General features: G+C 36.9%; 426 protein-coding genes, 1 tRNA gene, 2 other RNA genes, 7 pseudogenes, 1 CRISPR repeat array, 2 riboswitches and 2 other annotated features (2 of these 441 cut by a window edge). Of the genes and pseudogenes, 355 read left to right on the top strand and 81 right to left on the bottom strand.

The genetic code is table 11. The features are described 5' to 3' along the window. The 5 genes from IGL23_RS08985 to IGL23_RS08965 form a co-directional block, all read left to right on the top strand. Nucleotides 1-811, top strand: partial view of an oligosaccharide flippase family protein gene (locus IGL23_RS08985; RefSeq protein WP_010709682.1) — the 3' portion only. The gene continues 602 nt to the left of window position 1, outside the view; 811 of the gene's 1,413 nt are visible here — the last part of the coding sequence; its start codon lies beyond the left edge, outside the window; it ends in the stop codon at nucleotides 809-811. A gap of 93 nt (nucleotides 812-904) precedes the next feature. Beyond that, complete coding sequence (locus IGL23_RS08980) at nucleotides 905-2,227, top strand: O-antigen polymerase (RefSeq protein WP_164981171.1); 1,323 nt, start codon at nucleotides 905-907, stop codon at nucleotides 2,225-2,227. Between the two features lie 111 nt (nucleotides 2,228-2,338). Further along, nucleotides 2,339-2,791, top strand: a complete 453-nt coding sequence (locus tag IGL23_RS08975; protein WP_010709680.1) for a hypothetical protein — start codon at nucleotides 2,339-2,341, stop codon at nucleotides 2,789-2,791. Between the two features lie 543 nt (nucleotides 2,792-3,334). Next, nucleotides 3,335-4,666 carry an IS1182 family transposase gene (locus IGL23_RS08970; protein ID WP_010709679.1) on the top strand — a complete coding sequence of 444 codons (1,332 nt, stop codon included), beginning with the start codon at nucleotides 3,335-3,337 and terminating at the stop codon, nucleotides 4,664-4,666. A 236-nt stretch (nucleotides 4,667-4,902) separates the two neighbouring features. Continuing rightward, nucleotides 4,903-5,736, top strand: coding sequence for a hypothetical protein (locus IGL23_RS08965; RefSeq protein ID WP_010709678.1), 834 nt, complete (start codon nucleotides 4,903-4,905; stop codon nucleotides 5,734-5,736). Between the two features lie 40 nt (nucleotides 5,737-5,776). On the opposite strand, the gene IGL23_RS08960 is transcribed toward IGL23_RS08965, so the two are convergent. Further along, on the bottom strand, nucleotides 5,777-6,838 hold the full coding sequence (locus IGL23_RS08960) for a LacI family DNA-binding transcriptional regulator (protein ID WP_002356832.1): 1,062 nt from the start codon (nucleotides 6,836-6,838) through the stop codon (nucleotides 5,777-5,779). Between the two features lie 175 nt (nucleotides 6,839-7,013). On the opposite strand from IGL23_RS08960, the gene IGL23_RS08955 reads away from it, so the two are divergent. The 10 genes from IGL23_RS08955 (at nucleotide 7,014) to trpS (ending at nucleotide 20,317) form a co-directional block, all read left to right on the top strand. Further along, nucleotides 7,014-7,400 carry a hypothetical protein gene (locus IGL23_RS08955; protein ID WP_002356835.1) on the top strand — a complete coding sequence of 129 codons (387 nt, stop codon included), beginning with the start codon at nucleotides 7,014-7,016 and terminating at the stop codon, nucleotides 7,398-7,400. Continuing rightward, nucleotides 7,381-9,180: a DUF2264 domain-containing protein gene (locus tag IGL23_RS08950; protein WP_010709677.1), complete on the top strand. Its 1,800-nt coding sequence runs from the start codon at nucleotides 7,381-7,383 to the stop codon at nucleotides 9,178-9,180. Before IGL23_RS08955 ends, IGL23_RS08950 begins: the two co-directional genes overlap by 20 nt. Before the next feature lie 15 nt (nucleotides 9,181-9,195). Then, a complete protein-coding gene (locus tag IGL23_RS08945; protein WP_002356837.1) occupies nucleotides 9,196-10,338 on the top strand; it encodes a glycoside hydrolase family 88 protein in 1,143 nt (380 codons plus the stop codon). A 49-nt stretch (nucleotides 10,339-10,387) separates the two neighbouring features. After that, nucleotides 10,388-11,665: an ABC transporter substrate-binding protein gene (locus IGL23_RS08940; RefSeq protein WP_002356838.1), complete on the top strand. Its 1,278-nt coding sequence runs from the start codon at nucleotides 10,388-10,390 to the stop codon at nucleotides 11,663-11,665. 150 nt (nucleotides 11,666-11,815) lie between these two features. After that, nucleotides 11,816-12,718 carry a carbohydrate ABC transporter permease gene (locus IGL23_RS08935; RefSeq protein ID WP_430619641.1) on the top strand — a complete coding sequence of 301 codons (903 nt, stop codon included), beginning with the start codon at nucleotides 11,816-11,818 and terminating at the stop codon, nucleotides 12,716-12,718. Further along, nucleotides 12,691-13,608: a carbohydrate ABC transporter permease gene (locus tag IGL23_RS08930; RefSeq protein ID WP_002383582.1), complete on the top strand. Its 918-nt coding sequence runs from the start codon at nucleotides 12,691-12,693 to the stop codon at nucleotides 13,606-13,608. Before IGL23_RS08935 ends, IGL23_RS08930 begins: the two co-directional genes overlap by 28 nt. Before the next feature lie 12 nt (nucleotides 13,609-13,620). Beyond that, entirely contained in the window at nucleotides 13,621-14,292 is a 672-nt protein-coding gene (locus IGL23_RS08925) for a hypothetical protein (protein ID WP_002389950.1), read from the top strand. 100 nt (nucleotides 14,293-14,392) lie between these two features. After that, the gene (locus IGL23_RS08920) at nucleotides 14,393-15,361 is read left to right on the top strand and encodes a hypothetical protein (RefSeq protein WP_010825388.1); all 969 of its coding nucleotides are present in this window, start codon (nucleotides 14,393-14,395) and stop codon (nucleotides 15,359-15,361) included. 10 nt (nucleotides 15,362-15,371) lie between these two features. Next, the gene (locus tag IGL23_RS08915; protein ID WP_033594905.1) at nucleotides 15,372-19,151 is read left to right on the top strand and encodes an Ig-like domain-containing protein; all 3,780 of its coding nucleotides are present in this window, start codon (nucleotides 15,372-15,374) and stop codon (nucleotides 19,149-19,151) included. Nucleotides 19,152-19,312: 161 nt separating this feature from the next. Beyond that, complete coding sequence (gene trpS / locus IGL23_RS08910; RefSeq protein ID WP_002356846.1) at nucleotides 19,313-20,317, top strand: tryptophan--tRNA ligase; 1,005 nt, start codon at nucleotides 19,313-19,315, stop codon at nucleotides 20,315-20,317. A gap of 53 nt (nucleotides 20,318-20,370) precedes the next feature. Here the strand turns inward: trpS and IGL23_RS08905 are convergent, their stop codons facing one another. Continuing rightward, nucleotides 20,371-22,149, bottom strand: coding sequence for an ABC transporter ATP-binding protein (locus IGL23_RS08905; protein ID WP_002374418.1), 1,779 nt, complete (start codon nucleotides 22,147-22,149; stop codon nucleotides 20,371-20,373). A 52-nt stretch (nucleotides 22,150-22,201) separates the two neighbouring features. Then, nucleotides 22,202-23,929 carry an ABC transporter ATP-binding protein gene (locus IGL23_RS08900; protein WP_033594907.1) on the bottom strand — a complete coding sequence of 576 codons (1,728 nt, stop codon included), beginning with the start codon at nucleotides 23,927-23,929 and terminating at the stop codon, nucleotides 22,202-22,204. Nucleotides 23,930-23,995: 66 nt separating this feature from the next. On the opposite strand from IGL23_RS08900, the gene IGL23_RS08895 reads away from it, so the two are divergent. Then, a complete protein-coding gene (locus IGL23_RS08895; RefSeq protein ID WP_050443324.1) occupies nucleotides 23,996-24,811 on the top strand; it encodes a MerR family transcriptional regulator in 816 nt (271 codons plus the stop codon). Nucleotides 24,812-24,874: 63 nt separating this feature from the next. Here the strand turns inward: IGL23_RS08895 and IGL23_RS08890 are convergent, their stop codons facing one another. Next, complete coding sequence (locus IGL23_RS08890) at nucleotides 24,875-25,033, bottom strand: hypothetical protein (protein WP_002369010.1); 159 nt, start codon at nucleotides 25,031-25,033, stop codon at nucleotides 24,875-24,877. A 285-nt stretch (nucleotides 25,034-25,318) separates the two neighbouring features. Here IGL23_RS08890 and IGL23_RS08885 point away from each other — a divergent pair, with 285 nt between their 5' ends. From IGL23_RS08885 to IGL23_RS08860, 6 genes are all read left to right on the top strand, one after another. Further along, complete coding sequence (locus IGL23_RS08885) at nucleotides 25,319-26,275, top strand: ABC transporter permease (RefSeq protein ID WP_002356852.1); 957 nt, start codon at nucleotides 25,319-25,321, stop codon at nucleotides 26,273-26,275. An 11-nt stretch (nucleotides 26,276-26,286) separates the two neighbouring features. Continuing rightward, nucleotides 26,287-27,210 carry a carbohydrate ABC transporter permease gene (locus IGL23_RS08880; protein WP_002359877.1) on the top strand — a complete coding sequence of 308 codons (924 nt, stop codon included), beginning with the start codon at nucleotides 26,287-26,289 and terminating at the stop codon, nucleotides 27,208-27,210. A 23-nt stretch (nucleotides 27,211-27,233) separates the two neighbouring features. Continuing rightward, a complete protein-coding gene (locus IGL23_RS08875; RefSeq protein WP_010775977.1) occupies nucleotides 27,234-28,700 on the top strand; it encodes an ABC transporter substrate-binding protein in 1,467 nt (488 codons plus the stop codon). Between the two features lie 70 nt (nucleotides 28,701-28,770). Continuing rightward, nucleotides 28,771-29,406 (top strand): YesL family protein, encoded by a 636-nt coding sequence (locus IGL23_RS08870; protein WP_033594909.1) that lies wholly within the window; start codon nucleotides 28,771-28,773, stop codon nucleotides 29,404-29,406. Continuing rightward, nucleotides 29,360-31,090, top strand: a complete 1,731-nt coding sequence (locus tag IGL23_RS08865; RefSeq protein ID WP_002395515.1) for a sensor histidine kinase — start codon at nucleotides 29,360-29,362, stop codon at nucleotides 31,088-31,090. Before IGL23_RS08870 ends, IGL23_RS08865 begins: the two co-directional genes overlap by 47 nt. An 11-nt stretch (nucleotides 31,091-31,101) precedes the next feature. Then, complete coding sequence (locus IGL23_RS08860; protein ID WP_033594911.1) at nucleotides 31,102-32,580, top strand: response regulator transcription factor; 1,479 nt, start codon at nucleotides 31,102-31,104, stop codon at nucleotides 32,578-32,580. A gap of 43 nt (nucleotides 32,581-32,623) precedes the next feature. Here the strand turns inward: IGL23_RS08860 and IGL23_RS08855 are convergent, their stop codons facing one another. Next, nucleotides 32,624-34,765: a GH92 family glycosyl hydrolase gene (locus tag IGL23_RS08855; protein ID WP_033594913.1), complete on the bottom strand. Its 2,142-nt coding sequence runs from the start codon at nucleotides 34,763-34,765 to the stop codon at nucleotides 32,624-32,626. A 172-nt stretch (nucleotides 34,766-34,937) separates the two neighbouring features. On the opposite strand from IGL23_RS08855, the gene IGL23_RS08850 reads away from it, so the two are divergent. After that, entirely contained in the window at nucleotides 34,938-36,050 is a 1,113-nt protein-coding gene (locus tag IGL23_RS08850) for an FUSC family protein (protein WP_010825381.1), read from the top strand. A gap of 43 nt (nucleotides 36,051-36,093) precedes the next feature. Here the strand turns inward: IGL23_RS08850 and IGL23_RS08845 are convergent, their stop codons facing one another. Next, nucleotides 36,094-36,576: an SRPBCC family protein gene (locus tag IGL23_RS08845; RefSeq protein ID WP_033594916.1), complete on the bottom strand. Its 483-nt coding sequence runs from the start codon at nucleotides 36,574-36,576 to the stop codon at nucleotides 36,094-36,096. Nucleotides 36,577-36,597: 21 nt separating this feature from the next. After that, nucleotides 36,598-36,978: an SMU1112c/YaeR family gloxylase I-like metalloprotein gene (gene gloA2 / locus IGL23_RS08840; RefSeq protein ID WP_002356864.1), complete on the bottom strand. Its 381-nt coding sequence runs from the start codon at nucleotides 36,976-36,978 to the stop codon at nucleotides 36,598-36,600. Between the two features lie 211 nt (nucleotides 36,979-37,189). Here gloA2 and treP point away from each other — a divergent pair, with 211 nt between their 5' ends. Then, a complete protein-coding gene (treP, locus tag IGL23_RS08835; RefSeq protein WP_033594918.1) occupies nucleotides 37,190-38,656 on the top strand; it encodes a PTS system trehalose-specific EIIBC component in 1,467 nt (488 codons plus the stop codon). Between the two features lie 127 nt (nucleotides 38,657-38,783). Continuing rightward, nucleotides 38,784-39,788, top strand: coding sequence for a nucleoid-associated protein (locus IGL23_RS08830; protein ID WP_002356866.1), 1,005 nt, complete (start codon nucleotides 38,784-38,786; stop codon nucleotides 39,786-39,788). A 39-nt stretch (nucleotides 39,789-39,827) separates the two neighbouring features. Here IGL23_RS08830 and IGL23_RS08825 read toward each other — a convergent pair whose 3' ends face one another. Continuing rightward, nucleotides 39,828-40,181, bottom strand: a complete 354-nt coding sequence (locus IGL23_RS08825; protein WP_002384289.1) for a YxeA family protein — start codon at nucleotides 40,179-40,181, stop codon at nucleotides 39,828-39,830. Nucleotides 40,182-40,379: 198 nt separating this feature from the next. Between IGL23_RS08825 and IGL23_RS08820 the strand changes: the two genes are divergently transcribed. Next, nucleotides 40,380-41,084: a zinc metallopeptidase gene (locus IGL23_RS08820; protein WP_002384290.1), complete on the top strand. Its 705-nt coding sequence runs from the start codon at nucleotides 40,380-40,382 to the stop codon at nucleotides 41,082-41,084. Nucleotides 41,085-41,167: 83 nt separating this feature from the next. Next, nucleotides 41,168-41,506: a hypothetical protein gene (locus IGL23_RS08815; protein ID WP_002356871.1), complete on the top strand. Its 339-nt coding sequence runs from the start codon at nucleotides 41,168-41,170 to the stop codon at nucleotides 41,504-41,506. Nucleotides 41,507-41,532: 26 nt separating this feature from the next. Here the strand turns inward: IGL23_RS08815 and IGL23_RS08810 are convergent, their stop codons facing one another. Further along, nucleotides 41,533-42,378, bottom strand: coding sequence for a PhzF family phenazine biosynthesis protein (locus IGL23_RS08810; RefSeq protein WP_033594919.1), 846 nt, complete (start codon nucleotides 42,376-42,378; stop codon nucleotides 41,533-41,535). 56 nt (nucleotides 42,379-42,434) lie between these two features. After that, on the bottom strand, nucleotides 42,435-43,286 hold the full coding sequence (locus IGL23_RS08805; RefSeq protein ID WP_002398570.1) for a PucR family transcriptional regulator: 852 nt from the start codon (nucleotides 43,284-43,286) through the stop codon (nucleotides 42,435-42,437). Between the two features lie 77 nt (nucleotides 43,287-43,363). Here IGL23_RS08805 and tadA point away from each other — a divergent pair, with 77 nt between their 5' ends. Both tadA and ffs read left to right on the top strand, forming a co-directional pair. Continuing rightward, nucleotides 43,364-43,885, top strand: coding sequence for a tRNA adenosine(34) deaminase TadA (gene tadA / locus IGL23_RS08800; RefSeq protein ID WP_033594921.1), 522 nt, complete (start codon nucleotides 43,364-43,366; stop codon nucleotides 43,883-43,885). 39 nt (nucleotides 43,886-43,924) lie between these two features. Beyond that, nucleotides 43,925-44,011: signal recognition particle sRNA small type (gene ffs / locus IGL23_RS08795), an RNA gene on the top strand. A gap of 88 nt (nucleotides 44,012-44,099) precedes the next feature. On the opposite strand, the gene IGL23_RS08790 is transcribed toward ffs, so the two are convergent. Beyond that, entirely contained in the window at nucleotides 44,100-45,338 is a 1,239-nt protein-coding gene (locus IGL23_RS08790; protein WP_002362125.1) for an aminopeptidase, read from the bottom strand. 250 nt (nucleotides 45,339-45,588) lie between these two features. Here IGL23_RS08790 and IGL23_RS08785 point away from each other — a divergent pair, with 250 nt between their 5' ends. Both IGL23_RS08785 and IGL23_RS08780 read left to right on the top strand, forming a co-directional pair. Then, on the top strand, nucleotides 45,589-46,161 hold the full coding sequence (locus IGL23_RS08785) for a TetR/AcrR family transcriptional regulator (protein WP_002356883.1): 573 nt from the start codon (nucleotides 45,589-45,591) through the stop codon (nucleotides 46,159-46,161). Between the two features lie 157 nt (nucleotides 46,162-46,318). Beyond that, the gene (locus tag IGL23_RS08780; protein WP_002384294.1) at nucleotides 46,319-46,792 is read left to right on the top strand and encodes a TspO/MBR family protein; all 474 of its coding nucleotides are present in this window, start codon (nucleotides 46,319-46,321) and stop codon (nucleotides 46,790-46,792) included. A 73-nt stretch (nucleotides 46,793-46,865) separates the two neighbouring features. On the opposite strand, the gene IGL23_RS08775 is transcribed toward IGL23_RS08780, so the two are convergent. After that, the gene (locus IGL23_RS08775) at nucleotides 46,866-47,309 is read right to left on the bottom strand and encodes a flavodoxin (protein ID WP_002356885.1); all 444 of its coding nucleotides are present in this window, start codon (nucleotides 47,307-47,309) and stop codon (nucleotides 46,866-46,868) included. Nucleotides 47,310-47,483: 174 nt separating this feature from the next. On the opposite strand from IGL23_RS08775, the gene map reads away from it, so the two are divergent. The 12 genes from map to IGL23_RS08715 all read left to right on the top strand — a co-directional run bounded on the left by map (nucleotide 47,484) and on the right by IGL23_RS08715 (nucleotide 57,568). Further along, complete coding sequence (gene map / locus IGL23_RS08770) at nucleotides 47,484-48,248, top strand: type I methionyl aminopeptidase (RefSeq protein ID WP_002356886.1); 765 nt, start codon at nucleotides 47,484-47,486, stop codon at nucleotides 48,246-48,248. Nucleotides 48,249-48,263: 15 nt separating this feature from the next. After that, the gene (locus tag IGL23_RS08765; protein WP_002383768.1) at nucleotides 48,264-49,172 is read left to right on the top strand and encodes a YihY/virulence factor BrkB family protein; all 909 of its coding nucleotides are present in this window, start codon (nucleotides 48,264-48,266) and stop codon (nucleotides 49,170-49,172) included. Nucleotides 49,173-49,282: 110 nt separating this feature from the next. Beyond that, nucleotides 49,283-50,419, top strand: a complete 1,137-nt coding sequence (locus IGL23_RS08760; protein WP_002366956.1) for an MraY family glycosyltransferase — start codon at nucleotides 49,283-49,285, stop codon at nucleotides 50,417-50,419. Between the two features lie 121 nt (nucleotides 50,420-50,540). Next, nucleotides 50,541-51,329: a glycosyltransferase family 2 protein gene (locus IGL23_RS08755; protein ID WP_002359892.1), complete on the top strand. Its 789-nt coding sequence runs from the start codon at nucleotides 50,541-50,543 to the stop codon at nucleotides 51,327-51,329. Further along, nucleotides 51,329-52,156 carry a glycosyltransferase gene (locus IGL23_RS08750; protein ID WP_033594923.1) on the top strand — a complete coding sequence of 276 codons (828 nt, stop codon included), beginning with the start codon at nucleotides 51,329-51,331 and terminating at the stop codon, nucleotides 52,154-52,156. Before IGL23_RS08755 ends, IGL23_RS08750 begins: the two co-directional genes overlap by 1 nt. Nucleotides 52,157-52,159: 3 nt before the next feature. Next, entirely contained in the window at nucleotides 52,160-52,873 is a 714-nt protein-coding gene (locus IGL23_RS08745) for a glycosyltransferase family 2 protein (protein WP_033594925.1), read from the top strand. Between the two features lie 121 nt (nucleotides 52,874-52,994). Beyond that, nucleotides 52,995-53,861, top strand: coding sequence for a glucose-1-phosphate thymidylyltransferase RfbA (rfbA, locus tag IGL23_RS08740; protein WP_002364387.1), 867 nt, complete (start codon nucleotides 52,995-52,997; stop codon nucleotides 53,859-53,861). Between the two features lie 12 nt (nucleotides 53,862-53,873). Continuing rightward, nucleotides 53,874-54,446 carry a dTDP-4-dehydrorhamnose 3,5-epimerase gene (gene rfbC / locus IGL23_RS08735; RefSeq protein ID WP_002356893.1) on the top strand — a complete coding sequence of 191 codons (573 nt, stop codon included), beginning with the start codon at nucleotides 53,874-53,876 and terminating at the stop codon, nucleotides 54,444-54,446. Between the two features lie 24 nt (nucleotides 54,447-54,470). Next, on the top strand, nucleotides 54,471-55,499 hold the full coding sequence (gene rfbB, locus IGL23_RS08730; RefSeq protein WP_002359895.1) for a dTDP-glucose 4,6-dehydratase: 1,029 nt from the start codon (nucleotides 54,471-54,473) through the stop codon (nucleotides 55,497-55,499). Between the two features lie 92 nt (nucleotides 55,500-55,591). Then, the gene (gene rfbD, locus IGL23_RS08725) at nucleotides 55,592-56,434 is read left to right on the top strand and encodes a dTDP-4-dehydrorhamnose reductase (RefSeq protein ID WP_002356895.1); all 843 of its coding nucleotides are present in this window, start codon (nucleotides 55,592-55,594) and stop codon (nucleotides 56,432-56,434) included. A gap of 58 nt (nucleotides 56,435-56,492) precedes the next feature. Then, complete coding sequence (locus IGL23_RS08720) at nucleotides 56,493-57,218, top strand: glycosyltransferase family 2 protein (RefSeq protein WP_002359897.1); 726 nt, start codon at nucleotides 56,493-56,495, stop codon at nucleotides 57,216-57,218. Then, entirely contained in the window at nucleotides 57,218-57,568 is a 351-nt protein-coding gene (locus IGL23_RS08715) for a DUF2304 domain-containing protein (RefSeq protein ID WP_010777816.1), read from the top strand. Before IGL23_RS08720 ends, IGL23_RS08715 begins: the two co-directional genes overlap by 1 nt. Nucleotides 57,569-57,641: 73 nt before the next feature. Here the strand turns inward: IGL23_RS08715 and IGL23_RS08710 are convergent, their stop codons facing one another. Continuing rightward, entirely contained in the window at nucleotides 57,642-57,983 is a 342-nt protein-coding gene (locus IGL23_RS08710) for an EamA family transporter (protein ID WP_002356899.1), read from the bottom strand. 247 nt (nucleotides 57,984-58,230) lie between these two features. On the opposite strand from IGL23_RS08710, the gene IGL23_RS08705 reads away from it, so the two are divergent. The 34 genes from IGL23_RS08705 (at nucleotide 58,231) to IGL23_RS08540 (ending at nucleotide 106,142) form a co-directional block, all read left to right on the top strand. Then, nucleotides 58,231-59,025 carry an ABC transporter permease gene (locus tag IGL23_RS08705; protein WP_002356900.1) on the top strand — a complete coding sequence of 265 codons (795 nt, stop codon included), beginning with the start codon at nucleotides 58,231-58,233 and terminating at the stop codon, nucleotides 59,023-59,025. Nucleotides 59,026-59,037: 12 nt separating this feature from the next. Beyond that, nucleotides 59,038-60,255 (top strand): ABC transporter ATP-binding protein, encoded by a 1,218-nt coding sequence (locus IGL23_RS08700; RefSeq protein ID WP_002356901.1) that lies wholly within the window; start codon nucleotides 59,038-59,040, stop codon nucleotides 60,253-60,255. Then, nucleotides 60,245-63,388, top strand: coding sequence for a glycosyltransferase (locus IGL23_RS08695; protein ID WP_010822992.1), 3,144 nt, complete (start codon nucleotides 60,245-60,247; stop codon nucleotides 63,386-63,388). Before IGL23_RS08700 ends, IGL23_RS08695 begins: the two co-directional genes overlap by 11 nt. Nucleotides 63,389-63,399: 11 nt before the next feature. After that, nucleotides 63,400-65,541 (top strand): glycosyltransferase family 2 protein, encoded by a 2,142-nt coding sequence (locus tag IGL23_RS08690; protein ID WP_033594930.1) that lies wholly within the window; start codon nucleotides 63,400-63,402, stop codon nucleotides 65,539-65,541. Next, complete coding sequence (locus tag IGL23_RS08685; protein ID WP_430619640.1) at nucleotides 65,542-67,545, top strand: DUF7657 domain-containing protein; 2,004 nt, start codon at nucleotides 65,542-65,544, stop codon at nucleotides 67,543-67,545. Between the two features lie 28 nt (nucleotides 67,546-67,573). Further along, a complete protein-coding gene (locus IGL23_RS08680) occupies nucleotides 67,574-68,875 on the top strand; it encodes an EpaQ family protein (RefSeq protein ID WP_002410859.1) in 1,302 nt (433 codons plus the stop codon). A gap of 105 nt (nucleotides 68,876-68,980) precedes the next feature. Beyond that, a complete protein-coding gene (locus IGL23_RS08675) occupies nucleotides 68,981-70,378 on the top strand; it encodes a sugar transferase (RefSeq protein WP_002356909.1) in 1,398 nt (465 codons plus the stop codon). 119 nt (nucleotides 70,379-70,497) lie between these two features. Continuing rightward, on the top strand, nucleotides 70,498-71,331 hold the full coding sequence (locus IGL23_RS08670; protein WP_010707337.1) for a glycosyltransferase: 834 nt from the start codon (nucleotides 70,498-70,500) through the stop codon (nucleotides 71,329-71,331). Between the two features lie 15 nt (nucleotides 71,332-71,346). Then, a complete protein-coding gene (locus tag IGL23_RS08665) occupies nucleotides 71,347-72,189 on the top strand; it encodes a LicD family protein (protein ID WP_033594934.1) in 843 nt (280 codons plus the stop codon). 319 nt (nucleotides 72,190-72,508) lie between these two features. Continuing rightward, nucleotides 72,509-75,652, top strand: coding sequence for a GW domain-containing glycosaminoglycan-binding protein (locus IGL23_RS08660; RefSeq protein ID WP_430598557.1), 3,144 nt, complete (start codon nucleotides 72,509-72,511; stop codon nucleotides 75,650-75,652). Nucleotides 75,653-76,220: 568 nt separating this feature from the next. Beyond that, on the top strand, nucleotides 76,221-76,925 hold the full coding sequence (locus tag IGL23_RS08655; protein ID WP_002378508.1) for an IspD/TarI family cytidylyltransferase: 705 nt from the start codon (nucleotides 76,221-76,223) through the stop codon (nucleotides 76,923-76,925). A gap of 12 nt (nucleotides 76,926-76,937) precedes the next feature. Beyond that, complete coding sequence (locus IGL23_RS08650; protein ID WP_033594283.1) at nucleotides 76,938-77,996, top strand: NAD-dependent epimerase/dehydratase family protein; 1,059 nt, start codon at nucleotides 76,938-76,940, stop codon at nucleotides 77,994-77,996. A 1-nt stretch (nucleotide 77,997) separates the two neighbouring features. Further along, nucleotides 77,998-78,972 carry a glycosyltransferase family 2 protein gene (locus IGL23_RS08645; RefSeq protein ID WP_002369106.1) on the top strand — a complete coding sequence of 325 codons (975 nt, stop codon included), beginning with the start codon at nucleotides 77,998-78,000 and terminating at the stop codon, nucleotides 78,970-78,972. Nucleotides 78,973-79,012: 40 nt separating this feature from the next. Then, nucleotides 79,013-80,443 carry an O-antigen ligase family protein gene (locus IGL23_RS08640; protein ID WP_002379606.1) on the top strand — a complete coding sequence of 477 codons (1,431 nt, stop codon included), beginning with the start codon at nucleotides 79,013-79,015 and terminating at the stop codon, nucleotides 80,441-80,443. 54 nt (nucleotides 80,444-80,497) lie between these two features. After that, nucleotides 80,498-81,322 (top strand): LicD family protein, encoded by an 825-nt coding sequence (locus tag IGL23_RS08635; protein ID WP_002379605.1) that lies wholly within the window; start codon nucleotides 80,498-80,500, stop codon nucleotides 81,320-81,322. Nucleotides 81,323-81,361: 39 nt separating this feature from the next. Then, nucleotides 81,362-82,333, top strand: coding sequence for a glycosyltransferase family 2 protein (locus tag IGL23_RS08630; RefSeq protein ID WP_002380515.1), 972 nt, complete (start codon nucleotides 81,362-81,364; stop codon nucleotides 82,331-82,333). Between the two features lie 10 nt (nucleotides 82,334-82,343). Continuing rightward, nucleotides 82,344-83,765: a lipopolysaccharide biosynthesis protein gene (locus tag IGL23_RS08625; RefSeq protein ID WP_002366935.1), complete on the top strand. Its 1,422-nt coding sequence runs from the start codon at nucleotides 82,344-82,346 to the stop codon at nucleotides 83,763-83,765. 90 nt (nucleotides 83,766-83,855) lie between these two features. After that, on the top strand, nucleotides 83,856-84,815 hold the full coding sequence (locus tag IGL23_RS08620) for a GDP-mannose 4,6-dehydratase (RefSeq protein WP_033594284.1): 960 nt from the start codon (nucleotides 83,856-83,858) through the stop codon (nucleotides 84,813-84,815). A 158-nt stretch (nucleotides 84,816-84,973) separates the two neighbouring features. Then, nucleotides 84,974-85,720 (top strand): glycerophosphodiester phosphodiesterase, encoded by a 747-nt coding sequence (locus IGL23_RS08615; RefSeq protein ID WP_002362094.1) that lies wholly within the window; start codon nucleotides 84,974-84,976, stop codon nucleotides 85,718-85,720. Then, nucleotides 85,721-86,650 (top strand): tRNA (adenosine(37)-N6)-dimethylallyltransferase MiaA, encoded by a 930-nt coding sequence (gene miaA, locus IGL23_RS08610; RefSeq protein ID WP_002384318.1) that lies wholly within the window; start codon nucleotides 85,721-85,723, stop codon nucleotides 86,648-86,650. It begins immediately after the preceding gene. Between the two features lie 3 nt (nucleotides 86,651-86,653). Then, nucleotides 86,654-87,895 (top strand): GTPase HflX, encoded by a 1,242-nt coding sequence (gene hflX / locus IGL23_RS08605; RefSeq protein ID WP_002384319.1) that lies wholly within the window; start codon nucleotides 86,654-86,656, stop codon nucleotides 87,893-87,895. Between the two features lie 202 nt (nucleotides 87,896-88,097). Continuing rightward, nucleotides 88,098-88,481 (top strand): MerR family transcriptional regulator, encoded by a 384-nt coding sequence (locus IGL23_RS08600; RefSeq protein WP_002388239.1) that lies wholly within the window; start codon nucleotides 88,098-88,100, stop codon nucleotides 88,479-88,481. Nucleotides 88,482-88,523: 42 nt separating this feature from the next. Beyond that, a complete protein-coding gene (glnA, locus tag IGL23_RS08595) occupies nucleotides 88,524-89,864 on the top strand; it encodes a type I glutamate--ammonia ligase (RefSeq protein ID WP_002356929.1) in 1,341 nt (446 codons plus the stop codon). A 258-nt stretch (nucleotides 89,865-90,122) separates the two neighbouring features. Then, entirely contained in the window at nucleotides 90,123-93,854 is a 3,732-nt protein-coding gene (gene nifJ / locus IGL23_RS08590; protein ID WP_033594285.1) for a pyruvate:ferredoxin (flavodoxin) oxidoreductase, read from the top strand. A gap of 196 nt (nucleotides 93,855-94,050) precedes the next feature. After that, a complete protein-coding gene (gene cdaA / locus IGL23_RS08585) occupies nucleotides 94,051-94,935 on the top strand; it encodes a diadenylate cyclase CdaA (protein WP_010708823.1) in 885 nt (294 codons plus the stop codon). Continuing rightward, a complete protein-coding gene (locus IGL23_RS08580; RefSeq protein WP_002356934.1) occupies nucleotides 94,932-96,095 on the top strand; it encodes a CdaR family protein in 1,164 nt (387 codons plus the stop codon). Before cdaA ends, IGL23_RS08580 begins: the two co-directional genes overlap by 4 nt. After that, on the top strand, nucleotides 96,088-97,443 hold the full coding sequence (gene glmM, locus IGL23_RS08575; RefSeq protein ID WP_033594286.1) for a phosphoglucosamine mutase: 1,356 nt from the start codon (nucleotides 96,088-96,090) through the stop codon (nucleotides 97,441-97,443). The genes IGL23_RS08580 and glmM overlap by 8 nt, the downstream gene beginning before the upstream one ends. A 229-nt stretch (nucleotides 97,444-97,672) precedes the next feature. Further along, nucleotides 97,673-98,224 carry an ECF-type riboflavin transporter substrate-binding protein gene (locus tag IGL23_RS08570; protein WP_002356937.1) on the top strand — a complete coding sequence of 184 codons (552 nt, stop codon included), beginning with the start codon at nucleotides 97,673-97,675 and terminating at the stop codon, nucleotides 98,222-98,224. 100 nt (nucleotides 98,225-98,324) lie between these two features. Next, a complete protein-coding gene (locus tag IGL23_RS08565) occupies nucleotides 98,325-100,031 on the top strand; it encodes an ABC transporter ATP-binding protein (RefSeq protein ID WP_033594287.1) in 1,707 nt (568 codons plus the stop codon). Then, on the top strand, nucleotides 100,028-100,861 hold the full coding sequence (locus tag IGL23_RS08560) for an energy-coupling factor transporter transmembrane component T family protein (protein WP_002356939.1): 834 nt from the start codon (nucleotides 100,028-100,030) through the stop codon (nucleotides 100,859-100,861). The genes IGL23_RS08565 and IGL23_RS08560 overlap by 4 nt, the downstream gene beginning before the upstream one ends. A gap of 443 nt (nucleotides 100,862-101,304) precedes the next feature. After that, nucleotides 101,305-103,113, top strand: coding sequence for a glutamine--fructose-6-phosphate transaminase (isomerizing) (glmS, locus tag IGL23_RS08555; RefSeq protein ID WP_033594288.1), 1,809 nt, complete (start codon nucleotides 101,305-101,307; stop codon nucleotides 103,111-103,113). Between the two features lie 268 nt (nucleotides 103,114-103,381). Continuing rightward, a complete protein-coding gene (locus tag IGL23_RS08550) occupies nucleotides 103,382-104,662 on the top strand; it encodes an aminoacyltransferase (RefSeq protein ID WP_430619639.1) in 1,281 nt (426 codons plus the stop codon). A gap of 48 nt (nucleotides 104,663-104,710) precedes the next feature. Next, nucleotides 104,711-105,001 carry a hypothetical protein gene (locus IGL23_RS08545; protein WP_002359936.1) on the top strand — a complete coding sequence of 97 codons (291 nt, stop codon included), beginning with the start codon at nucleotides 104,711-104,713 and terminating at the stop codon, nucleotides 104,999-105,001. A 175-nt stretch (nucleotides 105,002-105,176) separates the two neighbouring features. Next, nucleotides 105,177-106,142, top strand: a complete 966-nt coding sequence (locus IGL23_RS08540) for a hypothetical protein (protein WP_033594290.1) — start codon at nucleotides 105,177-105,179, stop codon at nucleotides 106,140-106,142. 87 nt (nucleotides 106,143-106,229) lie between these two features. Here IGL23_RS08540 and IGL23_RS08535 read toward each other — a convergent pair whose 3' ends face one another. The 3 genes from IGL23_RS08535 to IGL23_RS08525 all read right to left on the bottom strand — a co-directional run bounded on the left by IGL23_RS08535 (nucleotide 106,230) and on the right by IGL23_RS08525 (nucleotide 108,342). Further along, nucleotides 106,230-106,409 (bottom strand): hypothetical protein, encoded by a 180-nt coding sequence (locus IGL23_RS08535; protein WP_002383739.1) that lies wholly within the window; start codon nucleotides 106,407-106,409, stop codon nucleotides 106,230-106,232. Nucleotides 106,410-106,622: 213 nt separating this feature from the next. Beyond that, the gene (locus IGL23_RS08530) at nucleotides 106,623-108,113 is read right to left on the bottom strand and encodes a glucosyltransferase domain-containing protein (protein WP_002390283.1); all 1,491 of its coding nucleotides are present in this window, start codon (nucleotides 108,111-108,113) and stop codon (nucleotides 106,623-106,625) included. Between the two features lie 156 nt (nucleotides 108,114-108,269). Beyond that, nucleotides 108,270-108,342 (bottom strand) — tRNA-Thr (locus IGL23_RS08525). Nucleotides 108,343-108,550: 208 nt separating this feature from the next. Then, nucleotides 108,551-108,796, top strand: a binding site (T-box leader). 320 nt (nucleotides 108,797-109,116) lie between these two features. After that, nucleotides 109,117-109,368: a binding site (T-box leader), on the top strand. Nucleotides 109,369-109,453: 85 nt separating this feature from the next. Here IGL23_RS08525 and IGL23_RS08520 point away from each other — a divergent pair. The 5 genes from IGL23_RS08520 to IGL23_RS08500 all read left to right on the top strand — a co-directional run bounded on the left by IGL23_RS08520 (nucleotide 109,454) and on the right by IGL23_RS08500 (nucleotide 115,192). Then, the gene (locus IGL23_RS08520; RefSeq protein ID WP_002356948.1) at nucleotides 109,454-110,524 is read left to right on the top strand and encodes a methionine ABC transporter ATP-binding protein; all 1,071 of its coding nucleotides are present in this window, start codon (nucleotides 109,454-109,456) and stop codon (nucleotides 110,522-110,524) included. A gap of 18 nt (nucleotides 110,525-110,542) precedes the next feature. Further along, nucleotides 110,543-111,223 carry a methionine ABC transporter permease gene (locus IGL23_RS08515; RefSeq protein WP_002359998.1) on the top strand — a complete coding sequence of 227 codons (681 nt, stop codon included), beginning with the start codon at nucleotides 110,543-110,545 and terminating at the stop codon, nucleotides 111,221-111,223. A gap of 19 nt (nucleotides 111,224-111,242) precedes the next feature. Continuing rightward, nucleotides 111,243-112,076, top strand: a complete 834-nt coding sequence (locus IGL23_RS08510; protein WP_002366917.1) for a MetQ/NlpA family ABC transporter substrate-binding protein — start codon at nucleotides 111,243-111,245, stop codon at nucleotides 112,074-112,076. Between the two features lie 14 nt (nucleotides 112,077-112,090). After that, the gene (locus IGL23_RS08505; protein ID WP_033594292.1) at nucleotides 112,091-113,284 is read left to right on the top strand and encodes an amidohydrolase; all 1,194 of its coding nucleotides are present in this window, start codon (nucleotides 112,091-112,093) and stop codon (nucleotides 113,282-113,284) included. Between the two features lie 369 nt (nucleotides 113,285-113,653). Next, a complete protein-coding gene (locus IGL23_RS08500) occupies nucleotides 113,654-115,192 on the top strand; it encodes an ABC-F family ATP-binding cassette domain-containing protein (RefSeq protein ID WP_033594293.1) in 1,539 nt (512 codons plus the stop codon). A 54-nt stretch (nucleotides 115,193-115,246) separates the two neighbouring features. Here the strand turns inward: IGL23_RS08500 and IGL23_RS08495 are convergent, their stop codons facing one another. Genes IGL23_RS08495 through IGL23_RS08485 form a run of 3 tightly spaced genes read right to left on the bottom strand, consistent with a single transcriptional unit; the run spans nucleotide 115,247 to nucleotide 117,775 of the window. Continuing rightward, entirely contained in the window at nucleotides 115,247-116,173 is a 927-nt protein-coding gene (locus IGL23_RS08495) for a metal ABC transporter substrate-binding protein (protein WP_002356954.1), read from the bottom strand. Then, nucleotides 116,160-117,029, bottom strand: a complete 870-nt coding sequence (locus IGL23_RS08490; RefSeq protein ID WP_033594294.1) for a metal ABC transporter permease — start codon at nucleotides 117,027-117,029, stop codon at nucleotides 116,160-116,162. The genes IGL23_RS08495 and IGL23_RS08490 overlap by 14 nt, the downstream gene beginning before the upstream one ends. Continuing rightward, nucleotides 117,026-117,775 carry a metal ABC transporter ATP-binding protein gene (locus tag IGL23_RS08485; RefSeq protein WP_002360005.1) on the bottom strand — a complete coding sequence of 250 codons (750 nt, stop codon included), beginning with the start codon at nucleotides 117,773-117,775 and terminating at the stop codon, nucleotides 117,026-117,028. Before IGL23_RS08485 ends, IGL23_RS08490 begins: the two co-directional genes overlap by 4 nt. Nucleotides 117,776-117,987: 212 nt before the next feature. Here IGL23_RS08485 and IGL23_RS08480 point away from each other — a divergent pair, with 212 nt between their 5' ends. From IGL23_RS08480 to mnmA, 4 genes are all read left to right on the top strand, one after another. After that, nucleotides 117,988-118,962 (top strand): ribose-phosphate diphosphokinase, encoded by a 975-nt coding sequence (locus tag IGL23_RS08480; protein WP_002362076.1) that lies wholly within the window; start codon nucleotides 117,988-117,990, stop codon nucleotides 118,960-118,962. A 156-nt stretch (nucleotides 118,963-119,118) separates the two neighbouring features. Next, complete coding sequence (locus IGL23_RS08475; RefSeq protein WP_033594295.1) at nucleotides 119,119-120,264, top strand: cysteine desulfurase family protein; 1,146 nt, start codon at nucleotides 119,119-119,121, stop codon at nucleotides 120,262-120,264. Nucleotides 120,265-120,331: 67 nt separating this feature from the next. Continuing rightward, complete coding sequence (locus IGL23_RS08470) at nucleotides 120,332-120,676, top strand: DUF1831 domain-containing protein (RefSeq protein ID WP_002356959.1); 345 nt, start codon at nucleotides 120,332-120,334, stop codon at nucleotides 120,674-120,676. Between the two features lie 225 nt (nucleotides 120,677-120,901). Then, nucleotides 120,902-122,026 carry a tRNA 2-thiouridine(34) synthase MnmA gene (mnmA, locus tag IGL23_RS08465; RefSeq protein WP_002362075.1) on the top strand — a complete coding sequence of 375 codons (1,125 nt, stop codon included), beginning with the start codon at nucleotides 120,902-120,904 and terminating at the stop codon, nucleotides 122,024-122,026. Nucleotides 122,027-122,205: 179 nt separating this feature from the next. On the opposite strand, the gene IGL23_RS08460 is transcribed toward mnmA, so the two are convergent. Together IGL23_RS08460 and IGL23_RS08455 are read right to left on the bottom strand one after the other, a co-directional pair. Next, complete coding sequence (locus IGL23_RS08460; RefSeq protein ID WP_033594296.1) at nucleotides 122,206-123,444, bottom strand: multidrug efflux MFS transporter; 1,239 nt, start codon at nucleotides 123,442-123,444, stop codon at nucleotides 122,206-122,208. Between the two features lie 16 nt (nucleotides 123,445-123,460). Further along, nucleotides 123,461-123,976 (bottom strand): YbhB/YbcL family Raf kinase inhibitor-like protein, encoded by a 516-nt coding sequence (locus IGL23_RS08455; protein WP_430619638.1) that lies wholly within the window; start codon nucleotides 123,974-123,976, stop codon nucleotides 123,461-123,463. 132 nt (nucleotides 123,977-124,108) lie between these two features. Between IGL23_RS08455 and IGL23_RS08450 the strand changes: the two genes are divergently transcribed. The 8 genes from IGL23_RS08450 (at nucleotide 124,109) to cydC (ending at nucleotide 135,161) form a co-directional block, all read left to right on the top strand. After that, nucleotides 124,109-124,678 carry a TetR/AcrR family transcriptional regulator gene (locus IGL23_RS08450; RefSeq protein WP_033594298.1) on the top strand — a complete coding sequence of 190 codons (570 nt, stop codon included), beginning with the start codon at nucleotides 124,109-124,111 and terminating at the stop codon, nucleotides 124,676-124,678. A gap of 97 nt (nucleotides 124,679-124,775) precedes the next feature. Next, nucleotides 124,776-125,141: a DUF1033 family protein gene (locus IGL23_RS08445; protein ID WP_002356966.1), complete on the top strand. Its 366-nt coding sequence runs from the start codon at nucleotides 124,776-124,778 to the stop codon at nucleotides 125,139-125,141. A 130-nt stretch (nucleotides 125,142-125,271) separates the two neighbouring features. Next, nucleotides 125,272-127,353 carry a DNA topoisomerase III gene (locus IGL23_RS08440; RefSeq protein WP_002378482.1) on the top strand — a complete coding sequence of 694 codons (2,082 nt, stop codon included), beginning with the start codon at nucleotides 125,272-125,274 and terminating at the stop codon, nucleotides 127,351-127,353. Nucleotides 127,354-127,437: 84 nt separating this feature from the next. Further along, entirely contained in the window at nucleotides 127,438-128,301 is an 864-nt protein-coding gene (locus IGL23_RS08435) for an AraC family transcriptional regulator (protein WP_033594299.1), read from the top strand. 158 nt (nucleotides 128,302-128,459) lie between these two features. Then, nucleotides 128,460-128,759: direct repeats of the CRISPR family, unit length 36 nt; unit sequence GTTTTAGAGTCATGTTGTTTAGAATGGTACCAAAAC. A gap of 472 nt (nucleotides 128,760-129,231) precedes the next feature. Beyond that, nucleotides 129,232-130,650 (top strand): cytochrome ubiquinol oxidase subunit I, encoded by a 1,419-nt coding sequence (locus tag IGL23_RS08430; protein ID WP_033594301.1) that lies wholly within the window; start codon nucleotides 129,232-129,234, stop codon nucleotides 130,648-130,650. Beyond that, nucleotides 130,647-131,660, top strand: a complete 1,014-nt coding sequence (gene cydB, locus IGL23_RS08425; protein WP_033594302.1) for a cytochrome d ubiquinol oxidase subunit II — start codon at nucleotides 130,647-130,649, stop codon at nucleotides 131,658-131,660. Before IGL23_RS08430 ends, cydB begins: the two co-directional genes overlap by 4 nt. A 4-nt stretch (nucleotides 131,661-131,664) precedes the next feature. After that, nucleotides 131,665-133,398 carry a thiol reductant ABC exporter subunit CydD gene (cydD, locus tag IGL23_RS08420; RefSeq protein WP_002364369.1) on the top strand — a complete coding sequence of 578 codons (1,734 nt, stop codon included), beginning with the start codon at nucleotides 131,665-131,667 and terminating at the stop codon, nucleotides 133,396-133,398. Further along, entirely contained in the window at nucleotides 133,395-135,161 is a 1,767-nt protein-coding gene (gene cydC / locus IGL23_RS08415; RefSeq protein ID WP_080279825.1) for a thiol reductant ABC exporter subunit CydC, read from the top strand. The genes cydD and cydC overlap by 4 nt, the downstream gene beginning before the upstream one ends. A gap of 79 nt (nucleotides 135,162-135,240) precedes the next feature. Here cydC and IGL23_RS08410 read toward each other — a convergent pair whose 3' ends face one another. Then, the gene (locus IGL23_RS08410) at nucleotides 135,241-136,221 is read right to left on the bottom strand and encodes a polyprenyl synthetase family protein (RefSeq protein WP_033594303.1); all 981 of its coding nucleotides are present in this window, start codon (nucleotides 136,219-136,221) and stop codon (nucleotides 135,241-135,243) included. Nucleotides 136,222-136,342: 121 nt separating this feature from the next. Here IGL23_RS08410 and IGL23_RS08405 point away from each other — a divergent pair, with 121 nt between their 5' ends. From IGL23_RS08405 to IGL23_RS08325, 17 genes and pseudogenes are all read left to right on the top strand, one after another. Then, entirely contained in the window at nucleotides 136,343-137,248 is a 906-nt protein-coding gene (locus IGL23_RS08405) for a prenyltransferase (protein ID WP_033594304.1), read from the top strand. Nucleotides 137,249-137,276: 28 nt separating this feature from the next. Further along, nucleotides 137,277-138,488 (top strand): NAD(P)/FAD-dependent oxidoreductase, encoded by a 1,212-nt coding sequence (locus IGL23_RS08400; RefSeq protein ID WP_033594306.1) that lies wholly within the window; start codon nucleotides 137,277-137,279, stop codon nucleotides 138,486-138,488. A 313-nt stretch (nucleotides 138,489-138,801) separates the two neighbouring features. Continuing rightward, nucleotides 138,802-141,225, top strand: a complete 2,424-nt coding sequence (locus tag IGL23_RS08395; protein WP_033594525.1) for a DNA translocase FtsK — start codon at nucleotides 138,802-138,804, stop codon at nucleotides 141,223-141,225. 130 nt (nucleotides 141,226-141,355) lie between these two features. After that, a complete protein-coding gene (locus IGL23_RS08390) occupies nucleotides 141,356-142,057 on the top strand; it encodes a GntR family transcriptional regulator (RefSeq protein ID WP_002356983.1) in 702 nt (233 codons plus the stop codon). Nucleotides 142,058-142,174: 117 nt separating this feature from the next. Next, nucleotides 142,175-142,924: an ABC transporter ATP-binding protein gene (locus tag IGL23_RS08385; protein ID WP_002384339.1), complete on the top strand. Its 750-nt coding sequence runs from the start codon at nucleotides 142,175-142,177 to the stop codon at nucleotides 142,922-142,924. Continuing rightward, nucleotides 142,914-144,743, top strand: coding sequence for an ABC transporter permease (locus tag IGL23_RS08380; RefSeq protein WP_033594524.1), 1,830 nt, complete (start codon nucleotides 142,914-142,916; stop codon nucleotides 144,741-144,743). Before IGL23_RS08385 ends, IGL23_RS08380 begins: the two co-directional genes overlap by 11 nt. A 125-nt stretch (nucleotides 144,744-144,868) precedes the next feature. Next, nucleotides 144,869-145,942 carry a 23S rRNA (adenine(2503)-C(2))-methyltransferase RlmN gene (gene rlmN, locus IGL23_RS08375; protein WP_033594523.1) on the top strand — a complete coding sequence of 358 codons (1,074 nt, stop codon included), beginning with the start codon at nucleotides 144,869-144,871 and terminating at the stop codon, nucleotides 145,940-145,942. Between the two features lie 290 nt (nucleotides 145,943-146,232). Continuing rightward, nucleotides 146,233-147,561 carry an APC family permease gene (locus tag IGL23_RS08370; protein WP_002396609.1) on the top strand — a complete coding sequence of 443 codons (1,329 nt, stop codon included), beginning with the start codon at nucleotides 146,233-146,235 and terminating at the stop codon, nucleotides 147,559-147,561. Between the two features lie 242 nt (nucleotides 147,562-147,803). After that, entirely contained in the window at nucleotides 147,804-148,772 is a 969-nt protein-coding gene (comGA, locus tag IGL23_RS08365) for a competence type IV pilus ATPase ComGA (protein ID WP_033594522.1), read from the top strand. Beyond that, nucleotides 148,729-149,774, top strand: a pseudogene (comGB, locus tag IGL23_RS08360) (competence type IV pilus assembly protein ComGB). The gene comGA and the pseudogene comGB overlap by 44 nt, the downstream one beginning before the upstream one ends. Then, the gene (comGC, locus tag IGL23_RS08355; RefSeq protein WP_002366896.1) at nucleotides 149,774-150,049 is read left to right on the top strand and encodes a competence type IV pilus major pilin ComGC; all 276 of its coding nucleotides are present in this window, start codon (nucleotides 149,774-149,776) and stop codon (nucleotides 150,047-150,049) included. Before comGB ends, comGC begins: the two are co-directional and overlap by 1 nt. Next, nucleotides 150,046-150,492, top strand: coding sequence for a competence type IV pilus minor pilin ComGD (gene comGD / locus IGL23_RS08350; protein WP_002366895.1), 447 nt, complete (start codon nucleotides 150,046-150,048; stop codon nucleotides 150,490-150,492). The genes comGC and comGD overlap by 4 nt, the downstream gene beginning before the upstream one ends. After that, nucleotides 150,458-150,784: a type II secretion system protein gene (locus tag IGL23_RS08345; protein WP_033594521.1), complete on the top strand. Its 327-nt coding sequence runs from the start codon at nucleotides 150,458-150,460 to the stop codon at nucleotides 150,782-150,784. The genes comGD and IGL23_RS08345 overlap by 35 nt, the downstream gene beginning before the upstream one ends. After that, entirely contained in the window at nucleotides 150,774-151,208 is a 435-nt protein-coding gene (comGF, locus tag IGL23_RS08340; protein WP_002366893.1) for a competence type IV pilus minor pilin ComGF, read from the top strand. The genes IGL23_RS08345 and comGF overlap by 11 nt, the downstream gene beginning before the upstream one ends. Beyond that, entirely contained in the window at nucleotides 151,208-151,561 is a 354-nt protein-coding gene (gene comGG / locus IGL23_RS08335) for a competence type IV pilus minor pilin ComGG (RefSeq protein ID WP_033594520.1), read from the top strand. Before comGF ends, comGG begins: the two co-directional genes overlap by 1 nt. A gap of 128 nt (nucleotides 151,562-151,689) precedes the next feature. After that, nucleotides 151,690-152,697: a class I SAM-dependent methyltransferase gene (locus tag IGL23_RS08330; RefSeq protein WP_033594519.1), complete on the top strand. Its 1,008-nt coding sequence runs from the start codon at nucleotides 151,690-151,692 to the stop codon at nucleotides 152,695-152,697. A gap of 24 nt (nucleotides 152,698-152,721) precedes the next feature. Further along, on the top strand, nucleotides 152,722-153,909 hold the full coding sequence (locus IGL23_RS08325; RefSeq protein WP_033594518.1) for an acetate/propionate family kinase: 1,188 nt from the start codon (nucleotides 152,722-152,724) through the stop codon (nucleotides 153,907-153,909). A gap of 111 nt (nucleotides 153,910-154,020) precedes the next feature. On the opposite strand, the gene IGL23_RS08320 is transcribed toward IGL23_RS08325, so the two are convergent. The 4 genes from IGL23_RS08320 to IGL23_RS08305 form a co-directional block, all read right to left on the bottom strand. Next, on the bottom strand, nucleotides 154,021-154,494 hold the full coding sequence (locus tag IGL23_RS08320; RefSeq protein ID WP_002357065.1) for a universal stress protein: 474 nt from the start codon (nucleotides 154,492-154,494) through the stop codon (nucleotides 154,021-154,023). Nucleotides 154,495-154,672: 178 nt separating this feature from the next. After that, nucleotides 154,673-155,005, bottom strand: a complete 333-nt coding sequence (locus tag IGL23_RS08315; RefSeq protein WP_002357068.1) for a hypothetical protein — start codon at nucleotides 155,003-155,005, stop codon at nucleotides 154,673-154,675. Between the two features lie 7 nt (nucleotides 155,006-155,012). Then, nucleotides 155,013-155,206, bottom strand: a non-coding RNA gene (ssrS, locus tag IGL23_RS08310) — 6S RNA. A gap of 72 nt (nucleotides 155,207-155,278) precedes the next feature. Further along, nucleotides 155,279-156,556: a replication-associated recombination protein A gene (locus tag IGL23_RS08305; protein WP_002360030.1), complete on the bottom strand. Its 1,278-nt coding sequence runs from the start codon at nucleotides 156,554-156,556 to the stop codon at nucleotides 155,279-155,281. Between the two features lie 128 nt (nucleotides 156,557-156,684). Here IGL23_RS08305 and IGL23_RS08300 point away from each other — a divergent pair, with 128 nt between their 5' ends. The 22 genes from IGL23_RS08300 (at nucleotide 156,685) to IGL23_RS08195 (ending at nucleotide 178,551) form a co-directional block, all read left to right on the top strand. Beyond that, complete coding sequence (locus IGL23_RS08300; RefSeq protein ID WP_002364174.1) at nucleotides 156,685-157,362, top strand: DNA-3-methyladenine glycosylase; 678 nt, start codon at nucleotides 156,685-156,687, stop codon at nucleotides 157,360-157,362. Further along, entirely contained in the window at nucleotides 157,319-157,804 is a 486-nt protein-coding gene (locus IGL23_RS08295; protein ID WP_002388170.1) for a DUF3013 family protein, read from the top strand. The genes IGL23_RS08300 and IGL23_RS08295 overlap by 44 nt, the downstream gene beginning before the upstream one ends. A gap of 15 nt (nucleotides 157,805-157,819) precedes the next feature. Continuing rightward, nucleotides 157,820-158,767 carry a 50S ribosomal protein L11 methyltransferase gene (gene prmA, locus IGL23_RS08290; protein WP_016622347.1) on the top strand — a complete coding sequence of 316 codons (948 nt, stop codon included), beginning with the start codon at nucleotides 157,820-157,822 and terminating at the stop codon, nucleotides 158,765-158,767. A gap of 1 nt (nucleotide 158,768) precedes the next feature. Further along, a complete protein-coding gene (locus IGL23_RS08285; protein ID WP_033594517.1) occupies nucleotides 158,769-159,521 on the top strand; it encodes a 16S rRNA (uracil(1498)-N(3))-methyltransferase in 753 nt (250 codons plus the stop codon). Between the two features lie 215 nt (nucleotides 159,522-159,736). Next, complete coding sequence (locus tag IGL23_RS08280; protein ID WP_033594516.1) at nucleotides 159,737-161,950, top strand: RelA/SpoT family protein; 2,214 nt, start codon at nucleotides 159,737-159,739, stop codon at nucleotides 161,948-161,950. 23 nt (nucleotides 161,951-161,973) lie between these two features. Then, nucleotides 161,974-162,420: a D-aminoacyl-tRNA deacylase gene (gene dtd, locus IGL23_RS08275; protein ID WP_002357080.1), complete on the top strand. Its 447-nt coding sequence runs from the start codon at nucleotides 161,974-161,976 to the stop codon at nucleotides 162,418-162,420. Between the two features lie 139 nt (nucleotides 162,421-162,559). Further along, the gene (locus tag IGL23_RS08270) at nucleotides 162,560-162,781 is read left to right on the top strand and encodes a hypothetical protein (protein ID WP_033594515.1); all 222 of its coding nucleotides are present in this window, start codon (nucleotides 162,560-162,562) and stop codon (nucleotides 162,779-162,781) included. Continuing rightward, nucleotides 162,778-164,079: a histidine--tRNA ligase gene (hisS, locus tag IGL23_RS08265; protein WP_002362049.1), complete on the top strand. Its 1,302-nt coding sequence runs from the start codon at nucleotides 162,778-162,780 to the stop codon at nucleotides 164,077-164,079. Before IGL23_RS08270 ends, hisS begins: the two co-directional genes overlap by 4 nt. Before the next feature lie 17 nt (nucleotides 164,080-164,096). Further along, nucleotides 164,097-165,866, top strand: a complete 1,770-nt coding sequence (gene aspS / locus IGL23_RS08260; protein ID WP_002377079.1) for an aspartate--tRNA ligase — start codon at nucleotides 164,097-164,099, stop codon at nucleotides 165,864-165,866. A 153-nt stretch (nucleotides 165,867-166,019) separates the two neighbouring features. Continuing rightward, nucleotides 166,020-166,856, top strand: coding sequence for a bifunctional hydroxymethylpyrimidine kinase/phosphomethylpyrimidine kinase (locus tag IGL23_RS08255; protein WP_002385835.1), 837 nt, complete (start codon nucleotides 166,020-166,022; stop codon nucleotides 166,854-166,856). After that, nucleotides 166,840-167,346 (top strand): ECF transporter S component, encoded by a 507-nt coding sequence (locus IGL23_RS08250; protein WP_002357086.1) that lies wholly within the window; start codon nucleotides 166,840-166,842, stop codon nucleotides 167,344-167,346. Before IGL23_RS08255 ends, IGL23_RS08250 begins: the two co-directional genes overlap by 17 nt. Then, complete coding sequence (locus IGL23_RS08245; RefSeq protein WP_033594514.1) at nucleotides 167,343-167,912, top strand: TIGR01440 family protein; 570 nt, start codon at nucleotides 167,343-167,345, stop codon at nucleotides 167,910-167,912. Before IGL23_RS08250 ends, IGL23_RS08245 begins: the two co-directional genes overlap by 4 nt. 142 nt (nucleotides 167,913-168,054) lie before the next feature. Next, entirely contained in the window at nucleotides 168,055-168,933 is an 879-nt protein-coding gene (locus tag IGL23_RS08240) for a YitT family protein (RefSeq protein ID WP_002357090.1), read from the top strand. A 418-nt stretch (nucleotides 168,934-169,351) separates the two neighbouring features. Further along, nucleotides 169,352-170,389 (top strand): sugar-binding transcriptional regulator, encoded by a 1,038-nt coding sequence (locus IGL23_RS08235; protein ID WP_002357092.1) that lies wholly within the window; start codon nucleotides 169,352-169,354, stop codon nucleotides 170,387-170,389. 39 nt (nucleotides 170,390-170,428) lie between these two features. Further along, nucleotides 170,429-171,430: a type I glyceraldehyde-3-phosphate dehydrogenase gene (gene gap, locus IGL23_RS08230; protein ID WP_002357093.1), complete on the top strand. Its 1,002-nt coding sequence runs from the start codon at nucleotides 170,429-170,431 to the stop codon at nucleotides 171,428-171,430. Between the two features lie 126 nt (nucleotides 171,431-171,556). Beyond that, nucleotides 171,557-172,750: a phosphoglycerate kinase gene (locus IGL23_RS08225; RefSeq protein ID WP_002357094.1), complete on the top strand. Its 1,194-nt coding sequence runs from the start codon at nucleotides 171,557-171,559 to the stop codon at nucleotides 172,748-172,750. Nucleotides 172,751-172,798: 48 nt separating this feature from the next. After that, nucleotides 172,799-173,554, top strand: coding sequence for a triose-phosphate isomerase (gene tpiA / locus IGL23_RS08220; protein WP_002360035.1), 756 nt, complete (start codon nucleotides 172,799-172,801; stop codon nucleotides 173,552-173,554). A 131-nt stretch (nucleotides 173,555-173,685) separates the two neighbouring features. After that, a complete protein-coding gene (gene eno / locus IGL23_RS08215) occupies nucleotides 173,686-174,984 on the top strand; it encodes a phosphopyruvate hydratase (RefSeq protein ID WP_002357098.1) in 1,299 nt (432 codons plus the stop codon). Between the two features lie 353 nt (nucleotides 174,985-175,337). Further along, nucleotides 175,338-176,162, top strand: a complete 825-nt coding sequence (locus IGL23_RS08210; protein ID WP_002360036.1) for a toll/interleukin-1 receptor domain-containing protein — start codon at nucleotides 175,338-175,340, stop codon at nucleotides 176,160-176,162. A gap of 16 nt (nucleotides 176,163-176,178) precedes the next feature. Further along, nucleotides 176,179-177,546 (top strand): deoxyguanosinetriphosphate triphosphohydrolase, encoded by a 1,368-nt coding sequence (locus IGL23_RS08205; protein WP_033595508.1) that lies wholly within the window; start codon nucleotides 176,179-176,181, stop codon nucleotides 177,544-177,546. Between the two features lie 211 nt (nucleotides 177,547-177,757). Next, nucleotides 177,758-177,973: a hypothetical protein gene (locus IGL23_RS08200; RefSeq protein WP_002357102.1), complete on the top strand. Its 216-nt coding sequence runs from the start codon at nucleotides 177,758-177,760 to the stop codon at nucleotides 177,971-177,973. A gap of 227 nt (nucleotides 177,974-178,200) precedes the next feature. Beyond that, on the top strand, nucleotides 178,201-178,551 hold the full coding sequence (locus tag IGL23_RS08195; RefSeq protein WP_033595506.1) for a DUF2200 domain-containing protein: 351 nt from the start codon (nucleotides 178,201-178,203) through the stop codon (nucleotides 178,549-178,551). A gap of 61 nt (nucleotides 178,552-178,612) precedes the next feature. On the opposite strand, the gene IGL23_RS08190 is transcribed toward IGL23_RS08195, so the two are convergent. Further along, nucleotides 178,613-179,026: an iron chaperone gene (locus tag IGL23_RS08190; RefSeq protein WP_104869630.1), complete on the bottom strand. Its 414-nt coding sequence runs from the start codon at nucleotides 179,024-179,026 to the stop codon at nucleotides 178,613-178,615. A gap of 150 nt (nucleotides 179,027-179,176) precedes the next feature. Continuing rightward, nucleotides 179,177-179,326 (bottom strand): hypothetical protein, encoded by a 150-nt coding sequence (locus IGL23_RS08185; RefSeq protein ID WP_002357118.1) that lies wholly within the window; start codon nucleotides 179,324-179,326, stop codon nucleotides 179,177-179,179. 208 nt (nucleotides 179,327-179,534) lie between these two features. Here IGL23_RS08185 and IGL23_RS08180 point away from each other — a divergent pair, with 208 nt between their 5' ends. Continuing rightward, entirely contained in the window at nucleotides 179,535-181,370 is a 1,836-nt protein-coding gene (locus IGL23_RS08180) for an LTA synthase family protein (RefSeq protein WP_033595497.1), read from the top strand. A gap of 180 nt (nucleotides 181,371-181,550) precedes the next feature. Here the strand turns inward: IGL23_RS08180 and IGL23_RS08175 are convergent, their stop codons facing one another. From IGL23_RS08175 to IGL23_RS08165, 3 genes are all read right to left on the bottom strand, one after another. Further along, the gene (locus IGL23_RS08175) at nucleotides 181,551-182,732 is read right to left on the bottom strand and encodes a multidrug effflux MFS transporter (protein WP_002365813.1); all 1,182 of its coding nucleotides are present in this window, start codon (nucleotides 182,730-182,732) and stop codon (nucleotides 181,551-181,553) included. A 109-nt stretch (nucleotides 182,733-182,841) separates the two neighbouring features. Further along, nucleotides 182,842-183,237: a DUF3224 domain-containing protein gene (locus tag IGL23_RS08170; RefSeq protein ID WP_002362038.1), complete on the bottom strand. Its 396-nt coding sequence runs from the start codon at nucleotides 183,235-183,237 to the stop codon at nucleotides 182,842-182,844. Nucleotides 183,238-183,308: 71 nt separating this feature from the next. Next, nucleotides 183,309-183,974: a cyclic nucleotide-binding domain-containing protein gene (locus IGL23_RS08165; RefSeq protein ID WP_033595445.1), complete on the bottom strand. Its 666-nt coding sequence runs from the start codon at nucleotides 183,972-183,974 to the stop codon at nucleotides 183,309-183,311. 88 nt (nucleotides 183,975-184,062) lie between these two features. Here IGL23_RS08165 and IGL23_RS08160 point away from each other — a divergent pair, with 88 nt between their 5' ends. From IGL23_RS08160 to IGL23_RS08145, 4 genes are all read left to right on the top strand, one after another. Then, on the top strand, nucleotides 184,063-184,713 hold the full coding sequence (locus IGL23_RS08160; RefSeq protein WP_033595443.1) for a YczE/YyaS/YitT family protein: 651 nt from the start codon (nucleotides 184,063-184,065) through the stop codon (nucleotides 184,711-184,713). Nucleotides 184,714-185,030: 317 nt separating this feature from the next. Next, entirely contained in the window at nucleotides 185,031-187,736 is a 2,706-nt protein-coding gene (locus IGL23_RS08155) for a cation-translocating P-type ATPase (protein ID WP_002377094.1), read from the top strand. Between the two features lie 69 nt (nucleotides 187,737-187,805). Beyond that, nucleotides 187,806-188,342: a GNAT family N-acetyltransferase gene (locus IGL23_RS08150; protein ID WP_033595441.1), complete on the top strand. Its 537-nt coding sequence runs from the start codon at nucleotides 187,806-187,808 to the stop codon at nucleotides 188,340-188,342. Between the two features lie 69 nt (nucleotides 188,343-188,411). Then, nucleotides 188,412-188,852, top strand: coding sequence for a hypothetical protein (locus IGL23_RS08145; RefSeq protein WP_002385841.1), 441 nt, complete (start codon nucleotides 188,412-188,414; stop codon nucleotides 188,850-188,852). A gap of 241 nt (nucleotides 188,853-189,093) precedes the next feature. On the opposite strand, the gene IGL23_RS08140 is transcribed toward IGL23_RS08145, so the two are convergent. Both IGL23_RS08140 and IGL23_RS08135 read right to left on the bottom strand, forming a co-directional pair. After that, complete coding sequence (locus IGL23_RS08140; RefSeq protein WP_002357133.1) at nucleotides 189,094-189,255, bottom strand: hypothetical protein; 162 nt, start codon at nucleotides 189,253-189,255, stop codon at nucleotides 189,094-189,096. Between the two features lie 33 nt (nucleotides 189,256-189,288). Further along, nucleotides 189,289-189,645, bottom strand: coding sequence for a hypothetical protein (locus tag IGL23_RS08135; RefSeq protein ID WP_033595439.1), 357 nt, complete (start codon nucleotides 189,643-189,645; stop codon nucleotides 189,289-189,291). Nucleotides 189,646-189,824: 179 nt separating this feature from the next. Between IGL23_RS08135 and IGL23_RS08130 the strand changes: the two genes are divergently transcribed. From IGL23_RS08130 to IGL23_RS08100, 7 genes are all read left to right on the top strand, one after another. Next, the gene (locus tag IGL23_RS08130) at nucleotides 189,825-191,159 is read left to right on the top strand and encodes an FAD-dependent oxidoreductase (RefSeq protein ID WP_033595437.1); all 1,335 of its coding nucleotides are present in this window, start codon (nucleotides 189,825-189,827) and stop codon (nucleotides 191,157-191,159) included. Continuing rightward, nucleotides 191,149-192,615 (top strand): helix-turn-helix domain-containing protein, encoded by a 1,467-nt coding sequence (locus tag IGL23_RS08125; RefSeq protein WP_033595435.1) that lies wholly within the window; start codon nucleotides 191,149-191,151, stop codon nucleotides 192,613-192,615. The genes IGL23_RS08130 and IGL23_RS08125 overlap by 11 nt, the downstream gene beginning before the upstream one ends. A gap of 277 nt (nucleotides 192,616-192,892) precedes the next feature. Then, nucleotides 192,893-194,398: a glycerol kinase GlpK gene (gene glpK, locus IGL23_RS08120; protein WP_002357138.1), complete on the top strand. Its 1,506-nt coding sequence runs from the start codon at nucleotides 192,893-192,895 to the stop codon at nucleotides 194,396-194,398. Between the two features lie 20 nt (nucleotides 194,399-194,418). After that, nucleotides 194,419-196,248: a type 1 glycerol-3-phosphate oxidase gene (gene glpO / locus IGL23_RS08115; protein ID WP_002379559.1), complete on the top strand. Its 1,830-nt coding sequence runs from the start codon at nucleotides 194,419-194,421 to the stop codon at nucleotides 196,246-196,248. A 7-nt stretch (nucleotides 196,249-196,255) separates the two neighbouring features. After that, nucleotides 196,256-196,975 (top strand): MIP/aquaporin family protein, encoded by a 720-nt coding sequence (locus tag IGL23_RS08110; RefSeq protein ID WP_002357140.1) that lies wholly within the window; start codon nucleotides 196,256-196,258, stop codon nucleotides 196,973-196,975. Between the two features lie 284 nt (nucleotides 196,976-197,259). Further along, nucleotides 197,260-197,787, top strand: a complete 528-nt coding sequence (locus tag IGL23_RS08105) for a 5-bromo-4-chloroindolyl phosphate hydrolysis family protein (protein WP_002398629.1) — start codon at nucleotides 197,260-197,262, stop codon at nucleotides 197,785-197,787. Beyond that, nucleotides 197,780-198,625 carry a hypothetical protein gene (locus tag IGL23_RS08100; RefSeq protein WP_002381766.1) on the top strand — a complete coding sequence of 282 codons (846 nt, stop codon included), beginning with the start codon at nucleotides 197,780-197,782 and terminating at the stop codon, nucleotides 198,623-198,625. The genes IGL23_RS08105 and IGL23_RS08100 overlap by 8 nt, the downstream gene beginning before the upstream one ends. 302 nt (nucleotides 198,626-198,927) lie before the next feature. Here IGL23_RS08100 and IGL23_RS08095 read toward each other — a convergent pair whose 3' ends face one another. Next, nucleotides 198,928-200,436, bottom strand: a complete 1,509-nt coding sequence (locus IGL23_RS08095; protein ID WP_002364143.1) for a helix-turn-helix domain-containing protein — start codon at nucleotides 200,434-200,436, stop codon at nucleotides 198,928-198,930. Between the two features lie 118 nt (nucleotides 200,437-200,554). Then, nucleotides 200,555-202,468 (bottom strand): PfkB family carbohydrate kinase, encoded by a 1,914-nt coding sequence (locus IGL23_RS08090; RefSeq protein WP_033595433.1) that lies wholly within the window; start codon nucleotides 202,466-202,468, stop codon nucleotides 200,555-200,557. Between the two features lie 146 nt (nucleotides 202,469-202,614). Here IGL23_RS08090 and rihC point away from each other — a divergent pair, with 146 nt between their 5' ends. Genes rihC through IGL23_RS08075 form a run of 3 tightly spaced genes read left to right on the top strand, consistent with a single transcriptional unit; the run spans nucleotide 202,615 to nucleotide 205,458 of the window. Next, the gene (gene rihC, locus IGL23_RS08085; protein ID WP_025190406.1) at nucleotides 202,615-203,568 is read left to right on the top strand and encodes a ribonucleoside hydrolase RihC; all 954 of its coding nucleotides are present in this window, start codon (nucleotides 202,615-202,617) and stop codon (nucleotides 203,566-203,568) included. Nucleotides 203,569-203,584: 16 nt separating this feature from the next. After that, nucleotides 203,585-204,958 carry a C4-dicarboxylate transporter DcuC gene (gene dcuC / locus IGL23_RS08080; protein ID WP_002374557.1) on the top strand — a complete coding sequence of 458 codons (1,374 nt, stop codon included), beginning with the start codon at nucleotides 203,585-203,587 and terminating at the stop codon, nucleotides 204,956-204,958. 11 nt (nucleotides 204,959-204,969) lie between these two features. Beyond that, nucleotides 204,970-205,458, top strand: a complete 489-nt coding sequence (locus IGL23_RS08075; RefSeq protein ID WP_033595431.1) for a GNAT family N-acetyltransferase — start codon at nucleotides 204,970-204,972, stop codon at nucleotides 205,456-205,458. Between the two features lie 78 nt (nucleotides 205,459-205,536). Here IGL23_RS08075 and IGL23_RS08070 read toward each other — a convergent pair whose 3' ends face one another. Beyond that, the gene (locus IGL23_RS08070; RefSeq protein WP_033595429.1) at nucleotides 205,537-206,565 is read right to left on the bottom strand and encodes a lactonase family protein; all 1,029 of its coding nucleotides are present in this window, start codon (nucleotides 206,563-206,565) and stop codon (nucleotides 205,537-205,539) included. A gap of 191 nt (nucleotides 206,566-206,756) precedes the next feature. Between IGL23_RS08070 and clpX the strand changes: the two genes are divergently transcribed. Together clpX and yihA are read left to right on the top strand one after the other, a co-directional pair. Further along, nucleotides 206,757-208,010 carry an ATP-dependent Clp protease ATP-binding subunit ClpX gene (clpX, locus tag IGL23_RS08065; protein WP_002357154.1) on the top strand — a complete coding sequence of 418 codons (1,254 nt, stop codon included), beginning with the start codon at nucleotides 206,757-206,759 and terminating at the stop codon, nucleotides 208,008-208,010. A gap of 97 nt (nucleotides 208,011-208,107) precedes the next feature. Continuing rightward, complete coding sequence (yihA, locus tag IGL23_RS08060; protein ID WP_002357155.1) at nucleotides 208,108-208,689, top strand: ribosome biogenesis GTP-binding protein YihA/YsxC; 582 nt, start codon at nucleotides 208,108-208,110, stop codon at nucleotides 208,687-208,689. Nucleotides 208,690-208,705: 16 nt separating this feature from the next. Here the strand turns inward: yihA and IGL23_RS08055 are convergent, their stop codons facing one another. Next, nucleotides 208,706-208,858, bottom strand: a complete 153-nt coding sequence (locus IGL23_RS08055) for an SPJ_0845 family protein (RefSeq protein ID WP_002357156.1) — start codon at nucleotides 208,856-208,858, stop codon at nucleotides 208,706-208,708. Between the two features lie 177 nt (nucleotides 208,859-209,035). On the opposite strand from IGL23_RS08055, the gene yidD reads away from it, so the two are divergent. Together yidD and IGL23_RS08045 are read left to right on the top strand one after the other, a co-directional pair. After that, nucleotides 209,036-209,338, top strand: a complete 303-nt coding sequence (gene yidD / locus IGL23_RS08050) for a membrane protein insertion efficiency factor YidD (protein WP_002357157.1) — start codon at nucleotides 209,036-209,038, stop codon at nucleotides 209,336-209,338. Between the two features lie 2 nt (nucleotides 209,339-209,340). After that, nucleotides 209,341-210,222, top strand: a complete 882-nt coding sequence (locus tag IGL23_RS08045) for an ROK family protein (protein ID WP_002360061.1) — start codon at nucleotides 209,341-209,343, stop codon at nucleotides 210,220-210,222. A gap of 40 nt (nucleotides 210,223-210,262) precedes the next feature. Here IGL23_RS08045 and IGL23_RS08040 read toward each other — a convergent pair whose 3' ends face one another. Further along, nucleotides 210,263-210,874 (bottom strand): FUSC family protein, encoded by a 612-nt coding sequence (locus IGL23_RS08040; protein ID WP_002365791.1) that lies wholly within the window; start codon nucleotides 210,872-210,874, stop codon nucleotides 210,263-210,265. A 102-nt stretch (nucleotides 210,875-210,976) separates the two neighbouring features. Here IGL23_RS08040 and IGL23_RS08035 point away from each other — a divergent pair, with 102 nt between their 5' ends. The 5 genes from IGL23_RS08035 to IGL23_RS08015 all read left to right on the top strand — a co-directional run bounded on the left by IGL23_RS08035 (nucleotide 210,977) and on the right by IGL23_RS08015 (nucleotide 215,859). Further along, nucleotides 210,977-211,936, top strand: coding sequence for an aromatic acid exporter family protein (locus tag IGL23_RS08035; protein WP_002360063.1), 960 nt, complete (start codon nucleotides 210,977-210,979; stop codon nucleotides 211,934-211,936). Nucleotides 211,937-212,050: 114 nt separating this feature from the next. After that, complete coding sequence (locus IGL23_RS08030) at nucleotides 212,051-213,004, top strand: hypothetical protein (protein WP_050443337.1); 954 nt, start codon at nucleotides 212,051-212,053, stop codon at nucleotides 213,002-213,004. Between the two features lie 154 nt (nucleotides 213,005-213,158). Further along, complete coding sequence (murC, locus tag IGL23_RS08025; RefSeq protein ID WP_002357163.1) at nucleotides 213,159-214,496, top strand: UDP-N-acetylmuramate--L-alanine ligase; 1,338 nt, start codon at nucleotides 213,159-213,161, stop codon at nucleotides 214,494-214,496. A gap of 198 nt (nucleotides 214,497-214,694) precedes the next feature. Next, nucleotides 214,695-215,180 (top strand): MaoC/PaaZ C-terminal domain-containing protein, encoded by a 486-nt coding sequence (locus IGL23_RS08020; RefSeq protein WP_002357164.1) that lies wholly within the window; start codon nucleotides 214,695-214,697, stop codon nucleotides 215,178-215,180. Next, nucleotides 215,173-215,859 (top strand): Bax inhibitor-1/YccA family protein, encoded by a 687-nt coding sequence (locus IGL23_RS08015; RefSeq protein ID WP_033595425.1) that lies wholly within the window; start codon nucleotides 215,173-215,175, stop codon nucleotides 215,857-215,859. The genes IGL23_RS08020 and IGL23_RS08015 overlap by 8 nt, the downstream gene beginning before the upstream one ends. A gap of 189 nt (nucleotides 215,860-216,048) precedes the next feature. On the opposite strand, the gene IGL23_RS08010 is transcribed toward IGL23_RS08015, so the two are convergent. The 3 genes from IGL23_RS08010 to IGL23_RS08000 all read right to left on the bottom strand — a co-directional run bounded on the left by IGL23_RS08010 (nucleotide 216,049) and on the right by IGL23_RS08000 (nucleotide 219,156). Next, nucleotides 216,049-217,851, bottom strand: a complete 1,803-nt coding sequence (locus tag IGL23_RS08010) for a glycerophosphoryl diester phosphodiesterase membrane domain-containing protein (protein ID WP_002364138.1) — start codon at nucleotides 217,849-217,851, stop codon at nucleotides 216,049-216,051. A gap of 100 nt (nucleotides 217,852-217,951) precedes the next feature. Beyond that, a complete protein-coding gene (locus tag IGL23_RS08005) occupies nucleotides 217,952-218,560 on the bottom strand; it encodes a TVP38/TMEM64 family protein (RefSeq protein ID WP_002383106.1) in 609 nt (202 codons plus the stop codon). A 221-nt stretch (nucleotides 218,561-218,781) separates the two neighbouring features. After that, nucleotides 218,782-219,156: a VOC family protein gene (locus tag IGL23_RS08000; RefSeq protein ID WP_033594322.1), complete on the bottom strand. Its 375-nt coding sequence runs from the start codon at nucleotides 219,154-219,156 to the stop codon at nucleotides 218,782-218,784. A 196-nt stretch (nucleotides 219,157-219,352) separates the two neighbouring features. On the opposite strand from IGL23_RS08000, the gene IGL23_RS07995 reads away from it, so the two are divergent. From IGL23_RS07995 to IGL23_RS07935, 13 genes are all read left to right on the top strand, one after another. Next, nucleotides 219,353-220,714 carry an Nramp family divalent metal transporter gene (locus IGL23_RS07995; protein ID WP_002360069.1) on the top strand — a complete coding sequence of 454 codons (1,362 nt, stop codon included), beginning with the start codon at nucleotides 219,353-219,355 and terminating at the stop codon, nucleotides 220,712-220,714. 107 nt (nucleotides 220,715-220,821) lie between these two features. Continuing rightward, entirely contained in the window at nucleotides 220,822-221,346 is a 525-nt protein-coding gene (gene rimM, locus IGL23_RS07990; RefSeq protein WP_002360070.1) for a ribosome maturation factor RimM, read from the top strand. Beyond that, nucleotides 221,336-222,076, top strand: coding sequence for a tRNA (guanosine(37)-N1)-methyltransferase TrmD (gene trmD, locus IGL23_RS07985; protein ID WP_002381776.1), 741 nt, complete (start codon nucleotides 221,336-221,338; stop codon nucleotides 222,074-222,076). Before rimM ends, trmD begins: the two co-directional genes overlap by 11 nt. A gap of 143 nt (nucleotides 222,077-222,219) precedes the next feature. Further along, nucleotides 222,220-222,567: a 50S ribosomal protein L19 gene (gene rplS / locus IGL23_RS07980; protein ID WP_002357176.1), complete on the top strand. Its 348-nt coding sequence runs from the start codon at nucleotides 222,220-222,222 to the stop codon at nucleotides 222,565-222,567. A gap of 837 nt (nucleotides 222,568-223,404) precedes the next feature. Further along, nucleotides 223,405-223,572 (top strand): hypothetical protein, encoded by a 168-nt coding sequence (locus IGL23_RS07975; protein ID WP_016622362.1) that lies wholly within the window; start codon nucleotides 223,405-223,407, stop codon nucleotides 223,570-223,572. Between the two features lie 106 nt (nucleotides 223,573-223,678). Then, nucleotides 223,679-224,371: a hypothetical protein gene (locus IGL23_RS07970; RefSeq protein ID WP_002391270.1), complete on the top strand. Its 693-nt coding sequence runs from the start codon at nucleotides 223,679-223,681 to the stop codon at nucleotides 224,369-224,371. A gap of 651 nt (nucleotides 224,372-225,022) precedes the next feature. Then, nucleotides 225,023-225,661 (top strand): C47 family peptidase, encoded by a 639-nt coding sequence (locus tag IGL23_RS07965; RefSeq protein WP_002371966.1) that lies wholly within the window; start codon nucleotides 225,023-225,025, stop codon nucleotides 225,659-225,661. A gap of 17 nt (nucleotides 225,662-225,678) precedes the next feature. Further along, on the top strand, nucleotides 225,679-227,175 hold the full coding sequence (locus IGL23_RS07960) for a C47 family peptidase (RefSeq protein ID WP_033594321.1): 1,497 nt from the start codon (nucleotides 225,679-225,681) through the stop codon (nucleotides 227,173-227,175). Nucleotides 227,176-227,507: 332 nt separating this feature from the next. After that, nucleotides 227,508-227,645 (top strand): hypothetical protein, encoded by a 138-nt coding sequence (locus IGL23_RS07955; protein WP_225596125.1) that lies wholly within the window; start codon nucleotides 227,508-227,510, stop codon nucleotides 227,643-227,645. A 356-nt stretch (nucleotides 227,646-228,001) separates the two neighbouring features. After that, nucleotides 228,002-228,199, top strand: a complete 198-nt coding sequence (locus IGL23_RS07950) for a hypothetical protein (protein ID WP_002371962.1) — start codon at nucleotides 228,002-228,004, stop codon at nucleotides 228,197-228,199. A 250-nt stretch (nucleotides 228,200-228,449) separates the two neighbouring features. Then, nucleotides 228,450-229,481, top strand: a complete 1,032-nt coding sequence (locus tag IGL23_RS07945) for a M23 family metallopeptidase (protein WP_002391269.1) — start codon at nucleotides 228,450-228,452, stop codon at nucleotides 229,479-229,481. Between the two features lie 171 nt (nucleotides 229,482-229,652). After that, nucleotides 229,653-230,183 carry a C39 family peptidase gene (locus tag IGL23_RS07940; RefSeq protein ID WP_002371960.1) on the top strand — a complete coding sequence of 177 codons (531 nt, stop codon included), beginning with the start codon at nucleotides 229,653-229,655 and terminating at the stop codon, nucleotides 230,181-230,183. A 523-nt stretch (nucleotides 230,184-230,706) separates the two neighbouring features. Further along, nucleotides 230,707-230,913: a hypothetical protein gene (locus IGL23_RS07935; RefSeq protein ID WP_002371958.1), complete on the top strand. Its 207-nt coding sequence runs from the start codon at nucleotides 230,707-230,709 to the stop codon at nucleotides 230,911-230,913. A gap of 419 nt (nucleotides 230,914-231,332) precedes the next feature. Here the strand turns inward: IGL23_RS07935 and IGL23_RS07930 are convergent, their stop codons facing one another. After that, a complete protein-coding gene (locus tag IGL23_RS07930) occupies nucleotides 231,333-232,274 on the bottom strand; it encodes a hypothetical protein (protein WP_010709519.1) in 942 nt (313 codons plus the stop codon). 482 nt (nucleotides 232,275-232,756) lie between these two features. On the opposite strand from IGL23_RS07930, the gene rpmF reads away from it, so the two are divergent. From rpmF to IGL23_RS07915, 3 genes are read left to right on the top strand one after another with little or no spacing between them, the layout of a single operon-like run. Next, on the top strand, nucleotides 232,757-232,930 hold the full coding sequence (rpmF, locus tag IGL23_RS07925) for a 50S ribosomal protein L32 (RefSeq protein WP_002371955.1): 174 nt from the start codon (nucleotides 232,757-232,759) through the stop codon (nucleotides 232,928-232,930). A gap of 21 nt (nucleotides 232,931-232,951) precedes the next feature. Continuing rightward, nucleotides 232,952-233,329: a hypothetical protein gene (locus tag IGL23_RS07920; protein WP_002394546.1), complete on the top strand. Its 378-nt coding sequence runs from the start codon at nucleotides 232,952-232,954 to the stop codon at nucleotides 233,327-233,329. A 57-nt stretch (nucleotides 233,330-233,386) separates the two neighbouring features. Then, nucleotides 233,387-233,788 (top strand): NusG domain II-containing protein, encoded by a 402-nt coding sequence (locus tag IGL23_RS07915; RefSeq protein WP_033594319.1) that lies wholly within the window; start codon nucleotides 233,387-233,389, stop codon nucleotides 233,786-233,788. Nucleotides 233,789-234,193: 405 nt separating this feature from the next. Here the strand turns inward: IGL23_RS07915 and IGL23_RS07910 are convergent, their stop codons facing one another. Further along, entirely contained in the window at nucleotides 234,194-235,099 is a 906-nt protein-coding gene (locus IGL23_RS07910; protein ID WP_002379548.1) for a polysaccharide deacetylase family protein, read from the bottom strand. 223 nt (nucleotides 235,100-235,322) lie between these two features. Between IGL23_RS07910 and yqeK the strand changes: the two genes are divergently transcribed. The 3 genes from yqeK (at nucleotide 235,323) to IGL23_RS07895 (ending at nucleotide 238,072) form a co-directional block, all read left to right on the top strand. After that, complete coding sequence (gene yqeK / locus IGL23_RS07905) at nucleotides 235,323-235,901, top strand: bis(5'-nucleosyl)-tetraphosphatase (symmetrical) YqeK (RefSeq protein ID WP_002385850.1); 579 nt, start codon at nucleotides 235,323-235,325, stop codon at nucleotides 235,899-235,901. Between the two features lie 90 nt (nucleotides 235,902-235,991). Then, the gene (locus tag IGL23_RS07900) at nucleotides 235,992-236,984 is read left to right on the top strand and encodes a DUF4767 domain-containing protein (protein WP_033594318.1); all 993 of its coding nucleotides are present in this window, start codon (nucleotides 235,992-235,994) and stop codon (nucleotides 236,982-236,984) included. A gap of 335 nt (nucleotides 236,985-237,319) precedes the next feature. Next, the gene (locus tag IGL23_RS07895; RefSeq protein ID WP_002369238.1) at nucleotides 237,320-238,072 is read left to right on the top strand and encodes a DeoR/GlpR family DNA-binding transcription regulator; all 753 of its coding nucleotides are present in this window, start codon (nucleotides 237,320-237,322) and stop codon (nucleotides 238,070-238,072) included. Between the two features lie 40 nt (nucleotides 238,073-238,112). Here the strand turns inward: IGL23_RS07895 and IGL23_RS07890 are convergent, their stop codons facing one another. The 3 genes from IGL23_RS07890 to IGL23_RS07880 form a co-directional block, all read right to left on the bottom strand. After that, on the bottom strand, nucleotides 238,113-239,516 hold the full coding sequence (locus IGL23_RS07890) for a PTS galactitol transporter subunit IIC (RefSeq protein ID WP_002357183.1): 1,404 nt from the start codon (nucleotides 239,514-239,516) through the stop codon (nucleotides 238,113-238,115). Nucleotides 239,517-239,610: 94 nt separating this feature from the next. Then, nucleotides 239,611-239,913: a PTS fructose transporter subunit IIB gene (locus tag IGL23_RS07885; RefSeq protein WP_002357185.1), complete on the bottom strand. Its 303-nt coding sequence runs from the start codon at nucleotides 239,911-239,913 to the stop codon at nucleotides 239,611-239,613. Nucleotide 239,914: 1 nt separating this feature from the next. Beyond that, nucleotides 239,915-240,409, bottom strand: a complete 495-nt coding sequence (locus IGL23_RS07880) for a PTS sugar transporter subunit IIA (protein WP_002357187.1) — start codon at nucleotides 240,407-240,409, stop codon at nucleotides 239,915-239,917. A 222-nt stretch (nucleotides 240,410-240,631) separates the two neighbouring features. Between IGL23_RS07880 and lacA the strand changes: the two genes are divergently transcribed. Both lacA and lacB read left to right on the top strand, forming a co-directional pair. Continuing rightward, a complete protein-coding gene (gene lacA / locus IGL23_RS07875) occupies nucleotides 240,632-241,060 on the top strand; it encodes a galactose-6-phosphate isomerase subunit LacA (RefSeq protein WP_002357188.1) in 429 nt (142 codons plus the stop codon). Nucleotides 241,061-241,085: 25 nt separating this feature from the next. Beyond that, a complete protein-coding gene (lacB, locus tag IGL23_RS07870; protein WP_002374591.1) occupies nucleotides 241,086-241,601 on the top strand; it encodes a galactose-6-phosphate isomerase subunit LacB in 516 nt (171 codons plus the stop codon). Nucleotides 241,602-241,846: 245 nt separating this feature from the next. On the opposite strand, the gene IGL23_RS07865 is transcribed toward lacB, so the two are convergent. After that, nucleotides 241,847-242,134, bottom strand: coding sequence for a hypothetical protein (locus IGL23_RS07865; protein WP_002362004.1), 288 nt, complete (start codon nucleotides 242,132-242,134; stop codon nucleotides 241,847-241,849). A 579-nt stretch (nucleotides 242,135-242,713) separates the two neighbouring features. Here IGL23_RS07865 and IGL23_RS07860 point away from each other — a divergent pair. The 4 genes from IGL23_RS07860 to IGL23_RS07845 are packed head-to-tail and all read left to right on the top strand — an operon-like array spanning nucleotide 242,714 to nucleotide 245,401. After that, nucleotides 242,714-243,160 carry a PTS sugar transporter subunit IIA gene (locus IGL23_RS07860; RefSeq protein WP_002379545.1) on the top strand — a complete coding sequence of 149 codons (447 nt, stop codon included), beginning with the start codon at nucleotides 242,714-242,716 and terminating at the stop codon, nucleotides 243,158-243,160. Nucleotides 243,161-243,174: 14 nt separating this feature from the next. Further along, nucleotides 243,175-243,672, top strand: coding sequence for a PTS system mannose/fructose/N-acetylgalactosamine-transporter subunit IIB (locus IGL23_RS07855; protein ID WP_002357192.1), 498 nt, complete (start codon nucleotides 243,175-243,177; stop codon nucleotides 243,670-243,672). Nucleotides 243,673-243,705: 33 nt separating this feature from the next. Further along, nucleotides 243,706-244,557 carry a PTS mannose/fructose/sorbose/N-acetylgalactosamine transporter subunit IIC gene (locus IGL23_RS07850; protein ID WP_002357194.1) on the top strand — a complete coding sequence of 284 codons (852 nt, stop codon included), beginning with the start codon at nucleotides 243,706-243,708 and terminating at the stop codon, nucleotides 244,555-244,557. After that, the gene (locus IGL23_RS07845; protein WP_002394543.1) at nucleotides 244,532-245,401 is read left to right on the top strand and encodes a PTS system mannose/fructose/sorbose family transporter subunit IID; all 870 of its coding nucleotides are present in this window, start codon (nucleotides 244,532-244,534) and stop codon (nucleotides 245,399-245,401) included. The genes IGL23_RS07850 and IGL23_RS07845 overlap by 26 nt, the downstream gene beginning before the upstream one ends. 203 nt (nucleotides 245,402-245,604) lie before the next feature. On the opposite strand, the gene larD is transcribed toward IGL23_RS07845, so the two are convergent. The 4 genes from larD to larA are packed head-to-tail and all read right to left on the bottom strand — an operon-like array spanning nucleotide 245,605 to nucleotide 249,656. Further along, the gene (gene larD / locus IGL23_RS07840) at nucleotides 245,605-246,315 is read right to left on the bottom strand and encodes a D/L-lactic acid transporter LarD (protein WP_002357197.1); all 711 of its coding nucleotides are present in this window, start codon (nucleotides 246,313-246,315) and stop codon (nucleotides 245,605-245,607) included. Nucleotides 246,316-246,329: 14 nt separating this feature from the next. Next, nucleotides 246,330-247,604 (bottom strand): nickel pincer cofactor biosynthesis protein LarC, encoded by a 1,275-nt coding sequence (gene larC / locus IGL23_RS07835; RefSeq protein WP_002379544.1) that lies wholly within the window; start codon nucleotides 247,602-247,604, stop codon nucleotides 246,330-246,332. After that, nucleotides 247,601-248,344 (bottom strand): nickel pincer cofactor biosynthesis protein LarB, encoded by a 744-nt coding sequence (gene larB, locus IGL23_RS07830; RefSeq protein ID WP_002379543.1) that lies wholly within the window; start codon nucleotides 248,342-248,344, stop codon nucleotides 247,601-247,603. Before larB ends, larC begins: the two co-directional genes overlap by 4 nt. Nucleotides 248,345-248,381: 37 nt before the next feature. After that, entirely contained in the window at nucleotides 248,382-249,656 is a 1,275-nt protein-coding gene (larA, locus tag IGL23_RS07825) for a nickel-dependent lactate racemase (protein WP_002361999.1), read from the bottom strand. 159 nt (nucleotides 249,657-249,815) lie between these two features. Here larA and IGL23_RS07820 point away from each other — a divergent pair. The 5 genes and pseudogenes from IGL23_RS07820 (at nucleotide 249,816) to larE (ending at nucleotide 253,918) form a co-directional block, all read left to right on the top strand. Then, a pseudogene (locus tag IGL23_RS07820) lies at nucleotides 249,816-250,471 on the top strand (Crp/Fnr family transcriptional regulator). Nucleotides 250,472-250,489: 18 nt separating this feature from the next. Then, a complete protein-coding gene (gene cbiM, locus IGL23_RS07815; RefSeq protein WP_002361997.1) occupies nucleotides 250,490-251,476 on the top strand; it encodes a cobalt transporter CbiM in 987 nt (328 codons plus the stop codon). Continuing rightward, nucleotides 251,476-252,261: an energy-coupling factor transporter transmembrane component T family protein gene (locus IGL23_RS07810; protein ID WP_033594316.1), complete on the top strand. Its 786-nt coding sequence runs from the start codon at nucleotides 251,476-251,478 to the stop codon at nucleotides 252,259-252,261. Before cbiM ends, IGL23_RS07810 begins: the two co-directional genes overlap by 1 nt. 1 nt (nucleotide 252,262) lies before the next feature. Further along, a complete protein-coding gene (locus IGL23_RS07805; protein WP_033593205.1) occupies nucleotides 252,263-252,976 on the top strand; it encodes an ABC transporter ATP-binding protein in 714 nt (237 codons plus the stop codon). 105 nt (nucleotides 252,977-253,081) lie between these two features. Beyond that, nucleotides 253,082-253,918: pseudogene (gene larE, locus IGL23_RS07800) on the top strand (ATP-dependent sacrificial sulfur transferase LarE). A 184-nt stretch (nucleotides 253,919-254,102) separates the two neighbouring features. Here larE and IGL23_RS07795 read toward each other — a convergent pair. Continuing rightward, the gene (locus IGL23_RS07795) at nucleotides 254,103-256,025 is read right to left on the bottom strand and encodes an FUSC family protein (RefSeq protein WP_033594315.1); all 1,923 of its coding nucleotides are present in this window, start codon (nucleotides 256,023-256,025) and stop codon (nucleotides 254,103-254,105) included. Between the two features lie 107 nt (nucleotides 256,026-256,132). After that, complete coding sequence (locus tag IGL23_RS07790; protein ID WP_033594314.1) at nucleotides 256,133-257,590, bottom strand: helix-turn-helix domain-containing protein; 1,458 nt, start codon at nucleotides 257,588-257,590, stop codon at nucleotides 256,133-256,135. 227 nt (nucleotides 257,591-257,817) lie between these two features. On the opposite strand from IGL23_RS07790, the gene IGL23_RS07785 reads away from it, so the two are divergent. The 13 genes and pseudogenes from IGL23_RS07785 (at nucleotide 257,818) to sprE (ending at nucleotide 278,264) form a co-directional block, all read left to right on the top strand. Further along, on the top strand, nucleotides 257,818-260,490 hold the full coding sequence (locus IGL23_RS07785; protein WP_033594313.1) for a bacterial Ig-like domain-containing protein: 2,673 nt from the start codon (nucleotides 257,818-257,820) through the stop codon (nucleotides 260,488-260,490). Beyond that, complete coding sequence (locus IGL23_RS07780; RefSeq protein ID WP_002361990.1) at nucleotides 260,466-260,825, top strand: hypothetical protein; 360 nt, start codon at nucleotides 260,466-260,468, stop codon at nucleotides 260,823-260,825. Before IGL23_RS07785 ends, IGL23_RS07780 begins: the two co-directional genes overlap by 25 nt. Continuing rightward, nucleotides 260,818-261,369, top strand: a complete 552-nt coding sequence (locus IGL23_RS07775) for a hypothetical protein (protein ID WP_033594312.1) — start codon at nucleotides 260,818-260,820, stop codon at nucleotides 261,367-261,369. The genes IGL23_RS07780 and IGL23_RS07775 overlap by 8 nt, the downstream gene beginning before the upstream one ends. A gap of 98 nt (nucleotides 261,370-261,467) precedes the next feature. Then, nucleotides 261,468-262,448: a DUF916 and DUF3324 domain-containing protein gene (locus tag IGL23_RS07770; protein ID WP_033594324.1), complete on the top strand. Its 981-nt coding sequence runs from the start codon at nucleotides 261,468-261,470 to the stop codon at nucleotides 262,446-262,448. Nucleotides 262,449-262,656: 208 nt separating this feature from the next. After that, complete coding sequence (gene adhP / locus IGL23_RS07765) at nucleotides 262,657-263,673, top strand: alcohol dehydrogenase AdhP (RefSeq protein WP_010817394.1); 1,017 nt, start codon at nucleotides 262,657-262,659, stop codon at nucleotides 263,671-263,673. Nucleotides 263,674-263,720: 47 nt separating this feature from the next. Next, the gene (locus IGL23_RS07760) at nucleotides 263,721-264,116 is read left to right on the top strand and encodes a hypothetical protein (protein ID WP_002361986.1); all 396 of its coding nucleotides are present in this window, start codon (nucleotides 263,721-263,723) and stop codon (nucleotides 264,114-264,116) included. A 502-nt stretch (nucleotides 264,117-264,618) separates the two neighbouring features. Then, nucleotides 264,619-270,246: a TIM-barrel domain-containing protein gene (locus IGL23_RS07755; protein ID WP_430619637.1), complete on the top strand. Its 5,628-nt coding sequence runs from the start codon at nucleotides 264,619-264,621 to the stop codon at nucleotides 270,244-270,246. Between the two features lie 81 nt (nucleotides 270,247-270,327). Then, a complete protein-coding gene (locus IGL23_RS07750; protein ID WP_033594310.1) occupies nucleotides 270,328-272,286 on the top strand; it encodes an amidase domain-containing protein in 1,959 nt (652 codons plus the stop codon). A gap of 418 nt (nucleotides 272,287-272,704) precedes the next feature. Then, on the top strand, nucleotides 272,705-273,436 hold the full coding sequence (fsrA, locus tag IGL23_RS07745) for a response regulator FsrA (RefSeq protein WP_011109506.1): 732 nt from the start codon (nucleotides 272,705-272,707) through the stop codon (nucleotides 273,434-273,436). An 88-nt stretch (nucleotides 273,437-273,524) separates the two neighbouring features. Beyond that, nucleotides 273,525-274,253, top strand: coding sequence for an accessory gene regulator AgrB (locus tag IGL23_RS07740; protein WP_002377181.1), 729 nt, complete (start codon nucleotides 273,525-273,527; stop codon nucleotides 274,251-274,253). Then, nucleotides 274,250-275,594: pseudogene (fsrC, locus tag IGL23_RS07735) on the top strand (sensor histidine kinase FsrC). Before IGL23_RS07740 ends, fsrC begins: the two are co-directional and overlap by 4 nt. A gap of 234 nt (nucleotides 275,595-275,828) precedes the next feature. Then, complete coding sequence (gene gelE / locus IGL23_RS07730) at nucleotides 275,829-277,361, top strand: M4 family metallopeptidase coccolysin (RefSeq protein WP_002379531.1); 1,533 nt, start codon at nucleotides 275,829-275,831, stop codon at nucleotides 277,359-277,361. 48 nt (nucleotides 277,362-277,409) lie between these two features. After that, the gene (sprE, locus tag IGL23_RS07725; RefSeq protein WP_024041544.1) at nucleotides 277,410-278,264 is read left to right on the top strand and encodes a serine proteinase SprE; all 855 of its coding nucleotides are present in this window, start codon (nucleotides 277,410-277,412) and stop codon (nucleotides 278,262-278,264) included. 147 nt (nucleotides 278,265-278,411) lie between these two features. Here the strand turns inward: sprE and IGL23_RS07720 are convergent, their stop codons facing one another. Further along, the gene (locus IGL23_RS07720; protein ID WP_002369253.1) at nucleotides 278,412-279,242 is read right to left on the bottom strand and encodes an MBL fold metallo-hydrolase; all 831 of its coding nucleotides are present in this window, start codon (nucleotides 279,240-279,242) and stop codon (nucleotides 278,412-278,414) included. A gap of 391 nt (nucleotides 279,243-279,633) precedes the next feature. Between IGL23_RS07720 and IGL23_RS07715 the strand changes: the two genes are divergently transcribed. The 17 genes from IGL23_RS07715 (at nucleotide 279,634) to IGL23_RS07635 (ending at nucleotide 301,616) form a co-directional block, all read left to right on the top strand. Then, nucleotides 279,634-280,488, top strand: coding sequence for a LysR family transcriptional regulator (locus tag IGL23_RS07715; protein WP_002408854.1), 855 nt, complete (start codon nucleotides 279,634-279,636; stop codon nucleotides 280,486-280,488). Nucleotides 280,489-280,869: 381 nt separating this feature from the next. After that, nucleotides 280,870-282,258 (top strand): MFS transporter, encoded by a 1,389-nt coding sequence (locus tag IGL23_RS07710; RefSeq protein ID WP_430619636.1) that lies wholly within the window; start codon nucleotides 280,870-280,872, stop codon nucleotides 282,256-282,258. Between the two features lie 41 nt (nucleotides 282,259-282,299). Further along, nucleotides 282,300-284,360, top strand: coding sequence for an LTA synthase family protein (locus IGL23_RS07705; RefSeq protein ID WP_002381784.1), 2,061 nt, complete (start codon nucleotides 282,300-282,302; stop codon nucleotides 284,358-284,360). A gap of 500 nt (nucleotides 284,361-284,860) precedes the next feature. Then, nucleotides 284,861-285,706 (top strand): glycosyltransferase family 8 protein, encoded by an 846-nt coding sequence (locus IGL23_RS07700; protein ID WP_430619635.1) that lies wholly within the window; start codon nucleotides 284,861-284,863, stop codon nucleotides 285,704-285,706. Continuing rightward, on the top strand, nucleotides 285,696-286,598 hold the full coding sequence (locus IGL23_RS07695) for a glycosyltransferase family 8 protein (RefSeq protein ID WP_010710277.1): 903 nt from the start codon (nucleotides 285,696-285,698) through the stop codon (nucleotides 286,596-286,598). The genes IGL23_RS07700 and IGL23_RS07695 overlap by 11 nt, the downstream gene beginning before the upstream one ends. Nucleotides 286,599-286,982: 384 nt before the next feature. Further along, a complete protein-coding gene (locus IGL23_RS07690; RefSeq protein ID WP_002360115.1) occupies nucleotides 286,983-287,714 on the top strand; it encodes a GntR family transcriptional regulator in 732 nt (243 codons plus the stop codon). A gap of 11 nt (nucleotides 287,715-287,725) precedes the next feature. Further along, nucleotides 287,726-288,898: an SIS domain-containing protein gene (agaS, locus tag IGL23_RS07685; protein ID WP_010824729.1), complete on the top strand. Its 1,173-nt coding sequence runs from the start codon at nucleotides 287,726-287,728 to the stop codon at nucleotides 288,896-288,898. 22 nt (nucleotides 288,899-288,920) lie between these two features. Further along, on the top strand, nucleotides 288,921-289,916 hold the full coding sequence (gene lacD, locus IGL23_RS07680) for a tagatose-bisphosphate aldolase (protein WP_002357245.1): 996 nt from the start codon (nucleotides 288,921-288,923) through the stop codon (nucleotides 289,914-289,916). 15 nt (nucleotides 289,917-289,931) lie between these two features. After that, complete coding sequence (lacC, locus tag IGL23_RS07675; RefSeq protein WP_010820042.1) at nucleotides 289,932-290,873, top strand: tagatose-6-phosphate kinase; 942 nt, start codon at nucleotides 289,932-289,934, stop codon at nucleotides 290,871-290,873. A 32-nt stretch (nucleotides 290,874-290,905) separates the two neighbouring features. Further along, on the top strand, nucleotides 290,906-292,720 hold the full coding sequence (locus tag IGL23_RS07670; protein ID WP_025189964.1) for a glycoside hydrolase family 35 protein: 1,815 nt from the start codon (nucleotides 290,906-290,908) through the stop codon (nucleotides 292,718-292,720). Continuing rightward, nucleotides 292,717-293,196 carry a PTS system mannose/fructose/N-acetylgalactosamine-transporter subunit IIB gene (locus tag IGL23_RS07665; RefSeq protein ID WP_002361968.1) on the top strand — a complete coding sequence of 160 codons (480 nt, stop codon included), beginning with the start codon at nucleotides 292,717-292,719 and terminating at the stop codon, nucleotides 293,194-293,196. Before IGL23_RS07670 ends, IGL23_RS07665 begins: the two co-directional genes overlap by 4 nt. Nucleotides 293,197-293,209: 13 nt before the next feature. Beyond that, nucleotides 293,210-294,109, top strand: coding sequence for a PTS mannose/fructose/sorbose/N-acetylgalactosamine transporter subunit IIC (locus tag IGL23_RS07660; protein WP_002357253.1), 900 nt, complete (start codon nucleotides 293,210-293,212; stop codon nucleotides 294,107-294,109). Next, on the top strand, nucleotides 294,096-294,905 hold the full coding sequence (locus tag IGL23_RS07655) for a PTS system mannose/fructose/sorbose family transporter subunit IID (protein WP_002357254.1): 810 nt from the start codon (nucleotides 294,096-294,098) through the stop codon (nucleotides 294,903-294,905). The genes IGL23_RS07660 and IGL23_RS07655 overlap by 14 nt, the downstream gene beginning before the upstream one ends. 19 nt (nucleotides 294,906-294,924) lie before the next feature. Then, on the top strand, nucleotides 294,925-295,332 hold the full coding sequence (locus tag IGL23_RS07650) for a PTS sugar transporter subunit IIA (protein ID WP_002361967.1): 408 nt from the start codon (nucleotides 294,925-294,927) through the stop codon (nucleotides 295,330-295,332). 149 nt (nucleotides 295,333-295,481) lie between these two features. Next, nucleotides 295,482-299,456, top strand: a complete 3,975-nt coding sequence (locus IGL23_RS07645; protein ID WP_033594815.1) for an endo-alpha-N-acetylgalactosaminidase family protein — start codon at nucleotides 295,482-295,484, stop codon at nucleotides 299,454-299,456. 240 nt (nucleotides 299,457-299,696) lie between these two features. Continuing rightward, nucleotides 299,697-300,851 (top strand): AI-2E family transporter, encoded by a 1,155-nt coding sequence (locus IGL23_RS07640; RefSeq protein ID WP_010820039.1) that lies wholly within the window; start codon nucleotides 299,697-299,699, stop codon nucleotides 300,849-300,851. Nucleotides 300,852-300,971: 120 nt separating this feature from the next. Beyond that, a complete protein-coding gene (locus tag IGL23_RS07635; protein ID WP_010820038.1) occupies nucleotides 300,972-301,616 on the top strand; it encodes a DUF998 domain-containing protein in 645 nt (214 codons plus the stop codon). A 46-nt stretch (nucleotides 301,617-301,662) separates the two neighbouring features. On the opposite strand, the gene IGL23_RS07630 is transcribed toward IGL23_RS07635, so the two are convergent. After that, nucleotides 301,663-302,274, bottom strand: a complete 612-nt coding sequence (locus IGL23_RS07630; RefSeq protein WP_002382413.1) for a lipoprotein — start codon at nucleotides 302,272-302,274, stop codon at nucleotides 301,663-301,665. A gap of 179 nt (nucleotides 302,275-302,453) precedes the next feature. Here IGL23_RS07630 and IGL23_RS07625 point away from each other — a divergent pair, with 179 nt between their 5' ends. The 4 genes from IGL23_RS07625 to IGL23_RS07610 all read left to right on the top strand — a co-directional run bounded on the left by IGL23_RS07625 (nucleotide 302,454) and on the right by IGL23_RS07610 (nucleotide 306,271). Further along, complete coding sequence (locus IGL23_RS07625) at nucleotides 302,454-302,906, top strand: DUF2188 domain-containing protein (protein ID WP_002420103.1); 453 nt, start codon at nucleotides 302,454-302,456, stop codon at nucleotides 302,904-302,906. 189 nt (nucleotides 302,907-303,095) lie between these two features. After that, nucleotides 303,096-304,115 carry a branched-chain amino acid aminotransferase gene (locus IGL23_RS07620; protein WP_010707490.1) on the top strand — a complete coding sequence of 340 codons (1,020 nt, stop codon included), beginning with the start codon at nucleotides 303,096-303,098 and terminating at the stop codon, nucleotides 304,113-304,115. Between the two features lie 133 nt (nucleotides 304,116-304,248). Beyond that, entirely contained in the window at nucleotides 304,249-304,569 is a 321-nt protein-coding gene (locus IGL23_RS07615; RefSeq protein WP_010820037.1) for a cupin domain-containing protein, read from the top strand. A 61-nt stretch (nucleotides 304,570-304,630) separates the two neighbouring features. Then, nucleotides 304,631-306,271: a peptide ABC transporter substrate-binding protein gene (locus IGL23_RS07610; protein WP_010820036.1), complete on the top strand. Its 1,641-nt coding sequence runs from the start codon at nucleotides 304,631-304,633 to the stop codon at nucleotides 306,269-306,271. A gap of 97 nt (nucleotides 306,272-306,368) precedes the next feature. On the opposite strand, the gene IGL23_RS07605 is transcribed toward IGL23_RS07610, so the two are convergent. Next, nucleotides 306,369-307,244 carry an NAD(P)H-hydrate dehydratase gene (locus tag IGL23_RS07605; protein WP_002408878.1) on the bottom strand — a complete coding sequence of 292 codons (876 nt, stop codon included), beginning with the start codon at nucleotides 307,242-307,244 and terminating at the stop codon, nucleotides 306,369-306,371. A gap of 149 nt (nucleotides 307,245-307,393) precedes the next feature. Between IGL23_RS07605 and IGL23_RS07600 the strand changes: the two genes are divergently transcribed. The 14 genes from IGL23_RS07600 to IGL23_RS07535 all read left to right on the top strand — a co-directional run bounded on the left by IGL23_RS07600 (nucleotide 307,394) and on the right by IGL23_RS07535 (nucleotide 321,093). Then, a complete protein-coding gene (locus IGL23_RS07600) occupies nucleotides 307,394-308,260 on the top strand; it encodes an SPFH domain-containing protein (RefSeq protein ID WP_002357267.1) in 867 nt (288 codons plus the stop codon). Nucleotides 308,261-308,432: 172 nt separating this feature from the next. Then, nucleotides 308,433-308,921 (top strand): 5-(carboxyamino)imidazole ribonucleotide mutase, encoded by a 489-nt coding sequence (gene purE / locus IGL23_RS07595; RefSeq protein ID WP_002394946.1) that lies wholly within the window; start codon nucleotides 308,433-308,435, stop codon nucleotides 308,919-308,921. Continuing rightward, nucleotides 308,914-310,038 (top strand): 5-(carboxyamino)imidazole ribonucleotide synthase, encoded by a 1,125-nt coding sequence (purK, locus tag IGL23_RS07590; protein WP_033594813.1) that lies wholly within the window; start codon nucleotides 308,914-308,916, stop codon nucleotides 310,036-310,038. The genes purE and purK overlap by 8 nt, the downstream gene beginning before the upstream one ends. 151 nt (nucleotides 310,039-310,189) lie before the next feature. Then, entirely contained in the window at nucleotides 310,190-310,903 is a 714-nt protein-coding gene (gene purC, locus IGL23_RS07585) for a phosphoribosylaminoimidazolesuccinocarboxamide synthase (protein WP_002357270.1), read from the top strand. Nucleotides 310,904-310,916: 13 nt separating this feature from the next. Further along, complete coding sequence (purS, locus tag IGL23_RS07580) at nucleotides 310,917-311,168, top strand: phosphoribosylformylglycinamidine synthase subunit PurS (RefSeq protein WP_010820034.1); 252 nt, start codon at nucleotides 310,917-310,919, stop codon at nucleotides 311,166-311,168. Then, nucleotides 311,169-311,843: a phosphoribosylformylglycinamidine synthase subunit PurQ gene (purQ, locus tag IGL23_RS07575; protein WP_002361952.1), complete on the top strand. Its 675-nt coding sequence runs from the start codon at nucleotides 311,169-311,171 to the stop codon at nucleotides 311,841-311,843. It begins immediately after the preceding gene. Further along, complete coding sequence (purL, locus tag IGL23_RS07570) at nucleotides 311,840-314,059, top strand: phosphoribosylformylglycinamidine synthase subunit PurL (protein WP_033594811.1); 2,220 nt, start codon at nucleotides 311,840-311,842, stop codon at nucleotides 314,057-314,059. The genes purQ and purL overlap by 4 nt, the downstream gene beginning before the upstream one ends. Further along, nucleotides 314,035-315,474, top strand: coding sequence for an amidophosphoribosyltransferase (gene purF / locus IGL23_RS07565; RefSeq protein ID WP_002382407.1), 1,440 nt, complete (start codon nucleotides 314,035-314,037; stop codon nucleotides 315,472-315,474). The genes purL and purF overlap by 25 nt, the downstream gene beginning before the upstream one ends. Before the next feature lies 1 nt (nucleotide 315,475). Next, nucleotides 315,476-316,507 (top strand): phosphoribosylformylglycinamidine cyclo-ligase, encoded by a 1,032-nt coding sequence (purM, locus tag IGL23_RS07560; protein ID WP_033594809.1) that lies wholly within the window; start codon nucleotides 315,476-315,478, stop codon nucleotides 316,505-316,507. Further along, nucleotides 316,504-317,076: a phosphoribosylglycinamide formyltransferase gene (gene purN, locus IGL23_RS07555; protein WP_002360141.1), complete on the top strand. Its 573-nt coding sequence runs from the start codon at nucleotides 316,504-316,506 to the stop codon at nucleotides 317,074-317,076. The genes purM and purN overlap by 4 nt, the downstream gene beginning before the upstream one ends. Next, nucleotides 317,028-318,614: a bifunctional phosphoribosylaminoimidazolecarboxamide formyltransferase/IMP cyclohydrolase gene (gene purH, locus IGL23_RS07550; protein ID WP_373419614.1), complete on the top strand. Its 1,587-nt coding sequence runs from the start codon at nucleotides 317,028-317,030 to the stop codon at nucleotides 318,612-318,614. The genes purN and purH overlap by 49 nt, the downstream gene beginning before the upstream one ends. An 18-nt stretch (nucleotides 318,615-318,632) precedes the next feature. Next, on the top strand, nucleotides 318,633-319,880 hold the full coding sequence (purD, locus tag IGL23_RS07545) for a phosphoribosylamine--glycine ligase (RefSeq protein ID WP_033594805.1): 1,248 nt from the start codon (nucleotides 318,633-318,635) through the stop codon (nucleotides 319,878-319,880). A gap of 128 nt (nucleotides 319,881-320,008) precedes the next feature. Further along, entirely contained in the window at nucleotides 320,009-320,338 is a 330-nt protein-coding gene (locus IGL23_RS07540; RefSeq protein WP_033594803.1) for a DUF1648 domain-containing protein, read from the top strand. A 20-nt stretch (nucleotides 320,339-320,358) separates the two neighbouring features. After that, nucleotides 320,359-321,093, top strand: a complete 735-nt coding sequence (locus tag IGL23_RS07535; RefSeq protein WP_078071503.1) for a TIM44-like domain-containing protein — start codon at nucleotides 320,359-320,361, stop codon at nucleotides 321,091-321,093. Between the two features lie 39 nt (nucleotides 321,094-321,132). Here the strand turns inward: IGL23_RS07535 and IGL23_RS07530 are convergent, their stop codons facing one another. The 4 genes from IGL23_RS07530 to IGL23_RS07515 all read right to left on the bottom strand — a co-directional run bounded on the left by IGL23_RS07530 (nucleotide 321,133) and on the right by IGL23_RS07515 (nucleotide 323,533). Next, nucleotides 321,133-321,654, bottom strand: a complete 522-nt coding sequence (locus IGL23_RS07530) for a QueT transporter family protein (protein ID WP_002385866.1) — start codon at nucleotides 321,652-321,654, stop codon at nucleotides 321,133-321,135. Nucleotides 321,655-321,799: 145 nt separating this feature from the next. Beyond that, complete coding sequence (locus IGL23_RS07525) at nucleotides 321,800-322,585, bottom strand: 3-oxoacyl-ACP reductase (RefSeq protein ID WP_033594801.1); 786 nt, start codon at nucleotides 322,583-322,585, stop codon at nucleotides 321,800-321,802. 62 nt (nucleotides 322,586-322,647) lie between these two features. Next, nucleotides 322,648-322,881 carry a DUF2829 domain-containing protein gene (locus IGL23_RS07520; protein WP_002357284.1) on the bottom strand — a complete coding sequence of 78 codons (234 nt, stop codon included), beginning with the start codon at nucleotides 322,879-322,881 and terminating at the stop codon, nucleotides 322,648-322,650. Next, nucleotides 322,871-323,533 (bottom strand): YigZ family protein, encoded by a 663-nt coding sequence (locus IGL23_RS07515; RefSeq protein WP_010708717.1) that lies wholly within the window; start codon nucleotides 323,531-323,533, stop codon nucleotides 322,871-322,873. Before IGL23_RS07515 ends, IGL23_RS07520 begins: the two co-directional genes overlap by 11 nt. Before the next feature lie 142 nt (nucleotides 323,534-323,675). On the opposite strand from IGL23_RS07515, the gene IGL23_RS07510 reads away from it, so the two are divergent. Next, entirely contained in the window at nucleotides 323,676-323,963 is a 288-nt protein-coding gene (locus IGL23_RS07510) for a DUF7662 domain-containing protein (RefSeq protein WP_002357286.1), read from the top strand. Nucleotides 323,964-324,083: 120 nt separating this feature from the next. After that, on the top strand, nucleotides 324,084-324,419 hold the full coding sequence (locus IGL23_RS07505) for a PTS sugar transporter subunit IIB (RefSeq protein WP_002364074.1): 336 nt from the start codon (nucleotides 324,084-324,086) through the stop codon (nucleotides 324,417-324,419). A gap of 326 nt (nucleotides 324,420-324,745) precedes the next feature. Here the strand turns inward: IGL23_RS07505 and IGL23_RS07500 are convergent, their stop codons facing one another. Beyond that, nucleotides 324,746-325,462 carry an AAA family ATPase gene (locus tag IGL23_RS07500; protein ID WP_010710290.1) on the bottom strand — a complete coding sequence of 239 codons (717 nt, stop codon included), beginning with the start codon at nucleotides 325,460-325,462 and terminating at the stop codon, nucleotides 324,746-324,748. A gap of 272 nt (nucleotides 325,463-325,734) precedes the next feature. On the opposite strand from IGL23_RS07500, the gene IGL23_RS07495 reads away from it, so the two are divergent. From IGL23_RS07495 to IGL23_RS07420, 16 genes are all read left to right on the top strand, one after another. After that, nucleotides 325,735-327,051, top strand: coding sequence for a DEAD/DEAH box helicase (locus IGL23_RS07495; RefSeq protein WP_033594799.1), 1,317 nt, complete (start codon nucleotides 325,735-325,737; stop codon nucleotides 327,049-327,051). Beyond that, nucleotides 327,041-327,727, top strand: a complete 687-nt coding sequence (locus IGL23_RS07490) for a ComF family protein (RefSeq protein WP_010777679.1) — start codon at nucleotides 327,041-327,043, stop codon at nucleotides 327,725-327,727. The genes IGL23_RS07495 and IGL23_RS07490 overlap by 11 nt, the downstream gene beginning before the upstream one ends. Nucleotides 327,728-327,865: 138 nt before the next feature. Further along, the gene (gene hpf / locus IGL23_RS07485) at nucleotides 327,866-328,417 is read left to right on the top strand and encodes a ribosome hibernation-promoting factor, HPF/YfiA family (protein ID WP_002357293.1); all 552 of its coding nucleotides are present in this window, start codon (nucleotides 327,866-327,868) and stop codon (nucleotides 328,415-328,417) included. A gap of 255 nt (nucleotides 328,418-328,672) precedes the next feature. Next, a complete protein-coding gene (gene secA, locus IGL23_RS07480) occupies nucleotides 328,673-331,210 on the top strand; it encodes a preprotein translocase subunit SecA (protein ID WP_002381826.1) in 2,538 nt (845 codons plus the stop codon). Between the two features lie 76 nt (nucleotides 331,211-331,286). Next, nucleotides 331,287-332,388, top strand: a protein-coding gene (prfB, locus tag IGL23_RS07475; protein WP_111997025.1) for a peptide chain release factor 2 whose coding sequence is annotated in 2 segments (ribosomal slippage) — nucleotides 331,287-331,358 and nucleotides 331,360-332,388 — 1,101 coding nt in all. Because the reading frame shifts where the segments join, the coding sequence is not laid out codon by codon here. Between the two features lie 105 nt (nucleotides 332,389-332,493). Next, nucleotides 332,494-333,180: a cell division ATP-binding protein FtsE gene (gene ftsE / locus IGL23_RS07470; RefSeq protein ID WP_002361935.1), complete on the top strand. Its 687-nt coding sequence runs from the start codon at nucleotides 332,494-332,496 to the stop codon at nucleotides 333,178-333,180. Next, complete coding sequence (ftsX, locus tag IGL23_RS07465) at nucleotides 333,173-334,057, top strand: permease-like cell division protein FtsX (RefSeq protein WP_002360154.1); 885 nt, start codon at nucleotides 333,173-333,175, stop codon at nucleotides 334,055-334,057. Before ftsE ends, ftsX begins: the two co-directional genes overlap by 8 nt. Before the next feature lie 175 nt (nucleotides 334,058-334,232). Next, complete coding sequence (locus IGL23_RS07460) at nucleotides 334,233-335,087, top strand: phosphate ABC transporter substrate-binding protein PstS (protein WP_002357298.1); 855 nt, start codon at nucleotides 334,233-334,235, stop codon at nucleotides 335,085-335,087. A 122-nt stretch (nucleotides 335,088-335,209) separates the two neighbouring features. Further along, on the top strand, nucleotides 335,210-336,130 hold the full coding sequence (gene pstC / locus IGL23_RS07455; RefSeq protein WP_002357299.1) for a phosphate ABC transporter permease subunit PstC: 921 nt from the start codon (nucleotides 335,210-335,212) through the stop codon (nucleotides 336,128-336,130). Continuing rightward, nucleotides 336,130-337,014 carry a phosphate ABC transporter permease PstA gene (pstA, locus tag IGL23_RS07450; protein WP_002357300.1) on the top strand — a complete coding sequence of 295 codons (885 nt, stop codon included), beginning with the start codon at nucleotides 336,130-336,132 and terminating at the stop codon, nucleotides 337,012-337,014. The genes pstC and pstA overlap by 1 nt, the downstream gene beginning before the upstream one ends. A gap of 16 nt (nucleotides 337,015-337,030) precedes the next feature. Then, nucleotides 337,031-337,840 (top strand): phosphate ABC transporter ATP-binding protein PstB, encoded by an 810-nt coding sequence (gene pstB / locus IGL23_RS07445; protein WP_002357302.1) that lies wholly within the window; start codon nucleotides 337,031-337,033, stop codon nucleotides 337,838-337,840. A 10-nt stretch (nucleotides 337,841-337,850) separates the two neighbouring features. Beyond that, nucleotides 337,851-338,609 (top strand): phosphate ABC transporter ATP-binding protein PstB, encoded by a 759-nt coding sequence (gene pstB, locus IGL23_RS07440; RefSeq protein WP_002357303.1) that lies wholly within the window; start codon nucleotides 337,851-337,853, stop codon nucleotides 338,607-338,609. 14 nt (nucleotides 338,610-338,623) lie between these two features. Continuing rightward, nucleotides 338,624-339,301 (top strand): phosphate signaling complex protein PhoU, encoded by a 678-nt coding sequence (gene phoU / locus IGL23_RS07435; protein ID WP_002357304.1) that lies wholly within the window; start codon nucleotides 338,624-338,626, stop codon nucleotides 339,299-339,301. A gap of 207 nt (nucleotides 339,302-339,508) precedes the next feature. After that, nucleotides 339,509-341,110, top strand: a complete 1,602-nt coding sequence (gene liaX, locus IGL23_RS07430) for a daptomycin-sensing surface protein LiaX (RefSeq protein WP_002360155.1) — start codon at nucleotides 339,509-339,511, stop codon at nucleotides 341,108-341,110. 74 nt (nucleotides 341,111-341,184) lie between these two features. After that, a complete protein-coding gene (locus tag IGL23_RS07425) occupies nucleotides 341,185-341,508 on the top strand; it encodes a PspC domain-containing protein (RefSeq protein ID WP_002357306.1) in 324 nt (107 codons plus the stop codon). Further along, a complete protein-coding gene (locus IGL23_RS07420) occupies nucleotides 341,508-341,864 on the top strand; it encodes a phage holin family protein (RefSeq protein WP_002357307.1) in 357 nt (118 codons plus the stop codon). Before IGL23_RS07425 ends, IGL23_RS07420 begins: the two co-directional genes overlap by 1 nt. Before the next feature lie 35 nt (nucleotides 341,865-341,899). Here IGL23_RS07420 and IGL23_RS07415 read toward each other — a convergent pair whose 3' ends face one another. Further along, nucleotides 341,900-342,862 carry a GIY-YIG nuclease family protein gene (locus tag IGL23_RS07415; RefSeq protein WP_002365747.1) on the bottom strand — a complete coding sequence of 321 codons (963 nt, stop codon included), beginning with the start codon at nucleotides 342,860-342,862 and terminating at the stop codon, nucleotides 341,900-341,902. Nucleotides 342,863-343,071: 209 nt separating this feature from the next. On the opposite strand from IGL23_RS07415, the gene hprK reads away from it, so the two are divergent. The 6 genes from hprK to IGL23_RS07385 all read left to right on the top strand — a co-directional run bounded on the left by hprK (nucleotide 343,072) and on the right by IGL23_RS07385 (nucleotide 348,069). Further along, a complete protein-coding gene (hprK, locus tag IGL23_RS07410; protein WP_002357309.1) occupies nucleotides 343,072-344,007 on the top strand; it encodes an HPr(Ser) kinase/phosphatase in 936 nt (311 codons plus the stop codon). 17 nt (nucleotides 344,008-344,024) lie between these two features. Then, nucleotides 344,025-344,858, top strand: coding sequence for a prolipoprotein diacylglyceryl transferase (lgt, locus tag IGL23_RS07405; protein ID WP_002381830.1), 834 nt, complete (start codon nucleotides 344,025-344,027; stop codon nucleotides 344,856-344,858). Nucleotides 344,859-344,926: 68 nt separating this feature from the next. Further along, nucleotides 344,927-345,949: an NAD(P)H-dependent glycerol-3-phosphate dehydrogenase gene (locus IGL23_RS07400; protein ID WP_002357312.1), complete on the top strand. Its 1,023-nt coding sequence runs from the start codon at nucleotides 344,927-344,929 to the stop codon at nucleotides 345,947-345,949. Between the two features lie 11 nt (nucleotides 345,950-345,960). Then, a complete protein-coding gene (galU, locus tag IGL23_RS07395; protein ID WP_002357314.1) occupies nucleotides 345,961-346,857 on the top strand; it encodes a UTP--glucose-1-phosphate uridylyltransferase GalU in 897 nt (298 codons plus the stop codon). 177 nt (nucleotides 346,858-347,034) lie between these two features. After that, on the top strand, nucleotides 347,035-347,466 hold the full coding sequence (locus tag IGL23_RS07390) for a DUF948 domain-containing protein (RefSeq protein WP_002357316.1): 432 nt from the start codon (nucleotides 347,035-347,037) through the stop codon (nucleotides 347,464-347,466). Between the two features lie 15 nt (nucleotides 347,467-347,481). Next, nucleotides 347,482-348,069 carry a YtxH domain-containing protein gene (locus tag IGL23_RS07385; protein ID WP_002381831.1) on the top strand — a complete coding sequence of 196 codons (588 nt, stop codon included), beginning with the start codon at nucleotides 347,482-347,484 and terminating at the stop codon, nucleotides 348,067-348,069. A gap of 120 nt (nucleotides 348,070-348,189) precedes the next feature. Here the strand turns inward: IGL23_RS07385 and IGL23_RS07380 are convergent, their stop codons facing one another. Continuing rightward, nucleotides 348,190-349,293 (bottom strand): aminopeptidase P family protein, encoded by a 1,104-nt coding sequence (locus tag IGL23_RS07380; RefSeq protein WP_002366790.1) that lies wholly within the window; start codon nucleotides 349,291-349,293, stop codon nucleotides 348,190-348,192. A 214-nt stretch (nucleotides 349,294-349,507) separates the two neighbouring features. Here IGL23_RS07380 and ccpA point away from each other — a divergent pair, with 214 nt between their 5' ends. Next, on the top strand, nucleotides 349,508-350,509 hold the full coding sequence (gene ccpA, locus IGL23_RS07375) for a catabolite control protein A (protein WP_002357319.1): 1,002 nt from the start codon (nucleotides 349,508-349,510) through the stop codon (nucleotides 350,507-350,509). A 104-nt stretch (nucleotides 350,510-350,613) separates the two neighbouring features. Here ccpA and IGL23_RS07370 read toward each other — a convergent pair whose 3' ends face one another. Beyond that, nucleotides 350,614-353,019 (bottom strand): transglycosylase domain-containing protein, encoded by a 2,406-nt coding sequence (locus tag IGL23_RS07370; RefSeq protein ID WP_033594797.1) that lies wholly within the window; start codon nucleotides 353,017-353,019, stop codon nucleotides 350,614-350,616. A gap of 184 nt (nucleotides 353,020-353,203) precedes the next feature. Here IGL23_RS07370 and tyrS point away from each other — a divergent pair, with 184 nt between their 5' ends. Further along, nucleotides 353,204-354,466, top strand: coding sequence for a tyrosine--tRNA ligase (gene tyrS / locus IGL23_RS07365; protein WP_430619634.1), 1,263 nt, complete (start codon nucleotides 353,204-353,206; stop codon nucleotides 354,464-354,466). A 255-nt stretch (nucleotides 354,467-354,721) separates the two neighbouring features. Here tyrS and IGL23_RS07360 read toward each other — a convergent pair whose 3' ends face one another. Beyond that, complete coding sequence (locus tag IGL23_RS07360; RefSeq protein ID WP_002393362.1) at nucleotides 354,722-355,012, bottom strand: hypothetical protein; 291 nt, start codon at nucleotides 355,010-355,012, stop codon at nucleotides 354,722-354,724. Between the two features lie 436 nt (nucleotides 355,013-355,448). On the opposite strand from IGL23_RS07360, the gene IGL23_RS07355 reads away from it, so the two are divergent. The 8 genes from IGL23_RS07355 (at nucleotide 355,449) to ybaK (ending at nucleotide 363,057) form a co-directional block, all read left to right on the top strand. Next, nucleotides 355,449-356,111, top strand: a complete 663-nt coding sequence (locus IGL23_RS07355) for a YdeI/OmpD-associated family protein (protein ID WP_033594795.1) — start codon at nucleotides 355,449-355,451, stop codon at nucleotides 356,109-356,111. Beyond that, nucleotides 356,111-356,578, top strand: coding sequence for a DUF1801 domain-containing protein (locus IGL23_RS07350; protein WP_002369299.1), 468 nt, complete (start codon nucleotides 356,111-356,113; stop codon nucleotides 356,576-356,578). The genes IGL23_RS07355 and IGL23_RS07350 overlap by 1 nt, the downstream gene beginning before the upstream one ends. Nucleotides 356,579-356,588: 10 nt before the next feature. Next, complete coding sequence (locus IGL23_RS07345; protein WP_430619633.1) at nucleotides 356,589-357,482, top strand: deoxyribonuclease IV; 894 nt, start codon at nucleotides 356,589-356,591, stop codon at nucleotides 357,480-357,482. A 193-nt stretch (nucleotides 357,483-357,675) separates the two neighbouring features. Next, nucleotides 357,676-357,894 (top strand): YneF family protein, encoded by a 219-nt coding sequence (locus IGL23_RS07340; protein WP_002357397.1) that lies wholly within the window; start codon nucleotides 357,676-357,678, stop codon nucleotides 357,892-357,894. A gap of 198 nt (nucleotides 357,895-358,092) precedes the next feature. Continuing rightward, nucleotides 358,093-359,844 (top strand): ABC transporter ATP-binding protein, encoded by a 1,752-nt coding sequence (locus IGL23_RS07335; protein WP_033594793.1) that lies wholly within the window; start codon nucleotides 358,093-358,095, stop codon nucleotides 359,842-359,844. Continuing rightward, nucleotides 359,844-361,628 (top strand): ABC transporter ATP-binding protein, encoded by a 1,785-nt coding sequence (locus IGL23_RS07330; RefSeq protein ID WP_033594791.1) that lies wholly within the window; start codon nucleotides 359,844-359,846, stop codon nucleotides 361,626-361,628. Before IGL23_RS07335 ends, IGL23_RS07330 begins: the two co-directional genes overlap by 1 nt. Nucleotides 361,629-361,783: 155 nt before the next feature. Further along, nucleotides 361,784-362,545, top strand: a complete 762-nt coding sequence (gene aroD / locus IGL23_RS07325; protein ID WP_002365737.1) for a type I 3-dehydroquinate dehydratase — start codon at nucleotides 361,784-361,786, stop codon at nucleotides 362,543-362,545. Further along, nucleotides 362,542-363,057: a Cys-tRNA(Pro) deacylase gene (gene ybaK, locus IGL23_RS07320; RefSeq protein WP_025186625.1), complete on the top strand. Its 516-nt coding sequence runs from the start codon at nucleotides 362,542-362,544 to the stop codon at nucleotides 363,055-363,057. The genes aroD and ybaK overlap by 4 nt, the downstream gene beginning before the upstream one ends. A gap of 129 nt (nucleotides 363,058-363,186) precedes the next feature. Here the strand turns inward: ybaK and IGL23_RS07315 are convergent, their stop codons facing one another. Next, nucleotides 363,187-363,594: a ribonuclease HI family protein gene (locus IGL23_RS07315; RefSeq protein WP_002357402.1), complete on the bottom strand. Its 408-nt coding sequence runs from the start codon at nucleotides 363,592-363,594 to the stop codon at nucleotides 363,187-363,189. Between the two features lie 100 nt (nucleotides 363,595-363,694). On the opposite strand from IGL23_RS07315, the gene IGL23_RS07310 reads away from it, so the two are divergent. After that, nucleotides 363,695-364,156, top strand: coding sequence for an EbsA family protein (locus tag IGL23_RS07310; RefSeq protein ID WP_002366775.1), 462 nt, complete (start codon nucleotides 363,695-363,697; stop codon nucleotides 364,154-364,156). A gap of 104 nt (nucleotides 364,157-364,260) precedes the next feature. On the opposite strand, the gene IGL23_RS07305 is transcribed toward IGL23_RS07310, so the two are convergent. Next, complete coding sequence (locus IGL23_RS07305) at nucleotides 364,261-364,467, bottom strand: cold-shock protein (RefSeq protein WP_002357404.1); 207 nt, start codon at nucleotides 364,465-364,467, stop codon at nucleotides 364,261-364,263. A gap of 178 nt (nucleotides 364,468-364,645) precedes the next feature. Between IGL23_RS07305 and IGL23_RS07300 the strand changes: the two genes are divergently transcribed. From IGL23_RS07300 to IGL23_RS07225, 16 genes are all read left to right on the top strand, one after another. Next, nucleotides 364,646-366,316, top strand: a complete 1,671-nt coding sequence (locus tag IGL23_RS07300) for a formate--tetrahydrofolate ligase (protein WP_002371060.1) — start codon at nucleotides 364,646-364,648, stop codon at nucleotides 366,314-366,316. Between the two features lie 104 nt (nucleotides 366,317-366,420). Continuing rightward, complete coding sequence (locus tag IGL23_RS07295; RefSeq protein ID WP_002360173.1) at nucleotides 366,421-367,125, top strand: CBS domain-containing protein; 705 nt, start codon at nucleotides 366,421-366,423, stop codon at nucleotides 367,123-367,125. 5 nt (nucleotides 367,126-367,130) lie between these two features. Beyond that, a complete protein-coding gene (lspA, locus tag IGL23_RS07290; protein ID WP_002360174.1) occupies nucleotides 367,131-367,607 on the top strand; it encodes a signal peptidase II in 477 nt (158 codons plus the stop codon). Further along, complete coding sequence (locus tag IGL23_RS07285; RefSeq protein ID WP_002371061.1) at nucleotides 367,594-368,499, top strand: RluA family pseudouridine synthase; 906 nt, start codon at nucleotides 367,594-367,596, stop codon at nucleotides 368,497-368,499. Before lspA ends, IGL23_RS07285 begins: the two co-directional genes overlap by 14 nt. Before the next feature lie 334 nt (nucleotides 368,500-368,833). Next, nucleotides 368,834-369,376 carry a bifunctional pyr operon transcriptional regulator/uracil phosphoribosyltransferase PyrR gene (gene pyrR, locus IGL23_RS07280; protein ID WP_373419613.1) on the top strand — a complete coding sequence of 181 codons (543 nt, stop codon included), beginning with the start codon at nucleotides 368,834-368,836 and terminating at the stop codon, nucleotides 369,374-369,376. Nucleotides 369,377-369,392: 16 nt separating this feature from the next. Beyond that, complete coding sequence (locus IGL23_RS07275; RefSeq protein WP_002357410.1) at nucleotides 369,393-370,673, top strand: solute carrier family 23 protein; 1,281 nt, start codon at nucleotides 369,393-369,395, stop codon at nucleotides 370,671-370,673. Between the two features lie 13 nt (nucleotides 370,674-370,686). Then, entirely contained in the window at nucleotides 370,687-371,613 is a 927-nt protein-coding gene (locus tag IGL23_RS07270; RefSeq protein WP_002357411.1) for an aspartate carbamoyltransferase catalytic subunit, read from the top strand. 8 nt (nucleotides 371,614-371,621) lie between these two features. After that, a complete protein-coding gene (locus IGL23_RS07265; RefSeq protein ID WP_002364044.1) occupies nucleotides 371,622-372,905 on the top strand; it encodes a dihydroorotase in 1,284 nt (427 codons plus the stop codon). Nucleotides 372,906-372,907: 2 nt separating this feature from the next. Further along, on the top strand, nucleotides 372,908-373,987 hold the full coding sequence (locus IGL23_RS07260) for a carbamoyl phosphate synthase small subunit (protein ID WP_002360175.1): 1,080 nt from the start codon (nucleotides 372,908-372,910) through the stop codon (nucleotides 373,985-373,987). Then, complete coding sequence (gene carB, locus IGL23_RS07255; RefSeq protein ID WP_033594788.1) at nucleotides 373,987-377,169, top strand: carbamoyl-phosphate synthase large subunit; 3,183 nt, start codon at nucleotides 373,987-373,989, stop codon at nucleotides 377,167-377,169. The genes IGL23_RS07260 and carB overlap by 1 nt, the downstream gene beginning before the upstream one ends. A 107-nt stretch (nucleotides 377,170-377,276) precedes the next feature. Next, nucleotides 377,277-378,068: a dihydroorotate dehydrogenase electron transfer subunit gene (locus IGL23_RS07250; protein WP_002365731.1), complete on the top strand. Its 792-nt coding sequence runs from the start codon at nucleotides 377,277-377,279 to the stop codon at nucleotides 378,066-378,068. Next, a complete protein-coding gene (locus IGL23_RS07245) occupies nucleotides 378,065-379,003 on the top strand; it encodes a dihydroorotate dehydrogenase (protein ID WP_033594787.1) in 939 nt (312 codons plus the stop codon). The genes IGL23_RS07250 and IGL23_RS07245 overlap by 4 nt, the downstream gene beginning before the upstream one ends. After that, on the top strand, nucleotides 378,993-379,706 hold the full coding sequence (gene pyrF / locus IGL23_RS07240; RefSeq protein WP_033594786.1) for an orotidine-5'-phosphate decarboxylase: 714 nt from the start codon (nucleotides 378,993-378,995) through the stop codon (nucleotides 379,704-379,706). Before IGL23_RS07245 ends, pyrF begins: the two co-directional genes overlap by 11 nt. Before the next feature lies 1 nt (nucleotide 379,707). Beyond that, nucleotides 379,708-380,340 (top strand): orotate phosphoribosyltransferase, encoded by a 633-nt coding sequence (gene pyrE, locus IGL23_RS07235; protein ID WP_033594785.1) that lies wholly within the window; start codon nucleotides 379,708-379,710, stop codon nucleotides 380,338-380,340. 182 nt (nucleotides 380,341-380,522) lie between these two features. Continuing rightward, on the top strand, nucleotides 380,523-381,236 hold the full coding sequence (locus tag IGL23_RS07230) for a carbonic anhydrase (protein WP_002382382.1): 714 nt from the start codon (nucleotides 380,523-380,525) through the stop codon (nucleotides 381,234-381,236). A gap of 18 nt (nucleotides 381,237-381,254) precedes the next feature. Beyond that, nucleotides 381,255-382,184 carry a LysR family transcriptional regulator gene (locus IGL23_RS07225; RefSeq protein WP_002361904.1) on the top strand — a complete coding sequence of 310 codons (930 nt, stop codon included), beginning with the start codon at nucleotides 381,255-381,257 and terminating at the stop codon, nucleotides 382,182-382,184. Nucleotides 382,185-382,232: 48 nt separating this feature from the next. On the opposite strand, the gene IGL23_RS07220 is transcribed toward IGL23_RS07225, so the two are convergent. After that, the gene (locus IGL23_RS07220) at nucleotides 382,233-383,279 is read right to left on the bottom strand and encodes a GntR family transcriptional regulator (RefSeq protein WP_033594784.1); all 1,047 of its coding nucleotides are present in this window, start codon (nucleotides 383,277-383,279) and stop codon (nucleotides 382,233-382,235) included. Nucleotides 383,280-383,435: 156 nt separating this feature from the next. Between IGL23_RS07220 and IGL23_RS07215 the strand changes: the two genes are divergently transcribed. From IGL23_RS07215 to IGL23_RS07200, 4 genes are all read left to right on the top strand, one after another. Next, complete coding sequence (locus IGL23_RS07215; protein ID WP_033594783.1) at nucleotides 383,436-384,725, top strand: glycoside hydrolase family 125 protein; 1,290 nt, start codon at nucleotides 383,436-383,438, stop codon at nucleotides 384,723-384,725. Between the two features lie 11 nt (nucleotides 384,726-384,736). Continuing rightward, entirely contained in the window at nucleotides 384,737-387,427 is a 2,691-nt protein-coding gene (locus tag IGL23_RS07210) for an alpha-mannosidase (RefSeq protein WP_002384461.1), read from the top strand. Nucleotides 387,428-387,588: 161 nt separating this feature from the next. Next, on the top strand, nucleotides 387,589-388,767 hold the full coding sequence (locus tag IGL23_RS07205; RefSeq protein WP_002365726.1) for a pyridoxal phosphate-dependent aminotransferase: 1,179 nt from the start codon (nucleotides 387,589-387,591) through the stop codon (nucleotides 388,765-388,767). A 110-nt stretch (nucleotides 388,768-388,877) separates the two neighbouring features. After that, nucleotides 388,878-389,768: a phosphate ABC transporter substrate-binding protein PstS family protein gene (locus tag IGL23_RS07200; RefSeq protein WP_002357425.1), complete on the top strand. Its 891-nt coding sequence runs from the start codon at nucleotides 388,878-388,880 to the stop codon at nucleotides 389,766-389,768. A gap of 41 nt (nucleotides 389,769-389,809) precedes the next feature. Here the strand turns inward: IGL23_RS07200 and pnpS are convergent, their stop codons facing one another. Further along, a complete protein-coding gene (pnpS, locus tag IGL23_RS07195) occupies nucleotides 389,810-391,585 on the bottom strand; it encodes a two-component system histidine kinase PnpS (RefSeq protein WP_033594782.1) in 1,776 nt (591 codons plus the stop codon). Continuing rightward, nucleotides 391,582-392,292, bottom strand: a complete 711-nt coding sequence (locus IGL23_RS07190; RefSeq protein ID WP_002357427.1) for a response regulator transcription factor — start codon at nucleotides 392,290-392,292, stop codon at nucleotides 391,582-391,584. Before IGL23_RS07190 ends, pnpS begins: the two co-directional genes overlap by 4 nt. Before the next feature lie 162 nt (nucleotides 392,293-392,454). Here IGL23_RS07190 and IGL23_RS07185 point away from each other — a divergent pair, with 162 nt between their 5' ends. The 3 genes from IGL23_RS07185 (at nucleotide 392,455) to ffh (ending at nucleotide 394,778) form a co-directional block, all read left to right on the top strand. Continuing rightward, entirely contained in the window at nucleotides 392,455-392,919 is a 465-nt protein-coding gene (locus tag IGL23_RS07185) for a DUF523 domain-containing protein (RefSeq protein WP_002364031.1), read from the top strand. A gap of 97 nt (nucleotides 392,920-393,016) precedes the next feature. Continuing rightward, nucleotides 393,017-393,355, top strand: coding sequence for a putative DNA-binding protein (locus tag IGL23_RS07180; RefSeq protein WP_002357429.1), 339 nt, complete (start codon nucleotides 393,017-393,019; stop codon nucleotides 393,353-393,355). Between the two features lie 4 nt (nucleotides 393,356-393,359). After that, nucleotides 393,360-394,778: a signal recognition particle protein gene (gene ffh, locus IGL23_RS07175; protein ID WP_002361897.1), complete on the top strand. Its 1,419-nt coding sequence runs from the start codon at nucleotides 393,360-393,362 to the stop codon at nucleotides 394,776-394,778. A 74-nt stretch (nucleotides 394,779-394,852) separates the two neighbouring features. Here ffh and IGL23_RS07170 read toward each other — a convergent pair whose 3' ends face one another. Together IGL23_RS07170 and IGL23_RS07165 are read right to left on the bottom strand one after the other, a co-directional pair. After that, nucleotides 394,853-395,608 (bottom strand): MerR family transcriptional regulator, encoded by a 756-nt coding sequence (locus tag IGL23_RS07170; protein ID WP_002357431.1) that lies wholly within the window; start codon nucleotides 395,606-395,608, stop codon nucleotides 394,853-394,855. A gap of 117 nt (nucleotides 395,609-395,725) precedes the next feature. After that, nucleotides 395,726-396,280 carry an NADPH-dependent FMN reductase gene (locus IGL23_RS07165; protein WP_002357432.1) on the bottom strand — a complete coding sequence of 185 codons (555 nt, stop codon included), beginning with the start codon at nucleotides 396,278-396,280 and terminating at the stop codon, nucleotides 395,726-395,728. 141 nt (nucleotides 396,281-396,421) lie between these two features. On the opposite strand from IGL23_RS07165, the pseudogene IGL23_RS07160 reads away from it, so the two are divergent. From IGL23_RS07160 to IGL23_RS07120, 9 genes and pseudogenes are all read left to right on the top strand, one after another. Then, nucleotides 396,422-397,224 (top strand): annotated as a pseudogene (locus tag IGL23_RS07160) (GNAT family N-acetyltransferase). Between the two features lie 146 nt (nucleotides 397,225-397,370). After that, nucleotides 397,371-397,646 (top strand): 30S ribosomal protein S16, encoded by a 276-nt coding sequence (gene rpsP, locus IGL23_RS07155; protein ID WP_002357434.1) that lies wholly within the window; start codon nucleotides 397,371-397,373, stop codon nucleotides 397,644-397,646. Between the two features lie 11 nt (nucleotides 397,647-397,657). Continuing rightward, complete coding sequence (locus tag IGL23_RS07150) at nucleotides 397,658-397,903, top strand: KH domain-containing protein (protein ID WP_002357435.1); 246 nt, start codon at nucleotides 397,658-397,660, stop codon at nucleotides 397,901-397,903. Nucleotides 397,904-398,023: 120 nt separating this feature from the next. Beyond that, the gene (locus IGL23_RS07145) at nucleotides 398,024-398,590 is read left to right on the top strand and encodes a hypothetical protein (RefSeq protein WP_002357436.1); all 567 of its coding nucleotides are present in this window, start codon (nucleotides 398,024-398,026) and stop codon (nucleotides 398,588-398,590) included. 214 nt (nucleotides 398,591-398,804) lie between these two features. Then, nucleotides 398,805-399,746 (top strand): ribonuclease Z, encoded by a 942-nt coding sequence (rnz, locus tag IGL23_RS07140; RefSeq protein WP_002360200.1) that lies wholly within the window; start codon nucleotides 398,805-398,807, stop codon nucleotides 399,744-399,746. Beyond that, a complete protein-coding gene (locus tag IGL23_RS07135; protein WP_002364028.1) occupies nucleotides 399,747-400,535 on the top strand; it encodes an SDR family NAD(P)-dependent oxidoreductase in 789 nt (262 codons plus the stop codon). Between the two features lie 16 nt (nucleotides 400,536-400,551). Next, nucleotides 400,552-401,019 carry a LapA family protein gene (locus IGL23_RS07130; RefSeq protein WP_002357439.1) on the top strand — a complete coding sequence of 156 codons (468 nt, stop codon included), beginning with the start codon at nucleotides 400,552-400,554 and terminating at the stop codon, nucleotides 401,017-401,019. A 154-nt stretch (nucleotides 401,020-401,173) separates the two neighbouring features. After that, entirely contained in the window at nucleotides 401,174-403,486 is a 2,313-nt protein-coding gene (gene recJ, locus IGL23_RS07125; RefSeq protein ID WP_002397343.1) for a single-stranded-DNA-specific exonuclease RecJ, read from the top strand. A 2-nt stretch (nucleotides 403,487-403,488) separates the two neighbouring features. Then, complete coding sequence (locus IGL23_RS07120; RefSeq protein WP_002357441.1) at nucleotides 403,489-404,001, top strand: adenine phosphoribosyltransferase; 513 nt, start codon at nucleotides 403,489-403,491, stop codon at nucleotides 403,999-404,001. A gap of 105 nt (nucleotides 404,002-404,106) precedes the next feature. On the opposite strand, the gene IGL23_RS07115 is transcribed toward IGL23_RS07120, so the two are convergent. After that, nucleotides 404,107-404,304 carry a hypothetical protein gene (locus tag IGL23_RS07115; protein ID WP_002360203.1) on the bottom strand — a complete coding sequence of 66 codons (198 nt, stop codon included), beginning with the start codon at nucleotides 404,302-404,304 and terminating at the stop codon, nucleotides 404,107-404,109. A gap of 193 nt (nucleotides 404,305-404,497) precedes the next feature. Beyond that, complete coding sequence (gene trhA, locus IGL23_RS07110) at nucleotides 404,498-405,151, bottom strand: PAQR family membrane homeostasis protein TrhA (protein ID WP_002357443.1); 654 nt, start codon at nucleotides 405,149-405,151, stop codon at nucleotides 404,498-404,500. Nucleotides 405,152-405,282: 131 nt separating this feature from the next. Between trhA and IGL23_RS07105 the strand changes: the two genes are divergently transcribed. From IGL23_RS07105 to IGL23_RS07040, 14 genes are all read left to right on the top strand, one after another. After that, nucleotides 405,283-406,125 (top strand): DegV family protein, encoded by an 843-nt coding sequence (locus tag IGL23_RS07105; protein WP_002357444.1) that lies wholly within the window; start codon nucleotides 405,283-405,285, stop codon nucleotides 406,123-406,125. A gap of 103 nt (nucleotides 406,126-406,228) precedes the next feature. Then, nucleotides 406,229-407,128, top strand: a complete 900-nt coding sequence (locus IGL23_RS07100) for an SGNH/GDSL hydrolase family protein (RefSeq protein ID WP_002365717.1) — start codon at nucleotides 406,229-406,231, stop codon at nucleotides 407,126-407,128. Continuing rightward, the gene (locus IGL23_RS07095) at nucleotides 407,121-407,774 is read left to right on the top strand and encodes a YpmS family protein (RefSeq protein ID WP_002381864.1); all 654 of its coding nucleotides are present in this window, start codon (nucleotides 407,121-407,123) and stop codon (nucleotides 407,772-407,774) included. Before IGL23_RS07100 ends, IGL23_RS07095 begins: the two co-directional genes overlap by 8 nt. 16 nt (nucleotides 407,775-407,790) lie before the next feature. Beyond that, nucleotides 407,791-408,306: a peptide-methionine (S)-S-oxide reductase MsrA gene (gene msrA, locus IGL23_RS07090; RefSeq protein WP_002365716.1), complete on the top strand. Its 516-nt coding sequence runs from the start codon at nucleotides 407,791-407,793 to the stop codon at nucleotides 408,304-408,306. Nucleotides 408,307-408,311: 5 nt separating this feature from the next. After that, nucleotides 408,312-408,530, top strand: coding sequence for a YozE family protein (locus tag IGL23_RS07085; protein WP_002357449.1), 219 nt, complete (start codon nucleotides 408,312-408,314; stop codon nucleotides 408,528-408,530). Between the two features lie 87 nt (nucleotides 408,531-408,617). Continuing rightward, nucleotides 408,618-410,060 carry a S41 family peptidase gene (locus tag IGL23_RS07080; protein WP_016630427.1) on the top strand — a complete coding sequence of 481 codons (1,443 nt, stop codon included), beginning with the start codon at nucleotides 408,618-408,620 and terminating at the stop codon, nucleotides 410,058-410,060. 18 nt (nucleotides 410,061-410,078) lie between these two features. Continuing rightward, on the top strand, nucleotides 410,079-410,633 hold the full coding sequence (lepB, locus tag IGL23_RS07075) for a signal peptidase I (protein WP_002382369.1): 555 nt from the start codon (nucleotides 410,079-410,081) through the stop codon (nucleotides 410,631-410,633). A 114-nt stretch (nucleotides 410,634-410,747) separates the two neighbouring features. Next, nucleotides 410,748-411,197 carry a hypothetical protein gene (locus tag IGL23_RS07070; RefSeq protein ID WP_430619632.1) on the top strand — a complete coding sequence of 150 codons (450 nt, stop codon included), beginning with the start codon at nucleotides 410,748-410,750 and terminating at the stop codon, nucleotides 411,195-411,197. A gap of 148 nt (nucleotides 411,198-411,345) precedes the next feature. Then, complete coding sequence (locus IGL23_RS07065; protein ID WP_002357453.1) at nucleotides 411,346-411,714, top strand: GntR family transcriptional regulator; 369 nt, start codon at nucleotides 411,346-411,348, stop codon at nucleotides 411,712-411,714. Next, nucleotides 411,711-412,565, top strand: a complete 855-nt coding sequence (locus IGL23_RS07060; RefSeq protein ID WP_002377309.1) for an ATP-binding cassette domain-containing protein — start codon at nucleotides 411,711-411,713, stop codon at nucleotides 412,563-412,565. The genes IGL23_RS07065 and IGL23_RS07060 overlap by 4 nt, the downstream gene beginning before the upstream one ends. Before the next feature lies 1 nt (nucleotide 412,566). Further along, entirely contained in the window at nucleotides 412,567-413,298 is a 732-nt protein-coding gene (locus IGL23_RS07055) for a hypothetical protein (RefSeq protein ID WP_002357455.1), read from the top strand. Nucleotides 413,299-413,490: 192 nt separating this feature from the next. Next, nucleotides 413,491-414,171 carry an ABC transporter ATP-binding protein gene (locus IGL23_RS07050; RefSeq protein ID WP_033594778.1) on the top strand — a complete coding sequence of 227 codons (681 nt, stop codon included), beginning with the start codon at nucleotides 413,491-413,493 and terminating at the stop codon, nucleotides 414,169-414,171. Further along, nucleotides 414,172-415,455: an ABC transporter permease gene (locus tag IGL23_RS07045; RefSeq protein ID WP_033594776.1), complete on the top strand. Its 1,284-nt coding sequence runs from the start codon at nucleotides 414,172-414,174 to the stop codon at nucleotides 415,453-415,455. A gap of 90 nt (nucleotides 415,456-415,545) precedes the next feature. After that, on the top strand, nucleotides 415,546-416,514 hold the full coding sequence (locus IGL23_RS07040) for an NADP-dependent oxidoreductase (RefSeq protein ID WP_181036285.1): 969 nt from the start codon (nucleotides 415,546-415,548) through the stop codon (nucleotides 416,512-416,514). A gap of 79 nt (nucleotides 416,515-416,593) precedes the next feature. On the opposite strand, the gene IGL23_RS07035 is transcribed toward IGL23_RS07040, so the two are convergent. The 4 genes from IGL23_RS07035 to IGL23_RS07020 all read right to left on the bottom strand — a co-directional run bounded on the left by IGL23_RS07035 (nucleotide 416,594) and on the right by IGL23_RS07020 (nucleotide 419,533). Next, nucleotides 416,594-417,196 carry an alpha/beta hydrolase gene (locus IGL23_RS07035; protein WP_033594770.1) on the bottom strand — a complete coding sequence of 201 codons (603 nt, stop codon included), beginning with the start codon at nucleotides 417,194-417,196 and terminating at the stop codon, nucleotides 416,594-416,596. Between the two features lie 12 nt (nucleotides 417,197-417,208). Continuing rightward, nucleotides 417,209-418,171 (bottom strand): ring-cleaving dioxygenase, encoded by a 963-nt coding sequence (locus IGL23_RS07030; protein WP_033594769.1) that lies wholly within the window; start codon nucleotides 418,169-418,171, stop codon nucleotides 417,209-417,211. A gap of 10 nt (nucleotides 418,172-418,181) precedes the next feature. After that, on the bottom strand, nucleotides 418,182-418,610 hold the full coding sequence (locus tag IGL23_RS07025) for a MarR family winged helix-turn-helix transcriptional regulator (RefSeq protein WP_033594768.1): 429 nt from the start codon (nucleotides 418,608-418,610) through the stop codon (nucleotides 418,182-418,184). A 128-nt stretch (nucleotides 418,611-418,738) separates the two neighbouring features. Continuing rightward, complete coding sequence (locus tag IGL23_RS07020; RefSeq protein WP_033594766.1) at nucleotides 418,739-419,533, bottom strand: SDR family NAD(P)-dependent oxidoreductase; 795 nt, start codon at nucleotides 419,531-419,533, stop codon at nucleotides 418,739-418,741. Nucleotides 419,534-419,784: 251 nt separating this feature from the next. On the opposite strand from IGL23_RS07020, the gene IGL23_RS07015 reads away from it, so the two are divergent. Then, a complete protein-coding gene (locus IGL23_RS07015; RefSeq protein WP_002360218.1) occupies nucleotides 419,785-420,483 on the top strand; it encodes a DUF7006 family protein in 699 nt (232 codons plus the stop codon). Nucleotides 420,484-420,587: 104 nt separating this feature from the next. Continuing rightward, nucleotides 420,588-421,310 (top strand): TraX family protein, encoded by a 723-nt coding sequence (locus IGL23_RS07010; RefSeq protein ID WP_002357468.1) that lies wholly within the window; start codon nucleotides 420,588-420,590, stop codon nucleotides 421,308-421,310. A 59-nt stretch (nucleotides 421,311-421,369) separates the two neighbouring features. On the opposite strand, the gene IGL23_RS07005 is transcribed toward IGL23_RS07010, so the two are convergent. Beyond that, nucleotides 421,370-422,404: a YdcF family protein gene (locus IGL23_RS07005; RefSeq protein ID WP_010820013.1), complete on the bottom strand. Its 1,035-nt coding sequence runs from the start codon at nucleotides 422,402-422,404 to the stop codon at nucleotides 421,370-421,372. A 282-nt stretch (nucleotides 422,405-422,686) separates the two neighbouring features. Here IGL23_RS07005 and ptb point away from each other — a divergent pair, with 282 nt between their 5' ends. The 8 genes and pseudogenes from ptb to IGL23_RS06965 all read left to right on the top strand — a co-directional run bounded on the left by ptb (nucleotide 422,687) and on the right by IGL23_RS06965 (nucleotide 430,553). Further along, a complete protein-coding gene (gene ptb, locus IGL23_RS07000; protein WP_033594763.1) occupies nucleotides 422,687-423,508 on the top strand; it encodes a branched-chain phosphotransacylase in 822 nt (273 codons plus the stop codon). Between the two features lie 18 nt (nucleotides 423,509-423,526). Beyond that, the gene (buk, locus tag IGL23_RS06995; RefSeq protein WP_033594761.1) at nucleotides 423,527-424,609 is read left to right on the top strand and encodes a butyrate kinase; all 1,083 of its coding nucleotides are present in this window, start codon (nucleotides 423,527-423,529) and stop codon (nucleotides 424,607-424,609) included. 5 nt (nucleotides 424,610-424,614) lie between these two features. Then, nucleotides 424,615-426,024, top strand: coding sequence for a dihydrolipoyl dehydrogenase (lpdA, locus tag IGL23_RS06990; RefSeq protein WP_033594759.1), 1,410 nt, complete (start codon nucleotides 424,615-424,617; stop codon nucleotides 426,022-426,024). Between the two features lie 10 nt (nucleotides 426,025-426,034). Then, nucleotides 426,035-427,027, top strand: a complete 993-nt coding sequence (locus IGL23_RS06985; protein ID WP_080279873.1) for a thiamine pyrophosphate-dependent dehydrogenase E1 component subunit alpha — start codon at nucleotides 426,035-426,037, stop codon at nucleotides 427,025-427,027. Between the two features lie 21 nt (nucleotides 427,028-427,048). Continuing rightward, nucleotides 427,049-428,035, top strand: a complete 987-nt coding sequence (locus IGL23_RS06980; protein WP_002357475.1) for an alpha-ketoacid dehydrogenase subunit beta — start codon at nucleotides 427,049-427,051, stop codon at nucleotides 428,033-428,035. A 23-nt stretch (nucleotides 428,036-428,058) separates the two neighbouring features. After that, nucleotides 428,059-428,229: pseudogene (locus tag IGL23_RS06975) on the top strand (biotin/lipoyl-containing protein); the annotation flags it as partial. Nucleotides 428,230-428,424: 195 nt separating this feature from the next. After that, nucleotides 428,425-429,357: pseudogene (locus IGL23_RS06970) on the top strand (dihydrolipoamide acetyltransferase family protein); the annotation flags it as partial. Between the two features lie 143 nt (nucleotides 429,358-429,500). Beyond that, nucleotides 429,501-430,553, top strand: a complete 1,053-nt coding sequence (locus tag IGL23_RS06965) for a PTS sugar transporter subunit IIC (RefSeq protein WP_080279872.1) — start codon at nucleotides 429,501-429,503, stop codon at nucleotides 430,551-430,553. 8 nt (nucleotides 430,554-430,561) lie between these two features. On the opposite strand, the gene IGL23_RS06960 is transcribed toward IGL23_RS06965, so the two are convergent. Beyond that, on the bottom strand, nucleotides 430,562-431,452 hold the full coding sequence (locus IGL23_RS06960; RefSeq protein WP_002357478.1) for a LysR family transcriptional regulator: 891 nt from the start codon (nucleotides 431,450-431,452) through the stop codon (nucleotides 430,562-430,564). 176 nt (nucleotides 431,453-431,628) lie between these two features. Here IGL23_RS06960 and IGL23_RS06955 point away from each other — a divergent pair, with 176 nt between their 5' ends. The 12 genes from IGL23_RS06955 (at nucleotide 431,629) to IGL23_RS06900 (ending at nucleotide 444,630) form a co-directional block, all read left to right on the top strand. After that, nucleotides 431,629-432,570, top strand: a complete 942-nt coding sequence (locus IGL23_RS06955; RefSeq protein ID WP_033594756.1) for a 2-dehydropantoate 2-reductase — start codon at nucleotides 431,629-431,631, stop codon at nucleotides 432,568-432,570. 275 nt (nucleotides 432,571-432,845) lie between these two features. Continuing rightward, on the top strand, nucleotides 432,846-433,697 hold the full coding sequence (ylqF, locus tag IGL23_RS06950; protein ID WP_002357480.1) for a ribosome biogenesis GTPase YlqF: 852 nt from the start codon (nucleotides 432,846-432,848) through the stop codon (nucleotides 433,695-433,697). A 1-nt stretch (nucleotide 433,698) separates the two neighbouring features. Beyond that, complete coding sequence (locus tag IGL23_RS06945) at nucleotides 433,699-434,466, top strand: ribonuclease HII (protein ID WP_002369352.1); 768 nt, start codon at nucleotides 433,699-433,701, stop codon at nucleotides 434,464-434,466. Between the two features lie 60 nt (nucleotides 434,467-434,526). Then, nucleotides 434,527-435,390, top strand: a complete 864-nt coding sequence (gene dprA, locus IGL23_RS06940) for a DNA-processing protein DprA (RefSeq protein ID WP_002382350.1) — start codon at nucleotides 434,527-434,529, stop codon at nucleotides 435,388-435,390. Between the two features lie 90 nt (nucleotides 435,391-435,480). Then, complete coding sequence (locus IGL23_RS06935; protein ID WP_033594754.1) at nucleotides 435,481-436,134, top strand: CPBP family intramembrane glutamic endopeptidase; 654 nt, start codon at nucleotides 435,481-435,483, stop codon at nucleotides 436,132-436,134. Between the two features lie 184 nt (nucleotides 436,135-436,318). Then, nucleotides 436,319-438,397: a type I DNA topoisomerase gene (gene topA, locus IGL23_RS06930; protein WP_002357484.1), complete on the top strand. Its 2,079-nt coding sequence runs from the start codon at nucleotides 436,319-436,321 to the stop codon at nucleotides 438,395-438,397. A gap of 107 nt (nucleotides 438,398-438,504) precedes the next feature. After that, nucleotides 438,505-439,812, top strand: coding sequence for an FADH(2)-oxidizing methylenetetrahydrofolate--tRNA-(uracil(54)-C(5))-methyltransferase TrmFO (gene trmFO, locus IGL23_RS06925; RefSeq protein ID WP_002357486.1), 1,308 nt, complete (start codon nucleotides 438,505-438,507; stop codon nucleotides 439,810-439,812). 211 nt (nucleotides 439,813-440,023) lie between these two features. Continuing rightward, nucleotides 440,024-440,923: a tyrosine recombinase XerC gene (gene xerC, locus IGL23_RS06920; protein WP_033594752.1), complete on the top strand. Its 900-nt coding sequence runs from the start codon at nucleotides 440,024-440,026 to the stop codon at nucleotides 440,921-440,923. A 28-nt stretch (nucleotides 440,924-440,951) separates the two neighbouring features. Then, the gene (hslV, locus tag IGL23_RS06915) at nucleotides 440,952-441,500 is read left to right on the top strand and encodes an HslVU peptidase proteolytic subunit (protein WP_002357489.1); all 549 of its coding nucleotides are present in this window, start codon (nucleotides 440,952-440,954) and stop codon (nucleotides 441,498-441,500) included. A 14-nt stretch (nucleotides 441,501-441,514) separates the two neighbouring features. Beyond that, complete coding sequence (hslU, locus tag IGL23_RS06910) at nucleotides 441,515-442,918, top strand: ATP-dependent protease ATPase subunit HslU (RefSeq protein WP_002360239.1); 1,404 nt, start codon at nucleotides 441,515-441,517, stop codon at nucleotides 442,916-442,918. Nucleotides 442,919-442,938: 20 nt separating this feature from the next. Then, nucleotides 442,939-443,721, top strand: a complete 783-nt coding sequence (gene codY, locus IGL23_RS06905) for a GTP-sensing pleiotropic transcriptional regulator CodY (protein WP_002357492.1) — start codon at nucleotides 442,939-442,941, stop codon at nucleotides 443,719-443,721. A gap of 33 nt (nucleotides 443,722-443,754) precedes the next feature. Beyond that, nucleotides 443,755-444,630, top strand: a complete 876-nt coding sequence (locus tag IGL23_RS06900; RefSeq protein ID WP_033594750.1) for an aldose 1-epimerase family protein — start codon at nucleotides 443,755-443,757, stop codon at nucleotides 444,628-444,630. Between the two features lie 41 nt (nucleotides 444,631-444,671). Here IGL23_RS06900 and plsY read toward each other — a convergent pair whose 3' ends face one another. Then, a complete protein-coding gene (gene plsY, locus IGL23_RS06895) occupies nucleotides 444,672-445,301 on the bottom strand; it encodes a glycerol-3-phosphate 1-O-acyltransferase PlsY (protein WP_002360243.1) in 630 nt (209 codons plus the stop codon). A 205-nt stretch (nucleotides 445,302-445,506) separates the two neighbouring features. Beyond that, nucleotides 445,507-445,666: riboswitch (cobalamin riboswitch) on the top strand. 118 nt (nucleotides 445,667-445,784) lie between these two features. Here plsY and IGL23_RS06890 point away from each other — a divergent pair. The 17 genes from IGL23_RS06890 to IGL23_RS06810 all read left to right on the top strand — a co-directional run. Further along, the gene (locus IGL23_RS06890) at nucleotides 445,785-446,813 is read left to right on the top strand and encodes an ABC transporter substrate-binding protein (protein ID WP_002384486.1); all 1,029 of its coding nucleotides are present in this window, start codon (nucleotides 445,785-445,787) and stop codon (nucleotides 446,811-446,813) included. Next, on the top strand, nucleotides 446,806-447,813 hold the full coding sequence (locus IGL23_RS06885) for a FecCD family ABC transporter permease (RefSeq protein ID WP_002361862.1): 1,008 nt from the start codon (nucleotides 446,806-446,808) through the stop codon (nucleotides 447,811-447,813). Before IGL23_RS06890 ends, IGL23_RS06885 begins: the two co-directional genes overlap by 8 nt. Continuing rightward, nucleotides 447,810-448,577, top strand: a complete 768-nt coding sequence (locus IGL23_RS06880) for an ABC transporter ATP-binding protein (protein ID WP_033594748.1) — start codon at nucleotides 447,810-447,812, stop codon at nucleotides 448,575-448,577. The genes IGL23_RS06885 and IGL23_RS06880 overlap by 4 nt, the downstream gene beginning before the upstream one ends. Before the next feature lie 141 nt (nucleotides 448,578-448,718). Then, on the top strand, nucleotides 448,719-449,162 hold the full coding sequence (locus IGL23_RS06875; protein ID WP_002363995.1) for a EutP/PduV family microcompartment system protein: 444 nt from the start codon (nucleotides 448,719-448,721) through the stop codon (nucleotides 449,160-449,162). Further along, nucleotides 449,159-449,740 carry a cob(I)yrinic acid a,c-diamide adenosyltransferase gene (locus tag IGL23_RS06870; RefSeq protein WP_002379470.1) on the top strand — a complete coding sequence of 194 codons (582 nt, stop codon included), beginning with the start codon at nucleotides 449,159-449,161 and terminating at the stop codon, nucleotides 449,738-449,740. The genes IGL23_RS06875 and IGL23_RS06870 overlap by 4 nt, the downstream gene beginning before the upstream one ends. Nucleotides 449,741-449,784: 44 nt before the next feature. After that, nucleotides 449,785-449,934: riboswitch (adenosylcobalamin (AdoCbl) riboswitch) on the top strand. Nucleotides 449,935-450,226: 292 nt separating this feature from the next. After that, entirely contained in the window at nucleotides 450,227-451,357 is a 1,131-nt protein-coding gene (locus tag IGL23_RS06865; RefSeq protein ID WP_033594744.1) for a 1-propanol dehydrogenase PduQ, read from the top strand. Between the two features lie 159 nt (nucleotides 451,358-451,516). After that, entirely contained in the window at nucleotides 451,517-451,864 is a 348-nt protein-coding gene (gene eutS / locus IGL23_RS06860; protein WP_002345864.1) for an ethanolamine utilization microcompartment protein EutS, read from the top strand. Between the two features lie 27 nt (nucleotides 451,865-451,891). Then, a complete protein-coding gene (locus IGL23_RS06855) occupies nucleotides 451,892-452,464 on the top strand; it encodes an ANTAR domain-containing response regulator (protein ID WP_033594742.1) in 573 nt (190 codons plus the stop codon). Beyond that, complete coding sequence (locus tag IGL23_RS06850) at nucleotides 452,465-453,898, top strand: sensor histidine kinase (RefSeq protein WP_002357504.1); 1,434 nt, start codon at nucleotides 452,465-452,467, stop codon at nucleotides 453,896-453,898. 66 nt (nucleotides 453,899-453,964) lie between these two features. Continuing rightward, nucleotides 453,965-455,413, top strand: a complete 1,449-nt coding sequence (gene eutA, locus IGL23_RS06845) for an ethanolamine ammonia-lyase reactivating factor EutA (protein WP_050443322.1) — start codon at nucleotides 453,965-453,967, stop codon at nucleotides 455,411-455,413. Between the two features lie 17 nt (nucleotides 455,414-455,430). Then, nucleotides 455,431-456,795: an ethanolamine ammonia-lyase subunit EutB gene (locus IGL23_RS06840; protein WP_033594738.1), complete on the top strand. Its 1,365-nt coding sequence runs from the start codon at nucleotides 455,431-455,433 to the stop codon at nucleotides 456,793-456,795. A gap of 17 nt (nucleotides 456,796-456,812) precedes the next feature. After that, entirely contained in the window at nucleotides 456,813-457,724 is a 912-nt protein-coding gene (eutC, locus tag IGL23_RS06835) for an ethanolamine ammonia-lyase subunit EutC (protein ID WP_002363986.1), read from the top strand. 13 nt (nucleotides 457,725-457,737) lie between these two features. Further along, nucleotides 457,738-458,391 (top strand): ethanolamine utilization microcompartment protein EutL, encoded by a 654-nt coding sequence (gene eutL / locus IGL23_RS06830; RefSeq protein ID WP_002357509.1) that lies wholly within the window; start codon nucleotides 457,738-457,740, stop codon nucleotides 458,389-458,391. A gap of 13 nt (nucleotides 458,392-458,404) precedes the next feature. Further along, entirely contained in the window at nucleotides 458,405-458,923 is a 519-nt protein-coding gene (locus tag IGL23_RS06825; RefSeq protein WP_002357510.1) for a BMC domain-containing protein, read from the top strand. Further along, the gene (locus IGL23_RS06820; protein ID WP_002357511.1) at nucleotides 458,914-460,392 is read left to right on the top strand and encodes an acetaldehyde dehydrogenase (acetylating); all 1,479 of its coding nucleotides are present in this window, start codon (nucleotides 458,914-458,916) and stop codon (nucleotides 460,390-460,392) included. Before IGL23_RS06825 ends, IGL23_RS06820 begins: the two co-directional genes overlap by 10 nt. Before the next feature lie 123 nt (nucleotides 460,393-460,515). Continuing rightward, entirely contained in the window at nucleotides 460,516-460,806 is a 291-nt protein-coding gene (locus tag IGL23_RS06815) for a BMC domain-containing protein (protein WP_002357513.1), read from the top strand. A 67-nt stretch (nucleotides 460,807-460,873) separates the two neighbouring features. Beyond that, a protein-coding gene (locus IGL23_RS06810; protein ID WP_002415554.1) for a hypothetical protein crosses the window boundary here: on the top strand, nucleotides 460,874-461,373 show its 5' portion. 70 nt of this gene lie beyond the right edge of the window; 500 of the gene's 570 nt are visible here — the first part of the coding sequence; the start codon lies at nucleotides 460,874-460,876; its stop codon lies beyond the right edge, outside the window.

The raw sequence follows: 461,373 nt of genomic DNA, 5'->3' as shown, positions 1-461,373 counted from the left end.
CTTGAATCATTTGAAAGGTTCGTTTGAATATTTTATTCCTCAAATCGCAATCATGCTGTATACTAATTTAAACAAAACACTCTTAGGATTTACTTTGGGAAGTGTGGCTGTGGGTTATTTTATTAATTCACTGCAGTTAAATACAGTATTTATTACCGTCATCACAACCTTAGATTTAGTTCTTTTGCCACACATGACAGGAATTTTTGCTAAACGGAATACTGATAAGATTGTAAGAACGATGGAGAAAACAATTCATTTGCAGTTGTTCTTTTCTATTCCTATTATGTTTGGTATGCTGACTATTTATGACAAACTCGTACCTTGGTTTTTTGGAGAAAAGTTTCTGTATATAAATAATGTTATTCCTTTTTTTACAATACTTATAGTAATTATCCCATTAGGTATTTCTATATCTAGGCAATATTTGATGCCGATTGGACAAATAAAAGAATATAATAAATCAGTGATGATTGGTGCAGGTATTAATATTGTATTTAATCTGATTTTGCTGCCAACTATTGGGTTTTTCGGTGTAGTATTTTCAAATATTTTAGCCGAATGTTTTGTTACTTTTGTAAGAACAAAATCTTTCTTAGAGAGTACAGATTTTAAATTTGAATATCATAAAATTGGAATCTTTTTACTAGGAGGAATGTTGATGTGTACAGTCACACGTTATTTAACAAGTAATTTATCAAGTAGTATTTTTACTAATATTATACAGTTTGCTATTGCATTGCCTATCTATTTAACAATTACTACTCTATTTAAGGTAAATCCATTACTTGATTTATTAAATAAAAAATAGTTTTTACAAGTATGTTTATAAATTAGAACTTTGTTAAGGAGGTTATTATATTTTATGCTATTTTTTATAACAGTTTTACTGTTGTTAATATTAATGATTCCGTTAGTAAAATGGACAAAAGCAGGTAAAGATTTATTTAATCCAGTAACGATTTCATTTTTTTTTCTAATTATCACGTCTGTGCCTTATCTGTTTTCTATTGCAAATGATGTCTACATCATCCAACCACAAGTATTACGAGAAATTGGCATAGAAAATATTCCTAAAGAAATAATATATTTTGTCGTAATTTTATTGATAGGTGCGTTTTCTTTATATTTTGGTATGAAAGTACCTATGATTAAAAAATTTTCAAACTTACCTGGCCTTCCTAAATCAGAAAACAGAAAAAGATATATTGTGGGAACTTTGCTGTCTTTTTTTGTTGGTATGTTAGGCTATCTAATTTTTTTGAGAGGCGTAGGCGGATTTAGTGTTTTAACATCAAACCTTAATATTAGAACTCAAATGACAGCTGGCAATGGATATCTTTTGTCGCTGACAACAACTTCATTAACGATTTCTGTTGTTTGTTATATATATACGTTCAAATATAAGAAATCATTTATTAAATATTTCTTTTTATTGTTATTAATTTTATTTGTAGCTTTTCTCTTAACATCTTTAGGAGGAAGAAAACAAACGCTTCAATTAGTTACGTTTAGTTTGATCTCTTGGCATTATGGAGTTAAAAGGGTAAAAAAAATACCTAAAAAGATATGGCTGTTAGTTCCTCTTTTAGTAATTTATATTGTTGGAATACCTATTTTAAGAAGTCCTGATGGAATAGAAACACTTCTAAATAATCCTAAATATTTAGCGAGCGAAGTGAAGGATAACATTGGAAAATCTACAAAAGAGATAAGTTACATTGACACCTACTTGTTTATAACTAATCATTTTGATGTTAGTAACATATGGCTAGGCAGCAGTTTTAAAGATTTGTTATCTGCTCCCATCCCTAGTTCTATTATGCCCGAGAAGCCGCCTGTAGATGAAGGGGTCTATATAAGGACACTTGCAGAAGGGAATAGGAATATCAAACCATCAATGCCATTTAAAGAATTGTTTCCATCATCGTGGCCTCCAGAAACAATTGGTACTATGTACATGAACTTTTGGATTCCAGGTGTAATAATAGGGATGTTTCTTTTAGGGAAAATATATAAACTTGCTTATCTCTATATGAAAAAATGCGATTTTAACGCACATTCGGTAATGATTTATTGTTATATTTTATTAAATTTTCATTTAAGTAATTTAAGGATAACTCAAACTATTACGAGTATCCTTGTTATCTCAGCTTTCTTTTTTATGATTTTAGGATTTAGTATAAAAAAGAACGAAAAAGAAAAGAGGTATATAGTCAATATATAAATTAAACCCTTATGGCTAGTTAATTTTAAAATCAAAAGGGCAGATTATACTTATAGTGCAAAGGTTGATAAAAACCTCTGCACTATATTTTTTTAGTTTGAGGAGAGATGTATGAAAGTCTTTAAGTGGTTCGTAGAAACAATCGTATACAAAGAGGATACTTCGTTAGAAATGTTTGGTTTTGAAGTAGAAACATTGAATGATTCGAAACAAACAGTATTTGAAATTGTAAAGTATCGAACAAACGAGTTGTTAAAACAAAAAGGACAAAAAGCGAAGCGAACAACGATTTGTTGGATAGAGCTAAAAAGTGTTCAACATATGAGTAAATATCAGCGATTTGTTCGATTATACGAAACTAAAAGACCTCGTAAAGCAATTATGAATATCTTGAAAATTCCTTTTTGGAAACTACGACAATTCGAGGAATATTATAACGAAAATACGAAGCCATTGACGAAAAAAGGATATTTAGAATTAAAAACTTTTTTGAGTGATGAAGAAATTCGTAGACACCATAAAATACCTGAATGTGAGTTTCAGCAGTTTTTAAAAGGAATGTAAAAAAAATAATCTTGTGTACTATATAACTGGATATAATAGGCGCATTTCATGCGTACAGGGTTGAGCAATACTACTGATTTCAATAACCAAACTTTTAGGTAGTATACCCTTTATCAAAGCTCATAACCCACTTGCGATGGCGGGATAACCAAGCTGTTTACAAGATGCAGTGTAACCGTGGGGGTAAGAGGCGGGCTGATAATTGTTTATTTATAAAGAAATGTAGATTATTTGCATGATGGTTCTGTAATAATGGTTCGATTCCATTAAATGTAGTTGGCTATTATGTGTTTGAGATTTAGTCTTTTGGCTATCTACAACCCATTTAATCCTTTCTTATGATTTTGCATGGAAAAGTAAAACTTTTTTTGCTCTTAAACTTTTAAGCTGAAAGGAAGAATTTTTGAACACATGATAGTAAAAAAAATGTCTATAATTAATAGACAGCCAGACTGTAGACAAAGTCCCCAAAAAGGGGATGACGTCTACAGTTTTTTCTTTTATACTTAATGTATGAAAACGTTTTAAAGGAGCGTGGAAAAAATGATGTCAAAACATCCAATGAATGGAAGAGATCAATACATGATGATTTCCTTGGAAGATCTTGTGCCAAAAGATCACTTGATTCGAAAAGTAGATAAAGCAATCGATTTTACCTTCATTTATCCAATTGTTGAATCAACTTATTCGACCTTAGGTCGACCAAGTATTGATCCTGTGGTTTTAGTAAAAATCGTCTTCATTCAATATCTCTTTGGTATCCGTTCCATGCGTCAAACGATAAAAGAAATAGACACTAATGTCGCTTATCGTTGGTTTTTAGGCTACGATTTCAATGAAACCATTCCGCATTTCTCTACCTTTGGAAAAAACTATGTTCGCCGCTTTCGAGATACCACACTCTTTGAAGATATCTTTGCCTACATACTGGAACAAGCTGTCAAGGCTCGGATGATTACGGAAGATGTTCTCTATATGGATTCTACTCATATCAAAGCCAATGCAAATAAGCATCATTTTACTAGAGAAATGACGCATATTGAAGCAAAAGCCTATCAATCAGAATTAGAGAAAGAAATTAACGAGGAACGCATCAAGGCAGGAAAGCGACCTTTTATTTTCCCAACAGAAAGTGAGATGAAAGAACGAAAAGTAAGTAAAGTAGACCCGGAGAGTGGATATTATGTAAAAGGAGAACGAGAAAAACAATTTGCTTATTCTGCTCATACTGGTTGTGATGAACACGGATTCATTTTAGACGTCATTGTGACGCCTGGTAACCGTCATGATAGTCAAATTGCTCCTGATTTAGTTGCCTCTATCTGTACTAAATTTCCAGCGATACATGCTGTGGCTGCTGATGCTGGGTATAAAACTGCCACTTTTATAGAATTTCTCCGACGGAGAAATCTTCATCCTGTTCTTCCATATACACGACCTAGAGGTGATCGAACGTTACTAGCCAAAAATCAATTTGTCTATGACGAATACTACGATTGTTACCTGTGCCCTGAAAATCAACCCTTACGTTTTTCTACACTTACTCGAGAGGGATACCGTGAATATAAGTCAAAATCTTACATTTGTCAGAATTGTCCGCAATTGAAACAGTGCACAAGAAGTCAAAATCATCAAAAAGTAGTGACTCGTCATATCTGGCAAGCTGGGGTAGAGAATGCAGAACATCTTCGTCATACTTCCTTCAATCGAGAAACATACCGCAAACGTAAAGAAACCATTGAAAGAGTATTTGCTGATGCAAAAGAGAAGCACGGGATGCGCTGGACAAAATACCGAACTTTGGAAAAAGTCGCAGTGCATACGAGAATAATTTTTGCTGTAATGAATTTAAAGAAATTAGCCCTGTGGGGCTAGAAAAAGGCGAATGCCTTTATTTTTTTACTTTGATTTTGATACTAAGTTAAAAAAATACGCTCAACACTCTATTTTCTGAATGTTGAACGTATTTGTCTACAGTCTGAGACTTTTAAGAAAAGCCTTTTTATTTTTTTGATCTAAATATTTATTCTTTAATCAACTATTATTTTAGTAAAAAATAGATTAATTTACTAAAATAATATATAATAAAGGTAAAATTAGGAGGGAAGCATATGACGTGTATTTCATTATCGATTTTAAATCAAGAACAAGAAATTAGAAAAGCTAAGATAGATGATTCAGATTCTTTGAAAGAGTTAACTATTACAGGAAAAGATTTTGTTTGTTTAGCTGCTCGGGATTGTCAATTACAAGACGGCGATGTGATTCAAGTTTGTTTAGATACGCCCAATACTTATTTAATGGTGAAGTTAGATGCTACGCTTGATAGCAGTTTAATTTATGTTCCAGAACAAAAATGGACGTTTCCAATCAAAAAAAATGAAAACGCTATCGAAGCGCGAGCAGCGTATCGTTTTGAAACCAAGAAACCTTATATAAGTGTGCGTATTGCCACTAAAGAAGAAATTAAGAGTTATCGTAATTGGGCGTTAAATCCGCATGATTTACAACATTTTACTGGTGCGTATCCTCATGCATCTGCCAACGTGGAAACGCGAAATGATGCCACTTTTTTTGCTTGCAATGCGATTGATGGTACCTTCGCTAATCTTTATCATGGGCCGTATCCTTATCAATCATGGGGGATTAATCAGCAGTTAGATGCCGCATTAAAAATTGAATTTGGGCGTGAAGTCTTGTTGGATAAAGTGATCTTAACATTACGAGCGGACTTTCCCCATGATAATTATTGGCAACAAGTGACTTTAAAATTTTCCGACGGTACACATGAAGTTTTTAAAACTGTTAAGACTGAGCAACGCCAGAGCTTTACCTTTGCGAAACGGGCAGTGGAGTGGGTGATACTAACAGAGTTAATTCAAGCAGATGAACCATCACCATTTCCAGCATTAACACAAATTGAATTATTTGGTCAAAACAAATAAAAAATAAGGACGGTTCCTTTATAGGAGCGGTCCTTATTTTTTATTTCTGGCGTGGGCTAGTTGTCGATTGGCGGACAACCAATTCTGTGTTTAACAGGACTCTACGAGGAATGCTAGGCATTTGAATTCGTTTGTGCAATAAATTAATGCCTGTCTCGCCCATTTCTTCAGTAAAGGCATGGACAGAGGATAGCGGCGGTGAGACATATTGAGAAATAGAGATATCATTGATCCCCATGACACTAATTTCTTCAGGAACCTTTATACCGTGTGCGGCTAACGTATGTATCACACCGATTGCAAAGGCGTCATTATAAGCAAGAATCGCAGTAGGTAAATCATTTCCCCATTTTTCTAACGCTTCTTCTGTCAATTGTTCCCCCGTTTTGACATCCAACATGCCATTTTCTTTTAAGATAAAATAATCTTCGTTAAACAAGTGATAATGCTGCATAATGTCAAGATAAGCGTTGGTTGTCGGTGTTTTATAGCGACGGAAACCATACATATTTTCGCTTTCTTCGGCACCAATAAAGGCAATTTTTTCGTGGCCCAATTCTAAAAGATGAGTTAAGGCAATCTCGGTTGCTTGATAAAAATCAGTATTTACAGAATCAAATTCTTCCAATGGGAAATTACTGCCAATTACACAAAGATTGGGATGCAGTTGCTGCAACTCTTGTAACGTCTTTTGAGTGAATTTGCCAATTGCCAAAATGCCATCAATCCCTTGAAGGTTATGTTGTTCCAATTGAGAAACTTTTAGAATATTGTAACCTAACTCTTCGGCCCGTTTTTCAGCGCCTAAACGAATCGACATATAGTAAATATCCGTTAGTTCTTCGTCATCTGAACGCCACTGAACGACGGCAATCGAAGGCTCTTGCGGAGCTGTTTGTACGGAAAGGTTAGGTGTCAGTTGCTCCTGCTGTTTGTTTTTATTTTTAGTTTTATATTTCGTATAATTCAGGGTTTCTGCTGCTTCAAAAATTTTTCGCTTGGTTTCCTCTGTAACGGATAAGTTTGGATCATAGTTCAGAACTCGCGATACAGTTGAAATTGAAACATTCGCGACTTTTGCGATATCTGTGATAGTTGCCATTCTAAATGCCTCCTTCTCAAGTACTATTATAGCATATAGTATATTTCTTTTTAGTAAAAAAAAGCAAGAAAAAGCTTTTTTTACTTTTTTTTAGCAAAAACTATTGATTTTTTGACTAAAAAAATATACTATAAAGTCAAAGAAAGCGCTTTAATTCGATGGAGAAGGTGGTTTAGTGAAAAGATTTTCACTTTTTTTACTAATTTTACTTGCTTTAACAGGTTGTAAATCCGGTGAAAAAGAATTTGATGAAGAATCTCTTCAAAATCTAAAGGAAACGGCACAGTCTTATTCAGAAACAGAATTACAAAATGGTGACGTTCGTTTAAATGAATATATTTCTTTGAAAGGGGAGATTGTTGAGAGCGACAGTCGTTCCAGTTTAATAAAAAAAGGTGATCGTTTTATTTTGAAAAGTGGTTCTAGTAAATATCAAGTTTTTAATGAGCAAAAGAAAAAATTGAAGATTGGTGACGAAGTGACAGTTTACGGAGAATATTACGGCTTTTTGAAAGGGACATTAATTGAAAGTGAGGAGAATCATGATTCAGCCACGAATTAGACAGAATCCTTTTGAAACATACGAAGAAGTTGCAGAAGGATTTGAAGATTTATTAGCGCCACTGGAATTGTTTTTTGATCGAGAATATCAAGGTCATCTGGATTTAGGGACACACGGGACAGTTTATTCTAAAGGAACACGTGACGCGGAGGCATTTTTACGACCATTATGGGGACTAGGTCCTTATGTAACGCAAAATGAAAGTGAGTATTTGAATGACTTTCTAACGGGAATTATCGAAGGAACCGATCCTGAGAGTTCATCTTATTGGGGAAAAACAAAAGATTATGATCAATTGATTGTTGAGATGGGAGCATTAAGTACATTTCTTTTGTTAAACAAAGAAAAAACGTGGGACCAATTAACAAAAGAACAGCAAAACAATTTACACAGTTGGCTGATACAAGCCAATGAAAACATTATTCCGCCAAATAATTGGCATTTCTTTAGAGTGTTGCTGAATTTAGCGATGAAACATTGTGAAATGCCGTATTCAAAAGAACAGATCGCTGTTGATTTGGCTGTTATTGATCGTTTTTATGTCGGTAATGGTTGGTATTATGACGGAGTCGAGACACAAGTTGATTATTATGTTTCTTTCGCTATTCATTATTATAGTTTATTGTATTGTCGTTTTGCCCCGGAAGATACCGCAAGAGTGGCTATTATGAAGGAACGAGCAACTTTGTTCGCGCAAGAGTTTAAATATTGGTTTACTCAGCCAGGAGAAGCGATTCCCTTCGGACGTAGCTTAACGTATCGTTTTGCTCAAGTGTCATTTTTTAGTGCCTTAGTTTTTGCAGATGTTGAAGCATTGCCGTGGGGTGAGATCAAAGGTCTAATCAGCCGACATCTTCATCAATGGATGAACAAAGATATTTTTACAACAGATGGATTATTGTCGGTAGGTTATGATTATCAAAATATGGTCTTTGCCGAAGGCTATAATGGTCCTGGTTCACCTTATTGGGCCTTTAAAACATTCATTTTGTTAGCGGTACCAAAAGATCATCCTTATTGGCAAGCAGAAACACAGCCTATTAGTTTTCCAGAAAAACACTTACCTTCACCAGAAAGTCGGAACTATTATCAAGTAAATGATGCAGGAACACATGGTTTAATGTTTCCAGCGGGACAATTTATTAATTATCAAGCTCATGCGCATGATAAATATAGTAAATTTGTTTATTCTTCCCATTTTGGTTTCAGTACTATAAAGAGTGATTATTGGTATTACGAAGGTGCTTATGATAGTTGCTTGGCTTTAGCTGAAGACGACCATTATTTCCGCACGAAAGGATTAGATGATCAGTACGAAATTCTTGATGATCGTATCATTCATCAATGGCATCCTTGGTCCGATGTAGCAATCAAAACGACAATTGTACCATTAGAAGGCCAACATTTACGGATCCACGAAATTGAGACACAACGTGCATTAGTGGCTTATGAAGGTGGCTTCTCAATCCCGCTCTTCGATGAAAAGGTCACTTGCGTTTCTGATCAAATGGCTGAGGTAAAAAATAAAAAAGGTGTGTCAAAAGTAGAAAATATCAACGGCTTTTCTGAAGCTGCGATTATTCGAACAGAACCGAATACAAATTTACTTTATCCGTTAACGGAGTTGCCATATTTGAAAGCAAACTTGTCGAAAGGGAAACATCTTTTAATTTCATTGGTGACAGGCGTACTACCGAATGAACAAATTGAGCCAGTTAAAGTTAGGTTAAAAGAAAATCAGCTTTTAGTTGAAGAAAAAGTTGTAATTTTGGGGAATTAGGGGGAGAAATACACAATGACAGAAAATGGACAGATTGAGTGGTTGCCGAAGCAAATCAGTTTTGCTTTAAACAAAGTTCGAGGAAATTTAGAGACATTTAAAGAATTAGTTCCACCCGCGGCAAGTTTAAATCAAATTTATTATCCTGAAGAAAATATTGACTGGACGGCCAGCTTTTGGCCAGGAATGTTATTTTTAGCAAAGGAATTAACAAATTCAACAGAGTTCGATGAAGTGATTACCACACAGATGGCTTCTTTTCAACATCGCTTGGATGAACAAATTGAGCTGGAAACACATGATATAGGCTTTTTGTATATTTTAACAGCCATTGCCGATTATCAAGTCAATGGTCATGAGGCCTCAAAAGAAATGGCCTTGCAAGCTGCGGATTTATTAATGAAACGTTATTCACCAAAAGCCAAGATTATTCAAGCTTGGGGGAATTTAGACGATCCAGAGCAACGAGGCAGAATGATTATTGATTGTTTAATGAACTTACCATTATTATACTTTGCAGCAAAAATGACTGGCAAGCAAGAGTATTATGAAGCTGCCTACAATCATGCGAAACAAACACAAAAATATATTGTGCGAGAAAATCACACCACGTTCCATACGTATTATTTTGATACGGAAACAGGCGAAGCCTTGTACGGAAAGACACAGCAAGGATATTCAGATGATTCTTGTTGGGCTCGCGGCCAAGCCTGGGGAATTTACGGCTTTACGTTAAGTTATTTATATACAGGAGATAGTAGTTTTCTGGAAACAGCCAAAAATGTTGCTGATTACTTTATTCAAGAATTACCAGAGGACAAAATCTGTTACTGGGATTTAATTTTCAATGAAGGGAGTGAAGAAGAACGTGATAGCTCATCTGCTGCAATTGCTGCATGTGGCTTACTGGAATTATCTCGTCAGCTTCCATTAAATGATGAAAAACATGGCTATTATGAAAAGGTTGCGCTAGAACTATTACAAGCATTAGCGGAAAAGTATACAACGGTTTTACGACCAGAGTCGAACGGCCTATTGCTTCATGGTGTCTATGATAAAAAAACAAATACAGGAGTCGATGAATGCATGATTTGGGGCGACTACTTTTATTTGGAAGCGTTAACTCGTTTGGCGAAAAGCTGGTATTCTTTTTGGTAATTCATGGAGGAAAACTCCTAAAAAATAATAAATAGCGGAGGTAGTACAAATGAAATTTTGGAAAAAAGGCTTAACAGCGGCAGCGTTGTTAGCGGTGGCGGCAGTAACTTTAACAGCATGTGGTGGTTCAAGTGAAAAGAAAGCAACTGAAAAGAGTGAAGATGGCAAAACAAAATTAACAGTAACTACTTGGAATTATGACACGACCCCAGAATTTGAGAAATTATTCAGAGCTTTTGAAGCGGAAAATCCTGATATCACTATTGAACCGGTGGACATTGCTTCAGATGATTATGACACAAAAGTAACAACGATGCTTTCATCAGGAGATACGACGGATATTTTAACCATGAAAAACTTACTTTCATATTCTAATTACGCGCTACGCAATCAATTGGTGGATTTAACCGATCACGTTAAAGATTTAGATATCGCACCTGCCAAAGCAAGTTACGAGATGTATGAAATCGATGGTAAAACCTATGCTCAGCCTTACCGTACAGATTTCTGGGTATTGTATTACAATAAAAAAATGTTTGATGAAGCCGGAATTGCCTATCCCGATAACTTAACTTGGGACGAATATGAAGCGTTAGCGAAAAAATTATCTAAACCAGAAGAACAAGTATATGGTGCCTATCAACATACTTGGCGCTCAACCGTTCAAGCGATTGCTGCTGCTCAAAATAATGCCAATTTGATTGAACCGAAATACAATTATATGGAAACTTATTATGATCGCGCATTGAGAATGCAAAAAGATCAATCACAAATGGATTTTGGAACAGCAAAATCAACAAAAGTAACGTATCAATCACAATTTGAAAATTCAAAAGCGGCGATGATGTACATGGGTAGCTGGTACATGGGGACTTTATTAACCAACATTGATGATGGCAAAACAAATGTCGAATGGGGGATTGCCGAAATACCACAACAAGAAAAAGGTAAAGCAACTACCTTTGGCTCACCGACAAGTTTTGCAATTAATAAAAACAGTAAAAAACAAAAAGCTGCTCAAAAATTCTTAGACTTTGCTTCAGGTAAAGAAGGTGCAAAACTTTTAGCAGAAGTAGGAGTGGTTCCTTCTTATAAAACAGATGAAATTGATAAAATCTACTTTGCAAGAAAAGGAATGCCTTCAGATGAAGTCTCACAAAAAGCCTTTAACCCAGATACAATTAATTTAGAATTCCCATCTGATAAAAACGGTGCCGCAATTGATAAAGTATTACAAGAAGAACATGATTTAATTATGGTCGGCGACGAAAAACCAAAAGATGGTATTGCTAACATGGAAAAACGTGTCAAAGCAGAGATAGACTAATTATTATTTCCAGCAAAAACACAAAAGATTGATGAAAAAAATAAGCTGAAATGAGTAACCTACAATGAATTTCAGCTTATTTTTTTAAATAAAGAATGTAGCTTGAGTTTGGAAGGAGGGCCTGTTAAGTTCACTTAACAGAATACAATTATGGAAATTACTTCAAAAACAAAAACAGCAAATAAATTGAGACGAAAAAATACGTGGACTGCGTTATCTTTTATCGCACCAAACTTTATTGGCTTTTTCCTCTTCACTTTAATCCCGGTTATCTGTTCACTGATTTTAGCTTTTATGAGTTGGGATTCTTTTTCAACTCCTGAATTTGTCGGAATGAAAAATTTCACCAAAATGATTCATGATGATACGTTTTGGATTTCGTTAAAACAAACGTTTATCTATACGATTGGTGTTGTTCCGTTAACATTGATTTGCTCATTAGGACTAGCGATTTTGTTGAATCGTAAAATTAGAGGGATGAAATTTTTTAGAACGGCTTTTTTCTTTCCTTATGTAACGTCATTAGTTGCGATTGCGGTCGTTTTGAATATGCTATTTCATCCAACGATGGGACCAATTAATCAATTTTTGAAATTATTTATTGAAAATCCTCCTGGCTGGACATCTAGTTCTACTTGGGCTTTACCAGCAATTATCATCGTTAGTGTGTGGCGCTTTATGGGGTATTATATGATTTTGTATTTAGCTGGTTTACAAAGTGTGCCAAGAGAATTATATGAAGCAGCGTCAATGGATGGGGCGGGTAAATGGAATCAATTTTTAAATGTTACCTTACCTTCACTACGACCAACGACCTTTTTCGTGACTATCATGCTTGTAATTAACTGTTTCAAAGTGTTTGACTTAGTTCAAGTTATGACTGGTGGTGGACCAGGACGTGCAACGAATGTGTTAGTTTACGAAATTTACAATGAAGCCTTTGTCAAATTTAATTTTGGTTATGCATCAGCCATTGCGATGGTCTTATTCATCATCGTTCTAGCGATTACTGTGGCTCAATTTAAATGGAATCAACATCAAGAGAAAGTTTAGGAGGAGAAAAGATGGAAGCAACTTTTTCAAAAAAAGAAAATACTCGAAAAGCAAAAACGAAAAAAGCAGAAAAAGTCACACCTGGTGGGATCCTTGTAATCATTCTCTTAACTTTACTTGCGTTAATTACTTTGGTGCCTTTCATTTGGATGGTTTCAGCATCATTTAAAACAAACAATGAAGTTTTCACCATTCCAATTCAATGGATTCCTAAAAGTTGGCATCCAGAAAACTATTCCGTTATTTGGGAACGCATTCCATTGTTAACTTTCTTTAAAAATACGTTATTTTTAAGTATTGTGATTACGATTATTCAACTATTTACTTCAAGTTTTGCAGCATATGGCTTTTCAAAAATGAATTTTAGAGGAAGAGATACACTTTTTATTACGTACATCGCAACAATTGCTATTCCTTGGCAATCGTATATGATTCCACAATTTATTATGATGCGTCAATTAGGTTTGACTGACACGTTATGGTCACTTGTTTTATTACAAGCATTTAATGCATTTGGGGTTTTTTTACTGAAACAATATTACAGCAGTATTCCAGATTCACTATGTGAAAGCGCGCGGATTGATGGGTTAAGTGAGTGGGGAATTTATTGGAAAATTATTTTACCATTAACCAAACCAGCTTTAGCCAGTCTCACGATTATTACTTTTGTGAATACATGGAATGACTATATGGGACCTTTCATTTATTTATCTTCTACTGAGAATAAAACGATTCAGTTAGGTTTGAAAATGTTCGTCGGTTTATTTGATGCTGAATATGCCTTAATCATGGCCGCATCAGTGGTTTCTATTTTACCAGTAGGGATTGTCTTTTTAGCAATGCAAAAATACTTTGTTGAAGGTATTGCTACATCTGGAATGAAGAATTAGGAGGAAGTTTGAATGTTTACTAAGCAAACCTTTGATAATAATATCTATATGAAAATTTTTCGCTGGCTTTACATTTTATTTATCGGTAATCTAGGGCTTCTTTTAGTGAACATTCCTTTTTTCATAGCGGTGATTAGCTTAGACATTGATCCACGAAACCTCCCACTTTTTGTAGTAACGTTGCTGCCGATGGGGGCAGGGATGATTGCACTTTTAGGCTTAATCGATACTTTTAAAGAAGAAAAAGAGCTGGATCCGTTTAAAACTTTTTTCCAAAAGTTTCGTCAGTTTGGGTTAAGAGGCTTTCTTATCAGCTTGCTTGGATTAGGAAGTAGCATCATCAGTGTGACAGATATATTCTTTTTTGCCAAAACAACGATTGGTAAATGGTTTATTCCATTGATGGTCCTTCTGCTAATTTTTGGGTTAGCTATTATGCTGAATGCTTGGTATTTTCAAGTACGAAACCCGCAAGCTTCTTTTAAAGATGTGTTTCGGATTTCAATTTACTATGGACTGCGGAAATGGTATGTCAGCTGTCTAAATGTTTTTTTACTATTCTCAATGTTTGCAATGATGTTTTTGAAGCCACAGTTTGGGTTTGTTGTAACCCCTGTCCTGTTCCTAGGGATTATTTATTTAAATACTGGGAAATTGCATGAAAAGCAAAAAAAGAATAAATAATTTTTACATAATAAGTAATCTCGATTTTCAGGAAAATGAATGAAGGTGGGATTGCTTATTTTGTTCTTGCCTTGTTTATTAAAGTGGAGGGAGCGAACGAATGAAGAAAAAAATAATTATTTTAAGTAGCTTTTTGATAGGTGCTATTTTTGTGCTCGTTATTTTTACTACCAGCCAGCAAAGTATGATTAATAACGAAGCAATCCAAGTCGAAGAATTGATTGTTTATGGCGATAAAAATATGAATCGTGTAGCGAAGCAATTCTCTGATCAGAATAATTTAACTTCGTTTGGGAAAAATTTCTGGCGCAAAACGTATAACGGAAAATCACCCACTCAGGAACTACTGAAGGTTGCAACGAAGGATTTAGTACAACATAAAATGATTAAACAGCTGGCGACGGAGTTAGATATAGCCCACTCACAAACATTTGGGCAAGAAAAAAAAGAATGGCAAGACCAAAAGAGCAGTTTAACGCTCTGGCAATTTCTAGATGCAAAAGATCAACAATTACAGGACCAAATAAAAGAGAAATTAATGGAGAAAGAAAAGCCAACGCAAAAAGAATTGCGGCAGGCCTTTGAGCAATTGGAGGATAAATATAAAAAGACCGATTACTTTATTGAAGCAATTGAAATTCCAACTTTTTCAGGTAAGCAAGCAGAATTAGAAAAAATAGCCGAAGCAATCTCTCCGAATCTATCTTATGAGGAGACGTTATTGGAGTGGCAAAATAAATTACCTAATCTTGTTATTGAATCGTATCAATTGAAGAGTGCAGAAATCCAAAAAGAGGATATTTATTCGTTGTCTGTTGGGGAGATTCTTAGTGAAAAAGCTGTTGGTACCGTGGTGAAAGGATACCACGAAAACCAATACTTTTATATTTTTAATAAGGAAGGAGGGCAACTTTTACAGTTTGAAGAAGCACCACAATTTGGCAAAAATGCCTATATCAACACATGCTACAAAGAGAAATTAGCTACGTATCAACAAGCAACCAAAGTAGACTTGTTGGAGAAAGACAGAGAAAAGTTTTTTCAAAATTATCAAAATAAAAACAGTTAAGGAGCAGAAAATGAGAAAAAAAGCGTATTTTAAAAGTGTAACCATTTTCCTTTCTATTTTGCTTGTTTTTTCCCAGCTTCAATTATTTAGTCTTCCTGCTTATGGGGAAACAGTGAGTGATCAACCGTTACTTTTTCGTTCAGTAGGTGTCGCTCAAAATGGAACGACCTACTATGTGGATGGGGAAGGAGGAAATAATGCCAATGATGGGCAGTCTCCAGCCAGTGCTTGGCGTGATTTTGAAAAAGTGAATCAGACGGAGTTTCAGCCAGGCGACCATCTTCTGTTGAATGCGCAAAGTACCTGGAATAACCAATTGTTGCATCCAAAAGGGAATGGGACAGCGGCACAAAAGATTGTCATTGATTTTTATGATACGAATGACAAAGGAGAAACCATTTTTGAAACAACACGGCGTCCGATTATTAACGGTGGTGGCACCTACAGCACAGGGACTTTCAAACGTGCAATCTCAGGGGCCGTGCAGTTAGTGAACCAAGAATATTGGGATATTTCAAACTTAGAAGTGACAAATACACCAGAGCTAGATAATCTCGAAGGCTATAAGAAACCAGGAGATGCTCAAAGAGCGGGGATATTAGTCCTAGGATATGAACAAAATCGAACGTTCAATAGTGTCACGATAAGGAATAACTATGTTCATGATGTTCAAACAGAATATTATTTGAATCTAAGTGGGAATACTGCAACTAAACGGTTAAAAGCGGTAGGTGGAATTATTGTTTTAGGAAGTTGGTTTGATGAGAATGGCAATGTAGTAACGGCAGCTAATGATCATCGAACAACGACTGGATTTAATGATATTTTGATTGAAAATAATGTGATTCAACGAGTGGGACTTGAAGGAATTAGAACAAAAGCTGATTCAGATACCTCAAGAGGCAACACTTTCTACAAAACGTTTTCTAATATTACGATTCGTAATAACTATTTAGAAGATATTGCTGGCGACGGGATTGTCTTGTCAGAAGCCAAAAGTGGCGGTGTCGTCGAAGGAAATGTTGCTGTCCGAATGTGCAATGCCGATTATGGTACACAAAATTATGCGGGCGTTTGGGCAATGTCTGTAGATGACGGACTGTTCCAATATAACGAAGTATACGGAATCAAATATGGATTTAACGATGCTGAAGCTTATGATGTGGACATGCAGTCAAACAATGTTATTTATCAATATAACTATTCACATCATAATACTGGCGGCTTTTTATTGCTTATGTCTGATCAAAAAAATTCGGTTATTCGGTACAATATCTCAGCTAATGACGGCGGTGGTAACCGAGGAACAGGTAAAGACAATCCAGGCGGAGCTGGTGGCTACAATTATAAAGAACAAAGCATTTTCCATTATTGGGTAAAAAATGATGGAGCGGCAATGCCAACTATCCACAATAATACGATTTATGTTGGCGACGGCATTTCAACATCATTATTTGGTGAAGGAAATAGTTCTGACAACAGTGGTACAGTAGCCAATTTTTACAATAATATTTTATACAAAGAAGGTACCGGACAATTAAAATTCTTATCTAATTATCCAACAAATGGGACACAACCAATTGAACGTAAAATGGTCGATAATCCAGAAAAATATTTCAAAAATAATGTTATTTGGCCAAAAGAAATTGCTACAGAAAAAAGTGGTGCAACTGTTGAAAAATTAGTATCAAGTGGAAACATTTTTGAAAAACCACAATTAGAAATCACAGATAACCCTGAAAAAGTGAAAGAGTTGGCAGAGCAAGAATTTACGACATTGAAACCAACAAAAGATAATGTGGTTGAATTTACTTCTAAAGAACGCTTACGTCAGCGAGCACAAATGTTCCAATTAAAAGAAACCTCTCCAGCGATTGGTAAAGGCTTGTCGGAAGTGAACAGTGCGGCCGAAGACTTCTTTGGAAATAGCTTGAAAAATAAAGTTTTAGATATTGGTGCGCAACAAGCATCCACAATTGAAAAAAGTATTCGTTATCAAAATCAAGTGTTAGAAATTAGTTCGGCAACAGGTGTGTATCCTAATTTGCCAGAGCAAGTTGAATTAACGTACGAAGAAGTCGTTAATGAAGAAGTGGTTGCGACAGGCAAAAAAGAATTTAAGTTACAATGGGAAGCAATCCCTCAAGAAAAAATTAATACAGCAGGCACAGTTGAAGTTGCAGCAACAGTTATCGGTTTACCGATAGATGCTGTCAAAGTAACAGCCAAGGTCTCTTTTGAGGGTGAACTTGGTGAAGGAAAAGACACCGTTAAACTAAAAACAGCTCAAACTGCCTATGTTCAAAAGAGTGATGGTAACCGAGCATACTCTGCTATAGCAGGCGGTACCGCTGCCATTAGTTCAGGAGACGCCTATAAATATCCTTATGGAGTAAACTATACAGGCAATTACGCATTAAAATTAAAAAATGCTAGTTCTGCGGGGTATAATCGCCGGATTTACGTTGAAATTGATACACAAGAATTGAAGAACTATCAATCACTAAAAAGTGCCAATTTAGAACTAAACGTGATGCGTTATGATGCGTGGAATGGTGCTGGAAATACAAATGATGAACGTTTGAAAAATACGCAGTTCCAAGTAGATGTTTATGGAACAGATACTAATTGGATGAGTAACACCATTACTTGGAACAATGGTCCAAATAATTTAAATGTACCAAATGAAGAATTTATTGCTCGACAATCTTTTACAAATAGCTCAATTATGAATAATCAAAATACAATCTCTATTGATATTAGTAACTATCTACGGAAGCTAATTCAAAGTGGTGAGAAAATTCCAGCCAAGTTAAGTTTCTTATTAGCGATTACAGACAGTCGTTTGCCTGGTTATGATTCTGATAATGCTGGGTTTGATGCTTTTTCAAAAGAAGGCGCACAAAAGGCCTATCAAGACTTTTTAGCAGGCAAATTGACCTTGCCAACTGGTCAACAGCTAACAGAGTATAGTTTAGCTCCTAAAATTGTTTTATCGAATGTTTTCGAAGTCAAACATGAGTCGATTGAGGTTGCGACAGAAGCGGGTCAAGCCCCTAATCTACCAGAAAAAACAACTATTTTTTATTCGGATGGTTCACAACGAGAAGTGACTGTCAATTGGTCAGAAGTTCCAGCATCTTCTTATCAAAAAGAAGGAACATTCACTGTTGTAGGACGAGCAGCAGGTGTTTCACTGCCAATTATTGCCAATGTAAAAGTCACCGCTAAACATATTGTTGGATTCAAGGAATTGCCTACGCTGGATCGCCTAACAGGCACCTCGCGAGGCGAACTGAATTTGCCAACTGAAGTAATTGCAAAATTAGATGATGGTAGCGAAACGAAATTGAAGGTTATTTCTTGGGATGACGATGTTAGTAATTATTCGCCAAGTAGCCCGCCAGGTACTTACCAGTTCCCTGCTGCAGTAGAAGAAAAAATAGGAATTGCGAATCCTGATGAACGAAAAATTTTCCAAGTCGTGCAAACTCATGCGATTCCTGAAAGAATTCAATTTGCTGCAGAAACAGCCACTATAAAATCAGGCGAAAATTATCAAATTCAATCTAAAGTGATTGGTCAAGCGCCGCACACAGAAACGGATGCTTGGAGCTCGCAAGTCACGTATGAGTTGGTTACACCAGATGCTGGCAATACAGTAAGTGTAGATGAAAACGGTCTGATTAGGACAGAAGCAACGACTGCTGCAGGAAATTATCAAATCAAAGTAACAAGCAAAGTTTTACCGATAGTGACTGCACAATTTTCAATTAAAGTCACAAAATAAATAAACTGTTTGAAGAGACTGGAACAAGAATTGCTGTACCTTGCAATCTTTCTAGTCTCTTCGATTATCTAGAATCAATAAATATTCTATTGCCTACTATTCATTCTTTTTAAAACAAGGTAAAATAATAAATGAAAGTAAACGATAAAGGTGTGTAGACAATGAATACTATCTTAACAGGTGATCGTCCAACTGGTAAATTGCACCTAGGACATTACGTAGGTTCCTTAAAAAAACGAGTAGAAATGCAAGCAGACCCTACAAATCAATTATTTGTCATGATTGCAGATTTACAAGCATTGACAGATAATGCAAAAAATCCCGAAAAAGTTTCAGCCAATGTTTTAGAAGTTGCTTTGGACTATTTAGCAGTTGGTTTAGACCCTACGAAAACAACAATTTTTATCCAATCGCAAATTCCACAGTTAGCTGAATTAACAATGTACTATCTAAATTTAGTGACCACGTCACGTGTTCGTCGGAATCCAACGGTCAAAGCAGAAATTGAGCAAAAAAAATTTGGGGAGGGTGTTCCGACAGGATTCTTTATTTATCCCGTTTCACAAGCTGCTGATATTACTGCCTTTCAAGCGAATTTAGTCCCAGTTGGGGAAGATCAAAAACCAATGTTGGAACAAGCGCAAGAAATTGTGCATAGTTTTAATCAGACGTACGGTGAAGTTTTAGTTAGACCGGAAGCTGTGTTACCACCAAAAGGCATGGGACGCTTGCCAGGAATTGATGGCAACGGAAAAATGAGTAAGTCTTTAGGCAATGGTATTTATCTTTCAGATCCAGCTGAAGTGGTACAGAAAAAAGTAATGAGTATGTATACCGATCCAAATCATATTCGTATAGAGGACCCAGGACAAGTTGAAGGAAATATGGTCTTTACTTACTTGGATGTCTTTGGGAAAGAGAAAGAATATATTGAAGAATTAAAAGAGCACTATCGTCATGGCGGTTTAGGAGATGTGAAAATTAAACGTTACTTAATTGATGTCCTAGAAGAAGAACTCGCACCGATTCGTCGACGTCGTGAAGAGCTGGCTAAAAATCCAGAAGCGATTATGGAAATGTTGCATAAAGGAAGTCTTGCTGCTGAAAAAGTGGCAGCACAAACCTTAACAGAAGTCAAAAAAGCGATGGGAATTCAATATTTCTAAGCAATAAAAGAACTGGAACGAGTCAAAAGAAGAATGACTTGTTCCAGTTCTTTTTAAGTGGTTTGAAATTGACTATTATATAAGCTGGCGTAAAGAGTCGGAGCTTGTAATAGTTCCTGATGCGTTCCTTTTTCAATAATATCGCCATTTTTCATCACTAAAATTAAATCAGCATTTTCAATCGTGGATAATCGATGAGCGATAACGAAGCTTGTTCGATTTTCTGTGACAGTTTCCATCGCTTTTTGAATATGGGCTTCTGTTCGTGTGTCCACACTCGAAGTTGCTTCATCGAGAATAACAACGGGCGGATTTGCTAAAATGATTCGGGCGATGGTTAATAACTGTTGTTGCCCTTGTGATAATGCACCATTTTCGCTAGAAATAATTGTGTCATATCCTTGAGGAAGGGTCCGAATAAAATGATCACATTGAGCAATTTTAGCTGCTTCAATTATTTCTTCACGAGAAGCATCTTTTTTTCCATAGGCAATATTATCTGCTACGGTTCCTTCAAATAGCCAAGTGTTTTGTAAAACCATGCCAAATAAATTTCTTAGATTTTGTCGAGAAAGTTTCGTAATATCAATTCCATCAAAAGTAATGGCACCTTGATTTATTTCATAGAAACGCATTAATAAGTTGACTAATGTTGTTTTACCAGCGCCGGTGGGTCCTACAATGGCCACTGTTTTTTTCGGTTGAACAGAAAAATCAACATTCTTCATTAAAATTTTTTCTGGTGTGTAGCCAAATTGAACATTTTTAAATTCAATGGCTCCTTTAGGAGAAGAAATAGTTTCTAAATGAGTTGCTTCTGGCTGTTCATCAGCTTCATCTAAGATAACAAAAATCCGATCAATGGAAGCCATCGCTGCTTGAATTGAGTTAATGACATAAGAAGCGGTAGAAATCGGCTCAGAAATTTGGTTGATATATTGCAAATACGCTTGCAAGAAACCAATCGTAATACCACCAGATAAAACGAGCATTGCGCCTAAGATAGCACTGATAATAAAAGCCAACTGATTAATAAAACGAATAGCTGGATAAATCGCAAAATTTAGAAACTGTGCTTTTTTAAAGGCACGATAATGTTGTTGATTAACAGCATCAATTGTTTTTTCAGCATTTTGTTGTTGATTAAAGGTTTTTGTGACCAAATTTCCTGCTAAATATTCTTCCATCTTATTATTTAATTGACCTAATTCAGCTTGACTTTGATCAGCAAACACCTTGTTTTTATTCGCAATTTTTGTCGTCATGAAAGTACTGCCGCCAATTAGGAGCAACACTAAAATGGTTAATTTTGCATCAATATAGAACAACATGATTCCTGCAAAAAGGATAGTCACGACGGAAGTGAAAAATTGGTTGATGCCTGTTAAAAGAACTTGTGACAACTGGTTTAAGCCAGTTGTTGAACGACTAATGATATCGCCCACTTGGTGATTGTCAAAGAAGGCCATTGGTAAAGTTTTAAACTTTTTTGTCACTTCTTTTCTAATTCTTAAAGTAACCCGTTCGCTTAAAGAAGCCATTGCTCGTTCTTGAATAAAAGAAGTGATACTACTAATGATTGAAAAGAGAATTAAAAGTAAGACGGGACCTAAGAGCGCTTCTTCAACTAAAGGAAGTGTCATGCCTTTGAGACCGACACGCTTGATCGCTTCTAAGAGGTTATCAATCCCGATTGCCATAATATAGGTCATGGCAACAATTAATAAGTTTCCAATTAAACTGCAGATCATTAGACCATAAAAGATTGGATGCTCAGGTTTAATCATTTTCCAGAAACGTTTAAAGCTTTGAAGATTCATTGTTTTTTTCATTGTATGGCTTGAAAAGAAAACTTTCTTTCAAGCGGTCACATCCTTTCTTTAGTTACTTGGGTAAGATACCTTGCGATTTAGCAAAGTCTTGGTAATAGCTATTAGTGGTAAGTAAATCAGCGTGGGTGCCTTGACCAACAATCCTTCCTTCATCTAGGACGATAATATTGTCAGCGTTCATGATTGTACTTAACCGTTGAGCAACAATGAGTAAAGTTTTGTCCGCCATTTGTGCATGTAAAGCGGCACGTAGAGCGGCGTCAGTTTTGTAATCTAATGCGGAAAAGCTATCATCGAAAATATAAACGTCTGCCGGTTTGATTAAGGCTCGTGCAATACACATTCTTTGTTTTTGACCACCAGAATAGTTGGACCCGCCTTGTGCTACGAAACTTTCAATCCCTTGTGGTAAGGAATCGATAAATTCAGAAGATTGTGAAATTTCTAGTGCCGTTCTTATTTCTTCTGTAGTTGCTTTGGCATTTCCCATTAATAAGTTTGATAAGATTGTCCCACTGAAAAGAAAGGCTTTTTGTGGCACATAACTGATGACTTGGCGAATCGTTTGCTGAGATAATGAGCGGATATCTGTGCCAGAATAGCTAATCGTGCCGGCTGTGACCTCATTTATTCGTAAAAGTAACTTAACTAAAGTACTTTTACCAGCGCCAGTTGCCCCAACAATCGCCGTTGTTTTTCCTTTAGGAATGACAAAACTAACATTTTCTAAAACAGGATCAGCTGTTTCTGTGTATTGAAACGTGACGTGATCGAAGCAAATCAAGGCTTTCTCAGGATGATAAGCAATGGTTGCTTCAGTATGAGGATCGCTAATTTCAATTTCTTCTGACAAAACTTCTTGCAAGCGATTCAAGGAAGCAACGGACCGTGGAATGACAACTAATACCATAGCCGCGATCATTAAGTAGGCCAAAGTTAGAAGCGTATATTCAATCACAGCTGTAACGGTGCCAATTTGTAGGGTGCCTACTGCAACTAAATTACCGCCAAACCACAAAATAGAGGCGTACACAACGCCCATTAATAAAAAGGCAACGGGAGTAATCCAAGCAAAGATTCGATTCACTTTACTCATGCGTTCAGCATAATTTTTAAATGTTTGATTGGTTCGCTGCTCTTCAAAGTCTTGATTATTGAACGCACGAATCATATTAATTCCAGTAAAGAACTCTCGTAAAGTCGTAGTAATTCGATCCATTTTTGGTTGAATTTTTAAAGATAAAGGGGTACCTTTTTTCATTAAAAAATAAACAACGACTAAGTAAAATACGATGGAAGCCAATGTTACCCAAGCGAGTGAAACTGAATAAGAAAATGTCATCACTAAGGCAAATAAACTAATAATAGGCGCTGGAAAGATTAATTGGCAAAATAGCACAATCATTGTTTGAACATTATCTACATCGTTGGTCATTCTAGTTAGCAAAGAATTTGAACCAAATTTATCAACATTTTTCATCGAGAATTGTTGAAATTTTTTAAAGAACAATCCTCTAACTTGAAAACCAAATTTAGCAGCTACTAAAGCAGACAAATAGCTAGAAATAATTGCGGCAATTGTTCCAATGAATGCCACAAGAAACATTTGTATGCCAATCGTTTTAATTACTTGTTGGTCACCGCTAACGATGCCCACATCAATCAACTTGCCAACTAATTTAGGGACGCCAAGGGTTCCTGCGATTTGCAAACAGATGGTTAAAGTTGTCGCAAGAACAATCCATTTATTTTCTTTAATAAACTCTTTCATTAATTTCATGAAATTTCCTCCTTAAACAATACCGTTTTAGCTGTTACAAAGAGTCATTGTACACGTTCAAGTAACTTGAATGTCAACGGTAGAAATGCTAAACTTTTTGATGGAGGGAACAGTATGGAAAAAAATTACACAATAAAAGATGTTTCTGAGTTGTTAAATATCCCTAAGTCCACGATTCGTTATTGGGACGAGCAAGGGTTGATTAGTACAACACGCAATGAAGAAAACGGATATCGAACCTTTGATTTAGAAGATTTGTTCAAAATATATGATATTGATTTTTATCGAAAAATGGGGATTCCTATCAAAGATATGTTGAATTTATATAAAAAGACGCCTACCGATCTCTATGCCACCATGGAAGCAACAGAAGAACAACTGGGGCAAGAAATAAAAAGGCTTCAACATAAATACAAAGAAATCAAGAAAAGAAAATTACATTTACATGCGTTAATTGATTTAGAAACATTGGTTTTTTCAGATGAACCAATTCCTTTTGATAAAATTGTTGTTGTTGATATTGAGAATCCAGAAGAGATGAAAGTTTACATGGAACACATTTCAACTTTAGGTATTTACGGGGATTTAAGTGAATCCAATGAACTGACGTATGGGATTTGTTTGGCAAATCATGTGAATAAAAAAAGTTTAGACAAAGTGATTTGGCTCAAAGAATCAAGTAGCCAATACAAAGGCTTTATTTTAAAAGTCAATACACAAGATACCCGTTTGAATAATATCGAAGAAGTAAAAAAGCGTTTAGCAAAACAAGGATTTGAAACAGGCATCGTTGTCGGGGAGCATATCTTGACACAACTAGAAGAGGAAAATCAATATATTGAATATTATTATGGTTGGATTGAAATTTTAGGGGAAAAGTGAAGTAATTGAAACAAAGAAGGAACTAGCAATAGCAAATGTAGCTAAGCTAGTTCCTTTTTTTATTTATAACAAGAAATCCAACATATTGTGTGTGCATAAAGGCAAATAGAAAAATAGTAGTGAAATAGCTAATAATAATAAAGAACCAGCTTGCATTAAAACTGCAAAAAAATATACCACAATTAAACGAATTGCTCTGGTGTTTTTACGGATAAAATTCAAAAATAGTCCTCCTCAAAAATAATTAGAGGATAACCTTTGTGAAACTATCAAGTTCTCAGGTTTTATAAAACAAATACACACTAGCAAAATCGCTTTATGAGTGAGGCTTATCCAATTATTTTTAAGGTTCTTAAACAGTTGTAAAAAAAATATCAGATAAACGTTTTCACAAAGAACAGTCAATTCGGTAAATTTTTACCTTAAAATGACACAAAATCTATAATTTGTTTCTCAAATCCTATAATTTGTTCCTTAAAAAGATATTATGAAAACGCTATTATATTTATGAAAGGAGCGAAACGAATGAAGAAGAAAAACGGGTTTTTTCAAAATGTATGGCGTTATAAGGCCTTAATCCTTATGGCGTTACCAGGATTTATCTGGTTTATATTTTTCTTCTATATACCAGTCTTAGCCAATGTGGTCGCATTTAAAGATTTTCATATTTCACCAGATGGTTTCTTAGCTAGTCTAAGAGAAAGTCCTTGGGTTGGTTTTGAAAATTTTAAATTTTTATTTGCGTCAAAAGATGCTTGGTTAATTACTAGAAACACCATTTTGTACAATGTCGTCTTTTTAGCCTTTAACTTATTCTTCGCGATTGCTTTTGCTATTATTATGAGTGAATTAAGAAATCGTCGCTTGGTTAAAGTTTATCACACGATGTCATTGCTACCATATTTCTTATCTTGGATGGTTATTAACTATTTTGTTTATGCCTTTTTAAGTCCAGATAAAGGGATTTTGAATCAATGGATTACTGGTAATGGCGGCACAATGATTAACTGGTATGCAGATCCACGTTGGTGGCCAGTAATTTTTGTCTTCCTAAATGTTTGGAAGAGTCTAGGCTACAACAGTATTATCTACTATGCTTCTGTGATGGGGATTGATCCGACATACTATGAAGCAGCGATGGTGGATGGTGCCAACAAATGGCAACAAATAAAAAATGTTACGATTCCACAAATTTTACCAATGATGTCTGTTTTATTAATTTTAAACATCGGCGGTATCTTCAGAGCAGACTTTGGTTTGTTCTACATCGTACCAAGAAACTCAGGTGCGCTTTACAACGTGACAAGTGTGTTAGATACCTATATTTACAATGGCTTAACGGCTACTGGTGATGTAGGCATGACGGCAGCTGCAGCGTTATATCAATCTGTCGTTGGGGCATGTTTGTTATTAATTGCGAATTTAGTTGTTCGTCGAATTGAACCAGATTCAGCACTATTTTAGGAGGAAGGATTATGAAAAAGAAAAAAGTCACTAGCGTTAACGTTCGATCCTTCAACCCGACAGCGAATTTGATTTTCAATATTGTCATTGCTATTTTTGCTATTTCCTGTGTGGTTCCGTTTTTCTTTGTTATTATGATTTCATTGACAAGTGAAGGATCATTAGCAGCAAACGGCTACCGGTTTTGGCCAAAAGAATTTTCATTGGAGGCCTATCGTTACATTTTCCAAGGGGCAATGAGTCAACGCATTATTCATGCCTTAGGGGTAACGGTCTTCATTACGGTGACAGGGACGATTGTCAATGCAACAATGACGTCATTATATGCCTATGTCATTTCTCGTTCCAACTTTCCATTTAAAAAATTCTTTACATTGTTTGCGTTAATTACAATGTTATTTTCACCAGGGATGGTTGCGAACTATTTAGTAATGACAAACTTATTGCAATTGAAAGATACAATTTGGGCGTTAATTTTGCCTTTAGCTTTAGGACCATTTAATATTTTAGTGATGCGAACGTTTTTCAAGAAAACCGTGCCTGACAGTATTATTGAATCGGCACGTATTGATGGCGCAAGTGAAATGCGCATTTTTGTCAGCATTGTGTTACCACTAGCCGTTCCAGGGATTGCCACAATTAGTTTATTTGCGGCTTTGGGTTATTGGAACGATTGGTTCAATGCGCTACTTTACATTCAAAAAGATACCTTGGTACCATTACAGTATTTATTGATGAAAATTCAAAACAACTTAGAGTTCTTATCAAGAAGTACGGATATGGGTGCAGCAGCACAAGAAGGCTTAGGCGTTCTACCAAGTGAATCGGCTCGAATGGCGATTGTTGTCTTATCTACGTTACCAATTGCGTTAACTTACCCATTCTTCCAAAAATATTTCGTGGGTGGTTTAACAATCGGTGGCGTGAAAGAATAAAATTGTACAGGAGGAAATAAGGAATGAAAAAATGGCAAAAAGGATTAGCCGTAGCTGGCGCAGCAGCTTTAGCTGTAGGACTAAGCGCGTGCGGTAAATCTTCAAAAGATGCAGCGTCAAAAGGTGATGATAGTACACCAACGTTATTAATGTATCGTGTTGGGGACAAACCAGATAATTATGACCAATTAATCGATAATGCGAATAAAATTATCGAGAAAAAAATTGGGGCAAAATTAAAAATGGAATTTGTTGGTTGGGGCGATTGGGACCAAAAAATGTCAACAATCGTTGCTTCTGGTGAAAGCTATGATATTTCATTAGCACAAAATTATGCAACGAATGCACAAAAAGGCGCCTATGCTGATTTAACTGATTTAGCACCTAAATATGCCAAAGAAGCCTATGATCAATTGCCAGATAACTATATTAAAGGAAATACGATCAATGGAAAACTGTATGCGTTCCCAATTTTAGGTAACTCTTACGGTCAACAAGTTTTAACTTTTAATAAAGAATATGTCGATAAATACAATTTAGATATTAGTAAAGTCGATGGTAGTTATGAAAGTGCAACGGAAGTTCTAAAAGAATTCCATAAAAAAGAACCAAATATTGCTGCTTTTGCTATCGGCCAAACATTCTTTGCAACAGGTAATTATGACTTCCCTATTGGTAACCAATATCCATTTGCAGTAAAAACAACTGATACTGGCTCACCAAAAATTATTAACCAATATGCCGACAAAGACATGATTAATAACTTAAAAGTCTTACATCAATGGTATAAAGATGGCTTGATTCCAACAGATGCTGCTACAAGTACAACACCATATGACTTAAATACCAATACTTGGTTCATGCGTCAAGAAACACAAGGTCCTATGGATTATGGTGATACAATCTTAACACAAGCTGCTGGCAAACCACTTGTTTCTCGTCCACTAACAGAACCATTAAAAACAACAGCACAAGCGCAAATGGCTAACTATGTTGTTGCAAATACGTCTAAAAACAAAGAAAAAGCTGTTGAATTGCTAGGCTTATTAAACAGCAATCCAGAATTGCTAAACGGACTTGTTTATGGTGAAGAAGGCAAACAATATGAAAAAGTTGGCGATGATCGTGTGAAATTGTTGAAAGATTACACACCAACAACTCATTTGAGTGCTTGGAACACAGGAAACAACTTAATCATTTGGCCAGAAGAATCTGTCACTGAAGAAATGGTTAAAGAACGTGATAAGAGCATCGAAGAAGCAAAAGATTCACCAATTCTTGGTTTTACTTTTGTAAATGATAAAGTGAAAACTGAAATCACTAACGTTGCTACAGTTATGAACCGTTACGCAGCAAGCTTAAATACAGGAACTGTTGATCCAGAAGAAACACTTCCAAAATTAATGGATGACCTAAAAACAGCTGGCTGGGATAAAGTTCAAAAAGAAATGCAAACACAATTAGACGAATATATCCAATCTCAAAAATAATCACAGGAGGCTGAGGCATTAGCTGAGCGCTTTTGGCTCAGCCTTTTACATAATAGAAAGGAAGAGGAAGATGGAAAGTACAGGGATTCAACGGTTGTTTTACCTTTCCTGGACAGTAATCAAACTAAATTTACTGTTTGTTTTATTTAGTTTAGCTGGAGGGATTATTTTTGGTGTTGGTCCAGCACTCCAAATGATGACTGATTTCATTTTGGAAGAGGGCATGAATTATCAAGCAATCACCGTTAAACGAGCATTTGAATCATGGAAAGCACATTTTAAAAGAAGTAACTGTTATTTTTTAATTTTTCTCTTCACTTTAGGATTTGTTTTTTATAATATTTATTTAGCCGTTCAATTTACCGGAATAATGTGGTTAATTATTACATTTATTTTATTTTTTGTTTCCCTAATACTCGTTATTTTTTACATTTATATGCTACTATATGAAGGAAGCTATTTTATCTCAACTATTGATTTAATGAAGCTTTCATTTATCAGTATCTTTTTAAACCTCGGTGTATTTTTTAAAGTCTTATTCGGTGTAATTAGTATCGTTGCTTTAACTTGGAAAATGAAAGGACTGCTACTATTTGCTTCGTTTGCCTTAATTATGATGTGGTGTGCCTATGTCACGCGCAAAAATCGCCAGTTTATTGATGGAAAGTTGGAACAAAATGAAGCGAATCTTCAAAAAACTGTTTAAAAAAAAATATTTATTAAATCGATTAGTACAAAAATACAGTCTACTGTTAACAAGTATTATTTTGTTAACGGTGGCTGCTTTGTGCGTTTATGTTACTTATACAATTAACTTATCAATTGATTCACAAAAAAATAACGCCGTTTCCCAAATTGACAGCTATGTAACGAATAAAAATAATGCGGCAACGAATATGATTAATGAATTAGCTGGCTCTGCAAGTAAAATTGAAAACATGCGAAAATATATGGAACTTTCTCCTCCTGAGTATTTTGACTATACTTACAGCCAATGGTCGGAAGATCGGGTCAGTACCCACTTTGGAAATAATTTAAGTACATTATTTAGCACCTTTCCTGACTTAGAAGAAGTGATTATTCGCTTAGATGAATTTGATCAGGTTTTGTTCGCCAATCGCACAGCTACAAATGGGAAAAAAATGGATATGTCATCAATTAAAAAACATGGCTTTCAACTAATGCGAATTATCTCCGATCCTTATACAGGACAACCGCTGGGAGAGTTGTACACTGTGTTTTCAAGTCAAGAGTTGCTAGGCAACCAAGCAGACTTATTGAAAAAATCAGGTATTAATGCGTTTATCTATGATAGTGCTGGGAATCAAATTTTTTCTGAAAAAGCACAATTTACCAAAGAAGAAGAGCGGCAACTAGATAAAAGAATGCACACCGATAGTGACATTCAACAGGTTTTTCATAATCGCTACGATATTACGGAAATAGAAAGCAGTGGCCGGAGTACCATTCTCTTATTAACAAGCCGCCGAGTCTTATTTCAACAATTGTTTATGAATTATGCAGCCATTTTAGGGATTGGGTTACTTTTGATTGTTATTTTATTAGTGGGCTTAAACCGCCTATTTAAACGCTATTCTCAACAAGTCCAATTAATTTTAGAAGCGACACGAGCCATTGGCGATGGCAATTTAAAAGAACGAATTGACACGAATCAAGTTCAGGAAGAGTTGAATGATATTGCTTCCGCGATTAATTTTATGGTAGACAGTTTAGATCAATACATTCACGATATTTATACTTTAGAAATTAAGCAACGTGATGCCCACATGAGAGCGTTACAGTCGCAAATTAATCCTCATTTTCTTTATAATACGTTGGAATATATTCGCATGTATGCTTTGAGTCGGCAACAAGAAGAACTAGCTGATGTTGTCTATGCTTTTTCAACGCTACTTAGGAATAATATTAACCAAGAAAAAACCACGACCTTGGCAGAGGAAATCTCATTTTGCGAAAAGTATGTGTATTTGTATCAAATGCGTTATCCCGATCAATTTGCCTATAAGTTCGAAATAGAAGAAACAATTGCTGATGTTGAAATTCCTAAGTTCATTATTCAGCCGCTTGTCGAAAATTATTTTGTGCATGGTATTGACTATCAACGACAAGACAATGCTATTAAGGTCCACGCTTACCGAGAAGGCGAAAAAATTATTGTGGCTGTTGTGGATAATGGAAAAGGAATTACCGCCAATCGGTTAGAGGAAATTCGCGCACGTTTAAATCAAACAGAAATAGACACGGAACAATCCATTGGGTTAAGAAATGTTCATGAACGTTTACAACGCTTTTTTGGGGAGAGTTATGGTTTAACCATTGAAGGGAAAGAAGGAGAAGGGACGACAATTCGTCTTTCGTTTGTAGCATAAGGGGTGAAAAGATGTATCGAGTGATGTTTGTTGATGATGAATATATGATTTTAGAAGGCTTAAAATGGATTATTCCTTGGCAAGAGTTAGGCTTTGAAATTGTTAAAACAGCGCGTAGTGCGCAAGAAGCATTGGCTTTTTTAGAAACAGAATCCATTGATGTTTTATTAACAGATATTACGATGCCGGAAATGAGTGGGATCGAATTAATTGAGCAAGCAAAGAAAAAAGGACATCAATTTATTAGTTTAATTTTATCAGGTTATCAAGAGTTTGATTACGTCAAAAAAGGCATGGCTTTGCAGGTCCAAGATTATCTTTTGAAACCAGTCAATAAACAAGAACTATTAGCCAATATCCAGAGAATTAAAACAGAATTGGACCAACAAAAAAAATCCCATGCCCACGTGCGTCTATATCTAGAAAATGGCTTGATGCGTTGGCTTAATGATGAAATCAGCGAAGGGGAATACGAAGAGTTAATGCAGCAATTTACGACTATAAAACCAGGTGATTTTACCGTTTTATTGGTTGAAGCTGAGATGCCATTTTTAGAAACAATCAAGGAACTATTTATGAAAAAAGGCCAACTGTTATTCATTGAAAGTTGGATGAGTACGTACCACCAATTGTTACTTATCTATAAAGGGGCCAGACAAGAAGCGTTCTTATTTATTCGTGAAATTGAAGCTATTCTAGCTGGTCAAGGTCAGATTTTTGTAGGGGAATCTGTCAATGAATGGGAAACGGTTTATGAAAGTTATGAGAAAGTAAAACAGTTGCAAGCAATTGAAACGTTCTATCAAGAATTTCTGCCAAATAATCAAAAAGAACAAATGAATCGTTCGGCAGAAGATTTTACTTTTCTAGCGTTTAACCAAGCCTTGATGATTGGGGATATGCAGACCATTCAACGGGAATTAGATGCCATTTTCAATCAGTTAAGTCAACAACACGCTACGCCAGAATATGTACGCTATGTAGTCTTTTTACTTTTTTCAGATATTTCCCGTCAGTATCCAACTGTGTTAGAAGAAAACTATGAAAAAATCGTGGAAGAAATTCGAGCTAGCAACAATCTTAATACACTGTATGCGTTAATGCAGCAAGTCTTGGCAGAAGTGAAAAATAAACCTAAAATAAAAAAATATTCAGAAAGTGTTAGCCAAGCTGTAGAAAGAATTGAACAAGGCTATTTAGAAGAATTAAACTTAAAAACGGTGGCGGATGAGCTTCATTTGAACCCTAGTTATTTAGGCCAAATTTTCAAAAAAGAAACCAAGCGGAGTTTTTCTCAATATTTGAATCAAGTGCGTACCAAACATGCCCAGAAATTATTATTGTACACGGATGATACAATCAACGAAATTTCAGAAAAAGTAGGATTTAACAATACCAACTATTTTTCAAAAATGTTTAAAAAATTAAATGGAATTACCCCAAAAGAATTTCGAGAGCAATACCAATCAAATTACGCAGGTGTCGAATAATAAAAAGAAAGATGTTCAATTTTTATGAACATCTTTCTTTTTATTATTTTTCCGTACTTAATGAAAATGGTCGTTCTGCTGTGTTTTGTGGATTCGGGACGATCCCTAATTGATAATCTAAAGTCCCGCCGTTTAATAGTTCTTGATGAGTAAAGTAAGGCGCAGTATGTTTTTCTTGGTTTAACTGAATTTCATGAATAAATTGTTGTTGGACTTTGTTTGGTGATGTCTGAATGGTTAATTGTTTACCATTTGACAGTTTTACTTCCGCCGTCTGGACTAAAGGCATCCCGATTACATATTCACCAGTTCCTGGTGTGACGGGATAAAAGCCTAAGCTATTAAAAATATACCAAGCAGACATGCTACCATTGTCTTCATCACCTGGATAGCCAGTTGGTGAAGCATCAAATGTTTGCATTAGTTGTTTTAAAAGTGGTTGAGCCATCTCTGGTTTGCCGATGTAGCTGAATAGAAACGGATAATGGAAACTTGGTTGATTTGAGATGGCTAATTGACCAAAATCAATTGCCGCCATTTCACTCATTTCATGAATTTCAAAACCATAGCCTTCAACGTTAAAGTTAGGCGCTTGATTGCATAGCTGAATTAATTTTTTTTCGAAAGCTAACTCGCTACCATATAGCTTAATCAAACCTGCAAAATCTTGATAAACCGCAAAACTTGATTGCCAAGCACTTCCTTCGGCGTAATCTTTGCCCCAACGAATATCTAAAAAGTCAGGACGGAAATTGCCTTCAGTGTTCTTGGCTTGCATAAAGCCAGTTTCAGGATTAAAAAGTTGTTGATAATTCAAGGCTTGTTGACGATAAAATGTTGCGGTCTCTGAATCATTCAGTGTTTTTGCAACTTGCGAAATACAGAAATCGCTGTACGCATAGTCTAAGGTATGATTGACAGATTCATGATAGGTTGAAGGAACATAGCCATATTTTAGATAATCCAGAATTCCTTGACGTCCATAATTTTCTCGTTCGCTTTGTTGTGTGGCGCCTTTTTTCATCGCTTCTAGGAACTGAGGCATCAAGTCAGGACGAATCTTTTTCACGGCGGCATCAGCAATGACAGCGTCAATCAAGGTGCCAGGCATTAAACCACGCTCATCTGGAGATAACCATTTTGGCAAGAAACCTGTTTCGTTGTAACTATTTAAAAAGCCTTCTAGCATCTCTTCGTATTTTTCTTGAGCAATTAGTGAGAACAATGGGTAGACCGTTTTATAAGTATCCCAAAAGCCATTATTGGTATATAGTACACCAGGACGAACCGTTTGCGAGAACGTATCATAATGAATCGGCTGCTGATTTTCGTCCAATTCATAAAAGGTTTGCGGAAATAGGAATGTTCGATACAGTGTATGATAAAACGTTTTAGTATGTTCAGGGTTTTCATGCGTTACTTTAAGGCGATCGAAATAATTATGCCAATCTGCGATTCCTTGTTGCAGCATCTCAGTAGAACGCAAAGAGATTTCTCGCGCTAAATTTAACTGCGCTTGTTTTTCAGAAATAAATGAACTACTAAAATGAACAACTTGTTGAGCAGTATTTCCAAAAGAAAGAAGGATTTTGCCATCTTCACCTGAAGAAGGGGCAAACCATTTGGTTAAAGGCTGTTCAAAATGAAGCACAAAATAAAAACTAAAATCTGGATCTTCACAACCAGAATAGTTGATGACTTTTACAGCCACTTGATGGTCATCTAATTGTTTTACTTGATAACGTCCAGGCAGAGTTAGTAGTAAGTGATTATCTTTTTGTTGATAATCAATGGTTAAGATACCACCATACATGCTTGGGATTAATTGAGAAGTTATTTGATAGCGTAATTGAGTTAAGTTAATTTCGACAGGAGAAAAAAGGCTTTCTTCTGGACGATAAGAACTTTGGGCATGGAATAAAGAAAGTTCCGACAATGAACCACTGACAGGGGTCATTAATAAATGGCTAAAATCACCCATCCAAGGACTTGGTTGATGCGTTACTCGATAGCCTTGAAATGTTCGATCTTCTGGATGAAACCACCAGCTGCCCTTTTGGTCAGTTGTTTGCGGGGCGTAAAAATTCATCCCAAATGGCACGCCAGTATAGGGTAGACAATTTCCGTTTGAAAAACTATGTTGGTTGGCAGTTCCGTGTCGCGTATCAATCGCTTGAATATTCATGAAAGTAGCTCCTTTGTTTTAAATGATATATCATATAGGCTGATTATAGCACAAAAAACAAGAAATGAAAGCGTATTTATTTGCTTTTTTATTTATTTTTAACGAATTGGTATATTCAATTTGAGGAGGGAATTGACAAGCATGTTACAATGGATAAGGAATCGATATTGGAGTGATCGTTATTTATTTTTTTAGTACAAAAAGTCAGCAATTTTTTGCGTATGTTTGGGCTATTTTCCCAGTCATCGCCTTTTTTTTGGTTAGTTTTTATACATTGGATTTTTTATTTTCCCCAAGCTATTTAATTATGGTGCCTGTATTTACTATTATGTTTAAAATTAACTATAAAAAAGATTATTCGTTTGTAGCGCTGCTCAAAATGAGTATCAGGCAATTTGTGATCAGTTTTTTAGCATTTATAGCTAGTAGTTCCTTTAGCTGGTCTATTATTTTAAATAGTAGTGTGACATTTTTAATTGTTTATTTATTTTATTCATCTGCGACACCGATGCGGTATCATAGTTATTTGATGATGTTTACGTTTTGTCAGTTAATTCAGGTTAAAGGAAATACATTTTTGATGCAATCTCAAGTTGTGGCCTTTTTAATTGGTCTTTTTTTATTGGCTTTAACACTAAACGCTTGGTGGCAAACAGGATTAAGTCAGCTAACCAGCTTAAAGAGTAGAGGGCATGTTCGCTTTTTTAAAAGCATTCAATTAAATATGAAGCAACAAAAATTGGCGGTTATTAATTTCTGGCACGACTTACAACAGACTTTTTTTGGGATTACAAGTTTCAAGCAATTTTTAGAAAGTCCTGACGAAAGGGTGCAACGATTTCGTTTAGCTATTCGTATGAGTTTCACCATTACGCTGAGTTTTATTTTAATGTGGAGTGTAGGAGGCATTAAAATAATTTGGATTCCGATGAATGTTTTTCTACTCTTGCATCCAGTGAAGGCAGAAATGAACACGCGTATTAAGACACGTTTTTGGGGGACTCTTTTAGGATGTTTCCTCAGTCTGTTTGTTGTCAATTGGCTTCAATTGCCACTGACACACCTCGTTGTTTCTAGTTTGATTGGCATTTTTGTTTATGCCCTAAAACCAGGAACCGTGTTACAAGTGACAATGGCAACGATTTTTGGGTTATGTTTGGCAACAATTAGTTTACGAGGGATGTACGCCGCAGAGTTGCGGGTCTCTTTTGTATTATTGGCAATTTTTGTTGTTTGCTTAATTGATTTAGGTTTATTTGTTTATCAGCGTATCTTACGTTTTTAAAAAGTGTGGCACAGAGGGTTATTTACCCGTTGTGCCACACTTTTTAATTTTCTAAATTCGTTAATTTTTCTAAGTAATGATTTTCTATTTGCGGAAAATCTATTTTTTCTGGTGCTGCATCAGGGGTTTCAACTACTTGCTTCAAGCGGTTGAGAACAATTGACCAACCAGCGATATCTTTATGGCGAGGTGTTGTAAAATTTTCTGGGAGAGATTCTGAAAAGACTAACAGGGTTTGATGAGGCGCTTGTTCTTTTAAGTCAAAATAGATGATACCAGTATCCCAAGTCACGCCCAGATATTTTTCCTCTGCATAGTCAGTGAAAGGCATTGTTTCTTCAAAATCGGGCAGAATAAACCGCCAAAACCCGTTAACACCTAATTCACCAATTTCTAATTCTGGAAACCATTGTTTTAGCTTGTCTGTCTCAGTCAGGTAGCACCAAATCGTTTGAGGGCTGGCTGAAATTGCCCGTTCTGTACCAAAATAAATCGTCTGGTTTTCTAAGCGAAAGGTATCTTTCATTTTGTTTCTCTCCTTTATTTATTATTCATGAAGTTCTAAAGGTAGTCCATCTGGATCAAAAAAGAAGGTCATTTTTTCACCCGTAAAATCATCTACTCGTAGCGGTTCTGTTTCAATTCCTTGCTCATTTAAAAAAGCAATCACTTCTTCAATATGTTCAACTTTAAAAGCTAAATGACGTAATCCTAAAGCTTCAGGATAAGAGGGGCGAGCGGGAAATTGATCAGAAATAAAAATTTCCAATTCTTGGCTGCCTAATTTTAAATCTAATTTAATATCGTTTTTTTCGGGACGATGATTTTCGCGAAGAACTTCAAAGCCCAACTTTTCGACATAAAAATTTTTAGTTGCTTGATAATTTGAGGCATTGATTGCCACATGATGAATTTCTTTAAAAAACATTTTTCATACTCCTTTTCGTTTTTTCCTTCTGTAGTATAGCAATAAAGAAGCAGCTAAAAAAGCGTTCTGTTTGACTCTTTAAGAAAAGACAAGGGATTTGTAAAAAAATAAAATTATTTTTTTGAAAGAAAGCGCTTGCCAAAAAAAGAATAATCAAGTATGATGTATATACAACTTAATTGTATATACAAGTTTGAGAGGAGAATGTAAAATGGGTAAGTTTCAAAGCGATGCACAACAGTTGTTGAAAGCAGTAGGAGGCAAAGAAAATATTTCAGCTGTTTCTCATTGTGCAACTCGAATGCGTTTTGTATTAAAAGATCCAAAAAAAGCGGATGTACCTGTGATTGAAGATATTCCTTCTGTAAAAGGAACCTTTACAAATGCTGGACAGTTTCAAGTAATTATTGGGAATGAAGTCCCACAATTTTATAATGATTTTTCTGCAATTTCCGGTTTAGAAGGGGTTTCAAAAGAAGAAGGGAAAGCAGCTGCCAAAAGTAATTTGAGTCCTGTTCAACGAGTTGTTTCTGTTTTAGCTGAGATTTTTACACCATTAATTCCTGCACTTGTTATCGGGGGATTGATTTTAGGATTCCGCAATATTTTGGAAGGGGTTCCATTTGGCTTTCTTGATGGTCAAACAATCGTGGAAGTTTCTCAATTTTGGAATGGAGTCAATTCATTCTTATGGTTAATCGGCGAAGCAATTTTCCACTTCTTGCCAGTTGGGATTACGTGGAGTATTACGAAGAAAATGGGAACCACACAAATTTTGGGGATTGTCCTAGGGATTACATTAGTCTCACCACAACTTCTGAATGCTTATTCAGTTGCGACGACTAAAGCAGCAGAAATTCCTTTCTGGGATTTTGGGTTTGCACAAGTTAACATGATTGGTTATCAAGCGCAAGTTATCCCAGCCATGTTAGCCGGCTTCTTGCTTGCCTATCTTGAAATTTTCTTTAGAAAAGTGATTCCTCAAGCAATTTCAATGATTTTTGTCCCATTGTTTGCTTTAGTACCAACAGTATTGGCTGCACATGTCATTTTAGGACCAATTGGTTGGACGATTGGTAGTTGGGTTTCTGATATTGTAAATGCAGGATTAACGTCAACATTTAATTGGTTATTTGGCGCCGTCTTTGGCTTTATGTACGCACCATTAGTCATCACTGGGTTGCATCATATGAGCAATGCTATTGATTTACAGTTGATTGCTGACTTTCAGTCAACCAACTTATGGCCAATGATTGCTCTATCAAATATTGCACAAGGTTCAGCGGTTTTAGCAGTTATCTTTATGCATCGTGGAAACAAAAAAGAAGAACAAGTTTCGATTCCAGCAATGATTTCTTGTTACCTAGGTGTGACTGAACCAGCGATGTTTGGGATCAACTTAAAATATGTTTATCCATTTGTTGCGGGCATGATTGGTTCGGCAATGGCAGGAATGTTTGCCACTTTAATGGGCGTTCGTGCGACAAGTATCGGCGTCGGTGGCTTGCCAGGAATTTTATCTATTGTGCCACAATATTACTTGCCGTTTTTAGTCGCAATGGTGATTGCCATTATCGTACCAATGGGCTTAACTTATATTTTCAGAAAGAAAGGCATCTTTAATAAAGTCGATCCAGTTGATGAATCGACAGGGATGTTATACAGCGAAGAAGGGTAATCGCTTTTTTAAGTAAAGAAGAATTCGTAGAAAAATGTCTACGAATTCTTCTTCTTTTTATAGAAACTATTGGCTTTTTTCTCTCATTCAGTTAGACTAAAAAGGTTGAGAAAAGGAGAGCGTAAAAATGGATATTTATTTAAAAAAAGCAATTTTACACATTATTGATCGAGAAACTGGGACGCCGGTTTTCTCTGAAAAGGAACTAGATTTAACCACTGAGTATATTCGAACGTATTTAACTGCAAAAATTTCAAAACTTTCGACTGCACAAACAAAGACTGGAACATTGGCGGAAAATAGTTCCTTTGTAGACACGTTACGTGGGATTCCTAGTGATTTTGTGAAGAAAAGCCAAGAAGTTACCCAACATTGGTATGATGTTTATTCAGGAAGCGAAGATGCGCCTAGTGCTGATATTTTGTTCATTTTATATGAATTAGATACGGTGTTACATGTCGCAATGATTAAATTAAACTATAAAGAAAGTTACACGCATTACGTCGACTATGAAGAAGAATCCGTTTATAACAAACTGATTATCAACCGAGCAATTTTGTCTTCAAAATCACAAAAACCAGATGAAGGGATTACGGTTGACTTAGATACATTAGCGTTTGAATTACTAGAGAAAAGATATGAATTTTCAGGAGAAAAAATCTGGTATTTCTCTGAAAAAGTGATTGAGACACAAGCGGCACCTTCCATGGAAGAAAATATCAAAGAAATTAAAAAGGCAGTCAAACGCATTGGAAAGAAATTTAACGAAGATGAGTTTGAACTAATGGCTTCGGTAAAAGAAGCGGTATATGATAGCATTGAGGAAACGGGAACGATTGACAATGAGCAAATTGCTGAGCAAGTGTTTAAAGAAAATGTATCAGCTAAATTAGCTTACCAAGAAGAAGTGAATGAGTCGAAGTTTGTCGACAAAACACCGCCAGTCAGAGAATCTCGCGAAATTTCTGAAAAGAAATTTGGCAAACAAAAGTTAAAAATGGATAACGGTATTGAATTAATTGTTCCGTTAGATGTTTACCGCAATGGGGATTTAATTGAATTTGTTAATAATCCAGATGGCACAGTGTCCATCATGCTAAAAAATATCGAAAAAATTAGTAATCAATTATAAAGAAAAAAGCCGTTGGCAATCGACCAACGGCTTTTTTCTTTATTTTAATTTTTCCAAAGCTTTTTCTGGGACTTCTTTTTCTGTCACTTCATTCCAGCTGATCACACCTTTACGGGGATTGACTTTCAATTTTAGATAGGCTTTCATACGCAAAGGTTGATCACGATATTCGTTTAATTCAACGGTCTTTTCTTCACCGTTTTTATTAAACGCAGGTTGTTGATAGTAATACAAAGTCGTCGGTTCACCAGAAGCTGATTTTTCATCTTTCTTTTCACCAGATGTTGTGATTTGTGTATAGTAGGCTTCTCCGCCGTAATAGTAATTATAAACGCCCCAGCTACCGCCAGCTAAAATGACTATGGGAATTAATATTTTTAGTAATGTTTTCATTTTCCTCACCTCAAGGAATAGTATGCCTTTTTTTTGGGAAATTTGCCATATTTTTTTCCGTTAATTGAGTGACACTTTTGTTAGTTTTGGCACTTTCTTGAAAAATTCATCATTTTTTTAAACAAAAGACAACGTTTGTCGCTCCCTTTTTTTCACTATCATGCTACAATAAAGAAAAAAAGATGGAGGTAGAGGACAATGATGCCCTTTTATTTTGGAATCGATCCAACCTATATATTGGTAATTATCGGAATTGCGATTTCTGGTGCGGCCTCCGCATATGTTAACAGTACCTTTCGTAAATATGATCAAGTACGAAGCAGTAAACATGTTACAGGCACGCAGGCAGCACAATATATTTTACAAAAAGAACAAATTAATGATGTTGGAGTTCAGCAAATTGCTGGTGATTTAACTGACAATTATAATTCTGGAAACAAAATGTTGAGCTTATCCGAAGCCACTGCTCAATCGACATCGGTCGCGGCTATTGGCGTGGCGGCTCATGAATGCGGACATGCGGTACAAGATCATACGAACTATGTGCCTTTACGTCTTCGTGCAGCTATTGTTCCAGTTGCCAACATTGGCTCAACCATCTCCTTTCCACTAATTTTGATTGGTGTATTATTTAGTTGGAATCAAACATTAATCAACATTGGAATTTTGGCTTTTTCATTAGCCTTGATTTTTCAATTGGTGACCTTACCGGTGGAGTTTAATGCGTCTAGACGTGCATTAAGTATTCTTTCTGAAGGTGGGTTATTAACAGAAGAAGAAGTCCCAATGGCCAGAAAAGTTCTTTTTGCAGCTGCACTTACCTACGTAGCAGCGGCGCTTTCGACCTTTTTACAACTTTTACGTTTGGTTATTTTATTTGGTGGCAATAACCGACGGGACTAAGTGCCAGCAAAGGTCTTTCTATTACGCATAAAAGTAATAATATGTTATGATTAAAGTAGAAAATAACAGAGGAGCTGAAGGAAATGAAAGCATCAACAAAAATTGGTATCGGTTTAAGCATTGCTGCAGTTGCAAGTGTCTCTGTTGCAGTCATCGCTTCTGAAAAAATTATTAAGAAGGTATCTCATGTTTCCAATCGTTATAAAGTTAAAAAGTTTGTAGACGATAAATTTGATGGAAACCAAAAATTATTATCGATTGTCGATGATTTATCCGATGATGAATTAGATTCTGTTTTAAATGTTGTGGATCGTGTGAAAGATGGCGGTTCAAAATTAGCTGAATATGGCGAAAAAGTTAAAGACAATACAGATTCTTTAAAAGAACGCTTTTTCACATTTATTGAAGATGCAATGAAGTAAGAAAGATGGCCTAGGCCATCTTTTTTTTATAAAAATAATTCTTTTGTTTCAACATAATAGCCTCTGCCACCAACTAGAACTTGATCAATTGTCTTTTGAGGTGTAGTGTTCAAACGCACTAAGACTTCTGAAGGAGCGTTTAAGGTATAACCTTGGGCGAAAGTGTAATTGGTTTTTTGTAAAATTTGGTGATGGTGCAGATAACAAGCTAACGCACCATTTGATGTACCAGTAGCGGCTTCTTCATCGATGTCATAAAGGGGTGCAAAATTCCTACAAATGATATTTTCTTCAGACAAAGCAAAAAGATGCATCCCAATAACTCCATACTTTTGACTAAGTAACTTAATTTTTTCAAAGTTTGGTTGTAAATCCTGTAATAATTGCGCATTTTTAATGGGAACCAAAATATCTTTTAGACCCGTTGACACAATCTGGATAGGAAAAGAAGTTGCCACTGCGTTTAAATCAAAGCAGCCGCTCAATTCTTCTAAAGTGAGCGTATCATAAAAAGTTGGGACAGTTTGTTCCATAAATAGTTGTTCATCGTTCGCCGTGATTGCGAGCAAACCGCTGTTCGTTTCGATTGTATATGCTGTTTGCAATAATTTATTTAAGTGCTTCATAATGGTGAAAGCGCCAATTGTCGCGTGGCCACATAAGTCGACTTCTTCTTTTGGTGTAAAATATTCAAGGCGGAAATCAGCAATCTTTGAGTCTGAAATAAAAGCAGTTTCTGCAAATCCTAGTTCTTTGGCGATGGCCATTTTTTTGGTTCTCGTTAAGGGCTGTGTCATAAAAACAACGCCTGCTTTGTTGCCACCTTCGTGGTTTTTACTAAATGCACTAGCGACATATGCGGTAATTTTCATTGGAACGCCTACTTTCTAATTGGGAATAAAAAACATACGAGTAAAAAATGGACGTGCTACTTTCTTAATAACAAATAACAAAAGATTAAATCATCCATTTTTTTTAAAGATAAGCCAGTTTGTTCAAAAAACTTTTCCAACCGATAGTGTAAAGTATTTCGATGCATAAATAAATCTTTTGCAGTGGAGCTGATATTGCCTTGATTTTTCCACAAAGCGCTGATGATTGGCTGAATATCGGTGTCTTTATTTAATAAACGACGATAATACTCAACAAGTACATTTTGGCTCATGGCTTCCTTGGTAAAATAGTGGAGGGCGACATCGGTTAAACTAAAAACAGTCGTCCGGCTAGAGGAATTAAGTTCTTCTGAAAAAATACGTTGTTCTTCATGGAAACAACGCCGGAGAATGTCTTCAGAGGAATAAAAATTGCCAACAAATACAGCACTAGTGCAATCAAAGTCTGTATCTAATGTTAAAAAGATCCCTTGAATTTCTTCTTGTTGAAAGGTATTTTTTGACTGTTCTTCAACTAAAATATACATATTATTACTTGGACTGAAACAATCAACTGTATCTGGAAACATCTTTGTTAAATTAAATTGCCATTCAGCTTGTAATTCTTTTGGGACATTCGTTTGAATTTGCAACATACGAAAGGTCCCTTCGGCAGGTAATTTTGCCTGTTGAAATAAGTAACTGAACCAAGGATGGTTACCAGTAATTGTTGGGTTTTCAGAAATTGGAAAAAGCGCTTCCAACAAATGCTGTTCTTTAATGCTTAAGAAAGCTTTATTCACAATGAAAAATTGGTCGTCAACAGGAATTGAATAGGTGGCTTCGGAACCAATTGTTTTTGATAAATAGCCTTTGGGATAAAGCTGAGATAAATTTTCAATAATCATAGACACACCTCACTGATTTATTGTACCATGAAGCAAGACAGAAGTTTAGTGGGAAAAAGCCGAAAGGTGGAAATTAATTGGGAAAAAAAGAAACAACGTTAACACAAGAAGAAAAAGAATTTTTTATGCGAGAAGCCATTGCAGAAGCGAAAAAAGCAGAAGGTTTGGCTGAGGTGCCTATTGGAGCTGTGATAGTTCGTCAAGGGGAAATTATTGGCCGCGGGCATAATCTGAGAGAAGCACGGCAAGAAGCAACGGCGCATGCAGAAATGTATGCAATCCAAGAAGCGTGTCGCGGGATAGAAAATTGGCGTCTAGAAGAAACCAAATTATTTGTAACTTTAGAGCCTTGTCCAATGTGTAGTGGGGCGATGCTTTTAGCACGAATTCCAGAAGTTTATTATGGCGCAACCGATCCTAAAGCAGGCACTGCTGGGACTTTGATGAATTTATTAGAAGATGAACGCTTCAATCATGTGGCCTATGTCGAAGCAGGCGTTTTAGAAGAAGAGTGTCGCTTATTGCTAGTTCAGTTCTTTAAAAAGTTACGGGCAAAGAAAAAAGAAGAGAAACTTTTAAAAAATCAAAAGAAAGACTAGTCAAAAGAATAAAAATACGTTATACTAGGTTTTGCCGAAAGGCTAGGACAATGGCGGGCTAGTGAATTGTGTCAGATCCGGAAGGAAGCAGCACTAAGCAAGTGCCGCCATGTGTCTGATTGAATAAGTAACGTATCAAGGCTGAGAAGCCTTTTTTTATTTGAAATAAAAAGAAGCAAGCCGTTATTTTTTACGGCTTGCTTCTTTTTTAAATTTATGCCCAATCGCCATTTCTAAAAACTGGAACAATCGTCCCGTCTTCCTTAATGCCGTCAATATTCATTTTGTCAGATCCTACCATAAAGTCCACATGTGTTTGGCTACGATTTAAACCAGCTTCAGCTAATTCTTCTTCGCTCATCTCCGTGCCGCCTTGTAAGTTGAAGGCATAGGCCGAACCAAAGGCTAAATGATTAGAGGCGTTTTCATCGAACAATGTATTATAAAAAATCAAACCGGATTGTGAAATTGGTGAAGGGTCTGGTACTAAAGCAACTTCTCCTAAGTGTTTGGCACCTTCATCAATAGCTAAGAGATTTTTCAATGCTTCTTCGCCTTGTTCAGCTGAGAAGTCAACAACTTTTCCATCTTTAAATGTAAATTTCATTCCCGAAATGATTGTGCCAGCATAACTTAGTGGTTTTGTACTAGAAACATAACCATCAACGCGGCGACTATCTGGGGCGGTGAAAACTTCTTCTGTTGGCATATTAGCCATGAATTCTTCCCCACGCGCGTTATAACTACCAGCGCCTTCCCATAAATGGTTTTTAGGCAAACCAATCGTTAAATCTGTTCCAGGAGCTGTGTAGTGTAAAGCAGTAAATTGTTGTTCGTTTAATTCAGCCGCTTTTTCTTGTAATTTTTTATCATGGATATCCCAAGCAATGACTGGGTTTTCTTCATAAATTCGTGTTGTTTTGAAAATTTCATTCCAAAGTGCATCAACTTGTTCTTCACTTGTTGCTAATTCTGGAAAGACTTTAGCTGCCCAACCTTCACTAGCAGCAGCTACAACAGTCCAACTTACTTTGTTGGCTTGCGTTGCTTTTCGTAGGTTGACCAATGCTTTCCCATTAGCCGCTTGGAAAGCTGCTACACGTTGTGCATCCACGCCAGCTAATGCATCAGGATTAGAAGAAACCACGCTAATTCGGCTTGCGCCTTTGGCAATCCAATCATCGGTTTGATCAATTTTATATTGAGGAACATTTTCAATACGATCAGTTGCAGCATGAGCTAAAAATTCACGTTGAATGGTTTCGTCACTCCATTGAACAATTACTTCGGCCGCACCTAAGCGATAAGCTTCTTCCGTAATTAAGCGGGCAAGGGGCGCTTGATCAACACTGATTTGTAAAACAACCGTATGATTGTCCTGAACATTGACACCCGTTTCAGCAATTAAACGTGCATATTTCTTTAGATTTTCATTAAAATTCTCTAAGGTCATTCGTGATTCCTCCTTCATTTTGATGGGTAATGACTGCTCATATCATAACACGGAAGAGCAGGGAACTCAACGAAATAAAGCCTTTATCAACTGTTATTTTAAGTTGGGGTAAAAGTTGTCGTGCTCCCGCTCAGTGAACTTTTGTACAAAGAGTTGTTCTAATTTTGCATAATAGAAAAATCGTGTTACAATAACCATAAGCATTTATTTGGAAGCGTTGTATATGAATGAATAAAGGGGATAGGGAATTATGGCAAGAAAAAAAACCATTACGAAAGAGCAGATTTTAACAGCTGCCTATGAAGTAGTCGCCACTGAAGGATTTTCGAAGTTCACTGCACGTAATATTGCTAATAAAATGAAATGTTCCACCCAACCGATTTATTTGGAATTTAAAAACATGGATGATTTACGCGATGCTTTATTCCAAAAAATTCATAAATACTTAGCGAAAGAAGTCTTTCCAGTAAAACATACTGGGAATACAATTGTTGATTTGGCTTTAAACTATATTCATTTTGCGACAAGTGAAAGTAAGCTATACCGTGCGCTTTATTTAGAAGAATATGGTGGCGGCAAAAAAATGCAAGAATTCTCTTATCACTATTTTACTGAAGCGGTAAAAGCCGATCCTGAGTATGCTAATTTAAACGATGTTCAAATTGACTCTTTACACATGGGAACATGGGTGGTCGCTACTGGTGTGGCTGCATTGATGACTTCTGGAATTATCCATCCTTCAGAAGAACAAATCATTCATTTAATGAAAGATAGTATTGAAGCAATTCTTGAACGAGATGAACCAATTGATATTGACCTATAAAAATTAAAAAAAGTGTAACCTCATGCTGATAACTTCTGTGAGGTTACAGCAAAAGACTGTTTCTTAAAAGAACGGTCTTTTTTTGTTAAGTGTATTAATGGTAGATTATTCGCAACCATGCTACAGTAAAGAAGAGAAATAGAAAGGGGCAAAAAACATGAACCGAGTGAAAGATAAGCGTTTATGGATAAGTATTGTAGGAATTACCGGACTAGGGCTCTTGTCGGGCTTATTTTCAGTAAATGCGAGAGAATATTATCAAGCGTTGAGATTACCAAGTTTTGCTCCGCCAGGCTGGTTATTTGGACCAGTGTGGTTGGTGTTGTATATTTTTATGGGCATTACTTTTTATTTCATCTTAGTTCATCCAAATAAACAACAGAAAAAACGGATGATTACGCTATTTATTTTACAATTTATTGCAAACTTTTTCTGGACATTTTTCTTTTTTTCTTTACAAAATAATTTATTATCTGTGATTGATATCTCATTGTTATGGCTATTATTAATAGTTCAACAGTGGGACTACTTGCGTTATAAATTAATAACGCGTGGCTGGTTGATGATTCCTTATATTCTTTGGGTTACTTTTGCGGCAGCTTTAAATTACAGTATTTTATTTTTAAATTAGGAATATCAAAACACCAGAGAAAAATGGGAACTAGCCATTTTTCTCTGGTGTTTTTTTATTTATTTCAACGTAGTTATTCTGCAGCAGTTGCTAATTTTTTCGCAAATTCTTCTAAACGTTGGATGTCGTCTTCTTCAGCGGCTAGATCAACTTTAACGCTGTCGGCGCCTTTTTTTGCCCCAATTTGAGTAAAGACTGCTTCGAAGTCGTCCACCGATTTACAAAAATCATCATAAAACGTGTCTCCTGAACCACAAACGCCGAAGATTTTTCCTGATAAATCAATCTCTTGTAAGTCTTCATAAAAGTCGACAATTTCATCAGGTAAATCGCCATCACCATACGTATATGTAGCTACTACACAGATATCGGCCTCTTCAAAATCAGCGGCATCGACTTGCGTACACTCATCAATTTCGACCTCTAATTCTAAATCTTCAAATGCTTCTGCAACAATGTCGGCAATTTCTTCTGTATTCCCAGTCATGCTTGCATACACAATTTTAGCTAACGTCATAAACTTTCTTCCCCCTCATACAATTCTGTCACTTATTATAGCAGATGCGCATTTCTTATAAAAGACTAGCGAGTGCTTTTATTAAGGGACTTTTTGAAAATTGGTGTTTGAACAATCTTTTTTGCAAAAAATGTGATAAAATAATTTGAATGAAACAAGTTTAGGAGAGATAGTATGATTACATTAAAATCACCACGAGAAATTGAAATGATGGATGAATCAGGGGAATTATTAGCGGATGTTCACCGTCATTTACGGACGTTTATTAAACCTGGCATTACAAGCTGGGATATTGAAGTATTTGTGAGAGACTTTATTGAAAGTCATGGTGGCGTGGCGGCTCAAATTGGCTATGAAGGTTACAAATATGCTACTTGTTGTAGTATCAACGACGAAATTTGCCACGGATTTCCTCGTAAAAAAGTATTAAAAGATGGCGACCTAATCAAAGTAGATATGTGTGTCGACTTAAAGGGCGCAATCTCTGATTCATGCTGGTCTTATGTCGTGGGTGAATCAACACCTGAAATTGACCGCTTGATGGAAGTAACCAAAAAAGCGCTATATCTTGGGATTGAACAAGCACAAGTAGGAAATAGAATTGGCGACATTGGTCATGCAATTCAAACGTATGTAGAAGGAGAAGGCTACGGGGTAGTTCGCGACTTTGTAGGTCACGGCATTGGCCCAACTATCCATGAAAGTCCAATGATTCCTCACTATGGTGAAGCAGGTAAAGGACTACGTTTAAAAGAGGGAATGGTTATTACCATTGAGCCAATGGTTAACACAGGAACTTGGCGCATGAAAATGGACCCAAATGGTTGGACTGCTTATACTGAAGATGGCGGTCTAAGTTGTCAATATGAACATTCATTAGCGATTACGAAAGAAGGTCCAAGAATCTTAACGTCACAAGGCGAAGAATTGACTTATTAATAAGGAGAGTGTGTGATGAAGTTTCTCGACAACATCAAAAAAAATCAATCTTTGATGCGTTTTATTGAGACAACGCAAAGTCACATGGTCACAGCCGAAATAGGCAACAGCTCAGTGGTTGTTGCCTATTATTTATTACTCTCGCTGTTTCCATTACTGATTGCGGTAGGTAATGTCTTACCTTATTTAAGAATCGACCCTAATTCTGTGTTACCTTATATTGCAGAGGCGATTCCGAAAGATGTTTATAAGAACTTAGAACCAGCGATTCGTTCACTATTGACTCAACGTTCAGGCGGGTTGCTTTCTGTTTCCGCTTTAGCAGCATTTTGGAGTGCCAGTCAAAGTATTAATGCACTACAAAACGCGATGAATAAAGCTTTTGGTGTCGAACAAAGGAAAAATTTTATTCTCGTAAGAGTGGTCTCATTTTTAGTTATTTTGTTATTTATGGTAGCGATTGTTGGTGTAGTAGTAATTTTAGGTCTGGGTCAGTACATTATTGAATTACTGCAACCAATTTTCCATTACTCAACGTCTGTGATCGATACTTTCCAAGCGTTAAAATGGCCGTTAACGACCGTTGTTTTATTAGTGATTATGTGTTTGATTTATGCGGTCGTTCCTAATCGGAAATTATCGTTACGTTCTATTTTGCCAGGGGCTATTTTTTCGACAGTCGGTTGGATGCTATTATCACAAATTTTTGGTTTGTACGTAAAATATTTTAGTTCTAGAATCGCAAGTTATCAAATCATCGGGAGTTTTATCATCTTAATGTTATGGCTGAATTTTGCTGCCACGATTATTATTTTAGGAGCAATTGTCAACGCTGTTGTCGATGAATACTTATCTGGAGATAAAGAAAAGAAACAACCAAGTTTTGAACAACGCTTGTTTAGATGGTTTAAAAAGAAAAAATAAATGGATTTCTTTAAAAAAGTCTAAACCGTTGCCAGAACACATGTTTCAGCTTGTAAATGCTTCAGTTTACGGTATAATATACCCTGAACGAGAAGAAAGTGGGTTCGACTATGTCACTATTTATTTATGAAGTTTTGATACGTTTATTTATGACATTTATCTTATCTTTGCTATTAACACCACTTGTTAAGCTTCTAGCGTTTCGGATTGGCGCCTATGATGCACCAGGAGAGCGACGAATCAATACCAAAAATATGCCTACAGCAGGAGGACTTGCAATCTACATTGCTTTTGCTAGTTCATGTTTATTGATTTTTCGTTCGATTATCCCACAAGATTATATTTGGCCGATTATTTTGGCTGGTGGAATGGTTGTTTTGACAGGCCTCATTGATGATATTAAAGAGATTACTCCAATGAAAAAAACAATCGGTATTTTGTTAGCAGCATTAGTTATTTATTTTGTTGCTGGAATTCGGATAGATTTTGTGACGTTGCCAGTTGTTGGAATGATTGATTTACGCTGGTTTAGTTTACCACTAACTTTATTGTGGATTTTAGCGATTACGAATGCAGTAAATTTAATTGATGGTTTGGATGGTTTAGCATCAGGCGTATCCATTATTGGATTAACCACGATTGGTATTACAGGGTATTTTTTCCTACATGCTAAAACGGTCTATATTCCAATTGTTATTTTTATTTTAGTTGCGAGCATTGCGGGATTTTTCCCATACAATTTTTATCCGGCTAAAATATTTCTAGGAGATACCGGGGCGTTATTCCTCGGGTTTATGATTGCAGTAATGTCGTTACAGGGCTTGAAAAATGCTACGTTTATTACGGTAATTACGCCAATGGTGATTTTAGGTGTGCCAATTACGGATACGGTTTATGCAATTATTCGACGGCTATTGAACAAGAAGCCCATTTCCTCAGCAGATAAAATGCATTTGCATCACCGCTTGTTATCTTTAGGTTTTACCCATAAAGGGGCGGTCATGACTATTTATGCATTAGCGTTAGTTTTTTCCTTTGTCTCTTTATTGTTCAGCTATTCAAGTACAGTAGCATCAATTTTATTAATTGTCTTTTGTTTAATTGGCTTAGAACTATTTATTGAACTAATCGGTCTAGTTGGCGAAGGGCATCAACCGTTGATGTATTTGTTACGGATTTTAGGGAATCGTGAATATCGTCAGGAGCAAATGAAAAAGCGACTTGGCAAGCATTCTAAGAGAAAGTAAAGAAATCTTTAGGTTGCTTTGCGAGAGCGTAAACCTATGATATAATTCCATTAAACTTAAAAAAGTATATGTGTGAAACATATGCTTTTTTTTTAAGACGATGTTTCAGTAGTAAGGAGAAATGAGCATGCAAGAAATGGTAACAATCTCGATTGTCACTTATAATAGTCGTTACATTTTTAATGTACTAGACCAATTAAAAGCCGAACTAGGTACTGATAGTATCTATGATATTCATATCTATGACAATCATTCTGAAACAGCGTATCTTGAAAAATTAACAACATATGAACCATTTATTACTATCCATCGCGCTGAAGAAAATCAAGGGTTTGGTCATGGTCATAATCAAGTGTTATTCAATGCTTCGACAAAGTATGCAATTATTTTTAATCCCGATGTTTTGGTTACTAAAGACGTGCTTGATCGTCTATTAGACCGTATCAAAATAGATAAGAACATTGCAGTCGTTAGCCCTAAAGTGCTAAATGAAGATGGCACGACGCAATATTTAGTTCGTCAAAAATTAGATGTTTTCGATTATATGTTACGTTTTATTCCCTTTCAATTTGTAAAGAAAATTTTTGATAAACGTTTGAGTATTTATGAATGTCGCGATTTGTCGGATACAGAAACAACGGATATTAAAATGGGCTCAGGCTGTTTTATGCTGATTGATCGTGAAAAATTCGTTGAAATTGGTGGGTTCGATGAACGTTTCTTCATGTACTTTGAAGACAACGATTTATGTTTACGCTTTGGCAAAGCAGGCTATCGGATTCTCTATACGCCTTTTGAAACGGTTGTTCACATGTATGAAAAGGGCGCCCATAAAAGTCGAAAATTGTTTAAAATCTTTATGCAATCAATGGGAAAATTTTTTAACAAATGGGGCTGGAGGTTCTTTTAATGAGTCAAAGATTAGCGGTAGTCATCGTCTTATATCAAATGAAAATGGCTGATACGCCGAATTATTTGTTATTAAAAGAAGTGGTAAATCACCCCGAATTGCACTTATTTATTTATGACAACAGCCCACTTCCTCAAGAAGATGCATTATTTTTACAACAAAATGTTACTTATCGACATAATCCTGATAATCCAGGCCTAGCGACCGCTTATAATGAAGCGATTGCTTTTAGTCAAGCGAATCAATGTGAATTATTGTTGCTCCTTGACCAAGACACAGAAGTGCCAGCTTCTTATTTTGATACGTTGATCATCATGCCGTTAGATCCGACTGTGGCAGTCTATGTTCCAATTGTAGAAGCAAATGGACAACAAATTTCGCCAGTATATAGTGATCAATATGTTGGACTTAAAGGAGCAAAGCCAACAGCAGGGATAGCCAACCAACCGTTGATGGCTATCAATTCTGGTACAGTCATTACGGCAGAAACACTGCGCTGGTTGGAAGGATTTTCGGAAGAATTTCCTTTGGACTATTTAGATCATTGGTTCTTTTATCAATTGAATCAAGCCAATAAAAAGATTGAAGTCTTACCAGTCCACCTAAAACAAGAATTGTCTGTTTTAGATTATCGTACAATGAGTTCTCAACGTTATCGCTCTATTATTGAAGCAGAAACGTTATTTTATCGTCGATATGATCAAGAAAAGTTTTCCCATCATCGACGCCATTTATTTTTACGCAGTAGTAAGCAATTTTTAACTGTCAAAAATCGCCAAATTTGGCGGCAAACATTGGCAGAATTTCTCAAGTTAATGAAAGGATAATCTATGATCTCAGTTTGTATTGCGACATATAATGGAGAAAAATATCTCGCGGAACAATTAGATAGTATTCTTTTACAAGTCAGTGAAGAAGATGAACTAATTATTTCAGATGATGGTTCTACTGATCATACGTTGGAAATTTTGAGGACGTATGCAGCGAATTATCCCCAAATTCAATTGTTACAAGGTCCAGGGCAAGGAGTGATTGCTAATTTTGCATTTGCGCTTACGCATACGAAAGGCGAAGTGATATTTTTAGCAGATCAAGATGATGTTTGGTTGCCAAATAAAGTAACGACGGTGACAGAATATTTTGAAGCGCACCCTGACATCCAAGTGGTTATTAGTGACTTGAAAATTGTTGATGCGGATTTAGAAGTTACCAATTCCTCTTATTTTAAGTTTCGAAAAGTCAAACCAGGATTTTGGCGAAATGCGATAAAAAGTGGCTATATTGGGGCAGGTATGGCCTTTCGTCAAGAGATGAAAAACGTCATTTTACCCATTCCGCCAGAAGTTCCTATGCATGATATGTGGATTGGCTTATTAGCTGCACGGAAAAAGCAAACGGGTCTCATTAAAGAACCATTAGTGCTTTACCGAAGACATGGAGCGAATGTCAGCCCTATTATTACCAAAACAAGTTTCCAACAAAAATTAAATTGGCGTGTGAATTTATTAAAAGCTTTACATCAGCGTTTAAAGGAACAGCGCTAAACTTTTACAGATTTGTAAAATTTACGTAAAAAACATGACAAACCCTATGCTTAATGCGATAATAGGGAAGGATATTTGGTTTTATAAAAACTAAAAATAGAAGTATTTAAGGAGATTGTTCATGAAAGGAATTATTTTAGCAGGCGGAAGCGGGACACGCTTATATCCGCTAACAAAAGCAACATCAAAACAATTAATGCCAATTTACGACAAACCAATGATTTATTACCCAATGTCAACGTTAATGTTGGCGGGAATTAATGAAATTTTGATTATCTCTACACCAGAAGATACACCACGTTTTGAAAGCTTATTCGGCGATGGCCATGATTTAGGCATTCATATCGAATACGCGGTACAAGAAAGCCCAGATGGTTTGGCGCAAGCATTTATTATTGGTGAAGAATTTATTGGTGATGACAGTGTCTGCTTAGTTTTAGGGGACAATATTTATTATGGTGGCGGCTTATCAAAAATGTTGCAACGAGCGGCTTCTAAAGAGTCAGGGGCAACAGTCTTTGGTTACCATGTAAATGATCCAGAGCGTTTCGGCGTGGTAGAATTTGATGAAGAGATGCGGGCGCTTTCTATTGAAGAAAAACCAGCACAACCGAAGTCAAATTACGCAGTGACAGGTTTGTATTTTTACGACAATGAAGTGGTTGAAATTGCGAAAGGGATCAAACCGTCAGAACGTGGGGAATTAGAAATAACAGACGTTAATAAAGTCTACCTTGAAAAAAATAAACTTTCTGTTGAGGTAATGGGCCGTGGCTTTGCTTGGTTAGATACAGGCACACACGAATCCTTATTAGAAGCGTCAACATTTATTGAAACAATTGAAAAACGTCAAAATTTAAAAGTCGCTTGTTTGGAAGAAATTGCTTATCGAATGGGCTATATTACAAAAGAACAATTGGTAGAATTGGCACAACCATTGAAGAAAAATGGCTACGGCCAATACTTGCTACGTTTAGCAGCAGAATAGGAGCGAAGAAACGTGAAAGTTATTGATACAAAATTACAAGATGTCAAAATTATCGAAATGGATGTTTTCGGTGATCATCGTGGCTTTTTTACAGAAAGTTATTCCAAAGCTAAATTTGCAGAACATGGATTAGACTTTGATTTTGTCCAAGATAATCATTCATTATCAACAGAAGCAGGTGTCTTGCGTGGATTGCATTTTCAAAAAGGCGAAGCTGCGCAAACAAAACTAATTCGCGTTGTAACAGGTGCGGTATTAGATGTGATTGTTGATATTCGTAAAGGGAGTCCAACCTATGGTCAATGGGAAGGCTACATTTTATCAGAACATAATCACCGTCAGCTTTTAGTACCAAAAGGTTTTGCCCATGGTTTTGTCACTTTGACACCGAACGTGAACTTTATGTACAAGTGTGACAATTACTACAATGCGGCAGCAGACGGCGGTATTGCTTTTAACGATCCAGCGTTAGCTATTGATTGGCCAATTGCGCCAGAAAAAGCGATTACGTCAGAAAAGGATCAAAAACATCCAACCTTAAAAGAATTTGAAGCGGAAAATCCGTTTATCTATGGCGAAATTTAAGAAAAAAGTAGGAGAGTTTCAATTATGAAAAAAATCATCGTAACAGGTGGAGCTGGTTTTATCGGCTCAAATTTTGTTCATTATGTTGTAAAGAATCATCCAGAAGTTCATGTAACTGTATTAGATAAATTAACGTATGCAGGAAATGAAAAAAATCTTGAAGGTCTACCAAGTGATCGTGTGGAATTAGTCGTAGGAGATATCGCTGATGCTGAATTAGTTAATCGTTTAGTCGCTGAAACAGATGCGGTCGTTCACTATGCTGCTGAATCGCATAACGACAACTCATTAAACGACCCATTCCCATTTGTACAAACCAATCTGATTGGGACGTACACATTGATTGAAGCTTGCCGTAAAAACAATGTTCGTTACCACCATGTATCGACTGATGAAGTTTATGGCGATTTACCTTTAAGAGAAGATTTACCAGGACATGGAGAAGGTGAAGGGGAAAAATTCACTGCCGAAACGCCTTACAATCCTTCAAGTCCTTATTCTTCAACAAAAGCAGGCTCTGACTTGTTAGTCAAAGCATGGGTTCGTTCTTTTAACTTACAAGCAACAATTTCAAACTGTTCAAATAACTATGGTCCATATCAACATATTGAAAAATTTATTCCTCGTCAAATTACCAATGTCTTAAGTGGCATTACACCAAAACTTTATGGTGCTGGTAAAAATGTTCGTGACTGGATTCATACAAACGACCATTCTTCGGCTGTTTGGGCAATTTTAACAAAAGGGCAAATTGGCGAAACATATTTAATCGGAGCCGATGGTGAAGAAGACAATAAAACAGTGATGGAATTAATTTTAGAATTAATGGGACAACCTGTTGATGCCTATGAGCATGTCAACGATCGTGCAGGACATGACTTACGTTATGCGATTGATTCAACCAGATTACGCGAAGAATTAGGTTGGGAACCAGAATTCACGAATTTCCGTGAAGGCTTGGCAGAAACAATCAAGTGGTATACAGAAAATGAAGACTGGTGGCGTGCAGATAAAGAAGCTGTTGAAGCAAAATATGCACAAAATGGTCAGTAATTTTTTCTGACATGTGAGATAACAGTCGAAAGGCGATGGCAAAGTACAAAAGCTACTTTGCCCTGCCTTTTTTTCAAGAAGGAGCGAAAAAAATGATTTTAATTACTGGTGGAAATGGCCAATTGGGCACAGAATTACGTCACCTATTAGACGAACAAGGAATTGAGTATGTTTCAACGGATTCCACAGAATTAGATATTACTGATGCGGATAGTACGTTGGCAAAAGTGAAAGAAATTCAACCAAGCGTCATTTATCATTGTGCTGCTTATACAGCTGTTGATAAAGCAGAAGACGAAGGCAAGGAATTAGATGAAAAAGTGAATGTAGATGGCACACGTCATGTTGCAGAAGCTGCTAAAGCAGTGGGGGCGACACTTGTTTACGTAAGTACAGATTATATTTTTGATGGAACTAAAAAAGAAGGCGTCTATGCGATTGATGATCAACCGAATCCTTTAAATGAGTATGGTCGGACGAAGTTATTAGGTGAACAAGCGGTCCAAGAAATCCTGGACGACTATTATATTATTCGAACATCATGGGTATTTGGTCAATACGGTCATAACTTTGTCTTTACCATGCAAAAATTAGCGGAAACAAGAGACCAACTAACGGTAGTGGACGATCAGTTTGGCCGCCCAACTTGGACAAGAACGTTAGCCGAATTTATGGCATTTGTTATTGCAGAAAAAGCGCCATTTGGTGTTTATCATTTGTCTAATGAAAACAGCTGTAGCTGGTATCAGTTTGCTAAAGAAATTTTAAAAGATACTGAAGTGGAAGTACTGCCAGTGGATTCAACTCAATTTCCACAAAAGGCGCAAAGACCACAATATTCTGTCATGGATTTAAGTAAAACAGAAGCGTTAGGCTTTAAAATTCCTACTTGGCAAGAAGCCTTAGCACAAATGTTAGAAAATGTTCAACAATAAATTGTTTTGTGTAAGTGAGGGGTTTTGTTAGAGAAAAAGTGGAAAGGTGTTTCTCTTTATGAAGGTACTTTTAATCATTCCTGCTTACAATGAGGAAGAAAACATTTTGCGGACGATTGCTTCCATTGAAACATTTAAACAGGAAGTTACGCATTTTCAACATGAATTGGATTATGTGGTAATTAATGATGGCTCGACAGATGGAACCAAACAAATTTTAGAAGTCAACCAAATTAATGCCATTCATTTAGTGTTGAATTTAGGTATTGGCGGGGCGGTACAGACCGGCTATAAATATGCCTTAGAAAATGAGTATGATGTGGCGGTTCAGTTTGATGGTGATGGTCAACATGATATCAATAGTTTACCTATTTTACTGGAACCATTAGCAGAGGGTAAATGTGATTTTTCGATTGGCTCTCGTTTCATTCCTGGAAACGAAGCGGCTTTTCAAAGTACGAAAATGCGCCGTTTTGGTATTCGTTTGTTATCCTTTTGTATTCGAATGGCTTCTGGTAAAACAATTTATGATGTGACTTCTGGTTATCGAGCGGGAAATCGGAAAGTGATTGCTTTTTTTGCAAAGCGTTATCCGACAAATTATCCCGAGCCAGAATCGATTGTTCACTTAATTAAAAAACGCTTTGTGATTGTTGAAAGACCTGTCAATATGATGGAACGGCTTGGTGGTGTTTCTTCGATTCGTGCATTGGCTTCTGTGAAGTATATGCTGGAAGTCGGCTCAGCAATTCTGATTGCTGCCTTTATGAAGGAGGGAGATTGATGCTACCAACCGTGTTATGGTTAGCTTTATTTTTATTTGCAATTGGCTTTTTCTTATACATTATTCGAGGGATTAATAAAAATATTTTTCTCCTAAAAAATGCTTTGATTTGGTTATTAATCTCAATTGTCTTAATTATTTTTGCTATTTTCCCGCATGTGGCAGAATGGTTAGCAATGGCCTTTGGGTTTGAAACAACATCAAACTTCTTATTATCAGTTGCGGTGATTGTCCTGTTAATCATGGAAATTAAAAATTCTGTGTTGATTTCAAAACACGAAAATCGCATTAAAACATTATTGCAAGAATTATCTATCATGAAATCTGAAGAAAATAAAAAAGATCGCTAATGTGTAGTGACCCTTAAAAGTTGGACCTGAAAGTCTAATATTTAAGGGTCAGCTCAATGAATAGCGATCTTTTTTATTTAAGATTCATAATCACAATGCCGACAATAATAACCACAGCACCGATAAGGGCATTCGTTGTGATTGTCTCTTTTAGAATAAGATTTGAAGCAATTAAAATAGCGATGTTTGTACAGGCAACGCCTAAAGGAACAATGTAAGAAACATCGGAACGACTAATAATTAACATCCATAAAATAAAACTAATTAAATAACAAAATAAACCCAATAAAGATATAAGTGAGATATTCATTGAAAAGATTGTTTGTTGGAGTTGGATGTTCAAACTGCTAGAACCTAGTTTAAATAAGACCAGACCAGCAGAAGACAGAAATACGTAAATAATAAAAAGAACCATAATTTCCCTTCTCTCAAAAATAGTTTCCGTGCAAAAAAATGCAAGACCTCCATTATTGTAGCATAATCTCCTAAAAATTGGACAAGATTTTTTAATATAGCGAAATCAGTTAAATTTTTCTTTATAAAAAGGGGTCTACTATTGAAAAGCTAGGCGTTTATCGATAAAATAGAAATGTTGTTTAAAATGGCATTTTTGTATCCAAAAATTTTAGATAAAAATAGTTTATTACGGAAGGAATAAGTATATGTTTAAAGAAACATTTTCAATTTTTAAGAATATTTTTCAGAACAAAAAATTGTTACTACAATTTTCATTTAATGATTTTAAGGCCAAGTATGCTGGTTCAGCACTAGGGATTGTCTGGGCGTTTTTAACGCCATTAGTAACTGTTTTGACGTATTGGTTTGTCTTTTCTGTAGGCCTTCGTTCTAGAGCTGGCGACAATATGCCGTTCATTGTCTATTTAGTAACAGGGATGGTGCCTTGGTTCTTCTTTTCAGATTCGTTATTATCAGCCACGAATGTGTTTCGTGAATATAGTTATTTAGTTAAAAAAGTCGTGTTTAATGTACAAATTTTACCAACGTCTAAAATTTTATCGAACCTGTACACCCACTTGTTTTTCATTCTAATTGGTTTTGTAATTACTACAGCTAACGGTTATTATCCAAGTTTGTACAGTTTGCAATTAATTTACTACTTAGCTTGTTTATTAGTCTTTTTAACAGCAATTACGTGGATTACTGCTTCAACACAACCATTTTTACCTGATATTATGCAATTTATCAATATCATTATGCAAACAGTTATGTGGACATTGCCAATTTTATGGCAGCCAACTGGAATGATTGCGACAATCTTAAAAATCAATCCATTATATTATATTGTTCAAGGATACCGCGAATCTTATTTAGGCGGTGCATGGTTCTGGGAACATTGGCAATATAGCTTATATTTCTGGGGAGTTACTATTGTTTTACTATTAATTGGCTCAACCGTGTTTAGACGCTTAAAACCACATTTTTCAGATGTACTATAAGGAGAGAACGACATGTCAGAATATGCAATCGATATCCAACATATTACCAAAACATACAACATGTATAAAAAGCCGTCCGATCGGTTTAAAGAAGCGCTTAGTCCAACCAAAAAATCCTACCACGATTTGTTTTATGCGTTAGACGATGTCACGATGCAAATTAAAAAAGGCGAGATGATTGGCTTTGTCGGCGAAAATGGTTCTGGAAAATCAACCATGTTAAAAATTATTACAGGAGTATTAACGCCAACCTCCGGGTCTATGGTGATTAATGGGAAAATTTCAGCGTTGCTTGAATTAGGTTCAGGTTTTAACCCTGAATATTCAGGATATGAAAATATTTTCTTAAATGGAATGGTCTTGGGTTTTTCCCGAGAAGAGATGGAAGAGCGTGTCCAAGATGTCATTGATTTTGCTGACATCGGCGATCATTTGTATCAACCAGTTAAGACATACTCTAGTGGTATGTTTGTCCGCTTGGCTTTTGCGGTAGCCATTAACGTGGATCCCGATATTTTAATTGTCGATGAAGCGTTGGCTGTCGGGGATTTAGAGTTTCAATTAAAATGTATGGAAAAATTTACGGAAATTAAAAATTCTGGTAAAACAATTTTATTTGTTTCTCACGATGTAAACTCCATCCGTCGTTTTTGTGACAGAACTTTTTGGTTGCAACACGGGAAAGTCGTTGAATATGGAGATACGATGGACGTGACGACCAACTACGAAAACTTTTTGAAAAAGAAATCAATTAAAACGGTTGACCGCGAAGCGACCATGAAAGACGAAACCCCAACACCAGATATTATTGAAGTGGATCATGCGGAACTTTTAAATGCGGATTATGAACCATTAGAAATGGTAACGCAAGATGAAAAAGTGATTGTAAAAATTGAATATACTGTCAAAAATGACCAAATTAAGAAGCCTGTTTGTGGGGTCGCTATTCGAACAGTGGACAATCATTATGTCTGTGGCTTAAATACGTTGTTAGATGGCGTGCAAATTCCTTGGAAAAAAGGACGGAATGTTTTTTATTTAGAATATGAAAAAATGTCATTATTAACAGGTGAATATTATTTTGATATTGCTTTCTTTGAGGAACATGCAACAGTCCCATTAGTCTACAAAACAAAATACGTGACGATGTTTATTACCGGACGTTATGCCGGAGAAGGAATTGTCATCTTAGATCATAAATGGAAGGATACGACAAAAGATGAAGTATGATTTTGAAATGGAAACAGACGAGAGTACCAGTGTTGGGAAAATCGTAGCACAAATCAAAGAAAATAGTGATGTCTTGGAATTTGGTCCAGGTAATGGGCGAATGACTAGCTATTTGATGGAAGAAAAAAAGTGCCGGGTCTCAATTGTTGAATTAGACAAAGAACTTTATGATCATGTCAGTCAATTTTCAACAGATGCCTTTTATGGCAATATTGATGAAAATGATTGGGTCGAATACTTTGCTGGTAAGACGTTTGATTATATCGTTTTTGCGGATGTGTTGGAACATTTAATGAATCCTCAAAGCGCCTTAGCAAAAGTTAAACCATTTTTAAAACCAGGCGGTCAAATCTTAATCACTTTCCCTAATTTGGCGCATAATTCGGTCTTAATTGATTTATTTAATAATCGTTTAACGTGGAATGAAACTGGGCTGTTGGATGCTACGCATAAATCATTCTATTTACAAGAAGGATTTGAAAAAGTTTTTGCAGAAGTTGGTTTATACATTGCCAAAGAAGATTTTACATTTAATCAAGTTGGCTACAACGAAATTCCTACGACATATGAAGCGTTACCTGTAGAAGTGCAAGCAGCTTTTAAAGCGCGTCCCTTTGGTGAAGTGTATCAGTACTTTTTTGCCTTGACTGCTGAACCGGTAGAACAGCCAGAGCGAGTGACACCAGTAAATTCATACAATGAAAAAAACGTTCATATTTTAATTAATTGCGGCGAAGAAAAAGAGACTGAGTTGGATCAACCAGTTGATTTACAAAAACCTGAAACAAAACAGTTCCAACTGAAGATACCAGAAGACGTCCAACTGATAAAATTATTCCCAAGTTTAACGGGGGCAATTGTCAAATTATCCATGACGATAGACGGGGAGACAGTCCCAGTCGCAGCAACAAATGCTTTTCTGGTACAAGAGAATGTCTATTATTTCTTAGATACGCAAGTACCTGTAATCGAAGTAACCGATGCACAAATGGCAGGCAAAGACCTGACAGTAGCCATTGATTATTTCTTTGAAGGCAACTATTCAGAACGTGAGAATACCTTTATTCATGCACTGTTAGATGAAAGAAATCAATTTTTAGAAGAAATGAATAAACAGACGGAGACTGCCCCTATGCCTACTGGAAAATATAAACGAATCACGTTAACTAAATTTGATAAAATGATTAATTTAACCATCGATGATATTGCTCGCGATGTAGAAAATAACGTTTCTGTTATCAGAGGGTGGGCGTATGACAAACAAACAAATTATCCGCTAAGATTCAGCATTGCAGAAGCTAGTGAATCAGTCACTTATACCGTGGAAACAGAATATCGTCGTGATGTTATTGATATGTTTGAATTAGAAGGTGATCAAGATTATGGTTTTGTCATTACGATTAAAGATCCAGAAGATTTACCAGCCTACACGTTAAACATTGACACCAAATCAGGTCAGAAGGTTCAATACGTGGTGGAGCGTCCAAACATGGTTCAACCAGGTACGAAATTTGATCGAGCATGGCGTTCGATTCAGACACGTGGTTTGATGGGCTCAGTGAAGTGGTACTTTAAACGACAAGAAAAAGCAGAAGCCCCTGTTGACGTGGAGGCAGTTTTAGCGGAAATTAAAACGTTCCAATTTCAGCCTAAAATTTCTGTCGCTGTGCCTGTTTATAATGTCGAAGAAAAATGGCTTGCAGCGTGCGTTTCTTCTTTACAAAATCAGTACTATGAAAATTGGGAGTTATGTTTAGCAGATGATGCATCGCCAAGCGAACATATTAAGCCCATGCTAGAAAAATATAAAGAACTAGATCAACGAATCAAAGTTATTTATCGCGAAGAAAATGGACATATTTCAGAAGCAACTAACTCAGCTTTGTCGATTGCTACTGGCGATTTTGTTGGTTTCATGGATAACGATGATGAATTAGCGCCACAAGCATTATATGAAGTGGTCAAAGCTTTAAATACAGACCCAACGATTGATTTTCTTTATACTGATGAAGATAAAATTACAGAAAATGGTCGTCGCTTCAACGCGTTTTACAAATCGGACTGGAATCCAGAACTGATTTTAAACCATAATTACATTACACACTTTGTTGTTGTGAAACGTGATTTATTAGAAAAAGTAGGCGGATTGAACTCAGCATATAACGGCGCTCAAGACTATGATTTCGTATTGCGAGCAACGGAACAAGCAACGAAAATCAAGCACATTCCTGGTATGATGTATCATTGGCGTGCCATTGAATCATCGACTGCTCTAAACCCTGAAAGCAAAGGTTACGCCTATGTAGCTGGTCAAAAAGCGGTCCAAGCGGCAACGGAACGCCGTGGCTTAAAAGCACAAGTAGAGATTGCCGAATTTTATGGTTCCTATAAAATTAACTATCTTTATGATCATGTGCCGATGGTATCATTGATTATTACGAATGATACAGAGAATATGAGTAGTTACTTACGTCAATTATTAGAAAAAACTGCCTATACAAATTATGAAATTCTATTGCCTGCACGCTTCGAGAATCAAATAAATATCCAAAATGACCGTCTTCGTTATGTTTCAACAGAAACTCGTCATGGCATGATTCAAGCTGCTAAGGGAGAATATGTGGCTTTATTAAATGCTGGATTGGTACCAACGAAAAATGATTGGTTAAAAGAGTTAATGAACATTGGTCAACAAGAGACCTCTGGTTTAGTGACTGGCCGCGTAGTTGACGCACGCTATCGCGTGGAAACAGTGGGAGTATCAGTTGATACAGACAAAGGTCGATTACTTTATCCTGAAAAAGGCACCCCTGGTAAAAGCTTAGGTTACTATTACAGAATTGCTTTACCAAGAAATATTCAAGCAGCAACTGAAGACTGCTTACTATTCAACAAACAACTTTACCTAAATTTAGAAGGAATTAACGAAAGCTTAGGAAAAGAATGGATGGGTGTCGATTTATCGTTACAATTTGCTAGCGCTGGTAAACGAAATGTATATGTGTCCTATGCAATTTTGAAAGCAGACGAAAAAATGCAAAACCATGATAAAAAAGGATCTTATAAAGAACTTGCGGAAAAATGGACCGCGGAAGCTTTAGTTGATCCCTACCGAAATCCGAAACATCTATAAGGAGAATGCACATGAATGAAGACATTAAGGTGATCTTTGATAGTATCTATCGCGACAAAACAACAAATAATTTAACCATTACAGGTTGGGCGTTGGATACAATCACTAAAGAAAGCCCAACTTTCACAATTAATAATGAAAACCAAGTGTCCGCTTATAACATTCAGCGCGTTTTACGTGAAGATGTTAATCAAATTTATCAAACAGAGCCTGCGATTGAAGCTGGCTTTGTTGTTACACTTGAAGGAATTAAACAAAAAAAAGTACTCCCTTTTCATTTTCAATCATCAGCACATGTTGTAACGGTGGATTTTCCCTTGAATAAAAAATATCCAGTGATTCCAGGGACAGAAGATAAAGTGACTCGTCTCTGGATAAAAGCCAAAAAAGGATTTAAGTATATGGCTAAAAATGGTATTTCTCATACCATTCAACGAGCGAAAATTGAGAAACTAAGAAATCAAGCTTCGTATCCTAACTGGTTAGCTAGAAATGAAGTACTAGACATAGAAGCGATGACGCAAGAAATCGCAACATTTCATTATCAACCTAAAATTTCCATTGCGATGCCAGTGTATAATGTTGAAGAAAAATGGCTTCAGTTGTGCATTGATTCTATTTTGAATCAAGTCTATACTAATTGGGAATTATGTATGGCCGATGACGCCTCAACAGATCCCAATGTCAAAAAGATTTTAACAGAGTACCAACAATTGGATGAGCGAATTCGGGTCGTCTTTCGTGAACAAAATGGTCATATTTCCGAAGCGACCAACTCTGCTTTAGCGATTGCTACAGGAGAATTTGTCGCCTTACTAGACAACGATGATGAATTAGCAATCAATGCTTTTTATGAAGTGGTTAAAGTGCTGAATGAAAACCCAGAACTGGACTTAATTTATAGTGATGAAGATAAGATTGACATGGATGGAAATCGTTCTGATCCAGCCTTTAAACCAGATTGGTCACCTGATTTACTTTTAGGAACGAATTACATTTCGCATTTAGGCGTGTATCGTCGGAGTATTCTAGAAGAAATTGGCGGCTTTCGAAAAGGTTACGAAGGTTCTCAAGACTACGATTTAGTCTTAAGATTTACTGAAAAAACGACAAAAGAACGCATCAAACATATTCCAAAAGTTCTTTACTATTGGCGGATGCTGCCAACCTCAACAGCAGTGGATCAAGGCTCCAAAGGTTATGCTTTTGAAGCGGGGCTAAGAGCCGTGCAAGATGCGCTCGTTCGTCGAGGAATTAATGGTCATGCAACGCATGGGGCGGCGAATGGCTTATACGATGTTTATTATGACATTGAATCTGAAAAGTTAGTCTCAATTATTATTCCAACTAAAAATGGCTATAAAGACGTACAACGTTGTGTTTCATCGATTATTGAAAAAACAACCTACCAAAATTACGAGATTATTATGGCTGACAATGGAAGTACAGATCCAAAAATGCACGAATTATATGCAGAATTTGAACAACAATTACCTGGTCGCTTTTTCGTTGAATCAATCGATATTCCATTCAATTTCTCAACTATTAACAATCGTGCAGCGAAAAAAGCGCACGGAGAGTATTTATTATTTTTAAATAATGATACCGAAGTGATTACAGAGAATTGGTTAACCTTGATGGTTTCATTTGCTCAGCAAGAACGGATTGGCTGTGTAGGTGCGAAATTATTGTATCCAAATAATACGGTCCAACACGCAGGCGTTATTTTAGGATTAGGTGGTGTCGCTGGACATGGTCATTATGGTTATCCCCATGGTGACTTAGGCTATTTTGGTCGGTTAGCTATTAATGTTAATTATTCAGCAGTAACTGCCGCATGCTTACTTATGAAAAAAGCAGATTTTGATGCAGTTGGTGGTTTTGAAGAAGCGTTTACCGTAGCTTTCAATGATGTTGATTTATGCTTGAAAGTCCAAGCTTTAGGACGTGACAATGTCTGGCTTCATGAAGCAGAGCTTTATCATTTTGAATCTCAAACTCGTGGATATGATGATAAAGGCAAAAAGAAAAAACGTTTTGAACAAGAAAAAGTGATGATGGAAGAAAAATGGGGACCTTTAATTGAAAATGATCCATTTTATAATCCTAATCTGACAAGGGATATTCCCAACTTTTCATTACGAATTGACTAGATGCAATTGCGGATGACGAAATGGAGCGAAAAGATGGAACAACAACTAACTACAAGAAAAGAAAAACAACCATTACGCAACCAAGCTGAGCAGAGTGCTCGCTTGGTTGATCATTTGTTACGCTGGCGCTATCTGCTAGCGGCAGTCATTTTTATTTTACTGGTCGCCTTTAAAGTCCATGGTAGTTCATTAAACATGTGGGATGCGTATGTTTCTGAATATGCGGATGGTCAAAAAAGTTCATTAATTGCTGGTGAACCAAGAGGTGTTCGCTCGGATGAATGGCTCGTTCAAACCCCATTTAGCCTCTCACAAACACAAACAGGTTTGAAAACACATAATGATGTGATTACGTTAAATGGGCAAGACATGGTGGTAGGCTATAATTCACCAGCGTGGAATTTGGCCACGTTAGCGAAACCTTTTACGTGGGGCTATGTACTATTAGGCAAAGAATATGGCTTATCATGGTATTGGAATCTTAAATTAATTGGCTTAATTTTATTTTCTTTTGAAATTGGCTTGATCGTCACACGGCGGAATAAATATTTAGCTTTGTTAGCAAGTGTTTGGATTCCGTTTTCTTCGGCCCTTCAATGGTGGTTTGTCTCGCCAGTTGGAGATTTAGTATTTTTTGGCTTAGGTTTTTTAGTGGGAATTTATAATTATTTCTATTATCATAGTAGTGTTCGACGTCGTGTCATTTGTGCGATAACGGCTGTTATTATGGCCTCAGGATTTGTTTTAGTTATTTATCCTGCGTTACAAGTACCACTTGGTTATTTGATTTTATTATTTTTAATTTTATTCTTTTTAGAATTTCGTAAAATAATTAAGTTGGATAAGTGGGATGGGGTCCTGATAGGTGGGGCACTCTTGATGACGGCGATTATTGTTGGCGGATCGCTATATGGCTCATTGGATTCCTTAAAAGCAGTAATGGATACCGCTTATCCAGGAAAACGGGTAAGTTTAGGTGGCGATATGCCTAAACGCGATATTTTGTTATTTTTAACAAATTGGAAAATACCGTTTCAAGATGTTCCATATTCCAATAATTCGGAAATCAGTAGTTTTTATCAATTATTTTTTGTTATTTTGCCGCTCTCACCATTTATTTTTTATAAAAAAATCAAAGAAAACATTTACGGTTTTGTCTTATTCGTGTATTGTTTATTTAACTTAGTTTGGATGAGCGTTCAATTTCCAACAATTTTTGCTAAGTTGACATTGTGGTCTTATGTGCCAGAACAACGGGCGATGTTATCCTTTGGGTTTGCCGCTGTGTTATTGAGTTTATGGTTCATCGATTATTTATGGAATCGCCAAGCAAAAATTCCAATGATGGCCTGGTTAGGGGCGCTAGGATTAAATGTTGTTCTGTATTTCTTTGTTTTATATACGGGCAATTTACGGTTATACGTTACACGAATGGACATCATTGGTGTCTTGGTTGTCGCTACCGTTTTAATTGTTGCTTTATTTAAACGTTGGCGCACGTTATTTGTCCTTGTCTTATTAGGAATCATTATGGTTTCTGGTGCCTTTGTTAATCCAATTTCTCGAGGCGTTTCTGCTGTCTATGGTAAAAAATTAGCGGTAGAAGTGGAAGAAATTAACAAAAAAGACCCCAACCAATTGTGGGTGGGCGAACGCTTGATGTATGGCTATTTGCCAATGTTAGGTGTGCATACATTTAACGGTGTTGCTTTTACACCTGACTTAGAGGCTTGGAAACCATTAGATCCAAAAGGAAAAGACACATTTATTTATAATCGCTATGCGCACATCAATGTTGAAGTAGGAAATCAGACGCCTGTTTTAGAGTTGATGCAAAAAGATGCGATTATTGCTCGTTTATCTCCAGAAAAATTAAAAGAATATGGGATTAAATATGCGGTCGTTTATAAACCATTAGAACCGTTAGAAACATCAACGATTCATTTTGAAAAATTATATGGACCTGATCAGAACGGGGCATATATTTATCGAATAAACGACTAGTGATTCATTCATGGAATGAGGTTTGAATATGGGAAAAGTATTGAATAGAATCGGTCGACTTATTTTATTAGTTACAATGATTGGCTCGTATACGATGTGGGTCGTAGGAATTGATGCGCCAGTCACAAAATATATGTATGCCAATAGTTCAATTTTATTATTAATAGCAGTAATACTTGTACTGCTATTAAATTGTACGAAATTAAAATTTATTGACTGGCTGACCGTAGCGTTGGCGCTAGCCACCTGGCTCTTGTTTCACTTTACGGAATCAATCCGTCATAGCACAATGCAAACAGATACAATGATTCCTTTAATTATTTTGTTGGTCCTTTGTTTTAAAGTTTGTGTCTTTGACCGTATGGATCAAACGCTTTTATTAATTGTCTCTTTAGTTGCTTTGAGCGCGACTTTGTATCGGATGTCCGTGGAGTTGCCACAGTTGATTCCAGCAGACGAAATTTTTAAAGAATCAAATAAACTAGAAAGTATTTGGATTAATACCAATACGATTGGTGCAACGTTGATGTTTTCAACAATGATGGCCAGTAGTTTGATCAAAGCATATAGAAATAAGGTTTTTAACCTGCTGCTTTTACCTGTATACATTGGTGGTGTTTTAGGTACATGGGTCAGTCAATCAAAAACCTCTTTTGCCATTTTAGTTGGTTTTATTCTGGTGGATAATCTTTTACCAAAACGTTTCTTGCAACGTTCGAAAGTTTGGCTGTTTGGTTTTGTCGGAGTAGCTGCATTGGGACCATTGTTATTTTACTTATGTGCGGAATCGGATACTGTTGATTTATTTACAGGAAGAGAACGAATTTGGCATGAGTTTTTTGCTAAATGGTTATCTGATCCTCAACATATTAAAGTCGGTATGGAGCCTTTTGTGGCCTCATGGAAACCGCTGGGGACACATAATGCTTTTCTATTTACGTTAAGTAATTTTGGTGTCATTGGCTATCTGATTTTATTTGGTTTTTTAGTCAGTATGATTTTATTGATTGGTTTCCGCAAAAAAACATTGGATCGTTTGCAAGTTAGTTTACTTTTAGGCTTCCTTTTAATCTGGATTCATTCATTTATGGAAGATATTTTATTAGCGCCTCATTGGATGCCGATTGTTTATAGTTTCCTTGGGCTAGCCTTCTACTTCCGGCCAGAGAAAAAACGAGGAAGACATGAAAGACCAACGACGCCTAAAAGAAGAAAACGAGTGAAACAAACAAGTCCTGTTAGCAATGAAGAGCGCCCGATAGCACCTGTTGACGAAGAGGGCTGGGACCAACCTGAAGAATTAAGTCGTGTCCAAAGACATCGCAGATAATTTTCATCCTATAGAACTTTCTTGTCCGCTGACATTATGGTAATATAGGGGTTGCATGTTATTACAAATAATGTAATTACTGGAAGTGAAGAGAGGAAGTTTTTAATGACATCAAAAAGTGAATGGAGTAATGCAAGACGAATTGTAATTATTTTAGCAGACGTTTTGCTCTATAATTTATCAATCATCTTAGGGTTTATGGTGAAATTTGGCCGAGAAATTCCTTCATTTAACTTTGTGGCTTATGAAAAATCTGCAATTTACATTTCAATCTTTTTTATCTTTTTGAATTTGTTGTTAGGTGCGTATATTTTTTATAATCGCAAAATTAGTGACATCATTTTTGTCACGGTGATTGGTCAAATTTTAATGACTTTAACGATTATGATTGTGACATTTGCCGGACGTTGGTTTACGTTCCCGCGTTCTGTTTTAGGATATTCCTTTATAATCGGAATTATTGTTCTAAGTCTTTGGCGAATTCTTGTTTATTATCTTTACTTAAAGGTCAGCAATGAGCGAAAAGTTGTTTTACTAGGTAAAGAAAATCAAGTTATGCGGTCAATTCAAAACTTTATGTCTGATAAAAATAACAAGCATAAAGTAACGAGCGTTGTTGTCAGCAATTACTATGAAAACTTAAAAAAAATTATCGATGAAATCGATATTGTTTATATTTCAAGTAATGTTGATGAGAACGAAAAAGTAAAATTGTATCAATTAATTGTCAAACATAAGAAAAAAATCTTTTTAGATACAAGTTTTGAAAATCTAATTATGTTAAAACCAAACATGATGAACTTTGAAGATGAAAGTATTATCGAAGTCTCAAATTTTGAAATTCAACCAGAAGAGAATTTTATTAAACGTTTATTCGATATTTTAGTCTCTGTTTGCCTATTTGTGATTACCTCACCCTTAATGCTTATTGCAGCGATTTTAGTCAAAGCAACCTCACCGGGACCAGTGATTTACAAACAAACTCGGATTACATTAGATCAACGTGAGTTCTCGATTTTAAAATTTAGAACGATGTCGGCAACAGCGGAAGCAAAATCAGGTCCAGTCTTATCTACAAGTAACGACAGTCGCGTCACTACAGTTGGTAAATACTTGCGCGCTTTACGTATTGATGAGTTGCCACAACTAATCAATGTTATTCGCGGGGATATGTCCATTGTCGGACCACGTCCTGAACGACCATTCTTTGTTGATCAATTTAATCAGGAAAACCCGAATTACTATTTACGTCACAATGTACGTGCGGGGATTACTGGCTATGCCCAAGTTTATGGGAAGTATGCTTCTGACTACAATAGTAAATTGAACTTTGATTTACTGTACATCAAGAATTATTCATTACTGTTGGATATGAAAATTCTGCTTCAAACCATCAAAATTCTCTTTGATAAAGTATCATCAAGAGGATTGGATGAGTCTGAAGAACGTGAAGAATTGACGATGGATTATTGTAAAGAGAATGCTATTAGAATTTACCGTTAAGAGGAGCAGTGGCTCCTCTTTTTTTGAAAAAAAGAGAGACTTCTAACAAAGGTTGAAAAATCAGATATTCTATGTAAAAATATACAAGCGTGGATGAAAAAAGAAATAGGGGTGAAGAAATGGAAAAGGTACCAGTAAGTGTCTTACTTTCCATTTATATAAAAGAGCGTCCTGAATATGTTATTGCATGTTTAGACAGTATTTTTAATCAAACTGTAAAAGTCGATGAAATAGTATTAGTAGAAGATGGTCCTGTAACTGAAGAAATGACAGTCATTGTAGATAAATATAAAGAAACGTATCCAGAAGTGCTTCATGTTTTACCTCTAGAAAAAAATGTTGGTTTAGGTAAAGCGTTGGCAGAAGGGGTTAAAGCTTGTCGTAATGAACTGATTGCACGAATGGATGCAGATGATATTATGAAGACGGATCGGATTGAAAAGCAGTGGCAATTATTTCAAAAAAATCCTAACTTGGTCATTACCGGTTCTAACATTATCGAATTTGAAGGGAACATAGAAAATATTTTGGGGTATCGTAACCTTCCAAGTTCTAATGAGGCTATTCGTGAATTTTCCAAAAGAAGAAACCCGTTTAATCATATGACTGTCATGTATAAGAAGTCAGACATTTTAGAGGTCGGTAACTATCTGCCAATGTCAGGATTTGAAGATTATTATTTATGGGTACGATTATTGAAAAAAGGAAAGGAAGCGCAGAACCTTTCTGAACATTTAGTCTATGCTCGAACAGGCAGTGATATGTACGCACGGCGTGGTGGTTGGCAGTATTTTAAGTCAGGACTAAAAGGACGCAAAGCAATCTATCAAGCAGGACTTGGTAGTTTTAAAGATTTTTTTGTGAGTTCCAGTGCACATGTTGTCGTAAGTTTGATGCCGAATACTTTACGAGGTAAATTTTATGAGAAGTTTTTAAGGAAAGAAAATGATTAAGATTGAGGTAAAATTATGCAAGAGATGTCTCAGACAGATTTAAAAGAAATACAGGCTGTAACATTAACTATGTCCAAATATTTTGTGCAATTTTGTCAAGAAAATAATTTATTATGTTATTTCTGTGGCGGTGGTTGTATTGGTGCTGTACGCAGTCAAGGATTTATTCCGTGGGATGATGATTTGGACTTTTTTATGCCACGACCAGACTATGAAAAATTAAAAAAGCTATGGCCACAGAAAGCAGACATAAATAGATATCCATTATTAGTTGCTTCTAAAACATATAATGATCATAATTCATTTATAACTATTAGGGATACTGCCACTACTTTTATTAAACCCTATCAAGAGGATTTAGATATCCCTCATGGTTTACCAATTGATATTTTTCCGTTAGATGGTGCGCCAGAAGGGAAATTGCGAAGAAAAATCCAAAAGTTTTGGGCACTGATTTATGCGTTATTTTGTTCGCAAGTTGTTCCAGAAAAACATGGTGGTCTGATGGCTACAGGAAGCAAGGTTTTATTAGGGATTTTTTCTTCAAGCAAAATTCGCTATCATATTTGGCGCTTCGCTGAAAAAAGAATGACCAAGTATTCCTTTGGTTCAACTCCTTATGTCACTGAATTGTGTGTCGGACCACGCTACATGGGCAATATTTATCATTTAGAAGATTTTAAATCTGCTATTTTTGTTCCATTTGAAGATACAAAAATGCCAATACCAGTGGGCTACAAGCGCTACTTAACAGAGGTTTTTGGGGATTATATGCAATTGCCACCGGAGGAAGATCGTCAACCTCATCATGAAGCGCTAATTGTTGATACTAAAAAATCGTATATAGAATATCTTTAAAAAATTCAATTATTTATACTAATGCTGAACGTTATCTATAAATAGCGTTCAGCATTTTGTTGTAAAAAAATAAATAACACAATCAATGTAATAAAAAGATAAAGTTTAGAAACAAAATAGTAAAAAAAAGTTAGCAAGATTTTCTTGACGTAAGCTAAAATTTATTAGAAAATTATTTGAAACTAGTGCTCATTCTAATCAGTTTTGAGAAATTTCAATTTGAAAAGTAAAAAATTGTTGGTTTCAAGTAAAATTTACATACTATAATTAAATGAGGATTAATTGTAAAGAATACGTAAAAAGAAGGGTTAAATAAATAATGAAGAGAATAAATAAAATATCTGTTATTACAATGCTAATGCTGACAACATTGGTTCCTAGTTCATCAATAGTGTATGCAATCGATGCATCAAGTAGTGAAAGTGCAGAAGAAGTAATTTCTGCGGATACAGCAGAAACACTAAACTCTACGTCATCTAGTGAGGAAACTTCGACAGAAAGTTCTTCTAGCACCTTATCATCAGTTCCTTCGGAAACAAAAAATAGTTTGGACACGAGAGGTGCTACAGACACTAGGCAATCAACAGATACTGAAGAAACTTCGGAAACGACTAGTTCTTCAGAAGCTAATAAGAAAGATGAAGACGAAATCGTAATAACAGAGGATATGAACAAACCTATGGGATCAGGAATGAAAGGAACGAGAAGAAAAAGAGCCGCATATGCCTACGGTGATCCTATTAGCATAACAGAGGCAAATCGTCCGCCTAAAAACTTTATCGATGTATCTTCTTGGAATGGTAGTTTAAGTGTAGCAAATTATCAAACTATGAAAAGTTATGGGATAGGCGGAGTGGTCGTTAAAATGACCGAAGCGACAACTTATCAAAATCCAGAAAGATTTGCACAAGTTCAAAATGCAAATGCAGTGGGAATAAAAGTATCCGCCTATCACTATAGTCACTTTACAACAAAAGATCAGGCAATAAAAGAAGCAAACTACTTTGCCGATACAGCAATTAATACTGGATTACCAAAAGATACTTTAATGATTAATGATGCAGAAGAAGGTAGCATGAATAATGGACAATTGACAGCTAATTCAATTGCTTTTGCTAATCAATTAAAAGCAAGAGGCTTTACGAATGTATTACATTATTCAATGGCAGCCTGGTTTACAGAAGGAGTTTTATCGCCTACACAACTAGGGACTGAAAATATTTGGATTGCTCAGTATCCTTTTGAACCGACTGCAGATCAGTTATGGCACAAAAATGAAGGTTATGCGGCATGGCAATGGTCTTCTTTATTAACGATTCCAGGTGTTGATATCGGAGTAGGTGTGTTTGATATTAATGCTGATTACACTGGACGATTTACATCTAGTGGTGGAAAACAGTATGATGTAATTTTAGATGAAAAACAATATGATTACACGGCAAGGGTAAAACCAGCAGCTGAATCAGGAAAACATGGCGTGTTTAATGGGATTATGAATACAGCTCCTGGAATCGTTAATATCGGTATGGGAGATAAATATGCGAACCAAAGCGTTCATATCATAGGGTATGCCAAAACAAGCCGGACAGAGTTACTCCATTTTACAGTAGGTGGAAAAGATGCAGGCTGGATGGACAAACGAGCATTCACAGCTACACTAGATAAAGCCACGTATAGTAAAATGAGTCGAGGAGCCAAAATAGGCGATGTAGCAGTTTCATCGAAGCATGGATTATATACAAAACCAAATAATACAGCAGAAGATGGAGAAAAAATAGGTTTAGGCTCTCTATATGCGAATCAAAACGTGCAGATTATTCAATCCGCTAAACTATCAACAGGTGTTACGGTTTATCAATTTCAAATAAATGGACAAACAATCGGCTGGTTGGACAGCCGTGCCTTCAGCAATGTGTATGATGAGCTGCTAGATGAAAAACGCTATGATTACATGGCAAAAGTAAAACCAGCAGCTGAATCAGGAAAACACGGCGTGTTTAATGGGATTATGAATACAGCTCCTGGAATCGTTAATATCGGTATGGGAGATAAATATGCGAACCAAAGCGTTCATATCATAGGGTATGCCAAAACAAGCCGGACAGAGTTACTCCATTTTACAGTAGGTGGAAAAGATGCAGGCTGGATGGACAAACGAGCATTCACAGCTACACTAGATAAAGCCACGTATAGTAAAATGAGTCGAGGAGCCAAAATAGGCGATGCAGCAGTTTCATCGAAGCATGGATTATATACAAAACCAAATAATACAGCAGAAGATGGAGAAAAAATAGGTTTAGGCTCTCTATATGCGAATCAAAACGTGCAGATCATTCAATCTGCTAAACTATCAACAGGTGTTACGGTTTATCAATTTCAAATAAATGGACAAACAATCGGCTGGTTGGACAGCCGTGCCTTCAGCAATGTGTATGATGAGCTGCTAGATGAAAAACGCTATGATTACATGGCAAAAGTAAAACCAGCAGCTGAATCAGGAAAACACGGCGTGTTTAATGGGATTATGAATACAGCTCCTGGAATCGTTAATATCGGTATGGGAGATAAATATGCGAACCAAAGCGTTCATATCATAGGGTATGCCAAAACAAGCCGGACAGAGTTACTCCATTTTACAGTAGGTGGAAAAGATGCAGGCTGGATGGACAAACGAGCATTCACAGCTACACTAGATAAAGCCACGTATAGTAAAATGAGTCGAGGAGCCAAAATAGGCGATGTAGCAGTTTCATCGAAGCATGGATTATATACAAAACCAAATAATACAGCAGAAGATGGAGAAAAAATAGGTTTAGGCTCTCTATATGCGAATCAAAACGTGCAGATTATTCAATCCGCTAAACTATCAACAGGTGTTACGGTTTATCAATTTCAAATAAATGGACAAACAATCGGCTGGTTGGACAGCCGTGCCTTCAGCAATGTGTATGATGAGCTGCTAGATGAAAAACGCTATGATTACATGGCAAAAGTAAAACCAGCAGCTGAATCAGGAAAACACGGCGTGTTTAATGGGATTATGAATACAGCTCCTGGAATCGTTAATATCGGTATGGGAGATAAATATGCGAACCAAAGCGTTCATATCATAGGGTATGCCAAAACAAGCCGGACAGAGTTACTCCATTTTACAGTAGGTGGAAAAGATGCAGGCTGGATGGACAAACGAGCATTCACAGCTACACTAGATAAAGCCACGTATAGTAAAATGAGTCGAGGAGCCAAAATAGGCGATGTAGCAGTTTCATCGAAGCATGGATTATATACAAAACCAAATAATACAGCAGAAGATGGAGAAAAAATAGGTTTAGGCTCTCTATATGCGAATCAAAACGTGCAGATTATTCAATCCGCTAAACTATCAACAGGTGTTACGGCTTATCAATTTCAAATAAATGGTCGAACAATTGGTTGGTTGGATAGCCGCGCCTTTAAAATGTAGAATAAGTTTATAAAGGTAACGACCAAACAATCTATCGAGGTTCTTTGTCAAATAGTATTGCTAAATAAAAATAGTGAACATCGTGAAAGTCAGAGGAGACAATCCTCTGGCTTCTTTATTTTTTATTAAGTGCTTCTTATTATGAAATTATTTTTTCTCAAACATATGGTCACGGTCTATTTAACGTATTTAAATAATAAATAGTATTTTCTGAAATACTTGTATCCGCGATAAATGGCATTGACATGCATGATATTTAAATCGATTTTTACTCACTTCTAAATACGGCTTGAGTTCTACTATTTGAATTCTACAGAATTTTGAGATGTTTTTTGTGAATCAAAAAGTATAGAGTTTTTATCGTTTGTCCGTAATTTTTTTATTAAAATAACGAACAAAAATATTTACAGTTCGATTAAGGTCTACGATAAATTATTGAAACTTACTGATAGTTATGAGAAAATGTAAAAGATTGAATGCAGTTTTGGCTGTGTTGATGAATATATAAGTTAAACAAAATTGAAATAAAACTAGTGGTTGACTAGTTAGAGAAAGGATTTTGTATCAAATGATTACAGCTTTAATTATTGCCGGTGGGGTCGGTAAACGAATGGGGCAGGAGATTCCTAAACAATTTATTATGGTAGAGGAAAAACCGATAATTATCTACACATTGGAATCTTTTCAAAAGCATCCACTCATTGATCGAATCTTAGTTGTGTGTAAAAAAGGTTGGGAACAAACACTAGATGCCTATGCAAAAGAGTACCATATTGACAAATTACAATGGATTATTCCAGGAGGAAATTCTGGTCAAGAATCAATTAATAATGGGGTTAATTTCTTAAAAGAACATTCAAACCCAGAAGATACTATTGTTATCCATGACGGAATTCGTCCATTAGTTGATGAATTAGTTTTATCTGATGTAATTGTTAAGTGTCAAGAATACGGCAATGCAGTGACTTCGTTGCCATATAATGAACAAATTTTTGTAAAAGAAACTGAGGAAACAACTCGACAATATATTAATCGTGAAACATTACGTCGCGTGTCAACACCACAAGCCTATAAATTTGAAAAATTAACTTGGGCTTACGAAAAAGCATTCCGTGAGAATATTGGTATTTCTGAATCGTCATACACGAATACTATGATGGTGGATTTAGGCGAAACATTGTATTTTGCTTTAGGCTCAGATAAAAACATTAAGTTAACTACACAAGATGACTTACAGTTATTTAAAGGCTTCTTGAAAATGAAAGAAGAGTAGTGGAGGGATACCATGTTATTTACAGACGATAATTATTTATCAGACGTTGAACGAGTTTTAGAGAAGACACCAGATTGGACGAAAGTAACTAATAAATCTGTTTTTATAACTGGTGCTTCAGGCATGATTGGGACCTTTTTAATTGATGTGCTTATGTACCAAAATAAAACGAGAAATGCGAATATTTCGATCTGGGCGATGGGACGAACATTGTCGCGTTTAGAAGAGCGATTTACTAGTTATCTAGAAGATCCGTTATTCCATATAGTTATCGGAGATGTCATAGAAGAAATTCAGGTAGCAGAAGCTTGTGACTATGTGTTGCATTGTGCTAGTAATACACATCCTAAATCATATGCCAGTGATCCAATTGGAACGATTATGACCAATATTGCTGGTACGCAGCATATTTTAGATTATGCGGTCAAAGCGAATAGTGAAAAAGTGTTATTTTTATCAACTGTTGAAATCTATGGAGAAAATCGTGGAGATCTTGATAAATTTACGGAAGACTATTGCGGCTATATTGACTGTAACACGCTACGGGCTGGTTATCCAGAAGGGAAACGAGCAAGTGAATCATTATGTCAAGCCTATATTCAGAAATATGGTATTGATGTTGTTATTCCAAGAATTAGTCGTACTTTCGGGCCTACGATGTTACTTTCGGATAGTAAAGCTTCTTCTCAATTTATTCTGAATGCAGTCCATAAAGAAAACATTGTGTTAAAAAGTGCAGGGACCCAACTATATTCTTATGCATATGTTGCAGACATTGTATCTGCTCTTCTGTTTTTATTAGTTAAAGGGCAAAAAGGGGAAGCTTACAATGTTTCAAACGAACATTGCGATATTACGTTACGTACTTTTGCGGAAACATTAGCCAATGTGGCTGGAACAAAAGTGATTCATGGTGAAGCCACCGCCCAAGAAAAACAAGGGTTTTCTAAAGCAACAAAAGCACTACTAGACAATCAAAAAATCTACGCATTAGGTTGGCGGCCACTGTACGACAGTATGGAAGAACCATTAAAACATACAATTAAAATTTTAGAAGGTAGCGGAAATTGATATGCCCAAAATTAGTATTATTGTTCCTGTATACAATGTAGAAAAATATTTAGAAAAATGTGTACGCTCTATTTTAGCTCAAACGTTTACTGACTTTGAATTAATTCTGGTGGACGATGGCTCTCCAGACAGTTCTGGAGCAATGTGTGATCAGTTTGCTGAACAAGATCAACGGGTAAAAGTTATCCATAAAGAAAATGGTGGGCTAAGCGATGCTCGTAATGCTGGAATTGAAATAGCAACAGGTGAGTATTTAGGTTTCGTAGATAGTGATGATTACATTGCAGATGATATGTATGAACTATTATATACAAATATCGTAAAAGAAGATGCCGATTTATCAATCTGTGGTATTTATGATGTCTATGAGGGGAAAGAGCCAATTGTAAAAAGTTTAATACAGGGAACTTTTTCCAGAGAAGAAGCATTATTGTTAATTTTACAAGGAAATATTATCTCCGTACATGCTGTAAATAAGTTATATAAACGAAAACTCTTTGCGGATCTAAGATATCCTAAAGGAAAGTATCATGAAGATTCATTTATTATAGTAGATTTGTTGTCTGAATGTCAGAAAGTTTCTATTGATTCAACACAAAAATATTACTATTATCATCGAATGGGCAGCATTAATACAGAAACATTTTCAGATAAACAATTTGAGTTTATAGAAGCTTGGGAGAAGAATGAACTTAAATTGAAAGGTAAGGGAGCAGTTATAGAAGAAGCTGCCCATCAAAGAGTTTGTTTTGCGAATTTTTTAGTATTAGATAAAATTTTGATTAGTAATGCTTCGAAGGAAAAAGAAACGAAACAAATTGTTCGCTATCTTCGGAAAAACTTTATTTTTATTATGAAAAATAAAGTTTTTACAAAAAGTCGTAAACTATCAATGATTTTACTTATGTTTGGTCTTCCTTTTTATAAAATACCAATTAAATTGAAAAGAAAATATATAGAAAAAACAATAGATTAACAAGTTGTAATCTAAAAGTTGTTTTAAATAATTGGAGGATATGATGATTATTAATTTATCACAGCAGATGCAAAAAATAGAAAAAAGGATAGCTATACCATATATTGTTTTTTTTGAGTTAGTTCTAATTTGTCGAATGGTTAGCATTTATTCGACTTTACCTACAAAAATAGATTCATTATTTACCTTGATAATTATGCTATTGTCAGGTGTTTACTTCATATGTCACTTCTTGCCAATTTTTATAGAAAAAAAACAAAGAAGAATAGAATATTGGCTAATTGCTTTTATAGGAATTTTATTTTTAACAACATTTATTAATCATACGTATGCTTTTTCAGAGAATATTAAGTTGATCATTTGGCAATGTATCTTTTTCTTTTCCGTTTACGAAGTAGGGCGTTCGAATGATAAATCTGTTTTTAAAGCTTTTGAGTATGTACTTTTAATTGTTTGGACCGCATTAGTCATCGTTGGGTTATACTTATTTTTTGCGCGAATCAGCTTTTCAAAACCAGTAGAGTCTTTGTATTACGGAATGAGAATCGGTTTTTTTGAAAATCGATTATATGGTGTTTTTGTGGAGCCTAACTATGCATGTACCATCTCATTAGTTTGTATTTTGGTTGGCGTGCGGAATTTTATTAATACCAATAGCAAATGGTTAAAAGTGGTTTGTGCAATGGTGATTTTTCTACAATTTAGTTATGTAGCATTGTCTGGATCAAGATCAGGAGTTATTCAGTTGATTTCAATGGTAATTTTCGGGATGTTCTTTACAATTTGGTTCTTTCAAAAAAATACATCCAAAGCAGTTATAAAAAAAGTTGTGCAAGCAGTATTAGTTTCTTTTTTCTGTGGTGCTATTGTTTTCGGGGGTTTACAGTTAATAGAAAAAGGGTATATTGCTACTGCAAATTCAGTGAATATTGAAGTACCAAAAGTTTTAGATAATAAAGAAAATGAAATTCTAGGAAATAAGAAAATTACTACTAAGAGACCAGATGTTGAGGGGAAAGACGATATTTCAAATAGTCGATTTGCTCTTTGGCAAAGTGCGATAGATTTAATGAAATTAAATCCTATATTTGGCACTTCTCCAAAAGGTTTTGCAGATATAGCTAAAGATAAATTGCCTCAATCTCATATTGCTAAGACAGCTCAAACACCGCATAGTTTTTTCTTCTATTTATTAGCAGCTACAGGGATTTCAGGTACAATTGTATTTCTAATTTTCTTGCTATCTAAAATGTTTAACTCTGCTAAATTGCTGTTTAGCGTTCGAATTAAAAATTATATGGATTTTGTGTTAGATAACCAAATTGTGTTAGTCATTTTAATTTCTGGATTACTGATAACTGAAGTCATTTTAACAAGACGTTTTGCAACAGTTATCTTTTGGTTATACTTAGGTAAAATTCAGTATCGCACTGACATGGAAAATGATTTGATTAGAGGAAATGAGCAATAATGCTCATTTTTTCTACTATACAATTGATTATTATATAAGTAGGAGAGTAATATCATGCAAAAACTTACGTTAAAAGAGGTTCAGGCGAAGGCTGTTGAAATATTAGTGTATATCGATAATATTTGTCGATCTAACAACTTGCATTATACATTGTTTTATGGAACATTGATTGGTGTAGAACGTCATAAAGGTTTTATTCCTTGGGATGATGATATTGATATAGTTATGCCAAGGCCAGATTATGAATTGTTAATTAAAATCCTTAAAAACGATTCTAACTATCAATTACTTTCTTTTGAAACACGGAAACATTTTCGTTATCCTTTTGCAAAGTTAGTTGATCCTAATACTGTAGCTCATTCCAAACAATATTTTGGTGGAGAAGATAAGGACTTAGGAGTTTTTGTAGATATTTTTCCAATTGATGGTATCCCTGATACTCAAAAGGAGAGAAATGAACTAAGAAAGATAACGGAACAGTATCGGTTAAACTTAATGGATACTTTAGGTTTAAGCTATGCACGAAGTTTTCATCTTAGTAAGGCATTAATAAAATTAATAACTCGTTATCCTAATCATTTTAAAGTGAAAAAAGTAGGAAACAATCAATATTGGCGTGATTTATATCAAACAGAGGCAAAAAAAACCCCATTTGGAGCAACAAAACATTGTGGTTATCTAGAATGGATTCATATAGATTGGGGTGTATTTCCTAATGAATGGTTTTTGGAATATGAGGATGTAGAGTTTGAAGGACATAAATTTATGGCCATTAAAAACCGAAAACAATTTTTAACTTTACGTTATGGAGATTATATGGAAATGCCTCCAGTAGAAGAAAGAATCACTCATCATCCCTATGATTTTTACCAAAAATAAAGATTATTTATAGGTTTTTTAGAAAGAAGGCGTACTTAAATGAAGCAGCAATATACAGCAACTGTTGTTATGGCTACCTATAATGGAGAAAAAAATATCTTAGAACAGTTGGATTCCTTAAAAAATCAGTCGAAAAAAATTGATGAAGTATTAATTTGGGATGACTGCTCTACAGATTCTACAGTTAAAATAATTGAGAACTTTATTTCTGAAAATAAATTAGGTGAAACGTGGCATTTGAAAATCAACACGGAAAATTTAGGTTGGCGCAAAAATTTCTTTAATCTATTGAATGCTGCTACTAAAGAAATTGTTTTTACGTGTGATCAAGACGATATTTGGGATGCATCTAAAATTGAAGTGATGTGTGAAGCTTTTGCAAACACTGATGTTAAAGTTTTAGTAAGTGATTATACTGAATTAGTAGAACCTGGGGGATTAGCAGAGGAATTAAAAAAAATTGATTCAGTTAAATTGCCTAATCAAAAAGCAGAACAGATTATATTTAATGAGAACAATTTATTTTTACGTCGCCCGGGATGTGTATATGCAATTAGAAAGAGCTTCATTGCCAATGTTAATCTATACGCATCTGAAATGGAAAATCCTGTACATGATATGGCGATGTGGGGAAGTTCTTTATTAAGTGATGGGCTCTATATTGTTAGGGAAGAATTAATTAGATGGCGTAAACATGGACAAAGTTCCTTTAAAAAAGAAATTGATTTAGCTAAGAGACAAAATCACTTTGAGGAAAGATTGAATACTTTACGTCGTAGATTACAGCGTACAGAGGCTGCAAAGAATTATTTAAATAATCAACCACATGTTGAAGAATTTGAATATAAAGACAAAGTTCTTTCAAATTTGATTAAAGAGTTGAATATGCGAGTTTCTTTATTAGAAAGAAAAAAAATAATCCCGATTCTATGTGCCTTTTTTAAGTATCATCACAAGTTTTATTTTAGCACAGATATCTACCATATCATGAAATATAAAATTAGAAAGTGAGCATAATGCTATGAATTCAAAAGCAAAAATGGTGGCTAAAAACCTTTATTATACTGTGGCTGCAAATTTTGCAACGTTGGGTATTTCGGTTCTCTTAAATTTATTTGTCCCTAAGTTGTTAGGCGTTACAGAATACAGTTATTGGCAACTTTATGTTTTTTATTCTTCATATGTTGGATTTCTCCACTTAGGCTGGATTGATGGTATCTATTTAAAAATTGGTGGAGAAGAATACGAAAATTTAGATAAAAGAAATCTCGGTTCTCAATTCTGGTATTTAGCGATTTTTGAATGTTGTATTTCTGCTTTTGTCATTCTTTGGGCTTACTTTTTCATGCCGAAAGAATATCAAGGGATTATTTTGATATTGACGGCCATTGTTTCAGTAATTACAATTGCAAAAACGTTTATTCTGTATGTTTTTCAGTCAACAAATCGTATTAAGGAATATGCTCAATTATCCAGAAATGATCGCTATTTATATGTCCTGTTCATTGCAATTTACTTTGCATTAGGAGGACGAGATTTTTATTGGCTAATCATTATGGATATACTTTCTAAACTGATTATTACGGTTTGGGGAATGTTTAGAGTTAAAGACATGTTGCGTGTGAACATGATGAGTTTGAAGGAAGTTACTCCTGAAATAGTTGATAATATTAACATAGGTAGTAAACTAATGCTCAGTAGTATAGCAAGTATGCTAATAATGGGAACCATTCGCTTTTTTGTTCAACAGCGTTGGACTATCGAAACCTTTGGTAAATTGTCCTTTACTTTAAGTTTATCAAATATGTTTTTAACTTTTATTAATGCTGTTGGAATTGTAATGTTTCCGTTGTTAAGACGGACAAATAAAGAGCGATTGCCGTCTTTATTTGTCACATTAAGAGGTGTTTTTGTTCCGTTGACGTATGCAATTCTGCTGTTATATGTACCCGTCAAATTTGTTTTAGGTATGTGGTTACCCGAATATAGCGAGAGTTTGAAATTTATGGGAATTCTATTTCCTATAGTTATTTATGAAGGTCGGATGTCTTTACTAATTAATACGTATTTAAAAACGTTGAGAAAAGAAAAAACAATTTTATTTGTTAACGTATTGACACTTGCCTTGTCGTTAATCCTATCGCTGTTTGTGATTTTCGTTGTTGGGAACTTGAATTTAACTGTTGGGTTGATATTAGTAAGTTTAGCATTTCGTTGTAATTTAGCGGAAATTTTTCTATGCAAAGATATGAACGTTAAAATAGGTAATAGCACTGTATTGGAAACGTTGGTTACATTATTGTTTATCTTTAGTAATCTTTGGTTTGGCGGTAGTATTTATAGTTTCATTTCTTATGGAATTGTGTATATTATCTATTTCTTATTCATTCATAAGAGTTTTGTGAATAACGCAAAGAATTTAAAATATTTAGTAAAAGGTTGAGAAAGTTATTTTCTCTCCTTTTTTATTGAAAAACAAACTGTAGTCTTTGACATCTAAAAATGGTAAAATTAATGTATTATTTTAATTGGAGTGGGAAACTTGAGTAACTTTTTAATCACAGGCGGCGCCGGCTTTATCGGCTCAACCTTAGCAAATTATTATAGTAAAGACAATCAAGTTGTGGTCATTGATGATTTATCAATGGGCCAAACTGAAAATTTAAACACATCTGAAAATATCACGTTCATTGAAGGTAGCGTGATTGATCAACAATTAATGGAAAAAGTACTGCAAGAGTATCAGTTCGATTACATTTTTCACTTAGCCGCGATTGCTAGTGTAGCAGATTCAGTAGCACGTCCAGTGGAAACACACCAAGTGAATTTTGAGAGTGTGTTACAATTACTGGAATTAATTCGGAAATACCAGAAAGATTTAAAACGTTTGGTGTTTGCTTCTTCTGCAGCGGTTTATGGTGATGAGCCAACTTTACCAAAACAGGAAGAATCAGTAATTCGTCCATTAACGCCTTATGCAGTGGATAAATTTGCTTCTGAAAAATATGTGTTAAACTATTGTCATTTATATGATGTTCCAACAAGCGCTGTTCGCTTCTTTAACGTTTATGGGCCAAACCAAAATCCTAATTCGCCTTATTCTGGCGTTATTTCGATTGTGATGGACTCTTACAAACGCTTATTAGCCAATCAAGAAGTGACATTCAATATCTTTGGCGATGGAAAACAATCCCGTGATTTTGTCTTTGTTGAGGACGTGGTTCAAGCGTTGAATCTTGTCGCTCATTCTGACCAATCACTTGGGGAAGTGTATAATGTCGGGACTGGGAAAGCAACCGATTTAAATGAGTTAATTTCTTCTTTAAATGATATTATGAAAGTCACTTTACCAGTTGAATACAAAGAAGCGCGAGCTGGGGACATCAAAGATTCCTTAGCGGATATATCTAAATTACGTGCCATTGGTTATGAACCGAAATATAGTATTCAATCCGGTTTGGATAAATATGTTAAGTATGAACTAAAAGATTAAGAGAATAAAAAGACGGATTTGAGACTAAATTGTTTATAAGACTTAGAGAGTGGGACATCATCAGTCGCTTTGATTGATGTCTTGCTCTTTCTTTTCTTTTTCCCATATTTGAACCCACCTCACTCCAATGGTACAATAAACAAGATTGGAGTGAGAGCATGACAGATATTATTGCACATCGAGGAAGTAAAGGCACCCATCCTGAAAATACGTGTATTGCTTTCAGAGAGGCTGTTCGTGTTGGTGCTGAAGGAATTGAATTAGACGTTCACCTATCTAAAGATGGTTATTTAATCGTTATGCACGATGAAACGGTTGATCGTACGACAGATGGTCATGGTGAAATCCAACAGTTAACATTAAACGAATTAAAACAACTAGATGCTGGAAGCTGGTTTCAGAAAAATCCTTCTGTTCAATGTGTTCCAACATTGGAAGATGTTTTAAATTGTCTTGTAGAAGAACAATTCAATGGTTTTTTGAATATTGAACTTAAAACGGACATTATCCATTATGAAGGAATTGAGAAAAAAGTCGTCCAACAAATGAAGCAAAAAAACTGGCCGTTTCGTTATTTATATTCTAGTTTTTATTTTCCGAGTTTAGTTAAATTAAAAAAAGCTGACCCTAAGACAGAAATTGCCTTTATTTATGAATCTGCAGAGGATTTAAGTCAAGCGGGACCGGCATTCGCGCTTGTCGATAGTTTACATCCAAAAATGTCTTGGGTGTTGGCTCATGAAAAAGAACTTATCGCAATTGGCAAACCGCTGCGGCCGTGGACTGTTAATCGGATGGAAGAAATGGAAAATTGTTTTCAGCTAAAATTGGCGGGTGTTCATACAGATTTTCCTGAGGAAGCAAAATTTGCTCGTCAAAATTGGCAAGAAGAAGGAGAAACATAATTGGAGAAAGTATTAGTTATTGTAGGACCCACCGCGGTGGGGAAAACAGCATTAAGTATTGCTTTAGCAAAAAAATTTAATGGTGAAATTATTAGCGGTGACTCCATGCAAGTTTATCGCTCGTTAGACATTGGCACCGCTAAAGTCACAGAAACAGAAAAAGAAGGAATTCCTCACTATTTAATTGATTGCCGTGAAGTCAGCGAAACATATTCTGCCGCTGATTTTCAGAAAGAGGGTCGTCAAAAAATCAAAGAAATTACTGAAAAAGGGAAACTACCAATTATCGTTGGAGGAACAGGTTTGTATATTCAATCACTCCTTTATGATTTTCAACTAGGAAGTCGTGAGATAGATGACTCGCCTGAAATTAGAGAAACGTACAATTTATTTGCGGAAGAAAAAGGGAATCAAGCCTTATGGCAGTTATTACAACAAAAAGATCCTCTAGCGGCTAACAGCATTCATTTTAATAATCGCAAAAAAGTGATTCGTGCGTTAGAGGTCTTTGACAAAACCGGTTATAGTATTTTGACCCCAAAGGAAAAACCAGCTCGTCTCTATGATTATTATTTGTTAGGTTTGGAAACAGATCGCGCTTTATTATATGAACGTATTAATCAGCGGGTGGATCAAATGATGACAGAAGGGCTGTTGGAAGAAGCAAAACAGATGTTTCAGCAACCACATGCACAAGCAGCTCAAGGTATTGGCTATAAAGAATTTTTCCCGTATTTTTCCGGTGAACAATCATTAGAGATGGCGGTTGAAACAGTCAAACAGCAATCGCGGCGATATGCCAAACGTCAATTGACTTGGTTTAGAAATCGAATGGCTGCGCATTGGTGGGATTTGGTTCAGCAGCCAACAGATTTGCCCAAGTTGGAAAATGAAGTAGCGGAATGGCTACAACAGAAGGAGAGTGAGTAGGCGATGACCACTCATGAAAAAGTGATTCTAGTAGGAGTTGAGACGGAAAAAAATTATCAGACATTTTCTGCATCAATGGAAGAACTGGCGAATTTAACGGAAACCGCTAATGGAGAAGTGGTGTTTGTTTTAACGCAAAAACGACCACAAGTCGATCGACAAACCGTAATCGGTAAGGGGAAATTGGAAGAATTAATTCAATTAATAGATGCCTATGAAGCGGATCTTGTGATTTTTAATCATGAGCTCACACCGCGCCAAAATCAACTGTTATCTGAAGCGTTAGCTGTGCGAGTAATTGATCGTGTACAATTAATTTTGGATATCTTTGCTTTGCGTGCGCGCTCCAAAGAAGGAAAGTTACAAGTTGAATTAGCACAATTGGATTATTTATTGCCTCGCTTGGCTGGGCAAGGAAAACAGTTGTCACGACTTGGAGGAGGTATTGGGACACGCGGGCCTGGTGAAACGAAATTAGAGTCGGACCGCCGCCACATTCGGAATAAAATCTTAGGCATCCGTCGTGAGTTAAAAGAAGTCACTGCTCATCGTGAACGAAGCCGCCAGAAAAGACAAAATTCAGAACTATTTCAAATTGGCTTGATTGGTTATACCAATGCTGGCAAATCAACTATTCTCAACATGTTGACAACAGCAGGAACTTATTCAGAGGATCAATTGTTTGCAACGTTAGATCCTTTAACTAAAAAATGGCAATTGCCTCAAGGCATGGAAGTTACGCTGACCGATACGGTCGGCTTCATTCAAGATTTACCAACACAACTGATTGAAGCCTTTCAGTCGACATTGGAAGAAAGTCGGACGATGGATTTACTGCTCCATGTGGTGGATGCAAGTGCGCCAGATCGTTTACAACATGAACGCACAGTTCAAACATTGATTAAAGAATTAGCATTGGAAAATATTCCATGCTTGACGGTTTATAATAAAAGAGATCAAGTGGACAGCAAAGAATTTGTCCCAACCTTATTTCCCAATGTATTGATCTCAACTAAAATTTCTGAAGATAAAGAACGACTGGTTCAAGCTATCCGTGCCCAAATGATGGAATTACTCGAGCCTTATCAATTAGAAATTAGCCCAACTGACGGACAAATATTAAGTGAACTTCGCCGGATGACACTAATGATTTCAGAAGAATATGCTGAAAATGAAAATCGGTATATCGTGAAAGGCTTTGCGAAAAAAGAGTCTAAATGGTTGGCTGAATCCGAAAAAGAATAAAAAATGGTAAGTTGATTAGAAATGATTTGTAAAAACAAATCATTTCTATTTTTTTGGTTAGCAGGAGAAAATCAGCCATGAAAAGATGGAAAAGTCCATATTTATCAGGTTTTTTGTTTTATGTTAGAAAATCTAACATAAGTTCTTGACAATTTGTCATTCTATTGTTATTCTAAGAAATAACTAAGAGAGGAGGATGGAGATGAGAGAAAAAGAGTTACGCCGTTCCATGTCAGTTTTTCCAATTGGTACAGTTATGAAACTAACGGATTTGACCGCTCGACAAATTCGCTACTATGAAGAACAGGGATTGATTCATCCAGAACGTAGTGAGGGCAACCGACGCATGTATTCTTTAAATGATATTGATGTTTTGTTAGAAATTAAAGATTATTTATCTGATGGATTGAACATGGCAGGGATTAAGCGTGTGTATGAAATGAAATTAGAGGAACAAAAAAACACCGCCGAGGCAACTCGTCCGTTAACCGATGCAGATGTTCGTCAGATTTTATACGACGAAATCCTTTCGCAAGGAGGACTTACTCAGCAAAATCCGTTCCAATCGAATGTACCAAGGCTTTAACGTTTCAGCAGCCAATAAAAATGAAGGATGGGGATCAGACCGATGACAAGAAAAGCCAAAACGGCAGAAGAGATTAAACATATTGCAGAAGAAGAAAACGTACGTTTTTTACGACTAATGTTTACCGACATTATGGGAACAATTAAAAATGTTGAAGTTCCTGTGAGTCAGCTAGATAAAGTATTAGATAATAAAATGATGTTTGATGGGTCATCCATCGAAGGATTCGTTCGTATCGAAGAAAGTGACATGTATTTATACCCTGATCTATCTACATGGATGATTTTTCCGTGGGAAAGCGACCATGGAAAAGTTGCGCGCTTAATTTGTGATATTTACAATCCTGATGGTACCCCTTTTGCCGGAGATCCCCGCGGTAATTTAAAACGCGCCTTAGCAGATATGAAAGAATTAGGCTTTACTTCTTTTAACTTAGGACCAGAACCAGAATTTTTCCTATTTAAATTAGATGAGAATGGTGAAATTACCACTGACTTGAATGATAAAGGTGGCTATTTTGATTTTGCGCCAACCGATTTAGGTGAAAATTGTCGCCGTGATATTGTTTTAGAGTTAGAAAGTTTAGGCTTTGAAGTGGAAGCTTCGCATCATGAAGTAGCACCTGGTCAACATGAAATTGACTTTAAATATGCTGATGTAGTTGATGCTTGTGACAATATTCAAACATTCAAATTAGTTGTGAAAACTATTGCGCGCAAACATGGCTTGCATGCAACATTTATGCCAAAACCTTTGTTTGGAATTAATGGTTCTGGCATGCACTGCAATATGTCATTATTTAATGAAGAAGGTAATGTTTTTTATGACGAGTCAGGAGAGATGGGCTTAAGTCAAACTGCGTATCATTTCTTAGGTGGTTTATTAAAACATGCCCGTGCCTATACTGCGGTATGTAACCCAACAGTGAACTCTTATAAACGCTTGGTACCAGGTTATGAAGCACCTGTTTATGTAGCTTGGAGCGGCAGAAATCGTTCACCACTCATTCGAGTTCCTGAATCTCGTGGTTTATCGACTCGTTTAGAGTTACGTTCTGTCGATCCTTCAGCGAATCCGTATTTAACAATGGCAGTCTTATTACAAGCAGGTTTGGATGGTATTCGTAATGAACTTACGCCACCGCCAGCAGTTGATCGTAACATTTATGTGATGAATGAGGAAGAACGTCAACATGCACAAATTGAAGATTTGCCATCAACCTTACACAATGCCATCAAAGAATTACGTAAAGATCAAGTAATGATTGATGCATTAGGTCGTCACATTTTTGCCAATTTTGTAGAAGCAAAACGAATGGAATGGGCAGCCTTCCGTCAAACCGTTTCTGAATGGGAAAGAGAACAATATTTGGAGTTGTACTAAAAGTCGTTACTTTTAATAATCTTAATGTTTAGAAAGAGGAAGATAAGCCGAAACGCTTATCTTCCTCTTTCGTTCTTTAGTTTGTGAATGAATAGATAATTTCTGTTTCACAAAATAAAGTAATTTTAATTCAGTGAAATAGTTTGTTTATAGGGGATAAAGTGGTTTTTCTCTCAATTTCTCTTTTATTTTTAAGCAAAAAAATTGACAAAATCTTTCATAATTTGTGAAATTCCGCTATAATAAACAAGAATATGCGTGCAACTATTCTATTTTTTAGATATAAAGGATGAGAAAAACATGCGGAAAATGAAAACAATGGATGGGAATGCAGCAGCAGCTTATATTTCCTACGCCTTTACAGAATTAGCAGCCATTTATCCAATAACACCAAGTTCAACAATGGCTGAGCTTGTTGATCAGTGGTCGGCCGAAGGTAAGAAAAATGTCTTTGGTCAACCTGTGAAAGTAGTCGAAATGCAATCGGAAGCTGGTGCTGCCGGCGTGGTCCATGGCTCTTTAAAAACAGGCGCGCTTACCACGACCTATACGGCTTCACAAGGGTTACTTTTAATGATTCCTAATATGTACAAAATAGCTGGAGAACTATTACCATCTGTTTTTCATGTGGCGAGCCGAGCTTTAACCACGAATGCTTTAAATATTTTTGGTGATCAAGGAGACGTAATGGCCGCACGCCAAACAGGCTTTGCTATGTTGTCAGAAAGCAGTGTGCAAGAAGTGATGGATTTGGCACCAGTGGCTCACTTGGCTTCGATTGAAGCGAGTGTTCCATTTATGAACTTTTTTGATGGCTTTAGAACAAGTCATGAAATTCAAAAAGTGGCAGTTCTTGACTATGAAGAATTAGCACCCTTAGTAAACCAAGAGAAATTAGCCGAATTTCGTCGTCGGAGCATGAACCCGAATCACCCTTCCGTTAGTGGAATGAACCAAAATCCAGATATTCACTTTCAACAACGAGAAACAATTAATCCTTATTATGAAAAATTACCTGGTATTGTTCAAAAATATATGACAGAAATTAACCGGTTACGGGGAACCAATTATGATTTGGTGACGTATTATGGCGCAGAAGATGCAGAAGAAGTGATTGTCACAATGGGTTCAGTTGCACAAACAATTGAACAGACTGTTGATTATTTACAACAACAAGGAAGAAAAGTTGGCTTCCTTAATGTCCATCTTTATCGACCATTTCCAGTTGAAACATTTCTCGAAAAAATACCACAATCAGTTAAAGCAATTGCTGTCTTGGATCGGACGAAAGAGCCCGGTGCTGGTGGTGAACCGTTATTATTGGATATCCAAAGTGCGATGTATGAAACGGATATTCGCCCAACGATTATTGGTGGGCGCTATGGTTTAGGTTCTAAAGATGTGCTGCCAAATCAGATTGTTGCGGTTTTTGATGAATTAATGAAAGAACGTTCTGCCATGAAGAAGCGTTTTACAATTGGGATTGATGATGATTTAACTTATACTTCATTAGAAGTTGGCAAACCACTTGATTTGACGAATCCGAAAACCTATCAAGCTAAATTTTGGGGCTTTGGTTCTGATGGGACAGTAGGGGCGAACAAGTCAGCAATTAAGATTATCGGTGATCATACAGACAAGTATGCACAAGGCTTTTTCTATTATGATTCAAAAAAATCAGGCGGGTTGACCGTTTCTCATTTACGTTTTGGCGAGACGCCTATTCGTTCAACGTACCTCATTGAACATTCTGATTTTGTGGCTTGTCATACAGCCGCTTATTTGCATACCTATGATTTAGTACAAGGGTTAAAAAAAGGCGGGACTTTCCTCTTAAATACCATTTGGAATGATGAACAACTAGCGCGTTTTTTACCAAATCAATTAAAACGGTATCTAGCTGAAAATGAGATTCAGTTTTATACAATCAATGCAGTGAAATTAGCTAGTGAAGTCGGACTAGGCGGGCGAATTAATACCGCGATGGAAACAGCTTTCTTCAAATTAGCGGAAATTATGCCTTTTGAGCAAGTGTTGCCAATTTTAAAAGAAGAAGCACTGAAAAGTTATGGTCATAAGTCCATGAAAGTTGTCGAAAAAAATATTCAAGCAATCGATAAGACCGTTGAATTGTTGCATCAGGTACCTGTTCCAGCAGAGTGGAGAACGCTTGAAGTTCAACCGCGAAAACGTTCAGAAAATGTTAGTGATTTTGTTCATGAAATTGTTGAACCGATTAATCGTCAAGAAGGCAATGCGTTATCTGTTGCGACACTAGCGAAAAATGGGATGACAGATGGGCGGATGCCTTTGGGAACTGCGGCAGTTGAAAAACGTGGGGTTGCATTAGAAGTACCTGAGTGGATTAGCGATCGATGTACTATGTGTAATGAGTGTGCCTTTGTATGTCCCCATGCGGCGATACGACCATTCTTAGCCGATGAAGAAGAAATGACTGAAGCTCCAGAAGGATTCATTGTGCGTGATCTACGTGGTGCCGACGGCTTGAAGTATCGTATCCAAGTCTCAGTCAAAGATTGTACTGGCTGTGGACTTTGTGTTGAAGCCTGTCCAGCTAAAGGCAAAGCTTTAGTAATGAAACCTTATGAAGAAGAAAAAGAGCAGGCTATGAACTGGGCGTTTGCTATGACGTTACGTCAAAAGGAAAACCCAGCAAAACCGAATACTGTTTTAGGTTCGCAATTTAATAAACCTTTATTAGAGTTTTCTGGTGCTTGTTCTGGTTGCGGCGAAACGCCTTATGTTAAATTATTGACGCAAATGTTTGGTGACCGAATGCTGATTGCTAATGCCACAGGTTGCTCATCGATTTGGGGTGCTGCAGCGGGTGTGACACCATACACTACTAATGAACAAGGACGAGGTCCAGCTTGGTCAAATTCTCTTTTAGAGGATAATGCCGAGTTTGGTTATGGCATGTTGTTAGCAACGCAAGCGCGTCGCGAACGTTTAGCTAGTAAAATGACCAAAGCTTTTTCTGTAGCTAGTGATTCTTTACGTTTATTGATGGAAGATTGGATAGCACATCTGTCCGAAAGTGAAGGTACGCAACAACGTGCAGCTAAATTACGTGCAGCTTTGCTTGAAGAAAAAACGAATCAACCTTTATTGGAAGCAATTTATGACGATCAAGATCTTTTTGTTAAACCAAGTCAGTGGATGATTGGTGGGGACGGCTGGGCTTACGATATTGGCTACGGCGGTATTGACCACGTGTTAGCTAGTGGCGCGGATGTAAATATGTTAGTTTTAGATAATGAAGTCTATTCCAATACAGGTGGCCAAACTTCCAAAGCAACTCCTGCATCAGCGATTGCGAAATTTGCTGCCAGTGGGAAGTATGCCTCTAAAAAAGATTTAGGGATGATGGCAATGACTTATGAAAATGTCTATGTCGCTCAAATTGCCTCAGGTGCAAACCAAATGCAGACGATTAAAGCTTTTGAAGAAGCAGAAAAGTTCCCTGGACCATCGATTATTATTGCTTATACGCCATGTATTACACATGGTTTAGCGGGTGGGATGAGTCAAACGTTGAAAGAAGCGAAAGACGCAGTTTATTCAGGTTACTGGTCTTTATATCGCTATAATCCATTATTGCGAGAAAAAGGCAAAGAACCAATGACACTGGATTTCAAAAAACCAGATTTTTCATTAATGAAAGAGTTTATGCGCCAACAAGTTCGCTTTGCGTCCTTAGAATCTAGTCAACCAGATACAGCGGAGTTGTTATTTAATAAAACAATTAACGATGCTAAGAGACGGTTCTATAATTATGCTCGTTTAGCTGGTCAAGAAGAAAAAATTCGAGCAAAACTTGAAAAACAAAGTGAACCAGAAATAAATACGCCAGAGAACGAGAAGCCACGAGTGAAAAAAGAACGCGTAGTTGATCCGGAAGCGGAAGCAAGAAGGGCTGCCCGCCGCGCAGAACGAGCAGCCAAGAGAAAACAACGTGAGCAAGATTAAATAGAAGTCAAAAAAACGTGTCTGAGCTTTTTGCTTAGACACGTTTTTTAGTTAGAAATGCGATTTTTTGATGAAAAATTTCAGGTTATTTGAAAAAGTTCCTAAATTTTTTTGATGTTTCCGCTTGCGTTCTGTGATGAAAGAAAATAATGTGGTATACTTGTTAGGAAATCTTGAGAGAGAAGTGAGGGGTATGATGTCGTTTCAATTGAATCAATTATTAGATTTGAATTATTGGCAGCAAGTCATCTCAACGGATTTCTTATCTAAGGATTTTGTTATCAATATCATAGATATCCTAGTCGTATGGTACCTCGTTTACAAATTAATCATGCTTGTTCGTGGAACAAAAGCAGTCCAACTATTAAAAGGTGTCGCTGTTTTTATCATTATCCGCATTCTAAGTGAGATAATTGGTCTACATACATTATCTTGGTTAATGAATCAAGTCATCATGTATGGTGTAATCGCCGCGGTTGTTATTTTTCAACCAGAAGTGCGAAGAGGGCTGGAACATCTAGGGAGAAGTTCGTTTTTCCGCCCGAATAAAGGTGCGCAACAAGAAGATGAGCGTATTATTCAGGCCTTTGACAAAGCCATTCAGTACATGTCAAAACGGAAAATTGGTGCTTTGATAACCATTGAACGCAATACTGGTTTAGATGAATACATTGAGACAGGTATTGATTTGGATGCCGATATTACTGGTGAATTACTGATTAATATTTTCATTCCAAATACACCACTACATGATGGTGCAGTGATTATCAAAAATGAAAAAATTGCTGTTGCTAGTGCGTATTTACCGCTATCAGAAAGCAATTTAATTCCAAAAGAATTTGGAACGCGCCATAGAGCCGCAGTCGGTATCAGTGAAGTCAGTGACGCCATTACGATTGTTGTTTCTGAAGAAACTGGTGACGTTAGTTTGACGTTGAACAACGAATTAATTCCTGGCCTAACGCAAGAAGAGTATTTAACAATTTTGCGTAAGGAGTTAATTTCGGAATCATCGGAAGATAAAAAAAGTGCTTTACAGCATTTTATCGATGATGTAACAAAGGGGGGGAAACGCAAATGAGAAAAGCCTCCCAAAAAAGCTGGTTTAATGGTTTGCTTTCATTGCTGTTTGCATTGTTGTTATTTTTTAATGCCAATGCAACAGGCAATAATCCCTCCAATTCAGGTTCAAGCCAAACGTATAGTGAAACACTGAATAATATTCCTGTCCAAGTCCAATACGATAAAGACAAATATTATGTCTCTGGATTTGAAGAGAGTGTAAATGTTCATTTACGTAGTGCGAACCGCATTCAATTAAACATGGAATCAAATGCTGACACACGAAATTTCCAAGTGGTCGCAGACTTAACCAAATTGCCATTAGGGACTTCGGAAGTACCTTTGACAGTTCGAGGACTAAGTTCAGCTGTTACAGCTGAAATTGAACCGAAAACAGTGACTGTAACGATTGAAAAGAGAGTAACAAAAAAATTCGATGTAGAAGCACAACTTTCTGATAACATTGAAAAAGAAGGGTACAAAGTAAAAAATATTTCTGTAGATCCAAAAACTGTAGAAGTAACAACTGGAGAAGAAACAGCGAAAGCAATTGATAAAGTGATTGCGCCAGTCTCAAGTGCCAAACAAACAATTGATACGATTAAACAAACGGTAAATGTTCAAGCGCTAGATGCCAAAGGTCAAGTCCTAAGTATCGAAAATCCAGCACCACAAGTCAAAGTAACAGTAGGCTTAACTGCGCCAACAAAAGATGTACCACTGAATGTTAGTATGACAGGTACGCCACCTGCTGGGATCGCTCATTACAATTATAGTTTATCAACGTACCAAGTTAGGGTCAGTGGCCCGCAATCAATTTTAGATACGCTAGAATCAATTGAGGTACCGGTAGATATTTCTGATATTCGCAAAGAAACAAAACAATCAGTGACTATTCCCGTTAATGGAGAATACGTAGTTACACCAGATGAGGTTGACGTTTCTTTGAGCCCCGTGTACAATCAGCAACAGTCATCAAATACAAATGAAACTTCAGAGGAACCTGCAAGTTCAACAACGGTTGGCTCAGGTAGCCAAGCAGTACAACCAAGTACATCCAGTCAAGTAGAATCAAATACTTCTGAAACAACAAGTGAGGGATCAACAGTAGAAAGTACAACTGCTGGTTCAACTGAAAATACAGAGAATCAAGTGACTAAGGAGAATCAAAATGGGTAAATATTTTGGAACAGATGGTGTAAGAGGAATTGCAAATAAGGAGTTAACACCTGAATTAGCTTTTAAATTAGGGCGTTACGGTGGTTATGTGTTGAGTCAACATGAAGATAGTTCAAGAAAACCTCGTGTTCTCGTGGGCCGCGATACACGTATTTCAGGTGAGATGTTGGAACAAGCATTGATTGCTGGGTTATTATCAGTCGGGATTGAAGTTTTCCAATTAGGGGTGATTTCAACACCTGGTGTAGCATATCTTACTCGTTTACAAAAAGCATCCGCTGGCGTAATGATTTCAGCTTCACATAATCCAGCGGAAGACAATGGGATTAAGTTTTTTGGGGCAGATGGCTTCAAATTAGTAGACGATCAAGAAGCAGAAATTGAAGCATTGTTAGACGCAGAAGAAGACACCTTACCAAGACCTTCTGCAGAAGGCTTAGGCTCATTAGATGAATTTCCAGAAGGCTTACTAAAATATTCGCAATTTTTAGTTCAAAGTATTCCTGGCGATTTAGCAGATATGGCTGTTTGTTTAGATGCGGCCAACGGAGCAACTGCAACAGCAGTCAATCGTGTCTTCGCGGATTTAGAGACAGATTTCTATACAATGGGAACAAGTCCTAATGGATTGAATATCAATGATGGTGTGGGTTCCACTCATCCTGAAGCTTTGGCAGAAATGGTTGTTGAAAAAGGCGCAGATGCTGGTTTGGCTTTCGATGGCGACGGTGATAGAATTATTGCAGTCGATGAATTAGGACGAATTATCGATGGTGATAAAATCATGTATATTTGTGCTAAATATTTAGCTGAGAAAAAACGTTTGAAAAAAGATACAATCGTTACAACGGTGATGAGTAATCTAGGTTTCCATAAAGCTGTAGAAGAAATTGGCTTAAAAGATGTGGTAACGCAAGTGGGTGACCGCTATGTTGTAGAAGAAATGCGTAAAAATGATTACAATTTTGGTGGCGAACAATCTGGTCACATAATCTTTTTAGATTACAACACAACAGGTGATGGCATGCTTTCAGGGATTCAATTGTTGAATGTTATGAAGCAAACGGGCAAAAAATTATCTGAATTAGCGGATGAAGTGACGATTTATCCACAAAAATTAGTCAATATTCGTGTCACAGATAAAAATGGTGCAATGGAAGTTCCGGCAATCAAAGCAGTTGTCGAACAAGCAGAAGCAGAAATGAATGGCGAAGGTCGTATTTTAGTTCGTCCTTCTGGAACAGAACCATTGTTACGTGTGATGGCCGAAGCGCCAACACAAGAAAAAGTTGATTATTACGTTGATAAAATTGCCGAAGTAGTACGTGCAGAAATCGGCGTTGAATAAGAACCAATTAGAAACCAGACACTTAATGCTAGCTTGCGTTAAGTGTCTGGTTTCTTTGTTGGAAATCAAAAAAAGAAAATAGCTAATAAGCTCCGTCTATCATTGACATAGAGCGGTTAAAAGGGTACTATTTTAGAAGTAAGATGCACCGCGTATCTTCTTTTTTTATTTGATAAAATCAAGAAGGGAGCGGCTGTAAATCAATGGAGTTATAGAATGGAGGAGCGAAATGAAAGAAAAAATGTCCGTCAAGACAATTGTAGCAATTGGAATTGGCTCTGCAGTTTTTGTTATTTTAGGTCGATTCGTTGTAATTCCAACTGGGATTCCTAATACGAACTTAGAAACGTCGTATCCATTTCTTGCTTTAATGTCAGTTGTTTTTGGACCAGTAGCTGGAGGGCTAATTGGTTTGATCGGTCACACGTTAAAAGATTTTACCACGTATGGTAGCGCTTGGTGGAGCTGGATTATTTGTTCAGGAATTATTGGTATTATTTTTGGCTTCGCTGGTCGTAAAATGGATCTTCAACATGGTGAATTTACAACAAATGACATGGTGCGTTTCAATATTTTCCAAGCCTTTGGCAATATCGTCGTTTGGGGCTTAATCGCGCCTAGCTTGGATATTTTGATTTATAGTGAACCCGCAAGTAAAGTGTTTACACAAGGTGTATTCGCGACTGTTTCAAATATTGTCGCTGTGGGGATTATTGGAACATTGTTGATGAAAGCTTATGCATCAACAAGAACAAAGAAAGGCAGTTTATCAAAAGATTAAGAAACTGTCGAAATAATTTAAATGGTTAAGGGTCTGCCCTAGTAATTACTTTGCTAATGCTCAGACCCTTTCTTTTATGGAGAAACTGAGGTGAGGCCGAATGAAAAAACCAATCATTACTTTTAATAATTTTTCCTTTCAATATCATAGCCAATCTGAACCGACATTAAAGGGGATTCAATTAACCATCTATGAAGGAGAAAAGGTTTTAATCGTTGGGCCTAGTGGTAGTGGTAAATCAACATTGGCGCAATGTATCAACGGGTTAATTCCCAATATTTATGAAGGTGAGATTCAAGGAACAGCTACGGTTGCTGGTAAAAATATCCAAGAAACAAGTCTATTTGATTTGTCTTTTGATGTAGGAACTGTTTTGCAAGATACCGATGGGCAGTTTATCGGTTTAACGGTTGCTGAGGATATTGCTTTTGCTTTAGAAAACGATGCAGTTGAACAAGCAGAAATGAAAAAAGCGGTCCATAAATGGTCCGAGATTGTTGAGCTGAATCAGTTATTGCAACACCGTCCACAAGATTTGTCAGGTGGTCAAAAACAACGTGTATCTATGGCGGGCGTTCTAATTAACCAATCAAAAATTTTACTTTTTGATGAACCTTTGGCTAATCTTGACCCACGAGCGGGACAAGAAACAATGACTTTGATTGACACCGTTCAACAAGAAACAAAAGCGACTGTTTTAATAATAGAACATCGCTTAGAGGACGTTCTTTGCGAATCAGTTGATCGAATTATTGTCATGAATGAGGGCGCAATTATTTCTGATACAACGCCAGATGAATTGTTACGTCAAGATACGTTGACCCAACAAGGGATTCGTGAACCTCTGTACGTTACAGCCATGAAATATGCTGGGATTGATTTAACACAAGTTAGTCATTTAGACAAATTAGCCGAAGTATCAGGCGAAACGGTTTTGCCTAAAATGACACAGTGGTCTGTCCAACCTAGTTCAGTTAGTGCAGTCAAAGGAGCTGAACTATTACGTTTGGAACAAGTGTCCTATCAATATGATCGTCACGGTGAAAAAGTGTTAGATGACTTCTCAGTAACTATTCATCATGGAGAAATGATCAGCATTGTAGGAAAAAATGGTGCCGGGAAGTCTACACTTTCTAAAATAATTTGCGGGTTCATCACGCCTCAATCGGGCAAGATTTTATGGGAGGGACAGGATTTTTCCAATTATTCAATCAAAGAACGTGCAGATAAAATTGGTTATGTGATGCAAAATCCCAATCAAATGATTTCTAAAAAAATGATTTTTGAAGAAGTAGCTTTGGGATTAGTTTTACGAGATGTGCCACAAGCAGAAATTGAGGAACGTGTGACGAATATTTTACATATTTGTGGGCTGTATCCCTTCCGGAACTGGCCGATTTCTGCGTTGAGTTTTGGGCAGAAAAAACGGGTAACTATTGCATCAATCTTAGTTTTAGAACCTGAATTATTAATTTTAGATGAACCAACAGCTGGGCAAGATTTTAAACATTATACAGAAATGATGACATTTTTAGAAGAATTGAACCGCTTAGGTGTGACTATTTTAATGATCACTCACGATATGCACTTAATGTTGGAATATACAACACGTGCGTTAGTAGTTTGTGATGGACGTTTACTAGCAGATGCGACTCCAGTTGCTGTTTTAACAGATGAAAAATTAATTCAAGCAGCTTCTTTAAAAGAAACAAGCTTGTTTACCTTTGCTAAAGCGTTAGGCTTGGAAAATCCCTTGCTATTTACGGAAAAATTTGTTGCTTACGATCGTGAGGTGCGTTTTGGATGAGTGAACGACAAATGTTAGGCTATCATCCTGATTCAACCTGGATTCATCGCTTAAATGGCACAAGCAAATTAGTCTTTTTAATCGTTGTCTCTGTGGCTTGCATGACCACGTATGATACTCGTTATCTGTTAGGAATGTCTGTGGTTTCGCTTGTTTTGTTAAAATTATCAAATATTAAATGGCATCAAATATCTTTTGTTATTAAATTTATTGCTATTTTTTCTTTGTTAAATATCTTAACGGTTTACCTTTTTGCACCTGAATATGGGGTTGATTTATATCAATCACGTACCGTTATTTGGGAAGGAATCGGACGGTTTACTTTGACACAAGAAGAATTATTTTATGAATTTAATTTAGTTTTAAAATATTTCTGTACGATTCCGTTGGCATTAATCTTTTTATTAACAACAAATCCTAGTGAATTTGCCTCCAGCTTGAATCGAATTGGTGTGAGTTATCGGATTAGTTATGCAGTAGCGCTGGCTATTCGTTATATTCCCGATATCCAAGAAGATTTTTTTAATATTTCTTTAGCACAACAAGCGCGGGGCTATGAGATGTCTAAAAAGGGACGGTTAGGCCAACGAATCAAAGGCGTAGCACAAATCGTTTTACCCTTAATTCTATCTAGTTTAGATCGAATTGAAACTGTGAGTACCGCTATGGAATTAAGGCGTTTTGGTCAAAAGAAAAATCGAACGTGGTATGCGCAACAACCTTTTCATCTGCGTGATTTTTCGGTAATGATACTTGCCTTATGCTTATTAGGAATCAGTTTCTGGTTGTTCCATGTGAATGGTGGCCGGTTTTATAATCCATTCCAATAAATAACAAATTGATAAGGTTCTATAAATAGAACGGATATTTTTTTATTATTAAGAATCTAGTACTTTCTCTTACTATGAGTGTACTAGATTCTTTTTTTACAACTTTAAAGAACTAGACCAATTTTCGTTTTTTTAGATTTTTGTTGACAAGTACCTACTTTTAATTGTATGATTGTTTATGTTTCTACGGAATATATTTACAAAGGAGGTATATAGACCAATATAGGATAGCGCCAGACCTGAACGTTCAGGTGACGAGGAGAGAGCTTATCGAAGATTCGGCGGGTGGCTCTAGGGACTGCACTCTACAGATAACAAAGAAAAACTAATTGTGAAGTTAGAACAAAGCGGTTATCACGCAGGTAGAAACATATAATGGGATTTGCTAGTTAAACAGGACCTAGTAAATACAGAATTTCAATTGGAAAGTAGGAATTAGCATTATGTGTGGAATTGTCGGAATGATTGGAAAAGAAAATGTCACGGAAAGTTTGATTCAAGGATTAACAAAATTGGAATATAGAGGTTATGATTCTGCTGGGATTTGTGTGAATGATCAAAGCCAACAGCCCCATGTAGTTAAGGCAGTTGGGGGCATTGCCGATTTAGCAGCAAAATTAACGCCAGAAATCGATGGAACAGTTGGTATTGGTCATACTCGTTGGGCCACTCATGGCGAACCAACTGTCGCCAATGCACATCCCCATGTTTCAAGCGATCAACGCTTTGCATTAGTGCATAATGGTGTCATTGAAAACTTTGAAGAATTAAAAGAACAATTTTTAAGTGGTGCTCACTTAATTGGTGATACAGATACTGAAATCGTCGTTCAATTAATTGCTCATTTTGCTGAAAATGGTTTTTCAACAAAAGATGCTTTTAAAGCGGCTTTAGCCGAAATTAAAGGTTCATACGCTTTTGCATTAATGGATAAAATGGACCCCAATACTATCTACGTAGCGAAAAATAAAAGCCCGTTACTTATCGGTCTAGGTGAAGGCTTTAATGTTATTTGTAGTGACGCGATGGCGATGATTAAAGAAACCAATCAATTTGTTGAGATTGTTGATGGTGAAATTGTAACTGTTACAGCGGACAAAGTAGTAATCGAAACGCCAGAAGGACAAGTAATCAACCGAGAACCTTTTGAAGCGCAATTAGATTTAAATGACATTGAAAAAGGAACATATCCGTTTTATATGCTCAAAGAAATTGATGAACAACCTGCAGTGATGCGTAAAATTGTTCAAGCGTATACTCAAGGTGAAAAAGTGACTTTAGATGAGGCGTTACTTGAAAAAATTAATCAATGTGACCGAATTTACATTATTGCTTGTGGGACAAGTTATAATGCAGGTTGGGTCGGAAAATCTTTAATTGAAACGATTGCCAGTATTCCTGTGGAAGTTCATTTATCAAGCGAATTTGGCTACAACATGCCTATTTTATCTGAAAAACCGTTCTTCATTTTCTTAAGTCAAAGTGGTGAAACGGCAGATAGTCGCCAAGTACTGGTACAGGTTAATGAATTAGGGCATCCATCACTTACATTAACAAATGTTGCTGGCTCAACATTATCACGTGAAGCGGACGATACCTTGTTATTACACGCAGGACCAGAAATTGCTGTCGCTTCCACCAAAGCTTATACTGCTCAAATCGCTATCTTAGCTATTTTAGCAAAAGCAATTGGCGAAGAACGCCAAACATTAGCAGCCGTCTCATTTGATGTGGCTCACGAATTGAGCGTGGTAGCAGCTGTCATGGAAACCTTGATTGATGAAAAACAACAAATGAAAGCCTTGGTGGAAGATTATCTGACGTATACTCGAAATGCCTTCTATATAGGGCGAGGAGTCGACTATTATGTGTCGATGGAAGCGGCCTTGAAGTTGAAAGAAATTTCCTACATTCAAGCAGAAGGCTTTGCGGCAGGTGAATTGAAGCATGGAACGATTGCCTTAATTGAAGAAGGAACACCTGTGATTGGGATTGTGACAGATGCCAAAGTCGCAGCCCATACAAGAGGCAATTTAAAGGAAGTCGAAAGTCGTGGAGCAAGAAATATTGTGATTGCCTTGGAATCCTTGGCAAAACCACAGGACCAACTGATTATTCCAGATGTTCATCCGTTACTTTCTGCCTTAGTTAGCATTGTTCCAGGCCAATTATTAGCGTACTATGCAACCTTACAAAGAGGCTACGATGTTGATAAACCAAGGAACTTAGCCAAAAGTGTAACTGTTGAGTAAATCAAGAACCTGAGAGAAAGATGTTCAACGGGTTTTCATGAGTTTTAATATCTGAGACAAAAATCACTTTAGATTTTTGTCTCAGATATTTTTTATAAAAGAAAGATATTTAGTCAAAAATGAAAGATTCCAAAGAAATTCTTTTTTTCCGTTGAAAACTGTTTGCATTTTAGCAAAATTAGATATAATTAATAAGAACCGAAAAATAAGAATTAGCCAGTGAGGTAACTTTGTTTGAAAGAAAGCAAAAAGTAGGTTAAGCTGAAAAGTGCTAATTTATTTAACAAAAAAAGATTGTGAGTTGTTTGATATGGATCAGTTTAGTACATTAACTGAACAAGAATTTACTACCTTTGCAATGACACATCCTGCAGGTAACTTTTTAGAAACACCCGAAATGAAACATTTATTGGAACGACGTGGCTGGCATTGTGAATACGTTGGCGTCAAACGAGAAGGCCAACTAATTGCTGCGTGTATCCTAAGCAAGAAAAAAGTCAAAATTGGTTATGCTTTCGACATTGACGGCGGAATTTTGATGGATTATACAGATAAAAAATGTGTAGAAGCCTTTTTCACAGGCTTAAAAAAATATGTGAAAAAAAATGATGGCCTTTATTTAACCTTTACTCCAAATAAACAAATTTGTTTACGTGATTTTAATGGCGGTGAAGTTGAAAAGGTCAATCAAGAAACATTTGACTATTTCACATCAATTGGTTTTGAACACCAAGGATTTGATGTGCACAATTTTGATGGCGCGCCACGTTGGCTGTTTGTCAAAGATATGGCTGGATTAACAGAAGAAGAGCTTTGGAAATCTTATGGAAAAGATGCTAAATATGACATCAAGAAAACATGGGAATATGGAGTAACAACCCGAGAACTTCGTTACGAAGAGCTACCTCTCTTTAAGAAATTAACGGAAGAAACAAGTGCACGGCGTAATTTTGAAGATAAGGATTTAGCTTATTACCAAGCTGTTTATGAAGAGTTTGGCGAACGAGCGAAATTTATGGTGGCGGAACTAAACTTTGCTACTTATTTAGAAAATCTTCATGAGAAATTACGCAAATTACAAGAGACGCTCAACGAAGTCAATGAAGCGTTAATTGCCAATCCTAAAAGCCGTAAAAAAAATAACCAGAAACGTGAATTTGAAGATGAAGTTCGTACCGTGCGTAAACGGATTGACGAGGCTAAAGAAATGAAAACATCAGATGAACCTGAAATTTTAGCGGGCGCCTTATTCATTGTTCATCCACAAGAAGTTGTTTACTTGTTTAGTGGTACGTATGAAAAATATAAACAATACTATGCACCGTATTTAATTCAACATAAAATGTTAACTTACACAGTAGAAAATAACATTGCCAAATATAATTTTTATGGCGTTGACGGTGTCTTTGATGGAAGTGATGGGGTTCTTAAATTCAAACAATCCTTTGGCGGTCATGTCGAAGAATTAATGGGCAATTTCCAATGGAAAGCCAAACCGATGAAATATGCCTTATACCACGCATTAAAAACAATTAAAGAAAAAGTCTAAAATTAAAACCTAATCCTTAAAAAGGAATGGACAAAGTGAGGCGTTTAAATGGAAAATCAAGTCGAGGTTATGACGTATGCACAGTTAAAAGAAATTATGCAGGCGTTAGAAGCAAACGAAGCGATTACAGAAGATACAAAAGTCTTTATTGATACAGGCTGGGATAGCGTGCAAGAAGTAGCCCCAGATGCGGTCAGTATTGAAAAAGTTGCTAAATTTACAGTAGCAGATGTTTTAACAAACGAAAGTTTTGCTGGGTATAGTTTAGAAGAAAAGGCGGAGAAGATGAACGCTGAGGGCGACCTAGAAACGGCAATTATTATTCGTAATCTTTACTAAAAAAGTCCGTTTGAATAGTTAAAATCGAGGTCGGGACAGAACCGTTTAGCTCCGAGCAACGCGTAGTGTTGGTTCTGTTCCCGCCGGTTATCAGGTTTTGAGCCTGGAGCAAAAATCCAAAGTGATTTTTGTCCCAGGCTCATCTGCTTTAAATAAGAAATAAAGGAGGTTAGATATGAGTACCATTCATGAATTTCCAAAAAACTATGAACGTTTTATTGCACAAGGAGAAGAAGCACTTGTAGAACATAATCAGATCGCCGCTTTAGAAAATTTTCAACAAGCCTATCAGCTACAACAAACGCCGCCAGTAAACCAAAAAATTGTCCAATTATTGTTGGAAATGGGTGAAGCTGACGAAGCACTAGCATTGGCAGAAGCGTTCCAAGAAACTTATTTTGAGAACCTTGAAACAGCGGCAATTTATATGCAAATTTATAGTCAAAGTCGTCGCTTTATTGAAGGGTATATTTTATTGAAGCAATTACTTCAAACTAAAAAAATAACGCTAGCACAACAAAAAACGTTAGAACAGCAATTAATGCAAGTGGAAGAGGCGTATCAACAATTAGAAACGCAGCAAATTCAAGCAATTAAAAGGAACTTGTTAGTAAGCGATCAATTGCCCGTTTATCAACAATTAGCGAACATTAAAACCAGTTTATATTTGCCTAAACCAGTATTTGTGGAAGTCGCAAAAGATTTAGTTATGAACCAAGCACTTAGTTATTTTGCTCGGGAATGGTTCATTGAAGAATTAGCACTGTTGCAATTTTCAGAACCACTGACTTTTCTTTGGTATGACAATCAGCCTCAGACAGTCTTACTAGAAGGAAAAACTGGACCGTTAAATACGCCGATCTATTCCGAAATTTGTACTGAACTTAGGAATCGTTTAGAAAATGATGATCCAATTATGCTGCAGCATTTGGAAGAAGAAATTCGGTTGCATCTTGCCTATTTGTATCCATTAGCAGAGACGGTTATTTCAGATCCAACTATCTGGGTCTTGGGTTATTTGGCAACCTATTATCCTGAATATATTGAAAAAGAATTGACTGAAGAAAAAGGCCATCAAATCGCTGCTGTTCAAAATGTTCAACAGGCGATACGAACGGCTTTTACACAAATAATGCTTTAAAAAATGGCACGTCCTAAAAGCGAGGACGTGCCATTTTTTCGGTTTCAGAAATTTGCTGAATCTGCTCTAATTGCTTTTCTTGACTGATTATTGCGGATAATAGAAAAAAGCAAGACAGAAATAAGTAAAAAGAATTCCTTGAATCAAGCAAATCACAACGAACAATGGCGTTGCTCCTGGAAAAGAATCAGAAATCCGTGTAATTAAAAATTCAACTAACCACAAAATCATTGAAAATAAAAATAATTTTTTCTGACGAGTTCTCATAGTCCGCAACAACCTTTCTGGTGATTTTCACTTCTCTATCATAACATAGAAAACGAGCTGTTTTTTCTCAAAAATTTTGTTACTTCATAAGAAAAATGGGAAATAAGCAAGTTTCAGGAAGTAATAAATGTACCCGAAAAGAATACTTAATCCATCTTAATCAAACCATACAGTCACGTTTATTGCAAAAGAAGTGTTTTTGGATGGAACAAATTATTTCATAAACACAAATATTTCTTTGTTGTTTGTATAAATGTCATAAAAGTGATTACTTACTACTTTTTGATTTTTAGACATATCCGTATCGGTCAGTGGTGCCATCTCTACTCCTAAATTCGATGAAGTATTGAACCAAACGTAATTAGGGAAGTATAGACCGTCATTTGGTGGCACAATTTTTGAAAGAATTGGGTAGTTTCGACTTGTATTAGCATAAACAGTTGAATTTTTGAAAAACGTATTTAAATAAACTTTTTTTCGTTCGTTTGTTACAACATTTTTTAAATCATCTGTTAAAACAGCTGCTTGGCGATTGAATGCTTCTTTTTGATAGTTTAATGTGGAAGAATACACCAAAACAAACGATAAAATATAATAAGATAACAAGCTGGCCACAAGTAACGAAGTTAGATAAATTGCTTTCACTTGTCGATTGTTAAATAAACTTAACATGCTGATTGTAACAAAAACAGCAAATCCGTAAATATAGCGAGGCGCATCACCAGCGATATTTCTTGAATAGACAATAAAAATACCAAAACTTAAGAGAGAAGCAAGTCCTAAATACAAGATACAATAAAGGAAACTTAAGCCTAAGTTGATTTTGCTATTTGCTAGATGACTAATAAAAAATAAAACAAGCAGTAGGAGCAGTAATAAGAGCCATAAACGATTACTCTGGTTCAATAGCTCTGAAAAATAATGGTAACTATTTTGATAAGCCACACTTGGAATATCGTGCAAACTTGGTAAGGCCTGACTGCCCCCAATGTTGTTTGTTGCGGAAGGTACAAATTTTAACTCGATAAGGTAGCTGACTATAGAAAGTAGATAAGCGATAGCAGCAAGTGCGACTTTTTTACAAAGAGCAATGAAATTTTCTCCAGCAAGTAACTGCTTGAAAGTAAGGAATAAGACGATAACTATATAAATTCCTGACGAGGCTTGGTAAGTATTAAACATAACAAACAGTGAAAAGACAGAAACCAAGAAAAACGTAAAAGAATTACGCTGCCACCAATAAAAAGGAAGAAACGAACAAAAAATACTCAATGCCATATAGGGACTATCAAACCTGAAACTAAGACATTGGAGGAACCAAGGATTGAGGCCAATTAAAGTAGCTACTAAAGAGGAACCCCAGCTAATTTTTTGGTCATTGATGATATAAATTGCCAGTATGCTTGTGAGAGATAAGATAAGACCTGTTAGAATCGGTGTGGTCAAGCCCAGATCTGTCAAATGACGACTTCCTTGAACAAACCATGAGAGAAATTCACTGCCCCAACGTGCGTAAGTCGTACCAAAATCTGTCATTCCAGCGACTTGGCGAGCATTATCATCTAAGTAAGGGAAATTGATAATGCCGATGGATAAAACTGCCACTTGATAAATTAAAATGATCAATAGAAGATAGGCTTTATTTTCAATACACCAATTCTTTAAATCAAATTTTTTTGATTCTGTAGGTAATTGTTTCATCATTGTACTCCACTCCAATAATTATTTAACAATTAAAATATACCATAACGAGTGGAATGAAGAAATTGCTTTTGTTATTTTCTCATCTTGACAGAACACTAAGGGTAGGCAAAACAAAAAATCCCAACTCTTTATTAAAGAGTTGGGATTTTACCAAAAAGCCACCTGCCGGGCTTGAACCGGCGACCCCCACCTTACCATGGTGGTGCTCTACCAACTGAGCTAAGGCGGCGTTTTTAAAGGCTACACTGCGACGAGTAATCGTCAAAATTCCTTTTGAAAAATCGTACAAATCTCGTGCACAAGAAATAGAATAACGTATAGACGAAAGTTTGTCAATTGCTCTTTCGTAAAAAAAAGAAAAATGATTTTTTTCTGAGAAAAACTGTTGACAATCTCTTTTTTCTCTAGTAAAGTGTAAATCAACATCACAGATAACTATTCATTCGTTGAAGAGAAGAGTAAATTTTGATGACCTTCAAAAGAGAGTCCTGATTGGTGAAAAGGGACAAGGTTCAGAAAAGTTGAAGATGGCCTCTGAGAATAAATTGCTGATAAGTAAGCAATTTCGGCTAAGCACCCGTTACCATGTGCACCAAGTTAATAAAGACTTGGATAAGAGATGAGATATAAAGAATCAGTTATATTTCGAAAAAAGGTGGTACCGCGAATCATTCGCCCTTTACTAGCAAAACGCTAGTGAAGGGCTTTTTGCTGTGAATCACTACGACTGGCGCGAAGCGACAGAGCAGATGATGTCTGCGATTACTCGACGCAGGATGGTCTTTGTGAGTGATGAACAGTACAAGGTGACCGAAGGGCAAGTTGTGTCATTTGCACGAAAGTGTTCCTACGATTCTCGTCACAGTCAAATCCTGTTGAGCACTACGACTGATGCAAAGAGAGAGTAGCTATTATCTGCGATTACTCGATGCTTGAAGGGGTAGTAACTCTAGTCTGTTTGATTTTGAAAATAAACGAAAATCAGTTTAAAATGAATAGAAATAAAAAAGCAGTGATATAGTAAGTACAAGACTTGATTTGTCTAACAGAGAGCCTAGGTAGCTGAGAATAGGTGACAAAGACGTTTTGGAAAATGGCTATTGAGCAAGCGCTCCGAGTGTTAAACACAAGGCGGCGACGGGGGCTCCCGTTATCGAGCTAGGGTATCGAACATGTTGTTCCGTACTTGAAAAAGGGAATTTGTGTGAGCAAATTCTGAACATGAGGTGGTAACACGCAAAAAAGCGTCCTCAACGATACAACTTGAGTTGTGTCGTTGAGGATGCTTTTTTCTTTTTTATGAAAAAATGCAGGTTGGTAAGAATGAAGGGGGATAAAGAATGATTGAACTAAAAAATATCAGTGTGACATTTCAACAAAAAAAACAAGAAATTCAGGCTGTCCAAGATGTTTCTTTGACAATTGATAAAGGGGATATCTACGGAATTGTTGGTTATTCCGGTGCTGGAAAAAGTACGCTAGTACGGGTAATTAATTTATTGCAACGACCAACAGCGGGCACCGTTATTATTAACAAAGAAAATATTTTAACTTTTTCTAAAAAGGAATTACGACAACAACGAAAAAAGATTGGAATGATTTTTCAACATTTTAATTTGATGAAAGAGCGGACCATATTTAGTAATATCGATTTTTCATTAAAATATTCTGGGCTAAGTAAAAGTGAACGGCGTCAAAAAATCAGCCATTTATTAGAGCTAGTTGGACTAAGTGAAAAACGGGACGCTTACCCCAGTCAACTATCAGGAGGGCAAAAACAGCGGGTTGCGATTGCCCGCGCTTTAGCAAATGATCCTGAAATTTTACTTTGTGATGAAGCGACGAGTGCGTTAGATCCAAAAACAACGGGACAGATTTTAGCCTTGTTAAAAAAGTTAAATCAAGAACTGAACTTGACGATTGTCTTAATCACCCATGAAATGCAAGTGGTTAAAGAAATTTGTAATAAAGTCGCGGTGATGGAAAATGGCTGCGTTGTCGAATCAAACGATATTGTTTCGATTTTTAGTCAACCCCAACAACCTTTAACCAAAGATTTTATTCGGACAGCAACTCATATTGACCAAGCATTAACCACGATTCTTGAACATCCTAAATTAGCTGATTTAGATAAAAATCAAGAATTAATTGAATTTTCTTATGTGGGAGATCAAACGAACGAGCCATTAATTGCACAATTGTATAGCCAATATCAGGTATATACAAATATCCTTTATGGCAATGTCGAAATTGTTCAAAACGTTCCTATTGGCCATTTAATTGTGGTGCTTTCTGGTGATGAGGCCCAGCGTCAACAAGCCCTTACTTATTTAGCGAAACAAGGCGTGCGAACCAATGTTTTGAAAACCTATCAGCAAACGAAGCAAAAGCAGAATTTACAGGTGATTTAAAAAAGGAGTGAACTGAGAATGTATCAATTATTTGAGAAATATTTTCCGAATGTCGTTCAATTAAAACAAGAGTTTCTTCAAAGTACATGGGAAACATTATACATGGTTTTTTGGACAGCCTTAATTGCTGGTGTGTTAGGAGTCTTGTTGGGTGTCGTGCTTGTTAGTACTGGCCCCAGTGGTGTTTTGAAAAATCCACCCCTGTACAGTGTCTTAGAAAAAATTATTAATGTTTGCCGCTCTATTCCTTTCATTATTATGCTCGCACTGATTCAACCATTAACACGAATTTTGGCAGGAACGACAATTGGTACAACCGCAGCGTTAGTCCCATTAGTTATTGGCGTAATCCCGTTCTTCGCGCGCCAAATTGAAAATGCGTTATTAGAAGTGGATCCTGGCGTTATTGAAGCGGCAGAAGCCATGGGGACGAGTCCCTTAGGGATTATTTTTCGGGTTTATCTAATTGAAGGGTTACCAAGTATTATTCGTGTTTCAGCGGTGACAATTATTAATTTGATTGGATTAACAGCCATGGCAGGAGCGATTGGAGCCGGTGGTCTGGGCAACTTAGCGATTACTCGAGGATACAATCGGTTTCAAACCGATGTGACATTTATGGCCACGTTAATTATTTTAATTATGGTATTTATCAGTCAAGCCATTAGTAATCAATTAATCAAAAAAACATCACATTAGAAAAAAGGAGAAATGACAAATGAAAAAATTTAGTAAATTAATTGGACTTATTGGGGTATTAGCTTTTACGATTGCAGGTTGTGCATCGGGGTCTGCGAAGGATACTAAGACAGAAACCGTTAAACTAGGGGTTGTAGGAACAAAAAATGATGAATGGGAATCGGTCAAAGACCGTTTGAAAAAGAAAAATATTGATCTACAATTGGTAGAATTTACAGACTATACGCAACCAAACGCAGCATTAGCAGAAAAAGAAATTGATTTAAATGCCTTTCAGCATCAAATCTTTTTAGACAATTACAATAAAGAACATGGGACGAAATTAGTATCAATTGGCAATACAGTCAATGCACCATTGGGAATTTACGCTAATAAATTGAAAGATATCACGAAAATTAAAGACGGCGGAGAAATTGCTATTCCTAATGACCCAACGAATGGTGGGCGGGCGTTAATTTTATTACAAACTGCAGGACTGATAAAAGTTGATCCTGCGAAACAGCAACTACCGACTGTCAGTGATATTACTGAAAATAAACGCCAATTGAAAATAACTGAATTAGATGCTACGCAAACAGCGCGCGCTTTACAAGATGTCGATGCTTCAGTGATTAATAGCGGCATGGCTGTCGATGCTGGGTATACACCAGATAAAGATGCTATTTTCTTAGAACCTGTAAACGAAAAAGCGAAACCTTATGTGAACATTGTCGTGGCCCGAGAAGAAGATCAAGAGAATAAACTTTATCAAAAAGTTGTAGAAGAATATCAACAAGAAGAAACGAAAAAGGTCATTGCAGAAACATCAAAAGGCGCCAATGTTCCAGCCTGGGAAACATTTGGTAAAAAATAAAGGAGGCATTTATAATGAGTACAACAACGATTCAAACAATCCAAGAAGCTATTGCTACAGAAAAGGAATGGATAATCCATTTAAGACGTCATTTTCATCAATATCCTGAAGCAAGTTTAAAAGAATATGAAACGATTAAGCGAATTAAAGAAGAACTACTAGCCTTAGCTATTCCTTTTGTAGAAGTAGGGGAAACGGGTGTTTTAGCAACCATTGAAGGAGGTCTTGGCGCTGGCAAAACGATTTTATTACGTGCAGATATTGATGCGTTGGAATTACCAGATGCAACTGGTGCTGCCTATGCTTCTAAAAATCCAGGACTCAATCATGCTTGTGGACACGATGGTCATGCGGCAGCATTGCTAGGTGCAGCTAAAGTGCTCAAAAAACATCAGGATACCTTTTCAGGAACGATTAAACTGGCCTTCCAGCCAGCTGAAGAAATTGGTGCAGGCGCTCGACAATTTGTGGAAGGAAATTATTTAGAAGCAATCGACCAAGTGTTTGGGATTCATTTAGATTCTAGTGTGCCGGTCGGGAAATTAGTCGCTACCAAAGGTGCCACCAACGCCTCTTGTGATATTTTTAAAATTGAAGTCAGTGGTCAAAGTAGTCACGTCGCCCAACCACAGAATGGCCGAGATGCTGTTTTAGCAGCGGCCAGTATTGTTGTGGAATTACAAAAAATTGTAGCGCGCGAGATTGATCCTTTAGATTCTGTCGTAGTAGGAATTGGCGTTTTACAAGCAGGAACACGCTATAATATTGTAGCAAACCAGGCAACCATTGAAGGTACTGTTCGAACATTTAGTCAGGAAACGCGCCAATTTGTTTTACAACGAGTCGAAGAAATTGCCCATGAAATTGCCCAGTCTCATCGCACAGAAATTGCTGATTTTTCTGTTTATGTGGCAGCGAATCCATTAATTAATGAAGAACAAGCAACCAACCGTGCACAGCAGGTAGCCAGTGAAATTGTTGGTTTTGAAAATGTTGTGACCGATCATCCTAAAAGTTTAGGGGCGGATGATTTTGCTGATTACTTAGCGGTAATTCCTGGTATCTATGGACGGGTCGGTTCACGAAACCCTGAAAATCCTGCTACCCATTTTGGACACCATCATGAACAATTTGATATTGATGAACGTGCCTTACTTTTAGCAGCAGAGTACCACGTACGCTATGCATTAAACTATTTATCAGAATAATAGGGATAGGGAGCCGACAAAATGATTGTTTGTGGGCTCCTTTCGTTATAAACCAACGTGGCTTGCTTTCTTGTCATTCTATGGTAGAATACAAGCATAAGAAAGGTGATTCACATGTTTTTTGTTTTAACTGATAAATTAACAAGAAAAGTAGCTCCCGATAGTTTAAGAACAGATGAAGCACTGTTGTGGAGCCGAGCAATTAATTTCTTCATCGCTTGATAGGACATTTTTTGACTAGAAAAGCTAGTCTTATTTGAGTGTACGTACAAGCGGTTGTCGGGATTTCTGTCAGGATGGACGACGTGCAGACGTGGTTCTTTTTTTGTTGTCCCAAAATAATCAGTTAACAAGAAAGAAGTGACGAAAATGAGTATTTTAACTATTGAACATTTAACGCATCGGTTTGGCGAAAAGGTCTTGTATGAAGAGGCTTCATTGCAAGTGAATAAAGGGGATCATTTAGGCTTAACTGGCCAAAATGGTGTCGGCAAATCCACCTTAATTAAAATTTTAACGGGGGAAGTATTGCCAGACGAAGGAACGATTCAGTGGCAAAAAAATTGCAAGATTGGGTACTTGGATCAGCACGTTTCTGTAGAACAATCACTAACGATGGTTGATTTTTTGAAACAAGCCTTTCAAGAACTTTTTGATAAAGAAGCGAAACTGACAAAACTTTATGAAGAATACAGTCAAACGGCTTCGGAAAAACTTTTAGAACAAGCAGGCAAGTTACAAACAGATTTAGATGAAAGTAATTTTTACCAAATCGACACGATTATTCAGGATTTAGCCAATGGGTTAGGACTACAAGCAATTGGTTTGGATAAAAAGTTAGGGGAGCTAAGCGGTGGTCAACGTTCAAAAGTGATTTTAGCAAAATTATTGTTAGAGGCCCCTGATGTGTTACTTTTAGATGAACCCACCAACTATTTAGATGATACACATATTCAATGGCTTGTTCGCTATCTGAATAATTTTGAAGGAAGCTTTCTATTAGTCTCCCATGATTATCAATTTTTAAATGAAGTGACGAATTGCATCGCAGACATTGAGTTTGGCAAGTTAACCAAATATACTGGAAATGTAGAAAAATCTTTTGCACAAAAAGAGCAGAATAAACAAACCTATTTGAAACAGTATCAGGCCCAACAAGAAAAAATTGAAAAAATGGAAGCCTATATTCGTAAATACAAAGCTGGAAATCGAGCAACGATGGCTAAAAGTCGACAAAAACAATTGGACCGGTTGGAACGATTGACTCCGCCAGGTTCCTTGACTAAGCCAGCGATTGAATTTCCTTATCAAGGGTTAGTTGCAACGCAAGCACTAACGACCCAGAAGTTAGTTGTCGGCTATCGGGAACCTTTGTTAGAACCGTTAGATTTAATGGTTCATGTCGGTGAAAAAGTCGCATTGAAAGGCTTTAATGGGATTGGCAAATCAACATTAATTAAAACGTTGACGAAAGTGATTTCTTCATTAGATGGAGAATTTCATTATCCGCTGAATACCAAAATTGCTTATTTTACCCAAGACTTGGCGTGGCCTAATGAGCAGTTAACGCCGCTAGACTATTTATCAGATCGTTTTCCAGATACAACGATTAAAGAGCGAAGAAGTCATTTGGCTAGAGCAGGTTTACCAGATAAGTTAGCAATGCAGTCACTAGCCCTGTTAAGTGGTGGTGAGCAAACAAAAGTAAAACTAGCGGAACTAATGATGCAAACTAGTAATTTGTTATTTTTAGATGAGCCAACCAATCATATTGATGAAGCGGCCAAAAAAAGTTTACAAGAAGCAATTCACGTTTACCCAGGAACGGTTTTTCTGGTTTCCCATGAAGCAGATTTTTATGAAGAAATTGTGGATCGAGTAATTGATATTGAGGAATTAGTTAAATAAAGAAGAAAGAACCAAGTTGAGGGGGAGTCAACTTGGTTCTTTCTTCTTTATTATTTATTTACTCATTAAGCCATCATGGATTTTTGTTAAATTCCAGTTCATCATGCTGTAGTACGTATCGCCTTCTGTTCCTTCTTTGGCAAGAGAGTCTGTGAAAAGTGTATCGTAAATTGGTCGTTTCACTTCTTTTGAGACCCGTTCCATACTACGTTTATCGACACTGGTTTCAACAAATAACACAGGTGCTTTTGATTTCTTAATGGTATCAATAATCGTGGTCATTTGTTCAGGTGTTCCTTGACTTTCTGTGTTAATTTCCCAAATATAAGCGGCATTTAAATCATAAGCTTTGGAGAAATATTTAAAGGCACCTTCACTTGTAACTAATAATTTTTTATCATCAGGAATATCAGCAAATTTAGCTTTGGCTTCCTCATGTAGTTTGCTAAGTTTTTCGGTATAATTTTTCGCGTTTTCTGTATAGAAATCTTTATTTTTTGGATCTTTTTCTACTAACACGTCACGAATGTTTTCTACATATTTAATGCCATTTTCAATGTCTAACCAAGCATGTGGATCTTCTGTTTGTTCTTGACCGGCACTTGTTAAATATTGTGGCGTAACATTTTTGCTTGTAGAAAAGTAATCTTTATTCTCAACTTTTTTGGCCGTTTTCATTAATTTGTTAAACCAGCCATTTCCGCCTGTTTCTAAGTTCAAGCCGTTAAAGAATAAAATGTCCGCTTCAGAAGCTTTCGCAATGTCTTCTGGTAACGGTTCATATTCGTGAGGGTCTGTCCCAATTGGCACAATACTATGCAGCTCAATTTTGTCTTGTCCAACATTTTTCACTAAATCAGATAGGATCGAGTTCGTTGTCACAATTGCTAATTTTTCTTTCTTTTCAGCGGCTTGATTCCCGCAAGCAGCTAACGTTAACCCTGCTAAAAGTGTTAAAAAAAATAAACTAAATTTTTTCATTCGTTGATTCCTCCATTTCTTTCTGACGGTTTACAAATACTAGGCCTTTCTTTGGTGAGAAAAAGAAAGCCAATAAAAAGAATAAGGCGGCGGTTAAAACAATCGTCGCACCAGAAGCTAAGTTATAAGAATAACTAAAGAATAGGCCAATCACTGAACTTAAAATCCCAAAAGTAGAGGCTAAGCCAATCATTGTCGGTAAGTGATTTGTTAATAGATAAGCTGTTGCCGCTGGTGTAATCAGCATGGCAATGACTAAAATAGTTCCGACGGTTTGCAAAGAAGAAACAGCGACTAATGTTAGTAAAAACATCAATGCATAGTGGAAAAATTGAATATTTAAACCATAAGCCTGAGCCATTGTGGAATCAAAAGAAGTGAGTTGCAACTCTTTATAAAACAATGCCACAAAAATCAAAACAATCACGCCGACGACACAAGTAATTAAAATATCGGTATCTGCGACCGCTAATACATTTCCAAACAGAATATGATATAAATCGGTGGAACTTTTTGCAAAAGAGATAAAAATAATCCCTAAAGCAAAAAAAGAACTAAAGACAACACCAATGGCAGTATCATTTTTTAGTGGACTTTTTTGGGTAATAAAGCCGATCGATAATGCAGCTAGTAAGCCAAAAATAGAAGCGCCAAAAATATAATTGAAACCAAACATATAAGAAACAGCGACCCCTGGTAAAACGGCATGGGAAATCGCATCACCCATCAAAGACATCCCACGTAAAATAATGAATGAACCAATTACCCCTGAAATGAGTCCGACAATTACAGACGTCAAAAGGGCATTTTGTAAAAATTGATAACGGAATAAACCATCAATAAATGCAGCAATCATTTTGCAACCCCCTGTATTAATAAATCACCTAACAAATCACCGTATGCTTCTTGGAGCGTTTCTGCAGTAAACGTTTGTTCAACAGGACCCGCAGCAATTAGCCGGTTTTTCAAAACGATTAATTCATCAAAATAGTGGGACACTTTGTGCAAATCATGGTGAACAATGATAATCATTTTACCTTGATTTTTTAATGATTTGAGAATATCCATAATCACTTTTTCACTAGACATATCAATGCCGACGAAAGGTTCATCTAAAAAAATCACCTCAGCACCTTGGGCCAAAACACGGGCGATAAACACACGTTGTAATTGGCCACCAGAAAGTTCGCCAATCTGGCGTTGCGCATAGTCTTCTAATTGCACCATTTTTAATGCAGCCATGGCTGCTTGCTTTTCTTTCTTTCCTGGGCGTTTTAATAGTCCCAAGTTTGGATAGGTTCCTAGCAAGACCGTTTCAAAAACGCTAATGGGGAAACTAAGATCCAAGGCGCTACGTTGTTCTACATAGGCAATGGTTGTTTTTTGTTGGTCAATCGCTTGATTATTTAACAAAACATCACGTTCCTTTGTTTTAATCAAGCCTAATAACCCTTTAATAAATGTTGACTTTCCAGCACCATTTGGTCCGATAATTCCAGTAATTTTACCGGAGGGAATAGTAACGTGGATATTATTTAAAGCGGTCCGTCCTTGATATTGAACGGTTAACGCTTGAACAGCTAAGTTAAAGCTTTTTCTCATGAAATTCCTCCTTTTTAGGTTTGCCTTAAAATCAGTATAAGGGATAGTTTAAGAAAATGCAAATAATTTTTAGGTGCACCTAAATACAAGCGCTTTTTTCACAAAGAAAACCGTTTCTTTCAATAAATTAAGGAGGATCCCATGATTTTTATGACAAAAAATGGTAGAATATGAATGAAAACGACTATTATTTTATATTGACGGAGGATATCATGACCGAAAACTATCAAGATGACACCTTACGCATCTTCAGTTTAAATGCAAATCGACCACTTGCTGAAAAAATCGCAGCATCAGTAGGAACAGAATTAGGAAAAAGCACCGTGCGCCAATTTAGTGATGGCGAAATTCAAATTAATATTGAAGAAAGTATTCGTGGCGATCATGTCTACATCATCCAAGCAACGAATGCCCCTGTAAATGATCATTTGATGGAATTGCTTATTTTAATTGATGCATTAAAACGTGCTAGCGCAAAAACAATTAATGTTATTTTGCCTTACTATGGTTATGCTCGCCAAGACCGCACAGCGAAACCAAGAGAACCCATTACTGCGAAATTAGTTGCTAATATGTTGGTAGAGGCAGGCGCAACACGTTTGTTGACATTAGACTTGCATACTGTTCAAGTCCAAGGATTTTTTGATATCCCAGTAGATAATTTATTTACAATGCCTTTGTTTGCTCATTATTATCGTCAACAAGCATTAGTAGGGGAAGAAATTGTGATTGTTTCGCCTAAAAACAGTGGCGTTCAACGCGCACGTAGTTTATCGGAGTACTTAGATGCGACCTTAGCAATTGTCGACCATGAAGAGATCGATGGGGTGCGCCAAGAAGGTTACGTTATTGGGAATGTCGCTGGGAAAAAATGTATTCTTGTTGATGACATTTTGAATACTGGTCAAACGTTAGCCACAGCGGCGGAAGTTTTAATGAAAAATGGTGCGCAAGAAGTGTATGCTTGCGCCTCGCATGGTTTGTTATCAGAAGGCGCAAAAGCAACCTTAGAAAATGCGCCAATTAAGGAAATTAGTATTACTGACTCTGTTTATACGACAGCAGACCGCCAACCAGCAACCTTGAATATTATTTCTTGCGCTGAGTTAATGGGGGAAGCGTTACTTCGTATCCATGAAAATAAACCAATGAGTCCATTATTCCGTTTAGAACCAAAAGGAGAATAAGTGATTCCTTAAACTAGAAATAGGTCTAACAACTTTAATAGTGTTGGGCCTATTTTTCTTATCTCTTTTATAAATAGAAGAGAAAGTATTCTGATTTTGTGTTTTAAGCTTTTTATGCTAGAATAACGCCAGAACATAAGGAAAGGGACGAGTCATTTGGAACCCATTTATTTAGATCATGCGGCAACAACACCGCTTCATCCAACGGTCATTCAAGCGATGACTGAAAATATGCAAACGACTTTTGGCAATCCATCAAGTATTCATCAGTTTGGACGAAAGGCACACGGTCTTCTGGAAGAAGTGCGTCAAACGATTGCCGAGAGCTTACAAGCCAAACCCCACGAAATTATTTTTAATAGTGGTGGCACAGAAGGGGATAACACAGCCATCTTGGCAGTTGCTTTTTCTCGTCAAAAGGAAGGAAAACATATTATTACTACGGCAATTGAACATCCCGCTGTGTTACGAACGATGGAATACTTAGAAACGTTAGGCTTTGAAGTGACTTACTTGCCTGTGAATGAAAATGGTCAGATTTCAATGGATCAATTCAAAAAGTCTTTACGCGAAGAAACGATCTTGGTTTCAATGATGTATGGCAATAATGAAATTGGAAATCGATTACCAATTGCTGAAGTTGGTGCAATTCTTAAAAATCATTCGGCGATTTTTCATACAGATGCCGTCCAAGCTTATGGAAGTGAAGTCATTTTACCTCATGAATTAGGGATCGACTTATTAAGTATTTCCGCTCATAAAATCAATGGTCCAAAAGGCGTAGGTTTTTTATTTAAAAGCGATGCAATCCAATTACCACCTCTTTTACATGGTGGGGAACAAGAAGAAAAACGACGTGCGGGCACGGAAAACTTAGCTGGAATTATTGGCATGGGTACTGCCGTTTCATTACTAACTTCTGCAGAAAAGCAAGCAAGAAAAACAGCCTATCAAAGTTTTCAAACGATTATTTTAAAAGCGTTAGAAGAAGCCAATATTGATTTTTCAATTAATGGTGAACCAACGAATCGTTTAGCGCATGTCTTAAATCTTCATTTAAAAGGAATTCCTAGTGATTTGCTCTTAATGCATTTGGACTTAAGAGGTATTGCGATTTCAACTGGCTCGGCTTGTACAGCGGGAACTGTGGATCCTTCGCACGTGTTGACAGCGATGTATGGAGAAAATTCCTCGGCTATTAAAGAATCAATCAGGATTAGTTTTGGCTACGGGAACACACCAGAAGAAATTGCGACTTTTTCTAAAGTACTAGTTGCAGTGATTCAACAATTGAAAAAATAATCTGATTGCGGCAGCTACAGGTTTTCGCTATAATGAAGATAACAATGAAAATAACGAGGTGGAACCCATGGCATTTACAACAACGGCTGCTGTTGAAGGCTCAACAGTTTTTTACAAAGTACATCCTAGTGCAAAACGCTATACATTAAAAGATAACGGCTTTACTGAAACAAAATCAGGGAACTTTCAATTGATTCGTTCCTTAGATCCAACGCCTCAGAGAAATGAAGGCTTCAAATTGAAAATTACGATCACTGCTGATCTAAAAGAGTTGAAAATGTCCATTACAACGGCAAATGGTTTAAAACCAATGAATATTTTCAAGAATGAACAACATGAAATGAGTAAAGAAAAATACTTTTTCTTAATGGATGGCTTAATTAGCCGTGGTGTATTAGAGAAAGTAGAATAATTTAGAGAAACCTGAAGAAACAAGTGAAAGCAGCTTGTTCCTTCAGGTTTTCTGTTTATTTGAAAGCAATAGCTTGTTCGCTGTGTCTTTGTTCCAAGTATTTTCTCATTATACGCCCGGCTTGCTTTACTTATTTCAAAAAAATAGTATAATGAAAAGCACTGAAAAGTTACGACCTTCAAATCGTGGATGATTTCAGAATCTAATTGAAATGATGGTGATAAAATGGCAGATAACAGCAAAACGCGTGTCGTGGTAGGCATGAGTGGCGGTGTCGATTCATCTGTCACAGCGTTGCTTTTAAAAGAGCAAGGCTATGATGTAATTGGGATCTTTATGAAAAATTGGGACGATACAGACGAAAATGGTGTCTGTACCGCAACTGAGGATTATAAAGATGTCGCAAAAGTAGCGGATCAAATTGGGATTCCGTATTATTCGGTCAATTTTGAAAAAGAATATTGGGACCGTGTGTTTGAATATTTTTTAGCAGAATATCGGTTAGGACGGACACCAAATCCAGATGTCATGTGTAATAAAGAAATTAAATTTAAAGCATTCCTAGATTATGCTATGCAACTAGGCGCTGACTATGTTGCAACTGGCCATTATGCACAAGTAGAAACGGATGAAAATGGCGTAGTGCATATGTTACGTGGAATTGACAATAATAAAGACCAAACCTATTTTTTAAGCCAATTATCACAAGCCCAATTGGCAAAAACAATGTTTCCGTTGGGTGGCATGGAAAAGTCAGAAGTTCGTGCAATTGCTGAACGTGCTGGATTAGCCACAGCCAAGAAAAAAGACTCAACGGGCGTTTGTTTTATTGGTGAAAAGAATTTCAAAGAATTTTTGAGTAATTATTTACCAGCTAAAAAAGGCAACATGGTGACAGAAGATGGCGAAATCAAAGGACAACATGATGGTCTGATGTATTATACTATCGGTCAACGCCAAGGCTTAGGAATTGGTGGCGGCGGTAAAACACAAGAACCATGGTTTGTGATTGGGAAAGATTTAACCACCAATACATTATATGTGGGACAAGGATTTCACCATGAAAAACTATATGCAACACATTTAGAAGCTAGTGAGGTTCATTTTACTGTTGATACGCCAATGCCAAAAGAGTTTGACTGTACGGCTAAATTCCGTTATCGTCAAGCAGATATCCCAGTGCATGTTTCCTTATCTGAAGATGGCACAAAAGCAACCGTTACGTTTAAGGAACCAGCCCGCGCAGTCACTCCAGGTCAAGCTGTTGTTTTTTATGATGGAATGGAATGCTTAGGGGGCGGCTTAATTGATCGCGCCTACCAAGATGAAAAAGAACTACAATACGTCTAAAAAGTTTCACGAGTTGTGAAACAAAAAGGATGAAGTTAACCAAAAGAAAAGCGGATATGCTGGTCATAAAACCAGTAAATATCCGCTTTTCTTTTTTGTTTTATATGCCTATTTTTTTTAAAATAAGAAAAAGAGAAAAATTAAAAATTCAAATTGTGGATAACTTTTCTGTGTATAACTTAGTCATCATTTTTCTCTTTTTTTAATTCGGCGGTGCTTCGACGAACCCATAGAAGGTTAAGGAGAACCAGACAAGAAGTGGAAATAAAGACCCCACGATAACCGAAAGCGGCAGATACGCTTGAACCAATCATAGGACCAATCACATTTCCTGTCGCTTGGAAAGATTGATTGTAACTGAAAATGCGACCTGCAGCGTCACTTGGGGAATAACGAGTGATCAACGTTTGAACAGCTGGTAGTAAACAGGCATCGGAAATCCCAACTAAGAAACGAAGCATAGCAAGTTGCCAGACATTTTGAACAAAGGCCATTGGTAGGTAAACGAAAATGGCTAAAATTAAGCCAATTGTCAAGATGCGTTCACTGCCAATACGATCGCCTAACCGGCCGAAACGAGGGGCGGCTATTAACGTTGCAATCCCTGGAATAGAAGCAATGACTCCGCTAATTAAGGTGACATTTCCGTGACCACCCAACAATTGTTGAATATATAAACTGATGATGGGACTAATTGAATTATTGGAAGCTTGAATGATTAATGTCGTAATAAACATTCCAAGAATCACGTGGGGATGTTCTAGTTTTTTTAAAATTTGTTTCCCAGATGCGGCTTGATTTTTTTCAATTGGCACAAACTCTTCATGGACAAAGACGAGACTCAAAACAAAAACGAGTAATAAAATCGTACCAGTAATGAAAAAGGTTGGCCGATAACCGAAAATAGACGCAGTGACACCGCCCAAAAGAGGACCAAGCAACGTGCCGGTAACAGAACCAGTGGCTAAAGTACCAAGCACTTGACCGCTTTTTTCCTTAGGTGTGCCTGTAGCAACTAACGCAGTCGCATTACTGATATAACCAGAAAAAACACCTTGTAATAAGCGTAAGCCAATCAATTGATAAACACTTGTGACTGCGCCCATTAAACTAATGACGATAGCCATCCCTAATGAAGCGCGTAATAACATTAACTTGCGTCCTTTTCGGTCGGCTAAACGGCCCCACCAAGGTGAAACAATGGTTGTGACTAAAAAAGTGGAAGAGAACGTGATTCCGCTCCAAAAATTCAATTGTTGGTGGGTAAAAGTACCTAATGTGTTGATATAAAGAGGCATAAATGGCATCACTAAGCTAAAGCCAATACCAGCCATAAATGTGCCAAACCATAAAACGAGCAGATTTTTTTCCCAAGGTTGTTTTGGACGGAAAATTTTACTTTTAATTAATTCATACATTCTATTTCCTCACTTTCTAGTAAAGAAATTCAAATTTGGCTTTGGCGAGTCGTTGATCATTCAATGCTTGATGCAATTCATTCGCAAAAAAGCCTTCTTTTAAATTTAGTGGATTTTTTGTAGCGTATACATATAACGTATAAGTGTGCACACCAGAGCGAGGGCTTAACTCCAGATAACGTTCGGTTAACTCAGGTAACGTTTCAGTGGCAAGCGCAGGAATCATCTGTTTCCCCAAAGGAGAAGCAAGACTATTTTTTTCTTGAATGGTAGGCTTGAGTGCTGTTCGACTAAAGTCTTCAGGAATCTCATTGGTTACAGGAACATTGGCAGCTAACCAATGAATAAAAGGGAAACCGATTAGAGGAATCGTGTCATAATCAATTAATTCCCAGGATAAATAACGGGCTTCTTTAGGAATGGCCGCTAAAGAAATAGGAAAAGATAAAATAGGACGTTCGTGTAATAAAAATTCTGCACTGGTTCGTTTGCCATAACGATTGGCCAAATGAGAACGGTTGGTAATATGCATGCCAAACAGCCTTCTTTCAAAAATGATGTTTACAAATTATTATTATAAACTATAATTTATAGTTTAAAAAGAGTCAATAGATATGATAAACTAATAATTGTCCAAAATTTAAGAATTGGAGGCGTCAGAAAGATGGCAAAAAAACGGAATTTAACGAAAGCCAAAATCCTTGAAAGTGCCCGCAACCTAGCGGAAGAATTGGGCGTTCAACAATTAACCTTTCAAAATTTAGCCGTTGATTTAGGCATCAAGTATCCTTCACTCTATAATCACTTTAAAAATATTGCTGAAGTAAAAAATGCTCTAGTGGACTTGTTAATTCAAGAATTAAATGATACATTGCGAAGAGCCTTAGTGGGTAAGAGTGGCGCAGAAGCAATTCGGATATATGCTGAAACGTACCAACAATTTGCTTTTGAAAATTCTGCAGTCTATGAATTACTTATCAGTGTGCCGAAAACGCAAAACCAACAATTAATTGAAGGCATCCATGAAACCAATCAAATTATTTTACAACTTTTAGCTTTTTATCCATTTAATAATGAAGAACGACTGCATAAAAGTCGAGAATTACGTAGCTTAATCCATGGTTATATTACCTTACGTTTTTTAGGTTATTTTCAACGCGAAGAAGCCACGCCGGAAGAAAGTTATCGTCGCATGATTGAAGATTTTATTGTTTCTTTAGAAGTGGCAGGATAAAATAAATTTCAAAAATTTCTCAGTCCGAAACCAAATCCTTGCAACTTTTTCAGAAAGTGACTATGATACCTACAGTAGCAAAAAAAGGAGCGGTTCAATGTATCAAGTAATTACAATGTATGGCGACAATGAACCTTGGTGGTTTTTTGATGATTGGCAAGAGGACATTGTTCAAGAAAAAACCTTCGATAACTTGACCGATGCAGAGACATATTATGTGGAAGTTTGGCAAAAACTTTCTCAGAATTATACATACGTCAACACAAAGCCTAACTATTTAACGGCTTTCTGGAATGATGGGGAAGAACGCTGGTGTGAAGAATGCGATGAAGATTTACAACAATACTTCGGTTTAGCATTACTAGAAAATCATCATGCGGTTACTTTTGAAAATAAAGCTGAGTTTACCACAATATCCAATCATTTTGGCAAAACAAAATTCTGCAAACGGAAAGTTATTTGAAACGCATGAGTTTAAAGAAAAACCTCAGGGAATTTTCTTTAAACTCTTTTTCTATTCTCGGAATTTAGAGAAAATCGAGCTAATATTTGGTATAATACGAAAAGATAGCACTCAAAAAGGAGCGAAACTAGTGGTTGCAAAACAATTAATTATTGCTGAAAAACCTAGCGTAGCAAAAGATTTAAGCCGCGTTTTAGGAGCAAATCAAAAAAATAAGAATTATTATGAAGGACCCAACGTGATTGTTACCTGGGCTTTAGGCCATCTCTTAGGACTAAAAATGCCAGAAGATTTAAACAAAGAATGGCAAACGTGGCAAATGGAAACTTTACCGATGATTCCTAAGAATTTAGGGATTAAACCGTTACCGAAAACGGGACATCAATTAAAAGCGATTAAACAATTAGCCAATCGTAAAGATGTTTCTGAAGCCGTGATTGCCACCGATGCTGGTCGTGAAGGTGAATTAGTAGCCCGCTGGATTTTAGAATATGTCCGTTTTAACAAACCAGTCAAACGCTTATGGATTTCATCTCAAACAGACAAAGCCATTAAAGACGGGTTTAAGAAAATTCGCCCAGCGAAAGACTACGATAATTTGTATTACTCTGCCTTGGCGCGCGCAAAAGCTGACTGGTTAGTGGGTCTAAACGTCACAAGGGCCTTGACAGTGAAATATCAAGATAACTTATCCGCAGGTCGTGTTCAAACACCAACTTTAGCAATGGTGCGCCAACAAGAAAAAACGATTGAACAATTTAAGCCTCAAACTTATTTTACTATCTCGTTAACTGTTGAATCAGAAAAAGCAAAGATGACCCAAAAAAATCCATACGCTTTAAAAGAACGGCAGGAAGCAGAACAATTAGTCAAAGAACTCTCAAAACAAAAGGGCTTAGTTACCGATATTCAAGAAAAAGTTAAAACAGAAAATGCGCCGTTACCATATGATTTAACCGAAATCCAGCGTGAAGCCAACCAGCGATTCCAATTTTCTGCAAAGAAAACGTTGTCTCTTGTACAAAGTTTATACGAAACCCATAAAATTGTTTCCTATCCTCGAACTGACAGCAAATATCTAACAACGGATATGAAAGGAACGATGAAAGAACGACTTCAAGCCATTGCTGATTTTTCACCTGAAGTGAAAGGCTACCTTAAAAATGGGGCTGTTGTTAAACAACAAAAAGTTTTCCAAAATGCAAAAGTCACAGATCACCATGGGTTGATTCCAACTGAACAACGTCCTCGTTATGAAAAGCTAAGTAATGATGAACAAAAAATCTATCAAATGATTGTTCAACGATTCTTAGGTTTGTTTGCTGAGCCAAACCAAACCAAACAAACAAAAGTTACAGTCGCTTTTGGAAAAGAAATATTTGTCTTTCATCAAAATAAAGTAGTTGTTGCTGGCTGGAAAACAACAGCCGAACAGCCGCTATCAACTGTCCAATGGCAAAAAGGCATGACCGTTGCGCCAAACTTTACCATTAACAAAGAATTAACGTCGCCGCCAAAACCATTAACCGAAGGAACGTTGTTAGGAAAAATGGAGAAACACAGTTTAGGCACACCGGCAACGCGAGCTGAAATCATTGAAAAACTGATTAAATCAGAATTGATGGAACGAACCAATAGCGGTTTAAGTGTGTCTGCCAAAGGAAAGCAACTATTAGACTTGGTGAATCCATCACTTGTGACACCTGAACTAACGGAAAAATGGGAAAAGTCGCTCGAAGCAATCGCTTCGGGTCAACAAAAGAGTCAACTTTTCTTAAAGGATATTGAAGAGGATACGAAAAAATTAGTCCGTGAAATTAAACAAAGCGAGAAAAAATATCAAGATTTTTCCATTACGCAAAAAAAATGTCCAGATTGTGGCTCAAACTTACGGGAAAAAAATACGAAAGATGGGAAGATTTACGTTTGTACAAACCAAGAATGTTCTTATCGTCGGCGAAAAGATCCTAAAGTATCCAATCACCGTTGCCCACAATGCCATAAAAAAATGGTCATCATAGAAGGAAAAAATGGTCGTTCTTTCAAATGTAAATTCTGTTCGATTACTGAAAAAATTCCCGATAAAAAAGAACGAAAACAAAAAATGACTAAACATGAAGAACGTCGTTTGATGAAAAAATATTCACAACCAGACGAACCAGAAGAAAGTGCTTTAGCGCAGGCCTTAAAAGCCGCTATGAATCAAGAGTAGCGACTTGACGAATGTTGGCTCTAAATAATCAAGTCATCCATGTTGGTCTTTAGTAAACTTTCAAATAGAAAGAGAGGGACACGGATGCTCGCAAATTTAAATCAAGCAATGGATTATATTGAAGAACATTTAACGGAAGAAGTATCCTTCGATGAATTGGCAAAAAAGACAGGGATTTCTGTTTACCATTTTAAACGAACTTTTTCGTTTGTTGCGGGGATGAGTCTGGCTGAGTATATTAAAAAGAGACGTTTGGCGGAAGCAAATTTAGCATTACTTGCTGGTGAAAAAGTGACAGATGTAGCTTTTAAATATGGTTATCAAAGTATTGAAGGATTCTCAAGAGCCTTTCGCGATTGGTCAGGACAAGCCCCTTCTGAAGTAATGAAAACACAAATCCAAAAAACGTTCCCTAAATTCTCTTTCTATATTGATATTAAAGGAGGACAATCAATGGATGTTAAATTGATTGAAAAACCAGCGTTTCAAATAGTCGGAGTTAGTCAGAAGGTTCCCTTGCAGTATCAAGGGGAAAATCAAGCAATCATGGAATTAGCACAGCGCATTACACCACAACAACGAGCGGAAATGCATACATTTGATGATGTATATCCTCATCAAGTAGTAAATGCTTCTTTTGACTTTCAAGAGGGACGAACAACAGAAGGTGGAGAAATGACACACATGATTGGCTTTGCCACTTCGCAAGAAAATACCTATGAAGATTTGGAGCAACTAAGCGTACCTGCTCATACATGGGCGGTTTTTCCAAATGAAGGTCCTTTCCCACAAACTTTACAAGAAACCTGGGCAAGGATATTCTCTGAATGGTTGCCTTCATCTGGTTACCAAGTCGTTACAGCACCAGAAATTTCGTTTACGCAATATCAAGGACCAGCAGAAGCTAAGTATAGTGAAATCTGGCTCGCTGTTACAGCTACTAAATAAAGAAAACCCACCATTGAATAATGGTGGGTTTTTCCGCCAAGAAGGAGAAAGTTTGGTATAATAAACGTGAAGAAAAAATTCAGACCTTCTAAACTGAAATCTAGCTATGGATAAGTGATGCGAATACGGAATCATGGAGAAAAAAATAATTCTCCGAGGTTTTAGAGTCATGTTGTTTAGAATGGTACCAAAACATGAACCGAAAGTTACGCATACTGTTAGCAGTTTTAGAGTCATGTTGTTTAGAATGGTACCAAAACAGCTGCTGTAGACGGTCTTTTGCTTTTAATGTTTTAGAGTCATGTTGTTTAGAATGGTACCAAAACTCTAGAAGAATATAGAGCTACTAAAAACAAGTTTTAGAGTCATGTTGTTTAGAATGGTACCAAAACCGTTCAATTTCTGATAAATCAGTAATTTCTGTTTTAGAGTCATGTTGTTTAGAATGGTACCAAAACACCAGAAAGAGTTTTACGATACTATGATGAGTTTTATAGCCATGTTGTTAAAAAACAAACTATCACCACAAGCAATCCGTAATTTTCATCACAAGATTAGAATTTTTATCATCAAAGACGAGCTGCTTCAATTTTCGAAAACTAATCAAGTGATAAGTCAAAATGTTGATAGATTGAGATTAGTTCTTCCTTTTTTTAGGAAGGGCTTTTTTTATTGATAGAAGAAAGGGAAGAAATCTTGGGAGCACCTAAAAAAATTGTGAGAAATGCTTCTGTATTGTTTGGTTTCTGCCTCAGAAAGTTGTATACTTAGATTGGAATTATTCTATATTACATGCATTTTCACACTTTTTGGAAAAGTTCACTTGAATTTTCTTTTAGTTTCGTAGATAAAAGGAGTCATCGCTAATGGAAATGAACAATTCAGGTAAGCTTGTTTCTTTGTGTGGAGGCAAATCAGGGAGGAAATAATATGTTTGATATTGTAACATTGGCGAGAATCCAATTTGCGATGACAACAGTTTTCCACTTTTTCTTCGTACCGTTTTCAATAGGATTAGCACTTGTTGTAGCAATTATGGAAACAATGTACGTTGTGAAAAAAGAGGAACGTTATCGTAAAATGGCCAAGTTTTGGGGAAATATATTCCTATTAAGCTTCGCTGTTGGGGTTGTAACCGGGATTATTCAAGAATTTCAGTTTGGGATGAACTGGTCTGATTATTCTCGATTCGTCGGAGATATTTTTGGGGCACCGTTGGCGGTAGAAGCGCTCTTAGCTTTCTTCTTAGAGTCAACATTCTTAGGTTTGTGGATCTTTACTTGGGATAAAATGAATCCAAAAATTCACGTAACCTTTATCTGGTTAGTCGTATTCGGTTCAATGATGTCTGCTTTCTGGATTTTAGTTGCCAATAGTTTTATGCAACATCCAGTAGGTTATGTCATCAATAATGGCCGTGCTGAAATGGTGGACTTTGTAGCTGTCATCAGCAATCCAAAAGTTTGGTATGAATTTTCACACGTTATCATGGGCGCCTTTACATTGGGCGGCATGGCAGTAGCTGGTATGGCTGCTTTCCAATTGTTGAAAAAACGGGATATTTCATTCCACAAAGCATCTATGCGCATTGGTTTATGGGTTACTTTGTTCGGTTCAATCGGCGTTTTATTAGCTGGCGACTTGCAAATGAAAGCTCTAATTGAAGGACAACCAATGAAATTTGCGGCGATGGAGGGGGCCTATGAAGACTCTGATGATCCTGCTGCTTGGACATTGATTGCTTGGGCAGATGAACGGGAACATAAACAAGTTTTTGGTATCGATATTCCGTATATGCTAAGTATTTTATCGTATAACAAATTATCAGGTTCGGTTGATGGAATGGATACAGTCAACAAGCGCTTGGTAGAAAAATATGGGGATGATAAAAATTATTATCCACCAGTTAACACTTTATTCTGGAGCTTCCGTATCATGGCTGGTTTTGGTGCCTTAATGTTATTGGTTGCTGCATTAGGACTATTCTTTACAAGGAAGAAAAAACCATCTCTGTACGAGAAGAAATGGATGCTGTGGATTGTTGCTTTATGTACGTTCGCACCATTCCTTGCGAATACAACAGGTTGGTTAGTCACTGAATTAGGTCGTTATCCCTGGACTGTCTATGGATTATTTACGATTGAACAAAGTGTTTCACCAAATGTATCGGTTGCTTCATTAATTACGTCAAATGTCATTTATTTCTTATTATTTGCTGGTTTAGGTAGTGTCATGGTTTACTTGGTCATTTTAGAATTACGTAAAGGACCAGACTATGAAGCGAAAAAATTAGCGAAAGAAAATGAACCAGCGTTGGATCCATTTGATAAGGGGGTATTTGGCGAATGAGTACACTACAATTATTATGGTTTGTCCTTATCGGCGTCTTGTTCTCAGGTTTCTTCTTCTTAGAAGGATTTGACTTTGGTGTTGGAATGGCCGTTCAAACGTTGGCACACAATGACGACGAAAAAGATCAAGTCGTTGCAACAATTGGACCTGTTTGGGACGGAAACGAAGTTTGGCTATTAACAGCGGGCGGCGCAATGTTTGCCTCTTTCCCATATTGGTATGCTTCATTATTTAGTGGCTACTATTTAATTCTATTTACGATTTTATTTGGCTTAATTATTCGCGGAGTTTCCTTTGAATTCCGCCACAACATGCCGGAAGGTAAACGTCGTCGGATGTGGAACTGGACGCTATCAATTGGTAGTTTCCTTGTACCGTTCTTCTTTGGTATTTTGTTTATCAGCTTAGTCCAAGGGATGCCTTTAGATGCAAACGGCAATATTCATGCGCAATTTACGGATTATTTTAATCTGTTTTCAATTGTTGGTGGTGTAGCCTTAACATTACTTTGCTACTTACACGGTATGAACTATATTGCTTTAAAAACAGAAGGCCCAATTCGCGAACGTGCTCGAAATTATGCAGAAATCTTATACGGCGTTTTATATGTCGGTTTAGTAGTTTTTGCAGTGTTGATGTACTTCAAAACGGACTTTTATGAAAAGAACTTTGCGGTCACTTTAATTTTAACGTTAGCAATTGTGGTCTTAACGGTCATTGCTAATGTTGGGGTGTTTAAACGCAAAGAGATGTTAGCTTTTCTAGCGAGTGGTTTAACATTAGTTGTACTAGTTGCTCTCTTGTTCAGTGGCTTGTTCCCACGTGTTATGATTGGTAGTGAAGGTTTTGATTTGTTGATTAAAGATGCAACAAGCACACCATATACACTAAAAATTATGACGTGGATTTCTTTAAGCATTTTACCATTCGTGTTAGCTTATACTGCTTGGTCCTATTATATTTTCAGAAAACGTATTTCACAGACAGCCGTACCAGAGGGGTATTAAATCTATGATTGATAAAGACATCTTACAGATGCCTAAAATCAAAAAAATTCTTGTCTTGCTTGCAGGTTTTTCTTTCCTGCAAGCAGTCTTTATAATTGGGCAAGCTTTTTTTCTTTCAAAAGCCATTGTCGGCCTTTGGAGTGGCGGGCATCTTAACCAACAACTACAGAGTATTTTACTCTTTTTTATTTTTTATCTTGGTCGACATGTTATTACGTATTTTCGTGAGAGAATGCTCGATACATTTAGTTATGAACGCTCGAAAGAATTACGCGAACAATTATTAACTAAAATTTTCCGTTTGGGGCCAAATGTTGTTCAAAAAAATGGGACTGGAAATATGGTTACCATGGCTTTGGAAGGCATCAGTCAAACCGAAAATTATTTACAATTGATTTTGACAAAAATGATGAATATGATGATTATTCCTTGGATTATTTTGGCCTTTGTTTTTACACAAGATATTCGTTCAGGCGTAACATTGCTGATTGTTTTTCCGATTATTATTATTTTTATGATTGTGTTAGGTTATGCAGCACAAAGTAAAGCGGACAAGCAATATGCGGCGTTTCAAATGCTTTCCAATCATTTTATTGATTCCTTACGAGGAATTGACACGCTGAAACTGTTTGGGTTGAGTAAAAAATATGCTGGGAGTATTTACCATACAAGTGAACGATTCAGAAAAGCGACCATGAGTACGTTGAAAATTGCTATTTTATCAACCTTTGCGTTAGACTTTTTTACGACATTATCGGTAGCTGTTGTGGCAGTTTTCCTTGGATTAAGTTTATTAAACGGCACGATTTTATTATTTCCTGCCTTGGTTACTTTAATTTTAGCACCTGAGTTCTTTTTACCGATTCGTGATTTTTCAAGTGATTATCACGCAACCTTAGATGGAAAAAACTCTTTTCAAGCGATCCAAGCGGTATTAGCATTGCCAGAAGCAGAACAGACCGATGTGCTCACGTTAGATGATTGGCATCAAGAAAGTCAGTTGTCAGTCACAGCGTTAAATTTTTCCTATGAAGATGCAACGCAAGAAGCGATTCAATCGTTGCAATTCTCTGTTGATGGTCGTAAAAAGATTGGAATTATTGGGGCGAGTGGTTCTGGTAAGTCAACGTTAATTAATTTATTAAGTGGCTTTTTATTACCAACAGAAGAAACGAGTCAATTGGCGATAAATGGCCAAACGATTCCACATTTTTTACAAAAAGACTGGCAAAAACAAATCCTTTATATTCCGCAAGCACCATATATTTTCCAAGATACTTTGGCAAACAATATTCGCTTTTATACACCTGAAGCGACAGATGAGGCAATTCAGCAAGCGATTCAGTTAGTTGGCTTAGACGAGCTGGTTAAAGACCTTCCCGAAGGAATTCATACCTTAATTGGGGAAAGTGGTCGAATGTTAAGTGGGGGACAAGCACAACGAGTAGCGTTGGCCCGCGCCTTTGTTGATCAAAAACGCCACGTCTTGCTGTTTGATGAGCCGACAGCGCATTTGGATATTGAAACAGAAGTTGAAATGAAAGAGCGCATGTTGCCATTAATGAACAATCATCTCGTCTTCTTTGCGACACATCGTCTTCATTGGATGGAAGAAATGGATTACATTTTAGTGATGGAAAAAGGTCAATTAGTGGAACAAGGAACGCTAGCAGAGTTGATTGAAAAAGATGGCTACTATGTTCAATTAATGAAGCAAATGAGAGGAGGACGCCAATGATGGAAAAACAGCCGACAACGAAAGACGTTTGGAAAAACGATCAATGGGTTCGTCCTTTCTTAAAACGCTATAAAAAAACCTTGTATTTTGCCTTACTTTTAGGCTTCTTGACGTTCTTTAGCGCAGGGGCATTAATGTTTACGTCTGGTTACTTAATCAGTCGTGCGGCTTCCTTACCAGAGAATATTTTATTAATTTATATTCCCATTGTTTTAACAAGAGCATTTGGGATTGGCCGTCCTGTTTTTCGTTATGTGGAGCGTCTAACGAGTCATAACTGGGTGTTAAAAATGACCTCTGATCTGCGCTTGAAACTTTATAATGTGCTAGAAAAAGATGCGATTTTCTTTAAGACAAAATATCGCACTGGGGATATCTTAGGTTTGCTTTCAGAGGATATTAATCATATCCAAAACTTGTATTTACGAACGATTTTCCCAACTGTTATTGCTTGGATTTTGTATATCTTTTTAGTGATTGCATTAGGTTTCTTTTCTTGGTGGTTTGCTTTATGCATGTTACTGATGTTAGGAGTGGTTGTTTTTCTATTACCACTTGTTTCAGTTCTAGTGAATGGTGCGCGTCAAGAAAAACATAAATATGCCAAAAATGAGTTATATCAAACACTAACCGACAATATTCTAGGTGTGTCTGATTGGGTATTTAGTCAACGTGGCTCTGAATTCGTTGCTCGTTATGAAACAGATGAAGCGAATGTTCGTGCATTAGATGAAAAAATGAAGCAATTTAACCGTGGCCGAGACTTTGTTTTACAACTTCTGTTTGGCGTGATTGCGATTGCTGTCTTAGCTTGGACTAGTGTGCGGTTTCTAGGTAATCATGGGGGCGCAGCCAATTGGATTGGTGCCTTTGTTTTAACCGTTTTTCCGTTAATTGATGCTTTTGCTCCGCTACCTGCTGCAGCACAGGAAACAACGATTTATAAGGATTCCATTCGTCGTTTTAATGAGCTTCCTGAAGGGGAAGATGACTCAACAGAAGCGCCTGTTCAGCCAAATGGCACCAGTTTATCGATAGAACATTTGTCTTTTGCATATGAAAATCAAGAGAAAAAGGTATTAAATGACTTATCGTTAACAATTCCTGAAAAACAAAAATTAGCGATTTTAGGGCGCAGTGGTTCCGGAAAGAGTACGTTGGCTTCGCTCATTCGTGGTGATTTACGGCCTACTTCGGGAGAAATCCTTTTAGGAAATATCCCAACTGAGGCATTTGGTGAGACGATGACTGAATATATTGGGGTTATGCACCAAGCACCGTACCTATTTCGAACAACCATTTTAAATAATATTCGGATTGGTAGAGAAGAAGCAAGCGAAGCAGAAGTTTGGGCAGTTTTAGAAAAAGTTGGCTTAAAAGAAATGGTTACCCAATTACCAGAAGGTTTACAAACAATGGTGGATGAAGCAGGTTTGCGTTTTTCTGGTGGCGAACGACATCGCTTGGCACTAGCGCGGATTCTTTTGCAAGATACACCGATTGTGTTATTAGACGAACCAACTACTGGTTTAGATCCAATTACAGAACAGCAATTGCTGGAAACCTTTTTTGAGGCATTAAAAGATAAAACCGTCATCTGGATTACCCACCATTTGCAAGGCGTAACTTTGATGGATCAAGTGATCTTTATTGAAGATGGCCAATTAGAGATGAGTGGTACGCCAGAAGAATTACTTGCAACCAATGCGCATTATCAGAAACTTTACCGAATTGATCGTGGCATTAGTTCTTTCGAGGAATAAAAAAACGACTGGTTGTTGATTAAAGCAAACAATCAGTCGTTTTTCTATTTCAATTAATGGCAATTCTTCCATAAAACGTTTAAAATGAACGATGTAATAAGAGCTCAGTTAAGGAAAGTAAGGTTTCTTTTGCTGTGCCATCAGGCAATTGTTGAATATCAGTGATTGCTTTGTTGGTTACTTTTTTAGCAAAAGCTTGTGCTTCTGTAACGCCATGATAGTCATTGACTAGCGCCGCAACTTCAGCTGCCTCTTCTAAGGTAATGGCACGTCCTTTATCCAAATAAGGGCTGAATACGTCAGGTGCTGTTTGATAAGCGAAGAGAAGAGGTAACGTATAAACACCTTGTGACAAGTCTTCTAAAGCGGGCTTTTTCAAGGTTTCCGTGTCGGCAGTATAATCTAAAATATCATCATAGACTTGAAAAGCAATGCCAATATGACGGCCAATTCGTTTAGCTAAACGTTGGACTTCTTTTGAACTATGACCGAAATAGGCCCCTTCAAGACAGCTTAGTGAAAAAAGTTCGGCTGTTTTGCCGTTGACACTTCTTAAATAAGCAGGAATCGACATGCGGCGGTCAAATCGATGACTCATTTGATCGAGTTCACCAAGTAATAACCGTTTCATTCCTTGTGCATTGATTTTCATAAATTCAGAGCCATTCATGGCATCTGCAATCAAAGTAAAGAATTCAGTGAATAGTAAATCACCTGTGTAAACAGCAACGTCTTTACCATATTGTGATTGAATAGTCACAGCGCCTCGGCGCAATGGAGAATCGTCAATAATGTCATCGTGAATCAACGTAGCCATATGTAGGATTTCCAAAGATGCAGCTATTTTTAATAATTGTTGTTTCTCTTGTTTTTCTTCATCACCCAGTTGAGCAAAAAGAAAGAAAAAAGCGGGGCGTAATAATTTGCCGCCAGAACGAGCCAAAGTTACTAAGGCTTCTTCAATGTCTTCGTTGCGTGTATGCAACGTTTGTTCAATTAATTCACATGTTTCCGTTAAAGAACGTTCAACGTCAGGAAACGACTTCCAAAATGTGTTCATAAATATACTACGATCCTTTCAGTGGTTCAATACTATTTGATTGTATACGAATTGGCGACAGAAATACAGTAATTAAGTTTTAAAAGTAACAAAGTTTGTAAAAAAGTAGCGGAGGGATAGTTTGAATCGAGAAATATTTTTTGAATTAGTAGAATTAAAAGCAAAAACAGCTAGTGTTTTGCCATTTTTGTTAGGAATTTGTTTTAGTTGGTACCAATATGGGCGGCTCCATGTTGGTTATGTTTTAATTTTTTTCATTGCGATGTTTATTTTTAATATGGCGGTCGATATTTTAGATAATTATAATGATTACCATCATGCCACAGAAGTTCATGATTATAAGGAAAAAACGAATATTATCGGTCGAGAAAATTTATCTTTGCCATTAATACGCAAAATGATTTTTTGGATGATTCTCGTTTCTGCTTTAATGGGGATTGGGTTGTCATTTATTGTCGGCTGGCCGTTATTAATTATGGGTCTTTATTGTTACTTAATTGGTATTTTTTATTCATCAGGACCGAAACCTTTGTCCAGTCTACCATTAGGGGAAGTTTTCTCAGGATTTACAATGGGGTTCATGATTACCCTTATTTGTGTCTACATTAATACGTTTGAAGTTTTCAATTGGTCAGCAGCTAATTTATGGGGGATTTTCTTAGTCGCTTTACCTAACACTTGTTACATTGCTAACTTAATGTTAGCAAATAATATCTGTGACTTAGAGGAAGATGAAAATAACAAGAGATATACATTAGTTCATTACCTTGGCAAAGCAAGTTCTTTGAAATTATTCGTCGGATTAAATACAATAGCAATGTTAGCCATTTTGTTAGCTGTCGGTTTAGGATTAACCCCGCCAACAATGTTACTTATGCTTTTAATTTTACCTTTTGTACGGAAACAAACCCAAGCCTTACTGAAGGAACAAGTGAAGAGTAAAACATTTGTTTGTGCTGTGAAGATCTTAGCTGTGGGAGCAACTGCACAAGTGCTATTTTTTGCCATAGGTTTGTGGTGGCTGTAAATTTTTTATAGAGTGGAAGGGAATCAAAATGAATAAGAAACATGTTGTTATTTTAGGTGCTGGTTACGCAGGCTTAAAAACATTACGCGAATTACAAAAAGGCGCCAAAGACGTCGAAATTACTTTAGTGGATCGTAATAACTATCACTACGAAGCAACGGACTTGCATGAAGTTGCTGCTGGAACACAACCAGCTGAAAAAATCACATACAATATTATGGATGTTGTCGATGAAAAAATGACCACCTTTATCCAAGGAACAGTTAAAACAATTGATGCTGCAACACAAACAGTTGCTTTAGAAGATGGCCAAACAATCAATTATGATTACTTAGTTGTTTCTCTTGGGTTTGAATCAGAATCATTTGGTATCCCTGGTGTGCAAGAACATGCTCTACAAATGGTAGATGTGAAAACGGCTTTAAACGTGTATGAACATATCCAAGAACAAATGCGTCAATACAAAGCAACTCAAAACGAAGAATTCTTAAAAATTGTTGTCTGCGGAGCAGGCTTTACAGGGATTGAATTATTAGGTTCTCTTGTTGAAAACAAACCAAAATTTGCTGAAATCGCAGGTGTCTCAGCAGATCAAATCCAAATTTATTGTGTCGAAGCAGTTACTCGCCTATTGCCGATGTTTAACGAAAAACTTGCGAACTATGGTGTGCAATTATTAAAAGATTCAGCTATTCATTTATTATTAGGTAAACCGATTAAAGAAATCAAACCAGGCGCAGTTGTTTATCAAGATAACGAAGCAGGCGACTTGGCAGAACTTTCTGCCAAAACAATTATTTGGACAACGGGTGTTAGTGGAAGCCACGTTGTAGGCGATTCTGGATTTGAAGCTCGTCGTGGTCGTGTCATGGTTCAACCAGATTTAACAGATGCGAACCATAGCAACGTCTATATTATTGGTGACTGCTCAGCAGTGATGGATACAGAAACCAATCGACCTTACCCAACGACAGCACAAATCGCCTTGAAGATGGGCGCTCATGCTGCTAAAAATATTCAAGCACAATTGAAAGGGGAAGTAACTAAACCTTTCAGCTTTAAATCACAAGGTTCTGTTTGTTCTGTCGGAAATACACGTGCTTTAGGAATTGTTGGTAAAACAGACATTAAAGGATACCCAGCTTCATTCATGAAAAAAATTATCATGAACAAAGCGCTCTTTGAAACAGGTGGTACCAAAGAAATGATGGCTAAAGGTCGTTTCGACTTATACCATTAAGAATCAGCAAAATAAGAAATAATGAGGTCGGGACAGAACCGTTTAGCTCCGAGAAATAAGAAGAAATTTCCGAAAATTGCTCTTTAATTTTTGGAGAATTTCGGCTTATTTCCGAAGGAGTTGGTTCTGTTCCCGCCGTTTATCAGTTTTTGAGCGTGGAGCAAAAATCCAAAGTGATTTTTGTCCCACGCTCATTTTTCTTAAATGAAAGTTTTAAAAAAATTTCCATGATTTTTCAAGTAAAATGAGGTGGGCACTTTTGTTCGATTCCATTTTTATGTATAATGAGAAGTGATGGAAAGAGGGAAGTTAAATGGCACAAAAAAGAGCAACAAATAAGAAAAAAAGTACGACAAAGAAAAAGACCAAAAAACAACAGCAACAACAAGAACGTTTAAATTATATGTTTCTTGGCCTGATTTTTATTTTATTCGGTGTCTTTGGACTCTTTCGCTTAGGGTTTTTAGGCACGTTATTAGCGAATTGTTTACGCTTAGTTGTAGGTAATACCTTTCCATTTGCAGCGATTTTACTAATCCTGTATGGCTTATTAGTCATGATTTATGGGAAAGATTTTCCGTTAAAAAGAGGGCGCCCTATTTTGGGGGCTGTTCTGATTTATATTAGTGTTTTGTTATTTTTCCATGCCTTTATGTTTCGAAATGTTAGTGGCAGTCAACCAGATATTTTAGGTAACACTTGGGAATTTTTGCAAAGCGATTTAAAAGCCAACCAAGTGACGCAAAACGTAGGGGGCGGTATGATTGGCGCGCTGCTTTATCAAGGAACGTACTTTTTGGTGGCACAATTTGGCAGCTATTTAATTGCCACATTGCTACTGTTAGCGGGTATTTTCTTGATGAGTATGTGGGATTTTCAGCAAATTGTTGATCATTTCCAAAGTATTCAAGATCGCCTAAGTCATGTTTCGGCAAAATCACAGGCGCGACAAGAAGAAAAAGAGGCAAAGCGAGCAGCGAAGAAAGAAGCTAAGGCTGCAGAACGCCAAGCAAAAATTGAAGCCGCTGCCCAACAAAAATTACAAGAGCGGGAACGTATGGAACAAGCGGCAGCCGAGCGCTTAACAAAAACACCAGTTGAAACCCACCAACCAATGGTGGAAGAACCGGCTGCACCAACGCCTGTTCAAATTGATTCGTTTCAACAGCAAAATCAGGCGATGCCTGTACCTCCAATCGCAGCAACAAAACCGCAACGAGAGCAAGAAGAAGAGGCGGCAGATGAAGCTGGTGTTCTCGAATTTGAAATTTCTGAAGAAGCGGAAGACCGTGATTATCAACTACCACCAACTGATTTGTTAGATACAATTCAAGCAACGGATCAAAGTGGTGAATATGAAAAAATCGAAAAAAATATTGGCGTCTTAGAACAAACCTTCAAGAGTTTTGGTGTTGATGCTAAAGTAGTCAAAGCTAGTTTAGGACCATCTGTCACAAAATTTGAAGTTCAACCCGCTGTTGGGGTAAAAGTTAGCAAAATTGTTAACTTGACGGATGACATTGCTTTAGCGCTTGCGGCCAAAGACGTTCGTATGGAGGCCCCAATCCCTGGGAAATCACTAATCGGGATTGAAGTTCCTAATAGTGCAATTAGTACAGTATCCTTTAGAGATATTGTTGAGGCACAACCAAGTCATCCAGATAAACTATTAGAAGTACCTTTAGGTCGAGATATTTCAGGGATGGTTCAAACTGCGGATCTATCAAAAATGCCGCATTTATTAATTGCGGGATCGACAGGGAGTGGGAAATCGGTTGCTATCAATGGCATCATCACAGGTATTTTGATGCAAGCGAAACCCCATGAAGTAAAATTAATGATGATTGACCCGAAAATGGTGGAATTGAATGTGTATAACGGGATTCCTCATTTATTAACGCCAGTGGTTACTAATCCGAGAAAAGCGGCACAAGCCCTGCAAAAAGTAGTTCAAGAAATGGAATTTCGTTATGAAAAATTTGCAGCAACAGGCGTCCGAAATATCACTGGTTACAATCAACTAATTCAACAGAAAAATGCGGAAGATGGCGAAAATCGTCCAATTCTGCCATTTATTGTTGTCATTGTTGATGAGTTAGCTGATTTAATGATGGTGGCAAGTAATGAAGTAGAAGATGCGATTATCCGCTTAGCCCAAATGGCACGGGCAGCGGGCATTCATATGATTTTAGCGACACAACGGCCAAGTGTGGATGTCATTACAGGAATCATCAAAGCAAATGTCCCTTCTCGAATGGCTTTTGCGGTCTCAAGTGGGACAGACTCGCGTACCATTATTGATACCAACGGGGCGGAGAAACTATTAGGTCGAGGCGATATGCTCTTCTTACCAATGGGAGAAAATAAACCAATTCGTATCCAAGGGGCCTTTATCTCTGATCAAGAAGTCGAACGAGTGGTTGCGTTTGTAACGGACCAACAAGAAGCTGAATATCAAGAAAGCATGATGCCAACAGATGAACCGACCACTTCAGGCGGTGGCGAAGCTCCTCAAGATGAGTTGTTTGAAGAAGCGAAAAACTTGGTGGTTGAAATGCAAACAGCTAGTATTTCATTGCTACAAAGACGTTTTAGAATTGGCTATAATCGTGCGGCTCGCTTAGTAGATGAATTGGAAGCACACGGAGTTATTGGACCATCAGAAGGTAGCAAACCAAGAAAAGTCTTTCTACAAGCGGAATCAGAAGAGGCAGCAACCGAGACGCCAGAACAATAAACAAAAAGAACAAAAATAGATAAATTTATCTATTTTTGTTCTTTTTTTATAATTTCAGCAAAGCATCATGTTATAATCATCATTTTCTGGTAAAATAGAAAGGAATAGTGCGGTTGGGAGGGAGCGTATCATGAGAAGAAAGAGCGTGCTTTATTTAGAAGTAGCAGATCAGATTAAAGAAGATATTTTGAGTGGCAAGTATCCAGTAGGAACGTTTTTACCAACAGAAACAGAATTGGAAGAGATGTTTAACGTTAGTAAAATTACGATTCGGCGGGCAATCGAAATGTTAGCAACGGAAGAATTTGTTGAGAAAAAAAGTGGCCGGGGCACAACTGTATTAAGCAATCGTCCCTATAATAAACTATCAAAAGCAGGGACATTCACTGAATTTTTGAATGAATCAGGTCAGAAAGTAACTAAAAAAGTTTTACAAGTTGAAAACTTGACGTTGTCAAAAGAGATGCCGGCTTATCAATTTTTAGGAGAAGAAGTGGTTCACCTTTCACGGTTATATCTAATCGATGAACAACCCTATATTTATTTTAATTACTATTTGCCAGCTGCCATGAAAGACGTATCATTGACTGAATACAAAGAAGAATCCTTGTATCGTTTGATGGATCGACATGCCATTGAAATTTATAAATTTGAAGACCGTTTTGAAGTTGCAACTTTGACAGAAGCAGAGCAAAAGATGTTGCAAACAACTGAAACAACGGGCTTAAAAAGAATTCGGCGTTCGTTAAGCCCAACAGGTCGTTGCGTAGAATATTCAGAAGCTATTTATAATACGAAGATTCATCCTTATGTGATTGAATATGAAGCATAACTTTTAAAAGAATAACAGTGCACTTACAGTAATGTAAGTTCATTGTTATTCTTTTCTATTGTCGTTTTTTTTCGTTTTCGATACACTAAATGAGTGAGAAGAATAGGAGTGGAAAATATGTTAGAAGTACAAAATTTAAAAAAAGTTTACGGAAACGAAATTAAATATGAAGCTTTAAAAGGGATTAATTTAACTGTCCAAGATGGTGAATTTATTGGTATTATGGGACCTTCTGGAAGTGGGAAAAGTACACTTTTAAATTTATTGGCAACAATCGATAGTCCAACAGACGGTGAAATACTTTTAAATGGAAAAAATCCAAACAATTTGAATCAAGAACAAATTGCTAAATTCCGTCGTACAGAATTAGGATTTGTTTTTCAAAGCTTTAATTTAATGCCAACATTAACTGTTGAAGAAAATATTATTTTGCCATTGACACTTGATGGAGAAAAAGTCTCTGTAATGAAACGACAATTAGCAGAATTAAGTGAGCGTTTAGGTATCAATCATCTGTTGAAAAAACGAATTGCAGAAATTTCTGGTGGACAAGCACAACGGGTCGCCGTTGCTCGGGCAATGATTCATCATCCACAATTATTATTGGCTGATGAACCAACAGGAAACTTAGATACGAAATCATCTAAGGATGTGATGGGCTTGTTACAACAATTAAACGAAGAAGAAGCGGCGACTATTTTAATGGTGACCCATGATCCGCTAGCCGCAAGTTATTGCAAGCGCATTGTCTTTATTAAAGATGGTGAATTAATTGATGAAATTATCCAAAACGGCAACCAAAAAGAGTTCTACGATTTAATCATGGTGAAACTGGCTGAGATTGAAGGTGTCGATAATGAATTTTAATCAGTTTGTTATAAGAAACACGATTCGAAATAAGCATTTATACTTGGCTTATTTCCTAAGTACAATGTTTTCTGTGATGATCTTTTTTACGTTCACTGGTTTTGTCTTTCACCCAGCCTTAGCTAATGGTTTAAATCCTAAAGCACAAATGGGAATGACGGCTGCGGCAATTATAATCTATGGTTTCTCTTTCTTATTTGTTTTATACTCGATGGATGTCTTTATCCAATCTCGAAAAAAAGAGTTTGGAACCTTGATGATTCAAGGGATGAGTCCAAAACAGTTAAAGAAAATGATTTTTATTGAAAACTTAGTGATTGGTTTCTTTGCTACAATTTTTGGTAGCATTTTAGGTGTTGGATTTTCACAGTTTATTTTATGGATTAGCAATTTATTGATGCATCTAGGTTTAGGTTTTTATTTGCCAGTGATGCCGTTTATCATTACTGTCATTTCATTTGCGGTCTTGTTCTTAGTAATTTCTTTCTTTATTCAATTCCGCTTGCCAAAAGCGACACTTCAAGAGCTATTAAAAGCAGGGGAAATGGGTAAAGGTGAAATCAAAAGCTCTAAAGTTAAATCTTTCTTAGCCGTGTTACTTTTAATTGTCGGTTACGGAATTGCTTTAGTTGCTAAGGGACAGTTAGTTTTAATGGTGATGTTCCCAGTAATTTTCTTAGTTATTTTAGGGACAAAATTCTTATTTGACCAATTGAGTGTTTCTGTCATTGAACGTTTAAAACGGAAACCAAAAATCTTTTGGAAAAAAACCAATATGGTCGTTTTATCAGATTTAGCATTCCGCATGAAAGATAATGCACGTTCGTTCTTCTTGGTTTCGGTGATATCAACGGTCGCTTTTGCTGCCATTGGAACGTTATACGGCGTGAACGAGATGATTTTTAAAGGAATAAGTTCTGTACCGTACGAACTGACATTGTCTGATTCGACCAACCCAGAAAATCAAGAAATGAAACAATTTGCGACAAAAACATTCCAAGAAAAAAATATTCAGTTTGATCAGATTGATTACACAATGTACAAAACAAGTGCCGGTATCCAATTAATCAAAACATCTGAATATAATAAACTCGCAAAATTTACAGATGAACCAACTTTAACAGGTGAGAAAGTAGTTAATTTATCACAAAAAGATGCTCCTTCTGCTGCATCAGTAGATGTTAAATCTGTTCAATTGGGAAATGATCAAGTTTTAAACATTGATAAAACAGAAGAAACCAATGTATTACCAACTTTTGGCGGTGTGGTTGTTATCCCAGATAGTACCTCAACAGATGGAATCAAAGCGGAAACAGAAACAATTTGGCAGCCCAAAGCAGGAACCAATCGTGAAGAATTGATAAAAGCAGAAAATATTATTGGTGACAAGTATCCCATGTTAGTAGGAACAGCTGCAATGTCGGCAGCCATTACGCAATATTATACGCCAGTTCTATTTGTCGGACTATTTATCGGTATCGTGTTCTTTGTTTCGGCGGGTAGTTTCTTATACTTCCGTTTATACAGTGATATGAATACGGACGTTGAAAAATTCAAGATGATTTACAAACTTGGCTTGACGAAAAAAGAATTGAAGAAAATGATTTACCAACAAGTAGGTATTTTATTCTTTACCCCAATTGTTGTTTCATTTATTCATGGAGCTGTTGCTTTGAAAGCAATGTATGCCGTGTTAGATCAGCCAATGCAATTAGCTGGCTGGCAAGTTTTAGGCGTTTTCTTATTGATTCAGGTCGTTTACTATTTAATTGCCAGAACGTTCTACTTCAAAAAAGTTTATCACTTAGTGAAAGATTAATTATAAAAAATCGTTAAGCATGTACGCTTAACGATTTTTTTTTGAGGTTCTTCGTGATATTGCATTCAAAGTGAGAATACGTTATAGTTATGAAGCGAATGTAATAGCAGAAATGAGGAAAAGAAATGCAGAAAGAATCCATTTATGGACTGACGAGAGAACAGCTTGTGGACTGGTTTTTAGCCCATGGCGAGAAGAAATTTCGCGCAACACAAGTGTGGGAATGGTTGTACACAAAACGTGTTGCTTCATTTAGTGAAATGTCGAACATTTCTAAATCGTTGATGACTTTATTAGAAGAAAATTTTTCATTAAATCCATTAAAACAAGTCATTGTGCAAGAAGCGCAAGATGGTACCGTGAAATATTTATTTGAATTACCAGATAAAAATATGATTGAAACAGTCTTGATGCGTCAAGAATATGGATTATCTGTTTGTGTGACCACTCAAGTTGGCTGCAATATTGGGTGTACATTTTGTGCTAGTGGGCTATTAAAAAAACAAAGAGATTTAACTGCTGGCGAGATTGTTGCCCAAATTATGTGGGTGCAACATTATTTCGATGAACGTGGGTTGGATGAACGTGTTAGCCATGTCGTTGTGATGGGAATTGGTGAACCATTTGATAATTACGCCAATGTCATGAACTTTTTACGAACGATTAATGATGATAAAGGTTTGGCCATTGGTGCCCGCCATATTACAGTTTCAACAAGTGGTTTAGTGCCAAAAATTCGTGAATTTGCAGACAGTGGACTACAAGTAAACTTAGCAATCTCATTACATGCTCCTAACAACGAGGTCCGTACATCAATTATGCGGATTAATCGTAGTTTTCCAATTGAAAAATTAATGGCATCAATTGATGAATACATTGAAAAAACCAACCGACGTGTTACATTTGAATATATTATGTTGAGTCAAGTGAACGACCGACCAGAACATGCTCAACAATTAGCAGATTTACTACGGAATAAGAAAAAACTTTCTTATGTTAATCTGATTCCGTATAACCCAGTGAGTGAACACGATCAATATAGCAGAAGCTCTAAAGAAGCGGTTTTAAAATTTTATGATGTACTCAAAAAGAATGGCATCAATTGTGTTATTCGTAAAGAACACGGAACAGATATTGATGCGGCTTGCGGACAATTACGCAGTAAACAAATGAAAAAAGAAAAAGTCAAAAACCAATAACGTAGTTAAAATCGGATCAGAAAGGTTTCTTTTTGATTCGATTTTTCGTTTATTTAATAAAAAATCGTCGGTTTTTCAATTCTTTTTTATAAACAAAAGATGAATGCTCTAAAACTTTTATGACAAATTTTCTTTTTGTGGTTTTCAAACTTGAAATTCTAAAAGAAATAGCTATACTGAAAAGAGATCGTTACAGAATTTTTCATGAAAACAGCTATTATTTTCGTTATCTTTTCAAAAAAGTGGAAATTTTGTTACGCTTGTTTAGTTTAAATGAAATGAGGGAGTCTATGGAGAAAAAGCAATTAAAAAGAGAGATAACAACGTTTGGTGCGTTATCCACGGTAATGGGTACGGTGATTGGCGCTGGTGTTTTCTTTAAAGCTGCGAGTGTCGTTGGACACGCACAGTCAGCTAGTTTAGCTATTTTTGCTTGGGTGTTAGGTGGTGCCTTAACCATTTGTGCAGGATTAACCAGCGCCGAACTTGCTACAGCAATCCCTGAAACAGGTGGCGCAGTGAAGTATATTGAATATACATATGGTAAATTAGCTGGTTTTCTTTTAGGGTGGGCACAAAGTATCATTTATTATCCTGCCAACATTTCGGCGTTATCCATTATTTTTAGTACACAACTAATCAATTTGTTTCATTTATCGGCAAATTTATTGATCCCGATTGCCATTCTTGCGGGAACTAGTATCACCGTAATTAATTTATTAGGAACAAAAATTGCTTCTTTGGTCCAATCCACGACATTGGTAGTAAAACTGATTCCAATTGCCTTGATTTCTTTAGTGGGGTTATTTACTCCAGGACAAGTAGCTGTTTCGCTTTTTCCCATTGAAACAACAGCGAATACTGGCTTTTTAGTTGCTTTTAGTGGCGCCTTAGTTGCCACCATGTTTGCTTATGATGGCTGGCTAGGTGTGGGTAACGTGGCTGGTGAAATGAAGCGACCAGAAAGAGACTTGCCTAAAGCCATTATTTTTGGTTTGTTATTGATTACTTTAATTTATGCCTTAATTAATTTTGTGTTTCTAAAAACATTACCAATTGAGCAAATCGCTGGGAATTTGAATGCAGCTTCGGATGCTTCTGTGGCTATTTTTGGACCAATTGGCGGCAAAATCGTAACTATTGGGATTTTAATCTCTGTATATGGTGCGTTAAACGGCTACACAATGACAGGGATTCGGATTCCTTATGCCTTAGCCTTAGATAATCTGATGCCTTTTAGTCGTCAGTTTCAAAAGTTGTCTAAACGCTTTGTTGTTCCTTATGTTGCTGGAATTTTCCAGTTAGCTGTAGCCATTATCATGATGTTTTTCGGGACCTTCGATTTATTGACGGATATGTTAGTTTTTGTTATGTGGCTGTTTAATCTATTAATTTTCTTAGCCGTTTTTATTTTAAGAAAACGAGAACCTGAATTAAAACGACCGTATAAAGTTCCTGGCTATCCAATTATTCCAATTATCGCAAGTCTAGGTGGTATCTTCATCTTGGTTACAACAAGTATTACACAGCCTATTCTTGCATTGATTGGTATAGGGATTACGCTTCTAGGGATTCCAGTTTATTTAGTTAATAAACAAAAAACGAAGCCAAAAACGTAAACGATCCGATCTGATTCTGATAGTTTTTCTCAAAAATTTTGTGATTCAGAGAAATTTTTGAAAACTAAACGCAAGATTTTTTTAGTATAATATTAAGTGTCTAGGAGTTCCACTATTTTGGGGAAGATAGATGGACAGCGCAAACTTCAAAAAAAGAACCTTCATCTTATTGGTGAAGGTTCTTTTTTTTTTGCTGAAATCATAAAATAAATGCGTAGTTTATTAGTGAGAGGAGGAAATGAATGACTGAAAATGTAAAAAAATTAGCCCATCAATTAATTGAATGGGGCGTCCTTCATGGGGCGCAAGACGTTTATTTTTTACCCAATGATACCGAAATAGCTATCTCTTTTCGGACAGGGATGCAACAGACACCTTACACACAAGTTTCCGCAGAAATAGGCGAAAAGTTAATTTTCCACTTTAAATTTATCGGCGGCATGGATGTCGGGGAAAGACGAAAAGCACAATTAGGTGCGACAACTTATCTAATTGGCGAGACGAAGCAACGCTTGCGTTTATCATCTGTGGGAGATTTTCAGAATCGAGAGAGCTTGGTAATTCGTTTTTTGCACCGATTTGGTGAACAAGCTGAACATTTTTTCTTTCCCCACCAGCTGAATGAAATTGAAGCATCTTGTCAGAAACGAGGACTTTATTTATTCAGTGGGCCAGTTGGTTCTGGGAAAACAACAACCATGTATCGTGTGGCTAAACAAAGAAGTGGCGAACAACAAGTGATAGCGATTGAGGATCCTGTTGAAATTGAGGAAAAGCAGTTTTTACAGTTGCAAACAAATGAAAAAATTCAGTTAACTTATGAAGCCTTAATCAAAGTTTGCTTGCGCCATCATCCTGATATTTTGATTATTGGTGAAATTCGTGATGGCGAGACGGCTCAAGCAGTTATTCGAGCCGCCTTAACGGGTCATACTATTTTTGCGACAATTCACGCCCGTAACTTATTGGGGGTGCAACGGCGTTTGATAGAATTAGGTGGCCCAGAGCATGAATTGGCCGAATGCTTGCAAGGTATCATTTATCAACAGATTTTGACAACCACGATTAATAAGGAACAAGTAGCGGGAATTCTTTATGATTATTTCTTCTTTAAGGAAGCCGTTATAAAGAGTAGTTGGCAAAAGAATCTAAGAAAGGCGTGGGCGTATGGGTTTATTACAGAAAAAACGTATTTTCAAGCCATCGAATAAATTAACGAAAAAACAACAGCAGCTTTTTCTGAAACTATTAGCGGATTTACTTGCAAATGGTTTTAATATACAAGAAAGTTTTTCCTTCATGAAAAAATCAAACGCATTACCCCAGCACAGTATAACTTTTTTAGTTGAAGGCTTTTCCTCAGGCATTGCCTTACAAGCTTTAGTCGAAGAATTAGGATTTTCAACAATGGTCTCGGCACAATTGTCGTTTGCTACTGCACACGGGGATTTGGTAGGGACACTACAAGCGATTTCCGAACATTTTTTTCAAACGGAAAAATATCGGCAACAGTTCTATAAAATAATTAGTTATCCGCTGCTCCTGATTGTTTTTTTGATTCTCGTCATTGTTGGTATTCGGCAATTTTTATTGCCCCAATTAATGGAAAATGATGCCAATAGTTATTCTAAAAATATTGGGATTCTTCTGATTGTTTACAGTCCATATATTCTGGTTACCTTAGTTTTTGTCCTCTCATTTAGTTTCTTCATTTTAAACCGTTATTTGAAGCATCAGTCTGCTATTCAGCGGGCCTTCGTATATCTGAAACTGCCAATTATCCGTGGCCTTTATCGGGAATACGTCAGTGCTTTTTTTGCACTAGAATGGGGGAAGTTGCTTGCGCAAGGATTAGAAATGAAAGAGGTCATCGATTTGATGCGCCATACAACCAATTACCCCTTAATGAAAGAATTAGCTGGAGCAATTAGTGAAGGACTGCTAGTTGGTGAAACTTTACATAGACAATTAGCTGCTTATCCTTTTTTACGAAAGCATTGGGTTTAATGATTCAACAAGGAGAAGTAAAAGGAAAATTAGGCAAGGAGTTGATGGTTTATAGTAATGTCTGTTTCCAAGGTTTTTTCAAAAAAATTGAACGAGGCATTACCCTTGTTCAACCATTTATTTTTATCATAATTGCTTGTTTAATTATCGGTGTCTATGGGGCAATGTTGCTGCCTATTTATGGCAATATGGAAGGAGTTTTATAATGAAAAAGAAACAAAAATACGCAGGGTTTACATTATTAGAAATGTTGATTGTCTTATTGATTATTTCCGTATTGATTTTACTTTTTGTTCCTAACTTAGCGAAACATAAAGAAACAGTTGATAAAAAAGGCAATGAAGCAATCGTAAAAATTGTAGAATCACAAATCGAGCTCTATACACTAGAAAAAAATAGGACGCCTTCCTTAAATGAATTAGTCAACGAAGGCTACATTACTAAAGAGCAGTTAGATAAATATACAGCAGAAAAGCAATGAACAAGTCAGCAGGATTCACATTAATGGAAACACTTGCTAGTTTAACGATTGTTTGCTTTATGACTATGCTCCCAACACTCGCTATTCACCGCTGGCAAGAAACATTAAAAATTGAACAGTTTCTTGCTACGGTAGAAAAACAACTTCGTTTTGCGCAACAGCAAGCAATTGTTTTAGAGGAAACACAAGAAGTTTGGTTTTTTGAAGAACAACAAAGCTTTTCATTTCCTGATAAATTGAACCAATCAGCTCGAAGGACTTCGCTAGCTGTACCTGAAAAAATGACAGTGAGTGGCCCAAGCAAACTCAGTTTTCTTCATTCGTCAGGGAACAATGGCCGTTTAGTGAAATATATTTTTACTTGGACTGAAAAGAAACAGCAACTTATTTTACAATTTCAGATGGGGAGTGGCAAATATACGAAGAAAATTAACTATTTATAGCGGTTTTATTTTATTAGAGAGTCTCGTTAGTTTTAGTATTGTATGTGTGATAGCAGGGATATTCTCCCTGACTATTACACAATTAATTCAGCAAAATTATCAACGGGAGCAAGAATTAACGCGCACTCGTCTAGGATACGAAGCAATTTTATTTTTAGAGCAGACGGGTGATTTACGTTTCAAAGAGCGGATATATCAAGGAGAAACTTACCGATTTTCTTTGATGGAGAACAAGGGAAGAAGGATACTAAAAGTCACAGATTCAAGAGGAGCGATTTTGATTGGTCAATAAAAAATATGCGGGTTTTACGATGTTAGAGTGTTTAGTGGCACTAGTCGTTTTAAGTTGTATGTGTCAATTGTTTCAGTTGATGATTCAACAAAGTTTTATCGGAAATCAATATTTGAAAAACAATGATTCGAAATCCTGGCATATTTTTTTAATTCAATTAGAAAAAGAATGTCAAAAGCTCGTTTTCCAAACAGGCTCTGCTCAAGAGATTTCTTTCCTCGACTCAGAAACAAACAAGACTATTTCAATTCAAATCAAAGAAGATAAAATTATTAAGAGAGTCAATGGTAAAGGCTATCAACCGCTGTTAATTGGTATCAAAAATGGACAGTTTAAAAATGAAGGACAATCGTTTACTTTGGAAGTTACTTTTACTTCTGGAAAAACATTTGATAGTTCTTTTCCAATAAAGGGAGAATTTTAATGAGGCAAAAATATTCAGGAAACTTATTGTTCACGGCCATGGCATTTGTTTATTTGATGAGTTTTCTCGCCCTTCAGTTACTAGAAGAACGTCAGTTAACACAAAAATTTACGCAAGCTACCCAGGAATACTATGCAGGGAAAAGTATCCTTCATTTATTTCTTGCAGATGTTAAACAAAATAGACGAAAGTTAAAAACAGAAGAAAGGCTCTTATACGCGCAAGTAACCCTCGATTATACATACAAAAATGAACAATTAAGAATAACTGTTTTATCAAACAAATCTGGTCGAAAATACCAATATCAAGAGAGAGTTTCTCATCAAAAAAAAGCGGAAACAATACTGGAATAGCGTTGTTTTTCTACAAATTATTAGATTTTAGAAGAAAGACAGTAAAGGCATTGATTATTCTTTCTTTTTTCGTTAAAATAAAACAGGTATGGAAGTTGTTACATTTTGAATAGAATAGAGGTGCTAATTTGTTCCCAGAAAAAATTGAAGAGGCTTTCGAGCCAATGGAACAAGCAATCCAGTTATTGCAACAGTCATTGGATACTTCTTTTTTAGATGCGTATATTGAAAATGGTGAAAATATTTTAGATGATTTTCAAGTACGAGTACTTGACGGAGTACCTAATCCAGAGGCAGTGAAACAATTAGAAACGCTGTATCATACGATTAAAAAAATTGATTTAGCTCCTGAAGATGTGCGACGCTTGTCCCAATTACTTTTGTTAAAAGGAACGAGAAAAGAGCAGCTTCAAGCAAATCATCAATTGACGCCAGACGGTATTGGCTTTTTGTTTGTTTATTTAGTAGAACAATTAACAAATAAATCAGAGCCATTAAAAATTTTAGATCCTGCTTCAGGAATGGGAAATTTACTGTTAACGGTTCTGCTGAACCTTGAAACAGCTGGTTACAAAGTTTCTGGTTATGGTGTGGATATCGATGAAACACTTTTGGCGGTATCTTCTGTGAACAATGCTTGGTCACAAGCCAATATTCAGTTGTTCCATCAAGACGGATTGCAAGATTTGTTATTGGATCCAGTTGATTTAGCATTAAGTGACTTGCCGATTGGCTATTATCCAAATGATGAGCGAGCGAAGGGATTTGCTGCTGCTGCAGAGGAAGGCCATAGTTATGCGCATCATTTATTAATGGAGCAAGCCATGAAATACGTGAAGCCAGCAGGGTTTGGCTTATTCTTAATCCCGACAAATATTTTAGAGACTGAGCAAAGTGAATTCTTTAAAAATTGGTTGACAAAAAATGTCTATTTACAAGGAATGATACAGTTACCTGATGAATTGTTTAAGTCAGAACAATCACGTAAAAGTATCTTGCTTGTTCAAAACAAGGGTGCAGATGCTGAGCAAGTGAAGGAAGTTTTGTTAGCAAAACTTGCCTCTTTGAAAGATATCAATAAAGTAACGGAGTTCTTTAAACAATTTGAAGCTTGGAAAGCTTCAAATTTAAAATAAAATAGTAACGAAGAGGAGAAAATTATGTCTAAAACAATTGCAATTAATGCAGGTAGTTCAAGTTTAAAATGGCAATTATACCAAATGCCAAATGAAGAAGTGATCGCTAAAGGAATCGTTGAACGTATTGGCTTAAAAGATTCTATCTTCACAATTAAATATGGTGAAGGACAAAAATATGAAGTAATTGTTGATATTGATAACCATGAAGTGGCAGTAAAAATGTTACTAGACCAATTAATCGACTTAAACATTTTAGGTTCTTATGATGAAATTACTGGTGTTGGTCACCGTGTAGTTGCTGGTGGAGAAGAATTTAAAGATTCTGTTGTTATTACAGACGAAGTATTAGAAAAAATTGAAGCTTTATCTGAATTAGCACCTTTACACAACCCAGCGAATGCAATGGGGATTAAAGCATTTAAACATATCTTACCAGAAATCATTAGCGTGGCAGTCTTTGATACGTCGTTCCACACAACAATGCCAGAACACAACTATTTATATAGTGTACCGCGTGAATACTATGAAAAATTTGCTGCTCGTAAATATGGGGCACATGGAACAAGTCATCGTTATGTCTCTCAACGTGCTGCAGAAATGCTAGGTCGTCCAATTGAAGACTTGAAAATTATCACTTGTCACTTAGGAAATGGTGCTTCAATCACTGCAGTTGATGGTGGTAAATCAGTCGATACATCAATGGGCTTCACTCCTCTTGCTGGCGTTACAATGGGGACTCGTTCAGGGGATGTTGATGCGTCACTATTGCCTTATTTAATGACAAAACTTGGCTTGACTGATGTACAAGACATGGTTGATATTTTAAACAAAAAATCTGGTTTATTAGGTTTAACAAATGGTTTATCAAGCGACATGCGCGATATTCAATCAAATCTAGATAAACCTGAAGTTCAAACAGCATACAACATTTTTATCAATCGTATTCGTAAATACATTGGTAGCTATGTCACTGTTATGAATGGCGTTGATGCGATTGTCTTTACTGCTGGAATCGGTGAAAATGCTGTTGGTGTTCGTAAAGATATTATTGATGGCATGACTTGGTTTGGTTGTGAAATCGATGATGACAAAAATAATGTACACGGTGAAGAAGCAGTTATCTCAACTGATGATTCAAAAATCAAGCTTCTATTAGTACCAACTGACGAAGAGTTAATGATTGCCCGTGACGTAGAACGTCTAAAATAATTAAACGAACACACCTTGTGAGACGCTCTCACAAGGTGTGCTTAATAGGTCAATAAAGAGAAACTGAGCCAACTATCAAAAGTGATAGTTGGCTCAGTTTCTTTTTATTCTTTATTTTTCTTCATTTTTTGGTAATTTGTTGTCTAAATCCGTCCGTACAACGAGAACATCGCAGCTAGCGTTACGGATAACTGATTCAGAGACAGAGCCAATAAATAAACGCTCAACGGCATTTAATCCAGTTGCTCCTAACATAATTAAATCAATGTTGTATTCTTTTGGTAATTCTTTGGCAATAATGTTCTTAGGAGAACCATAGGCTAGAACGCTAGAGACTTTTGTTTGTCCCATATCCACCGCTTGTTGTTGGTAGGTGTCTAAGGTTTCTTTTGCCATTGACATTGCTTCTTCTGCTAGCGCACCATCAAAAGAGGACACTGATTGGAAAGAGCGCGTATCAACAACATGTGCTAATAGTAATTCAGCATCGTTTCGTTTAGCGACGTTGACCGCTTTTTTAAAAGCTAAGTCTGCTTCGTCAGAACCATCGATTGCTATCATAATTTTTTGATATTGTTGTAACATAATAACCGCTCCTTTCAGCGTAAAAAAAATCATTAATTGTTTCTATAATAATTGTAAAACAAACAAAGAAAAAAAGAAACTGAAACCGCTTCTTTTTTTTCTGAATATTGGCATTTTTTTGTAAAAAAAACTTCGTTCAAAAAAATCTTTTTGAACGAAGTTTTAAATTCATCGTCTTTTATGACATTTTTTTTGCAAAAGTTAAACTAAACAACGTTGAAAGTAATAAAACAAAAAAGATAAAACCAATTGACAATAACGGGCGATTAAAAATAGCCGCTAGAACACCTAGAATGGCGATAATCAAGTAATAACGCCCAAAACGTTCGATAAACTGTTGACTTTCTGTTGCAGTTTCTTTTTTTAAGAGTGGTAAAAAAGCTGCACTTTTCTTCATCAAATAATAACTGGCTACGCCTGTGACAACGGCGAGTAATAGTACGAGTATACGAATCATCTTGTCCTCCAAAAAAAAACAACTTGCCAGAGCAAATTGTTTAGAAATCTTCATAAAAATGGTAAAATCCGTCGATGCCGGTAATCGTCCTAGAGTATTGAACCCGCAAGATAAGCAGGTGGGTTCCTCGATCGCAGTATTGAACTACCAAAAGAAAAGGCATGTTACCAACTTTGATACAAGCAGGATCCCTAGATATCAATAAAAATGTTCGGTCAACACAGTGAAAGGACAACGCGTACATCACAGATTTACCATCTTTATAATAGCATACTCTCTCAAAATCGGCAACGAGATTGTTTCTTTTTTTGAAAGCGTATTATTTTGTTATTTTTTCTGTTTCCATTCTTGGATACGCTTGAGTTGCTGATGTAAGGCTTGTTCATATTTACCAATATCAATCGGTTCGTAATAACGTGCCTCTTTTAATTTGTCAGGTAAGTATTGCTGATTGACCCAACCGTTTTCAAAATTATGTGGGTATTGATAACCAATGCCACGGTTTAATTCTTTGGCTCCAGCATAGTGGGCATCACGTAAATGATCAGGAACATCTCCCACAGAGCCTTGTCGAATATCTGCCAAAGCAGCATCAATCGCTGTGACTGCAGAATTTGATTTTGGCGATAAACATAAATCAATGACGACACTGGCTAGAGGAATCCTAGCTTCTGGAAACCCTAGCTTTTCGGCGGCTTGAACAGCGGTGACTGTCCGAGCGGCGGCCGCAGGATTCCCAAGACCGATATCCTCGTAAGCAATGACCATTAAACGACGACAAATAATCGGTAAATCACCTGCTTCAACTAAGCGACCCAAATAATGAAGTGCAGCATCTACATCGCTTCCTCGAATTGACTTTTGGAAAGCGGAAATCACGTCATAATGGGCATCGCCATCTTTATCATGGGTTAAGGCTTTTCGTTGCACGCACTCTTCAATAATCGGTAAGGTGATCTTAATTTCGCCTTGTTCATTTTTTGGTGTTGATTTAACAGCTAATTCTAGTCCATTTAGCGCACTACGTAAGTCACCGTTCGTTGCGCGTGTCAAATGTTGTAATGCTTTTTCTTCTAAGTGGACGGGATAATCGCCTAAGCCACGTGTGCTATCGGTTAAGGCTTCTTGAATCGCTTGCTGAATGTCTGTTTCTGTTAAGGGCTTTACTTCAAAAATTTGCGTGCGACTACGAATCGCAGGGTTAATTGTAATATATGGATTTTCGGTAGTGGCTCCAATCATAATAATTCGTCCGTTTTCTAAATGAGGGAGCAAAAAATCTTGTTTTGTTTTATCTAATCGGTGAATTTCATCAAGCAGTAAAATCACTGTGCCACTCATTTTGGCTTCTTCAGCAACGATTTGTAAATCTTTTTTAGTGTCTGTGGCCGCGTTCAACATGCGAAAGGCATAATTTGTTGAACCAGCGATTGCGCTGGCAATACTGGTTTTTCCAGTGCCAGGCGGCCCGTAAAGAATCATCGATGAAAGCATTTTGGCTTCGACCATCCGACGAATAATTTTACCAGGGCCGACTAAATGTTGTTGACCAACTACTTCGTCTAAGTGACGAGGTCGCATTCGATAGGCTAAAGGTTGTTGCATAAAAGGACCTCCTTTTTCATAATCATCTTATTATAACATAAAGAACGTACATTCGCTTTTTGGTGGTTTTTGGGGTTTTAGATGGATATAGCGGAAGGTTTCGTGTATGATAGGGAGTGGTGAAAGAAATGAAAGAAACGATAAATATCTTTAACACAAAAACAACTGAAGAAGTGGCACAATACTTGTTAGGGATGTACTTAGAGCACGAAACAGCAACAGGCGTTTTAGGTGGGTACATTGTGGATGCAGAAGCTTATTTAGGTCCTGATGATGAGGCGGCCCATAGCTTTGGCTTGAGAAAAACGCCACGCTTACAAGCCATGTATGACAAACCAGGCACGATTTATTTATATACTATGCACACGCATTTAATTTTAAATATGGTGACACAAGAACAAGGCAAACCACAAGGGGTGATGATCCGCGCGATTGAACCTGTTGAAGGTGTCGACAAAATGATTGAAAATCGCCAAGGACGTCAAGGCGTGGAATTGACCAATGGACCAGGTAAATTAGTTGCAGCCTTAGGAATTGATAAGCAATTATATGGGCAGTCGATTTTTTCTAGTTCGTTACGGCTCGTGCCAGAAAAACGAAAATTTCCGAAAAAAATTGAGGCACTACCACGAATTGGAATTCCCAATAAAGGTCGTTGGACAGAGTTGCCTTTAAGATACGTCGTGGCTGGCAATCCATATATTTCTAAACAAAAAAGAACAGCAGTAGACCAAATAGATTTTGGCTGGAAGGATGAAGAAAATGAAAAAAGCAACAATGCTCACATACTTAGAGGAACAACTTGAAAAACACTTAGGAGATTACGAAGTAGGCCTTGATTGGGATCGCAAAAACCATACCATCGAAGTCATTGTTCGTTTATATGCAGAAAACAATGAGCAAGTGGCGATTGATGATGTTGATGGTACTCTTTCAGAAGAAGAATTCATTGAATTTGAAGATGGTTTGTTATTTTACAATCCGCAAAAGTCTGTCGTTGATGACGAAGAGTATTTAGTCACAATTCCTTATGAAGGAAAAAAAGGGCTACGCAAAGCAGTTTTAGACGGATTCATTCACTATTTAAAAGTGGTTTTAGATGAAGGGCAAAGTGATTTGTTAGACTTTTTATCAGATGAAACAGCGGAAGTTTTTGAATTGCATTGGGAGCCAGCAGATTTTGAAGCGATGATTAAAAAAGTGGCAGAAACAGAAAAAGAACAATGGATTGCGTATCCAAGTTATTAATTTAGAGGTGAGAACATGAAGTGGACAGAAGTAAAAGTCGAAACGGCTAGCGAAGCAGTTGAAGCAATTTCAAACATTATGATGGAAGCTGGCGCAAGTGGTGTGGCCATTGAAGATGCGTTGGACATTGAAAATTTTGAAGGTGATCTGTATGGGGAAATTTTAGATAAAGAGCAATTCACCCACATTAAAGAAGGGGCGATTGTGATGGCTTATTTTCCTGAAACAACCTTCTTACCAGAAATTTTACCATTTATGAAAGAAAATATTTTACGCTTGCCTGAGTACGGCTTATCCATTGGTAAAAACGAAATGACAATTAGTGAAGTAGCAGAAAGCGACTGGGCAACTGCTTGGAAAAAATATTATCATCCTGTCCGTGTCACACGATTCTTAACGATTGTGCCAAGTTGGGAAGCCTATCACGCACAAGATGAAGCAGAAAAAATTATCACATTGGATCCGGGCATGGCTTTCGGTACAGGCACGCATCCAACGACTCGTTTAACCTTGCAAGCTTTAGAAACTGTTTTACGTGGTGGCGAAACAGTTCTAGATGTAGGAACGGGTTCTGGTGTTTTGAGTATTGCAAGTCGCTATTTAGGGGCTAAAGACGTCTACGCATATGATTTAGATGAAGTAGCAGTTGCAGCGGCAAAAGAAAATATGGATTTAAATCCCATTGCGGCCGATGTTCATGTGTCAGCCAATGATTTACTAAAAGGGATTGACCATTCTGCTGATGTAATCGTCGCAAATATTTTGGCAGATATTATTGTGTTAATGATTGAAGATGCTTGGCGTTTGCTAAAACAAGACGGTACCTTCATTATTTCTGGAATTATTGAAGATAAAAAAGCAATGGTTTTAGAAGCACTAACGAAAGTCGGTTTTGTGGTGGACCAACTCTTTAATCAAGGCGATTGGTATGCGATTATCTTGAAGAAACCAGAGGAAGAGTAAAATGCAACGGTATTTCATGAAAGAAGATTATCAAGAAAAAGATTTGTATAAAGTCGCAGATGAAAACTATCATCATATTGTGCGAGTTATGCGAATGACGCCGAATGATCGTTGTTATTTAGTATTTCAAAATAAAACTGCCATTTTAGCTGAGATTGTGGAAATTGATTCAACGTCTGTTTACTTTAAAGAAATTAGTAAAGAAGAAATGGACAAAGAATTGCCAATTGAAGTGACGATTGCGTGTGGGTTACCAAAAGGGGACAAGTTAGAATGGATTGTTCAAAAAGGCACGGAGCTAGGTTGCAATCAGTTTATCGGCTTTCCTGCGAAAACTTCCGTTGTCAAATGGGACCACAAAAAAAGAGCAGCCAAAGAAAAAAGATTACAAAAAATTGCCACAGAAGCGGCGGAGCAATCGCATCGGCAGCAGACACCAAGTGTTTCTTTGGTGGAAAAAACACAAGAAATCATTGCACAATTTGACTCATATGACACAGTCTTGGTTGCGTATGAAGAATCAGCAAAACAAGGAGAAAAAAGTCAATTAGCACAAGTATTATCCACTTGCCAGCCAGGCGCACGTTTGTGTGTGCTCTTTGGACCTGAAGGTGGCTTTGCACCGCAAGAAATTGAACAATTTCTGCAGACTGGGGCGAAACTTTGCGGGTTGGGTCCGAGAATTTTACGAGCAGAAACAGCACCGTTGTATCTTTTAAGTGCGGTTAGCTACCAAATGGAACTTTTAAATTAAACGAAAGCCCGCCTGTAAAATTCTTGGAGGCATTCTCTTTGAATAAACAGAGAGTAAAAAAGCGACAGTGATTGAAATTTAAGGGAAATTTAGTATAATAGAGTTGTTGAAAGTGCTACTGTTTCAAGTGGTACTTTTCTTTTTTATTAAAAATAGATAAAACGTGAACGAAGTGTTCTTTATCCAAAGGTCACCTTCATAGAGGAGTGAATACCATGCCAAAAGAAGAAATACTGACAGGCCCAGCGGTCATCAAAATTGTAAGTACCTATATGGGACCAGAACATGTTGAGTTGGTTCAAAAAGCATTAACTTATGCTGAAAAAGCACACGAAGGTCAAGTCCGACAATCAGGTGAACCTTACATCATCCATCCGATTCAAGTGGCAGGCATTCTGGCTGAATTACATATGGATCCCCATACTGTAGCAACAGGATTTTTACATGATGTTGTCGAAGATACGGACGTAACACTGGACGATTTAAAAGAAGAATTTGGCGAAGACATCGCAATGTTAGTCGATGGCGTGACGAAACTAGGAAAAATTAAATATAAATCTCATGAAGAACAATTAGCTGAAAATCATCGGAAAATGTTATTGGCAATGGCGCAAGATTTACGGGTCATTATGGTGAAACTAGCCGATCGTTTACACAATATGCGCACATTAAAACATTTACGTGAAGATAAGCAACGACGGATTGCACAAGAAACTTTAGAAATTTATGCGCCTTTAGCACATCGCTTAGGGATTAGTCGAATTAAATGGGAATTAGAAGATACGGCCTTACGTTATATTAACCCCAACCAATACTATCGAATTGTTAATTTGATGCAAAGTAAACGCGATGAACGTGAAGCTTATGTGGCAGAAGCAGTCGAAGATATTCGTTTAGCTACGGAAGATTTAGAAATTTACGCAGAAATATATGGTCGACCAAAGCATATTTATTCAATCTATCGTAAAATGAAGGACCAAAAGAAACAATTTAATGAAATCTATGACTTATTAGCCATTCGTGTTATTGTCGATTCCATTAAAGATTGCTATGCCGTGTTAGGGGCGATTCATACACGTTGGACACCAATGCCAGGTCGCTTTAAAGATTATATTGCTATGCCAAAAGCGAATATGTATCAATCTATCCATACGACAGTTATTGGGCCAAAAGGGAATCCAGTAGAGGTCCAAATTCGAACCCATGAGATGCACCAAATCGCCGAATTTGGGGTGGCGGCTCACTGGGCCTATAAAGAAGGCAAAGCGGAAAAAATTGAAACAGATGAACTGACGAAGCAAGTCGATTGGTTTCATGAAATTATTGAATTACAAGATGAAAGCTATGATGCTTCTGAATTTATGCAAGGTGTGAAAGAAGACATTTTTAGCGACAAAGTCTATGTCTTTACGCCAAGTGGAGATGTAACCGAACTGCCAAAAGGCTCCGGACCACTAGATTTTGCCTACAGCATTCATACTGAAATTGGGAATAAAACAACCGGTGCGAAGGTCAACGGCAAAATGGTACAGTTAGACTATGTCCTAAAAAATGGGGATATTATTGAAGTCCTAACATCACCGAATTCTTTCGGACCTAGTCGCGACTGGCTGAAAATGGTTAAAACAAGTAAAGCTAAAAATAAAATCAAACGTTTCTTTAAAGAACAAGACCGTGAAGATAATATTATTAAAGGGCATGATGCTATCATTAAATACATGACAGAAATCGGCTTTACACCAAAAGAATTTTTAACGAAGAATAAAATGGCGGAAGTGCTAGATAAATTCAAATTTCAAACGGAAGATGATTTATTTGCGGCAGTAGGTTATGGCGAAGTAAGTGCGCAAGTAGTGTGCAATCGTTTAACAGAAAAAGAACGCCGCGAACAAGAGTTGGAACGCCAACGTCAAGAAGCAGAAGAGTTGTTAAATCAGCCAGCCAAAAAAGAATCAGAAAAAATGAAAGTTCGTCATGAAGGTGGTATCGTGATTCAAGGGGTGGACAACCTATTGATTCGTTTAAGCCGCTGTTGTAATCCAGTGCCTGGTGATGAAATCGTTGGTTACATTACCAAAGGACGGGGCGTTTCAATTCATCGTGCGGACTGTCCTAACGTACAACATCAAGAAGAATTAGCACAACGTCTAATTGAAGTTGAATGGGAAGATACCGAGCACAGTCGCAAAGAATACGCTGCCGATTTGGAGATTTACGGCTATGATCGTAGTGGCTTACTGAGTGATGTTTTACAAGTCATTAGTTCGATGACAAAAAATTTAGTCGGCGTTGAAGCTCGTCCATCCAAAGATAAGATGGCCCAGATTCATGTCACTGTGAAAATTCAAAACCTTTCTCATTTAAAAAACATCGTTGACAAAATTAAAAGTGTACCAGATGTTTATAGTGTTCGTCGAACCAATGGGTAAGTGTTAAAAGTGAGGCAAAAAAGATGAAAGTAGTTATTCAAAGAGTCAGTCAAGCACAAGTTGCGATAGAAGAGCAGATAGTGGGACAAATCAAACAAGGCTTCATGGTGCTGGTGGGCATACATCAAGAAGACACGCCAGAAGATGTGGCTTATGTTGTTGGCAAAATTAGTAAATTACGTGTTTTTGAAGATGACGAAGGAAAAATGAATCGCAGCATTCAAGAGATTGAAGGATCAATTCTAAGTATCTCTCAATTTACCCTCTATGCAAAAACTAAAAAAGGCAATCGTCCCAGTTTTATTGAAGCGGCTCGTCCAGATGTGGCGATTCCTTTGTATGAATTATTTAATCAACAATTAGAAGCAGAAGGAATAGCGGTAGCCACAGGAGAATTTGGCGCGGATATGCAAGTGTCGTTGACCAATGATGGTCCAGTGACCATTGTGATCGATACACGAGAAAAATAATTGATTTTCCTATCGGAACCCCTTGACTTTCTAAGAGAACTTTAGTAGTTTATAGATAATATTAAAAATCTACGAAGGAACGAGTAAGTTTCATCTGTCTGCGAAGAGAGAGTTGCCGTGGCTGAGAGCAACTTCAACAGTGAAAGTGAAAGACATTCTGGAGATGGACGGAAGAAAAGCCGTCCCGTTACGAGCGTTAATCGTTGAGGAAAGAGTAAAATCTTTCAAAATTAGGTGGTACCGTGTAAAAGAAACTTTTACGCCCTTGTATGTTCAACATACAAGGGCTTTTTTCATTTTTAGAAAAAAGAAAATGGCGCACACATTTTTGTGGAATGATAGAAGGAGAGAAAGACAATGAGTTATCAAAAACCAAAAGGAACAAACGATATTTTGCCAGGAACTTCTGAAAAATGGCAATTTGTGGAAGAAACAGCTCGTTTGATTTTTAAAGATTATCAATACCAAGAAATCAGAACCCCGATTTTTGAACATTATGAAGTAATATCTCGCAGTGTTGGCGATACTACAGATATTGTTTCAAAAGAAATGTATGATTTTTATGATAAAGGAGATCGTCACGTGACGCTACGTCCTGAGGGGACAGCGCCAATTGTTCGGGCCTTCGTTGAAAATAAATTATATGGTCCGGAATATACGAAACCATATAAAACCTATTACATGGGGCCGATGTTCCGCTATGAACGCCCACAAGCTGGTCGTTTGCGTCAATTCCATCAAATTGGTGTGGAAGCATTTGGTAGTGAAAACCCAGCATTGGATGTTGAAATCATGGCTATGGCTTTGGACTTCTTCAAACAATTAGGCATCCAACAAATCAAATTAGTTATTAATTCTTTGGGGGATAAAGAAACACGTGCTACGTACCGTCAAGCATTAATCGATTATTTAGAGCCCCATATGGCAGAATTAAGCGAGGATTCACAACGTCGCTTACACGAAAATCCATTGCGGGTGTTAGACAGCAAAGATAAAAAAGACAAGGTGATTGTCGCAGAAGCGCCCTCCATTTTAGATTATTTAAATGAACCATCTAAAGCACATTTTGAAGCAGTAACTGATATGTTAGATTTACTAGAAATTCCTTATGAAATTGATAGTAATATGGTTCGCGGCCTGGATTATTACACACACACAATTTTTGAAATTATGAGTGAAGCGCCTAAAATGGGTGCGCAATCAACTATTTGTGCAGGAGGCCGATACAATGGTTTAGTTGAAGAATTAGGCGGCCCAGACACACCAGGTTTTGGTTTTGGTATGGGCATTGAGCGAGTGTTGTTAACAATGGAAGCTGAAGAAGTTGTGATTCCAGCGTTATCTGAATTAGACGCATATGTGGTTGGCATTGGTTCAGAAACCAACGTCGCAGCTTTGCAACTTGTTCAAAGCATTCGTAACTTTGGTTTCTCAGCTGATCGTGATTACATGAATCGCAAACCAAAAGCGCAATTTAAAACGGCCGATAAATTACAAGCAAAATTAGTTTTAACAATCGGTGAAAATGAATTGAATGAAGGCATTGTCAACGTAAAATCAATGGCAACACGCGAAGAAAAAGCCTTCCCGTTAAGTGCTATTCATGATTCATTTGATGAAGTGTATGACGAAATGATGACAAAAATGATTGAAGAATAAAAAGGAGAGATTGAGAAATGGCAAAACGCACAACCTATTGCGGCAATGTATCTGCCGAATTTATTGAAAAAGAAGTTGTATTAAAAGGATGGGTTCAAAAACGTCGTGACTTAGGAGGCGTTATCTTTATTGATTTACGTGACCGTGAAGGAATCGTCCAAGTGGTCTTTAACCCAGAAAAGTCAAAAGAAGCATGGGAAATTGCTGATAAATGTCGTAGTGAATACGTCATCGAAGTTAAAGGTCAAGTCGTTTATCGTGATAAAGAAGCGATTAATCCCAAAATGAAAACTGGCGAGTTTGAAGTGATGGCGACTGACATTACGATTTTAAATACTGCGAAAACAACGCCATTTACCATTGAAGATGACAATAACGTTAATGACGAATTGCGCATGAAATATCGTTATTTAGATTTACGTCGTCCATCAATGACAAACAACATTAAATTACGTCACCAAGTAACGAAAACAATCCGTCACTATTTAGATAATCATGACTTTTTAGACATTGAAACTCCTTATTTAGGCAAATCAACACCAGAAGGCGCTCGCGATTATTTGGTTCCTTCTCGTGTCCATGCCGGTCATTTTTATGCTTTACCACAATCACCACAACTCTTTAAACAATTATTAATGGGGGCAGGCTTCGATCGCTATTACCAAATCGTTCGTTGTTTCCGTGATGAAGATTTACGAGGCGACCGTCAGCCAGAATTTACACAAATCGATATCGAAACGACCTTTTTAACACCAGAAGAAATTCAAACATATACAGAAAATATGTTGGCTGAAGTGATGAAAGAGACAAAAGGAATTGAGATTTCTGTTCCGTTTCCACGAATGAGCTATGACGAAGCGATGGCACGCTATGGTAGCGATAAACCCGACACTCGTTTTGCTATGGAATTAATTGATGTTGCAGATGTAGTGAAAGACGTAGACTTCAAAGTTTTCCAAGCAGCGTTGGAAAATGGCGGACATGTGAAGGCTTTAAATGCAAAAGGCGCCGCAGATAAGTATTCTCGTAAAGATATGGATAACTTAGGTAAGTATGTGAGTCAATTTGGTGCAAAAGGCTTAGCTTGGTTAAAAGTTGAAGAAGATGGCTTAAAAGGACCGATTGCTAAATTCTTAACAGAAGTTAGTGATGAATTAATTGCTGCTACCAATGCAGAAGTCGGTGATATTTTAATGTTTGGTGCCGATAAACCTGAAATCGTAGCCGCTGCTTTAGGTGCGGTACGTACACGTTTAGGTAAAGAATTAGGTTTAATTGATGAATCGAAATTCAATTTCTTGTGGATTGTGGATTGGCCGTTGTTTGAATATGATGAAGAAGCTGGTCGCTATGTTTCTGCTCATCATCCATTTACACAACCAAAAGCAGAGGATGTGGACCGCTTAGCAACAGACCCAGCCTCTGTGTATGCTGAAGCTTACGATGTTGTCTTAAACGGCTACGAATTAGGTGGCGGCTCATTACGGATCCATACACGAGAATTACAAGAAAAAATGTTTGAAACGTTAGGTTTTACAAAAGAAGAAGCACAAGACCAATTTGGTTTCTTGCTAGACGCATTAGATTACGGCTTCCCGCCACATGGAGGGATTGCTTTAGGGCTAGACCGCTTAGCAATGCTATTGGCTGGGGAAGAAAATATTCGTGAAGTGATTGCCTTCCCTAAAAACGGGAAAGCAATTGACCCAATGAACAACGCACCAAGTTTAGTTTCTCCATTACAATTGTTTGAATTAAACATTGATGTAACAGCCATTGACGAATAAGTGTTAAATCCAAAGAAAGAGTGACTTCATTGACGGATGAGGTCACTCTTTTTTTGGAAAGGAAAAAGATAACGAAAGACTTAAAAAGTGGCTGAGCTAAAAATCTGCCAATTGGCTGTTTTTTCTTTTTAGAAAACTTTGTATGATAACTGAGTGTATAAAGGAGCGAAACAAATGACAAAAATAATTTTAACAATTGGCGGTTCCGATCCTTTTTCAGGTGGCGGGATTCAAACAGATTTAAAAACGTTTGAAAATCATCAAGTCTTTGGCTTATCAACTTTAACTTGCCTTGCTACAGCCCCTAAGAATCATTTTCAGATTCATGACCTGGAGACTTCTTTGGTGAAAGAGCAACTCGCTTCCATACCTGCCGGGAGTTTAGACGGCATCAAGATTGGCTTGATTCACAGTGAAGAAAGTATGTTACAAATTGCAACCTTTTTGAAAAAGCATGCAGGTCTGCCGGTGGTGTTGGATCCTGTCTTGGCTTTTAAAGAAACGACTTCAGTTTATGAAAAAAGATACATGCAGTTATTGATTGAAAAACTTTTTCCATTCGCAACGATTATAACGCCTAATTTAAAAGAAGCAGAATTACTCATTGGCAGAAAATTAACAACCGTCGAAGAAGTCCAACAAGCGGCGGAAGAGTTAAACTCTTTAGGAGCGGCAACGGTGGTGATTAAAGGTGGTAATCGTTGGCTTGGCCAAGAAGCACGTGACTTTTTTTATGATGGACAACAACATATTCAATTGGTCAAAGAAAAAGTAATGGCCCACACCATTGATGGCGCTGGTTGTTCCTTTGCCTCTGCAATTGGTGCGAATTTAGTTAAAGGATATCCGTTAATTGAAGCAGTTGATTTAGCAAAAACATACGTTCATGAAGCCATTGTTTCTGGAGTCCAGCTAAATGCAGCTTTTGGAAGTGTGTGGCATGAAGGATTACTAGCAGGAGGTGTGGCGGATAATGACAAGAAAAATTAGTCTATATGCAGTAATTACCGCTTTAACAGTGGCTGTGTCAATGGTCTTTATTATCCCCGTCCCAGCAACAAATGGCTTTGTTACATTGGCGGATGCAGGGATTTACATTGCTAGTTTACTTTTTGGTCCGATCGGTGGCTTGACAGTCGGAGCTTTAAGCGGTGGCTTAATTGATTTATTGTCAGGCTATCCACAATGGTTCGTTTTTTCGTTATTGATTCATGGCGGACAAGGTTGGTTAGCAGGTCACTTCTTTAATAAAAATAAAAAGATGCAAACGCTAGGATTACTTTTAGCCAGTCTCCTCATGATTAGCGGGTATGCTTTAGCGACTAGCTGGCTTTACGGCGTGGGTGCGGGGATTGCCTCTTTACCAGGGAATATCATTCAATCCTTATTTGGGGTGATTGTAGCATTGCCCCTTAGTCAAACATTAAAACGTGTGTTACCAAAAAATGGTCGTTTAGAAGAAAGAAGGATGAACAAATGACTATCGATGAAAAAATGTTAAAAGAACAGTTAGTGACAATTACAGAAGAAGTCATTACAGCAGGAAATTTACAAAAAGGGGACCTATTTGTTTTAGGTTGTACCACCAGCGAGGTAGTAGGTGGCGTCATTGGTAAAAATTCCAGTGCCGAAGTAGGACAATGGATTGTCTCAACCTTAATTGAACAATTAGATAAAAAAGGCATCTCTTTGGCTGTCCAAGGATGCGAACATATTAATCGTGCTTTAGCGATGGAACGTCGTGTGGCTGAAGAAAAAGGCTTTGAAATTGTCTCTGTAGTACCGCAATTACATGCTGGCGGTTCTTGTTCAGTGGCTGCCTTTGAAAAATTTGATGAACCTGTGGAAGTGGAGCATATTGTTGCTCAAGCAGGGATTGACATTGGCGATACATCTATCGGTATGCATGTAAAACATGTGCAAGTTCCTCTTCGCTTGAGCATTCGAACGTTAGGTGCGGCCCATGTTACAGCATTATATTCTCGTCCTAAATATATTGGTGGACCAAGAGCCTATTATGAAACAACCCAAGAACGAAATCGTTAAGATTTCGTTCTTTTTTCATTTCTATAAACATTTGATGAATCTTCCGTAATTATTATAGGAATCTCTTTTTTTCTCTCGGTAAACCACGTATAATATGAAAAGAAATGTAATTTATTGAAAACCTGAAACGAGGCTATTATTTATGAAAAAAATTTATGACGGACTGCCAGTTCATGACTATACAACAAAATTTTCTGTGTCGATTGTCTATGCTATTCTTGCATCAATTGCCATGAACTTTTTCTATCAACCAGGAAATATTTATTCCAGTGGCTTAACAGGCTTGGCCCAAATTTTAACAACCCTCTCAACAAAAATTGTGGGTTTTAATGTGCCTGTCTCTATTACATTGTATCTGTTAAATGTGCCGTTATTCTTTATTGCGTGGAAGAAAATAGGTAAGAAGTTTACAATTTTTACTTTCATTACCGTGACTTTAACTTCATTATTTATGCATATTGTTCCGCAAACGGTGATGACCCAAGATCCAATTATCTGTGCTATTTTTGGTGGGGCGATTTCTGGATCAGGAATTGGTTTTGTCTTAAAAAACGGGGTTTCTTCTGGGGGCTTAGATATTCTAAGCATTACCATTCGGAAAAAAACGGGGCGTTCAGTTGGCTCGATTTCAATTTATTTTAACGCACTAATTGTCTTCGTTGCAGGTTATTTATTTGGCTGGCAGTACATGTTCTACAGTGCGTTATCAATTTTTGTAAGTGGGAAGGTCACAGATGCTGTTTATACTAAGCAAAAGAAAATGCAAGTTATGATTGTCACTAAAAACCCAGATCGAGTCGTGGATGAGATTCAAAAGAAAATGCGCCGTGGTATTACAATTATTCATGAAGCGGAAGGGGCATATCGCCACGACCGCCAAACTGTTTTGCTAACTATTGTGACACGCTTTGAGTTGCCAAGTTTAGAAGCAGCCATGAAAGAAAGTGATCCGAATGCCTTTGTCAGCATCTCAGATAATGTTAAAATTTTAGGACGTTTTTACGAAGAAGATTACAAATAAAAGGGTATGAAGCAACGAGAGAATGGCTGTGTCTATTCCTTCGTTGCTTTTTTGAAAAATAAGTAAAAAATGCTTTGTGAGAGGACCTGAAATTCCCATTTAAACAAGAAGTTAATTGAAAGACGTTCGTGAATTCCTTTGCTTTTGGTTTAATTAGATCTAATTATTCGGAAATAAGTCGCTATTGTTTCCCACAAACGAATGCTTTGTTTGGATTTGAAAGAAAACGATGAAAAAAGAATCATTTTTATTGAAAAGACCTAAAAAAACTGGTACACTAAGTGTGTAATTGATAAGTACTTTTAATACTGTTATGAATAAATAGTAGGAAAAACGAACATCAATTCTATTTTTTTAAAGTTCATAGGTCGTTTTCAGTCTTACTTGGACATATTTCGACCCGCAAAAGGAGCGCATCATGTTAAAAGAATTTAAAATGATTGAAGCAGTTGCTCCAGATATGCTCGATGTATTACAAGAAAGATTCCAAATTCTTCGCAATATTTATTGGATGCAACCTATTGGACGTAGAAGTTTATCAGAAACGATGGGAATTACAGAGCGAGTCTTGCGTACAGAAACAGATGTTTTGAAGCAGCTCAACCTGATTGAACCTTCAAAAAGCGGAATGACATTAACAGAACGCGGTTTGGAAGTCTATCAAGGCTTAGAATTAGTCATGAATCAATTGCTTGGCATGCACCAAATCGAAAAAGAAATGACACAGTACTTTGGCATTCAACGTTGTATCGTTGTTGCAGGAGATAGTGATATTCAAAAGAAAGTTCTTTCGGACTTTGGAGATGTCTTAACCAATACGCTGAATTTACTCTTACCAAATGGTGAGAATACAATTGCGGTTATGGGTGGGACAACAATGGCCATGGTGGCCGAAAATATGGGATCACTAGAAACTGAAAAACGTCATAATTTGTTTGTTCCAGCCAGAGGAGGGATTGGTGAAGCAGTTTCTGTCCAAGCCAATTCAATTAGTGCTGTAATGGCCAACAAAACGGGTGGTAACTACCGGGCGTTATATGTCCCAGAACAATTGAGTCGTGAAACGTATAATAGTTTATTACAAGAACCCTCGATTCAAGAAGTTCTTACGTTAATTAGTCATGCCAACTGTGTGGTGCACAGTATTGGTCGAGCGTTGCACATGGCGGCACGCCGAAAAATGTCTGATGACGAAATGGTTATGCTCAAACAAAAAAATGCCGTGGCAGAATCGTTTGGTTATTTCTTTGATGAAGAAGGAAAAGTGGTCTATAAAATTCCACGAATTGGCCTTCAATTAAAAAACTTACAAGAAATTCCCTATGTCGTCGCAATTGCGGGCGGCAAAACGAAAGCCAAAGCCATTCGCGCATATATGAAAAATGCACCAAAACAAACGTGGCTCATCACAGATGAAGCTGCCGCAAACGAGATTTTAAAAGGGGTAACCCTTTAAAATAAAAAATTTTTGATTTTCATAAGGAGGAAATCTTTAATGACAGTTAAAGTAGGTATTAATGGATTTGGACGTATCGGACGCTTAGCTTTCCGTCGTATCCAAGATGTAGAAGGAATCGAAGTAGTTGCAATCAACGACTTAACAGATGCTAAAATGTTAGCACACTTGTTAAAATATGACACAACTCAAGGCCGTTTCAACGGTACAGTTGAAGTTCACGAAGGTTCATTCAACGTTAACGGCAAAGAAATCAAAGTTTTAGCTAACCGTAACCCTGAAGAATTACCATGGGGCGAATTAGGCGTAGACATCGTTTTAGAATGTACTGGTTTCTTTACTTCTAAAGAAGCTGCTGAAAAACATTTAACTGCTGGTGCAAAACGTGTAGTTATTTCAGCTCCTGGTGGTAACGATGTACCAACAATCGTTTACAACACAAACCATGAAACATTAACTGGAGAAGAAACTGTAATTTCAGGCGCTTCTTGTACTACAAACTGCTTAGCTCCAATGGCTAAAGCTTTACATGACAACTTTGGTGTTGTTGAAGGTTTAATGACAACTATCCACGCTTACACAGGTGACCAAATGACATTAGACGGACCACATCCTAAAGGCGACTTCCGTCGTGCGCGCGCTGCTGCTGCAAACATCGTACCTAACTCAACTGGTGCTGCTAAAGCAATCGGCTTAGTAATCCCAGAATTGAACGGTAAATTAGATGGCGCTGCTCAACGTGTTCCTGTAGCAACTGGTTCATTAACTGAATTAGTTACTGTATTAGACAAAGAAGTTACTGTTGATGAAGTGAATGCAGTAATGGAAAAAGCTGCTAACGAATCTTATGGTTATAACACAGACGAAATCGTTTCTTCTGATATCGTAGGTATGACTTACGGTTCATTATTCGATGCAACTCAAACAAAAGTTATGACAGTTGGCGACAAACAATTAGTTAAAACTGTTGCTTGGTATGACAACGAAATGTCATACACTGCTCAATTAGTTCGTACTTTAGAATACTTCGCTAACTTATAAGATTCATTCTTATCATTAGTGAAATTTGAACAATTGTGAAATAATAAGCGGGGAAGCAACGCGCTTCTCCGCTTTCTTTTTTTAAAAAAGAAAAATCCTAAAATTGACAATACAGGAGGTCTACTCATGGCTAAAAAGACAATTAAAGATGTAGATTTAAAAGACAAAAAAGTCCTTGTCCGTGTTGACTTTAACGTTCCGTTAAAAGATGGCGTGATCACAAACGATAATCGTATCGTAGCGGCTTTACCAACAATCAAATACGTGATTGAAAATGGCGGAAAAGCAATTCTTTTCTCTCATTTAGGTCGTGTAAAAACAGAAGAAGACAAAGCTGGCAAATCATTAAAACCAGTGGCTGAACGTTTAAGCGAATTACTAGGTCAACCAGTTACTTTTGTTCCAGAAACACGTGGTAAAGAATTAGAAGACGCTGTTAACAATATGAAAGACGGCGACGTTTTAGTATTTGAAAACACTCGTTTTGAAGATGTTGACGGCAAAAAAGAAAGCGGCAATGACGCTGAATTGGGTAAATACTGGGCTTCTTTAGGCGATGTATTTGTCAATGATGCTTTTGGTACTGCACACCGTGCACATGCCTCAAACGTTGGAATTGCTTCAACTGGTATCCCAACAGTTGCTGGTTTCTTAATGGAAAAAGAAATTAAATTCATCGGCGAAGCTGTTGAAAATCCAAAACGTCCATTCGTAGCAATCTTGGGTGGCGCAAAAGTTTCTGACAAAATCGCTGTCATTGAAAACCTAATTGAAAAAGCCGACAAAATTTTAATCGGTGGCGGTATGGCTTACACATTCATGAAAGCACAAGGCTATAGTGTTGGTTTATCTTTACTTGAAGAAGATAAAGTGGACTTAGCGAAAAGCTTAATGGAAAAAGCTGGCGACAAATTAGTTTTACCGGTTGATACAGTTGTCTCTAAAGAGTTCAGCAATGACGCTCCTTTCCACACGGTTCCTTCAACTGAAATCCCAGATGATGAAGAAGGCTTGGATATTGGTGAAAAAACAATTGAATTATTTGCTAACGAATTACAAGGTGCGAAAACAGTTGTTTGGAATGGACCAATGGGCGTATTTGAAATGAGTAACTTTGCCAAAGGAACAATTGGTGTTTGTGAAGCGATTGCTAATTTAGAAGACGCAACAACAATCATCGGTGGCGGGGACTCTGCTGCTGCAGCAATTCAATTAGGCTACGAAAACAAATTCTCTCACATCTCAACAGGTGGCGGAGCAAGTTTAGAATTATTAGAAGGCAAAACTTTACCAGGTTTAGCTTCTATTAACGATAAATAATCAGTTTAAAAGACAATATTTTTAAAAAAAGAAAAGGATGTGCTTTTCATGCGCAAACCAATTATCGCTGGTAACTGGAAAATGAACAAAACTTTAAGCGAAGCACAAAGCTTTGCAGAAGCAGTAAAAAATGCTGTTCCATCAAACGACGTTGTTGACGCTGTGATTGGATCTCCAGCATTATTCTTAGCTCCTTTAGCTTGGAACCTAAAAGATTCTGAAGTGAAATTAGCTGCACAAAACTGCTACTGGGAAAACGCTGGTGCCTTCACTGGTGAAAACTCACCAGCTGCAATTGCAGATTTAGGTGTAGACTATGTGATTATCGGACACTCTGAACGTCGCGAATATTTCCACGAAACAGATGAAGATATCAATAAAAAAGCCAAAGCAATCTTTGCAAATGGTATGACACCAATCTTCTGTTGTGGTGAAACTTTAGAAACGTATGAAGCTGGTAAAACAGCGGAATGGATCGAAGGTCAAATCACTAACGGCTTAGTTGGTTTATCAAACGAACAAGTTGCTTCAATGGTTATCGCTTACGAACCAATCTGGGCAATCGGAACTGGTAAATCTGCAGATGCTAATATTGCAGATGAAATCTGTGGTGTTGTTCGTTCAACAGTTGAAAAATTATACGGCAAAGAAGTTTCTGAAGCTGTTCGTATTCAATACGGTGGTTCTGTTAAACCAGAAAACATCGCTGAATATATGGCAAAAGAAAACGTTGACGGTGCTTTAGTCGGCGGCGCAAGCTTAGAAGCAGATTCATTCTTAGCTTTATTAGATGCTGTAAAATAAGAAATCACTAACGGTAACGTTTTCTCAATGACTTTTGCAAAAAAATGTTTGCATAGTTTGCGAGAATTAACTACAATCATACATGAGGGAATCCCCTTAGTATAAATACAAACTCAAAGGAGAGACAAAACATGTCAATTATTACTGATATTTACGCACGCGAAGTCTTAGACTCACGCGGTAACCCAACAATCGAAGTAGAAGTTTACACTGAAAGCGGAGCTTTCGGCCGTGGAATGGTTCCTTCAGGAGCTTCAACTGGTGAATACGAAGCAGTTGAATTACGTGATGGCGACAAAGCTCGTTACTTAGGTAAAGGTGTTACTAAAGCTGTAGATAACGTAAACAACATCATTGCTGAAGCAATCATCGGTTACGATGTACGCGATCAAATGGCTATCGATAAAGCAATGATCGATTTAGATGGAACTCCTAACAAAGGTAAATTAGGTGCTAACGCTATTCTTGGTGTGTCTATCGCCGTAGCTCGTGCTGCTGCTGATTACCTAGAAGTGCCTTTATATCACTACTTAGGCGGATTCAATACAAAAGTATTACCAACTCCAATGATGAACATCATCAACGGTGGATCACATGCTGACAACAGTATTGACTTCCAAGAATTCATGATCATGCCTGTAGGTGCGCCTACATTCAAAGAAGCTTTACGTATGGGTGCAGAAGTATTCCACGCATTAGCTTCAATCTTAAAAGGTCGCGGTTTAGCTACTTCAGTAGGTGACGAAGGTGGTTTCGCTCCTAACTTAGGTTCAAACGAAGAAGGTTTCGAAGTAATCATCGAAGCTATCGAAAAAGCTGGCTATGTTCCTGGTAAAGACGTTGTTCTTGCTATGGATGCTGCTTCTTCAGAATTCTACGACAAAGAAAAAGGCGTTTACGTTTTAGCTGACTCAGGCGAAGGCGAAAAAACAACTGAAGAAATGATCGCGTTCTACGAAGAATTAGTTTCTAAATACCCAATCATTTCAATCGAAGACGGCTTAGACGAAAACGACTGGGACGGATTCAAAAAATTAACTGAAGTATTAGGCGACAAAGTTCAATTAGTTGGTGACGATTTATTCGTAACAAACACAACTAAATTAGCTGAAGGTATCGAAAAAGGTATCGCTAACTCAATCCTAATCAAAGTTAACCAAATCGGTACTTTAACTGAAACATTTGAAGCAATCGAAATGGCTAAAGAAGCTGGCTACACTGCAGTTGTATCTCACCGTTCTGGTGAAACAGAAGATTCAACAATCTCTGATATCGCTGTTGCAACAAACGCTGGCCAAATCAAAACTGGTTCATTAAGCCGTACTGACCGTATTGCTAAATACAATCAATTATTACGTATTGAAGATCAATTAGGCGATGTAGCTGAATACAAAGGCTTAAAATCTTTCTACAACTTAAAAAACAAATAATTCATTTAATGAATAACGCTTAAAGGGACAATTGGTTAATGAACCAATTCTCCTTATACTCGGACGTAAAAACACGCCTTTCTGTAAAGAAAGGCGTGTTTTTTTATATTTATAAAAATATTGAAAAAAATAGATTAGAAATAACTTCAACCGTACATCGCTCTATAATCACTTGTTTAAAAATAACAAAACATTAACAAAACAACATTATATAAAAATTTAATAAAACAAAATAATTGTTATTTTATAATTTTAGTATTGACTGGTTTCAGATAACGCTGTACGCTTAAAGAAATAGTATAGAATTTCACAAAAAAATGAAAACACAAATTTAACTTGGAGGATGTTGAGTAGTGAGCAATGGGAAAAAGATTTTTATTAGTCATAGTTCAAAGGATCAAGAATATGTGGATGCGTTTATCCAATTATTGAAAAAGTTTGGGTTTCGAACACAGGATATTTTTTATAGTTCCACTATTGAAACAGGTGTACAGCCAGGAGAATTAATTTTTGACACGATTAAAAGGGAGCTAACTAATCAACCTGTCATGCTGTATTTTTTATCTGATCATTATTATCAGAGTATTCCATGTTTAAACGAAATGGGTGCTTCTTGGATGCTATCAGATAAACACTATCCAATTGCGTTAAATAATTTTTCTATGAAAGATATGAAAGGTGTTATTAGTAGTGAGCGTTTGGCGATTGCGTTTAATGATAAGACAAGTACTAATGAAATAAACTGCTTATTAAAAAAGTTATCTCATGACACAGATGTACAAGCTGAGCCAGATTTTGAACTAAACGTTGAAAAAAATATTCAGCCATTCCAAAATAAACTGACACAACTGATTCGGCAAGCAAGTTATTTAAAACCTGATGAAAAGGGATATTTTGAAACGACTCTTAGCACTCATCGTCCTGTGTATGGCACAGCAAAAGGGGTGTATGACTGTTTTAAATTACCTAGCTTAATTGAGCCTAAAAGTTTAGGTTTAGACACGCTATCAGAGGATGAAAGCCATTGGCTATTCTTTTTTCTTACGTGGGGAACTTTTCAAGAAGGCGAAAAAGTGCGGTTTAAATTGAAAAAGGATAAGGCGTATAACAATCGGGAATTTAGTGATATTGGTAAATGTAAAAATATTTACGTCTCTTATTTAGAGAAGGTAGAGTAATTGGAGGAGGTAATAAATGAAAATGAATTGGCGTCAGTTGGTTGGTACATATCGTATTTCTGATAATGGTAAACAATATCAAAATGACTGGTTAAATAAGCAAGTTGATTTAGCCACAGAACTTCGTAAATCTTTTGATAGTGACTATCGTAGAGTAAGAGTAATTAAAAGTGATGCATTTAGACGTTTACAAGACAAAACACAAGTCTTTCCTTTAGAACGTAATGATTTTGTAAGAACGCGTTTAACACATAGCTTAGAAGTAGCAATGCATAGCAGGGATATACTTAGATTAGTTATTTCACAGTTGAACGAACGAAACATTGAGGTTATGGAATTATCAGAATGCTATCGGTTGTTAGAAACAGCTGCATTAATCCATGATATCGGCAATCCCCCTTTTGGACATTTTGGGGAAGAAGCCATTCGTATTTGGTTTGAAAAAAATGGTCCTTTGTATGCTTGTTGGTCTGATTTTTCGGAGCAACAACAAAATGATTTTCTTAACTTTGAAGGCAACGCTCAAACCATCCGACTTTTAACAAAACTGCATCATGATAATGGGACTTCTAAAGCAGGAATGAAACTAACCGCCACGACATTAGACACAGTTATCAAATATACGGCATCTTCAGATCAATTAAATAAGCAACAGCTTTTGTCTAAAAAAGTTGGCTATTTTTACTCGGAAAAACAAGTCTTTAACGCCATTAAATTTGCGACAGGAACACAAAATAAGCGACACCCATTAGTCTTTTTGCTAGAAGCCTCAGATGATATCGCCTATACTTTTTCAGATATCGAAGATGCCTATAATTATGGTTTATACAGCTATCAAGATTTAAAGCAGTTTGTTGATGCGCAAACAGGAACAAAAAAATTTTTAATGTTAGAAAAAGATAAAACAGAAGAAGCTACCTTACAAGAATTTTTGAGAAAGACACAAAGAGCTGTTTGTCAAAGCGTAGCGAAAAATTTTGCTAATCATTATGACTTAATTATGAGAGGTATCTATCATAATGAAATTATCATTGAAGATTGTGATGAAGTGAAATGCTTTCAGGCATTAAAAAACTTTTCTAGAGCCTATGTTTTTCAAACAAAAACAATTTTGGATCAAGAGGTATTGGGCTTCAATATCATCAATCGTTTACTAGATGAATTTGTTCCAGTCGTACTAAAATACGAAAAAGTTTCCATGAATAAGTATGAGGAGCGAATCTTTAATAATATTTCGGAAAGCGCGAAAGCGTTGTATAGAAGAGAAGCAAAGAACGCTACAGAAGCAGAAAAAGACTATTATCGTTTGAAAATGGCGGTGGACTTTGTATGTAATATGACGGATGGATATGCCAAAAAAGTTTATGATACATTATTCACTTAAAATTTGAGAAAAAGCTTCTCAGCGGTTGCCGCCGCTGAAGAAAACTAGTTCATTGCACAGGCTGATCGTTTCAGTAAAAATTTTAAAGATGCTAGTAATTTCACTGAAAATCGGGTACACTAAAATTAGCTAGTGTAACTAGCAAAAAAGGCAACTGGAATAGATAGGTTGTGCTGTCTATGAAGGGCTTTGTTTGTCAGGTGGTGCTGACATGCAAAGTGCCTTTTTTCTTTTTCTCAACATTTTAAGGACAAAAAACGATTGCAACATGTCACAATCGCTAACCTCGGAGAAAAAGGAATTTTTCTCCAATGGCCATTTCGATAACCTGTTGTGTGTTTCGAAACATTCAGAACGGTGGTGCGTTCTTTCAGTGCCTAATTATCCAATTCGTTTCTTGTTCCTCTATTTACAGTATACTGAATGAAAGCCTATTCTGCAATGATAGAATCAGGTTCCTGTGATTAAATAACATAAAAAATGGGCTCCTTATATAAAGAAAAATAACAAAAGAAATTTTTACTAGAAGAGTCAATTTTACTGCTTTTTAAATTTTTTGCGGCACTTATTCTTTTAACATGGTATTAAAGTTTAAATTTAAGAGAAGTATAGTATAATGAGAAGGAGTTATTTTTTCAGAAAGTAGGAAAACCAATGACAAAACCGAAAATCTATACAATGACCTTTGCCAGTGTTTACCCGCTATACATCCAAAAAGCAGAACGTAAAAATCGAACGCAAGCGGAGGTTGACGAAATTATTTACTGGTTAACTGGTTATGATGAAAAAGGCTTGCAACAACAATTGGCTCAAAAAGTAACGATGGAAATATTTTTTGAAGAAGCACCCAATTTTAATGAAAACGCCCAATTGATCAAAGGCGTAATTTGTGGCTATCGCGTGGAAGAAATTGAAGATCCTTTAATGCAAAAAATCCGTTACCTAGATAAATTAATCGACGAGTTGGCCAAGGGAAAAGCGATGGAAAAAATTTTAAGAACATGAAGAGGTCGGGACAGAAGTGTTTAACTCCGAGAAATAAGAAGGAATTTCCGAAAATTGTTCTTTAATTTTTGGAGAATTTCGGCTTATTTCCGAAGGAGTTGCTTCTGTTCCCGCCGTTTATTAGTTTTTGTCCCACGCTCTTCATGTTTTCTTGTACACGGAATTTAACTATTTCCTGTATTAATGAAAGAGGTAACTCTTGCGTGTAGGGAAATTGAATGGCACCTTTCGAGGTTCTAAAAGGGCGTAATTCTTTGCTGAAACGTTGGATTGCTGATGGCGTAGGATAGAAACCTAAATGTTGCTTGGCCGCCGCAAAATGCACTAAATTGCCATTTAAGTAAAAGGTCGGCATTCCATAAGCGATTTTTTCAGTAGTCTCCTGAGGAACAACCGCTAAAATTGCTTGGTAGATTTCTGTTAACTGTGTTTGATGTTGGGGTTGCTGGCGAATATAGTTTGCAATGATGGTCATATAAAAACACCTCCGTTTGTTTCAGTATACTATGTAAAAAATAAAAGGCGAAGAAGATACAAAAAAACCGTCTAGTATTTTTTCTTTACTAAACGGCTTTTAGCTTAAATAACTACCTAAAGGGTCTTGCATGGAAATGTTTGTCACTCCTTAGTTTAATTGTTTTAAGTGTGCAATTGCTTCTTCAATTGTGTGACCAGTTGCTGTTTTACTTTCATTTTTTGCATCAAAAACAATAAAAATATTTTTGTCTGTGTCTAATTGAATACGGTATTGAATGTTTTTTACTTTGTAAGTCATAGTTATTCTCCTTTCATAAAGTACTCTAAAAAGGCGACGATAACTGATAACGAAATTCCATTGTTACTATACCACTGGAAAATTATTTTTGCAACAAATAACATTTTTTCTTTACCATTCCTTAGACTTCTTTGCTAGCTACTTCTTTACATTCTTTTTCAAGAAGCATAAAATAAATACATTACTAGTTTTTGAATAGGAGATCGATGTGAAAAAGAGAGTTGAGAAATTTAGACGATGGCCCTACCGCTACCTTTTGTATGGAATCGGGTTCATCTTATTAATTATTTTTAGTAATTTATATTTGCAATGGTGTCAGAATAACTTGTCTATTGATTTAGCCTTCAAGTTTGCTTTTTCGTGGCATACGGAAAAGTTTTTCTTAGGTTGTTTTGTGCTAAGCGTTTTTTTACTTTTTTTATGTAGTTTGGCAGGTTCATTAGGAGTTGGCGCTCTTTTATATAGTGTCATAATAGGTGTTTTAGGATTTGCGGACTATCAAAAGATGTTTTATCGTGTCGAACCTATTTACCCAGACGACTTAAAAATGATCACAGAAGTTAGTTTATTAAAAGAAATGGTTGGTTTATGGCCGTTTATTTTTGTGGTAGCGTTAGGTTGTGTAGCACTTTTTTTCTTAGGAAAAGCCTTTTATAAAAGTTTCTTTTTATCGAAGAAAAAACAAACGATTCGTGTGTTAAGTCTTGTTCTTTCGATTGGTCTATTTTCATATATTGGTGATTTTAACAATCCGCAAAATTTGTTACGTAAAGCCTATAATAAAACCGCGTTATGGATTCCTTACAGCCAAAAAATGAATTACTACAATACAGGATTTATTGGTGGTTTTCTATATAATTTAAAAGTAGAGGCTATGGACCAACCAAAGGGTTATTCAAAAGAAGCTATTTCAGAAATTACTCAGAAATATCAAAAGTTGGCCGAGGCGAAAACAGTGCCGAGCAATGAGCAACCAAATATTGTGTTTGTCATGAGTGAAAGTTTTTCAAATCCAGATCATCTGAAAGGTTTGTCCATTATTGGTAATCCTTTAGCTGATTATCAGCAAATCGCTGATAAAACTTACAGTGGCCAGATGCTTTCACAAAACTACGGGGGCGGAACTGCGAATATTGAATTTGAAGCCCTAACAAGTTTTTCGATGGAATTAATGAATGCCCAAATGACTACACCTTATACAATGATGATTCCTAAGATGACGGAATTGCCTTCCATTGTTTCATTACTTAAGGAACAAAAGTACCAAACAACGGCTATTCATCCGTACAATACATCTATGTATAAACGAAAAGATGTGTATAAAATTTTAGGTTTTGATCAATTTATCAATGAAAAAACAATGAACTATACGGATAAACTAGAAAATAATCCTTACATTTCAGATCAAGCAGCGTATCAGGAAGTGACGACACTGCTTAAAGAAAAAGAGCAACCGCAATTCATTCATTTAGTTACTATGCAAACACATATGCCCTATGAAAATAAATACACAACGTCCAATTATTTTTCTCAAGGAAACGGCAATCAAGTCGCGCTCAATAATTACTTGCAAGATATTGCCTACAGTAGCGAAGCTTTGAAAAATTTCCTACAAGAAATCGAAAAAATGCCCAAACGCACATTAGTCGTTTTTTGGGGAGATCACTTACCAAGTATTTATGATGAAAACATTCAAGCGTTGAATGAAGGGGCAGCCCTTCACCAGACAGAATTTCTAATGTATGATACGGCGAACCAGTTAACAGAAAAAAATCAGCATCAAGCTACCATTAGTCCATTTTATTTTGCTCCCTCACTTTTCCAACAAAGTGGCTTACCGCAATCGGGATTTTACGCTATGCTAAATGAGGTACAAGAACAATTGCCTGCTTTTGAAAAGGGGAATTACTATCTCGGTGGGGAATGGAAAAAAACAGTAGAAATGAATAAAAAGCAAGAACAACTATATGAGGAATACCGACTGATTCAATATGACATTGTTTCAGGGAAGCAATATAGTTTAGAAAATCAATTTTTTAGCTAAAAAGAGCCTGGGACAAAAATCACTTTGGATTTTTGTCCCAGGCTCAAAACCTGATAAACGGCGGGAACAGAACCAACTCCTTCGGAAATAAGCCGAAATTCTCCAAAAATTAAAGAGCAATTTTCGGAAATTTCTTCTTATTTCTCGGAGCTAAACGGTTCTGTCCCGACCTCTTGAGTTTTATTTTAAAGTTTTACGATAAACAATGACATAATAGCTGAAAGCTAACAGACAAGCAAAACTTAAAAAGTAAAGCGGTAAGACCCAAATGGTACCATTGTGAAAGTAACTAATCAAATAGGTAAAGAAACTAACAAACAAGTAATAGACAAAACTAAAAATCCCACTGGCAGTACCAATTACAGATTCATAGCCTTTTAAGGCCATACTTAAGGCATTGGGCAAAGTAATATTAATCCCTAAGAAAAAGAGAAAAATAAACAAAATAAGACCAATGATTGTTTCAAATTGTGTCATTATTAATAAACAGCAAGCCGCAAAGATACTTAGCAGCAAACCAGCAAAGGCAATTTTTTCCGCTGACCAATATCCTAGCAACCAATTGATAAGAACCGCAGCAAGAATACTAGACACAGCTAAAACTAAACCAAGAAAGCCATATTGGACACTGCTAAAGCCAAAGTGATTGATGAAAATAAACGGAGCTTCTGCATAGTAGCTAAACAATAAACCATTAATGCCCCCAATCAATAAGCCGTAGCACCAAACTTTCGAGTCGAAGGAAAGGCGTTTCGCCACGGACCAAAAAGGCGCTTTCGTTAAGGTATTTCCTAAGTGAAAGGTTTCTGGTAAACGATAAAAACTATAGAAAAGTAATAGAACAGCCATGACAATTAAGGTGCTAAAGACATGCTGATAGCCAAAATAGGTTTGAACAAGTCCGCCGACTAAGGGTCCGATGGCAGGAGATAGCGATAGGGCAGCGCTTGTTTGAGCAAAAATTTTCCCTCTTTGAAGATCGTTAAAGCTTTCCCGCATCATCGATTGAGTAATAACAGAACCAACGCTTGCACCAAATGCTTGAATTAAACGGAAGAATAACAGCCAAGGAAATGTCGGACTCAAAAAAAGGCCAATATTTCCAATTAAATAGCATAAAATTCCTAATAGCATAGCTGGGCGACGTCCAATCGTATCGGATAGAATTCCCCAGAATAAAACGCCAACGGCAAAGGCAACAAAATAAATACTCATGGTTAATTGTGCCACGCTATCGTGAATGTTAAAAGCAGAACTCAGCGCTGGTAAAATAGGTGTGAAAATCGACTCGCTGATTTGTGGAAATCCCACAAGCAAAATAATAATTAGTAATGATGGGACGGTGTTTCGGGTGTTTTTCATGATTTTTCTCCTTAAAAGTTTAATCTAATCAAAAACACCCATTGTCTTTTACAACCGCCAAATTTAAAATAAGTAAAATAATGTCACCAACTTTCCTTGAAATTTTTTATTATACAAAGTCTAAATGAAGAAGCGCTTCTTCTTGACTAAATTCATAAGTGTAGCGACCAGATAAACCGGCAAGCTCACCTGATGCTTGAAATAGTTCACCTGGGCAGTCTAAAAGACCCTGTGTAAACGTCCCTTTTTCGCAAGCAGTAAAGGTGCCTTTTTTTCCTAAATAAGTTCCTTCGAAATGTAGGAAACCGACCACTTGAGCCACAGCTTCAAGCCCATCAGCCATTGAAGAGCCTTGATAAGTCATTAAGTATTCCACAGAAGCTGTCCCAGATAAGGCGCCTGACAATTGATAAGTAGCGCTCGCTTGATTCACTGGGAAATTTTCATTAAGATTGTCAATCGGTTGTTCTTGCCAACTAGATACAGTAAATGATGCTTGCTCCATTGCTGTCCCTTCTTTCTTATTAATAAGAATAGGGTAGCGGGAAGCGCACTATTTGTCAACAATCCACCACTTTAACTCTTCTTTTTTTGTACAAAAGAATGTAACGCTAAGCGGTTGATGTGATAAGCAGTTCCTTGTTTTTGAATAAAGCCGCGCTCTCGAAATTGTTTGAAAGTATAAATAAGATGGCGATAACTAACCCCTAAGTATTCGGCAATCTCAGTATGTTTTTCTTTATAAACATCTTCGTGATTAGCGGCAACCAATAGCAATTCCGCTAGCCGATAACTTAGTTCATAGGTTTGATTCGTTGTAAAGTGGTCCACCCGTTGGAGCATTTTTTTCCCTAGATAATGGCTGAGTTGCTGCATAAAAAGTACCTTGTTTTTTAAAACAGTTTCTGCGTAAGCTAAAGGTACAGCCAAACAACAGGTTTCACCTAAGGCGATAACGTCTTTGGTTATCGTTTCCGCTTGAACTAATGTTAAATCGCCAATTAAATCACCTGTCGTTAAAAACTGAACAATGGATTGGCGGCCATTGCGTTCTGTTTTTAAAATTTTCGCTTTTCCTTTGATTAAATAAAAAAGATAATTTAATGGCTCTGCTTGGTGATGAATGAATTCTTGATTTTCAAAATCGATAATAAAACTGTGTTTTAAATCAGTTTCATTAAAAAAAGGCGTATTTTTAGCTAATTCTTGTTTCGGTGATTGTTGGTAGGATGTTTTAAGCATTTTTTCTCCTTATAATAGGAGATATCTCCTATTTGTTTCTTCTATTGTAGCACATAATAGACGTATCAAGAGTAGAGGAGTTTTTATAATGTGGAAGAAAAAAATTGTGCTATCGTTTCTTTTTTATTTAATTAGTGCATTGGGCATCAGTTTGACAATTCAAGCAGGCATCGGGGTTAGCAGTTTTAATGCGTTTAATGTGACCTTTGCAACACTTACTCATTTAAAAGTCGGGACGGTTACTACGGCTGTCAATTTCGCTTTTTTAGGAACATGTTGGTTGTTAGATCAGCAACGTAAAATTCAGGACTATTTGATTATTTTGGTGGCGTTAATTGGCTTTGGTTTTGTCATTAATTTTTTCTTATATCAATTATTTGGTTCGCTTGTTTTTCAAAATTATTTGGTTAAAATTGTTCTATTTATTTTAGGGACAATCATAGCAGGAATCGGGACAGGACAGGTAGTTGCGCTAGGTGTTTTGCAATTTCCTATTGAAAAATTTTGTACACTTATTTCTGAAAGAACGCGCTATAGTTTTCAAGTTTATCGTTATTTTGTTGATATTTTTTGTGTCAGTTTGGCACTAGGATTGTCCATTAGTTATCATTTGCCGATTTTTGTTCGTGAAGGAACCGTGATTAGTCTTTTCTTACTTTCTTGGGTTATTAGTTGGTCGAGAAAGCGGGGACAACAACGTATTTTACGAATACAAATCAAGAAACTGGAATCCGAATGAAAGGATTTCAGTTTTTTTCAAATGAGCAGAACTTTTATTTGAAAAAAAGAGTGGAAAACGGTATACTAATTAAGTAATTATTCATAACATTGGTTCTCCAATCAATGTTAAATAGTTTTTTCATGAGGGAGTAACTGACAGTATTTATGCTGTGACAACATCACCAACTCCGAAAGCAATTTCTGGTGTTGTCTTAAACGGTGAGACTTATGTATGTTCGACGAAGTAGCATACACAAGTCTATTTTTTTTCATTTATTTTTGATGAAATGTAAAATAGTACTTGGAGGATGCTGCAAAAAATAGAGGAGGAAGAACATGTCAGAAGAAAAGAAAACACAATTGTCTGAAGCGTTTTACGCACAAGACGACACAGTTGTTTTGGAGAAAATGAACACAACAACTGATGGATTAAGTGCACAGGAGGCTCAAAAGCGTTTAGAAACGTACGGGGAAAATGTGCTAGATGAAGGGAAGAAAAAATCACTTGCCGTGAAATTCTTTGAGCAATTCAAAGATTTTATGATTATTGTTTTATTAGCGGCAGCGGTCATTTCAGCCGTCTTTTCCCATGATGTGGTAGACTCGATTATCATCTTAGTGGTTGTTATCTTGAATGCCATCTTTGGGGTCATCCAAGAAGCCAAAGCGGAACAAGCCATTGAAGCATTAAAAGAAATGTCTTCACCAAATGCTAATGTTCGCCGTGATGGACACGTCATTACTGTTAAAAGTGATGAATTAGTGCCAGGTGACATTGTTTTATTAGAAGCAGGGGATGTCGTTCCAGCCGATTTACGTTTATTGGAAGCGAATAGCTTAAAAATTGAAGAAGCAGCGTTAACCGGTGAATCTGTTCCAGTTGAAAAAGAAGTAACCATCTTAGAGGGAACCGATATTGGTATCGGTGACCGAATCAATATGGCTTATTCCAATAGTAATGTGACGTATGGACGTGGTCTTGGCGTTGTGGTTGGCACAGGAATGAATACAGAAGTCGGTAAAATTGCTGGCATGCTAGCAAGCGAACAAGAAACGGAAACGCCTTTAAAACAAAACTTAAACCAATTGGGTAAAATGTTAACAATTGCCATTTTAGTCATTGCAGCGGTGATGTTTGTGGTAGGAATGATGAATGGTCGTTCATGGATTGACATGTTATTAACGTCAATTTCGTTAGCTGTAGCGGCAATTCCAGAAGGATTACCAGCGATTGTCACGATTATTTTGGCTTTAGGTACCCAAAAAATGGCCAAGAAAAATGCGATTGTCCGTAAGTTACCAGCCGTTGAAACATTAGGAAGTACAGATATTATCTGTTCAGATAAAACAGGTACGCTAACCTTAAATCAAATGACCGTTGAAGCGTTGTATACAGATGGTCAAGTTTTATCTGCTTCCACAGAAATCCCTGCCGATAATATGGCTCTAAAAATCATGAACTTTACGAATGATACAAAAATCGCTCAAGATGGTTCATTAATTGGTGACCCAACAGAAACTGCCTTAGTACAATTTGGTTTAGATCATGCGTTTAACGTAACCGAAAAAGTAGCAGCTGAACCTCGTGTGGCAGAGATTCCTTTTGACTCTGATCGTAAATTAATGACTACTGTTCATGAATTAAAAACAGGTGGCTTCCTAGTTTCTGTCAAAGGTGCACCAGATGAATTATTGAAACGTTGTACAGAAATCTTATCAAATGGAGAAACAAGTCCATTAGATGAAACAAAACGTCAAGAAATTTTGAAAACCAACACCTCATTAGCAAAACAAGCCTTACGTGTTTTAGGAATGGCTTATAAATATGTTGAGACGATTCCAGCCGAAATGAGTTCTGAACTTGTGGAAAAAGATTTAACATTTGCTGGTTTAGTCGGTATGATTGACCCAGAAAGAAAAGAAGCTGCAGATGCTGTAAAAGTCGCGAAAGAAGCGGGTATTCGTCCAATTATGATTACGGGTGACCACCGTGATACAGCAGAAGCAATTGCGGCACGTTTAGGCATCATCAAAGAAGGCGACGACGATGCCGTCATTACAGGCGCTGAATTAAATGAATTGTCAGATGAAAAATTCGCACAAGTCGTGGGACACTACTCTGTCTATGCTCGTGTTTCACCAGAACACAAGGTTCGGATTGTTAAAGCGTGGCAACAAGAAGGAAAAGTGGTTGCGATGACTGGTGATGGCGTAAATGATGCCCCAGCCTTAAAAGCTGCTGACATCGGGATTGGTATGGGAATTACCGGAACAGAAGTATCAAAAGGTGCTTCAGATATGGTCCTTGCCGATGATAACTTTTCAACAATTATTGTAGCAGTAGAAGAAGGACGTAAAGTCTTCTCAAATATCCAAAAAACGATTCAATATTTACTTTCAGCTAACTTAGGGGAAGTATTAACCTTGTTTATTGCAACAATGCTCAATTGGGATACCTTGTTACCTGTTCACTTATTGTGGATTAACTTAGTAACGGATACTTTCCCAGCGATTGCGTTAGGTGTGGAACCCGCAGAACGTGATGTGATGAGCCATGAACCTCGTGGTAAAAAATCGAACTTCTTCTCTGGCGGCGTTTTAAGCAGTGTTGTTTATCAAGGGATTACGCAAGGGGCATTGACTTTGATTGTGTACAAAATGTCAATTATGTTCCCAGCACATACCGCAGCTAACACAAACTTATCGGCGCAAGCGTTGTATGATTTACAACACGGCGATGCTTTAACCATGGCCTTCGCTACTTTGGGATTAATTCAATTGTTCCATGCCTTTAATGTGAAGTCGATTTATCAATCAATTTTCAAAGTTGGCTTATTCCGCAACAAATCATTTAACTATGGGATTCTTGTTTCGTTCTTGCTATTAGCTGCAACGATTGTTATTCCAGGATTTAATGATTTATTCAGCGTCACACATTTAGATGCATATCAATGGGCAATTGTAGCAGGTACTTCTTTTGCTATCATCCCAATTGTGGAAATTGTGAAGTTCTTCCAACGTAAAGCAGGTAAAGGTGCTTAATAAATAAGAAAAGAAAATTGGCTGGTACTTAAACCAGTCAATTTTTCTTTATGTAAGGAGTAAAAGGGCTTGAAACGGAAAATTATTTTCGAAACACAACGACTTATTGTCAGAGAATGGCAGTCGGAAGATGAAGTGGAATTGAAAAAATTTTTGCAAGATGAAAATGTGATGTATGCCTATGAACACGCTTTTTCTGATGAAGAGGTTGCAAACTGGCTAAAGTGGAACTTACAGTCCTATCAAGAATACGGCTACGGCTTATGGGCGTTAGAGAAGAAACGAACAGGCGAAGTCATCGGCGAGTGTGGTCTCACCAATCAATTAGTAAAAGGTAAGAGCTATCCAGAAATTGGTTATCATTTATGTGTGAAAGAATGGCACAAAGGGTATGCGATTGAAGCTGCCGCAGCAACAAAGCAATACGCATTCGATGTATTAAATTTTCCAGAAGTTATTTCAACGATTCGTGATACGAACTTAGCCTCTATAAATGTCGCTATTCGAAACCAGATGCTTGTTAGGGATCGATACATTAAAACATACCGTGGCAAAACGATGCCTCACTATGTTTTCTCTGTTAAAAATCAAAAGAATAAAGACTGAAAAAGTGCCACTTGTCAGATGGAATAGAAAAAGTGTAAAATGGAGTGAAAGAGAAAAGGGAAAAGAGGGATGGTTATGAGACCAAATTTAGGATTTTACGTTCAAACAATTAATGATATCGTTAAAACAACAGAAGATATTGGCGAAGTCATGAATCCATATTACGAAGAAGTTCGTCAAGCGATTGATAAGAATAAAGTGAATGATTTAACAGCCGAACGAATTGCAGAAATTCAAGCAAAATTTAAAGAAGGTACTGAAAAATATGAATTAATGCTCAAAAAAGTCGGAACATTAAAACCAACACCACAAGTACTTGGCATTCACAAAAAATTTCAACATGCTTATACAGAATATGTAGCAGGATGCAATGAAATGATTTTAGCAACAGATCCAGAAACAGGTATTGATGCAGATTTATTTAATGCTTCAGAGGAAAAGCAGGATCAAGCAACGGATGAATTAACCTTTGCCATTACGCGAATGAGCAACATTCTTTTGAAAAAATAAAAAACTAATAAAAATAACTAACAAATTTAATATTTTTTTCATGTCTTTTTTATGGACAAAAGAGAAAGTGTATTGTATTATTAATTCATACCAACAACAACCTTTTTATTTTTCATTTTACTCTTATTGAGTAAATACTCCTTTTCCATCGGCAAAACTGCCGGTGGTTTTTTTTGTTATTTTTTTATTTAATAATAAAACAACCTTTGATTTTATTAAAATCAAAGGTTGTTTTAGCTTGTTAATTTTCAACATTTCGCACATAATCATCAAAGTATTGAATTAACTCTTTCTTGATTTGTTGATAATCTGCTTCAGAATAGTTCTTTTCTTCTAGCGTACCATTAAAAAATGGCAAATTTAGTTCTTCTTTTAAACGTTCAATCACTTCTTCTTGCTTCATAAGGACCCCTTCTCAACGAATTGTTCTCTTCTATTATAGAACATTGTAGTCATCCGTCAATTGTTCAAAGGCAACTTTCATTTCCTCTAGACGTTCATTCAATTGATTGGTTTCATCTTCTTCATTGAAAAAATGTTGTTTTAATTCAAAATAAAAATTTTCGAAGGCTTGGAAAAAAGGCTCAGACTTGTTGTTTTCAAGAGCAGGAACACTTGTGTAGAGAACACGAGCACTATGGTAGTAAGTGAAAACCTCGTTAATATTTAATAAAATACGCGCTTCTTCTGGGCGTGGTCGACTTGTAACTAAGTCATGTAAAGATAAACTTTTTGTATGGGTTTCAGATAAATAAAATAAAAATAGTTCCAATTGCTCTTTTGTTACAGACATGAAAACTCCTCCTCAAACAGTAGTAACATTTATTATAAATGAAAATGAAAGTGCTTGAAAAGCAATGCGCTCAGCAAAAATAATTATTTTAAGGGAAAACTATAGTTGTTGCTTTAGCATTCTTTTTAATCATGATAAACTGAGAGAAGTATAATAGGTCCTGACAGAGGAGGAAACAAATGAAAATTGTGATTATTGGTGCATCATTCGCAGGTATTTCCGCAGCAATTGCTTCAAGGAAAAAATATCCCCAAGCAGAAATTTCTTTAATTGACAAACAAGCAACAGTGGGGTATTTATCTGGTGGCTTAAGTGCGTATTTTAATCATACCATCAATGAATTACACGAATCACGTTACATAACGGAAGAGGAATTACGTCGTCAAAAGATTCAGTTGCTTTTAAATAGAGAAGTCGTGGCAATGGATGTTGAGAACCAATTGATTGCTTGGGCACAAAAGGAAGAGCAACAGTGGTATTCTTATGATAAATTGATTTTAGCGACAGGCGCGAGCCAGTTTTCCACGCAAATTCGTGGTAGTCAAACAGAAAAACTACTCAAATATAAATTTTTATCAGGTGCTTTAGCGGCTGTTCCATTACTGGAAAAGAGCCAGACAGTAGCCGTCATTGGTGCAGGACCCATTGGAATTGAAGCTATTGATTTTCTTGTGAAAATGAAGAAAACGGTCCATGTCTTTGAAAGCTTGGAAAATCTATTGCCTAAATATTTTGATAAAGAAATGGTCGCAGAAGTTCAAAAATCTTTGGAAAAACAAGCAGTAATTTTCCATTTTGAAGAAACGGTCCTAGGAATTGAAGAAACAGCAAATGGTATTGTTCTTGAAACAAGCGAGCAGGAAATTTCTTGTGACAGTGGGATTTTTGCTTTAAACTTACATCCTCAATTAGCCTATTTGGATAAAAAAATTCAACGGAATCTGGATCAGACAATCGCGGTGGATGCTTATTTACAAACTTCAGTGCCGAATGTTTTTGCCATCGGTGATTGCATTTCAGTTATGAATGAACCAGTCGCGGAAACTTTTTATGCTCCGTTAGTGAACAATGCGGTACGAACTGGCTTAGTAGTCGCCAACAATTTAGAAGAAAAAACACACCGATTCATTGGCTCTTTGCGAACAATGGGAACAAAAGTGGGGGACTATTACCTTGCTAGTACAGGTCTAACCGAAACGGAAGGTTTATTTTTTCCGCAAACACTTGCTTCCATAATTGTTAGACAGCCAGCGCCGCCTCTACAACATGGGACAGAAATTTTAGGCAAATTAATCTATGATAAAGTGACGCAACGGGTCCTTGGTGCACAGCTTTGTTCAAAAAATAACTGTTTAGAAAAAATAAATACGTTAGCATTAAGTATCCAAACAGGTCAGACACTGACAGACCTATTACAAAAAGATTATTTTTATCAACCTTCCTTAACCAATATTTATGATATTACAAATTTGATGGGTGCTTCGGCTTATTGGAGAGAGAACGATGAAAGTTGAGACGTTATTGGAAAAGAAAGCGATGCGACAATTATTAACGTTGCAACAAACCATCTTAGCAGGCGGCACCTGCTCAGTCTCTGATTTAACAGCATTTTTAGCGGTCACAAAAGCCTCCTTTGAAAAAGACTTAGAGGATTTACATTATTTTTTGAAACCTTTTGGACAGGATTGTCAGCTTACTTATGATGGCCAACAGCTATCAATCACCTTATCGGATTTTTTTTCGTTGAATCATTTAATTGAAGCATTTGTAAAAGAGTCTCTTAAATTTCAACTTTTAGATTATTTATATCGTAATAAAGAGTTTTCTATTGTTCAATTAACGACTAAATTTATGATTAGTGAGTCTTCTTTATTTCGAAAGATTAAGGAACTCAATCAATTGTTAGCCGCCTTTGATTTGCAAATAAAAAATGGACAACTACAGGGAGAAGAATTGCAGATTCGTTACTTTTACTTTCAGTTGTATTGGTATATTACTCCCTATGAAACACACCAGAAAAAAACGATGTCCCCGTTAAATAAACGGATAATTGAAGGGATTGAGACTGGCTTAGGTTTTACTTTTAATGAACATAATGCGTTAAAAGTTAGCCTTTGGTTGAGTATTACGAAAAAGCGCCTAGCGGTCACTTCAAAAAAATATCAACAATTGAGAAAGAAAATGATTGATTTTAAAGAAGATCCGTTATTTAAGCAAGTTCGACAATTGTTTTTCCGTTTTTCTAGTCGCTATTCATTAGAATTAGACGAAGGAGAAAGCATGATTCATTTTGTTTTTCTAATCACAATGTCGGTCTTACCAGAATCAGCTTTTGATGAATATTCCTTAATTCGGGGACGTCGTTCCGCTGTTTCTTTAGCTGATACGTTTATCTTGGAAAATGTGGTCTTGTATTATCGGCCCCATAAATTTGAACCTACTCTTGAGAAAACCATGGATTACTATTTTTCACAAATTCATGGAAAACTGTATTTTTTTAAAGGAGAATTGGAAGTTTTTGATCGGGCCCATATCTGGGAAAAAGAACAGCAATTATCTAGTCGGGAATTAGCTTCTTTTTCAACAACGTTATTAGAAAAAGCTTTAGCTTGTTTTGATGAAACGTATCAACCAGGAGATAGTTTGCATGAACTTTCTCTGGTCAAATATTTAAGCGTGTTGGCATTAATTGAATTTAAAATGATTGGTGAAATAAAAATTGGAATTCATTTAGCAATGGATGCTCTTTATCAAGCGGCGTTAACACAAGTATTAATGCTTAGTCTTAAAAATATGAATGGCACGCTGGTGGAGAGGTATCAGCCTGAACAAACATATGATTTAATTGTGACCAATTATCAGCAAACGAGCTATCAAGGAACACCGGAAGTCTATGTTTTGTCAGAATTAAGTTCGACCTATGATGTGCAACAATTAAAAAAGAAAATACGCACCTTGCGGGAGAAATAAACAAAAGGTTGGTGTGACGGAAATTGTCTGATCCTCGCACCAGCCTTTTTACAACTAAAAGTCGAAAATTAGGCTTTTTTAAACAAAAATGTTTCTTTTTATTGAAAAATTAGAGATAATAAAAGCATTATTGAAAGCGTTATCTTTGTTGGTTTTAGTAGAAATCCTTTCAATTTTTTTAAAATAAAAAAAGTTTTTGACATGTTTAGTTATTCTTTTATTTGTAAGATAGGAACATAAAGAAAACGATTTCAAAAAACGTTTAGGAGGAATTATCATGGCAGAAGAAAAATACATTATGGCGATTGATCAAGGAACGACTAGTTCTCGTGCAATTATTTTTGATAAAAAAGGAAACAAAATTGGTAGTTCACAAAAGGAATTTACTCAATATTTCCCTAATGCAGGTTGGGTGGAACATAATGCCAATGAAATTTGGAATTCTGTTCAATCCGTTATTGCAGGTTCTTTAATTGAGTCAGGAGTGAAACCTACAGATATTGCCGGAATTGGGATTACAAACCAACGGGAAACAACCGTTGTTTGGGACAAAGCAACTGGGTTACCAATTTATAACGCAATTGTTTGGCAATCACGCCAAACGACACCTATTGCTGATCAACTAAAAGAAGATGGCTACAGCGAAATGATTCATGAAAAAACTGGGTTAATCATTGATGCTTATTTCTCAGCAACGAAGGTTCGTTGGATCTTAGATCACGTAGAAGGTGCGCAAGAACGTGCAGAAAATGGAGAATTGATGTTTGGAACAATTGACACTTGGCTCGTTTGGAAATTAACGGGAGATACTCATGTCACTGATTATTCAAATGCAAGTCGGACGATGTTGTTTAATATCCATGATTTAGATTGGGATCAAGAAATTTTGGATCTTTTAAATATCCCACGAGTGATGTTACCGAAAGTCGTTTCGAACTCTGAAGTGTATGGACTAACAAAAAATTACCATTTTTACGGAAGTGAAGTTCCTATCGCTGGGATGGCTGGTGACCAACAAGCCGCTTTATTTGGTCAAATGGCCTTTGAACCTGGGATGGTTAAAAATACCTATGGAACAGGCTCATTTATTGTCATGAACACTGGCGAAGAACCTCAACTTTCTAAAAATAATCTGCTTACCACTATTGGCTATGGCATTAACGGCAAAGTATATTATGCCTTGGAAGGAAGTATCTTCGTGGCTGGTTCAGCGATTCAATGGTTACGAGATGGCTTAAAAATGTTGCAAACGGCTGCTGAATCTGAAGCAGTAGCCAAAGCGTCAACAGGACACAATGAAGTTTATGTGGTTCCGGCATTCACTGGTTTGGGCGCACCATATTGGGATTCACAAGCGCGTGGGGCTGTCTTTGGATTAACACGCGGTACCACGAGAGAAGATTTTGTCAAAGCGACACTTCAAGCAGTTGCGTATCAAGTTCGTGACATTATTGACACGATGAAAGAAGATACAGGCATAGATATTCCCGTCTTAAAAGTAGACGGTGGAGCAGCAAACAATGATTTCTTGATGCAATTCCAAGCAGATATTTTAAACACTGCTGTTCAAAGAGCCCATAACTTAGAAACAACGGCCTTAGGCGCAGCTTTCTTGGCGGGCTTAGCGGTTGGCTTCTGGAAAGACTTAGAAGAAATCAAAGCATTCCAAGAAGAAGGACAACAATTTGAACCAATTATGGCGGAAGAAGAACGAGAAGATTTATATGAAGGTTGGCAACAAGCAGTAGCAGCTACCCAACAATTCAAACGTAAAAATAAGTAAATGGAAAAGGGGAATTTTCTATGACTTTCTCAATAGAAACACGCCGACAATCAATCGACGCTTTAAAAACACAACACTTAGATGTCTTAATTATTGGTGGTGGCATTACTGGCGCAGGCGTTGCTCTGCAAGCCAGTGCCGCTAAAATGAAGACAGGGTTAATTGAAATGCAGGATTTCGCAGAGGGCACCTCTTCACGATCAACCAAATTAGTTCATGGTGGTATCCGCTATTTGAAAACGTTTGACGTGGAGGTGGTGGCAGATACAGTGAAAGAACGAGCCGTCGTTCAATCCATTGCGCCACACATCCCTAAAGCGGATCCCATGTTACTGCCGATTTATGATGAGCCAAATGCAACATTTAATCTATTTTCTGTCAAAATAGCAATGGATTTATATGATCAGTTAGCTGATGTAACAGGTACCAAGTACGCCAACTATTTGTTAACAAAAGACGAGGTTTTGGCACGTGAGCCACAACTAAAAAGTGAAGGTCTACAAGGTGGCGGTGTTTATTTAGATTACCGAAATAATGATGCTCGTTTAGTTATTGAAAATATTAAACAAGCAGTAGCTGACGGGGCACATGCTGTGAGTCGGGTTCAAGCGGTGGGCTTTTTATACAATGATGAAGGTAAAATTACTGGCATTCAAGCAAAGGACCTACTAACTGACGAACAGTTTGAGATTCACGCAGATGTTGTGATTAATACTACTGGTCCTTGGTCAGATAAATTAAGAGGCTTAGACAAAAATGATTCATTTACACCACAAATGCGTCCAACCAAAGGGGTTCATTTAGTTGTCGACAAAAGCCGTTTAAATGTTCCTCAACCAACGTATTTTGATACAGGTAAACAAGATGGCCGCATGGTCTTCGTTGTTCCAAGAGAAGAAAAAACATATTTTGGGACGACGGATACAGATTACCATGGAGACTTTCAACATCCAACAGTAGAACAAAGTGATGTGGATTACCTATTGGAAGTAGTCAATAATCGTTATCCAGAGGTACAATTGACAATTGATGATATTGAAGCCAGCTGGGCTGGCTTACGACCTTTAATTTCTGCTAACGGTGGCTCAGATTATAACGGGGGAAACAATGGCAAACTTTCAGATAAAAGTATTGATGAAGTCATTGATGTCGTTGACAGATACCAAAAAAACCAAACAGATAAACGAGAAATTGAAGAAGTCCTAAACCATCTAGAAGACAGTTTGGTGGAAAATAAAGTCAATCCTTCAGCTGTCTCTCGAGGCAGCTCATTGGAAAGATCAGCGGATGGCTTGCTCACTTTGGCTGGTGGGAAATTAACAGATTATCGTAAAATGGCAGAAGGTGCGATGAAAATGATTCAAACCATCTTAGCAGAAGAATACCAGAAAGAATTCACCTTAATTGATTCTAAAAACTATCCAGTTTCAGGCGGAAAATTGAACCCTGCAACGGTAGACGAAGAATTAGAAGCGTTGGCAAAACATGGCGTGTCTAAAGGGTTAAGTGAAAAGGATGCACTATACTTAGCTCATTTATATGGCTCCAACGTACCAACTGTTTTTGAAATGATTGATGATGCCAAAGTAATTCCTGGTTTAACCTTAACAGAAACTGTCTCTTTAAACTATGCGATGGAAGAAGAAATGGCTTTAACACCCGTCGACTTTTTATTGCGACGGACCAACCACTTATTATTTATGCGTGATCGTTTGGACCAAGTGAAAGCGGGAGTCATTGAAGAAATGGCACAGCATTATCAATGGACAGCGGAAGAAAGAGCACGACACATTGAAACATTAGAAAAAGTAATTGAAGAATCAGATTTAAAAAATTTGAAAGTAGGGTGAAGAAAAAATGGGAACTTCGATGATGACACAATTATTCGGTGAATTTTTCGGAACGATGATTTTAGTTTTACTAGGGGATGGCGTCTGTGCCGCAGTTAACTTGAAGAAAAGCAAAGCCTTTGCTTCTGGTTGGGTCGTTATTGCTTTAGGTTGGGGCGCTGCTGTTACATTAGCTGTTTACATGTCTGGGTATATGAGTCCAGCGCATTTAAATCCTGCTGTAACAGTTGCGATGGCAATTACTGGAAACTTTGAATGGGGCATGGTTTTACCTTATATCGTAGCTCAAGTCCTAGGCGGTTTTATTGGTGGTTTAGTTGTCTGGTTAGCTTATTTACCCCATTGGAACATTACAGAAGACAAAGGTGCTATTTTAGGAACCTTCGCCACTGGTCCAGCTGTCCGTAACTATCCAGCCAATGTTTTAACAGAAATTATCGGCACATTTGTCTTGGTTTTTGGTTTACTAGCCTTTTCTCAAAACGACTTAGCGGCTGGCATTAACCCAATGCTTGTTGGGATTTTGGTCTTAGGACTAGGTCTATCATTAGGCGGACCTACAGGTTATGCAATTAACCCTGCACGTGATTTAGGACCTCGTTTAGCGCACCAAATTATTCCTGTGAAAACAAAAGGTGATTCCGATTGGGCTTATTCTTGGGTGCCAATTGTGGGACCTATCTTAGGTGCTTCATTAGCTGCAGTAATTTATTTATTCACTATTTAATAAAATGAAATGTAAATAGTTGTTTTAGACAATAAAAAGCGCTTGTGAGAAGTAATCAATTTTTGCAAGTGTTTTTTTGCTACATATTAAACCAAAAAAGATTTCCTTAGACATTTAGACAATTTGTCTAAATGCGGAACAGAACAATTTTCCTATATGATACAATAAAAGTGCACAAGTAATTGGGGGAGTAACACTTCATATTTATTTGTCAATTTTAAGCTGGACAATGTGTTCAGTAATATATACTAATTTAAAAAGGAGTACATGATTTGAATGGGATAATGGTTTTGTTAGTGGGGACTGGGTACATTGGTTGGGTTATTTATAGAAATGGTCGTACGTATTTCCGTTATAAAAAAAATCTAAAAAAATATCAAACGACGCACCATCTAACGGACAGTGACCTAGAGATGTACCAAAGAATTATGGACGAATTAAAAAAACAAATTATTTATTTAAACGAACTAACGAATAAGTCACGAAATTTAAAAAAAATTGAACAAGTAGAACTGGGTGTTGCTTCCGCTAAAGGCATCTTTAAACACTTAGTGAAGTATCCTGAAGCAATTACTCATTTTAGTGATTTTTTATATCATAAGATACCAGAGATTTTACGAGCATCAGAACGGTTTTTAAGCATTAAAGAAGATAAATTGTCAACAGAAGAAATAACACTTGCAACCAATGCTATCTTAAGTACCATACGAGTGTTGTCGGAAAGTATCACAGATGATTATGAAAGATTAGTCTCCGAAGCATCTGAGGAAATTGCCTTATCAAAAAAATTAGTGGAGAGAAAAAATGGCTAAACAAAAGAATTTTTATGATATATATGATGCGCTTTTTCAAAAGCCAAAATGGTCGTTTTTTCCTGTCACAAGAACAGACACAGTAAAGCAACTTCCTAACCCAAATAAAAAAGTGGTAAAACCACAGACGAAAAAAAAGAAAAAACAAAAAAAGAACAAAAAAATTATTTGGATAGGCATTGCTGTAGCGATTGGCTTTATAGTATATATTGATCTTGCGGAGAAAGATGATTATTGGGATTACTCCGCTTCATCAGAAGATGTTTATCCTTTAAAAGAAGCTGGACTTACCACAACTGGACCTGTTGATTTAGAAAAACCACTAAAAGTCACAATAGAAGAAAATAAACTTTTATTTAATCAAGGCTACCAAATAGAAATTATCGGCGATGCCGATATTGAAACCAGTGGCGGAAAGAACTTTTTAATTTTACCTTCTACAGAGGAGTATCCAGATACAAAATATCTAGGCAATATCAGTTTTTATGAAAAAAGAGACTATTATACATCGGCAGGTATGTACCTTTCTGGCAATCTTATCAACAGTCTTTCTGATTATTTAGATACAAGTAAAGAGTTTATCAAAGCATATCCAATTGATAAAATTGCTGATGTACAAACCGGCTATATTTTAAAACGGAATCAAGGATATACAGACATCTCAAAATATTATCTCTTTAAAGATGGGACAGGATTTGAATTAGAAGTCTCTGTTGACCAATTGGAAAAGGTCAAAGATCCCAAAGACTATTCTTCTTTTGTAAAAACATACGCAAAAGAAGTCGCTTTTATAGAAAAAAGTTTTAAATTTGAGTCTACTGATGAGGAATCTCGATAGAGAAAATAGTTTTCAGCTTCAAGTAGCGCCTAGCAATACCTTTGTTGAAAAAATGTAAGAGCCTGAGACAAAAAACACTTTGGATTTTTGTCTCAGGCTTAAAAACTGATCGGCAGTGGAAGCGTAGCACTTTAAGGACTGAAGTACGCTACTAGATTGTCTTTGAAGGTAACATAGAAAAGAACAGCAATATACAAGCGACCTACAAACTATTTTCTGTCAGACTAAAACTGGCAGAAGTGGTTTGTAGGTCGCTTGTTTTCATTATGGCTGGTGAGACAGGTTGGCGCTTGATGTTTGTTTTAATATTGCAAATCAAAAATGGCGATACTTATTTTACTGAAAATTAGTTCCCAATCTTCTCGGGTTAATTCTTCTTCTAAAATGTAAATTCGGTCTATTTCTTTTGGTAAATCAAATAAGGGATAGTCAGTAATCACAATATCACAACTAGAAAAATCGGTTCGTTCAAAAATAATATCCTCACTAAATGCTTGCTTGATTTTCATCATAATAAAGCTAGCAATGTAAAAATCGCGAGAATATGCAACACCAATTTTAATTTTTTTGCGGGGACTATAGTGCTTATAAATTCGTAACAACAATTCACATGTCCAAATTGGGTTCTCCTGATCCTTAAATCTTAACTGATAAGGGGAATGCGCTGAAAAGTTTCGATAAAAAGCATAAATTTTTTTCTGTAAATCTTTTTGATAAGTACTATTTTTATTGACTAAAAAATCTAGAATTGCGGTATTTGGTTGCTGCGAAATAAATAATTGGTTATAGATAATATTTTTAAATAAAATAAGTAAGAAGTAATGACGATCAAATTCACGCATTTTTGGAATTTGAAAAACTTCGCAAAAATTGGTTAATAAAGAATCAACGTAGAAATATTCTGGGCAAGAAATTTCATTTAGAGCAACCAGTAAATCTTTGGCTCGTTTTGCTGAATCAAAATTATCAATGGCAATGGGTGCAATGATATCTACAACCCGCTGTTGATCTTCTGAAAAATTTGATTGGGAACAAAAAATAGTTTGTTTTGAGTCTGAGAAAAGCCTTAAATAAGGATGTTCTTCAAATTCTTTTTGGAGATCATCTTCACAAGTATATGGAAAGCGATATTTTGCGATGTGTAAAAGTAAATTTAATTTTAGTAGAGAAGCGTGTTCCAAGCGTTCAAGAATTTCTGGTTTAATATGTTGCGTCAGTATATCTTCAAAATAAGTAGAGGTATAACGTGGTAAGGCTAAGGTATTTAAAAAGATGGTCCAGTAGACATCAAGAAAAGCATATAGGACTTGAAATTCAGAACCTGTAATCACTTTACTCGCGGAGGGGGAAAAATGGACGGAAATTCCATACAAACCAAATAGTTTATTAATGTTATTTAACCGTTTGTAAATGTAAGATGAGCTAAAATTAGTTTCTTGACTCACTTTCCAGACAGAATTGTTTTCTTTTTTGATAATTGCTTGAAAAAGAATGAAGTCAGTAGAATGGACACAGTAATAATTAAATAATAAAAAATAGTGGGAAAGAAAATCATTGGAAGTCGTATGTAATGAAATTTTTCCGTGATGGATCTGAATCTCTAAGGTATTTTCAGGAAGGGTTGCTAAGTCTTCTTGAATTTCACGAAGATAAATTGATAAATTTTTAGTAGAAAGATCGAATTTTCGGGCAACACTAGATAAATCAAGGTTTGTTTGTTTTGCTAAGTATAAAAAGACAGCCAATTTTTTTTGTGTTTTCTTTGAAAGTAAAAATGTTTTTATGGCATCTTGTGTTTTGATGAGACTCACTCCTTAGTAATAACTTCTCTTTTATTATAATAGTTCGCCTAATAAATTGTAATAAAAAAGAACAATTCTCATTGGTTTATGAGAAAATAACAAAATATTCAGCAGGAAAACACCTGTGTCAGTCGACACAGGTGTTACGATGAGCAAAAAGAGCGGGTTCTTTTTTTATCAAATAATTTTCCAAAGTGACGTGATCAACTAAAGAATCAATCACGCCTTCTTTAGAAACTGAAAATCCTGCAGCCTGAATTGCTATTTGAATGGCTGCTTCAGTCGGATAACCTTTCGAAAGATAGGAGGCGAGCGCGCTGATAAAGCTGTCACTGGCACCAGTACTATCCACAGCTATATTTTCTGTTGCAGTGAAATAGTGGCACACTTGGGGTGTTTTTAATAACACGCCTTTTTTTCCTAAAGTAACAATGACATTTTTTACGCCCATTTCTAAGAAGTACGCCGCTTTCTCTTCTAATGTACCAGTATCTGGTTGAAGTTCCAATAATTCATCTTCATTGGGAATGAAAAAATCAACCTTTTCTAGTATATTCACTGGAATATGATGAATAGCAGCTGGTTTTAAAATAATCGGTACGCCTGAATGTTGGGCGATTTCACAAGCTTTCTCTACAGCAGACAAAGGAATTTCTGTTTGAATGAGACAAAAACTGGCATCCATAAATAGGTGTTTTTGCTGTGCGATTTTTTTAGGCGTAAGCGCTGTGTTTGCACCAGGTAAGATTGAAATCATGGAGTCGCCGCTTGTCTCAACATAAATATAAGCTTGACCAGTCTCAGTATCTTGAATACGTGTGATACCATCTGTCGTAACGTGGTATTTTTCTAATTCTTTATATAAGTAATTCGCATCTGTGTCTGAGCCTAAACAACCAATTAAGGTGGCCTGATGGCCCAGTTTGGTTAAGCCAACAGCTTGATTTAATCCTTTTCCGCCGGGGAATTTAGCATAGCTAGACAAAAAATTTGTTTTGCCGTTATGTGGTAAATTTGTTGAATACAGATAATTATCAACGTTTAAACTACCCACTACAATCATTTTGCTATGTGGATTAACACTAGACATGCCTAATGTATTTTTGTGATCTAGCACCAATTTTTCAGCCTCATTAATCAAGGCTGTTTTTTCTTTGCGTTTGTTAAGCAATAATAAGGCTAACTGGCTGCCAAACGTCTCTGTGTCTAATAAGACGGAAGAAATATGATCAGGTAAAAATGAACGATCAATTTTTCGCTTAATTGCGAGTAAAGAGTAATTATCGGGGGTTCGCAAACCGCTCTGCTTTAAAAGCTGTTCCAAAAAAACAGCCTGGGTATAGTCATCAGTAAGGATACCCGTAATCCCATCTGTGATAAGCTGATTACTGAAATCAGCAGGGATAGTAGTTAAAATATTTTCTTTACTAAAGGGTAAATTGACATCAAACAAGGCTTTTTTATAGCCTGCAATAATTGCTTCTTTATATTTTGGGTTAGTGACGAAATAACTAATTTTTTTATGGTTATTCTGTAATAATTCTTGGGTTAAAACATAACTAGCTTCTTCATAAAGACCCGCTAGAGAAGGTAATTCGTTAGTTGAGTGATTGACGAAATAGTAAGGAATCGTTAATTCTTCTATAAATTTCGCGTATTGTTTACTGTTTTCATTGATTGGGTCCCAAATAATGCCACTGGCTTGTTTTAAAGTTGGCGAGGTAATATTTTTCAGTTCTTGTTCTAAACTACCGTGACTATTTAAAATCAAGCAGTTATAGCCATTTTCTTGAGCTTTATCAATAAAGCTCGTAACCCAAGCCTCAAAAGTTTCATGGCTATTTAATAATAACACGAAGGTTTTTGTAGTACTATTTGTGACGAGATTTGCTGAGTAAGGTGTGTAGTTGTAATCTCGAACGATTTTTAAGACACGCTCACGGGTTTCTTTACTAATAGTTTGATCTTTATTATTTATAATTTTGGATACAGTTGAAGCGGAAACGCCAGCTAATTTTGCAATATCTTTAATATTCATCATTTTCGTCCTTTCACTGAACTCTTTTTTATAGTAAGCATTCTAAAAGCAGAAAGTCAAGAAAAAGCCTAATTATTTATTATTTAGAAATTCTGCTTGACTTTTAATGAAAGCGCTGTTAATCTCAAATTAAGAAAACGTTTCCGGAAATGTTTTTCCTAAATGTGAATGGAGGAAGAAAAATGGATACAAAGAAAAGACCAATCATTATTGATACGGACCCAGGAATTGATGATGCTGTAGCTTTAGCGATTGCACTGAATCATCCTAACCTAGAAGTTCGCTTAATAACGACGGTTGCAGGGAATGTAGATGTAGAAAAAACAACAAATAATGCCTTGAAACTTGTCGATTTTTTTGGGAAAAAGGTTCCTGTAGCCAAGGGGTGTAATTGTCCGTTACTTATTCAATTGGAAGATTCTGCTGAGATTCATGGGGAGACTGGCATGGATGGCTTTGAGTTTCCGCAACCTATCTCTACGTGTTTAGATATTCATGCAGTGGAAGCTATGCGAAAAGAAATTCTGTCTAGTGATGTTCCTTTGACCATTGTTCCAATTGCTGCATTAACGAATATTGCTTTGTTACTGACCCTCTATCCAGAAGTCAAAGAAAATATTGCAGAAATCGTCATGATGGGTGGCTCATTAGCAAGGGGAAATACAAATACAAGTGCTGAATTTAATACGTATGTCGATCCACACGCTGCACAAATTGTTTTCCAATCAGGTGTCCCGCTAACAATGGTAGGATTAGATGTTACAAGTCAAGCTGTGTTAACGAATCATGAAGTAACAGCCATCAGAGCGCTTGGTAGAGTTGGGGAAATGTTTTATGGTCTTTTCCGTCATTATAGAGGCGGCAGTCTAACTACAGGTTTGAAAATGCATGATGTCTGTGCGATTGCCTATTTAACTTCACCAGAATTATTTGAGACAACTGAAACGTTCATTGAAGTTGCTTTGGAAGGTCCAGCTGCGGGAGCTACTGTTGCGGATTTAAAAATGAAGTATCATAAAAACACGAATGCCGTTGCCTGTATAGATGTAAACGTTGAAGCTTTTCAAAAATGGGTTGTCGAAAAAATGAAAGCGATTAATTAACTGAAGGAGGATAAGTATGATTGAAAGTTTATTGGTATTGGTCGTTTTAGTTGTTGTAGCCTATTTGATTGTAAAAAATTATCATCCCGCACTCAGCTTAATTATTGGTGCGCTTGTTCTACTTGCATGTGCATGGATGTTAGGCCATCCCATTTATCCTGCAGGGGAAGGAACCGGTTTTGGATTATTTGATATTTTCTTGAAGTTTAAAGATACAATTATTGCACAAGTGAGTTCAGCAGGAATTGTAATTATGATTCTTTTTGGTTATTCAGGCTATATGAATGCAATCGGGGCCAATCAGATGGCTGTCAACTTTTTGGTGAAACCATTAATGAAGATTAAACGTAAATCGTTATTTGTTCCTGTGGTCTTTTTAATTGGAAATTTAATGTCACTAGTAGTTCCTAGTGCATCAAGCTTAGCGATTATTTTAATGTCTATATTATATCCGATGCTAGCCAGCATGGGGATTTCATCATTAACTGCTGCAGGTGTGATTGCAATGACGGCAACTATCATGCCAACACCTTTAGGCGCGGATAACGTAATCGCCGCAAATACCCTTGGTTATGATGTGTTAAATTATGTTGTATGGAATGCCAAAATTTCGCTGCCATCGTTATTAATCATTGCGGTTGCACAGTACTTCTGGCAAAAATACTGCGATAAAAAAGAAGGTGATGCTGCCTATGTCTCATTAAATGAAGAAGGCTTAAGCAAACAAAAAGAATTTGATGTTCCTAAATTTTATGCAATATTGCCAATATTACCGCTATTATTAATTGTTGGAGTGGGAATCGCAGGAATGTTTATTAAAGGAATAACGATGGATATTTTTGTTCTTACATTTATTTCTTTCTTCATTGCTGTATTGGTTGAGACGCTTCGCTTGAAATCTTTTAAAAAGGTTCAAGATACGGCTGTCGAGATGTTTAAAGGAATGGGGCAAGGGTTTAGTCAAGTTGTGATGCTTGTCGTAGGCGGTTCATTGTTCACGTCTGCGATTCAAACGTTAGGAATTATTGATAGTATTATGGCATCTGTCGAAGCATCAAGTTCAGCAGGAATTGTCACGACCTTAATTTTCAGCGGTGCAACGACCCTTTTTGGAATTTTAAGCGGTGGTGGACTGGCAATGTTTTATGCGGTTATCGAACTAATCCCTGGAATTGCCGAAAAAGCTGGGATTGATGGCATCTTAATTTCCTTGCCAATGCAGATGATCGCGAATTTAACTAGAACGATTTCTCCTGTAGCAGCAGTTGTCATGATTGTCGCATCAACAGTAGGAGTTAGTCCCATCAGAATTTTAAAACGGACGAGTGTACCGACCATCATTGGCATTATTAGTGTGATTGTCTTGTCGATTCTATTGTTACCTTATTAAGAGAATAAACAATGAAAATTAGAGTGGCTGATGAGAAAGAGTTACCGATGATTCTTCAATTTTTAACAGAAGTAAAGGCATACATGGATGTTGTGGGCATTACACAGTGGACAAAGGACTACCCTTCTCAAGAAGATATCCAAGAAGACATTACAAAAAAACGGTTGTATTTGCTAGTGCACGAAGAAATGATTTTTTCAATGGCAACGTTCTGTATGGAGCAGGAACAAGACTTTGTTTGGTTAAAGCGCTTTGCAACTTCGCCTAATTATATTGCCAAGGGTTATGGCAGTTTATTGTTCCATGAATTGGAGAAACGGGCAGTCTGGGAAGGAAGACGTAAAATGTATGCTCAAACTAATCATACTAACCATAGAATGATTCGATTTTTCGAAAGTAAAGGGTTCACAAAAATTCATGAATCTTTACAAATGAATCGCTTAGACTTTGGCTCTTTTTATCTATACGTTAAAGAATTAGAGAAGCAATCCATCGTTTAAAATAAGAAAACAGGAGTCAGATGCAAACATTAATTAGCATCTGACTCCTGTTATTTTCCAAGGAAATAGTCAACTTAATTATACAAATAAAACACAAACACATTCGGGAACAGCAACATCTTTTTGAATCATTTCTAATAAGCCTGTTTCTTGGTTCCGACGATAAAGTGTTAAGTTATCAGAGTCTTGATTAGCGACAACGATGAAATCTTCAGAAGGATCTAAATCAAAATCTCTCGGAATATCGCCTTCTGTTGAAATTAATTGAATTCGTTCAATCGCTTCGCCATTTTCTGAAACAGCATAGACAGCAATTGAGTTATGGCCACGGTTTGAAGCATAAAGGAAACGGCCATCAGAAGAAATACGAATCGCAGCGCCACCATTAAACGCATCATAATCAGCAGGTAAAGTAGAAACTTTTTGTAATTCAGTGAAAGAACCATCTGTTTCATCATATGAAAGAACTGAAACAGTGCTATCTAATTCACCAAATAAATAAGCCAATGATTTTGTTGGGTGGAACACTAAATGACGTGGACCAGTCCCTGGCTCAGTCACGAATTGAGCGATTTCAGAAAGCTTTCCATCTAAGCTAACATTATACGTATACACGCGATCGGTTCCTAGATCACAGACGACTAAGCGTTGATCAGGCGTCAAATCTGTGTAATGAACATGGGCATTGTTTTGATTTTCATGAGGACCAGTTGGCTCTGTATGAATCACTTTGTCAGCATCTTCCAAAGCACCATCTTCTAAGATACGATACACGTGAACGATACCTTGGTGATAATTTGCTGCATAGACAAGTTGTCGGTTTTCGTCAACAGCTACATAACATGGCGGTGCACCTTCTTCAGTTACTTTATTCAATAAATTAAAATGGTCCATTTCTGGTTGATAAGCGGCAGTGCCACCTTCACCGTCAACACTAGTGACGCTAAAAAGTTCGCCCTTTTGACTCAGAGCAAGATAGGTAGGACTCGTTTCTTCTAACAAAAGTGTCGCTTCTGTTAAACGACCTTGTGTCGTATCTAATGCAATTTTATAAATGCCTCGGCTGGCTCTTCGAGTATAGGTACCTAGTAAAATTTGTTCTAACATCACAATTCCTCCAATTTGTTTCAACACAATCACTTTTTATGAAAGTGCTTTTATATAATGTAGTATACCATAAGAAGTCTAAGAACAATAAAACTTTCTATCTGAGATGTTCGCATTTTAAAGTGGTTTGTGCTATTATGATGAGAGACTGTGATGACAGTCATTTTTTGATTTTTAGAGGGGTGACGAACATGTACGACAATACGGATAATAACGGGACCGTTCGTTGTTCATTTTGTGGGAAAACACAAGAAGAAGTAAAAAAAATTGTTGCTGGTCCGGGTGTCTATATTTGTAATGAATGTATTGATCTATGTAAAGAGATTATTGATGAAGAATTTTATGATGAAGCAGTCCGAGAATTAACGGATGTGCCAAAACCCCAAGAAATTTTAAATGTTTTAAATGAATATGTTATTGGACAAGAACGTGCAAAACGCACACTTTCTGTTGCTGTTTACAATCACTATAAACGTGTGAATCAATCAGAAACAGCTGCAACTCAAGATGACGTTGAATTGCAAAAAAGTAACATTTGTTTAATTGGACCAACAGGTTCAGGTAAAACTTTCTTGGCTCAAACGTTAGCAAAAACATTAAATGTACCTTTTGCAATCGCTGATGCGACCAGTTTAACAGAAGCAGGTTATGTAGGGGAAGATGTTGAAAATATCCTTTTAAAATTACTACAATCTGCTGACTATAATGTTGAACGTGCGGAAAAGGGCATTATCTATATTGATGAGATTGATAAAATTGCCCGTAAGAGTGAAAATGTTTCGATTACTCGAGATGTTTCAGGTGAGGGTGTTCAACAAGCCTTACTAAAAATTCTTGAAGGAACAGTTGCAAGTGTACCACCACAAGGGGGCCGCAAACATCCACATCAAGAATTTATCCAAATTGACACAACGAATGTTCTCTTCATCGTTGGTGGAGCATTTGATGGAATTGAAACCATTGTTAAAAACCGCTTAGGCGAAAAAACTATTGGTTTTGGTAAAACTAATTCTGCTTTAAATGAAGAAGAAAGCATCATGCAACATATTATTCCAGAAGATTTATTGAAATTTGGTTTAATTCCAGAATTTATTGGACGCTTACCTGTAATGGCTGCGCTTGATAAATTAACGAATGATGATTTGGTTCGAATTTTAACAGAACCGAAGAATGCCTTGGTGAAACAATATCAAAAATTATTGTCTCTTGATGACACTAAATTAGAATTTGAACCAGAAGCATTAAAAGCCATCGCAGCCAAAGCCATTGAACGTAATACTGGCGCACGGGGACTTCGTTCAATCATTGAAGAAATTATGATGGACGTAATGTTTGATGTTCCTTCAGATGAAAGCATTGAAAAAGTTATCATTACTAAAATGGCCGCTGAAGGTACCGGTAAACCAACAATTATTTATAACAAAAAAGATAAAGAAGCTGTATAAGATTGAAGCTGAAAACAGCTCTTTCGGCGGATCTCCGAAAGAGCTGTTTTTGTTAAGCTTTTGAATGAAAGACTGAACAGAAGAACGGAGGAAAACAATGAACGTACATAATGCAGAAATCGTGATTAGTGCGGTATCCCCTAAACAATATCCTGAATCTCAGTTACCGGAGATTGCTTTAGCTGGACGCTCGAACGTTGGGAAATCATCTTTTATTAATACCTTGATTAATCGTAAAAATTTAGCAAGAACTTCAGGTAAACCTGGTAAAACGCAAACGCTAAACTTTTATTTAATTGAGGATGCCTTACACTTTGTGGATGTTCCTGGCTATGGTTATGCCAAAGTTTCTAAAACAGAACGTGCGAAGTGGGGAAAAATGATTGAAACGTATATCACGCAACGTGAGCAATTACGTGCAGTCGTTTCTTTAATTGATTTACGTCATCCGCCGACCCAAGATGATATCCAAATGTATGAATTTTTGAAATACTATGATTTGCCAGTTATTATTGTGGCAACTAAGGCAGACAAAATTCCGCGGGGCAAATGGAACAAACACGAGAGTGTCATCAAAAAAGCCTTGAATTTTGATAAACAAGATGACTTTATTATTTTCTCTTCTGAAACAAAAGAAGGAAAAGAAGCAGCTTGGACAGCAATTGAAAAATTTCTATAGAAAAAAACAAGCAAAATTACTCTTTTGCTTGTTTTTTTGCTTCTTCTTTTTTTACTTCTTGTCGTTGTTTTGCCAGTTCTTCAAGAGGTACTTCTTTCTTTAATGGATCAACGGCGAAAGAATCGAAGAGTTTATCTAAGTCATTGGAACGTTCAAATTTTAATCCCATTTACTAAGCCTCCATTCCTTTTTTTATAGTGTAGCACGTTTTTTTTCATTTGGATAGCAACAGAAATGTAAGAATTCGTCATAGGTGCACCTGGTGTAATTTCTCGTAACTAAGACTTGCCAAACATGAAAAAACAAGCTATTCTTTAGTAAGAATTAGTTAGAAAGAAGGCACTTTATGAAAAATCCGTTAATCGGCGGTGTTCGTTTTTATCAACGATTTATTTCTCCAGGATTGCCTGCACGTTGTCGTTATTACCCAACGTGTTCACAATATATGATTGATGCAATTCATACACATGGAAGTGTCAAAGGAACAACGATGGGGGTAGCACGGATTTTACGATGTCATCCTTTTGTTAAAGGCGGCATTGACTATGTTCCGTTGAAATTTCGCTTGACGAAAAATCCTGATGAGACCTATCATGGACCGTATACGTATCGAAGAAATAAGAAAACAGAAGTAGAAAAGGATGGATAAATATGGCAATTTTAGCATTTGATCTTGGCGGTTCTTCCGTGAAATACGGCGTTTGGACAGGCAAAGAATTAACAAATCAAGGGAGCTTTCCAACACCTGGCTCTTGGGAAGAAATGAAAGCGCATTTATATTCGGTTTATGCAGACAAAAGAAATGAGTCGATTAGTGGTGTTGCTTTTAGTTCACCTGGAGTAGTTGACGAAAAAAGTCAACAGATTTTAGGGATTTCCGCCATTCCATATATTCATCATTTTAACATTTATGAAGAATTAGAAGCGTTGTTTGGGTTACCAGTGACTATCGAAAATGATGCGAATTGTGCTGGTTTAGCTGAGATATATGAAGGCGCGGCGAAAGGGAAAAAAGAAGTGCTTTTTGTCGTTATTGGGACAGGAATTGGCGGAGCGATTTTTCGCAATGGCGAATTGTACAAAGGCGCTCATTTATATGGAGGCGAGTTTGGACTGAACTTTTTAAGTAATGGCCAAACATTCAGTGAAATTGGCACAGCTGTCAAAATGGCTCAGCGCTATTGTGAACGAATTGGAGTCGAAAAACAGGCGGTGACAGGAGAAGAAGTTTTTGAACTGGCACAACGAGGGGATGAGATTGCTCGCGAAGAAGTCAATAATTTTTATGATTATTTAACACAAGGATTATTCGGCTTACAGTTTTCTTATGATCCTGAAATGATTGTACTCGGAGGTGGTGTTTCTGCTAAAGAAGGCTTATTAGCAGAGATTAATCGCCGGATGCTAACGCATTTACAAACCTTTGAATTAAAAGATTTTGTTCCAGAAATCGTGACCTGCCATTATCAAAATGATGCCAACTTGATTGGTGCAGCCGCCAACTTTCAAGCAAAAACGAATTGGGAACTATAAAGAAACAGCCGATTGTTATTCTCTTCAATCGGCTGTTTCTTTATTTATTTGCCTTGTCGTCAGTGTTTTCTTCTGCAGCAATCCGCGCTTGAACTTGTTGGCGTAAAGCTTCTAGTTCTTTTTCTTTCTTTTCTAATTCAGCTAAATCTTCAGAAATTTCATGGGCTTCTTCTGCTGGCTTAGGTTGTAAAAAGACGTTTAAACCAATCGCTATAAAGGTCCCAATGAATGTATCCAACACACGTTCCATTGCATATTGAAAGGAATCGCTTTGCGGAATACTTAAAGAAATCATTAAAAGTGTCGCAGTTGCAGAAATGATTCCAGCATTGTTATTAATCCCATCAGAAACAACGATGACGATAATGACTAAAAGTGGTAGCAGCAGTAATTCTACTAAGTGTTGATTAGGAAAATAATCTTGTGCTAATACATAAAGCAAAGCTAAAAAGCCACCCAATGTGTTTCCAATAATGCGCGATTTTCCAAAAGACAAACTAGTATTTAAATCTTGTCTTAATGAAAAAACAGCTGCTAAACAGGCAATCATAGGTGAGCCACGATGGAAAAATTGAAATAAAAGAATACACAGCATGACAGCAATTGCTGTTTTTAACGTTCGCATGCCTAAACGAAATCGACCCACTATCATAAATATTCGCTCCTAAATAACTTTTCTCTTTAATGATAACCGAAATAGAGGTAAAATTACTAGAGAAAAGTGAAGAATTATTATTTTTTAAGGGGAGTATGCATGAAAATTGGTTTACGAACAGTCAAGACAGCCATTAGCGCTGCATTAGCAATGATTATTGCGGAAAAACTGGGATTACTTTATGCCCCTTCGGCAGGGATTATTTCAGTTTTAAGTGTTACTAGCACGAAAAAAACATCTGTCATGACAGGAATTTATCGTTTGTTATCCTTAGCTTTAGCAACTATTTTAGCGTATATTTGTTTTACTTTTTTAGGTTTTACAGCGATTGCTTTTGGTATTTTTTTGTTATTATTTATTCCAGCAGCTGTGTATTTTCAATTATCTGATGGGATTGTTGTGAGTTCCGTTTTGGTAACTCATTATTTAGTCGAAAAAAATCTTTCTTGGGCGATTATTGGAAATGAGTTTTTATTAATGAGTATTGGTGTGGGACTAGCGTTATTAGCTAATTCCTATATGCCTGATACAGAAAAACGTTTAAGAGAAGACCAAGAAGTCATTGAAACAATGTTTCGTAAAATTTTAAGGGAAATGGCGCTACATTTAAACAACGCTGCAGGAGAGCGAAATTTGGTCATGCATTGTGCAGATTTAAAAACCTTTATTCGCACAGGCGAGACGTGGGCCAAAAATCATGCCGAGAATCAATTGCTGTCTACCAATACGTATTATTTAGAGTACTTTGCGATGAGAAAAATGCAAAGTAATATTCTAAAAAACATGTTGGAATTATTAGAAGATATTACTGTTGATGCGCAACAAGTTCGCTATATTCAACAATTATTGGAATATACGGCAGAAACATTTGCAGAGAATAATGATGGACAAGAAATTATGAATCGAATTAAGACCGTTTATGAAACCTATCGCACAAAACCATTGCCGCAAACAAGAAGTGAATTTGAAAATCGGGCGCGGCTCTTTCAGTTTTTACAATTATTTCAGTCGTTCATTCAAGTCAAAGCGGACTTTGCCAAACTACAACTAGATAAATAAAAAAAAGAAACCTTTTTAAACGGAGGTTTCTTTTTTGTTCTCTTAAAAATTCAGGCAAGTTCTTTAGTATTCATTGAGAATGTGTTAAACTAATGAGAAAGAAAAATAAAAGGAATGACCGCAATGGATAATGCTCAAGTGAAGAGAAAACATTTCCGTTTTCCAGCGTATGATGATGAACAGGGCGTAAAATTACCAACAGATAATGAACGTAACTTATTTCAAGATGATCTGATTGGTAAAACAATGTCTGGTAGCAGAAGAACTGAAACACCTGCCGAAGATACTAGACAAAGCACACCATCTGTCCAACAACCAACAACGAATCAACCAACTACAAATAAACAAACACAACAATTAACGGCAGCACAACAAGAGCAATTAGCACGTCATCGCTCTAATTTGCCAGACTACACAAAACATGCTAGTAAAGCAACGAAAAATAAACAAGCAACGAAAAAAAATAATAGCCTTTTTGGGACGCCAAAAGGAAATGGCTGGACACAAACGTATAAAAAAAAAGAAGTCGTAGCGAAACCAAGTAGACCTGCCGCATCACCATTAGTGCAGAAAACGACACCTTCTTATTTTGTTCCTAAATATATCCCGGCTTCTGTGATTCCTGAGGAACAGGAACCTAGTTTTACTGAAGAAGAGTTGCTAAAAGCAATGAAAAAAGATCGGCGTTCATATGTCATTCTTGATGATGAACCAACGGCTTTTCAAGTGAAAGATACGGAAGAAGATCCAACGGTGCGGAAATTTAATATTCCAACCTCAGAACCTGAGATTCCTTTAACTAGACGACAATATCAACAAATCAAACCAGACTTAGAACGTTTTGGCGAAGATGCGTTGGATTTACGTTCGCGTTCCCGTTTGAATGCCGCAAAGAAAAATGCTAAAAGTCAAACGGCTTATGGGAAAAAATTAGCTAAAGCGAATGCTCAAGTGGAGCCGGAAGCACCTGTGACAGAAGAAAAGAAAAAGGGTATCTTGGATAAACCATTAAGTGGGATGCTAGAAGATTCAAGTTCTGTATTAGAAAACAGTAAATATTTTAGTTAAGAGATGAAACTTGCATGTGGAATTGAAACATGTAAGTTTTTTATTCTGTTTTAATAGTTGATTATTTTTTTGTTTTATACGATAATGAATCTCGTATGATTGAAATTTTTTTAAAAAAGGTATGTTTTATATAGTGACAGAGAAGAGGATTATAATGGGAAATCAAGAGAACAAATTATACCATTTTGTCGGAATTAAAGGTTCTGGCATGAGCTCATTAGCGTTGGTCTTACACCAAAAAGGCTACAACGTTCAAGGATCAGACGTAGAAGAGTATTTCTTTACACAACGGGATCTTGAAAAATCAGGTGTCCCTATTTTACCATTTAATGCAGATAATATTGATAAAGACATGATTGTTATTGCTGGAAATGCTTTTCCAGATACCCATGAGGAAATCGCCCGCGCCATCGAATTAGGCGCAGAAGTAATTCGTTACCACGATTTCATTGCTCGTTTTATCGAACCGTACACAAGCATTGCTGTAACAGGGTCACATGGGAAAACAAGTACGACTGGTTTGCTAGCACATGTATTAAGTGGTATCAATCCAACTAGTTATTTAATAGGTGATGGCACTGGCCACGGCGAACCAGATGCTGATTTCTTTGCATTTGAAGCGTGTGAATATCGCCGTCATTTCTTGGCTTATTCACCAGATTATGCGATTATGACGAATATCGATTTTGATCATCCAGATTACTACAAGAGTATTGAGGACGTTTTTTCAGCGTTCCAAACAATGGCTCATCAAGTCAAAAAAGGAATTTTTGCTTATGGTGATGATAAGTATCTTCGTCAGTTAGAATCAGAAGTGCCAGTTTATTATTATGGCGTCAGTGAAGAGGATGATATCCAAGCACGAAATATTCAACGAACAACGGAAGGCTCATCTTTTGATGTTTATCACAAGGATGATTTTGTAGGTCATTTTGTCTTACCAGCATTTGGCCATCACAATATCATGAATGCGCTAGGTGTGATTGCTGTGGCTTATTTTGAAAAACTTGATATGCAAAAAGTCGCAGAAGAAATGCTAAGTTTTAAAGGTGTGAAACGTCGTTTTAGCGAGAAAAAAGTCAGTGACATGATTATTGTTGATGATTATGCGCACCATCCAGCTGAAATTAAAGCAACGATTGATGGCGCTCGTCAAAAATATCCTGACAAAGAAATTATTGCTGTCTTCCAGCCACATACATTTACACGAACAATTGCGTTAATGGATGAATTTGCTGAAGCACTGGATTTGGCAGATGAAGTATTCTTATGTAATATTTTTGGCTCTGCGCGTGAAACACAAGGCGAGGTACGCATTGAAGATTTAGGCGAAAAAATTCAAAAAGGTGGACAAGTAATTACCGAAGATAATGTGTCGCCTTTACTAGATTTTGAAAATGCAGTGGTGGTCTTTATGGGTGCTGGCGACGTTCAGAAATTTGAACAAGCCTACGAAACATTACTAAGTAACACAACTAGAAACGTTTTATAAGAGAACATAAACAAAATCGGGACAGGGGTATCTGGCTTCAAAAAATAAGAAGCTGCTCCTGTTCCGTTGTTTGTTTTTAGAATGCTAGCATGTTAGATAAGTTGGTTTTGTTTAAACATCCTTTAAAGACTACTTTTTAGCTTGCCTTTTAAGTACATTTTGGTACAATTATCTTATCAATAACGGAGGTGTACTAATTTGAATATCGGAAAACCGAGAAAATTAGGCAAAACCATCGAAGATATCGAAGAGGGAGATTCGTTGTCCTTGACAGAGTCAATTGAAGACAAGGACTTATTACTTTACTTGGGCTTGACCAATGATGCGAATCCTTTATATATCCAACATGATTATGCCCAAAAAACAGAATATGAAAAACCAATTGTACCATCAATTATGCTGATGGGAATTATCACTAGTGCGATTTCAAAACATTTACCAGGACCAGGTTCACATGTTGTGAATTTCTCTGTGAACTTTGTGGAACCCGTTTTTCATTACGAAACATTGACTTTCCAATTAGAAGTAATCAAAGTCGACAAAATGAAAGATGTGATTACCATTTCAGTTGAGGCTGTTAATGAGCAAGAAAATCGCGTGTTAGATGCAGTGGTGATGGTTCAACCACCCCAAGTGACGATTGATGAACTAACAGAGAAAGAAGGGACTTTAACTTATGAATAATCAAGAGTATATCCAAACTGGCACAGGTTTGAATAAATTTTATGCCAAAATTTACGGATTTTTAGCGTTAGGAATTGGTATTAGCGCAATTATGGCTTATGCAATGACAACTGTCTTTTTACCTGTTCTAGCTACTTTATTCAAATCAAGCTTAGCTTTTTGGATGATTTGGCTTGTTGAAATTGGCTTAGTTTTATATCTAGGCGCAAAAGCACAGAAGAATCCAACCATTGCGATTGCAGGATTTGTTGCGTATGCATTATTAAATGGTGTCACTTTATCCGTGACGTTATTAATGTATACTGGTGGAACAGTGGCCGGCGCATTTTTAAGTGCAGCAGCTACCTTTGGCGCGATGTCATTAGTAGGTGTCTTTACGAAGAAAGACCTATCAGCAGTTGGTCATGCCGCTTATAGTGCCTTAATCGGAATTATCATTGCGATGTTGCTAAATATGTTCCTTTTACACAGTAATGCTGTAGAATTCTTTATTTCCATTTTAATGGTCCTAATTTTCTCAGGGATTACTGCTTATGATAACCAACGTATACGCCAAGTCTATGCGCAAACAGGTGATCAAGTAGGTACTGGGATGGCCGTTTTCTTCGCATTACAATTATACCTTGACTTCATCAACTTATTCTTAGCTTTCTTAAGAATTTTTGGTAAAAACAACTAACATGAACGTAAAAGAGGTCGGGACAGAAGCGTTTAACTCCGAGAAATAAGAAGGAATTTCCGAAAATTGTTCTTTAATTTTTGGATAATTCCGGCTTATTTCCGAAGGAGTTGCTTCTGTTCCCGCCGTTTATCAGTTTTTGAGCGTGGAGCAAAAATCCAAAGTGATTTTTGTCCCACGCTCTTTTTTTTAACCCATTCCAATAGCGAAATTCAACAGTTTATCGGAGTATGTTGGATTTTCTAAATCGGTTTTCATTGTTTCATTCAGTAGACTGAGCTGATCGGTAATGATGCCATCGACACCATAAAAAATCATTCGCGTCATAACATCTTCATCATTTGCTGTCCAAGCATAAACTTTTTTCCCATCATGATGAGCGGCATTTACAAAGTTACGATTCATTGTACTGTATTCCATAGTAAAAAAGTCAACTGGCATTTTAGGCGGTCCCACAATGTTGAAAGGAATAACGTAGCCTACATAAAAGCGTGGTTCTTCTTTCTTTAAGGCCATCGCCGTATCATAGGTTAAGGTATGAAGGATATGGCCGTTTTCTAAAATATTTTCACGGTATTGTTTGACAAAGCGCTGTACTAAATCAGGGCTATCTTGAGGCGTGGTTTTGATTTCAATTAATAAACGTTGTTTTAATTGATTGGCTTTGGCTAAATAATCATCGAAAGAAACCATTTTAGCAGTTTGACCATTTTCTGTGACATTCATGTTCGTTAATTCTTTAAGTGTTAATTGATTTGGTCGTTTATTAACACCCGTTAACGCCCGTAAATTAAAATCGTGCATGACAATAAATTGATGGTCTTTGGTTTCTTGAATATCCATTTCAACATAATCAGGTTTTGCCTTATTGGTCTCGATTAAAGAGTCCAAGGTGTTTTGAACGCCATTGTTACCATTGACACCACGATGGGAGATGGTAACCGGTTTTCGGTCAGGTGTATGACTTAGGTAATTCGTATTATAGGTGCCTACACCAATTCCGAAGATGATTGCAATCAAACAAAAAAGAACGACTCTGAAGGTGGTCCATTCTACCCGAACCTCTGATTTCGGGGTGAACCATTCTGGCGTGTCAGGCAAAATCCCTTCATCTTCCATATCATCAACAATAATGTAAAAAATAGCAACACTAGACAACACCAAGTTTAAGAGCATCATAACCTGAAGGAGTGTCATAGCGATGACAGCGCTAGGTAAAGACCACTCAGGTTTAAACGTTTCGACTGCGGTTTGACCTAAAAATATCAAGAAATAGCCAGCCGTAAAAATCCCTAAAACAGTTCCTCCAATGATAATAAATTGTCCTAAAATCTGGAAAAAGCGCCGCTTTGTAATTTGCCAACTACGTTTCAAAGACTCACGAAAACCAACATCACGTAAAATCAACTCTGGGAGGGCAAAAGCAAGTCGAATCGCTAAATATAAGATAATCAGCTCTAACAGTACGAAACCAATAATAATAATGACGCGATTTGCAAAAATAAAATCTAAGATAAAGGCTGGAATCTTAACTCTTGTTAATAAATAAGAGCGGAAGGTTAACCCACTTAATGGTAAAATCAAAAAGAAATATGCCAGGAAAAACAGAAAGGTAATTCCTCGAACTTTTTTGATCTGAAGCAAGGTGCCGTGCAATAATTGCGTTAGAGTAATTGGTTGCTTTTTCTTAATAAAATAGACACTAAGCAATAAAAAGGTAAATTCAAAAAAGAGCGCCAGTAAAATTAACAGCCCAATTAGTAGAAAAGTCAAAAGGACATAGGGATGTTGCGTAGCAATTGCCCCTAAGTTATCGTAGGAAATATAATCAATCCCACCTTCTTTGAGTACCAATTTGGACAAACTTGTCAATAAAGGCAATAGAACGAATAACATAAATCCGTGCATCAAGAGCACATCGCGAAAATACGCCGTTGTCCCTTTAAGAAAATCTAGCGTATTCACAATACTATTTTTAAAATAACTAAACATCAAAAGTCCCCCAGTTTCTACCAAAATTCCATAATAAAAGGACTAAATCAAACTGACACAGGCAGAGTTTTGATTTAGTCCGTTCGCTTTTTTATTTATTTTACATTCCCAGTAAGCTAGTTAAAAATGTACCGCCATAAATTAACGCAAGACTATATAAATAGATAGAAGCAGGTTTTGCTAATAAAATAATCAGAGTAAATTTTTTCACAGACATTTTTGTTAAACCGGCCATTAAACAAAGCGCATCATCCGGTGCAATCGGGAAGAAAATTGCTAAAGCAAACAATCGTTCAAAACGTTTTTCATTGTCTAACCAACCGATATACTTGTTATATGTTTTATCACTGACAAGGCTCATAATGAATGGTTTCCCATAATTACGACCTAATAAGAAAATGATAATAGAGCCAAGTGCAATACCAACGTAATTATAGACGAAGCCCATTGTTGGCCCGAAAATCAAGACCCCTGCAGCACAGCTAACACCACCAGGAATAATCGGAATAACCACTTGAATAATCTGAATTAACATGAAAATAATCGGACCGAGAATGACAGATTGCCCTACTAGTCCTCTTAGTGCATTGATGTCCTTGAAGACACCTAATCGGATAAAATAGATGGTTGCAATTATGGTTGCAACAATGCCCAAAATGGAAATAATATTAACAATTTTTCTAGATAGGGTAACACTCACATTTCTCATCTCCTTTAGTTATACTCATCGTACTTTTAGTATATAACTTTTTATCAATAAAAAACATCGTTTGTTCTTTCTGCAAACGAACAAAGTTGTAAGATACACATCATTTGATAAGTTTATTATACAAAAAAAGAGACAGAAAAGACATCCTACTTAAGACCCATTCTACACTGATCTTTCGAAAGAGAGTAAAAGAAACGAAAGTGGCGCATTTTTTAGTAATATTATAGAGGGGCAAAGAGTGAAATTAAATTTGCATCCACGTCTTTAATGATTGCGTATCGTTGGCCCCAAGGTGCATTCCAAGGTTCTTTAAAAACAATGTAACCAGCTCGGCTCATTTTTTTCACGGTGCTATCAACTTCTGCGGCCGTTTCACAAAGAAAAGCAAGTTCAATTTTATCGCCTTGCTGGCTAGGCGCAAACCCATAGACACCAGTAATCATTTGTAGTGAATTTAAAGAAATCCTGACGCCATTGTTTTGTAATTCTGTGTAATCAGGCGAAGCTTCTCCCAGCACGTTAAAACCTAGTGTTTGGTAAAAAGAGAGTGCTTGTGTCATATCGTTGACGATAATACCGACCATATCTAACTTCATCCTCATAACCTCCGATCTATGATAAAATAAGTGTAAGGGATTTTTTGGTAAAAACCAAACGATTTATAGCGAAAGTGCTTAAAAAATTAGAATGTAACAGTTTACAACGAAGAATAAGAAGACTATAATTATGTTAACTAGTTTTAGGTGTGCCTAAAAGTGAAATGTGTGAACAAGATAGATTGAGGGATGTTGGATGAAAGAAAAGAAAACGGAAAAAATGCTTAATTATGCAAATGGACCTAGTTTAGAAGAGATAAATAATACCGTCGAGGTACCTAAAAATGCTAGCTTTTGGCGAACTTTGTTAGCCTATAGCGGACCTGGCGCTTTAGTGGCTGTTGGTTATATGGATCCAGGAAATTGGATTACGTCAATTGCTGGCGGAGCGGAATATAAGTACACGTTACTTAGTGTGATTTTGCTTTCTAGTTTAGTTGCCATGTTACTACAAAGTATGGCTGCACGCTTAGGAATCGTGACAGGAATGGATTTAGCCCAAGCGACTAGAGAGCATACAAGTAAACGAACGGGCGTTGCCTTGTGGGTGGTGACGGAGTTAGCCATAATGGCAACAGATATCGCTGAGGTAATTGGTGGCGCCGTTGCTTTGCAATTATTATTTGGTTTTCCATTATTAATTGGTGTGTTGATAACAACGTTTGATGTTTTATTACTTTTGCTACTGACAAAGTTAGGCTTTCGCAAAATCGAAGCAATTGTTTCTTGTTTAATTGCAGTCATCTTTTTTGTTTTTGCTTATGAAGTGGCATTAGCAGATCCAAATGTTGGTGAAGTATTACGAGGTTTTATTCCAGACACAAAAATAGCGACAGATAAATCCATGTTATTTTTAGCCTTGGGGATCGTTGGAGCGACAGTCATGCCTCATAACTTATATTTGCATTCTTCCATTGCGCAAGCTCGGAAATTTGATCGTAACGATGATGCTGAGAAAGCCAAAGCAATTCGTTTCACTACTTGGGATTCAAATATTCAATTAACTGTCGCTTTTGTCGTAAATTGTTTGTTGTTAATTTTAGGAGGAGCATTATTTTATGGAACCAACAGTGAATTAGGTAAATTTGTTGATTTATTTGATGCTCTGAAAAATCCAGATATTGTTGGTAATATTGCTAGCCCAGTGTTAAGTATTCTTTTTGCAATTGCTTTACTGGCTTCGGGTCAAAATTCAACGATTACAGGTACGCTGTCAGGACAAATTGTAATGGAAGGCTTTATCCATTTAAAAATGCCGTTGTGGGCACGACGAGTGTTAACTCGTTTGTTAGCAATTGTGCCAGTCATTATCTGTGTCATTATTTATGGCGGTAGCGAAACGGCTGTTGAAGACTTGTTGCTTTATACGCAAGTTTTCCTAAGTATTGCTTTGCCAGTGTCGATTATTCCTTTAACGATGTATACAAGTGATAAAAAATTAATGGGCCAATTTGCGAATCCAGCGTGGGTGAAATTTTTAGCTTGGATTATTGCTATTGCCTTGACGTTATTGAATTTATTTTTAATTTATGGCACATTAACTGGTTTAACGAATTAATAAAAACAAAGGCTGACTAGAAAAGTTGGCCTTTGTTTTTTCATAGAATTTGCGCGTAAGAAATGGTAGAATAGGAAAGATGAAATACAAGGAAGAGAGGCTTTCACGTGACAGATTATTTAAATGTAGGAAAAATTGTGAACACACAAGGAATCAAAGGGGAAGTTCGGGTCATTTCGAAAACGGATTTTCCAGAAGAACGTTATCAAAAAGGGGCAACGTTACTGCTATTTCAAGAGAAAAAAGCACCAATTGAATTGGTCGTGAAGTCACACCGCAAGCATAAGAATTTTGACATTTTAAGCTTTGAAGGACATCCAAATATCAACGATGTTGAAAAATATCGTGACGGTATTTTAAAAGTTGCAAAAGACAATCTCGCTGAATTGGCAGAGGACGAATTTTATTATCACCAAATCATTGGTGCCACTGTTTATGATGAAACCGGTAGTGAACTGGGAAAAATTAAAGAAATTTTATCTCCTGGTGCGAATGATGTGTGGGTCGTCCAACGACCAAAGAAAAAAGATTTACTTTTACCGTATATTGAAGGCGTTGTTACAAAAGTCGATGTCGAAAATCAACGGATTGATGTGGACATTCCAGAAGGATTGATTGACGATGAGAATTGATGTATTAACTCTTTTTCCTAGAATGTTTGAAGGACCAATGGGGGAATCAATTATTGGGAAAGCTCGGGAAAAGCAGTTATTAGAATTGAATGTCTCTAATTTTCGCGATTTTTCAGATAACAAACACCAAACGGTCGATGATTATCCGTATGGCGGTGGCGCGGGGATGCTTTTAAAAGTACAACCGATCTATGATAACCTAAAAGCAATTGAAGAAGAGACAAACCAGCAACCAAAACGGGTCATCTTATTAGATCCAGCAGGAAAACCGTTTAATCAAAAAATGGCCGAGGAATTTTCACAAGAAGAACATTTAGTTTTTATTTGTGGACATTATGAAGGCTATGATGAGCGAATTCGCACGATGGTTACAGATGAAGTTTCATTGGGGGATTACGTTTTAACAGGGGGCGAATTAGGCGCAATGGTCATGATTGATGCGACAGTCCGTTTATTACCTGATGTCTTAGGTAACAATCTTTCTGCACAAACGGATTCACATTCCACTGGCCTATTAGAGCATCCACAATATACCAGACCTGCTATTTTCAACGATATGGAAGTCCCTGCCGTGCTAACGAATGGTAACCATAAATTAATTGCAGAATGGCAACTAAAAGAATCATTACGACGGACCTTTTTACGTCGACCTGACATGTTGGAATCAGTAGAAATGACGCCTGAAATGTTGAAGTTATTAGAGGAAATTAAACAAGAAGAGCAAAAATAAGGGAACTTTCAAGAAAATTCTCTTTACAGCTTATTTTGTCTGTGGTAAACTAATTTGGTGAGTGCAATGCGCTCTAACTATTACAATATTCCGCTGTGGCAGAAGTGACCATAAGAATATTTGGGAATAAGGAGAAGGATAAAATGAATCCATTAATTCAAGAATTAACACAAGAACAATTACGTACGGATATTCCTGCGTTCCGCCCTGGTGACACTGTTCGCGTTCATGCGAAAGTAGTCGAAGGTACTCGTGAACGTATCCAGTTATTCGAAGGTGTTGTAATTAAACGCCGTGGTGCTGGAATCAGCGAAACTTACACAGTACGTAAAGTTTCAAATGGTGTTGGTGTGGAACGTACATTCCCATTACACACACCACGTGTTGCTCAAATTGAAGTGGTTCGCTACGGTAAAGTACGTCGTGCAAAACTTTACTACTTACGCGCATTACACGGAAAAGCAGCTCGTATCAAAGAAATCCGTCGTTAATCTTTACTATTCGACAAACGAACACCCTCTTGCTCAGCAAGAGGGTGTTTTTGTGTGTAATTAAGTAGAAAATCAACATTGACTTTTTTTGAAGTCGCATAAGTGTGAAAAGTCCTTGTCTAACAAGGACTTTTTGCTTTTCTCAAGATCAAAATTTTGGACAATGATTCAAAAATTTCCTCAAATTGTCCTAGCTTTTCTCAATTTGATGATTAAGGTGGTCAAAAGAGTGTCAAATAGCAGAGAAAAATTGACGGCAGAAGTCATCCGAAAAATATCAAAATGTTGACCGAATTTTGCAGTTTTGAGCCAAGGCTTGCAAAAAAGAGCGGGCTTTTGAGAAAATACCAAAACAATTACCTTTTACGAAAAAGGGATTGTGTCACACTGTTCCAAATAGTTATTTAGAGGTACATTATGAAAAAGTAGATAGAAGGGGCATTCTGGAAAATATGAACGAGCTTTAATTACTTCTTAAAATTAGTCAATTTATCGAAGAAAATAGCATAAAAACATGTAGTCAATATCAAGAAAAATTAAACGAGTTTCCCAAAGAAGTTCCCAGTGTCTGGTTTATTATTCAAAGATATGGCTCTTGGAATAACTTATTAAGAAAAATTGATAGGAAAGAAAATCAACATTATCAATGGAATCACCATTCAGATGAAGAGCTTATTGACATCGCACGTTCATTTATCGAGAAAGAACAAATACGTTCACAAACTGCTTCATTAAAAGCGAAAGATTTAGTTTTGAAAAAGAATGGTTCCGTTTCACGTTTTTTTTGTTCGAATTCTTGACATAGAATCGAAAAAAATCAATTAAAGAAACTGTACCATGAAAGTAAAAAAGAAAGAATCAAAAAAAGCGAAAATGGAACTTGCGTTAGAAGAAGTCTTGTGTGGCTTTCCGAGAAAAACAGCTATTGATTCAATTATAAAGAATAAGATGATTCAAGAAGATACAAGTGAATGCAAAAAAAAAGGAAAGTTCCCAGATTATTAACGATATAGGGAGAAATATAGTGTATTTAAGGAATTTGAGTGACGGTAAATAGTTGATGAATATATACTTTTTTAGTAGAAGAAAACTACTAATAGGAGGTATAATATTGAAAAAGAGAATATGTATTACTACTGGGGTTGCAATGTTATTAGGATTATCACCGATATTAACAACAGGGGCTACAGTATACGCAAATGAAGAGAGTAACTATGTACAAGTAAATTCTACAACAAAAGAGTTAGAGCAACGGATGGAGGCGCTAGCCAATCAATACAAAGGAGTTTCTCTATTTGAAACCGAATTCAATAAAGAAAATATGACTCCTGTTCAATTAGAATTATATAACAAAGTTTTAGATCTACAATATGATATTGCTTTACAAAATGGAAGTACAAATGGGATGTCTAGAGAGCAATATAAACAATATCTATCAAACGCTATGCAAGGTTTTATAATACAACCTAGAAATGCTGGACATGGTTTGATTTCTGTTGACGTCTTAGGAACAGTTTTAGATACTGCGCTTAATGTTGTATTAATTATCGGAGGTTTTGGGTCAGTGTCTGCAATGGTTAAAGCATTGGGTCAAGAAGGTGCAAAGAAATTTGTAAAGAAAGAAATGATTCCAGTAATTATTAAAGAAAGCGAGAAGCTAGGAATAAAAGGCGCGAAAAACTATTTACAAGATAAAGCAGTTGGATTAATTATTAGTGCGATTCTAAGTCCTGGAAAGCAGGCTGCAAAATTATTAGATTCTATTGACAAAATACCCAATAATGGCTACATTGAATTAACTTAATAGAGTTTACGAAAGGATTGAAAAAGATGTACCTTGTAATAGGGTTAATCCTAATAATCTTTATAGTCTCAGTTTTTATCGCTACTATAGGGATTTTGAATGAAAAAATAAAGAATAAATTCTACTTATTTGTTAAATTTTCATTTAATATTTCTATTGCTTGTATTTTTTTAGGTGGTATATCTTTTCTTTATGCTTACTTTGTTTTTGACGAGTTTAAAAATTTTAAAATTATCTTGATATCCATATTTTTATTTGCAATCTCTTACAAAGGTTATATGGATAAAAAAAATATTTTCCATGAAGATGTATGATACTAGACTTAATTAGTAAGAAGGAGACATATTGATGGTTCAACTAATTTCTATTATTCTTGCGTTTTTGATTATATACACTTTATTTAAAACAAGAGAAACAAGTAGTTCTTCAAGAAAATTAAGAATGTTAGTGTACACTTTTTTTGGGATAATTTTTCTATTAGGTTTAGTAAGTGTCGTACTAGGAACCTATGGGCTGCTGAATTCTTATAACATTAGTGGAAATTGGCGTATAAATATGTCCTCTATTTTAGTTGTGTTGGCTGGATTTTTACTAGTTGTACTTTCTTATGTTGGTATTTCAAAATTTAAAATGAATTGTTAGGTGAATTAAATGAAGAAAGTTATCTCTACCATTTTACTAGTAATCCTTTTTGTGGGATCAGGTTATGTGGTAAACGCTGCTCCTGAAATGAAGAGTTTGGCTAATTTCGAAACGAATGATCAACATTATGATTTACAAGGAATAGAGCATTCTTTTGCTAAAGTGTTGAACTTTAAAACAAATAGAAAAGATATTACAGCAAAAACGATACTAAAATTTGTATATCCAAAAAAGACAGACAAAGAATTTAATAATGCTTCTGTGTCTATTAAAGATTGCATTCGCTATGCCACTTCTATTGGGGTAAATATGGAATGGCTTGATGCAACGAAGAATGAACTTAATTTCAATCAAGTGAAGAGTGAGCTTGATAAAGATCATCCAGTATTACTATGTTATAAACCAAACAAAACCGATTGGATGGAACCTTATTTATTAGCTGTAGCGCATGGATACGTATACGTTGCTCCAGATGGTGAAAATATTAAAGAACCATTTATGAGTACAAGTATCTGGATGTCGAACTATATCTATCCTTCTAGCCTGACTACGTTGACGAATAAAAATAAGTTAACTGTTACGGATTTTTCAGTGAATAATACACCGCAAAAAGATTATACCTTTATAGGTATGATTATTCTTAAGTAAGAGAGGTTGAAAGGACCGTGAAAAAATACATTTTAGGGATAGGCTTGTTTTTAACAAGCCTTTTGTTTGGAATTAATGCTTCAGCAATGGATGGTGATAATACTCCACTGTTCATTCAAACAAAAGAAGTACCTTCAGAATTGAGGATGTATGCACAGCAAGATTGGCAATTTTATTTTGAGAACTTGTCTGTAGTGGAAAATACAGAACCTTTAAGTACAGATGATTTTTATTTGGGGCAGCCATTTACTTTAACTAATGAAACAGATACTCAAACAGCCTATTTTCCTATTATCGATAAAGAATCTGGGCTTATTCATGATTTATTAGAAGTTTCTTTAATGAACAATACGCCATCGCTAACGATTTCTAGTCAGTTTGTTGAGCTGTTAAATAGACTAACACCTACAGCAGAAGGTACCAGCTTTTCTTTTAACCTTGATAGCGAGAGCCACCAACTTCTGTCTGCAGAAGAACCAACTCGTGAACAAGCAGTTGATATTAAGCAATCGGTAGACAACTTTAATAGAAAGAAACGTTCTGTACCTGATGATACGGTTCCAGAGTATAATCGAAATATTATCCCTAATTGGATGATTACAGAAACGCAAGGATTAGAACCATGGTGTGCATTTTATACGTTATCTACAATGATTAATTCGATTGAAGGGAAAGCCATAACCAATGCAAAAACGCTCATCAAAAAAGCTTTTCGTACTGCCTCAGAAGCAGAATTAGTAGATGGGAAGTATATTACAAGTAAACCTTTTGCACATACCGTTCAAACTATGCAAAAGGAATATGGTTATACTTTGGATATAAAAAATAGTCGATTGACACCAGCGGAAGTTCAAACACAAATTGATAAAAAGGCTCCAGTGTATGTTCATTTAGACAACGTTACTCAGAATTATAATCCTGCAAAATCACATGGAGTTACTGTCATCGGTTATATTATAGCCAAAAATAATACGTTAGATTCTTATTACTACTTTTGGAATCCTTGGTGGCAAAAAGTGATGTTAACTAATCAAAAAGATATGAGTAACTGGAAATTAAATGATAATGTTTATTCATGGAAGTATTCTGGTATTAATTTTAGAAAAGAACCAATAAATTATGCAATGAAAGGTAAAATTGCTACTTTATTATCAAGAGCTACTTACTATCAAACTGGAGAAAAAATTCCTACTGATTTAAGAAATAAAGAGTACATTATCAAGGATGTAAAAAGCATTTCACAATCGAGTTCTAAGGTAGCTTATTATTTAGAGGGGATAAATAAGTGGGTATTAGAGCAGGATGTAAAAGAGTTTCCTACGCCACTGCTTAATAAAAAAGTAACTTTATTATCAAAAGCTAGTCAATATCAAACTGGAGAAGCAATTCCAACTAATGTAAGAAATAAACAATATACCGCTCTAAAAGTGAAACCTTTTAGACGCTCTAATTCAAAATTAGCCTATTTTCTTTCAGGAATTAACAAATGGGTATTAGAACAAGACATTCGGTAGTCATGCATGTCAGAAGTAATTCTCAATTTCAAAAGAGTGTGTTTTTAGATAATAAAAATCAGTAAGAAAAATTTTAGTAATGGTTCTCCCCTAAGTAACTGTCTCTATTATATATTTAATTCAGTTTAATGTTTAAAAGGAACTGGCGAAGAACAAAAGAAAACACAATTCTAAGAAGTTTGCGTTCTTTTAAGATGGGATAAACGTTAAATAGGGATTTTGATAGCAAACTATCTTTAATATCGCTATAATTGTAACCAACAAAAAAAGAAAGTAGGGACTTAAACATGGAAATTACTTTTTCTAAAAAATCAAAGTTCTTCTGTTTGGCAATGACGTTACTTATGGCATTGAGTATATTTGCTAGTGCTGGTGCAAGTGTTTATGCTGCTACGAATGAAAATTTAGAGAGACAGCCATTGAATACTGTTGAACAAGAAAAATTCTCTAGAGAATTTGAAAACGATTGAAATTCCATTTTTGATAATGCAGTAACCTATGATGATTTAGGTAACGTCGAATCTTTAAATTTCAATGTTTTATATGCTAAATATGGTCATGCGGCTGAGTTAACTAAACTTGAAAATCAAGTAAAAGAAGATATTCAACAAACGCGATTTAAACGTGCAGATGCCAAGCAATGTGCTATCACAGCCATCCAAGATACTTTAGGAGTTTCTGCTATACAAGGTCTACTTAGTGGTGGTATTGTAGGTCTTCTACAAAGAAAAGCAGCCGCAGAAGTAGCTAAGTTGGTAGCAAAGTATGCTTTTAAAGGTCTTTTGCCTGCGGCAGCAGCAGCGTCACTAATTTGGAGTTTTGGAAGGTGTATGTGGTTTTAATGAAAAATAAAGATGTGGTTTTAGTGTTATATTCGTTCTTTGTAATATTACTAAGCTCTTGTATTTGGTTTTTAATTAAAGGAGAAGCCTTTCAAAAAGTACTATTAAATTCTTTTGCGATTTCTGTTGTAGGAACCATTATTTTTGTAATAGGACTTTATGTTAGTAAAATAAAAAAATAAATCACAATTAAGGTTCTGGTTGTTATTAATCTATCTCATGAAGCATTAGATGAATTAGTTCTAGAAGTACCTGTTGTACTAGTTAAAAATACTGTTAAATCAAATTTTTTGTTTAAAAGAATCATTAAGTTGGTGCCTAACTATAAAATCAGATCAATTGACTAAAATCCAATAACATTGGGGGATACTCTGTAAATCGTGTGTCGTAGTACGTTAGTCTTGTAATAAATATTAATTAGGAGGGGTTTCTATGAAAAATATTTTACTTTCTATTCTAGGGGTATTATCTATCGTTGTTTCTTTGGCGTTTTCTTCTTATTCTGTCAACGCAGCTTCTAATGAGTGGTCGTGGCCACTGGGCAAACCATATGCGGGAAGATATGAAGAAGGACAACAATTCGGGAACACTGCATTTAACCGAGGAGGTACTTATTTCCATGATGGGTTTGACTTTGGTTCTGCTATTTATGGAAATGGCAGTGTGTATGCTGTGCATGATGGTAAAATTTTATATGCTGGTTGGGATCCTGTAGGTGGAGGCTCATTAGGTGCATTTATTGTACTACAAGCGGGAAACACAAATGTGATTTATCAAGAATTTAGCCGAAATGTTGGAGATATTAAAGTTAGCACTGGACAAACTGTTAAAAAAGGACAGCTGATAGGAAAGTTTACTTCTAGTCATTTACATTTAGGAATGACAAAAAAAGAATGGCGTTCTGCTCATTCTTCTTGGAATAAAGATGATGGCACTTGGTTTAACCCAATTCCTATACTTCAAGGAGGATCTACGCCTACGCCTCCAAATCCAGGACCAAAAAATTTCACAACAAATGTTCGTTACGGATTGCGGGTCCTCGGAGGTTCATGGTTACCAGAAGTAACCAACTTTAACAATACCAATGATGGTTTCGCAGGTTACCCTAATCGTCAACATGATATGCTTTATATAAAGGTAGATAAAGGGCAAATGAAATATCGTGTTCACACGGCTCAAAGCGGATGGTTGCCTTGGGTAAGTAAAGGGGATAAGAGCGATACAGTAAATGGAGCGGCAGGTATGCCTGGACAAGCAATTGATGGTGTTCAGCTAAACTATATAACTCCTAAGGGAGAAAAATTATCACAGGCTTACTATCGTTCACAAACTACGAAACGATCAGGCTGGTTAAAAGTAAGTGCAGATAATGGTTCTATTCCTGGACTAGACAGTTATGCAGGAATCTTTGGAGAACCGTTGGATCGCTTGCAAATAGGTATTTCACAGTCAAATCCATTTTAAATTTAGAAAATGACAGTAGGATTATGCATTTAATAAATTTTAAAGAGGTGAACGAGTATAAATAGAAATACAGTTACTATACTAAAAAAATCGTTTATTCTACCTTTACTTGGCTTATTCTTTATAGTTGGTACCAATGCTTTTGCTTCTGAAGATTACAACTTACTTGGAGTGAAAAATTATGATCAGTATGCCTTAGGAGCGCCTAGTGGGTGTGAGGGAGCTTCACTATTACAAGGCTTACAGTATAAAGGAAAAATTCCTGATTGGGACTTAATCAAATTTTTAAAAACAATTCCTATCTCTCCTAATGGAAATCCTTATGATGGATTTGTAGGTAGTCCTTTTGTTGAAAACTCATGGACTTACTCTGCTATCTATCCTGTGCCTTTAGTAAAATGGGGAAAAGTATATGGAGATGTACAAGATATGTCAGGTCATTCTTTAGATGAATTACTAGAGGAAGTGAAAAATAATAATCCAATTGTTGCTTGGGTGACGATAAAATTTCAACCGGCACGATGGGGAATATGGGATTTTGGTAAAGCGGTAAATAATAATCATGCAGTGACATTAGATGGCTACGATTTAAAAAATGGAACGGTTCACGTATCTGATCCGATTTCCGGTAAATATTGGATCAATAAAAATACCTTTGAAAGTATATATAATGAGAGGAATTTTGCAGTTGTAATTCGTTAAGTCCTATTTTTCAGTACTATATGGGAATAAATGAAAGCACCTTTAAAATTAAAGTCATACGAGAGTGTACAGAAAAGTTTTCCTTTCTGTACACTCTGTTGTTGTATTTTCTTATATGAGTATATTTAGTGTTTATAAAACATAACAAAAAAACAAAGGAGGAAAGTAAAACAAAAAAATCTCTCCAGTTTTTAATATAGTGAAATTAGTTTAATGGTTAAAACAATTGAAGGCAAGTTATTAATACTTATAGGCTCTGCTTTAAACTATTATATTAGATGTCATTAAAACAATTAAGAGATTTAAAAAGACAAAAACAAAAGAACAAACAGCAAAAATATTTTTTTATTTTTAGGTATTATTTCTAAATTTATATAAAGCTTAGTCTCTATAAACAGTTACCTTAGATTAGTTTTTTAGTTCAATGCATTTTTATATTCATTTGTAGATAAAAGTTAGATTTCTATATAAATGTACTTTGTAAAATATATTTTCAAGCAAGAGAAATTGAGGAGGAACCAAAATGGATTATGTAATACTTATTGGCAGTATTATTGCAGCGATTGGCTTGATTCTTTTAATGATGACAACAAGATTTGTTTGGGGGTGGAATTGGGGTTATCCTTACCGTACCACGAATAAACCTTTAGCAATTATTGGCTGGCTATTAATAATTATCGGAGTAGTGATAGTTCTTGTTAAAGCTAAATTGAATGGACAATTAGTATAAGTATGAAAAAGAACAAAAAAGGCTAAACTTATACAATACTTCGGTTACAAATATTATAATAGTACGTACAAAATCGTCACCACCTATGTACTAACTCCTGCAGAAGTTGTAACAAAAAGATGCACTTGGAAATGAGGTAGAGGGTAGTTATTCGTATAAGTATTCTGCCGACTTTGTAAAGTAAAATGGAGAACATCAGAAAATAAATTGGGAAGTTTCAGGTAAAGTTCCACAACCATTTGAAGCTAAGTCTTACATAAAAGCAGAGATAAGTAATAAAAGAGTGAATTATACTGTTTAAGTTTCTCAAACTAACGTGCCAAATAAAGTAGATACTAAACAAGTAAAATATACTAAGAATAGAGGACAAATTCATCCGTCGATGAACTTGCCCTCTATTCTTAGTGACTTTAAAAGTGTTATTCCCAATCCATTTCACCGGTTACAACTTTAGCACTCATTTCAAGGTTTCCTTCTGGTAATTTTGGATAATAGTTTTTCATTTTAGTGATAATTTCACTGCTTACTTTGCTCTCTTTCTCAGCTGTAATAAATTTTTCAATATACTCTTTCGTAAATTTAATATTTTGGGGCATAAATTGGTTTCCAGCTTCAAAATGACCAGGAATAACTGTTCTTAGTGATAAGGATTCTAATTCACTTAAATCATTTATCCATTGTAATTGACTGTCAATAGATTTAGTGTCAGCCATAAATAAGTGGCTACCAGTAGAAACTAAAATACCGCCTACCAATAGTTGATCGTTTTTATTATAAAGTGTTTGTTTTTTTATATCATTACCAAAGATTTCAAACTCTACGTCTTCTAAATTAATTGATTCCTTTATTTCATTTGGAATAATAATTTTGTCTGGTGCGTTCTCCTTTAATGTATCTGCCCATACGGATAATTTTGATTTATAAGTGTCTTTAATCCGTGAAATCGTAGAAGCTGTGGCTACTACATTTGCTTTAGGAAAAGATTTTTTTATTTGATTTGTTCCAAAGTAATAATCAGGATCACTATATGAAATATAAATTGTTTCAATATCAATATTGTTTGACTTTACAAGTTGGACAATTTTATCTGCGTCCTTTTTTGAAAATTGCGTATCTACTAAAAGTCCCTTACCGTTTTTTTCGATAATTGTTGCAGTAGAGCCAAACACGGGATCAGGATTCATTATTAAATAAGTAGCATCGATACCTTGTATTTTTTTGTACATTATATTTTCCTCCTCATTAGAAGTCTTAGTGCTTATGCTACTGTTATTATCTTTTCTCATATTATAATTTGAGCAAGAAGATAATAACAAAGAAGTAAGTCCAATAGAGAATAAAAGCAATCCTATTTTTTTCATAAAAAACCTCTTTCTTTTTCCTGATATTAATGTAACTGATTAAGTTACATTTGAATTATATTTAATTTTACTGTTTTGGTCAAGCAAAAAAGGCATGAAATAAAAATTGTTATTAGTGAAGTACACACATCAGCATATATTGAATTTTTTGTTGTACAAATTTATTTAGTTAACAATTATCAAGAAAGCAAATGCTTACAGATTGAATCCATTAGCATTTGGTAAATATAAGTAAGTACTCAAGTTGGGAAGGTGATTTATTTATATATAAGAATATGTAAATAAAGATATTGACAAATTAAAAAAAGGTTGATAAGATATCGTTGTTAAAACGTAATCATTACGATTTGTATTTTTTATCTGTAATGCACAATTGCGTGTTACGGTTTATTAGTGTATCAATAGTATGTTTTAAATATTCAAATCTGATTACAAATTAGGAAAGTATTTTAGAAACGTTTATAATTTAGGAGGTAATAAATATGGCTGTACCAGCGAGAAGAACATCGAAATCAAAAAAAAGATTGCGTCGAACACATGGAAAATTAATAAAACCTGAAATTTCGTTTGATGAGAATCTTGGTGATTATCGTAAAAGTCATCATGTATCTTTAAAAGGCTATTATGGTGGAAAAAAAGTGATGGATAAAAAATAGGAGGTAATAGTATTGAAGAAAATGAATATTATTTATCCGCCACTTGTGGAACAGAGCTTTAAATTTTATCAAGATTATGAACAAGAAAGATATGATAAGTCTGAATTATACAGAATAATGGTTATGAAGAATATTATTAATGAAAATGGCACTCCAACAGAAGAGGCTCTTAAAAAAGGATTAGTTAAAGACTTTTATGAAGAATATGATTTATCTTTTGAAGAATTTTTAAAATTGTACCCATTTTTTAAAAATTATGACCCTGATTATTTCCGGAAAATAGATGGTTTTTGGGAAGTTCCTGTTTGTTTAAAAGAAGAATTAATATTATTACTGAATGACAAAGATTGTGACTATGATGTACGGATTCAAATTCAACAATTTCTTGAAGAAAGGTGAGTAAAGACAAGATGTTCAGAAACAAATGGAAAAACAGTTCACTAATTCTTAATAAAAATGTATAGAAAGGGTCTGATGAAAAAAGGAGACATAATAGTTATTATCTTTTTAATAGCTATCTCTTTTTCTCCATATTTTATTTTTTTTCATAATAAGCCATTTAACTCCAAAAGTTTTGACGACACTAAATATGCTGTGGTCAAGATAGATGGGAAAGAGATTGAGCGTATAAATTTAGATGATTCAAAAGAATTTATCAAAACATATTATCCATCAAAAGGGCAATATAATACTATAGAAGTTAAAAATGGGCACGTTCGTGTAAAAAAAGATAATAGTCCAGATCAAATTGCGGTGAAAACAGGATGGATATCAGAACCAGGGCAAACTAGTATCTGTATTCCTCACAGATTCATTTTAGAAATTGTTCAACAATATTCTAAGGATTATTATATTTAATAAAATCCTTTTTTAGCATGTATGCTAAAAAAGGATTTGTTGGATTTATTTTAAAAAAGTAATTAAAGAAGAAAATCAAGTGAGTAAAATTATTATTCAGAATTTATAAAGCGTATAGTGAAGAAGTTGTTATAGATATGAAACAGAAAATAACTCCTAATTTTCCTACTTACGTCCTTTGATAACTAAATAAAAATTTATCAGGCCTTTCCGTGAGGAGTATGTTTTAGTTACGCCAAGACAAAAAAATAACTTTGAATGAATATATTTCTAAAACAACTTAACTATCAACTAACGCCAAGATTCGTAAACGCATTAATGATGCTTCCATAAGGCTTGCCATTATAAGCAGAAAATCAACATTGACTAAGACCAGAAATACTTCCTTTAGTGCTCCAAGTTGCTCTAATATAAGACACCAAATTGATAACCATTTGCTTGATAAAACTCTATTAATTGTGGCAATGCTTGTTTTGTTAATTCCTTATCTACTGAATCATGCATTAAGACTACTCTAATATTATAATCTGGATAAACCTCAAGTGAATGTTGATGGAAAGCGAGCATTTCTGCGACTGTAGTAGGCTGTCTGTCTAACGGTTCCGCATCCCCAACCATCGCATTCCAGTCAATCCAATGGATGCCAAGTTGTTTGAATAATTCATCAGATTTTTCTGTACCTCCCCATGACATATGACCTCCTGGGTATCGCCAGAGAGTTGTTTGAAATGTTTCGCCCAGTATTTTTTTTAGAGAGTTCTCCATGGTTGCTATTTCCGCTTGTATTTCTTCAGTGTTGACAATCCCGTTTGGATATAACGTTGCATAATCATGAGTTGAACTATGAAAGCCTATTGAATGCCCTTCTGCAACTTCGCGTTTCACTATCTTTTGATTTTCGGAAGTTAGGGTATTTCCTACAAGAAAAAAAGTTGCGTGGACGTTATACTTTTTTAATGTATCTAGGACTTGTGGGGTTATTTGATTATTAACGCCATCATCAAAGGTTAAGAATACTAATTTTTCACCTTTGTAAGGTTCTTCTCCAGTTATATATTTTCTGATTTTGTCTGCTGAGTAAGCATATTTTTTTGATGAAATAGTCATGTGTGTTGATTCCTTTTCTAACTTGGTCGGGGAATCTTTTTTTGCAGTTGAATTTTTAGTCGATGTCTGCGTAGTATCATCATTTTTACTTGTTATCTTGGGTTGAGTTAATAGGAACGTTTGAATGAAAACAAGAACAATGAGGATTAACGCACTAAATAATACATACCCGTTTATTTTGAATTTTCTTTTCTTATGTCGCATACTTTCACTCCTCTTTGGTTAATGAAAAAGTTAAAAAATACACCTCCACGTTATACAAAATTGAACGTCCTATTAGTTATAGACGAATTTGAGGACCAAAAAGTTTCAATTTTTTCAATTTAGTTAGTTGTTTATTTAATAAAAAATAAAAGGTTGCTAGAGGATGAAAGGAGTATACTTTATTTATCTAGAAGAGTAATCGGAATGAGAAAGGGCTGTGGAAATGGATCATCAACAGGTGTTGAAAAATGAAATTAAACAATATTTAGTGAGTAAAAACTGTGAGAAGACGTATTATCATTGTATGGAAGTTGGAGAGTATGCCTATCAACTTGGTGAAAAATATTTAACTAGTCCAGAAAAAGTAAGTATTGCAGGATATTTACACGATATCTCTGCGATTTATCCAAATAATCAGAGAATTAGTGTCGCACAAAAATATGGGATTGAATTAAACGAAGCAGAAATGGCCTTTCCAATGATAATTCATCAAAAAATTTCTAAGTCTATTGCGAAAATGGATTTTGGTATTGAAGACAATGAAATTTTATCAGCTATTGAATGCCATACAACATTGAAGAAAAACTATTCGGACATAGATTTAGTTTTGTTTGTCGCTGATAAAATAAAGTGGGATCAAGAAGGGAAACCACCATACTTAGATGGTTTATTACAAGCTTTAAATTGTTCTTTAGAAAATGCCGCATATTTCTATATTGATTATATTTTGAAACACGATATTAAAGTTGTGCATCCTTGGTTATGGGATGCTTACAATCAACTTAATTTGATAATTAAATAACAAATAAACATAGCCGTTTTTAGTCGAGTTTTGCTGGTGAGAAAAGGGGAAAAGTAGTACAGTATTCTTGTCAGAAAGAAGGGATTCCCAATGAAAAAAATAATCTTGATAGGTCTTTTATTGAGTATTTTATCAGGATGTTCTTCCAACAAAAGTGGCGACAGCACTGCAAGCAAGCCGACAGCAACATCAGAAATGAAAGCACCTGTTACCGTTAACAACAGCCAAGCAAGTCAAATGAGCACGGAGTCAAAATCTAGTACGACTCAAAGTAATTCTTCTGCTTCTAGTAAAGCTGAAAATCAGTTGTGGTCTGCGCAAAAAAAGGCACAACTACAACAATTTATGGCTGATTGGGGGCAACGGATGAACCAAACGTATAAAGAATATACACCAGGAAATTCAATCAATTTTAATGGCGTCCAAGCGCCTGATGGTCTAGTAGGAAATGTTACTATGCAACCAGCGATTGGTCAGCATCCCATTTATTTAGAATGGTCTGAAAATGGACAAGTGAAGGATGGATATGCGTTAGTTGCTGTTTACTCTGATGCAGAAACGCAACCAGAAATGCAAAAGCATTTGTATTTATTCACCATCGTTAACAATCATCCCTTAGTTTTAGTGACGATGCAAAATCAAGGAGATCCTTATGGCTATCTGTATTTTGGAGCAACAGATAATGCAGAGTTGAGGGCTGGGTTTGAAAAAATTGTAGGTGCCCCGTCAATTACTAAAGAACAAATCCCAAATATTTCAGTCAATCCGTGGTCTTCAAAAGAGGAAGCGATTGATTTTTACGAAGGAATGTATAAAAACACGGCAAACGAAATTTCAACTCAAATTGACTGGCATAACTATCAGCGGGCAAATTGGCGCGAGGTAGAAACAAAAGGCGACACGTTGACATTACATTTTGCCAACGTGGGCGGTGCTGGGGGCTCATATACACAATTCACGAAAGTTGGTACGAATACTGTTGTTGTATCGTTTGATGGCAATGCTTCTTATCCCGATAACCCAAGTAGCGTTTTACTCGTGCAAAACAGTGATTATAAAGTTTTAAGGACTTTGAATCAGTAATAGGGGAAATACATCGTTTACTTAAACATAGGCAAAGGCGGGTTGCTTACCTTTTTATAAGCAGCCTGCCTTTGCCTATGTGCTATTTTTTTGGATAGAGGTGCTCAGAGTAGGGGATGTTTTTCTGGGAAGTTTTTATGCTAGATCTCTATTTGACTAGGCTCAAATAGATCTGAATCAATCGTTGAAGTGATATCTGTTTATATAAAGATAGGCTAAATTGTCATTTTTTTACGAATCGTCGTTCATGTTAAAATAAATGGAGAAATGTTTTAGTATTCATAGTAAGTATTTTATCGTAGAATAAAAGATATACTAACAATGGAGCGATGAAAATGCTAAAAGAAGAAAGATTAAATGCGATAGTCTCTCTAGTAGATCAAAAAGGGGCAATCAAAGTTACTGAAATTATGGAACGATTAAATGTTTCGGATATGACTGTTCGTAGAGATTTGACAGAATTAGAAGCAGCGGGGCGTTTAAAACGAGTACATGGAGGAGCTAGCAGTTTAAATACATATCGTCCACATGAATTGTCTCATGCTGATAAACAAATTATTAATAGTGTTGAAAAAAAAGAAATTGTCCAAAAAGCATTAAGTTTAATTCACGAAGAAGAAACTATCTTCCTAGGACCAGGAACAACTATTGAACTTTTGGCCGAGGCAATGGAATTTAAACATTTAAGAGTAGTAACAAACTGTTTGCCTGTGTTTGAAACGTTAAGTAAAAAAAAGAATGCGTTGACCATTTATTTGGTTGGTGGAGAAATGCGACTTTTAACTAAATCTTTTTTTGGTGAAATCGCTAATAAAGCATTAGAAGAAATGCATTTCCATAAAGCATTTTTTAGTTGTAATGCGTTAAAAGATAATAAAATTATGACAGCGACTATTGAAGAAGGACAAACACAAGCTATTGCATTAGATAACTCAATAGAAAAATATTTGTTAATGGATACTTCTAAAGTAGAGAAACAGGATTTTTATTCTTTTTATCAATTAGAAGAAGTGACAGCGGTAGTTACAAATAAAGATAAATTTGACACATCTAAAGTATTGGAAAAAGTTGTCAGGGTGATCTACTAAAAAGAAGAGGTGCATCTGCACCTCTTCTTTTTAGTTCCCCTTATTGAGCTTTTTGAGCATAAATAATATTTCGCTTCTTCATTTGTTTTGCATACCAAATGAAAATCAGTAGATAGGCGACTAGCGCCAGACATGCGTATAAAATAAATTCGAGTTGACCTTGTGATGCATTGCCGACTAAGTATCCTAAGAATTTTTCCATTGGCCCTTCCATGGTAGTATGTGAAATTAAAGTATTATTATTTAGACCCGCTGGGAAAGCGCCAACTTTTTTTGCGGTTTCGGTAACGAATGGTGCAATTAGGGTACCAGACCATAAGAACAAAGGTAATTCGATTGCTCCAATGATAATCATTCGGATGAGTTTACCTCTTGTTACTACTAGTAGAGCAGGGGTTACACCCATTGCAATAATTCCGCCAAGTGGTAAAAGTTTATTGCCAGGTAGGACAATGGCTTCTAATAGCATAATTGGAGCCAATACGTTAGCTGCTGCCCAGATTTCAGCACGACCAGCTAAGAAAGGCCAATCTAAACCAATATTAAGTGTACGCCCTTTTAATTTATTCGAAGCAAAATCAGTGATACCTTGTGATAAAGGCTCAACTGCAGCGATAAACCAAGTTCCAATTAAAGAGAATAGTTCCAAACAGACTGCAGCCGTAAAGGATAGAGAAAAAATTTGCGTGGGTGTTTGGCCAGCTAAAAGACCCACAAAAATCCCTAAGTAAATCCCGATGGCAAATTTTGATCCCCAAAAGCCAATTTTACTATTCAATTTGGCAGCGTCAAAATCGTATTTGTCTAACCAAGGAAAAAGCTTATCAAAAATTTTATCAAAAACCATAATGATTGGATTCATCATATAGTTCATATGCGTGGTAGTCATAGGATTTGTATCTGGGGCGTTAAGTAAATCGTTAAACGTTGGTTTCATTAAGTCAGAATTGATAATTTTTAAAACACCTATGAAAATAACTAATATTGTTGCAATTATTAAGTTTGCGCCACAAAAAATAGCAAATAAACCAACAATCGATAGATGCCAAATGTCGAAAATATCCACATCTAATGTGTTTGTTTTATTTAGAATTAACATAATGACATTGACAATCACCATAATTAAAAGAAAGTAAAGGGTGTAAGGAGATCCCCAAGTGATGGTGGCCAAAGGTGCCCAACCAACATCGGTAATATTTAAAGAAATTCCTGTACGTTCTACGAAAGAGGCCATTGCATCTGAGAAAGCAGTAGTTAAAATTCCTATAATAGCACTGATACCAGTTAAAGCGATTCCTAGTTTAAGACCACCTTCTAATGCGCGAGTGGGTTTTACCTTAAAACAAAGGGCAATCAGTGTTAAAACAATAGTCATTAAAGGAGCAGCACCTAAATCAATTAAAGGTTTAAAAATTGTATTTGCTAGGTCAATAATCGTATTCATTTATTTTCTCCTTCATAAGCTAAGATAACAAAATTTTTATCTTAGTTTTGTTAGTGTTGACAGTGAAGCGTAAGTAATTAGTCTGAAAAGGAAATCATTTGTTTAAAGAGTGAATGATACTTTCCATTTGTTGATAAACAGGTTCAGCCATTGCTGGAATTCGATAAAGAATTGCGCCTGCATCAACTACAGGAATCGTGATTGGGAAACCCAAATCTGTTTTGGCGATTTGGGCGAAAATATCATAATGGGATAGCATCTCTTGATTGATATCTTTAATCATTACGGCATCGCAAGAAACTTGGTAGCCTCTTTTTGATAATTCTGTTTCTAATGCAGATTTGATTTGATGGCTAGAGTTTACCCCAGCCCCACATGCAGCTAAAATTTTAATCATGTTAAATCTCTCCTTTAAAATTTTTTTGTAAAAAACGATAAACTTCTTCTTTATCTTCACATTGAAAAAAAGCCAATAGTGATGAACGGTCTGTCGTGTTAATAAAATCCATGATAGTCGCTAAAAGACCCGTTTGTTCAATACCGTTTTCATTTAAAATCATGAAAAGAAAGGAAACAGAGAGCGTTTCATCTGGGATAATCATGTTATGAAATGATAAGGATTGTTTCAATTTAATCGGGATAATTCTTGTCGTGCGTACAAAGGTACTTTCGGTATGCGGAATGGCGATATTCGGTAGTGCAGGATCAATCGGTGTTAAACTTAAACCAGTCGGATAGTTGTGTTCTCGTTCCAATAAATTAGTTAGAAAATCAGGTGTAACTAATTTCTTTTTTAACAAGTCTAAATAAACTTCTTCAAAAACTTCTTCTTGTGTTTTTTTGTTTGAAATATAGGTAGTATCTAATGAAAAAATCGATGTTTTAATAACCATAGAACCCCTCGTTTCTTTAATATATTATTATTTATTTACAAGTATAATATAAAACGCTTTCAAAAAGATGTCAACACAATATTAAACAATAATAAACAAAAAAGAAAATAAATGTTGAATAAAGTTCGATATTGTTTTATTATGTTTTCGAGAAGGGGATTTGAGTTTAAAGAAAGGGACAGAATTTTAATAGTAGATACACGAGGTAAGGAGGAAAACAAAATGCGTGTCATACTTGGTTCAGATTTAGATGGAATAAAATTAAAAGCAGAAATGAAACAATACTTATTGCAAGAAAAAGTTGAGGTAATCGATAAAAGTGAAAGTGCTTCGGAAGACTTTATAGAAGCAACGCTTGCTGTTGCTCATGAAGTTTTAAAGGATACTGAAAGTTTAGGAATCGTTTTTGATGGTTATGGGGCAGGTAGTTTTATGACTGCTGCTAAAATTAAAGGAATGATTGTCGCTGAGTTGTCAGATGAGCGTTCTGCATATATGGCGCGAGAACACAACAATGCTCGGATGATCACGGTGGGCGCAAAAATTGTTGGAACGGAACTAGCCAAAAACATAATAAAAGAATTCTTAACAGGTCATTATGCAGGCGGGCGTCATCAAATACGTGTAGATATGTTAAATAAAATGGCTTAACAAATAATAGAAAGGAAGTGTTTTTATGAAAATTGCCATTGGTTGTGATCATATTGTGACGGATACCAAAATAGCAGTTTCTGATTTTTTGAAAGCAAAGGGATATGAAATTTTAGATGTAGGCACGTATGATTTTACTCGAACTCACTATCCTATTTTCGGAAAAAAAGTGGGAGAAGCCGTAATGAGCAATCAGGCTGATTTGGGTATATGTATTTGCGGAACAGGCGTTGGAATTAACAATGCGGTTAACAAAGTGCCGGGTATCCGTTCTGCTTTAGTTCGCGATATGACTACAGCGTTGTATGCGAAAGAGGAATTGAACGCAAATGTTATTGGTTTCGGTGGGAAAATAACAGGAGAATTCTTGATCTGTGATATCGCTGCTGCCTTTATTGAAGCACACTATCATCCAACAGAAGACAACGAACAACTAATTGAAAAAATTAATCAAGTTGAAAAACAACATCCAGAACAACAAGATGCGCACTTTTTCGATGAATTTTTAGATAAATGGCAACGAGGAGTCTATCACGATTAGTACGTAATCAATGAGGGTTATTTGAGAAAGCGGTCTTAAATAATAATCATTGGTATTTGAGTTAAATTCCCCTTCATTAATTTTTATTGCTGTTTTAATGTGGCACTGTAAAGAGCATTATTAAGAAAAAGAAGTAACAAAGGAACAAATTGAAGGCTATACAGGTAACCATAAAAAGTACACGAGAAAAGAACTCGTGTACTTTTTATGGTTTCGCTGCTTGTTTTATTTTAGTAATTATTTTTCTATAAAAATAGTCCCAGAATTATTAAAATAATCCCGATAACTAAACTGCCGATGCCAGAAGCCGTACCATATTTTTTACCTAAATTTATATCAGTAGTATTTTTAGGAATCAAGTTTGAGAAAAAATAAAATTTTTTTACCAAGATTAGATATGCAACAAGTAAAAGTAATAATCCTAAGAGAAGATAACTAAGATTTTCAGCTAATAAATTTAGATGAGCTAATAACAATATCCCCAAAAAGAAGCCTACCAATCCATATTTCATCGTTTTTTCTTTTGCTGACATACAAATATCCCTACTTTACTTTTTAATTTATTAAGAGCATAAAACCATAGATTCGATATAAGTTCATTTTGTTGTATCCAAAAGAGCATGACCTGGAATGACCTATATAATTAGAAAATTGGAGTGATATATAGTTATTTTACCATAGCTTAAATGAGTTGATTAACTCCGAATAATGTACAACTATGTACACCTATTGTGGGTGGAATGTGTGTTGGGACTTTACTAACCTAATAGTTGAAAAAATGAATCAATAAATTTAGAAAAGGGACTATTCAAAAGCAACTTTTTTGGGAATTGCTATATTATTTATTTTTTTAAGCGTAATCAACTAAATGTTTTTATGGATAAAGAAAGTCATTGTTCCTTGTCACCAAGCTACAACAGCCAAATTCATTAGAACTTTTTAGTGAATGACTTTAATTTTAGAAAGGTACTGTTGTTAAACATTCATGCTATCAAAGGAGTGTGAGGCGAACGAAGCAAATATTTTCATTTTATAAAAGTTGTATTATGGACTCTTAAAAAGAGGTGATTTAAAAAATTTTGAAGTGGAAATGTTAAGAAAGGAGAGAGGAAATGACTTATTTAGTTCTGGTCAGTCATGGCGATTTTGCTAGAGGGTTAAAAAATTCATTAGGGATGTTTGCTAGCGATGAGATAGAGACAGTCAGAGTGTTTGGCTTACAACCTGGTGAATCTACCGATAATTTTGGTAAGCGGTTTCTTTATGAAGTTGAAAAATTACCGCAGGAAACGAGGCTAATCGTTTTGGCTGATATTGTAGGCGGGAGTCCACTTGCTACTATTTGTAAAGTATTAGATAAGCAAAAAATGCTAGAAAATTCTCTGATTGTTGGAGGAGTAAATTTTCCAATGGCTTTAAATGCGCTTCTAATGAAAGAAACTAGTGAATTATCTGATTTGAAAAAAATGATAGTAGCAGATGCTTGTCATGGCATTAGAGAGTTAACTGTAACTGAAGACGATGTAACTGAAAACGATATAACTGAAGAGGATATCTAAAGGAGAAGATGAACATGTCAATTTCTTTTGTTCGAATCGATGATCGAATGATTCATGGCTTAATTACTTTACGTTGGACTAAAGAAATGCCTTGTGATGGCATTATAGCTGTGAATGACAAAGCAGCAAGTAACCCTATTTTAAAGGAAGCTTATAAAGCAGCTGCACAAGATAAAAAAACCTTTATTTGGACAATGGCGCATTTTTTTGATGTAAAGGATAAAGTATTAGCGTCTAAGTCAAAATACTTTTTGATTACAAAGAGCCCTTTGGATATGAAAAAAATTTTGGTGGATTGGCATTTTGTTCCAAGTGAAGTAAAAATGATTAATGTTGGACCGGGAAATGACCGCGAAGGGACAATTAAATTAGGGGATAACCAATCCTTTACAGCAGAAGAAGCAGCGGCTTTTGAAGAAATTGAAAAGGCTGGTTACAAAGTGGATTTTGCCTTGTTACCTGATCAACGAATTGGTTCTTGGGCGCATTTTAAAGCTAAATTTGGTTACTGATTCTAGAAGTTTTGAAAAGAGGAGAGTAGTATTATGACAATCAACTGGATACAAGCGGCTATTTTAGGCCTATTTGCTTGTCTGTGTTCAAATTCTTGTATGGCTGGACAAGCGGTGGGAAATTATACGATTGGGCGTCCTTTAGTCGGCGGATTAGTTTGTGGCATTATTTTAGGAGATTTAAAATTAGGAATCGCTTGTGGCGTAGCAATGCAATTAGTTTACATTGCTTTGGTCACACCTGGAGGCACAGTGTCTGCTGATGTGCGGGCAATTTCATATATCGGGATTCCTTTGGCGATGGTGGCGATTTCGACCAAAGGGTTAGATCCACTTGGCGGCTCTGCAGCCGACCTAGCTAAATCGGTCGGCACATTAGTTGGAACGATCGGAACGGTATTATTTTATTCTGTTGCTGCGTTAAATTTAGTTTGGCAATCGTTTGGTTGGAAAGATATAAAAAAAGGCAAGCTTGATCATTTATATGCCATTAATTTTGGTTGGCCGTGGATTTCTCATCTACTTTTTTCCTTTTTGCCAACCGTGATTTTAACCTATTTTGGGGCTACGGCTGTTACAGCAATGAGAGATGCATTACCTATGGATGGTCTTGCAATGAAAACGCTTTTTACTGTAGGTGGCATGCTTCCGTGTGTGGGAATTGCAATTTTGTTACGTCAAATTGTTAATAAGAACATTGATTTTGTACCTTTTTTTGTAGGGTTCACATTAGCTGCTTCATTAAAACTCAATTTAGTCTCAATAACGATTATTGCGCTTCTTTTTGCTGTAATTTTTTATAAAATTGCTTTGATTAAAAACAATACTAAACTGGTTGATTCAACAGGAAGTCTGACGAATGATGATGAAGAGGAGGACATATGAGATGGAAGAGTTGAAAGCAAATAAATTAGACCAAAAAACGTTAAAGCATTCTTTTCATTTATGGTTTTGGGGAGCGTTAACTTGTTTTTCACAACAGCATATGCAAACCTTCGGCTATCTTTCTTCAATGCTTCCTATTATCAAAAAACTTTATCCAAAACATGAAGACCAAGTGAAAGCCATTCAAGCATATACAGCTTTTTTTAACACAAATCCAATGCTTGGAACGGTCATTGTTGGTGTGACTGCTAGTATGGAAGAGGCTAGAGCAAGTAAGAATGAAATTGATGGAGAAACCATTAATGATATGAGGGCAGGATTAATGGGGCCAATTGCAGGGATTGGTGATTCATTAGTTGATGGTACCTTAATTCCTATCTTGTTAGGAATTTCCTTAGGAATGTCCACGGGCGGTTCGCCAATTGGTGCCATATTTTATATTATTGTTTGGACGTTAATTTCCTATTTTGGCCAACGCTTTTTGTATTTTAGAGGCTATCATTTTGGCGATAAAGCAGTAAGTTTCTTAGTTGGGAAAGAAGGAGCCGCCGTTAGAGTTGCTATCGGAGTTATCGGTAGTATGGTTGTTGGTGGGGTCCTTGCATCTTGGGTAAATGTAACTACTTCTCTTAAATTAATAGGTGCTGACGGAAAAGTTTTCCTTAAACTGCAAGATAAAATTGACAGTATTTATCCAGGATTATTAACGATACTTGTTACCTTGTTTTGTTGGTGGTTAATGTCCAAAAAACATGTTTCCGCTATTTGGACGATGCTTATTTTAGTTGTTATTTCTCTCGTTGGCGTTTTATTAGGTGTTTTCAATCCAGGATTAACTTACTGAACAATCACCAAAAAGGACTCTAGCTGTTAGAGCAAACTGACTTTTGCATAAAACCGATGACGAAAAAGCTAATAAATTAAATTCTTACTCTCTAAGACACAGAAAAAATCTTGTGATAAAAATAAAAATATATAAAATAGAAGAAATTTAGAGACTAGCTTCTATTTTATATATTTTTTTGTTTTAGAAATTTAGTTGGTTTATTAGAATTTTAGGAAAAATTTTACGAAAAGTGTCGCAAAAATGGCTCCTAAAAACGGTGCAGTTCCGGGAACAATCAACCCATATTGCCAATCATTATTGGTTTTATTTTTGATTGGTAAAAGTTGATAGGCGATACGAGGACCTAAATCACGTGCTTGATTCATTGCGAATCCTGTAGTACCACCTAGCCCCATGCCGATTGCCCAAACAAGCAAGCCAACAGCAATGGGTAGTTGTGTTTCGTAGGAATGTGCAATCGCTAAAATAGATGTTAAAAAAATGAATGTTGCAAAAGTTTCAACAAAATAGTTTCTTGGTAAATTTCGTTGGTTCGGATTTGTAGAAAAAATATTACGAATGGCGATCGGATCGACACTATCGGCGGATAGCTTGAAATGATCAGCATACATAATATAAACAATGACGGCGCCACAAATGCCGCCTAACATTTCAGCGATGACATAGGGAATGAAGTAAGACCATGGAATCATTCCTAAAATAGCTTGAGCGAGGGCCATTGCTGGATTAATACAGACTCCGCCAAAGACGAACAGAACAACAGAGATTCCAAAAGCCCAAGTAGTGATTGCAAACATGTGACCAGAACCAGCGTATTTTGTTCGTTTTAGGACATCGTCGCAGTGAACACCTACCCCAAATACGATCATTAATGCAGTTCCCATAAATTCTGATAAGATATGATGAAACATAAGATAAAGCTCCTTTAATCAATAGTTTTATTATTTAATGTTTGGACGAGGCGATAGACTTCCTCAATTGTAAAATTATATTGTTTAGCAATTCGTTCACAATCTTGGTATTCAATAGACTCGTTCAATAGGCCATGATAATGATTTTTTTTAATATGGACCTTACCAAAAGGTGTTTCCAAGATTTTGAAAGAACGGTCCATCACACTACGTTCCATTGTTTGAAAACGCATACCAATTGTAGAAGTATGTTTAAAGAGTAGTTCTGTAAAATATTCTTTTTCCTCTGTTGTTGTTAAAACCGTTAATAGAATGGCACTTCGGTTTTTTTTCATATGAATGGGCGTGAAAAAAACATCTAGAGCACCATGCTCCAATAATAGATCCATTACGTAACCTAACTGTTCAGGTGTTTGATTGTCTATATTTGTTTCAATTTTTAAGACTTGGTCATGGTGTTCTGTCCTCTTTTTTTTACTATGTGTTTCAGTAAAGATTGATCCTCTGAGGGCATTGAATTTGCCGGTTTCTCGTTTGCCAAATCCGTAACCTATTTTTTCAATTAATCGTTGTTCTGGTGCGACAAATAGAGGACTAAGTTCTTTAAAAATAGCTAAGCCAGTCGGTGTGACAAGTTCAGTTTTTATCTCAAAGTCTTGTTGAATGATTAAATTTGTTTCTTTACGTAATTCCATCACCGCGGGAACTGGTATTGGCATGACTCCATGGGCAATTGTGATAGTACCACTTCCATCTGTAATTGGCGTTGAATAGACTTGTTCAATCTCTAACTGTTCCCATAGGATAAAAAAGCCAACGATGTCAACAATTGAATCAATTGCTCCGACTTCATGAAAATGAATAGTGTCAATTGTTTGTTGATGAACAGCAGCTTCAGCTTTTGCAATGTCATAGAAAACATTTTTACTATGTTTTTTTACAAAATTGGACAAGTCGCTTTTTTCAATTAATGTATAAATATCTTTTAAATTTCTAGAATGGCTATGATGATGTGCATGTTCTTTCGTTTCATGATGTTCATTTTCGTGGTGAGGAGAGAGACTGTGTTTTATACCGTAATCCTTTTTTCCATGTTGTAGGAGAACATCGAAATCTGTTCCGTAAATACAACTTTTAGCAATTCGTTGGGCTTGAATGGTGAACCCATCGATGGGAAGTTTTTTTAATTCGATTAACAGTTTGTTTAAATCCCCGCCTAAGTCAAGCAACAATCCATTTAACATATCACCACTAAGACCAGAAAATGGTTCTAAAAATAAGCTTTTCATAGTGAAGACTCCTTTATTTGATTAATCATACTTGCATTATAAGCGGCACCAAACCCGTTATCTATGTTGACTACACTAACGCCAGAGGAACAACTATTTAGCATTCCTAAAAGAGCAGTCAGTCCTTGGAAATTGCTGCCGTAGCCTATGCTAGTAGGGACGGCAATCACTGGCACGCTAACTAGTCCGCCTAGCACGGACACTAGTGCGCCTTCCATACCTGCAATCACAATAACCACCGAAGCCTGTTGAATCTCATCTAGGTGAGCGAACAAACGATGAATGCCAGAAACGCCTACATCATAGATACGTTTTATTTGATTCCCGAAAGTTTCTGCAGTGATTGCTGCTTCTTCAGCAACGGACATGTCTGACGTTCCAGCAGTAACTATCGCAATATAGTTTTTTGTTGTAGTCTCCATTTGGTTGATAACGAAACAACGTGCAAGTTCATAGTAGGTTCCATGAGGAAAGTTCGACTCTAAAGGCTGGGCTTTTTGTTGTGAAACGCGAGTAACTAAAATTGTATTGTTTTCTTTTCTTAAGCTATTGATAATTTTGATGAGTTGCTCAATTGTTTTCCCTTCCCCATAAACGACTTCTGGATAACCAGTTCTTTCTTTACGCTGCGTATCAATTTTTGCAAAGTCTAATTCGCAAAAGCCATTTAATTTGTTTGTTGCTTCTTCTAAAGATAATTTTCCCTCTTTAAAAGCTCCTAAAATTTCTTTCGGTTGCATAATACAACGCTCCTTATTCCTGATTTCTCAAGGATCATTATTCTACAATGACAGACAAGCCATCTCGAATCACAGTCACTTTTGCATTTAGACCTTCTCTTTCAAATGCTCGCTCTAACGCTTCATCAAACGTTTTTGCTATTTCCATATGCATCGAAGTGATAAGCTCAGGATCAACAAGATCTGAAACAAAAATTATATGATGATGAACTAAAATTCGCGCTAAAATTTGCGAAGTCCATTGATCTGGCACGGTTTCTAATCGTGGTGTATGGATGGCTGCTTCTAAAAATTCGTTTGGATTTTTAACATTGGCAATATTTTCATAAAAACCTTCACCACCGTGACCATCACGACACCCAGCGACCATAATAATGACACCGCCGTCTTTATTGGTTGCTTCTGCAGCGGTCATCCCTTTAACTGCTTGATAAATGTTTTGATCAAGTGGAAATCCGCCATTCGTTGAAACCGCAATGTCGCAAGGTATTTTTTTGACACGGGCAATTTCTTTTACAAAGTTACAACCAACTTTATGCGCTTCAACCATATCACCTGCGAAGGAACCAATAATTTTTTTGTCACCATCTAAAACGACATTAACAATAAAAGCTAGATTCGCTTTAGCGGCAGCGTAGACCATATCATTATGAATCGGATTATCCGTTAAATTTCCTGTCCGTGAGTTGGAGGAATCAATAAATTCTCCAGAATGGTTAGCCATGATGGTTTTATAAGAAGCAATTCCAGGTAAAACAGATTTACGTCCACCAGAAAATCCTGCAAAAAAGTGTGATTCAATAAACCCTTCGGCCAGCAGTAAATCTGCTTCTGCTGCAATGCGATTAATGATACAATCGCCCCCTGAAGGTAGTTGACCGATTTTGACCATTGAGGAATCATCAGTAGAGATATGCATAACGATTTCTTCATTCTCTACAATCGCTTTACCATATTTGCTAATCAGTTCTTCTCGTGTAGAGGGGCGATGAAAGCCTGTAGCAACTAAAATCCGGATTCTAGCTGTTTTGTTCACTGAACGAATTCTACGCAAAATAATTGGGGTGATAATATGTGAAGGAACGGGACGTGTGTGATCGGAACTAATAAGGACAATGTCTTTTTTACCCTTAGCTAATTCTTCTAATGGAAGGCTTCCAATAGGATTGTCCAGCGATTTTTCGACTGTTTCTTTCTCAGTATATGGATTTGAAAAATGTTCAGCTTTTGATTCGAGAAGCCCAATAAAATTTTTATCGGGAATTCTTGCAGTAATCATTTTCTTGTCATAAGGTAGGTTAATTTCTACCATAGCAATCATCTCCTAAGTAATATTTTACGAGACTAAGTATAATGAAATTTAGGAATCACACAGTCCTTATTGTGGGTAACATTTGCTAACAAAAGGTTGGTGAGAGTGTTTATAATAGTTAACGAATCAAACAGAAACTTAGTCAAAGGAGTGACAATTATGGAGTCAGATTATCTTACAGCTTTCTTAGATAGAAAGAAGACACCGATTATCAAAAAAAACGCCATACTTATCTCGCTTATCATGGATTGGAGGAAGCGTACACCTATGTATTAAAGAAAGGGGTCGTTAAGACGAGTATTATTTTAAAGGATGGACGAGAATTTAATCTGTCGTATATTGTGTCTCCTGACATTATTTCATTGTTACGTGATGAAGTATCAAATTATACATCTGCTCCTTTTAATATCCGCATTGAGTCGGAAGAGGCTAGCTTTTATCGGATACCAAGGACTGTATTTTGGGAATATGTTAAAGAAGATGCTGTTCTTCAAGATTATGTACGAGATTACTACCGAGCAAAATTATCGGAGAGTATTAGTTCCTTACAGAATATGACAATGAATGGTAAGAAAGGGGCTGTTTGTACTTTTATTTACCAATTAATTGATTTGTTTGGTGTACAGACAGAGGAAGGAATATTAATTGATTTTCAAGTAACTAATGAGGATATTGCGGGGTTTTGCGGGATTTCAACGAGAAATAGCGTAAACCGAATTATCCATGATTTAAAAGAGGAAAAAGTCATCGATATCAAAAAACAAAAAATTGTGATTTACGATCAAAGTTATTTAGCTGATTATATTGATCGATAAGATAGGAGTCTGACGAACATGCATATTCCAGAAAATTATTTAAGCCCACAAACTTGCGCAGTGATGGGCGCGATTATGGTACCTGTCTGGTACCGCGCGGTAAAAAAAGTTGACGTTCAAATTAAATTAAAAAAAGATACAGGGACCATGTTAGGGATTTCCTCCTCCTTGTCATTTTTAATAATGATGTTTAATTTGCCAGTACCTGGTGGAACAACTGCGCACGCTGTTGGGGCTGTTCTCATCGCATTATTGATGGGACCTTGGGCCGCGACGCTGTCTGTTTCGGTGGCTTTACTATTACAGGCTTGTTTATTTGGTGATGGTGGTATATTGGCTTTTGGTGCAAACGCCTTTTCTATGGCGTTTGTGATGCCATTCGTGGGATATGGAGTTTATAAGCTAGTTACGCGTGTAAAAAAATTTGAAACAATGGGTCTTTTCTTAGCTGGGTATCTTGGTGTAAATGTGGCGGCATTTTCTACTTCTGTATTACTAGGTATCCAACCCTTACTATTCCATGAAGCAAATGGTACGCCACTTTATAACCCATATGGTCTTTCTATAACTATACCAGCAATGATGAGTGTTCATCTTTTAGTAATAGGAATTGTTGAAGGTCTCTTCACCGTGTGTGTCTATAATTTTGTAAAAAGTGTGTCAAAAGATGCAATTTTTATCGAAGAAAAGAAGAAAAGGACTCCGTTGTTGCGATTAAAGAGACTGTTATTGGTTATGGTAATTTTATGTCCATTAGGTTTGATTGATCATGCCACTGCTTGGGGTGAATGGGATTTATCTGAATTAGTCAAGAATTTAAAACAGAATCATTTACCTGCAGTACAACCAAAAGGTATGGTGAATGGTTTTTCATTTCATGCACTTTTCAGTGATTACTTTATTCCAGGACTGCCATTAGCACTTGGATATATTTTAAGTGGCGTAACAGCCATAATCGTTTTTTTACTCATTTTTCGTTTATTTAATGGAAGAAGGCAAAGTTGATGCCTGAATGGATGAAAGAATCTTCCGCGTCCTTTGACCCTAATAAAAAAGAAACCTTTATGCTTAAAAATCGAAAAGGAATCCTTTTTTTATTAAATAAATTTCAGGTGAGTGGGAAACGCAATAAGACAATTCTCAGTGATATACACCCAGCAATTCAACTGATCAGTACTTTTTTACTAATTGTTTTAATCAGCACTACACAAAAAGTTCTTGTTTTGTGGCTCTTAGGCATCTACCTAGGCATGTTACTTTTAGTTGAAAAACCAACTATTCTACGAAACATTGTCAAAAAAGCTAGTATCCTCATTTTGATGCCGCTGATTATCTATTTACCGATCTTTTTTTTAGGTCAATTTAGTTTATTATTTATTGTTCATTTGTTTTTTTTAGCCATAGCGATTAGTCAATATATGGAAACAACCAACATGAATCAATTTATAGCAGCATTAAAAATCTTTCATTTTCCGAATATAATACTTTTACAATTAGATATTACGATTAAATATATCTTTTTCTTTGGAAATCTCTTAATCCAACTGCTTGCCGCTGTAGAAGCTAGAGCAGTTGGTGGAAATATCCAGTTGAGTACGGGTAGTAATTTAATCAGTCTAATTTCTTTAAAATCTTTTACGTATGGGGAAAAGTTGGACATGGTGATGGAAGCAAGAGGATATACTGGTCAATATTATCGAGTAAAGCAACCATTAAAAACGAAAGATTTTTTGGTTAGTATTGCCTATCTTTTATTTTTCGGGGGGTTGCTTTATTTAGGGAGGAACTAATATGTATCGAGTAAATCATTTGGTTTATCGCTATCAAACGAAGCCTGTTTTTTCGCCTTGTAATTTGGAAATAGCCAGAGGAGAATATCTGGTTTTGATGGGAGATAACGGCAGTGGAAAATCCACTTTTTTAAATTTGCTCGCAGGTTTTTTAAAACCTTCCGAGGGAACGATTTATTTTATGGAACAATCATTAACTGCCTGGAAAAAAGACCCTATTCATAAAAAGAAGTATTATGCTCATTTGGGTATATTATTTCAAGAGACGGACACACAATTATTTAATGCGACGGTTTATGACGAATTGGCATTTGGCCCTAGACAGCTCCAACTATCCGAGCATGAAACAGCAAAAAGAATTAATGATTGTTTGAATTTATTAAAAATTACCCATTTAAGCAATCAAGTGCCTTATCAATTATCGGGAGGAGAAAAGAAAAAAGTGGCTTTTGCTAGTCTGTTAGTAATGAATCCAGACGTGTATTTATTAGATGAGCCGTTTACTGGGTTGACAAAAGAATCGGAAAAATTATTTAAAAAGATAATAAAAAATCTGCATCAACTTGGTAAAACAATTATCCTTTCCACCCATGACTATTTGAGTATTTGCGAGGAAGCTGATTCCATTTTATTGTTTGATTCGGCTGTTACAAGGTACTCAAAGGAAGAGATAGAAGCCAATGCTAACTTGTTACAACATTTAAAACGGTATTAAGTGTACAAATATTGACAATAATTGATACTATGAATCGTGATTTTTTCTAATGTGGAGATGTCTATAATTAATTATGTAAAAGAAAATCAATAGGAGATGGTTTAAATGTCTGTCATGAAAACGAAAGAACAAAGTTTAGTTCGCGAATTACAAAAAATGGATAAGTTGGCTGTTGCATATTCAGGTGGAATTGATAGCTCTTACTTGCTAAAAAAAGCTTTGGATACTTTAGGTGCTGAAAATGTACTTGCGGTTGTTGTAAATTCAGAATTATTTTCTGATGATGAGTTTGATAAAGCGGTCGATTTAGCTAATGGGTTGGGAGCAAATGTGTTAGGCCTTGAAATGAGCGAATTAGCGGATGATAGAATTGTTGCAAATAACCCTAATAGCTGGTTCTACAGTAAAAAATTATTATATAAAACTATTCGTTCGGCTATTCAGAAAGAGGGATTTGATGTTCTGGCCGATGGGATGATTATGGATGATAATACTGACTTTCGTCCTGGATTAAGAGCAAGAGATTAAGAAGGGGTCATCAGTCCGCTACAACAAGCTAAATTATATAAAATTGAAATACGTCAACTTGCTAAAGACGCAGGTATTTCCAATTGGAGTAAAGTTGCCTCATGTAGCATTGCTTCAAGAATTCCTTATGGCATTAAGTTAACACGCTCAGCTATTGATCAAGTATTTGCTAGTGAAAAATATTTACGGGAAATAGGTTTTCCAATTGTCCGTGTCAGAGCACATCATGATTTAGCACGGATTGAAATTCCAGAAGACAAACTTTCTCTGTTATTAGAAAACAGAGAAAAAATTGCAGATTATCTTAAAAAACAAGGATTTAATTATGTAACTTTTGACTTAGAAGGATTTAAATCTGGCCGAATGAATGATATCCTCACAGAAACTGAAAAAAAAGTTTTTTGTGAATGTTAGACAGATAAGTTTATAAAATTGAGTCGGTGTAACGGAGTCAGGACAGGGGTATTCCGTTACAAAAACCAAGTTTTCTGCTCGATTAGGTCGGTTGTTTTCATTGATTACTCTGCCAGTAGTTTATTAACTTTTAAGCCTAGGAAAAATTCCCTTTGGATTTTTCCTAGGCTTTTTGTCTATTTAATCATTTGATATTTGCTAAAAAGAAATTAGCTGTAGAATTTTTTAAGATTACTAGTGATTGTTCAATTTGAGGAAAATAAATGGATTGTTTGGACTGGTTGATTAGTCGATTATTTTTGGGATTCGTGAGTGAAAGTATTTGCTGTGAATAGTTAAATAACTCAGTGTTTAGTGTGTCCGGCCTAACTGGCGTTAATTTTTTTAAGTAGTGTTGTGTTTTCATAAGTTCTAAAAGAAGCTCTTCCATAGCAGTTTGCATTTCCAACAGTTGATCATTTAGTTGTTTTTGTTGCATTAAGCTTTCAGCAGAGGCATCGTTACTATAAATAGGAGATTCAAGAACAATTTCTTGAATAGAATAGTTTACTCTACGTTGTACTCGATAAGCTAGCACCCAAGCATCACTTGGTAACGTGGTCTCTTCATTGATTAACGCTAGCAAAATAGAGCTGATCGTTTTTGACCAACTATTGATATTTTTACGTAATACTTGACTATGCCATGTTGGGAAAATAAAAAACATGACAAAAGCAATCAGCGCACCAATAATTACATCAAAAACTCTTGTATAGCCTGCAGAACTACCACCTAATGTGAAAGTTAACCAAGTGGTCACACTTAGCATTAGAAATGCTTGACTTAATTTACGGACGGTTTCATACAATATAACTAGCAAACAAGACAATAGCATTGGCCATAAAGGATTTAGGTTTGTTAAGTTAGCAATTAATTGAGACAAAAAGATGCCTAAACAACCACCTAAAATAGAACCAATAGTTCTTGAAGTGATTTTGCCGAGTGTACCATGATAACCTGGCATAACCATCAAACAACCAGAAATAACTACCCAGAATTCGTGATTAGCTAAAGGCAAAGGGTACATGTAATTAAGTATAAGCGAACAAAAATGACAAACTAAACCTGTTAAAGCTAAACGAATTGCGAATCTAGCAGAGCTGCCTTTGTAAGAATGAAGGATCTCTTTGGCTTCTGCAAGTCCTTCTTTTGTGGGTAAGAAAGATTTAAATGAGATTTTTTTAGAGGATTGTTTGTTTTGTATCAAAAGGATTGCTGATTTTATTTCGGTGTTTGCTGAAGCAAATTCTTGAAGAGGCAGGGTTAATTGTTCTCCTTTTAAAAAGAGTTGAATTGCTTTTAAAGCAGGAAGATTTTCAGCTGCATTGGTTGAATCTAACGAGCCTGCAATTGCATCTGCTTGTGAAACCAAGGGATAAATCCATGGTGTTTTTTGATGATTGACCCAGGGCATTGTTTCAACAAATTCGCGTACTTTTATTCTGAAATGGACATAGCGTGCGGGTTTTCCTTGTGCTAATAAATATAATTGTTCATATAAATCGGCTACTAATTTTCGTGCTTCATTATTTTGCGGCTTAGAATAAAGACAATAGAACAAACAAAGGATGGACATACCTAAAATTATTGCACCCAGACCTTCAAAAGTTTGACCAATAGACAAATTGCCTTTTAATTGCGCACCAGCTAGTAAAGAAATGGTCCCAAAGAGACATCGAATATACAGACCAATACTAAAGTTTCTTACAATCCCTGAAAAATACAAACCAAGGACGAATAATAAAATAATGAATATACTTGACGACTGTAAAAGTATCCCCAGACTGGCACCAAGAAAAATCATTAAAATACCATCTATGGCACTTCTTTGTGGAGAGCTATGTCGTGGTAAGACACAAATTACAGTGCCCAAAAAGCTACCAACATTTACTAAAACAAAAGCGAAAGGAAAGACTATTGTTAGAACAGCACCAACAGCATTTGCAATAATGATACTAAAAACAAGAGCAAACCAGTTCTGTCTTGTATCAAAAGTTAGTATAGGACGACTATACGCCCAAGACGATTCTAAGAAGACCTCAAAAAATTTTTTGATAGATAATTTCACAAAACATTCCTTCTTTAAAAATTTATTAAAAGCTAAAAAATTATTCCTCTGCTAGTATACACCTCTAAATTTTTTTTCAAATTTGCTCTTTTTAAGAAAACTCACAATTATAGTCCAACATTAAGTTTAGCCATATATTTTTGTTGAATAAATTCTGTAAGCTCATGCCAACTTTCTTCATTTTCAATGGAATCTAAGTAGAAAATATCTTGATTAGAAGTAGCTTTTTCGAAGGAATCTGTGATGATGATATCCGCATTTGTGAAGTCTTCGGTAATAGAGATTGCGTTTGTATTATATAAGGAGGATAACCGTGTTTTAATAAAATAATTTGCATAAAAATCTTTGATAATTTGTAAATAGATTCTCACTTGTACTTTTTTTTCGGACACAGACAATGTGTAAAGCAGTTGACTGAGTAACTCTAAATGCGTTTCTTGGTGAACTAATTTTGCCACCGTTCCTTTTATTCGATTAAAGTATGCCACATCTGACGGAGTACAAATTTCTGGCTGCGGTAAATAAAGTGTTAAAAAAGTATAATAATTGCCCTCCGTTAAAAAGTACCAAGCATTAAAAATAGAAAGATAGTAAACGTATTGATAATCATGCTGATTTGTCAGTAAGTAGGCTACTTGCTTAAATAATTTTTTTGATAAGACACAATAAGGATGATTAGATTCTATAAATAATTTTTCTATTTGTTTCGTTTGCTTTTCCGAAAAGATATAAGGGATAAAAATGCGAGATAAAAAATTAAAGTATAAAATTTCAGTTTTTCTTGTTTCGCATTGAATGTCAGCGAAGGAGTGTTCAAGAAAAAATAAAGTCACATGACTGTATTGATTGATCAGAATAAAAAAAGAATGCAGGTTTTTAGAGTGCGGCATCTTTAAGAAGTTTTGTGCACTTGTTCTAGTTTTAAATATCGCATATAAAATATAAAACGCTCTTTTCTTCATTCGGACATTTTTATAGGATCGTTCAAGAAGTTCATCGGGTAGCCTTTTTTTTATTTCTTCAAGACTTATTTTAGAAAACGGCCAAGCCAATTCTTGAAAGGAATCTTGTAGGAAAATGAAAGAAAACACTCGAATCGATAATTCATTGCCAGTTAATTGATAAATACCCTTAATACTAACGATTACTATATCAAAAATTTTAAAAAAGTTATTCAGTTGTTTCGTGATTTTTACCAGATAATGTTCAGAAATATATAAAACTTTAATTAATTCGTTTTTATCAATGGAAGAATGTGTGACTAATTGTACGCAATAATTAAATTGTACATTGTTTTTTAAAAGATTGAGTTTTAACGTGTAGGCGTATTCGACCGCGCTTTTTCGGTACGCTGGATTTACACAAACAATGCCATTATTGTTAGAGACAATAAAATGTTGGATTTGATAAGTATCCTCGAATTCTTGATTTATTTTTATCAGATTTTCCTTGACCGTTCTTTTTGAAATTTTTAAATTGGAAGAAATTTCATTTAATGACGTATGAGCTCGCTTCACTATATAAAATAAAATTTCTAGCTCATTCGTTAGGTAGGATGGAAACATGTTATGGACCTCCAAAAGTAAAATTTAGGTTCATTGTAGTCTACTTTCTTTAAATTTTTGTATTGATATGTTAACACAAGCGCAATAAGAAGCGGCCATCACAATTAATGTACAGCCTTATACATTAATTGTGTGTGGCAAAGCAATTTCAATGTTGATAAGCTAGCAGTAGTTAGAATAATTATTATTTAGTTTCTAATTCCAAAAAAGGTCAAGGTGAGTAAGCAATGAAAAAAATCAACGAACAATTAAAAATGAAAATGCCAACCTACAAAAGAAAAAAAAGCATTGCTTATTTCTTTTACTCTTGTCTACTATTGGTATCGATTTCTTGTTTTTTGAGCGTGCATTTTCAAGAATGCGAGGCAACTTCGCTCTATCAAGCGGGAGGGATAGCCATTGATTTGAGAACTGATTTACCTTATGGAATGGAGATAAGCCATGACGATGGTGGTGGTCCTGATGGATCATTTGGAGGAAAATTACACGTAAAATTATACGGAACAGTGGACACTTCTCATACACAAAAAATTACTGCTCTTGCTTTCGATACCGATGGGATGCAATATGGTCTGATGTTTCATTTACCAGAAAATATAAGTGCAGATAATTTTAAAGCGGCTTATGACAAGGCTTATGCGGATAATCCAGAAAATTTTTATTCAATTAGTGGACAAAAAAATACACGAATATCAATCATCAACACAAAAGGAATGCGGACGTTTAACGGTTTTTCAGAAGATGGTTCACCAGGGTGGGGTGATCCCGAACAAGACTATAGTGGGGTTGATACTGAGCATCAGGTGATGTTTTGTGAACGTGGAGATTCTATTGATTTGTCTCTTGGGAAAATTTATGACATTTGGAGTAATGAACCTGATAAAACTAAAATAACATTTGAGCTTCATTTTGATTTAGATGTGGCAACTTTGATGAAAGATGGCGACTCGAAGGATTATTCCCTCAATAAAAGTTTAACGAAACATCGCTTACCTGTATCAAATGTTTTGTCGGATGGTAATGAGAGTGATCAATTTTCGTTATCGGCAGATTTTTTTGGCCGGACGTATGAATTGGGTAGATTTTCAGATACAACGAATACAGTTAATCATAATATGGTAACGGCTAGTGCAGATATGTGGTTACGTGCGACAAGTTTAGCGGCAGCAGCAAAGCAAGATCCAAATAATTTGAATCATCAAATTATCACTGGAATCACTGGGAAAGTGGCTACTTGGTCTTCTTATATCTCGCCATGGGACAGCGGCGATAAAGACAATCCATTATCCAATTACAATACCCAAGATGCCTCTAAATATCCTGAAATACCTGAAAGCAAAACGATGTTACCAGGGGATTTTTTATCACCAAAGTTTACGATGAACCAAAGACAAGACAATCCGCTTAATTGGACAGATGGGTATGTTGCTCAACGGTTTGCGCGTGTAGTTAATTTTCATACTCACACAGTTGATCATAAGGCCAATGTGAATGTCTCTTCACAACAACAAAACGGGTTAACAACCTATTTATTTAGTGGCAAAGATGGTTGTGGGCTGCCGTTAGTCAATCCGCCAGGAACGGATTCTTCAGAGCCCACAGATAAAACATATATGCGCGTCACAACAGATCCATACCAAGTACCAAGTTTAGAAAAGGCAGCTTTTGTTAAAGGTCAAACAACATTTCACCCGCAACAAAAGATACCAGTAGAACTAACCGTTAAGGCTCCGACAACTAGAAAAGTTCAGATTGAAGAAAAAATTTCAGGTGCTGCCCAAACTGATTTTCATAAAATTGGGGAACAAGATTTAAAAAATTTACCAGTCACAGATGATTGCGTTAGTTTTAACTGTTTAGCAGATGCTTTACCAACTTCAGGAGATTACACATTAACATTTAGAATTCTTGATGTTGATGATACATCTAAAAGCTACTCAAATGAGAAAAGTTTAGCTGTGCACATTGATCAAGCGCAAATTAAAGTTAAATCTCAAGATACGATTTATCAATATACTCAATGGCAACCAGAAAGTGAAGTGACTAGCTTACAAACACCAGATGGTAAAAAAGGTGATTTTCGAGACGTAAGTGTCACCATATATAAACTGGACGGAGAGCAAAAGGTCCCAGTAGATGCGGTGGATACAAAAGTGGTTGGTAAATATGAAATTGATTATAACTACCTAGGATTAGAGGCGCAGACTGCACTAGAAGTCATTCCCTCTTCAGCTCATATTGGTGCACATAACGACAGCTTTTCTGTGGGGACGCCCTTCAATCCAAAACGTCTTTTTGATAGTGCAACAGATAATGATGGACAGTCCATTCCTTATAGCAAGATAACGATTCGCTATACGCCTGATCAGGTAAACGATGAAGTAGCGGGCGTCTATAAAATTACTTATGATATCTCTAAAATAGTAGGTTTTAGTAAAAGTATTACTGTTGATTGGACCTACTATTACTCTAATCGTCTAGACTTTTATCACTTATCTGAACAACTAATGCCTTTTGAGAACGTAAAATTTAATGGCCAAGATCAAACACAGACATTAAAAAGTTGTGAGATGAACATTGAAGATACGGGGGATCCTAATCGGACAACTGGCTGGCAGCTTGAAGTAGCCTATAATTTAAATGATCAGAAAACACAAGCGTGGAAAGACGCAGGGCTTGATCTCACGCTAAATCCAAAGTCAGTCGATTATGTAACAACTGAGCAAAATATTATGGTTAACGATGAGCAACAATTAGTAGCTGATGTAAGTAACCAATCTATCAAAAATAAAAAAGTTTTGACGAAATTACAATTATTGCCCACATTAACTATTTCAAAAGTCACACCTGCTGATAAATATGAAGCTCAGTTAATTTGGAACTTAGAAGCAACACCGTAAGGGAAGAGGGAATAACTGTGAAATGGTTTATCTATGATTTATTGTTTGTTGCCTTTATTCTCGGTTTGCCAATTCAAGCACAAGCTGAAGACAAGACAACTGACGCACAAGCTGGCACAAAAGTCATGGTAATAGTGAAAGAGAGTGAGGATATTGTTCCGCATCCCAATGAGCTTATACCGCAGACTAACGATATGCCAACTTCACGAGGACAACCTAATTTTTTACCAAAAACAAACGAGATTACGTCTCAAGAGACGATTTTAGGAATCGTGGTACTCGGAAGTACATTAATCGTCGGACTTTATAAAGAAAAGAGGAAAAATAATGAATAAAAAAATAATTGGTTTAACTGTCACTTTAGGAACGGGGATTTTTTTAATTGGTCAACAAACTGTAAATGCGGCTGATAATACCAATACCACAGCGAATGTGTCGGTTTTAGGTGGCGGATTAACCATTACACCATTAGCACAAATTAACTTTGGGACGGTGACAAAAGACGGCCAAGATCATACGCAACCAGATCAAAGCAAGTCGCAACTTATCATTAATGATGATCGTGGGACAACGAATACAGGTTGGTATCTGACAGCGAATTTAGAAGATAAAGGAAAAGGTGTCACTGGCTTAGACGGAATGACACTTCATTTAGACACTAAAAAACCTGACGGATCTTCTGAAAAAGGTACCTTTACGGGCGTTGATTTAACCACAGATGCTTCAACCATTATTTCGCTAGATAAAAGTGATATCCGTTTATCAGACACTGTCACGACAGCCGATTTAAATGCAACGTTAAATATACCTAAAAGTATTGCTGCAAATACCTACTCTGGGACCATCGTCTGGAATGCCATCGATGGAGCACCCGCCTAAGAATTTAACATAAAACGATGTAAGAAAACGAGGCAGATAAATTGAAAAGAATTTTAAAGATACTTTTTATATTGACTATTCTCTGTTTAGGTGGAGCGATGCGTGCCTGGGCAGATCCGTCTAATACCAATAGTTCAGCAACAATTGACAATGCGAATGCGTATACAGTCACACCCGTTTTCGGAGCAACTCAAAATAACAAAACCAGTAATTTTTTTGATATGACATTAACTCCAAAACAAAAAGATACATTCAAATTAACGATAACCAATACTACGCCGAACCCTCAAAAATTTAAAGTTCAGGTAAATACAGCAACAACAAATAGTAATGGGATAGTTGACTATACAAAAAGTAGCTTTGAAAAAGATCCATCGATGAGTTTGGTACTTAGTGATTTGATTAGTCCCAATAGGAAGGACATTAGTGTTCCTGGTAAACAATCACAAACGATTGATTTTCAAATAACGATGCCAGAAAAGTTATTCTCAGGAATTTTATTAGGTGGAGTGACGATTCGACCTGTAGAGATAGCTGGGGACCAAAGCAAGGGTGGGATTCAAAATGTTTATATGCATACGATTGCTATTCGGGTGAATGAAACAGCAGAGACCATACCTGCAAAATTGGAAAGTGGTTCTGTTAAAATTGGGCAAATTAACCGCCACAATACTGTTTCGATGGAAATTAAAAATCCACAGCGGAAGTTATTGTCAAAAGTCGAAGGAGATTTTTTTGTTAAAGAAAAAGGAACAAACAAAACGATCATTCACGAAAAGAAAAATAATCTTAGTTTTGCACCAAACACAAGGTTTGACCTACCTATTTTACTGAAAGATTCGTTTAAACCTGGAGACTATACCTATACCATTAAGTTGAAAAACCATGAGGGGAGCTGGACGTTCTCAAAAGATTTCACGATAAACAAGAAGCAAGCTGATCAGTATAATAAGCGTTCTGTTGATCATAAAGTCAAAAACCTTCACTGGCTTAAGTACCTCATGGCCTTTTTAATTCTAGTTATTTTAGGTACCGTCTGCTATATCTTCGGAAAAAAGAAGGGAAAAATGAGGTTGTAAAACCTGCCTTTAAAATAGTTGACAATTATGCAGAAAAAATCATGCCAGTATGAATTATCTATGACATAAGGGAAGAATAGCTGTCTAGCAAGGATAAATTGTCAAATTAGCGTTAATTTACGCAAGTCATTGGTGTTCCTTATTTTGGAAAGTAGTATTATACTATTATTGTTCAACAATTCACAATAGAAACAAGGAGGAAAGAACCATGTATAAAGCAATTGTCGCAGCAAAAGGAAAAACAACAAAAATTGTTGAAAAAGAATCGCGTCCATTGAAAGATAATGAAGCGCGGTTGAAAATGGAAGTCTGTGGTGTCTGTCATACGGATTTACACGTTAAGAATGCAGATTTTGGCGATGTTAGCGGTTGTACCTTAGGTCACGAAGGAATTGGGATTGTGACGGAGGTTGGAAAAGACGTTACTAGTTTAAAGATTGGTGATCGTGCATCTGTTGCATGGTTTTATGAAGGCTGCGGGCATTGCGAATATTGTACTTCTGGTCGAGAAACGCTTTGTCGTTCAGTAAAAAATGCTGGATATACAGTTGATGGTGCCATGGCCGAAGAATGCATCGTGACAGACGGTTATGCAGTGAAAGTGCCAGAAAATTTAGCATCAGAGCCAGCTTCCTCTATTACTTGTGCAGGGGTAACAACCTACAAAGCGATAAAAGAATCTGGGATTCGTCCAGGTCAATGGCTAATGATTTCAGGATTAGGTGGGCTAGGTAATCTAGCTTTACAATATGCCAAGCATGTCTTTAATGCAAAAGTAGTAGCTGTTGATGTGAATGATAATCAGTTAGCTTTTGCGAAAGAAATGGGTGCTGATCTTTTAATTAATCCAGTTAAAGATCCTGATTTTGCTGCACAACTTCAAAAAGAAATTGGTGGTGTCCATGCAGCAGTAGTCACTGCGGTAGCTAAATCAGCATTTAATGGCGCAGTCGATGCAGTCCGTGCGGGAGGAACGGTTGTCGCCGTTGGATTGCCTGTTGAGACAATGGATTTATCTATTCCACGTCTTGTTCTTGATGGCATTCACGTAGTCGGATCGTTAGTTGGAACCCGTCAAGATTTAAGCGAAGCTTTCCAATTCGGTGCAGAAGGAAAAGTTGTTCCTGTTTGTCAAACACGCCAACCAGAAGAAATTAATGCTATTTTTGAAGAAATGGAACAAGGAAAAATTCGCGGGCGAATGGTCATTGATTTTCGCAGTTAATTCAGTTTTTTAGCGATTCGTTGATTTAATCTGAAAACCATGAAAGGGTGGATGGAATGTTTGCGAATCTTACTCTCCGTGAGAGACGACTGCTTAAGCAAGCACAAGTGGGAGCCACAATTAGCTTTATTCTTTTGTTTGTACCAATTCTGACAATCAGTCTTTTGCATACCAGTGATTTATTAGCAAAATGGCTAGGTATAGTTGGGGTAATTATGGTTTTACCATTGTTGTATTTTGCGTGGCAGATTTTAAAGATAGCCTATAAAGATCAAAAAGATAATCCAACGCCTCCTTTGTGGGTTCCGAAAGTTTATGGGATCGGGCTTTCGATCAATCCCTATCACCGGTTTGGAAAGTTAATTTTTATATTGCTAGCGGTACTGATAGTTGGCATCATCATTAGTTTGCTTTTCACACCAGCAAGTCAAATCAATCACTAAAAACAATTATTAAACACCCTCTTGCTGAGCAGGAGGGTGTTGATTATTTTTAAATAGACTAAATTTGAGTAACAGGTATTAGATTTTTGAAAAAGTCTTTCTTTTTCTGATATAGATATTTTCGCAATAAAATCATCATTATAAGTGAATTAACAAGTTTATCAAGGGTTAATACTTGTTAATGGTGGCTGCTATAATTAACCGTTGACAAACACAAAAAAACCATCATACGATAATTATGTTATTAAAAAAGTGAAAAATTGGTAGTCAACAAATGAAAACGAATTCATAGAGAAATTGTGATTCTGTACTAAAATTTTTATATAAGATGAAAATGGATTGTTTTCATTTAATAATTTATTGAAAGGATGTGTTTATGTAGGGGTTACTGAAACTGACTTTCTAACAGTCTCAGTAAACTAAGAAAATCGTTATGACTTTTCATCTGGATAAAACTTTGTTGGGTTTTGGATTTTGTGAGTAATTGTGTCGGAACTATTCTATGGGGAGCAATTTTAAGGAGGAAAAAATGAACAAAGAGTATCAGGGTAAAAAAATTTACGGTAAAAAGCACTGGTTGACATTTTTATTAGTGAGTTCGTCTGTATTGGCGTTCCATTCGTTTGTTACGATGGATTCTCAAGTGGTTGATGCGCAAGAGCAAACAGCAAAAGAAGACGTAGCTGATTCAGCAACGTCAGTCGGAGCAATTGTGTCGATTGAAAAAGCGGAGAAAAACTTTGTCATTACGTATGCTTCTGGCAAAAAAGCACAAATTAGTATTTTAAACGACCATCTTTTTCGCTATCATCTAGATCCAACTGGTAAATTTGAAGAATATCCAACGCCAAATGATCCAAAGCATGTTGCGAAAATTACGGCTAAAACAATGGCCGACTATGGCACACAAGCCTTTGAGCAAACGAACGTCACAGATTCAGGAAACCAATTTACTCTAGAAAATAATGGTTTAAAAATTATATTCGAAAAAGAAAGCGCTTTAATGAAGGTTCTAGACAAGAAAAAGAATCAAGTTATTTTAGAAGAAACCGCTCCGCTATCCTTTAAAAATGATAAAGCTACACAAACGTTAAAACAAAGTAGTCAAGAAAATTATTTTGGCGGAGGAACTCAAAATGGTCGATTTACGCATAAAGGAACAGCTATCCAGATTGTCAATACGAACAATTGGGTAGATGGCGGAGTAGCATCGCCTAACCCATTTTATTGGTCAACTGCAGGGTATGGCGTTGTTCGAAATACATGGAAACTTGGCAACTATGATTTTGGAAGTCATGATCCACAAACAACCACAACAACGCACGAAGGAACAGATTTTGATGCTTTTTATTTCTTTAATGATTCCTCAGCAGGTATTTTAAAAGATTACTATGAATTAACCGGGAAACCAGCTTTGATGCCAGAATACGGGTTCTATGAAGCGCATTTAAACGCGTATAATCGGGACTATTGGGTGAAAGTAGCAGAAGGAACCGCGGGAGCAGTTAAGTTTGAAGATGGTAATTTTTACAAAGAATACCAACCAGGCGATCTAGGAAACTTAAATGGCACGCTAGAATCTTTAAATGGAGAAAAAGAGAATTATCAATTTTCTGCACGCGCAGTTATTGATCGGTATAAGAAAAACGATATGCCATTAGGGTGGTTCTTGCCAAATGACGGCTACGGTGCTGGCTATGGTCAAACAGATTCATTGGATGGCGATGTACAAAACTTAAAAGAATTTACTGATTATGCTCAAGCAAATGGTGTTGAAGTGGGGCTATGGACTCAATCTAATCTCCATCCAGCTGATCCTAAAAATCCTAAAAAAGGAGAACGGGATATTGCGAAAGAAGTTAGTGTCGCTGGTGTTAAAGCCCTCAAAACTGACGTGGCGTGGGTCGGGTATGGGTATTCCTTTGGCTTAAATGGTGTAGAAGATGCTGCAAATGTTTTTGTAAAAGAAACAGACGGCGCAGTTCGTCCGATGATTGTCTCATTAGATGGGTGGGTCGGAACCCAACGGCACGCTGGTATCTGGACAGGCGATCAAACGGGTGGTCAATGGGAATATATTCGCTTCCATATTCCAACATATATCGGGACTTCGTTGTCTGGCCAACCAAATGTCGGTTCAGATATGGATGGAATTTTTGGTGGAAAAAATAAAGAGGTCAACATACGTGATTTCCAATGGAAAACTTTTACACCAGTGCAGCTAAATATGGACGGCTGGGGCTCCAATCCAAAAACGCCATTTGCTTTTGATCAAGAAGCCACAGATTTGAACCGAGCGTATCTAAAATTAAAATCAATGATGATGCCTTATAACTACAGTATTGCCAAGGAATCAGTTGATGGACTACCAATGGTACGGGCCATGGCTTTAGAATTTCCTAATGAAGGAACAGCATATACAAAAGATTCTCAATACCAATATATGTGGGGACCCAATTTACTCGTTGCCCCAATTTATAATGGCAATCAAGATGAGGCAGGAAATTCAATCCGTGATGGAATCTACTTACCAGATGAAAAACAAGTCTGGGTTGACTTATTTACAGGCGAAAAATATCAAGGTGGCCGTGTCTTAAATGGAGTAAAAACACCGCTGTGGAAGGTGCCCGTTTTCGTCAAAGATGGCAGTATTATCCCAATGACAAATCCAAACAACAATCCAAAGGAAATCCAACGGGATCAACGATCTTTCTTGATTTATCCAAATGGCGCCACTTCTTTTAATATGTATGAAGATGACGGAATTTCAACTAGTTATGAAGCTGGGCAATCAGCTACGACTAAAATAAATAGTCAAGGCCCTAAATCAAACGAAAAAGGGGATCTGACCGTTACTATCGAACCGACAAAAGGAAGTTACAAAGGCTTTGTTGATGAACGAAGCACCACGCTTGATTTGCTAGCTTCAGAAGCGCCCGAAAGCGTAACAGCAATGGTGGGGGGAACAGAAGTAACCTTGAAACAAGCAGCTAATAAAGAAGAATTTTTAGCTGACACAAATCTATATTATTTTGATAAAGAATTCCAAGTGAATCAGTATCTTTCTGAAGCTTCAGGAGAAAAACTGAACCAATCAGCGTTATCAGTAAAACTAGCGAAACAATCTGTGACCGCCAAAGATGTTCAAATAACTGTCAAAGGTTTCATTAATAAAGGAACGGTTGACGGAGGAAATACAACGGTCGATGACCAGTTAACTATTCCGGCAAATGTCGCAATCAATGAAGAAAAAACAACGCCATCTTCTTTGACTCTTCAATGGGATCAAGTAACTGAGGCAACAAGTTATGAAGTAGAGCGTGACGGGACTGTTTTCGGAAATATTCAAACGAATACAGCAACATTTGATGGATTTTCCTTCCTAAGCGAACATACTTTTCGAGTTCGAGCTGTTGGAAAAAATGGGGTTTCTGAATGGAGTGAACCAATTAAAGGGAAAACACAAGATGATCCCTATAAAGAAACAATTAATCAAGTCAAAGCAACAAGTAATTTACCAGAACAACCAGGCGCAGAATTGAAGAAATTAACAGATAAAGATTTAAGTACAGGCTGGCATACGAACTGGTCAACCGGCATCGCTAATCCAAGTGATGGGAATTTCTTGACTTTAAAATTTGATCTTGGTGCGGAGTATCAAATGGATAAAATTGAATACTTGCCAAGAGACAATGCCGGCAACGGAAATATTTTGCAACTCCAGTATCGGACGTCGAAAGATGGAGCTAATTGGACAGAGTTTTCAGAACCTATTAACTGGAAGCAAGATGCTTTGACAAAAACCATTGAAACGAAGGACCAAGCGTATCGTTTTGTTGAAATGAAGGTATTAAAATCGGTGGGTAATTTTGGCTCTGGTCGTGAGATGCTCTTTTACAAACAACCAGGAACAGAAGGAATCTTACATGGAGACATTACTAACGATGGAACGATTGATGAAAATGATGCAATGAGTTATCGAAACTATACAGGCTTAGAATCGGTGGACAGTGACTTTAATGGCTATGTTGAAAAAGGTGATTTAAATAAAAATGGGGTAATTGATGCTTATGATATCAGTTATGTTTTACGACAATTAGATGGCGGAATTGAGATACCTGATGTCGAAGAAATTGCGGGCGGTTTATCCCTTGCTGTGGTTAATGAAAATGGCAAGGATACCTATCTTTCTGGCGATACATTAACCTTTACACTTAAAGGTCAAGACTTAAAAAACATTAATGCGTTAAGCACCAAAATGTCCTTTGATTCTAGCAAATTTGAAATTGTCGGTCAGCCTGCAACCACGAATAATACACAACAAATGGAAAATTATTCTAAATATCGGAAACATTCAAATGATGTGGAGAATCTGTATTTAGTTCTTAGTAATCAAGGAAATAAACAATTGTTAAATGGTTCAATGGACTTAGTTACCTTTAAAGTTAAAGTAAAAGAAACAACACGCGTAAAACGTGCGACAACTGTTGAGCAGCCATTACAATTTGATATGAGTCAAGGCTTATTAGTAGGCCAAGGATTCCAACAAGCCACACTTTCAGATTTTTCTGTAACAGTGAAGCCCACAGAGCTAGTAGATAAAGAGTTATTACAAGCGCTAATTACGCTAAATCAAGCACGTGTCGAAAAAGAATATACGCCTGAAACTTGGGCAATTTTTAAACCAGTCTTAGATGAGGCAGTAGCTGTTCTAGCCAATGAACAAGCCACACAGACAGACGTTTCTGCTGCTGTGGAAAACCTAAAAAAGGCTGTAGAACAGTTGGAAAAAATGCCTGATGTAGCGAATAAAGCTGATTTAGAAAAAGCAATTCAAGAGGGGCTGGCGAAAAAACCAAGTGATGGGCAAGAATTCACCGAAGAAACTAAAAAAGTTCTCGAAGAGTCATTAGTAGCAGCTCAAAAAGTATTTGCTCAAGAAAAAGTTACCCAAGAAGAAATAGACCAAGCGACTAAAACATTGCGTGAAGCAATTGCACAATTAAAAGAACACCCCGTCGCCGTTGATAAGGAAACCTTAAAAGAGCAAATCGCTCAAGCCCGAGGAAGAAAGCCGGAAGAAGGATACCAATTTACAAAAGAAACAGAAAAACAATTGCAAGAAGCAATTCAAGCAGCTGAAGCAATCGTAGCGAAAGAAACGGCGACAAAAGAAGAAGTCTCAGAGGCTCTAAACGCATTGGAAACTGCAATGGCTCAATTAAAAGAAGTACCCCTTGTAAATAAAGGCCAATTACAAGAAGTAGTCAAACGAGCGCAGCAAGTCACTCCAAGTGAAGGGCACCAATTTACTGCCTCCTCGTTACAAGATTTACAAAAAGCGCTTTTAGCAGCTAAAAACACATTGGAAAACCCAGCAGCTAATCAAAAAATGATTGATGAAGCGGTTGCTGAATTAACTAGCGCCATCGAAGGGTTACAAGAAGAAGCGTTAGTTACAGATAAAAAAGCCTTAGAGGCAATGATAGCCAAAGCAAAAGCAATCAAACCATCTGCCGGAAAAGAATTTACCAGCGAGTCTAAAGCGCGCTTAACTGAAGCAATTGACCAAGCGGAAGGGATTTTAGCTGATAAAAATGCTCGGCAAGAACAAATTGATACTGCTGAAAAAAATGTAAAAACTGCTTTGGATAGTTTAGAGGAACAAGTCCTTCAAGCGGATAAAACAAAGTTGAGAGAACTGCTTCAAAAAGCAGAAACCTTGAAACCTAAAGCAGGAAAACAATTTACAAAAGCATCGCAAGAAGCTTTAGCTGAAGCAATTAAACAAGCAAAAGCACTTGTTGAGGACCCAAATGCGACGCAAGAAGCTGTGGACAAATGTTTAAGTATTTTATCACAAGCCATTGAAGCAATGGCAGAAGAGCCAATCAGTAGCAACTCTACAGGCAACAATGGAAATCATGGCACGGTTAGCGGGACTGGTAGCGTAACCAGTCCAGGAAAGGGCACAGCAGCAGGTGGAACGACAACGAAAACCACCACTTCTGGTACTTTGCCAAAAGCAAATGAAGTTGTTTCGCCAATCTGGTCAATCAGTGGTTTTCTATTGATAGTAAGTATTGGTTTAGGAAAATTATTCTTCAAAAATAAAAAAGACCAAAATTAGCGTATCATTAATTTACAAGGCGCATTTGTACAAAAACAGTGTGCAAATGCGCAAGTAAGTAATAGGAGAGGATTTTTACGAATGAAAAGAAAGAAAATCAAGAATCAACTACTTGTTTTAACAAGTATTCTCGTTCTTCTAAGTTTGGAAGTCGCTCCAGTTGTTACGTTGGCTGCAGAATTACCAAGTAGCTCGCTACAAACAGCTCTGTCCTCAGCGACGACAATTACTTCGGAAGAAAAAGTAACCGATACAACCGAAACAACTGTTGCTACATCGACAACGTCCACTAGTAGTTCGTCATCTGAATCAAGTAGTTCTACCGATACGACTACCGAATCAACGAGTCAGTCAACGACAGAAACGACAACCACAAATACTAGTTCTGAAACAAAAAAAGAACCTACAGAGCCGACGGTATCATCAGAAATCACGCAGCTTGTTGAACAATCGCAACCACCACAAGTTCCTGTGACCAAGCAAGAACCCGAAGAACCTATTCAAGTTCCTGAAGCCACCAATAACGTTGTTGAAGAAAATCAGGCTGTATCGTTAAATCCGTCCCTCAAAGTAGATGAAATAGCTTCTTCAAATTTAAAAGGCTACGAACTTCCACTGTTGTCGTCTTTTGACGAACAGAAACGGGCAGTTGTGGTGGCTGAAGCATTAAGACACGTTGGGAAAACAAAAAAAGAATTTAATTTGACGGAGCAAGCATTAACCAGTAGTTTCCTTGCCCAAAAAATTTACCAACAATTATTTAAAATAGACATTGGCAGTACGCCGCAAGAACAAATGACATTTGGTAAAGCTCGTTCTATAGAGGAGGCAGAACCTGGTGATCTGATTTTTTGGCAAACAGCTGAAGGAAAAACGCTTCAAAATGGTGTTTATCTTGGCCAAGGAAAATATTTAATTGCCGCAGCGGAAGCGGATTCTAAAGAGAAACCAGAAGTAATCTCTCAGTTAGAGAATATCTATACTGCCAAACAACAACCAGACTCAAAAGAGGAAAAACGCTTGGTAGTGACTAATCCTTTTAAGGAGTTCATATTAACGGAGTATGGCAAAGAAGTTTTAGCAACATATGGTGCGTCATTTGAAATGCAGAAGTCAGAACAAACCACAGCGTTTATTAAAAAAATTGGTGAGACAGCCAGAGAACTTGGCGAAAAATACGATGTTTTTGCATCAGTGATGATAGCTCAGGCTATTTTAGAAAGTGGCTCTGGCGAAAGTCAACTAGCCAAAGAACCTTATTATAATCTCTTTGGCGTGAAAGGTTCGTTCCAAGGAAATAGTGTTAGCTTTTCAACAAAAGAGGCTGATCAGAGGGGCCAACTTTATACAATTTCCGCTGGGTTTCGCGATTACGGCGGCTATAATGACTCACTGCAAGATTATGTTCAATTACTCCGACAAGGGATTGACGGAAATCAAGATTTTTATAAACCAGCGTGGCGTTCGGAAGCCAAAAACTACCTTCAAGCAACGCGTTTTTTAACAGGTAAATATGCAACAGACAAGCAATACGATAATAAATTAAATTCGTTAATTGCGGTGTATAACTTAACGCAATTTGATTTACCAAAAACAGTGGACGGTTTGATTATCCAATCTAAAAATGATCTGTCGGAAGCGGAACAGCAACAAATGCATTTTCCAGTCTATGATGGGATCAATTATAATCGAAGTGGTAGCTATCCCGTGGGCCAGTGTACGTGGTATGTCTATAATCGTTTCAAACAGTTGGGCACTTCTGTGGATGAATTTATGGGAAATGGCAGTGACTGGGGAAGAAAAGGACGTGCATTAGGCTATCAAGTTAGTTCATTGCCTAAAGCTGGTCGTGCGATTAGTTTCCAACCAGGAGTTGCTGGCGCAGATAATCAATATGGACATGTTGCTTTTGTTGAAGCGGTCACTTCTGATGGAATCATTATTTCTGAAAGCAATGTCATCAATGATCAAACGATTTCGTATCGTGTCTTACCTAATGCAATTGCTTATAGTAGTGGCGTGACCTACATTGGCGCTTAAGCGGCTCATTCAACAGGAAGAAGTGTGGATGTTTAAGTAAAAAGTTAGCACAATGATCCATGTGTGAACTAACAAATTAAAATAACCAGAATCGACCAATGAATTGATTTTGTCATGTATAAAATGACAAGAACAGTTTGGCGGTTGATTCTTTGTTTTTCATCAACGAAGAGACAATCGTCCTCATGATTCGTTAGAAAAAGATGAATAGTCCAAAGTACTCTTTCTTGATGCTTTGTTATTTTATGTTTTTGTTTGCAGGAAACTACTGAAATCGCTATACTAAATTTATGTGAATATACTAACAGACAATCAATTTTTTATCTCTTTTATTGGTGTATAAATTGATTGAACATTATAATCATTTGTCTTTTGTTGTGTAATTTTATATCTTCTTGAGAAAGGGATGAGTGAACAAATGGCTATTTATATATTAGAAGACCAAATTATTCAAGCAAAAGCGTTAGAAGTATTGTTAACAAATATCCTACATTCAAGAAATATTTATAATGAAACAATCCATTTATTTTCACGTTCAGATGAATTATTACAAGTGGCACACCAGGACGCCCAACTAAATATCTTTTTCCTAGATATTCAAATGAACAATCATATCCAGGCAGGATTTGAGGTTGCCAAAGAAATCAGAAAAACAGACAGTGAAAGTCTGATTGTATTTATTTCTACTCACACAGAATTAGTTTTAACTTCTTACAAATATATGGTTTCAGCTCTTCAATTTATTCAAAAGAACGTGGATTTTCTAGATTTCCAAAAAGAGGTCGAAACATGTGTCGATGCATATATTCAACAAAAAGAAAATATAAAGACAAAAAGTGAATATATTATCATTAACTTAAAAGCATCCTCTATAAAAATGGATATTAATGATATTTATTTCTTTCAAACGGAATACGATCATCGTGTGTCAATGGTTGGTAAAAATTTTAAAAGAGAATTTTATGGAACGTTATCAAAAATTGAACAACTGCATCCAGATTTGATTAGAGTCCATCAATCAATCATCATCAATAAAAAATATGCGTCAAAATTAAATTATAAAACGCATCTTTTAACTATGAGAGACGGAACGGAAGTACCAGTCTCAAGAAGATATTATACTCAGGTCAAGGCACTATTTCTTACTTAGGGAGGGATAATGACTAATTAAGGAATTATCTATCTATTAGTCGCTATATTCGTTATAATTTAGTGCAATACTTGAAGAGGAGGGCGATATGCTAATCGATTGGATTCTAAAAAATATTATGGATATGGATCAGGAAGATCAATCAGGAAAAACACAATGGACAAAGTATTATCTAACCGTTTATTTTTCTGGCTTATTTAATTTTCTGATGATTCTGATTTTATCAGTTTTATTTGGGACGTTAAGCGAAACCTTTATTGTATACGTCGTACTGATTTTTTTACGGCCTGTCGCAGGTGGCTGGCATGCAAAAACTAAATGGCTCTGTCGTCTAGAAAGCATTGTTATCTATGTCGCCATACCATTTGTATTGAAAAATTCTTCTGTGAGCTTACCGTTTATTTATAAAATTCTATTGATTTGCCTCTTAGTCGTATTATTTTATTGGTATGCGCCACAAGGAACAGCAATTGAACCTGTTCAGCCATCTGATTTAAACGTGCTCAAAAAGCAAAGCCTTATAAGGGTGTGTTTACTTATTTTATGTAGTCTGTTTGTCAAAGAAAAGATTGCTTCAGTAATACTCTACGGTCTCGTCATCCAAGGTCTGATGATACTCCCGGTAACAAAAAATTTAATTGAAGGAAGTGTTTTTATGAAATTTGGTAAAAAAATAATTAAAAATGTTATTGAAAAAAGAGTTGCAAAAGTTAGTGATGGTGTGGGAACTAAGCCTAGATTAAATCAAAATTCGCCCAATATATTTGGACAATGGATGGGACAAACTGAAAAACCTAAAAAGAATATTGAAAAATGATTTTGTCGTTATTAGCTACTAACGTTTTGCTGGCATCTAGCTTTATCGTTTTTGTCTTTTTACGAGTAACATTGATCAAGATTGAATGTAAAATACCGTTACTTTCATTGCTTATTGTCATTAATATTTGTTCGTTTGCGGCATTAATGTTGGGATACTCTTGGTTGATTTATGCGCTGACAGTCGTTATTTTTACAGGATTTTTACTCATTCACAAAAAGAGGTTCTCAATTTTTAAAGCGATATTTTTATCCGTTTTTACATTGCTTATGGTTTCGTTTATCAATTACACGGAGCAAACGATTTTAAGTGTTTTTTTTCAACAGATTTATCAAAATAAATTATTATGGATTGCCTCAAATGTTCTTCTGTTGCTTATAAATATCTGGATTGCTTTAAAAATTCCCAATAGTGTTTTTTTAAGATTAAATCGTGTGTTAGAAAATAGCCGAATTTTTTTTGGTTGTTTACTTTTATTGTTGATTCTGTTGTTACTTTTTGTGTTTTTGATTTCGCCAGAGATTTCACCTGACTTTATGCGAGGATTTGTCACGGTAAATAGTTCTAAATTGGAGTTATTAATAAGTGTAGGTTTATTTTTAATTCTGATTGGCTTAGTCATTGAAGCTTATTTGGAAGAACAACGTATCAACACTCAATTATTGAATAATTTAACGATTTATACTGAAAAAATAGAATCCATTAACGAAGAGCTAGCGATGTTTCGTCATGACTATAAAAATTTATTGTATAGTTTACAAATTGCTATTTCATACGAAGATATTCTGGAAATCAAAAGAATTTATGAAGAAACGATTGCACCAACCAAAAAAATTATTGATAATGAAGAATTTGAACTTATGAAGTTAAATCGTTTGAAAAATATGGAACTTAAGGCACTCATAAGTATGAAAATTAATACCGCAAAGCAAGCAAAACTAAAAGTGATTGTTGATGTGCCAGAAGTATTTATTCTTGATACATCAATCGACTTAGTGGTTGTGATTCGTTTGTTGGCTATTCTATTAGATAACGCGATTGAAAACAGTGCAAAATCAGAATTGAAAATGTTCGCTATCTCAATTTTCAATAAAAATGAAACACAAGAGTTTGTGATAACAAATAGTGTACAAGCCGAATTTGATTTTAAGGTTATGAAGAAAACCAAATTTAGTTCTAAAAGTAACCCAGAAGAGCACGGTTGGGGATTGTTATATGTAAAAGAAATTGTTGATTTTTCAGATCAATTTGATTTGCAAACGTTCTTCAATGAAGGAGCGGTCACTCAACATTTAATTATTGAAAAAAATCATAATAGTAAAAAAAGTTGTTAACGAATGAATTTGTTAACAACTTTTTTGCTATGGTATTGAGTTATGAGGGGCAATACAGGGAAAAATGTCGGCTGATTAAGGAATTTAGATAGTGCCGGTTAGGTAGTTGTCTATAATGAAAATAGCAACAAATATTTACGCAGGGAAAGGGGCGGTCGTTTAACGGGAAAGATTAGGGAGGATAAAGCAATACTTTTGTTGGGAAAAGAAATAAAAGGAAACTGGGGAAGGAGTTAATCGTTTGATGAAGGGAAATAAAATTTTATACATTTTAGGTACAGGCATCTTTGTTGGAAGTTCATGTCTATTTTCTTCACTTTTTGTAGCAGCAGAAGAACAAGTTTATTCAGAAAGTGAAGTTTCAACAGTTTTATCGAAGTTGGAAAAGGAGGCAATTTCTGAGGCAGCTGCTGAACAATATACGGTTGTAGATCGAAAAGAAGATGCGTGGGGGATGAAGCATCTTAAGTTAGAAAAGCAAACGGAAGGCGTTACTGTTGATTCAGATAATGTGATTATTCATTTAGATAAAAACGGTGCAGTAACAAGTGTTACAGGAAATCCAGTTGATCAAGTTGTGAAAATTCAATCGGTTGATGCAATCGGTGAAGAAGGAGTTAAAAAAATTATTGCTTCTGATAATCCAGAAACTAAAGATCTTGTCTTTTTAGCTATTGACAAACGTGTAAATAATGAAGGGCAATTATTTTATAAAGTCAGAGTAACTTCTTCGCCAACTGGTGACCCCGTATCATTGGTTTATAAAGTGAACGCTACAGATGGAACAATTATGGAAAAACAAGATTTAACGGAACATGTCGGTAGTGAAGTAACGTTAAAAAACTCTTTTCAAGTAACGTTTAATGTACCAGTTGAAAAAAGCAATACGGGAATTGCTTTACACGGAACGGATAACACAGGGGTTTACCATGCAGTAGTTGATGGCAAAAATAATTATTCTATTATTCAAGCACCATCACTAGCAGCATTAAATCAGAATGCTGTTGACGCCTATACGCATGGAAAATTTGTGAAAACATATTATGAAGATCATTTCCAACGACACAGTATTGATGATCGAGGGATGCCCATCTTGTCAGTTGTTGATGAACAACATCCAGATGCTTATGACAATGCTTTTTGGGATGGAAAAGCAATGCGTTATGGTGAAACAAGTACACCAACAGGAAAAACGTATGCTTCCTCTTTAGATGTAGTTGGTCATGAAATGACACATGGTGTGACGGAACATACTGCCGGTTTAGAATATTTAGGACAATCAGGTGCCTTGAATGAATCTTATTCTGATTTGATGGGTTATATTATTTCGGGTGCATCTAATCCAGAAATTGGTGCGGATACTCAGAGTGTTGACCGAAAAACAGGTATTCGAAATTTACAAACGCCAAGTAAACACGGACAACCAGAAACCATGGCTCAATACGACGATCGAGCACGATATAAAGGAACGCCTTATTATGATCAAGGCGGTGTTCATTATAACAGTGGAATTATTAATCGGATTGGTTACACCATTATCCAGAACTTAGGCATTGAAAAAGCACAGACTATTTTCTACAGCTCGTTAGTAAATTACTTAACACCTAAAGCACAATTCAGTGATGCTCGTGATGCGATGCTTGCTGCTGCAAAAGTTCAATATGGCGATGAAGCAGCTTCAGTGGTGTCAGCAGCCTTTAACTCTGCTGGAATCGGAGCTAAAGAAGACATTCAGGTAAACCAACCAAGTGAATCTGTTCTAGTCAATGAATAAAAAAAATTCCCCAATTAAATAAAAATGGATAAGGAGTGGCATAATCTTATGAAAAAGTTCTCCATACGAAAAATTAGTGCTGGTTTTTTGTTTCTGATTTTAGTAACTTTGATAGCCGGTTTTAGCTTGTCTGCAAATGCAGAAGAGTATATCGTTCCTGCCGAAAGTCATTCACGACAAAAAAGATCGTTACTGGACCCTGAGGACAGAAGACAAGAAGTGGCAGATACAACCGAAGCGCCTTTTGCGTCAATCGGAAGAATCATTTCCCCTGCCAGTAAACCAGGCTATATTTCTTTAGGAACAGGCTTTGTTGTTGGAACTAATACAATTGTCACCAATAATCATGTGGCTGAAAGTTTTAAGAATGCCAAAGTATTAAATCCGAATGCCAAAGATGATGCTTGGTTTTATCCAGGTCGAGATGGCAGTGCGACACCATTTGGCAAATTCAAAGTGATTGATGTAGCTTTTTCCCCGAATGCGGATATTGCGGTCGTGACTGTCGGCAAACAAAACGATCGTCCTGATGGCCCAGAGTTGGGAGAAATTTTAACGCCATTTGTTTTGAAAAAGTTTGAATCTTCAGATACCCATGTCACAATATCAGGCTATCCAGGTGAGAAAAACCACACGCAATGGTCTCATGAAAATAATTTGTTTACATCTAACTTTACAGACTTAGAAAATCCATTACTATTTTATGATATCGATACAACCGGTGGTCAATCTGGTTCACCAATCTATAATGCTCAGTTTGAAGTAGTTGGTGTTCATTCCAATGGTGGCATTAAGCAAACAGGAAATCATGGTCAAAGACTAAATGAAGTGAATTATAACTTTATTGTTAATCGAGTGAATGAAGAAGAAAATAAACGTTTATCCGCTGTGCCAGCAGCGTAAAGAACCATAAAAATACTCGGAATTTCCAGAATCACGGGAAATTTCGAGTATTTTTGTTTTTTAAGATAGTGTAAGTTACGATAAAAGTACCTTGTAATTATCGGTTAAAAGCATATAATAGTGCTGAAAAGAAGGCAAATAATCCGATTAAGTTAGTATTTCTAAACCATCATAACTCGTAATGATTTCATGCTTTTGAGATAAAGCCGCCATCTCCGCATAAGACAAGCCGCCATTGTGAGAAAAATGGTTGGCAACGTAAATCGTTTTATCTGTGACGAGTTTTCTTTCTTTTAATTCTGCAATTAATTTTAAATTTTCTTCCCAATTCATATGACTATTGCCAGTTTCGTTTGTTTGACTAGTACAATCTAAAGAAACAATACTAAGAAGTAAGTGGCTCTTTTCAAGATATTCAAACATTTCTGACGTAAAGTAACCTGTATCATGGGTGGATAAAAAAGCATCTTTACCATCGTCTATAACGAAAATAAAACAATCTTCACTGAAATTTCCATGTTGTGCAGGAAGGGGATAAATCGTATAGTTCGCAATAGTAAAACATTTGTAGGGCTGAATAACCTGATAATGTAATCGGGTATCGTCTTGACGACCTTCTAAATCAAAGGCGCGCTGATAAAACGTCTTAACTGCTTCATTTCCGTAAACAGTTAAACGATTGGGAATATCTAATGCATAACCAGACATTCGATAAGCCAAATCCTCGCCGTAAAAATGATCGGAATGCCAATGAGAGATTAGTAAAGAGTCAAAGTCTGCAAAACACAAGTCGTACTGCAACAGGTGTAAATAAGAATCCCCTGGAAAATCAATCAGCAGGACATCATCAATAATTAATTGAGTTTGTGTACGAATTTCTCGTCCTTTTTTCTCTCGAGCGTACTTACATAATTTACAATTACAAAAAATTCCTGGAATCCGTTCTGCTGCACCCGTACCTAAATAGTTGATTTTCATTGGGAGTACCTAACCTTTCTTTGACATTCTTCATACTTAGTAGATAACGCTGAACCTTAAAGTAAATGGGCATGGAAACTGAAACATTTGTTGTGTCCATCTTACCTTTTTTAGAAAAGAATTGAAATGGAATTTCTTAAGTAAATTTGCGTAAAATAGAAAAAGCTAGACGCCTTTTTTAATAAGCTGAATTTGTTGCGAATGTTCATGCTATTTCCGAGAAAAAGTTTTACCAAAGGCACTTTCATATCCATCTGCTATTAGTTATAGAAAAATAACAAGATGGACATAGCTTATTAGAGCAAAAATAACTACGCTATTGATAAAGAGTGAGGCGTGTTTTGAACAGGTTACGTGGGCAAATGAATTTGAATAAAAGGGATGACAAAAGATGACTATTGAAAAATTAGAATATTTTTATACCATTGCAAAATATAATAGTATTTCCAAAGCAGCCTCTGAACTCCATGTTAGTAAATCAACCTTAAGTGCGTCATTAAAAGATTTGGAAAGTGAATTGGGCCATTTACTTTTTGACCGTAACGGGAATTCTTTGACGTTAAATTCCTATGGTGATAAAATCGTCCAATCTGTATATATCATTTTAAACGAGGCCAAGAAAATGAAACTTAATCTGCATGAAATGATTGAGAATCCAGTGATGCGTTTAGGTTTTGGAAATACGTCCTTGATGTATAAAGTGACAGAAAATGAGGATCAACTGAATCGTTTTTGGGAATGTTACCATGGTTCATCGTTTGAGTTATTGAATAAATTGGAGAATCATGAGTTGGATTTTGTGATTACTTCTGCAGATGTGAATAGTCCAGTTTTAAAGAAAGAACAATTAATTGAACTAAAAATGTATCTTTGTGTTTCAAGAGAAATTAAACAAGAAATTGAGGAAGAAGGCTTCATCTGTTTGACCAACTATCCATTTCTATTTTTGCCTCATCACTTAGATCATTTAGAAGCTACCAAGAGTGTGCTAGAAATGTTGCAATTAACAAGTCCGCTTGTTTGTTGCTACGATACGTTGATGCTTACTCGTCTCATTGAAAAAAGTAAAGGAGTTTATGCGGTGATCTCTCTTCGGAAAGAACAACTGCAGGAAATTGATTCTAAACTCTTCTTTTTACCGATTGAACGAAAACAAAAATTTTATTTATACCGAAATGTTTCCAGTTCGGTTTTTGTCCAACCTGGTCAAATCAAGGCAACTTTACAAAAGTTGCTAGAGACTTAGCCATTAAAATTACTTTGGAATAGTTACCAAAAATAGCTTTATTCGCTTAGATTTACTTCTGCTGCGGATAAGGCTATTTTTGTTGTTCATTGTTTAAAAGAGATGCTCAATTATGGGGCTGTTCGATATTTCTGAACAGAATGTTCAATTATTTAATAACTTAAGAATCGATAAATCGTATCTGTTACGGTTCAATTTAAAGGGGTTCTGGTGTATAGTTTGGCTATCTAAAGATTTACTTTTTTAAATATAAAATAACTAAATGGCAAGGAATATAAAGAACTGTTGATACGTGAGTACTTGCGATAACTGTGTCGTTAGAAGTTTAAGTGTCATTGTTGCTTTTCCTGTTTTATGTAGTTGCTAGAAAGGACTGTTTTTATGATCGATAGAAAAAAAGTTATTTTGTATACTTGTTGCATGAGTTTGTTTGTAGTGACCATGGATGTTACGGTTGTCAATGTGGCGTTACCATCCATTCAAAGTGATTTTCACACGAATCTGTCTACATTACAGTGGGTAACAGATGGCTACACTTTAATGGTAGCATCCTTATTATTGTTGTCTGGGTCTACAGCAGATCGAATTGGCCGTAAACGAGTCCTTCAATTGGGCTTAGCCTGTTTTGGTTTAGCGTCTTTCCTATGTGGGATTTCGCAAACCCCAGGGCAATTGATCGCGTTTCGCATGTTGCAAGGGATTGGCGGTTCTATGTTAAATCCGGTAGCAATGTCTATTATTACACAGGTATTTACCGAAAAGTTAGAAAGAGCGAAAGCAATTGGCTTGTGGGGCTCTGTTACAGGGATTTCCTTAGGCATGGGCCCGATTATTGGCGGACTAAATGTTTTTTATTTTAGCTGGCGGTATGTCTTTTTTGTAAATGTACCGATCATTGCTGCGGCAATTATCCTTACACAAAAGTTTGTACCTGAGTCAAAAGTAGAGAAAACGGCGAAAAATGATTTTGTTGGTCAAGCATTGATGATTCTTTTTCTATTTAGTTCTATCTATTCCATTATCGGACTACCTAGAAAAGGGCTTTTCGCGCCAGATATTTTAAGTACTGGGATAATCGGCTGTTTAGCCATTGTCATTTTCTTTATTTATGAATATAACATTGACAATCCGTTAATCAACCCGCGTTTCTTTTTATCTATTCCATTTACATCGGCTTCTTTTTTAGCTATTTTTGGCTTTATCATATATAACGGCTATTTATTTTTAAACACGCTATATTTGCAAGAGATGAGAGGCTTCAGCCCGTTGGAAGCTGGCTTATCAACCATTCCTTTGGCTTTTGTTAGTTTTCTTGTTGCACCGAGAGCCGGCGAAATGGTAGGGAGAATAGGGACGAAACGTCCTATTATGCTTTGTGGTATTTCAATGTTGGCTGTTAGCTTTTTACAATTATTTGTAACTAAAACAACGCCTATGATTATTTTATTTGTTATTTATATCTTTTTAGGCATTGGGTTTGGGATGTTAAATTCACCGATTACCATTACAGCGATTGAAGGAATGCCACTTTCTCAGTCAGGAACGGCAGCAGCCATTGCGGTGACATGTAAGCAAATTGGCAATTCTTTAGGTGTTGCGCTACCAAGTCTTTTAATTACAAAGCCTATTACTAGTTCGCTTACTCGAACACCTTTTACAAACGTATGGCTTTTATTTGGATGCTGCGCCATTGCGATTATCTTTTTAAGTTATTTATCCAATTCTCCGCTAGCGAAAAAGTCATTGCGCAGAGTTAGGTTTTATTTTTAACAAATCAAGATTTTTTTGAAGGGAAAGGAAGACAAACTTAGATGAAAAAAATAAATAACCGATTAGGACTCTTTTTATTTTTTGTTTTACTCTTTTGGGCAAAAACGATTCTGGCGTATTACCTAGATTTCTCATTGGGCGTTAAGGGCAGTCTCCAGCGAGAAATTTTATGGTTCAATCCAGTTGCTACTACGCTGTTATTATTTGGTTTTAGTTTGTATTTTAAAAAGCATAAAACATTTATGCTTAGCTTAACTCTTTTAAATGTTTTAAATACATTAATTTTATATTTGAATATTATTTTTTATCGTGAATTCACTGACTTTATTACCATCCAATCTGTTTTTGGCTTTTCAAAAGTTTCAGAAGGAATTTCTGGTGATTTACTTGCCTTAATGAGGGTCCACGATGTCTTTTATTGGCTAGATACTTTAGTGCTGCTCGTTTTGGTATTTTACTCTTTTAAACAGCGACGGAATCATCAAGTCTTTATGACTAAACCTATCAACAGAAGATTGGCGATCTCAATTAGTTGTTTAAGTGTCTTGCTCTTTTCGGTTAACTTATTTTTAAGCGAAACCGATCGTCCTCAATTGCTTCAAAGAATTTTTGATCGTAATTATATTGTAAAATATCTTGGCTTGGATGCATTCACAGCCATCGATGGTGTCAAAACAGCCATGTCAAATGAGGTAAGAGCAGAAGCTAGTTCAAACGAATTACCTGAAATCATGAAATTTACCAAGCAAAACAATTTACCGCTTAATCCGCAGTATGCCGGGATTGCCAAAGGAAAAAATGTATTTGTGATTCATTTAGAAAGTTTTCAACAATTTTTGATTAATATGAAAGTCCAAGGCCAAGAGGTTACACCGTTTTTAAATCAGCTCTATCAAAACAAAGCGACAATCAGTTTTGATAATTTCTTTCATGAAGTAGGGCAAGGAAAAACGAGTGATGCGGAGAACATGTTAGAAACAGGAACATTCGGGCTCCCGCAAGGCTCTCTTTTTACACAATTAGGATCAGACAATACTTTCGAAGCGGCTCCCGCTGTTTTAGGACAAAAAGGCTATACAACCGCTGTTTTCCATGGAAATGTGGGGAGTTTTTGGAATCGAGACCATGTGTATAAAAACTTAGGTTATCAATACTTTTTTGATCGGTCATATTTTTCAAAAGATGACAAAATGCTAGGTTACGGTATTTTAGATAAACAATTGTTGCGTGAATCAGCTAGTGAGCTTGAACATTTACAGCAGCCATTCTATGCGAAGTTTTTAACTGTGACCAATCATACCCCTTATTACACGGATGACCAAAACTTCCCGTTTCCTAAATTGAACACAGGCAATTCGATTGTGGATGATTATGTTCGAACAGCGCACTATTTGGATCAATCGCTAGAACAATTTTTCCATTACTTGCAAACAACAAGTTTATACAATCATTCTATTTTTGTTATTTATGGTGACCACTTCGGTATTTCAGATGCGAACAACAAGGACTTATGTAAAGCCTTCAACCGCGATCCAAAAACGTGGACAAACTATGACAATGCGCAATTGCAAAGAGTACCTTTGATGTTTTACATGCCAGGCTATACGCAAGGGAAAATCATGCACGAATATGGTGGGGAAATTGACGTTTTACCGACACTGTACCATCTTTTAGGTGTCGATGATAAAAATTATATCCATTTTGGCACGGACCTTTTATCTCCTCAATATAAACAAGTGGTTCCTTTTAGAAATGGCGATTTTGTAACGCCTCAATTTTCTTATCTAGGTGGGGAAATCTACAATAATCAAGGAAAAAAATTAGACCAAGTTCCAGCAGATTTAAAAGCAGAAGTCACGAAAGATAACGATTGGGTGAAAAAATCGTTAAGTTTATCTGACAAATTAAATCAGGAAAACCTTTTACGTTTTTATAAACCACAAGGATTCCAAGAAGTGCAACCAAAGGACTACAACTATGATGTGGCTTTTGAAAAAAACAAAGTCTTAGAAGTAGAAAAACAAAAAAATGCACAATCAACTAGCTTGTTTAGTCAAAATGGCAATCAAACGACAGTCCAAAATTATCCGACTACGCCATAGATCATTTAAGAAGGATAACTTTTGGAAGGGAAAGAGAATCATATATGAAGTGAAGGAGGTCAGGACAGAACCGTTTATTTTCGAAGGAATTGGTTCTGTTCTCGCCATTTATCAGGTTTTGAGCCTGGAACAAAAATCCAAAGTGATTTTTGTCCCAGGCTTTTTCGCTCTTTTATTGAGTAAGAAGTCAGTTTAGAATTTATATTGAGTTTCGCTGTACATTTTAAAATTACCATCAACAGAAAATACAACAGGCGGATTTCTAGATAAAAAAATTAGTAAAACAAGTATTAAATAAATAGTATTTTTGAGGATAAAGTAAGAGAAATGTTGTTTTTTTAATAGTTGTTAACGGAAAACAAAATTATTTTATAGCCATAAAATATATTTTTATTATAATTATATTATAAAATAATGAGCATATGATTTGCAGATAAGTTTTTCAGGGCCTATTCTGAATAGGAACTTAGCTATAAAAATAAAAGAGGAGAGTGGTTTTGATGAGAAAAAATCAGAAGATTGTGCCAATTGTGACAGCTTCAGACGAAAATTATGCTCCTTATTTGAATGTAATGATGACAACTGTTTTAGAAAATTGTCATGCGGAGAGACCTGTTCATTTTTATGTGATTGATGATGGGCTGTCGCTATCTAGCAAAAAAGCACTCCGAGAAACGGTTAGTAGTAACTCACAAAGTACGACTGTTGAATTTCTAACAGCAGACAAAGAAGTTTATCAAAATTTTTTAGTGAGTGATCATATTACAACGACCGCTTACTTACGCATTTCTTTACCGTCACTTTTACAAAAATATAGCTATAAAAAGGTTCTTTATTTAGATGCAGATACGCTTGTTCTAGATGATATTGTCCAGTTGTATGATACGCCATTAGTGAACCAAACGATTGGTGCGGTTATTGATCCTGGTCAAGCATATGCCTTGAAACGTTTGGGCATCCATTCCTCCGATTATTATTTTAATTCAGGAGTCATGATTATTGATATTGACCGATGGAACGAGAAAGCAATCACGCAAAAAACAATTCAGTATCTAGAAGAAAATGAGGACCGCATAGTTTATCATGATCAAGATGCTTTAAACGCCGTTCTTTATGAAGATTGGCTAGCTTTAGAACCAAGATGGAATATGCAGACGTCTTTAGTTTTTAATCGTCATGAAGCGCCTAATGAGGCTTACCAAAAATTATATGCAGCGGGAAATCAAGAGCCAGCGATTATTCATTTTACTGGTCACGATAAACCCTGGAATACGTTAGAAAATCATCCTTATACAGCTCTTTATCTAAACAAGTTAAAGAAAGTAGGTGCAAGAAATGGAAAATAGAAAAGAATTAGCGATTGTCTCCTGTTGCAATACCAACTTTGTACCGCATCTTGCTGCTATGTTTGTTTCAATTTTAGAAAATAGTCCTTCAGCGGCAGCTGTTCATTTTTATGTGATTGATGACAATATCAATTTTGAAAGCAAGCAACTACTGTATTTTACGATTAAACATACCCAAATCAATGCAGAGTTAACATTTTTAAAAATCAACCCCCATTTTTTCAAAAATGTTGTAACCAGTGAACGAATTCCCAAAACAGCTTACTACAGGATTGCTATTCCAGAGCTGTTTAGAGGAAGCCAGATCGAACGGCTGTTGTATATGGATTGTGACATGATTGCCTTAGATGATGTCGCAAAATTATGGACAGTTGATTTAGGTGAAAATATCATCGCAGCTGTTGAAGATGCAGGGTTCCATCAACGTTTGGAAAAAATGGCGATTCCTGCAGAATCTATGTGTTATTTTAACTCAGGCTTGTTGCTAATCGATGTTAAAAAATGGTTGAATTTAGATGTAACCACTAAAGTCTTAAGATTTATTGAAGAAAATCCAGATAAATTACGTTTCCATGATCAAGATGCATTGAATGCGGTTTTACACGACCGTTGGACCTTGTTGCATCCTAAGTGGAACGCCCAAGGCTATATTCTATCAAAAGCAAAAAAACATCCGACTATTTATGGAGAAAGACAATATGAAGAAACGAGAAGAGCACCATCCATTATCCACTTTACTGGCCATGTCAAACCTTGGACGAAAGAATTTCAGTGGTATACCAAGCGTTATTATGATCAATATGCGAACAGGACGGCCTTTCGTTGTGTCAACACATTCAATCAATATTTATCTTATACGAAAATTAGCAGAAGGATTGAATATGCTCAATAATGAATATTGTCATGGATTTCGTAAAATCAGTTACTTGTTAGTTGTTGCCAGAACCAAACAATAGAAAGGAAGAAGTCGGGATAGAACTGTTTTTCAGATTTTGAGTATGAGACAAAAATCTAAAGTGATTTTTGTCTCATACTCTTTTTTGTCTATTTAAAATAAAGCCAGCAACTGGTATCATATTTAAGGATGGTTTTTTATAAAAAATGATTTCTTTAGGAAAAAAATATTACAATAAAGAAAAATAAAAAAATGTAAACGTTGTCATTTCAAGGTTATAGCGGTATGAAGATATTTATTAATACTTTTTATTGACAAAATAAAAAAAACCACCGTACTATTGGTTTGTGGTTATAACCAGTTAGGGTAAAGGAGAAAGTTATGGAAAATGCCTTTAAAAACAAAGCTTTGTATCATCAACTTGTTGATTTGCTGCAGGAACGAATCGAAACATGCATGATTCCTCATGACAAGTTGCCCTCTGAACGTGAATTGACTGCACAATATGGAGTGAGTCGGACGACGGTCCGGTTAGCGCTACAAGAACTAGAAAATAGAGGTTCCATCTATCGTCGTCATGGCAAAGGAACATTTGTTTCAGATATAAAAAAAGAGGCCGCTGATTTAGCTGGCGCATATAGTTTTACAGAACAAATGAAAGGGCTGGGTCGAAAACCACATACCCGTATATTATCCTTCGAAAAATTGGAAGCGGATAAATTTATTTGTCAGCATTTGAATCTTTCGTTAGGAGAGGCAGTTTTTAAATTAAGTCGGTTACGGATTGCTGATAACGAGCCATTAATGGTTGAAGACACATACTTGCCTGTGAAATTTTTCTTATCACTCACGGATCAATTACTACGTAGCAAGCCATTATATGATCTATTTTCGGAAGATTTTAAGCAAACCGTTCGTTTAGCTGATGAAGAATTATACGCTAGCATTGCGTCAAAAGAAGATGCCAAATTATTGATGATTCCAGAAGGAGCGCCAGTCCTTCATTTAGCACGCCAGACATATAACATGAAAAATGAAATTATTGAATTTACGTTGAGTGTGGCGCGAGCAGATCAATTTCATTATCAGATACGCCATATTCGGAATAGTTAGGAGAGTTAAGTATGTTTACAGCAGAAAAAGAAGAACTAGAACAACTAGGAGCGGAAATCACGACACGTGAAATTCGTCAGCAACCTGAGCTTTGGCAAGAAACCGTGACACTTTATCATGAAAATCAAACAGCTTTGGAAAACTTTTTAAAAGAAGTCCAAGCCAAAGCGCAAGGAAAACGCACAAGAGTAATTTTTACAGGAGCAGGGACTTCGCAATATGTCGGTGATACGGTTGTACCTTATCTCCGAGCACACGGCGAAACACAAGCCTTTTCATTCGAAAGTATTGGGACAACGGATATTGTGGCCAAACCAGAAGATTATCTGATTAAAGACGAACCAACATTGTTAGTTTCGTTTGCAAGAAGTGGAAATAGTCCTGAAAGTTTAGCGGCAGTTGAAGTAGCTAATCAAGTGGTTGAAACAATTCATCATTTAGCGATCACTTGTGCCGAAGAAGGACAACTGGCACAAATAAGCCAAAAAGAAGAAAACAGCTTTTTATTCTTAATGCCAACACGTTCCAATGATGGTGGTTTTGCGATGACTGGTAGCTTTTCTTGCATGACCTTGGGTACATTACTACTCTTTGATCAAACAGCCTTTGAGCAAAAACAAGATTATGTAACCGCTCTAATTAAATTAGGTGAAGAAGTGCTATCCCGTGAAGAAGAATTAAATGAAATTGTTAACCTTGATTTTGAACGCATTGTTTATGTTGGTTCTGGAAGTTTAGCTGGTTTGACAAGAGAAGCGCAATTAAAAATCTTAGAACTAACAGCCGGCAAAGTTGCCACAATTTTTGACTCTTCTATGGGCTTCCGTCATGGACCAAAATCATTTATTAATGAAAAAACAATAATGTTTGGTTTTGTTAATAATACACCATACACAAGAGATTATGATTTGGATATCTTAGAAGAAGTTCACGGTGACGAAATTGCGGCGGGTGTTTTTGCGATTGCTCAACCTGGCAAACGTAATTTCTCAGGTTCAACTATTGAATATTCCGCAGAAACTGCTCTATTACCTGATGGCTATTTAGCATTAGCAGATATCATGGTAGCCCAAACAGTCGCACTTTTAACATCTATTAAAGTTGGAAATAAACCGGATACCCCTTCACCGACAGGTACAGTGAATCGTGTGGTTAAAGGCGTAACGATTTATGACTATAAATAATACAACATTTGGAGGAGGAACTATGCTTACGTTAACAGCTGGAAAAAAAGCGGCAATGGATCGTTTGTCAACCCAAGAAGGAATCATTAGCGCGTTGGCCATTGATCAACGAGGTGCCTTGAAAAAAATGATCAAAGCACTAGATGTAGAGCCAACTGATGCACAAATTGAAACGTTTAAAGAATTAGTCTCGAAAGAATTGACACCTTATGCGTCTGCCATTTTATTGGATCCAGAATATGGATTGCCTGCTGCAAAAGCACGCGATACCGAGGCTGGATTGTTACTCGCTTATGAAAAAACGGGCTATGATGCAACAACTCCGGGACGATTGCCTGATTTACTAGCAGATTGGTCTGTTTTACGCTTGAAAGAAGAAGGCGCAGATGCGATTAAATTTTTACTATACTATGATGTGGATGAGGATCCAGAAATCAATCATCAAAAACATGTATTTATTGAACGCTTAGGGAGTGAATGTGCAGAAGAAGACCTACCATTTTACTTAGAATTAGTTTCTTACGATGCACAAATAGCAGATGCGACTTCTTTAGAATATGCAAAAGTTAAACCGCATAAAGTGAATGAAATGATGAAAGAATTTTCTAAACCCCAATATAAAGTAGATGTATTGAAAGTGGAAGTTCCAGTTAATATGAATTTTGTAGAAGGTTTTGCGCCGGCTGAAACAGCGTATACAAAAGAGGAAGCGGCGAATTATTTCTTAGAACAAAGTCAAGCCACTGATTTACCATTTATCTTTTTAAGTGCCGGTGTCTCAACAGAGCTATTCCAAGAAACACTACGTTTCGCTAAAGAAGCTGGTTCAACATTTAATGGTGTTTTATGTGGCCGTGCTACGTGGAAAAATGGCGTGAAACCTTTCGTTGAAGCAGGAGAAACTGCGGCTTGTGATTGGTTAAAAACAGAAGGCCGAGAAAACATTGAAAGTTTAAATGAAGTCATCGCGGCAACCGCCAGCTCTTGGCATGCAAAAGTTCAAGTAAACGAAGGGTAATTGGGAGGCATAGCTGTGATAGTAACAGTAACAATGAATCCGTCAATTGATATCTCCTACCTATTAGATCATCTAAAGCTTGATACCGTTAATCGGACCAGTCAGGTGACCAAAACCCCTGGTGGCAAAGGATTAAATGTCACTCGTGTCATTCATGATTTAGGTGGAGATGTTATCGCTACCGGCGTTCTTGGTGGTTTTCATGGGGCGTTTATTGCAAACGAGTTAAAGAAAGCAAACATCCCCCAAGCATTTACGTCAATCAAAGAAGAAACGCGTGATTCGATTGCGATTTTGCACGAAGGGAATCAAACTGAAATTTTAGAAGCTGGACCGACTGTTTCCCCAGAAGAAATCAGTAACTTCCTTGAAAATTTCGATCAATTAATTAAGCAAGCAGAAATTGTCACAATTTCTGGCAGTTTAGCGAAAGGATTACCATCAGATTTTTATCAAGAATTAGTTCAAAAAGCTCAAGCACAAGAGGTTAAAGTGCTACTAGATACTTCTGGTGATAGTTTAAGGCAAGTTCTTCAAGGACCATGGAAACCGTATTTAATTAAACCTAATTTAGAGGAACTAGAAGGATTGCTAGAGCAAAATTTTTCAGAAAATCCATTAGCAGCTGTACAAACAGCTTTAACAAAACCAATGTTTGCTGGAATTGAATGGATTGTCGTATCTTTAGGAAAAGATGGTGCAATTGCCAAACATCAAGATCAGTTCTATCGTGTAAAAATTCCAACGATTCAAGCTAAAAATCCTGTTGGTTCAGGAGATGCAACCATTGCTGGTCTTGCATATGGACTAGCGAAGGATGCCCCAGCTGCCGAACTGCTAAAATGGGGCATGGCGGCTGGAATGGCTAATGCCCAAGAAAGAATGACTGGGCATGTAGACGTAGAGAACGTGAAGAAACATCTTATGAACATCCAAGTAGTTGAAATTGCTAAATAAAGAGCTTTCTTTATTTAGCAATTATCAAGCAATTGAAAGCGTTTACTAGAAAGGGTGACAATGTGGACAGATTTGAAATTAAAGAGGAGTTTCTTTTAAATGGTCAACCATTTAAAATTTTATCAGGCGCCATTCATTATTTTCGTGTAGATCCCTCAGATTGGCATCATTCACTTTATAACTTGAAAGCTTTAGGCTTCAATACAGTTGAGACATATGTACCATGGAATTTACATGAACCGCAAAAAGGAACATTTCATTTTGAGGGAATATTAGATTTGGAGCGCTTTTTAAAATTAGCACAAGAACTTGGACTATATGCGATTGTGCGGCCGTCTCCTTATATTTGTGCAGAATGGGAGTTTGGCGGTTTTCCAGCCTGGCTATTAAATGAACCAGGACGAATGCGTTCGAATAATCCAACCTATCTGAAGCATGTTGCGGAATATTATGATGTTTTAATGGAAAAAATTGTTCCGCATCAACTTGCTAACGGTGGCAATATTTTAATGATTCAAATCGAAAACGAATATGGTTCATTTGGCGAAGAAAAAGCGTATTTACGGGCGATTCGCGATTTGATGATTGCACGTGGCGTGACAGCACCATTTTTTACTTCTGACGGGCCATGGCGCGCAACATTGCGTGCAGGCAGCATGATTGAAGATGATATTTTAGTAACTGGGAATTTTGGCTCAAAAGCCAAAGAAAATTTCGTTATGATGCAAGCCTTTTTTGAAGAACATGGTAAAAAATGGCCGCTAATGTGTATGGAATTTTGGGATGGCTGGTTTAATCGTTGGAAAGAGCCAATTATTAAACGAGATCCGCAAGAATTGGCTGAATCAGTTAGAGAAGCATTAGCATTAGGCAGTATCAACTTATATATGTTTCATGGCGGCACCAATTTTGGGTTTATGAATGGCTGCTCCGCACGAGGAACCATTGATTTACCACAAATCACTTCCTATGATTATGATGCGCCACTGGATGAACAAGGGAACCCAACCGAAAAGTATTTCGCCTTACAAAAAATGCTTCACGAAGAGTACCCTGCGTTACCACAAGCTGAACCATTAGTAAAAGATTCTTTTGCGCAAACAGCAATTCCTTTAACCAACAAAGTGAGTTTGTTTGCGACTTTAGAAACGATTAGTCAGCCAGTGGTCAGCGTTTATCCGCAAACCATGGAACAATTAGGACAAAATACCGGCTATCTTCTTTACCGAACAAGCATTGAAAAAGATGCTGCAGAAGAGAAGCTAAGAGTGATTGACGGTCGTGATCGTCTGCAATTATTTGTCAATCAGATACATCAAGCAACGCAATATCAAACGGAAATTGGTGAAGATATTTACGTTACACTGCCGCAAGAGAATAATCAAATCGATGTTTTAATGGAAAATATGGGTCGTGTCAATTACGGGCATAAACTATTTGCAGATACTCAGAAAAAAGGGATTCGAACGGGTGTCATGGCAGATTTACATTTTATGACGCAATGGCAACAATATTGTTTACCTATGACAAGCTGTGAACAGGTAGACTATTCAAGAGAATGGCAACCTGATCAACCAAGCTTTTACCAGTATCATATGGAGTTAGCAGAAGTGAAAGATACATTTATTGATGTTTCTAAATTCGGCAAAGGAATTGTTTTTGTTAACCAAACCAATCTTGGTCGTTTCTGGAATGTTGGTCCGACGCTTTCCTTATATATTCCCAAAGGATTATTAAAAGAAGGGCAAAATGAGATCGTCATTTTTGAAACGGAAGGAACGTACCAACCAGAAATTCAGTTAGTAAAAGAACCACTATATAAAGAAATGAAAGAGGGATTACAATGAGTATTATTGGCGTAAGAATTGATGGACGTTTGATTCATGGACAAGTGGCAAATTTATGGGCGACAAAATTGAATATTTCCAGAATTATGGTCGTTGATGATGAGGTTGCAGGGAATGCCATTGAAAAAAGTGGCTTGAAATTAGCAACACCAGCTGGCGTGAAACTAAGCGTGTTACCAGTTGAAAAAGCTGCTCAAAATATTTTAGCAGGAAAATACGACTCACAACGTTTACTAATTGTGGTACGGAAACCAGATCGTTTATTAAAACTAGTAGAACTTGGGGTGCCGATTAAAGAAATCAATGTTGGGAACATGTCTCAAACAAACGAAACACGGTCGATTACTAAGTCAATCAATGTGGTCGATCAAGATATTGAGGTTTTTAAAGAGTTAAATGCTAAAGGTGTCCATCTGATTGCTCAAATGGTGCCAAGTGACAAAGCGGAAGACTTTATGAGTTTGATAACAAAATAGGAGGGAACAAAAAATGAATATCTTATGGTGGCAGATCTTATTATTAACATTATATGCAGGATACCAAATTTTAGATGAATTACAAATTTATTCTTCATTAAGTGCGCCAGTGTTTGCAGGTCTTTTTGCAGGATTAGTGATGGGGGATATTAAAGCAGGACTTATTATTGGTGGAAGTATGCAATTAACTGTATTAGGAGTTGGGACTTTCGGGGGTGCCTCCAAAATTGATGCTAACTCAGGTACGATTCTTGCCACAGCATTTTCTGTGTCTTTAGGAATGAACCCTGAACAAGCAATCGCTGCTATTGCAGTTCCAGTTGCTAGTTTAATGATTCAATTAGACATTTTGGCTCGTTTTGCGAATACCTACTTTGCACATCGGATTGATAAAATGGTCGAAGATATGAACTACAAAGGAATTGAACGTAACTTCTTAATGGGTGCCTTACCTTGGTCTCTTTCTCGAATGATTCCAGTCTTCTTAGCACTTGCTTTTGGTGGTGGTTTAGTACAAAAAGTTGTATCTGTCCTAAATGGCGATTTGAAATGGTTAGGTGATGGCTTGTCTGTTGCTGGGGCGGTCTTACCAGCGGTCGGTTTTGCAATTTTACTACGTTACTTACCAGTGAAAAAACATTTCCCTTATTTAATTCTTGGTTTCACTGTAACTGCTTTACTAGGAACAATCTTTACAAACATGCAACTTTTAGGAACATCTGTTGCGAGCGTTGTGAAAGACTTCAGTGGTGTATTTAACGCACTACCAATGTTAGCAGTCGCTTTAATTGGTTTCGCTTTAGCCGCAATTAGCTACAAAAATGGCCAAATGATTCCGAGTGGGCCAGCAGCCAAAAAAGAACATGCAGCGAATGATTCAGACGAAGGAGAGATTGAAGATGACGAAATCTAATTATAAATTGACGAAAGAAGATTTTAAACAAATTAATCGCAGAAGCTTGTTTACTTTCCAATTAGGTTGGAACTACGAAAGAATGCAAGGATCAGGTTACTTGTATACGATTTTGCCACAATTGCGTAAAATTTATGGGGATGATACGCCTGAATTAAAAGAAGTGATGAAAACACACACGCAATTTTTCAATACTTCAAACTTCTTTAATACGATTATTACAGGGATCGATTTGGCCATTGAAGAAAAAGAAGGCATTGCTGGAAAACAAACAGTTTCAGGTTTGAAAACTGGTTTAATGGGACCGTTTGCAGCAATTGGGGATTCAATTTTCGCAGCTTTAATTCCAACTATTTTTGGGGCGCTAGCTGCTAACATGGCGATTAATGGTAACCCAACTGGTATCTTTATCTGGATTGTTGCTCAAATTGCCGTGATGGTCTTCCGTTGGAAACAATTGGAATTTGCGTATCGCGAAGGAATTTCTTTGGTAACAACTATGCAACACCGCTTAACTGCCTTAACAGATGCTGCAACTTTACTAGGGGTCTTCATGGTTGGCGCTTTAGTGGCAACGATGGTTAATGTCAAACTATCATGGGCACCAAGTATTGGGGATGTAACACTTAACATGCAAAATAACTTGGATATGATTTTACCACGTCTACTTCCTGCAGGAATTGTCGGTGGCGTTTATTGGATGCTAGGTAAAAAGAATATGACGTCTACTAAAGCCATTTTTATCGTATTAATTGTCTGTGTCGCATTGTCTGCGTTAGGTGTTATTTCAAAATAAGTAAGACAGGAGAAAATCGATGAGTGAACATTTAGTTTTAGTAAGTCATGGCCGTTTTTGCGAGGAATTGAAAAAAAGTGCGGAGATGATTATGGGACCGCAAGAAACAATTTCCACTGTTGCTTTATTACCAGAAGAAGGTGAAGCTGACTTTTTAGAAAAATTTGAAGCGATTACGGAATCGCTAGAAGATTTTGTTGTCTTTGCTGATCTATTAGGGGGGACACCTTGTAATATTTTATCCAAAAAAATTATGCAAGGTGCTTCGTTTGACTTATATACTGGGATGAATTTACCGATGGTTATCAGCTATGTAAATGCAAGTTTATTAGCGATCGAAGGTGACTATGTTAAGGAATCAGCAGAAAGTATTGTGAAAGTCAACGAATTGCTGCTAAATGTTGCAGTAGATGACGAGGATGAATGATTCTGACTTGTTGTCGTAAGTAATCAAAGTTTTTAAGAGAATGATTTAGAGATGGACGTTCCAAAAATAAAAGAATTTATTTTTGGAACGCCCCTTTAATTGTTAATAATGAAAGCGTGTTCAAAAATGTTAGGGGGCTGATTTATCAGATGAAACATGGAAAAATAAAACGATTTAGTACATTGACACTATTGGCAAGCGCAACGATTTTAGTACCATTAAGTACGTCTGCAGAAGAAACAACAAACAGCAGCACTGAAACAAGCTCATCAATGGTGGAACCTACCGCAACAGAAGAAAAATTGTGGCAATCTGATTTTCCAGGAGGGAAAATTGGTGAGTGGCAAGATGTGATTGGTAAAACAAATCGAGAATTAGCAGGAGAGTCATTGGCGATTTCACGAGATGCAGCAGCAGGTAATAATGCCGTATCTTTAAATTTAGATTCCCCTAAATTAGCTGATGGTGAAGTAGAAACAAAGTTTAAATACACTGCTGGAAGCGGTCGAACGGGTGTGATTATTCGTGGTAATACCAAAGATAGCTGGGTTTTTGTAGGCTATAACGCGAATGGCAAATGGTTAGTTGAAAGCCCTAATTCGTGGAATGATTCAATTTCTGGGCCAACGTTAAATGAAGATACGAATTATTTGTTGAAAGTACGTTATGTTGGTGAAAAAATTACTATCTGGCTTAACACCACGTTGATTTACGAAGGAGAACCTGTTTTGGCCAACGGAGACAAAATTCCAACAGAAGCCGGACATGTGGGTGTCCGTTTGTGGTACGACAAAAAAATTGTCAGTTATGACTATTTTAAAAATGGCCCCGTAGATAGCATTCCGGAAATTGTGCCAGAAGTGACACAAATTGCGCCAGTCAAAGTTTTTACAAAAATTGGTGTCGCACCAAAATTACCGAAACAAGTAAAAGTGACCTATAATACTGGTAAAGAAGCCAATGAAGCAGTAAGTTGGGATGAAATCGATCCTGCTGCATACAAAGAACCAGGAACTTTTGAAGTCGACGGTACTTTGGAAAATACAAACATCAAAGCAAAAGCCAGCATTGTTGTTGCTAAAGACAATGAAGCTGAAAAAGGCGACAAAATCTCTTCCGCAGATTTAACAGCCGTGGTTGATCCACAATTTCCACGAATTATTCGCTACGAAGACCCTCAGAGTAATCAAGTGATTTTTAATGGCCAACACGAGAAATTTGACCAAGTAATGATTGATGGCAAAGCATATAAAGCAACTGCTGAAAAACAAAAGAGTGAAGCAAATCAAGCCGTTTATAACGTAGCTGTCCCAGAAATTGGTTTGCATTTCACAACGACATTGACTGTTTCCGAAGGCCAAGAATTAGCTATGAAACTCTCAGATATTCGTGAAGAAGGAACCAAAATACACACAATTTCAATTCCAAATCAAGGCTTGATTTCTGTCAATAGTACAGATGAAGGGGCGACTTTTGCTGGCGTTGTGATGAATACTGGGACAAATGCAAATAACGGAAATAAAAATGGTGATACTATCCAAGATTTAACTACAACAAGCCAAGAAGAAACGAAAAAATATATGTATGGTTTCTTAAATACAGCAAATTATGCTGCAAGTTTTTGGACGAACGCCTATGGAGACGGCTCTGTCGATGGTAGTGACAACAATCGAATCCATAAACAAACAAAAGAAGCGGCGACTGGTTTTGTAACAACCTTGTCAAGCGGGGCATGGACCTATCGACCATTTGATGCACCGGAAGATTACACAACTGGAGAAACGCCAGAAGTGAAAGTTAAATTCTCAAAAGATAGCAACGACGACAATCGGGTGGATTGGCAAGATGCGGCAATTGGGTTCCGTTCAATTATGAATAACCCAATGGGCGCGGAAAAAGTCCCTGAATTAGTCAACCAACGGATTCCTTTTAACTTTGCTAGTCAGGCGACAAACCCATTCTTAGTGACGTTAGACGAATCAAAACGTATTTACAATTTAACAGATGGATTAGGACAAATGAATTTACTAAAAGGGTATCAAAATGAAGGACATGATTCTGCGCATCCAGATTACGGTGCTATTGGTCAGCGACCTGGTGGGGAACAAGCGTTGAATCAATTGATTGATGAAGGCCATAAATTAAATGCCGTTTTCGGTGTGCATATTAATGACACCGAGTCTTACCCAGAAGCAAAAGGATTTAATGAGGAATTAGTTGATCCAACGAAGCGTGGCTGGGATTGGTTAGATCCGTCTTATTTTATTAAACAAAGACCCGATGCATTGAGTGGTCGTCGCTATGAGCGCTTTAAAGAATTAAAACAAAAAGCACCGAATCTAGATTATATTTATGTTGATGTTTGGGGCAATCAAGGCGAATCAGGTTGGGCAAGTCGTCAACTAAGTAAAGAAATTAATTCACTCGGTTGGTTTACAACCAATGAATTTCCGAATGCTTTAGAGTATGACTCGGTTTGGAACCATTGGTCTGCAGAAAAAGATTACGGCGGTACAACAACGAAAGGCTTTAACAGTACAATCGTTCGTTTTATTCGGAATCATCAAAAAGACACTTGGATTATTTCCGACAACCCTTTGTTAGGTGGAGCTGAATTTGAAGCCTATGAAGGTTGGGTGGGTAAAACCAATTTTAATACCTATCGCCAAAAAACTTTTGCCATTAATGTCCCAACTAAGTTCTTACAGCATTACCAAATTACAAACTGGGAAACTACAACAGCAGCAGATGGTCAAATCTATGGCACAATTAAATTAGCGAACGGTGCTGAAAAAGTGACCGTTACTCAAGCAGATGCTAATTCGCCAAGAAGCATTACGTTAAATGAGACAGAAGTTCTAAAAGGTGATGCGTATCTACTGCCTTGGAATGTCAATGGTCAAGACAAACTATATCACTGGAATCCAAAAGGCGGTACCAGCACTTGGTCATTGGATAAGAAAATGCAAGGAAAAACGAATTTACATTTATATGAATTAACAGATCAAGGGCGTATTGACAAAGGCGCAATTGCCACTACAAATAACCAAGTGACCATCCAAGCCGAGGCTAATACACCGTATGTCATTGCTGAACCTGACAGTATTGAACCGATGACATTTGGAACAGGAACACCATTTAAAGATCCTGGATTTAATGAAGCCAATACCTTGAAAAATAACTGGAAAGTTTTCCGAGGTGATGGAGAGGTTAAAAAAGATGCTAACGGTGATTATGTCTTTAGTTCAGAAAAAGAAAGAACCGAAATCAAACAAGACATCAATCTTCCTAAACCAGGAAAATATAGTTTGTATCTAAACACAGAAACACATGATCGTAAAGCCACAGTAACTGTTAAAATTGGTGGTAAGAAATATACGCGGACATTGAATAATTCGGTTGCCCAAAACTACATTCAGGCAGATATTAACCATACAAGCAGGAAAAATCCGCAGTATATGCAAAATATGCGAATTGATTTTGAAATCCCAGATAATGCCAAAAAAGGCTCGGTGACGTTAGCGGTTGATAAAGGCAATTCCGTTACAAAATTTGATGATTTACGAATTGTTGAGCGTCAAACGGATATCATGAACCCAGACAAACAAACAGTTATTAAGCAAGATTTTGAAGACACACAAGCAGTTGGATTATATCCGTTTGTTAAAGGCTCAGCTGGTGGAGTAGAAGATCCACGGATTCATTTATCAGAAAGAAATGAACCTTACACACAATATGGTTGGAATGGAAATCTTGTTTCAGATGTATTAGAAGGCAACTGGTCCTTGAAAGCCCATAAACAAGGAGCAGGATTGATGCTTCAAACAATTCCGCAAAATATTAAATTTGAACCGAACAAGAAATATACGGTCCAATTTGATTATCAAACTGATGGTGAAAATGTCTTTACTGCTGGGACCATTAATGGGGAGTTGAAAAATAACAATGACTTTAAGCCAGTCGGTGAGTTGACTTCGACAGCAGCAGATGGTCAAACCAAGCATTATGAAGCAGAAATAATTGGGGATGCTTCAGGAAATACTACGTTTGGTATTTTTACAACAGGTGCCGATAAAGATTTCATTATGGATAACTTTACGGTCACAGTGGAATCGAAAAAATAAATTTAGTCTATCTAAGCAACTTGGGCTACAAGTTAAACGTACTTGTAGCCCAAGTTGCTTCTTTTATGAAAAGAAGCAAGGTCTAGTGCCTCATTTTTATACTGCAGAATAAACCGACACATTTTTTAAAGTGTCAGGCTTCTTTGTGTATTTCATCAAGAACGAATGGACAAACTTGCCTTTTGCCACAAATCGTTTACAATTACAATGATAGGCATAATTTATTTAGAGGTGAAGTGATTGAAGAAATACAATGTTGATTGGAATTACTGGGTTGTCCGCTTTTTATTTGTAATGGCGCTGATTGTTGGCTATTTATTAATCACGAATTATCAGCACTTTGTCCATAGTGTTTCGGGTTTATTAGGCATCTTATCCCCATTCATTACTGGGTTTGTGATTGCTTATTTATTGAGTGGAAGTCAGAAAAAAATCGAGGGATTATTAGAAAGAGTTCCTTTACCAGTCGTTAAAAAAGCGAAACACGGCTTGAGCGTACTCCTTTTGTACCTGATTATTTTGTTTATTTTTGTTTTGACATTAAACTATATCGTTCCGCTACTCATTAGTAATTTAGTAGATTTAGCAAACTCTTTACCCACTTTTTATGATCACATGGTTCAGTTTGTAATGAGTTTAGAAGATAAAGGGATTTTAAAAACAGCCGCGATTGAAAAATATTTAAATAGTGTCCTTAAAGATTTGTCGCCAGAACGTTTTTTAAATCAATGGACACAAGCGTTGTTTTCATTAGGAACGTTGACTAAAAATGTTTCATCATTCTTTTTAAATGCATTTTTGACGTTGATTATCTCAATATATGCGCTGGTATTTAAGCAATCTATTTTGACATTTGTTGAAAAGGCCGCCCACAAATTGCTGTCTGAAAAAGTGTACAAGCAAACACAAACTTGGTTAAATACAACGAATAAAATTTTCTATAAATTTATCAGTTGCCAATTTCTTGATGCTTGTATTATTGGCGTTTCATCAACGATTTTGTTAAGTATTTTGAATGTGAAATTTGCTGTGACTTTGGGGATTTTATTAGGTATTTGTAATATGATTCCTTATTTTGGTTCGATTTTTGCGTCAATTGTTGCTGGTGTGATTACGCTTTTCACAGGTGGTGTTACTCAAGCCGTTACGGTGTTACTAGTTTTATTAATTTTACAACAAATTGACGGCAATATTATTGGTCCTCGAATTATGGGAGATGCCCTAAATGTCAATCCGATTTTAATTATTGTTTCAATCACGATTGGGGGAGCGTACTTCGGCGTCTTAGGGATGTTTTTAGCAGTTCCTGTTGCTGCAATCATTAAAATTATTGTCTCGGAGTGGCTAAATGAATCAAAAGAAAATGATAAGATTGTAGATTCTATTGAATCTTAAAGTAAAACTTTTCGTCTCGCGTTGACGAAAAGTTTTTTAGTGGAAAAGAAAGTTTAATTATTTGGAATTTTTGATATGCTATACTTGAAGTAAATAGAAAATCAAAATTGAGGTGAATAGATGCAGTTTTTTAAAAAATATGGCGGCTATTTTTTAGTTTTAGGGGTCTTACTTGATTTTTTTACACCTTATTATGTCGGATTCAAAGATCAAGGTTACAATCAATTGACAGAAGTAATTAGCTTATTAGGTGATGTGAATAGTCCAGTTAGGGAAAACTTTAATCGGTTAACTATCATTGCGGGAATGTTGATGTTAGCAAGTTTACCTAGGATATATGCTATTTTTTCCAGAAAAACGAAAAAAGGTGCTTGGTTAGTAGTGGCAATGATTGGCGCTTATGGTTTATTTGATTGTATTTTCAGTGGGCTCTTCAGCGTAGACACTTCAAGCGCTGGCACAGTTGCTGCCGCGCTTCATAACGGAGGATCAGCAGTCGGTTATACAGGCTTTTTGTTGTTATCAGGCGTCTTAACCATTATCTATAGTAAAGACGGTTCGCAAAAAAATAAAAAACTTTTTGGCTTTTTGTTTATTTTATGTATGCTTGCAGCCGGCTTATATGGCTTAGCAAGGATTCCACAGTTGCAACAGGTAAAACCATTTAATTATTTAGGCTTATGGCAAAGAGTGAGTTCATTTTGTAATTATCTACCAATGCTGGCACTGTGTTTACAAACTAAAACCAATGACAAATTTGATTGAACATTTGTCATTGGTTTTTTACTAGTTAAAATTGTCTGGTAATAACTTAATTATTGGCTACGGTGACTTCACCAGTAACAGTGGCACCATCTTTTTCTAAGTCAGCAGAATCTTTGTATTCTTGTTTATCAAAAGTAATATTGCCATTAACTTTGGTACCATTTAAAGTAAAGCCATTTGCTTTCACCTCAATATCACCTTTGACAGTCCCGTGAACGATGTTGAAATTTTCAGAAGAAACGATTAGCTTAGGAACCGTGATTTCATATTCAGCAGTTACTTTTTTATTATCATCTTGAGAATAAAGCGCTAATTTACGATAGACATCGTTGGAATCTTTCCCCTTATCATGGAAAGTACCAGCAACTGTTACCTCTTTATCAAAAGTGACATTGTCAGTAGCTGCGACAATCCAATTTCCTTTATCACTTAACGCCATTTCGAGTTCTTCAGGCTTGGCACTAATTGAAGCACCAGAGACTACTTCTGTACTTGAATTAGCTGTTTCTTTGCTACTAGAACTACTATCTGTTTTTTTATCAGATGAACAAGCACTAAGCAGCACAAGAGCAGCAGTTGCCGTCAAAACAGTGGTGAGTACTTTAGACATTTTCATGAAAATCCCTCCAAAAAATTTATTTATTTCTTCCTTTATCATAACTGATTCAAAGGGAAATGAGTAATCATACACTCAAAGATTGAGAAGTTTTGGCCAACGGGAAATTAGGTTTATTCTCTCAAGAAGGTTCAGGAAATATTCAAAGTAATCATTTCTTTTTCAAATGTTCCTTTTCTGTAGTAAGCTAGTAATAGACAGAATTTAAGGAGGAGATTTTGATGCCTTGGAATATGAATGATTATCCTACATCAATGAAAAATTTAGCACCTTTGATTCGGAAAAAAGCGATAGATATTGGCAATGCGTTGCTTGCGGATGGCTACCCTGATGATCGTGCCATTCCAATTGCGATTAGTCAAGCGGAGAAATGGTATCAAGAGGCAAGTGCAGCAGACAAAAAGGCCTTCGAACAAGAAGCAAATCCTACGAAACAAGATTCGCATAAACAGGATAAACATGCTGGAAAATTATTAACGGCGGCTGTCAACGTTAAATATAAAGACAACCAATGGTTGGTGATTTCAGACAGCGCTGAAAAAGCAAGTAATACATTTACCCACAAACAAGAGGCGGTTGAACGAGCTCAAGAAATTGCTCGGAATAAACAAACAAAGCTGAAAATCTATAAGCAAGATGGGACGTTACAAGAAACTAAAGAGTATACTGAATAATTTTTCGAAACCTTGATATTCCGTTGAATTGAAGAAACGGCTATCAAGGTTTTTTGGCGAGGGAGAAATGGACAAGTAAGAAAAAATAACAAAAGTTAAGAATGAGAATAAGGCTTGCTTTTCTAGTTTTTGGTGGGTACAATTACACTAATTAAGATAAAAAATCAAAATAATTGAGGTGCTACGACAATGGAAAAAGCCAATCTTGATTGGAATAATTTAGGATTTTCTTACATTAAAACGCCCTTTCGTTATATTAGTTATTGGCGAGATGGCAAGTGGGAAGAAGGCACGCTAACAGATAACAATCAGTTAACGATTAGTGAAGGTTCGCCTGCTCTACATTATGGCCAACAATGTTTTGAAGGATTAAAAGCGTATCAATGTGCAGATGGTTCTGTCAATTTGTTTCGTCCAGATGAAAATGCCAAACGGCTACAAAAAAGTTGTGCGCGTCTACTGATGCCACAAGTGCCAGTAGAAACCTTTGTTTCTGCATGCCAAGAAGTGGTGAAAGCCAACCTTGCTTATTTACCGCCATATGGAACGGGTGGCACGTTGTATCTTCGCCCTTATATGATTGGTGTCGGCGATAATATTGGTGTAGCACCTGCCAAAGAATACATTTTTTCTATTTTTTGTGTGCCAGTTGGTTCGTATTTTAAAAATGGTTTAGCACCAACCAACTTTATCGTTTCTGAATATGATCGAGCGGCGGGCCGAGGAACTGGGGCCGCTAAAGTGGGGGGCAATTATGCAGCCAGTCTTTTACCAGGTGCAGAAGCACATGAGAAAGAATTTAGTGATTGCATTTATTTAGATCCGTATACGCATACGAAAATTGAAGAAGTTGGTGCAGCTAATTTCTTTGGCATAACCAAAGAGGGTACTTTTATTACGCCAAAATCAGCGTCTATTTTACCAAGTATTACTAAATATTCATTATTGACGCTAGCAAAAGAACGTTTAGGGATGACGGCGCTTGAAGGAGATGTTTACATTGACCGATTAGCGGACTTTTCCGAAGCGGGTGCTTGTGGCACGGCGGCGATTATTTCTCCTATCGGTGGGATTCAAAATGGCACAGATTTCCATGTGTTTTATAGTGAAACGGAAGTTGGACCAGTGACTAAGCAACTATATGATGAACTGGTTGGCATACAGTTTGGTGACAAAGAAGCGCCAGAAGGCTGGATTGTAAAAGTTTAAAGAGATAAAAAAGAGAGAATTCATGCTCTCTTTTTTTGTGTAGAATATTCAGAATTTTCTATAAAAAGATTGACTTTGATACTATTTAAAGGAATAATGGAAGATACAAGATTTAAAAAAGGAGGGAAAGCTATTGCTTATTAAATCAGCAGAATCAGAAGAAATGACGATTTTTTTTGATAAAGAAAACCAACCAAATACACAAGTTCAAATGGGCATTATTACATTACAGCCTGGTGAAAAACGGCCTTTAGCTGGATATGCTCGCCATGAACAGGATGAATATTCTTATGTGATTTCTGGCGAAGCACATACGATTTTAGAAGATGGTCAAGACTTAGTTGGAAGAGCTGGACAAGCCCAATTAATTGAAGCTGGTGAAGGGCACATTAATTATAATGATGGGTTGGAGCCAGCGGTCGTTGTCTGGATGCTTGTGGAAAGGACAAAATAAAAGGGGAGCTGTCTTTCTGTAAGTAAAAGCATAAAAAATGAAGAGTTATAGGAGAAAGAAGATGAAAAAGTATTTAAAAATCACAATGGTTTGTATTTTATTGGTAGGATTTTTAGCTGGGTGTACCAATAAAAATGAAAATAAAAAGAAACAGAAAAATACCAAAGAAGCTGTTCAACTGATGTCACCCTCGGAATTAACAACGCTCAACACCTCTGTATTATTGGATTTTCCAGATGCTATTGTCCAAACAGCAGCGTTTGAAGGGTTATATAGTTTAGATGAACAAGACCAATTGGTACCAGCCGTAGCAAAAGCATTGCCGATGATTTCAGAAGATGGAAAAACCTACACGATTTCTTTGAGAAAAGAAGCGGTTTGGAGTAACGATGATCCTGTCACAGCACATGATTTTGAATATGCTTGGAAAAAAATGATTGATCCTAAAAACGGCTTTGTTTATAGCTTCCTCATCGTTGAAACAATTCAAAATGGTGCAGAAATCTCAGCTGGGAAATTAGCACCCAATGAACTTGGTGTCACAGCTGTGGATGATTATACATTAAAAGTGACGCTCAAAGAGCCAAAACCGTACTTTACGTCCTTATTAGCTTTTCCTACATTTTTCCCGCAAAATCAAAAAGTAGTCGAACAATTTGGTGTGGACTATGGAACTGCTAGTGATAAAGTCGTCTATAATGGTCCGTTCGTGGTAAAAGATTGGCAGCAAACAAAGATGGACTGGCAACTAGCAAAAAATAATCGCTATTGGGATCACCAGAACGTGCGCTCAGACATTATCAATTATACAGTTATCAAAGAAACATCTACTGCATTGAATCTTTTTGAAGATGGACAATTAGATGTGGCTACACTAAGTGGTGAACTGGCGCAACAGAATAAAAATAATACGTTATATCATTCGTACCCAACAGCGACAATGAACTATTTGCGCTTAAATCAAAAACGGAAAGGGCAAGCAACGCCGCTTGCAAACGAAAACCTGCGTAAAGCGTTGGCTTTAGGCATAGATAAAGAAAATCTAGTTAATAATATTATTGCAGATGGTTCTAAAGCGCTACATGGGGCAATCACGGAAGGCTTTGTTGCGAATCCCACAACGGGCCTCGATTTTCGTCAAGAAGCAGGTAATTTAATGGTTTATAACAAAGAAAAAGCGCAAAGTTATTGGAAAAAAGCACAAGCAGAATTAGGAGAAAAGGTTAACGTTGAATTGATGGTAACAGATGATGGTTCTTACAAAAAAATTGGTGAAAGTTTGCAAGGCTCGCTACAAGAACTGTTTCCTGGTTTGACAATAGAGCTAACCGCATTGCCGACTGAAGCTGCATTGAACTTTGGGCGAGAAAGTGACTATGATTTATTCTTAATTTACTGGACACCAGACTATCAAGATCCTATTTCTACCCTGATGACTTTATACAAGGGCAATGATCGCAATTATCAGAACCCTGTCTATGACAAATTATTAGATGAAGCAGCCACAACCTATGCCTTAGAGCCAGAAAAAAGATGGGCGACACTGATTGCAGCTGAAAAAGAAGTGATTGAAACGACTGCTGGCATGATTCCACTTAGCCAAAATGAACAAACAGTCCTGCAAAATGATAAAGTCAAAGGCTTGAATTTTCATACCTTTGGCGCTCCATTAACGTTAAAAAATGTTTATAAGGAAAAATAAAAAGAGAGCCTGGGCTGAAAATCGCTTTTGATTTTCGGCCCAGGCTTAAATCCTGCTTTTTAACCCAAAATTTGTCACCATTTAGCCTTTTCGGGTTTTATCTCGAACGCTTCTGTTCCAATAGTTCAGAATCAGGTGCAGTGTGTGACTGTGCATATTTTTTCATATATGTCGGTAAGGCTTGACTAATCTTCGTTGGTAAAACAACATAGTCGGTTTTGGCCAAATCATCTCCAATGAGACTGTGTAAGTAAACGGCGCCAGCAATGGTTTCAATTGTCGGCTTAAACTGAGCCAAAAAACCAGCAATGATGCCAGCCAAGGTATCCCCAGTTCCGCCAGTAGCCATCCCAGGGTTGCCACCTGTATTTTGAAAAGGTTCTCCTGCGTGGAAAATTGTGGTGCGATGACTTTTTAAAACAATCGTACTGCCTAATTTTGCTTGTTGGCGCTGGTTATTTGCCAGTGTTTGTTGCTCAATAGGTAAGTGACTCAAACGTTGCCATTCCATTTGATGAGGTGTGAAAACAACTTTTTCAGGATAGGTAAGGGAAAAATTGCCTTGGCTAAACAGGGTAATCGCTGAGCCATCGATAATTAACCATTGTTGTTTTTGATGTTGGGCGAGTACCATCTTTAATATTTGTTGTGCAGTAGCATCTAAGCCTAAACCTGGACCAATTAAAATAACCTCCGCTTGCTCTACGACGTCCGTCAGAAGGACTGTTTCTTCAAAGCCCACGACCATCGCTTCTGGGCATCTTGCATGTAAAGGCCCGTGATTTTTAACATCAGTAATCACAGTGGTGAGACCAGCGCCACTATTGATACACGCTTCGGTACTCATGATGATGGCTCCGCCATATTGACGGTTTCCTCCGATTAATACGACACGCCCAAAATTGCTTTTATAAGAGTCGGAGGGGCGTTGAGTGATGACTTCCTCTAAAATGTCCTTGCTTAAATAGCGCATTCTATCACTCCTTTTCTTGGGATTTCTTTGTTCTCAGTATACTACAAGAGCCCCGAAAAAATCAGTTTATTTAATGTTAAAAGTTACTCTATTGAAGGCAATGAGGTGTATAATAAGGACCAGATAAATGAGTTAGGAGAGTGAAACAGATGGAAGAGAAAAAAACATTTTATATGAGTGGCTACGTAGGAATTGCGAGCTTATTAGTTATTTTAATTGCGGGAATTGGTTTATTTATTTATGGAGCGAGTCATACCAATGGTGTTCTTGTTGTTTTAGGTATTATTTTGTTAGTTGGGGCTATTTTATTTTTAAGTTCCTTAACCATTGTTAGTCCCAACCAGGCGAAAGCTATTTTATTTTTTGGTCGCTACTTAGGCACGATTAAAGAAAATGGGTTGTTTATTACCATTCCATTTACGCAAAAAATGAACATTTCTTTGAAAGTACGAAATTTCAATAGTTCTCTATTAAAAGTCAATGACTCTGACGGGAATCCAATCGAAATCTCTGCGGTCATCGTTTTTCGAGTAGTCGATACAGCTAAGGCGTTATTTAATGTCGATTATTATCAAGACTTTGTGGAAATTCAAAGCGAAACGGCAATCCGGCATGTAGCAACACAATATCCTTATGACACTTTTTCAGATAATGATGTAACTCTGCGAGGAAATACCGAACAAATTTCCGAGGAGTTAACCAAAGAATTGCAAGAACGCTTAGCAGTGGCTGGTGTAGAGGTTATCGAAACACGGTTGAATCATTTAGCTTATGCAACTGAAATTGCTAGCTCCATGTTGCAAAGACAGCAAGCAAAAGCAATCTTAGCGGCTCGACAAACAATTGTTGAAGGTGCGGTAAGCATGACACAAATGGCCTTAGAACAGATCGAAGAAGGGCAAGAAATTAATTTTACCGATGAACGAAAAGTACAACTTATTAATAATTTACTAGTCTCAATCATTACTGATAAAGGCACACAACCAGTTATTAATACAGGCGACGTTTCTTCTTAAAGAGGAAGCAACGCTAAAAATAGCAAAAAAGAGTCATCTTTCCGATGACTCTTTTTTTAGTAAATACGAACATTATATAATTTTAATCTATAATATTTCGGTTTTTCTTTGACATCTCTTTTTCTCATTGTTAGAATAACAGTGAAAAAAGGCGGAAGGAGTTATTACATTCATGAAACCATTAGTCGCTGTGATTATGGGAAGTACCTCAGACTGGGCAACGATGAAAGTTGCTTGTCTTGTGTTGGAAGAGTTGGGAATTCCTTATGAAAAACGAGTGATATCAGCACATAGGACCCCTGATTTGATGTTTCGTTTTGCAGAGGAATCACGAACAAAAGGATTGAAGGTTATTATCGCTGGCGCTGGTGGAGCGGCCCATTTACCAGGGATGGTAGCTGCAAAGACAACCTTACCTGTCATTGGTGTTCCAGTTAAAACACGAACATTAAACGGTATTGATTCACTGTTGTCTATTGTGCAGATGCCAGGCGGAGTTCCTGTAGCAACAACTGCGATTGGCTCAGCAGGTGCTACCAATGCTGGGTTATTAGCTGCAGAAATACTAAGTATTGATGATTTACAGTTAGCAGAAAGAATCCAAGCAAGACGACAATCATTGGAAAAAGCGGTTATGGAAAGTGGGGAACAACTTGAATAAACCTTTAAAAGTCGGAGCAACTATTGGCATTATAGGTGGAGGACAGTTAGGGCGAATGCTAGTCATGAGTGGTAAAAAAATGGGTTTCCAAATGATTGTGTTGGACCCAACGCTCAATAGTCCAGCTGGTCAAGTAGCTGACCGTCAAATTGTGGCAGCCTTTGATCAGACATCTGCTTTAACTGAACTAGCAGAGTTATGCGATGTGATCACCTATGAATTTGAAAATATTGAAGTGGCCTCCCTAGAAAAGGCCATTCCACTAGAAAAGCTGCCACAAGGAACAGAATTGTTAAAAATTACTCAAAATCGATTGCTTGAAAAAACGTTTCTTCAATCAATTGGCTGTAAGATTGCCCCTTTTGCGGAAGTGAAAAGTCAGAAAGAGCTGCCACAAGCAACAGAAAAGATTGGTTTTCCATGTGTCTTAAAAACTATTCAAGGTGGATACGATGGAAAAGGACAAGTCGTCTTAAAATGCGCAGAGGATTTCTCCCAAGCGACTAAATTATTAGCTAACGCCACTTGTGAATTAGAAAAGTGGGTGCCTTTCACTAAAGAACTTTCAATCATCGTTGCAGGGAATAAGCATGGTTACCAAAGCTTTCCTGTATCTGAAAACATTCATCGAAAGAATATCTTGCATGAATCAATTGTGCCAGCACGAATTTCTGAGAATGTGCAACAAAAAGCAGCGGAATTGGCGCAATACATTGCTGAGGAATTAAATCTATCTGGGGTTTTAGCTATCGAAATGTTTTTAACGGATTCAGAAGAGTTGTACGTCAATGAATTAGCGCCACGGCCTCATAACTCAGGTCATTACTCTATTGAAGCTTGCTCATTTAGTCAATTTGATGCGCATATTCGAGGGATTAGCAATTGGGGCATTGGGTTACCCCAATTACTTCAATCAGTGGTTATGGTGAATCTCTTAGGCGAACACTTAGAAAAAAGCTACCAGTTATGCACGTCAAAACCCACTTGGCAAGTCCATTACTATGGAAAAGCCGAATCAAAAGTTGGCAGAAAAATGGGCCACGTCACCATTACAACACCTTGCTTATCAGAAACGTTAAAGGAAATTGAGACTGTTGGTATTTGGAACGTAACTTAATAAATGCTTGCTCCAAGCAAGTTTTTTATTTTTACATTCGACAAACACGAACGATTGTTGTTTTTTTGTAACTAATGTAAGTCTTTGTCTGATGTAAATCAGCTGACTTAGAAAGAATAGGGTTCATGAAGCTAACGAGAAGAGGGAAAGAATGGAAAAGAAAGCACTTGTGTATACAGGAAAAGCGAAGAAGTTGTATCAAACAGAAAATGCAGCGGTTCTTTTTGTGGAATATCTTGATCAAGCAACAGCTTTAAACGGTCAAAAAAAAGACAAAGTTCTTGGGAAAGGCGCTTTAAATAATCAAATCACTAGTCTGATTTTTGAACATTTACAGCAACAGAAGATTCCCAATCATTTTATCAAAAAAGTATCTGAACACGAACAATTAATTCAGGCCGTAGAAATGATTCCTTTGGAAGTTGTCGTACGTAATTATGCGGCAGGAAGTTTTTCAAAGCGTTTAGCGATTGAAGAGGGCACTAAATTAGTGACGCCCATTATTGAATTTTATTACAAAGAAGATCGTCTGGATGATCCTTTTATTAACGAAGACCATATTCAATTTCTAAAAGTAGCCACTCCTGCTGAAATTGTGGAGATTAAAGCATTGGCTTTACAAATTAATCAGGCGCTTAGTCAACTCTTTCAACGCCTCAATATTTGTTTGATCGATTTTAAAATCGAGATTGGTCGGACGAAGGCCAATCAATTGTTACTGGCAGATGAAATTTCTCCAGACACCTGTCGTCTATGGGATTTAAACACAAACGAACATCTGGATAAAGATGTTTATCGCCGTGAATTAGGAGAAATAGTTCCTGTATATGAAGAAGTTTTACAACGTTTACTAACAGCTAATTGAGGAGGAAGCGCGTATGTATTTTGTCAAAGTCTATGTTACGTATAAAGAATCAATTTTGGATCCCCAAGGTGAAGCGGTTAAGGAAGCAGTCCATCGGCTTGGTTTTACAGAAGTAGCCGAAATCCGTGTCGGTAAGTATTTTGAAATGCACGTCCAGCAGGCAGAAGCAATTGAAGAGAAAATTGAACAAATTTGTGATCAACTATTAGCCAATGTAAATATGGAATCCTATCGTTTTGAAATTTTATCTTTGGAGGAAATTTAAATGAAATTGGCAGTGATTGTTTTTCCAGGATCCAATTGTGATGCAGACTTATTGTGGGCTGTCAAAGAGGTGATGGGCGTCGATGCAGAATTTGTCCGACACGATGCCACTTCTTTAGCAAAATTTGATGGCGTATTGTTGCCTGGTGGTTTTTCTTATGGCGATTACTTACGTTGTGGTGCAATTGCTCGGTTTTCGCCAATTATCAATGAGGTGATTCGCTTTGCTACAGAAGGCAAAATGGTTTTTGGTACTTGTAATGGCTTTCAAATTTTAACAGAAATTGGCTTACTTCCTGGCACGTTGCTAAGAAATGATTCGCTTCGTTTTATTTGTAAAAGTGTCCCATTGAAAGTGAATACGCACACAAAGTTTACAAGCGAGTATCCTGAAAATGTTTCGATACATTTACCAGTAGCACATGGCGAAGGGAATTACTATTGTGATGAAAAAACGTTGAAAGAGCTGAAAGAAAAGAACCAAATTGTTTTTACGTATCAAGAAAAGGTGAACGGTAGTCTTGCGAATATTGCTGGTATTTGTAATGAACAGGGCAATGTTCTAGGAATGATGCCTCATCCGGAACGAGCGATGGAAGAATTGTTAGGTTCAACAGATGGACGCAGCTTTTTTGCTTCAATCATTAAAAACTTTGGAAAGGAATTAAGCCAATGATGAATGAACCAACACCAAAAGAAATCAAGGAGACACGGTTGTATGCAGAATGGGGTCTAACAGATGAAGAATATCATCAGATTGAGACCATTTTGCAAAGAGAACCTAATTATACAGAAACTGGCTTATTCTCCGTGATGTGGAGTGAACATTGCTCTTACAAAAATTCCAAGCCCGTTTTAAAAAAGTTTCCGACGGAAGGGCCACAAGTGCTTCAAGGCCCTGGTGAAGGAGCTGGGATTGTCGATATTGGTGACGGATTAGCTGTTGTTTTTAAAGCAGAGAGCCATAATCATCCTTCTGCAGTAGAACCTTACGAAGGAGCAGCTACAGGCGTTGGTGGAATTATTCGCGATATTTTCAGTATGGGGGCGCGGCCGATTGCTTTACTGGATTCGCTAAGATTTGGCGAACTGACGGATGCACGAACACGTTATTTGTTTCAAGAAGTTGTGGCGGGGATTAGCGGTTATGGAAATTGTATTGGTATTCCAACCGTTGGCGGCGAAATTGCTTTTGAGCCATGTTATCAAGGAAACCCACTTGTTAATGCTATGTGTGTGGGATTGATTCGTCATGATGAGATTCAAAAAGGCCAAGCAAAAGGCGTCGGAAATAGCATTCTTTATGTAGGTGCAAAAACAGGACGAGATGGAATTCATGGTGCGACCTTTGCTTCAGAAGAATTTAGTGAAGGTGAAGAACAGCAACGATCTGCGGTACAAGTAGGTGATCCGTTTATGGAAAAATTATTATTGGAAGCTTGTCTTGATTTAATCAAAAATCATCAAGATATTTTAATCGGCATCCAAGATATGGGGGCGGCTGGCTTGGTTTCTTCAAGTGCTGAAATGGCATCAAAAGCAGGTTCAGGCCTGATTCTAGAGCTAGATAAAGTTCCGCAGAGAGAGACGCTGATGAGCCCCTATGAAATGCTCTTGTCTGAGTCCCAAGAGCGGATGTTAATCTGTGTGGAAAAAGGAGCAGAACAGCAAGTTTGTGAATTGTTTCAAACGTATGACTTAGAAGCGGTAGCGATTGGATCCGTAACGGATGATGGACAGTATCGTGTCTTTCACGGTGGCAAAATAGTCGCAGATGTACCAGTAGATGCTTTGGCAGAAGAAGCCCCTGTCTACCAGAAAGCCTATCAAGAACCAGAACGGATGCGTGCTTTTAAAAAATTAGCGCCCTTCATTCCAGAAATTACGAATAGCACGGAATTATTAAAACACCTATTGCAACAGCCAACGATTGCATCGAAAAAATCAGTTTACGAAACCTATGATAGTCAAGTACAAACGAATACAGTGGTGCAACCAGGAAGTGATGCAGCTGTTTTAAGAGTGCGGGGCACCAATAAAGCCTTGGCGATGACGACAGATTGTAATAGCCGTTATTTGTATTTAAATCCTGAAATAGGTGGGCAAATTGCGGTTGCAGAAGCAGCCCGTAATATTGTAGCAAGTGGAGCACAACCTTTGGCTATCACTGATTGCTTGAATTATGGTTCCCCAGATAAACCAGAAAGTTTTTGGGAATTATGGACGTCGGCGGATGGAATCGCCGCAGCCTGCCGTCAGCTAGGAACACCCGTGATTTCAGGGAACGTCTCTCTTTACAATGAAACAGATGGTCAAGCCATTTATCCAACGCCAATGATTGGCATGGTGGGAGTGATTAAAGATGTTTCACAAATTACCACACAAGCGTTTAAACAAGTGGATGACTTAATTTATCTCATCGGTGAAACCCACGCAGATTTTAACGGCTCAGAAATTCAAAAAATGCAACTGGGGCGAATTGAAGGGCAATTACGCTCATTTGATTTAAAAGAGGAAAAAGCAAACCAAGAATTAGTTTTAAAAGCAATTCAAGCAGGCCTAGTTGCTAGCGCGCATGATTGCGCTGAAGGTGGCGTTGCCGTTGCTTTAGCCGAGTCGGCTTTTGCTAACGAACTGGGGTTACAGGTGACACTGCCATTAAAAAAAGAATATCTATTTGCGGAGACGCAATCCCGTTTTATTCTTTCAGTTAGTCCCCAGCATCAAGAAGCGTTTGAAACACTTATCGGAAGAAAAGCTCAACATATTGGGAAAGTGACTGAAACTGGTTTGGTCATTCATGCGTTAGATGATGTGATCAATTGTTCAACAAAAGAAGCCAAAGCCTTATGGGAGGATGCGATTCCATGTCTTATGAAGCAAAAAGCTTAAATGAAGAGTGTGGTATTTTTGGTATTTGGGGTCATCCTGATGCGGCACAAGTGACCTATTTTGGCTTACACAGCTTGCAGCATCGAGGCCAAGAAGGCGCGGGAATTGTGGCGAACAATTCTGGGAAATTAGATGGCCACCGTGATTTAGGTTTATTAGCAGAAGTATTCCAAAAGCAAGAACAACTGAATGCGTTAGAAGGAACGGCGGCTATTGGTCATGTACGCTATGCAACCGCTGGTACGGGTAGCGTGGATAATATTCAGCCATTTTTATTTAAATTTTATGATAGTCAAATTGGGTTAGCACACAATGGCAATTTGACAAATGCCAAGCGTTTACGAAAACAACTAGAAAGAGAAGGAGCTATTTTTCATTCCAATTCAGACACTGAAATTTTAATGCACTTGATTCGAAAAAGCACTGCTGCCTCGTTTCTCGATAAATTAAAAGAGAGCTTGAATTTGGTTAAGGGTGGCTTTGCTTATCTTTTATTAACAGAAACGATGATGATTGCTGCACTGGATCCCAACGGCTTTCGCCCTCTCTCCATCGGACAAATGAACAATGGGGCGTACGTTGTGGCATCCGAAACGTGTGCATTAGAAACAGTTGGGGCTCGCTTTATTCAAGATGTGGCGCCTGGTGAAGTAGTCATCATTTCTGATGAAGGCTTGAAAATAGAGGTTTTCACTACGGAAGTCCAACCGGCGATTTGCGCAATGGAATATATTTATTTTGCACGACCAGATTCAAATATTGCTGGAGTTAATGTGCATACAGCTCGTAAAAGAATGGGGAAGAACTTGGCAATCGAAAGTCCAGTCGCAGCTGATATGGTAATTGGGGTACCGAACTCGTCATTGTCTGCAGCTAGCGGCTATGCAGAAGAAGCACAGATACCTTACGAACTAGGTTTAGTAAAAAATCAATATGTCGCTCGAACGTTCATCCAGCCGACACAAGAATTAAGAGAACAAGGTGTCCGTATGAAACTATCGGCAGTTCGCGGCGTGGTCAAAGGAAAAAAAGTCATTTTAGTAGATGATTCGATTGTTCGCGGGACCACTATTCGGCGCATTATTCATTTATTAAAAGAAGCAGAAGCGCAAGAAGTTCATGTCAGAATTGCTTCACCACCATTAAAATATCCGTGTTTTTATGGCATTGATATACAGACGCGGGACGAACTAATTGCGGCAAACTATTCAATTGAAGAGATCAAAGAGCAGATTGGCGCAGATTCGCTGGCTTTTTTGAGTGAAGCAGGGCTGATTGATGGGATTCAATTAAATTATGATGCTCCTTATTCTGGGCTGTGTATGGCTTACTTTAATGGAGACTATCCAACGCCTTTGTATGATTATGAAGAACAATATCAAGCATCCTTGAAAAAAGAAACTAGGAGGAATTGACATGGAAAATGCCTATTCAAAAGCTGGCGTAAATGTTGAGGCAGGATACGAAGTAGTGGAACGAATTCAAAAGCATAGCCAAAAGACACAACGGACGGGAACGTTGGGCATGCTTGGTGGTTTTGGTGGTTGTTTTGATTTAAGTAGTTACAAGCTTAAAGAACCAGTTTTGGTATCAGGAACGGATGGCGTAGGCACAAAGTTACTCTTGGCAATTGAAGAACAGAAACACGAGACAATCGGAATTGATTGTGTAGCAATGTGTGTAAATGATGTCGTCGCACAAGGCGCCGAACCGTTATATTTTTTAGATTATTTAGCGTTAGGGACCGTTAATCCAGCTAAAGTTGAAGCAATTGTTGCGGGTGTTGCGGCTGGCTGTTGTGAGGCGAATGCAGCCTTAATTGGGGGCGAAACAGCTGAAATGCCTGATATGTATGAAGCAGATGCTTATGACGTGGCTGGTTTTGCCGTGGGTATTGCTGAGAAAAGTCAACTCTTGACTCCAAGTAACGTAAAAGAAGGCGATTTCTTGATTGGTCTTCCTTCAAGTGGTCTTCATTCTAATGGTTACTCTTTAGTAAGAAATGTTTTTTTTAAGAAACATTCGTTTAAAACAACGGACAAGCTTCCAGAATTGGCACCCAAAACGTTAGGGGAAGAATTATTAACACCAACAAAAATTTATGTGAAGGAATTATTGCCATTGTTAAAAGCAGGACTCGTGCATGGGGCTGCGCATATTACTGGCGGCGGGTTTTTAGAAAATCTACCAAGAATGTTTTCTTCCTCATTAGCTGCAGAGATTCAATTAAATAGTTGGCCAGTGCTACCAATTTTTAAATTGATTCAAAAATACGGTGAAATTCCATCTGAAGAAATGTATGAAATTTTCAATATGGGCTTAGGGATGATTTTAGCGGTGAGTCCAGAGCATGTTGAAAAAGTTCAGGAGCTTTTGCCAGAAGCTTTTGAAATTGGTCGTTTGGTACCTAGGAAAACGAAAGCCGTTATTTTTAAGGAAGCCTTATGAAGATAGCTGTTTTTGCATCTGGCAATGGTAGCAATTTTGAGGCGATTGCTGCAGCTTTTTCCCAGAAAAAAATTGCAGGGCAGTTGAGCTTAGTCTTTTGTGACCAGCCTGAAGCCTATGTATTGACCCGTGCCCAAAAACGCAAGATTCCCGTTGTTTGCTTTTCACCATCTGATTTTCCATCTCGTGGGCAGTATGAAGAACAAGTATTGAAACATTTAAAAGAGCATCAGATCGATTTAATCGTGTTAGCTGGTTATTTGAGAATTATCGGCAAGACTTTACTGGAGGCTTATCCAAAGAGAATCGTCAATATTCATCCTTCTCTGTTACCTAGTTTTCCAGGTCTTCACGGAATTGAAGAGGCATTTCATTATGGAGTGAAAATAACAGGAATCACTATCCATTATGTTGACTCTGGGGTTGATACAGGACCGATTATTTTTCAAACAACAACCAAGATTGATACTGAAGATACATTGGACACATTAGCAGAGAAAATTCATGCTCTTGAGCACGAATGGTACCCAAAAATAATTTCACAAATTGTAAAGGAGACAATGAAATGACCAAAAGAGCATTGATTAGCGTTTCAGACAAAACAGGAGTGACAACATTTGCAGCAGGCTTAGTTGCAAATGGCTTTGAAGTTATCTCCACTGGGGGAACAAGGACTGTCTTAGAAGAAGCGGGGGTACCGACACTTGCTATTGACGACATCACTGGCTTTCCAGAAATGTTAGATGGTCGTGTCAAAACGTTACATCCGAATATCCATGGCGGACTTTTGGCAAAAAGGGGAAACCAAACGCATCAAAAAGCACTGACTGAACAAGGCATTCAATTTATTGACCTTGTAGTAGTGAATCTTTATCCATTTAAAGAAACAATTTTAAAACCAGCGATCTCTGAAGCAGAAGCGATTGAAATGATTGATATTGGCGGTCCTAGCATGTTACGTTCAGCGGCAAAAAATTATCAAGACGTAACAGCAGTGGTTGATCCTAGTGATTATGAACAGGTATTAAGTGAAATTAGCAGCACTGGAACTAGCCAGTTAGCCACTAGAAAAAGATTAGCAGCAAAAGTCTTTCGTCATACCGCTTCTTATGACGCGCTTATCGCTGACTATTTAACGACGCAAGTGGGTGAAACTGAACCAGAGAAACAGACGCTTACTTATGAACGTAAGCAAACATTGCGCTATGGCGAAAATAGCCATCAACAGGCCACCTTTTATCAATCCGTTGTACCTGTATCATTATCCGTTGCTTCCGCTCGACAACTTCATGGCAAAGAACTGTCATATAACAATATTCGAGATGCTGATGCAGCGCTCCGGATTGCTAGCGAGTTTACAGAACCTACGGTTGTCGCTGTTAAACATATGAACCCATGTGGAATCGGAACAGGAAAAACGATTTTGGCAGCCTATCGTCAGGCATTTGAAGCAGATCCAATTTCAATTTTTGGTGGCATTGTTGTTTTGAATCGTCCAGTGGACCAAGCGACTGCGGCTGAAATGCATCAAATCTTTTTAGAGATAATTATTGCGCCTAGTTTTGAAGAAGAAGCTCTGGCACTGTTATCTCAGAAAAAGAATCTTCGTTTGTTAACATTAGATTTTCATGCTCAAGAAAAAAAAGCGGTGGAATTAGTTTCTGTTATGGGCGGGTTATTAATTCAAGAACAAGATACAGTTGTTGAAAATGACCAAGCATGGCAAGTTGTTACAGAGCGCCAACCCACACCAGCCGAAAGAGACGCCTTGAACTTTGCTTGGAAAGCAGTCAAGCATGTAAAATCAAACGCTATTGTTTTAGCCAATGAAAGCCAAACGGTGGGGATTGGCGCTGGTCAAATGAATCGAATTGGTTCAGTAAAAATTGCAGTTGATCAAGCCCAAGCAGCTGGAAAATTACAAGGGGCCGTCTTAGCAAGTGATGCCTTTTTCCCTATGGCAGATAGCGTGGAATATGCTGCACAACATGGCATTCAAGCAATTATTCAGCCAGGCGGGAGCATTAAAGACCAAGCATCAATCGATCTAGCGAATCATTATGGTATTGCGATGATTTTTACTGGGACTCGTCATTTCAAACATTAATTTTTAAAGGAGAAACCGATGAATATATTAGTGATTGGGCGTGGTGGTCGTGAACATGCAATCGCCAAAAAATTACAGCAAGAAGACAAAGTCAAGACTGTTTATTGTGCACCAGGTAATCCTGGTATGAGTGGTGATAATATTCGGACTGTACCTATCGGTGAAGAGCAGCAAACGGAACTAATTCAATTTGCGAAGGATAATCAGATTGATTGGACATTCGTCGGACCGGAAACGCCATTAATTGAAGGGATTGTAGATGCCTTTCAAGCAGCGGGATTACTGATTTTTGGCCCGACAAAAGCAGCTGCAATAATTGAAGGTTCAAAAAGTTTTGCGAAAGATTTTATGCAAAAATACCAGATTCCAACGGCGGAATATCGGGTCTTTCGACGTTTGGCACCTGCCTTAGAATATATTGAACAGCAAGGAGTACCAATTGTTATTAAGGCGGATGGTTTGGCAGCTGGAAAAGGAGTAGTAGTTGCCGAAACAAAAGCAGCCGCAAAACGGGCGCTAGTTGCGATGATGGAGGACCAACAATTTGGAGCAAGCGGTCAAACGGTTGTAATCGAAGAATTTTTGCAAGGAGAAGAATTTTCCTTAATGGCTTTTGTTTCTAATGAGAAGGTATATCCGATGGTGATTGCTCAAGATCATAAGCGGATTTTCGATGGGGATGCTGGTCCGAATACAGGGGGGATGGGCGCTTATACACCAGTGCCTCAGATCCCAGAAGAAGCGGTTCAGCAAGCCATTAGTCAAGTCCTGAAACCGACTGCTAAAGGAATGGTGGCTGAAAAACGTCCGTTTCAAGGGATTTTATATGCTGGTTTAATCCAAACAGCAACTGGCCCCAAGGTTATTGAATTTAATGCTCGATTTGGGGATCCAGAAACACAAGTTGTGTTGGCCCGTTTAGAGAGTCCCCTTTCAGAAATAATTTCTTCATTGCTGGCGAAAGAGCAACCAACGATTGTATGGAATGAGTTAGCGAGTGTTGGTGTTGTTGTAGCAGCAGAAGGCTATCCTAATCAATACAAGACAAATCTACCGTTACCCGAAATGTCTGGTGAAACCATCTATTATGCAGGGGTAACTCGTTCAGAACAGGCTCTGGTTTCGGCTGGCGGACGAATCTTTTTAGCAGAAGCAACTGCTTCGACTCTTGAAGAAGCCCGCAAAAAAGTTTATCAAACATTGGATAATTACTCATTTCCTGGAATGTACTATCGAAAAGATATAGGCGTGAAAGGCTTGATTTAGGATTTTCAAAAACAGAGGCAAGGACATTTAATCGAATGTTTCCTTGTCTTTTTTTTATTGCAAATTCAGATAGGGAGGCATAAACTGAAAGTATATCCATCATTAAACTAGAGGAGAAAGCTAAGATAATGAGAAACAAGCAGATTGAAAAAGTTAGTCAGGGGTTGTTTATTGTTACAAGTGTCTTGGCAGTCTGTTTACTGTTATTAAGTGCGGTGGTTTATCCTGATTTACCAGCTCATGTGCCCATTCATGTGAATTTTTTGGGCGAGGGGAATTCGTTTGGCCCAAGATCTAGTATATTTATGTGGCCAGCGGTCCTGTTTGGCTTGAGTATTTATCAACGAAGTTATCAATCAGTACAACCATATGGCAGATGGCTGAAGGTATTATTAATCATTGTTAATCTTGGCGCTTTGTTTAGTATTCTGCGTCTATTTATTCATTTGTTGATTTGAAGGGGTCGAAAGGTGAGAAAATGAGAAAGTTAATTTTAGTTTTTGTGGGTTGTGCCATGGCCTTTTGTTTATGGCCTAATCAAGCGGCGGCTGTAGCTGGTGGCTATGGCGGCGGACGTGTAGAAAGTCCTAGCGGAGGTAATCCCTCGAATGGTTTTTCGCCAAGCGGTGATGGATCAAGAAGTTATGTTCATCATAACGAGACCGGGACCAGCAACACAACGCCACTGGAAGGCTTAATTTCAACAGTGTTTTTTGTTCTTTTTGGGGGCACGATGATTTGGCAAAGACGCCGTAGAAATCAACCAGTCGATGAAGGAGCTTTTCAAGAAATGTGGGCAGCATTACCTGGAACATCAAAAGAAAAAAAGGCACTCTTAAAAGAAATACAACAAACGTTTTTAGAAATACAACAAGCGTGGGATCAAGAAAACTTGTCTGTGGTCAAAGATAACTATACAGAAAAACTTTATCAAAAACATCTTGCAGTATTACAAGCAAATCAACAAGCGGGCATCAGAAATCATGTAAAAAAAGTGAAAGTAGCGCCAGCTTCGAATTATCATCCTATTAGTGAAACCAGTTTTTCACTGATGCTTCATTTTTCTTGTATTGACTACGAGGAAGATACTCAAAGCGGTCGTGTTTTATCGGGATACAAGCATCAAAAACAATATTTTTCACAACTTTGGTATTTTGATTACAATCCATCTCTTGGAAAATGGCAAGCAGACTTCATTCAACCTAAAGGATAGTGCTAAAAAGCGCTTGGGGTTTAAATCCCAAGCGCTTTTTTATTCTTCGATGCGTTTTACAAGCTGTATTTTTTTATTTAATACGTAAATCAGAATGCCGCCGACGGTCATTGAAAGAAGTTCACCAAGTCCAACGGTCAACCATGTGTACCAAAAAGGTAACTGATAAAAGAACGTTAAAGGTCCGGCGACAGTGAACATGGACAAAGCAAAAAGAATGGCCGTCAGCATTAGTTTAATCAATAAATTTTGCTGATTTTTTGTCGCAAAATAGGCAATCCATAAGACTGCGCACGTTCCAGCACTACCGATGACTATATCGATGATACCAAGAGGCGAAGCGGTGTTGGCAATCGCAACCCCTAACGTAATGGACCAGATATATCGCTTGTTAAAAACGCCTAAATAATTAAATAATTCGGCAAGACGAAGCTGTATCGGACCAAAACTAAGCGGAGCGAGAAGTACAGTGACAACGACATACAAAGCGGTAACCAGCGCCATTTTAGCCAACGCCGTAGCTGACCACGTACTGGTTTGTGGATTTGATGAATGATTCATTTAAGATTCTCCTTTATAAAACAACGACATGTTTTAGTGATAACCATAACCAAAGGAAGGGCAGCAAAGCCAACTGAAGTGTTATGGTGTGAGTTGCCTCACTGTGTTACATGTTACTGAAGAACAGACACTCTGTAAAGTCTTTTTATTTCATGGTCCAACCACCATCAATGGTCATAACTGTGCCATGGATATAATCAGCGTCATCACTAGCTAGAAATAATGAAAGTTTTGCTACCTCTTGTGGCTGTGCCCAACGGCCCGCAGGTGTTTCACGTGCTACCCAAGTAGCCATTTCACCTTCTCCTGCAAAATCAGCTGCGTTCATGGGTGTTTGGATGGCACCTGGCGCAATCGCATTTGCTCGAATGCCTAATTTGGCATAATCGTAGGAAAGTTGTTTTGTATACCCGATGATTGCGTGTTTGGAGGCAGTGTACGCTGCGCCGCCGCCCCCAGCTACTAAGCCAGCGATAGATGCCATATTAACGATTACTCCTTTTTTTTGTTGGAGGAAATAAGGTAATAGAGCATTGGTCACTAAAAAGACACTTTTTAAATTGGTTGCTAAAATTTGATCCCATAAAGCTTCCGAAGTTTCTAGAGAAGGACGATAATCATCTAAAATACCTGCCGTATTTAATAAAATATCAATTTGGCCGTTGTCTTTCACAATTTGTTTCATCGTGGCTTGCACAAATGAGGGAGAAGACACATCACCGACAAAATAAGTAAACGACTTAGCAGAATCTAGGTTAACCAGTGCGGCAGTCTGCTTTAACCCCGTTTCGTCTAGGTCGATGCCAATAACTTCAGCACCTTGCTCAGAAAAGGCAATTGCTTGTGCTTGGCCAATCCCTGAAGCTGCGCCGGTTACAAGCACCCGTTTTGTTTCAAATTCTTTTGGCATAAGAAAAACTCCTTTAAACATTTAAAAATTAAGGTCTGGAAGAACGAGCAATCGCCGTAATCTGCCAGACCTTATGTGTGTAGTTATGCTTCAACAATCACCCAATCTTCTGCTAAGACATCACAAGGTGTTGGTGAAAACATGCTGTAGCCTTCATCAGAAGTTTTGATTAAAAAATACGGGGTAACTTGTAAAAATTCACCTTCGGAGGTGCCAATTTCATCACGTAATTCAATAAAAAGTTCAAAACCGCTCCAGCCTTTACGTACGGCTTTTTTTCCTGCTTTAATCTGTGGCAATACTTCTTCAAATGTCATTTGATTGTGCTCCTTTTTCGTTAAATGGTAGTTCGTGATAGCTTGTTGCGCCTTTTTCAATTGTCAACTGGCCGTTAAGTAGATCCGTCATTTCAGCTATAAATGTTTCTGTTGCTTGTTCATCTACTAAACAAATTAACTGAATAGACTCTGTGTAAATAGTTTCTTTAAGCGTGTAGGGACTATGTTCCAAAAAGGCTTGGGCTTTTCCTAATAAAGGATAGGCGATCGTAATCAATAGCTCTTGTTGCAATTTGCCAATGACTAAACCAATTTCATCTAAAGTGTGGGAAAGAGCATGACTATATGCTCGGATTAAACCACCAGTGCCTAATTTTATTCCGCCAAAATAACGAGTGACAACAGCCACTACATTGATTAACTCTTTTTTCTTTAAGACTTCCAGCATTGGAACACCAGCAGTACCACTAGGTTCGCCGTCATCGCTGCTCCGCTGAATGTCATTTTTTTCGCCGATCACAAAAGCACTACAATTATGATTGGCTTTCCAATGTTCTTTTTTTATTGCGGCTATAAAGGCTTTTGCTTCTTCTTCTGATGTTACGCGCTTTACAGAACAGATAAACCGCGATTTCTTGATTTCAATCTCGCTGAAACCATCTTGTTTGACTGTAATATAGCTTTCTAACATATGGGCATCCTTTTCTCTCGTAATAAAGTCAGTATAAAAAAGAATCAACTGAATAGCAACTTTTTCTCTCATCTTTTTTGTGAGATTTTTTGGAAAAAAACGTTATAATAAGGTATGATAGAGAAAAGGGAGGCGCTGGAAAATGGTACATACACGACAGAAAAAATATGATACAATTACTCATTATTTGAAAACGAATGGCGGTTCCCAAGTTACCTTGACCTTTACCCAGTTTGATGAATTGTTATTCCCTCATTCTGGTTTACCAAAAACTGCTAAGACAGATGTCGATTGGTGGGCGAACGATTATAAGCATCCAGAAAAGGGCGCTTATGGTTGGTTGAATGCGAGTTACCAAGTAGTTCAAGTGAATTTGGAAAAAGAATATGTGGTATTTAATAAATTGCTGAAGTCAGCATGGTACGTTTAAACTAGGATTGTATCCGCTTTAAAAAACAAGAATGATTGACAAAAATTAACTTTACACTATAATATTTTTAATAGATAATGTTGAAAATTGAAAAAGGCAATGGTAAAAGGGGCTGTTAAAATGTCAAAAAAAACAATTATGTTAGTTTGCTCCGCAGGAATGAGTACTAGTTTACTTGTTACAAAAATGCAAAAAGCAGCATTTAATCAAGGCTTAGATGCCCATATATTTGCGGCTTCTGCATCGGAAGCAGACACAAATTTAGAAAATAATCCAGTCGATGTGTTATTGTTAGGTCCACAAGTTCGTTATATGAAGAGTGATTTTGAAAAGCGTCTATCACCAAAAGGTATCCCAACAGATGTCATTAGCATGTCTGATTACGGCTTAATGAACGGGGAAAAAGTGTTGGAACAAGCCTTGGATTTGTTAGCACAAGCAGATAAAAAAGAGTAAAAAGACAAGTTGTTTTTTCGAGAATCTTCGAAAAAGCAACTTGTCTTTTTTTATGACTTTAGTTAATTAGAATTGAGCTGAAGCAGTCATTCTGGTTTATCAGTTCCATAAATTATAGAGCCGAAATTAGTCCTGTGAGCTAGAGAAAGACAACTGTCTTTAATTTTTTACTTTAATCTAGATACTAAAAAAACATACTTAACAATCTATTTTCTGAATAATGAACACCTTTTTCTGTAGTCTAAAAGTAGTAATTCAAAGAATGATTAACAATATTTTTATATACGAGTCATTATAGTATGGCATAAGCAATTCGAATAACAGACTTATTCAGCAAATAAATGAGAGAGAATTCTGTTTTTGTTGTTTAAAAATAATGAGGTTATTTCATAAGGCATACTTTCTTCATACGTGATTTCTAAAGGACTATCTTTATCAAAAGAAATAATTTGTGAGTCAGGCATTGCAAGTAATATAGGTGAATGAGAGACAATAATAAACTGAGACCCCTCATCAATTAGTTTTTTTATAGATATCATTAAGGCTAGTTGGCGTTGAGGTGAGAGAGCCGCTTCAGGCTCATCTAACAGGTACAGACCATTTCCTCTAAACCGATGGTTCACCAGATTCAAAAAACTTTCGCCGTGTGATTGATGATGTAGGGATTTATCGCCATATTCAGAAAAATCTAAGTCTATATTTTCTGCATATGTAGCGACATTGTAGAAACTTTCAGCTCTTAAAAAGAAGCCATCCGTAGCACGCTTTACACTTTTTCCAACAGTTAAATAATTATGTAAATCCAAGTGAGTATCGTTTGTAGAGAAATTAAAATTAATACTACCGCCTTCAGGATTAAATCCCCAATTGACTGCGATTGCTTCTAATAAAGTGGATTTTCCAGTTCCATTTTCACCTGAAAAAAAAGTAATAGGTTTTTTAAAATTTAGTGAATTAAATTTATTCAGCCCTTCAATTTTTGAAAAAACAGAATCTTCTTCAAAAGCTTTGAGTTCTAGTCTTTTTAAAAAAATATTTTCCATGATAAAGCTTGCTCCTTTCTAGTCTTTTCAAATTAAAGCTTGAATTACTAGATATACTTTAACATTAATTTTTCTTTAAAGGTAGATAAATTTGTTTATAAAAAATCTGCATATAGGTAAGTCGAAAGTAGAAGATTCGTGTAAACAATAAAGCGTATCAAGAGTTTGTTTAGTAGGTAACGACTAGATAAGAATAGAAAGATAACGGTGGGAGATCTCCTTTTTCGCAAAAAAGCTAGAGAAATGCGTATTTTATAAATGAGGTGGTTAACATGGAAGATTTGCATGGACGTAAAATAATTCTTGAAGAAACAGAACCTTCAATACAGACAAAACTGGTTTATTTACCAACAATGTTAGAGCGTTCACCCCTAACAATTCAATGTCAGCGGTGCGGGGAAGTAGTATCCAAAAAAGAAAACAGACTGGCGACAAATGTATACTACTGTCATGCGTGCATTCAATTAGGCCGTGTGACTTCTTGTCAAAAATTTTGTCATTTACCAGAAAGGCCCAATAGCCCAAGAACTGTCTTTTTTGAGTGGTCTGGACAATTAACAAAGGGACAGCAAGCGATCTCAGTTGAACTTTGTGAGACGGTAAAAACAAGGGAGAATCGCTTAGTGTGGGCAGTTACAGGTGCAGGCAAAACAGAAATGTTATTTGCTGTTTTGCACCAAACCTTACAAGAAGGGGGACGAATTGCGCTGGCTTCGCCGCGTGTCGATGTTTGCTTAGAACTGTTTCCCAGAATCCAAGCGGTTTTTCCTCACGAAGCAATTGCTTTACTTCATGGAAACAGTCAAGAAGCGTATCGTTATACGAAACTAGTGATTTGCACCACCCATCAATTATTGAAATTCCATCAAGCGTTTGATTTACTTATTGTTGATGAAGTAGACTCTTTTCCTTTTGTTAATAACGAGCATCTTTATTATGGAGTGCGTAACGCACGAAAAAAAAGAAGTAGTTTGGTGTACTTAACAGCAACCCCTACGAAAGAATTACGGAAGCTTTTACAGCAAAAGAAGTTAGCGGCCAGTATTTTGCCAGCAAGATATCATCGTAGGCCATTACCTGTGCCACGCCGATTTTGGGTTCAGTCGTGGCAACGTATTTCTACCAAAAATATTAAAATCATTGCACATCATTTGAAACGTTTATTGGTGCGTAATTCAGTTTTATTATTTTGCCCAAGCATTCCATTAATTCACCAATTGCATCCATTAATAGCTGAGCGATTTTCCGACAAAGAAGTTGTCGCCGTTTATGGTAGTGATGAACTTCGTCTGGAAAAAGTTCAAGCAATGCGTCAGCAGAAAACGGATATTTTGATCACTACAACCATTTTAGAACGTGGTGTGACTTTTGATGCAGTCTCAGTTATTGTTTATGGTGCTAATCATCGAGTCTTCACTTCTTCAACACTTGTCCAAATTGCGGGCCGAGTCGATCGAAGACAAGAATTCAATTACGGCGAAGTTTTATTTTTACATGATGGGGAAACAAGAGATATGAAAGAGGCGATTCGGCAAATAAAGCAAATGAATCGCTTGGCTAGCAAACGAGGGATGTTAGATGGATTGTAAAAATTGCGCAAGCCCCATTCGTTTGGAGATAACATTAAAAATGCTCTTACGATTTAAAAAATGGGCGAGGCCTTCACTTTGCCAGCACTGCCAAGCAAAGTTCCAGAAACTGCCAATGATAGGCACTTGTTTTGGCTGTAGTCGCGTCAGCCAAGAGCGCTATTGTTTTGATTGTCAAAGGTGGCAGTTGCTTTATCCAGAGTATTCTTTTCATAATGCAGCGTTGTTTCATTATGATGAAGGAATGCAAGAGTGGATGGAACGCTATAAATTTCAAGGAGACTATCGCTTAAGAATGTGTTTTAGTGAGGAAATCAACTTTTACTTTCAGCAACAATCTGCGGACTATATTATTCCGGTACCCTTATCCGAAAAACGAATGCAAGAACGAGGCTTCAACCAAGTAATTGGCTTACTAGAAGCGGCTGATGTTCCGTACAGCCCTTTTTTAATTAGAAAAGAGGAAAATGTTCCGCAATCTAAGAAAACTAGAAAGGAAAGGATGCAGTTGCAACAACCATTTGCCATCCAAAAAGAAAATCAAAAAAAATTAAAAAATTGTTCTATTATTTTGGTGGATGACATCTATACCACTGGACGAACTCTTTTCCACGCAGCTGCTGTTATCAATGACTGTTATCCTAAAAGTTTGAATACGTTTACTCTCGCGCGGTAAAAAGAAAAGAATTCATAAATTTGATGACTATTTTGTTGGCAAAACCCAGATTATTCGATATAATGAAATTAAGAAGAAGGGAATTAAAGAGTGGTCCTTTAATCTTTTCTTTACTGGTAGATGAAAGGGGTAATTGTTATGTTTAGATATAATGTACGTGGAGAAAATATCGAGGTAACCGAAGCGATTCGAGACTATGTTGAGAAAAAAGTCGGTAAATTAGAAAGATATTTCAGCGATTCACCTGAAGCAACGGTTCACGTGAATTTGAAAGTGTACACTGAAAAAACAGCCAAAGTCGAGGTTACTATTCCTCTTCCTTATCTAGTTTTACGAGCTGAAGAAACGTCACCTGATTTATACGCAAGTATTGATTTGGTTGTCGATAAATTAGAACGACAAATTCGTAAATTTAAAACAAAAATCAACAGAAAATCTCGTGAAACAGGACGTAACAATACAAAAGCCGCTGTCTTCTTAGTTGGTGAAGAAACAGAAGAAACACCTTCAGAATTAGACATCGTTCGTACAAAACGTCTATCATTAAAACCGATGGACAGTGAAGAAGCTGTTTTACAAATGAACATGTTAGGACATAACTTCTTCATTTTTGAAGATGCTGAAACAAATGGAACAAGCATTGTTTACCGTCGTAAAGATGGCAAATATGGCTTGATTGAAACAGACTAAAGCTTAAAATAAGAGCTGAAATGCCTTCGTGCATTTCAGCTCTTTAAACATCTTTAAAGCACAGAGTAAAGAAAAAATAAAGAAATACATAAAATAACTTTAAAAGTTCCTCTTTTAAAGGAAAATGTCTGTAAAATAGAGAGAAATGGTTTTCTTTCTCGTCAAGTAATGATAAAATAAAACGGATAGATTGTGCTTCTTGTACAAAAAGGATACAAAAATAAAAAGAGGTAATTGAAAGGAACACAGATACCAATGGCAAATTTTTTGAAAAAAATGATTGAAAACGATAAAAAAGAATTAAGACGATTAGAAAAAATCGCCGATAAAATTGATGCACATGCAAGTGCAATGGAACAACTAAGCGATGAACAATTACGTGAAAAAACAGATGAATTTAAAGCCCGTTATCAAAAAGGGGAAACCTTAGACGAACTATTACCAGAAGCGTTTGCGGTTGTCCGTGAAGCTGCTAAACGAGTACTAGGTTTATTCCCATACCGTGTCCAATTAATGGGTGGGATTGTGCTTCATGACGGGAACATTCCTGAAATGAGAACAGGTGAAGGGAAAACCTTGACTGCCACAATGCCTGTATACTTGAATGCACTATCTGGCGAAGGAGTACACGTTGTTACAGTTAATGAATACTTAGCAACCCGTGACTCTAACGAAATGGGAGAATTATATAATTTCTTAGGCTTAAGCGTTGGTTTAAACATTAACTCTAAATCTTCTGATGAAAAACGTGAAGCGTATAACTGTGATATCACTTATAGTACAAATAACGAATTAGGATTTGACTATTTGCGTGATAACATGGTTGTTTATCGCAGCCAAATGGTTCAACGTCCATTAAACTATGCAATTGTCGATGAAGTGGATTCAATCTTAATTGATGAAGCAAGAACCCCATTAATTATTTCTGGACAAGCTGAAAAATCGACAGCACTCTATACGCGTGCCGATAATTTTGTCAAACGCTTAAAAGAAGACGAAGATTACAAAATTGATATTCAGTCTAAAACAATTGGCTTAACAGAAGCAGGGATTGAAAAAGCGGAACAAACTTTCGGATTGGATAACCTTTACGATATTGAAAATACAGCATTAACGCACCATTTAGATCAAGCGTTACGGGCAAACTATATCATGTTACTAGACATTGATTACGTGGTTCAAGACAATAAAGTCTTAATTGTTGACCAATTTACTGGTCGTATCATGGATGGTCGTCGTTATTCTGATGGCTTGCATCAAGCGATTGAAGCAAAAGAAGGCGTCGAAATTGAAGATGAAACAAAAACAATGGCGACGATTACGTTCCAAAACTACTTCCGGATGTACAAAAAACTAGCCGGGATGACTGGTACTGCTAAAACAGAAGAAGAAGAATTCCGTGAAATTTACAATATTCAAGTCATTCAAATTCCAACCAATCGTCCAATTATCCGTGACGATCGTCCAGATTTACTTTATCCAACCTTAGAAAGTAAATTTAATGCAGTGGTGGAAGATATTAAAGAACGTTACCACAAAGGACAACCAGTGTTGGTGGGGACTGTTGCGGTAGAAACGTCAGAATTACTTTCTGATAAATTAAACGCAGCTAAAATTCCTCATGAAGTATTAAATGCGAAAAATCACTTTAAAGAAGCTGAAATCATTATGAATGCCGGTCAAAAAGGCGCAGTTACAATTGCAACAAATATGGCTGGTCGTGGAACGGATATTAAACTTGGTTTAGGTGTACTTGAACTAGGTGGTCTAGCAGTTATCGGGACAGAACGTCATGAGTCACGTCGTATTGATAATCAGTTGCGTGGACGTGCAGGACGTCAAGGGGATCCAGGGGTTTCACAATTTTATTTATCTTTAGAAGATGACTTAATGAAACGCTTTGGTTCAGAACGAATTAAAACATTCTTAGAACGAATGAATGTGCAAGAAGAAGATGCAGTTATTCAAAGTAAAATGTTTACTCGCCAAGTAGAATCTGCTCAAAAACGTGTGGAAGGAAATAACTATGATACACGTAAAAATGTCTTACAATACGATGACGTGATGCGCGAGCAACGTGAAGTTATTTATGCGCAACGACAAGAAGTAATTATGGAAGAAAATGACTTGTCTGATGTATTGATGGGCATGGTAAAACGGACGATTGGCCGAGTGGTGGATAGCCATACACAATTAGAAAAAGAAGAATGGAATTTAGATGGGATTGTCGATTTTGCAGCCTCAACACTTGTCCATGAAGATACGATTTCTAAAAAAGATTTAGAAAATAAATCAGCTGAAGAAATCAAAGACTACTTAGTGGCACGTGCGCAAGAAGTATTTGAAGAAAAATCTCAACAATTGAATGGCCAAGAACAATTGCTAGAATTTGAAAAAGTAGTCATCTTGCGTGTTGTCGATACTAAATGGACAGATCACATTGATGCAATGGATCAATTACGCCAATCTGTCGGCTTACGTGCGTACGGTCAAAACAACCCATTAGTAGAATATCAAACAGAAGGTTATTCTATGTATAACAATATGGTGGGTTCAATCGAATATGAAGTAACACGTTTATTCATGAAATCGGAAATTCGCCAAAATGTCCAACGTGAGCAAGTAGCTCAAGGACAAGCGGAACATCCAGAAACAGAACAAGATGCAGCTGCACAAAGCAACACAAGTGCGAAGCGTCAACCTGTGCGTGTAGATAAAAAAGTGGGCCGTAATGATTTATGCCCATGCGGAAGTGGCAAAAAATTCAAAAATTGTCATGGAAGAAACGCTTAATTAAAGAAAAAACGCAGGGTGGGGCAATTTGTCCCGCCTTTGCTCTTTTTACCATAAAGAGAAAGAAGGAATCATTTTGGAAAACCCAGAAATTCGTACATTATTAGACGAAATGACACAAAAAATTACTAGCTTCAGGAGGTCTCTTTGACTTAGACCAGTTAGAAGAAGACATTGCCGAGGCGGAAAATCGGATGGGAGAACCTGGTTTTTGGGACAACACAGAAACGGCTCAAAAGCTAATTAACGAAACCAATAGTTTGAAAGAAAAATATCAACAATTTCATCAGCTCTCTGAGGAACTTGACGAATTAACGGTGATGTTTGAATTACAACAAGAAGAATATGATGCAGAGATTCAAGAAGAATTGGAAGAAAGAATTCATCTCTTGCAAGAACGTTTAACAACGTATGAGCTATCCTTACTACTAAATGAGCCATATGATCATAATAACGCCCTAATTGAATTACACCCTGGTGCCGGTGGTACTGAATCACAAGATTGGGGAAGTATGCTTTTACGAATGTACACACGTTGGGCAGAAAGTCACGGTTTCCAAGTTGAAACATTGGATTACCAAGCTGGAGATGAAGCAGGGATTAAAAGTGTCACCTTATTAATCAAAGGTTACAATGCTTATGGTTACCTAAAATCTGAAAAAGGTGTCCATCGTCTTGTGCGGATTTCGCCCTTTGATTCCGCTAAACGCCGTCATACTTCGTTTTGTTCAGTTGATGTAATGCCTGAATTAGACGATACAATAGAGATTGCAATCAATCCAGATGACTTAAAAATTGATACCTATCGAGCAAGTGGTGCTGGTGGTCAGCATATTAATAAAACAGAATCGGCTGTTCGAATCACACATATTCCAACCGGTACCGTTGTCGCAAGCCAAGCACAACGTTCTCAATTAAAAAACCGTGAGCAAGCAATGAGTATGTTAAAAGCCAAATTATATCAATTGGAAATGGAAAAGAAAGCCCAAGAAGCAGCAAGTTTACGTGGTGAACAAATGGAAATTGGCTGGGGCTCACAAATCCGTTCTTACGTGTTCCATCCGTATTCAATGGTCAAAGACCATCGGACAAATTACGAAACCGGTAATGTACAAGCTGTGATGGATGGAGACCTTGATGGTTTCATTGATGCCTACTTAAAACAGCGCTTAAGTTAAGCTCTTCATTAAATTGAAATAAAAATGTAACTTAATGCAAGAAGTTTGCAATATTCACATGTTATAATAAGTAGGATTGAAGAAAAAAGAGATGGAGAGAACGCCATGATTGAAATGAAAGATGTAATGAAGAAATATTCGAATGGTACAACAGCGATTCGGAATATTTCAGTAGAGATTGACCAAGGCGAGTTCGTCTATGTGGTTGGTCCCTCAGGTGCAGGGAAATCAACCTTTATTAGATTAATGTATCGTGAAGAAAAAGCAACAAAAGGTAATTTGACAGTTGCAGGTCATGATTTAATGAAAATAAAAAATAAAGAAGTTCCTTATTTACGTCGTGAAATCGGCATCGTTTTCCAAGACTATAAACTATTACCAAAGAAAACTGTGTATGAGAATGTGGCCTATGCGATGCAAGTTATCGGACGACGTCCTCGTGAAATCAAAAAACGCGTGATGGAAGTTTTAGATTTAGTCGGTCTAAAACATAAGGTACGTGTTTTTCCAAGCGAACTTTCTGGTGGGGAACAGCAACGGGTATCCATTGCACGAGCAATTGTAAATACACCGAAAGTTTTAATTGCCGATGAACCAACTGGGAACTTAGATCCAGAGAATTCATGGGAAATCATGAAATTGTTGGACCGGATTAACGCACAAGGAACAACAGTCGTGATGGCAACGCATAATAGTACAATTGTAAATACGATTCGTCACCGTGTTATTGCCATTGAAAATGGTCGCATTATCCGTGACCAAGTGGAAGGAGAATACGGCTACGATGATTAGAACATTCTTTTCTCATTTATTTGAAAGTATCAAAAGTTTAAAACGGAACGGTTGGATGACTGTTGCCTCAGCAAGTGCGGTTACAATTACATTAGTTTTAGTTGGTATTTTTATGGGCGTTATTTTTAATGCAACGAAACTTGCTGATGATGTCGAAAAAAACGTGACAGTGTCAGTTTTTGTCGATATTGGTACAAAACAAAATGAAATGAAAACATTAGAAAAACAACTTAAAGGATTAGACAATGTTGAAGATATTTCTTATTCAAACAAAGATCAACAATTGAAAAAAATCCAAGAACAAATGGGGGATGCCTGGAATCTTTTCGAAGGCGACAGTAACCCATTATACGATGTATATTATGTCCGTGCGAAAACACCAGAAGACACGAAAGATATTGCGAAACAAGCAGCTAAATTCCCAAGTGTTTTTAAAGCCGATTACGGTGGTGTAAACTCAGACAAAATCTTTAAAATCGCTCAAACCGTTCGAACTTGGGGCCTAGCAGCTGCTGCATTACTTTTATTCGTTGCAGTGTTCTTAATTTCCAACACTATTCGGATTACGATTTTATCTCGTCAAAAAGAAATCCAAATTATGCGTCTTGTAGGAGCGAAAAACAGTTTCATTCGTTGGCCGTTCTTCTTAGAAGGTGCTTGGATTGGGTTGATTGGCGCAATCGTGCCAGTCATTATTATGACGTTAGGCTACCATCAAGTTTATAACATGTTCAACCCACAGTTATTGCGTTCGAATTATTCATTAATTCGTCCAGAAGATTTTATCTGGAAAGTCAATCTATTAATGATTGCAACAGGAATGATTATTGGATCACTAGGTTCAGTTATTTCAATGCGTCGTTTCTTGAAAATTTAAACGAAAAAAAGCTCTCCATTTTGGAGAGCTTTTTTTCGTTTAGTTTTAAAATACTTGTTATTTAATTTAAGAGTTTTCTCAGTTGTACCAACAAATTGATAACTTATAATTTTCAAGTCCTACATATAATGGTAAAATAGAATAGATTGAAATTAATTGGAGGAATAATGAATCGATGAAAAAAAGATTGCTATTATTTATTGGTTTGGCAAGTATACTTACTTTGACAGGATGTGCAAAATGGATTGATCGTGGTGAATCCATCACAGCGGTAGGCTCATCAGCTTTACAACCATTAGTAGAGACAGCGAGTGAGGAATATCAAAGCCAAAATCCGGGAAGATTTATTAATGTCCAAGGTGGCGGAAGCGGAACAGGTCTGAGTCAAGTCCAATCTGGCGCGGTAGACATTGGTAATTCTGATTTATTTGCAGAAGAGAAAAAGGGCATCAAAGCGGAAGACTTAATTGATCATAAAGTTGCTGTCGTTGGGATTACACCAATCGTTAACAAAAATGTCGGTGTCAAAGATATCTCAATGGAAAATTTAAAGAAAATCTTTTTAGGTGAAGTAACAAACTGGAAAGAACTTGGCGGGAAAGACCAAAAAATTGTTATTTTGAACAGAGCGGCCGGTAGTGGTACGCGTGCGACTTTTGAAAAATGGGTCTTGGGAGATAAAACAGCCATTCGTGCGCAAGAACAAGATTCCAGCGGCATGGTTCGTTCCATTGTTTCTGATACACCAGGAGCGATTAGTTATACCGCATTTTCATATGTTACTGATGAAGTAGCTACGTTAAGTATTGATGGTGTTCAGCCAACAGATGAAAATGTAATGAACAATAAATGGATTATTTGGTCTTATGAACACATGTACACTCGTAAAAATCCAAGTGATTTAACCAAAGAGTTTTTAGACTTTATGTTGTCAGATGATATCCAAGAACGTGTGATTGGTCAATTAGGGTATATTCCTGTTTCGAAAATGGAAATTGAACGGGATTGGCAAGGAAATGTCATTAAATAATTCTCTTAACACAAAATTTACAAACTTAACATAAAATTTACATGTTATTAAAAACAAATTGATGTAAAAAAGGTACACTATTTTTATCTGTAAAAGTTGGATTGTTTGAGGAGGAAATATTCTTGGAAGATGTACAGAAAAAATTATTAACAAAATCGAAAAGAGCCAAGATGGAGCAACGAGGGAAATTTATTAGTTTCCTATGTATTGCCTTAATTGTAGCAGTGGTTGTTTCAATTTTCTATTTTGTTGCAAGTAAAGGACTTGCTACATTCTTTAAAGATAAGATTAACGTGTTTGATTTCTTATTTGGAACAAACTGGAACCCAAGTGATATCGGCGCAGACGGTAAACCCATGGTTGGGGCTTTACCGATGATTGCGGGTTCCTTTATTGTAACGTTTTTGTCAGCGATTGTTGCGACGCCATTTGCGATTGGAGCGGCTGTTTTTATGACAGAAATTTCACCTAAAAAAGGAGCGAAATTTTTACAACCAGTTATTGAATTACTTGTAGGGATTCCCTCTGTTGTTTATGGATTTATTGGTTTATCTGTCATTGTTCCTTTTGTCCGTTCAATCTTTGGCGGAACTGGCTTCGGTATTTTAGCTGGTACGTTTGTGCTATTTGTCATGATTTTACCAACGGTTACTACGATGACCGTAGATGCATTAAAAGCTGTGCCTCGACATTATCGTGAAGCGTCGTTGGCGCTTGGTGCTACGCGTTGGCAAACGATTTATAAAGTTGTCTTGCGGGCAGCTGTGCCTGGTATTTTAACTGCGGTTGTCTTTGGTATGGCTCGTGCGTTTGGTGAAGCCTTAGCAATCCAAATGGTAATCGGAAATGCAGCTGTGATGCCAACTAGTTTGACGACACCAGCTTCGACACTAACAAGTATTTTGACAATGGGGATTGGGAATACAATTATGGGAACAGTAGAAAACAACGTTCTTTGGTCTTTAGCCTTGATTCTATTGTTGATGTCTTTACTATTCAACATTGTTATCCGAATTATCGGTAAGAGAGGAGCCTTAAAATAATGAATGCAAAAAAAGCAGATAAAATCGCAACAGGTATCTTATATGCCGTATCTGGCGTCATTGTTTTAATTTTGGCGGCCTTACTGATTTACATTTTAGCTAGAGGAATTCCACATATTTCGTGGGAATTTTTAACACAACCATCCAGAGCCTATCAAGTTGGTGGTGGGATTGGTATTCAGCTTTTCAACTCACTATATTTACTATTGATTACAATGATTATTAGTATTCCAATTTCATTGGGTGCTGGAATTTACTTATCGGAATATGCGAAAAAGAATTGGTTAACTGATTTAATTCGTACCTCGATTGAAATTTTAAGTTCATTGCCTTCCGTTGTTGTCGGGCTGTTCGGCTTCTTGATTTTCGTTGTACAAATCGGATATGGCTTTTCAATCTTATCAGGTGCGTTAGCATTAACATTTTTTAACTTACCATTATTGACTAGAAATGTTGAGGAATCTTTGAAAGCCATTCATTATACACAGCGTGAAGCGGGGCTAGCCTTAGGTCTTTCACGTTGGGAAACAGTTAAAAAAGTTATTTTGCCAGAAGCGTTACCAGGAATTTTGACAGGTGTTATTTTGAGTTCTGGTCGGATTTTCGGTGAAGCCGCTGCGCTAATTTATACAGCAGGACAAAGCGCACCTGCCTTAGATTTCAGTAATTGGAATCCATTGAGCGTTTCAAGTCCAATTAGCATTTTCCGTCAAGCGGAAACGTTGGCTGTGCATATTTGGAAAATTAATACCGAAGGAACGATGCCAGATGGCGCTGCGGTCTCAGCAGGTGCCTCCGCTGTGTTAATTTTAGTAGTTTTACTTTTCAATTTCGGCGCTCGTTTTATCGGCAACCGTCTTTATAAGAGAATGACATCAGCTTAATGTTAGGGGAATTAGCATGAAAGAATACAATTTAAATGATACCCATTTACTTCAACTAGATAGCCAAAAAGACCCGATTGCGTTACACACGGAAGACTTACATGTCTTTTACGGGGACAATGAGGCTATCAAAGGTGTTGATTTGCAATTTGAAAAGAACAAAATAACCGCCTTAATTGGACCTTCTGGTTGCGGTAAATCCACGTATTTACGTTCGCTAAATCGTATGAACGATGGCATTGCCAATTCACGTGTTACTGGAAAAATCATGTATAAAGATGTCGATGTCAATACGAAAGAAGTTGACGTCTACGAAATGAGAAAACGCATTGGCATGGTTTTTCAGCGGCCCAATCCATTTAGTAAATCTATCTATGAAAATATCACATTCGCATTGAAACAGCATGGTGAAAAGGATAAGAAAAAATTAGATGAAATCGTTGAAACAAGTTTGAAGCAAGCCGCACTTTGGGATCAAGTGAAAGATAACTTAAACAAAAGCGCCTTAGCTCTGTCTGGTGGGCAACAACAACGTTTGTGTATCGCTCGGGCAATTGCGATGAAACCAGATATTCTGTTGTTAGATGAACCGGCAAGCGCGTTAGATCCGATTTCAACAGGAACGGTTGAAGAAACGTTAGTGAATTTAAAAGATGATTACACGATCATCATTGTGACACATAACATGCAACAAGCGGCGCGGATTAGTGACTATACAGCTTTCTTCTATATGGGTAAAGTCATTGAATACGACCATACAAGAAAAATCTTTACACGACCAAAAATTCAAGCAACGGAAGACTACGTTTCAGGACATTTTGGTTAGGAGGAGCAAGATGGGCAAAGAAATTATTTCATCAAAAGATTTACATTTATATTACGGGAAAAAAGAAGCATTGAAAGGCATTGATTTAACTTTTAATCAAGGAGAATTAACTGCCATGATTGGTCCTTCTGGTTGCGGGAAGTCAACGTATTTACGTTGCTTGAATCGTATGAATGATTTAATCCCAGACGTAACTATTACTGGAAGTGTCGTCTATAAAGGAAAAGATATTTATGGACCGAAAACAGATAACGTTGAATTACGTAAAGAAATTGGCATGGTTTTCCAACAACCTAATCCATTTCCGTTTTCAGTTTATGAAAATGTGATTTATGGCTTGCGCCTAAAAGGAGTCAAAGACAAGCAAGTCTTAGATGAAGCAGTTGAAACCAGTTTGAAAGCTGCTGCCGTTTGGGAGGATGTCAAAGATAAACTTCACAAAAGTGCACTTTCACTTTCTGGTGGACAACAACAGCGGGTTTGTATCGCTCGTGTTTTAGCTGTGGAACCAGATATTATTTTATTAGATGAACCAACTAGCGCCTTGGACCCAGTTTCTAGTGGTAAAATTGAAAACATGCTGTTAACATTAAAAGAGAAATATACCATGATTATGGTGACACATAATATGTCACAAGCATCACGGATTTCTGATAAAACGGCCTTCTTTTTACAAGGTGATTTAATTGAATTTAATGACACGAAAAAAGTATTTTTAAATCCAAAAGAAAAACAAACAGAAGATTACATTTCTGGTAAATTTGGTTAAAAGGGGGAAAAAGAATGTTACGGACACAATTTGAAGAAGAACTATTGAATCTGCACAATCAATTTTATGAAATGGGTATGATGGTTAGTAGTGCCGTCCATAAATCCGTGAAGGCATATATTAATCATGATAAAAAATTAGCTCAAGAAGTGATTGATCGCGATATTGAAATCAATGATATGGAAGTCAAACTTGAGAAAAAGAGTTTTGAAATGATTGCGTTACAACAACCAGTGACAACAGACTTACGTATGATTATCACTGTTATGAAAGCTAGTTCGGATTTAGAAAGAATGGCGGACCATGCCGTTTCAATTGCTAAATCAACGATTCGCTTAAAAGGAGAAACACGTATTCCTGAAATCGAAAAAGAAATTTCAGATATGTCTGATTATGTGAAAAAAATGGTGGATAATGTTTTAATCGCCTATGTTAAAACGGATCAAAAAGATGCACGAATGATTGCACAAATGGATGATCGTACTAATGAATATTTCGATAGTATTTACAAACATGCCGTAGAAGCAATGAAAGCTAATCCAGAAACGGTCATTAGCGGAACTGATTATCTACATGTGGCACAATACTTGGAAAGAATTGGCGACTATGTCACAAATATTTGTGAGTGGATTGTTTACTTGGCAACTGGTAAAATTACCGAATTGAATAGTAATCGTGACGAACAATTTTAAGAAAAACAAATAAAAAACTAGGAGACGGCCTTTTTTAGACCAATTCCTAGTTTTTTTAGCGTAAAATGAACTGATTTTATAAAACTAGTCCTTACTAATGAGAAGAAATCGTTCTTAAGTCCTATGACAAATGATCAAAAACAAGGCATAATAATGCATGTAAGGAAAACACTATTGAGTGAAAAATTTGCTAAGGAGGCAATATCCATGAAAGAAAGAGAACGCGTATTAGAATTAGTGAAAAAAGGTATTCTAACGTCAGAAGAAGCGTTAATTTTATTAGAAAATATGGCAACTGAAAAAGATGAAAAACAAATCGAAAAAGCTGCTGAAAAAGTTGATACACAAAATATTGGAACAACAAATAAAGAAGATCAAGTCGCAGATTTAATGGATGCATTAGAAAAAGGCGAATCAGAAGGACCTACTGTTGATTCGTTTGAAGAAAATACACAGGACAGTGCAGAAAAAGATCGTGAAAACTTAGAAAGAATTCTTGATGAGTTAGCAACAAAAGCCAATCGTGCTTCGGCTGAATTGGACGAAGTCAACGCAGAAATTGCCGGCATCAAAGAAGAAATTAAAGAAGTCGCAGAAGAAATTGGAACATTAGATACAAAAGAAGAATTAGATGCATTAACAGAAGATGAACAAGTTCAACGAAAAGACTTGCACGTTTTACTTGCACAATTAGAAGAAAAATTAGCGACTCAAAGTACTGAAAAAACAGCACTGGAAGAAGAACTAAAAAACATTCGCAAAGAACAATGGAAAGGTCAATGGAATGATACAAAAGAAAAAGTTTCTTCTCAATTCTCTGAAGAGTGGAAAGATCAAGCCACAGACACCTTTAACCAAGTCGGCGGCAAAGTTGCCGAAGTTGGCGGTCAAGTGGGAGAATTCTTGAAAAAAACATTTAATTCTTTCAGTGATACCATGAATGATAATGTGGAATGGAAAGACATTAAAATGAAAGTTCCTGGTGTGGCAACAACTAAGTTTGAACATGAGTTTAACTATCCAAATCCACAAGCAAGTTTAATTGATGTCAAGGTAGCAAATGGTACCGTGGTTTTCAAAACTTGGGATCAAGAAGATGTGAAAGTCGAAGCAAAAATCAAATTATATGGTAAAATGGCAGGAGATTCACCAATGGAAGCTTTCTTAGAACGAAGTGACATTGATGTGGATGATGAAACAATTTCTTTCCAAGTGCCAAACAAACGGGTGAAAGCAGATTTAACGTTCTATTTACCAAAACGCACTTACGATCATGTATCTGTTAAATTATTAAACGGAAATGTCTTAGTAGAAGAGTTAACAGCGAAAGATGTTTACACAAAATCAACGAATGGGACGATTACGTTTAAAAAAATTGATGCAACTATGTTAGAAATTGAAGGCGTGAATGGTGAAATTAAAGTCCTAGAAGGAACGATTTTAGATAACATTATTGAAACAGTCAATGGTGATGTGTCTATTTCCGCGGCACCAGAAAGTCTAAGTGTCTCTCTGATTAATGGAGATATCCGCATTACAGCTAAAGAAAAAACGCTTCGCCGTGTTGAAGCAAGCTCTGCAAATGGGAATATCAAGTTGGCCTTGCCAAATGACTTAGGCGTTGAAGGCCAAGTGAAAACTAATTTAGGTAGTATTAACAGCCGTTTAACAGATATTGAAGTTGTTCGTGAAAAGAAAGATCGCGGCAATCAACAATTACATTTTAGACGTGTACTGGAAGAATCAATGGCTCAAATTAATGCTTCTACAACAACGGGAAGTATTTTCCTAAAAGATACGGATAAATAATTAACAATTTTAAGCTAGATGGGCTGACGAATCAGCCTTTCTAGTGTAAAATTTAGTAGACGAGGTGAAAACATATGAAAAGAAAACTAACAAAATCTCCGAATAACGTGGTTTTAACAGGAAGCTTAGCTGGGATTGCTGATTGGCTAGGAATTGACCCAACAATTATTCGTGTCGTTTATGTCTTGCTCAGCTTTTTCTCAGCAGGATTTCCAGGCATTCTCTTATACATTGCCTTAGCAGTTTTGATCCCTTCTGGAAGAACAGGAAGCGATCGCGGCTACGGCCATCAAAATCCTTATAATAGAAATGTTCGCAATGAAAATCCTTATGCTGCCAATAAAAAGCAACGTAAAGAAGCGGAAAAAATTGATGATGACGAATGGAGTGACTTTTAATGACATATTTTCAGCGATTGGTTGTTAATACACTGACATTCATTTCTTTATCAGTTGTTTTTCCTGGCATGATTCATGTGAGAGGCATAATGCCTGCAATTATTGCCGCTTTTGTTCTCTCAATCCTAAATATGTTGGTGAAACCAGTCTTAACAATCTTGTCGCTCCCATTTACTTTATTAACGTTTGGTCTATTTAGCTTTGTTGTCAATGCAGCGATTTTACAAATGACCTCGTTTTTTGTGGGGGAAATGAACTTTGGCTTCTCAAGTTTTTGGGCAGCGGTGCTAATGGCTGTAATTATGTCAATTGTCAATACGATCGTTACGGATCACAATTTATCTAAATATGAATAAAAAAAGCCTGAAGAACGTAGCATAAAATGCGTTCTTCAGGCTTTTTCGATGGTTAAATTTTCTAGGTGACATTCTGGATGGCGGCTGATATAGCCATATAAAATGTTTAAAAAATCAACTTGTTGCTTCGAGTAATGCTCAATTGTTTTCGGTGGTTTTTTGGGCATGATTTTTTTTGCTAGTTCAAGCGGTGAATATTTTTGAAACGTTTGTTTAGTTACAACACGTGTTGCTACCACCAAGCCTTGGTAAATTAAATAGTATTTGATTTTTTTCTGACAAGGTAACCACATCAGTTGCCAATCTCGTTGGTTAGCTTGACTAATTCGTTGATTTTGGTTTGCAAAGCGCGTCAGAAAGAGCCAATCTTCTTTGAGTTTTGCCGCTTTTTCGAAGGCTTGTTTTTCAGCAGCCTCTTGCATTTGTTGAGCAATTCGTTTGATTGGTTCTCGTCCTTGATTATGGAAAAAGTCGAACAATTCTTGTTGAAATAGTTCGGTCGGAATGGCACTCTCTTTTTGAAAGGTTTGATGCCAATAGTTGGTTGGGACGAGATCGTAGATACTATCCAAAATTATTTTTAAACGGTTTAATTTTCGGCGAATCGAATAAGGACCAAAACAGTTCTCTTTAGTGGGAATATTTAAGAGTTTAATCTCTAATTGCCGCTCATTAACGGCTACCGATACATAAGAATATTGTTCATAAGCATTCATTTGGCGATTGTAGCGCGGCCGATACTGTTGAATCAGTTGACATTCTAGGAGGAGCGCATCCAATTCTGTGTCAGTATGGAGAACATCGAAGTCTATAATTTGTTTGACTAAACGCATCGTCTTTCGAGAATGTTGATTACTATTAATAAAATAGCTCGACACGCGATTTTTTAATTTTTTGGCTTTACCCACATAAATAATTGTGTCGGTTGCGTCTTTCATTAAATAAACACCCGGTGTTAACGGTAATTGATGGGCTTTTTCCTTTAAATATTCTTTCATAAGTTTCCTCTTTTCTTAAAAGGATCGGCTTCAAGTATACAAAGTTTTCTGAAATAGTCAAGTAACAGAAATAGCATAGATAATTTCACTGAAAAATAGTTTCATTTTTTTGAAATATGATAATTCTAGGAATTATCTAGTGAATAGCTAGAAACTTGTATTTTTAAATGATAAAATATAACAAGTAGCAGAAAGGACTGACATTCGATATGACAGAAGTGGTAAAGATTTATCAACTGGTAGAAAATCTTTCTTTAGAAGTAGTATACGGAGATGAAGAAAGCTTAAATAGAACAATTAAAACTGGTGAAATTTCCCGGCCAGGTTTAGAATTAACTGGGTATTTTAATTATTATTCCCATGACCGTTTACAATTATTTGGGAGCAAAGAAATTACCTTTGCAGAACGAATGATGCCTGAAGAGCGTTTATTAGTGATGCGCCGTTTATGTGCGAAAGATACTCCAGCCTTTATAGTATCCAGAGGACTAGAAATCCCCGAAGAATTAATTACAGCAGCAAAAGAAAATGGGGTTTCTGTATTACGTTCACCGATTTCAACTTCCCGTTTACTAGGGGAACTATCCAGTTATTTAGATGGCCGTTTAGCTGTTCGGACAAGTGTCCATGGGGTTTTAGTTGATGTTTATGGACTTGGTGTTTTGATTCAAGGAGATAGCGGTATTGGTAAAAGTGAAACAGCTTTAGAGCTTATTAAACGTGGACATCGGCTAATCGCAGACGATCGCGTCGATGTTTATCAGCAAGATGAATTAACCGTGGTTGGAGAACCACCAAAAATTTTGCAGCATTTAATTGAAATTCGTGGTATCGGAATTATTGACGTCATGAACCTGTTTGGAGCTAGTGCGGTCCGTGGCTTTATGCAAGTTCAATTGGTCGTTTATTTAGAGGCATGGGAAAAAGACAAGAAATATGATCGTCTTGGTAGTGATGATGCAATGGTTGAAATAGCTAACGTTGATGTCCCTCAGATTCGTATTCCTGTTAAGACCGGCCGAAATGTGGCCATTATCATTGAAGTAGCAGCAATGAACTTCCGCGCGAAAACAATGGGCTATGATGCAACAAAAACGTTCGAAGAGCGCTTAACCCGTTTGATTGAAGAAAATTCAGGAGAATAGAAGGAGAAGATGTGATGATGTTAGCCCAAGTAAATTCAATTGCATTTCGCCTTTTCGGTATTCCCGTCTATTGGTATGCAATTATTATTGTTTCAGGGATTGCTTTAGCTGTTTGGCTAAGTAGTCGTGAAGCCGTTCGTGTTGGTTTAAAAGAAGATGATGTCTTTGACTTTATGCTCTGGGGATTACCTGCAGCAATTGTTGGCGCGCGCTTGTATTACGTCGCTTTTCAATGGCAAGATTATGTAGACAATCCGATTGAAATTTTCTTTACTCGAAATGGTGGCTTAGCGATTTATGGTGGTCTTATTGGTGGGGGACTGGCGCTGTTTTTCTTTACGCGTCATCGTTTCATTTCTACATGGACTTTTTTAGATATTGCCGCACCAAGTGTGATTTTAGCGCAAGCAATTGGTCGCTGGGGCAACTTTATGAATCATGAAGCCTATGGGCCAGCGACCACCAGACAATTTTTAGAAAATCTCCATTTACCAACGTTTATCATTGATAACATGAATATCAACGGAACATATCATCAACCAACATTTTTATATGAATCTGTCTGGAATGTTTTAGGCTTTATCGTTTTAGTGTTATTACGCAAAAAGCCACACTTTTTAAAAGAAGGCGAAGTCTTTTTAGGTTATATAATATGGTATTCTTTCGGCCGTTTCTTCATCGAAGGCTTACGGATGGACAGTTTGTATGCGTTTAGTAACATTCGTGTCTCACAATTGTTGTCTTTAGTGATGTTCGTGGCAGCAATTGTTATTGTGATCGTTCGCAGAAGAAATCCCAATTTGAAATTTTACAATCGGGAGAAACAAAAGAAAAAAATAACAACTTCTTAATCCAACTTGATTGAAGAATATGGTAAACTAAAGAAGTAACGTTGTTTAGCGAAAGGAGAGTTTCACCGATGAAACAAAAAGTCGCTGTTTTAGGTCCAGGTTCCTGGGGGACAGCTTTAGCTCAAGTATTAGCCGAAAATGGACACGAGGTCTGTATTTGGGGAAATAAACCAGAGCAAATCGATGAAATAAATACAAAACACACCAACAAACATTATTTACCAGAATTAATCTTACCTACTTCAATTCAGGCAACCACTGATTTAGCCACTGCTTTAGTAGATGTTGATGCGGTACTGTTTGTGGTACCAACTAAAGCCATTCGTTCAGTAGCACAAGAAGTGGCCCAACATTTAAAAACAAAACCAATTATTATTCATGCAAGTAAAGGGCTCGAACAAGGTACACATAAGCGGATTTCAGAAGTGATAGCGGAAGAGATTCCAGCAGAAAAACGGCAAGGGATTGTGGTTTTATCTGGTCCAAGCCATGCAGAAGAAGTCGCTGTTCATGACATTACAACCATTACAGCAGCAAGCGAAAATTTAGCAGACGCTGTGTATGTGCAAGAGTTGTTTATGAATGATTACTTTAGAATTTATACGAATGATGATGTGATTGGTGTAGAAACAGGGGCGGCCTTAAAAAATATTATTGCTTTGGGCGCCGGAGCGATTCATGGCTTAGGCTTTGGTGATAATGCCAAAGCGGCAATTATGACTCGTGGTTTAGCAGAAATTAGTCGTTTAGGGGTTGCGATGGGAGCAAACCCATTAACATTTATTGGTTTAAGTGGTGTTGGGGATTTAATTGTTACTTGTACAAGTGTCCATTCTCGAAATTGGCGTGCGGGTAATTTATTAGGAAAAGGCCATAAGTTAGATGAAGTCTTAGAAAACATGGGCATGATTGTGGAAGGTGTTTCAACAACTAAAGCAGCCTATGAATTGGCACAACAACTAGAAGTCGAAATGCCAATCACAGAAACAATCTACAATGTCTTGTACAATGACGAAGATGTACAACAAGCAGCAAAAGAAATCATGTTGCGCGATGGCAAAACCGAAAACGAATTTACACTTGATTTTTAGGAGGAAAAAAGATGAAAGTTAAAAAGGCAGTTATTCCAGCAGCTGGGTTAGGAACACGTTTCTTGCCGGCTACCAAAGCGATGGCAAAAGAAATGTTACCGATTGTTGATAAACCAACGATTCAATTTATTGTAGAAGAAGCACTAGCTTCAGGAATCGAAGATATTTTAATTGTGACAGGCAAAGCCAAACGTCCGATTGAAGATCATTTTGATTCAAATGTTGAATTAGAAAATAACTTAAAAGAAAAAAATAAAACCGATTTATTGAAATTAGTCGAAGAAACAACGGATGTTAATTTACATTTTATTCGTCAATCCCATCCGAAAGGCTTAGGACACGCTGTTTTACAAGCGAAAGCATTTGTTGGCAATGAACCTTTTGTCGTGATGTTAGGCGACGATTTAATGGAAGATAAAGTGCCATTAACGAAACAATTAATGGATGATTACGAACAAACACATGCTTCGACAATTGCGGTAATGAAAGTACCCCATGAAGATACTTCAAAATATGGTATTATCAACCCAGAAAAAGAAATCGAAAAAGGACTATACAATGTCGAGAACTTTGTTGAAAAACCAAAGCCCGAGGAAGCACCAAGTGATTTAGCGATTATCGGCCGTTATTTATTAACCCCTGAAATTTTTGATGTACTTGAAAATCAAAAACCAGGCGCTGGTAACGAAATTCAGTTAACAGATGCGATTGACACTTTAAATAAAACACAACGCGTTTTTGCTCGTGAGTTTAAAGGAGAACGTTACGACGTTGGCGATAAATTTGGGTTTATGAAAACAAGCATTGAATATGGTTTGACTCATCCAGAAGTAAAAGATAATTTACGAGAATACATTATTAATTTAGGTGCTCAATTAGCGAAAAAAGAGCAACCAAAAGAAAAATAAATAAAAATAAGCGTAAAATTTCAATTCGTTAGAAGGAAATTTTACGCTTTTTTTCTTAAAGAAAAGGGCATGAGAATTTTATAAAATAAATTGTCATTCTTAGCTTTATGAGTTGTGAAAAATATAAGTTGGTGTTATCCTAAGATTATAAATAAAATTTCAGAGGGGAGTAATGATATGTCAGGTGGGGAAATTGCTGCCTTAATTGCAGCGGTAGCATTTGTTGTTTTAGTCATCTTTTTAGTACTTGTGTTATATAAAGTTTCTCAAGTTGTTTCAAAAATTGAAGATACAATTGATGAAACAAATACAACAATCAAAGTCGTGACTAGCGATGTGAATGTATTGAGTCGCCAAGTGGAAGGCTTGCTTGTTAAAAGCAATGAACTATTGACAGATGTGAATCAAAAAGTGGCAACGATTGATCCGTTGTTTACGGCCGTTGCTGATTTAAGCGAAAGTGTCTCTGAATTGAACACCTCAAGTAAACATTTGATTACAAAGGTAGGAACCGTAGGGAAAGGCACAGCGAAAGCTGGTTTAGTGAGTAAAGTAGGCGGTTCTGCTTTTAGAGCAATGCGTTCAAAAAATAAAAAAACAAATAACTAATTGGAGGAGATTTTTATGGCTAAAAAAGGCGGATTTTTCTTAGGAGCAGTAATTGGTGGAACAGCAGCAGCCGTTGCCGCATTATTACTTGCACCAAAATCAGGTAAAGAATTACGTGATGATTTATCAAATCAAACAGATGATTTAAAAAACAAAGCGCAAGATTACACAGATTATGCTGTTCAAAAAGGAACAGAATTAACAGAAATCGCAAAACAAAAAGCCGGCGTTTTATCAGATCAAGCCTCTGATTTGGCAGGTTCTGTCAAAGAAAAAACAAAAGATTCATTGGATAAAGCACAAGGTGTTTCTGGCGACATGCTTGATAACTTTAAAAAACAAACAGGTGATTTATCTGATCAATTTAAAAAAGCAGCTGACGATGCTCAAGATCACGCAGAAGATTTAGGTGAAATTGCCGAAGATGCAGCAGAAGATATCTATATTGACGTTAAAGATTCTGCGGCAGCGGCCAAAGAAACTGTTTCTGCTGGTGTCGATGAAGCAAAAGAAACCACCAAAGATGTTCCTGAAAAAGCTGCAGAAGCAAAAGAAGATGTTAAAGATGCAGCGAAAGACGTAAAAAAAGAATTTAAAGGGTAACAAGCGTTTAGCTTATGAAAGTTAGCAACGGATCGTGTTGCTTTTGTTCAGCGGCTTACCTTAAAATTTAGAAATGAGGCCATCAGTCCGGTTGACTGTTGGCCTCATTTTATTTTTATGCTATTCAATAATTTGCAATTCTTTGGTTGTCTTAGTGAATGGTTCGGAGCCTGTTTTCGTTACGTGTAAACAATCTTCAATACGAACGCCTACTTTTCCAGGAATGTAAATACCGGGCTCAATAGAGAAACACATACCTTCTTCAATGACTAAATCATTGCCATGAACCAGCGATGGGTATTCATGGACAGTGGTTCCAATGCCATGGCCTAAGCGATGGTTAAAATATTCACCATAACCAGCTTTTGTGATTACACCTCGAGCAATATCATCTAATTCGCCTGCTGTAACACCAGGTTTGACCGCTTCAGTTGCTGCTAATTGTGCTTCTAAAACAATTCCATAAATTTCTTTTTGGAAATCAGAAGGTTCCAAGTAGCTGACTGTTCGTGTGGCATCACTACAATAGCCATTATGAACGACACCTAAATCAAATAACACTAAGTCATGGGGCTCAATTTTTGTTTCGCCAGGTACCCCGTGAGGACTAGCTCCGTTTTTTCCTGTTAAGACTAACGTATCAAAACTCATTGAGCGAATACCTTGACGTTTTAATTGATACTCGATTTCTGCAACAATTTCTTGTTCCGCAACGCCTGCTTGAATTGCTTTGAAGCCGATCTCAAAAGCGACATCAGCCCAACTACCAGCTTCTAGTAAACGTTGAATTTCAGGTTCTGTTTTAATTAATTGAAGTTTTTCAATTAAAGGCGTAACATCATGCGAAAAATCGCTAGCTGGGAAATAGGTTTTCAATTGATCGAAACGAGCTAAAGAAAGAGCTTGTTTTTCTAAAGCAAAGCGTGGTGTGCCTTGTGTCCGTTTATTTAATAAAGCCGCAATTTTTTCCCAAGGATTTTCGCTATCTAAATAACCATAAACGGGATAAGTCCAACTACTATTTTCGGCATCTTCGACTTCTAATGCAGGTGTAAATAAAAATGATTGATCGTCCGCAGCGATAAACAAAGCTAACACGCGCTCATGAGGTTCGCTTTCGTAACCGGAAAAGTAAGCGATATGACCAGGATCACTAATATAAGTGAAGTCAATCTTTTCTTGGTGCATCCAATTTTTTAAATCGGCAATTTTTTCTTGATTCATAAAACATCCTTCTTTCTTTTATTCTGAAGTGAATCACAGTACTATCATAACATGAAATGACAAAAAGTTCCTTTTGAAATGGAAAGTAAATTTTCATGAAAAAACGATAAAACGGTTGCAAAAATAGAAGAATTTTGATATTCTAGGCTAGGAAAGAAATGTAAACAGTGTTTTCAGAAAATGAGAACAAATTCATATTTATAGGAGAAGAAACATGGAAAAACAAACAATTACAATTTATGATGTTGCTAGAGAGGCAAATGTATCTATGGCTACTGTTTCTCGTGTTGTCAATGGTAATCCCAATGTAAAACCAGCAACGCGTAAAAAAGTCTTAGAAGTGATTGATCGCTTAGATTACCGTCCTAACGCAGTCGCACGTGGTTTAGCAAGTAAAAAAACGACAACAGTGGGTGTCATTATTCCAGATGTTAGTAATGCATTTTTTGCTTCATTAGCACGTGGCATTGACGACGTGGCTACAATGTATAAATATAATATCATTTTAGCTAATTCAGATGGAGACGATCAAAAAGAAGTTACTGTATTAAACAATTTACTTGCCAAGCAAGTAGATGGGATTATCTTTATGGGTCATCGTATTACAGATGATATTCGTGGTGAATTTTCACGTTCAAAAACACCTGTTGTCTTAGCAGGTTCAATTGATCCAGACGAACAAGTTGGTAGCGTTAATATTGATTACACAGAAGCAACGAAAGATGCAACAGCGACTTTAGCGAAAAATGGGAACAAAAAAATTGCTTTTGTTAGTGGTGCATTAATCGATCCAATTAATGGTCAAAACCGAATGAAAGGCTACAAAGAAGCTTTAGCGGAAAATGGCTTGTCTTATAATGAAGGCTTAGTTTTTGAATCTGAATATAAATTTAAAGCAGGTATTAATTTGGCTGAGCGTGTCCGTAACAGTGGAGCAACAGCTGCCTTTGTTACAGACGATGAGCTAGCGATTGGTTTATTAGATGGGATGCTAGATGCTGGTGTGAAAGTTCCAGAAGAATTTGAAATCATTACAAGCAATAACTCATTGCTTACAGAAGTCTCTCGTCCACGTCTATCAAGTATTACACAACCTTTATATGATATCGGTGCCGTGTCAATGCGCTTATTAACAAAACTAATGAACAAAGAAGAAATTGAAGAAAAAACAGTTGTTTTACCTTATGGAATTGATCAAAAAGGTTCAACAAAATAAATTGAATTAAACGGCTAAACTAAGAGCGTTAACTCTTAGTTTAGCCGTTTTTTGATACCTAAAAATGAGCCAGAAAACGTATTTTTCTGGCTCATTTTAGCGAGTTAATTATTGTTCTTTTTATTATCGTTGTTTTTATTGTTGTTATTATTTGTAGTGGCACGTGGAGCAAGATTTCCCCAGTAAGAAGCGTAATTGCTGTCTGTTCCACCGATCCCAAATTTATAGGTACTTTGTGGTGCACCATCTTTGGCATAGTATGAAGTCGTTGTTTTGCCAGGTGTATTGAACTTGGCACCATTATAGGTAATTGAGCCAGGTTTTTCACCAGTAAATTCAGAAACTTTTGATTTAATGACACTTGGATCTAATTCAAATTTTTGACCAATGCCAAACAATTCTGGATTCGCATAGTACAGCGCGTTGGCTAAGTTCGCCATATAATTCCCATTATTGTCGCCGCTGGTCATCGTCATTGGTGCTGGTAGATCATGTCCTGCCCAAGAACTTAGTGTCACAGTTGGGGTAGAGACAATCAGCCATGAATCTTTAAACTCATCAGTTGTCCCAGTTTTTCCGACCCAATCAGCACTAGCTAGATGAGGATTCAAGCCAGCTAATGTTGGTTTGAATTTTGTCGTATTCGCAGAATCCACCACTGAGCGCAACAAGTCATTCATAATAGAAGCGGTCGCCGGTGAATAAACTTGCGTTCCTTCATCTTTGTGTTCGTAGACTACATGCCCGCTATTGTCTGTAATTTTTTCAATCATGTAGGCTTTTTGATATTTACCTTTGTTAGCAAGCGCTTGGAAGCCGTTTGTTTGTGTTACAACATTTGTTTCTACTGAACCCAATGGCGCAGATTCGTAAGCCCAAGCATCTGAAGCTGGATAGTTCATTTTACTTAAGTAGTGATTGTAAGAGAAATTATCATCACCCATTTTTTTCCTTAGCTCATTATTAACATGAACGACAGGGATATTGAAAGACCAATTCAAGGCATTCCGAACAGTCACGAATTGATTTAAATCCACATTTGTGGAATTAACAAATTCACGACCATCAGCATAAGTCGTTGGGTAGTTGGCCAGACGACTTTCAGAACCAATGATTCCTTGATCAATCGCAGGACCATAGACAGAAATTGGTTTAATCGTAGAACCAACTTGACGATCGGCATTAAAGGCATGGTTGTTTTGATTAATATCGAAGTTTCTACCGCCGATAAAACCGAGGATACGACCAGTAGCGTTATCCAGTAAAATATTGCCAGTTTCAATCATTGTATTCCCATTGACATCTGCAGTTCCATCATCAAGCAAATAACCATAATTTGCGACAGCGGTTTGCATCGTGTTATAAATGTTCTGATCAATGGTCGATTGGATTGTATAGCCTTGCGACTGGATTTCGCGACGTGCTTGTTCTTCATATTGATCTAAACCAACTTGATCTAAATCATCACGATTAACTTTAGCTTTTTTCATATCTAAATCCATGACAATCTCAACTGCTTTATCTAACACCGTGTAGTATAGATAGCCTTCTGTATTGACATTGGCCTGTTCAGTTGGTAAAAAGTCTTTTTTCAAGTCGTAAGCTTTGGCTTCTTCATATTCCTTTTGTGAAATAGCTTTTTCTCGGTACATACTGAAAAGAACAAAATCTTTTCTCTTCATTCCTAAAGACAAATCGTCTTTCAAGGCACCAGTGTTAGTATAGGGCGTGTAAACAATGGGACTTTGGGGAAGTCCTGCGATAAAGGCCGCTTGAGGAAGATTCAAGTCCTTGGCACTTTTACCAAAGAGTCCTTTGGCTGCTTCTTCCACGCCTGCAATATTTTCACCTTTGTTATTACGACCAAAAGGGGAGACATTTAGATAAGTTGTCACGATTTCGTCCTTAGAGAAGTATTTTTCAATACGTAAAGCTAATAAAATTTCGTTGGCTTTCCGTTTAAAAGTCGTTTCGTCAGTTAAAATCTGTTGTTTTACCAATTGCTGAGTCAATGTTGAACCACCAGAAGAACCGCCGATACCTGTCGCATCAGAAATCAACGCTCGAACTAGCGCTTTTGGTACTACCCCATGATGTTCTTCAAAATATTCATCTTCTGTTGAAATAATGGCTTTTTTTAGCAATGGAGACATTTGATCGCCATTAATTCGTGTCCGAATTAAATCTGATTTGATGTTAGCAATCGGAGTACCATCTGCGTAAGTCATTTTTGACACTTCGGTAATATCACTGATTTCTTTTTGCAATTCTTCCTTCGTTGGGGGCTGTGTATCTTCAACTAGAAAAGCAAAATAGCCCATTCCGATACCTAAGCCAAGAGAGCCACCTAAGACAATCAGAATAACCCCAAAAACCACTAATGACTGAAAAACGCGAATAATGACATTTAAAATAAGTAAAAAGACATTGCCGCCAGAAGAGGTCGTTGGTTTTTGCTTATTGTTACTTGAATTATTTTTCAAAAGCTTCACCTCAATAAAATGATACATTCTGTGTTATTATAGCAAAAAAAAGCTTCTATGAATAGTTTCTACACCAATTGCCATTTTTTGTTGAAAAAACTTAAGAGAAAATAGGGAAATCTCATTTTTTGACTTTTCAAGTGTGACAGAATCGGTTACTATGAATAGGGGAATTTGATCTATTATTATGTTTTACTATAGGAGGAAAATCATGAATTTAGCTTTTTTTGAAGAATTAAAAGCCCGTGGGTTGGTCTACCAAGTCACAGATGAAGAAGCCTTACAAAAACAATTAAATGAAGAATCTGTTAAATTATATATCGGCTTTGATCCAACGGCAGACAGTTTACACATCGGGCATCTACTGCCAATTCTCATGTTACGTCGTTTCCAACAAAATGGTCATGTGCCCATTGCTTTAGTTGGTGGCGGAACAGGCATGATTGGTGATCCATCATTCAAAGATGCAGAACGTAGTTTAAACACACTTGATACAGTGAAAGCTTGGTCTGAAAGTATTAAGGGCCAGTTGTCACGTTTTATCGATTTTGAAGATGAAAAAAATCCAGCGATTCTAGCAAATAACTATGATTGGCTTGGAGAGCTTTCATTAATTGATTTCTTACGTGATGTTGGAAAAAACTTTACAATTAACTATATGATGAGTAAAGAAAGCGTGAAACGCCGAATCGAAACAGGAATTTCTTATACTGAATTTGCGTATCAATTATTACAAGCGTATGATTTCTTGAAATTGTACGAAACAGAAGGCTGTTTATTGCAATTAGGCGGCAGTGATCAATGGGGGAACATTACTTCAGGGATTGAATTATTACGCCGAGAACAAGAAGTTCAAGGATTCGGCTTAACCATGCCTTTAATTACAAAAGCAGATGGTACCAAATTTGGTAAAACAGAAGGAAACGCAGTTTGGCTAGATGCGGAAAAAACTTCGCCATATGAATTTTATCAATTCTGGATTAACACAGATGATCGTGATGTCGTGAAATTCTTGAAATACTTTACTTTCTTAACATTGGATGAAATTGCAACAATTGAAGAAGAATTTACAGCAAACCCAGGTCAACGTGCTGCGCAAAAAGCGTTAGCCAAAGAAGTCACTACTTTAGTCCACGGTGAAGCAGCCTATCATCAAGCGGTTAAAATTTCAGAAGCTTTATTCAGCGGAGATATCCAAAGCTTAACAGCAGAAGAAATTAAACAAGGCTTTAAAGATGTACCAACGTACGAGGTGCAACCAGAGGATCAATTAAGTTTAGTCGACTTATTAGTTACCTCAAAAATAGAACCATCCAAACGTCAAGCCCGTGAAGATGTTCAAAATGGAGCGATTTACGTCAATGGAGAACGTCGACAAGATTTAGCAGCTGAATTGACAGAAACTGATAAAATCGAAGGGCAATTTACTGTGATTCGTCGCGGGAAGAAAAAATATTTCTTGTTAAAATACTAAAAAACTGTCAACTTCAATCTTATATGGTTTATAAATTAAAAATAATAGTTAACAGTTAATACTAGCTTAATATTTTGCTTTAGGAAGACTTGTTTACCTTAATGTAAGCAAGTCTTTTTATAAAGTTTTGCTTATAGTACTAGAATCAATAGTCACCAACATTATCTTGAACGGTTTATTATATAAAAATACCGACCAAGTTTCTCTGGTCGGTATTCTGTCTAATTTTTAAGTCTCACTACAGATAGCCAATCCTTACTTGTATAATATTACTGTATGGAAACCTTCCATAGATCCTGACAGACCTTGATTTTGTAGTGAATCAATTTTTATATCAACAATTTCATAACCATCTAACTGCATAGAAGATATTATTTCATCAATTTGCGTAGTGTATTTGTCCTCACAGCCAAAATTTTGATTAATCCATTTACTAAAACTATTTACCATAACTAGATGAGTTAAACCATCTTTAGGTTTTAAAAATTTTTTTATTTCTTTTTGATAAATAGATTCTGCAGCACTTTTTTGTCCTTTTGTAAACATTCCCACTCTATTTCACCACCTTTCCAGTAAAATTATTATTGCTAATATATTTATTGCTTCAAGCTTTTTGTGAATGTCCAAAGTGTTAATCACTAATAAAGTTAGACTATTATTCCTCTCTATGGTGATTCATTAAGGAAAAGTATTGGTTAAAGCATATAGACGATAAAGATAGTATATCAATGTTCACAAAAGTCTACAATAAAAATTCAAATTTGTTATAGACTATATTAGAAAAGTAATGGGTGGGTATTGTTGTATCAACAATAAGGAGGACTGTAAGAAAAGTCCTTTGTCAAGATAGTATTGAAATAAAAAGCTGAAAATCAAAAGGACAAATGTTACAAAAAACTCTTTTTTACTATTGGGCATATTCAATTACAGATAACTTGTGCTATGCTAGAATAAAAAGTGCAGTCGCTATAAGGAGTAGGTTATGAAATCAATTGTCGAAAAGTTAAACTTAACGAAGTATCAGCACCCAGTTATTTTAAATAGACCACGGGCAGAGTATCTATCTGAATTTGCTTCAGCCGCGCAGCAATTACCCTCAGAACCAGTTGAGCTGATTTTTGCATTTGTAAAAACGATGGCGGAATTTCAAGAGATTGTTTCAATGGTGATTGAAGGTCAACATTTAGTAGAAAATGGGTTGTTATATGTGGCTTATCCGAAAAAAGGCAATAAAATGTATCCAACTTTTGTCCACCGAGATGAAATTTTTCCAACATTACAAGTAAACGAGGCAGATGGGTATATTAAAGGATCAACTTTAAAATTTAATCGTATGGTTAGTTTAGATGAGACTTTTACGGTTGTCGGCATGAAGAATGTTCTTAAAAAGCCAGCGAAGAATCAGACCAGTTCTGCTGTTGGGGATTATGTTCAATATTTACCAGAAATTGAAGCGTTGGTACAAACAGAACCAGCTGCTGCAGCGACATTCGCTGCATTAACGCCTGGTTATCAAAAAGAGTGGGCGCGGTATGTATTTAGTGCAAAGCGAGCGGAGACACGGAAAAAGCGGCAAACTGAAATGTTAGCCATTTTAAAAGAAGGCTATAAAACCAAAGCGCTTTATCAGCAAAGGAAGAAATAATGGCGCAGTCAATTGAAACAGTTACAGCATACATCGAAACAGTTGAACCAAACTGGCGAATTGCTTATCAGCAAGTATTAGACGTCGTTTCGCAAAATTTGCCAGCAGGATTTGAATTAACAATGCAATATGGCATGCCAACCTTTGTTGTGCCGCTTTCAGTATTTCCAGAAGGCTATCTCAACCGTGGTGATGAACCGTTACCATTTATCAGCTTAGGCGCTACTAAAAGGCAAGTAGCTTTATATCACATGGGATTAATGGGAAATGAAGCCGTCCGAAGTTGGTTTCAAGAAGCCTATCAGGAACAAGTGTCAACAAAGCTAAACATGGGGAAAAGTTGTCTTCGCTTCACTAATCCTAAGCGAATACCCTATGAACTAATTGGCGAATTAGTAACAAAAATCACGCTAGAAGAATGGCTGCAACAGTATCAACACTACCAAAAGAAAAAGAAGAATTATTAGGAGGAACCACATGTTATTAGGATCACACGTTAGTATGAGTGGCAAGAAAATGCTATTAGGCTCTGCCGAGGAAGCGGCTAGTTATGGCTCAACAACCTTTATGATTTATACAGGTGCGCCACAAAACACGCGCCGGAAACCGATTGAAGAAATGAATATTGAAGCTGGGCAAGCTTTTATGAAGGAACACAATTTAAGTAATATCGTCGTTCATGCCCCGTATATTATTAATTTAGGTAATACAATTAAAACGGAAAATTTCGGTTTTGCCGTAGACTTTTTGCGTCAAGAAATTGAGCGAGCACAAGCGTTGGGAGCAACGCAAATCACGTTACACCCAGGTGCGCATGTTGGTGCAGGTCCAGAAGCCGGCATCAAACAAATTGTTAAAGGTCTAAACGAAGTCTTGTGGAAAGAGCAAATCCCTCAAATCGCTTTAGAAACAATGGCTGGTAAAGGGACCGAAATCGGCCGTACATTTGACGAACTAGCTGCGATTATTGACGGAGTTACGCTGAATGATAAACTTTCTGTCACTCTGGATACTTGCCACATTAATGATGCAGGTTATAATGTAAAAGATGATTTTGATGGCGTATTAGTTGAATTTGATAAAATTATCGGATTGGATCGTTTAAAAGTTATTCATGTGAATGATTCTAAAAATCCTATGGGCTCACATAAAGATCGTCATGCCAATATTGGCTTTGGCACTATTGGTTTTGAAGCTTTAAACGGTGTGGTTCACCATGAAAAATTAACTGCTTTACCAAAAATTTTAGAAACACCTTATGTCGGAGAAGACAAAAAAAATAAAAAGGCCCCTTACGTCTTTGAAATTGCGATGTTAAAAAATCAAACATTTGATCCAGAATTATTAGAAAAAATTCAAGGACAAAACTAAAGCAACAATCGCTCTTAAAGGTCCTATTGACATTTAAGAGCGTATATTTTTGACTTTTAATCACTATTTTGCAAAAAAATCAGACTTTTTTCATTATTTAAGAGAAATCCCGCAAAAAGAACTTTTCTTTTTTTGCTATTTCTAGTAAAATAATTCATTGAGAGCAAAACTATACGGAGAGGAGAGAGTTTCAATGGCAACAGGTTGGGTAGTATTAATCGCAGTAATCGCTTTATTAGTAGGCGCTGCAGGGGGCTTTTTCCTTGCACGCAAATATATGCAAGATTATTTCAAAAAAAATCCTCCCGTTAATGAGGATATGTTACGCATGATGATGGCATCAATGGGTCAAAAACCGTCAGAGAAAAAGGTTAGACAAATGATGCAACAAATGAAAAACCAAGGAAAATAGTAAAGGTTATTCAGGTAATCATGAATAAGTGTAAAAACGGGCTGATTTTCAGTCCGTTTTTTTGTTGTTTTGCGGGAGAATAGGATAATCTAGGAGGAAAAGAGCGAGACGTTTAATCAAAAACAACACAATAACGAAGAAACCTTCTAGCTCGAAAGTAGTCTTCGTAGAACAACAAAGTAAAGGAGGGACAACTGAATGTCCATATTCAAAAAATTAGGCTGGTTTTTTAAGCAAGAGAAAAAAAGTTATATTATTGGGGTTTTCTCATTAATGATGGTCGCTCTTGTTCAATTAGTCCCGCCCAAAGTTATTGGCGTCGTTGTAGATGAAATCGTTAACAAAGAAATTCGCTTAACGAAAATTATCGTGTGGGTTGCACTCTTGATTGGTGCTGGGCTTGCCCAATATCTTTTTCGCTATATTTGGCGGATGCATATTTGGGGGAGTGCCGCTCGTTTGGAAAAAGAGCTACGGACTCAATTATTTCATCATTTCACAAAAATGGATAGCATCTTTTATCAGAAATATCGGACAGGTGACTTGATGGCGCATGCAACCAATGATTTAAATGCCATCCAAAATGTGGCTGGAGCTGGGATTTTAACGTTTGCCGACTCTGTGATTACGGGAGGAACAACGATTATCGCAATGATTCTATTTGTCGATTGGCGCTTAACATTAATTGCTTTATTACCGCTGCCTTTATTAGCCGTCACTTCACGAGTTTTAGGTTCTAAGTTGCATGATGCCTTTCGAGATTCACAAGCTGCTTTTTCAGCGATTAATGATAAAACACAAGAAAGTATCACTGGAATTAAAGTCATTAAAACATTTGGGCAAGAAAAAGAAGATCTTGCTGATTTTACAGAGAAAATTGATGATGCTATCGTCAAAAATAAACGAACGAACTTTTTAGATGCACTGTTTGATCCTTTTATTACGCTGATTATTGGTGTTTCTTATGTTTTGACAATTATTATTGGTGGTCGTTTCATCATGGAAGGAACGATTAGTTTAGGTCAGTTGGTCTCTTTCATTGCCTATATTGGGATGCTAGTTTGGCCAATGTTTGCGATTGGGCGCTTATTTAATGTGTTGGAACGTGGGAATGCTAGTTACGATCGTGTGAACGAATTATTGCATGAAAAAACGCATATTATCGAACGAAAAGATGCCATCAAAACAATGGCGCAAGGAACAATTTCAATGAAGATTGATTCTTTTTCTTATCCAAAAGAAGAGGCAGTGGCGTTGGAAAATATCCAATTTTCGTTGCAAGAAGGAGAAACTTTGGGGATTGTTGGCAAAACAGGCGCTGGTAAAACCACTATTTTGAAGTTGTTGATGCGTGAATATGACCAATACCAAGGAACGATTTCCTTTGGAAAACATGACATTAAAAATTACACATTAGATGCATTGATGGGTGCAATGGGTTACGTGCCACAGGACCATTTTCTCTTTTCCATGACGGTACGAGATAACATTCGTTTTGCTAAACCAGACTTGGAACAAGCGGCAGTTGAAAAAGCGGCAGCATTAGCATTTATTAACCAAGAAATTAAAGCATTCCCTGAAGGCTATGACACAATGGTTGGGGAACGTGGCGTTTCGCTTTCTGGAGGACAAAAACAACGGATTTCTATTGCACGGGCCTTGATTGTTGAACCAGAATTGTTAATTTTAGACGATGCCTTATCTGCAGTCGATGCGAAGACTGAAGAGGCGATTTTATCAAATCTAAAAGAAACGCGCCAAGAAAAAACCACTATCATTACAGCGCATCGTTTAAGTAGTGTCATGCATGCCAAAGAAATCTTAGTGTTGGATGAAGGGAAAATTATTGAACGGGGGACGCATCAAGAGTTACTGGCTCAGAAGGGTTGGTATCAGCGGATGTGGGAAAAACAGCAATTAGAAGCGAAAATTGAAGGGAGTGAGAGTTAATGGAAGAAAAGTATCAATCCGAATGGTCCAGAGAATTACCGTTGAAAGAACAATTAACGATTGTTCAGCGTTTGTTTCGTTTTGCCAAACCGTTTCGACGCATGTTTTACACAGCTATTCTCTTTGCATTTGTCTTATCAATTATCAATATTCTTTTGCCTAGAGTCATTCAAGTTTTTATGGATAATTATTTAACGCCTAAAGCTGCTACAATGCAGGTGATTCTAACTTTTGCTGCTATTTATTTTTTTGGTGTCATTGTCAAAAGTATTGTTTGGTTTTTCCAATGGTATTTGTATTCGATGGCTTCTTTAAAAACGTATCAATATATACGAGTGAAATTATTTGAAAAATTACACACTTTAGGTATGCGTTATTTTGATCAAACACCAGCGGGTTCGACGGTGTCTCGTGTTACAAATGATACAGAAACATTGTTTGAATTCTGGTATGTATTCCTAATGGTGATTACAGGAATTTTTGCCGTAATCTCGTCATTTTTTGCAATGTTTCAACTCAGTCCAGAAATCTCATTTTATTGTCTAATTTTCTTGCCGATTTTATTAGTTGTGATTTGGTATTACCAAAAATTTAGTTCAAAATTATATCGCAGTATGCGGGAAAAATTAAGTCAATTAAACACCAAACTAAATGAATACATCTCTGGTATGCAAATCATTCAACAATTTCGCCAAGAAAAGCGTTTGGAAAAAGAATTTGAGGAAACCAATGATGATTATTTAAAAACACGAGTAGCAATGATTCGTATGAATTCGTTATTATTAAGTCCCATCATTAATTTGTTGTATACGTTGGCGATTGCATTGGCCTTAACTATGTTTGGCATCGATGCTTTACATTCTCCTGTAGAAGCGGGGATGATTTATGCTTTTGTAACATATGTCCAAGCTTTTTTTAATCCGATGACACAAATGATGGACTTCCTAAGTATCTTTACAGATGGGATTGTCGCAGGTAGCCGTATTTTAAAAATTATGGATACGGAAGAATTAACGCCGCAACAATCAGTAGGTGCGAATGGGGAAATTATTCGCGGGAAAATTGAATTTCGCAATGTTACTTTTTCTTATGACGGCAAAAACGAAGTATTGAAAAATATTAGCTTTGTCGCGAATCCCGGGGAAACCGTCGCTTTAGTCGGTCATACAGGAAGTGGTAAAAGTTCAATTATTAATGTACTCATGCGTTTCTATGAATTTTATGAAGGGCAGATTTTAATTGATGATCGTGACATTCGTGATTTTCCCATGACAGAATTACGAGAAAAGATGGGCTTAGTATTACAGGACGCTTTCATGTTTTATGGAGATATTGCTGGAAATATCCGTTTACTGAATCCCAATATTACAGATGAGCAAATTAAACAGGCTGCGGAATTTGTTCAGGCAGATAAATTTATTCACACGTTACCCAATACCTATCATGCGAAAGTCATTGAACGAGGAGCGAGTTATTCTAGCGGACAACGTCAATTAATTTCGTTTGCACGAACGATTGTGACTGATCCCAAAATTTTAGTTTTAGATGAAGCAACCGCTAATATTGATACAGAAACAGAAGGATTGATTCAAGAAGGATTAGCCAAAATGCGTCAAGGGAGAACGACAATTGCGATTGCGCATCGCCTTTCGACGATTCGTGATGCAAACTTGATTTTAGTTTTAGACAAAGGGCAGATTGTAGAACGAGGAACGCACGAAACGTTACTGGCAGAAGGTGGCCTTTATGCGGATATGTATCAGTTACAAAGTACGGAAGTTTAACGTAACAACAGAAAGAGTTAAATAACCCAAACAAAGGCATTTAGTGTTAGGGAATTCCTAATTCTAGGTGTCTTTGTAGCTCTTTAAATTGCAAAAAAGAATAGAAATGGTATGATATGAAGAGAGAAAAACAAACGAGGAAGTTAGGTGGAACTGTGAAGCCAGTTATAGTCAAAAATGTGCGAATAGGTGAAGGGAATCCCAAAATTGTGGTGCCCATTGTTGCTCCAACAGCCGAGGATATTTTGGCCGAAGCAACGGCGAGCCAAACACTAGATTGTGATTTGGTGGAATGGCGTTTAGACTATTATGAAAATGTCGCTGATTTTTCCGATGTATGTAATCTTTCACAACAAGTAATGGAACGGTTGGGGCAAAAACCGTTATTGTTAACTTTTCGTACACAAAAAGAAGGCGGCGAAATGGCTTTTTCTGAGGAAAATTATTTTGCTTTGTATCATGAATTAGTGAAAAAGGGTGCGTTGGATTTATTAGATATTGAATTATTTGCGAATCCGCTGGCGGCAGATACGTTAATTTACGAAGCTAAAAAGATGGGGATTAAAATTGTTCTCTGTAATCACGACTTTCAGAAAACACCGTCGCAAGAGGAGATTGTCGCGCGGTTACGCCAAATGCAAATGCGTCAGGCGGATATTTGTAAAATAGCTGTGATGCCACAAGATGCGACAGATGTACTTACGTTACTTTCAGCAACCAATGAAATGTACACCCATTATGCATCCGTCCCAATCGTTACTATGTCAATGGGACAGTTAGGGATGATTAGTCGCGTAACAGGTCAACTGTTCGGGTCGGCACTAACTTTTGGCTCAGCCCAGCAAGCGTCCGCACCGGGCCAACTATCCGTACAAGTATTAAGAAATTATTTAAAGACATTCGAACAAAACAAGTGATTCAGAAGGTGAAAAAAGTGGCAAAGAAAAAAACACAACAAAAAACGAATGCGATGCGCATGGTAGAACAACATAAAGTACCATATAAAGAATATGAATTCGCTTGGAGCGAAGATCATTTAAGTGCAGAAAGTGTTGCTGAAAGTTTAGGTATTGACAAAGGACGAATTTTTAAAACCTTGGTTACAGTAGGTAATAAAACAGGTCCAGTCGTGGCTGTCATTCCTGGTAATCAAGAATTAGATTTGAAAAAATTAGCGAAAGCTAGTGGCAACAAAAAGGTAGAAATGCTTCACTTAAAAGATTTAGAAGCAACCACAGGCTATATTCGTGGGGGCTGTTCCCCAATTGGGATGAAAAAACAATTTCCCACCTATTTGGCTGAAGAAGCTCAACAATATTCTGCAATTATTGTTTCTGCAGGCAAACGTGGCATGCAAATTGAATTAGCGCCTGAAGCAATCCTTTCGCTAACCAATGGACAATTTGCGGGAATAACGACAGAAGAATAAGTGGTTATAAGAAGAAGTCGAGACAGAACCGTTTATCTGTTTTTAAACGTGGAGCAAAAATCACTAGGGATTTTTGCTCCACGTGTTTAATTATCAAATTAATAAAGGAAAAGCATTAAGTAAACAGTGCTACTTTTTATTGGGATAAAATTTTTGTAATGCTTGCCGTGCGAGCATATCGGCCGCTTTGTTTTGACTTTCAGGTAGCCATTTGATTAAGAGCAAAGGGAAATTCTTTTCTAGTTGTTGATATTCTGCTAAATAAGGCTGGTACTTTTCATTTTTAGCATAGTTTTTTTCAATTGTTTGGACAACAATTTTGCTATCTGAGTGGAGAAGAACGGTTTGTTGATTGTCTTCATTGGCAATCGCTTGCTTTAAAGCTTCAATCAGCACTTTAAATTCGGCTTCGTGATTACTAACAATGCCTAAAGGCACATGCAATTGTTGCCGCGATTGGTCGGTGAGGTAAACGATACCGCCGCCAGATTCACCTGGATTGCCTTTTGTTGCAGCATCTACATAAATTCTTAACATAAAATTACTCCTAATTTCTTTTTGTTCTTAAAAAAAGTATGTTACTATTATAACATATTTAAATTTAGCGGCGTTGATCCAGAAGTAGTGAGGGCACTTTATGAAAAAACAGAAATTCTATTGGCAGCCAGAATTAGCATCAACAATTATTTACTGGTCTTGCACATTTTGTATATTATTTATTAGTTTAATTTTAGCATTGGAAAATAATGGTCCTTACTTGATTAGTAATCTGGTGATGGTTCCATTTTTTGTGTTTGCGTATCTAGGAATTGCGCGGTCTTTTAACCTGACAGAAACATCTTTAATTGTCAGAGATGTTTTATGGTTTCGCAAAAAAGCACTTCCGCTTTCTCAGATAGAAAAAGTAACCTACAATGAAAAAAGCATCGAAATTTTTTCCTCAGAATTTAAGGAAGGCTCAAAAGTCTTTTTAATGAAAAAGAAAACGATTCCGTTATTTCTTGAGGCACTTAAGGTAAAAAAGCCTGAATTGAAGGTAGCAGAAGATCATTCTTTGGGCCTTCATAAAAAAGAAGAAAAAAACAAGAGTGAGTCATAAGTCGAAACGACTGGTGACCCACTCTCAAAATCTTAAAATAATCAGCTGAAACAAACGCTACGTTTACTTACTTTTTGGAGCTAAGCGCTGTTGGTTCAGCTTTTTTAGTTATCTATTTTTTTGACATGTGCTGCTTGTAGCCCACGATTGCCTTCCATTATCTCGAATTCTACAGATTGATTCTCATCAAGTGATTTGAATCCGTCACCTTCTATAGCAGTGAAGTGGACAAAAATCTCATCTTCTTCGTTGTAAACGATAAAACCATAACCTTTTCTGTTATCGAACCATTTGACAATTCCTTTTTGCATCCAATTCACGCTCCTTTTAGATTTGTAAAGACACTTTCATTATACGAGAAAAGGCTACCAAACGTCAATGGTTGGGTTGTTTAAAAAAGGTTATTCTAGCCATTCTATTCAATACAAGCTATAATTTAAAAGAAACAATGTGTCACAAAGACGATAAAGAATTGAAAAGGGGTCCGTTATGAAGACAGATATTAACATTGCACAAGCAGCAACATTAAAACCTATTCAAGAGATTGCCGAAACAATCGGTCTTTCAGAAGATTCGCTAGAACTTTATGGGAAATACAAAGCGAAAATAGATTTTCCAACGCTTCAATCCTTAGAAGCGAAACCAGAAGGTAAATTAATCCTCGTTACGTCGATTAATCCAACGCCAGCAGGAGAAGGAAAGTCAACCGTGACCATTGGTTTAGGAGATGCATTAAATCAAATCAATAAAAAAACAGTTATTGCCCTAAGAGAACCATCATTAGGTCCTGTGATGGGGATTAAAGGTGGCGCAACAGGTGGCGGTTACGCACAAGTATTACCAATGGAAGAAATCAATTTGCATTTTACTGGTGATATGCATGCCATTACGACAGCCAATAATGCCTTAGCTGCGTTACTAGATAATCATTTACAGCAAGGAAATGAATTAAAGATTGATTCTCGGCGGGTGATTTGGAAACGTGCAGTGGATCTAAATGATCGTGCGCTCAGACAGGTCGTTGTTGGTTTAGGCGGTCCTTTCCAAGGTGTACCAAGAGAAGACGGTTTCGATATTACTGTGGCAAGCGAAATTATGGCGATTCTTTGTTTAGCGCAAAATTTAACGGACTTAAAAGAACGCTTAAGTCGGATTATTGTCGCCTATAATGACCAAAGAGAGCCGGTGACGGTTAAAGATTTAAACGTGGCAGGTGCCCTGACTTTATTATTAAAAGACGCCTTAAAACCTAATTTAGTTCAAACGATTGAAGGAACTCCAGCTTTTGTTCACGGTGGTCCTTTTGCCAATATCGCTCATGGATGTAACAGTATTTTAGCGACAAAAACGGCTTTGCATCTAGGGGATTATGTCGTAACAGAAGCAGGTTTTGGTGGCGACTTGGGTGGCGAAAAATTTTTAGATATTAAAGTACCTTCTTTAGGAAAAGCACCCGATGCCGTTGTGATTGTGGCAACGATTCGCGCGTTGAAAATGCATGGCGGTTTGGCGAAAGATCAGTTAGCAGAAGAAAATTTACCAGCGTTACAAAAAGGCTTTGCCAACTTAGAAAAACATATTCAAAACATGCAACGTTATGATGTACCAGTAGTTGTTGCAATTAATGAGTTTACACAGGATACAGAGAAGGAAATTCAACTGTTGAAAGAAGCCTGCCAAGCGTTAGGCGTGCCCGTCGAGTTAACAAGTGTTTGGGCGCAAGGTGGCGCAGGTGGCACGAATCTAGCGAAAACAGTGGTAGCAGAGATTGAAGCCAATACAAAGCAGTTTCAACCTTTATATAACCCTCGCCAAACAATTGAAGAAAAAATTCAAGCCATTGTACAAACGATTTACGGCGGGGAACAGGCGATTTTTTCTCCGAAAGCGCAAAAACAAATCGCAGACTTTACAAAAAATGGTTGGGATCAATTACCAATCTGCATGGCGAAGACACAGTATTCACTTTCTGACGATCCTCAAAAATTAGGACGGCCAGAAGGATTTACGATTACAATTCGTGAACTAGTTCCAAAAATCGGTGCAGGGTTTATCGTGGCGTTAACGGGTGACATTTTAACGATGCCTGGCTTGCCGAAAGTTCCTGCTGCGTTAAATATGGATGTGGACGAAACGGGTCAAGCAAGCGGTCTCTTTTAAAGCCGCTCTTTCCTGAGACCTATTTTTAGTATATACTTTAAAGTAGCTCAATAAAAAATGATGACGGAAATTTATTGCGTAGTTTATTATAAGGAGCAACGACTATGGGGGAACGAGCAGATACATTTTTAGCACACTTTAATCGCATTGAAAAGTGGATGAGAGAGAGACTGAACAATCCTGTCAATATGGGATTCAGTGAAATGACAAGACGTCTTTCCCGAAAAGAAAAAGGACAGATTGCTCAATTTGAAGAGGATTTGCTTCAAATGGCTCAGTTAAGAAATGCCATCGTTCATGAGCGAATTGCTGATGATTTTGTAATTGCAGAGCCAAACGAATGGGCAGTTCAACGAATTGAAACGATTGAACAAGCTTTAACAAAACCAGAAAAAGTAGTGCCTAAATTTGCGAAACGTGTTACAGCTTTTGAAATCACCACTTCTTTAGAAACGTTATTAACGATTATTGCAAAAAAACAATATTCTCAATTTCCGATTTATGAAAAAGGTGTATTTAAAGGATTAATCACGGTTCGAGGGATTGGTGTATGGTTTGCCATTGAGAGCACCAAAGGAGAAGTTCACATTGCCAACCGAACGGTGCGAGAATTGTTGGCATCAAATTATAAACGCAGCAACTATCAATTTGTTTCAATTGAAGCAACCGTTTTTGAAGTTGAACAAATGTTTCGGGAGCAGCCACGCTTAGAAGCTGTGCTTATTAGTAAAAGTGGCCATCCTAATGGTGAGTTAGTAGGCATTGTTCGACCAAGAGATTTAGCAAGTATTCATAGAGAAAAGGAATGACGCGATTGTTAGTAGTATATTTTTTAATCAGTGCCTTATTAGTAGGGCTTGACCAATGGAGCAAATATTTGACGGTCCAAAACATTTCTTTGGGTGAAACAAAAGAATTCATTCCTGGATTTTTGTCGCTGACCCATTTAAGAAATACCGGAGCCGCTTGGAGCTTATTAGAAGGAAAGATGATATTCTTTTATGTCATCACAGTAATTGTTAGTGTCGTGATTATTTATTTATTAATTAAGAATTATAAAAAAAGTATCTGGTATTCTGTAGGTTTATCTTTTGTCTTAGCAGGTGCCATTGGGAATTTTATTGATCGTGTACGTTTAGGCTACGTGGTGGACATGCTCCAAACGGATTTTATGAATTTTCCTATTTTTAATGTTGCAGATAGTACGTTAGTGGTCGGCGTTATTTGTATATTTATTTATTTGATTTTAGATGAAAAAGCAGCAAAGGAAGGCAAAAATGGAACAAATTAACGTAACGATTCAAACAGAAAAAGGCCGGATTGATAAAGTATTAAGTGAACATTTACCCAATCATTCCCGCTCGCAAATTCAACAATGGTTAAAAGAAAAACACGTAACAGTTAATGGTGAAACGGTCCGCGCAAATTACAAAGTTACAGCAGGCGATGAAATTGTTGTAACAATTCCTGAACCAGAAGTTCTAGATATGGTAGCAGAGGATATTCCTTTGACCATTGTTTATGAAGACAATGATGTGATTGTTGTCAATAAACCTCAAGGCATGGTTGTTCATCCTTCGGCAGGGCATCCCAATGGTACATTAGTGAACGCGTTACTTCATCATGCGGATCACTTATCGGCGATTAATGATGTGGTGCGACCGGGAATTGTTCATCGAATTGATAAAGATACTTCGGGGCTATTGATGGTGGCTAAAAATGATCAAGCCCATGAATCATTAGCGAAACAGCTAAAAGAAAAAACATCATTACGTAAATACGTTGCCTTGGTCCACGGTGTTATTCCTCACGATAAGGGAGAGATAAATGCGCCTATTGGTCGTTCCAAGGTTGACCGCAAAATGCAAGCGGTCATTGAAGGCGGTAAAGAAGCAGTCACGCATTTTACTGTTTTAGAGCGTTTTGATGCATTTACCTTAGTTGAATTACAACTAGAAACAGGCCGGACACATCAAATCCGTGTTCACATGAAATATATCGGTTATCCATTAGCTGGAGATCCATTATATGGACCGAAAAAAACGTTGCCTGGCAATGGACAATTTTTACATGCGAAGTTATTAGGCTTTACACATCCTACTACAGGTGAACAATTAGTCTTTGAAGCGCCTTTACCAGAAGTTTTTGAAAAAACTTTACACCAATTAAGAAATAATCATTGATTTTTTTCTGAAGAAGAGGTAAACTCTTTTTTAAGAAGAAAAATAACTAAATAACTGTAACCTTTAAGTTTAGTCCCGTGAGGCTAAGAAGGAATCATGCAAAAGAACACTAGGTGCGCTTAGTTAGTAAGTTGTGTGGGCTACATGGTACCCTTGTACCTTTTTAAACTGTAACCAACATCCTCCTATCCTCATACGGGTAGGAGGATTTTTTGTTGGAAAAAATAACAGGACAATTTCAATAAAAACCCACTTATTTTTCAGCTGCTCAATTGAAGGAAGAATCGCTGACCCCAAGACAGCGAGGACGTAGATAAAAAAGAATGAGGAGGAAATTATTATGTCAAAGAAAGAAGTTGTTGACGCAGTCACAATGAAACGAGCGCTTACTCGAATCTCGTATGAAATTATTGAAAGAAACAAAGGAATTCAAGACATTGTTTTAGTAGGAATTAAAACGCGTGGGATATACATTGCACAACGTCTAGCCGAACGCTTAAAACAATTAGAAGATATTGACGTGCCAGTTGGTGAATTAGATATTACTTTGTATCGTGATGATGTGAAAGATATGGAGGAACCTGAATTACATTCTTCTGACGTACCAGTCTCAATTGAAGGTAAAGAAGTTATTTTAGTGGATGATGTCTTGTACACGGGCCGGACCATTCGTGCTGCGATGGACGCTGTTATGGATTTAGGTCGTCCGAGAAAAATCTCTTTAGCAGTCTTAGTAGATCGTGGGCATCGGGAACTACCGATTCGTGCCGATTATGTAGGAAAAAATATTCCAACATCAAAAACTGAGGAAATTATTGTGGAAATGGAAGAGCGTGACGGCGCAGATCGTATTATGATCAGTAAAGGAAACGAATAAAAAGGAGTGAACAACGTTGTCAGAAAAAGAATTTCGAAATGAGGATGCAGTCTTAGATATTAAAGACAGACCGCAAGCTTTTCACTGGGTTGGCCTAAGTTTACAACATTTATTTACGATGTTTGGCGCAACGGTTTTAGTACCAATCTTAGTGGGAATTGACCCAGGGATTGCGTTAGTCAGTTCAGGATTAGGAACAATGGTCTATCTGATTACTACAAAAGGAAAAATCCCCGCTTATCTTGGCAGTAGCTTTGCTTTTATTGCAGCGATGCAGATGTTAATGAAGAGTGATGGTTATCCAGCCATTGCCCAAGGTGCTATGACAACCGGCTTGGTATACCTAATCGTTTCATTAATCATTAAAAAAATTGGTTCCGACTGGTTGGATAAAATTTTACCGCCTATCGTTGTAGGACCTGTCGTGATGGTTATCGGTTTAGGCTTGGCAGCTAATGCCGCAAATAACGCAATGTATAACAACAACGTTTATGATTTTAAATATATTGCCGTAGCCTTAATTACTTTAGGTTTAACCATTTTTTACAACATGTTTTTCAAAGGCTTCCTAGGATTAATTCCAATTCTTTTAGGAATTGTCAGTGGGTACCTAGTCGCTTTAGCTTTCGGAATTATTGACTTAACCCCTATTAAAGAAGCTGCTTGGTTTGCTTTACCGAATTTTGAAGTACCTTTTGTTCAATATGAACCGAAATTGTATTTAAATGCCATTACAACAATGGCACCAATTGCTTTTGTAACAATGACAGAACATATTGGTCATTTAATGGTCTTGAATAAATTAACCAAGCGCAACTTTTTCCAAGACCCAGGCTTATCTAAAACTTTAATGGGAGATGGCTTAGCGCAAATTGTAGCAGGTTTTGTTGGTGGACCACCAGTTACAAGTTATGGTGAAAATATCGGCGTGCTGGCAATTACAAGAGTACACAGTGTCTTCGTGATTGGTGGAGCCGCGGTGTTCGCTGTAGCTTTAGGCTTTGTTGGAAAATTAAGTGCCTTGATTCTAAGTATCCCAGGACCAGTTATTTCAGGAATTAGTTTCGTCTTGTTCGGTGTGATTGCCGCAAGTGGTTTGAAAATCTTAATCGATAATAAGATTAATTTTGATAAGAAAAAGAATTTATTGATTGCTTCAGTAATTTTAGTCATCGGCATTGGTGGCTTAGTCTTCAAAGTAGGAACCTTTGAATTGTCTTCAATGGCATTAGCAACCGTCTTAGGAATTGTTTTGAATTTAATTTTACCGGAAAACGCACGTAGCGAAGAACAGTAGGAGGACTGGACGAATGATTATTACATCTGAACGAATTAGTTTAAAACATCTTTTAACTGCTGAGGCTTTAACCGACCGTGAAGTCATGGGGTTAATCCGTCGCGCAGGAGAATTTAAACAGGGAGCAAAATGGCACCCAGAAGAACGTCAATATTTTGCAACAAACTTGTTTTTTGAAAATAGTACTCGAACACATAAAAGTTTTGAGGTAGCTGAGAAAAAATTAGGCTTAGAAGTGATTGAGTTTGAAGCAAGTAGAAGTTCTGTTCAAAAAGGAGAAACGTTATACGACACAGTACTAACGATGTCGGCAATTGGTGTAGATGTAGCAGTCATTCGTCATGGTAAAGAAAATTATTACGATGAATTGATTCAAAGTAAAACGATTCAATGTTCTATTATTAACGGTGGGGACGGGAGTGGACAACACCCTACACAATGTTTATTGGATCTGATGACCATTTATGAAGAATTTGGTGGATTTGAAGGCTTGAAAGTGGCGATTGTGGGAGATATTACACATTCTCGCGTTGCTAAATCAAATATGCAGTTATTAAACCGTTTAGGCGCTGAAATTTATTTTTCAGGTCCAGAAGAGTGGTATGATCATCAGTTTGATGTCTATGGACAATATGTGCCGCTAGATGAAATTGTTGAAAAAGTCGATGTGATGATGTTGCTTCGCGTGCAGCACGAACGTCATGATGGTAAGGAAAGTTTTTCAAAAGAAGGCTATCATTTGGAATATGGTTTAACCAACGAACGGGCAACTCGTTTACAGAAACACGCAATTATTATGCATCCAGCGCCAGTCAATCGGGATGTTGAACTGGCAGATGAATTAGTGGAAAGTCTGCAATCAAGAATCGTCGCGCAAATGAGTAATGGAGTCTTTATGCGCATGGCAATTTTAGAAGCAATTTTACATGGAAAGGCCTAGGTGGAGAAATGAAGACGTTAATTAAGAATGGAAAAATCATCAAAAAAGAGAATCAATTGATTGAGGCAGCACTTTGGCTAGAAAATGGTGTGATTCACGCAATCGGAGAATCGTTTGACGAAGCAGATTTTGAGCAAGTGTTTGATGCGAAAGGCCAACTAATCACGCCAGGCTTGGTGGATGTGCATGTTCACTTTAGAGAACCAGGCTTTACGTATAAAGAAACGATTAAAACGGGTAGTAAAGCTGCTGCTCGCGGTGGTTTTACTACGGTTTGCGCAATGCCCAATTTGAATCCAGTACCAGATACGGCTGAAAAATTAAGTGAGGTTTACGACTTAATTCAAAAAGATGCAGTCGTGAAAGTTTTACAATATGCCCCCATTACAGAAGAGCTACGGAGTGAAGTTTTAACCAATCAGAAGGCCTTAAAAGAAGCGGGCGCCTTTGCATTTACGAATGATGGTGTTGGTGTCCAAACGGCAGGAACGATGTACTTAGCCATGAAAGAAGCGGCTGCATTAAATATGGCACTTGTTGCGCACACGGAAGATGAATCTTTATTATTTGGTGGTGTGATGCATGAAGGAGAAGTTTCTAAGAAATTAGGCCTACCAGGGATTTTAAGTGCAACGGAAGCTTCGCAAATTGCTCGGGATATTACTTTAGCAAAAGAAACAGGCGTTCATTATCATGTTTGTCATGTTTCAACAGAAGAAAGTGTGCGCGTTATTCGAGATGCTAAAAAAGCAGGGATTCACGTAACAGCCGAAGTTTCGCCACACCATTTAATTTTAGTCGATGAGGATATTCCTGGTGACGAAGGGTTTTGGAAAATGAACCCGCCATTACGTGGTTTAGCAGATCGACAAGCATTGATTGACGGCTTGTTAGATGGCACGATTGACTGTATTGCTACCGACCATGCGCCCCATGGTTTAGAAGAAAAGCAACAATCATTTTTAAACGCACCTTTTGGCATTGTCGGTAGTGAAACGGCCTTCCAATTGATTTATACGAACTTTGTCGAAACAGGCATTTTCACATTAGAACAAGTGATTGATTGGATGGCAGTGAAACCGGCAGAAATTTTTGGATTAAACGCAGGAACACTAACAATTGGTGCACCAGCAGATATTGCAGTTTTTGACTTAGCAACAGCTGCACCAATTGATGCAGAAGCATTTGAATCAATGGCTGTCAATACACCATTTACAGGGTGGACAGTCAAAGGAAAGACACTTATGACATTTGTTGACGGAGCATTAGCTTGGTCGGAGGAGGCGCAGTAGGTTTGAAAAGGTTATTGATTTTAGAAGACGGAACAGTATTTGAAGGAAAAGCGTTTGGTGCAGAAGGCAATGTAGTAGGAGAAGTTGTTTTTACTACTGGCATGACAGGTTACCAAGAAGCAATTACTGACCAAAGTTTTAATGGACAAATGATTACTTTTACGTATCCATTAGTTGGAAATTACGGGGTCAACCGAGATGATTATGAATCCATTGCACCAACCTGTAAAGGTGTCATTGTTAAAGAGCATGCGCGGGTTGCTTCAAATTGGCGTCAACAAATGACCTTGGATGAATTTTTAAAGCGCAAAGGGATTCCGGGAATTTCAGGAATTGATACGCGTGCGCTGACTCGTAAGTTACGATCAGCTGGAACAATGAAAGGGAGCATCATTGATGCCGTGGATGATTTGCCGCATGCATTTGATCAACTAAAAGCGACGGTCATGCCGAAAAATCAAGTGGCACAAGTCTCCACTACTAAACCTTATCCGAGTCCAGGTATTGGGCGTAATGTAGTCGTCGTTGATTTCGGGTTGAAACATAGTATTTTGCGAGAATTATCAAAACGGCAATGCAACTTAACCGTGTTGCCTTATAATACAACGGCCGAAGAGATTTTAGAATTAAGTCCCGATGGTGTCATGTTGACAAATGGGCCTGGAGATCCCAAAGATGTGCCTGAAGCTATTGAAATGATTCAAGCAATCCAAGGAAAAGTTCCAATTTTCGGCATCTGCTTAGGTCATCAGTTATTTTCATTAGCAAATGGTGCGGATACGTATAAGATGAAGTTTGGACATCGCGGTTTGAATCATCCTGTACGAGAAATTGCAACAGGACGCATTGATTTCACTTCACAAAATCACGGATATGCCGTAGATGAAGCAACAATTGATCCAGAAAAATTACTTGTGACCCACGTGGAAGTCAATGATGGAACGGTTGAAGGCGTGCGTCATCGAGATTATCCAGCTTTTACTGTGCAATATCACCCAGATGCGGCTCCAGGACCGCACGATGGTCTTCATTTATTTGACGAATTTATGGAATTAATGGATGCATGGAAGGAGCAAAACTAATGCCAAAACGAACGGACATCAAGAAAATCATGGTGATTGGTTCAGGACCAATCATTATTGGACAAGCAGCAGAATTTGACTATGCAGGCACACAAGCCTGTTTAGCGCTAAAAGAAGAAGAGTATGAAGTTGTCTTAGTAAACTCAAATCCAGCGACTATCATGACCGATAAGGAAATCGCGGATCATGTTTATATCGAACCGATTACTTTAGAATTTGTTTCAAGAATTTTGCGAAAAGAACGTCCTGATGCTCTTCTACCAACATTAGGTGGTCAAACTGGATTAAATATGGCGATGGAATTATCGGAATCAGGAATTTTAGATGAGCTAAATGTAGAATTGCTAGGAACAAAGCTCAGTGCGATTGACCAAGCGGAAGACCGTGATTTATTTAAACAATTGATGGAAGAATTAGAACAACCGATTCCAGAAAGTGAAATTGTCAATACGGTGGAACAAGCCGTGGCTTTTGCCAAACGAATTGGCTATCCAATTATCGTTCGTCCCGCATTTACTTTAGGTGGAACAGGCGGCGGCATGTGTGATACGGAAGAAGAACTCCGTCAGATTGCCGAAAACGGTCTGAAATTATCACCAGTTACACAATGTTTAATTGAAAAAAGTATTGCTGGTTTTAAAGAAATTGAATATGAAGTGATGCGTGATTCGGCTGATAATGCGATTGTGGTTTGTAACATGGAAAACTTTGATCCTGTCGGTATTCACACTGGGGATTCGATTGTTTTTGCTCCGAGTCAAACCTTATCAGATTATGAATACCAAATGTTGCGAGATGCGTCTTTGAAAATTATTCGTGCATTAAAAATTGAAGGTGGCTGTAATGTTCAATTAGCTTTGGATCCGCATAGCTTTAATTATTATGTGATTGAAGTTAATCCTCGTGTTTCTCGCTCATCTGCACTTGCTAGTAAAGCCACAGGGTATCCCATTGCGAAGTTAGCTGCAAAAATTGCTGTTGGTTTAACATTAGATGAAATGAAAAATCCAGTTACTGGAACCACTTATGCCGAATTTGAACCGGCTTTGGACTATGTTGTTTCCAAAATTCCTCGTTGGCCTTTTGACAAATTTGAAAAAGGTGCTCGAGAACTAGGAACGCAAATGAAAGCAACCGGGGAAGTCATGGCAATTGGCCGCAACATTGAAGAATCCTTATTAAAAGCAGTTCGTTCTTTAGAAATTGGTGCTTATCACAACGAGTTAGCAGAACTAAGTCATGTCAGTGATTTAGAATTAACGAAGAAAATGGTCCATGCGCAAGATGATCGATTGTTCTACTTATCAGAAGCCATTCGGAGAGGATATAGCATCGAAGAATTACAAAGTTTAACGAAAATTGATTTATTCTTCTTGGATAAACTTTTACACATTATCGAAATTGAAACGACCCTTGAAAGCCACGCGGACAACGTAGTTGCCTTGAAAGAAGCCAAACAAAATGGTTTTTCTGATCGGAAAATTGCGGCACTTTGGGGACAAACAGAACAAGCCATCGCTGACTTCCGCAGAGCCAATCAAATTGTGCCCGTCTATAAAATGGTGGATACGTGTGCTGCAGAGTTTGAATCACATACGCCTTATTTTTATAGCACGTATGAAGTGGAAAACGAAAGCAATGTTTCGAAAAAGCCTTCTGTACTAGTATTAGGTTCTGGTCCCATTCGCATTGGTCAAGGGGTCGAGTTTGATTATGCAACCGTTCATTCTGTCAAAGCAATCCAAGCGGCTGGTTATGAAGCAATTATTATGAATAGTAATCCTGAAACAGTTTCAACAGATTTCTCTGTTTCTGATAAATTATACTTTGAGCCATTAACTTTAGAAGATGTCATGAATGTGATTGATTTAGAAAATCCGATTGGCGTGATCGTCCAATTTGGTGGACAAACAGCGATTAATTTAGCTGAGCCGCTCACAAAACAAGGCGTTAAAATTCTTGGAACAACGATTGAAGATTTAGATCGTGCGGAAAATCGTGATTTATTTGAACAAGCTTTGCAAGAGTTAGAGATTCCTCAACCACCAGGAGATACGGCCACAAGTGCAGAAGAAGCAGTCGTGATTGCTGATCGTATCGGCTATCCCGTTTTAGTGCGTCCAAGTTATGTTTTAGGTGGTCGTGCAATGGAAATTGTCGAAAATCAAAAGGATTTGGAAGATTATATGCGACATGCAGTCAAAGCTTCTCCAGAACATCCTGTCTTGGTTGATAGCTATTTATTGGGACAAGAATGTGAAGTTGATGCCATTTGTGATGGTGAAACAGTACTAATTCCAGGGATTATGGAACATATTGAACGAGCTGGCGTTCATTCTGGCGATTCAATGGCGGTTTATCCACCGCAGTATCTTTCTCAAGAAATTCAGGCAACAATTGCCGATTATACAAAAAAACTAGCACTTGGTTTAAACTGTGTAGGCATGATGAATATTCAATTTGTTATTCATGAAAATCGTGTTTATGTGATTGAAGTGAATCCTCGTGCGAGTCGAACAGTTCCTTTCTTAAGTAAAATCACAGGGATTCCGATGGCCCAAGTTGCTACAAAAGCGATTCTTGGTGAGAAACTGACTGACCTAGGATATCAAGATGGATTATACCCTGAAAGTAAACAAGTTCATGTGAAAGCCCCTGTGTTCTCCTTTACGAAACTACAAAAAGTAGATACGTACTTAGGGCCTGAAATGAAATCAACTGGGGAAGTTATGGGTAGTGATTATTATTTAGAAAAAGCCTTGTATAAAGCCTTTGAAGCATCTGGCTTGCATTTGCCAAGTTATGGAGCTGTACTTTTCACCATTGCTGATGAAACAAAAGAAGAGGCGTTAGAAATTGCTAAGCGTTTTTCAGCAATTGGCTATAGTTTAGTCGCAACGGAAGGAACCGCTGACTTTTTAGCGAAGCATCAGTTGCCTGTTAAGAAAGTGACGAAAATTTCTAATCCTGAAGGGGAAACCGTGCTGGATGTCATTCGTAATGGGAATGCACAAGTGGTAATCAATACCATGGATAAAAATCGTTCCAGTGCCAACCAAGATGGGTTTTCAATCCGTCGGGAAGCAGTCGAACATGGGATTCCATTGTTTACCTCACTTGACACAGCGAATGCGATTTTAAAAGTTTTAGAATCAAGAGCCTTTACGACAGAAGCCATTTAAGCAAAAATCTGGAACAATCGTCTGAGGAGGACTGTTCCAGATTCTTTTACGAAGAAATAGAAAATCATTTATAGGGGAATCAGAGAATAAAGGAGTGAAGGATACTGATGCAGAGAAAGCAAGAAATGATGACCATTGTAGCTCAAAAACAGTTAGCGCCACGGATTTATCAGTTAGACTTACAAGGCGAGTTAGTGAAAGAGATGACACGACCTGGACAGTTTGTGCATATCAAGGTTCCGCGTGCAGATTTACTTTTGCGGCGACCGATTAGCATCAACCAAATTGATCATTCGAACGAAACCTGTCGTTTGATTTATCGAGTCGAAGGCGCTGGAACGGAAGTGTTTGCCACCATGAAGGCTGGTGAACAATTAGATATTTTAGGTCCTTTAGGAAACGGCTTTGATATAACTACCGTAGCAGCTGGTCAAACTGCTTTTATCGTTGGCGGAGGAATCGGGATTCCCCCATTGTATGAATTATCAAAACAACTCAATGAAAAAGGCGTGAAAGTGATTCATTTTCTTGGTTATGCATCAAAAGAGGTTGCTTATTACCAACAAGAATTTATGGCATTAGGAGAAACACATTTTGCCACAGATGACGGCTCGTTTGGCGCTCATGGCAACGTGGGCCGTTTATTGTCAGAAGCGTTAGCAAAAGGACGGATCCCTGATGCAGTTTATGCTTGTGGTGCGAATGGTATGTTAAAAGCAATTGATTCTTTATTTCCAACACATCCACACGTTTACCTTTCTTTAGAAGAACGGATGGCCTGTGGAATTGGGGCTTGCTATGCCTGCGTTTGCCATAAAAAAGGAGACACTACTGGAGCAAAAAGTGTCAAGGTCTGTGATGAAGGTCCGATTTTTAAAGCAAGTGAGGTTATCTTATGATGAAAAATCCTTTAGCTGTTTCAATTCCAGGTTTAACATTAAAAAATCCAATTATTCCCGCCAGTGGTTGCTTTGGGTTCGGGGAAGAATATGCTAACTATTATGACCTTGATCAATTAGGTTCAATTATGATTAAGGCAACAACCCCCCAAGCACGATATGGAAATCCCACACCACGTGTAGCTGAAACACCTAGTGGTATGCTAAATGCCATTGGATTGCAGAATCCAGGCTTAGACGTGGTTATGCAAGAAAAATTACCAAAATTAGAAAAATACCCTAACTTACCGATTATTGCAAATGTTGCAGGTGCTTGCGAAGAGGACTATGTGGCTGTTTGCGCAAAAATTGGGCAAGCGCCTAACGTCAAAGCAATTGAACTGAATATTTCCTGTCCCAATGTGAAACATGGCGGCATAGCTTTTGGTACAGATCCAGAGGTTGCTTTTCAATTAACACAAGCAGTCAAAAAAGTCGCCTCTGTTCCGATTTATGTTAAACTATCACCAAACGTAACGGACATTGTGCTAATCGCCCAAGCAATTGAAGCAGGGGGCGCAGACGGTTTTTCTATGATTAATACATTGCTAGGGATGCGCATTGATTTAAAAACGAGAAAACCTATTTTAGCCAATCAAACTGGCGGACTATCTGGCCCAGCCATTAAACCTGTTGCTATTCGCTTAATCCGACAAGTCGCCAGTGTTTCTCAGTTGCCAATTATTGGAATGGGCGGTGTTCAAACAGTGGATGATGTCTTGGAAATGTTCATGGCAGGTGCTAGCGCTGTCGGTGTTGGTACGGCCAACTTTACAGATCCATATATTTGTCCGAAGTTGATTGACGGATTACCTAAGCGAATGGAAGAGTTAGGTATTGAATCGTTGGAACAATTAATTAAAGAAGTGAGAGAGGGGCAGCAAAATGCACGATAGACCAATTATTGCGTTAGATTTTCCCACGCAAAAAGAAGTGGCTGTTTTTTTAGAAAAATTTCCTAAGGAAGAAGCCTTGTTTGTTAAAGTGGGGATGGAACTTTTTTACGCAGAAGGACCAGCGATTGTTCGCTGGCTTAAAGAACAAGGACATGATGTTTTCTTGGATTTAAAATTACATGATATTCCGAATACTGTGGAAAAAGCGATGACAAATTTAGCAAAATTAGGCGTTGCCATTACCAATGTCCATGCAGCAGGGGGCGTTCGAATGATGCAAACAGCTAAGGAAGGTCTAATCAAAGGGACTCAGCCAGGCGCTAAGGTTCCTGAGTTAATTGCTGTAACCCAGTTGACTTCTACTAGTGAAGAAGAGATGCACCACGATCAATTAATCAACGTTTCTTTAGAGACAAGTGTCATTCATTATGCTAAATGTGCGGAAAAAGCGGGTCTGGATGGAGTGGTTTGCTCGGCCTTAGAAGCACGTGGTATTCAAGAAGCAACCAAGCAGACGTTTATTTGCTTAACACCTGGTATTCGCCCAGCGGGAAGTGCGGTAGGTGACCAGCAACGGGTCGTTACGCCGCAACATGCTCGCGAAATCGGGTCCACATATATCGTTGTTGGCCGACCTATTACCCAAGCAGAAAATCCTTATGAAGCCTATCAAGAAATCAAAAAAGACTGGAGCGGAAAGTAACATGACAAAAGTAGCAAAAAAGATTGCCAAAGATTTATTAGATATTGAAGCGGTATTTTTAAACCCTAATGAGCCGTTTACCTGGGCTAGTGGCATAAAAAGCCCGATTTATTGTGATAACCGTATCACGATGAGTTATCCTGCTGTGCGTAAAGAAATTGCAGAAGGCTTAGCGGCAAAAATTAAAGAGACTTTCCCAGAAGTCGAAGTGATTGCTGGGACAGCTACCGCAGGGATTCCACATGCGGCATGGGTAGCCGATATTTTAGGATTACCAATGGTTTATATCCGCAGTAAAGCCAAAGACCACGGCAAAGGGAATCAAATTGAAGGCCGAATTTCTGAAGGACAAAAAATGGTAGTTATCGAGGATTTAATTTCAACCGGCGGTAGCGTGTTAGAAGCGGCAGAAGCGGCGGAACGTGAAGGAGCAACGGTTTTAGGCGTTGCGGCAATCTTCACTTATGAGTTACCCAAAGGAACGGTAAATTTTGCAGATAAACAGATGACGTTACTAACGTTAACCAATTATTCAACTTTAATTGATGCTGCATTAGAAGCAAATTATATCGAAGAAAAAGATGTTACCTTATTACAAGAATGGAAAAAAGATCCTGAAAACTGGGGCAAATAAACGTTGAACTAAAGATAGTTCTTGTCGTCTGATTTTTAGTGTCATTTTCAGTAACCAGATTTAACGGTAGGAGAACTTAGGTCATTTGCCGAGGAGCGTAATGATCTAAGTTCTTTTGTTTGACGTAGAAAAGATGTTAGGATAGAGTTTTAACATGAGTTTTACCTGATTACTATGTGGAAATGAAGGAAGAGTGTATGAAAAAAATAAAAAATATGGACGTTGAATGGAGCTATACAGGCAACGATGGACCGGAACATTGGCATACGCTATGTGACTGGTTTGCAGAAGGTGCTAAGTTTGCTTATCAATCGCCAATTGCTTTAGAAAAAGAAAGTGCTGAGACAGTAAATTCTCAGATTACGTTTCATTATAAAAAAGAAGAATTCACTGAAAAGGAATTCAAAAATACGTTTCATTTTGTACCACCAAATACGGAAAGTTACGTAATGTTTGAAAATGTTGCGTATCATTTAACCGATATTCATTTTCATATGCCTAGCGAACATTTGCTATCGGGAAAGCAGTATCCGCTAGAATTCCATTTGGTTCATATGAACGATGCTGGCGAAAATTTAGTTGTCGGTTGCCTGTTTACCATCACTGAGGAAGAAAATCGTTTTTCAGAAGCGAATCATCCGATGGACTGGGAAAACGGCACGCACCAACAATGGTTTAATCCGTCAATCTTTTTACCAGAGGAGCGTCTACACTACCATTATGTAGGCTCGTTAACAACACCGCCAACTAAGGGTCCAGTGAAATGGTTTGTATTTGATACCATTCAAAAAATGGATCAAGCCTTTTTAAATAAGATCAAGGAAGGTATGTTGGCCTTTAACAATCGGCCCCTTCAGCCGTTGAATGGGCGTAAGATTTATTTTTCAAATGATTAGTGTGTGGAGGAAAAAGTGTTGAATATTCAACAAATGAAGTATGTTGCTGCCATAGCTAACAATGGGAGTTTTCGGGAAGCAGCCAAAAAACTATTTATTACACAACCTAGCTTGTCAAATAGTATTCGAGAATTAGAAGAAGAACTAGGAATTTCCCTCTTTTTACGTACTAATAAAGGCGCTTTTTTAACAGAAGAAGGAATGGTTTTTTTAGAACAAGCAGAGAAAGTCTTAGTTCAAATGGAGTTATTGGAAAATCGCTATCGCGAGACAGTGACCAGCGAACGATTCTCCATCTCTTCGCAACATTACGATTTTTTAGGTGAGGTAATTGCCAAAGTTCTTAAAAAGTATGGGGATCAATATAAAGATTTTCGTGTCTTTGAAACCACGACCTTAAAAGTAATTGAAGACGTCAAAGGATTTCACAGTGAGCTGGGGATTATTTATTTAAATGAACAAAATAGTGTCAGTATTGAACGGTATTTAGAACAAGCTAATCTAGCCTACGAGGTAATTAGTACTTTTAATACACACATTTTTTTAGGAAATCATCATCCTTTAGCCAAGCAAAAAGAAATTCATTTAGAGGAATTAGTTCCCTATCCACAAGTTCGCTTTAATCAAGAAGGAAGCAATTTTTCCTATTTTTCTGAAGATTTAGTTGAAATTCCTGAACAGGAATCGGTCATTCATACTACGGATCGTGGAACCTTGATGAATTTGTTGGTAGAAACCAATGCTTATGCTTCTGGTTCAGGAGTCGTAACGGGTTTTACGAAGAAAGAAATTCGGTTAGTGCCATTGGCGCCAGCTTTGGAAAATCGTATTTGTTTACTCTTTCCCAAAAATCGGGAAATCAGTCCAATTGGTCGCTACTTTATCAAAGAATTAAAAGCGTTGTTTAAAAAAGAGGTAGATACCAAAACGTTTAGCACTAAGGAATAAAAAGAAGGAACTATCAGTGATTTGACTGATAGTTCCTTCTTTTTTGGCTCATTTTGAAACAGTAGAAATGGTTTCTCTTTCAATTAATGTTACAGGCACTTGAATGTCTTCTATGATTTGAAGGTCTTGTTGCATCGTTTGTAATAACACTTCGCCAGCTAGTTTTCCCATTTCTTTAAAGTCTTGCGCCATGGTTGTTAATGGAGGTTCGACAAATGCTGCTGCTTGAATATCGTCAAAACCAATAATCGATAATTCTTCTGGCACATGAATACCTAGGTTTTTACAGTTTCGTAAACAATGTAACGCGCTGAAGTCATTATCGCAGACCACGGCTGTGAGTTGGTGCGCCTCAAAACACTGTTTAAAGTTGTGTTCATCTAAGAGATTGGTTTCCGTGATTGCTGTATGAAATGCCAGATTGGCTTCTTTTAAAGCTTGGAGATAACCTAAATAACGTTGCCGAACGGATTGTAGGGCTGGACTTCCTGAAAGGATATATCCAATTTTCGTATGTCCTAAGCCAATTAAGCGTTCGGTTGCTGTTTTACCACCAGCAAAGTTGTCTGATTGAATGGTTGCAAAAGGCAAATCATGGATCTTTTTATCCAAGACAACGACTGGAAAATTCATCAGAGCCAACTCGAACAGTAAGTCGAGATAGTCATTACTAGTAGCAGCATAATAGACAAGCCCGGCAAACTCATTCACAATGTCCGCAGCATTTTTCTCTCTCAAAAAATTAGGCGAGGTCATAAAGACTTCTAAACCAGCTGCTTGAATAGTAGGGGCCAAACCGCTATAGAAATTTCCTACTGATAAATCGTCTGCAAAAGGCAATAAAAAAAGAACTTTATTTAAAGAGGTATGGAGAGGGTGCTTTGGTGCTTGAACAAAACTTCCTTTTCCTTGGTGACGTTGGATTACGCCTTGCGTTTCCAACTCAGTTAGCGCTCGTTTGGACGTAATTCTACTGACGTTAAACTGAGCCGATAATTCTTTTTCGGTAGGCACTTGCGCTCCAACAGGCAATCGCCCTGAATCAATTTCATTTTGTAAATAATCAATAATTTGTTGATATAATGGTTGCTTCATTCATTTCACCTCACAATAAGATATATCTTATTTATAGTTTACCATAAATTAATTGGTTTTAAAATGAAAAAAATGATCGAAATCACTAGACAAAGTGAAATGTAAACGCTATAATTCAATTGTTAAATGATATATCAAATTTAAGAGGTGACGAGAATGGTTTATACAGAAGTTCCAAAATCCGTAGCAACATTTATGGAGACAATTACAGAAAAATGCGGTGAAGCACATCAAGATTGGGCAAAAAACTTTCAGGCGGCCTTTGCCAATACTTTATTAACAACAGTGAAACGTCAAGAAGATGGTACTACCTTTTTATTAACAGGCGATATTCCAGCAATGTGGTTGAGAGACTCAACAGCGCAAGTTCGTCCCTATTTAGTGATTGCGAAAGAAGACGAAGATCTTGCTCAAATGATTGCTGGGTTGGTTAAGCGCCAGTTTCGTTATATTTGCATTGATCCTTATGCCAATGCGTTTAATGAAACAGATAATCATGCAGGCCATCAAACTGATAAGACCGAAATGAATGGCTGGATTTGGGAACGGAAATATGAAATTGATTCATTATGTTACCCGGTCCAATTAGCCTGTTTACTTTATAAAAATACTGGGATGACCGAACAATTTAATTCAGATTTTGTGGAAGGCGTCAAAAAAATTCTCAACGTTTTTACAACAGAACAAGATCACGCACAGTCACCTTATTTATTTGAACGAGATACGTGGCGTCAAGAAGATACGTTGGTTGAAGCAGGGAAAGGAACGCCAGTCGGCAAAACAGGGATGACATGGTCAGGCTTCCGTCCTAGTGATGATGCCTGCCAATATGGTTACTTAGTTCCTTCTAATATGTTTGCAGTCGTAATTTTAGGCTATATTCAAGAAATTTTCTCTGATGTTTTAGAAGATGCTACGATTGTGGCGATTGCTAAAAAATTACAAGAAGAGATTGAAGAAGGCATCCAAACATTTGGACGAACAAAAAATCAAAATAACGAAACGATTTATGCGTATGAAGTGGATGGCTTAGGCAATGCAAGCGTGATGGATGACAGTAATGTTCCCAATTTAGTAGCAGCCCCTTATCTGGGTTATTGTTCAACAGAGGATGAACAATATTTAACAACGCGTCAAACCTTATTAAGTAAAGAAAATCCTTACTTCTATGAAGGCAAATACGCGAAAGGGATTGGTAGCTCGCATACACCAGAAAATTACGTGTGGCCGATTGCTTTAGCAATGGAAGGAATGACAACCAAAGATAAAGCTGAAAAAGAACGAATTTTAGATTTATTAGTTGCCACAGATGCGGGGACTCATTTGATGCATGAAGGTTTTGACGTAGATAATCCTGAAAATTATACAAGAGAATGGTTTTCATGGGCTAATATGATGTTTTGTGAATTAGTTATGGATTATTTTGACATCCGAGTGGAAAAATAGGAGGAAAAGTGATGACAAAGAAAAAAGTCTATATTGTTTCCCATAGTCATTGGGATCGTGAATGGTATCTTCCTTATGAAGAACATCATATGCGCTTAATTGAATTAGTGGATAATGTATTAGATTTAATTGAAAATGATCCAGAGTTTAACAGTTTCCATTTAGATGGACAAACGATTATCTTAGACGACTATTTACAAGTTCGCCCAGAGAAAAAAGAAGCCGTGAAAAAAGCTGTCCAAGCAGGCAAACTAAAAATCGGACCATTTTATATTTTACAAGATGACTTTTTAATTAGCTCTGAATCCAATGTTCGAAACATGCTGATTGGGCATTTAGAAAGTCAAAAATGGGGAGCACCAGTTCAATTAGGTTACTTCCCGGATACATTTGGTAACATGGGTCAAACGCCTCAAATGATGCAATTAGCAAATCTGCCTGCGGCTGCCTTTGGACGCGGGGTGAAACCGATTGGCTTTGATAACCAAGTCTTAGAAAGCGACTATAGCTCACAATATTCTGAAATGTGGTGGGAAGGTCCTGACCAAACGAAAATTTTCGGCTTGCTTTTTGCGAACTGGTATAGTAACGGGAACGAAATTCCTTCAGAAAAAGAAGCGGCAATCGCTTTTTGGAAACAAAAATTGGCTGATGTGGAACGTTACGCTTCCACAAACCATTTATTGATGATGAATGGGGTCGACCACCAACCTGTACAAAGAGATATTACTAAGGCCATCGCTTTAGCCAATGAACTATTCCCAGAATATGAATTTATTCATTCCAATTTCGATGACTATTTGAAAGCTGTTCAAGAGGAGTTACCAGAAGATTTAGGAACAGTAACAGGCGAATTAACGAGTCAAGAAACGGATGGCTGGTACACATTAGCCAATACTTCTTCTGCTCGCGTCTATTTAAAACAGTGGAACACAAAAGTACAACGCCAATTAGAAAATATCGCAGAACCTTTAGCAGCAATGGCTTACGAAGTAACTGGCGACTACCCACATGACCAATTTGATTATGCTTGGAAAACATTGCTTCAAAACCATCCGCACGATAGCATTTGTGGCTGTTCTGTCGACGAGGTTCACCGAGGCATGATGACTCGCTTTGAAAATGCCAATGATGTCGGGCATTTCTTAGCAGATGAAGCAACACGACAATTAACAGAAGCAATTGATACAAGTGTTTTCCCAGAAAAAGCGCACCCGTTTGTTTTATTTAATACTAGTGGCTATCAGAAAACGGAGGTTGTCACTGTGGAAGTGGAGATTGAACGATTGCCATTTTATACAGGAAAACCTGAAGATCTTTATCATGAATTAAAACAAAAAGCCACCCCAGATTATCAAGTGATTGATCCAACTGGAAAAGCCGTTGCAAGCCGTATTGTCAAAGAAGATGTTCGTTTTGGTTACGATTTACCTAAAGATGCTTTCCGTCAACCGTACATGGCTAAATACTTAACGGTCGAATTATCTGTCAAAGAAATGGCGCCATTCTCTTGGGATAGCTTTGCATTGATTCAAGGAAAAACGAAAGCTTTTGAAGGAAGTCTTTTGGCTCAACCAGCAACAAATGAAATGGAAAACGAATTTATTCAAGTGAAAATTGAAAACAATGGTAGCTTAACCATTGCTGACAAAAAAACAGGAGAAACATTTTCAAAATTGTTAACATTTGAAGATACTGGCGACATTGGGAATGAATATATCTTTTTCAAACCGACCGAAGACCAAGGAATTACAACCGAAAATGTAACGGCTGAAATTACGAATAAAGAAAATTCCCCTGTAAAAGCAAGTTATCAAATTAAACAAACCGTCATGTTACCAGTTTCAGCAGATGAACGATTAGAAGAAGAACAAAAGGCTGTTCGTGAGTTTAGAGAACGCCAAGCACAACGTTCAACGACGCTTCGCCCGTTCGAAATAACGACAGTGGTTACAATGATCAAAGAAAGTAACCAATTATTCTTTGAAACAACCATTAATAATCAAATCAAAGATCATCGTTTACGCGTGCTTTTCCCAACTGGCATGGTCACAGAAACACACGAAGCGGATAGTATTTATGAAGTCGTGACACGACCAAATCAAGTAAGCGACGCATGGGAAAATCCAACAAACCCGCAGCACCAACAAGCGTTTGTGAATGTTCATGACCAAAATAAAGGCGTGACTATCTTCAATGAAGGCTTAAATGAGTATGAAGTATTGGCAGATGGAACCATTGCGGTCACATTAATTCGTTGTGTTGGCGAACTAGGTGATTGGGGCTATTTTGCGACACCAGAAGCACAATGCCAAGGAGAATATACCTTTAAATATGGTTTGTCATTGCATGGAAAACCAGAAGAACGCTTTGCTACGTATCAACAAGCCTATAGTGCACAAATTCCTTTTACTGCAGCTACTACTACGCGTCATGAAGGTAAACTAGCACCGAACCATGTCTATTTGACAACGGCAGAAGGACCAATTGGTTGGACAGCCGTTAAACGTCAAGAGCAAACAAATCATTTAGTCGTTCGTGGCTTTAATCTAACAGCGCAAAATATTCCTTGTGAACTTCACAAAGAGACACAACCAGCGACTTGTTTAACAAATGTATTAGAAGAACCGTTGACACCAGCGATAGAAGTTGATGCACCATTACGTCCGTTTGAAATTCGGACATGGCGTTTCGAAAAATAAATAAATAGGAGAACTTTGTTGAAAAGGACAAAGTTCTCCTATTTTCTTCTCTGTCGTTTTTTTGAGATATTTATAATAAAAATCTAGCGAAACAATGAGAAAATCATTCATTTTACGGTCAATTTGTGCTACTATAACGTCAACTGAAGGAGTGAAGCTAAATGGATTTAACCAATCGTTTTAATCGTCAAGTAAATAAAATTGCTGTTTCTTTAATTCGTCAATTTGACGAACAAGTCTCAGGAATTGAAGGTATTTTAAAATTAACGCTAGGAGAGCCAGATTTTAACACACCTGAGCATGTCAAAAAAGCAGCCAAAGAAGCAATTGATGCGAATTTTTCTCATTATACAGGGATGTCTGGTTTGTTAGATGTTCGTGAAGCAGCCGCTTATTTTATGAAAGAAAAGTACCATTTGACTTACCAGCCTGCGACAGAAATTTTAGTAACAGTTGGAGCAACAGAAGCGATTTCAGCTTCGTTATTAGCAATTTTAGAACAAGGTGACAAAGTGCTATTGCCAGCACCTATTTACCCAGGGTATGAACCAATTATTACATTGGCGGGGGCGGAGCCGGTATATTTGGATACACGAGACAACGATTTTGTCTTGACCCCTGAAATGATTGAAGCGGCAATGGCCGAGCATGGGGAACAAGTCAAAGCAATTATTTTAAATTATCCTAGCAACCCAACTGGTGTCACCTATAACCGCCAAGAGTTGCAAGCAATTGCTGATGTTCTAAAAAAATACGACATTTTTGTGATTAGCGATGAAATTTATAGTGAGTTAACTTATGATGAGAGTCATGTTTCGATTGCTGAAATGTTACGTGACCAAACGATTTTAATTAACGGTTTGTCGAAATCACATGCCATGACAGGCTGGCGGATTGGCTTTATTTTTGCACCAGCGATTTTAACAGCGGAGATCATTAAAGTTCATCAGTATTTAGTTACTGCGGCTGCAACTGTGTCTCAAAAAGCGGCTGTTCGTGCCCTAATCGAAGGAATGCATGATGCTGAAATTATGAAAGAAGAGTATCGGAAACGGCGCGATTTTGTTTATGAACAGATGACTCAATTGGGGTTTGAAGTTGCGCGTCCAAATGGCGCCTTTTATATTTTTGCTAAGATTCCTACTGGTTATGAACAAGATTCTATGAAATTTTGTATTGATTTAGCGCAAAAAGAAGCAGTAGCGTTGATTCCAGGTATTTCTTTTGGTCCAGAAGCAGAAGGATACGTCCGAATTAGTTATGCGTCCGATATGGATAAATTAACAACGGCCATGGAACGAATTGCACATTACATGGCGACACAACGCGTAACGCACTAGCCTTTATAGATTCTTTACACACCTTTACCTTTTATTTACATTTAATTGAAACAGAATTAACAGAGTCTTGGTAGACTAAACTTGTAACTAATTGAAAAGGAAGTGCAAAGATGAAAAAACGTGTAATTGCAGCAACTATGCTGAGTCTAGGGTTATTATTAACTGGGTGCGGAGCTCAAGGAGGCACAACTGAAAAATCCAGCGAAGCGGATAGTAACAAACCAGTTAAAATTGTCGCTGTTGGTTCCACCGCTTTACAACCGTTAGTAGATGCTGCGAAAGATCAATTTACACAAGAACATCCTAATTATACAGTTTCTGTCCAAGGTGGCGGCAGCGGAACAGGACTTTCGCAAGTTGCAGATGGCGCAGTGACCATTGGAAATTCCGATGTGTTTGCCGAAGAGAAAGATGGCGTGGATGCCTCTAAATTAGTTGATCATCGGGTGGCCGTGGTCGGTATGGGACCAGTGGTCAACAAAGAAGTCGGCGTGAAGAATTTAACAAAGCAACAATTGATTGATGTCTTTACTGGCAAAGTCAAAAACTGGAAAGAAGTGGGCGGCAAAGATCAAGAAATCGTCGTAATAAACCGCGCAAACGGAAGTGGCACCCGAGCAACATTTGAAAAATGGGGCTTAGATGGAGCTAAACCAGTTCAATCACAAGAACAAGATTCTTCGGGAACAGTTCGTAAAATTGTTGAACAAACACCAGGAGCAATCAGCTATTTAGCTTTTTCTTATATGGATGATTCCACCGTTGCCTTAAGCATTGATGGTGTTGAACCAAAAGAAGAACACGTGAAAGACAATTCATGGAAAATCTGGTCTTATGAACATATGTATACAAAAGGGGAGCCTAATAAAGAAGTAAAAGCCTTCTTAGACTATATGGTCACCGATGATGTTCAAAAGACAATTGTCAAAGACTTAGGTTATTTAGCCATCACAGACATGCAAGTAGAACGTGATGTAAATGGAAAAGTAACTGAAAAATAAACAAAAAAACTCAGCCAATAAACAGGATTGGCTGAGTTTTTTTAGGCTTCTTTTTTTGTTAAAGGCAAGGTGATTGTAAAAGTGGTCCCTAAGCCTAAGTGACTATCAATGGCGATTTTACCGCCTAATAATTCTGTGTAATTTTGGACAATAGCTAGACCTAGACCGGTGCCACCAGAATGACGGCTACGTGCTTTATCGACACGATAGAACCGTTCAAAGATCCGTTCTTGGTCTTTTTGACTAATGCCAATGCCAGTATCTTGAACAGATAAACGTAATTGCTGATTTTCAATAGCATAAGAAATAGTAATCTGTCCATTTTCTTGGGAATACTGAATGGCATTTTCAATTAGATTCTTCACGATTGGATAAAACAATTCGTATTTGGTGAAAAACTGGCTCTCTGGCAGACCATGAACGACTGTTTTCAGCTGTTTTGCTGCCAATTGTTGCTGATAAGAGCTGAGAATTTCTGTAATAAATTTTTCTAAAGTAATTTCTTGTTCCGCATAAGGAATTGTTGCACTGCCTCGAGAAAGTTCTAAAATTTCTTGAATTAATTGTTGCAGACGCTGGGCATCTTTTTGCATGATGTGCAAAAATTGATCAAGAACTTCCGGATCTTCTTTGGCGCCATCTATGAGTGTCTCGGTAAAGCCCAAAAGAGAAGTGACAGGCGTTTTTAATTCATGAGACACATTTGATACAAAATCTTTTTGCATTTTTTCTAGTTGGCGAACGCGCGTTAAATCATAGGCAATTCCTAACACTTGATAATCATTGGCGCTTTGATCATCCAAGTAACGAAGAGAAAGATCTAAGCGTAAAGGTGTTGGTCCTTGTGTCACAGTAATTTCTTGATGTAAACTGTTTTTTTCAGCGACGACTTGATGGATTAAATGAATCAAATCGGCGTCTTGAATCACTTCAAGATAATTGCTTTGCATATTTTTAGCAGAGAGTCCTAACATTTCCTGCATTTTAGGGTTCAACAGACGAAGCCGTCCTTGCGTATCAATGATAAAGACACCAATCATCAGCTCATCTAAAAGTTCGTGAAATTGCTCATCCGCAGACGTATACGCTTTATACGTTTGACTTACTTGTTGACTCAGTAAGTTAATAGTTTCGTAAAGTTCATTCCATTCAGAAGATTGCTGGATAATGGATCGATTTTCATCTGGATGTTTAAGCATTCGTTTCAGAATCGGTAAGACAGTCACTAGCGGTTGATTTTTTTGCCGTAACAATAAAAAGATAAACAAGGTAATTAGTAGGAACAAGATGCCAAATGTAAAGATAATATAGCGACGAAAAGATTGGATATTTTTAGAAAATAGCGCGGTTTGTTCCGAAATCCGAATAATGCCAACGATTTCTCCTGATTTTAAAACGGGCGTGGCAACGTACAGAAGTTCTTTATTTAACGTTTTACTCTTTCGTAAAGCTGAACCATAGGTAGCTCCTGATAGAACCGCAGCGATTTCAGGCCGTTTTTTGTGCGACTCTAGCGGTTCATTTTGGCTGCTGTCAAAAAAGACGGTACCATTTTTTTGCAACAAAGTTACCCGTTCTTCTGCATCATCTAACGCATGGGTGACAAGGAGTTGTTGTTGGTTTGTCAGTTGCCCTTTTTCGAAAACGGAAGGGGGCAACTGGTCTGTTAAAAGGGTATTTTTTCTTCTTAAATAGGTTTCTTGCTGAGCAACCATTTCTTTTTGAAAGAAAAAATTGGTCGCTGCAATACTCCCGACAAATAATAAAAGCATGACTGCCGCAACTAAAAAATATTCAATCCGCAGTCTCTTTTTCATCGTTTTGGCTCCTGAAAACGGTAGCCAAAGCCACGGACAGTTACTAAGTAAACGGGCCGTTTGGGATCAGGCTCGATTTTATCACGTAAATGACTAATGTGGACATCGACGATGCGACTTTGTCCAGCGAAGTCATATTGCCAAATTCGTTCCAACAAGGTTTCCCGATTAATGACCCGATCTTTGCGTTTCATGAAGTAAACGAGTAATTCAAATTCTTTTGGTGTTAGTTCAATGGGCTGATTGCGCACAAAGACTTCATAATTTTGTTCATCCACACGAATCTCGCCAATCACAAGCGGAGCTTTAGGTGTGTCCTCTTGAAGCGTTTCGGTCGTGGTAGGTTTTAAACGACGGAAAATAGCTTTCATGCGTGCTAGGACTTCTCTGGGACTAAAAGGTTTTGTTAAATAATCATCTGCCCCAATTTCTAAGCCGATGATTTTATCTACTTGTTCATCTTTGGCAGTTAAAATCAAAATAGGCGTGTCAATTTTTTCTCGACGAAGTGCTTTGGTAATTTCTAAGCCATCCATACCAGGAAGCATTACATCTAAAATTATAAAATCATATTGATTAGACAAAGCTAATTCGAAGCCGTTTTTACCATCTTCGGAAGTAGTCACCTGATAGCCTTCTTTTTCCAAATTAAAGGTTAACAAAGTTAAAATCGATGGTTCATCATCGACGACAAGAACTTTTTTCATTTACATAACTCCTTCAAGAAATTTCTGAAAATAAGTGTATATTTCACTATTGTTAGTTTAACATATTTTTAGAGGAAGAACGTACTTTAAAGTAAGCGAGAATGCTACTTTTGAGAAAAGTCAACTCATGGTATAATAGAGAAATGAAATGAGGAGAAGCGAATGATTGGTATTAGTAGTTGCTTAGGTGGGATTTGTTGCCGTTACGATGGAAAATCTCAAGAACAAGAAGCGTTAAAACAACTTGTAACTAATGGAAAAGCAATAATGATTTGTCCCGAAGTTTTAGGAGAGTTGCCCATTCCACGTCCGCCAGCAGAAATCATTGGCGGGGACGGCTTCGATGTTTGGGCGAATACTGCTTATGTATATACGGATAACGGGGAAGATGTCACTGAGGCATTTAAAGCAGGGGCACAACGCGCGTATCAAAAATTAAAAGCCCAACAAATTACAACCTTGATTTTGAAAGAAAAAAGTCCCAGCTGTGGCAGCCAGCTGATTTATGATGGACAATTTTCTGGCATTAAAAAAGCTGGAGTTGGAGTCGCAACTGCTTATTTTATTCAACAAGGAATGACCGTTTATTCTGAAGAAACATGGCAACTTGCGGACATTTCTTTTTAGACATTTCTTTTTAAAAGGTAAAAACTTAGTAAAAAAAGATTGACTATTCCCTATGAAATCGGTAACCTATAAGGGATTGAAGATGGGAGCACGGCTCATGGAAATGGAAAAAACAAACCGCATGAATGCGTTATTTGAATTTTATTCGACATTATTAACGGAAAAGCAGATGAATTATATGGAGCTTTACTATGCTGATGACTTTTCTTTAGGAGAAATTGCGGAAGAATATGAGGTTAGTCGCCAAGCGGTTTATGATAACATTAAACGAACCGAAAAAATTTTAGAAGAATATGAAAAAAAGTTACATCTTTATTCAAACTATGTTGTACGGAAAGAATATCTTGAACAACTACAGCAGTATGTTCAAGAAACTTATCCCAAAGATAGTGAAATCAAAAAATATATTGAACAAATTCAAGAAATAGAGGAATGAAACTATGGCTTTTGAGAGTTTAACAAACCGCCTACAACAGGCAATGAGTAAAATCCGTCGTAAGGGAAAAGTTTCCGAAGCCGACGTAAAAGAAATGATGCGAGAAATCCGTTTGGCTTTATTAGAAGCCGACGTTAATTTACAAGTGGTCAAAGATTTCACAAAACGCGTCAGAGAACGGGCAGTAGGAGTCGAAGTATTAGAAAGCTTATCACCAGCCCAACAAATTGTAAAAATTGTTGATGAAGAATTAACGAAAACGTTAGGTTCAGAAACGGTTGAACTGAATAAATCTCCAAAAATCCCGACAGTGATTATGATGACAGGGTTACAAGGGGCTGGTAAAACAACTTTTACTGGTAAATTAGCAAAACACTTAATGAAAACTGAAAACGCTCGTCCGCTTTTAATCGCTGGTGACGTTTATCGTCCAGCAGCGATTGATCAGTTGAAGGTTTTAGGTCAACAATTAGAAGTTCCCGTTTTTGATATGGGAACAGATGCTAATCCAGTGGAAATTGTTCGTCAAGGGTTAGCATTAGCAAAAGAAAAGAAAAATGATTATGTCTTAATTGATACGGCCGGCCGTTTACACATTGACGAAGCTTTAATGGACGAATTGAAACAAATTAAAGAGTTGGCTGATCCCAATGAAATTCTGTTAGTTGTTGATGCGATGACGGGGCAAGATGCTGTCAACGTTGCAGATAGTTTTAATGAACAGCTTGGAATTACTGGGGTTGTTATTACCAAAATGGACGGCGATACTCGTGGGGGGGCTGCGCTGTCAATTCGGGCAGTAACGGGCGCTCCGATTAAATTTGTCGGTTCTGGTGAAAAATTAACCGATTTAGAAATTTTCCATCCCGATCGTATGTCGAGTCGTATCCTAGGTATGGGGGACATGTTGACGCTAATTGAAAAAGCGCAACAAGATTACGATGAGAAAAAAGCAGAAGAACTTGCTCAAAAAATGAAAGAAAACAGTTTTGACTTTAACGATTTCATTGAGCAATTGGATCAAGTTATGGGCATGGGACCGATTGAAGACTTATTAAAAATGATCCCTGGAATGAGTAACATGCCTGGTATTGAAAATGTCAAAGTCGATCCAAAAGATGTGGCACGGAAACGGGCGATGGTCTTATCAATGACCCCTGCAGAACGTGAAAATCCTGATCTATTAAATCCTAGTCGCCGCCGCAGAATTGCAGCTGGTTCAGGAAATAGTGTGGTTGAAGTCAATCGTATGATTAAACAATTTAAAGAATCCAAAAAAATGATGCAACAAATGTCCAAAGGGGATATGAACATTCCTGGTATGGATCAAATGCTAGGTGGCGGCGTTAAAGGCAAGCTAGGTAAAATGGCCATGAATCGTATGATGAAGAAAAACAAAAAGAAGAAAAAGAAAAAAAGATAAACAGGCTTTAGTTAATTATTGGAAGAAACAGAAAGTGCGCCATCAGTCGAAGAGACTAATGGCGCACTTTCTGTTTAAGCGTAGTTTTGGATAATTGCGTTTAACGCTTCGGCAAAACCAGCACCGTGTTGTTCATAATATGACGTAAATCGTTCATCGCCAACATACATAAGGCCTAACCCTTTGTGTGCTTCTGGCGAATAGCTTGACCAAGAGTACATTAACCAATCTTTGTGTAATTGGAAAATTTCTTGCGCAAGTTGGCTAGTCAACTTGGGTGATTTTTGATACATGGCTAACTTAGAAAATAAATCTTTTTCCACGTTCTGCATTGCTTGCATGTCTTTTTCCGTCAAGTTTAAATATTTTTTGTTGGCTTGTTCAATCGTTTCGTTGCCATATTTTTCCCGAATCTCTTTACCATATTTTTCTTCGTTTTCTTGAACTTTTTGTTGTTTGAATGCTTCGAATTTTTGCTGATCTGACATGTTTATCTCTCCTTTGTAATGGTGTAAGGTTTGTTGAACAGAGGCTAAAAGACGATCAATTTCATTGCGCTTTTCCAATAGTTTTTGTTGATGCTCGTATAAAGCCTGTTCAACATTAAAGTCAGGTTGCTCCAAAATTTCTTTAATTTCATCTAGTTTCAGATCCAATTCACGGTAAAAAAGAATTTGTTGCAAACGATTCACCTCGGCTTGCCCGTAAATTCGATAACCAGAAGAATTAATTCTGGCTGGTTGAAGAAGACCAATTTCATCATAATATCGTAACGTCCGTGCACTGACGCCAGATAGTGAAGCCATTTTTTTAATTGTATATTCCATCATTCATTCCTCCTGACAAAATCTATCATAAACCTTTACGTAACGAGAGGGTCAAGTAAAAAAATAAAAAAAGTGAGACAATCTGTAAAAAGTTGCCTCACTTTTTCTCGATTGATTCAATTAGGCAGTTAAGCGATTAAAGAAATCCACGTAAGCATCTACAATTGATTGTAAGAAGCCAACAGTGCCATCAATAATTTTACCATCTTCACCAATTAAGTTCGTAATACCGCCAATATAGGCTTCAGGTTGTTGTAAAGTTGGAACATTTAAGAAGACTAATGATTGTCTTAAATGATGGTTTGCACCAAATCCGCTAATTGCACCTGGTGAAACACTCACCACAAGTCCGGGTTTTTTATCCCAAACGCTTTCGCCATACGGACGTGAACCGACATCCAATGCATTTTTTAAAACAGCTGGTACTGAACGGTTATATTCTGGTGTTACAAACATCACACCATCTACTTGTTTGACTTCTTCACGGAATGTTGTCCAAGCTTCGGTGGGGGTTCCTTCATCATCCAAATCTTGATTGTATAATTCTAAATCACCAATGTTAATAAAAACAGGTTCGAAATCAGCTGGAAATAAGTCCGCCATTGTTTTTGCTACCAATTTGTTAAATGAATCTTTTCTTAAACTCCCTACAAAAATACCAATTTTTTTTGTCATGTAAATCCCTCCATTTTTCTTTTACTTACTTTATGATAGTACTTTTTCGAAAAAAGCGCAAACGTTTTATCCTTGTACATTGTTGAACTTCGTAACTTCACGTATAATAGCTAGTAAAAGGATGAGTAAAGGAGCAACTGCTTGAATAAAAAAATAAATTGGCGCCGACAATTAACACCGTCGGAGAAACAAACATTGACTGAATTAAGAAACAAGGAAATGATTAAACAAGAAACTTTTTATAAATTGGAACAAACATTTCCTGAGGAATCAGCTTATACTTATTATGGTTTATACAGGAAGGAACAAACCATTCAAGCATATATCGTAGGGTATTGTTTTGATGGGGAAACCTTGGAAGCGACGATTGTTGCGCCAAATGTAGGGCCATTTTTTGAAGAACTTGTTCAAGAACTCGAAAAGCAAGCAGCTTTGTGGGGAATGAAAGAAGTCTTTCTCGTGATGGACGACAAGCAATCTGTTGGCCTGAATTATTTTAATAGACAAGGAATTGTGCCAGCTTTTCAGAACAGTATCTGGTTTTTCAAAGAGAAACTTACTCACAGGCGTTGGCGAAGCTGACACTTCTCCGACCACAAGTGGCTGATTTGCATTCCTTGGCTAGGTTACTCGAAGGTACGCCTTTGCCGGAGGACCTTCAACGAACACTTATTTATAAAGAAAACAATCAACTTTTAGCCACGCTACGTTTGGATCATTTTGAAAACGAATGGGGGATTTATGGCTTTGTTGTGACAAAAACGCAACGAGGTCGCGGTCTTGGCCGTCAAGTGTTACAGTCCGCGCTCCGAATGATTTTAGACAATTCAGCTTCAGCGACTATTTTTTTAGAAGTTGAAACAGAAAATCAAGCAGCGCTTCATCTCTATCAAACAGAAGGCTTTCAAGTGAGAAACCAGTACAACTATTATCAAATTTTGTAAAAATTCTTCATTATTTCGTTTGTTTTCCTGCAAATTGGCTAAAAAAATTGAAAAAAAGTAAAGGTGTCAAGAAAAAACTCTTTACAGGTTGTTGTTAATCTGTTAAACTAACTCTTGTGATTAAGTTAATGGAGGTGTATTTAATAATGGCAGTTAAAATTCGTTTAAAACGTATGGGTTCTAAAAAGAGTCCTTTTTACCGTATTGTAGTAGCTGATTCTCGTTCTCCTCGTGATGGACGTTTCATCGAAACTGTAGGTACTTACAACCCTTTGAAAGACCCTGCAGAAGTAGTTTTAAAAGAAGATTTAGTTTTAGATTGGTTATCTAAAGGTGCGCAACCTTCTGATACAGTTCGTAACATCCTTTCAAAAGAAGGCGTTATGAAAAAACATCATGAAGCTAAAAACGTTAAGAAATAAGGTGATTGAATATGGCAGATGTGAAAGAGTTAATTTTAACTATTGTCCGTCCGTTAGTCAGTCAACCTGAAGCAGTCTCATTAGAAATTGAGGAATCAACTGATTTCCTCGAGTATAATTTGACTGTGGCCAAAGAAGATATTGGACGTATCATTGGTAAACAAGGGCGTGTTGCAAAAGCAATTCGGACAATTGTTTATAGTGTACGTATCGATGGTCCGAAAAAGGTCCGTTTAAATATTCTTGATGGTAAATAAGCATTAACAAGGAGGTAGCCCAGCTATCTTCTTTTTTTATACATAACCAAAAAGTTTTCATTGCTAGAGACAGGCCTTTCTTGCTAAAATAGATGTATCCAGAATAAAGGAGCGATTTGTATGGCAAAACGAATTATCATTATGAACTTTGATATTGAAAGTAAATCGTACCAAGCATTTTCCGAAATAAAAAAGATGCAGGCAGAAAGACAGCTTAAAGGTGAGCAAATGGCGGTTGTTACGCATGTTAATGATGGCCAGCATCAATTTAAAATCAATGATTTTATCGATTTTACAGGCAACAATCATACATCAAAAGATAGCATGATTGGGATGCTAGTAGGCATATTAGGTGGTCCTCTGGGCATTCTTTTTGGCTGGTTTGCTGGAAGTATGTATGGTGCAAGCAAAGACGCCAAAGAAATTCAAGAAGCACAAACGGTTTTTGAACATGTGATTCAAAAGATTGATGAAGGACAAACGGGATTATTATTAATTGCAGAAGAAGAAGACAACCGTCCGCTCAACCAATTGGTTATGTTTGACTTAGGTGGCGAAATCACGCGGCTTGATTTAGAGGAAGTCCAACAAGAAATTAACGATGCGAACGAAGTTGCAAATGAAGCGAAACAATCGTGGCAAGCAAAAAAAGAACAACATAAAGAAGCGACATCGAAAGAAGAATAAGGAGCAAAGACTGTTTTCTGAATAAAGGGAAACAGTCTTTTAAAATACTAAGAAATCACGGTTTTTTATGGTAGTTTGCTAATTTTTTGTTATTTTATCGTAAAATACGGTAAACTAAGAAGAAAACTTTGAGAAAATAGATAAATTATTATTTGCTAAAGGAGCAAACTTCTTCTAAAATAAAAAGGAAGTTTAAAAGAAAGTATGGTAGCAGATGGAAATACAATTTTTAGGAACAGGCGCTGGTGTACCAGCAAAACATCGCAATGTCACAGGAATTGCGTTGAAATTATTAGATGAACGAAATGCAGTTTGGCTCTTCGATTGTGGTGAAGGGACTCAATTGCAAATTTTAAAAAGTAGTATTCGCCCAAGAAAAATTGAAAAGATTTTTATTACACATTTACATGGGGATCATATTTTTGGTTTACCTGGTTTGTTAAGTAGTCGTTCTTTTCAGGGCGGGACAGAACCTTTAGAAATCTATGGACCAGTTGGGATTGCTGATTTTGTTAAAACTTCTTTACGGGTCTCACAATCACGGTTGTCCTATCCACTGAAATTTATTGAATTAACAAAAGAAAATGACGTTATTTTTAAAGATAAACAATTCACTGTTCGCTGTAATATCTTGGACCATGGCATCACGAGCTTTGGCTATCGAATTGAGGAGGCAGCGCATGAAGGAGAATTACAAGTAGAGAAACTTCAAGCTTTAGGGATTCCTTCTGGGCCATTGTATGGCAAACTCAAACGTGGTGAAACGATTGTTTTTGATGGACAGGAAATTAATGGACAAGCGTTTGTGGGAGAGCGTAAACCTGGGCGAATCGTGACGATTTTAGGAGACACTCGCAAAACCAAAAATAGTGTAACTTTAGCACGACGAGCGGATGTTTTAGTCCATGAAAGTACGTTTAATAAACACGAAGCAAAAATGGCAAAAGCCTACTTCCACTCAACCAGTCAACAAGCAGCTGAAGTTGCAAAAGAAGCGCAAGTAAAACAACTTATCTTAACGCATATTAGTGCCCGTTATTTAACCAAAGAGGCCTATCAGCTTCAAGAAGAAGCCCAAGAAATTTTCCCCAATACAAAAATCGTGAAAGATATGGATATCATTGAGATTCCATTTGCCAATGAAGGAGGAGCTTAGATGGATTTAACAAATAAAGTCGTTGTCGTAACTGGAGGTTCAGCTGGTTTAGGTGAACAAATTTGTTATGAAGCAGCTAAACAAGGGGCGGTCGTCGTTGTCTGCGCCCGCAGAATTAATTTGATTGGTAAAGTTCGCGAGCAGTGTGCTGCTTTGAGCGGACGAGAAGCATTTTCTTATCAATTAGATATTGCCGATCCAGAAAGCGTTGAACGTGTGGTTGAAGCTATTTCAGCAGAAGTTGGTCCTATAGATGTTTTAGTCAACAATGCTGGTTTTGGCTTGTTTGAAAATTTTGTTGAGATTGACTTGGCTGTTGCACGCCAAATGTTTGATGTCAACGTTTTAGGAATGATGACGTTTACTCAAAAAGTAGCTATTAAAATGATTGAAGCTGGGCAAGGACATATTATCAACGTTGCTTCAATGGCTGGGAAGATGGCTACAGCTAAATCAACCGTTTATTCTGCAACGAAATTTGCTGTGTTAGGTTTTTCAAATGCTTTACGTTTAGAATTGAAACCGTTGGGTGTAGCAGTAACGACTGTCAATCCAGGACCAATCCAAACAGAATTCTTTGATAAAGCGGACCCGACAGGCACTTATCTAGCTGCGGTGGATAAAATTGTTTTGGACCCTACGAAATTAGCGAAAGAAGTGGTTGGGAGTATGGGGACTTCTCGACGTGAGATTAATCGTCCATTTGTCATGGAAGCGGCTGCCCGCTTTTATACATTGTTTCCACATTTAGGAGATTTCATAGCGGGAAATATTTTAAATAAAAAATAAAGGAGTCGATCAAGTCATGAAAAATCAATGGCGTGTTATTTTGGGCCTTGTGTTGGTCTTAATTGTTGTTATTTTTGCTGTTTTAAATAATCAAGCTGTTCCAGTAAACTTTGGTTTTACTAAAATTAGTGGACCGTTAATCTTAATTATTTTAGGTTCTGCAATTATTGGCGCACTAGTTGGGTTACTAACCTCCACAACCACCATTTGGAACCAACGTAAGGAATTAAAAGCTGTACAAAAAGAGTTGGATATTTATAAAAATGATATGGATAAATTAGTCAAAGAAGAAACGGAAAAAGTTCAACGTTCTTTTGATAATCAATTGGCTGATTTGCAAGCCAAACAAGCGGCAGCACCACAAGTCGCAGAACCAGTGGTCAACGAACAAACATCAAACACAGAAGTAGACGCAACGCCTGTGTCAGGTAGTCGTATTGATCGTTATGTGAAACCTCGTGTGAATGAAGAGGAACAAAAATAAGGAAGAGACTTTATCGCTAAGTTTCTTTTAAAATAAAACTGTGATATCTGCTATTTATCTAACAGATATCACAGTTTTTTTCTCAGATTTAAAAAAATGCTTTCTTTAGTTTTTGGAAAAATTTTGCTATAATTACTTGGTTAGGAGTGACGTCGTGAAAAAATCAAACTATCAATGGCAGTTACAGACAAAGACAGAATTACCTGTAGAATTTATAGAACAATTAAAAAAAGAAGAAATTAATCCATTAATTGGCCAACTTTTATGGCACCGCAATATCCGGACAGAAGAAGCATTACGTAAGTTTCTACATCCGACTATCGAAGATATTTATGATCCGTTCTTAATGCATGATATGGAGAAAGCGGTAGCCCGCATCCAGCAAGCCGTCGAAGCGGGTGAACAAATCCTTGTCTATGGGGATTATGATGCAGATGGCATCACTAGTACCACGGTTATGAAAGAAGCAATCGAATTAGTCGGTGGCATGGTTCAGTACTTTCTACCGAATCGTTTTGTTCATGGATATGGACCTAATAAAGACGTATTTGCTGAACAAATTGAACAAGGAGTCCAATTAATTGTAACCGTTGATAATGGTGTAGCCGGACATGAAGCAATTAACTACGCTATGGCACAAGGAGTAGATGTAATCGTTACTGACCATCATGAATTGCCTGAACAATTACCAGAAGCCTATGCGATTGTCCACCCTAGACATCCGCAAGGTGACTATCCTTTTGGAGATTTAGCTGGTGTTGGCGTGGCTTTCAAAGTCGCTACTGCGTTACTTGGTGAATTGCCAATTGAGTTATTAGATTTGGTAGCAATTGGGACAATTGCTGACTTGGTTTCATTAACCGATGAAAATAGAACGTTTGTCAAAATGGGCCTTCAAATGATTCAAACTGGTGATCGAATTGGTTTAGACGTTTTACTACAAGAAGCGGGTGTGAAAAAGGAAGCTGTTTCAGAAGAATCAATTGGCTTTACCATTGGACCTCGTTTAAATGCGTTAGGTCGATTAGGGGAAGCCGCACCAGGTGTTGAATTAATGACTACATTTGATGAAGAGCAAGCGCTGGAAATCGCTAAATATATCGATCAACAAAACAATGAACGAAAAGACATTGTAACGACGATTGCCAAAGAAGCGCTGGATTTAATCGACCCGAATGCGCCGGTCCATATTTTAGCGAAACAAGGCTGGCATGAAGGCGTCTTGGGGATTGTCGCGGGCCGCATTATGCAAGAAACGGGGAAACCAACCATTATTTTAGCAATAGATGAATCTGGTACGACCGCTAAAGGCTCTGGACGTAGCATTAGCGCATTGAATCTCTATGAGGCGTTGAACGAAGTGCGTGAGCAATTCACTCATTTTGGTGGGCATCATATGGCAGCGGGAATGACTTTACCTGTTGAAAATATTCCTTTTGTTCAAGAACATTTGGCACACTTTATTGAAAAAAATCAAATTGATATGGCTAATGGACAAGAGTTGCTCATTAGTGAGAGCTTAGCGGTTTCGCAGGCAACGACTGCTTTTATTGATCAATTGCGTATTTTGGCGCCTTTTGGGACCGATAATACTGTTCCAACTTTTGTATTTAAGGAAATCACACCTACGCAAATTCGGCAAATTGGTGCAGATAATGCACATCTGAAATTTCAAATGAATCAAGAAGGGGCACAATTGGATGCAATTGCTTTTCAAATGGGGCCTCAAGCGGATGAACTAGCACAAGGAACCGCCGATGTGGCAGGCCAACTTTCCATCAATGAATGGAATGGTCGTAAGAAACCACAATTAATGGTGACTGATTTTGCTGTATCGGGAAGACAATTATTTGATTTTCGTGGCAAAAATAATCAAACGAAACCAATTCCTTCAGAAGCAACAGCTTATCTTTTGTTTGATGAAAAAAATCAAAAATTCATTTCAGATCCAACCGCTAATATTATTGTTTGGTCAAACCAAGAAGAATTGGTGGAAGCTGTTTCTCAAAATCAAATCGAACAACTGGTTTTTGTCGACTGTCCTGTGGAAGCAATCACGGTTAAAGAAATTGTTGAAGCAACTGAGATACAACGTATATACATGATGTTTATTTCACCAGAAGAAGCTTATTTAAACGGTATGGCTTCGCGTGAACAATTTGCAACATTGTATAAATTTATTTTGCAGCAAAAAGAAGTAAATCTACGTTCCCAGCTATCGAAGGTGGCAAATTACTTAAATATCCAAGAAAAATTATTAATTTTCATGATACAGGTGTTTTTTGACTTAGGATTTGTTACAATAGAAAGCGGTGTTTTAAACAGTATTGAGAAACCCGACAATCGACCATTGACTGAAAGTCAAGTGTACCAACAACGATTGAAAAAAATAAAAACAGAAGAATTTCTACTTTACAGTGATTGTCAAACAATACAACAATGGCTGTGGAATGAGGAGGACAAATAAAAATGGATTTAAGAGATTACATTGCAAGCATTCCAGATTATCCTGAGAAAGGGATCGTGTTCCGTGACATTTCTCCATTAATGGCTAATGGGGATGCCTACCGTGAAGCAACAAAACAAATCGTGGATTACGCGAAAGAAAAAAGAATTGATATGGTTGTAGGACCGGAAGCTCGTGGCTTTATTGTCGGCTGTCCAGTGGCTTATGAATTAGGGGTTGGCTTTGCTCCGGTTCGTAAAAAAGGAAAACTTCCTCGTGAAACCATCGAAGTGACTTATGACTTAGAATATGGTTCAGATACATTGACGTTGCACAAAGATGCCATCACACCAGGTCAACGTGTTTTGATTTGTGATGACTTGTTAGCAACTGGTGGTACAATTAAAGCAACCATCGAATTAGTCGAACAATTAGGTGGTATTGTGGTTGGTTGTGCGTTCCTAATTGAATTAATGGATTTACATGGCCGCGATAAAATTGATGGCTACGATATTGTTACCTTAATGGAATACTAATCTAATTTAATTAGAAAGAGCGAAGGATTTAATCCTTCGCTCTTTCTTTGACATATTTATAAAAACGGAGCGTAGCTTGGGGGGAACACACCGTTTTATTATTTATTAAGGGAACTTACGATAAACGTATCTTGCTTGCTGTTGTTTACGTGTACGTGTATAACGCTTCTCATCCCATGACATAAACCAAAGAATAAATAACGGCGTCACGATCATAAAAGCAAGACGTAATCCTAATGTTCCCAAAAAAATACCTATAACCAATACAAAAAATAAAAATCCAACACGACGAATTGCTTCCATGTGTATCACCTCTTCATTTGATTCGAACGAGTGTTCGTATTGTTATTATACGAATGTATGTTCGTTTTGTAAAGTCTTTTCTACTAATTTATGTTAAAATAATTCGAAAAGAAGAATAATCCTTTATAATAAAGAGATTTAGGGCAATAAAAGAACACGATGCTTTGAGCATCGTGTTCTTTTTGTGCTGTGGTTACGTATAAAAGAGAACAGAAAAATACATGAGGATCGCTGCAAGCATGACGAACAAATGCCAAACTACATGCATAAACCGCACATTTTTCAATGAATAGAAGGCTGCACCTAATGTGTAAGACACGCCTCCTGCGACCAATAACGCTGTTCCTGTAAATCCAAGAGATTCATATAACGGACGAGCAGCGATGATACAGAGCCAACCTAAAACAATATAAATAATCGTTGAAATGTTTTTCACTGTTTCTTGTTTATGCAACGTGAGGGATTTATAGACAATACCGACGATGGCGATTAACCAGACTAAACTAAATAAGGTCCAACCTAACCAACCGCCAATACTAATTAAGCAAAAAGGCGTATAGCTGCCAGCAATCAATAAGAAAATAGAACTATGATCGAAGACCTGAAAGACCTTTTTGGCTCTTGTAAAAATTAAACTATGAAATAACGTTGAAGATAAAAAAAGTAGAATCAACATGGAGCCATAAATAGCATAAGATACCACGTGAATCGGTGAGCCTAAACGAGCTCCTTTAACAAGTAAAATGACTAAGCCAGCAATACTTAAACCTGCGCCTATGCCATGTGTAACTGCATTTAAGACTTCGTTCACGATTAGGTATTTTTTTGAGAAATGCGTTTTTTCCAATAAATTCACTTCCTTTATTTTAATTTGATGAAAAATTCGGCAGTGTCTGTTATACTATAACTAGATAATTAACCGTTTAATGGTATTCTACCATGAAAACAGGTTCCTTTTAAAGAAAGAGTGATAAATTTATGACAAACGTTAAAATCGTAACGGATTCTTCATGTACGATGGAAAAAAGTCTTAGAGATGAATTAAATATCCATATGATGCCTTTATCAATTATGGTTGATGGCGTTGTTTATCCAGATGATGATCATTTGCCAGGCGAAAAATTTATGGACATGATGGCTAATGCGAAGGCCTTACCCAAAACCAGTCAACCACCAATTGGTGAATTTGTAGAATTATATGATCGCTTAGGTGAAGATGGCAGTGAAGTAATTTCGATTCACATGACAAAAGGCTTAAGTGGAACGGTTGAAGCGGCCCGTCAAGCTAGCAACTTATCATCAAGTAAAGTAACGGTGATTGATAGCGATTTTACAGACCAAGGTTTGTCTTTCCAAGTCATTCAAGCAGCAAAATTGGCACAAGCGGGAGCGGGTGTTCCAGAAATTTTAGCTGAAATTGAACGCGTCAAACAAAATACTAAATTATACATTGGCATTTCAACATTAGATAATTTGGTTAAAGGTGGACGAATCAGCCGTACAACAGGATTATTATCAAACATTTTTAATATGAAAGTTGTCATGGACTTTGAAAATACGGAATTGATTCCTGTAGCAAAAGGCCGAGGCGTTAAAACGTTTAATAAATGGTTTGACGAATTGAAATCAGAATTAAGTAAGATTCCAAATGTTCGACAAATTGGCATTTCTCATGCGGATGGGCTAGAACTAGCAAATGGATTCAAAGAAGGATTACAAGCAATCTTTAAAGACATGGATATTCCCGTATTACATACGAATCCAGTCATTGCAACACATACAGGAAAAAATGCCTTTGCTATTATGTACTATACAGACTAAGGAATAACGAGGTTGGGTCTCACTCTTAAATGAGTAGACGCAACCTCTTTCTAACAATAAAAGTAAAATTTCTTGTTAGTTTATTTAAAAGGAAGTGACGAAGATGAAAAAACAAACACAGCATATTTTGCTGACCGTCTTAACACCTATCCTCATTGCGCTAGGTGTTTTTACATTGTTAAGTGTGGCCATCCCCAAAGCAAAGCCACTATTAAAGCAAGAGAAAGTGGCCACAACTGCTCAAAAAAATCAAAAAGAAGTCATTCATTATACAGCTATCGGTGATTCTTTAACTGAAGGAATTGGCGATTTGACGAATAGTGGAGGTTTTGTTCCTATTGTGGCAGATGATTTAAAAGAACACTACAACTTGAACGGTGTTCAAACAGACAATTTTGGGAAAAATGGGGATCGTAGTGATCAAATTTTAAAACGAATCAAAGAGAAACCTGAAATTCAAAAGGGCCTTGCCTCTGCGGACGTGATTACGCTAACGGTTGGTGGAAATGACTTAATGAAAGTAATTAGTAGTAATATTTTCGACTTGAAAGTTAGCTCGTTCAATCGTCCCCAAAAAGCCTATCAACGCCGAGTAAGACGACTACTTGAAGAAATCCGAGAGTACAACGAGAAGGCCCCTATTTATGTCTTAGGAATTTACAATCCCTTCTACTTAAACTTTTCCGAAATTACAGAAATGCAAGAAATCGTTGATAACTGGAATCAAGCAACCGAAGAAATGGTTCAAGAGCAAAAACGAGCCTATTTCATTCCTATCAATGATTTACTCTATAAAGGTCGTGGCGATGAAGTTGGCGTAACTGGTGGCGACTCAGAAACTACAGGAAGTAGTGCTAGCAAAGAGGATTTAAACAATTTGTTATATGAAGAAGATCGCTTCCATCCAAATAATCTTGGCTACCAAATTATGGCCGGAGCTGTCCGGGATGAAATGGTCAAGACAGAGAAAGAATGGATAACAAAATCAGAAGGTAGTGAATAAAATGAATGAAGAAAAGCCAAAAACAAGTAAATCAATTAAAAAGACACAACCAACCAATCTTAAACGAAATCCCTGGAAAATCGCTTTTCTTATTCTAGTGGGTTTAGTCATTGGTAGTGTAGCTTTCGTGACATTTCGAGCAACACAAGTTCGCGAACCAGATTTAAAGAAAATACCAGCAATTGTTGAAAAAGAAGGCGAGCCAGTCGTCACCATTCAGTCAAAAAAACAACAAGTGAACAAACTGATTGACTTTTATTTAGCCGACTTTCAAAAAGGTTCGGAGATCAAATATAAATTTTATTTAGAAAATGATGCTTTATTAAATGGAACATTTCAGGTGTTAGGGCATGACATTCCTTTTTACTTATATTTTGATCCTTACGTGATGGCGAATGGTAATGTACAATTAAAAGCAAAAAGTTTATCTATAGGAACGTTAGGCTTGCCAATTAAAGAAGTATTGAAATTTGCTAAACGTTCTTACAAACTACCTAAATGGGTTGAAATCAATCCAGATGATCAAACTGTTTTATTACGTTTAGATCAGTTTAGAATGCAAAATGGTCTATTTGTTCGAGCAGAAAAGATTAATTTAGTTGACGATGACATTCGGATGAATATATACTTGCCAAAAGAGAAATAAAAAAGGAGTGTTAGAGATGGAAGAAAAAGCAATTTTTGCAGGCGGCTGTTTCTGGTGTATGGTGCAGCCTTTTGATACACAACCAGGGATTATCTCAGTTGTTTCGGGTTATACAGGTGGGCATGTTCCTAATCCAACATATGAACAGGTTCTAACACACACAACAGGCCATACGGAAGCAGTAGAAATCACTTTTGATCCAGCGATTATTTCTTACGAACAATTAGTGGATATTTATTGGCAACAAACAGATCCTACTGATGCTTTCGGTCAGTTTCAAGACCGCGGCGATAATTATCGGCCAGTTATTTTTTATCGTTCTCAAGAACAAAAAGAAACTGCTGAGAAAAGTAAAGAACGTCTAGCTAATAGCGGCCGTTTTACAGAACCAATTGTTACCACCATCGAACCAGCAGCACCATTTTATCCTGCTGAAGAATACCATCAAGACTTTTATAAAAAAGATGCTTTGCGTTATGGATTGTCCCATCAACGTAGAAGTGAATTTATCGAAGAAAAATGGAGTGATTAATTTACATGAGACGAAGCTTTTACCATTACTTAATGACATTAAAAGGTCCGGCTAAAGATCCTGAAACTGATTTTGCCAATGAAGCGGCCAAAGATATTCAGTTTCCAAAACAAACCGAGGATTATCATGAACTTTCTTCTTATTTAGAAATGAATGCTGACTATTTAAGCAACATGGACATCTTTGATGAGTTATGGGAAAAGTACCTTGAAAACAATAAATAAATCCAGAGGAAAAGCAAACAAAGCTTTTCCTCTTTTTTCATTCATGTTATAGTAAACAAAAGTAGTGACGAATTTGTTAGAAATGAGATGAAATCTATGAAGAACAAACGAACTGTTCCTTTTTATCAATATATTATTTCGCTCCTCTGTGTCGCATTTTTAGCTGGAGGAAGTAGTTATATTTATTTTGATCATCGTGTTAAAAAGATGAGTCAAGAAGGGGCAATTACCAATGCTGATTTAAGCAAAGTGCAGGATTTATATAATGAAATTAGTACCAATTATGTAGGTGAAGTAGATAAAAATGAATTAGTTGAAGGCGCCTTAAAAGGCATGTCTGAAGCCATTGGAGACCCATACTCAACTTATCTAAATGAATCTGCTGCCAATGATTTAAACGAAAGCTTATCTGGCGATTTTGAAGGAATTGGTGCCACTATGACAATGAAAGATGGCGAACCAGTTGTAGCAGAGGCACCTGTAGCAGATTCCCCAGCTGAAAAAGCGGGAATCAAAGAAGGCGATATTATTGAAAAAGTTGATGGTACAGCTACAAAAGGGATGAAACTAGCAGAAGTCGTCTCAAAAGTCCGAGGTAAAAAAGGAACTTCCGTTGAATTGACTATCCAAAGAGAGGGAGAAACTAAAAATATCTCAATCAAACGTGGGAAAATTCCCGTTAAAACAGTGACTGGTGAGTTAGACAAAAATGATGCACAAATTGGCTCGATTAAAATTACGTCCTTTGGTAAAAAAACATATCAAGAATTGAAAGAAACAATCACGAATTTACGTGACAAAGGAGCTAAATCCTTTGTAATTGATGTACGCCAAAATCCTGGTGGACTGCTAGATCAAGCAGAGCGAATGGCTAGTATGTTTTTAAAAAATGGCGAAACAATTGTTCAATTTGAAGACAAAAAAGGACGTACGATGAAAGAAGTTGCTTCCAAAGAATTAGACGACGGCTTTAAAGTAAAAGAACCTGTTGCAGTTATCATTGATGGCAATAGTGCCAGTGCATCCGAAATTTTTGCTGCAGCACTGCATGAATCTGCGAATGTCCCATTAATTGGAACGAAAACATTTGGCAAAGGAACGGTCCAAACGGTGAAAGATTTAAATGACCAAACCGAAATAAAATTGACTGTTTTAAAATGGTTAACACCAAAAGGTGAATGGATCAACGAAAAAGGAATTGAACCAACCATCAAAGCTGATTACCCCGAGTATGCCTATTTAAAATTGATTCCTCGCGATAAAACGCTAAAAGAAGGAGATCAATCTGAAGATATTCAGAACTTAAATGCTATTTTAGCTGTATTAGCGTATCCTGTTGATGAAAACAATGCAAACTACACCGCAGAAACAAAAGCAGCGGTTAGCGATCTTCAACAGAAAAATGGCTTGCCTGTAACTGGAGAAATCGACAATGAAACAGCCACAAAAATTGAAGCCACTTTAGGTAAATTAATTCTTGAAAATGACGCTGCTTACGATACAGCAGTCAAAGAAATTCAAAAAAACTAGAAAAAAGGTGGCACGAAGTTGAAGAAGAAACGTGATTATGTTGGGTATTTAATGTACTTTCTGAAAATTTTAGTACCAGCAATCGTAGCCGTTTTTATTTTAAGAGGATTTTTCCTGATTCCTGTTCGGGTGGATGGCCATTCCATGCAAAAAACCTTGAATCAAGGAGATATGATTGTGATGGAAAAATTCTCCGCCATTAAACGGTTTGATGTGGTGGTCTTTAAAACAGACACAGGATCAATTCTGATTAAACGTGTGATTGGTTTACCAGGAGAAGCTGTGCGTTACGAAAACGATCAATTATATGTCAATAATCAGCCAATCGCTGAACCCTATTTAACTAAAAACAGAAAAAAAGATCATGAAACGATGCCTTACACTACGAATTTTGATTCAAAAGAATTGTTAATGCAAGAAAAATTACCTAAAGATAGCTATTTTGTGCTTGGTGATAATCGCCGTATGTCCAAAGACAGCCGTTCTTTTGGTGCAATACATGCAGATCAAATCTTAGGGAAAGCACAATTTGTTTATTACCCACTCACTCATATGAAGATCATTCCTAAATAAGTAAGACCACTAGTTCGTTTATTTAAATAACGACTAGTGGTCTTTTCTAATCTGAAAAATTGTTCTCTTAGCTGAAAAATGTTAAGGTTAAAGTAATGATAGATGTAGGAGGTCATGCAAATGATTAGAAAAACAATTTTAGCAAGTTCTATCTTAGGTGTTGGGTTACTGATTGGTGCATGTGGAAACCAAACCCAAACCCAAATGAATTCAACCAATACCAGTGAATCATCACAGCCTAAAGTAACCGAATCAAGTCGCAAGTCATCTGAAAGTGCGTCTAATAACGAAGGTGTATCAAGCGATTCTAGTAAATCCACAAGTTCCACTGCAGAATCAGAAATCTTAAAAGGTCTGGCGGAAGAAAAAACGCTAAAAGAAAAAATCCCGTCCTTAAATCAAACAATGATTAAGCAAGTCACTGATAATGAGTATAAACGCATTCTTGTGATGGAAGAAAAGGCTACAGGAACGACCTATAAAAGTATTTTGATAAAAAAACAAAATCGCTTAAAAATTGTCAACGAAACAACCGATGAATTGTTATACAATGGAACCCTATAAGAACGAAACCATTCAATAAACTCAAAAGTATCGCCATTGTTTTCAAAGAAAAATTTCTTTGGAAACAATGGTTTTTTTATTGACAAAAGAATTTCTAGGATATATAGTTAGTTACATAAGTAGTTAACCGTTTAAGCGAGGTGTAAAAATGGAATTTAATTTTTCGGGGGAAAAGCCTTTATTTCAGCAAGTAGCCGATCAGATTGCCGAAGGAATTTTTAATGGCGCTTACTTAGAAGGCGAACAAATTCCCTCAACCACAGAAATATCAAAAAGTTACCAAATCAATCCAGCCACCGTTTTAAAAGGAATGAATTTATTAGTAGAACGACAGCTGATTGAAAAGAAACGGGGGATTGGCATGTTTGTCTTACCAGGCGCTCAAGAGAGAGTAAGAAGTGCACGGAAAGAAGAATTTTTAAATAAAGAAGTCTTAGAAGTTGTCGCCGAAGCCAAAAAATTAGGGATCACAGCTGAACAATTAAAACAACTAATTGAAAGAGGGTATGACGCATGAGTTTGCGGGTTGAATCAGTAAGTAAAAAATATCATCAAAAAAAAGCACTAGATAATATTTCAATTACTTTTGAAAAAGAAACGATTTATGGGCTCTTAGGCAGAAACGGGGCTGGTAAAAGTACGTTATTAAATATCATAAATAATCGAAGTTTTGCCACTTCAGGTTCCGTTAAATTGGCGGGAGAAACAGTGACCGATAATGAGGCTGCTTTGACTCATATTTACTTAATGAGTGAAGATAATTTGTTTCCTCCTCAGTTAAAAATCAAAGATATTTTTAAAACGACTGAAGGTTTTTATGGATCCTTTGACTGGTCTTTAGCCGAACAAATGTTAAGCGATTTTGATTTAGATGGTAAAAAGACATTCAAAAAATTATCAACTGGTTATCGGAGTATTGCTAAACTAATAGTGGCGCTATCCGTCCCCTGTGAGTATATTTTTTTAGATGAGCCAGTCTTAGGTTTAGACGCCAATCATCGGGAATTATTTTATACTTATTTAATTGAGACATACCAAGAACGTCCCCGTACGTTTGTGATTTCCACCCATTTGATTGAAGAAATTGCAAATTTATTAGAAGATATTATCATCATTGATCAAGGAAAATTGATTCGCGCAGAATCTATTGAAACAATTTTGAAAAACGGTCGCATTGTTTCTGGGCCGAAAGAACAAGTAGAGCGCTATACTCAGTCATTGGAAATCTTAGGCATGGACACTTTAGGTGGAGCAGTTACGGCTTACGTGTACGGCGACTTGCCGACTGAAAAAGCAGAGGTTCAAATTGCGCCGCTAAATTTACAAACATATTTTGTACAATTAACCAATAGAAAGAAGGAAAAGTAAAATGAAATTTAAAACAGCTTTGCAGTATCGTGTTATTTATCAAGTCCGTTCTTTAGCAATTTATTTTGGCTTTTATGCTTTGTTCGGCATTCTTTTTCCTCTTATTGGCTTGCTCTTTTCTAACGACGTAAATACTGTCAGCTCTGATGCAGTAATTCCTTGTCTGGTTTTTATGGGGATACTATCATTTTTAGGGGTGAACACAGATTTTAAACTGTTTATTCAAAACGGGCTTTCCCGCTGGACGATTTTTTTGGTGAATTTTGTAAGTAATGCTATTTTATCTTTGGTTGGATCCTTGGCTGTACTTGTACTGATTAAAGTATTTAGCGGCAATTTCATTTCTCATTTTCAATTATCAATGAAATTAATTGATGTCTATGCGCAAGGAAACTTTTTCATGTCGTGGTTGCTCTTTTTTATCTTACTAATGCTTAGCGGCTCACTTGGCTTGTTAGCAGGTGTCTTTAATGATCGGATAGATGGCGTAAAAAAACTCATTGTTTTATTGCTGTTATTAATGATTCCTATTTTACTGGGCACGATTGCACAATTAGGGGGGGCACCAATGCGCCTGAGAATGCTCCACGTCTTGCAAGCAATGGTTGGTTATCAATCCACTGGTTTTACTGTCCTACCACTTCTTCTGACAATCAGTTGCTTTGTTGGCATTAATCTTGGTTTGGCCTATTTATTGAATAAACATCGTGAAATTAAACGCGTAAATGCATAACTAATTAATAAGAACATGTTCAATGAGGTGGATCTTGAACATGTTCTTATTGGTTTAATTGAGAGATACATCGGAAGTACCATGACAAAGGAAAGGGCTTCCGTCAAAATAGAAAGAGAAGAAAGGAGTATGAAAAGAGTAAAAAACTTTGTAAATAAGTAAACGGCAAAGAATGAAAAATGGAGGGGTAACATGGCGGTAATTGAAGCAAAAAATATTAAAAAAAGTTATGGAAAGAACGAAACAAAATTTGATGCGTTAAAAGGTGTTGATTTAAAAGTTGAAAAAGGTGAATCTGTGGCCATAATTGGTAAAAGTGGCTCTGGGAAATCAACATTTATGCACATTTTGGCATTGTTAGATCAACCAACTTCAGGAGATATTTATTTAAATGGTAAAAATGTTACTAGTATTAGAAAGAAAGTGCTGAATAAAACGAGAAATGAAGAATTTGGTTTTGTTTTTCAACAATTCTTTATGAATGCCAAGGATACAGTTTTAAATAATGTTCTTTTACCATTAAAAATTTGTGGTATTTCCGGTAGCAAGAGGAAAAAGATGGCTTTAGATGCGTTAAAAGCAGTCGGTTTGGAAGATAAAGTTCAAAACAAAGCGAATAATTTATCTGGTGGCCAAAAACAACGGGTATGTATAGCGCGTGCTTTAGTTAATAATCCGCAAATTATTTTTGCAGATGAACCTACAGGGAATTTAGACTCTGCCACTGGGAAGAAAATTGAAGAATTGTTATTTGATTTAAATAAAAATAAAGGAATTACCTTAATTATTGTGACACATGATCCAGACTTAGCAGCACGTTGTGATCGGCAAGTTCATGTTCGAGACGGCTTGATTGTAGGAGGAGATGAGTAAATGAAATTTAGAGATATTTTAAAATCAGCTAGTACCAATTTAATGCGTAATAAAGGTCGAACCGTATTGACCATTATTGCAATCTTTATTGGAGCATTTACCATAGCTTTAACTACAGGAGTCAATATTGGTGTAAATGATTATATTGACAAACAAGTCGGTAGTGTCGGTGGTGCAAATCAGCTATTTATTCAGCCAAAAATGGAGATGAATGTTGGTAACGGAACAGAACCAAGTAAATATAATCCAGAGAAAAAAATCAGTACGATTCAACAACAAAGTATGCTTGCTGAAAAAGATATTGAGAAGATTAAAAAAATCTCGGATGTTACATCAGTGGAACCAATGAAATCCGTTGCTATCGATTATATAAAAGGATCAGATAAGCATAAATATGTATTTTCAGCTACTTCTGCGCTAGATGAGATGACCATTGATTTAGCGGCTGGCCGTAAAGTTTCGCAAACGAGCCAGGACTTCGAAATTAATTTGTCACCAGAATATGTAAAAGCGCTCGGCTATACATCTAGTAAAGCTGACGTGGGGGAAACAGTTCAATTAGGTATCTCAAGTTCCTTGAAAGGACAAGAGCAAGTTATTGAAGCAAAAATTGTTGGCGTTAGAAATGCCAGTGTCATTCAAAATGGGCTCTCGCTGATGAATAAAGCATTGATTGATAAAGTTGTCTCAATCAATCAAGCAGATCTTCCAGAACATTTAAAAAATCAATACGCGATGATTATTGCTGAAGTTAAAAAAGACAGCACGCCAGAGCAGATTAAGGACATCAAAAAAGATTTAGACAAAGCTGGCTATTTAGCGACTACTGTCGAAGATGAAATTGGCATGATTCGTAATATAATCAATGCAATCACTGGTGTTTTAACCATGTTTGGTGCAATTGCCTTGTTAGCTGCAAGCTTTGGCATTATTAACACGCTGTATATGTCTGTCCAAGAAAGAACGCGAGAAATTGGTTTAATGAAAGCCGTGGGTCTTAGCAATGGGAAAGTCTTTACAATTTTTAGTGTTGAGGCGGCTTTAATTGGCTTTTTTGGCTCAATATTAGGCATTTTAGGAGCTGTTGGGGTTGGAAATTTAGTTAATCGTTTGGCAACGGATTCTTTTTTAAAGGCTTTAACAGGATTTAAATTAATTCAATTTTCATTGCCATCTTCACTAACGATTATCTTAGTTATTATGTTTATTGCTTTTTTAGCAGGAACTTTACCAGCTCGAAGAGCAGCAAAATTAGATCCAATTGAATCTTTACGTTATGAATAATAGATTAAAAACAGCCACTTTCTCTCAATTTAACTAAAGCATATTCTTATATAAAAAGAAGGCAATAGGCGTATACTAAAAGTGTGAAAAATGAAACAAATGAGAGGAAGTTGGTTTATGAAAGCTGTTGTGATTAATCAGTACGGAAGTAAAGAGGTACTTGAAGAAGCAGAAGTAACACTGCCAGAATTATCGGAACATCAAGTGTTGGTAAAAGAATACGCGACATCAATTAATCCGATTGATTGGAAATTGCGTGAAGGATATTTAAAACAGATGTTTGATTGGTCCTTTCCGATTATTCTTGGTTGGGATGTCGCTGGTGTGATTACAGAGGTGGGGAGTCAAGTAACGGATTGGCAAGTTGGCGATAAAGTTTTTGCTCGTCCTGAAACTACTCGTTTTGGTACCTATGCAGAAGTAACGATTGTGGATGATCATTTATTAGCAAAAATCCCTGAAACAATTAGCTTTGAAGAAGCTGCTGCCGTTCCGTTGGCTGGTTTAACCGCTTGGCAAGCATTGTTTGATCATGGTCACCTTAAAGAAGGAGAAACTGTTTTAATTCATGCTGGTGCAGGTGGGGTCGGTACTTATGCGATTCAACTAGCAAAAGAAGCGGGCGCACATGTCATCACGACCGCTAGCGCAAAAAATCATGCCTTACTGAAAAAAATTGGTGCAGATGAAGTGATTGATTATCATACAACGAATTTTGCAGAGGTATTAGCTGATGTTGATTTGGTCTTTGATACAATGGGTGATGAGGTTCAAAAAAATAGTTTTGCCGTCTTAAAACCAAACACAGGTCGTCTTGTTTCAATTGTGGGCATTGAAGATAAACAATTGGCAGCCGAAAAAAATATTTCTGCTGAAAGTATTTGGCTTCAACCAAATGGAGAACAATTACAAAAAATTGCTGATTTGATGGCAGCTGGAAAAGTGAAATCAATTATTGGTGAAGTTTTCCCTTTTTCTAGACAAGGGATTTATGATGCACATGCACTCAGTGAAACGCACCATGCAGTTGGTAAAATAGTTGTTCAAATGGCAGAATAAAAAGAAGCTCAGACAGTGAATTATCTTAAAATAGAAAAAGTGGGTCCTAAGCCATTTCGACTTAGGACCCACTTTTTTGTTAAGAGGACAGATGTTCCAACCAAGTTTGTGTTTCCTTAATTTCTTGATAAGTTAATTGATGACTTTGTGTCCAAACCTCTTGTACGGTTGCTCCATGATTCTGAAATAATTGAATCACACGCATACTTTCAGGAAGTGGGACAATCGGGTCATGCTCTCCTAGAGATAATAAAACAGAAGTGGCGGTCAAGTCTGGTTGATTGGTCAATTCAACAGGAAACATGGGATGATAGAGGACAGCTTGATGGTAGCTGCCGGGATGAGTAAGCAATAATTGAATAGCGATATTGGCCCCATTTGAATAGCCAATAAAAATAATTTTATCCAATGAAAATTGATGCTCGTTAGCGGCTTGTTGAATAAACTTATGAAGCGCCTCACCGCGTTTTTCTAGATTTTCTAAGTCATAATGACCTTCCGCTAGGCGCTTAAAATAACGATTCATTCCATTTTCTGAAACATCACCACGAATACTTAGTACAGTGGCTTGTTTATTTAGTTCTTGGGCAATTGGTAGGAGAGATGTTTCATCACCACCTGTACCGTGAAGTAGCACAAAGACAGGTGCTTCAGGATGTCCTTTTTTAAAAATTGAATGCATGTTTTTTCCTCCTTAGGCTCGTTTTGTATTGAAAGGCTTGATAACACTCTCAATATACTCACGACGGTTTTCTAAAAATGGTGCAAGAGATAACTTTTCTCCTAATGTTTCGTAAGGTTCATCCCCCATAAATCCTGGTTCATCGGTGGCTAATTCGACTAAAATATGCCCAATGCGAACATACAATGATTCAAAATAATAACGATCGACATAGCCAGAGTTTTGTAAGCCTAAATGATCAAAGAGCGCTTGCCAAGTCCCAAGTGATTTACGATCCGCTAGGCGGAATGCAACGTGATGTACTTCACCATATCCTTGTTGTGCTTGTGAGCTAGTATCATCGTCTACCAAAACGACTTGGGCACCATTGCCACCTTGGCCAACTTCTAGTAAATAGCGATTGCCTTCTTGTGCCACTAGGTGAAAGCCTAGAATTTCTTCAAAGACTTCTTTGAATTCATGAAAATAGGAAATAGCTATTTCGACAGGTCCTAAGCCATAAATCGCAAATTCTGTTGGAACAGGTCCTTTTTTCCAAGGGGTGCCCGCTGCAACGCCCTGATTTAATTCATCAGAGATTAATTGATACGCTTGATCATCAAAATCCCAGAAGCGAAGGACTTTTTTGCCAAATTCTTCAGAAATACCTGTGTGTTTGACCGCAAATTTATTAAAGCGATTTTCATAATAAGTCAAAGCTGCATCTGAAGGAACCCGGAACCCTGTTCTTGAAATTGTATTGGTTCCTTTTAATCCTTTAGGGTTATTGGGAAAATCGAAAAAGGTCATGGTTGTACCTGGTGTACCCAAATCATCAGCAAAATAGGTATGGTAAGTATAGATATCATCTTGATTCACTGTTTTTTTGACTAAACGCATCCCTAAAACGTCTGTAAAGAAGTGATAGTTTTTTTCTGCATCACTTGTCATAGCTGTAACGTGGTGGATTCCTAATAATTGATCTTCTTTTTTCATCATTATTTCCTCATTTCGTTTCATTTGTTATTTTTCGTAAAGTTTTTTGAAGAAGTGTTAATTCTTCGGAAGAGAGTTGTTCAAATGCTTCTGCAATTCGCTTTGCATGCGTCGGGAAAATTTCTTCAATTAATGTTTTTCCAGCTTCTGTTAATTCGACGTAAGTAATGCGTCGGTCTTTTTCACTGGGGGTGCGCGTTACATAGCCTTTTTTATGTAATTGGTCAATAACATAAGTGGTGCTACTGCTAGCAATTAAAATTTTCTCCTTAATTTTTTGGATGGTCTGAGGACCTTTATGGAGTAACAGCTCTAATACTGAAAATTCTGTAATGTTTAAGTCATAACAAGTAACATCTTGCTTGGCAAGTTGCTCTAGTTGATGGCTGGTTCTTAATAAACCGATATAGGCTTTTAAAGCTTCTTGCTGTTGGCTCATTGTTTCACCTCTTTTTATTTCGAATTCGAGATAAATATAACTTACTTTTGGTAAGTAATCAATTAATATGCTTAAAAAGACAGCCAGCAAAAAATGTGAATTTTTGCTGGCTGTCTTTTTTGTTTAATTTAGAAGATCGTTGGAACTAAGCCGCCATCGATTCTTAAGGCTTCGCCTGAGAATGAAGAAGAATCCGGGCTGGCCACAAAGGTAACAAAACGACCAATTTCTTCTGGTCGAATGAGCCGTTGGATTTGTGAACGAGAACGATGATTTTTCATGAAATCTTTTTCCCAATCCTCTTTGGGAATGTCTGAACCAGCGTACATATCTTCCAACATTTTTTCTACACCTTCGGTAAGGGTTGAGCCAGGCATAACCGTGTTAACGGTGACATGTGTGCCGACAGTTAAGTTGGATAAACTTTTAGCTAAGGAAAGATTCATCGTTTTTGTCATGCTATATTGGGGCATTTCGCCAGAAGGCATCACTGCTTCTTCGCTAGCGATGAAAATAATGCGACCAAAATCTTGTGCAAGCATTTTAGGTAGATAAGCTTTTGCTAATGCATTGCCTGACAACACGTTCACAGTAAAAAATTTTTCCCAAGTGGCGTCATCGATGTCCCAGTATTCCATTGGTTCAAAAATCCCCATATTATTCACTAAAATGTCGACTTTAGGGAATTTTTCAAGTAAAGTAGTTCGTTGACTTTCAATGGAAATATCGGCAGTTCCTGCTTGAGGATGAGTGTCTGGAAACATTGTTTGTATTTCTTCAACAACTTTGATTACTTCGGCTTCATTGCGCCCATTGATAATGACATCGGTCCCTTCACGAGCCATTTCAATCGCAATTGCTTTGCCAATTCCTTTGGTTGAACCAGTAATTAATGCTAATTTATTCGTTAAGTGTAAATCCATTTAAATCCCTCCAACGTTTGTCTATCTCTAGTTTAGGTCTTTTTCTGGACTTTTAAAAGGAAAAAGTTTTTTCGGCCCGCGAGAAACAAGCCCCAATAATTACTTAACAGCTGAGTTTTCACTTTTTGGGCGTAAAACGAGTAATTATTGTCAGTAAAAAAGCGTCACTTTTTTGATAGAATAACTAGAGACGAAATTGGCTAAGACCAATTTTTGTAAAATTGTACATAAAAAAGAAGAGTGGGAATGCTATGAAGAAACAATATTACTGGAATATACCCGATAACTTACTAAACTCGTTAAAACAGCGGAAAAAGTTATACAGCTTTTATAAAAATGAACAAAATAAGGCAAGAGAATTAGTAGAGAATTGTCAGTCGGTTCTTTTTCCTGAATTAGTCGCTTCGCTGAATAAAATAGATGAGCGGATTAAATTATTGATATTCTATCAAAATTTAGAAGATTGTGAGCTTTCAGAAGAAGAAATTATTACTGTGATTGAGCGAGAATATTTTGTGACTTTTTATGAAACAATTGAAGAACCGACCACTGAAATTATTAGTAGTCATTCTATGTATTATTTATTGCAACAGCCGACTAAAGAAATGCTTTGGGATTTAGACTTTAGTAACATGTTAAAACAAGGTCAGTTAGTTGATTTAATGGATTATCAAAAATTGACCAAATGTTATCAAAAGCTGCAGAATCAAGCTAAAAATTTGATTGAAAAATTAAATAAAGAAACATTTTACACATTCTATAGTCAACTTTTATTGATTGACTGCCAATGCAAATTATTAATAGAAGAGGCGCTTCTGAAAGAAGAATCATTGATGACGGTCGATGAATGCTTAATAGCCATTAAGCAAGAAATTCGAAAAATTCATTTTGAACAATTTAAATACCAACATTATTTATTTGAAGATTTATCTTTGCGGTACCAAGTTTAACAAAAGTGACAAAAAGAATGGTTGAATCTAACAAGAATGTTCGTTGTTTTCTGTTATATAAAAAGATATGATAGTTTCTGTAGAAAAAATAAAGGAGACGATTCATGAACGCAAATCGCTTAAAGTTATTGATGATGGGGTTAATGGTTCTTGACCATATTAGTTATTTTGTTCCGCCAGAATGGGCACTGATTTTTCATGTAATTACTCGTTGTGTCGGTGTGTTTTTTGGTTACATGGCTGTAGAAGGGTTCAACTATACACGGAATGTTTATCGTTACAATGGTCGTTTGTATATTTGGGCAGCAATCATGTTTGTTGGAAATACGCTTCTAAATCATTTAGTGAATAATCCAGCTGTCGCTGTTCACAACAATATTTTCTTCACCTTAGCCCTTGGTGTCAGTATGTTAATTGTGACAAAAGCGATGCTAGAGATGCCAAAAATCAGTTTAAAAATTGTTTTATTGATTAGTATACTAGCAATTTTAGGAATAGGAGCAATGTTTGCTGAAGGTGGCATTGTGATGTTACCTTTTATGTTGATTACGTATTTAGCCAGAAAGAGACTTGTCTTACGGAACTGTTTATATGGTGCATTAGCGCTCTTTTTCTTAGTTACAAGTTTTCAATGGTTGGGAGATTGGCCAACGACAATTGAAATGTTAGCTTATAATTCTGATTTTATGTTTATCACTGTGTTACCCTTTATATCGCTTTACAATGGTGAGAGAGGGAGCAAAGCACCATTTTTCAAATATTTATTTTACGGATTCTATCCGCTCCATTTATGGCTGATTGCATTGATAGCCAATTACGTTCATTAAACCTTTTTATATTAAAAGAATAAAAACAGCGACTCACAAAAATGTGAGTCGCTGTTTTTTTAGATGGGTAAGATACTGATTCCTAAAAGAAGAGTGACAAGTAGAAAAACAAAAAGCACAATTCGCTTATCATGAACCAGTAAGGCAATGTATTCTCGGATTAGAGCAGTTGGTAAAAAATATAAGGCAGTTGGCGCCCCGACACCTTCAGCTTTTAAGCCGACACGATGGGCATACATAGCTCCTCGTAAGACATGATAGTTATTTGTTGAAAAAATAACAGAGGGTTTTTTAGAATCAGACGGCATCTTTTGCCAATCTGCCTGAATTATTGCTTTAGAAAACAACATATTTTCATAAGTGGTTGTGGATTGGTCCTCCATCAAAATTGCTTCTGCAGGAATATTTTGTGAAAGCAAATATTTTTTCATTGCGAAAGCTTCGGCCACAGGTTCGTCAGGACCTTGACCACCGCTGACTACAAATTTAGCGGTGGGATTTTTTTCATAATATTCAATTCCTTTATCTAACCGACTCTTCAAAAGTGGAGGTACTTCCTCGCTACGAATTCCCGAACCTAAAACAATGATATAATCAACCGCTTTTTTTAAAGGAATCATTTGGTACATCCATGAATACAAGACGTAAGCAGCAAATAGAAAGGTCAGCAAAAGATCCATTAACAATAGAAAAAGTAAGAACAGAAAAAGGACATAGGGTACTTGCATTGTGCCAATCGATAATAAATAAAGAAAGGCTGGTAAAGCAATTAATAAGTTCAACCCTAAGCCCGCCGACAATTTAGCCGTGACACTTTTGCCTTCTTTCGTTTGCATCGTACGTGAGTTAAAAATAAAGTAAAGGCAAATGCCGATAAACACAGCGGGAATTAATAGATAAGCAATGGCCAAGGTAATTAGGTCGCCATTCTTAAAATGTAAATAAATTTTGTCTAGTCCGATAAATAGTAAGGTGACTAATGACAATAAGGTGCCGGAAGCCAGAGTGATACCACCGAGGATACTGCGGTTATTAATTTTTAATATACCAAATCCTAGTAGGGCGATAAACAAAAAGAATAGTAGTAGTGCCATTTAATTCCTCCTAAAAATAAGTATCTAAAGTATAACATGCTTTAGGATCGGACATAAATAAACAGCGGTGCCGAAGCATAAGTTTTCCTTTCATTCTTAGAAAAGAAGTTTTTTCATGGAAAGTAAATTAGATAACAATTGTTTAGAGAAGGAAAAGCTTGATTTACTAAGCTTTTCCTTCTCTATAAAAAATATTAATAAGGACATAAAAATTAACAATTTGTATGCGCTTACATACTGAGGTAGATTTAAAGTGTAAAGAAGAAAAAATGAGGTGAGAAAATGATCACTGTTTCAATTGCAGGAGGTTCACAACCAGAGATTTTACAGCTAGTTAAAAAAGCACTAAAAGAAGCCGAGCAACCGTTGCAGTTTATTGTATTTGATACAAATGAAAATCTTGATACTGAAAATCTCTGGAAATATGTTCATTGCTCAGATGAGGCCGCGGTAGCACGGGAAGCTGTCAGTCTAGTTGCAACCGGTCAAGCACAAATTTTATTGAAAGGAATTATTCAGACCCACACATTACTAAAAGAAATGTTGAAAAGTGAGCATCAATTAAAGAATAAACCAATTCTTTCCCATGTAGCAATGGTGGAGCTGCCTGCGGGGAAAACCTTCTTGTTAACCGATTGTGCGATGAATATCGCTCCCACTCAAGCGATCCTCATTGAAATTGTTGAAAATGCTAAAGAAGTCGCCCAAAAATTGGGACTGCATCACCCGAAAATTGCTTTGTTAAGCGCAGCGGAAAATTTCAATCCTAAAATGCCTTCGTCTGTTTTAGCAAAAGAAGTCACGGCACATTTTAATGATCAACAAGAGGCTACGGTTTTTGGGCCACTTTCGCTTGATTTAGCGACCTCTGGAGAAGCGGTTGCGCATAAACGTTACAGCGGTCCTATCATGGGGGATGCAGATATTTTAGTGGTCCCAACTATTGATGTTGGAAATTGTTTATACAAATCATTAACCTTGTTTGGGCACGCAAAGGTGGGAGGAACGATTGTTGGCACAAAAGTCCCAGTCGTTTTAACATCTAGAAGTGATTCGACAGAAAGCAAATTTCATTCATTAAGATTTGCCATGAGACAAGTTTAAAAAAAGGAGCAGAAAACAATGGAAACAGTATTGGTTATTAATCCTGGCTCGACCTCCACGAAGTTAGCGCTTTTTGCTAATCATGATTGCTTGGCGGAAGAAACGCTTAGACATAGCGTCCAAGAATTGGCACCTTTTGAAAATGTTGTCAGTCAAACATCATTTCGAAAACAAATGATCGCGGAATTTTTAGAAACACATAACATCACACAATTAGCCGCTGTCGTGGGGCGTGGTGGTTTGCTTAAGCCTATTCCTGGCGGTACGTATCTTGTCGATCAACAAATGCTAGAAGATTTGCGGACAGAACGCTTTAATACCCATGCTTCAAATTTAGGGGCGATTTTAGCTAATGAGTTTGCAGAAAAATATCACGTGCCAGCCTTTATTGTCGATCCTGTTGTTGTAGATGAGCTACAGCCATTAGCCAGGATTTCCGGATTAAAAGGCATTCACCGGCGTAGCGTTGGTCACGCCTTAAATCAAAAAGCGGTCGCTCGAAAAATCGCTGAGGATTTAGGGAAAACATATGAGCAAAGCAATTTTATCGTTGTTCATTTAGGTGGGGGCATTAGCTTGGGGGCGCATCAAAAAGGCCGCATGGTGGATGTGGTAAATGGGCTTGATGGTGAAGGTCCTTATACGCCTGAACGCAGTGGCGCCTTACCGCTCGTTGAATTTGCGCAATGGATACTTGAACAGGAGTTGACGATTAACGAAGTGAAAAAGCTAATTGCGGGGAATAGCGGTCTTAAATCATACCTAGGTGAAACAGATTTACGGCATATCCAAGCACAAATAGCTGCAGGTGACCAAACAGCAAATTACTATTTAAAAGGAATGTGTTACCAAATCGCAAAAAGTATTGGCGAGATGGCCGTGGTTCTTGAAGGCGCAATTGATGCAATTATTTTAACAGGGGGCGCAGCCTATTCGCAAACCGTTGTTCAAGAAATTAGTCAAAAAGTCACTTGGATTGCACCAATTAAGGTTTACCCAGGTGAAATGGAGATGGCTGCTTTATATGAAGGCGTCAGTCGAGTATTAACAGGGGAAGAACAAGCTTTAAATTATAGTGAAGCAAAAATTGAGCAGGAGTGATCAAAATGGCGGAACAAACAGATTTACTGATTTTAGGTGGCGGAACAGGAGGCTATGTAGCAGCAATTCGAGCCGCACAAAAAGGGCTAAACGTCACAATTGTTGAAAAATACAAATTAGGTGGCACTTGTTTGCACAAAGGCTGTATCCCTACAAAAGCTTTATTAAGAAGCGCAGAGGTTTTTGATACCTTAAAACAAGCGGCTTCTTTTGGGATTGAAACAGAGGCAGCGTCCATTGATTTTTCTAAAATACAACAACGGAAAGAAGGAATTATTGAGCAGTTACACAAAGGTGTTGAAGGCTTATGCAAGAAAAATAAAATCAAAATTTTAGCAGGCGAAGGTGCGATTTTAGGTCCCTCTATTTTTTCACCAGTCTCTGGCGCAGTGGCAGTTACGTTTAATGATCCAACACGGGAAGAAGAAATTATTGTTCCTAAAAATGTCATTATTGCGACAGGCTCTAGTCCTAAAACGTTACCTAATTTGCCATTAGATGAAGAATTTATCTTATCTTCTGATGGGATGCTTGAATTAGAAGAGCTACCAGAATCAATTGCAATTATTGGTGGTGGCGTTATTGGTGTCGAGTGGGCTTCTTTATTAAATAGTTTAGGTGTCAACGTAACTATCATTGAATTTTTGGATCGGTTACTTATAAATGAGAGTGCAACAATTTCTAAAGAATTAAAGAAACGTTTAGAGCAACGAGGAATTAACATTTTATTAGGTAGCAAAGTCCAAGAAGCGAAAGTTACCGGACAAAAGGTTCAAGTAGAAGTTGCAGGACAAGAAACCCTCACTGTTGACAAAGTCATGGTAGCAATTGGACGTCAGCCCAATATCAATAAGTTAGGGTTACAGAATACCTCAGTGATATATACTGACAAAGGCATTGGAGTAAATGAATTTTATCAAACCACAGAAGGACATATTTATGCGATTGGTGATTGTATCGATACACTCCAACTAGCACATGTGGCTATGAAAGAAGGAGAGTTAGCTGTTCAGCATCTTTTAGGCGAGACAGTTGAACCTTTAAATTATACAAACGTGCCTCGAGGTGTTTATACAAATCCTGAAATAGCAAGTGTCGGCTATACTAGAGAAACTTTACCAGCAGAAAAAGAAGTAGTAATTGGCACCTTTAATTTTAATGGTAATGGTAAATCACTTGTTTATGGAGAAACAGATGGCTTTATAGAAGTAATTCGTGACAAGAAGACCGATGATTTATTAGGGGTTTCTATGATTGGCCCACATGTCACGGATTTAATTGCCGAAGCAAGTACTGCCATGTATTTAGATGCCGCGCCCATTGAAATTGGTGAAGCAATCCATGCGCATCCAACAATGACAGAAGTATTGCAAGAAGCAGCCTTAGATACTTATGGCTTAGCGATTCACAAATAGAGAAAGGTTGATGAAAATGAAAACGCTTAAAAAATCGGGTTTATCAAAAGAAGAATTGATTCAGGCATATCGTCAAGTACTACGAGGACGTCGTTTAGACGAACGGTTGTGGCAATTAACAAGGATTGGTAAGACCTCTTTCAATATTTCTGGTCAAGGGGCAGAAGTTGCACAAGTAGCGATGGCGATGGCTTTTGATCCTCAAAAAGATTATTTTTTACCGTATTATCGTGATATGACCGCGTGCTTGGTTTGGGGCATGACCTCCAAAGATATTTTAATGGGTTCTTTTGGAAAAGAAGCGGATCCTTCTTCCCATGGTCGTCAAATGCCGAATCATTATGGTTCAAAAGAGCATAATATTGTTTCCTTCTCTTCAACAGTAAGTACACAAATGCCATTAGCGACAGGTGTTGGTTATGCAGCGCAACTTCAAAAAGCTGATTTTGTTACATTGACCACCACTGGGGAAGGCTCTGCCAATCAAGGAGAAGTCCAAGAAGCTATGAACTTTGCAGGCGTAAAAAAATTACCAGTCATTTTTGTGGTTGAAAATAATGAATATGCGATTTCTGTCCCAATCGAAGAACAGTATGCCAATAAACGAATGGCCGATCGCGCGAAAGCTTATGGCTTTGAAGGTGTAACCGTTGATGGTAGTGATTTTACTGAAGTCTATCTAGCGTTTAAAGAAGCAGTAAAAGGGGCTCGCGGGAAAAAAGGACCAAAATTGATTGAATTAATGGTTTCTCGCTTGACTTCTCATTCCGCTGACGATGATCAATCTGTTTATCGTTCAAAAGAAGAAATTGAAGAAATGAAAAAGAACGATGCAGTGAAGCTTTTTGAAAAACAATTATTAGAAGAGGGCTATTTAACAGACGAAGACATTGCCAAAATTGATGAAGAAATTCGTGCAGAAATCAATCAAGCAACGGATGAAGCAGAAGCAATGCCAGATCCTGTACCGACATCAATTTTAGAAGAAGTGTATGCAAAATAAGAGAAGAGGAGAAGAAATATAATGGCTGAGATGACTTATTTAGAAGCAATTAACTTAGGAATTTCTGAAGAAATGGCTCGTGATGAAAAAGTAGTTATTTTTGGAGAAGATGTCGGCGGCGACAAAGGCGGCGTGTTCGGCGTAACAAAGGGCTTGGCTGCTAAATACGGTGACGAGCGTTGTTTTAATACACCGTTAACAGAAGGCTTAATTGGTGGTTTAGCTGTCGGCTTAGGTTTAATGGGCTATCGCGCAATTGGTGAATTTCAATTTGCGGATTACATTTTGCCTGCAACCAATCAATTGTTATCAGAGGCTCGGACAATGCGCTATAGAACAAAAGGCGATTGGACTGCGCCAATCGTTTATCGGACCCCTTATGGCGGCGGTGTTCGTGGCGGACTGTATCATTCTCAGTCTACAGAAAAAGTTTTTTGTGGACAACCAGGATTAAGAGTTGTGACCCCTTCTAATCCTTATGATGCAAAAGGGATGATTAAAGCAGCGATTCGTTCCGATGATCCAGTCATTTTTTACGAACATAAGCGTTTATATCGTCTACTAAAAGATGAAGTGCCTGCAGATGATTATATCGTACCAATTGACAAAGCCAATGTCGTTAGAACGGGTAGTGATTTAACCGTGATTAGTTACGGCATGACCTTGCAATTAGCTTTAGCTGCGGCGGAAAAACTAGCCGCTGAAGGAATTGATGCCGAAATCGTCGATGTTCGCTCATTATATCCTTTAGATCGCGAAACATTAGTAGCTGCAGCTAAGAAAACAGGGAAGGTTTTACTCGTAACAGAAGACAATAAAGAAGGCAGCGTGATGAGTGAAATTGCGGCAATGATTTCAGAAGATGCTCTCTTTGATTTAGATGCACCGATTCAACGACTTGCAGGACCTGATTGTCCAAGCATGCCTTATGCATTACCTTTAGAAAGAGAATTTTTAATCAATGAAGAGCAAGTATTAGCAGCAATGAAAGAATTAGCAGAATTTTAATTGAAGCAAGGAGGAAAAAATAAATGGCCACAAAAGAAATCAAAATGCCTCATCTAGGCGAAAGTGTCACAGAGGCAGCCATTGTCCAATGGTTAGTTAAACCAGGAGATTCAGTGAAACGCTATGATCCCTTAATGGAAGTCGTTTCTGATAAAGTCACCACGGAAGTCCCATCAGATTTTGATGGTGTAGTAAAAGAATTTCTGATTTCTCTAGATACAGATGTGCCCATCGGAACAGCGGTGATGACGTTAGAGACAGAAGAAACAACCGAAAAAACAAAAGAAGCTACTTTAGCACCAGTGAAAGAAGCAAGTGCGGAACAAGCGCAAGAACATGAAACGGCTGAAACAACAAGCACTGCGACGCCCCATCAAAAAAATAATGGTCGTTATTCCCCAGCAGTCCTTAAAATTGCCCAAGAAAAAAAGATTGATTTAACACAAGTTACAGGGACAGGTCGTGATGGTCGGATTACTAGAAAAGATGTTACAAACTTTACACCAACACAGGCAAGAACACCTGAGAAAACAGTGAGTCCAGGAACTAGCCCTTCAATTTCAGAGGAGCCAGTTGCTTCGCAAAATGAAAGCGCCGCAACAGCTAGTCCAACTGAAACATCCACAGATAAAATTGTCTCTGCAGATCCTGTACGTAAAGCGATTGCTAAAAAAATGGTCCAAAGCGTCAACGAAATCCCTCACGCTTGGTTAATGGTGGAAGCGGATGTGACCAACTTAGTCCAACTTAGAAATTCATTAAAAGATGAATTTAAACAACAAGAGGGCCTATCTCTAAGCTTCTTCCCATTTTTTGCCAAAGCAGTCATTCAAGCGTTAAAGAAAAATCCAAAAATCAATACATCTTGGGATGATGGCTCAATTATTTATCATAAAGATGTTAATTTATCCATAGCTGTAACGACAGACGAGCATCTTTATGTGCCAGTGATTCAACAAGCGGATAACTATTCGATTGCAGGGCTAGCCAAAGAAATCAATCGCTTGGCACAAGAAGTCCGACAAGGAACGCTAGCAAGCAAAGAAATGCAAGAAGGGACCTTTACTCTTAATAATACTGGAACACTAGGTTCCGTCCAATCGATGGGAATTATTAACCATCCACAAGCTGCGATATTACAAGTAGAGTCAATTAATAAACGCCTTGTGCCAACCGCAGATGGAGGCTTTAAAGTGGCAGATATGGTTAATTTATGTCTTTCTATTGATCATCGAATTTTAGATGGACAACAAGCAGGTAAGTTCTTGCGAGATGTTAAAGATAATTTAGCGAAATATAATGCGGATACGGATATATATTAAAAATCGTTCCTTGCTTTAGTTAAATAAAAAGCGCCTCAAAGAAATAAGCGCTCTTCTTTGAGGCCGCTCTTTATCTAATAGAAAGTTCAATCATTCTCAAACTTGTTCTAAAAAAACAAAAATAATCAATAGGAGTGTTGAAAATGCCCACTGATAAACTGGATGCTCAATTAACCCCAAGAGTATTTTTTAACAAAGTGTTAGCTGGAACAGCTTCCGGCACCATTATCGCCTTAATTCCCAATGCTGTATTAGGAGCCATTTTAAAATATTTTGCAGAATACAAGATTATCGAAATGATTATTCATGCGGCGCAAATTTTCCAACTAGCCACCCCTTTAATTATTGGTGGACTGATTGCTTTTCAATTTGGCTTAACGCCACAGAAAATGATGATTGCTGGCGGTGCAGCATTTGCTGGCTCTGGCGTGATTAAATTTAATTCAGAAGTGAAAGGCTTTATTGGTGCAGGCACTGGTGACATCATTAATATTATGATTACCGCTTCTGTTGCAGTCTTACTTTTATTAGTCATCGATAAAAAATTCGGTTCAGTGGAAATCATTGCTTTACCGATCGTTGTTGGAGTAGGTGCAGGTTTGTTTGGCATGTTGATTTATCCATATGTGACACAAATTACGGTTGCCATCGGGAAAGTGATTAACAATTTTACTGATTTTCAGCCAATTATCATGAGTATTTTAATTGCTTGTTCATTTGCTGCACTGATTATTTCGCCAATCACTACTGTGGCAATTGGTTTGGCGATTCAGTTGAATGGCTTGTCTGCAGGTGCTGCTGCAATGGGAATTGCAGCCACAACTGTTGTTCTTGTGATTAATTCTTGGAATGTCAACCAATCGGGAGTGACACTGGCTGTCTCTTTGGGCGGCATGAAAATGATGATGCCTAACTTATTTAAATACCCAATTATTTTAATTCCTTGTTTATTTACAGCAACTATTTCAGCAATTCCTGTGGTTCTATTCAACATTTCAGGAACCCCACAATCGGCTGGATTTGGCTTGGTTGGACTCGTGGGACCACTTGCTTCATTGGATGCGGGCTTAGGGATCTTACCCTTACTCTTTTCTTGGTTTGTTGTTCCAATTGTCGCGGGTTTATTCTCAAAATTCTTATTTGAAAAAGTGTTGAAACTTTATGATAGTAAAGTCGTCTTTGCTTATCAAGGCTAGATTATCCATTAATTTTCTTTAATGATTTGGATAAAATCTCTAACATCTTCTGTCATACTAAAATCGCGGCGCAAAGCAATGCCGATGGGGAAATAGTCAAACTTATCTTTTAAAGGAATCCATTTCAGTCCCTGACTTTTTCCCACTTCATAATATTCAATCGGCAGCAAACAAATCGAATTATTTTTTTGTAAACTATAAAGAAGTACTTGTAAATCATCGTTATGCAAAATGATATTCGGCTCATAACCGAAGCTCCGAGTCCGATCTAGTAGTAGGCGACCAATCATAAAATTATCACTTAACGATGAAAATCGTTGATCTTTCAAATCTTTAAAAGTTAATTTTTCATATTGGGAGAGAGGATTTGATTCTGGTACCACGACATAAACATGGTAGCCTTTGGTAGTCGTTTCTAAAGGTTCAATATGAATAATTTCAGGTAAGGTATTTGGGAAAGAAATTAGTCCCATATCAATTTCTTTATTTGCTAACATCGTTTGTAATTTTGGCGAGCCATCTTGCTGTAATATTAAATTCACATGTGGATGGGTTGTTAAAAATCGTGAAATTTCTTTCATAAATTGGACAGCAAATAAAGTAGTTAAGCCTAAACGCAATTGCTTTTTAACTGGTTTCTGGTTCATTTCACGAATATCTGTTACCAATTGATCGAATTGAAAAACAACTTCTTGGCCATGTTCATATAAATAAACACCTGTATCGGTTAATTGAAACGGTTGATCAGAATGATCAAACAACGCTGTGCCTAACTCAGATTCCATTTTTTTCAATGCTAAAGAAAGTGTTGGTTGGGTGACAAATAAATTGCGAGCGGCCGCCGATAAACTGCGGGTATTAACAATTTCAATGAAGTACTTTAAAAGCTGAATATTCATCAGAAACTCCCCTTCTTTTTAAAAACGCTTACAAAAATGCGCTTGGATAAAAAATAACAAATAGATCACTTATAATATAACATATGTTTTGCCTTTTTATGGTTATAAAAGTAAGAGATAGAGATTTTCTTAGCAGATTTTTACCTAAAAATAAAAAATTGAACGGAGGAAAAGAAATGAAGATTATTATCGCAGGTGCTGGCGCTATGGGCAGTCGCTTTGGACTAATGTTACATCAAGCAGGAAATGACGTTATTTTTGTTGATGGTTGGCCAGAACATATTGAAGCAATAAGAAAAAACGGGTTAGTTGCTGATTTTAATGGCGAAGTGGTGACCGCTAAAATTCCTATCTATCCTCAGACAGAAGTAGCAAGCATCGATTTTACAGCAGACTTAGTTATCCTATTTACAAAAGCAATGCAACTGGCAGGAATGCTTGAAGCATTAGAACATTTCCTTAATAAAAATACGAAAGTTTTATGCTTGTTAAATGGAATTGGGCACGAAGATATTATCAAAAAATACGTGCCTTACGAAAATATTTTATTAGGAAACACAATGTGGACCGCTGGGTTAGAAGGACCTGGCAAAGTAAAATTATTTGGCAATGGTTCGATTGATTTACAAAATTTAGGAGCGCAAAGTGAACAAGCGGCAGAAGCAGTCATTAAGGTATTAAATAACGCTGGCTTAAATGCACGTTATTCTGAGAATATTTTATCATCCATTTATAAGAAGGCTTGCGTAAATGGAACAATGAATGGTTTATGTACTTTGTTGGATTGTAATATGGCAGACTTTGGCGAAACAGAGCAAGCAGATCAAATTGTTCAACAAATAGTTAATGAATTTTTAGCAGTCGCTGAAGTGGAACAAGTTACGTTAGATAAACAAGCAGTGCTTCAACAAATCCGCTCGTGTTATAATCGAGAAACAATTGGTTTGCACCATCCATCGATGTATCAGGACTTAATAACCAATCATCGTTTAACCGAAATTGATTATATCAATGGAGCAATTGTTCGCAAAGGGAAAGCCTATGGGATTGCTACACCGTACTGTCAGTTTTTAACAGAGTTAATTCATTGTAAAGAAAATTTACTTCATGCTAAATAACAAGTAAAAACAGAAATACTCTTGAGTCGGTCTTGAGAAGAGCTTGACCTACTTCTTTCTATACTTTGCCAGTGTACAAGGCTGAGACAAAATCCAAAGTGAGTTTGTCTCAGCTTTTTTGTTTTTTAAAGAACACTACAGAAAATAAATCAAATCCGTGAAAAATATGTTAAACTAGAGAAGGTGTTTTTTCGCAAGAATCTACGCGGAACACAGGACTCGTTGAAGAATTGAATCAAAGAAACAATGTGTTAAAGAAGGGATTTGAACAGATTATGACCATTCAATGGTTTCCCGGCCATATGGCCAAAGCAAGAAGAGAAGTTTCGGAAAAAATCAAATATGTCGATATTGTATTTGAACTAGTTGATGCGCGGTTACCGCTTTCTTCCCGTAACCCAATGATGGACCAAATTGTCCAACAAAAACCACGATTAGTCCTTTTAAATAAAGGGGACTTAGCAGATAACGACCAAAATAAAAAATGGCAACATTACTTTCAAAAGAAAGGGTACCAAACCCTAGTCATCAATGCCCAACAAAATAAAGGAATCAATAAAATTGTGCCAGCAGCCAAGGAAGCGTTAAAAGAAAAATTGGCTCGTGAACAGGCGAAAGGCTTGAAACCGCGTGCGATTCGCGCAATGTGTATTGGGATCCCCAATGTTGGTAAGTCAACCTTAATGAATCGTTTAGTCGGAAAAAAAATTGCGCAAACTGGGAACAAGCCAGGCGTGACAAAAGGACAACAATGGTTACGCTCTGGTTCCCAATTGGAATTACTGGATACACCAGGGATTCTCTGGCCAAAATTTGAAGATGAAGAAATTGGGAAAAAATTAGCTTTAACTGGCGCTATAAAAGATCAATTATTGCATTTAGATGATTTGGCGATTTATGGATTAGAATTTTTTGCACGTTTTTATCCGCAACGTTTGACGGAACGATATGGTTTAACAGAGGAAGAGCTATTTTTACCTGCCCCAGAACAATTGATGTTAATTAGCCAAAAACGTGGTTTTAGAGATGATTATAATCGAGCCAGCGAAATGATTATTTTAGAAATTCGCAGTGGAAAATTAGGTACGTATACTTTGGACCGCTGGGAAGAACTAGGAGACGAATAACATGGCAAAAGAGTCGATTCAGGCAATCAAAGAAGCGTTGTTAACTGTCACTGATGCAACCGATGAACGATTAGCAAGCTGGCGAGAAGATGAACGTTCAGGAGTGCAACAAGCGATCAAACAATGGGAACGTCGCCAGTTAGCCAAAGAAAAAGAGTGGCAACTTTTTAAAGAAATGAGTCAATTTGAGGAAGCGGCCTATAAAAAAGGCCATCGTTTAATTGCAGGAATTGATGAAGTAGGCCGCGGACCATTAGCTGGTCCTGTTGTGACAGCTGCAGTTATTTTGCCGAAAGATTGTCAATTATTAGGCTTAAATGATTCAAAAAAACTATCTGCTAAAAAACGGGAAACGTTATATAACCAGATTCAAGAACAGGCTGTCGCTATCGGGTTAGGTATCGCTGATCAAGGAGTTATTGATCAGATTAATATTTATCAAGCAACTAAACAAGCGATGAAAATGGCAATTGACGATTTAGCTTTTACACCAGATTATTTATTAATTGATGCAATGCAGTTAGACGTTCCCCAACCACAAGAAAGTTTGATTAAAGGGGATGCACGGTCCATTTCAATTGCAGCAGCCAGTATTATTGCAAAAGTAACAAGAGATCGATTAATGGAAGAATATGATGAATTATATCCTGGATATGGATTTAAAAACAATGCAGGTTATGGAACAAAAGAACATCTTCTCGGGTTAGAAAAATACGGTGTAACACCCATTCATCGACGTACGTTTGCGCCAATAAAAGATATGATTTAAAAATAAAACACTTTTTTTACGTATTCTTATTTTAAGAAGATGTGAAAGAGGTGTTTTTTGTTGGAAATTTTACAACGACAATTATTATTTAAATTAGCGGTATGCCAAGGAATTGGCAATTTAGGGATCTTAAAAGTGTTACAAGAAGCTATCGCACAAAAGCGTGTTGATTTTTCCAGTACAGAAATTATTAGAATTGCTGAAATCAAGAAATATCGTGAATTATTTGAACAATCTTGGTTACACCATACGATTCATAGTGAAGCGTTATATATACGACAATGCCAACACCAATTTATGACAATTTTAGATGCCGTCTATCCTAAATTATTACGAGAAATTTATAATCCACCAGCAATTCTTTTTTATAGAGGAAATTTACAATTGTTGAGCAGAAGGAAAATTGGCATCGTCGGCGCTCGCTACGCCACTTCGTATGGGTTAAGAGTGACTGAAGCTCTGGTTCCTAAAATAGTCAAAGAAGGGTTCACAATCGTCAGCGGTCTTGCCAAAGGTATCGATAGTCGTAGCCATGAGATGGCCATCCAGAACGGGGGTCAGACAATTGGAATTTTAGGCACTGGATTAGATGTATATTATCCGTATGAAAAGAAAGAATTACAGCAAACTATGAAGCAGAATCAGCTTGTTTTAACAGAATATGTGAATGGGAGTGGGCCGAAAAAATATCATTTTCCTGCACGTAATCGCATTATTGCTGGATTATCTTTAGGGGTCTGCGTGATGGAAGCTCGTAAGAATAGTGGCTCTTTAATTACTGCACAAGCGGCGATGGATTACGGGCGCGAGGTATTTGCCGTACCGGGAAGTATTTTCCAGTCTTTTTCAACAGGCTGCCATGAATTAATTCAGGACGGCGCTAAATGTGTTCAGACAATTGATGATATTTGTGAAGAATTGTGACTTTTACTAATTGTGAATTGACAACCTACGTTCACTTCGGTACTATTTAATCAGATTTTAATCTTTTGGTTGGTAGTTAGGAGTGTCTAAATGGAAACGGTTGTTAGAAAAAGATGGTTGTTTGGTATGCAGCTACTGGGCTTTTTGATTTTGGATCAAATTCCTTTGATGATGGTCTCACTTGTTCAATTTTCTACAGAAAATTTTTGGTTTCGCTTTGTTAGTGGATTAGTGGCTGTTGGACTTGGTGCCTATTTCGTCTATCTATTTGTTGCTTTTTTGAAAAAGAAAAAGCTCATAACTTGGACTTTTTTAGGAATCAAAGAAACCTTGCCAGTGGTCTTGTTAGGTTTGGTGATAATCTTTTGTGTGGGAATATTTGGTGATTTCTTATTACGTCTGGAAGGATTAGAGACGACCTCTAACCAACAAAGTGTTGAAGAAATTGTTCAAGCCATTCCTAAAGGGCTTATACTTATTTTTGCAGGTGTGATTGGGCCAATTTTCGAAGAGGGAATTTTTCGTGTCGGGATTCAAGCGTTTTTCAAGCCAGCTTCAAAAATAGGCATACTCGTTTCTTCTATTTTATTTGCACTTGTGCACACGCCGACAGATATAGGTAGTTTTGTTATTTATTGGGGCATGGGTTTAGCTTTAAGTTGGGTCTATCTACGCACGGGTCGCTTTGAAGCTGCTGTCTTGACTCATTTTGTTTGGAATGTTATAGGTATTTTAATGCTTTAGGATAAAATCTATAAATCATAGGCATTTTTTATTTATAAATTCGGACAGTCAAACAGAAATGACAGAAATGTTAGAAAGCCTAGTCTTGACAAACCTATTCTATATAGCATATGATGTATTACGATTTGTGCGTTTTTTACATATATTATATAGTAGGAAAGCGAACGCGAAAGGAGCTAATTGAATGGCCTATAAGTATCTCGTGATTGTAGAATCACCTGCCAAAGCCAAAACAATTGAAAAATATCTAGGAAGAAACTACAAGGTGGTTGCCAGTGTTGGTCACATTCGCGATTTACCAAAAAGTAAAATGGGGATTGATATTGAAAATAATTATGAACCTCATTATATTTCGATTCGCGGAAAAGGCGATGTCATCAAAAGTTTAAAAGCGGCTGCAAAAAAAGCTGAAAAAGTCTATCTCGCAGCCGATCCGGACCGAGAAGGTGAAGCAATTGCTTGGCATTTAGCTTATCTTCTTGGCCTTGATTTAAAAGATAAAAACCGTGTGGTATTCAATGAGATCACTAAAGAAGCGGTAAAAGCGGCATTTAAAGAACCTAGAACCATCAACGTTGATTTAGTTGATGCACAACAAGCACGGCGCATTTTAGACCGTTTAGTTGGATACTCGATTAGTCCTATTTTATGGCGTAAAGTCAAAAAAGGTTTGAGTGCTGGTCGTGTGCAATCTGTTGCTTTAAAAATGATTATTGATCGAGAAAATGAAATTCGAGAATTTAAACCTGAAGAATATTGGAGCATTGATGGGAATTTCCAAAAAGGTCGCAAGAAATTCAAAGCAAATTTCTGGGGCGTAGATGGTAAAAAGAAAAAATTACCAAATGCAGAAGCGGTGAAAGAAATCACTTCTCGGATTGACGGTAAAGATTACGATGTTACAAAAGTTGAGAAAAAAGAACGGAAACGTAATCCTGCATTACCTTTTACAACCAGTAGTTTACAACAAGAAGCGGCACGTAAATTAAATTTCCGTACCCGTAAAACCATGATGGTTGCGCAACAATTGTATGAGGGAATTGCTTTAGGGAAACAAGGCACTGTGGGGCTGATTACCTACATGCGTACAGACTCAACCAGAATTGCCGATTCCGCCAAAGCAGAAGCTGCTGAATTCATTGAAAAGACCTACGGAGATGAGTTCTCAGCACATGGCGGCCGCAAAGCAAAAAATACGCAAGGTGCACAAGATGCCCATGAAGCGGTTCGTCCGTCAAGCGTTTTAAGAACACCTGATGAAATGAAGAAGTATTTAGATAAAGATCAATTAAAATTATATACTCTTATTTGGTCGCGCTTTGTTGCTAGTCAAATGACACCAGCGATTTTAGATACCATGAAGGTCACGCTTCAACAAAACGGCGTAACGTTTATTGCCAATGGCTCCAAAGTGAAATTTAAAGGGTTTATGCAAGTATATGTTGAAGGACGCGATGATGGTAAAGAAGACAAGGAAAATATTTTACCTGAATTAGTTGAAGGTGACGTTGTTAAATCGGTCGATATCGAACCGAAACAACACTTTACTCAACCACCGGCTCGTTTTAGTGAAGCCACGTTAATCCGGACTTTAGAAGAAAATGGTGTGGGCCGACCATCAACGTATGCGCCAACATTAGAAACCATTCAACGGCGTTATTACGTGAAGCTAACCAATAAACGGTTTGAACCAACGGAATTAGGTGAAATTGTGAATTCTCTAGTTTCAGAGTTTTTCCCACAAATTGTCGATACACATTTTACAGCGACAATGGAAACGGACCTAGATAAAGTCGGTGAAGGCCAAGAAAAATGGGTTGAAGTTGTCGATCGCTTCTACAAGCCCTTCGAAAAAGAATTAACAAATGCCGAAGAAAAGATTGAAAAAATCCAAATTAAAGATGAACCAGCAGGCTTTGACTGCGAACTATGTGGACATCCAATGGTGATTAAACTGGGTCGCTACGGAAAATTTTATGCATGTAGTAATTTCCCAGATTGTCGGAATACAAAAGCGATCGTTAAAGAAATTGGCGTGACGTGTCCTGTGTGTCACGAAGGACAAGTTATCGAACGCAAATCAAAGAAAAATCGGATTTTCTATGGCTGTAGTCGGTACCCAGAGTGTGACTTCACTTCTTGGGACAAACCAGTAGGCCGACCATGTCCAAAATGTGGGCAATATTTAGTAGAGAAAAAAGTTAAAGGCGGCAAACAAGTCGTTTGTATCAATGGCGATTATGAAGAAAACGTCCAAAAATAAGAAAAATTGAGACCGAAGAATTTACTTCGGTCTTCTCTTTTAGTAAAATGAATTGAGTTTGTAAGAGACAGCTCTTAACTTCTTGACATAGAAAGGAATTTTTATACATGACAAAAAAAGTCACAATTATTGGTGCCGGTTTAGCCGGAAGTGAAGCGGCATGGCAAGTGGCCAATGCTGGCGTACCAGTTGATTTATATGAAATGCGCCCTGTCAAAAAGACACCAGCGCATCAAACAGAAAATTTTGCAGAGTTAGTTTGTTCTAATTCATTACGTGGAAATAGTTTAACCAATGCGGTAGGTGTTTTGAAAGAAGAAATGCGCCGTTTAAATTCAATCATTATTGGTAGTGCAGATCAAACCGCTGTACCAGCTGGCGGCGCCTTAGCAGTTGACCGTGATTCTTTTTCTGAAACAATCACTGAAAAAATTAAAAGTCATCCATTAATTACAATCAAAAATGAAGAGATCACCGATATTCCGGAAGGGATTGTAATTATTGCAACGGGTCCCTTAACCTCTGAAAGTTTATCTCAAAAAATTCAAGAATTTAATGGTTCTGAAGGCTTTTATTTTTACGATGCAGCAGCACCAATTATTGATAAATCAACAATTGACATGGATAAAGTTTATTTAAAATCTCGTTATAACAAGGGGGAAGCGGCTTACTTAAATTGTCCGATGACTGAAGAAGAGTTCAATGCTTTTCATGAAGCACTAGTCAATGCAGAAGTGGTTCCTTTACGCACGTTTGAAAAAGAGAAGTTTTTCGAAGGCTGTATGCCCATTGAAGTAATGGCGCAACGTGGCATTAAAACCATGTTGTTTGGCCCAATGAAACCTGTCGGACTAGAAGACCCTAAAACAGGTAAACGCCCTTATGCTGTAATTCAATTACGTCAAGACAATGCTGCAGCTTCTTTATACAATATTGTTGGTTTCCAAACGCATTTAAAATGGGGGGAACAAAAACGAGTATTCCGTATGATTCCGGGATTAGAAAATGCTGAATTTGTTCGCTATGGCGTCATGCACCGTAATAGTTTTATGAATTCTCCAGAGTTGCTAAAACCAACCTACCAATCAAAAAAACGTGACGATCTGTTTTTTGCTGGACAAATGACTGGTGTTGAAGGATATGTTGAAAGCGCGGCAAGTGGTTTACTCGCAGGTATTAACGCAGCTCGTCTTGCCAAAGGGGAAGAGCCGATTGAATTCCCTCGCGAAACGACTTTAGGAAGTATGGCTTATTATATTACACATGCAGAAGGCAAACATTTCCAACCAATGAATGCAAACTTTGGGCTTTTCCCAGAGTTACCTGAACGAATTCGTGACAAAAAAGAACGCTATGAAGCAATTGCTAATCGGGCCTTAGATGTCCAAGCTCAAGTTATCCAATCTTTAGACTAAAGTAGAAAAAATATGAGAAAAGACCGAGCATCATTGCTAAGAAATGCGATGATACTCAGTCTTTTAATTTTTAGAAAAAAATAACAAAAGCTAAAGAATAGTTAAAATTGTGAACATATTTAGAAATATTGATTAAATTCTGACAACTTAATTGTCTTTTGAAAAAGGTTATGCTAAAGTTACTTTGTAATCGAATGAGGAGGGCTATCACATGGAAGAAAAGAATTGGCCTGAGTTATTTGCTCGTTATCTTATTGTCGAAAGAGGCTATTCAGAAAAAACAAAAAAAGCATATCAAGAAGATATACAACATTTTTTTTCGTTTTTAAAGACTTCAGGTAATGACAATTATTTGACTGTGGAACATTTGGATGTTCGGGCTTATTTGAGCGAATTATACGATCAGGAATATAGCCGCAATTCGATTAGTCGAAAAATTGCCAGTCTGCGTTCTTTTTATCAATTCTTATTAAAAAATGAAGCAATCCAAGAGAATCCTTTTTCCTATGTTCATATGAAAAAGAAACAGTTACGGTTGCCCCGTTTTTTTTATGAAAAAGAAATGGATGCATTATTTGAGAGCGCACAAAGGGAGCAACCGCTTGATTTGAGAAATCAAGCATTACTAGAAGTTCTGTATGGGACTGGCATTCGGGTCAGTGAATGTGCGAACTTAACGGTGGACGCAGTTGACTTTCAAGCTTCTGTTTTATTGGTTCACGGAAAAGGAAATAAAGATCGCTATGTGCCTTTTGGTTCATTTGCACAAGACGCCTTAAAGGATTACTTAGAGAATGGCCGCGCGCTATTAATGACAAAATATCAAAAAAAACATCCGTATGTCTTTGTTAATCATCATGGTGAACAAATCACGCCAACAGGGATTGAATACGTCTTAAACCAACTAATTAAAAAAAGTTCATTAAATGCGGAAATTCATCCCCACATGTTACGCCATACATTTGCGACACATTTATTAAATAATGGCGCCGATATGCGGACAGTTCAAGAATTATTAGGACATGCTAATTTATCAACAACTCAGATATATGCGCATGTGACAAAAGAAAGTTTACAAAAAAATTATCGAACGTTTCATCCTCGTGCATAATGGAGGGAAACGTCTAGGAGGAACAATAATGGTTGAATCACAATTTCACTCTACAACAATTTGTGCAGTCGAAAAAGATGGAAAATTTGCAATGGCTGGTGATGGTCAAGTAACAATGGGCGAATCTGTCGTTATGAAAGGTACGGCCAAAAAAGTGCGCCGTATTTACAATGATGAAGTCGTTGTCGGTTTTGCAGGGAGTGTGGCAGATGCCTTTACATTAGAAGAAAAGTTTGAAGGAAAATTAAATGAATACAACGGAAACTTAACGAGAGCTGCGGTTGAGTTAGCCCAAGAGTGGCGTACACAACAGTCTATGCAAAAATTAGAAGCTATGCTGATTGTGATGAATAAGGAAGAAATGCTCTTAGTTTCAGGAACTGGGGAAGTCATTACACCAGACGATGGTATTTTAGCAATTGGTTCTGGGGGTAATTTTGCTTTGTCCGCTGCAAGAGCCATGAAAAACTTTGGTGATAAAGAAATGCCAGCGAAAGAGATTGCTAAAAATGCCTTAAATATTGCTGCAGATATCTGTGTATTTACGAATCATAATATCATTGTAGAAGAATTATAAGCGAGGGAAAATCCATGAATGAATTAAACAAAACACCAAAAGAAATAGTCAAAGAACTAGATCAATATATTGTTGGACAGCAAGCTGCCAAAAAATCAGTGGCGGTAGCTTTACGTAACCGCTATCGTCGCTTGCAATTAGAAGAAAATATGCAACAAGATATTACGCCTAAAAACTTACTAATGATTGGACCAACAGGTGTTGGTAAAACTGAGATTGCTCGTCGTCTCGCAAAAATTGTCAATGCGCCTTTTGTAAAAGTTGAAGCAACCAAATTTACAGAAGTAGGCTATGTCGGTCGGGATGTCGAATCAATGGTTCGGGATTTAGTAGAAAATGCGATCCAAATTGTTGAAAAACAACAATACAGTCGCGTGTATGCGCAAGCGTTAAAAAAGGCCAATCAACGTTTAGTCAAAGTATTAGTGCCTGGAATTAAAAAAGAACAAAAACAGGCTGGCGGTAATCAATTTGAACAAATGATGAACATGTTTAACATGGCTCAGCAACAGCAAGAAGCACAAGAAGAAGTAACGGAAGATATTCGAACGAATCGCCGAACAATTTTGGAACAGCTGGAAAAAGGTCTATTAGATAATCGTGAAGTAACAATTGAAATTGAAGAACCGAAGAAAACGATGCCAGCTATGAACAATGGCCTAGAACAAATGGGTATCGACTTAAATGAAACGTTAGGCGCTCTGTCACCAAAGAAAAAAATCGAACGTACTGTAACGGTGAAAGAAGCACAAGAATTATTAGTGAAAGAAGAATCAGCAAAAATTGTCAATGACGCTGATATCCATAGTGAAGCTATTCGTTTAGCTGAATCAAGCGGAATTATTTTTATCGATGAGATTGATAAAATCACCTCTAAAAGTCAACAAAATTCGGGCGAAGTCTCTCGTGAAGGAGTACAAAGAGACATTTTGCCGATTGTTGAAGGCTCTCAAGTTAACACGAAGTATGGTCCTTTACAAACAGATCACATTTTATTTATCGCTTCAGGTGCTTTCCACTTGTCAAAACCAAGTGACTTGATTCCAGAATTACAAGGCCGCTTCCCAATTCGAGTTGAATTAGATGATTTAACGGCGGATGACTTCGTAAGTATCTTAACTGAGCCAAATAATGCTTTAATTAAACAATATGTAGCATTAATTGGCACAGAAAATGTTTCAGTCATCTTTACCAAAGAAGCAATTGAACGGTTAGCACACATCGCTTATGATGTAAACCGTGATACAGATAATATTGGGGCGCGTCGTTTACACACAATTTTAGAACGTTTATTAGAAGATTTATTATATGAAGCACCAGATATGCAAATGGGTGAAATTACGATTACCGAAGCATATGTCAATGAAAAATTGAATGACATTGTTCAAAATGAAGATTTAAGTCGTTACATCTTATAAAAAAGGCTGGAGGAGAAAAGATGGCTACATTATTAGAAAAAACACGTCAAGTGAACGAGCTTTTGCAAAAAAATAATCTGTTTGACGTACAAGCAGAACTTCCGTACAACAAAATGGCAATGATTTTAGGGGATATTTTAGAAAGTAATGCGTATATTATTAGCAGTTCAGGGGATTTGTTGGGGTATACTGAAAAATTAGATGTTAATAATGCCCGTATCAAAAATATGTTTAAAGAGAAAAAATTTCCTCAAGGATACACCGAGGCCGTGGATATGCTCAAAGTAACCGAAGCCAATATTCCAATAGACAGTGATTTAACTGCATTTCCTTTTGAATCACGAGAGCTGTATCCGTTTGGGTTAACCACTATTGTGCCTTTGTACGGTGCTGGCAAACGCTTGGGTACGATTATTTTAGCGCGTGTTGAAAAATCCTTTAACGAGGATGATTTAGTGTTAGCTGAATATAGTGCGACCGTTGTCGGCATGCAAATTTTGTATCATCAATCCAGAACAATTGAAGCAGAAGTTCGCAGTGCGACTGCCGTGCAAATGGCCATCAACACTCTTTCCTATAGTGAATTAAAAGCCGTCCATGCCATTTTTGAAGCCTTAGATGGCGAAGAAGGTCGTTTAACTGCTTCAAGTATTGCAGATGAAATAGGCATTACTCGTTCCGTAATTGTGAATGCCTTAAGAAAATTAGAATCAGCTGGAATTATTGAATCACGTTCTCTTGGTATGAAAGGGACTTATTTAAAAGTGTTAAATCAACAATTTATTAAAGAGTTGGAAAAATAAGCAATTGCTCGTATCAACTAGGAGGACAACGCAATGACTGTACAAATTGAAAATGAATTTCTAATCGCAACATTTGCTGAAGAAGGAGCAGAATTAGTAAGTTTACAATCAAAAGAAACCGGCATTGAATATATTTGGCAAGGAAATCCTGAATTTTGGGCCCGCCATGCGCCCGTACTTTTTCCGATTGTCGGTCGTCTAAAAGAAGATACGTATATGTACCAAAATCAAGCGTATCATTTAACTCAACATGGTTTTGCTCGTGATCAAGTATTTGATGTGATTGAAAAAGGTGGAGAAGAAGTTTCTTTTTCACTAAAATCAACAAAAGAAACCAAGAAAAAGTATCCTTTTGATTTTGAACTAGTGATTACTTATACATTAGAACATCAAGAATTGACTGTAAACTACCAAGTAGAAAACACAGGGAAAGAAGAGATGTATTTTGGGATTGGTGGTCATCCAGCCTTTAATGTACCTTTAGAATCTTCACTAACGTTTGAAGATTATTATCTAAGTTTTTCACCTAAAAAATCACGGACACAAATTCCCTTAGCAGGGCCGTTTATTGATTTAGCGAATAAAACGCTAGCCCAAACGAATACCAGCTTTGACTTAACGCATCAATTATTTGAAAATGATGCAATGATTTTTGAAACAAAAGGTCAAACAGCAATTACGATTGCCACAGACGAAAGTGACCATCAAGTCACTTTGAGTTATCCAGAAATGCCTTTTGTGGGGATTTGGTCACCGACACCGAAAGAAGTGCCTTTTGTCTGTATCGAACCTTGGTGCGGGATTGCTGATGCTGTCGACGCAACTGGCCAACTTGCTGAAAAATTTGGCATCAATAAGTTACCAGCTAACGAACTATTTAAAACACAGTATATGATTAGTGTAAAATAAAGAAAAAGGCTGTGAACATTATTTGTTCACAGCCTTTTTCTTTATTTTTTTGCACGTAAGCCAAAAGAGAGGCGACTTTCTGTTCCATTTTTAATTCGCTGAATGTTTTCACGATGACGGACAAAGATAAAAGTAGTCAAAGCAATCGCAATGACGGTTAATAACCAGTTAAATGTTGGTAAAATAGCTGGGACAGTGAAAGGCAAAATAATAGTAGAAAGTGTAATTAGTACAGCGCTAATCATACTTGTTAAACTCACCATACTGGTTAGATACAGACAAATCACAAAAATAAGAGCAGAATAAATAAAAAATGTGGGGCTGTATGCTAATAACATGCCAGCGCTAGTGGCTACGGCTTTACCACCTTTGAAATTGGCAAAAATAGGGAAGGTATGCCCTAAAACAGCTGCTACCCCAAAGAAGAGCGGATTCACGCCTTGTAAACCAAACAAATAGGGTAATGAAGTGGCTAACGTTCCTTTCAAGATATCCATTAATAATACCGTAATTCCGGCAGGTTTCCCTAAGACACGAAATGTATTGGTTGTTCCTGTATTCCCACTCCCAAATTGGCGTATATCTTTTTTAAAGAAAAGTTTGCCAATCCAAACACCTGAGGGAATCGAACCTAATAAATAGGCAACAAGTAACAAAATGACGATTTTCATCAAGTTAACCTCTTTCTTATTCAAACTAGGATTTATTTTATCATGAATAGAAAAACGGAACAACGTCTAATAACTAAAACAAGAAAAGTTTTTCTTTTGCTTGAGGAAGCGTTGACAAATGGTTGATAACCGTTATAATAAATGTGTGTCATTAGACAAAGACGTCTAATCACTGGTTTGAAAATTAGTTATCAACGAAGATACAATATATATGTACTTATGAAGTGTCAGGGAAAGAGGTGCGAATCCTCTACAGACCTACCTACTGTATGGTGGATGAAACCAATAAGACCACAGATTATTCTGGAAGGATTGGGAGTAAGAAGAAGCTAAGTCAGGATACCGGCTTGATAAGTCTAATCATTCTTTTGTAGGAAAAAGAAGGGGCTTTGAAGATAACTGGCTGAGTATATCATTAGCATAGTTAAGTGACTGCTTTTTTTCTATTGGAGAAAAAAGTGGTTTTTTTGTATTGTTTTGACGTTGAGACAAAGGAGGTTCATTTCAGAAAATTTTCCCCAAAATAAAATAGACGAATGCGAGGATGAAAAAATGAAAAAATTTACTTTAACAATGATGACTTTAGGTTTAGTAGCAACACTTGGCTTAGCAGGGTGTGGTAAACAGGAAAAGAAAGCAACTACCTCTTCTGAAAAAACAGAAGTAACGTTACCAACCAAAGACCGTAGCGGCAAAGAAATTACTTTACCCAAAGAAGCAACCAAAATTATTTCCCTAGTGCCATCAACAACAGAAGTGATTGAAGACTTAGGTAAAACCGACCAATTAATCGCAGTTGATACTCAAAGTAGCACAATGATGACTGATTTAAAAAAATTACCACAAATGGATATGATGGCTGTCGATGCCGAAAAATTGATTGCCTTGAAACCACAAATTGTTTATGTGAATGACATCAATTTAGCTAGCTCAGAAAGTGTTTGGAAACAAGTGGAAGATGCTGGAATTACAGTCGTTAATATCCCCACTAGTACAAGTATCAAAGCAATCAAAGAAGACGTCCAATTCATCGCGGATAGCTTATCTGAACATGAAAAAGGACAAAAGTTAATCAAAACAATGGATCAAGAAATCGACGAAGTAGCCAAAATTGGTAAAACCATTAAAAAACCAAAAACTGTTTTGTTTGAAGTGGCTGCTTTACCAGACATTTATAGCTTTGGTAATGGGACGTTTTTAAATGAAATGATTGAAACAATTGGGGCAAAAAATGTTTTGGCAAATGAAAAAGGCTGGTTACCAGTGACAGAAGAAGCGGCCATTGCTGCAAAACCAGAAGTCATTTTAACCAATGTTAACTATATGAAAGATCCCGCCAAAGAAATTTTAGCTCGTAAAAACTGGGAAAACGTTCCTGCAGTTCAAAACAAAGAAGTTTTCGAAATTGATAACATGTCTAGCTCTTTACCAAATAACCACATTACCAAAGCATTAAAACAAATGGCAAAAGCTGTTTATCCAGAGGAATACAAGGATTTAAAAGATGAGTAAAAAAACGTGTCTCATACTGATGCTCTTGATCAGTATGAGCATGCTCTTTTTGGGTATTAAAATTGGAAGTGTTCAGATTTCGTTAACGGATTTGCTTCAAATTTTAGTGAAAAAGACGGTTTCAGAAGACGGGATTTTAGAGGGAATCATCTGGAATGTTCGGTTACCGCGTGTCGTGATGGCCTATCTCGTGGGCGCAGGCTTAGCAGTAAGTGGCACGGTGATGCAATCGCTCTTAGGTAATCCTTTAGCTTCTTCGTATACTTTGGGCGTATCAGCGGGAGCATCCTTAGGCGCTGCGTTAATCATGGTAACTGGAGTAACTGCTTCGATCTTAGGGGCATTTTTATTGCCTTTAACTGGTTTTATCTTTGGCTTAGCAACGGTCTTTTTAGTTTTGTTATTTACGCAAACAATGGATAGTCAAATGTCCAATCAAACAGTTGTTTTAGTAGGAATGATTATGACCTTGTTTGTCGGTGCTATTTTGACGTTGATTACAGCACTTTTCCAAGATTATTTGAAACAATTAGTCTTTTGGCAAATGGGTAGTTTTTCTGGCAGTAATTGGCAAAAAATTGCTATTTATTGTCCAATCTTGCTTGTCAGCAGTCTGTTTCTTTGGTTTGATGCCAACGCATTGGATGTTCTTGGCTTAGGAGAAGAACATGCGATGTTAGCGGGAGTAGAAGTCAAAACAGCAAAACTACGCATTATTCTTTTGGCTAGTTTATTAGCAGGAAGTGCGGTTTCATTTGTCGGTGTGATTGGTTTTGTTGATTTAATAGCACCACATATTGTCCGTCGCTATTTAGGGGCGACTCATCGCTGGCTGATTCCCGGTTCAGCAATCTTAGGTGGGACCATCATGGTAATAGGGGACACAATTGCCCGCACGATTTTATCACCAAGAGAAATTCCCATTGGGGCCGTAACAGCCTTGATTGGAGCGCCATTCTTCTTGTATATTTACTTTAAAAAAAGGGGCGTTGCTGCATGATTGAATTAAAAAAAACAGCTGTAACACTCCAACAAACCCCCATTTTAAAAGATATTTCCCTCGTTTTTCCGACAGGTAGTAAAACTTGTATTTTAGGTCCAAATGGTTGCGGTAAAACGACACTTTTAAAAACGATTGCCGGACTTGTCCCTTATAGTGGTTCTGTTTTAATTGATGGTCAAGAAGTTCATGGACAAAAGCGGAAGGAATTGGCAACGAAAGTAGCGATGATGAGTCAATTCACGACAGTTGCTTTTGATTATACGGTTTACGAAACAGTTTTGATGGGGGCGTATCGACAACAAGCACAACGTTTTTTACCTATTGTTTCTAAACAAGAAAAAGAACGAGTCCTTTATTATTTAGAACGCACGGGTTTATTGCCTTTAAAAGATAAAGTTGTCAATCAGCTTTCAGGAGGACAACAACAACGAGTATTTTTGGCTAAATTATTTGTACAAGATCCAGAAATTATTTTATTGGATGAACCCAATAATCATTTGGATATTCGGTATCAACAAGAATTGATTCAGCAGTTAAATGAGTGGAGTGCGCAAGAAGGGAAAACGTTAATCGGGGTGTTTCATGATATCCGTTTAGCGTTAACGCTAAGTGAAAAAATTGTGTTTATGAAGCAAGGGAAAGTGGTCGCGCAAGGTGATTTTCAAACGTTGGCTTCCAAAGAATTTTTACAAACAATTTTTGAAACAGATATTGTCTCCTATTTTCAGAAACAACATAAAGTTTGGGAAACTATTCAATAATTTTGACAAGCTTTTTGGAAACAGGTAAGATAAAGGCAAAGAATCAGAAACACAATGGCGTGTTTTAACAAATCGGCAAAGGAGCCCAAGACTAAGTACGTGATGGTACTTGCTTTGGGCTCCTTTTTTATGGAGGTAGCGATGAAACGAATCATTTTAATGGGAGCTATCGGTTGTGGCAAAACCACGTTATGTCAAGCTCTGCAAGGCAAAGAATTAATTTATGATAAAACACAGGCGGTGGAATTTCATACAGAAATGATTGATACACCGGGCGAGTTTATTTTGCATCGACAATATTATAATGCGTTAAACGTCACAGCGGCAGAAGCAGATGTGATCGGTTTGGTTCAAAGTGCTGTAGAAACACAACAAGTTTTTTCACCAGGATTTGGTAGTATTTTCCCGAAAGAAATCATTGGTATTTTAACCAAGATTGATTTAGCACAAGATTCTCAGCAATTAGAGATTGTTCGGCAACAATTAAAAAGTGCGGGTGCAACAAGAATTTTTGAAATTTCTTCTGTTGAAAAAATTGGCTTGCAAGAATTAGTAGATTATTTAGAGGAGGATGAAGCAGAATGAAAATTTATACAAAAACTGGCGATAAGGGAATGACGAAATTAGTCGGCAGCTCAACCGTCGCTAAGGATTCTGATCGAGTTGAAAGTTATGGAACGATTGATGAATTGAATTCTTGGGTCGGCTATATTATCAGCCAACTTTCACAAGAAAATCAAGGAATTAAAGAAGAACTAGAAGCTTTACAACATTTACTTTTTGATGCGGGAACAGATTTGTCAACACCGATTGAAGCACAACGACCATTTAAATTACAAAAGGAAAGTGTGCATTGGCTAGAACAGCGGATTGATTTCTACACTGCACAATCACCAGATATTGATCGTTTTATTTTACCTGGCGGAACCCCAGTAGCCAGTATGGTTCATGTGGCTCGGACGATTGCACGGCGCGCAGAACGCATCATTGTTCGTTTAAATTGGACAGCCAAAATTAACGAAGAGGTATTAATTTTTACCAATCGTTTATCAGATTATTTTTATGCGTTGGCTCGCTATTTAAATGTTCAAGCACAACGACCTGATGTTTTTTATGAACGAAGCGAAAAAGTTTTCCACAAAATTAAAGAAGATGGATTGTAAACAGTTGCTTTTCTAAAAAACTTGTGGTAAATTTCAGATAGATTAAACGAATATTTTATGAAAAATATGAATGGAAGCCAGTGAGAATCTGGCACGGTCCCGCCACTGTGAAGAAGCAAGGTTGCTTTTAAGTCAGGTCTTTTCATTTTTTCATTATTGGGCATGCTGTTTCGAGGCAAAACAGGATGTTTCTTAACAACGCTTGTGTTGAAAATCCAGCCCAAGATATTTGTATTAATCCAATTAATGGCACGAGGAAGTGCTTTTGGGAATTTTGGGCTGGTCTTTCAATGTTGAAGGAGATTTCAGGTACAATGACGTACTGCTATATTCCCTTTTTTTATTGACAATTAATTAAAGGCGTTGTACTCTATGGATAAGGTTTCGTGTACAATGGCGTATACATAAGGAAGCAAAGACGCTTCAGACAGATGATTTTTCGTTTGTTTGAAGTGTCTTTTTGTATTTTATTAAGGAGGAATTGAGATGAGAACAATTCATTTCCCTACCGAACTATGGGTAGGAGAAGGCGCATTAGCCAATTTGGAAACACTTCATGATAGACGTGTTTTCATTGTCACAGATCCATTCATGGTTGATTCTGGATTTGTGAATGAAGTGACAAAGCATTTAACAAAAAGTGAATGGCAAATTTTTAGTGACATCATCCCCGATCCACCAATTGATAAGATTGCTGCGGGAATTAAGCAGTTAGCGGCATTTCAAGGAGATACGATATTAGCTTTAGGTGGGGGATCCGCTATTGATGCGGCCAAAGCAATGAAATTTTTTGGCAAACGTACTTTGCAAACTCAGATTGCTGAGTTTATTGCGGTTCCTACAACTAGTGGGACTGGTTCAGAAGTTACGAATTTTTCAGTGATCACGGTTGCTGAAACTGGCACCAAAATCCCGCTTGTAACGGATGAAATTCAACCAGAAATTGCGATTTTAGATACAAATTTAGTGATGAGTGTGCCACCAAAAATCACAGCGGATACAGGAATGGACGTCTTAACGCATGTTATTGAAGCGTATGTTTCAACAGAAGCAAATCCGATTTCAGATGCGTTGTGCGAAAAAGTCGTTCGCCTGGTATTCGACAATTTAGAAATAGCCTTTAATGAGGGTAGCAACCAACAAGCCCGTGAAAATATGCATTTAGCTTCATGTATGGCAGGGATGGCGTTTAATGTTACTTCGTTAGGCTTGAATCACGGTATTGCTCATGCGGCCGGTGCGCGTTTACATGTGCCACATGGACGAATGAATGCAATGCTCTTACCTGAAGTCATTGCATATAACAGTGGCTTAGCGAATGGCAAAGTCACCAACGAACCAACAGCTAAACGTTATGCGCAGTTAGCAAATTGTCTAAATGATACACAGACAACCAATGCACGGATTGGTGTTCAACAATTTATTCGACAAATCAAGCAACTCCGTCAAAAATTAGACATGCCTGCCACTTTTAGTGATTATGGTTTACCAAAAGAAGAAGTCCAAGCTGCGATCCCAAAAATAGCTGAAGGCGCATTGATGGATGGCTGCACCAAAACAAATCCTGTCCAACCAACAGCAGCAGAAGTGACAAAAATTTTAAATTCTATCTTATAAGCGATTGACAGGATGAAATCGATAACATATAATGTGGGTAGCACAACGGCGTGCTTCAAAATTTAAGAGCAAAGAAGCTCCTTAGTAGAAAGCGAAAGTGGAACCTTTACGTTTTTTATTGAGGATTTTTTATTTGCTAAATTAAAGGAGCGAGTCTGGTTGGAAGAAAAACAACGAATGATTCAAGAATATGTTCCTGGGAAACAAGTAACGTTAGCGCACATCATTGCTAGTCCTAATAAAGAAATTTATACAAAATTAGGGTTGCCAGAAGGCACCAGCAATGCACTAGGTATTTTGACAATCACTCCGAGCGAAGCGGCAATTATCGCTGTTGATATTGCGACTAAAAGCGGAGATATCCAAATCGGTTTTATTGATCGTTTTTCTGGATCGGTAGTCATTTCTGGTGACGTAAGCTCAGTGGAAGCAGCCTTACAAGCGGTGATTGAAGGTTTACAACAGATTTTAAACTTTTCTGTAACTTGTAAAATTACCAGAACATAGCGTTGAAAGGACAAGGGCGTGAAGAAAATGGATGGACGAATTGTAATAGTCGATGATGAACCTATTACGAGACTCGATATTCGTGATATTGTGATAGAAGCAGGGTACGAAGTAGTCGGTGAAGCAGCCGATGGTTTTGAAGCAATTGAAGTATGTAAAAAAACACAACCTGACCTAGTATTAATGGACATTCAAATGCCAATTTTAGATGGTCTAAAAGCAGGTAAAAAAATTATTCAAGACCAACTAGCCAGTAGTATTGTCTTTTTATCTGCATACAGTGACGTACAAAATACGGACAAGGCTAAAAAATTAGGTGCACTGGGTTATTTAGTTAAACCTCTAGACGAAAAATCATTAATACCTACAATTGAAATGAGCATTGAACGAGGCAAACAAACGCAGCTGTTACTAAATCAAATCGATAAATTAAGTTTAAAATTAGAAGAACGTAAAATTATCGAAAAAGCCAAAGGTATTCTTGTAAAAGAAAATCATATATCGGAAGAAGAAGCCTACCAAATGTTGCGTACGTTAAGTATGAACAAACGCGCACGTATGAGTGAAATTGCAGAATTGATTGTAATGGATGATGAATAAATGAAACGATTAGAGCAATTATGTCACCAATATACCAATCTTTCAGAATCAGACATTAAAGAATTACAACGTACAGCACGTTATCTTTCTTCGACGACACTCTATCAAAGTGCAGATGTTTTTATTGATGTGTATAAGGAAATGTCACAGCAAGCACTAGTCGTTTATCATAAGCCGCCTGCGAAGACAACTTCTTTATATAGCGGAGATGTCGTCGGGATGGAAGCTTTATTAAAAAATGAACCTGGTGTTCTGCGTACCATGCAAACTAGCTTAAATAGCATTGGTTTGTTAGCAGTGACTCAGGAAAATCGTTTGATTAAGCAAAATATCTATCCCATTCGCAATGAACATCGAACGATTGGTGTCATTATTGTCGAGATTGCGGCAGATGAAGAGATTCAAGCGGACTTACAAAAAGAGGAGCTAAATAACTGCCAGTTAGCAAAAGTAGCGAAATCAACTAGTCAAGTCGACGCATTATTTATTGATCAATTGGCAGAAGCCGTTTTGATTTTTGATGCGGCGGGGCACTTATTAATTACCAATCACAATGCACAAGAGCTTTATCGCAAACTTGGTTATCGGGATAATATCATTGGAATGAGCTATGACAATTTGTCCATCGATTATACAACTTTTGAATATGTGTTGTATCAAATGAAATATAAAATGAGTAATCAACCAATTGAAAGCAAAACGACCTACCTTAATTATTATTTTAAGGTTCGGAAAGTGTGGTTGGCATCAGAAGAACAACTGATTATGATTATTCAAGACAATACAGAATTTAAAGAAAAAGAAGCGGAAATTATTTCCAAATCTGTTGCGATTCGTGAAATTCATCATCGTGTTAAAAATAACTTGCAATCGGTGGTTTCCTTATTGCGTATTCAAGAACGGCGAACGCAAAGCCCCGAAGCAAAGAAAGTCCTTCATGAAAGTGTCAATCGAATTATGGCGATTGCAGCCACCCATGAATTGCTGTCAAAACAAGTCAAAGATGACGTTGCTTTACGGCAAACATTGGAAGCAGTGATGTATAATTTTAGACATCTTTTTCAAGGCGCACAACCCATTGAGATGATGATGGATGTTGATCCAGCCATTATGGTTTCTAGCGAACAAATGGTCACCATTTCCCTTGTTGTCAACGAACTATTACAAAACATTTTTGATCATGCATTTGAGCCACAAACAAGTGGCGTTGTTAAACTTAGTGGAACATTAGATAATAAAATGATTACCATTACTGTTACAGATAATGGTAAAGGCTATGACGTTCATCAAAGTAACGAGACCAGTTTAGGTTTGATGATTGTCAAAAGCTACGTAAAAGATAAATTAAAAGGAAAAATTACAATTGAATCCAATAAACAGGGAACTAAAACCTGTTTCTATTTCGAACAGAACACCAGTGATGTTGTTCATTGATTAAGCAAAGGCGCTTAAAGAAAAGTAGAAAGAAATTTTCTAACGATTCTTTAAGTGCCTTTTTGTATGCAAAAGGAGGCGAGTCAGGCGATGTCGAAGGAAACACTTTTAACCGTAGGGATTGATTTAGGGACGTCTACAACCCAATTAGTCTTGTCAGAATTAACTGTTGAAAATTTTGCCTCTGCGTTTACAGTACCACGTATCAGCATTTCTGATAAAAAAGTCATTTACCGAAGTGACATTATCTTTACACCCTTACTTAACCAATCAGAAATTGATGCAGAACCTATCAAAGCGTTTGTAGCGGAGCAATATCGCCAAGCAGGCATTCATAAACAAGATATTCAAATGGGTGCGGTAATTATCACAGGTGAAACTGCTCGAAAAAGCAATGCCAACAATGTGCTACGAGCACTTAGTGGCTATGCAGGTGATTTTGTCGTTGCTACGGCTGGACCTGATTTAGAAAGTATCATTGCCGGAAAAGGCGCTGGGGCTCAAACCTATTCTGAAACGAAACGCAAACCAGTGGTTAATTTAGACATTGGTGGTGGAACGACAAATTTAGCTGTCTTTAAAGATGGCGAAGTGATTGACACGGCTTGTTTTGACATTGGCGGACGCTTAATTAAATTAGATCAACAACAAAAAATCACCTATATAGCTCCGAAGATTCAAGAAATTATAAATAAAAAAGGGCTAACCTTGCACCTTGGTGACCAAGCCAACGAACAAAACTTACTGCCAATTATTTCGGAATTAGTTGCCGTGTTAGAAAATAGCATTGGCTTGGGGACACAAAGTCCGTTCTATCAGTTATTAGTAACCAACCATCCACTACGAAAAGCTGAGGAATTACCAATTGTAACATTTTCTGGTGGTGTGGCTGATTGCTTAAATACGACAAGTACGAATCTCTTTAAATATGGGGACATCGGCTTACTTTTAGGAAAATATCTGAGAAAGTCACTGATTTTTTCGGAAAAAGAAGTCTTAGAAAGCGCAGAAACAATCCGAGCGACGGTCGTCGGAGCAGGTTCACATACTGCTGAAATTAGCGGAAGCACGATTGCTTACCGTGAGCAAATTTTGCCGGTAAAAAATATCCCAATTCTAAAATTAGCGCAAGAGGATGAAACCCTTACTGTGACAGAATTAGGCCAGCGAATCCAAGAAAAACTCAATTGGCATCGTATTGAAGAAACACCCCAGATTGCCCTAGCAATTAGAGGCATGAGCAATCCAACATTTGCTGATATTCAACGCTATGGTCAAGGGATTGTGGAAGGATTAGCTAGTTTAGTTGCTGAACAAATTCCCATTATTGTTATGGTGGATGAAGACATGGCGAAAGCTTTAGGGCATGCCTTAAGTGCCCATCTGCCAAAAGACTATCCGTTTATCTGTCTTGATTCGGTCAAAGTAGAAAACGGTGATTATGTAGATATCGGTTTACCAGTGGCAGAAGGAACCGTCCTTCCAGTCATTGTTAAGACCTTAGTATTTAATTAAAAAGGAGCGACACAAAGATGATTTTAAAAACCAAACTATTTGGCAAAGTCTATCAATTTACATCCGTTAAAGAAGTCTTAGCCAAAGCCAATGAAGAAAAGTCTGGCGACAAGTTAGCTGGCGTAGCTGCTAATTCGGCCGAAGAACGCGTGGCAGCAAAAGTCGTTTTATCGGAATTGTCCTTAAATGACTTGTTTAACAATCCCGTTGTTGATTATGACGAAGACGAAGTGACACGCATTATTATTGACCAAGTCAATATGCGAATTTTTGAAAGTATTAAACATTGGACAGTTGCAGAATTACGCGAATTTATCTTATCTTCGGAAACAACCGATTTTGATATCAAACGAATTTCCCGTGGACTCACTTCTGAAATGATTGCTGCTGTCTGTAAATTAATGTCCAACATGGATCTAATTGTTGGCGCAAAAAAAATCAATATTGAAAAAACCGCCAACACAACAATTGGCCGTCCCGGAACTTTTTCAAATCGTTTACAGCCGAACCATCCAACCGATAATGTCGATGGCATTATGGCATCAGTTATGGAAGGTCTTTCTTATGGCGCCGGTGATGCCTTAATTGGTTTGAATCCTGTTGATGATTCTACAGAAAGTGTTAAACGAATCTTAAACAAATTTGAAGAGTTCCGTAGCGAATGGGAAATTCCAACACAAACTTGCGTGCTTGCTCACGTAACGACACAAATGGAAGCCATGCGTCAAGGCGCGCCAGCTGGCTTAGTCTTTCAATCCATCGCGGGTTCAGAAAAAGGGAACACAGCATTTGGTTTAAATGCAGAAATTTTAGCTGAAGCACAAGATTTAGCGCTTCACAGTGGTCAAGCAGCTGGTCCTAATGTGATGTATTTTGAAACAGGTCAAGGCTCAGAACTTTCTTCTGAAGCGAACTTTGGCGCAGACCAAGTGACAATGGAAGCACGTTGTTATGGCTTAGCCAAAAAATTTGATCCGTATATTGTAAATACCGTTGTCGGCTTTATTGGACCAGAATATCTTTACGATTCAAAACAAGTCATCCGCGCTGGTTTAGAAGATCATTTCATGGGCAAATTAACTGGAATTTCAATGGGCTGTGATGTCTGCTACACCAACCATATGAAAGCTGATCAAAATGATATGGAAAACTTAGCAATGTTATTAGCAACAGCTGGTTGTACGTATATCATGGGGATTCCTCATGGCGATGATGTCATGTTAAATTATCAAACAACTGGGTTCCATGAAACTGCGACGATTCGTGAAACATTAGGCTTACGTCCAATTAAAGAATTTGAAGAATGGATGGAAAAAATGGGCTTAATGGAAAACGGAAAATTAACAAGTCGCGCTGGCGATGCATCTGTATTTATTAAATAAACGAGGTGAGAATACAAATGAACGAAAAAGAATTAAAAGAAATGATTGCCGGAATTTTAACAGAAATGGTCGCTGACAATCAAGCGGTTTCGACTGCCACTGTGACTGCTGAAGAAAAACCAGTCACAACACATGTCACTGAAACGACAGAAATTGAAGAAGGCCTAATTCCTGACATTACTGAAGTAGATTTACGTAAACAATTACTATTGAAAAATGCCGTAGATCCTGAAGCACTATTAAAAATGAAAGCTTTCTCGCCAGCTCGTTTAGGCGTTGGTCGTGCAGGGACGCGTTATATGACTAGTTCAACATTACGTTTCCGAGCGGACCATGCGGCAGCACAAGATGCGGTCTTTTCAGACGTAAGCGAAGACTTGGTAAAAGAAATGAATTTTATTTCTACAAAAACAATCTGTAACAGTAAAGATGAATATTTAACACGTCCAGATTATGGTCGTCAATTTGATGAAGAAAATAGTGAAATCATTCGGAAAAATACGACACCAAAAGCCAAAATCCAAATGGTCGTAGGGGATGGCCTTAGTTCAGCTGCTATCGAAGCGAATATTAAAGAAGTCCTACCAGCAATTAAACAAGGATTAAACATGTACAACTTAGATTTCGACAATGTAGTTTTTGTTAAATATTGTCGTGTGCCAGCAATGGATAAAATTGGTGAAATCACTGACGCTGATGTTGTTTGCTTGCTAGTTGGCGAACGTCCTGGTTTAGTAACAGCAGAATCTATGAGTGCCTACATTGCCTACAAACCAACTGTCGGTATGCCAGAAGCACGGCGGACAGTTATTTCAAATATTCACAAAGGTGGGACACCGGCTGTTGAAGCAGGTGCCTACATTGCCGAAATTATCAAAAAAATGTTAGACAAGAAAAAATCTGGTATTGATTTAAAAGAAGCTGAATAAAGGAGGATTTCTCATGAAAAATGATCGTCTAGGCGCAAATGTCCTAAGTATGAAAGTCATTCCCAATGTCGATCCGGCATTAGCAAAAGAATTATCATTGAAACCAGAACATCGCTCATTAGGAATTGTTACTTCCGATTGTGATGATGTCACTTATGTTGCATTAGATGAAGCAACCAAAGCCGCCGATGTTACTGTAGTTTACGGTAAAAGTATGTATGCTGGCGCAGCAAATGCTTCAACCAAATTAGCCGGTGAAGTGATTGGCATTATTGCTGGTCCGAGTCCTGCCGAAGTCAATAGTGGCTTGAGTGTCATTACGCAAGTCATTGAAGAAGAAGCCAGCTTCTATAGTGCTAACGAAGATGACAGTATTGTTTATTTTGCACATGTAGTATCAAGAACGGGTAGCTTTTTATCTGAACAAGCGAATATTCCTGAAGGTGAAGCGATTGCTTATCTGATTGCACCACCGCTAGAAGCAATGGTTGGCTTAGATGCAGCAATGAAAGCTGCCGATGTTCAAATGGGTGTCTTTTATGGCCCACCTTCTGAAACGAACTTTGGCGGCGCCTTATTGACAGGTAGTCAATCTGCATGTAAAGCTGCTTGCAGTGCGTTTGAACAAGTCATTCAAAATATCGCTGACAATCCGTTGAGTTATTAAGGATGTGACCTGAATGAAAGCATTAGGAATGGTCGAAGTCAAAGGATTTTTAGGTGCCATTAGTGTGGCCGATGCGGCATTGAAAGCCGCCGACGTTACTTTGTTAAAAGCTGAAATTATTAATGGCGGTTTAACAACTGTGGAACTGATTGGTGACGTTGCCGCGGTTCAAGCTGCCGTTGAAGTAGGCACGGAAGTAGCTAAAGAATTAAATTGTTTAATTGCTCATCATGTGATCTCACGGGTTGATGCTCAAACGGAAGTAATTTTATCAGATCCAGAACCCAAGTCAGCACCTGAACCGATGGAACAAGTAGAAGTAATTGAAGAAGAGATTGAAACACCAGATTTGGAAGAACACACTGGCACACGCCAAAAATTAGAAACACAACGCGTGGTTGATTTACGCAAACAAGCCTACAAAATGAACCTAAGTAGTTTAAAGAAAAGTGAGATTAAATTTGCCAATAAAGAAGCTTTAATTCAAGCAATCATGGCTGAAATAGAAAGAAGTGAAGACGAGTGGAATTAGTAGATAAAGACTTACGTTCCATCCAAGAAACAAGAAATTTAATCAGAAAAGCCAAAGAGGCACAGCAAGTATTAGCAACATTTTCGCAAAAACAAATCGATGCGATTGTTCAAGCGGTTTCAGAGGCTACATTTAACCAACGAGAAAAGTTAGCGAAAATGGCCAATGAAGAAACAGGATTTGGTATCTATGAAGATAAAATCATCAAAAATGCTTTCGCTTCAAAAGTAGTATATGACGAAATGAAGGACAAAGCTACAGTTGGTGTGATCCATGATGATGCTGCCAAAAAAGTCACTGAAATTGCTGTCCCAGTGGGTGTAATTGCAGGATTAATTCCTTCTACCAACCCGACATCAACAGTCATTTACAAAGCATTAATTTCATTAAAAGCTGCCAACAGCATTGTTTTTTCACCACATCCCAATGCGTTGAAATCGATTATTGAAACAGTGGAAATTATCCAAAAAGCGGCTATTGCTGCAGGGGCACCAGAAGGTTGTGTCTCGGTCATCAAAACGCCAACCATGCAAGCGACCAGCGAATTAATGAAAAATAAAGAAACAAATTTAATTTTAGCTACTGGTGGAAACGCAATGGTTAAAGCCGCGTACTCTTCTGGAACACCAGCAATCGGTGTTGGGCCTGGTAATGGACCAGCCTACATCGAACGAAGCGCAAATGTTCCTCATGCAGTGAAACAAATAATGGATTCAAAAACTTTCGATAACGGTACAATTTGTGCATCGGAACAATCAATTATTGTTGAAACTGTCAACCGTGAAGCGGTCAAAGAAGAGTTAATTAAGCAGGGAGCGTATTTCTTAAGTCCAGCCGAAGCCGACAAATTAGCTAAATTTATTTTACGACCAAACGGTACAATGAACCCGCAAATCGTGGGTCGTTCCGTTCAACATATTGCTTCATTAGTTGGTTTATCTATTCCAAAAGATCGCCGCTTAATTGTTGCCGAGGAAACACATGTAGGCTTGAAATATCCATTTTCAAGAGAAAAATTGGCGCCGATTATTGCTTTCTATACAGTTGAAAACTGGGAAGCAGCTTGCGCGTTATCAATTGAAATTTTGAAAGGTGAAGGTGCGGGTCATACAATGGGCATTCACACAGAAAACAAAGAAGTCATTCGTGAATTTGGCTTAAGAAAACCCGTCTCTCGTTTGCTTGTTAACACCTCTGGTACACTTGGCGGAATTGGTGCTTCAACTAACTTAGTGCCAGCATTAACACTAGGTTGTGGCGCAGTTGGTGGCAGCTCAACTTCTGATAATATTGGGGTTGAAAATCTGTTCAATTTACGTCGTGTTGCTTATGGCGTGCGTGATTTAGAAGAGATTCGTCAAGAATTTGGTCAAACATCAACCACATCTGTGGCTACTTCTTGCGAAACAACCAATCAAGAAGAACTAGTAAATGCCGTGGTGGCTCAAGTTTTAGCTCGCTTAAACTAACAAGAAACGAGCGAGTAAGAGTAAAACAAATAAATTATTGGATTTAGGGTTTGGGACCTAAGTCAAATTGATAATTGTCCCAAATTTTTAAAAATAAAACATACATCTTAGGAGGAAATTATAATGTCAAGTACAAATGCTTTAGGAATGATCGAAACTCGTGGTTTAGTAGGTGCTGTTGAAGCAGCTGATGCAATGGTGAAAGCGGCAAACGTTACTTTAATTGGAAAAGAACAAGTCGGTGGCGGTTTAGTTACAGTAATGGTTCGCGGTGACGTTGGTGCTGTAAAAGCAGCAACAGATGCTGGTGCTGCTGCAGCAGAACGTGTTGGTGAATTATTATCTGTCCATGTAATTCCACGTCCACATACAGAAGTAGACGCTATTTTACCACACGCAACAACTGAATTATAATTTTGATTTTTTGGGGCAGAGGTAGGTTCATTACTTCTGTCCTAAACTTTCATTGAGGAGGGGTGTTATGACAGTTATTACAGAAGATATGCTTCGCAACAAAAGGCTTAAAAAAGAACTAGAAGATGGCACGGATTTTGTGTTTCCTGTAGGCAGTTTTCTGACGCCAGCCGCCAAAAGCTATCTACGCGAGCATCGGATTAATAGCAGCTTCTCTTCAACAAACCCATTGCTTTCTGAGGTTCATTCAGTGAAGGCCTCCTCACAAAAACAAAAACAAGAACATTTATCAAAAGAAACAATTTATGAGATTCGGCACTTAAGCCATCTATTGTATTTGCCTTTCTTAACGAATGAAGCGTTATCAACAGAAGGTTGGTTATATTTCGAACAACAACAACAGTGGTTAGAGAAGTTTATTTTAGAACAGTCGCTTGTAATGGAACCAGTCATTTTGGAATCAAAGGTAACTATTCTAACTAACCAACAGAGACAATGGCGCTATTCCTCAAAAGAAATTCAATTACAACTAGATAAAATTATTCTCCAGTTAAAAGGAGAATCACA

It is taken from the genome of Enterococcus sp. MSG3299 (genome assembly GCF_050555765.1).
Taxonomy (GTDB): Bacteria; Bacillota; Bacilli; order Lactobacillales; family Enterococcaceae; genus Enterococcus; species Enterococcus faecalis.
This window is presented reverse-complemented; position numbering and strand designations above follow the sequence as displayed.

What these genes read in the sequence shown, in the direction of transcription:
- IGL23_RS08980 (WP_164981171.1), top strand. Translation starts at nt 905, where the DNA reads ATGATTCCGTTAGTAAAATGGACAAAAGCAGGTAAAGATTTATTTAAT.
- IGL23_RS08975 (WP_010709680.1), top strand. Translation starts at nt 2,339, where the DNA reads ATGAAAGTCTTTAAGTGGTTCGTAGAAACAATCGTATACAAAGAGGAT.
- IGL23_RS08970 (WP_010709679.1), top strand. Translation starts at nt 3,335, where the DNA reads ATGATGTCAAAACATCCAATGAATGGAAGAGATCAATACATGATGATT.
- IGL23_RS08965 (WP_010709678.1), top strand. Translation starts at nt 4,903, where the DNA reads ATGACGTGTATTTCATTATCGATTTTAAATCAAGAACAAGAAATTAGA.
- IGL23_RS08960 (WP_002356832.1), bottom strand. Translation starts at nt 6,838, where the DNA reads ATGGCAACTATCACAGATATCGCAAAAGTCGCGAATGTTTCAATTTCA.
- IGL23_RS08950 (WP_010709677.1), top strand. Translation starts at nt 7,381, where the DNA reads ATGATTCAGCCACGAATTAGACAGAATCCTTTTGAAACATACGAAGAA.
- IGL23_RS08945 (WP_002356837.1), top strand. Translation starts at nt 9,196, where the DNA reads ATGACAGAAAATGGACAGATTGAGTGGTTGCCGAAGCAAATCAGTTTT.
- IGL23_RS08940 (WP_002356838.1), top strand. Translation starts at nt 10,388, where the DNA reads ATGAAATTTTGGAAAAAAGGCTTAACAGCGGCAGCGTTGTTAGCGGTG.
- IGL23_RS08935 (WP_430619641.1), top strand. Translation starts at nt 11,816, where the DNA reads ATGGAAATTACTTCAAAAACAAAAACAGCAAATAAATTGAGACGAAAA.
- IGL23_RS08930 (WP_002383582.1), top strand. Translation starts at nt 12,691, where the DNA reads ATGGAATCAACATCAAGAGAAAGTTTAGGAGGAGAAAAGATGGAAGCA.
- IGL23_RS08925 (WP_002389950.1), top strand. Translation starts at nt 13,621, where the DNA reads ATGTTTACTAAGCAAACCTTTGATAATAATATCTATATGAAAATTTTT.
- IGL23_RS08920 (WP_010825388.1), top strand. Translation starts at nt 14,393, where the DNA reads ATGAAGAAAAAAATAATTATTTTAAGTAGCTTTTTGATAGGTGCTATT.
- IGL23_RS08915 (WP_033594905.1), top strand. Translation starts at nt 15,372, where the DNA reads ATGAGAAAAAAAGCGTATTTTAAAAGTGTAACCATTTTCCTTTCTATT.
- trpS (WP_002356846.1), top strand. Translation starts at nt 19,313, where the DNA reads ATGAATACTATCTTAACAGGTGATCGTCCAACTGGTAAATTGCACCTA.
- IGL23_RS08905 (WP_002374418.1), bottom strand. Translation starts at nt 22,149, where the DNA reads ATGAAAAAAACAATGAATCTTCAAAGCTTTAAACGTTTCTGGAAAATG.
- IGL23_RS08900 (WP_033594907.1), bottom strand. Translation starts at nt 23,929, where the DNA reads ATGAAATTAATGAAAGAGTTTATTAAAGAAAATAAATGGATTGTTCTT.
- IGL23_RS08885 (WP_002356852.1), top strand. Translation starts at nt 25,319, where the DNA reads ATGAAAGGAGCGAAACGAATGAAGAAGAAAAACGGGTTTTTTCAAAAT.
- IGL23_RS08880 (WP_002359877.1), top strand. Translation starts at nt 26,287, where the DNA reads ATGAAAAAGAAAAAAGTCACTAGCGTTAACGTTCGATCCTTCAACCCG.
- IGL23_RS08875 (WP_010775977.1), top strand. Translation starts at nt 27,234, where the DNA reads ATGAAAAAATGGCAAAAAGGATTAGCCGTAGCTGGCGCAGCAGCTTTA.
- IGL23_RS08870 (WP_033594909.1), top strand. Translation starts at nt 28,771, where the DNA reads ATGGAAAGTACAGGGATTCAACGGTTGTTTTACCTTTCCTGGACAGTA.
- IGL23_RS08865 (WP_002395515.1), top strand. Translation starts at nt 29,360, where the DNA reads ATGGAAAGTTGGAACAAAATGAAGCGAATCTTCAAAAAACTGTTTAAA.
- IGL23_RS08860 (WP_033594911.1), top strand. Translation starts at nt 31,102, where the DNA reads ATGTATCGAGTGATGTTTGTTGATGATGAATATATGATTTTAGAAGGC.
- IGL23_RS08855 (WP_033594913.1), bottom strand. Translation starts at nt 34,765, where the DNA reads ATGAATATTCAAGCGATTGATACGCGACACGGAACTGCCAACCAACAT.
- IGL23_RS08845 (WP_033594916.1), bottom strand. Translation starts at nt 36,576, where the DNA reads ATGAAAGATACCTTTCGCTTAGAAAACCAGACGATTTATTTTGGTACA.
- gloA2 (WP_002356864.1), bottom strand. Translation starts at nt 36,978, where the DNA reads ATGTTTTTTAAAGAAATTCATCATGTGGCAATCAATGCCTCAAATTAT.
- treP (WP_033594918.1), top strand. Translation starts at nt 37,190, where the DNA reads ATGGGTAAGTTTCAAAGCGATGCACAACAGTTGTTGAAAGCAGTAGGA.
- IGL23_RS08830 (WP_002356866.1), top strand. Translation starts at nt 38,784, where the DNA reads ATGGATATTTATTTAAAAAAAGCAATTTTACACATTATTGATCGAGAA.
- IGL23_RS08825 (WP_002384289.1), bottom strand. Translation starts at nt 40,181, where the DNA reads ATGAAAACATTACTAAAAATATTAATTCCCATAGTCATTTTAGCTGGC.
- IGL23_RS08820 (WP_002384290.1), top strand. Translation starts at nt 40,380, where the DNA reads ATGATGCCCTTTTATTTTGGAATCGATCCAACCTATATATTGGTAATT.
- IGL23_RS08815 (WP_002356871.1), top strand. Translation starts at nt 41,168, where the DNA reads ATGAAAGCATCAACAAAAATTGGTATCGGTTTAAGCATTGCTGCAGTT.
- IGL23_RS08810 (WP_033594919.1), bottom strand. Translation starts at nt 42,378, where the DNA reads ATGAAAATTACCGCATATGTCGCTAGTGCATTTAGTAAAAACCACGAA.
- IGL23_RS08805 (WP_002398570.1), bottom strand. Translation starts at nt 43,286, where the DNA reads ATGATTATTGAAAATTTATCTCAGCTTTATCCCAAAGGCTATTTATCA.
- IGL23_RS08790 (WP_002362125.1), bottom strand. Translation starts at nt 45,338, where the DNA reads ATGACCTTAGAGAATTTTAATGAAAATCTAAAGAAATATGCACGTTTA.
- IGL23_RS08785 (WP_002356883.1), top strand. Translation starts at nt 45,589, where the DNA reads ATGGCAAGAAAAAAAACCATTACGAAAGAGCAGATTTTAACAGCTGCC.
- IGL23_RS08780 (WP_002384294.1), top strand. Translation starts at nt 46,319, where the DNA reads ATGAACCGAGTGAAAGATAAGCGTTTATGGATAAGTATTGTAGGAATT.
- IGL23_RS08775 (WP_002356885.1), bottom strand. Translation starts at nt 47,309, where the DNA reads ATGACGTTAGCTAAAATTGTGTATGCAAGCATGACTGGGAATACAGAA.
- map (WP_002356886.1), top strand. Translation starts at nt 47,484, where the DNA reads ATGATTACATTAAAATCACCACGAGAAATTGAAATGATGGATGAATCA.
- IGL23_RS08765 (WP_002383768.1), top strand. Translation starts at nt 48,264, where the DNA reads ATGAAGTTTCTCGACAACATCAAAAAAAATCAATCTTTGATGCGTTTT.
- IGL23_RS08760 (WP_002366956.1), top strand. Translation starts at nt 49,283, where the DNA reads ATGTCACTATTTATTTATGAAGTTTTGATACGTTTATTTATGACATTT.
- IGL23_RS08755 (WP_002359892.1), top strand. Translation starts at nt 50,541, where the DNA reads ATGAGCATGCAAGAAATGGTAACAATCTCGATTGTCACTTATAATAGT.
- IGL23_RS08750 (WP_033594923.1), top strand. Translation starts at nt 51,329, where the DNA reads ATGAGTCAAAGATTAGCGGTAGTCATCGTCTTATATCAAATGAAAATG.
- IGL23_RS08745 (WP_033594925.1), top strand. Translation starts at nt 52,160, where the DNA reads ATGATCTCAGTTTGTATTGCGACATATAATGGAGAAAAATATCTCGCG.
- rfbA (WP_002364387.1), top strand. Translation starts at nt 52,995, where the DNA reads ATGAAAGGAATTATTTTAGCAGGCGGAAGCGGGACACGCTTATATCCG.
- rfbB (WP_002359895.1), top strand. Translation starts at nt 54,471, where the DNA reads ATGAAAAAAATCATCGTAACAGGTGGAGCTGGTTTTATCGGCTCAAAT.
- rfbD (WP_002356895.1), top strand. Translation starts at nt 55,592, where the DNA reads ATGATTTTAATTACTGGTGGAAATGGCCAATTGGGCACAGAATTACGT.
- IGL23_RS08720 (WP_002359897.1), top strand. Translation starts at nt 56,493, where the DNA reads ATGAAGGTACTTTTAATCATTCCTGCTTACAATGAGGAAGAAAACATT.
- IGL23_RS08715 (WP_010777816.1), top strand. Translation starts at nt 57,218, where the DNA reads ATGCTACCAACCGTGTTATGGTTAGCTTTATTTTTATTTGCAATTGGC.
- IGL23_RS08710 (WP_002356899.1), bottom strand. Translation starts at nt 57,983, where the DNA reads ATGGTTCTTTTTATTATTTACGTATTTCTGTCTTCTGCTGGTCTGGTC.
- IGL23_RS08705 (WP_002356900.1), top strand. Translation starts at nt 58,231, where the DNA reads ATGTTTAAAGAAACATTTTCAATTTTTAAGAATATTTTTCAGAACAAA.
- IGL23_RS08700 (WP_002356901.1), top strand. Translation starts at nt 59,038, where the DNA reads ATGTCAGAATATGCAATCGATATCCAACATATTACCAAAACATACAAC.
- IGL23_RS08695 (WP_010822992.1), top strand. Translation starts at nt 60,245, where the DNA reads ATGAAGTATGATTTTGAAATGGAAACAGACGAGAGTACCAGTGTTGGG.
- IGL23_RS08690 (WP_033594930.1), top strand. Translation starts at nt 63,400, where the DNA reads ATGAATGAAGACATTAAGGTGATCTTTGATAGTATCTATCGCGACAAA.
- IGL23_RS08685 (WP_430619640.1), top strand. Translation starts at nt 65,542, where the DNA reads ATGCAATTGCGGATGACGAAATGGAGCGAAAAGATGGAACAACAACTA.
- IGL23_RS08680 (WP_002410859.1), top strand. Translation starts at nt 67,574, where the DNA reads ATGGGAAAAGTATTGAATAGAATCGGTCGACTTATTTTATTAGTTACA.
- IGL23_RS08675 (WP_002356909.1), top strand. Translation starts at nt 68,981, where the DNA reads ATGACATCAAAAAGTGAATGGAGTAATGCAAGACGAATTGTAATTATT.
- IGL23_RS08670 (WP_010707337.1), top strand. Translation starts at nt 70,498, where the DNA reads ATGGAAAAGGTACCAGTAAGTGTCTTACTTTCCATTTATATAAAAGAG.
- IGL23_RS08665 (WP_033594934.1), top strand. Translation starts at nt 71,347, where the DNA reads ATGCAAGAGATGTCTCAGACAGATTTAAAAGAAATACAGGCTGTAACA.
- IGL23_RS08660 (WP_430598557.1), top strand. Translation starts at nt 72,509, where the DNA reads ATGAAGAGAATAAATAAAATATCTGTTATTACAATGCTAATGCTGACA.
- IGL23_RS08655 (WP_002378508.1), top strand. Translation starts at nt 76,221, where the DNA reads ATGATTACAGCTTTAATTATTGCCGGTGGGGTCGGTAAACGAATGGGG.
- IGL23_RS08650 (WP_033594283.1), top strand. Translation starts at nt 76,938, where the DNA reads ATGTTATTTACAGACGATAATTATTTATCAGACGTTGAACGAGTTTTA.
- IGL23_RS08645 (WP_002369106.1), top strand. Translation starts at nt 77,998, where the DNA reads ATGCCCAAAATTAGTATTATTGTTCCTGTATACAATGTAGAAAAATAT.
- IGL23_RS08640 (WP_002379606.1), top strand. Translation starts at nt 79,013, where the DNA reads ATGATGATTATTAATTTATCACAGCAGATGCAAAAAATAGAAAAAAGG.
- IGL23_RS08635 (WP_002379605.1), top strand. Translation starts at nt 80,498, where the DNA reads ATGCAAAAACTTACGTTAAAAGAGGTTCAGGCGAAGGCTGTTGAAATA.
- IGL23_RS08630 (WP_002380515.1), top strand. Translation starts at nt 81,362, where the DNA reads ATGAAGCAGCAATATACAGCAACTGTTGTTATGGCTACCTATAATGGA.
- IGL23_RS08625 (WP_002366935.1), top strand. Translation starts at nt 82,344, where the DNA reads ATGAATTCAAAAGCAAAAATGGTGGCTAAAAACCTTTATTATACTGTG.
- IGL23_RS08615 (WP_002362094.1), top strand. Translation starts at nt 84,974, where the DNA reads ATGACAGATATTATTGCACATCGAGGAAGTAAAGGCACCCATCCTGAA.
- hflX (WP_002384319.1), top strand. Translation starts at nt 86,654, where the DNA reads ATGACCACTCATGAAAAAGTGATTCTAGTAGGAGTTGAGACGGAAAAA.
- IGL23_RS08600 (WP_002388239.1), top strand. Translation starts at nt 88,098, where the DNA reads ATGAGAGAAAAAGAGTTACGCCGTTCCATGTCAGTTTTTCCAATTGGT.
- glnA (WP_002356929.1), top strand. Translation starts at nt 88,524, where the DNA reads ATGACAAGAAAAGCCAAAACGGCAGAAGAGATTAAACATATTGCAGAA.
- cdaA (WP_010708823.1), top strand. Translation starts at nt 94,051, where the DNA reads ATGTCGTTTCAATTGAATCAATTATTAGATTTGAATTATTGGCAGCAA.
- IGL23_RS08580 (WP_002356934.1), top strand. Translation starts at nt 94,932, where the DNA reads ATGAGAAAAGCCTCCCAAAAAAGCTGGTTTAATGGTTTGCTTTCATTG.
- glmM (WP_033594286.1), top strand. Translation starts at nt 96,088, where the DNA reads ATGGGTAAATATTTTGGAACAGATGGTGTAAGAGGAATTGCAAATAAG.
- IGL23_RS08570 (WP_002356937.1), top strand. Translation starts at nt 97,673, where the DNA reads ATGAAAGAAAAAATGTCCGTCAAGACAATTGTAGCAATTGGAATTGGC.
- IGL23_RS08565 (WP_033594287.1), top strand. Translation starts at nt 98,325, where the DNA reads ATGAAAAAACCAATCATTACTTTTAATAATTTTTCCTTTCAATATCAT.
- IGL23_RS08560 (WP_002356939.1), top strand. Translation starts at nt 100,028, where the DNA reads ATGAGTGAACGACAAATGTTAGGCTATCATCCTGATTCAACCTGGATT.
- glmS (WP_033594288.1), top strand. Translation starts at nt 101,305, where the DNA reads ATGTGTGGAATTGTCGGAATGATTGGAAAAGAAAATGTCACGGAAAGT.
- IGL23_RS08545 (WP_002359936.1), top strand. Translation starts at nt 104,711, where the DNA reads ATGGAAAATCAAGTCGAGGTTATGACGTATGCACAGTTAAAAGAAATT.
- IGL23_RS08540 (WP_033594290.1), top strand. Translation starts at nt 105,177, where the DNA reads ATGAGTACCATTCATGAATTTCCAAAAAACTATGAACGTTTTATTGCA.
- IGL23_RS08535 (WP_002383739.1), bottom strand. Translation starts at nt 106,409, where the DNA reads ATGAGAACTCGTCAGAAAAAATTATTTTTATTTTCAATGATTTTGTGG.
- IGL23_RS08530 (WP_002390283.1), bottom strand. Translation starts at nt 108,113, where the DNA reads ATGATGAAACAATTACCTACAGAATCAAAAAAATTTGATTTAAAGAAT.
- IGL23_RS08520 (WP_002356948.1), top strand. Translation starts at nt 109,454, where the DNA reads ATGATTGAACTAAAAAATATCAGTGTGACATTTCAACAAAAAAAACAA.
- IGL23_RS08515 (WP_002359998.1), top strand. Translation starts at nt 110,543, where the DNA reads ATGTATCAATTATTTGAGAAATATTTTCCGAATGTCGTTCAATTAAAA.
- IGL23_RS08510 (WP_002366917.1), top strand. Translation starts at nt 111,243, where the DNA reads ATGAAAAAATTTAGTAAATTAATTGGACTTATTGGGGTATTAGCTTTT.
- IGL23_RS08505 (WP_033594292.1), top strand. Translation starts at nt 112,091, where the DNA reads ATGAGTACAACAACGATTCAAACAATCCAAGAAGCTATTGCTACAGAA.
- IGL23_RS08500 (WP_033594293.1), top strand. Translation starts at nt 113,654, where the DNA reads ATGAGTATTTTAACTATTGAACATTTAACGCATCGGTTTGGCGAAAAG.
- IGL23_RS08495 (WP_002356954.1), bottom strand. Translation starts at nt 116,173, where the DNA reads ATGAAAAAATTTAGTTTATTTTTTTTAACACTTTTAGCAGGGTTAACG.
- IGL23_RS08490 (WP_033594294.1), bottom strand. Translation starts at nt 117,029, where the DNA reads ATGATTGCTGCATTTATTGATGGTTTATTCCGTTATCAATTTTTACAA.
- IGL23_RS08485 (WP_002360005.1), bottom strand. Translation starts at nt 117,775, where the DNA reads ATGAGAAAAAGCTTTAACTTAGCTGTTCAAGCGTTAACCGTTCAATAT.
- IGL23_RS08480 (WP_002362076.1), top strand. Translation starts at nt 117,988, where the DNA reads ATGACCGAAAACTATCAAGATGACACCTTACGCATCTTCAGTTTAAAT.
- IGL23_RS08470 (WP_002356959.1), top strand. Translation starts at nt 120,332, where the DNA reads ATGGCATTTACAACAACGGCTGCTGTTGAAGGCTCAACAGTTTTTTAC.
- mnmA (WP_002362075.1), top strand. Translation starts at nt 120,902, where the DNA reads ATGGCAGATAACAGCAAAACGCGTGTCGTGGTAGGCATGAGTGGCGGT.
- IGL23_RS08460 (WP_033594296.1), bottom strand. Translation starts at nt 123,444, where the DNA reads ATGTATGAATTAATTAAAAGTAAAATTTTCCGTCCAAAACAACCTTGG.
- IGL23_RS08455 (WP_430619638.1), bottom strand. Translation starts at nt 123,976, where the DNA reads ATGCATATTACCAACCGTTCTCATTTGGCCAATCGTTATGGCAAACGA.
- IGL23_RS08450 (WP_033594298.1), top strand. Translation starts at nt 124,109, where the DNA reads ATGGCAAAAAAACGGAATTTAACGAAAGCCAAAATCCTTGAAAGTGCC.
- IGL23_RS08445 (WP_002356966.1), top strand. Translation starts at nt 124,776, where the DNA reads ATGTATCAAGTAATTACAATGTATGGCGACAATGAACCTTGGTGGTTT.
- IGL23_RS08435 (WP_033594299.1), top strand. Translation starts at nt 127,438, where the DNA reads ATGCTCGCAAATTTAAATCAAGCAATGGATTATATTGAAGAACATTTA.
- IGL23_RS08430 (WP_033594301.1), top strand. Translation starts at nt 129,232, where the DNA reads ATGTTTGATATTGTAACATTGGCGAGAATCCAATTTGCGATGACAACA.
- cydB (WP_033594302.1), top strand. Translation starts at nt 130,647, where the DNA reads ATGAGTACACTACAATTATTATGGTTTGTCCTTATCGGCGTCTTGTTC.
- cydD (WP_002364369.1), top strand. Translation starts at nt 131,665, where the DNA reads ATGATTGATAAAGACATCTTACAGATGCCTAAAATCAAAAAAATTCTT.
- cydC (WP_080279825.1), top strand. Translation starts at nt 133,395, where the DNA reads ATGATGGAAAAACAGCCGACAACGAAAGACGTTTGGAAAAACGATCAA.
- IGL23_RS08410 (WP_033594303.1), bottom strand. Translation starts at nt 136,221, where the DNA reads ATGAACACATTTTGGAAGTCGTTTCCTGACGTTGAACGTTCTTTAACG.
- IGL23_RS08400 (WP_033594306.1), top strand. Translation starts at nt 137,277, where the DNA reads ATGAATAAGAAACATGTTGTTATTTTAGGTGCTGGTTACGCAGGCTTA.
- IGL23_RS08395 (WP_033594525.1), top strand. Translation starts at nt 138,802, where the DNA reads ATGGCACAAAAAAGAGCAACAAATAAGAAAAAAAGTACGACAAAGAAA.
- IGL23_RS08390 (WP_002356983.1), top strand. Translation starts at nt 141,356, where the DNA reads ATGAGAAGAAAGAGCGTGCTTTATTTAGAAGTAGCAGATCAGATTAAA.
- IGL23_RS08385 (WP_002384339.1), top strand. Translation starts at nt 142,175, where the DNA reads ATGTTAGAAGTACAAAATTTAAAAAAAGTTTACGGAAACGAAATTAAA.
- IGL23_RS08380 (WP_033594524.1), top strand. Translation starts at nt 142,914, where the DNA reads ATGAATTTTAATCAGTTTGTTATAAGAAACACGATTCGAAATAAGCAT.
- rlmN (WP_033594523.1), top strand. Translation starts at nt 144,869, where the DNA reads ATGCAGAAAGAATCCATTTATGGACTGACGAGAGAACAGCTTGTGGAC.
- IGL23_RS08370 (WP_002396609.1), top strand. Translation starts at nt 146,233, where the DNA reads ATGGAGAAAAAGCAATTAAAAAGAGAGATAACAACGTTTGGTGCGTTA.
- comGA (WP_033594522.1), top strand. Translation starts at nt 147,804, where the DNA reads ATGACTGAAAATGTAAAAAAATTAGCCCATCAATTAATTGAATGGGGC.
- comGC (WP_002366896.1), top strand. Translation starts at nt 149,774, where the DNA reads ATGAAAAAGAAACAAAAATACGCAGGGTTTACATTATTAGAAATGTTG.
- comGD (WP_002366895.1), top strand. Translation starts at nt 150,046, where the DNA reads ATGAACAAGTCAGCAGGATTCACATTAATGGAAACACTTGCTAGTTTA.
- comGG (WP_033594520.1), top strand. Translation starts at nt 151,208, where the DNA reads ATGAGGCAAAAATATTCAGGAAACTTATTGTTCACGGCCATGGCATTT.
- IGL23_RS08325 (WP_033594518.1), top strand. Translation starts at nt 152,722, where the DNA reads ATGTCTAAAACAATTGCAATTAATGCAGGTAGTTCAAGTTTAAAATGG.
- IGL23_RS08320 (WP_002357065.1), bottom strand. Translation starts at nt 154,494, where the DNA reads ATGTTACAACAATATCAAAAAATTATGATAGCAATCGATGGTTCTGAC.
- IGL23_RS08315 (WP_002357068.1), bottom strand. Translation starts at nt 155,005, where the DNA reads ATGAAGATTTCTAAACAATTTGCTCTGGCAAGTTGTTTTTTTTTGGAG.
- IGL23_RS08305 (WP_002360030.1), bottom strand. Translation starts at nt 156,556, where the DNA reads ATGCAACAACCTTTAGCCTATCGAATGCGACCTCGTCACTTAGACGAA.
- IGL23_RS08300 (WP_002364174.1), top strand. Translation starts at nt 156,685, where the DNA reads ATGAAAGAAACGATAAATATCTTTAACACAAAAACAACTGAAGAAGTG.
- IGL23_RS08295 (WP_002388170.1), top strand. Translation starts at nt 157,319, where the DNA reads ATGAAAAAAGCAACAATGCTCACATACTTAGAGGAACAACTTGAAAAA.
- prmA (WP_016622347.1), top strand. Translation starts at nt 157,820, where the DNA reads ATGAAGTGGACAGAAGTAAAAGTCGAAACGGCTAGCGAAGCAGTTGAA.
- IGL23_RS08285 (WP_033594517.1), top strand. Translation starts at nt 158,769, where the DNA reads ATGCAACGGTATTTCATGAAAGAAGATTATCAAGAAAAAGATTTGTAT.
- IGL23_RS08280 (WP_033594516.1), top strand. Translation starts at nt 159,737, where the DNA reads ATGCCAAAAGAAGAAATACTGACAGGCCCAGCGGTCATCAAAATTGTA.
- dtd (WP_002357080.1), top strand. Translation starts at nt 161,974, where the DNA reads ATGAAAGTAGTTATTCAAAGAGTCAGTCAAGCACAAGTTGCGATAGAA.
- hisS (WP_002362049.1), top strand. Translation starts at nt 162,778, where the DNA reads ATGAGTTATCAAAAACCAAAAGGAACAAACGATATTTTGCCAGGAACT.
- aspS (WP_002377079.1), top strand. Translation starts at nt 164,097, where the DNA reads ATGGCAAAACGCACAACCTATTGCGGCAATGTATCTGCCGAATTTATT.
- IGL23_RS08250 (WP_002357086.1), top strand. Translation starts at nt 166,840, where the DNA reads ATGACAAGAAAAATTAGTCTATATGCAGTAATTACCGCTTTAACAGTG.
- IGL23_RS08245 (WP_033594514.1), top strand. Translation starts at nt 167,343, where the DNA reads ATGACTATCGATGAAAAAATGTTAAAAGAACAGTTAGTGACAATTACA.
- IGL23_RS08240 (WP_002357090.1), top strand. Translation starts at nt 168,055, where the DNA reads ATGAAAAAAATTTATGACGGACTGCCAGTTCATGACTATACAACAAAA.
- IGL23_RS08235 (WP_002357092.1), top strand. Translation starts at nt 169,352, where the DNA reads ATGTTAAAAGAATTTAAAATGATTGAAGCAGTTGCTCCAGATATGCTC.
- gap (WP_002357093.1), top strand. Translation starts at nt 170,429, where the DNA reads ATGACAGTTAAAGTAGGTATTAATGGATTTGGACGTATCGGACGCTTA.
- IGL23_RS08225 (WP_002357094.1), top strand. Translation starts at nt 171,557, where the DNA reads ATGGCTAAAAAGACAATTAAAGATGTAGATTTAAAAGACAAAAAAGTC.
- tpiA (WP_002360035.1), top strand. Translation starts at nt 172,799, where the DNA reads ATGCGCAAACCAATTATCGCTGGTAACTGGAAAATGAACAAAACTTTA.
- eno (WP_002357098.1), top strand. Translation starts at nt 173,686, where the DNA reads ATGTCAATTATTACTGATATTTACGCACGCGAAGTCTTAGACTCACGC.
- IGL23_RS08205 (WP_033595508.1), top strand. Translation starts at nt 176,179, where the DNA reads ATGAAAATGAATTGGCGTCAGTTGGTTGGTACATATCGTATTTCTGAT.
- IGL23_RS08200 (WP_002357102.1), top strand. Translation starts at nt 177,758, where the DNA reads ATGCAAAGTGCCTTTTTTCTTTTTCTCAACATTTTAAGGACAAAAAAC.
- IGL23_RS08195 (WP_033595506.1), top strand. Translation starts at nt 178,201, where the DNA reads ATGACAAAACCGAAAATCTATACAATGACCTTTGCCAGTGTTTACCCG.
- IGL23_RS08190 (WP_104869630.1), bottom strand. Translation starts at nt 179,026, where the DNA reads ATGACCATCATTGCAAACTATATTCGCCAGCAACCCCAACATCAAACA.
- IGL23_RS08185 (WP_002357118.1), bottom strand. Translation starts at nt 179,326, where the DNA reads ATGACTTACAAAGTAAAAAACATTCAATACCGTATTCAATTAGACACA.
- IGL23_RS08175 (WP_002365813.1), bottom strand. Translation starts at nt 182,732, where the DNA reads ATGAAAAACACCCGAAACACCGTCCCATCATTACTAATTATTATTTTG.
- IGL23_RS08170 (WP_002362038.1), bottom strand. Translation starts at nt 183,237, where the DNA reads ATGGAGCAAGCATCATTTACTGTATCTAGTTGGCAAGAACAACCGATT.
- IGL23_RS08165 (WP_033595445.1), bottom strand. Translation starts at nt 183,974, where the DNA reads ATGCTTAAAACATCCTACCAACAATCACCGAAACAAGAATTAGCTAAA.
- IGL23_RS08160 (WP_033595443.1), top strand. Translation starts at nt 184,063, where the DNA reads ATGTGGAAGAAAAAAATTGTGCTATCGTTTCTTTTTTATTTAATTAGT.
- IGL23_RS08155 (WP_002377094.1), top strand. Translation starts at nt 185,031, where the DNA reads ATGTCAGAAGAAAAGAAAACACAATTGTCTGAAGCGTTTTACGCACAA.
- IGL23_RS08145 (WP_002385841.1), top strand. Translation starts at nt 188,412, where the DNA reads ATGGTTATGAGACCAAATTTAGGATTTTACGTTCAAACAATTAATGAT.
- IGL23_RS08140 (WP_002357133.1), bottom strand. Translation starts at nt 189,255, where the DNA reads ATGAAGCAAGAAGAAGTGATTGAACGTTTAAAAGAAGAACTAAATTTG.
- IGL23_RS08135 (WP_033595439.1), bottom strand. Translation starts at nt 189,645, where the DNA reads ATGTCTGTAACAAAAGAGCAATTGGAACTATTTTTATTTTATTTATCT.
- IGL23_RS08130 (WP_033595437.1), top strand. Translation starts at nt 189,825, where the DNA reads ATGAAAATTGTGATTATTGGTGCATCATTCGCAGGTATTTCCGCAGCA.
- IGL23_RS08125 (WP_033595435.1), top strand. Translation starts at nt 191,149, where the DNA reads ATGAAAGTTGAGACGTTATTGGAAAAGAAAGCGATGCGACAATTATTA.
- glpK (WP_002357138.1), top strand. Translation starts at nt 192,893, where the DNA reads ATGGCAGAAGAAAAATACATTATGGCGATTGATCAAGGAACGACTAGT.
- glpO (WP_002379559.1), top strand. Translation starts at nt 194,419, where the DNA reads ATGACTTTCTCAATAGAAACACGCCGACAATCAATCGACGCTTTAAAA.
- IGL23_RS08110 (WP_002357140.1), top strand. Translation starts at nt 196,256, where the DNA reads ATGGGAACTTCGATGATGACACAATTATTCGGTGAATTTTTCGGAACG.
- IGL23_RS08105 (WP_002398629.1), top strand. Translation starts at nt 197,260, where the DNA reads ATGGTTTTGTTAGTGGGGACTGGGTACATTGGTTGGGTTATTTATAGA.
- IGL23_RS08100 (WP_002381766.1), top strand. Translation starts at nt 197,780, where the DNA reads ATGGCTAAACAAAAGAATTTTTATGATATATATGATGCGCTTTTTCAA.
- IGL23_RS08090 (WP_033595433.1), bottom strand. Translation starts at nt 202,468, where the DNA reads ATGATGAATATTAAAGATATTGCAAAATTAGCTGGCGTTTCCGCTTCA.
- rihC (WP_025190406.1), top strand. Translation starts at nt 202,615, where the DNA reads ATGTTTTTCCTAAATGTGAATGGAGGAAGAAAAATGGATACAAAGAAA.
- dcuC (WP_002374557.1), top strand. Translation starts at nt 203,585, where the DNA reads ATGATTGAAAGTTTATTGGTATTGGTCGTTTTAGTTGTTGTAGCCTAT.
- IGL23_RS08075 (WP_033595431.1), top strand. Translation starts at nt 204,970, where the DNA reads ATGAAAATTAGAGTGGCTGATGAGAAAGAGTTACCGATGATTCTTCAA.
- IGL23_RS08070 (WP_033595429.1), bottom strand. Translation starts at nt 206,565, where the DNA reads ATGTTAGAACAAATTTTACTAGGTACCTATACTCGAAGAGCCAGCCGA.
- clpX (WP_002357154.1), top strand. Translation starts at nt 206,757, where the DNA reads ATGTACGACAATACGGATAATAACGGGACCGTTCGTTGTTCATTTTGT.
- yihA (WP_002357155.1), top strand. Translation starts at nt 208,108, where the DNA reads ATGAACGTACATAATGCAGAAATCGTGATTAGTGCGGTATCCCCTAAA.
- IGL23_RS08055 (WP_002357156.1), bottom strand. Translation starts at nt 208,858, where the DNA reads ATGGGATTAAAATTTGAACGTTCCAATGACTTAGATAAACTCTTCGAT.
- yidD (WP_002357157.1), top strand. Translation starts at nt 209,036, where the DNA reads ATGAAAAATCCGTTAATCGGCGGTGTTCGTTTTTATCAACGATTTATT.
- IGL23_RS08045 (WP_002360061.1), top strand. Translation starts at nt 209,341, where the DNA reads ATGGCAATTTTAGCATTTGATCTTGGCGGTTCTTCCGTGAAATACGGC.
- IGL23_RS08040 (WP_002365791.1), bottom strand. Translation starts at nt 210,874, where the DNA reads ATGATAGTGGGTCGATTTCGTTTAGGCATGCGAACGTTAAAAACAGCA.
- IGL23_RS08035 (WP_002360063.1), top strand. Translation starts at nt 210,977, where the DNA reads ATGAAAATTGGTTTACGAACAGTCAAGACAGCCATTAGCGCTGCATTA.
- IGL23_RS08030 (WP_050443337.1), top strand. Translation starts at nt 212,051, where the DNA reads ATGACCGCAATGGATAATGCTCAAGTGAAGAGAAAACATTTCCGTTTT.
- murC (WP_002357163.1), top strand. Translation starts at nt 213,159, where the DNA reads ATGGGAAATCAAGAGAACAAATTATACCATTTTGTCGGAATTAAAGGT.
- IGL23_RS08015 (WP_033595425.1), top strand. Translation starts at nt 215,173, where the DNA reads ATGAATAATCAAGAGTATATCCAAACTGGCACAGGTTTGAATAAATTT.
- IGL23_RS08010 (WP_002364138.1), bottom strand. Translation starts at nt 217,851, where the DNA reads ATGTTTAGTTATTTTAAAAATAGTATTGTGAATACGCTAGATTTTCTT.
- IGL23_RS08005 (WP_002383106.1), bottom strand. Translation starts at nt 218,560, where the DNA reads ATGAGAAATGTGAGTGTTACCCTATCTAGAAAAATTGTTAATATTATT.
- IGL23_RS08000 (WP_033594322.1), bottom strand. Translation starts at nt 219,156, where the DNA reads ATGAAGTTAGATATGGTCGGTATTATCGTCAACGATATGACACAAGCA.
- IGL23_RS07995 (WP_002360069.1), top strand. Translation starts at nt 219,353, where the DNA reads ATGAAAGAAAAGAAAACGGAAAAAATGCTTAATTATGCAAATGGACCT.
- trmD (WP_002381776.1), top strand. Translation starts at nt 221,336, where the DNA reads ATGAGAATTGATGTATTAACTCTTTTTCCTAGAATGTTTGAAGGACCA.
- rplS (WP_002357176.1), top strand. Translation starts at nt 222,220, where the DNA reads ATGAATCCATTAATTCAAGAATTAACACAAGAACAATTACGTACGGAT.
- IGL23_RS07975 (WP_016622362.1), top strand. Translation starts at nt 223,405, where the DNA reads ATGAAAGTAAAAAAGAAAGAATCAAAAAAAGCGAAAATGGAACTTGCG.
- IGL23_RS07965 (WP_002371966.1), top strand. Translation starts at nt 225,023, where the DNA reads ATGAAGAAAGTTATCTCTACCATTTTACTAGTAATCCTTTTTGTGGGA.
- IGL23_RS07955 (WP_225596125.1), top strand. Translation starts at nt 227,508, where the DNA reads ATGACGTTACTTATGGCATTGAGTATATTTGCTAGTGCTGGTGCAAGT.
- IGL23_RS07945 (WP_002391269.1), top strand. Translation starts at nt 228,450, where the DNA reads ATGAAAAATATTTTACTTTCTATTCTAGGGGTATTATCTATCGTTGTT.
- IGL23_RS07935 (WP_002371958.1), top strand. Translation starts at nt 230,707, where the DNA reads ATGGATTATGTAATACTTATTGGCAGTATTATTGCAGCGATTGGCTTG.
- IGL23_RS07930 (WP_010709519.1), bottom strand. Translation starts at nt 232,274, where the DNA reads ATGAAAAAAATAGGATTGCTTTTATTCTCTATTGGACTTACTTCTTTG.
- rpmF (WP_002371955.1), top strand. Translation starts at nt 232,757, where the DNA reads ATGGCTGTACCAGCGAGAAGAACATCGAAATCAAAAAAAAGATTGCGT.
- IGL23_RS07920 (WP_002394546.1), top strand. Translation starts at nt 232,952, where the DNA reads ATGAATATTATTTATCCGCCACTTGTGGAACAGAGCTTTAAATTTTAT.
- IGL23_RS07915 (WP_033594319.1), top strand. Translation starts at nt 233,387, where the DNA reads ATGTATAGAAAGGGTCTGATGAAAAAAGGAGACATAATAGTTATTATC.
- IGL23_RS07910 (WP_002379548.1), bottom strand. Translation starts at nt 235,099, where the DNA reads ATGCGACATAAGAAAAGAAAATTCAAAATAAACGGGTATGTATTATTT.
- yqeK (WP_002385850.1), top strand. Translation starts at nt 235,323, where the DNA reads ATGGATCATCAACAGGTGTTGAAAAATGAAATTAAACAATATTTAGTG.
- IGL23_RS07900 (WP_033594318.1), top strand. Translation starts at nt 235,992, where the DNA reads ATGAAAAAAATAATCTTGATAGGTCTTTTATTGAGTATTTTATCAGGA.
- IGL23_RS07895 (WP_002369238.1), top strand. Translation starts at nt 237,320, where the DNA reads ATGCTAAAAGAAGAAAGATTAAATGCGATAGTCTCTCTAGTAGATCAA.
- IGL23_RS07890 (WP_002357183.1), bottom strand. Translation starts at nt 239,516, where the DNA reads ATGAATACGATTATTGACCTAGCAAATACAATTTTTAAACCTTTAATT.
- IGL23_RS07885 (WP_002357185.1), bottom strand. Translation starts at nt 239,913, where the DNA reads ATGATTAAAATTTTAGCTGCATGTGGGGCTGGGGTAAACTCTAGCCAT.
- IGL23_RS07880 (WP_002357187.1), bottom strand. Translation starts at nt 240,409, where the DNA reads ATGGTTATTAAAACATCGATTTTTTCATTAGATACTACCTATATTTCA.
- lacA (WP_002357188.1), top strand. Translation starts at nt 240,632, where the DNA reads ATGCGTGTCATACTTGGTTCAGATTTAGATGGAATAAAATTAAAAGCA.
- lacB (WP_002374591.1), top strand. Translation starts at nt 241,086, where the DNA reads ATGAAAATTGCCATTGGTTGTGATCATATTGTGACGGATACCAAAATA.
- IGL23_RS07865 (WP_002362004.1), bottom strand. Translation starts at nt 242,134, where the DNA reads ATGTCAGCAAAAGAAAAAACGATGAAATATGGATTGGTAGGCTTCTTT.
- IGL23_RS07860 (WP_002379545.1), top strand. Translation starts at nt 242,714, where the DNA reads ATGACTTATTTAGTTCTGGTCAGTCATGGCGATTTTGCTAGAGGGTTA.
- IGL23_RS07855 (WP_002357192.1), top strand. Translation starts at nt 243,175, where the DNA reads ATGTCAATTTCTTTTGTTCGAATCGATGATCGAATGATTCATGGCTTA.
- IGL23_RS07850 (WP_002357194.1), top strand. Translation starts at nt 243,706, where the DNA reads ATGACAATCAACTGGATACAAGCGGCTATTTTAGGCCTATTTGCTTGT.
- IGL23_RS07845 (WP_002394543.1), top strand. Translation starts at nt 244,532, where the DNA reads ATGATGATGAAGAGGAGGACATATGAGATGGAAGAGTTGAAAGCAAAT.
- larD (WP_002357197.1), bottom strand. Translation starts at nt 246,315, where the DNA reads ATGTTTCATCATATCTTATCAGAATTTATGGGAACTGCATTAATGATC.
- larC (WP_002379544.1), bottom strand. Translation starts at nt 247,604, where the DNA reads ATGAAAAGCTTATTTTTAGAACCATTTTCTGGTCTTAGTGGTGATATG.
- larB (WP_002379543.1), bottom strand. Translation starts at nt 248,344, where the DNA reads ATGCAACCGAAAGAAATTTTAGGAGCTTTTAAAGAGGGAAAATTATCT.
- larA (WP_002361999.1), bottom strand. Translation starts at nt 249,656, where the DNA reads ATGGTAGAAATTAACCTACCTTATGACAAGAAAATGATTACTGCAAGA.
- cbiM (WP_002361997.1), top strand. Translation starts at nt 250,490, where the DNA reads ATGCATATTCCAGAAAATTATTTAAGCCCACAAACTTGCGCAGTGATG.
- IGL23_RS07810 (WP_033594316.1), top strand. Translation starts at nt 251,476, where the DNA reads ATGCCTGAATGGATGAAAGAATCTTCCGCGTCCTTTGACCCTAATAAA.
- IGL23_RS07805 (WP_033593205.1), top strand. Translation starts at nt 252,263, where the DNA reads ATGTATCGAGTAAATCATTTGGTTTATCGCTATCAAACGAAGCCTGTT.
- IGL23_RS07790 (WP_033594314.1), bottom strand. Translation starts at nt 257,590, where the DNA reads ATGTTTCCATCCTACCTAACGAATGAGCTAGAAATTTTATTTTATATA.
- IGL23_RS07785 (WP_033594313.1), top strand. Translation starts at nt 257,818, where the DNA reads ATGAAAAAAATCAACGAACAATTAAAAATGAAAATGCCAACCTACAAA.
- IGL23_RS07775 (WP_033594312.1), top strand. Translation starts at nt 260,818, where the DNA reads ATGAATAAAAAAATAATTGGTTTAACTGTCACTTTAGGAACGGGGATT.
- IGL23_RS07770 (WP_033594324.1), top strand. Translation starts at nt 261,468, where the DNA reads ATGCGTGCCTGGGCAGATCCGTCTAATACCAATAGTTCAGCAACAATT.
- adhP (WP_010817394.1), top strand. Translation starts at nt 262,657, where the DNA reads ATGTATAAAGCAATTGTCGCAGCAAAAGGAAAAACAACAAAAATTGTT.
- IGL23_RS07755 (WP_430619637.1), top strand. Translation starts at nt 264,619, where the DNA reads ATGGGGAGCAATTTTAAGGAGGAAAAAATGAACAAAGAGTATCAGGGT.
- IGL23_RS07750 (WP_033594310.1), top strand. Translation starts at nt 270,328, where the DNA reads ATGAAAAGAAAGAAAATCAAGAATCAACTACTTGTTTTAACAAGTATT.
- fsrA (WP_011109506.1), top strand. Translation starts at nt 272,705, where the DNA reads ATGGCTATTTATATATTAGAAGACCAAATTATTCAAGCAAAAGCGTTA.
- IGL23_RS07740 (WP_002377181.1), top strand. Translation starts at nt 273,525, where the DNA reads ATGCTAATCGATTGGATTCTAAAAAATATTATGGATATGGATCAGGAA.
- sprE (WP_024041544.1), top strand. Translation starts at nt 277,410, where the DNA reads ATGAAAAAGTTCTCCATACGAAAAATTAGTGCTGGTTTTTTGTTTCTG.
- IGL23_RS07720 (WP_002369253.1), bottom strand. Translation starts at nt 279,242, where the DNA reads ATGAAAATCAACTATTTAGGTACGGGTGCAGCAGAACGGATTCCAGGA.
- IGL23_RS07715 (WP_002408854.1), top strand. Translation starts at nt 279,634, where the DNA reads ATGACTATTGAAAAATTAGAATATTTTTATACCATTGCAAAATATAAT.
- IGL23_RS07710 (WP_430619636.1), top strand. Translation starts at nt 280,870, where the DNA reads ATGATCGATAGAAAAAAAGTTATTTTGTATACTTGTTGCATGAGTTTG.
- IGL23_RS07705 (WP_002381784.1), top strand. Translation starts at nt 282,300, where the DNA reads ATGAAAAAAATAAATAACCGATTAGGACTCTTTTTATTTTTTGTTTTA.
- IGL23_RS07700 (WP_430619635.1), top strand. Translation starts at nt 284,861, where the DNA reads ATGAGAAAAAATCAGAAGATTGTGCCAATTGTGACAGCTTCAGACGAA.
- IGL23_RS07695 (WP_010710277.1), top strand. Translation starts at nt 285,696, where the DNA reads ATGGAAAATAGAAAAGAATTAGCGATTGTCTCCTGTTGCAATACCAAC.
- IGL23_RS07690 (WP_002360115.1), top strand. Translation starts at nt 286,983, where the DNA reads ATGGAAAATGCCTTTAAAAACAAAGCTTTGTATCATCAACTTGTTGAT.
- agaS (WP_010824729.1), top strand. Translation starts at nt 287,726, where the DNA reads ATGTTTACAGCAGAAAAAGAAGAACTAGAACAACTAGGAGCGGAAATC.
- lacD (WP_002357245.1), top strand. Translation starts at nt 288,921, where the DNA reads ATGCTTACGTTAACAGCTGGAAAAAAAGCGGCAATGGATCGTTTGTCA.
- IGL23_RS07665 (WP_002361968.1), top strand. Translation starts at nt 292,717, where the DNA reads ATGAGTATTATTGGCGTAAGAATTGATGGACGTTTGATTCATGGACAA.
- IGL23_RS07660 (WP_002357253.1), top strand. Translation starts at nt 293,210, where the DNA reads ATGAATATCTTATGGTGGCAGATCTTATTATTAACATTATATGCAGGA.
- IGL23_RS07655 (WP_002357254.1), top strand. Translation starts at nt 294,096, where the DNA reads ATGACGAAATCTAATTATAAATTGACGAAAGAAGATTTTAAACAAATT.
- IGL23_RS07650 (WP_002361967.1), top strand. Translation starts at nt 294,925, where the DNA reads ATGAGTGAACATTTAGTTTTAGTAAGTCATGGCCGTTTTTGCGAGGAA.
- IGL23_RS07645 (WP_033594815.1), top strand. Translation starts at nt 295,482, where the DNA reads ATGAAACATGGAAAAATAAAACGATTTAGTACATTGACACTATTGGCA.
- IGL23_RS07635 (WP_010820038.1), top strand. Translation starts at nt 300,972, where the DNA reads ATGCAGTTTTTTAAAAAATATGGCGGCTATTTTTTAGTTTTAGGGGTC.
- IGL23_RS07630 (WP_002382413.1), bottom strand. Translation starts at nt 302,274, where the DNA reads ATGATAAAGGAAGAAATAAATAAATTTTTTGGAGGGATTTTCATGAAA.
- IGL23_RS07625 (WP_002420103.1), top strand. Translation starts at nt 302,454, where the DNA reads ATGCCTTGGAATATGAATGATTATCCTACATCAATGAAAAATTTAGCA.
- IGL23_RS07620 (WP_010707490.1), top strand. Translation starts at nt 303,096, where the DNA reads ATGGAAAAAGCCAATCTTGATTGGAATAATTTAGGATTTTCTTACATT.
- IGL23_RS07610 (WP_010820036.1), top strand. Translation starts at nt 304,631, where the DNA reads ATGAAAAAGTATTTAAAAATCACAATGGTTTGTATTTTATTGGTAGGA.
- IGL23_RS07605 (WP_002408878.1), bottom strand. Translation starts at nt 307,244, where the DNA reads ATGCGCTATTTAAGCAAGGACATTTTAGAGGAAGTCATCACTCAACGC.
- IGL23_RS07600 (WP_002357267.1), top strand. Translation starts at nt 307,394, where the DNA reads ATGGAAGAGAAAAAAACATTTTATATGAGTGGCTACGTAGGAATTGCG.
- purE (WP_002394946.1), top strand. Translation starts at nt 308,433, where the DNA reads ATGAAACCATTAGTCGCTGTGATTATGGGAAGTACCTCAGACTGGGCA.
- purC (WP_002357270.1), top strand. Translation starts at nt 310,190, where the DNA reads ATGGAAAAGAAAGCACTTGTGTATACAGGAAAAGCGAAGAAGTTGTAT.
- purS (WP_010820034.1), top strand. Translation starts at nt 310,917, where the DNA reads ATGTATTTTGTCAAAGTCTATGTTACGTATAAAGAATCAATTTTGGAT.
- purQ (WP_002361952.1), top strand. Translation starts at nt 311,169, where the DNA reads ATGAAATTGGCAGTGATTGTTTTTCCAGGATCCAATTGTGATGCAGAC.
- purL (WP_033594811.1), top strand. Translation starts at nt 311,840, where the DNA reads ATGATGAATGAACCAACACCAAAAGAAATCAAGGAGACACGGTTGTAT.
- purF (WP_002382407.1), top strand. Translation starts at nt 314,035, where the DNA reads ATGTCTTATGAAGCAAAAAGCTTAAATGAAGAGTGTGGTATTTTTGGT.
- purM (WP_033594809.1), top strand. Translation starts at nt 315,476, where the DNA reads ATGGAAAATGCCTATTCAAAAGCTGGCGTAAATGTTGAGGCAGGATAC.
- purN (WP_002360141.1), top strand. Translation starts at nt 316,504, where the DNA reads ATGAAGATAGCTGTTTTTGCATCTGGCAATGGTAGCAATTTTGAGGCG.
- purH (WP_373419614.1), top strand. Translation starts at nt 317,028, where the DNA reads ATGGTACCCAAAAATAATTTCACAAATTGTAAAGGAGACAATGAAATG.
- purD (WP_033594805.1), top strand. Translation starts at nt 318,633, where the DNA reads ATGAATATATTAGTGATTGGGCGTGGTGGTCGTGAACATGCAATCGCC.
- IGL23_RS07540 (WP_033594803.1), top strand. Translation starts at nt 320,009, where the DNA reads ATGAGAAACAAGCAGATTGAAAAAGTTAGTCAGGGGTTGTTTATTGTT.
- IGL23_RS07535 (WP_078071503.1), top strand. Translation starts at nt 320,359, where the DNA reads ATGAGAAAGTTAATTTTAGTTTTTGTGGGTTGTGCCATGGCCTTTTGT.
- IGL23_RS07530 (WP_002385866.1), bottom strand. Translation starts at nt 321,654, where the DNA reads ATGAATCATTCATCAAATCCACAAACCAGTACGTGGTCAGCTACGGCG.
- IGL23_RS07525 (WP_033594801.1), bottom strand. Translation starts at nt 322,585, where the DNA reads ATGTTTAAAGGAGTTTTTCTTATGCCAAAAGAATTTGAAACAAAACGG.
- IGL23_RS07520 (WP_002357284.1), bottom strand. Translation starts at nt 322,881, where the DNA reads ATGACATTTGAAGAAGTATTGCCACAGATTAAAGCAGGAAAAAAAGCC.
- IGL23_RS07515 (WP_010708717.1), bottom strand. Translation starts at nt 323,533, where the DNA reads ATGTTAGAAAGCTATATTACAGTCAAACAAGATGGTTTCAGCGAGATT.
- IGL23_RS07510 (WP_002357286.1), top strand. Translation starts at nt 323,676, where the DNA reads ATGGTACATACACGACAGAAAAAATATGATACAATTACTCATTATTTG.
- IGL23_RS07505 (WP_002364074.1), top strand. Translation starts at nt 324,084, where the DNA reads ATGTCAAAAAAAACAATTATGTTAGTTTGCTCCGCAGGAATGAGTACT.
- IGL23_RS07500 (WP_010710290.1), bottom strand. Translation starts at nt 325,462, where the DNA reads ATGGAAAATATTTTTTTAAAAAGACTAGAACTCAAAGCTTTTGAAGAA.
- IGL23_RS07495 (WP_033594799.1), top strand. Translation starts at nt 325,735, where the DNA reads ATGGAAGATTTGCATGGACGTAAAATAATTCTTGAAGAAACAGAACCT.
- IGL23_RS07490 (WP_010777679.1), top strand. Translation starts at nt 327,041, where the DNA reads ATGGATTGTAAAAATTGCGCAAGCCCCATTCGTTTGGAGATAACATTA.
- hpf (WP_002357293.1), top strand. Translation starts at nt 327,866, where the DNA reads ATGTTTAGATATAATGTACGTGGAGAAAATATCGAGGTAACCGAAGCG.
- secA (WP_002381826.1), top strand. Translation starts at nt 328,673, where the DNA reads ATGGCAAATTTTTTGAAAAAAATGATTGAAAACGATAAAAAAGAATTA.
- ftsE (WP_002361935.1), top strand. Translation starts at nt 332,494, where the DNA reads ATGATTGAAATGAAAGATGTAATGAAGAAATATTCGAATGGTACAACA.
- ftsX (WP_002360154.1), top strand. Translation starts at nt 333,173, where the DNA reads ATGATTAGAACATTCTTTTCTCATTTATTTGAAAGTATCAAAAGTTTA.
- IGL23_RS07460 (WP_002357298.1), top strand. Translation starts at nt 334,233, where the DNA reads ATGAAAAAAAGATTGCTATTATTTATTGGTTTGGCAAGTATACTTACT.
- pstA (WP_002357300.1), top strand. Translation starts at nt 336,130, where the DNA reads ATGAATGCAAAAAAAGCAGATAAAATCGCAACAGGTATCTTATATGCC.
- pstB (WP_002357302.1), top strand. Translation starts at nt 337,031, where the DNA reads ATGAAAGAATACAATTTAAATGATACCCATTTACTTCAACTAGATAGC.
- pstB (WP_002357303.1), top strand. Translation starts at nt 337,851, where the DNA reads ATGGGCAAAGAAATTATTTCATCAAAAGATTTACATTTATATTACGGG.
- phoU (WP_002357304.1), top strand. Translation starts at nt 338,624, where the DNA reads ATGTTACGGACACAATTTGAAGAAGAACTATTGAATCTGCACAATCAA.
- liaX (WP_002360155.1), top strand. Translation starts at nt 339,509, where the DNA reads ATGAAAGAAAGAGAACGCGTATTAGAATTAGTGAAAAAAGGTATTCTA.
- IGL23_RS07425 (WP_002357306.1), top strand. Translation starts at nt 341,185, where the DNA reads ATGAAAAGAAAACTAACAAAATCTCCGAATAACGTGGTTTTAACAGGA.
- IGL23_RS07420 (WP_002357307.1), top strand. Translation starts at nt 341,508, where the DNA reads ATGACATATTTTCAGCGATTGGTTGTTAATACACTGACATTCATTTCT.
- IGL23_RS07415 (WP_002365747.1), bottom strand. Translation starts at nt 342,862, where the DNA reads ATGAAAGAATATTTAAAGGAAAAAGCCCATCAATTACCGTTAACACCG.
- hprK (WP_002357309.1), top strand. Translation starts at nt 343,072, where the DNA reads ATGACAGAAGTGGTAAAGATTTATCAACTGGTAGAAAATCTTTCTTTA.
- lgt (WP_002381830.1), top strand. Translation starts at nt 344,025, where the DNA reads ATGTTAGCCCAAGTAAATTCAATTGCATTTCGCCTTTTCGGTATTCCC.
- IGL23_RS07400 (WP_002357312.1), top strand. Translation starts at nt 344,927, where the DNA reads ATGAAACAAAAAGTCGCTGTTTTAGGTCCAGGTTCCTGGGGGACAGCT.
- galU (WP_002357314.1), top strand. Translation starts at nt 345,961, where the DNA reads ATGAAAGTTAAAAAGGCAGTTATTCCAGCAGCTGGGTTAGGAACACGT.
- IGL23_RS07390 (WP_002357316.1), top strand. Translation starts at nt 347,035, where the DNA reads ATGTCAGGTGGGGAAATTGCTGCCTTAATTGCAGCGGTAGCATTTGTT.
- IGL23_RS07385 (WP_002381831.1), top strand. Translation starts at nt 347,482, where the DNA reads ATGGCTAAAAAAGGCGGATTTTTCTTAGGAGCAGTAATTGGTGGAACA.
- IGL23_RS07380 (WP_002366790.1), bottom strand. Translation starts at nt 349,293, where the DNA reads ATGAATCAAGAAAAAATTGCCGATTTAAAAAATTGGATGCACCAAGAA.
- ccpA (WP_002357319.1), top strand. Translation starts at nt 349,508, where the DNA reads ATGGAAAAACAAACAATTACAATTTATGATGTTGCTAGAGAGGCAAAT.
- IGL23_RS07370 (WP_033594797.1), bottom strand. Translation starts at nt 353,019, where the DNA reads ATGTATCATTTTATTGAGGTGAAGCTTTTGAAAAATAATTCAAGTAAC.
- tyrS (WP_430619634.1), top strand. Translation starts at nt 353,204, where the DNA reads ATGAATTTAGCTTTTTTTGAAGAATTAAAAGCCCGTGGGTTGGTCTAC.
- IGL23_RS07360 (WP_002393362.1), bottom strand. Translation starts at nt 355,012, where the DNA reads ATGTTTACAAAAGGACAAAAAAGTGCTGCAGAATCTATTTATCAAAAA.
- IGL23_RS07355 (WP_033594795.1), top strand. Translation starts at nt 355,449, where the DNA reads ATGAAATCAATTGTCGAAAAGTTAAACTTAACGAAGTATCAGCACCCA.
- IGL23_RS07350 (WP_002369299.1), top strand. Translation starts at nt 356,111, where the DNA reads ATGGCGCAGTCAATTGAAACAGTTACAGCATACATCGAAACAGTTGAA.
- IGL23_RS07345 (WP_430619633.1), top strand. Translation starts at nt 356,589, where the DNA reads ATGTTATTAGGATCACACGTTAGTATGAGTGGCAAGAAAATGCTATTA.
- IGL23_RS07340 (WP_002357397.1), top strand. Translation starts at nt 357,676, where the DNA reads ATGGCAACAGGTTGGGTAGTATTAATCGCAGTAATCGCTTTATTAGTA.
- IGL23_RS07335 (WP_033594793.1), top strand. Translation starts at nt 358,093, where the DNA reads ATGTCCATATTCAAAAAATTAGGCTGGTTTTTTAAGCAAGAGAAAAAA.
- IGL23_RS07330 (WP_033594791.1), top strand. Translation starts at nt 359,844, where the DNA reads ATGGAAGAAAAGTATCAATCCGAATGGTCCAGAGAATTACCGTTGAAA.
- IGL23_RS07315 (WP_002357402.1), bottom strand. Translation starts at nt 363,594, where the DNA reads ATGTTAAGAATTTATGTAGATGCTGCAACAAAAGGCAATCCAGGTGAA.
- IGL23_RS07310 (WP_002366775.1), top strand. Translation starts at nt 363,695, where the DNA reads ATGAAAAAACAGAAATTCTATTGGCAGCCAGAATTAGCATCAACAATT.
- IGL23_RS07305 (WP_002357404.1), bottom strand. Translation starts at nt 364,467, where the DNA reads ATGCAAAAAGGAATTGTCAAATGGTTCGATAACAGAAAAGGTTATGGT.
- IGL23_RS07300 (WP_002371060.1), top strand. Translation starts at nt 364,646, where the DNA reads ATGAAGACAGATATTAACATTGCACAAGCAGCAACATTAAAACCTATT.
- IGL23_RS07295 (WP_002360173.1), top strand. Translation starts at nt 366,421, where the DNA reads ATGGGGGAACGAGCAGATACATTTTTAGCACACTTTAATCGCATTGAA.
- IGL23_RS07285 (WP_002371061.1), top strand. Translation starts at nt 367,594, where the DNA reads ATGGAACAAATTAACGTAACGATTCAAACAGAAAAAGGCCGGATTGAT.
- IGL23_RS07270 (WP_002357411.1), top strand. Translation starts at nt 370,687, where the DNA reads ATGATTATTACATCTGAACGAATTAGTTTAAAACATCTTTTAACTGCT.
- IGL23_RS07265 (WP_002364044.1), top strand. Translation starts at nt 371,622, where the DNA reads ATGAAGACGTTAATTAAGAATGGAAAAATCATCAAAAAAGAGAATCAA.
- carB (WP_033594788.1), top strand. Translation starts at nt 373,987, where the DNA reads ATGCCAAAACGAACGGACATCAAGAAAATCATGGTGATTGGTTCAGGA.
- IGL23_RS07250 (WP_002365731.1), top strand. Translation starts at nt 377,277, where the DNA reads ATGCAGAGAAAGCAAGAAATGATGACCATTGTAGCTCAAAAACAGTTA.
- IGL23_RS07245 (WP_033594787.1), top strand. Translation starts at nt 378,065, where the DNA reads ATGATGAAAAATCCTTTAGCTGTTTCAATTCCAGGTTTAACATTAAAA.
- pyrF (WP_033594786.1), top strand. Translation starts at nt 378,993, where the DNA reads ATGCACGATAGACCAATTATTGCGTTAGATTTTCCCACGCAAAAAGAA.
- pyrE (WP_033594785.1), top strand. Translation starts at nt 379,708, where the DNA reads ATGACAAAAGTAGCAAAAAAGATTGCCAAAGATTTATTAGATATTGAA.
- IGL23_RS07230 (WP_002382382.1), top strand. Translation starts at nt 380,523, where the DNA reads ATGAAGGAAGAGTGTATGAAAAAAATAAAAAATATGGACGTTGAATGG.
- IGL23_RS07220 (WP_033594784.1), bottom strand. Translation starts at nt 383,279, where the DNA reads ATGAAGCAACCATTATATCAACAAATTATTGATTATTTACAAAATGAA.
- IGL23_RS07215 (WP_033594783.1), top strand. Translation starts at nt 383,436, where the DNA reads ATGGTTTATACAGAAGTTCCAAAATCCGTAGCAACATTTATGGAGACA.
- IGL23_RS07210 (WP_002384461.1), top strand. Translation starts at nt 384,737, where the DNA reads ATGACAAAGAAAAAAGTCTATATTGTTTCCCATAGTCATTGGGATCGT.
- IGL23_RS07205 (WP_002365726.1), top strand. Translation starts at nt 387,589, where the DNA reads ATGGATTTAACCAATCGTTTTAATCGTCAAGTAAATAAAATTGCTGTT.
- IGL23_RS07200 (WP_002357425.1), top strand. Translation starts at nt 388,878, where the DNA reads ATGAAAAAACGTGTAATTGCAGCAACTATGCTGAGTCTAGGGTTATTA.
- pnpS (WP_033594782.1), bottom strand. Translation starts at nt 391,585, where the DNA reads ATGAAAAAGAGACTGCGGATTGAATATTTTTTAGTTGCGGCAGTCATG.
- IGL23_RS07190 (WP_002357427.1), bottom strand. Translation starts at nt 392,292, where the DNA reads ATGAAAAAAGTTCTTGTCGTCGATGATGAACCATCGATTTTAACTTTG.
- IGL23_RS07185 (WP_002364031.1), top strand. Translation starts at nt 392,455, where the DNA reads ATGATTGGTATTAGTAGTTGCTTAGGTGGGATTTGTTGCCGTTACGAT.
- IGL23_RS07180 (WP_002357429.1), top strand. Translation starts at nt 393,017, where the DNA reads ATGGAAATGGAAAAAACAAACCGCATGAATGCGTTATTTGAATTTTAT.
- ffh (WP_002361897.1), top strand. Translation starts at nt 393,360, where the DNA reads ATGGCTTTTGAGAGTTTAACAAACCGCCTACAACAGGCAATGAGTAAA.
- IGL23_RS07170 (WP_002357431.1), bottom strand. Translation starts at nt 395,608, where the DNA reads ATGATGGAATATACAATTAAAAAAATGGCTTCACTATCTGGCGTCAGT.
- IGL23_RS07165 (WP_002357432.1), bottom strand. Translation starts at nt 396,280, where the DNA reads ATGACAAAAAAAATTGGTATTTTTGTAGGGAGTTTAAGAAAAGATTCA.
- rpsP (WP_002357434.1), top strand. Translation starts at nt 397,371, where the DNA reads ATGGCAGTTAAAATTCGTTTAAAACGTATGGGTTCTAAAAAGAGTCCT.
- IGL23_RS07150 (WP_002357435.1), top strand. Translation starts at nt 397,658, where the DNA reads ATGGCAGATGTGAAAGAGTTAATTTTAACTATTGTCCGTCCGTTAGTC.
- IGL23_RS07145 (WP_002357436.1), top strand. Translation starts at nt 398,024, where the DNA reads ATGGCAAAACGAATTATCATTATGAACTTTGATATTGAAAGTAAATCG.
- rnz (WP_002360200.1), top strand. Translation starts at nt 398,805, where the DNA reads ATGGAAATACAATTTTTAGGAACAGGCGCTGGTGTACCAGCAAAACAT.
- IGL23_RS07135 (WP_002364028.1), top strand. Translation starts at nt 399,747, where the DNA reads ATGGATTTAACAAATAAAGTCGTTGTCGTAACTGGAGGTTCAGCTGGT.
- IGL23_RS07130 (WP_002357439.1), top strand. Translation starts at nt 400,552, where the DNA reads ATGAAAAATCAATGGCGTGTTATTTTGGGCCTTGTGTTGGTCTTAATT.
- IGL23_RS07120 (WP_002357441.1), top strand. Translation starts at nt 403,489, where the DNA reads ATGGATTTAAGAGATTACATTGCAAGCATTCCAGATTATCCTGAGAAA.
- IGL23_RS07115 (WP_002360203.1), bottom strand. Translation starts at nt 404,304, where the DNA reads ATGGAAGCAATTCGTCGTGTTGGATTTTTATTTTTTGTATTGGTTATA.
- IGL23_RS07105 (WP_002357444.1), top strand. Translation starts at nt 405,283, where the DNA reads ATGACAAACGTTAAAATCGTAACGGATTCTTCATGTACGATGGAAAAA.
- IGL23_RS07100 (WP_002365717.1), top strand. Translation starts at nt 406,229, where the DNA reads ATGAAAAAACAAACACAGCATATTTTGCTGACCGTCTTAACACCTATC.
- msrA (WP_002365716.1), top strand. Translation starts at nt 407,791, where the DNA reads ATGGAAGAAAAAGCAATTTTTGCAGGCGGCTGTTTCTGGTGTATGGTG.
- IGL23_RS07085 (WP_002357449.1), top strand. Translation starts at nt 408,312, where the DNA reads ATGAGACGAAGCTTTTACCATTACTTAATGACATTAAAAGGTCCGGCT.
- IGL23_RS07080 (WP_016630427.1), top strand. Translation starts at nt 408,618, where the DNA reads ATGAAATCTATGAAGAACAAACGAACTGTTCCTTTTTATCAATATATT.
- IGL23_RS07070 (WP_430619632.1), top strand. Translation starts at nt 410,748, where the DNA reads ATGCAAATGATTAGAAAAACAATTTTAGCAAGTTCTATCTTAGGTGTT.
- IGL23_RS07065 (WP_002357453.1), top strand. Translation starts at nt 411,346, where the DNA reads ATGGAATTTAATTTTTCGGGGGAAAAGCCTTTATTTCAGCAAGTAGCC.
- IGL23_RS07060 (WP_002377309.1), top strand. Translation starts at nt 411,711, where the DNA reads ATGAGTTTGCGGGTTGAATCAGTAAGTAAAAAATATCATCAAAAAAAA.
- IGL23_RS07055 (WP_002357455.1), top strand. Translation starts at nt 412,567, where the DNA reads ATGAAATTTAAAACAGCTTTGCAGTATCGTGTTATTTATCAAGTCCGT.
- IGL23_RS07050 (WP_033594778.1), top strand. Translation starts at nt 413,491, where the DNA reads ATGGCGGTAATTGAAGCAAAAAATATTAAAAAAAGTTATGGAAAGAAC.
- IGL23_RS07045 (WP_033594776.1), top strand. Translation starts at nt 414,172, where the DNA reads ATGAAATTTAGAGATATTTTAAAATCAGCTAGTACCAATTTAATGCGT.
- IGL23_RS07040 (WP_181036285.1), top strand. Translation starts at nt 415,546, where the DNA reads ATGAAACAAATGAGAGGAAGTTGGTTTATGAAAGCTGTTGTGATTAAT.
- IGL23_RS07035 (WP_033594770.1), bottom strand. Translation starts at nt 417,196, where the DNA reads ATGCATTCAATTTTTAAAAAAGGACATCCTGAAGCACCTGTCTTTGTG.
- IGL23_RS07030 (WP_033594769.1), bottom strand. Translation starts at nt 418,171, where the DNA reads ATGAAAAAAGAAGATCAATTATTAGGAATCCACCACGTTACAGCTATG.
- IGL23_RS07025 (WP_033594768.1), bottom strand. Translation starts at nt 418,610, where the DNA reads ATGAGCCAACAGCAAGAAGCTTTAAAAGCCTATATCGGTTTATTAAGA.
- IGL23_RS07020 (WP_033594766.1), bottom strand. Translation starts at nt 419,533, where the DNA reads ATGGATTTACACTTAACGAATAAATTAGCATTAATTACTGGTTCAACC.
- IGL23_RS07015 (WP_002360218.1), top strand. Translation starts at nt 419,785, where the DNA reads ATGAAGAAACAATATTACTGGAATATACCCGATAACTTACTAAACTCG.
- IGL23_RS07010 (WP_002357468.1), top strand. Translation starts at nt 420,588, where the DNA reads ATGAACGCAAATCGCTTAAAGTTATTGATGATGGGGTTAATGGTTCTT.
- IGL23_RS07005 (WP_010820013.1), bottom strand. Translation starts at nt 422,404, where the DNA reads ATGGCACTACTACTATTCTTTTTGTTTATCGCCCTACTAGGATTTGGT.
- ptb (WP_033594763.1), top strand. Translation starts at nt 422,687, where the DNA reads ATGATCACTGTTTCAATTGCAGGAGGTTCACAACCAGAGATTTTACAG.
- buk (WP_033594761.1), top strand. Translation starts at nt 423,527, where the DNA reads ATGGAAACAGTATTGGTTATTAATCCTGGCTCGACCTCCACGAAGTTA.
- lpdA (WP_033594759.1), top strand. Translation starts at nt 424,615, where the DNA reads ATGGCGGAACAAACAGATTTACTGATTTTAGGTGGCGGAACAGGAGGC.
- IGL23_RS06985 (WP_080279873.1), top strand. Translation starts at nt 426,035, where the DNA reads ATGAAAATGAAAACGCTTAAAAAATCGGGTTTATCAAAAGAAGAATTG.
- IGL23_RS06980 (WP_002357475.1), top strand. Translation starts at nt 427,049, where the DNA reads ATGGCTGAGATGACTTATTTAGAAGCAATTAACTTAGGAATTTCTGAA.
- IGL23_RS06965 (WP_080279872.1), top strand. Translation starts at nt 429,501, where the DNA reads ATGCCCACTGATAAACTGGATGCTCAATTAACCCCAAGAGTATTTTTT.
- IGL23_RS06960 (WP_002357478.1), bottom strand. Translation starts at nt 431,452, where the DNA reads ATGAATATTCAGCTTTTAAAGTACTTCATTGAAATTGTTAATACCCGC.
- IGL23_RS06955 (WP_033594756.1), top strand. Translation starts at nt 431,629, where the DNA reads ATGAAGATTATTATCGCAGGTGCTGGCGCTATGGGCAGTCGCTTTGGA.
- ylqF (WP_002357480.1), top strand. Translation starts at nt 432,846, where the DNA reads ATGACCATTCAATGGTTTCCCGGCCATATGGCCAAAGCAAGAAGAGAA.
- IGL23_RS06945 (WP_002369352.1), top strand. Translation starts at nt 433,699, where the DNA reads ATGGCAAAAGAGTCGATTCAGGCAATCAAAGAAGCGTTGTTAACTGTC.
- IGL23_RS06935 (WP_033594754.1), top strand. Translation starts at nt 435,481, where the DNA reads ATGGAAACGGTTGTTAGAAAAAGATGGTTGTTTGGTATGCAGCTACTG.
- topA (WP_002357484.1), top strand. Translation starts at nt 436,319, where the DNA reads ATGGCCTATAAGTATCTCGTGATTGTAGAATCACCTGCCAAAGCCAAA.
- trmFO (WP_002357486.1), top strand. Translation starts at nt 438,505, where the DNA reads ATGACAAAAAAAGTCACAATTATTGGTGCCGGTTTAGCCGGAAGTGAA.
- xerC (WP_033594752.1), top strand. Translation starts at nt 440,024, where the DNA reads ATGGAAGAAAAGAATTGGCCTGAGTTATTTGCTCGTTATCTTATTGTC.
- hslV (WP_002357489.1), top strand. Translation starts at nt 440,952, where the DNA reads ATGGTTGAATCACAATTTCACTCTACAACAATTTGTGCAGTCGAAAAA.
- hslU (WP_002360239.1), top strand. Translation starts at nt 441,515, where the DNA reads ATGAATGAATTAAACAAAACACCAAAAGAAATAGTCAAAGAACTAGAT.
- codY (WP_002357492.1), top strand. Translation starts at nt 442,939, where the DNA reads ATGGCTACATTATTAGAAAAAACACGTCAAGTGAACGAGCTTTTGCAA.
- IGL23_RS06900 (WP_033594750.1), top strand. Translation starts at nt 443,755, where the DNA reads ATGACTGTACAAATTGAAAATGAATTTCTAATCGCAACATTTGCTGAA.
- plsY (WP_002360243.1), bottom strand. Translation starts at nt 445,301, where the DNA reads ATGAAAATCGTCATTTTGTTACTTGTTGCCTATTTATTAGGTTCGATT.
- IGL23_RS06885 (WP_002361862.1), top strand. Translation starts at nt 446,806, where the DNA reads ATGAGTAAAAAAACGTGTCTCATACTGATGCTCTTGATCAGTATGAGC.
- IGL23_RS06880 (WP_033594748.1), top strand. Translation starts at nt 447,810, where the DNA reads ATGATTGAATTAAAAAAAACAGCTGTAACACTCCAACAAACCCCCATT.
- IGL23_RS06875 (WP_002363995.1), top strand. Translation starts at nt 448,719, where the DNA reads ATGAAACGAATCATTTTAATGGGAGCTATCGGTTGTGGCAAAACCACG.
- IGL23_RS06870 (WP_002379470.1), top strand. Translation starts at nt 449,159, where the DNA reads ATGAAAATTTATACAAAAACTGGCGATAAGGGAATGACGAAATTAGTC.
- IGL23_RS06865 (WP_033594744.1), top strand. Translation starts at nt 450,227, where the DNA reads ATGAGAACAATTCATTTCCCTACCGAACTATGGGTAGGAGAAGGCGCA.
- IGL23_RS06855 (WP_033594742.1), top strand. Translation starts at nt 451,892, where the DNA reads ATGGATGGACGAATTGTAATAGTCGATGATGAACCTATTACGAGACTC.
- IGL23_RS06850 (WP_002357504.1), top strand. Translation starts at nt 452,465, where the DNA reads ATGAAACGATTAGAGCAATTATGTCACCAATATACCAATCTTTCAGAA.
- eutA (WP_050443322.1), top strand. Translation starts at nt 453,965, where the DNA reads ATGCAAAAGGAGGCGAGTCAGGCGATGTCGAAGGAAACACTTTTAACC.
- IGL23_RS06840 (WP_033594738.1), top strand. Translation starts at nt 455,431, where the DNA reads ATGATTTTAAAAACCAAACTATTTGGCAAAGTCTATCAATTTACATCC.
- eutC (WP_002363986.1), top strand. Translation starts at nt 456,813, where the DNA reads ATGAACGAAAAAGAATTAAAAGAAATGATTGCCGGAATTTTAACAGAA.
- eutL (WP_002357509.1), top strand. Translation starts at nt 457,738, where the DNA reads ATGAAAAATGATCGTCTAGGCGCAAATGTCCTAAGTATGAAAGTCATT.
- IGL23_RS06825 (WP_002357510.1), top strand. Translation starts at nt 458,405, where the DNA reads ATGAAAGCATTAGGAATGGTCGAAGTCAAAGGATTTTTAGGTGCCATT.
- IGL23_RS06815 (WP_002357513.1), top strand. Translation starts at nt 460,516, where the DNA reads ATGTCAAGTACAAATGCTTTAGGAATGATCGAAACTCGTGGTTTAGTA.